The sequence below is a fragment of the Bifidobacterium crudilactis genome (assembly GCF_000738005.1).
In the GTDB taxonomy this organism is placed as follows: Bacteria; Actinomycetota; Actinomycetes; order Actinomycetales; family Bifidobacteriaceae; genus Bombiscardovia; species Bombiscardovia crudilactis.
The window spans coordinates 173015-634387 of sequence record NZ_JHAL01000002.1 but is presented as its reverse complement, the minus strand read 5'-3'; the positions used below and the strand labels follow the sequence as shown (position 1 = coordinate 634387).

Genomic DNA, 461373 nt, shown 5'->3' with positions numbered 1-461373 from the left:
CCGCGCACTGCGAACGGCCCGTGATCTTCCCGCTTTCCAACCCCACGAAACTGGCGGAAGCCAAAGCCCAGGATCTTATCGCGTGGACCGATGGCAGAGCCCTCGTGGGTACGGGGATACCTGCGGACGATGTCAACTACCACGGTGTCCGCTACCACATCGGTCAGGCGAACAATGCCCTGATGTATCCAGGTCTCGGCCTCGGTCTGATAGCTTCGAAGGCCACCCGCGTCAACGGTGAGATCCTGTCCCGCGCCAGCCATGCCCTCAGCGGCATTGTCAAAACCGACGAAGCGGGTGCCGCGGTATTGCCGCCCGTATCCCGGATCACCGAATTCTCCCGTCGCATAGCGCAGTCCGTCGCGCAAAGCGTCGTGGACCAGGGTCTGAATGCCGAAGCCATTGATGATGTGAGCAAGGCTGTCGAGCGGAGCACCTGGGTCCCGAGTTACGACCAAACCCCTACCGACGATCTAAGGTCGTGAGACGAGCATGGTATTCCTGCAATCCATACAAAGCATCCTCAGCATCATCCTGCTGATCGCACTGGGATATTTCCTCAAACGCCGGAAGATGATATCCGAAGACTTTGGCGGGAATATCGCCGGGGTCATCACCAAGATCGCCCTACCTGCATCCATCTTTGTTTCGGTACTCCATTACCTGGATAAGGGTAGTTTGATCTCGCTCTCCGGGGCCTTGGTCTTCCCTGCGGTTGCGATCGTCATTGGATACGCGATTGCGTATGCGCTCGTCAAGCTGCTCAAGATACGCAAGGGCAGACGAGGCGTGTTCATGAACGCCGTGGTGAATGCGAACACCATCTTCATAGGACTGCCTCTGAACGTCGCCCTCTTCGGTGAGAAATCACTGCCCTACTTCCTGGTGTATTACGTCTGCAATACCGTATCCACGTGGGCTTTCGGCGTATTCCTGATATCCAACGACGATCCGGAAGCACAGGAATCCAAATCCGCGCACAAGATCAACATCAGCAAGCTGCTACCCCCACCGCTTCTGGGATTCATCGTGGCGTTGGTGTTCCTCCTGCTCAGCGTGCCGATACCGCAGTTCGTCAACGCGACTCTCACCTATGTGGGAAACCTCGTGACGCCGCTCTCGCTGATCTACATCGGGATCATTCTTTTCGATTCCGGCATCAGGAACATCACCTTCGGCAAAGACACCATCGCAGCTCTGATCGGACGCTTCGTGATCTCGCCGCTGGTTGCGGTTGCGGTGATATATGCAGGGACCAAATATCTTGGATACGATATGGCGACGCTGCTGCGGCAGACGCTCATCGTCCAGTCAGCGACTCCGGCTCTGGCCGTCCTGCCCATTCTGGCCGCTCAAGCCCACGGGGATGTAAAGTACGCCACTGGAATCGTGGCATCCAGCACCATTCTCTTCGTGATTGTCATCCCTATCCTCATGCAACTGGTGTGAACCATCACGGTCCCGACGACAGCAAGGAACGCTGTTGCCGGGACCGCACTCATACGGGGCATCCCTCCACTGAAGGATGCCCCGGTTCATTCTGCCAGGCCTTCGCACACAGACGTGGCGGGTTGGGAACCCTCCTCAACGGCAGCGCGGCATGGGATCTCAGACACCTTCGGTAATCATGCGGCGGAAGTGGTGCGAGCTGATCGAGTACCCGTTCGAAAAGTAGAAACGGTGAGCCTGCAATTATCAAAACTCAACAGGTCACCACCACGAGACACTGGTGTAAGCACGTCAACCTCGGCACTCAGTGGGCGTACCGTGTCCTGGTGTGGGGCGATCATCACAATCTTCCTCGCGGGATTGGCGATCAGCGCGGCCGCCATCGTCTGGTTGTCCCTGCTCGTGCGCAAGGCCCTGCTGCTGGTAGCTATCGTGTTCGCACCACTGGCGTTTTCGGGGGCGTCATGGAATGCGTCGCGTGGGTGGATCAGTAAATGGGCGATATTCGTGGTCGCGTTGATTGCCTCCAAGCTCGCCTCGTTGTCATGTTCCTGGTCGCGATTACCCAGGCTGTTTCCCCTATTGATGGGGATCTCGCCTCGGTTAGTGATCCCATTGCGGGCGTCGTGTTAATGGCGATGGCTGCGTTCGCCCCGTGCTTGACATACAAGTTCATTGCGTTTGTCAGCTTCGACATGTATCACGCGATCGGTGCAGAGCAAAACGCGAAGCAAGCGTTGGACCGACCCCTGCCGATCCTCTCCGTGTTGCAAGGCGCGCAGCCGCAAAAGGTCCTCGGCGGAGACGCCGGAACCAAGACCAGTGGGTCGAACCCCGCCGCCTCCATCCACACCGAAGCCCGCTCCCGCAAGCACGCCGGGCCAGGGCTCAACTGGGACCGCTTCGGAAGGTGCTTCGGTAGCGACGAGTGTTGGCAGCACGGCTGGTGCCAGTGGCGCGGGTTTGCGGGGGCGGACCGCGGTCATGGTCGGAGCGCAGGGCGAGGCGGCGGCTGACTCCGCCAACCCCACGTCCACGCCTGCCCAGGAGGGGCGCTTGCGTCACCCTCTACTCCTGTGCCGACGGCGCCCACACGGTCCCCGTCACCATCCCGGCACCGTCAGCCTCACCGGTTTCGAAGGAGTGAACCCGCATGAGTACGAACAATCACGGCAGTGAACTGGTGCCCGTGAAGTTTTCACGCCTCGCCCGACGTGGAATTCTCCTTGGCCTGTCGCTGGTCCAACTGGTGACTCTGGCCATTGGGATCCTCGTCTTCGTCGGTGCCTTGTATGCCGGTGACGGGGTGCTGCTCGCCTACACTGCACCCATCTGGGTCTTGTCCGTCGCTCTGACGTGGATACCCGTCTCGGGCAGGCCGCGCGTGGAATGGCTGCCCGTGGCCTGCTGGTGGATGTGGCGCACTACGATCGGACAACTCATCTACCGACGACATATCGTCACCCCGCGCCCGGTCGGCACGCTCGCTCTGACCGGAGACATGGCCCGCCTGCGTGAATACACCGATCCCGACACTGGGGCCGCGATAATCCACGACCCCCACGCTCAAACACTGACCGTCGTCTGTGAGGTCAGTCACCCCGCCTTCATCCTGTTGGACCCCGCCGAGCAGGAACGCCGGGTCACCTCCTGGGGCAGGGTCTTGGCCACCGTGTGCCGATCCGGGCGCATCTCCACCCTCCAGATCCTGGAACGCACTCTGTCCGACTCCGGCACAGGGCTCGCGCAATGGTGGGCCAGCCACGGCACCCACGACGCCTCATGGGCATCAACGACGTACACGGAGCTGATAGAGAGGGCTGGGCCCGCAGGCGAGCGCCACTCCACCACGATCTCCCTGGCTTTGGATATGAAGGCAGCCTCCCGGCAGGTCCACACCGCAGGCGGAGGCGTCAAAGGAGCCGCAGCCGTCCTCCGTCAAGAAATGACGACGCTGACCGCCACACTGCGCACCGCCGACCTTGTCTCCACCGGCTGGCTCACCTCGGGACAGATCGCGGTCATTCTCAGCTCCGCCTACGACCCCGCCATCGCTGCCACCTTGGAAAGCCACGGAGAAATCGGGCAGAGCCTGGCCACCGCTGGGCCCGTCGCCGTCAACGAGACCTGGACCCAGATCAGCACCGACTCCGCCTACCACGCGACCTTATAGATCAGCGAGTGGCTGAGGTCCCTGGTATACCCCGGGTTCCTCTCCCCAGTCCTGCTCTCCACCGGTATCCAGCGCTCGTTCTCACTGATCTGCACCCCCATGCGATCCGACCAAGCAGCCCGAGACATCCGCAAGAAGAAGGTCGAGCATATCAGCGACACCTCCAGCGTCAGAAGATCGGGCAAATTGAGGACGCTTCACAAACCACCGAATGCAAGGATGTCCTTCAACAAGAAGCCGACCTCATCGCAGGCCACGGGATCCTGCGCTACACCGGACCTATCACCACACCTGTGCCAAACGAACTCGACGCCGCCGTTGCCGCCATCGAACAGGCAGCTATCCAAGCCGCTTGCGAAACCCGAGTCCTCGTCGGCCAGCAGGCGGCAGCATGCACTTCTACAGCGATGCCACTATGCCGAGGGGTGTAAAAGCCCAAGGGTCTCTCAAGGTTTTTGTCTCTAGGAAGACCTTAAAATTGTTACGGCACGCGGACAAGGTGCTGGCTCGATGACAATGTGGAGGCGGTCTGTTGCTGACAACGAGAGAAACTGCCTCACTGATTCTCCTTGGAACCGTTCTGGCGGCACTTTTGGTCATTCCGAAACTTCGACGCAACGTGATGCCGATCATCAGACCTGTGCTTCGTGCGGCACTCGTCCCGCGTCTATTGATCATGTACGTACTGGTGGTCGGTATGTCGGCTGTTTCAACAGTACTCGCATGGCGTGTTGGTATTTGGAACTGGAGCATGCTCAAGGATGCGGTCGTCATAACCGCAACGGTGGTGTTACCAATGACCGCGCGATCGTTCACCTTCAAATCTGGCGGTAGTCTTGCTGCTCATCTGGTCCGCGAGACTTTCGGACTTACTGCGCTCCTAGCCTTCTACCTCGATTCAGAGCCGCTCCCACTTATTGCAGAACTAATCCTTCAGCCGATTACAACAATGCTTGTTTTGGTTCAGGCGTTCGCACGCAATGATCGGAAGTTTGCCATTGTCCAGCGTTTATGCGACGTCCTACTTGGCGCCCTTGGCCTGTTTCTCATTATCTCGGCGACTTATGCTTTACTCTCAACTCAACAGGACTGGTGGCAGCTCACCGAGTCATTGCTGTTCAACTTCTGGCTACCGTTATCTCTTCTTCCGTTTTTCTACATATTCGGCTCCTACGCGATCACGGAGAAAGTACTGGCTCGCTTTCGCGCTATTCGGAAGCCCCTTTCTCCGCGAATCGTCCTTGCCTTCATGGCGGGAACACGTATGAGGATGAGCTTCCTGAACAGCTTCAACGGACGGTACAACAACATTGCGGATGCCACAGGGTTCCGAGATGGACTCCGAAAGATGCGTAATTTCCGGGCGGATATCTCACGAAGAAACGATGAAGAAACTCAACGGCAAAAAACGCTCGATCGTAACGCCGGAATCAGTGGAGTTGACGAGTCAGGCCTGCATATTGACCGACGCGAGTTCGATATTACGAAGAAGCGTCTTGAATGGATCTGGACTTGCCAAAACGGCCAGTGGGAGAGACAAGGCGGTCATTATTGGGATGACCAGACCGATTCGGTCGTTGACGCCGAAAAATACGGCCTACCACGAGAGCACGGCTTTAAGGTCGAGGTGACTCAAGAGGGCCAAATCTGGCGAGCCTGGCGTATCACGCCAGGCGGCGCAGTCCTCGGTGTCGGAGGAGTCGAGCGGCGCAGCAAGTTCTATTTCCAAGGGGACACTCCCCCGCGCGACTGGCCGGGGGACTCCAACAATTGGGTAGATGCCGTGCGGCAACAAGGACCACCCGACTGGGACAAAAATGACGGCACACGACTGTAGAACGAAACTAAGAAAATTAATCCACCATGTCTTTGACTCGTAGAAGAAGTATTTAGGATCCCGAATCAACCTTAGAGCCACCAGATTCCTTATTGCGATCAGCAATGGTTTCTTGCACGACAGAATTCAACTGACCTGCTCGCTCAACGTATGTTCTCGCAACACCGCTTGTAGGATTCACTTGCCCGTGCGCAACTTTATTTCTAATATTTCTCAATCCCATAACGGATTCATAGAATGAGCCGCTTATCAATCTTGATGAATAAAGTTTATTAATGACTGGCACTGAAGACTGCCTCGGAAAAATTACTTTACCCGTTCCCGTTCGTGCGAGATCATCGAGAGCTTTACTTAGCTTCTCCCACGAAACCAGTATTGCTCCTGATGGATCTTGTGCTGGATCCGGCATAACTGATTCGCCAGTTTTATTTAGAATAATTGAATCTAGAATTTCTACAGAGGGACTATCAGCTGTTTGGGCACCACAATTCCCCAATTCACGCTCTTCATCGAGTACCTCGTCAACTTTATCCTCAACATTTTTAATCTCTTCACTAAACTTCACCTCTGCACCGAATCCTTTTGCCCCTTTTACACGGCCTATGAGCTTCCGGATTGGTTTGAGAAAAAGTAGCACGATTACAAGTACCATGACTGGCCATGACAGCAAATCCCCTATGACTGAGGCAGCAAACTCTTTCCAACCCATATCAAGATTGTCTCGCTCATCAGGGAATACAGACATAGCGACACTCTGGCGTTGTTGCAGTTTGATTCCGACGCCAAGTCCCATGTTCTACATCCGGCTATCTGCTCGGGGCGAGCGAAGCTCTGAAGTCGTGAAGCATGAGTGCCCACCCGATCCACGAGACTCTCACTTGGCAAAGGTATTCGGACGCTTCAGATGTGGATCTATTACGTTGGGCGCTGGACGCACCTGTTCGGCGACATTGCTCGTCAGGGAGGTTCTCACATGTCTACGTTCGTCAATCCACGAGCTGATGGTTCTTGAAGTGTTGGATGCGTTGCGGGGTGTTGTTCATGCCAGCCGTGTTTTCGATCCCTCCAGGACTTGTACGGGGTCTTGTGGGGTGTGTTGTCATCAGTGCGGTCGCTCCGCCAGGTGTGTGATCAACTCGCCGGCAGTTATACGGATAGTCGGCCGCGCGCGTTTGACGAGTCTGGCGATCACAGGATCGGAGCGCACAATGCTTTGTCTACCGTAGATGAGTTACGTGAGGCAGCGACGCTGCTTGATGTGGCTGAGAGTGGTCTGTCGACGGCGATGTCCGCCGTTCAGAGGATCTGGAAGGCCTTCCCCGCTCAGACTCAGAGGCTGTGGATCGGTTTCGTTCTTCTGGATGGTTCACAGACGGAGAAGGTTCTCGATCTGATTCAGCGGGAGGGCCCATATGCAGGGATCGAGTATTTGAAGCAGTGTTACTACGAGGGGGAGAGAGACCACAAACGCGGCCTTCGTCAATGGTCACGTCTATGACGAGCCTTGTTCGGGAAGATTGGAGCGCACAGCTAGCGAGAGTGAGTACATGTTGATGTATAGCCCGTTTCTTGGCCGGGTTAGTTTGCTGTGTACCGACGATATCTCACTGAAAGCTGGTCCTCTGGATCGGCCACACTCAGGGATGAGCACACGACGAAATCGACACTCCTAGTCGAAGCGTCAAAGAGAACTGGTTCACTATCCATCCAACTCGGCTCCATCATCAGCGCAGGGACTGAGCTTTTGGCGGGTCAGAGCCGGAGCGCTTGTTGACCTCGGCGTTTGTTATTTCAGCTTCGGAACGTCTGAAACTTCGTCGGCAGCGGCCCAAGGCCGCGATCACAATTTCTTCCCAGCAGCGCCATACGAAACCGACAGCTCTTGGGAACAAACAGGTGCCTAATGTGTCGAACGTCGTGTCACCACGTACTTGCCTACGTCGGGTGAAGCAGTCCGAGCGTCGCTGCACTCGCCCGGAGAGTTCAGGATTTCTCGACATTGAGACATGCCCATGGCGCTGGGGGGTATATCCGTTTGTAGCTAGGGCGATCTTGGCCCGGATGGAGTATTGGGCAGACAAAACCTATATTGGGCGGCAGCTCCGTCTACGACCCATGTGTGCTCTACGCTCTGGGGTCGTTAAAGCCCCGAACGTTGTGCTTACTAAGATCGTCGACTCCGGCAAATCTTCCCCTGGCCAAAGAGCCAATACGCCCGAACCTTGCCATTTGTGCGTCGTCTGTAAGTGGCCGTGGAACCTGAAAGAGGAGCACACTCTCGCCGCGAAGGCCGAGCGATCACGGTCAGCCAGGGACTCAACACCCGCTTGAATCCCTGGACGAGTGTCTCCGGGCTGAGCGATGAGCAGTGGGCAGTGGGCAGTGACTGTCGCCTCACCGTACAGAGGTCTGATCAGCGCCTTAGTGAAGGAAAACAGTGCTGGGACGGAACCTGTTACCATTGGAGCACGCGGGTTTGATCTGTGGTTGTGTGAAGTCATTCTGGACAACTATGTGCCGATCCTATCGATGGTCGTCGACCATGTTCCCAACCCGACTAGCACGATTGGTGATGGCAGTCTCGTCGAGGATGGTCGCCTCAGCGGACGCAGGGTGTAACGCTGTAAGACGAACATACAAAAGATGAGTTGTACAAGAGACTACCAGCAAGCTGATCTGAGCAGTGCCGCCTTGCTATTCTTAAGTCTTAGATCCGCTCAATTCAATTCAGGAATTCACGAAGCTCCACGATATTTGAGGTACACTTTTTAAAAGCGCGTGGAGTGTCTTGGCTAGCACACCTGCCTTCATACTCATGTGTTCCGTGAGACTTAAAGCAGGGGGGATCTGTTCGAATCAGATCATGCGCACATGGCGTTTTTACCGGTTGGACTCAAGCACACAAAAGCACGCAGAGACTTCAAGACTAGGTCTGGGAATACGACTCAATCTCTGCTGACGATCGTGGTCGGGCTGGATGCCGTTAGGGGGGGCGCCGATGCCAGCCCAGACCTTCCAGCAACCTGGAATCCATTCTCGAAAGAAGACGCTTCCGCGCGAGCGCGGACATTCGCCAACCAAGCAGCTCTTCTATGGACCGTCGAATCCATCATCGGATACGTGTCATCATTGATTCGCTCTGATCCACCGATCGTTTCATCATATTTGAAGGACGAGATCGACCATGAAACAGATAGAGAAAAGAAACTCGTTCGCTTGGCTGAATCCGTATGCAAGGAGAATAGTACAGCCTTGCTCTTAGTTCGAGCATCCTATGTGTGGAGAAACCGAGTCACTCATGTGGGAGCAAGCAATCAAGTCAAAAAGGACGTTTCTTCAGAACTTATATCGCGTTCCTCTGAGATTTCAGATAGTTACCAAGGGCTTATTATTCAAGAACTGCTAGAGCGTATCAGCTCAAGCAGAGCACCCAGACTTAAGGAATCGGCTTCAATCTCTCGCGCTGCAGGATCTTTAGTCCGCAATATTGATGAAGAGGCTGTCAAGAATGTCGATTTGAAAGAATTCGCAAGTCAACTTCTTCGCAATTATCTCTCGGATGCCGTAGATGCACAGGAACGAATGAAACGCGCTGTCGGCATTTGGGGTGGAACATCCGAGAAAAACCAGCGTTCGATTACAACATTCCTGCTTCAACACGGAATGAGCAGGGACGACGAGGATGGAATCGATCTCGATCTTCCCTGTCACACTCCGAAGGAGGCAATCAATCTCCTTCTTGGAGATTCTTAAATCTAAAACGATGTCCATATAGCCAGCGGATCAAGAACATGGTCTACTCGAGTATTCTCGAGATAAGCCAGGTTCGAGAAAAACGGCCTTGCAAGAAGAGCCGATCTTAAGGGGATTCGCTTATGCTCTCCACAATCGGCTTTATTGCAGTATTATGAAGATACCGTACAATATGGTGCACCTAATTGTGTACCTATTGCGCTTCAAACATCTCTCCGTAGTGTGCCCCGTCTTCAGGGAAGCTTCGTATGACGGCGAAAATGTCATTGCCCCCGTCTCTTTCCCAGTGTCCGTCGAAGCTATCCCCCACCCACACGGGCGGCGTCACCCTGAACGCCCGCTCTCTGGCGGTGGTGTCGTAGATATATCCGCCGATCCATTCTTCGGCTATCCGTACCAGTGTCATGTTGTCCTTCCTGTGCATATTGGTTATGCGTCCATGTACCTGTCATCTCCCGCGAAACGGGAGTAGTCCAGCTCGACGGGCTCGCGTCCGTCGAGGTTGTTGTCGAACACTCGGGGTATGAAGTCCACTGAGATCATGGTCTTGTCGATGACCATGTTGGTGTTTGTTCGAGAGAGTTCGTGGATGATCTCCTTGGACATGCGGCTCGCCTCCTCGTGGACCAACGGGCTGGCCTCCATCGGCGTGAGTCCGCGTACATTCGGGATCATCCCCTCCTGGGCCATGCGCTCCTTGATGTCGTTGGGGTTCACCGTGATATAACCGTCCGTGCCGCCCATCATCCGCAGAATCGTGGACTTGCCCGCACCTCCCATGCCCCCTGCGAACACCAGCCGTCCGTCATGTCGCGCGTCCCGCTGCAGATAGTCGTCGATGATGGCATTGCGCTGCGCCGCGCGCTTGGGATCGCGTGCGTTCGGGTCGACCGATGGGGTGAGTTCGAGAAGACGCTCGACCATCGCCTGACGCTCGGTGCTCTCCAACAGTGTCAGGTTATCCTGGTGTAGCTGCGCTTCGAGAGTCCGAAGGCGATCGGCCTCGTTCCCCGTGTCCTGTCCAAGGGGACAGATCGTCGATACCGCCGAAGCGAGTTTGCTCCGCGAATCTCTGGGTGCGTGGCTCGCGTGGCTGATCATAGTTGTTCATTACGCTTCTATGCGGTGAGCGCCGCCGCCCATGAGATGTCCGTATCGATGCCCATCACTTCAATGTCATACGTGCCTGAGACAGGGAGATGCCTTGAGTCAGGTAGAACCCGGTCTGCGTGGCAGCACACAACTCTGGGATCCCGCCTCGATCATGGCACTTGCGGTTTCCGCCGTGTTCTCGGGATCGCCGGGTAATGGGGATGCGGGTAGCGCACGCCGATGAGCACCGAAGCGCGACCCAGCGTAGGCGTCCCCGCTCATCGCGACAACGATGCGGCCACCACCCGCTCCGCATGCGGCGGCGCTTCGCGGGCGACAGCCGCATCTTGCTGGTCAGCCAATCGGCATCAGCGATACTAAACGAGCGGGTGAATGCCCCGCGCTGCCCATCAGTGCCGTCAGTCCGTAGGCAATGGGCATGTGATGGAGGGAATGATGAATACATGCTGTCTATGGGTGCCCTTGGATGCGTTGCCCGACACCATTAAATACCCGGTGAACGCACGATTATCAGGGGTCGTCGCCGGTCCACAGGCCGCAGTCGGTTTCCGCGTCGACGATGGGTTGAGCTTCTCTGCAGCGAACATAGCTATGCCCGGGATATCGGCGTATTGTACGCCGCACAGCACGATGAAGCGCCCAGCTTTCGGCGCTTTGCTTCTGCGCCACATGTGTCTGGCCTCCGCACGCAGGCGAGCACCTTTGCGGCGGTGGGCTTCGATACGCCATGCGTACTTGCTCTCGTGAACCACCGCCGCGAAGTCGTCGCCGCCCCTCTCGCCCTTCGGATAGATGGCCTTGGCTCCGACAAGTGTGGTCAGACGCATGCCGCGAACGTAGGCGAACTTGCGTCGCGTCCTGCGCGACACCCGGTTGCCCTCGGCGCGGTATTTGTGCTTCGATGTGCCGTCCATGTCAACCATGAAATAGCCCAGACCGTCGCGCACGAACAGTGCGGTGGGGTTATCGCGGCGCATGAAGCCGATCTCGTCCTCGCTTTCGTCGTCAGAGATGGGCATCACGTCATCTCCCCACGTCTCTCTGAGCTCTGCTAAGGCGCGTTCCCGTATCGAACCCTCGTCTTCGCCGCTGAGCAGGTATTTGCCGAGCCTGTGGCACGTCGACCACGGCTGCTCCGTATCGCTCCATTTGGGCATCCTGGACACAGGCTCGCGCGGGACGACCAGCGTCTCGACGCGCTCGAAGTCCTCCAGGTCGTCCGTGCCGCCATGTCGCGGCTTCTCCTGCCACTGCTGCGTGCGGGGGTCTCGTGGTTGATCGCTCATATCTCGTCTATGCGTTTACAACACGGTGCAGGGGTTCGTTGTGGTTTGCGGTCCCGTTGAAGAATTTCCGGATAGAATCGATGTGTGAACGATTCGGTACGACGGCCGCTGTACATCCTCGGCGCAGGATTTTCCAAAGCACTCCATGAGCACATGCCCATTACCAACGATCTAGGTAACGACGTCGCAGAGCTCTTCAAAAAGCAAAAACATCGGAAGTGTGGCTACGAGAAAGAAGAATCGTTCGAGGACTGGCTTTCAATGGCATCACAGGAATTGCCGTACCTTGACAGTTCCGAAAACCGACAGAGGGCGGCCGACCTGCAGCTCATGCTCTCGCTGATAGCAACGGTTATAGAACAAAGATCGCAGTCGTTAGAATCTGCACCCCCTTGGCTCACCACACTGATCAGTCGGTGGAACAGTGAGCAGGCGAGGATAATCACCTTCAACTACGATATGCTGCTTGAAAAGTCCATCAACATGGTCCGACCGACCATCAAGTTGAACGGCAAAGATCATAAGCTGTATGGGGATGAAGTGGTATTTCCCCGCCCTCAAACAGACCTTGCAGGAACTTGGAAAGAGCAGAGTATTCAATCGGCGAAGGAAGGATCCATGCAGATCATGAAGCTGCACGGATCGCTGAATTGGTACTGGGCGCCCGACGACCAGATCGGGCAGACCTTACGAAGGATACCTGTACGCAAGGGCCTGGGCGAACAGGATGTGGATGTGAATCATTCAACCAGCGGCCTTGAACGCTTCCTTATCCCGCCGTTGTCCGGCAAATCGGCCTATTACCGCCCATATCTCACTAGGGCATTGTGGTGTGACGCTCTTGCTGCCGTTCGGCACGCGGAATCCATAACCTTCATGGGCTATTCGTTACCCATGACCGATCGAGTCACTGTCGAACTACTAAAAATGTCGCAATCGCCATTGCACGTCAACATCGTGGACCTGCATGCAGATGCAAAACAGGACGATTCCCTGCAAAAAAGAATCGGAAAGATCGTCAAATGCTCGGACATACGGACTTTCAGCGGTAAATCGTGCATTGAAGAATTCGTCAACAACCAGCGGAGCCCGGAGCATGAGGAGCCGGATGCGACCTCTACAGACACCGAGCCGCCAGCGTCCCCAACCGCTCCATAAGCGTGCGCAGGGTGATGTTCAGTCTATTCGCCTCACCTGATAGTTCATGTACCAGTAGTCCGCCGTCCGCCGTCCCGTATGTTGACTGGTCTTTCGCATAATGCTCGGCCACAATCATCGAAACGCCTGCTGATGACAGGATGCGCGGGATACCAGGATCATCGTGCAGCGGTGTCAACAGGAAGGTAAGCGCTTGACGCGGATCATCCAGCGCGTTGAGGGAGGGATGCCACCAGCCTGCGGATATGAGATCGGATGGTCCCGCGCCCTCCACCAGAAACCTTCTCCTGTCCAAGCCCAGAGGCCGCGGAAACACCAGATCCGGATGCATGTCAAGCAATGAGGGTCTGCCGTCACTTGGCACGGTGGACAGCAGTAGGTTGTCGCCGCTCTCATCGTCATCCCAGGCCGAGATCGGTGTCTCGTGGGCGTTGCGTGCGCGACGCACGATGCTCTCGGTCATGGCCTTGGTCAGTCCCCGCGCCCAACCCGCCACCGTCGTGCCCAATGTGGGATCCCATAGGTTGCCTTTGTTCCATGCGGTGGAATTGGTGATCATCTCCACGCCTGTGATCTTCTCCAGCACGCGGGTCTCGATGTCACGGCTGACATGCGAGACAATGCCAAGGGAGCGGTCTCCCCCCGTGATCTGCGGATCGCGGCTGATAGCCCCTACTGTGTCGACGACCAGTCCCGAACACGCCAGCTCATCGGCCATTGCCCTGCGGGCGGGCGAGCCGAACTCCCTCTCCGCGCCGTCCCATCTGATGAGCCTGGCCAAAGCGTCCATTGCATCGCAGGGGTTGGCGTGAAGCTGATGCGCCGCCCAACGAAGCAGCGGGTATACATCCCCGTCCCCCGCCCGCGAATAGGCGGCTTCGGACACCGCCTCCACTCCCAGCGGTATCAGCGGCATCAGGTCGGTTCGGGTGAGACGCGTTCTCATGCCCTGCCTTATGCGTCCGCAGCGGTCTTGGACGCATAGCTGACATATGACCATTGCATATCAAGACAACCAGATCACCCTCCATCACGCGGACTGCCGCAAGATGCTTGCGGACATCCCCGACAATTCCATCGACTCCTGCGTAACCGACCCTCCGTATGAGCTGACGGGAAGTTCGGGTAAGGGCGGTTTCATAGGTCTGTCCTGGGATGCCACAGGCATCGCCTTTGACACGGAGCTGTGGGCAGAGGTGCTGCGCGTACTCAAGCCCGGAGGTCATCTCATGGCGTTCGGCGGCTCCCGCACATGGCATCGTCTTGCCGTCGCCATCGAGGATGCGGGATTCCAGCTGCGCGATCCCATCGCCTGGCTCCATCAGGATATCCTGCCGAAGGGCCAATGGGCGGACAGGCTGACGGACAGGATGCTTGGTGCCAAACGTCCCGTCACCCGCGTGCCGTACCACGACACCTTCACGTTCGACGGCAACAACAAACATAAATGGCAGCTCGAGGCGGAGAAGGCGGGGTACATGGAGATCCCGTCCGATGAGCCCATCACCGAGGAGGCGAAACGGCTGTACGGCTGGAACAGCGCACTGCGCCCCGTGTTCGAGCCCATCGCGATAGGCAGGAAACCCATGACCGAGTCCTTTGCCAGAAACATGCTCGAACATGGCGTCGGCGGCTACAACATCAAAGCGACGGGTGGAGACGGATTCACCCCCAACGCCGCGACGGACGGACTGGAGACGGGATGCGATCTGCCCGCGTTCGTCTACGTGCCCAAGACCCCCGCAAAGGAACGCCCTCGAGTCAACGGCATCACCCATCCCACGCCCAAGCCAGTCAACCTCATGCGGCACCTCATCCGCCTCGTCACACCGAGGGGGGGGTGCGTGCTTGAACTCTTCGGCGGCAGTGGCGCCACCTTCGAGGGGGGCGCTGTGGGAGGACTGCCGTGTGGTTGGCAGCGAGATGTCAGAGGACTACATTCCACTCATCATTGAGCGCATCGAGCGCCCGATCACACCGAGTCTGATTTGACCTGATGGTTGGAACCTAGTGGCTACCAGATGCTTGTTGCCGATCATTGAAAGTTATTCGAGTTCAACACTGAATCCCTGATTATCTTTGGCAGATAGGTGCCGGTGAAGGAGCTCTGCCCCAAAAGAACAATGTCTAAGTATAGATATCCCTTCAGTTTATTGGCAATTCGCTTTTCCGAGCCTAAATTTGACAAATGGCTTTGTATTCGTTGCGCGTGATTATGTAAATCGTTTTGGTTCTCGTCAACTACAACCAAGACTCTCGTCTTTGTGCGAGCGGTCGCGTAGGACAACAACTGTTCTACATTGAGCATGATGTAAGTGTCATATAATTTTTTAATATCTCAATCTGGTAATCATGTGTGTCATTGACGACATAGTTTCCGTTTTTATAGACCCCAGTTTTCTTATATTCGACGAGATAGATGTCCCCATTGTTCATTACGAAAATCGAGTCACAGCTCGAAGGTTTCATCGGACATTCCCCCTGATCGGTGCAAACAGGTGGAAGTGAGTGCTTGTCGGCGAAGCGTCCGGCAAAAACATCCAGATTATGCCCTTTTGCTTCGTTGTGGATCAGCGATTCACTGCTGGGATCATCGGGATGGCAACGACTGAGTTCGGTAATGGTCTGAGGATCCCCTGAAACTTCCGTCAGCCTTTGGTACAGGGATTTTTTGTTCTTAGGCATCTTCATCGCCAAACATCTTTGCCGCTCTGGTTCTTTCCAGTATGTCAAAGGGCTTTGCCATTGACTCGAATACTTGTGCCTTGCGTTCTTCATCCGCGCGTAAGTATCGAACAGAACCGTTCTTGGACACGTTGGATACATAAATGCCCGTTTTATCAGTCCAGTCGTATTTCTCTGCGTATGTTTCAATTGCCTCAATAAAGTATGGGCTGTGACTGGTAATAAGAAGTCTTACACCAAGTTCTTTCGACAAAACGACCAGTGCCTCAGCATAAATGATCTGCCATCCCGGATGCAGATGGATCTCTGGTTCATCGAGGATGAGGAAGTCACCTCTTCGTATGACATTCTCCTCAACTAAGATTCTCAGGAGGGCGACAGATTTGCTTCCTTTTGATGAATTTGATGTCTTGATGGGTTCTGTTAGCTCCCTGTTGCCATAGAGGACCCATTCATGGTCATGATTTTGTTTGAGCTTTCCCTCATAGGCCGTATCCAGTACTGAAAGGAAGTCCTGTCCATCCTGTTCTGCAAGAAGAAAATCAGCCAAGGTTTCATTCTCATCTGATTCCAAAATGAGTTGTTGCAGTGTGCTTTTTGGCATTGCCAAGCTGCGACCCATTCTCCTATAATCGTCGGCAAGCCCATCCACAACGCTCGGATCGTCAAGCAGAATTGCACGAGTTTCGGTGTCGAGTTGAGATGACGACTCTAGGCATCGATCTCCATTGAACGTTGTGCGTATAAGTTCAGTACCGTTACTGTCTACGAGACAAATGTCAGGCTTGTTGCCAGCTTTGATGATTCTTGAACTAACCTGTCCATCAAAGACAGATCCAAATGTTCTCTCCGAAAATGCCTTTGAGAATGATGAATCAGTGAGCTTGAGGATTCGCACGCAACGAGCGACGAACTCTTGACTGTCACCTTCTCGCACAAATGACTTGAATTTATCCGCAATCCGTTTGTGCATTCCAGTTGAATGATATGACTCAATAAAAGCTTTGACAGAGGCAGGGGTTGCCTCGAACCTCAAACCTTTTGCCATATCACGGGCCATCCCCCCTAATGAAAAACTAAAGCCGGCTCTGCTGATTCTTGTGGAGTTTGTTGGACTCTCAAAATTCAAAGTAGATTGCCCGTTGTTTTCCTCGATATCTACTTGCTCCTCGTAGAAGCGTCGAAATGTCAGTCTCAGTGCATTAGCCACCTCCTCTTCGGGTGATGAGAACACGTTGGAGAAAGAGTTGACCAAAGCGAACAGTGCCTTGCCCAACGTGCTCTTGCCGACGTTGTTCTCGCCCGCGATGACCGTGATACCGTCCAGGTCGATCTCGGCGTGTTCCACGATTGCCAGTGAGTCGATGACCAGTTTCATTCGATACTGCCGCCCATATCCTTGTTGTCCTATTGTCTGATTCTCAGGGTACATCACACCAGCCCCTCAATCGCCTCCGGAGAGACCCGCCGCAGGATGCTATGCATCTGGGATATCGCGGCCGTCGTCTGCGCCATCGTGCATGTCGTTCGCAGGAGGAACATACGCGGTGCGCACATACATACCGCTATTTAGCGAAGCCGAGCAATCTATCCGCCACCCCCACCGTGAGTGGACGACCTTTGGTTTTGTTCTTCAACAGGTATTCGCCGAATCTCTCCACGAACATCTGCACCCCTAGGGTCGCGGCGAAGGGCTCGTCGCGTTCCATGGAGTCGATAGCACGGCAGAATTCCGCTTTAACCTCCCGGGAAAACTTCTTTCTCGTATATAGTCGTTCATTTCTCGGATATGTCATATGTACCGTTCCGGCTGGCAGATCCCACTCGTGCGACCATGCGCCGCCCCCAACGGGAGGTTTATGCATCTGACATAGATAGTGTGCGTAAGGTCGGATGCCCCAGTCCTTACCGTCATGGGAGCAGTCGAGGACCCGAGCGGACGTCATTTTGTCGGTTATGGTCGTGCCCGAGCTCAGAAGGATCCAATCCACACTGCCCGCCGCCTCCCTGAGCAGGGAAAGAATTTCCGCAAACATCGGCAGCTCGCCTTGTTCGCACCTGCGTGCTGCGGTGTGGGGAGCGTTGAGGAACAAGTCCGAAAAATCGGAGCGTGTCTCTATGAACAGCGCCAATCCCCCATATGTTGAATGTTCTTGCGCAGCCAGATCCTCGACCGTATGTCTGTAGGACTCGAGCTTGTTCAGGTGATTATGGAGCGTCTTCTCTAACACCTGGACGAAGTTGTCGAGACCGCAATCGAAATGCACCCTCTGGTATTCCCCCAGCAACGCCGAGAAGCTCTTCAACGCCGAGTCAAACGACCCATCGGCGGCGAACTTGCGTTGCATCTTTGTCATCTCGTTTTCCAGCACCTTGTATTGCGACTGGTTGGCGCCGTGTTTTCTATGTCCGCCCGCATCCACCTGAAAGTGCTCGATGCCGATCAGACGATGCCCGTTATCAGCGGAGCGAACCACGAAATCAGGATGCTCGTTCTCCCCGTCGACCATCTCGCCAAAAGGAATAGCGTGACTCGCCGCGTTATGCTCAGCCAACTCAAGAGCCCTGGCATAACGGGATTGTTCCCTGTTCTTTTTTCGGCATTCGAAGAATTATCAGACATGAGGCAAGCATAACGCCATCGTCTTTACGCTCATGCCCATCGTATGGGGCGCGGGTAACACCACAAAACCTGACATGCTGAAAGGAATCATAGGAGACACGAACACCCGCCAGAATCTCCTCTTGACCCTGACGGGCGTTCGTTCGTGTTGATGGTTACACGGTTTCAGCTCTGCTCAGCTTTCAGCGCAGCAGCAGCGCAACAGAGGTTCCAGCCAGCATGATGCCCGCCATCGGCAGTGCCCAGAGCCACCATGCCATCCGCTCCATGCCGCCCGTGTCGGGGAGGAATGACGTTGGACAGCTGGGTGTCGCCTAGGTCCTGCTGCACATGCACGGTGCCGTTCTGGATGCCAGAGCACTTGGACACGCCCAATGCCGCGGCGTTGTCACTGCCAAGGTTCGCGGGGATGGCGGTGCCGCCGACCACCAGCCTGGTGGCGGCCGTCTGCCGTCTGGTGTCCACCAGCAGATCGGTCTCGTTCCAAGGGACGCTGGACCCTTTGAACGTATTACCCTCGTAGCCGTCCAAGGTGATGCTGCTGGCGCCGCGCGAGCCGTTCGTGTTGGTGACGGTGACCAGCCATCCAGCCTTGCGCACCACATCCTGCTCGGTCGGGTCCCATCCCGGCACGCGCATCGGCACATCCACATCCGACTCCGTGAGCCTGTAGTACCGTACCTCGCCCGGATCCAGATCCTTCAGGCCTGTGAATATACCGATGCCCTCGGTGTTTAGGGTGATGGTCACGTTCTCGCCACCGGACAGCTGAGGCGCATCATGCACCAGGTTCGCGTTATCGGCATTCGCGTTCGCAGGGTCGATCCTGGTTAGCGTCAGCACCGCGTTCTTCGCGGGCATGTCGCTCCATGCGCCATCGGCCTTGCCGATGCGCCCATGCTTCCATATCTTCAAATCGAACGGCGTACGCATCAACGTCTGCTCCGTAGTCGGCTGCCACCCATCCGTCAGCGACGGGCCGGTGCCGAGCTTCGCATCGGTGACCTGGGCCGACCAGTCGAACAATTTGTCCGCCTCGACCGTGAACGTGAACTGCTTATCGAAGTGCGTGTTCGTGAACTGCACGCCCCCAGTGTTGGCACCGGTGACATCCGAGTGCACGACGTGCCACACCCAGGTGTAATAGCCCGTGCCCAGCCGCACTTCGTCCACGTTGGCGCAAGTACCGCTCGCATTGTCGCGAGTGACGTTGAACGAGTATGAGGCCCAGTCAGGTTTCCAGTCGCCTGCCGCGCCCACGGTGATGTTGCGTGTTTGCGCGTCGCAGACTTTCAACGCGTTCGAGGCCACGGTGTCGCCCTCCGACCCCATGGCGGGACTCCACCAGTAACTGCCTCGCACGGGGATGGTGAGGTTCTCGATACCGCTCATGTTCAACTTGACCCGGTTGAGGTTTTCCTCATCATCGACCAGACGCAGGGTCACCTCATCACCCGTCAGCAGCCCATCGTTACGGGACTTCGGGGTGACGGCAGTGTCCAGTGCCAGTCGCAGCTGGTGGTGAGACCACCCGTTCTCCGACGCCGCACGGTCGGATGTCCAGTCGCCCTTGGCGAGGCATATGGCGTAGGCGGCCCCATAGTTCGAGCGCACGGCCCAGCAGTCGTTGCCGCACGCGCCGTCGAGATCATACACATTGCCCGCGTTCCGACCCTCATCCTTACCGCCGACCGCGCTCAGATGGCTCTCGAACTTGAGACTGCCGCCAGGCCACACGCTCCACCCGAAATCAGAGGGCGTGAAGTCGAATGTGGCGCAACCGTTGACATCCACATCACCATCGACCTCCGGAGCGCCCAACGCGGCACACTGAGTGCCGCCACGGTAATAGCCACGATAATTCAGACTCTTCACCCGCGTCTGCCCGCCAATGGTCAGGCGAGTCTCGACAGCGTAGTGAAAACTGTCGAATCTGCCGTCACTGTTCGTATCCAGATTCTGATTCTCCGCACCGTCCTTGAGCGATACGCGCACCTGATCGGTCAGGGTCACGCTCGACCCCGCCATCACCGTGTTCTCCGGAGTCTGTGTCACCGTCTTGGAAGCATCCAGGTCACTCCGGTCCCAACCCGTCACCAGCGCCTGACCTGCTTGCGAGGAGAGCTGCAACGCGGCGTTCTGACGGTCCACCACACGCCAACGCTCGGACGCCACACCCGCACCACCGAAGGTCCTGGGACTGCCGTTCATATGATCGCCCGAGGCGACGATGTCCCACCAGTAATCACCCTTCTGCCAACCGCTGGGCATGCCAACGGTGCTGTACGTGAACCAATTGAGATCATACGAGCCGCTGTTACCACTCAACGTCTGGGACTGTTGCTGGGCCTTGGTCGCCGACCCCACCCGTAATTCGCGTTGTAGTTGAGCCACGCCTGAATATCCACCGACTCGCTCAAACTCGACCCGTTACGATTCAGAGTCACATGGTCACGCACCCAACCGGACGACCCCTCCAACAGAGTCGGAGCATTAACCACACTCGACGCATTCGGCGTGAACTGCGCCTGCGTAGACAACGACAGATCGTAGTTCTGTTCCGGCTGATTCTGATTCAACACCACGCACACCCGTTTGGAACGGCTAGCATCAGCCGCCATCGCGACCTGAGCATAAACCTTTACGTCTTGCCTATAACCATCCATATCAGCTGCATCGGCTTTCAGCTTAGTCATCAGGCTGGGCCATTGGGCGTTGAGGGCGTCCCATAGGGCACCGTATGCGGGCATGCCGTCGTAGAGGATTTTTCCTGAACCGTCGCTGTTGTTGCCGATGAAAGCTCTCACCAGCACGGAACGGTAATCGCCCCGAGTACCCCCATACGTCGCTATCGCTGTGTCCCTGGCGTTGTTGCACACGTTCTCCATCGTCGCTATCGTTGCCACACCGTTGGTCATACCCCAGGGTGACCATCCGCTCCACGCATACATGGTGTTCAGGGCACTGCCGTTACGGGCGGCATTGTCATACGCCCAGAAGCGGTACTCCCAGCCCGACCCGTTCGTGCCTCCCGCACCACCTGCATCGGACGAGCCCGCACCGTCATCCCCACAGCACCGGCAACGCCGATGGTCAGCAGCACGCCACCGACCGTCAACGCCACAACACGCAGCAACCGCTTGTATCGTTTCAACCACGACAACTGCCGTCTTTTCTCGACTCTGTAACCCATAATGTGCTCTTTCCGTCCATCGAATCATTCACCAATGCCCTATGCGGACACCTGATGCCTTCACATGCCGCGGACGACCACGCGAACCGATATCGGAAACGAGCACACCAAGCGTTGCGTCATGAATCCAGCCGAACACGGCATCAGATACACCACGGAGTATGCACACGACAAGAACCCCCGGCACATCAATGCCGAGGGTTCCGTAAACCGTCCTTTCACTATCTACGAGCAACGATTAGGATCAGCTTTACAACGAGCAAGTGCCTCTTGGTCGATCATCTTCTTCAATGCATCCATTGCATTCTCTGATGTGCCGCCACCGCTGTTTCCGTTGCCCGAGCTTCCACCGCTGTTGCCTGTCGAACCGGTGCTCTTCTTTGTGGTTGTTCCGCTGCCGCTCGAAGCCGTCTTCTTGCTGCTTGTCCCACTTGACGTCCCACTGCTCGTGCTCTTCTTCGCATTCGCGGCCGCCTGTGCCGCAGCTGCGGCTTGTGTTGCGGCTTCGGCATCCACCTGGGCTTTCGCGTTCACCGCGTCGCCCACCGCCTGCACCTTGCCCGACAGGTTGCCCGCATGGTCGCCCAGCGCCTGGATATCCTTCGATTCCTTGACATCGATGGCGCTGTCCAGCGCCTCCCGAAGCTGCTCGCGCACCGCATTGTCAGACACCTTGCCGTCCGAGTCACTCAACGTCTGCTCGCCGCTGGCTATCGTATCGGTCAGCGTCTTCAGCGCGTCGGCGACCTCCTTCGCGGTCTTCGACTCGGTGACCTTGGCGGCACCATCCCTGATGGCCTTGATATTGCTGTCCACGGTCTTGGTCTGTATGACCAGCTTCGCCGTATTGGCATCGAGGGTTTCGGTGTCGCCTTCCGCAGGGCAGGTGACGGTCTTGGGTGCCTCGACTGCCACTGCCTTGGCCAGCGCCACTACGGTGGCTCCGTCGGCAACCTGCTCGACTGAGATCTTCACGGTCTCGGCCACGTCGGTCTTCGCCCTGTCGAGGTCAGTGAGCGCTGTCTTGAACTGCTTGAGTTCCTTCTCGCAGGAGGCAAGCGACTGTTGACGCTTGGTCTCTGCGAGATGATTGGCGTAGAGGATGCCGCCTGTGATACCACAAGCAAGAATGACGGCACCTACGACGAAGAACACGATGAGCTTCGCGCGTTTCCGGTTGGACTGCATTTCGGTCTGGTTATCACCAGTGCTGTCGATGATGTGGGTCTGATCCAGGTTGGTCATTTGAATCGGCTCCTTATTATGGACGTGCTGTAAAGATTATATAGGGACGCGAGAAAGGCTGTTATTGACATGGATCTCGTTGTAACTGTGAGCCCTCTCCGCGCCCTATGTATCTGTTATGCGTCCGTAACGTGGGATGTGGATGATTGCACCATGGATTGGATTGCATTTGTTCCTCTTGCGGTATCCGCAGTGTCGCTGGCGATGTCGATGTGGGGAATATATATGGTGCATAGAAACAGGCCGCATGCGAGTTTTGCCGTTACCTCATTGGACAAACCCGTCGGTTCCGACTTCCTCAATGAGCTGCAGCCTGCACTGACGGGAACGCTGCACAGTGACGGAGACGGGCGCGGCTATGACCTTCATATGATGGGGGTACATTGTGTGATTCGCATCCACGGCGAAGGCTTTGCTTCGTCGAGGCCTGTGATTGTTGGTGCCACACCACAGTCGTTGGCATTTGATGTATGGCCGTTAGGCGGAATCGGGAAACTCGACAACAGCGCCTACATGGTACTGCATTGGGTAAGGTCGCCAACGCGTCTGCGTCGATGTGCCGCTCAGCGCATTGATTTCATTCGGAGCAGGCAGGAGCCCATCAGAAAGCACTACAGATTGTCCGCCTGGGCCTCGCGGTATCTGCATTGGAGGGCTCATCGGCTGTATCACAGAGCCCCCGACTTGGAGGTGTTGTCACCGACATCACCGGACGGCAGGTCGGCACAGTGGTTCTTCCCAGGACATATCGAGGTGTAGCAGGCATACGCACTGAGCGTCAGGTGAGGCTTTCCATCCATGCTCCCATCTGGACAACCCCCAAGCTGAATGCGATCGGGATGAACGTGAACGCGAATACCCACCAGTCGTCGTTGACCAATCTCCCCGTCAACGATGCTGCAAACAACACCCAGAACAGGGTTGCGTAATGCATCTCGCCTCTGATGACAAAGGCAACGGACACCATGACGGCAAACAGCCACAGCAGTACCGCTCCCAAGAGACTCACGTCGTAACACGGCATGCACGACATAAACGCCGACCATGCCGTCAGCGCCACGATAAACAACATCAGCATCCACGTCCAGTCGCCTCTGAACGCCATGACAGCTGACGTGATGACGGCGGCTGTCGCCGCTATGGCGGCAATGAACGTGATGATCCTGTACCTCCGCCGCGTCTGCAGTGCCTCGTTCTCATTGAGATTGTCCAATTGAGGATCCTTTCTGGCGTTTTCCATGCCCGCCCGAGTCGTATGCAGACACCGGAAAATTGCGCTTTGTTTGCCATCATCGTGGCGGGAGACACTGCTTCCACCAGAGCGGAATGGTGTGCTCGATCAGAAGATGCAGCGCGGGAAGAATCGCACCCGGCATGGCGGTCAAGAATACATATGTGGGAATAGGCCAGCACGGGGTGTTGCTGTTGTCGCCCTGAATTATGCTCCATGTTGCGATAAACATCGTAAGCACCAGTAGTATAACCACGACGTACATTCGCTTATATCGAGAGGGCTTGGCGATAATAAGGAAAGGTAGATAGATCATCAGCCCAAACATGCCTGCGTAGGTTGCCATTGTCATCACACTCGCATTTACGGGTGTTGCCACGGCATCCCTGAACAGAACATAGACCACTATTCCCAGCGCAAATGAGATCAGCCATCGAATAACGCGGCTCGGACTGGGTATCGCATCGTAAAACTTGAGGAGAGTGCATTCCCTCGGATCGTCGCAGATAATCACAACCACCTTATGCGTCCTGTACGGTGTTCATTATGATTTCACTGAGAAAGCGGCTTGTTGAGGACGTGCATCATATCGCCCTTAGTGTGCAATGCGCGCAAGAGGAGCGGAAGCAGTCGCATAACGACCCGTCGTGGACAGATTGGGTGTCGTTGTTGATTGCATTGGTGGCCTTGGCTGTCTCTGTTGCAGCTCTCCTTCTGTCGGTCCAACAGTTCAAGGAATCAGGACCGGTCTACCACGCCACGGTCGGCGAGCGCTCGGGCATCACCATAGCCGTCATCACCAACGTGGGGCGCACAGGCGGCTCCATTCTCGAACTCAAGTCCGCAGGCGAACGCGATCTCTTCGCCTGTAATGCCGAGCTGAGTGACAACGGTGCCCTGTCATTGTCGCAGGGAGGCAAGGTCGGAGTAAGTGCACTGACGCTGGAACCGGGCGAGTCGCGCCCTGTCATCATCATCTCGAACGATCCCATTGCGAATCTGAGTGGAGTCGCCGCCAGCGGTGAGACCATCTCGGTCACCATAGACAATCGTGCAAAGCAGGGCTATGACCTCTCGCAACTCGACGGGTATCCCGAGGCGGTAGCCGCATGCAGTCGACTACTGGATACATTGACAAACTCACCCGAGGATCTGAACGGCAATTCTTGACGCTGCTGTTCCTCTTGACTTGACCTTTGATAAATGCGGTTCGACTCTTTTACTCGTAAGGCAGCTCTTCAACACTCCTCTGGGGAAGACAAAGAGACACTATTGCATCTGTCGTATATTTGTTTGCAGAACTCCCTCGCATAGGTGTTTTTCGAAGTCGTCAGTCTCGGAAAGATCAAGAATCATCTTTCTCTTTTCAATAGATACTCCCGAGTCAAAGAACCTGATGTTCTCAGGTATCATTGGCATCTGTGGCATCCATCGGTTCAGATTTAAATCGCGATAAGGCCGGTTCTTTGTCAATCTCTTTGCCATGGTTGGCGATAAATTCCGTGCAGCGATGAGCGACAGCCCATACCACTCGAATTCATGCTCGATCATCTCGTTCACTGAAAAGTACGATGCAAGTCCAAAAGCTTCGGTAGATTCCGCTAGTTTATCCTTGAGACTTCGCTCAGGCAGTGGTCCAATAAAATCCTGTCGGCTAAGCGCCATACAGAGATCTTGGCACTGACTCATGCTACTCTGATTAACCCTTCGTAAGGCTCCCTCATGTAGCTGTAAATGTCGTATTTTATAAAGCCACATATGATGCTCTTGATTGAAAGTAGCAATTTGTCCTTTTTTTCTGGGACGTATCATAATTGCCAGCGAAGGATCCACTGGAACGATCCAAGCAGGTCTTCCCTCAATGTCTGTTTGTGTTATTCCCAAGTCCCCCAGTACGAAACTTCTGTTTTCTGGAGAGTGAAGGCAGGACCAGTCTGAAACGAGCATAATTGACAGCAACCGTTGAATCTCGAACACTCTGTCTGCGTTGGCATTATCTCTGCTGAATACACTCGACTCTATTTTTCCCGAAAACATCCGTGCATTCATGCGCTGCTCGAAATCAGGACCGCGTACAAACAAGCAGGTCACAAATGGCACCAGTGAATGGACGAAACCGTCTAGAGTCGTAGAACATCCCATTTTCAGAGCGTCGAATAGACTCGGTAGGTACTCTTCATAATCCCACTGATCGATCGTGCCATTTTCAAAACCCTTTACATCATAGATTCCGTTTGAGGCGCACACTGTGCTTGCCCTTGCCCGATAGATGTGATCCTTCCCCCTACGAAAAACCTCCACACGTCGATCGCGTGATGCCGAAGTCGTGTCCGCCGAGAATCGACCTATCACACATGCAGGCAAATAATGTTGCTTGGTTCCTCTTGTCGAGTACACCCATCCCCACCTTCAATCTTCTGAAAACCACCAAACGACCAGATAATTGGAAGTCACTACTTTTATAGACATATTAGAACGTTGCCGACCGTCCGTTCTCGACGACATGGTCCTTCCTTCAGGACGAAAGATTCAGCACCCTTCGCGGATAATCCGCAAAGTAGTCGAGAATGTACCGGGGGTTCTCCCGGTGCCTCAGATCGATGCTGCCATACCTCCCCTGTGACAGGTCTCCCATGGCCTCGACGAAGCAATAATCGAACCAATCCCCGCATTCGACCGCGCTGACCCTCTGATGCAGCAGACTCAACGCCAAGTAATCCGCTATCTGCCTCAATGCTAGGTGCTTCTCCATATGAACACCGTACAACGTCCTGGCTCAAAGGAAGAAGTATGGGTGCGAAAAACTACTCGCAGTCATCAGGTATGGGATCGAGATCAAGCAGGTACCGTGCGATCTGCGTGATGTCCCTCACAGGTTCCACGGGGATGGTCAGCTCGCCTTCGAATACCTCGTCGACATCCTGAACAGTCGCCTTCCAAGTGCAGTGAATTACTTCACCCTCGAACTGCGCCGGTGCCAGCAGCACCTCCTGGCAATCTGTCGAGGCAAACGTATCGAGTGGCCTGATATCACCTGCATCCACCTCGATCACGAATTGTCCATTGACATGCTTCGTGCTGATGACAGGGTTAACGCTGATTGCAGAGGACAGATAACTTGACACGTCGCCGATAACGCCAGAATCCTGCATCCAACTTCGCTGCCCCCAGATTCTGGGCGCCTGCGGCAGTCCGATGGCATTCACATCAGATCCGAAGGTCTCTCCCGGATCGACTCTGTGCTCGACTGACGTCATGCTCCCATCCATGCATATTCTTAGCCTGACCGCTTTCAGATTGGCCTTCGTGGTGTTTTCAACAGCGAATACATAGGGGCTGCACATCCATCCATTGACGTTATCGAGCGCGTCCGCCCATTTCCTCGAGCATTCCTTCTTCCATGCTTCGATAGCTTTCCGATATTCTTCCTCTGTGCGCGGCTCTGATAGCCATGGCATCAATACCCCGCCACCTCGAAAAACGTTATATGCGGACTGAGATGATTTCGCAGGCAAAGCTTCGAGCAGAGTTTTTTCGGTCGCCGCTATGTAGGCATCCAGAGTCTTGGCCCTGTCGATGGCACTTCGGTAGGCGGAGCCCCTCACGCTGACATGCAGCTTTATCGGCGTGGTCTGCAGGCGCCCTCTGCGGGTGAGCATGTCTATCTCGTCGGCCAATGCGTCTCTGGTCGATCCATCAGCCCTGAAATAGATGGCCCCGTTCTTCAATCCCTCACCATCCGCTCGGCACGGAAATGCCGGCTGTCCCTGTTCGGGGGGATCGACCAGGACGATGAGCACTTCTTTGCCTTCATGGTCCGCAGGCAGACGCTGTACATCCCATTTAGGACCGGAGGCTCCGAGGAACTGCCGTATCACCTTGTCCAGTTCCATCTTCTCGATGCGGTCCACTCCCCCGATTTCATGATCATCCACGCCGATGAACATCAGTGCGTACCCCTGGAAATGACGCTTGGCGATCTCCGGGTCGCGGTTGGCGGCGCCGAGAATGAATTTGGCGATCTTGCTTTTGTCCTTCTTCGACGTGACGTCAAAGCGAGAACCCTTGATCTCCAGCGAGTGACGCTCCGCGGTATCGCCGGTGTTCGCAATCGCCCGCACCAGACGCGACAATGCCTCCTCACCCACTGGAAGCCTGGAATAATCCACCTGTTCCTCGCCCTGCTGCACCATGTTCACATCCCTTGAACGCCGTCGTGTCTTTGTGAACCACAATAGTCTGCAGGATGGCAGAATTGTCGCATGAGATTACGTCAGACACCACTGAACGATGCACAACTCACGGTGCTGCGTTGGATAGAGGATAACTGCCCCGCAGGAGTATTCGACGATTGGTCGCATCGAAGTTCTGCTAAAGCGTTGTCGAACCGCGGACTGGTATCCATCGAGGGACATGGTGTGAACTGGCACGCGGAACTGACCGAGGATGGCGTGTATTACCTTGAACACGGAGAGTATCCGAACCACGAACCGATAGACAACGCCACCAAGGCCATTCCCGAAGACACGACGAATGTCTCAACAACAAGTACGAAGATGCCCCCGATCAGAATGCATACCACTTCCAAGAGGAAAACGCAGAGGGTCGGACCTACGCAACAGATGATGATTCGTCTCGCGACAGCCGGGGTATCGGGAATCACGGTACCGCATACGGAGAGAAGAACATACGGCATACTCATCGGCATCGCCAAACGCTATAACAAAATCCCCAAGGGCATGCGGATCACGATGGAAGACCACTGGGAAGACGGAAATTGGATGCTGACGGTGACATTGGAGCCTCTGCCTGCATGGCAGACCCGAGTGCTTCCAAACGTTACAGTGCCCACCGATCTCGACAATGCCAGCCCTGTAACACTCGCATTCAAAGACAGCGGGACCTTCCCAGTCAAAGGAGAGCCGCGTGAACGCGCGCTGCTGATCATTGAGGCACTGGTCACCGAGGCGGACGCGCGTGGGATGAAAACAAAAGCGAAGGTAAACATAACCGTCCTCGAAGGCGGCGACGCTTATCGCTCGGAACGGCACGATGAGGTCGAGTTCGTACTGGGACGTGACAGGTACAGGGTTTGGTTCGTCCAGAAGATGCTGCGACGGCCACATGTGCCGACACGCAGTGAAATATCGTGGGCATGGCGAGGGAAGCTCTTTCCCGATTTCGACGAGATCCCAGACAACAGGTTGTCTTTGGTTCTCAGCGGTGAAGGGGGTACCTTCTTCTCCGACAGGTGGGAGGATGGCGAGGAACGGAGCCTCGAGAAGCTGCTGCCCCAGATCTTGGAGGAGATGTGCCTGCGCCATCAGCGAATGGAGCATGTGCGTGTGGAGCAGGAGGAGGAGATGCGACGAAGACGGGCGGAAAGGGAGGCCGAGAGGGAAAGGCTGGAACGGGAGGCAAAGGAGCTCCGGACCAGACGAGATGCCGCGCGTCGACTCGCCGTGGACGAGTACAAGCGCAGAAAGATCATCGAGACGATGCGCACACAGGCGGAGTGCTGGAGAACGGCAGAACTCATGCGATCGTACGCGGACGCAATCGAGATTTCCGCATCTGCACGCGATGACGGGAAACGACGACTAATGGAGCAATGGTCTGACGATATCCGCAGACAGGCTGCACTGGACGACCCACTTTCGGCAACGCCTTCATGCCCTGTAATTCCCGAACCTGTCGACGCGGACTTAGAACCTCTGATCATGGACATGATGGACGATCCTCAGTAGCCCCACCACCGTGGCGCACGTCTGTACTCGATCCTGACAGGAATCTCCGACGGGTCAAGCGGACGTTCCACAGTAGTGCGATGATTGTACGCGGTGATACGGCCCTTGTTGTAGGCGCGTTCGATATGTTCCACGGCATTGCCGTATCCCTCTTGACGCATCTGCACGAAGAGATCCTCGATGAGCTCGTCGAGTCTCCGCACCTCTGCCTCCGCCGCATCCATCCTTTCCTTCATGGTCACGGCTCTTTGTCCGCACCATGAGCGCAGTAGCTCGTGCAAGGGCCTGCCATCCTCCAAATACCACTGATATTCCGAGGCGGGGTCGGTCGTATACGGCTTGTTATCCCAACTGACCGCAGGACTGCCTTTCCTGCATTTTTCGCGGTATTCCTCCTCATCCTTCTCAATCCAGTCGAGCACCTGCATCGGATTGACACGGCATGCATATCTGGACACGAGCATGGTTCCTTCAGGAGACAGGATGATATCGCCATCCAATCTGAATCCACGGCACTGGTTCAGCAGATCGAAGGCCGTCACGCCTATCAGCTGCTCGATCGCTTTGGTGTCTTTGATGCGGGTGTGCCAGTGGACTGGAAACCACTCGCAGGTGGCCACCTCGTTCGGTATGAGTAGGTCGAACACTCTGCTGACGGCGCTCTCTTCACTGTCCGTCAACTCGTATTCATCGATGCTCTCCCAGTTGCCCATCAACTCATCGAAGCCCCGAACGCCGGACCATGATCCATGCAGTCGCGTACCCGGCACATTCAGTCTGTCTCCCGACTTCACCCCGTCCATGAATTCGACCACATACCTTGGGGTTTTCTTCGAACTGTCTATCTCTGCGATGCGCACCCGTTCCGAAACGGAGTATTGCCGCAGCCTGTAGATCATCTCATCATCGACGTCGACCATGGCATCTCCCTTGTTGCGACGAACCCTCACCTCCCACCCTAGCAATTCGCAGGAGATGGTTCAGCGCGATGCGGGAGAGTTCGATCCTGTCCACACGGACAACGCCTCACATTCTCGTTTATTCGTCTGTCGCGAGCAACACTCGTTGGAGACGAACAAGCATCTTCGTGATTTCAATGAAGGTCAATGCTTCAGATTTGGTTATTTTCGGGGGTGCGGTGCTTCCATGAGCCGCAAGCGGCGACGCATTTCTTAGTTTGTACATATTATGCATGTACTCGATAAAAGGTTCCGGTAGTCCCGACCGCACTTTGTACTCGGGAAGCAGTTTGTGGAAAGTCGCCGATGGTTTGATTTTCTTTCCAAGAACATCCTTGGCCAAGGTCTCGAAAATGACCGTTCCCGCAGCCAGAACCTCCGAATAGTCTCCTCTGTCCGCCGCTGATTCCATACGGTTCAAAACCTGTTTGATGTTGGGGATCTCCTCATCGAGCCAGTCCTCGGGCGCAGAGGACATCTTGACATGTAGAACATGCCTTGAATCATCTATGGTCTCTGAGAAGTAGAACAGATGTCCGCCAGCGCGCAGTACTCTGTTGGCATCGTCCAACGAAATGATCTGCTGACAGATGTAATCGCTTACTGTATCGACGAATTCTCGAGTGCTGAGACCCACGAAAACTAGCTCAACTCGCGCTCGTAGGTCCTCGCTCGCCAGGTCCCCACGTTGATCAATGTCAGCCATAGTGTCAGGGCCAGGACTGTAGATGCGCCCTCCGTTGACCTGGTTGGCTATGTCGATGACTCTGACCGCTCGGATGACCTCTTCATCCACCCACTCTCTCACCAGTCTTTGGAACCGTAATCTAGTCGGCTGCAGTATGACCTCGTCATCGAGATCTATGTCATCATCAAGTGCCGCAATCATCATCGCCTCCCGTTTTCCAATGTTGAGCAACAAGGATACTGGATGTCACATCTCATACGGCATTCGCAGCATTGGCGAACTCTTGTGTTTCAAAACGGGTACTCCCTACGCAAGGGCGAGTTCCAGGACTAAACACCTTACCTACCGTCGTTCAGTGCAGGATTGTTGTCGGCGTGCAAACAGTAAACCTGGACCGCACGTCAGGTTTGATCAACACAGACAAGCGGATTGTCATAAACAGGATGGAAGGCCATGGGCAGCGACTTCATCCGTATATCGCCTTGAACACCGCATCAATGTGAAGATTGCAATGCTCTGAGCCGTGTACTAATGCCCGTAGATAGATCATGCTCTGGCGCTCGGAGAAACCGCGGATACCATCCTTGCCACAAGTGCGGTATCTGCCAGGGCGAACAGCTTAGACTTGCGTTTCAGACGTGCTAATTTCAGATGTCTTGGATGGGACCGCTACTCGTTTGAAAACATATCTGAGAACATCCTGCAGCTGCACGAGCACCAAGGCCGTCAATATCCATTTCAAGGTGTCCTTGTCAAGGAGCTGCACTCAAGAAGGAGTCGGACCGCGCCAAAGCCGAGGCGGATCTGGTATACGACACCGAGAAGGCGGTACGCACCCGCGAGCTCAGGGTTGCAGAACAGGACTCGCAGATCGCCGCAGAGGAGCGCAAGATCGACCTGGCGGAGCGTCGGCGAAAGTGCGTGAAGGCCAGCTTGACGCCGAGGTCCGCAAACAGGCGGAGGCCGATCGCTTCGCGGCGCAACAGCAGTCGGATGTACGGCTGTACACCCGTCAACGAGAGGCGGAGGCGATTCAGGCAGACGCCGATGCCGAGCTGTACCGACACCTCAAGGAGGCGGAAGCCACGAAGACCAACGCCATCGCGGAGGCGGCGGCAATTGAAGCGCGGGGCGAGTCCGAAGGAACCGCGGTCAAGGCGCGGGGCGTTGGCGAGGCCTAGGGACTCAAGGCGCAGGCGGAAGCCTACAACGCCATGAACAACCCCGCTGGTGGTGGCCCAAGAATGTGTCAAGGCCCCGCCAGAGTTGGTGCGCGCGGCTGCCGAGCCGCTATCCAAGGTGGAGTTCCATCACCATGTACGGCGAGGGCAACAACTCGAAACTCTTGGGAGACACCACACGCACGGTCAGCCAGATCAGCGAGGACCTCTCCGATGCCATTGGCATCGATCTCAAAAGCATCATCACAGGCCTGCTCGCGGGTCGCGTTGCGGGCGAGACCGCGAAGGGCGAGTAAGGCGACAACGAAGCCGCTGACGAGACAGCAATCATGGAGATGTCTCGTCAGCGGCTTCGTTGCGTTCCAGTCGCGAGTGGCTGGAGATCAATACGGTCGCAACAGTTTCGATAGGCTGTCGGCGTCAATCAGTACGTGTCGTTTTGTCGGCTTGTAGTAGATCAGCTTTCCCGAGTACATGAGCTTCTCGACGTATGAACGCGAGCATTTCAATATGTCCATCGTCTCCGTGATGGTGAGGGTGCTGGGCAATGTCCGCAAAGCCGTTCTCGTCTCTTACGGGGGCGTCTTTCGCCCCGTTCGCAGAGTGTTATGCGTCCGCGTGCGACTTCAGCTCGTTGTCCAATGCTTCGATGTGTGATCGTAGATCCACGCATCGCTGTTCGAGCTCTTCCAGAGCGTTCCTTGCTTGGTCAAGTTCCGCTTTCACTGTTGCGCTGGTGCGCTCCATCTGACGGATGTCGGGTGAGACCAAGGCTTCAAAGACGCGGTCGGCGAGGCTGGTGGACCCTTCCTCGGTGGCGCGCTGGTAGAGGGCGAGGCTGATTTCCGCGTCGGCGTGACGGCCATAGCGTTGCACCTCTTTCGGTGTTCCTCCCTGCTGGGCGGCTGCGGTGATGGCGGTGGCCCTCAAGGTGTGAAAGTGCAGGTCGGGTCGGTCGGCCGTCACACGGGCTTTCTCGAACTGTCCGCGCAGACTGTTGGGATTCATGATCGCCGTGGTGCGTGGTGCGATGAGCTGCGCGTCGGGTTCCCGTGCGCAATGCGCTTGCATGTGCAGCTGCAGGATGGGGATGAAGGCTTCGGGGATGATCTGGTAGTCGGCGCTGGACTCGGTTTTAGGCTCCTTAAGCACCAAGGCTCCCGTATCGCCCAAGCCCCTGCCTATCGAGTGCCGCACGTACAGGCGTCGGTGTGCGATATCGATATCGTGCCGTTGCAAGGCACAGATCTCGCTGATGCGCAGGCCGAACACCGCGCCCAGATAGATCGAGATGCGTGAATAGTCAGGCATGTGCTCGTAGATGGTCTGCAGTTCGTCTGCCATGGCCGCAGGTATCAGCGCCTGCTGCGATTTCGGCAGACGAGGGTTGGCGCGGGTGCAGGGATTGTGTTCGATGATCGGCGGCTGCCCGTCATGTGATGCGCTCGCCTGCTTCATGATGGCCTTGAGCACCTGATATGAGCGGCGCAACGCATGAATACCATCCACGTAACCCCCGTCAAGCCAAGTGTTGACAGATTTGGCATCGATATCCACTAGACGCTTGCCGCCGAAATACCGGTTCAGATGGGCTATGGCCTCACGTTTCTTACGCAGTGAGGACGGTGTGAGCACCTGGCCATCCGCCCCGCGATACCCGTCAAGGAAGGCTTGCGCGTAGTCGGCGAATATCACGGATGATTGCTTCTCGGCATGCTCACGTTCGCTGGGATGTGTCCACACCGCCTTGCCGAGCTCGTGAGCGGTCACCAGCCGGTGCTCGTCCTCCAGCCAGTTCTCGGCGCGAAGCTTCTGATCTGGCTTGAAATTCCGCTGCACCCGTTTCGACGCATCCAAAGGATGCACATACCTCGCCTGATAGGCCGTCACCTCACCACGGGCGTTCTTCCGCGTGAGGATCGTGCCCCAGTCGTTGCGCTGCTCTCTGCGTCTGGCCATGACGTACCTCGCTGTCCGCCGATTCAGGTGCACCTAAACATGCACCTATCTAGACCATAATCATACGGAAAGGTACGGAAACAGGCTTATAGGCAATAATGTGTGTCTGTTTTGGGCTTGTATGTGTTGTGGTTGTAGGTGTGAGGCTGGTTTGTGTTTGGTGGGGTGGAATACGCACTCGGCAATAATGTGTGTCTGATATTGGCTTTCATGCCTTGTGGGAGTAGGGCTGGGACTGGTTGGTGTTTGTTGCTTTCATGGGGTGATGACCAGACCCTCCTGTGCTTCCTGTAATCGTGTGATGAAACGCAACGGCACCACCAGTGCGGGGCATACCCGTTGGCGGTGTCCCTCATCTGAATGCGGTGCTTCCAGAACGGTGAAACACCAGCGTGACGGCGATGATCTCATAGTGTTTCTGGACTGGCTGTTCTCCAAACGAGCGCAGGGCGAGACCGGGATCAAGCCCCGCACGTTCAGGCACCACACCCGGTGGTGCTGGGATTTGTGGCCACCGGTGCCCCTGGTTGATGAGATCCACCACGTGATACACGTGGACGGCATTCATCTGCACCGGCAGGCCGTGGTGCTGATTGCTATCGCTGACGCCCGTGTGATCGGCTGGTATGTGGCGCGTAGGGAGACATCGGTCGGGTGGATGAACTTGATGCGCGTATCGCCCCGCCCGACGTGGTGGTGTGCGACGGGGGCGGCGGACTCCTGAAAGCGCTGCGTATCGTATGGCCGGATACGCGGGTGCAGCGCTGCCTGTTCCACGTGTGCATGAACATCAGCGAACTCACCGGGACGAGACCGCGCCTTGAGGCCGGCAAACAGTTACGCAAGCTCGCTATCGGCCTCAGCCGTGTGACAACCCGAGATGATGCCGCCGCATGGCTGGTGGCGTACAACCAGTGGGAACAGGACTTCCGCGAGTTCCTTGACGAGCACAGCCGATACGCTGACGGCAGCATCGAGGACACTCACCAGCGGCTCGTGAAAGCCCGACGCATGATGCGCAGACGCATCAGGGAACACCACTTGTTCACCTTCCTGGATGGCAGGCTCACCCGGGATGGCACGGTACCGGCCACGAATAATCTCATCGAGTCATGGAACGCGCGACTACGCGACATGATGCGCCACCACCGGGGACTGCGCCTCATCCGCAGGATCAAAGCCATTGCCCGGTGGTGCCATCAACACAGCCGGCATCCCCAACCCATCGCATGGCTCGCCGTCAACGGCATCACCGACCAACAGATTGAAGACCTCTACCAGAAAGCCTGGGAATCAAGCCCACAAGGAGCCTACGAGACATACGGCATCCCCAACAGGTACGGCACCGGCATCAACTGGAACGAATTCCACACCACCACCCCATACCCAAATGGAACCAACTAACACGAAGACACACTTTTTTGCCTACAACCCCAAACCAACTAACCCCGGGACACACTTTTTTGCCTATAACCCCAAAGTACCGCCTGAAGCATACTGCCATATGAAAAACGACCACCCTTTGCAGGATGGTCGTTTTCGTCGATGTGGAGCTAAGGGGATTCGAACCCCTGACCCTCTCCATGCCATGGAGATGCGCTACCAGCTGCGCCATAGCCCCGTGCTTAACAAGCCTTTGATAGGTTACACCGAGCGCTTCATCATCGCAAATCGGTGTGTTGTCCAGCTTAATCCTCAAGCCGTCATACGTGTAGGGATTCCCGTGACCCTCTCTCACCTAGATACTCGGAAATGGCTCTATCCCAACGCCCTCGACCACTTCATCATCCAGGACTCACCGCGAATCCCTACAAAACGGGGATTAACAGGGATTAACGGGGATTTACGGCGATTTACGGGGATTCGCGTGAATTAAGGCTCTTCTCTTGTTGCCGTGCAAGGCCTGAATACACTAAATGCACTAAAAGGACAGCTTTTCGGAGAAATTATTACCACATTGCTGTCCTTTTAGTGCAGTTATCTGGCTCTTCACTCCTCGGCTTGGGCGCTCCCCGTAGATGGAGAGGAAGAGCTTTTCTCCGAGGCTGCGGCATTGTTGTTTCCGCCACTCGTACTGGACGAGCTTGTCGGTGCGGAGGATGTAGGCGACTGAGTCGGCGTTGCCGTGGAAGTCGAGGGTGACGGCGTCGAGGTCGGCGTCGATGTGCTGCTCGACGAGCTGTCAGACGACGATGTTGGCGAAGACGAGGACGAGCTTGAAGAGGACGGCGTGCTCGACCCGCTGCTTTCACTGCCTCCGCTCTTGCTGCCGGTGTCATCCGACCCCTTGGTAGGTGTCGATTCTCCGCTGGGCGTGGTCTGCACACTGCTCGGCGTCTCGGTCGGGGTGAGCACCCGGTCAGTGCCTTGCCCGCCGGTAACGGCATAGATGATGCCAGCGGTGACGCCCACTGCCAGCAATGCGCTGACTATCGACACGATAATCACATTACGTTTGATGTTCTTGCTGTCGCCATGATTGGCAGTCGAAGCTTTTCCGGCTTTCCTGCCGGGTATATGTGCACCTTGCGCCTGAGAGACCTTGGCTCCCGTCACATTCGAAGCGATGCGGGGCTTATCTCCAGCGGCTGCGGCCTGCCCGGTCGAGGCGCCTGTATCCAATGAGGTTCCGCCATTGCCTTGCCCGAGCACGGAAGTGGAATCCGACGTAGCCATCCGCGTCACTGCCGGATCGATCACCTTTGTGGAATCGGTGACCGGTGGCATCACATGTGTCTGGGAATCGCCGGACGTACCGGCATCTGCCGCCTCGGCGTCCGCGATTGCGCCTGCCAGTCCGACAATCGTTCGCGTCGCCTCGACATCGCTGCCATTATCGGCTGTCGTGCGACTATCTGAGGTTCCGGAAGTCTCCTGCTCACCGTCGCCGGAAGAACCGACCGTATCGTGCAGCTTCTTGCTTGATTCATCCAACACGTTTTGATATAGCTGCGACGCGAAAGCAGAGACGATTGAGCCGACGGCGACACCGATCACCGATCCTGCTATTCCGATTCGTGAGGACAGCAGAAAGGCCGTCACTGCCGCCAATGCTCCTGCGAGTATCTGCACCCATGAGATATCGTGGAAAAACCGCTTCAATCTATACCCCTTACCGCCTTCTGCACTACCACTGCGTTCTGTTCCGTAGTATGGCAAGCCAACATGAGAGAAAGGATATTATCGGCCAGAAGTTTGCGGATTCTCCCACTTTGACGTCTGCGCCACGGCGGGTCCCTGATTGTAGTCGACCATCCGCCAGCGGTCCGAATCCTCAATGCCCTTCAGCGGTATCAGACGAGTCCAATGCGCATTGCGCATGGAAATGAGATTCGCAAAGTCGTCATACACTTTATTCATGCCCAGCAGGGTCTGCAGGGTCTGTGAAATCCATGCTCCGTGGGAGAACACGAACAAATCCGTATCATCGTCCCCTTGTGACGACCATTCGTTCAGGGCCTCGACTCCCCTGAGCCCGACATGTTCCTTGCTTTCCGCACCGTGATGCAGCTCTCCGCCTTTGAATTCGAGCCACAAGCGGTAATCCTCCGGCCACTGTTCACGCATCTCGTCCAGCGACAGTCCTTCCCAGGCACCGAATGCGCGTTCCCTGACACGAGAATCGGGGTGCACTGTCAGTCCCAGGGGATCGGCGAAGGCGTGGGCAGTGGCCATGGCACGGCCAAGGTCGGAAGCGATGACGATCTGTTTGCGCCTACAGCCATTACCTTCGACGTACAGGGAGTTCAAGGCTTCGGCGGTCTGCTCGACCTGCCATTCCCCCACCGAATCGAGAGGAATGTCAATCTGCCCTTGCAGACGTCCCGCAGCGTTGTACGAAGTGCGTCCGTGACGCACCATGGTGATGGAATGCACGTGACGCCCTCCGAGATGAGTGCCCATGTCAGCGCTCCTGTGGTACTGGGGCCGTGACATCTTCCGATGAGTCGGCCGTGTTGCCCGATTCCTGTGACTCCTGGTTCTCTGCCTTCGCTGCGTTCTCTGCATTCTCAGCGGCATCGGAGGGTGAACCGGCTTCAGGCAGCTGCAGGTCGATCTTGGGGCAATCGCTCCATAGGCGTTCCAAGGAGTAGTATTCGCGGGCGTCCTTATGCATGACGTGGATGACGAAGTCTCCATAATCCAGCAGCACCCACTGAGCGTCCTCGAGCCCTTCACGGGTACGTGCGTCTCGCTGTCGCTGAATGTGGAGTTCCTTTTCAATCTCCTCAGCGATGGCAAGCACCTGACGCTCGTTGTTTCCTGTGGCCAACAGGAATATATCGGTGATAGCCAAAGGCTCGGTCACGTCGAACGCGACGATATCCTCTGCCTTGACCTTATCGGCCGCCAACGCGGCTATTCTTGCACATTCAATCGAATCCTGGACTGCGGGCACGTATTTGCCTTTCACACTAATCGGTACTACTCACTATGTCAGAGACATGTCATAACAATCACGACATGACCGACATGACTGCGAGCCTTCGCTCGTTTGAAGGTCCTGCCACCATTATCCGGTATGGGTCGTCAATCGTCCTGCGTTGTGCTGGACGCTTAGCGCTCCCACCGGGGTTTCCACTCCTCCACCACATGCTGCGTGTTTTCGGAATAGACCATCGCATCATCGGGCACATCATGACGAACCACGGACCCTGCTCCCGTGGTGACGTGGTCGCCTACCGTGACAGGAGCCACGAAAACATTATCGGCACCCACATGCACATCCGAACCGATGGTGGTTCTGTTCTTGTGCACACCGTCGTAGTTGGCGACGATGGTTCCGCCGCCGACGTTGGAATGCTCTCCGATGGTCGCATCACCGACGTAGCTCAGATGTGGGACCTTGGTGCCGTTGCCGATGTGTGCCTTCTTCATTTCCACGAATGCCCCGGCCTTGCTGTCTTCGCCGAGTTCGTTTCCTGGACGCATATACGTCCAGGGGCCGATATTCGCTCTGGCACCCACATGGGACCCCTGGATGCGGGACCGTTCCACAACCGCGCCTTCGTCGATTCTGGCGTCGATAAGGGTCGTATACGGTCCAATCACCGCATTGCCTCCAACAACGGTCGAACCTTGTAGGAAGGACCCGGGAAGAATCGTCGCATCCATGCCGATCTGTACGTCGTCTTCAATCCAGGTGCTGTCAGGGTCGAGAACCGTCACGCCTGCACGCATCCAATGCTCACAGATTCTTCTGTTGTGCTGCTTGGCCAGCGAGGCCAGCTGCACGCGATCATTGACCCCCTCGACGCTCAGCGGGTCCTTGGCCTGAAACGCTCCGACCGAACCGGTGGAGGTGGCCTGTTCAAGCGCATCCGTGAGATAGAACTCACCTTGGGCATTATCGTCGTCAAGACCGCTGATGGCACGGTTAAGCACTTCAGCCTCGAAGACATACACGGAGGTATTCACCTCGGTCACTGCAAGTTCGGTGCTGTTGGCATCCTTCTGCTCCACGATGCGGAGCACGTCACCGTTCTGGTCTCGGATGATGCGACCGTACCCTGTCGGATCCTGCAGCGTCGCGGTCAGCACGGTGGCCCCGTTACCGCTGTCGACGTGATACTCCAACAGGTCACGCAGTGTGTCGGCATCCAGCAACGGCATATCCGACGCCGTAATCAGTACCGGACCGGTCAGCTCACCATCGGCGTCAATCTGCCCCATGGCGCATTGGACAGCCCGTCCGGTACCCGGAATGTCATCCTGGTTGACGATAACCGCCTGCGCATCGGCCGCCTGCACAGCCCCTGCGACCCGCTCGGCCTGATAGTGCACCACCACGGCCAATAGTTCCGGGGAAAGCGCCGACACGGATGACATCACTCGTTGCAGCAGGGTCTTCCCTGCCAGAGTATGCAACACCTTGGGCTTTTCGGAACGCATGCGGGTTCCTTCACCTGCGGCAAGAATAATCGCGGCGGATACTGCCATCATTACCTAGATCTCCACTTCTCCACTTTGCGCTACGTCAATCAAATCCTTGATGCCGTCCAGAACCTTGTCGGGCCTGAAGGGATAGGTCTCCACCTCGTCACGGGAGGTGATGCCCGAAAGCACCAAGAAGGTGTTCAAACCGGCCTCGACACCGGCAACCACGTCGGTATCCATCCGGTCACCGATCATGGCGGTGGTCTCTGAATGCCCTCCGACACGATTCAACGCGGTACGGAACATAATCGGATTCGGCTTGCCGACGAAGTACGGTTCGCGGCCGGTGGCTTTGGTCACCAGCGCTGCGACAGAACCCGCAGCGGGCAATACGCCGTTTTCGCTCGGCCCGGTGGCGTCTGGATTCGTGCAGATGAAGCGTGCGCCTCCGAGAATCAGACGAATCGCCGTCGTGATGGCCTCGAAGGAATAGGTCCGGGTCTCTCCCAGAATCACATAGTCCGGGTTCGAGTCGGAAAGAATGTACCCGGCCTCATGCAATGCGGTGGTCAGACCTGCCTCGCCTATCACGTAGGCAGAGCCCCTGGGCACGGTACGGGCGACGAAATCGGCTGTGGCCAACGCCGACGTCCAGATATTCTCCTCGGGAACGTCGATGCCGCTACGGCTCAAGCGTGCCGAAAGATCGCGCGGAGTGTAGATGGGATTATTCGTCAGCACCAGAAAGCGTCGTTCGTTCGCCTTGAGTGTTTCGATGAATTCGGATGCACCTGGAAGAGCCGTGTTCTCGTGGACGAGCACACCATCCATATCGGTGAGCCAGGTTTCGATGTTCTTTACAGCCATACCGCCCCTTTCAACGTCACCATCAATCCCCGGAATTGCCCGGTGGTCACCGGGACCGGAGCTTACTCGCTCCCCCACCTGGATTCGAACCAAGACAAAGGGTTCCAAAGACCCTTGTGCTGCCATTACACCATGGGGGATCAGCGGGACGCATCCCGCAACAGTTCATTATGCCATGACTTTCAGGTTTTCACACCCGCCGTGTCTTGACATCACGAACAAGTTTCAGTTGTCGTTCGTATACCTCCGAAAGGCGTGATACGAACGCTCAGGCGAACAGGAATCCCTGTCCGTGATGCTCCGGGTAGGTGTCGAAAAGCTCGGCGACGGAACCATCGTCGAATACGGCCTTGATGGCGCTGGCCAGCAAAGGAGCGATTGACAGCACGGTGAGTCCGTCCCAACGCTTCTCTTCGGGAATCGGCACGGTGTCGGTCAACACGACCTCACGTGCACCGCAGGACTTGAGACGTTCGACCGCAGGCCCGGAGAGCACGCCGTGGGTTGCTACGACGGTTATCGACTTCGCACCCGCCTCGCGCAGCACCTTGCAGGCTTCGACGATGGTGCCGCCGGTGTCGATGAGATCGTCGACGAGCACGCAGTCCTTGCCGTTGACGTCACCGACAACACGATTGGCGACGGCCTTGTTCGGCCGAGTGATGTCGCGGGTCTTGTGGATGAAGGCCAGAGGACCTCCGCCCAGACGCTGCGCCCACTGCTCGGCTACACGGATACGTCCGGCATCAGGTGAGACGACGCTGATGTTGCTCAAATCGAGGCGGTCACGAACATAGTCGACCAGAACAGGCATGGCGATCAAGTGGTCGACGGGACCATCGAAGAAGCCCTGGGACTGTGCGGCATGCAGGTCGACGGACATGATGCGGTCTGCACCGGCCGTCTTCAGGAGGTCGAACATCAAGCGGCAGGAGATGGGTTCGCGGCCGCGGTGCTTCTTGTCCTGACGGGAATACCCGACCAAAGGACATACGGCGGTGATGGAACGAGCCGAAGCACGCTTGAGCGCATCAATCATGATGAGCTGTTCCATAATGGCCTTGTTGATGGGCGCGGCATGTGTTTGCAGGACGAAAACGTCGGCACCACGCACGGATTCCGTGTATCTGACGTACATCTCGCCATTCGCGAAGTCGTACGCAGTGGTTTCCAACACCTCAATCCCGAGTTGCTCTGCCACATCTGATGCTAGTTTTGGATGCGCTCTACCGGTCACCAAAATGAGGTTTTTATCTGGATTTCCCTCGAGGATTGTGCTCACCATTTCTCCAAACACGGGTGTTGTTTTTTGCAGCGGACAATCACACATACTAACCCGTCACACTGACAGCAGGCGTGTGGCAACGGCGTGCCCCAAGTCGGCTCTAGGATTCGCCGTACAAGCCGTGCTTGGCGATGTACTGCACCACACCATCCGGCACCAGATACCACACGGGCTCGCTTCTGGTGCAACGCAGGCGAACATCCGTCGACGAAATCGACAGGGCCGGAATCTCGAGAGTGTCCACGGCACCGGTCGGAAGGTCCAGACCTTTGAGACTGGAGGAATACCCAGGTCGTGACACTGCGACGAAGCGTGCGAAATCCCACATCTTGTCGGTGTCCTTCCACCGCATAATCTCCGCAATGGCGTCGGCGCCTGTGATGAAGAACAGCTCCGCATCCGGCCGCAGGGCATGAATATCGCGAAGCGTGTCAATCGTGTACGTGGCTCCCGGGCGTTCGATATCCACTCGTGAGACGGTGAATTTCGGGTTGGACGCCGTAGCTATCACCGTCATCAGATAGCGGTCCTCGGCATTGGTCACCGCACGTTCAAGCTTGAAAATAGGCCGACCCGTAGGAACGAAGATGACCTCGTCCAAATCGTAGACCCATGCCACCTCCGAGGCGGCAACCAAATGCCCGTTATGGATGGGGTCGAAGGTACCGCCCATAATGCCCACTCTGGGAACCTTATGGCGGTTCCCTCTGGTGGATAGCCTACTGCTCTCCCTCTGGATAATGCCTTCCGGCAGCATGGATGCATCCGGTTCTGATTGCTTGGTGTTCACCTGTCAGGCCTTCGGGTTCGCGGGCTGTTCTGCTGCGGCTTCGTCACTCTGCGTGAGTCGCTCGATATCCTGAGCCGTGGGATTGACATCCATCGGTTCTATCTTGTCCATGTCCTCGTCCCACTCCTCCTGCACCACGCGCCTGATTTCGGCAAAGGTGGGCAAGGGGAAATCGGGCTGGTACGTGCGTCTGACCTCGGCCACGCATTCCGTAATGCGTATCAGTGTGTCGGAAAGACCGTCGATATCGGAGGATTTCTCCTGAATTCGGAATCGTGGAATGTACCCTTCCATGGCCTTAATCTGTTCACAGACCTGCGCGAGCCCGTTCTCGTCCGGAACCGTGACCTCGCTCGCATCCTCGTCCGGCCATCCGATGAGCACCGCATCCGCATACTCCAACGACGCTCTGTGCGCAGCGGAGGGAATGCCGTCCTCGATTTGCACGAGGAACACATACCGCACGAGGCTCAGTCGTTCGGATGCTATGCGAAGCCATGCCGTGGGCTCCCCAAGAGAATCGTGAAATAGCTTCTCAATCTGCTCGTTCATGCACGTACCTGCCCGGTCCCGTATCCTATCCATTTGGTTGTGGTCAGCTCCTGCAACCCCATCGGCCCTCTGGCATGCATCTTCTGCGTCGATATGCCCAGTTCCGCACCAAGGCCGAACATGCCGCCGTCGGTGAACCGTGTGGAAGCGTTGACCATGATTACCGCCGAATCCACCGATTTGGTGAATTCCTCGATTGCAGAGTAGTCCTCGGAGATGATTGCCTCGGTGTGGCCTGTGGAATGGGCATTGATGTGCTCGATCGCTTCCTGCATCGAATCCACAATCCTCACACCCATTTTGAGCGCCAGATATTCGGTGTCCCAGTCTTCCTCGACGGCGTGCTGCATGTCCAGTCCCTCAATGCCATTGCCGCCGTTGAGTCCTGCAACGATGTCGTAGGTGCTTTCGTCGACCCGGAGCACCACGTTCGCCATCGCCAGCGCCTTGGCGATTACGGGGATGAAGGTGTCGGCCACGTCACGATGCACCAGAAGCTTTTCCGCGGAGTTGCAGACACCCACACGCTGCGTCTTGGCGTTGAGAATGATTGGCACGGCTTCATCGAGATTGCCCGAGGCGTCGACGTAGATATGCACGTTTCCCGCTCCGGTTTCGATGACCGGAACCTTCGACTGCTCGACGACCGCGCGAATCAGTCCGGCACCTCCTCGGGGAACCAGCAAATCGATGTATCCGCGTGCCTGCATCATCGCCGTAGCACCTTGACGACCGTAGGCGTCAACGGAAGCCACCAGGGCCGAATCGAAGCCATGCCCTTCGATGACGCTGCCGACGACCTGCAGAATGGCGGCATTCGTACGCTTCGCGGCATGACCGCCCCTGAGCAGCACGGCGTTGCCCGATTTCAGCGCCAGTGACGCCACATCCACGGTGACGTTCGGACGTGCCTCGTAAATCATGCCCACCACACCGAGCGGCACGCGAATCTGATTCAGTCGCATGCCGTTGGGCAGATTGTTGCCTCTGACGATTTCTCCGACTGGATCGGCCAAAGCCGCCACATTGCGCACACCCTGGGCCGTGGCCGCAACGCGTTCGACATTGAAACGCAGACGGTCGATCAGGCCTTCATCCATGCCGGATTCGAAGGCATCCTGCACGTCTAGGTCATTGGCGTTCTCGATGTCCGAAGCCTGCTCGACAAGTGCGTCGGCAATACCCACGAGGAGTTCGTTCTTCGCTTCGGTGCTGGCTTTGGAGAGCTTCTGCTGGGCCTGTGAAGCAGCTGTCGCCATTTCGCATACTTCAGCGAAAATCCGAGGGTCCAGCGAATCCTTGTGATCAACCTGTACCGAGGCAACTTGAGTCGCTGTAGTCATCGCCGAATCCTTTCTCCTGCGTGCCGCCCTAATCCGTTTCGGATATGAGCGTTCGGGTGCTTATGCCGAATCGACAGTCAGCTTTCGTGCGATTGCTTTGCAAGCACGAGAGCTCCGGCGTTATGCATTGCCGGTTTGACGCACTGTCACAGTACCGCAATGCGGCGTGGCGCAGGTATTCTTCCGGATATGCCTGCGCCCAGCGCGCCGATTGCTCTGATTGTAAGCCAGTGCCTGCTATCTCGTTTGATTGAGTTCAGGATACAGCGGGAAATCAGCTACCAGCTTGTCCACGCGTGCCTTGAGCGTGTCGACGTCGGCCTGCTGACCTGCTGCTAGGGCCGTGCCGATGATATCCGCCACTTCCTCGAACTCTTTGCTGCCAAAACCTCTTGTTGCGAGAGCCGCGGTGCCGATGCGCAGGCCCGATGCCACAGAGGCCGGTCTCGGGTCGAAGGGCACGGTGTTGCGGTTGATGGTGATGCCGATGCTCGCGAGCAGATCCTCGCCCTGCTGTCCATCGAGCTTGCTGTTACGCAGGTCCACCATCACGAGGTGCACGTCGGTGCCTCCGGTGAGCACACTGATGCCGTTGTCGGCCACATCCTCGGCGTTCAGACGCTCCGCGATGATTTTCGCTCCCTCAAGAGTGCGTTCCATACGATTCTTGAAGGCCGGGGTTCCTGCCACGCCGAAAGCAACTGCTTTACCTGCGATGACATGCATCAGCGGGCCACCCTGCTGACCGGGGAACACAGCGGAATTCAGCTTCTTCGCATACTCCTCTTTGGCGAGGATGAAACCGGAACGTGGGCCGCCCAGCGTCTTGTGCGCTGTCGAGGACACCACATCGGCGAAGGGCACTGGACTCGGATGAAGCCCTGCGGCTACCAGACCTGCGAAGTGCGCCATATCGACCCAGAATTTCGCGCCGACCTCATCGGCGATTTCCTTCATCGCCTTGAAGTCCTCGATACGTGGGTAGGCGCTCCATCCCCCGATGATCATCGCGGGATGCGTTTCCAAAGCCCGTTGACGGATGATTTCGGGGTCGATACGGAAGGTCTCGGGGCTCACGCCGTATGCCTCGGCATGGTAGAAACGACCGGAGAAATTGATTTTCATGCCGTGCGTCAGATGCCCGCCATGGTCGAGTGCGAGTCCGAGAATCGTATCCCCTGGTTTCACCAGTGCCTGATAGACGGCCGCGTTGGCCTGCGCGCCCGAATGCGGTTGCACGTTGGCGTATTCGGCTCCGAACAGGTCTTTCGCACGCTGCTGAGCGATGGATTCGATTTTGTCCACTTGTTCGCAGCCACCGTAATAGCGACGACCCGGGTATCCCTCGGCGTATTTGTTGGTCAACACCGAGCCTTGTGCCTGCAGCACCGCACGCGGTACGAAGTTTTCAGAGGCAATCATCTCCAGGCCGTCCTGCTGTCGGGAAAGCTCGGCGTCAAGAATCGTCGCGATTTCCGGATCGGCATGGGCAATCGGGGCGTTGAAGATGTCGACGGCGTCGTTGGTGTCCGCGGTCTGTACAAGGGACTCGTTGGTCATTGCTATGGTCTCCCCCCAAACGGTGAATCGCATGCGAACGCATACGTGATGTCAGTGTATCGCCTGAAAAGACCTGTGATTTGAGATAACTGCCATAAAAGGACAGCTTTCCCGCCAAATATTTGCCGAATTGCTGTCCTTTTATGGCAGTTATCTCCTTTCCTGGCATTTTGCTTGCCCAGAGCTGCGGTTAGACTCGGTAGCAGTCGGCCTGGCTTGCCAGTAGCCGGAATCAGACTCCGAATGACCTAAGGATGCCGAGGATTTTGACCGTGAATACCTTCCATAGCACACGCAGCACCACAGATTCGCTAACCGCGAAGCAGGCCATTCGCAAAGGCATCGCCTCCGACGGAGGTCTCTTCGTCACGGATGCGCTCGGCGAGGAAGCCGTAGACCTGGGCAATCTGGCGGACAAGTCCTATCAGGACATCGCGGTTGAGGTATTGGGCAAACTTCTGCCGGACTTCTCCGATGAGGAACTGCGCGACTGCGTGACCGAGGCGTACGGAAGCCAATGGTCCGATTCCGCAATCACTCCGCTGAAGCCGCTCGGCGATGATTACGTGCTCGAATTGTTCAACGGCCCGACCAGCGCCTTCAAGGACGTGGCTTTGCAGATACTGCCGCGCTTCATGACCAAAACAGTCGAGGCGAACAGTACCGGGGATGAGCGCGTGATGATACTCACCGCGACTTCGGGCGACACCGGCAAGGCCGCTCTCGCAGGTTTCGCGGATGCTCCGGGAACCGGCATCACCGTGTTCTACCCTGAAGGTCAGGTCAGTGAAGTTCAGGAATTGCAGATGAGCACACAACGCGGTGAGAATGTCGCCGTGTGCGCGGTCAGAGGCAACTTCGACGACGCTCAGAGCGCGGTAAAGCGTATCTTCGCGGACCGGGAACTCTCCGAACGCTTGGCAGACGACGCGAACACGGTGCTGTCCTCAGCGAATTCGATTAACGTCGGCAGGCTCGTCCCCCAGGTCGTCTACTACTTCGTCGCATACGGGCAGCTGCTGTCCCAGCAGGTTATCAACGTCGGCGACGAGGTCGAGTTCTGCGTGCCTACGGGCAATTTCGGCGATATCCTCGCAGGCTATTACGCACGTCGCATGGGACTGCCAATCTCCAAGCTCACCGTGGCCAGCGACCGCAACAACGTACTCTTCGACTTCCTCTCGACCGGTGTATACGACCGCAACCGTGACTTCTTCACGACCATCTCCCCCAGCATGGATATTCTCATCTCATCCAATCTGGAGCGCATGCTGTACTACTTGTCCGAAGGCGACACGGAGCTGATTTCCTCCCTGATGAAGGAGCTGGCCGATACCGGACGCTACGAGATACCAGCAAATCTGAAAACCGCTATCGACAACATATTCGCCGGTGGCTGGGCCGATGAGGAACAAGTGAAGAACGCCATCCGCGAATGCTGGGAGACGAACCATTACGTCATAGACCCGCATACCGCCTGCGGCTACCACGTGATGACCCACACCGAGGCCGACCCCCTCACGCCCCGCGTACTGCTCTCGACCGCCAGCCCGTACAAGTTCCCGCGCGTGGTGAATGAGGCTCTTGGACTGGATACTCCGGCAAGCGATTTCGCCTGCATGGATGTGCTTTCCGAATCCACCGGTACCACCGCGCCCAAAGCCTTGAGGGCATTGGAATCCGCTGAGATTCGCTTCCACGATGTGACCGATATCGACGGCATGAGTGCCTATGTCGAGTCGGTTGCGGAGCGGCTCGATACAACATCAGAACGCTGAACCATCAGATTCAAGCTTTCTAAGGATTCCTCGCTACTCGACGAATCCAGCAACTATTAACCTGTGCAAAAGAGCATGCGAAGCAGTGCAATCCGAGTGCTTCACGTGCTCTTGTGCACAGTTTCGCATGTAACACGTTCCCGTGAATGAGTAACTGTGCATAACAGCACGTGAAGCAGCTTGATTTGCTGGCTTCACGTCCGGTTGTGCACAGTTCCCGGAGACAAGGGTCAGATGAGATTCGCGTCACGCTCGGCCCGCTTGGAGAGGACATACGGGCGGACTGCGAACACCAGAATTAGAGCACCGACAACGAGCAGGATGAGAATACCTATACCACCCGTGTAGGGCAGGTTCGCCAGACTCCACGCAGGGTCGAGGACCGCGACATGGCCGCCGTCCTCGGACACGTTCGCCAGATTCGAACCCGAGGATTCATAGCTGACCGCGGTCACTGCACTCACATCCTCATTCCACGTGGGAACAGTCCCAATCACGAAATCTGACACTTTGAAATAGCCTGACGGGGCCACGGTCTCCTTGAACGACAGCTCCCGTGCCTCCACGCCTTGCAGGGAGAGTTTGCCGCCCGCGCCGGTGGACACAGTCGTGACACCCGTCTCGCCCTGAGTCGCCAGACGATACTCACCCTCACCGGCCAACTTCACAAACTTCAAGGTCTGTTCATCGCGTGACACCTCGAATTCAGCGCCTGCCAGTTTCGTGGACAACGCATCCTTATCGGCCTTCACCACATCCACCCGGAAGGAATACACCTTGGACGAAGCCTGCTTCCACTCAGTTCCAGCATCACCGTCAAGAGTCCAGCCATCAGGCAAGACCGCACTTTTCGTGCGGGTCAACGTGACAGTATTCGCATTCGCCTTCACATCGGCAGGCTTCGACAAGAGAGCATCCGTCTGCAACACCGCCGAATAGCGGATAAGCACCGTCTTTCCAGACATCCCGGCACGCAATACGACCTGGGAAGAACCACCCTCAGCGAACAGCTTCCCCACATTCGACACCTTCAACGAATCCTCGGTGAAGGTGATATCACCAGCAAGCTCACCGCTCACATCCTGCGTATCCAACAGCACGCTCACACCACGAGACACATCAAACTTCAATGAACTATCAGGCGAATCCGCCACGTCAAACACATACTCGTCGGACGACACCCCATCAGGAAGCGAAGACGGCACCGGAACCTGCACCTCGAAATCCACACGAGACCCCACATCGAACCCATCCGAGCCGGGATCATTCACCACGAACTTCGCCACATCCGTCACCGTGGTCTTCAACGCCGCCTGACCCAATCGGGGTTTACCGTTAACGCCCGCATCCGCGAAATCCACCATCCCATCCTCGACCACGTCCTCCATCGCCTCGTTGAACACCTTCGTACCCACGATAATCGGCAGGGACGTGCCACTGGAATCCACAATCAGATACAAGCCCGGACCAGACACCGGCAAGGTCACGGGATTACCAACAGGAGCATCCAAACCATTCAGACTGCCCTGCACCCCGCCAAGAACCTCATCACCATCAGCGGTCACTGCATCCGCCAACGCCCTGGCGAACAGTTGAAGCCTGCCAGCATACGGACTGAACGCCGAAGTCACATCATCACTAGCCGGGTCAGTCGGATACCCAAGCCACCGAGACGCCACCCAGCCAATCGGATTACCCGCATCCACATCACTGCCGCCAGCCGTCTCGGCAGCCGTCTTCAACACCGTGCCCAAATCCTCGGGAGTATCCAAACGCACACTCTTCAACGCTCCAGTCTGCGTGAACGCCACCTCGTCATACTCGCCGATACGGTACGCCTTCAACGTACCCGTCGTAGTACCAGTCAAATCGATACCAAATGAAACGGGAGGTTCCGGCATCCTCACCTGCCAGCCTTGTATCGTGCCCTTAATAGGTGTGGTGGCTCTGTTCGTCCAGCCACTTTCAGCATTACCTTGCTGCTGACCCCAAATATACAAGTCATATTCACTATTTGAATCAGTCATTAGATTCTTTGGCAACTGCATGTTTCCAGAGGTATTCGTACGCCCAGAACCAAGAACAACATCATCGGTCGTGTCTAATGTCTCTTTGGAATCAACCACTTTCCAGCCCATACCTGAATGCTCATCCAAATTTGAGAGACCGCTCAAACTCAACGAATATGAACCTTCATCCTCGAGCAAATTAACATCCCATGTAAGCAAATTCTTATTTGTTTCCACATATGTCATTTGTAGATTCGCTGAATCGCTCTGTTCCTGCGTATCGCTCGCGGCTGTTAACAAAAGATTGGACAAATTCAACCGCAAGGCAGGACGGAAACCCAATTGACTATATATGGGCTGCTTGAGGGCATCCCCAGGAGAGCCTCCGGATGCAACATACGACAATCCAGCGTTTGTCCAATATGCCGAACGTAACCAGTATCCACTCGTACCATTGCTGCAAGCCCCACCCTCACAACGACGCTTGGTACAGACATCACTAAAATTATTAACCCACCCGACATCCCTAGCGAAATAATACTTCATGTCCCCCAGAGATAATGGGAAAATACGATACTGTCCATGTGATACAGACTGTTCAGTTGTATAGCCCGACGAGCAGCCAGATGACTTCGCACAGACCCCAGAAAGTACCTGTGCATCTCCCAATAGGGATAATTCAAAATCTGAATAGTATTTATTCGAATCCATTGTCTTGGACACCTTCGCAACGCTAGATGCAAACTCGTCCGAATCAAATGAATTATTTGTAGTATGCCCATAAGAGTCGTATTGAACGACGGATGACACCACGTCCTCAGCCCACAATAACGCCTCACCTGAAGTTAGCGAAGTAGTTTTTGACCATCCCCACATGTCCGCTGCGTTATCAGTGGTCGGAGCGTAATTTAATGAGCTATTTAGCTCCCCCGTTCCAATGACAAGATATCTACCGTCATTTTCGACGGTTTCAACATCGCTCAAACCAATCTCAAATACAGGATTCGGCATTCCATCACCGGACTTACCGAACAATATTCGCTGGAATTTTGCTTCTGACACTATAGGAATCTTCATCGGCTGAGCTTCGTTCTTCAAAGAACTGAAATAGCCATCGGGCCCGTAATCACTCGCATCCGCCACTGCTTGAGTCACGGGCATAGACATCAGCGCACCAGTCAACAGCATAAACCCGGCGAGTATGAACGCAGCCACAGCGGATATTCCCCGACTTCGCTCGGAACACCGTAAACGAGCACGAATATCACGCAACCGACCCATAAGAGCACCACCCAACGAAGCGAAAACAGCACCCCCCCCCGCGACCGGCATCAATCAGACGAAACGCCCTGAATCAGCGAAAGGAACATGCAACGAACATGATGGGTAACATCATACATGATGTATAGGTTATGCGATGGCATGACTATCGATTCATTCCTGTGCGAGTAATTTTCAGCTCGGCCATATGCGCCCTGAGTACTTGACAGCTCAATGATCTCGTTCGTCGAGCTGTAAAAACCAGCTCAGCACATGGTTGATGCATCCCAATCAGGCGCAAATCAACGACGGTACGTCAGCGACGGTCTGGTGTGTCCCATTCGGGTTTCCACGAACGCTGCATGCGGTAGGCGCTGTCCCAGAACATGTATTCGTGCTCCACACCGATGCGGAATATCGAATCCAGCTCTTTGAGTCGCTTTGCGCTGAGGTCTCTGGTCTCGTCTTCGATGATGTCCAGCAGCCACACGGCGCTCTGCCAGAAATCATCGGAGGCGTACATCTCCACCCAATCCTGATAAGGATTATTCGGCAAGGTTTCGCTGAAATCCTGGGCCAGACGAGTGCCGTAATCCGCATACACCCATGCGCAGGGCAATACGGCGACCAGCACGTCGACCAAGGGTTTGGCATAGGCAATCGCCAGCATATTCGAGGTGTAAGCCCGTGCGAATGCCGATTGCCTGGCTCCGGCAATCTGCTCACGGGTGATGCCATACCGTTCGATATAGGTCTTATGCACTTGCTCGCGTTCGCCCACGATGGCCTGCTGGACCTGCACCATTCTCTCGATGATGCGGTCGTCCTCGCTTTTCGTCATCGCCAGCGCGTGAACTTTGGCGTAATCGTTGAGATACAGGTAATCCTGAAGCATGTAGAAGGTGAATCGCTCATTGGAGAGCGTCCCCTTACCCAACTCCTGGACGAAGGGCTGCTCATATCCCTGCTGCCACACATCACTGGCGACCTTGTAGAACCTTCGCGCGATTGGTGTGCTGACCGCCCTGCTGAGTTGGTCGAAGGGTATTGGCGTTGCTGCTGAACGTTTCGTTGACATGGCTTGATGCTCCTGTAGTCGAAACTGTGCATCTCGGCACGCTACCAGCCGGATTCGCAGCTCCAGACGTGGTTGTTTGCACAGTTTCGGAAAATAATGCGGATTTGTGAGATTTGCGCGGTTTGTGCGGTTTGTGCGTTTGTATGCTTCAGCGCAGTTCGCGCGGGGCATCGGAGAAGTCGTGAATCGCACCTTCCGCCAAAGCCGAAATGTCCTGCCACTGCTGTTCGGAAGAAGCGTCGAACATGGCCCACGGGTGCATGCCGATGCTTTTCGCGGTGCCGATGCCCACCAGCAAATCCTCGAACACGGTGCAATGTACGGGCGCGACTCCGAGAAGTTCCGCCGCATGCAGATACACGTCCGGATGTTCCTTCCCTTTGCCGCCGGCATCGTCAACACTGCAGATCACGTTGAAATAATCGGTGATGCCGGCATGTTCCAGCGCCGGATTGCGCAGTTCTGGAGGCAATGTGGTGGCGACGGCCAGCGTGGCTCCGCTTTCGCGCAGATACCGCAGATACTCGGCCGCATGTGGCTTCAATTGCACCGTGGTGGCATAGGCTTTCGCCGCCATGTCATTCCACTCCTGCATCAGCTCTTCCGGCGTGTCGTCAAGCCCGAAACGGGCAATGGTATATACCGCGATGTCACGGAATTGCATCGAGGCTACCGTAGAGCCGAAATCATCGGGAATCTCGATGCCGCGCTTCGCCAAGGACTCGGCATCCAGGTCATCCCAGACGCCCATCGAATCAAGCAACGTGCCGTCGAGGTCGAAGATGACGCCCTTGCCCTCATTGAGTTTCTGGCTCATTCGTTCTCCTTGAAGCCTTCGAGTCCATGTGCATACAAATCCCAGAAATGATTCGTCGGCCCATTGCCTTTGCCAAGTTCCAGGGAGTGCATGATGGCCATCGTCACGTATCGCTTGGCTTTCTCGATGGCCTTGTGGAAGGGAAGCCCCAGGGCGAGATTCGACGCAATCGCCGAAGAGTAGGTGCATCCGGTGCCGTGCGTGTTCTTGGTGTGAATGCGCGGAGCCGTGAACTCATAGAAACGCTCACCATCGAACAGCACATCGGTCGCATCCCCGGTGGCGTGGCCACCTTTGACCAGCACGCTGGCGCACCCCATCGCCTGAATCTGGCGGGCCGCCTCACGCTGCGAATCCATATCGGTGATGGACATGCCCGATATGCGCTCCGCTTCGGGGATATTCGGCGTCAGGACATCCGCACGCGGAATCACGGTCTCGATAAGCCATCCGATGCATGACGGGTCCATCAGAGGTGCACCGTTCTTGGCGTACATCACGGGGTCGATGACCACATTCGGAGCCTGATATTCGTTGAGCTTGTCAACCACGACCTTCATGATGTCCGGGCTGTCGAGCATACCGACTTTGACGGCCTTCGGCGGAATATCCTCGAAGACCGCATCTATCTGGTCGGCGATGATGCTCGCATCCACATCCAACACCGAAATCACCCGGGCGGTGTTCTCTGCGACAACTGAGGTGATGACCGACATCGCGAATACGCCATTGGCGCTCATGGATTTGATATCCGCCTGGATGCCCGCTCCACCGGAGCAATCCGACCCCGCAATCGACAGTACGGGTATTAAGCTGCTCATAGCTGTTCCTCCCTACGCTGGTATTAGCCAACAGGTTCTAAGGGTCAGGCCCGGGTGCCGTTCACCCGTTGCCTTTCTCAACTCCTTCGAGTTCCCCTGTAACAAGAATCATCCCGACCGTACCGCCGAAACCCGACAAGGACGGGGTGACCGTGCAAGAGCAGTGATGGCTGGAATTGTCCCTTCCCGAAGAACTCAGGGCAGACTCCCGCCGATGCACACCCACGCCCCGGAAGGCGCTAGAGACTGCTGGATTCCAGAAGCTCCCGGGCGTGGCGAAGAGAAGTCTCGGATTCGCTACCTGCCAGCATGCGGGCAATCTCCCTTTCACGTTGAGAGCCCCGCACCTCCTGGACCACGGTCTGCACTGATGGAATATGCACTGATGGAATATGCCCGTCATTCTCACTGCGGTCGTTGCTCTCGCCATTGCCACGACTGCCTGAGGTCTCGGAGCCCTCAAGCTTCGCTGCCGTCTCATCAACGGGTGCATCGAACACGCCCTTCGATACCACGAACTGCGTATCAGCCCAGGAAGCAACCTGGGGAAGATGCGTCACGACTATCACCTGGGCGCTCCGTGCCAGTTGAGCGAGCCGTCTGCCCAGCTCAACCGCAGATTTGCCGCCAACACCGGCGTCGACCTCATCGAAGATGAACACGCCTTCGTCGTTGTCACCGTGGTGTTCCCCGGAACTACGTTGCGCACCGGAACTACGTTCTGCAGCCACCAATTCGAGAGCAAGCATCAACCTGCTGAGCTCTCCTCCCGAAGCGCTTTTGCCCATCGGCAGACGCGGAGCTCCGGGAAAAGCCGTGAACAGGAATTCGATGTCATCGCATCCGTGAGCGTCGAGAACATCCGACTCATCGCCTTTGCCTGCATCACGGGGACTCACCACAACGTCGAGTACGGAGCCCCGCATGGCCAAGGCAGCCAGCTCGGTACCCACATGCTCACTCAGGCGTTCCGCAGCTTGCCGCCTCACCGAACTGAGTGACCTTGCCGCGGCGAGCGCGCGCCGGAACAGCTCGTCGCGCTCCTCACGCAAGGCTGCCAAGCGCTCAGGGGACGCGTCCATGTCCTGCACATCGTTTTCCGCCTGGTCACGCCATGCCAGCACATCGTCGATGCCAGGCCCCCACCGCTTCGTCAGCTCATCGAGTTCATGGATACGACCGTTGATGGTGTCGAGATCACCCAGGCTGTCCTCGTCATCTATCTGACCGCTCAAAGTGAACACCACATCGCTGATTTCCTGACTCAACGATTTCAAGGTGTCCGCCGCCTGGCCGAAGGGTTCCTTGATGTGGATGTCCTCGAGTGCCCGTGTGGCATCGTCAATCAGCGACAGAGCTCCCTGATGCTGCGCATCCACGTCCATCTGCGAGGGGTCGAGTGCACTCAATGCGGAAGCTACCCCATGTGCGATGGAGGCAGCGTTCTCGATGCGTTCTCTGCGGGATTTCAGCTCCTCGTCCTCGCCTTTATGCGGGTCCACAGCATTGATGCGTTCGATGGATTCACGCAGATAGGTCGCCTGGGCCAGTGCGGCCGCCTGCTCGCCATCCAGCGCCTGAAGTTTGCGGATAATCGCCTGCAAGGCCTCCCATGACTGCGCATACGCCGTCAACTGCTCACTATCATCGGCATATCGGTCGAGAAAGTCACGTTGTCGGGCAGCGGAGGCTATGCGCATGTGATCCGACTGTCCGTGAATGGTAATCATGTGGGCGGCGATGCCCGCCAACACGCTTCGCGGCACTGTGCGCCCGTTCAGCAAAGCTCGTGAGCGACCATGCGCAGGAACCGACCTGGTGAGGTACAGCTCACCGTCATCCCCCACCGCACCGGCATCCTTCGCCAAAGCCTCGGCGGCTGAATCTGATGACACGGCGAACACCGCCTGAGCCCAGACATCGTCCTGTGCTCCTGCAGAAGCCCTGCCCGACTGAATTGCCGCCCCAGATACCAGACGCAGAGCGTCCAGAAGCATCGACTTTCCCGCACCGGTTTCACCTGTGATGGCGGTCATTCCGGCTCGTGGCGACAACACGGCATGGCGTATCGGACCGAGATTGCGTATTTCGAGTTCCTCAAGCATCGCTCATCTTCTTTACCGGCGAATGGTCTGCTGACCTTCGCCTTGCTCCGGTGGCTCAAACCCCTTCAGCCCCTGCTGATTATTCAGCAGACGTCGGGCACCCTTCTGAAATCTGTGTTCTCGCCAGCCAACGACCGGCAAATCGAATTTGGTTACAAGTCGACTCGTGAACGGCACACCGGACAGTCGCGCCAACCGCAGGGTGTCATGCGACTCCCTGACCTCGATATGCGTTCCTCGCGGCAGACCGAGCTGTCTACGCCCGTCACAGCAAATCCAACCATCCGATGTCGATTCGTCGAGAATGTCCAATGAGAACTTCGAATCCGAGCCGATAATCAGTGGCCTGGCGAACAAGGCGTGAGCAGCCAGCGGAACCAACTGCAGAGCCTTGACATCCGGCCAGATAATAGGACCGCCCGCAGAGAAGGCATATGCCGTGGAACCGGTCGGCGTGGCGACGATGACGCCGTCGCAGCTGAAGGAACTCATTTCGACATCGTCCACCCGAATGCTGACCTCGACCATCTTGCCTCGGTCGGAGCGCTCCAGGGTCACGTCGTTCAATGCCCAATCGCTGATGGGTTTCTCGGCACCCGGAAGCCAGACATCGATGTGCGCGATCATTCGAGAATCTATCGAGTAATCATGGGCGGCAATCTTACCCATCGCCTCGCTCATCTGGAAGCTTTCAAATTCCGCAAGAAAGCCGACATGACCCAGATTCACGCCAAGAATGGGAACATTCGTGCATTTGACCAGTTCGGCAGCGCGCAGAATGGTGCCGTCTCCCCCGAGCACCACGACAATCTCCGTATCCTCACTGACCACAGGCGAGGGCGTGCCGAACTCCGGCGCTTCAAGATTGTCGATGATGGACACGGCAAAGCCTGATTGCTTCAACTGTTCGACTGCCTCACGAACAACCGTTCCGCTGCTGCGTAGGCGGCTGTGCGTAACCACTACCGCGTTTCGCTGGCCCATACTGTGGTTCCTTCCTTATCGGGCTCCCGAGCATAGGCCCTGGCCTCGTCCGTCGACCCTACTGCTGATGCACGGATGCACCTATGCGCCGATGTGCGTATTACCCGATGTGCTTGCACCGACGCACTGTCGCCGGTATCAATCCTAAACCACCTGTTATGCAACATGGCTGTGCGTGAAATACGATGCCCATACCTGTTGTGTAGTGATTTCCAAGTAGACAGGCGGTCAGCGAATTCATATTCCGCATGATTCCGCCAAAAACGGTCTTCGCGCGAAGCACATACTCGTGTTCTCTAAGAAAATCCCTACACAGACGTGCAACGACCCGGATTCCACCCCTTCAGGATGCCTGTTCGAGCCATAACAGGAACTCCACATTGCCATGCATTCCGGTTATGGGAGATGGAATGCAGGCTTTGACGGTGAATCCGCACTCGAGTGCACAGGCAACGACACCGTCGACCGCACGATTGCGCAAATCGTCGTCATCGACAATGCCGTGCCTGCCCAGATGCTCCTTGCCCACCTCGAACTGCGGCTTGACCAGCAATACGGCGGGAGCCGTGGGCGGAAGCAAGCGTGCGATGACCGGAATCACGTAGCGCAGGGAGATGAACGATACATCCGAAACCACATAATCGGGTTGAAAAGGCAGATTCTCGAGCTGCACATCACGGATGTTCACCCCTTCCAACACCCTCACGCGCGAATCATCGCGGATACGTCCGATGAGCTGACCATGACCGACATCGAGGGCGATAACCTCTGCGGCTCCGAGCCTTAGCAGCACATCGGTGAACCCACCCGTGGAAGCGCCGATATCCAGACCACGACGACCTCCGGGAGATGGCAGGCCCATGGGAACGAAATGCTCCAATGCGCCCAGAAGTTTGTACGCGCCACGGGATGCGTAATCATCGCCTTTATCAATCGTCACCTCGTCATCAGCGCTCACCCGTTGCGCAGCTTTGCCGGCCAGAACGCCGTTGACCTTCACCGCGCCCTTGTCGATAAGCCGCTGGGCTCGGGTTCTGGAATCCGCCAGTCCACGCGCCACGATTGCTGAATCAAGACGGTGCAGAGTATCGCCTGCACCGGCACCGGTATTCGGCATATCAACTCCTGTGCTGCTGCAGTTCCTGCTCCAAAGTCCGCAAAACCTCGGAGTAGGAGGCAATCTGCGTGTCGAAGTCCTGTTCCTCGATGCCGTCCAGCCCGGGGAAGCGCTCAAACACGGATTCCTCGAGCGCTTCTGCCTGGGTCGGCCGCGTTTCGTCCGGCTTGTGTCCTGCGATGTCGTCCGTCATGACTCCCCCGAATCTCAGATGTCGAGCAAAGCGGAGGGAATGCTCAACTCGGCAGGATCGAATGCGCCGCCGGCGGCATCCACCGTCTCCCACACGGCACAGCAAGCGGCACGCAAGGCATCGAGACCGTCGTCCGATTGACCGGAGACCTGCTCTGCCGCAGCGAGCCGTATCGCTCCGTCAGCCACGGAAGCCACGGACCCGCCGCACTGCCATGAGCCATCTGCATTGCGCAGAGGCAGAGGATGCGTCATATTCAATCCACGCAAATCACGGGCTATGAAGGTCGGTCGCTGAATCATCGGAGCGGTGAGAATCTGACGGGGGTCTGCAACGCCCGTCAACACCACCAGCGAGTCGTATCCGCCTCGGTTGGCCGCCTCGATGTCTGTGTCAAGACGATCCCCGACCGGCAGGGATTTGGCCACGGGGACGATGTCATCCGTTGCGGAGAACAGCACGCGGGCCTCGTCGTACATGGCTGATTCGGGTTTGCCCGCCGAAGCGACAGGCTGCTTTCCGGTCGCCGCGATAACGGCCAGTTGCAAGGCTCCGTTACCTGGGGCGATGCCCTGCTCACGTGGAATGGTGAGATCACGATTCGTCACATAGTATTCGGCGCCGCCCTCAATGGCATACGCTGCCTGCGCGAGTTCATTGAAGCTCAGGTCGGCATGCCACGACTGCAGTACCACGTCCGGATGCTCATCGGCATCGTCCACGACGACCAGACCGGCTTTGCGCAGCTCGTCCCGCAGATGTTCCGCTCCGACGACGTAGACTTTAGTGCCGGGCGCGAAACGATCCGCCAGCATGCGTGCCGCGACGATCGCCGAAGTGATGATCTGGTCATCACCCAGACTCAGCCCGAAACCTCGAAGCTGGTCGGCTACCGTGCTCGGAAAACGAGAGGGATTATTGGTCGTGTACGAGGCACGCATACCCAGTCGTTCCGATGCCGCGATAGCTTCGGACGCATGCTCCACAGGATTCTTGCCCCTGTAGACCACACCATCCAAATCCAGCAGCGACAAGGCGTAATTCGAGGCCAAAGGGCCCTCAGTGCCCAGAATGTAGCGACTCATGACCGCCTCCGAAAACCGCCGTCTTCTGCTTCGATGCCAATCTGTTCCAGTTCGCTGTCCGACAGCTTTTCAAGGTCGTAATCCACGGCGACGTCCTGTGAGCTTTCCTCGTCATCCTCGTCGGCATACTGGGCTTCGAGCTTGTCCAGAAGCGGTTCGAGCGCAAGCGCGTCCTCGCTGCGGCCATTCTGCTCCAGGAAGTTCTGCTCAGCCTGTACGGCCCTCATACGGTATCCGCCGGAAAGACCTTTCGCCAGGGACAGGGTGTGCACCGTTTCAATGGCCTTATCCCACAGACCGAGGTCACCCAATGCACCCGCGTACACCAGGAACATCTCCGCTTTGGCATCACCCTGCAACTGCTTCGACTCTTCGGAGGAAGCCACCTCGATGGCTTTGCGGGGGTTGCCGAGTCCACGTTCGCAATCCGCCATGAAAGGCAGATAATCCAGATACCCGTTCATGCGGTAGGCGGTACGGAACTCCTTCAAGGCCAGCTTGTAATCGCCCTGACGATAGGCGATGAATGCGAGCGTCTCGCGGGCCAGGTCGATGCGTGAAGCCTGACGGGCAATCCACTTGGCGTGTTCCAGCGCCAGCTCGGGTTCCTCCTCCTCGATGGAATACGCGGCAAGCATGTGAAGACCGACGTTCTCGGCATGCTCCTTGCTCAGACCGCGAAGACGTTCCTTCTCGTCCTTGGAGAGCATCGACCATTCCATGCCTTTCGGCATTTTCGGCTCTCCGGGACGGCGGTCCGTATACGGGTTCTGCGATGGGAAGGATATGGTGCCATCGGAGTTGCGTCGTGGCTTGTCAAGGCGCTGCGCGTTGTCGCCGCTATGCTCCGTGCTGCGTTCATCGCGACGCTGATACCCGCCACGGTCGCCGCGGTCATGGTGATTATTGCGTTCACCGTATCCGCCGCGGCCGTCATGGCGACGGTACTCACCATGATTCTGGCCACCGTCATGCCGTGGGCCGTTGCCGCGATTATTATCGCGATCGTTGCCACGGCGGTCGTAGCTACGACGATTGTCGCCGCCACCACGATAGTTGCCGTGCTGGCCGCCTTCACGACGGAATGAACCGCGCTGCTCTCCGCCGCGACGATCCTCACCTCGTGAGTCGCCGCGCGAATCGCCGCGGTACCCCCTGCTCCGATTGTCATCGTCCCGTCTCGGGGAACGATGTTCATTGTCCCTATGCGAATTGAAACGACGCTCACCGTCGCGATTGTCGTAGTCTCGACGTGGACGGTATCCTTCCCTGCGCTGACCTCCACGCTGACCTTCGCTTCGCTGCCCGTCACCGTTGCGACGGCCATATGAGCCATGCTCGCTGTTGCGCCCCTCACCGTCACGACGTGGACGGAATCCGCCACGGGTTGACGAGGAATCACGACGTGAATCATGCTCTCTGCGATCCGCACCGTCACGCTTGTGGAAGTCTCTGCCACCGCCCTGCCCCTGCGAGGAACCGTGAGAGCGCGAACCGTAGGATTTCTCCCCGTCGCGACGCGGACGTCTGTCAGGTCCATCCGAATGGAAACCCGCGCCTTTGCCCTTGTATGACCCTTTGCCCTTGTATGACGCAGATGAGCCACGACGGTCATCACCACGGTAGCCACCCGACGACTTATGCTCGCCGTAGGACTTGCGCTCACCGTATGATTTGCGCTCACCGTAGGACTTATGTTCGCCAGACGACTTATGTTCGCCCGAAGAACGACGGTCACCATAAGACTTGCGTTCACCATAGGACTTGCGTTCTCCGGAAGAACGATGCTCACCGTAAGGACGGCGCGCCTTTCCGTGAGAGTACCCGCCCTGTGAACGACCGCCCGATCGAGACTGCCCCCCGCGCCCTGATGCGCCGCTATCTTCTGCCATGTTCATCCTTATCCTCGATAATTCACTGGGCGGAATCATTCACCGCACAGCATCGTTCTCTGCGTTATCCCCATCACGGCAATACCGGCCTTGATAGGCTTTACACTCTGTTCAGGAGCGTTCCAACGCTCCAAGCGCCTTTTTCCCGCGTCGCAGCAACGCAAATCTTCCGTGCAGAAAATCCTCTTCCTGCAGTACCGCATCGGAGTCCTCAACACGCACGTTATTCACGTAGACACCCCCGGAAGCGATGGTCTTGCGCGCCTCCGAAACGGAACGGAACAACTTCGCCGCAACGGCAGCGTTAACGATGCGATCCCCGGTTCCCGCCTTCGCAAAGCTCTTGACACCCTCGTCATCGCTGACTTTGAGGCCGTCCAGCGCACCTTCAAGTGTGAATTCATCGATGTCGTGAACATCCCCACCGCGACCGAAAAGGGATGATGAGGCGTCGATTGCCTGCTGTGCCGCCTGCTCGCCGTGCACGAAACTCGTGACCTCCCAGGCGAGCACACGTTGAGATTCACGGGCGCCGGGGTTGTCCTGCGTGGACCGCTCGAGTTCCTCGATACGCTCCTTGGGCAGGAAGGTGAAATATTTCAGCAGTTTCACCACCTGATCGTCCGGCTGGTTGAACCAGAACTGGTAGAAGCGGTATGGGCTGAGCATGGTCGGGTCGAGCCAGATGGCTCCGCCTTCCGACTTGCCGAATTTTTTGCCTTGCGCATCTGTGATCAACGGGCTCGTCATCACATTGACCGTCGCACCGCGAACCTTGCGAATCAGGTCAAGGCCCGAGGTCAGGTTCCCCCACTGGTCATTGCCGCCTACCTGCAACTTGCAGTCGTAGGCGTCGAAGAGATGCAGGTAATCGTTGCCCTGCAGCACCTGATAGCTGAATTCGGCGAAGGATATGCCGTCATCCGATGCCAGGCGCTTGGCCACCGTCTCCTTGCTCAGCATGGTGCCGACGCGGAAGTTCTTGCCCACATCCCGCAGGAAGTCTATGACGGACATGGTCGAAGTCCAGTCATAGTTGTTCACGAAGCTGACGGCATTGTCGCCGTCGCCATCGAGGAAACGGCTAATCTGGGTTTTCAACTGCTCCACCCAACCCTGAACCACTTCCTTGGGATTGAGCTTGCGTTCACCGGACTGGCGCGGATCACCGATAAGGCCGGTCGTTCCTCCGACCAGTGCCAGAGGATGATGTCCGGCGGCCTGAAGGTGACGCATCACCAACAATTGCACCAGATTGCCGATGTGCAGGGAGGGCGCTGTGGGATCGAAGCCGCAATAATAGGTGATTGGCCCGCTTTCGAGAGTCTTGCGCAATTCCTGCATATCCGTGGATTGCGCGATCAGTCCTCGCCATTCGAGCTCATCAAGGACGGAGTCGAACCCTGCTTCCTTGAAATTTCTCACCTGAGACATTCGCTGTTGCCATACCCTTTCCTGTTATCAAACGCCGGCCGCTTAGGACCTTTTTCGCCACTTAAGTCTGACAGTAGATAGCGACAGCCCACCCCAAACTTGCAAGCAAGAGATAACTGCACTAAAAGGACAGCTTTTCGAGTAAAAAACCGATGATTTGCTGTCCTTTTAGTGCAGTTATCGTAGATTCCTATGCCGTTCGGCGATGCGGAGCGGGTTTGGGGTGATTCTTGGCGGTGAAATGGGCGGATGTGACCTTCCAAACGGTCACGGTGGCGAGCTGACGTTCGGTGAACCGTACATCGGGCATATGCGCCTGTTTCGCCATCAGCAATGACAAGGCAGTATTCGCCTCATCGAAGTCATCGACCACGCTTGCCACACCCGTTCCGATAATCGAAGTGAAGGATTCACTCCAATTGCATGCGGTTCGCCCCTCGATCACTTCGCAGTCGCATTCCATTTCAAACGCCACATCCAAGGCATTGCCTGCCGCTCGCATCGCATCGATCTTGCGACCGTGCAAGGCCGAATGCAGGAACAGCGTCAACGAGGGCGAGGCCTCATTCGTACCTGCGCCGAAACCATCATCGGTACCGGGGTTGTAGCTGTAGCCGAAATTGACCGGAACAATGCTCAGCCCCTCGTCATCCTGATAGGCGATGCGCACGATGTCGCAACCATCGAGAATCGCCCGAATCTCCTCGGGTTCGGTGACTTCTCTATCCGCACGACGCATCCGGCGATGCTGCCCAGCCACTGTATGCTCGTGGTCTCGCCGCGTGCTTTCACGACGGGTCTGAACGCCAAGGTCCGCCCCGGCGCCGTGCACGGCTTGCGCCCCAGCCTGATTAGCGCTCATCGCTGTTTCGTCAGCCATTAATTCCCCCTAAAGTCATGAACCAGAAGGCTCAATCGATACCCTTCCGCAAGTTCGGCAGCAATCCCAATTCTCAGAGCAGGGCCTCCGGACGCTTGTACGCGCTGCCTTCGCTGGTCGATTCGGCGAAGGCCTTAAGCTCCTCCATCACGGCACACGCCGACACGATTTGTTCCCTGACCCGCTCGGGCGCCGTTCCCCCCTTGCCGTTTCGAGCATCAGCCGAACCCTGAGCGGACAACACCGCACGTACGCCAGCCGACTGCCCTGCCGGCAGGAAATCCTTGAACACGTCGGCGAAATCCTCGTCGCTGAGATCCCACAGTTCCTGAGCGCGACCCTCGGCAAGCTTCACGCATGCTCCTGAAAGCTCATGCGCGTGACGGAAGGGCACGCCTTGCTTCACCAGCCATTCGGCGATATCGGTGGCCAGAGCGAAACCGGTCGGGGCTTCGGCCGCCAAACGCTCATGATCGAAGCTCATGGTCTCGACCATGCCGGTGAAGGCCGGAAGGAGCACCTCCAAGGTATCGACCTGGTCGAACACCGCCTCCTTGTCTTCCTGCAAATCCCTGGCATAGGCGGTCGGCAGTCCCTTGAGGGTCGCCAGCAGACCGGTGAGATCGCCAATCAAACGACCGGCCTTCCCGCGCGCCAGCTCCGCGATGTCCGGGTTCTTCTTCTGCGGCATAATCGACGATCCGGTGGAATACGCATCGTCGAGACGGACGAAGGCGAACTCCTGGGTGTTCCATATGATGATTTCCTCGCTGAGCCGCGAGATGTCCACGCCTGCCATGGCGGCGACGAAGGCGAATTCAGCCACGGAGTCTCTGGCAGCGGTACCGTCGATGGAGTTGTCGGTCACTTTGGAGAATCCCAGCTCCTTCGCGACGGCCTCGGGATCGAGTCCCAAGGTGTTCCCTGCCAATGCACCCGAGCCGTATGGGCTGGCATCCGCTCGCGTATCCCAATCCACCAGACGTTGCACATCGCGCAACAGGGGCCAGGCATGCGCCATCAGCTGATGGGCCAGCAAAACCGGCTGCGCATGCTGCATATGCGTTCGGCCTGGCATCACCGCATCCCCGGCCTCTTGCGCCTGCTGCAGCAGAGCCGCAACGAGCTTGAGCAGCAAGCCAGCCACCACGCGAGAATGACGACGCAACCACATACGAATCAATGCGGCAATCTGGTCGTTGCGGGACCGACCGGCCCGCAATTTACCGCCCAGCTCATCGCCCGCGATGGCCAACAAACCGCGCTCCAAGGCGGTGGCCTCGTCCTCGTCGGACTCCTGCGGCACGAAGCTGCCGTCATCGACATGACGCTGCAGCTCATCCAGCGCCGTCTCCATATCGTTGAGTTCCTGCTCGGTGAGCAGTCCGGCGCGACCGAGCGCTCTGGCATGAGCACGAGAACCAGCGATATCGTCGTCGGCAAGACGCCAATCGAATTGCGTGGACTTGCTCAATGCCGCCAACTGCGCGGATGGCCCAGAGGTGAAGCGCCCACCCCACAGTGCGAGTCTGCCTTCATCCTGTTGGGATTGCTCGGTCATGAATCGTCTCCTCGTCAACTCGATATCCTGATACACGCCACACCCCTGTTGCCAGGTCCTGCGCATTCCGCCCTGCAGAATATGCCTGCGCTGAGGATTCGGTGTGCGAATCCCTGCCGGCTTGCACGACGGCAGGGATTCTCTGACACTACTGCATCTTCTTCAACTTACTTCACGCTGCAACGTCACATCGCAACCACACGTTGCAACGTCACCGTGCTACTTGACTTCGCCCTGGGGCACTTCCACGCCATTGCCGAAGCGGACGTCGCGAGCTGCTGCGACCTTGCTGGGCAGACCGTAGATCTCGATGAATCCATTCGATGCCTTCTGGTCGAAGGAATCGCCGGATTCGTAAGTCGCCAGGCTGTAGTCATACAGAGAGGAATTAGAACGACGTCCTGTCACCACGGCACGACCACCGTGCAGCACCATGCGAATCTCACCGGACACATACTCCTGCGTGTCCTTGATGAAGGCCATAAGGGACTTCACGGCAGGCGAATACCACTGTGCGTCGTATACCAGCTCGCCCCAACGCTTGTCGATGTCACGCTTGAGGCGATGCTGCTCACGCTCCAGGCAGCAGTTCTCCAGCTCGTCATGGGCTGTGATCAGAGCGATTGCGCCAGGTGCTTCGTAAAGCTCGCGCGACTTGATGCCTACCAGACGGTCCTCGATCAAGTCGATGCGTCCGATGCCCTGCGCGCCCGCACGGCGGTTCATCTCTTCGATGGCCTGCAAGGGAGTGACCTGACGGCCATCGATCTTGACGGGAATGCCCTTCTCGAACTCGATGACCACTTCATCCTCGACCGGCGGGAAGGCAGGGTCGTCGGTGTAGGAATACACGTCCTTCGTCGGCCCGTTCCACGGATCCTCGAGATAGCCTGTCTCGATGGCACGTCCCCACACATTCTGGTCGATGGAGTACGGGCTTTTCTCGGTCTGCTCGATCGGAAGCTTATGCTCCTTGGCATAGGCGATCTCCACGTCACGCATCAGACCAAGGTCACGGATGGGACTGATTGCCTTGAGCGTCGGGTCGATGGACATAATCGATACCTCGAAACGGACCTGATCGTTGCCCTTCCCGGTGCAGCCATGCGCGATGGTATCCGCACCGAACTGGTGGGCGGCACGAACCAGATGCTTGGTGATCAACGGCCTCGAGATGGCCGATACCAGCGGGTAGACGCCTTCATACATGGCGTTCGCCTGCAATGCCGGCATGCAGTATTCGTTGGCGAACTCGTCACGGGCATCCACGATGTACGATTCCACGGCACCGCAGGCCAGTGCACGCTCCTTGATGGTCTCCAGGCGTTCACCGCCCTGACCGACGTCGAGCGATACCGCCACGACGTCCTTACCGGTCTGGTCCTTGAGATACGGGATGGCGACGGAGGTGTCGAGACCTCCCGAGTACGCCAGCACGATGCGATTCTTGTTGGTCATTGCTGCCCTTTCCTTGCATATGGTTCAAGTGTTGCAAAAGATACAGACTCCGATGAACCCCTTTTCCGGAGTCTGCGACATTCTTGGATGGCGGTGAATCTATCCGTTCTCGCCTTTGGCGTGCGGACCATCACCGCCGGACGCCAGATTCAGCAGCCATGACGCCCGCTGGATGGCGGTGTCGTTGTCGCTGGTGATGGCCATCACCGTGTCGTCGCCGGCGATGGTGCCCAGGATGCCGTCGATGGGTTGACGGTCGAGCACGCTGGCGACGTATTGCGCGGCACCTGATGGGGTGTGCACCACCACGAGATTCTGCGCCGAGGCCACCGAGGTCACCAGGCCGGAAAGGACCCGTGACATCTGCTGCTCGAATTTGCTCATTGCCGTCCAGTTCTGCATCCCGTCCTCATGGTCCTGGGCCGTCTCCTGCGAGATTCTGGTATTGAGCGCAACCTCGTGTTGCAGGCCCGGAACCGTGTAGCAGACGGAGCCATCCGCAATGCGAATCTTTGTGGCGTGCATTTCGTCGAGGTCACGGCTCAATGTGGCCTGCGTGACCTCGATGCCTTGGGATGCAAGCACGTCGGCGAGCTGCTGCTGCGAGGTGATGATGTGCTGCGCAAGCACGTCCTGAATCGCACTGTGCCGTGCCGCACGGGTCGTCGGCCGTTGCAGCGGCATCGAAGGTTCTCCGCTCACCATGTCACCTCCTTGCAATCCGTCATCGTCAGCTCCCCTACTTCGTACCGTCCAGCAGCGAGGTGTCGTCACGCTGCATGGCGATGAGCCAGGTCAACAGGGCCTTCTGAGCGTGAAGGCGATTTTCTGCCTCATCCCACACCACGGACTGAGGGCCGTCTATAACCGAAGCGGTCACTTCCTTGCCGCGGTATGCGGGCAGGCAGTGCTGGAACAGCGCGTTGTCGGCCGCCAAGGACATCAGCTCGTCATTCACTTGGTAATCCCAGAAGGGCTTCGAGCGTGTGGCGTACTGGCTTTCCTCGCCCATCGACACCCAGGTGTCGGTGAATACGCAGTCGGCACCGCGCACCGCTTCCTTGGCGTCCGTGGTGACGAGAACGGAACCGCCGGTCTTGGCGGCGATGGCCTGCGCGTCGGCCACGATCGATTGCTCGGGCAGGTAGCCGTAGGGCCCTGCGATATGCACATGCATACCGGCCGTGGCACCCGCCAGCAGGTAGGAATTCGCCATATTGTTGGCGCTGTCACCAAGGTAGGCGATGGTTTTCCCTGCAAGTTCGCTCACTCCGCCCTGATGCTGGGCGATGGTGAGGAAATCCGCAAGCACCTGGCATGGGTGGAATTCGTCGGTCAGGGCGTTGACCACGGGAACCGTGGCGTAGCGAGCCATCTCTTCGACGCGTTCCTGCCCGAAGGTCCTCCATACGATGGCGGAGGTCATACGCGTCAGCACCCTGGCGGTGTCGGCAACGGGCTCACCACGACCGAGCTGGGAACCGCCCTTGTCTATCACCAGAGGGTAGCCGCCCAATTCGGCGACACCCACCGAAAAGCTTGATCGCGTACGCGTGCTCGGCTTGTCGAAGAGCACCGCCACCGCCTGGGGTCCTTCAAAGGGACGCGAAAACAGCCGATTTTCGCGGAAGCGCATACCCAATTCGAGTATGTCGAGCTGTTCGTCATGGGAAACATCATCATCCCTGAGCATATGTCTGAGCTGAGCTGTCATCTCTTCTCCTCTTCCTCCTTGTTGCGACCGGGCACGCACCACGGTCGTATTCGTGTTGACGGCTATCTAATCATTCTTCAAATCGGCCGGCATCTTGGTCAATACCGCTACGCAGGCATCCACATCCTCTGCGGCGACCACCAGCGGAGGGGCGAATCGCAAGGCGTCAGGAGCCACGGCGTTGACGATGAGACCATGCTCCAATGCCCAGTTTGCAGCGGCATGCGCACACGGGTGAGAGAGCTGCACCGCATCCAGCAGACCTCGGCCTCGAGCTCCTGCGAAGAGCGGATTGCCGCAATGCTCAAGCCCGTCGCGCAACTGCCGTCCACGGTCTTCGGCGTTCTCCATCAGATGTTCGTCCTGTATCGTCGTCAAGGTGGCCACCCCGGCGGCCGCAGCAAGCGGATTTCCCGCGAAGGTCGAACCATGGGACCCTGGCGTGAACAACGCACTCAGGGATGCGCCGAAAGCGATAAGCCCTCCCATGGGGAATCCACCTGCAACGCCTTTGGCGAAGGTCACGGCATCGGGCACCACCCCGCCGCTGAGATCCTCACGCTGGAATGCGAACCATTCCCCTGTCCGTCCGATTCCCGTCTGCACTTCGTCGAAGATCAGCAAGGCGCCGTGTGCATCGCACAAAGCCCGCACACCCTTGACGTATTCGGGGTCCATGGCCTTGACGCCGGCCTCGCCCTGGATGAGCTCCATGATGACCGCCGCGACGGGCCCTTTGCCGTATCTGCCTTTGCCTGTACTGGAGAAGATGTCCTCCATGGATCGCAGATCCCCCGAGGTCGCGAATTCGACATTCGGTACGAGAGGCTCGAAGGGGGTTCTGATGTCAGGCTTCCACGTAGCGCTCAGAGCACCGAGCGTCCTGCCGTGGAAACCATGCGTCAAGGCCACGATTCTGGCCTGTTTGCCGCCGATCTTCGGCAAAGCTCCCGGCATGGTGCGGCCGTAGAGCTTCGCCAGTTTTATCGCCGCCTCATTGCCTTCGGCTCCTGAATTGCCGAAATAGACGTGCGACCCTTCCGGCGCCCCGGCCTTGTCTATCAGCATTTCGGCGAGCCTGATCTGGGGCTCACTGGCGAAATAATTGCTGATATGGGCGATCTTCCCTGCCTGTTCGGTTATCGCGGCAACCCATTTCGGGTGCGCGTAGCCCAGGGAATTGACTGCGATACCACCAAGAAAGTCGAGGTATTCATTGCCATCGACATCCCAGACGTGGCTGCCCAGTCCGTGATCAAGCACCCTCAGAGGCGTGCCGAACACGTTCATGTGGACATCCTTGTATTCGCTCAGCCAATGGCTTCCATCGGCCCCCAACGTTTCAAGCGACTTCATACGAACTCCTCATTTCGATGCCGTCCTCAGGCACCACCATCGTGCCGATACCGGCTGTCGTAAAGATTTCATTCAGCAGTGAGTGCGGCTTGCGGCCGTCAATGATGTGAGACTGCTCGACTCCCCCGTCCAATGCTCGCACACACGCTTCCATCTTCGGTCTCATCCCTGATTCCAGGTCAGGCAACATATCCCTGAGATTCTCCACGCCGATGCGCCCGATCAAGGAATTCTTGTCCGGCCAGTCGGCATACAGCCCGTCTACATCGGTGAGTATGAGGAATTTGCGTGCCCCCAACGCGGCGGCGAGTGCCGCAGCCGCGGAATCGGCGTTGACGTTGAGTACCTGCGTGGCATCGTCCTCGTTCGGTGCAACGGATGACACCACGGGGATGCGTCCGGCATTGATGATGTCTTCCACCGCGGAGGCATCGACGCTGACCACGTCACCGACCAGTCCGATATCCGTGGCGGTCCCGTCGATGATCGGCTTGCGCTGCATCGCGGAGAACAGCGCCCCGTCCTCTCCGGACAGCCCGACGGCATATGGCCCGTGTGAATTTATCAGGCCCACCAGTTCACGGGAAACCTTGCCCGTCAGCACCATGCGCACCACGTCCATCGCTTCGGGCGTGGTCACGCGCAGACCCCCCTTGAATTCGGATTTGATGCCCAGAGCCTTGAGCATGCTCGAAATCTGAGGACCGCCACCGTGCACGACCACAGGATGAAGCCCGACCTGTCGCAAAAACACCATGTCTTCCGCAAAGCAGCGCTTGAGATGGTCATCGACCATCGCGTTGCCCCCGTATTTGATGACGACCCGTTGGCCTGAGAACTCCTCAAGCCACGGCAGGGCCTCGATGAGCACCTCCGCCTTCTGATCGGCACGAAGATCGGTATGCACATCGAAGTGAAAACCCGGTCCCTTGACTGGTGTCATAACAAACCTCTGTTCCTGTTACCTCAAAGCTCAATACCCGAATCAGCCATCATGCCTCGGCCGATCTGCTCGCCGAAACCATGATGCGCATCGCGGCGATCACGACTCGTATTCAGAGTTTATTTGCACATAGTCATGCGTGAGGTCGTCCGTCCAAATGGTTCCCTGAGCCTTGCCCTCATGCAGGTCTACGGTGATGTCGACCTCGCGCTCGTTCATGGTGACCAGGGAACGCGCCTCACCCGGCTTGCCGCCGTCACAGACCTTGACGCCGTTGATTTCCACGGTGACCTTATTCGGATCGTAGGGAGCCGTCGCCTGCGGCACGGTGCCCAGCGAAGACACCACACGGCCCCAGTTCGGGTCGTTGCCAGCTATGGCACATTTGAGCAGGTTGGCTCCGGCTATGGCCCTCGCGCAGATCAGAGCCGCGTCCTCGCTTGTGGCGCCTTTGACGGTCACGTTGATGTCGTGCGAGGAACCTTCCCCGTCCCCGACAATCTTCCGAGCCAACGTGGTGCAGGCCTCGCGAATGAGAGCCGAGAACTCGGCCATATCCGGCTGAACATCCGAGGCACCCGATGCCAGCAGCAGCACGGTGTCGTTGGTGGACATGCATCCGTCCACGTCGATACGGTCGAAACTCGCTGAGGTGGCTTGGCGCAGAGCCTCCTCGGCCTGAGCGGCGTCGATTGCCGCATCCGTGGTGATCACGCAGATCATCGTGGCCAATTGCGGTGCGATCATACCTGAGCCCTTGACCATGCCACCGATGCGATACCCGGTACCGTCCAGAGTGACGGTCTTGGGCACGGTGTCGGTGGTCATAATCGCGTATGACGCGTCCGAGCCGGCATTCTCGGTGTCAGCTAGATGGGAGAATGCGTGTTCCACACCCTGCAGCACATTGTCCATCGGCAGAAGCTCGCCGATGAGTCCTGTCGATGCCACCGCGACCTCCTGCGGCGCCAGACCGAGCTGTGTGGCGGCAGCGCCTGCGGTTTTTGCCGATTGCAGGTATCCGGCCTCCCCCGTGCAGGCATTCGCTCCTCCGGAGTTGATGACCACTGCGTGCAGACTCCCGTCGGCGACGGCCTTTCGTGACCATTGCACCGGTGCCGCACAGAAGCGATTCGAGGTGAACACGCCTGCCGCCGCATGTAGAGGGCCCTGGTTGACGACGAGCGCCAGATCCTTTTTGCCTTCGTGTGCGGAAATGCCTGCCGAAACACCGGCAGCTTCGAATCCCTTGGCATATGTGACGCTCATGGCGCTACTCCTATCATGGTCAAACCGTTCATTTCGGGCAGATTCATGGCGATGTTCAAGGACTGCACCGCCTGCCCTGCGGTGCCTCTGTTCAGATTGTCGATTGCGGCGAAGGCCTGCAAAGTATGTGATCTCCTGTCCACGGCAACCTGGATATGGGCTGCGTTGGACCCTACGACGTCCGCGGTGGCGGGCATGACTCCTGCGGGAAGCACCTGGATGAAGTCCTGACCTTCATACGCCTGTTCCCAGATCAGGTGAATCGCATCGTCGCTGAGCCCGAAGGCTCGCTCGCTCAGAGGAGCCACGACGCTGGCAAGGATGCCCCTTGCCATTGGCGCCAGCACCGGAGTGAACGACATCGCCATATCCTTGCCGCCATCCGACGCCGTCGCCGCATGACCGAGATTCTGCAATATCTCGGGAATATGCCTATGCGAGCCACCTACGCCGTATGGTGTTGCGGAGCCGAAAGCCTGGGCGGCCAGCAGATTGGTGCGCTTGAGGTTTTTCCCGGCCCCGGAGTACCCGACGACCAGATTGGCGACGATCGAGTGCATATCGACGAGTCCGGTGGCGACGGCGGGCTGGAATGCCAGGGTCACTGCGGTGACGTTGCATCCCGGTCCTGCGATTCGCCTGACTCCCGGAAGCTTGGAGCGCTGACGCGTATAGCCGCCCTCCGTGGCATTGCCAAGTATCAGTTCGGGCATGCCATAGGTCCAGTGTTCGTAGAACTCGCCGCCGTAGTAGCTATCCCACGCCTCCTGACGTTCCAGGCGGTGGTCCGCTCCCAGATCCACGACCACCGACTGCGGGTCAAGCTGCGCTGCGAGTTTGCCGGAAGCGCCATGAGGCAGTGCCAGGATGATGACATCGTGCCCGTTAAGCACATCCGCGGTGGTGTCCTGAACCACCAGATTGCCCAATTGCGGAATGTGGGGCATGTGCTTTGACAGAGGCTCGCCGACCGATGAATGTCCCGTGACGCAGGTCACCGTGAAATCCGGATGGGTGGCGAGGATTCTCAGAGCCTCACCGCCTGCATAACCCGTCGCACCTGCAACGGCAACCGTATATTGCGACATCCCAACTCCCAATCAAATGCGTGATGAGCGCTTGAGCCTACCGGCCCTAGCGCCTTCGTTGTGATTGAGCATACTCGTTATGCACAGTTATGCATAATTATGCAAAGCGCGTGTCGCTTGTTCGCCACATCCCTGGGGAGTCGTCAGGCGGAGAAGGACGTCCCTGAACCGGAGTTCGAGGCGGCCCAGCTCTGCAGCATGGATATGAGATCGTCGGTGCTTATGCCGAAATACATCATCACGGCCAGCGTGATGAGTTCGATGATGGCTATCACCACCGCGGCGATGGCCAGACCTCTGCCCTTCATATGGAACACCGTGGTCCGATAGATGGCGATGATGCCGATGATAAGAGGGAAAATCGGCAACGCCATGAAGAACACCGTGATGAATGAGATTACCGCGTAGGGATCCCACCTGCCGTACACGGGGTTTTGATTCGGGTCATCAAGATTCACCCCGCCCAGAAAACGCGGCTGACCTTTTCCTCCGCTCATTCGCGATTGGCCGCCGCCGGGATTGAGACTTGCCGGGTTGAAACCCGGATGATTGCTCCCGGCCTGCTGACTGCTGGTGCCGTTGGATGATTCCCCTGTCCCGGAAGGACGGTGAAGCCCTGTGAAAGGGTTTGCCGAGGTCGCATGCTGCTGCGTCTCGGCATCCTTTCGTTCAGGTTCCGGCTGCCCGTACACATAGGGATTCCAGCCGGGATACTGGCTTTTCAAAGCACCGTATTCAGGTGTGGCCCGCTCTCCGTATTCAGGAGCGGACTGTGCCGGCTCCGTTTTTCGCGCGGAGTCGCCGCCGGAGGAAGGTGCCCCCTCACCGGGGTCTGCGTCGCCAAGAGGCTGATTCGGCAGTGGCGAAGATCCGGGAATACGCTCGGGTCCCGACTGTTGCATATCGGAATCCGGCTGCAAGCCCTCGTTGCTGTTGTTCTCGTTCGTAGCTGCCTCCTCCATTGTTCAGGCTCTGAGTTGGGCGCCCAATTGCTCTGCTGCCTCAACAATTACACTACGCAGCGCCTCACTGTCCTCCGCACCCAGTGTTTTCACTGGTGAGCGGAATGTTACCGCATACGCCAGCGACTTCTTATCCTTGCCGAGCTGATCGCCGGTGAAGACATCGAAGAGTTCAATGGACTCAAGGTCGTCGCCAGCGGCTTTGACGATCGTATCCTGCAGCTCCTGAGCGCTGAGAGCCTCGGGAACTGTGAACGCCAGATCCTGATGCACGGGAGGGAATGTCGATATCGCCTTGGCCTGGACAGGCGAATCGTCCAAAGCCGAGAATATGGCCGTGAGGTTGAGCTCGAAGGCGGCACTGTGAGCAGGCAGTCCCAAGGCGGCGTTCACCTCGGGATGGAACTCTCCGACGGTTCCGACGACGCTCCCGTCAGGCAGCAGCACTCGGGCGCTGCGACCGGGATGCCATGACGGGTCGCTTTCGCCTGAAGCCGGCTGTTGCAGGCTCAACCGGGCCCCTAGCCGCTTGGACACACGTTCAACGGTCTCCACTGCGTCGGTCCAGTCAACGGGACGTTTCTGCGAAAGCCAGCCCGCGTCCTCCGCGTTGCCGGTGAAAATCGCCGCAACGTGTTCCGGTTGTTCGGGAAGCCCCGCATCAAGTGCGGCAAGCTGCTCATCCGAAGGACGCACTCCACCTGGAAGCGCCGGAATCGCAGGGGCCTGAGGGTCCCAGAGGAACACACGTCCGAGTTCATAGATGCCGACGTTCTGCAAACCTCGTCGAATGTTGCGCTGCACGGTCAAGGCGAGCGTCATCAGCAAGGAGCGACGCAGATAGGGACGGTCACCGGCAAGAGGGTTCTCCAGCTGCACGCTGTTCCCGTGAACGGTCTCGGCCTCAAGAGCGAAGGCCTTGAAGTCCTCGTCACCGACGAAGGGATAGCTCAAGGTCTCCACCAGTCCGGATTCGGCAAGGGTGTTCGCAACCCACCGATGACGCAGCTGGAACGGGGTCAGACCACTGTTGCCCAACACCGGAGCGGAAGGCACCACGACGGGGATATTGTCGTATCCGATCAGACGAGCCACCTCCTCGACCAGGTCGCATGGCTCGGTCAAATCAGGTCGCCATGTTGGAGGCGCCACGGTGAACTCGCCGTTGCCGCCGCCACCGACCCGGCAGCCGATATCGATCAGCACTTCCGATATCCGGTTCAATTCGCAGTCAAGTCCCGCAAGACGTTTGACCTCGCTCGCCTTGAAGAGAATATCCTTCGGCTTGACGGTGTTGTTCAGGTCCTTTGGCGAATGGGAAGCCGAACCGGAACCGTATTTGCTCAACAATTCAACGGCTTCCTGCGCTGCGGCAGGCTGAAGCCTGGTGTCCACACCTCGCTCGAACCTGCGTGAAGCCTCGGAGGGAATCTTGTGCCGACGCGCCGAGCGTGCGATGGAGATCGGATCGAAATGCGCCGCCTCGATAAGAATGTTGGTGGTCTCGTCGGTGACCTCACCATACTGGCCACCCATAACCCCTGCGATACCGAGGATTCTGGATGCACGCTCGCCGTTTGGCGAATCGGTGATCAGGAGATCCTCCACACTCAGGGTATGGGATTTGCCGTCCAGAGTGACGAGCTCTTCGCCCTCGCGGGCGCGACGCACCACAATCGGGCCTTCTATGGCGTCGAGATCATAGGCATGCAGGGGCTGGCCAAGATCCATCATCACGTAGTTGGTCACGTCGACAGGCAGTGAGATCGGCCGCATGCCCGCACGAATCAGCCTGCGTCTCATGGTGTTCGGAGTCCGCGACGCGGTATTGACGTGATGAATCGCGCGAGCGTAGTAGCGGTCGCAGCCGATCACACCGTGAATCGGATTGTCGTCCTCGATCTCCACATCGACATCAGGCACGTAGGAAGGCTCGACTTCTGCGGCAGCGATATCAGGAATCAAGGAGTTTAGGCGCTTCACCGGGTCCGTGAACACGGCACCTGTGGAATTGTGATACTCCCGGGCGATGCCTCTGTACGAGAAGGCATATCCGCGATCCGGGGTGATGTTGATCTCCAGAATCGGATTGTTGAGATGCAGCAGGCTGATCGCGTCGTCTCCGGGCTTCAGCGCCTCGTATTCCTCTGCGGTGAAACCATGTTCGCGCAGCAGAATGATGCCGTCGTGGCTGTCTCCGATGCCAAGCTCACGTTCCGAGGCGCACATGCCGTCCGAAACGTGTCCGTATGTCTTACGCGGCTCTATGCGGAAGTCACCCGGCAGCACGGCTCCCGGAAGTGTGACGACCACCTTTTCGCCCGCTGCCATGTTCGGGGCGCCGCAGACGATTCCGCGAGGAACAGAGTTGCCCTGCTCGTCCTTGTCGTTGAAGGCGTCGCCGACATCGACATGACACCAGTTGATGGTCTTGCCGTTCTTCTGCGGTTCAGGCGTGGCATCCACGACATACCCGACCACGATGGGACCGGTCACCGAGGAACGGTGAATCATCTCTTCTTCCAGACCGACGCGAACGAGATCAGCGGCGAGCTGTTCGTAGCTCAGGTCCTTCTTCAGCTCGACGTGGTCCGACAACCAATCAATATCAACCATAGGCATGGTGTAATCACTCCCCCATAACAAACTGTTCGCTGAACCTCACGTCGCCTTCGACCAAGTCATGCATGTCGTTGATGTCATGACGCAGCAGCAAGGTGCGCTCCATACCCACTCCGAAGGCAAAACCCGAATAGACATCGGGATCAATGCCAGCCGATTTGAGCACATTGGGATTCACCATCCCGCATCCGCCCCATTCGATCCATCCCGGGCCGCCCTTTTTGTCGGGGAACCACAGATCCATCTCCGCGCTCGGCTCGGTAAAGGGGAAGTACGAGGGGCGCAGTCTCGTTTTGGCTCCCTCTCCGAACATCGCGACGGCAAGCTTGTCCAGCACACCTTTGAGATCGGCCATCGTCAGATGCTTGTCCACCGCTATGGCTTCGCATTGGTGAAATACCGGGGTGTGGGTGGCATCCAGCTCGTCCGTACGGAACACCCTTCCCGGGCAGGCCACGTACAGGGGCACGCCGCGCTGCAGCAGGGAGCGCGCCTGCACCGGCGAGGTGTGGGTTCTCATGACCATGTTGGAACCGACGAATCCTGCCGCGTCCTTCGCCTGGTTTCCCTTGACGTAGAAGGTGTCCTGCATCTGTCGGGCAGGATGATCGGGACCGAAGTTGAGGGCATCGAAGTCATACCATTCGGCCTCCACTTCGGGACCTTGGGCAATCTGCCAGCCCATCGACACGAAGAAGTCCTCGACATCCTCAAGCAGCTTCGCCAAGGGGTGCCTAGCGCCCAGAGGACGCCGATTCACGGGAAGTGTCATGTCGACGCTTTCCTGTGCCAATGCCTGGGCCTGGGCGGCCTCACTGAGCTCCTGCTCCTTGGCGGAGAATGCACGACCGAAGTTGGCACGCAGCTCCCCCATGAGCTTGCCTGCATCCTTCTTCTGCTCCTTCGGCAAGGAACCGATGGCCTTGCTTGCGTGGGTCATGGCGGAATCCGCGCCTGCGTACTGCGAGCGCAAAGCCTTCAACTCCTGCAAGTCGGAGGCTTCCCGGATTTTGCTGATGCCGAGTGCGACCTGATCAGAAACCATCTCGGCGTCGAACGTCACTTCATTTGCCAACTTGGACCTTCCTTCATCTGTCCCCTGAGTTCATCTACCCCTGAGTCTGTCTACCAAGTGACCTCAGAAACAGCCTTTTTTCAGCGTTTACCGACTTCAGATTCTTTCAAAGTGACTCGACATAGCCACGGTGTGCAGAAGAATCGCTGCACTCGTCGCCAGATTCATCGATTCGGCCTTGCCGTACATCGGTATGAATACCGTGCGATCGACCTGTCTGAGTATGCGTTCCGGCAGACCCCGGGCCTCGTTGCCGAAGAGAAAGGCCTGCGGACTCACATCGGAGGACGACATGGATACCTCGCGATCGATGAATTCGGGAAGCTGCAAGGACGGTCTGCCTTCGATTCCGTAGACATCGGCCGCACTCACCTGTGCGCCGAGCTGCTTCGTCCAGGTGAAGAAGTCTTCGCTGCCCATCATCACCACTGGAATGTGGAACAGCGACCCCACGGTGGAACGCACCACTTTCGGATTCAGCGGGTCCACGCATTCGTCGACGAATATCACCGCATCGCACCCGGAAGCGTCGGCCGACCTGATGACGGTACCGGCATTGCCCGGGTCCCTGATCTGCCAGAACGCCGCGATCATTGCATGGTCTCGCAATGTCAGCGCGGATGCCTTCGGATGCATGGCTTCCGATTCAGCAACGGCCACGATGCCCTGGCTGTCGGTGCTGATGCGGTGCATCACCCTCTCGGTGACTTGGTGGACGTAGATGTCCGACTCCTGGGACAGCTCCTGCAACTGTTCGACCACTGGGGACACCACCTGCATCTGCCCATCGTCCTCCTTGACCTGAACGAAGATGTCCTGGATGATCTCCGCCCGGTTGACGATGGCCTCACGCACCGCCTGAGGGCCTTCGATGCAAAACCGCCCATACTCCTCCCTGCGTTTTCGTGAACTCAGATCGCTGACCTTGCGTATCCGGTCCGCCTTGGGGTTGTCGAGTATTTCAGAATATATGGGCATGCCTTAACTCTATCCAAGCGACGCCCAAGCACCGGGTCGCTGTGTCGCCTGCACGGAGCATGTACCACTCTCGATAAAGGATTCACAGCTGTCTTTCAGAAATACCGCAGAACAATCGCAGAACCCACACAGAACTCTGCCACGGCCGTGCAGTTTACTGTGCAGTACGGGCCGGTGCAGATACGGCTATTGACCCGTCCACTTCACACAAACGATTAAGGATTGCAATGTTCGTGTTCAAGAATGCTTGGAAAAGCGTTATACGCAACAAAGGGCGCAACATACTCATCGCCATCATCGTGGCCATCATCGCCGCTGCGGCCACAATCGGGTTGTCGATACGCCAGGCGGCCAACTCCGCAAGGGAGACCGGACTTGAGAACACGAGCGTTACCGGTCAGATCAGCGTTGACAGAAGCAAGCTCATCAGTGCCTCCAACACCAGTGGTTCATCAACCACCGACGCTCGGCCTGATTTCAGCGCAATCCGCGAGGCGCTCAGCGACAAGGAACTCAAGCTGAGTGACTATCAGAAGTACGCCAAGCTGAGCTCGGTGGCCTCGTCGTATTACACGGAAACGTCATCACTGGCGAAAACCGATTCCTTCCAGGCGGTCTCCACAACCTCCAGCGACAACTCAAGCTCCAGTTCGGAATCATCGAACGCCGATGCTCAACAAGGGCCCGGTGGCGGCATGGGTGGCGGCATGGGGGCGACGACGATTTCCGGGGACTTCCAACTGGTCGGATTCTCCTCGGACCAGGCCGTGAAGAACGCTTCCAACGGCAGTTTCACGATGACCTCCGGTGAAGTCTTCGGCTATGACGCCACCGACGATAACGAGGTCATCATCTCCAAATCACTCGCCGACTTCAACAACCTGAAGGTTGGCAGCACGATAACGGCGGCGAATCCCAGCGATTCGAGCAAGACCTACACGCTGAAGGTCGTCGGCATCTACAAGAACTCCACGGAGACCAGCGGCTCCACCGGCGGCCCGGGCAATTCATCCACGGCCAGTGATCCGGCAAACGCCATCTACACTTCCGTGGCGACGCTGAAGGCTCTCGGACTCGACGCCTCCAGCACACTCACGACCACCGACTCATCCGGCACCAGCTCCACGTCCGCCGCCGCACAGATCAGCTACACCTATGTATTCAGCAACAAAAGCGACTACACGAGCTTCAAGACCCAGGCCACCAAGGCAGGGCTGAGCAGCGACTATGCTGTGTCCTCCTCGGATGTCGAGGAATACGAATCCAGTCTGGTCCCGTTGAACAACCTCTCGCAATTCGCTCTGACACTGCTGCTCATCGTGCTGGGTGTCGGCGCTGTCGTCCTCATAGTGCTCAGCCTCTTCAACGTCAGGGAACGAAAATACGAGGTGGGCGTGCTGACGGCCATGGGTGTGAAGAAGACGAAGGTCGCGGCCCAGTTCGCCATCGAACTGCTGATTGTCACGATGATCGGACTCGGTATCGGTGCGATAGCCGGAGCCGCAACCTCGCTTCCCGTATCGAATCAGCTGCTTGCCAGCCAGGTCGCCCAGCAGGAGAGCGAAAACAGCAGCCAGCAGGCTCAGTTCGGCCGAGGCATGCAGGGTGGGGCTGGACCTAACGGTTCCGGCAGCAGCTCGAACAGTGGCTCGAATGCAGGCGGCAATTCCGGTTCCACCACCCAGGCACCACCTTCGCAGGGCAACGGCGGCCCAGGGCGCATAGGCACCAGGGCGGTCAGTTATGTATCGTCCATCAACTCCACCGTCAGCCTCTCGATGGTCGGCCAACTCGTGTTGATAGGTTTGGGTCTGACTCTGCTATCGGCTCTTGTCGGCGTGATATTCGTCATGCGATACGAACCGCTCCAGATACTTGCAGACCGATCCTAAGCCACCTCCCCCCCGATTGCTCCACCCCCTGGCTCCACGCAGATATATGAAGAACGCGCGGCATGGAGTGGAACCCGACAGCATTCAGCATTTTCACCGGCATTCCGAGGAACACGTATTCATCTCAACAAGGACAGCATCATGAGTTCAACCACAGATTCCACAGCAACCCATACACACGCCAGCGAGAACCCTGCCAGAACGTCGAAAGACGACACATCCGGCAAAAGCGCCACGCTGGAGTTGAGGAAGGTCTCCTACGCCTACACCAAAGGCGGCAAAAAGGTGCTTCACGACATCAGCTACTCATTCAACAGCGGCACCGTGTATTCGATAACAGGCCCTTCAGGCGCAGGAAAGACCACCCTGCTTTCGCTCATTTCCGGGTTGACCTCACCAACCGAAGGACAGGTCGTATACCAGGGAAAAGATTTGGCGAAACAGAATCGCTATGACTTCCGCAGTCATGACATCGGCGTGATTTTCCAAAGCTTCAATCTGCTCCCCTCGCTTACTGTGAGCGAGAACATCATCCTGTCGATGGACGCCTCGGGCAAGAAATTCGACGAATCGAAAAAGAAGATAGCCGAGGAACTGCTCAGTGAGGTCCATCTGCCTGCAGAATATGCGAACGAACGCATTCTTCACCTTTCCGGAGGCGAGCAGCAACGCGTCGCAATCGCCCGCGCGCTGAGCTATGAGCCGGAGGTCATCGTCGCCGACGAGCCCACGGGCAATCTGGATCTCAACACGCAGAACGACATCATGGATATCTTCAGAGATCTCGCCCATGAACACGGCAAGTGCGTCATCATCGTCACGCACAGCCCCGAAGTCGCACAACGTTCCGATGAAGTCTTCCAGCTGGCACCGTTGCGCAAGCGTCCGGCAGGAAAGAAAGCTTCCGCATCTGCAAGGCAACGCTGACCGTCCGTAGTATCAGACGCTCACCGCACATTTCGGCACGAGACGCGTCCGCAACACCATTTCGCGGACACATCTCATGCCTTGTGCATATCTCCGGAAACCACATGGAGACAGCACCGCGGGGGGACGTGCCATCAGATTGTCAAGCGTCCAGCATCCCGTCTGGGCCGCTGGAAGATACGGAAATAGCACCAGTGCTCGGCTTCAGCGCCGTTTGTGTTGTATATCACTCATTCTGTAAGCACAACTCCAAATCGGCTTTTCCAAACGGGACTAAGCTGATTGAACAGGAGCCGAAAAGGTCCGACTCCCGCAAGCAGCTACACATTCGATACATATTCAGTTACGGGGAAACTACCCGATCTGCAGATCAGGAGGAGCGATATGCCAGAATATACTTTGCCGGAACTTCCTTACGACTACTCGGCGCTGGAGCCGTTTATCTCGGGGAAGATCATGGAGCTTCACCACGACAAGCATCATCAGACCTACGTCACCGGCGCGAACAAGGCACTGGAACAGATTCACGACGCCGCCGAATCAGGCAACGTGGAGAACTCCAACCTCTTCGAGAAGAATCTGGCGTTCAACCTCGCAGGCCATAAGAACCACACCATTTTCTGGAAGAACATGGCTCCGGCGGACGGTCAGGAACCAGAGGGCGAGCTCCGTGCAGCCATCGACGACCAATTCGGTTCCTTCGAAGGGTTCAAGAAGTATTTCGCTTCGATGTGCGCCGGCATCCAAGGCTCCGGCTGGGCTGTGCTCGCATGGGATTCACTCGGCGAGAAGCTCGTGACCCTGCAGATGTACGATCACCAGGGCAATCTACCCGTCACCGTATTTCCCCTGATTCTCCTGGATCTGTGGGAGCACGCCTACTACCTGGATTATCTCAACGTTCGCCCGGATTATGTCAAGGCCTGGTGGAACGTGGTCAATTGGGCCGACGCGGCAGCTCGCTTCGACGAAGTACGCAATCTGAATACCGTACTGGCTCGATAAATATGGTACTTGCGCGATAATTCGCGCACTTCCTTGGGGGAAGGGCACCGCACGCAACAGCGCGTACGGGGGTATGGGCCCGGCATGTGATACACATGCCGGGCCCATACTGTATGTTCATGTCGCAAGCCAGATAACTGCACTATAAGGACAGCAATTGGGCAATAATTCCTCGGAAAAGCTGTCCTTGTAGTGCAGTTATCTCTGTGAAGCCCATCAGCCACCGAAGAAGGTGAAGGTCCCCAGGCACGCGGCCGAAATCAATGCGATCACCGGAACTGAGAGAGCGATCAGCAGATAGCAGTAATCCCTGACGCCGTATGCGGAAACTCTGGCATGACTCCGCGGTCCGGAACCGCCGAATCCGCGTGCCTGCATGGCCGTGGCAAGCGTGGTGGAGCGTCTGATGGACAGCACCAGCAACGCGAAGGCCTGAGGGAAGAAGGTACGCACGGCGCTGTCGTCACCAAGACCTCGTGAGCGGCGCGAAGCAGTGAGGGCGCTCCAGTCATCCTGCAGGACCGTGAAGAGTCGCATGCCCGCCAGTCCCCCATACACGAAACGGTCGGGGAAATGGAGCACCTGGCTGAAGGCGTCCGCCAAATCCGTAGCATCAATGCCGAGCACGGCGATGATGGCAGGGATGCCTATCGCCAGAATCCTCAATGCCGTGGCTATCGCCAGGTCCACGGAGCGATCCGTGACCAGAATCAGACCCCACTGCCAAAGCGTGTCACCGCCACTCTTTCCATAGAGCAGCACGGCGACCGCGGAGCCCGGGGCTCCGATGAACAGTGGCCAGGTCGAACGAATCACATGCCAGGGCGCGATTCCCGCAATCATCAGCAGCACGAATTCCAAAGCCAAAGCGACCGTTGCCGAAACCCAATCAAGACTGATCAGCAGAGGCAGCGTGGCCACGAGACCTCCGATCACGCGATATGCGGGATTCAGTGAAGCCAGGAAAGGCGAACGACTCGATGGTCGTTCAGGCTCGTCACGGCTATCCATCGGGCTCACCTCCACATGGGAGATTGCCGGTACCTCCGCAGGTATCCCCTCGTGAGGATTCACCGAAGCAGCGGGCGGGGCATCCATCACTTGCGGCGCCGGAACAGCCGCATGGGATTTGGCGTCGTTCCAGGATGCGCCGCTGCCCGCTGCGGACAGTTCCACGACTTTGGCGCCCAACGCCGTGACCAGGTCACGGTCATGAGTGATGACGATGATGCTCACGCCGTCGGAACGGAGGGAGTGAATCAGCTTCACGATTTGCATCCATGTCCGCCGGTCCTGACCGAAGGTCGGCTCATCCAGCAGCAGCACACGCGGTGCGGCGGCCAGAGCGGAGGCCACTGTCAGGCGCCGTTTCTCACCACCGGAGAGGGTATACGGGTTGACCTTCGCGTATCTGCGCAGATTGAAGCGTTCGAGCAGGTCGTTTGCTCTTTCCTGCGCCTGTTCCGGTGCCATGCCGGATCGCAAAGGCGCGAGCATCATCTCCTCCATCACCGTGCCTTTGGCAAACTGGTGTTCGGGGTTCTGGAAGACGTACGAAATCCTCGAAGCCAGATCGCTGGACTTCCATGTGAAGGGATTGCTGCTCGACAACCCGTCGACCAGTTCCCGCGAGGCAACGACCTCGCCGTCAACCGCTTTGAGCAGACCGGCCAAGGTCAACGACAACGTGGATTTGCCCACTCCGTTCGGTCCTACCAGCGCGGTGATCTGCCCTGGATGAAAGGCAAGGTCAATCGATGTCGCAATAGGCACGTCGTGTCTACCGATGGAGAGCTTCCGGGTGCTGAGCACGACCTCGCCCTCCCCTTCGGACGCAGGATAGTCAGGCTCGTCCGAGGTGTGCATCTGCGTGACGACGTCACCCGCCCTGCGGAAACGGTCGGGAACCCAGATGCCCAGCTGCGCGAAGTCAAGAGCCTCATCGGTGAACACCTCTTCGGGCGTGCCGTCCGCCACGATCACGGTTCTGCGGAAAGCCGTGCGATCAAGGTCGTCATCGGCAAGACCTCGAGCTGCATCCCCGCCCGGATTCGCCGACCCGGTTTTCGCTGCGTCGTTGTATGCTGCGTCCCGTTCCGCTGCTTGATCGGATTCAAGCCCCAGCACCACGACCCTGTCGATCATGTCGATCCACGGACCGGCGCGATGCTCGACCAGCACCATCGTGCAATCCCGTTTCTTCACGACATCCGCGACCGCACCGACAATCTGGTGCACACCGTCCGGGTCAAGATTCGCCGTCGGCTCATCGAGCAACAGCACTCCCGGACGCATGGCCAAGGCTCCCGCGAGCGCACACCGCTGCATCTGCCCCCCGCTGAGGTGCAGGATGGAGTGGGTGAGTTTGAGTTCATCCATGCCGACGGCGGAGAGACTCTCCCTGGTGCGCTGCCATATCCGGTCCCTGGGCACATTCAGGTTCTCGGGCCCGAAGGCGACGTTGTCGCCCAGGCGCTGGAATATCGCCTGCGCGTCCGGGTCCTGCAGCACCAGGCCTACTCTGCCGATGGATTCCTGGATGCTTCGCTCACCGATCAGGACGCGCCCCTCGGTCAGACCACCATCTGCGTCAGTGACGGATGGAGTCTGGGCGCTTTGGGATGCGTCGCTATCAGCGGAGTCGGAGTCCTCGGGTGGCGTCGCCGACTTGGTCTGCCCTCCGATAAGGCCCGCGGCACCTTCGAGGATGGTGGACTTGCCTATTCCTGAAGCGCCGAGAAGCAGCACACGCTCCCCTGCCCTGATGTGAAGGTTGAGGTCACGAACCGCGAAATGGCGGCGCGAGGCATGCTTGTACCCCCAATGGTCAAAGGTCAGCGACGATGCCGATTCTTCCTCCGCGATGTCATGCAGTTGCTCGCTTCGAGGCACGGTGGTCTTATCGACCGTCGTCGTCCCATGCTGTTGCGCCGTTTCGCGATTCATCACTCATAGATCCAATCCGTACCGAAATATCCGCTCAGTCGTTGACTCCGCGTACCTCGCGCCCGGAGACGAAATGATCCAAAGCCCCCGTTTTTGCGATGGCGATATACAGATACCACATGAGAATACCGGCGATCACCGCGCCGGATATCACCGTGGCCACCAGATAGATGACACCGTAGGAGCCGCCCCAGTCGATGGCCTGAAGGTTGGTGAAGAAGGAGTATCCCCAGCATCCCACACCGGAGAGTGCGCCGGAAAGAATCAGCGTTGCGGGGTTCCACTTGCGGTACATCAGTATGACAAAGGCCAGCTCAGCCATCAGCCCTTGAACAAGGCCGATGACGAAGGTGGAGCCGCCTCCCCACATGTTGCCCATCAGCGCTTCCAGCACGGCCGCGACTACTTCTGCGTACAGAGCCGCGCCGGGCTTTCGTACGATAACCGCTGCGAGTGGTCCGGCAAACAGCCAGAGTCCGTTGATGATTCCCCCGAAACCCGGAATCACCGCTTCCAGGAAGTTCCAAGGTCCTGTGGAGACCAGAGCCACCATCCAGTAGATGAGCGAGCTGGCGACGCCGATGACGGATGCCACGGCGATATCCACTACGCGCCAGCGAAGAATCGGACGAACACCGTTCGATGTTGTTGTAGTCATGATGATCATGTGCCTTTCATATCCATGCGTTCGACACGCATGAGGTGCAATTCAAGGCACGGGAAAAGAGCGACATCCGTGCGCCGGCATTACCCGGTATACGTTCGTTCGGTTGAGGCTGCGCCTCATCTCAGCCGTGCGCTCACGCACACAGCCCCCGTGTCATCAGCCGATACTAGCGAAGGGCATGACCAAATACAATCCCCCGGCCTGCACCTGCCGCTTTCGGCGGAACACCACACACAAACCATCGACCTGTTCGAAGTGAGACGCTTCGAACAGGTCGCCGCGAAAAACAGACCAGCGCCTTGACCTGACCCGAGGCCCCTGCGGAGCTAGTGGGCCAGACGGTCCAACAGCAGCGTTTCGGTGATGATGTTGTTGCGCAAGCCTGAGAGCGAGATGGACTCGTTGGGGCTGTGAGCGTTGGACTTCGGGTCTTCAGGGCCTGTCACCAGCACTTGGGCGTGCGGGAAAATCCGCTGCAATTCGGGTATGAACGGAATCGAACCACCCTCTCCCTTGTTGATGACCTCGGTACCGAATGCCTCCTGCATCGCTTTTTCGGCGATATTCACCGATTCGGCATCGGGGTCCATAGCCCAACCCATGCCATTGTCCAGGGCTTCGACGGTGACTTCGGCACCAAAAGGCGCGTGGCGTATCAGGTAGGTCGTCAGTGCCTGCTGAGCCTCTTGAGGACGTTGGGACGGCGCTGTGCGCAGCGACAGTCTGAATCTGGTCGCATCAGCGAGAACATTGAACGAGCCGTCCACCGGATGGGCGTCGATACCTATGACGGTGAGGCTTGGTTTGGTCCACAGCCTTGAAGCCAGGGAACCTGTGCCGGCAAAGCGCAGACCCTCCACAGTGGCGGCATCGCCACGCAAGGTCTCCTCGTCGAGATCGCGTTGCAATCCGCCGATCGGCTCCTGCGCGATCACACCGGGGACATCGAGCTCCCCGGATTCGTTGTACAAGCTGGAAATCAGCATTGCCGACAGGGTGTTCGCATCGAGAATCGGCCCGCCGAACTGACCGGAATGCACCGGGTGCCCCAATACCCGAACGGTCACATCCAGTGTGGTGTTACCCCTCAAGGAGGTCGTCAGACTCGGCACATCGGCCGACCAGTTGCCCGAATCGGCGACGATGATGACATCGGCCTCGAACTCCTCTCGATGCTCCTCGATGAAGGGGATGAAACTGGGAGACCCCATCTCCTCCTCTCCTTCGAAGAAGATCTTCACATTCACACCCAGATCATCCCCAAGAGCCTTCAGCGTGCCGGAATGGATGGCGATGCCGCCGCCGTCATCCGCCGAACCGCGGCCATACAGGCGTCCGTCCTTCTCGACTGCGACGAACGGGTCGGTGTCCCACTGGCCCGGATCTGGAACGGGCTGCACATCGTGGTGCGCATACAGCAGCACGGTGGGAGCGTCCGGACTGACGATACGGGAGCCGACGACCTCATAGGCGCCTGGCGTCCCATCGGGATTCCGGGATTGCACCACATGGGCGTCCAAACCCAGTCCGGTGAATTCCTCAGCCACGAACTGCGCGGAACGCTGCATATGTTCGCCGGTAATCCCCTTGGCCGACACCGAAGCGCAGGCCACCTTATCCGTGAGCAAGGCAACGATCCTGTCCCAATCGTCCTGCACTCGTGCACGAATATCATCACCACTCAACCCAGTCATATCCATCTCCCAACGGTGTTTGTCATAGGCTCGTAAAGCCATATGCGTCTAGGCGTCACCGTAACCTGCTCGTATGACATGGAACCCATTCAAACGCGGCGCCGACGAGGACGCCCAAGTCCAGATCACCCCGACCGAGCTTGATGACAACCCCACCGGCAAAGGACGTCCCACGCCCAAGCGCAAACAGGTGGAGGCGGAGAACCTCCGACCCATCGTTCCCAAGGATCGCAAAGCGAGCCGTAAAGTGGAACGCGACAAGATGCGTGAAAAGCAGAACGAAGAGTACGACGCCATGCGCAACGGCGATGTGCGGCACATGCCCGTCGCCGAACGCATCCCGGCCCGTGTCTACATCCGCGATTACATCGATGCGCGCTGGAATCTCGCCGAGTTCTTCATTCCCGTCGCCTTCGTCATCCTGCTGGGGTCCATGGCCGTCACCGCCTTCTACCCCCAGCTTTCCATGCCTCTGCTGATTCTCATGTACGCATACCTCATCGCGGCGGTTATCGACATCGCCCTGATGTGGCGCAAGCTCAAGGCGAAGCTCGTCGAGAAGTACGGGGAAGGGGCCGTCTCGAAGGGTTCGCGTTCGGCAACCTACGCATGGTCCCGCGCCTTGCAGTTGCGCCGTTGGCGTATGCCGCGCCCGCGCAGCCCGAAGAGGGGAAACTGGCCGAAGTAGGGTCTTTGCTTCACGGTACTTCCTGTGATGCTTCGACCGCTCAGACAATTACGCGATACCAGGGGGAATGATGAGCGGAAGCGACAAGGATAGCGACGGGCGCCAGAGGTCTGCGGACCAGGGTGAGGGGCGTGACGATGAACGACACGTCGACGTGGCCGTCATCGGTGCCGGTCCTGGAGGATACTCCGCAGCATTGCGGGCCAGCGAACTCGGCAGCAGCGTCATCCTCATCGAACGTGATGCCGTGGTGGGCGGCACCTGCCTCAATCGTGGCTGCATACCCACCAAAGCCCTGATTACCGCCGTATCGACCATCGGCGAAGCGAAACACGCCCAAAGCCTGGGAATCGACGTGGCGTTCCAGGGTATTGATTTCGGCAAGCTCCGAGATCATCGCGAACACATGGTGAGCACGATGACCGAGGGATTGTCGGGACTGCTGAAGCATCGCGGCATCGAGGTCGTCCACGGCGAGGCGAGTATCGTTTCCGCCGGAAAAATCCATGTCGTCACAGCCGGTGCCGGCACCGATGATGACGGCGGCAACGGTGAGGGTGGCAATGCCCAGGACGGCGATTCTTACGACATCACCGCCGACGACATCATCATCGCCACGGGTTCACGCCCGCGCCCCCTCGAGAACATCCCCTTCTCGGATGTCGTGCTCGACTCGGACCGTGCGTTGACACTGGATACCTTCCCCTCTAGCGCGGTCATCATCGGCTCCGGAGCGATCGGACTCGAATTCGCCAGCCTGTGGAACACCGCGGGATGCAAGGTCACGGTCCTGGCACGCAAGGACCGAGTACTGTCCGGATGGAGCAAACGCGCAGGAATGACGCTCGGACGGGAGTTGAAGCGTCAGGGCATCGAAATCATCACGCATGCCTCCTGTACCGGTATCGACACCGGAGAAAACCTCGGCGCCACCGTGCACTACACGAATGCCGACGATGAGTCCCTCAGCGTCGAGGCCGATGTGGTGCTGGTCGCCATCGGACGTCAGGCAGCCACCGACGCGGACTGGTTCTCCTCCGCGGGTATCGAGCTGACCGAGCGTGGGCTCGTCAAGACCAACGAGCTCGGAGAGAGCAGTGTAAAGCATGTCTGGGCGGTTGGCGACATCACGCCCGGGCACCAACTGGCGCACCGCGCCTTCGAGCAGGGCATCACCGTCGCCGAGGCCATTGCGGGCTTGAAGCCCAAGCCGGTCGACAATGCCAGCATCCCTCAAGTGGTGTTTTCCACTCCTGAAGCAGCCTCAGTCGGCCTGACGCTCGACGCCGCGCAGGATGACGAAGGCTACGAAAGCGTCAGCGAGACCGCGATTCCGCTGATGTCGAATGCACGCGTCCTGATGTCCGGCCAAGGCGGTTCGCTCTCCGTGGTCACCGGTTGCGACAGCGCCGATCCGGACACTCCCCTCGTCCTCGGTGCACAGCTCATCGGCCCGCACGCCAGCGAGATTATCGCAGAGGTCGAGCAGCTGGTGGGCAATCATATTCCGCTCGCCGATGCAGCAAGGCTGATTCATCCTCACCCCACTTTCGGCGAGGCTCTGGGGGAAAGCCTGCTCAAGGCCGACAACCGTCCTCTGCATTTGCGGTGACGGCGGCTGACATTTGTGTAGGGATTCTCGAATACAAGCGAGCTGATCGTTGATGTATTTGGCGGAATGACACGAGATTGAAACCGCAAAAGTCAAAATCATCGACAGAATCCCTACACAAACGCGATGCGCCCGACGAATCCTCGGTCCATCAAGCAGGTACCACCTGATACACGAGCGGTGAACAGCATGGCTCATGGCTCAGGAGGCCACGGCGAGCGATTCGATGTGTCTATTGATAGACTGTCTTTCCAGTAATGCAACTTAAGTGAGGGTGGTATGGCAGACAACGCTGACAAGGCACAGTCCAAGAAAACAAAGCAATCCAAGGGCACGCTGTCCCAGATCAAGCAGATCTATTCGTTCACCGCGAAAGAAGACAAGGCTCTTCCGGGTTTTCTGGCCATCGCCTTTCTCGGGCCGGTGCTTATCGCCGTGATTCTGGGCGTGGTCATCAAGGCCGGATGGTTCACGTGGATTATGGTCGTACTGACAGGCATCATGTGCGGCCTGCTGCTGGCGACCATCACCCTGACCAGGCGTTCGGACAAAGTCGGATACCGACGCATGGAAGGTCGCCCCGGAGCCACCGGAGCAGTGCTGAACAACATCACCAAGGGCGGCTTCAGCTTCCCTCAGGAACCCGTGTGGATTGATATGAAGACCAAGGATGCCGTTTGGCGGGGCACCGGTCGTTCAGGTGTGTATCTCGTCGGTGAAGGCGATTTCGCCAGAGTCAGCAAGGCCATGGATCGGGAGGAGACCAAGGTCCACCGCATCACTCGCGGTTCTGCCATCCCGATTCATAAGATCAGCGTCGGCAAAGGCGAGCAGCAGGTGCCTCTGGCCAATCTGCAGAAAACGGTGATGCGCAAGAAAATCAAGCTCACCAAGCTCGAACTCGAACAACTCAACGACCGTCTTCGCACCCTGCAGCAGCAATCAGGCATCGGTGTGCCGAAGGGCGTCGACCCCACGAAGGTCCGCGTCAACCGTCGAGCCATGCGTGGACGCTGAGGACTTCCCTGCCCATCGCCGTGACAGACGAACATCCGAAACCGTCCACGTCCACATAGTGAATACCTCGATGCCATGCGGGTGTCCCCCGCAATTCCACGATTCGGCATACGCCGAAACATCCTCGTAACCTGACGGGCGCGTACGGGTAACGCGTTCTTCTAGACTTGGGATTCGTAAGTTCTCATGAAAGGAGCAGTTCAGTGACTGAACTGAAAACAAAGGCCGACGCCGAGGCTCTTATCAATACGGAGGGCGTGGAATACGTCTCTGTCCGTTTTACTGACCTCATTGGTGTTCAGCAGCACTTCACGGTGCCGACAAATGAGTTCCTTGACAATGCGTTCGACGAAGGCATGCCTTTCGACGGGTCATCGGTCCAGGGCTTCCAGGCCATCAACGAATCCGATATGAAGCTCGTGCCCGATGTCAGCACTGCATTCATCGATCCTTTCCGTAAGCACAAGACCCTGAACGTGGCATTCTCCATCGTGGATCCTCTCACCGATGAGCCCTACTCACGCGATCCTCGTCAGGTGGCCGCCAAGGCCGAGGCGTACCTCAAGTCCACCGGCATCGCCGACACCGCATCCTTCGCACCAGAGGCCGAGTTCTTCATCTTCGACAAGGTCCGCTACGAGAACAGCATGAGCCGCTCCTTCTACGAAGTCGACTCCATCGAAGCCCCATGGAATTCGGGAACCGACATCGAAGACGACGGCACTCCGAACATCGGTTTCAAGAACCGTGTGAAGAAGGGGTATTTCCCCGTTCCGCCAATCGACCACAACCAGGATCTGCGCGATGACATGGTCGCGAAGCTCCAGGAGGTCGGCCTGATTCTTGAGCGTTCGCACCATGAGGTCGGCGGCGCCGGACAGCAGGAAATCAACTACCGCTTCAACACCCTGCAGCACGCGGGCGACGATCTGATGAAGTACAAGTACGTCGTTCACGAGACCGCGGCCATCGCAGGCAAAGCGGCGACCTTCATGCCGAAGCCAATCGCCGGAGACAACGGTACCGGCATGCACTGCCACCAGTCGCTGTGGAAAGACGGCAAGCCCCTCTTCTACGACGAGAGAGGATATGGCGGCCTTTCCGACATCGCCCGCTGGTACATCGGCGGTCTGATCAAGCATGCTCCCTCAGTTCTGGCCTTCACCAACCCCTCGATGAACTCCTACCATCGTCTGGTTCCCGGCTTCGAAGCTCCCGTCAACCTCGTCTACTCGGCCCGTAACCGTTCCGCCGCTATTCGTATCCCGCTCGCGGGTACCTCACCTGCAGCGAAGCGCATCGAGTTCCGCGCACCGGACCCAAGCTCGAACCCCTTCCTGGCCTTCTCCGCGCAGCTCATGGCCGGCCTTGACGGCATCCTCAACCACATCGAGCCACCGGAACCAGTCGACAAGGACCTCTACGAGCTTCCTCCCGAAGAGCATGACCAGATCGCTCAGGTCCCAGGTTCATTGGGTGAGGCTCTGAAGGCTCTCGAGGCAGACCACGACTTCCTGACCGCCGGCGACGTGTTCACCGACGATCTGATCGACACCTGGATTGAGCTCAAGCAGGGCGAAATCGACGAGGCACGCCTCGCCCCGACGCCGCTTGAGTACGAACTCTACTTCCACATCTGAGTTCGTCCTTCGTCGCATCAATGCCCCTCCGTGCCATTGCATGGAGGGGCATTGCTTTGCGCGGCAGCACTCTGACCGCGAGGCAGGACGCTTCATCATCTGAGGACACAGCGTCAGGCGGTATGGTCGTCTCTATGCACTCGGTGAAACGGTCACATCTCATCTCGCAGCTGTCATAGTGTTGGAAAGACGGGTATTGGATGCATGTCGCCTTATCACGGACACAGCAGCAAGGGGAGGACACTATGGCACAGGTCACGATTATCGGTGGTCACGGCAAAGTCGCATTGTTGGCCAGCCGGTTGTTCAACTCGCAGGGAGATTCGGTCACGTCGATTATTCGTAACCCCACACAGGCCTTCGATGTCGAAAAAACAGGAGCACAGGCCCTGATACTCGATATCGAGCACGCATCGACCGACGAACTGGCGAAGGCCTTTTCCGGCAGTGACACGATTATCTGGTCCGCCGGAGCAGGTGGCGGCGATGCCGCGAGAACATACGCCGTTGACCGCGATGCCGCGAAACGCTGCATTGATGCGGCTGCCCTTGCTGGGGTGAAGCGGTACATCACGGTGTCCTACTACGATGCCGACCATCCGGAGGTGTTCGGACCGGAGGATTCCATGTATGCCTATGCCCAGGCGAAGGCGGCCGCAGACACGTATCTGCGCGAATCCGAGCTTGAGTGGACGATTCTGGGGCCTACCGCACTTACTTTGCAAACACCCAGCGGGCGGATTACCGTCGACACCGCAAGGAAAACCGCAGCGATACCGCCTACCTCTCGTGGCAATGTGGCAGCGGTACTGGTCGCGGCCGTGCACTCCCCCGATACCATCGGGAAGACAGTCAACTTCCATGACGGCGATACGGATATTCAGAATGCCCTGACGGCCCTCGGCTAAAGCTCAGGAGCATACGCTCGGCTACCCCAGACCAACCGTCTTCAGAGACCCGACTACCTGACGAAAACCATTGCTTACGTGGCACCTGTATGATGACCGCTATGCCTACGGCCACACCTGTCACACAGACGCCTCGCGGTCTGCTCACGATCACCGTTTCCAGCGTCGCCTGGGGACTGTTTCCCGTGTATTGGGACGCCCTGAGCACCGTGCCGCCGAACACCGTCCTGTCCTATCGCATCATCACCACTATGGTAACGATGGTGCTGGTGCTGGCGTTGTTGCGTAGGCACCGCAGTTTCCTTGTAGCCGTGGCGAAACTGTGGAAGACCAAAACGCTTGTTCTGCTCGCCGTCATCGCCGCGATGCTGATCAGCGTGAACTGGCTGCTGTACATCATTCTGGTGAGCGTCGGCAAAACCCTGGAAGCATCGGCCTCATACTTCCTGATGCCGGTGATGAACATGCTCATCGCCATCATCGTGTTGCGTGAGCGCACCAATGTCTTCGGCTGGATTTCCATAGCCTTGGCGGGTGTGGGAGTGTGCGTATTCATCGTCGGCAGCGGCGGCGTTCCCTGGCTGGGTCTGATCATGGCGTTGACCTTCTGCGGATATGGTCTGCTCAAACGAGTCGTCCCCCTGGATTCTCTGCAGTCCATCACCTTCGAGACCGCAGCCGTCACTCCCCTGGCGCTGCTCTGGCTCGTGTGGCAGCCGCACTTCGGCATCGACCACCAGAGCACCGGTATCCTCGTGCTGCTGATGGGTGCCGGGATAGTGACGGCGATACCGCTCATCACCTTCGCTTACGGGGTGCAGCACTCGCAGTATCTGACCGTTGGATTCGTGCAGTACATCAATCCGACGTTGCAATTCCTTTCGGCTATTCTCTTTCTGCACGAAGCCATCAACCACACGATGTTGCTTGCCTTCTGCATCATATGGCTCTCGCTGGCGGTCTATTCCTTTGCGCTGATTGCCCGCCACCGACATGCCAGTCGCCGGAAGCTGGCTTCATCCGCCCCTGGCGACGTGTAATTGTCGCCTGTGTAGGGATTTGTGGTGCGCCGGTCAGCATCCGAAATTCATATTGCCTGGATTTCAACGTTTCTATACGGGTCAGGAGACCGAATCCGGAACAATCCCTACACAAGCGTCAAATCGGCGACTGCCGGGGACTAATTCTTCATCGTAAGTCCAATTCAGCCCCGTCTTCGGTCCTGTGCAGACGCCAGCGTATCTGCGCGACGAGATTCAGGAAGTAGATGTCATGGGAGATGATGATGACTGCGCCGGGGAATGCCGCCAATGTCCTACCCAGCGCCTGTTTGGAATGCAAATCCAAATGATTGGTGGGCTCATCCATCAGAATCAGTTCCGGATGCTTTCTGGCTCCGAGGCAAAGCAGCAACTTACGCAACTCACCGGGAGAAGGCGATTCTCCTGACAGGAGTTTGTCCGGGTCGGCATTGAGCTGCGCCATGGAACTGAACACGGCCGCACGGTCCTGAGACGACATGTTCCGCAAGCTTTCAAAGGCTTGCTCGGCCTGGCCAGCACCGGTGATCTGGTCGATGGACAGCGCCGGGATACTGTCGGTCTGTCGTGTGATGGCTGCTTGGATGGCTTTGAACAGCGTGGTTTTCCCTGTGCCGTTCGGTCCTGAAATACCGATATGGTCATGTGGTCCGACGCTGAGTGTGGGGATATGCAGGCCCCGTGACAATGCCGCTGAGGTGTTGTCACTCTCCGGCGCATAGGGCAGCAGACCTTCGTCAAGTCGTACCAGTTCCTTGCGGTGGCTGGCTCTCGCATCGAGCCAGATGTCGCCGTCATACCGTTTGCTCGAGGTCACCAGCCCCTGGACTCGTTCATGCGCGGACTTGACCTGGTGGTCGATGCGAGCGCTGGCGGCACCGGCACGGGCGTCCTTCCCGGTAACGATGGCGAAACGCCGTTTGGCGATGGCATCATGGTCCTTTCTGTCGATCTTGTCACCGCGTCGTTTGGCTGCCGACTGTGCAGCCTCATACACGCGATGCGCCTTCGCCGCGTCGATACGGTCCGCAGTACGTTTGGCTTGTTTCAGCTCCTGCGCCGCGCTGTCCTCCTCTAGCTCGACCTGTGCGGCCGACTGTGTGTAGTTGCCCTTTCTCATGGTCAGCACAGTGACGTTCCGCCCTTGCACATGTTTACGTTCCATGAAGAGGCACTGCTGAACGGTGGCGTCTATCAGCGCAACATCGTGTGAGATCAGTAGACCGATGCCCCGATAGCCCTGCATAGCCGAAGCTATCGCCTGAGCGGTGTCCTCATCCACATGGTTGCTCGGTTCGTCGAAAATGAGTACATCGGGTTCCAACACCATCGAGCAGGCCAACTGGACGCGTTTCTGCTCGCCGCCGGAAAGAGTCTGAAAACGCCAGAGCCAGGACTCATCTATGCCGAGCTGCTCTCTGATGCGAATCGCCAAGGGTGACCAGTCCGTAGCGAACTCCTCGATGTTGTGCGGTCGCACCGCATTGTCCTGCGGACAGTAGCCGAATACCAGATTCTTCGGTGCCGGCGCGATGTTGCCGCTGAAGGGCTGGAGCTCCCCCATGATGACCCGCACCATAGTCGTTTTACCGATGCCGTTATCTCCGAGTATCGCCGTCCACCCCTGCGAGAAGGTCATATTGGCGTTCTCGAACAGAGCGTTCGATGTACCTGTCTGATGCACTGTGAGATTGCTGATTGTCAATACGGATGTTTGAAACATGATTCCTCGGTCCACCTATCAATATGTATGTCTGATTGATGTGTTTCATGACGAGGATGGATACCTTCGCAGTCCGCAACCGTGATGATGTCGGCCTTGATGTCATGCCGGCATGTGACGTCAGGATATCGATTCCACCGTATGGAGTTCACGCAGTGCCGTTTCAACTATGTCGCTTGAACAGTAACGCTTGAACAGTACTGATTCCAAGAAACGCGGCCGAAGCCCAATGGCCCATAGTGTGCACGGGGTGGATTCGATTGACGATTCACGAATAACGGGACGCTCAGGCACACTCAGGCCACCATCGGCCGTGCGCCATCTCGTCGGTTATCGTGAAATCGTAAGAACAGCTCCTTATGTGCAGCTCCCTTGGCATGTGGGGGAACCTCGCGTATATCTCAACAACACACTGTAACAGTAAGGTCCGAATATCGCGAAACTAACGGCTACATCGGGATGCTCATACTCATGTAGGAGGAGATAACTGCACTAAAAGGACAGCAATATGGTGAAAATTTCTCCGAAAAGCTGTCCTTTTAGTGCAGTTATCGTATTGGGTGGGTTCTTTCACGCCAAAATACAAAGAGCCTCTTACGACATCAGCGATTTAGCAAGCTTGGTGAACGAACGGGCCAGTTCGGAGCTGTCGAGAGCACCCTCGTCATTGAGCACCACGGGACGACCGGACTCCGCAGTGGTGCGCATATCCGTTTCCAATGGCAGCTGAGCAAGCAGCGGAACCTCGTAGTGCAGCGCCTCGGACAGACGTTCGGACACACGTTCCCCTCCGCCTTCGCCGAAGATATGCAGATGCTCACCGTCATGATCGAACCAACTCATGTTCTCCACAACGCCGCGCACTTTCATCGGCACCTGCAAAGCGACCAGACCCGCGCGAACGGCCACATCCGAGGCCGAAGGCTGCGGTGTGGTCACCACCACCAGCTCCGCGTTCGGCAGGGTCTGAGCTACGGAAATCGCCATATCCCCGGTGCCCGGTGCCAGGTCGAGCAGTAGGACGTCCGGCTCGCCCCACCACACATCCGAGAGGAACTGTTCGAGGGAACGCTGCAGACGCGGCCCCCTCCAGAGAATCGCACGGTCGGCGCCGGTGAACATGCCGATGGACATGAGCTTGACTCCCCAGGCCGTGACCGGCATCAGCATGCCGTTGAGATTCGTTGGCTGGGTGTGCACTCCGAATATCCCCGGCAACGAGAATCCATAGATGTCGGCGTCGATGGCCGCCGTGTCATAGCCGAGCGCGGCGAAGGCCGCAGCCAGATTCGCCGTCACGGAAGATTTTCCGACCCCTCCTTTGCCCGAAGCGATGGCGAATATCCTTGTTTTGACGCCCTTTTTGGAGAAGGGGTTGGTGCGACGAGCCTCCTTCAGACCTTCCACCAAGTGAGAGAGCTTCTCCTTGCTCATCGAAGACACTTCGATATGTGGCGTCAGCCGGGCATCAGGGTATGAGGCGACGGCACCTTTGATCTGGTTGGTGATGGTTTCGGACAGCGGGCAGCCCTTGACGGTCAGTTCGACCTGAACCACCACGTCATATGCGGCGAGGGAGTCTTCATCGCTCTGAGCTCTCGGCACCGCTTCGATGGAGACGATCATGCCCATATCGGTGATGGACCGGCCGAGTTCCGGATCGATGACCTTGCTGAGACGCTGGTACAGATGCTGCTCGATGCTCTGTGAGACGGCTTCCTCGTCTGCACGCACTTCGGTCATACTCATCCTCGGCTCATCTCCTCATTCACTCTTGCATCAACCACCCTAATGCGACCCCTCATACCGCGTGTGCAGAGCCGGTGAAAGCTCTGATGACCGACATCGGCTCCGCACTCCGGATTGCACACCATTCCATGAGTCTCTAGGCCTCCTCGGGAGAGCCGGTGTTCAGCAGGCGATGGAATGCTGCTTCGTCAAGCATGCGCACTCCAAGACTTTCCGCCTTCGCGGCCTTGGAACCGGCATTCTCCCCCACCACCACGTATGTGGTCTTCTTGCTTACCGAACCCGAAGCCTTCCCCCCGCGCTCGATAATCGCCTCCTTCGCGGAATCACGGGAGAAGTCCTCAAGACTTCCGGTGACCACCACGGTCATGCCCTTCAGAGTCTGGGGTACGGCGTGGTCTTCGACGCTCATGCCCACTCCGGCTTTCTTCCAGGCCTCTAGAATCGCTCCACGCCAATCACCTGGTTCCTTGGCGGCCTTGAACCAGCTCACGATGGACTCGGCTATCTCCTGACCGACGCCGTCCAACTCGGAAAGCTCCTCCACGCCGGCCTGTTCCACCGCATCCAATGAGCGGAATCTCGACGCGATCATATGGGCCGAAGTCGGTCCCAGATGTCTGATGGACAAGGCCACCAGGACCCGCCATAAATCGGCGTGCCTGGCGTGGTCTATCTCCTCGAGCATGCGAAGGGTGTTCTTGGATGCCTGCCGAGCGACGTCACCGGACTCGGGAAGCACTGCGGAATCAGCGGCGGCACCAGCGAAATCAGAGATATTACGGTCGTCGGGGACATCGGCAGCATCAATCTCGGTGGCCGCGCCCGCAGCACCTTCACACGCGTCATCTTCACTCGAGGCACCATCGTCCTTTGCGGGCAAGGTCGCCGTGCTTTGGTTCGTAAAGGCATAGGTCTGGTACCACAACCCGCTGCTGCCCAGCTTGCGACGCCTACGCCTGGTCTTGCCGCCGTCCAGCTGTTCCTCGCTGACCTCGATGATCGGCGCCTCACGCCAGACCCGCACGTCACTGAGTTGCTCGGCGTTCAATTCGAAGAGCCCCGCCTCGCTGGACAACACCGGGCTCTGCACATCCGGCAGTCTGAGATACTCGGCAGGAAGGTAAGGTTCCGGTTCCTCCCCCGGTCCTACGACAATCTCCCTGATACCGGGTGCGAACACATCCACGCTTTGCGGACGGTTGTCCTCGGGGTTGGTCAGGGCTATGGCGCTCTGCTCCCCCAAATGCTCGATATCCAAAGCCTTGCGCGATGCGATATGGATCACACGTTCGGTGAGCTGCGCCGGGCATGATTCCACATTGGGACAGCGGATATCGACGTCCCCCTCCTTCGCCGGGGCCAGCAAGGCACCGCAGCTCGGGCAATGCGTCGGCATCACGAACTCGTGCAGATCGGACTCGCGGCCCTTCCTGCGTTCAAGAACCGGACCCACCAGTTCGGGAATCACATCCCCTGCCTTGCGCACCACCACGGTGTCGCCGATCAGCACGCCCTTACGCTTGACCTCCGACGGGTTGTGCAGTGTGGTCCTGGAGACAGTGGAACCCGCGACATACACCGGTTTGAGCATCGCCACAGGTGTCACGCGCCCTGTTCTGCCGACCTGTACGGTGATGTCCAGCAATTCGGTGTTGACTTCCTCCGGCGGGTATTTGTAGGCAATCGCCCATCTGGGAGCGCGTGCCGTGGAACCCAGACGGCGTTGCAGGGCAAGGTCGTCGACCTTGACGACGATGCCGTCCAATGCGTGCTCGATGTCTCCGCGATGCTCCCCGTAGTATTCGATCATCCCGAGAATATCCGAGAAGGAGGTGACCTCGCGATTATGCGGGGAAACAGGAATGCCCCAGTGGCGGTAGAGCTCGTATGCCTGGGATTGATCCTTGACCTCGTCATGCCCGGCATGGGAGCTGCCGCTTCCCCAGCGAAGGGTGCCGATACCGTGAGCGTAGAAGCTCAGATGACGGGAGGCGGTGATGTGCGGGTCCTTCTGACGCAATGAACCGGCGGCCGCATTGCGCGGATTGGCGAAGGGCGCCTTACCCTGTTCGGACTGCTGATCGTTCAGAGCAGTGAAGTCCTCGAAGCGCATGAACACCTCGCCGCGAATCTCCACCATCTGCGGGACATCGTTGCTCGGTCCTCCCAAACGCCTGGGTATCGTGCCTATCGTGCGCACATTCAAGGTGATGTCCTCGCCGGTCACTCCATCCCCGCGTGTGAGCCCTTGCTCCAGCACGCCGTCGCGATAGATGAGATTGAGCGCCAGACCGTCTATCTTCACCTCGCAGGTCATCGGCAGAGGCTCGTCGGCAGGCCAGTCCAGATCCTTACGCACACCTTCGTACCAGTCATGAAGCTCCTCGATGCTGAACACATCGTCGAGGCTCATCATGCGAGTCGGATGGCGTACGGAAGCGAAATCGTTGGAGAAGGTCCCTCCCACACGGTGCGTCGGCGATTGCGGCGTGTCAAGCGAAGGGAACAAGCGCTCCAACTCCTGCAGGCAGAGCATCCGCGCATCATAGGCGGCATCGGATGACACCGGAGCGTCATCCAGATAGTAGGCTATCTGATCGGACTCCAGCCAGGCGGCGAGTTTGGTCCAGAGTTTCCTTGCATCCTGGCTGTCAAGAGAACCGACATCGAGTTTGCCGAGTTGCATGGCATCGGCATCGGTCTGCTGCATGGCGTCGATCCATGCGCCACTCCCCGGCGCGGGATGCCTGACGGTGGCCTGCACGCCGGCCTGTCGGCTTGTGCCTTGCGCTTGCTGCTTGCTGTTCTCTGCTTCAGGCATTCAACGTCCTCAGGAATTGGGCCTGCACCACGTCGATGCCGCCGTTTTCATCATCATTCATCCGAGCCGCCGCAACCGACAGCGTACGAGCCGGAACGAACATGCCCTGGTCGACGCACACCCGTGCCGCCGTCCGCACGATTGAGGCGACTTCCGTATGCGGCCACACCGGCAACCCGTAGTGCTGAAGGACCTGCTGAGCCTCCTCGACATTCTGGGGAATCGGCACGCATTGAGATTGGGCCCGGGCATTAAGCTCCTGCAATTCCGCCTGCAAGGCCGGAATCTGACCGGGGCTGATATGTTCGCTCATCAGATATGCGGCGCTGGCGATATCGAACTCATCACGCATCCAGGCGGCGTACGCGAGCCGATAATAGGCGAATGACGCATCATCCCTGTCCAAAGCGACGCGCAAGGCGTTCAAGGTCGCGGCGCGGGCCGAATCCCAATCCTCGTTTCGTGCCAGCTGCACGGCGAGTTTCAAGTGGGACAGAGGATATGCGGGGGCGTATGAAACCATCGCGTTGAGATGCGGAAGAGATTCCTCCGCACCACTCAGCTGAGCGAGCACATCGGCCAGTTCCATATGCGCATAAAAAAGATTGTCCGGAATCAGGACCGTGGACTCCCCCGGTGTTGCGAACAGGCGGTTATACACCACGCGTTCCGCATAGGAATTGAAATAACGTGGTATCCCGCCGCCCATCGCGAAGCGAGCATCCATCTGCTCGACTGCCGACTGGGCGGTCTGCAAGGCCTGCTCGGTCTGACCCGAGAACAGCAGATCCCTGGCCTTGACCCGCTCCTTATCGAGATCCTGGGCGAGCGCAAAATCAATGTCAGGTGTGTCGGTGCCGTCAATCAGAGCGCTGGTCACCTGGGACGACAATGCGCTGAGTTCGGGGTCGTTGACATCGGTGATGATTTTCATCGCCTGTTGCGCTTTCTGCACGGAGGGGATTTCGGTGTTGTTCGCCAACTGGTGGAAATCGTTCACGGTCCGTTGCAGCACATCTACGCGCTGAATCGAGAGGTCGTTCGTATTCTTTGCTCCCAGAACCGCGCTGACCGCACCCGACAGTTCCTGATCGGTCATTTCAGGCTCTTCCTGGGAGGCATGCGGTGCGAAGACATCGTCGCGAAGTTCGAAATCGGCATTGACGGGTTTCAGTCCCCCCTTGCCATCGACATCCATAACCGCTCCGAAACGACGGAAGAAGGCTTTCGGGTGATTGAGCCCGTCCTCACCAAGCTGCTTGAGGAAGTTCGCGCGTTCAAAGGTCACCGTGGCCATATTGCGCACGGTGGGGTTGCGCTGCAGAGCGCTGAGAGGGTCCTCCTGCGTTCCGGACATCGCGTCCGCATCGGATGCTCGTGACGACATATCAGCCGATGTCGCCTCCGTGTCGGAGAGATCATCGTCTTCGATGCTTTCCGCACCCTCGTCGAGTCCGCCATCATCCTTCGCGGCGCTGTCGCCATCGCCGATTCCCGTATCGACGTCAGGCGCCATGAAGGTCATCTCGTCGAAATCGACATCACGCATCAGGCTCTGGAAGGTGCTGTTCACCGAATCGTCATGGTCATGATTATCCGATGCCGGTGAATTCGAGTGTGCGGGGTCGCCATGCACGTCACCGTCCTTGGGATCGGCCTTGGAACCTGCTGAAGACACATGACCGGTGCGGATGCGTTCGAAAGCCGCCAGTGCCTGGCTCATCAGCTGGGTGATGGCGGAATCCTGCTCGGCCACCGCCTCCTCCAGACCGATGGAATCGATATGCAGAGACACCCGCTGAACATGCTCGTCGGCCCCGAATGCGAGCGCGGCCATCATAAGACCGACCCTGAGGTTGTAATCGGTGCTCATATTCGCCTGTTCCTCGCTGTTCAACTCCACCCAGGCATGTTGTTCCTCGTCGAAGCGGCTGTTGGGCATCATCGTCACCCCGGCGGTGGTGAATGCCAAGGCAACATCGCCGCCCTCCAGATTAGACCGCATCTCGACATCGAAACGGTACGGGAGACGCAGTCTTCTGAGCAGCAACGACATGGTCTGTCGGTACACCCACTCTGATCCGCTTGCATCCTTCATTTCGGAAGCATCCGCCGAAGCACCTGCATGCGCAGTAGGGTCGGGGAAATGCTCATAGGTGTGGGACGCCAACTCCTGAGCCAACTCGACCAGCATAAAAGCGGCGTACTTGCCGTCATCATGCACAGGGTCAAAATCCCTTGGCAACTGGTCGTCCAGTGGCATGGCGGCCAATGCCGGATTGTTCAGTAAGGCGAAGTCTATCTGCGAAGCCTCGGCACGTGTCACCGTGTCTTCCGTAGGGAATACTCCCAAACGGGCATTGCGTTCCAGCCATGCCCCGGTGGCCGCGAAGCGGTTCAGATTGCCCTCGATTTTCAGCGAGCGCAACGCCGCCGAGAATTCCAGACCAGACTCCCATGAGAAGAAATAGCTACCCGAGAACGATGAAGTATACAGATGGAGAGGTTCTGCGCCGTGCACGGCCTCGAGCCCGGGAGCGGGATCCAGAGCACCTGCCTCGCGCATGATGTCCGCGAAGTGGTCCTCAAGACCGGATGCCCGGAGCCCTTGAGCTCTGGCTTGCACAGCGTCCTCAACGCTACGGCGTATAGCCCCCATCGGGGCTTCCCTATTGAGTCTGCGGAAGATATTGCCCGAGCCGAAGCCCACGAGGAACCCTCTGATCTGCGGCAGCATATAGCTGGCGAAGAACGCGATCGCCATCGCGTCGCGATACTCCAGATCGGTGCGCAGATCGGTAGGCAACGGCGTCCGCATCTGTTCCAGAGCGTAGACGTTATCGTATTTCAGCCATGAAGCAAGCCATGTCAGTCTTCCGCTGGAGTCTCGTCCGACGACGCCACCCTGTATGGCTTCGACGGTTTCCGGAGGCTTGCCGTCGGAAGGATCGACATCCACGCCGAAACGCCTGCCATAGGGAATCGAAACCGTGCCCTCTTTGCTCAACATGAATCGTGGTTGCAGGTCATGCGTGTCCATGGCGATTTCGGTCCCGACGAACACCCGTCCACGGTCGTCGGCCACGGCGACCTGTGCGAAGTGGTCCTTGTCGGGGAACACGCCAAGTGCGAAACCGGTGCCTTTGAATTCCGGGAACTGCACCCAACCTATCGACAGTTCGCCCGGAACACCCGGGAAATCTTTGAAAACCCTACGTTTGACCAGAGGACCAAGATGTCGTGAGTTCTTCTGCAGCTCCTGCAGGACGATGCGTGAATCCAATCCTTCGGAGGCATGCTCCCCCGATGCCTCCGCCGGGGAGGATGCGTCATGCTCTGAAGTCGTTTTCGGGGAGAGAGCCTGCTCCGAGAGATTCCGCAGTGTCGACTCGAAGGCGTCACGGGTCTGACCCAGACGGTCAATCATGCCTTCCAGACCCAACTTGCGACGAAGCCGTATAGCCAATCGCCTGCTTTTCCTACTGATGTTGAATGGGATTCTTCGGCTGCGAGACATAGAGGTATTCTCCCAATCCAACCCGACATCATGCCCTGAGAAAAAGACACCCGCCGATCTGGCGCCATCGCATGCAAGCGGAAACGACACCGGGTAAACAACACTGGGTAAACCAACACCGAGTAAACCAACTACAGGGGGCAGAGGTAAACCTCCCGTATAGAATGGGGTCGTGATTGCTCCCCGCCCTCTCAAGCCGCGCCCTCGTCATCGTTGGCGGTACCTTCTGGCCCTGATGGCAGTGCTGATAGCTGAACTGCTGCTGTTCAACATGCCTCATTTCCTCTCTTTGACCACTGCGGGAAAGCAGGCGTCTTCGCAATCCTCCACCCTCATCGGCTCGGGGCTTGAGCGAAACGCCGATGGCACCCTTACCGTGACGGAGCCCACCAAGGCCTATATCCAAGTGGAGCGGGTCAAGACGAAGGTGGGGTATGTGCATGTGACCTTCAGCGATGCACGGGGCGGGAAAGACGACGCCGAACCAACGCAAAGGGACTCCAGCGTTCAGATCCGACTCGACGCGCTCGCCGAAAACTCGGACGACCAGCAGTTCTGGGATGCCGGGAACGTCGTGACCGTACGCGAAAACGTGGATGCAAGTACCTATATCAGGAGCCCTGCGCCCGGGAAGAGCAGCGAAGGGCTACGCCTGTGGATTCAGGAGCCCACCGGCAGCACCGTAGGCGTCAAGGGACTTGATATCAACCCACGAGTTCCGTTCCGCGTCAATATACTGCGCGTAGCCCTACTGGCCGTTATCGCCGTCATCATACTGGCCTTTCTGCCTCATTCCTGGCTGTGGAGAACTCGATTGCGCAGCGGGAATCGACGACAGGGTCTGCTGTTATGCGGAGTCCTGACGCCTTTCGCCCTGCTTGCCATCTCGGTTATCGTCGGCTCCATCGCATGGCCGGGTCAGCAGATATTCCACAACGCCAACGGCTACACCTACGATTTCAATCAGTACGGCTACATTGCCGATGCCCTGCTCCACGGCCGACCGTGGCTTGATCTCAAGGTACCCGACCAGCTCCTGCTCAGCCAGAATCCACTGGACATCGCCACCAGGCAGAAACTGCTTGACCAAGGTGTGCAGCCTCTCTACTGGGATTATGTGCTATTCGAAGGTCGTTGGTACTCATACTTCGGCGTGCTGCCTGCGATTGTGCTGTTCCTGCCATACCAGGCCATCACCTCGCTGTGGGTTCCCGGCGGGTTGATGCTGCCCTCAGAGGCAGCAAACGCACTCCTGCTGTTCATCGCGATGGTGCTGATGATTCTGCTCGTCATTCGCATCATCAATCGGCATTTCGAAGCCATGCCCCTCGCCGTCGTGGCACTGGGGTCTATCACCGTTATCACCGCTTCGAATCTGGTGTACCTCTGGCATAAGGCCAACTTCTACACGGTTCCCTTCGCCGCCTCGTTGGCGCTCAGTGCACTGGGGCTGTGGATATGGCTTGGCGCACGTCGGGTGAGCACCCACGACGGTACGCGAATGTGGCGATTCACCGATATCAAGGCAACGCTCCGGGGCGACCTCACCACGACCCTGTCGCTGAAACGCGTGGCTTTGGGCTCCCTGTGCCTGGGGGCGAATGTGGCGTGCCGACCTCAGTTCATCCTGGCATGCCTGCTGGCGCTGCCTATCTTCTGGGATGAGATTGTGGCGCTGCTTTCCGTGAAACACGTCAAGTACCGGTACGCGGGAACCATACAGGCGGGCAAACGCGTACAGGCACTGCTGCTGTTCGCCGCCAGCGCGGTGCTCCCTGCCGCATTGGCCGTGATAGGGGCCCTGACGTACAACCTCTGGCGTTTCGGCTCTCCTCTGAACTTCGGCAATCTCAATCAGATGACGGTGGTGAATCTGCAGACATACCAGACACCGTTGGGCAACATTCCCCACATTCTGGGCTATTACCTCGCCCAGCCGCCAAGTTTCGGCAGTCGCTTCCCTTGGATTTCCTATGCTCCCGCCCCGCTTCCCCACTGGCAGTACACCGAAAGCGGCGTAGGCGGAATTTTGCTGCTATGCCCCGTGCTCATCGTCCTGCTGCTGCTGCCGTCATTGCGGCGCACGCTGCGCTCTCGCCGCTTGTTCGGACTCGCATGCTCGATGCCGGCGCTCGCTGTGCTCATCATCGTTTTCGACGCATATGCAGGCGGCTTCGTATGGCGTTACATGGCGGATTTCGGATGGTTACTCGGATTGAGCTCGGTTATGGTCATAGCCGCCGTCGCGGAGCGACGCGACGGAGCGAACCCTAATGCTCCCGGCCTCGCGACGGTATCGCAGCCGTCTGCCTCGCAAGCCGTCGGAAGAGGGCACGCCTACCGTGCGGGTTGTGCAAGGAGTCTTGTCATCAGCCTGATGACGGTTCTGGTGCTGGCAGGACTGTTGACGAGCCTGCTCGCCGGTGCGACAATCAGCATGCATGCCAATCCCGATGCCTACGCTCAGATGCAAAGCTGGTTCAGCTTCTGAACACGGCTTCACGGGAGCAGGAGCCGTTGGACTCTTCAGGTTTGGTGTGCACAGGGCAGCCAAATAGAATAACTGCACTAAAAGGACAGCAATACGGAAATAATTCTCGGAAAAGCTGTCCTTGTAGTGCAGTTATCATCTCAAAGTGGATTAGGACATCGAAGCGATTCGAGAATTCACCTCCTGCAGCACATCACCGACGTTGCGTTCGAATTCAGGGGGTTCTGGCAACAGGGACAATGCCAGGAAACCGTTGGAATCCATATCGAAGAAATAGCCGGGCTGAGCGGTCAGACCGCAATCGCGCATCAAGGCAATCACCAGTTCATCCTCATCGATGACCGCGGGAAACCGCAGCAGCACATTCCATCCTCCCTCGGCATGAAGCACATTGACCAGACCATGCTCATCCTCTTTGAGCATCTGCCTGAGCGTCGCCAGATTCCCGCTCACTCTGTGCCCCACCAGGTCCAACTGAGAGTCCGCTATTCCCAGCAGCTCCGGGATGCGGTCGGCGATGATGGAACTCATGGGCAGATAGTCGTCGGCTATGGCGTCCAATCTCAACGTAGCCTCGCGCACATCGGCATCCGGTCCTGAAAGCTGAATCCATCCAACCTTGGCATGCGGCGCTGCGAGCAGTTTGGAGAATCCGTCAAGGGCGAAGGTCAATACCGAGGGTTCCCCGGCGAATCGCCGTCGTTTCGGGCAGTCCTGCTCATCTGCGAAGGCGTACTCGTAGAACACTTCGTCGGCGATGATGGCCACACCATACCGTCTGCACAACGCGAGTATGGCTTCACGCTCCTCTTCACGAAGGTAGGATGCGGTGGGGTTGTTGGGGTTGATTACTATCAATGCCCGTATACGCCCATGCGTGTCGGATTCGAGCATGCCGGCTATGGCCGCTACGTCTATCGTCCAGGAACCGTCGTACCGCAAGGGATAGCTCAGGGCCTCCACACACTCAAGTCGGGCTATCGATTCCACGAGCGGATACCCGGGTTTCGGTACCAGCACGGCATCCCCTGCGTCGCAGAGCAGCTTGATGAGCCATGAATAGGCCTGTGATGTCGAACTGAGCAGATACAGCGAGGCGGGGTCTACGTGCTGGGCGGGAGCGTCGTCTCCCCATCCGTCAGCGAATCGCCGATTCCGTGAGTTCACCATCACCGACAGGGCTTCGCGTGCCTGCCGTGGGCCTTTGGGGTCGGCATCGTATGCGCCTTCGATGCTCTTCGGCCCAAGCCCATGCTTGGTGGGATTGGAATCGTTGAGTTTGCGCAGCGTACGTCCGGCACGGTTCATGTCGGCCTCGGCGAGTGCGATGGGATTCGGTTCGAACGGAACGGTTCTTGAGGAAAAGCGTATTGCTGTGTTCACCGTATCAAAACTACGCCGAACCGTAGGCAGTACAGAGAAAACGTGGCCGGAAACGGTGCTGCGCATCCTTCGATTCCGTTTGTGTAGGGATTTTCCACGAGACTCGAACCATCACGAAAATGTGCGACGGAATTGCAAGCCTTCCGGCATACGACTGCCTTGGGCTACGCGACGATCCCTACACAAATGCGACGCTTCGTGCCGCATCATGGCACAAGCACGCAAAATACGCTGATTGACTGCTGTTCCTGCTTCTTCGAGGGCTGCCAAGAGCGACGGAATTCCGTTGGGGAATGTGCCTCCACCCGCATGACTCGCCGTAATCCGCGCTCTGCAGACAGTGAATCGCATACTCGTGGGTAGCCGTATAGCCATCTGCACTGCCTTGTTACTCCCATATGAAAAGGAGCACTGTTACAACCGCGTTATGGTCTTAACAGTGCTCCTCGTATGTGATGCAACTCAAATCACCGGCTCGGCAGGCGAAGCAGCCTGCCATCGGCATCAGTCCTGATGAATGCTGGCGAAGTACGCCGCGCCGACGATACCGGCCTGATTACGCAGCTTGGCCGGGACAATCGGGGTCTTGATATCAATAAGAGGCAGGAACTTTTCGCTCATGCGGCTGACTCCGCCGCCTACGACGAACAGGTCGGGATTGAGATAGGTCTCCAGAAGGCCGTAGTACTTGGTCAGGCGACCAGCCCACTTCTTGTATCCGAGGTTCTTCTGCTCACGCACAGAAGCGGCGGCATACTTCTCGGCATCCTGGTCCTTCAACGTCAGGTGCCCAAGCTCGCTGTTCGGGACCAGCACGCCGTCATAGATGATGGCGGTACCGATGCCGGTGCCCAGCGTGGTGGCAATGACCAGGCCGTTCTCGCCCTTCGCCGCACCGAACTGCACTTCTGCAAGGCCTGCCGCGTCAGCATCGTTGACGAGCTTCACAGGACGACCGCAGGCTTCGCTGAACGCCGCCTGAACATCCACGCCAAGCCATGACTTATCGAGATTAGCCATGAAATCCAAGGGTTTTCCGGGCTTGATAGGCGCAGGAAACGCGATGCCGACAGGTACGTCATCAGGAACCTCGAAATGCTCGAGCATCTGCTTGGTGATAGCGCCAACGGCTTCAGGGGTTGATTCCTCTGGTGTCAGAATCTTCAAACGTGGCTCGGCGAAATCTCCGATATTCAGATCGACAGGAGCACCTTTGATGCCGGATCCTCCAATATCAATGCCAAATGCCTGCGCTGTCTCAATCATCCTTGATCTCCTTGTTGCTGGAAACTCTTCGTGCCCGAATACACCCGCCGAGACTTTGGGTGTCGGAGCGGTGCGTATGAATCATATCCCCACCGCATCCCATAGGCCACACTGAACGGCGACACGATGGTGGATTTTCTTCATGTAGGCATAATAATAGAGTGATGGCAGAACAACCACGACTCATCGACGCGATCGACATCCGCACCACCACCAGAAATTACGATCCCACTTCACTAGCCGAGGATCACATCAGAAAACTCGACACGACGATCTCCGCAGTGAACACTCTCTCGGGTCTGCATATCCAGCTCATCAGCGACTGTCCCGACGTGTTCGCAGAAGCGAACGCCTCAGGCCATTTCAGGAACGCCAACAATGTCATAGCCGTCGTGGGGCCGAAAGAATCCCCGGAGGCATATGAACAGGCAGGCTTCTATGCGCAGCGTATCGTGCTGGCCGCAACGCTCTACGGTCTTGGCACGGGATGGGTGGCGGGCAGCTGGGACCGTCAGGCTGCCGCACAACGCTGCTCGATATTACCTGGCGAGGAGCTGTATCTGGGTATCACCATCGGGTATCCGATAGACCAGGCTCAGTTGCTCCGCAGCGACTTCAAGGAACTTCGTGAAATTCAATCGAAGCATCGTCCTTCGATTTCCTTGGCAGAGGCGACACCCGACATGAGCGCCGCCGAAGTCGAAGCAGCGCCGGACTGGTTCAAGGACGGCGTCACTGCCGCACTGAAGGCACCTTCGGCCATGAACGCTCAGACCACGCGGTTCTTCTATGACGCCGCCACAGGCACGGCCAAAGCGTTCATCGCGTCAGATGCTTCCGGCCGCTTTCTGCTCAACGATTTGGGAATCGCGAAGCTGCATTTTCAGATTGGAGCCGGCGGAGGCACCTGGCAATGGGGAAACGAGGCTTCATTCAGCCGCCCCTAGCCGAAATTCGCATGCACTTCACGCTCATCTGTCGTTTGTGTAGGGATTTATAGATATATCGAGCTCGTAGGCACTGGAAAACAGCCGAATCACTGGCCTTGCACCGATGGTCTACGCACAAATCCCTACAGAAACGCATCACTCCCCTATTTCAGAGGGGGCATGGGCTTCCACTCGGGGTCATGGAGGAGTTTTCTGGAGTCCCACCACCCAGTGACGAGCTTCTTGACGCCGCTGCCAAAACTGCTGCGGTCAACGGCCACGAGCCTGATGAGTTCCTTCGTGAAGGTTGCTGCCGTCCCCAGGGCGAACAGGGCCGGACGGTAATCGCCGTGCTGCATGAAGTACCGGGCCATGTACCCTCTGTTGCGCATGATGTGGTACCGGTTCATATCAGACGTCGAATTGAGCTGACGCACACCTGCGATATCCCAGTTGCCGATTTCGCGGGTACGTCGCATCACCACATCAGGCACCACGATGGGTGTGGTGACCTTGCTGGCAAGATAGCCGTACAGGGTGTCATCCCAATAGATGAAGAAGCGCGGGTCCGGGAATCCGATGCGCTCAACCACTCGTCTGGAGAAGAATCCGCCCTCGAAGCACATGGTGTTCATCACCCGGTAGCCCGCCTGCCCGAACGCGGCGGGTGCGATGGGATCGGGAATGCCGAGCGACACGATGAAATGGTACTGCCAGTAGAAGGGACCGCCGTCATAGTCGAGACGTGACCCCTGGATGACCTCATGCTTGTCCGACCACTTGGCAAGCTTGTCGAGTCCTTCGGGTTCGACGGCCACATCATCGTCCATCACCCAGAACCACTGGGCACCCAGTTCGTAGGCTCGTTTTACCCCTGCTGAGAAACCGCCCGCCCCCCCGAGATTGTCGCTTTGCGGAGCGTATACGACCCTGCTGTCTTCGCCCGACGAATCCGGGATGGTCTTGCCCCATTGGCCGGTGACCGCGCTCTCGAATTCCTCGACCATCTGCCTGGTCGTATCGGAATGCTCGTTGTCGACGATCACCACTCGCCAGGGAGCCTTGGTGAGGTTGAGTATCGATTCGAAGAGAGTCGCCAGCAGTTCCTGCCTGCGATAGGTCACCACAACAATTGCCACTTTATCCATGCTCACCATTCTTGCACGCATGACGGTTGCCCGCATTCCGGAGTGCTGGGAAGAGTCAGGTCAAGTGCATTCGAGTGCCTTGCCCTCTTCCTGACATCCTCGCTGCCGTGCCGTATGCAGGCCTGCGCGCTAGTCTTCTCGGCGCAACAAGCGGCGCTACGACAACTCTCCCAAGGTGATTCGCATGACGCACCATAGTCATGTGGCACATGCATATTGCAGGCAGCCCAGTACCCTGTGGAATCACCCCACGCGAGCAGAATCACACGGTGAGATGAATACGGTGTGGTAAATTTATGTCGTCAGTTTCAGGGAAGGTGCAACTCCTTACTGGCGGTAACGGCAACGCCGAGAGTCATAACAGCGATATGCCGAAGCCCGCGACCCGCGCAAGCGGCTGATTCGGTGAGAATCCGAGGCCAACGGTTACAGTCCGGATGAAAGAAACGAGGCTCAATATGAGCATGCCTTCAGACGGGTCCAAACCCGCAAACACTCCGCGAAATTCCTCGCATCAGCCGTTGTCTCCGAAGAGGGACCCGCATTCCACAAGCGATGTGCAGGAGGGACGCTGGTCGACACGGAGAATCGCCATATACGCATTATTCGTGGCGCTGTCGATTGTGGCCAGCTTCATCGAACTGCCGCTGTTCCCGGCGGCACCGTATCTGAAATACGATCCTTCCGGCATCGTGTCGCTAATCTCGGGATTCGCCTTCGGGCCGATGGCGGCCGTTCTCGTCAGTATCTTGTCATGGGTGCCACACCTCTTCACCGACCCATACGGAACCTTGATGGCTGTTGCCGTGGCACTGTCGCTAAGCGTTCCCGCATCTCTCGTCTACCGCCGCGTACATACACGCAAGGGCGCCTTGCTCGGCATCATCGTCGGTTCGGTGTGCGCCTTGGCCGTGGCGATCATCGGCAACCTCATCATCACACCGCTCTATGCCAATATCTCGGTCAGCGCCGTGGCGACGATGATTCTGCCCGTCCTCCTGCCCTTCAACCTGATGAAACTCGCCATCCACGGCGTGGTGACCTTCCTGATCTACAAGCCGATTTCGATGCTCGTCCATCGCTGAGGTCGGTACGTATGAAGGAATCGTCAGATTCATCGTCATGCATCGTCAGTCTTCGCGATGTCGCATTCAGCTATGACCGCGGGCACACCTGGTCATTGCGTCATATCAGCCTCGACATCCACGCAGGCGAGCGCATCTTCGTCGTAGGGGCCAACGGTTCGGGGAAGTCCACACTGTCACGCATCATCGCGGCATTCGTCAGCCCCGATGCTGGGCGCGTATCCTATTTCGGTACGGAAAGCTTCGACGACGGTGCGATAGACGCCGAAAGCTATAGACAGGCCAGACATCGCATCGGCATGGTGTTCCAGAACACCGAGGACCAGATCGTCACCACGGTGACCAAGGACGATGTGGCCTTCGGGCCGGAGAATCTCTCCGTTCCACGCGATGAGATTATCGAACGGGTCGGGCAATCGCTGGAACAGGTCTCCATGGCGAGTTCCGCCCTGCGCGACCCCACGAAGATGTCCGGAGGACAGCAGCAGCGGGTGGCGATTGCCGGGGCTCTGGCGATGCATCCCGATCTGCTGGTACTTGACGAGCCCGAAGCCATGTTGGACAGCGAGGGCCGGCAGGATGTGATGCAGGTCCTTGATGAACTCTCATCGCGAGGCACCGCCATCGTGCATGTCACTCATGACGTCGAGGACCTCTCGGCGGCAGACCGCGTAATCGTTCTCGATCACGGGACGCTTATCGCGGACTGCCCACCTGCCTCGTTGCAATCCGCACTCGACAAATCATCGGGAGTGCATCATGACGCTCACATCCTCGATGCATGCGGTGTTCCGGGTATTTCAGACCTTCCCGATGCATCGCAATCCGGGCCAGTAGATTCCCTGCGTGAGCATCCGCAAGCCGCAAACGGCTTGAAGGGCCCCACCCCATTGCCGCCGTCCTCCATGTCCTGGCAGGCCGAGGTCTCCGAAGGGACGGTCATCTATGCCCGGCATGTCTCCTTTCGGTTCGGCGACGGGGATCACGATGCTCTACGCGATGTGTCGTTCCAAGCGCAGCGGGGCGAAGTCATCGCCATCGTAGGGCATAACGGTTCGGGAAAATCCACACTCTCCAGACTGCTCTATGTGCCTTGGCTGCCCCCACGACGGGCACCATCAGGGTCTGCGGAATCCCTGTGACCCGGAAGGGCAAAAGCGCCGGTCGCAAGGCACTCAAAGCTTTGCGGCACCGGGTCGGCTATGTCATGCAGCATCCCGAACGGCAACTGTTCGCGGACACGGTTGTTGATGACGTATCCTATGGCCCGAAGAACCTCGGGTATTCACCACAGGAAGTCCGTCACAGAGCAGATCAGGCGATGGAATTCCTCGGCATCGCGGGGCTGCGCGATCGCTCGCCATTCGAATTGTCAGGTGGCCAGCAGCGTCTGGCCGCCATAGCCGGTGTCATCGCCTGCACGCCTGATGTTCTGGTGATGGACGAGCCGACCGCGAACCTCGACTCCGCAGCAAGGACTCGTATGAACGCCCTGATAGAGGATCTCAGCGAGCGCGGCGTCACCATCATCATGACCACCCACTCACTGGAGGATGCCCGAACGCTCGCCCATCGCACTCTGTGGCTAGAGGAAGGCGAGGTCAAGGCATTCGGTGCCTCCGCGCAGGTGCTGAACGAGTACCGGCATCCGCTGTCCGCCACGCCCTCGACCGGGGCGAAGCACGACACATCGGCGACTCTGGACACCCATGGCCGCAGCCGCACCGATGTGACAGATGCCGGCACCGTGGGCGATGACCCGAAGGCTTCTTCGAGCTTCGCTCGCATTGACCCGCGAGCGAAAATGCTGGGATGCCTGGCGATGATGCTCACCGCCTTTTTCATCACCACTCCCTACCAGCTCGCCCTGGGCGCGATGATGACGCTTGTGGTCACGGCGGCGTCGCGTATCCCTCCCCTGCGCATTCTGCGTTCGGTTCGTGTCTTTCTGGCGATGTTCGTCATCATGGGCCTGCTCAACCTGCTCGTCGTGCATACAGGGACGATTCTCATGCAATGGGGGCCCCTGACACTCAGCAGCGGTGGGATGTGGAGCGCCGTGCTGTACACATGCCGCTTCGCCATGGTCATCATTCTTGGTGCGGTGGTCATGCAAACCACGACTCCGACACAGATGACCGATGCCTTCGAGTCTCTGCTCAAACCCTTCAAAATGCTGGGTATGCACACTCATGAGATTTCCCTGGTGATGTCTCTGGCTCTGCGATTCATTCCCATCCTCACCAAGGAAACTGCTTCCGTGATGGACGCTCAGGCGGCGAGGGGCGGCAGTGTGGAAAGCGGCGGTCCTCTGCAACGCATCAGAGCGGTCACCGCCATCATCGTTCCGGTGTTCGCCGGGACATTGCGTCATGCGGACAATCTCGGTCTTGCGCTTGACGCGCGATGCTATGAGGGCGGGGCCAATCGCACGCACCTGCGAGTGCTGCGGTTGTCGAAACGCGATGGCGTGTTCTCCGCACTGGTGGTCTGCTATATTCTGGCGCTGCTGGTGCTGTTATAAGAGTCCCCCCAATGAGATAACTGCACTAAAAGGACAGCTTTCCAGAGAAATTCTGGCTAATTTGCTGTCCTTTTAGTGCAGTTATCTCAACGTATCGGTTTCAAGCACCCATCAGACCGAACACCATCAGCATTCTTTACGGTCTTCATACTCTTAGGGCGTGAATCCTACGGGGACATATGACGATGCGTATTGTTGGTCGAGGAATTATCGCAGGACTCTGGCGGTTGGGGAACTGGCCCGTCCGAGGTCAGACCGCCAAAGCCATGCGACGCACCTAATCCGACGTTCATATCGGGGGAAGCAGGGGATGCATGCAACTTGCATGGAAGGAAATCCGCCACTCAAAGGGGCGTTACGCCTTGATACTGGCGGTTATCGTACTCGTCGGGTATCTGTCGTTCTTTTTGACAGCGCTGTCATATGGTCTCGCCCAAGCGAATCGCACATCGGTCGATGCCTGGAATGCGTCGAGCATCCTGCTGTCGGACGACGCGAACGGCAACCTCGTATCATCGTCAGTGACCAGGGCCGAGGAATCCAAAGTACTCGGCACTGACGCGAACACCGGCACCGACAATACCGGCAAATCCGGCACCAAGGACATCGAGCCGGTCAGTGTGCTGCAGGCGGTGACGAAAATCAAGGAGTCCGGAAGCACCAGCGGCGAAGGATTCAACACCGTGTTGCTTGGCGTGCGCGAGGATTCGACCCTCATACCGCAACTGGTGAGTGGACGCAACGCCGCCGACGAGAAGGAAGCGGTCGCCAGCGAAAGCCTGTCCACCAAGGACGGCGTCCAGCTCGGCGACAGCGTCAGCGTCGGCCGGGCCGGATACACCTACAAAATCGTAGGATTCACCAAAACCGCGGAATACAACACCGAGCCGGTGATCTACGTACGCAACGGCACCTTCACACTCCCCTCGGCCTATGCTTCGATGTCCTCGGATGCAAGCGTCACCGGAGCCACCGCCGATTCATCGAGCACCGCAACCGCCACCAGCGCCAACACCCAGCAGCAATCGACGCGGAATGCCGCAAGCGCAAGCTCCGATGACGCGGTCGTGGCCAGTGGTCTGGTCATTCGCGACGCCTCGGCCAAGGTCTCGGTGCCAGATGGCATGGTTTCACTCGACATGCAGTCCTTCATCAACAACATTCCCGGATATCAGGCGCAGGTGCTCACCTTCGCCCTGATGATAGGATTCCTGGTCGGCGTGTCCGCTCTGGTCGTGGGCATCTTCATCTACATCCTGACCATGCACAAGCGTCACCTCTTCGGAGTGCTCAAGGCGCAGGGCTACTCGAACAGCTTCATCTCCCGCTCGATACTCGCGCAGACGCTGATACTCTCCGTCATCGGCACGCTTGTCGGTCTGCTGCTCTCCCTGCTGACCATCGCCTTCATGCCGGTCACCGTTCCCATCACGGTAAGCACCTACTGGTTCGCCATCATTTCGGGCGTGCTGGTGCTCTTCAGTCTTATCGGCGCGGCGTTCTCCGCACGAGCCGTTTCATCCATAGACGCTATCGAGGCTTTGTCATGACCATCAAGAACACGAACGACGAACAGACGTCCTCCACCTCCACGGAGGTGCTCGCCTTCAAAGACGTCTACAAGGACTACCCGGACGGTGACACAACCGTGCATGCGCTCGCTCCCACCACCTGCACCATTCATGCCGGCGAATTCGTGGCCGTCGTAGGCCCCAGTGGCTCCGGGAAATCGACGTTGCTGACCATCATGGGAGGATTGCAGCAACCGACGGGCGGCTCGGTGAGTCTGGACGGCAAGGAATACTCCCGTATGTCGAGGAAGGAACTCGCGCAGCTTCGCTTCAGCACCGTCGGTTTCGTATTGCAATCCTCGAACCTGGTGCCTTTCCTGACGCTTGAGGAACAATTGAAACTCCATTCCTCCTATGCCCACGAAAAGTACGACGCCCGCCGCGCAGCAAGTCTGATGGAGGATTTGGATATCGAGAAACTCCGCGGAAAGTACCCCGACGAACTTTCAGGCGGCGAGAAGCAGCGTGCAGCCATATGCGTGGCCTTGTACGGACGTCCTGCGGTGATTCTTGCGGATGAGCCCACCGCCAGCCTCGACACTTCACGGGCGATGGGCGTTGCCGACATCTTCGCACAGGCCACGCGGCGGGAGCACACCGCAGTGGTGATGGTGACGCACGACGAGCGTCTGCTCGGCGAGTGCGACCGGGTACTCACCATCCAGGACGGCAAGTTGCAGGAAAGCACACCGGAACAGGCTTCACAGCAGGTCTGACCGTTCCTAGGTAGGTTTTGCGGCAAAGGGCGATATACGTGCCGGACGGTGTGTGCCTGTTGGACCATGGCACACACCGTTTCCTTATCGTTTCCTGGCGACTACCGAGAAGCTCAACGGAACGGACGGCATGTCTTCGGGCATACGCCAGCTGTCCTCGGATTCCGGTCCGTGCACCAGCATCGGCAACGCCTTCCAATCGATGTCCCGATGCTCGCCAAGGGCTTCTATACTCAGCCCGGCCGCCAGAAGGCAGGACGTAATCTCCTGGAAGTCGTGCGCCCAATTATGGTTGCGCGTATGGGTGATGCCGCCTTCGGAACCCGCGGTATACGATGAGTCCGAATCGTACGAGGTCTCCGTACCACTGAAATAGTCCTGCACGACCGTCAGTCCATCATTATCGAGGGCGAAGAGCATCGGGTGCGTGTCACGGATCATGAACACGCCGCCTTCGGTGAGCAAATCAGCGATGGACTGCGCCCAGTCCCGTAAATCAGGCAGCCAGGTAATCGTGCCGACGCTGGTCACCACCACATCGAAAGTGCCGCGCATCTCAGGCATCGCTTCGGATGCATATCGCGCATCGCTTTGCACGAAGTGAATCCTCTCCCCTGCCCGGGCGCAGATATCCCTGGCATAAGACAGCGACGTCTCGGAAAAGTCCAATCCCCATACTTCCGAAGCCCCAAGTCTGGCCCAGCTCAAGGTATCTGTTCCGATATGGCATTGCAGGTGCAGCAGACGGCTGCCCTCCAGCCCGTCTGCGGTGAGATGGGGTGACAGCACGGCCATGTCGCGGCGGACCACGGAGGAAATGGCCCTCGGGTCCTTCATGAAGGCCTGGATATCACCATAGGCACCATTGGGCGTTGTATCGCCGTCCGGTCGCGTGGCGTTCACCACTCCTTCGACGTGCACCGTGGCACGGTCGTTCCAATTGTCCATATTGTCGGCGATGTCCCGTGAATGATCCACGGATTGCGGTCTTGAAATATTCATCAGATGTTCCTTGATACGTATGTTGTTGTGTTGTGTGATGTTGCGGAATGCCGAGCGAAGCGCGACTGAAGGCAGGTGGTGCCGAATGCACCGGGTTGCACCGGACCGCACCGTCCGAATCTTAGGATTCGGCCGCGGTGCTACGTCTCAACGGACGTTATGGGTGCTCACATCTTCATACATACCAGGCGCAGCGAGTCTATCACATACGAAGGCTAATGCGGTTGTCACTTCGAAGGATTGGGAATTACACGAAGCATGCGGGCGTTCGCATCCGGTGAACCTTACCGCGGCTTTACACCATCAGCTGATGCGCATGTTTCATTCAGGCTGTGCGATAGTTGTTCATGGAGTCCGCTGTGTCTCCGTATCTATACCACCCAATGGCAAAGGCTTCACTATGGCTCAGGCACCATTTCGCGAGATGACGAATTGGCGACGCAACAGTTACCTGTTTCTGTTCAGCCAATTCATGACCGGCATCACCTCGATGATCGTGCAATACGCGATTATCTGGTATCTCACACAGGAATCGGGTTCGGCCACGATCCTGAGCTACGCCACGCTGCTGGCCATGCTGCCGATGGTGTTGCTCAGCCCATTCGTCGGAACCTTCATCGACCGGTGGAACAAGAAGGCTTTGCTCATCGTGCCCGACCTCGTGGCTGCCGCCTTCGCGGTCATTCTCTCCGTCGTTGGCACGCTGAATTCCACCTTCCCGCTTTGGCTGGTATTCGTCTCGCTCTTCGTACGTTCACTCGCCCAGGCCTTCCAGATGCCCACGATTCAATCGATTCTGCCGACCATCGTGCCGGATGACGAAATCACCAAAATCAACGGGCAACTCGGCATGGTGCAGTCCGCGACGATGGTCGTCTCCCCTGCCTTGGGAGCGCTGCTGTACGCCTTCATTCCCATCAACTATCTGATTCTCGCAGATGTTCTGGGGGCTGCGCTGGGCGTGGGCATACTGGCCCTCATCAGCATCCCCTCCAATCTCAGCAATCTGGTGGAGAAGCCACGGGTCATCGCCGATGCCGTATTCGGGTTCAAGCGGATTGCGAGCGCACGTGGGCTCTGGTCCATGCTGATTATCAGTTCGCTGTTCACCTTGATGTTCATGCCTGCCGCAAGCCTGTATCCTCTGATGACCTTCCAGTATTTCAAGGGAAGCGTGTTCCAGGCTGGTGTGGTGGAGATGGTATGGTCCATCGGTTCACTGGTCGGCGGCGCAATCATCGGCGTCTTCGGCACATGGAAGGACCGCATGCGGCCGGTGGTACTGGCGATTGGGGTATTGGGAGTCGCCTTCTCCTTGAGCGGCCTGCTTCCTGGGACATCGAGCGGATTCGTGCTCTTCGTCATCCTCAATGCCTTCGCAGGTATGGCGATAGCCTTCCCTAGCACGCTACCGATGGCGATGATTCAGCAGTCCTTCCCTCCAGACGAACTTGGCAGGGTGTTCGGGGTGTGCATGTCCCTTTCCGGGATTGCCGGACCAATCGGGTTGCTATTCGTCGGACCGTTGGCCGATGCGCTTGGAGTGGAATGGATTTTCGTGCTTTCCGGAGTCGGCTCGCTGTTCTGCGGGCTGCTGATGTTCGCCGTGCCCTCCACCCGCCTTTATGACAGACGGCTGCAGGCACGTCTCACGTCAATCCCCGCAGAAGGGCGTTTCGAGGACATATAATCCTCCGCGAAACACTGAATTCTTGCGGAGCTGCGTTTGTGTAGGGATTCACAGGTATTCATCCGATAATTGCAACTGAATTCGTTGGAATTGCAGCAAGGCCTCCTTCACGAGGGTCGAGTCACGCGAACAATCCCTACAGAACAGCATTCGCACCGCCAGAAACACGAAAACGGGCCACGAACAAGAGTTCGTGGCCCGTTTTCACTGGCGGAAATGGTTCAGCGGCTATTCGGCACTATCCGCCGTATCCGCGCCGGCGTCGTCTGCGCCGTCATCGGTGACATCCGCACCGTTCGAGGCCCCTGTCGAGGCTCCGACCAGTTCCGGCTTGTTGCCTTCGGCATCCTGTTCGAAGGGTTTGCCGGTGAAGGTGAATTCGCCGAGAATGCCTTCGCCTTCGGCATCGACCAACACATGCTCGTTGTCGCCCAGCTCGCCCAGCAGAATCTTCTCGGAAATCGCATCCTCGATATCCCGCTGAATGACGCGACGCAAGGGCCTGGCACCCAGCAGCGGGTCGAAGCCCTTCTGCGCGAGCAGATCCTTGGCGGCGTCGCTGAGTTCGAGAGACATATGACGCTCGAACAGACGGTCGTTGAGCTGCTTGACGTCCAGATCGACGATCTGACGAACCTGCTGCTCATTGAGCTGCTGGAACACGATGATGTCGTCGAGACGGTTCAGGAACTCCGGACGGAACTGCTGCTTGAGTTCGCTGGTGACCTGATCCTTCATCCGCTGGTAGCTGGTCTCGGTGTTGTTGCCGAGATTGAAACCGGTGTTGGCGGCACGGGCAATGTCCCGAGTACCAAGGTTGGTCGTCAGAATGATGATCGTGTTCTTGAAGTCCACCTTGCGGCCCTGACCGTCGGTGAGATGACCTTCATCAAGCACCTGCAGCAGCGTGTTGAAGATATCCGGGTGTGCCTTCTCGATCTCGTCGAAGAGCACCACCGAGAAGGGCTTGCGACGGACCTTCTCGGTCAGCTCGCCGCCCTCTTCGTAACCGACATACCCCGGAGGAGCGCCGAAGAGACGCGATGCCGCGTACTTCTCGGCGAATTCGGACATATCGACGCGAATCAGTGCATCCTCATCATCGAAGAGGAAAGACGCGAGCGTCTTGGCGAGCTCGGTCTTGCCCACACCGGTCGGCCCGGCGAAGATGAATGAACCGGCAGGACGCTTGGGATCCTTGAGCCCTACACGGGTTCTACGAATCGAACGAGACAGTGCGCTGACCGCTTCATCCTGGCCGATGATGCGCTTGTGCAGCTCACCTTCCATGTTGAGCAGCTTCTTCGACTCCGCCTGGGTGAGCTTGAACACCGGTATGCCGGTACTCGACGAAATCACCTCGGCGATGACGTCCTCATCCACGACCATACGCACATCGGACTCGCCCTCGCGCCAGGACTGTTCCTTCTCCTTGCGCTCGGTTTCAAGCTTCTCCTGGCCGTCACGCAATTCGGCGGCCTTCTCGAAGTCCTGGTCCTTGATGGCCTGGTCCTTCTGCTCGCTCAGCTTGGCGATCTTCTCGTCAAGATCGCGAAGCTCGGGAGGCGCGGTCAGACGCTTGATACGCAGTCGCGCTCCGGCCTCATCGATCAGATCGATGGCCTTGTCCGGCAGATTGCGGTCCTGAATGTACCGCGCGGACAGTTCGGCCGCCGATTGCAATGCACCGTCGGTAATCGTCACATGGTGATGGTTCTCGTAACGGTCGCGCAGCCCCTTGAGAATCTCGATCGTTTCCGCGACCGTAGGTTCAGGAACCTGAATCGGCTGGAAACGACGTTCCAGCGCGGCATCCTTCTCGATGTATTTGCGGTATTCCTCGGTGGTGGTGGCGCCGATGGTCTGCAGCTCGCCACGGGCCAGCATGGGCTTGAGCATATCGGATGCCCCGAGGGCACCGTCTGCGGAGCCGGCACCGACGATGGTGTGAATCTCGTCGATGAACAGCACGATGTCACCGCGCGTCTTGATCTCTTTGAGGACCTTCTTGAGACGCTCTTCGAAATCGCCACGGTACCGGGAACCCGCAACCATGGAGCCGAGGTCAAGCGAATAGACCTGCTTGCCCTTCAGCGTCTCCGGCACGTCTCCCACATGAATCTTCTGAGCCAGCCCTTCGACCACGGCGGTCTTGCCTACGCCAGGCTCTCCTATCAGCACCGGATTGTTCTTCGTGCGTCGGGACAGAACCACCATCACACGTTCGATTTCCGCACTGCGTCCGATTACCGGATCGAGCTTGCCTTCGGCCGCCTCCTGAGTGAGGTTGCGTCCGAACTGGTCCAGAATGGCCGAACCGGTCTGGCCCTGCTTGTTCTGCACGCTTCCGGCGTTGGCGAGATCAGCCTTCGCGGCGTCGGAACCTTCATGGCTGCCACGAATCAAATCAATCGTCGAGGTGCGGAGCTCACCGAGATCGACACCCATCTTGATGAGGACCTGTGTGCCGACACCCTCGCCCTCACGAATCAAACCGAGCAGAATATGCTCGGTGCCGATATAGCTGTGGCCCAGTTGCAGCGCCTCGCGCAAACTCAGCTCCAGCACTTGCTTGGCATGCGGCGTGAATGGGATGTGCCCGTTCGGGGCCGCATTCCCCTTGCCGATCATTTCCTCGACCTGCTTACGGGTGGCATCCAACTCCACACCCTTGGCAGCGAGCGCCTTGGCGGCGACACCTTCACCCTCACGAATCAGTCCGAGCAGGAGGTGCTCGGTACCGATGTAATTGTGTTGAAGGGCGCGAGCCTCTTCCTGCGCGAGCACGATGACGCGCCGCGCACGGTCGGTAAACCGTTCGAACATGCTTGTCCTTCCCTTTGAAACTGTCACTCACTCTACAGATTTGCGATGACGTTTATTCACGGCCGTTTCTCTATTGCGCTATGAACGCAAATTCGCGGTTATGCTGGTCTATATCAACCATTTTAGGAGGGTGATGGCGATGACGCATCAGAACGAGACCTACACAGGAACGGAACACGCCGCCACCGCCACCGAAGCCGACATCGTCGTTGGTGTCGATGGCTCCCGGGAATCCTTTGCCGCCTTACGCTGGGCCCTTGCCGAGTCCGTACTGAGCGAACAACGGGTGAACATCGTTTTCGGGTGGACGCGCTCGTGGGATCTCGGCGCCGAACCCCACGACGAAGAGGACTGGACGAGGGTCCGCGCAAGCATCATCAAGGTGCTCAACAGCTGGGTGTCCACCGAATGCGCCGACATTCCCGTTGACAGGGCTTCGCTGGTATTCACCCCGGTCAAGGCTTCAGGACCCGAGGCACTTCTCGAGATCGGGCATCAGGCGCAGCAGATCGTGGTCGGTCGACGTTCGCTCGGCCGTGTCGCGAGATGGTTCCTGGGTTCCACATCCGCTTCGCTCGCCGAGGACGCCACCGTGCCCGTCACCGTCGTCAGAATTCCGGCTGATGACGCCGAGCAGGTCGAACAGGATATGGAGCAGGCCTTCGTTGATGACCTTCCCAGCAACGTTCCCGACGCCGATGTGAAGAGCATGCAGAGACATGAGGAATATCAGGGTCAGCAGGCGCGCAAGGCGAAGTCCATCGTCGTCGGGGTCGACGGCTCACGCCTGTCCATGAAGGCCTTGGAATTCGCCGCACGCGAGGCCTCCCTGCACCAAGCCACGCTGCATGTGCTCTATTGCTGGCAGTTGAAGGAACTGGGAAATATCCCGGGTTACCAAAACGCAATCGCACCCATCGAAGTCGGGCAGCAGACAGCGGAGGATACACTCGCCGAACTCGTCGCCAAGGCCAGAATCCCGGATACCGTGACTGTGCGCACGCATGCCTTCCACATTTCGCCGGCGAAAGGGCTTATTCACGCAGCAAACCACACCTCATGGGTGATTGTGGGGTCGCGCGGATTGTCCGGTCTCGATGCGCATTTCCTGGGGTCCGTCAGCAGGCAGATGCTGACGATGACCGACTGCACGGTTACCATCGTGCGCTGAATACTCCGCCTGAGACCGAATGGCGTCTCACTCGGTCTCCGAGGTCGTACCGGAGTCACCATCTGTCTGTTTGGTCGCCTTCGACGTACGGCGAACCGTCTTCTTGCGAGGAGTAACGTCCCCAGTCGCTTTCCGCTTCGATGCCGTGCGTGTTGCGGTCGGGCTGGCGGACTCGGCCTCGATGGACTCCAGTATCTCGACTTCCGGAAGCTCCGTATCCGAAGCCGGCTCTGACGTCGTCGGTGAGAGTTTTTCAGCGCCTAAGACCGCGACGGGACTGCGCCTGACGATATCGACATGAACATCGTCATAAGCAGGTTCGGATTGCACCCACAGCGGGCTTGCCTCGGCGGCTTCGATTTCCGAATGCTCGCCGCATCCGTGGTCCAAAGAGACGACCTTGCCGTCATCGGGGCTCCACTTGTTCGCGCATACGGCGAACATCCGCCCCAACTCCCCCTGCAATGGAATCAGGAACCCGCATTCCTCGCAGGTCAGTCCATCGGCGGTCTTTGTCGACAGAGACTTCGGCCCATGTTGACCTGCATACCAGCGTTTCGTTGTTTCCGCCCTGCCTTCTGCGGTCATGACATGCGATCTGGTCAGATGGAAGGCGACCGCGGCATCCGCCAAATCCTCGGCATTGCGGGAGAACTCCTCGGATGTCGCCTTATCGTCAGCCGATATGGATGACGACACAGTGGAGGATACCGATGTTGAAGATACCGTCGAGGAGGATTCCGAAGCGCCTTCCTCTTTCTCGGCCGCACCGGCGTCTGCCGCACTTCCGTCATCCGCCACACCGTCAGTTGGCGACTGAGAATCGGCGCTCTCCAAGCCGGCACCCTCATGAATCTGTCGTTCGGCACTCTCAAGGACGTTTTCGGGCAAGCCCTGTTCGATGCGCGGATCGTCCGCTTCCGTTCCCAGGGAATCCGTCACCGATAGGTCCTCGGGACGCAGACGGTCCTTCCATGGAATCCACTGCGGAGGAAGCAACGCACCCTCGGCGGGTATCAGCGAGGACTCGTCCACGGTCCAGCTGTCGAGTTCCTCGTCGTGGAACAGGGTTACCGACCACTGCCAGTTCTCGTATCCACGTACCCGCGAAGCGAAACGAAAATCGGTGATATTGTCGCCGTCATCATGGGCGACGACGAATTCACCCACTTCATCGGGCTCCGAGGCAACGTCTAGCGCCACTGATTTGGCAAGCTCTTGCGGGCCGCTGAGTTGTTGAGACATCTGTCACACCTTCGATGGCGATGATTGTTGTGATGACGCCGGGATAATCAGTCCTGAACGTCGAAGTTATCGGCGACCGCACGCAGCAATGTCGCCAGCTTCCTGGAATCGGCGGGTGCCGGATAGTGATGTCTGCGCAAACCGTTGCCTGCGGAGTCGAGCAGCTTTATCAGGTCCTCGACGATCGCGGCCATGTCATCCGGCTTCGGCCGAGTCGCCTTGATAACCGACGGTGCGGGGCCGACCACAGTGAGGTCAAGGGCCTGCGGGCCTTTTCTGCCTTCCGCCACCGAGAACTCCACCTTCGCGCCCTTGCGTAGGGTCGATACGCCTGCGGGCAACGCGCTTGAAGGAAGAAAGACATCTTCCCCGTCGTCGCCGGTTATGAATCCGAAGCCTCTGGCGGCATCGAACCAACGTACTTTCCCGCTGGGCATATCTACTCCTCACTGCAATCTGAATCGGCACACACCACATGTGTGTTCGTATAGGAAAACCGAATACCCAGTCTAGCGCAAGCCCAGACTCGATGCATGTTCTCTCATGGTCAACTCCTGCGAGAGCCGGAAGCCTCTACGAACCGTGCCTTGCGGTCTTATCGAGGCCTGTATCAGCGCCGTCACCTTGCATCCCCTCAGCTTGCGGCTCCTGCAGTCCCTGTACGCCACGGGAGTCGTAAACCGAGCCTCCGCTTACATCCCTCTGTGAATTCCCGGCATTCGATGCGGATGGAAGTGCAGACGACGCTGACTCCTGCTGCTGTGCCGGTGACGGTGAAGACACCTTTGACCGTGCCTGTGCCTTGGACTGTGCCTTAGCCTGGGCTTTGGCGTTCTGCCTGGCTTTTCGACCGCCATAATTGTCGGAGGATGACGTCGCCGTCGGGGTCTCATGCCGCTCCTCGACGCCCAAGGGCAACACGACGGTGAAGGTCAACCCTCCGCCGGGGGTCTGCGTCGCGCATATCATGCCCTGATGCGCCTTGACCACCGAGAAGGCAATGGCCAGGCCCAGACCGGTACCACCCTTCTCTCTGGCACGGGAGGGGTCAGCCGTATAGAATCGCTCGAACAACTGATGAAGCGAGGCTTCAGGCACCCCGGGTCCATGGTCGGAGAACTGCACCACGGCATACCTGGTACCCATGTTGTTGCCCTGGCCGACCTCTGCGGCCTCGATGAAACGCGCAAGCGAAGACGCCTTCGATGGGAGTCTTGACAGCGCCGCCGCGCTGATGGAGGCCGGCATGACGCCCAACCCCACGCGCACAGGCGAATCGCTCGGCGTGTAGCGATGGATGTTTCCCACGATATTGGTGACCACCTGACGGAGCCTGGAAGGGTCTCCGGGAATGGTGACATCGGGGACGGTGCCCGAAGAGAAGGCGAAGGAGGGACCTTCACTTGATTCTTTCTGCACCATACCGAATTGCGGATGTCCGGTCGAAGCCTTCCTGTTCAGACTGGCCAGGCCGGTCACATTGTCCTCCGGCGCAGGACCGTGAATGGAGAGCGTGCCGAAAGCTATGTCCCTGCTTGGATCGAGAGCATGCAAATCGTCGACCGCGTCGTTGACCACTGAGCTCAGACGCACCTGCTGATGCACATCGATGCCGCGCCCCTCGTCCAGTCTGGCCAGCGACAGCAAATCCTCCACCAGAATGGCCATCCTGGTACTCGACGCCTCGATATGCTGTATCGATTCATCCGCGCGTTCCAGCGCACCAGGATAATCCCGTTGCATCTTGTACAGTTCCGCATAGCCATGGATGGCCGCCAAAGGAGTACGGAGCTCGTGGCTGGCATCAGAGACGAAACGTTTCATCTTCTCCGTCGTCTCGGTCTGCTCGTCGAAGCTCTGTTCGATGCGGGCGAGCATCGCATTGAGCGATGTGGACAAGGAACCGACCTCGGTATTGTCGGGAGCAGGCGGAATACGTTGCGACAGGTCACCGGCCGCTATCTGGGCCGCCGTTTTCTCAATGCGTTTCAGGGGCAGCAGGGTTCGTTGTATCGTCAGCATCGCCAGCAACGCGCCAAGCAGGACGATGCCGATGCCGACGAACAGACTGTATCTGGTCAGAGTCTCCGTGGTGTCCAACTGGTCGCTCAGGGACAGACCGATGAAGAGCACGCCATGCGAAGAATCCTGATCGCTGCTCTGCCCCTGTATCTGCCACTCCAGTGCGACGACACGCCATGGAGCATTGGCCATCTTCAGGGTCGCGCTATCCGACTGGTTGTGGTCGGCGCTCACGTTCACCGTCGCAGTCGTGGTGAAGGGCTGCCCTATCTGAATGCTTCCCATCGAACCCGAAGCCGGCAATGCAGGAGATGAGGTCACTCCCGAAGACAGTGTCGGGGTCAATGCGGTGGTCATGATCTGATAGTTGGCGTCGCGAATCTGCAGGTAGTAATCGGTCGGACCCACTCCGCCCTTGCCGTTGTCTTCCTGACTGAGCTGACGTATGTTGTTGAATATCAACGATGCCTGGCGCGTCAACTGCTGATCGGTCTTGTCCAGCAGATATCCGCCCACCAGATAGCGTATGGCGAAGGTGATGCCCAGAGTCCCCATGACCAGCACGACGAGGGTGCAGGCCACGAGCTTGGTGCTCAGAGGAACTGCATCCAGCTGCCTCATCACAGGTCTGCGGATATGTTCCGACCACCTGTGCAGGCTGTCCTTGACGTTGGAGAGCCCGGTGCTTTTCGCATGGTCGGCGTTTGATGAAGATGCGGATTCGCCGCGCTTCGGCTTGTTCACTGTGCGCCCGATGCGGTTTTGGGCTCTCTGATCATGTAGCCGATGCCACGCTTGGTCTGAATCAAAGGCACCACTTTCCGTGCTTCCCCGTTATCGTCGGTGGTTTCGATACCGTCGACTTTTTTGCGGAGATACGAGATGTAGGATTCGACGATGGCCGCATCCCCGCCCCAGTCGTATTGCCAGACATGATCAAGAATCTGCGCCTTGCTGAGAACCCGGCCCTCGTTGTCCATCAGATACCTCAGCAGCTTGTATTCGGTAGGACTCAGATCTATGGGCTGCCCTGCCCTGGAGACATCGTGGGAATCCTCGTTGATTTCCAGGTCACCCACACGAATTATCGGATCGTCCTCCACCTGCTCGCGAGTTCTGCGCAGAATCGCCCTGATTCGCGCCACGACCTCCTCAAGGCTGAATGGCTTGGTCACATAGTCGTCTCCACCGACGGTAAGGCCCATCACCTTGTCCTGAGTGTCATCCCTTGCCGTCAGGAAAAGCACCGGTGCGTCGATGCCTTCCTGTCTGATTCTCCTGGTGACCGTAAAACCGTCGATGTCAGGGAGCATGACATCGAGAACGATGAGGTCAGGCTGAACCTTCTCGATAACCTCTATGGCTTGGGAGCCGGAGGCCGCGGCGTTCACCTCGAACCCCGCGAAATGCAGCGAGGCCACCAGCAGCTCACGGATCGAAGGCTCATCATCCACGACAACAATTGATGCTTCTATAGGCTTAGTCATGGTTTATAGCTTGACCCGATTCTCTGGAGGTTTCCTGAATGCCATCTGAATTGTTCTTGGAATCGCACACGTCATGCTCCGAAATGAGTCGCGGCAATGGGTCGAAGATAAGCCATTCGATGGCTTGATAGCAGGAAGGCCGAGAACGTGAGTCCCCGACCTTCTGCCACTCCTCTCCGCCACCACCCCAGCCCGCATACCCATCCGGGCATCCGCGATGCAGAAGCCTGAAGCTGCACGCTATGCGACATGCTTGGACTCATCCGCGCTGATGTCTGCCCTATGTTCGGATTCAGCATCGGCCGACGTGGATTGCGGCGACAAGCTGTGCTGTTCGGTGGAAGCTGAATCAGCCCGCATGTCGTCCCGCCGCCCTGTGTTCTGATGTTCAGCGGAATCCTCCTGCCGCTGGTTCTCTCGCCGTGAACGATTCTGACCTCTGCCGTCGCGCGGGCGGGAAGCCCTTCTCTTCGACTGTCTTTTCGTCGGAGCCTTGGACTCCCGCCTTGACCTCCGGTTGTCGCGCGTACGTCTGCCATCGTGCGTTCCGGCCTCTCCTTTGCGCTTTCGACGCTGGTGGAGAGCGAACATCACGCAGGCCGCAATCAGCAGAATCACCAGCACCGCGATGAAAGCCGTTGTCCCCAGATGCTGGGCGGTGGAATTCGTGGAGGTTTGTTTGATCTGAGTGAGCGTGGTCATCATATCTATCGCTGAATTCGCCCAATCAGGTGTGCTGCCTTCGGTGATTGGCTTCAATGCGGCATCCGAAAGCTCATCCACCGTCGACTGTTGCTGCAACCACTGTTCCGAATTGCCGGAAACCGCTACGACCAGATTGCCGTCTTGCGATGCCACCGCCAGCAGCACGGTGTTGACCGGAGGGTCCGTGGATTCGAGTACGGCGCTGGTCCACTTCTCAGGATTGCTGTTCCCGGAGAATGTCGACAAGTACAGCAGCCGAACCGTCACGCCGGTATCGCTTTTGGTCTTCGCAATCGTATCATTCACCAGACTGGCTTGCGAACCCAGAAGATTCTGGGTGTCGGTGATGGAATCGGTGACGGTCATACCGCTGTCACCGTTCTCCCCTGTTGAGGACGACGAGGATGCCGAAGGCGTTGCGGAAGCACTGTCGGAGGGACTCTCATCGGCAAAGGCCTGCGAGGAAAGCAGCGCGGGGAAGCATGCGATAAGCACCGTCATCAGGCATGCCGTCGCGCGCAAGCGCCACTCCGAAACGTGTTTGCCGGCGTCATTCGCAAGGTCTGTACGCCCAGCAACCGCCGACGGCATCGCGTGCGTCAATCCTGCACCACGCGCTCCACCCTCATGGGCTCTACTGGTGGCACATTCGTCCACAGCGGTGCAATCCGTGCTTGAAGAATCCCAACGTGTCATACCCTCCACCATAGCGGTTGTGCACGCACCGCGGCTGAATTATTCAACTTCAGCATCCATGTGGAACAACAAGGAGTGATGATGAGCAGTTATCAAGTGGATTCGGAACGTATATTGACGTCAAGCGCCGCCGTGCAGAATTCCATCGAAGCCATACGTGATTCGGTGCAAGGCATGTATGGCAACCTGCAGGGTCTTGAGGGCATCTGGACCGGCGCCGCCGCAACGCAATTCACGCAACTTTCCCAGCAGTGGCGCAATGCGCAGAATCAGATGGAGCAATCCCTCGAAGCCATCCAGCATGCACTCGCCCAGGCTTCATCGCTGTATGCGGAGGCGGAGAGCCAGGCGACCATGCTGTTCGCAAACTGAGCACTCCGCAAATACAGCAGTGCGGCACCCCGATGGGATGCCGCACTGCAATCTACGACTCAACCGTGTAAGCGGTTGCGGTTGCTACGATCAGTAGCCCATGTCAGGAGCTGCGGGTGCAGCCGCTGCCGGTGGTTCCGGCTTGTTCGCCACCACGGCTTCGGTGGTGAGGAACAGTCCGGCGATCGAAGCGGCGTTCTGCAGGGCGGAACGCGTAACCTTCACAGGGTCGGCAACGCCTGCCGCCAGCAGGTCGACATATTCGTTGGTCGCCGCATTGAAGCCTTCACCGTCAGGGAGCGAACGCACCTTGTCGATGACCACGTCACCGGAAAGACCGGAGTTCTGGGCAATCTGCTTGATAGGAGCTTCGATTGCGCGGAATACGATGGACGCGCCTGTGGCTTCGTCACCCTCAAGAGCCACGCTCTGCTCTGCCTTGGCGGAAGCCTGAATCAGCGCCACGCCGCCTCCGGGAAGCAGACCTTCCTCGATGGCAGCCTTCGCGTTGCGAACGGCGTCCTCGATGCGATGCTTGCGTTCCTTGGCCTCGACCTCGGTTGCTGCACCGACCTTGATAACCGCGACACCGCCGGCCAGCTTGGCCAGACGCTCCTGCAGCTTCTCACGGTCGTAATCAGAATCGGTGTTCTCGATTTCGGAACGAATCTGCGAGACGCGAGCCGAAACCTCGTCCTTGGAGCCGCCACCGGAAACGATGGTGGTCTCATCCTTGGATACGATGACCTTCTTGGCGGTACCGAGCACCGAGGTATCGATGGACTCGAGTTTGAGACCCAGCTCCTCCGAAACGACCTGTGCGCCGGTGAGGATGGCCATATCCTGCAGCATCGCCTTACGACGGTCACCAAAGCCAGGAGCCTTGACGGCGCAGGAATTGAAGGTGCCACGAATCTTGTTGAGAATCAGGGTGGGCAGAGCCTCACCGTCGACATCCTCGGCAATGATCAGCAGCGGCTTGCCGGTCTTCATGACCAGCTCGGCGATATGAACCACATCCTGCTGGCTGGAGAGCTTGCCCGAGGTGAGGAGGATATAAGGATCATCCAGAACCGCGGTCTGCTCATCGGCATTCGTGACGAAGTACGGAGCGATGTAGCCCTTGTCGAAACGCATACCCTCGGTGAATTCAAGATCCAGACCGAAACGGTTGTTGTCCTCGACGGTGACCACACCATCCTGACCGACCTTGTCCAGAGCTTCGGCGATCTTCTCGCCAACCTCGGGATCGGCTGCGGAGATCGTTGCCGTCGCGGCGATCTGATCCTTGGTCTCAACGTCCTTAGCCGCGGAAATCAGCTCCTTGACGATGGCGTCGGAAGCCTTCTCGATGCCGCGACGAAGAGCGATGGGGTTGGAGCCCGCAACGACGTTCTTCAGTCCTTCATGAACGAGGGACTGCGCCAGAACGGTAGCTGTCGTGGTGCCGTCGCCTGCGACGTCGTCGGTCTTCTTGGCGACTTCCTTGACGAGCTCAGCACCGATGCGCTCGTAAGGATCGTCCAGGTCGATCTCCTTGGCGATGGAAACACCATCGTTGGTGATTGTCGGAGCACCATAGGTCTTGTCCAGAACGACGTTCCGGCCTTTAGGCCCCAAGGTGACTTTTACGGTATCAGCGAGCTTATCGAGACCCGCGAGCATTCCCTGACGAGCTTCCTCGTCATAAGCAATAATCTTTGCCATTGTTTCCTCCATAATGGCTTGAGGTATACGTACCCACCCAAGTCAAGAGGATAACCAGACCGTCAGCTGCCGGATTATCACTCTCACTCCTTGAGTGCTAAATCAGAGATTAGCACTCTGCCCGAGAGAGTGCCAACTACGCGTGCTGCGAACACTGCTTCATGCTGAGTGCCAGCGATAACTTGTTGGTGTCGCGTTTACTGCTATTCATAAAAAGAACCGTATAGAAATCTACCTTGTATATGTACGTATACAAATGGTATTGTATACGTACATATACAATGAGTGGCGTATCCGTCCATATACAACGTTGATGCAGGGGGCTTGCGTGTCCATAATTATCAGAACCATGTACGACATCGGATTGGCCATTCGGCAGCGTCGCGAGCAGCTGGGATTATCCCAAGAGGCTCTGGCAGCTCTGGCAGGAGTTTCGAGAAGTTGGCTGGCCAAGGTCGAGACAGGAAAAACTTCATTCGATTTCCGTATGGTGTTGATGGTATTCAGCGCACTCCAGTTGAAATTGGAGGCAAGCAGTGAATAACCGACGACTGCATGTGTGGATGGACGGTATATTCATCGGGATATTACAGATGTCAGCCACGGGTGCACTGTCTTTTGAATATGACAGCGAGTACGCCGCCAACCCTGATGCCACCCCAGTTTCGCTATCAATGCCTTTGCAAGGTCGCAACTTTGGCAATCGAGTGGTCAGCGCCTTTCTCCAAGGTCTACTACCCGATAATCCAAACGCGCTGGAGTCAATGGCGCGCAAGTATCAGGTTTCCAAAGATTCGCCTTTCGCGATGCTCAGGCATGTCGGCTGTGATGTTGCAGGTGCGCTGCAAATTATTGGCCCAGAAGAGCAGTCGGATGACGCTAATGCAGATAGAGCAATGGTGACGGCTCTTGATGATGCCGCTTTGACGCAAGAGTTACACAACGTCATCAACACGTATGACAATGGCGCAATATTCCAAGGTGTGCAACGTATGAGCCTAGCGGGAACACAGGCGAAGCTGGGAGTCTCACAAACGAAGGACGGCGGATGGGCACTTCCGTCGCGTGGTGTGCCAACTACGCATATTTTCAAGCCCCAGCGCGTTGGGCAAACCAGTTTCCCTGAATCAGACATTGTGGAACTGTTTTGTCAGCGAGTCGTCAGCGCAGCAGGGATTCCCGCTGCTTCAACAACTCTGTGGAATTCAGAGGACGGATCGGTAAGGGGTATCGTCTCTGAGCGCTATGACCGACTGCGGATGCTCGATGGCACCTTTCGCCGAACGCATCAGGAAGACTTATGCCAGGCATTATCTGTCCAGCCTGCTAAAAAATATCAACGTGATGAAGGAGGACCGGGTATCGGGCAGATCGGACGACTGCTCACGACTAAGATTTCTCCCATCGACACCGGAATCGTGACTCGACAGTTTCTCGTAGCGCTCACCGCCAACGCCGCACTGCTGAATACCGATGCCCATGCCAAGAATTACTCGCTTATGCTTGCGGGTCCCTCGGTAAAGCTTGCGCCAATGTATGATGTGCTGTCCTTTGGTGCATTTCTTCAAGACGGTGTTCATCCTCTGTTCCCCATGAAATTGGGGAAGGGATTCGATTTGGAACAGGTATTTCCAAAGACCATGGTTGGCGAAGCAGCACGGCTCCGTATAGGAAAAGACGAGGCTGAGACAATCATCAGCAAGACTCTCACCGGAATCGATATGGCTCTCGACCATACAGCGGAGGAGATGGCACAGTTTGATTATGACGGCATTATTACTCGAACCGTTGAGGCGATACGCGAGCATTCCGCACTGCTCAAGTCGTGTCGAGAAGCATAGGCCCAACATTTTGCCGTATAGCCCTTGTCTCATATCCCCTGTCGTATAACCCACCGAATAGGATTTTGGGCATGAAAAAAGGCCCCGGACGATGCCCGAAGCCTTGATCAGGACGATGCCCGAGGAATCTCAGATCTTGGAGACCTTAGTTGCCTGGAGACCCTTGGCTCCCTGCTCTACCTCGTACTCGACCTTATCGCCCTCATCAAGAGATTTGAATCCATCTGACTGGATAGCGGAGAAGTGAACGAATACGTCCTCGCCACCGTCATCGGGGTTGATGAAACCGTAACCCTTGCCAGCGCTGAAGAATTTCACAGTGCCTTGTGCCATAACTAACTTCCTTAGAAAATGTGCCGCTTCACGGCAGAGGCGAAACTCACCGCTTCTTACCGGTCGGCTTAACCATTGTAAGCGAGTTTCGTCAGGAAACGCCGAACGGACACTAATTCATCAAAACTACGACAACAGGCGCCGAAATGCTGGATGCCTGCGAAACGGCCGAAATCCCCAGCGAGCTTGCCACATTCTCCGCAGTCGCTTTATCCGTCTCGTTCTGGTACCAGACGACGCTGGATGAGGGAAGCGTGCCGGAGGGGTTGCCTGCAACCACATTGCTGTATCCGGCCTGGGTCAGCACGGTCTTCTTGCGCGCGGCGTAACCGCTGGTACCGGTGCCGTTGATAACCCTGATGCTGGTGGCTTTGTTCACACTCTGCGCGGCGCTGCTCGACTCCGAAGCGGAAGCGGATGCGCTTTCGCTGTCCGAAGGCTCTGACGATGCTGATGAGCTCGCATCGTCACTGGCAGAGGAAGAGGATTCGGCCGAAGAGGATGACGACTCGGCCGCACTCGAAGAGGCCGTTGAACTGGCTGCAGTGCTCGAACTCTGCGAACTATCCGCAGAAGACCAAGGCAGTTTGAGATTGTTGATGCTTCCCGAGAACAATCCCCAGGCCAACAAGCCCATAAGCGCAGCTACCACAAGCACCACCACATAAGGTATGAGCCTGATCGCCAGAGAACGCGACCCTCGATGAACACCCACCGGCCCCGCGGGCGGGTTATCGAAATCATCAGGCGTGTACGACTCATGTGCGTCACCCGTGTTGCGCTGCTGTGTCATGTAAACTCCTCATTCGGCTACACCCGAGTGTAATGGGATATCCGGTCAAGCATCTGCGGTCCGATACGTGCAGCATATGCATGCGCCGCACCGACACCGCTCATTCCTGTCTACATACTACTGTGGGTGGCATGACGGAGACCATCAACACCCATCCCAAGGCACTGAGCGAACTCATAGACCCAGGATGGGCCCAGGCCCTTGGAGACGTCGAAGATGACATTCACCGCATGGGTGACTTCCTGCGTCAGGAGCACGCACAAGGCCGCCAGTATCTCCCAGCCAGCAAGAACATTCTGCGCGCCTTCACGATTCCCTTCGACGATGTCAAAGTACTGATCGTCGGACAGGACCCCTACCCCACTCCCGGTCATCCCGTCGGTCTGAGCTTTTGCGTCGATCCGGCAGTGAAACCGCTGCCCGGCAGTCTACGCAATATCTTCAAGGAGCTTCAGGACGACCTGCACGTCGCACAACCCTCCAACGGCGATCTCACGCCATGGACACGCCAGGGGGTCATGCTGCTCAACAGATGCCTCACCGTGGCAGTAGGGGCGCCGGCAAGCCATCGCGGCAAGGGCTGGGAGCGAATCACCGATGCCGCCATCACCGCATTGAACAATCGACGGGATGCGACAGGACAGGTCAAGCCTCTGGTCGCCATCCTCTGGGGTCGCCAGGCACAGAGCCTCGCGCCTCTGCTCAGCAACGCCGTCATCCTTGCCTCACCCCACCCGAGCCCCCTGTCGGCGCGGTACGGCTTCTTCGGCTCCCGCCCCTTCTCCAAGGCGAACGAGGCCTTGGCATCGATGGGAGCGGATCCAGTCGACTGGCGTTTGCCGTAATGCAACGCACCCGGCCAAATCAGCACCACGCAGCGATGAGATATGAGATACCTGCATCATTAGTACAGCGATGCAGCATGCATTCTCGAAAAGGCTGTCCTGGTGGTGCAGTTACCGAATTAGGCGGCCCCTTCCACGCCGGAACCTGAAAAGTCCCGAAAGCATGCGATATCCCATGGCCCCAGAAGCTGAAATCAGCGGCTGGTCAGAAACAGCGGTTAGAGTGTTGGCATGGCTTTATTTCCAGTGCAACCACAGAACAGCATCCCTCAACCCAAGATGCCCTCGCCGGAGAACGGGCAGAAACACCCTCTCAGCCGAGCTGATTTGGACAGAACACGCAATCTCGTGGGCAAGGTACGGGCACGTTTTGCACGCACACTCGTAGGTCAGGACAACCTGCGGGACTCACTCATCGTGACATTGGTCGCCGCAGGGCACATCCTGATCGAGTCCGTTCCCGGACTCGCCAAGACCACCGCCGCCCAGACCCTGGCAACCTCGGTTTCCGGCAGCTTCAAACGTGTGCAGTGCACCCCCGACCTCATGCCGTCCGATCTGGTGGGCACTCAGGTCTTTGATTTCTCGGCACAGAAGTTCACCACGATTATCGGACCGATTCACGCGAACTTCGTGCTTCTCGATGAAATCAACCGGTCCAACGCTAAAACACAGTCGGCCATGCTCGAAGCCATGTCCGAAGGTAACACCACCATCGGCGGAGAACGCATCGCATTGCCGAAGCCGTTCATGGTGATAGCCACCCAGAACCCCATCGAGGAGGAAGGGACCTACAACCTTCCCGAAGCCCAGATGGACCGTTTTATGATGAAATCGCAAATGACCTACCCCACCGCCGACGAAGAGCAGCGCATGCTGCACATGCTGGCGGAACGGGGTTCGGACACCCCCGATTTCCGGCATCCGGAACATGACGACACCATCTCCATAGCCGATGTGGAGTTCCTGCGTTCAGCCTCCCGCAGAGTGCATATTTCGGACTCCATCGTCGACTACGCCGTTGACCTCGTGGCCACAAGCCGAGGCGCGGGAAAACACCCCATTCAGGGACTCTCCAGTCTTGTGCGTCTCGGCGCCAGCCCGCGTGCTTCCATAGCCCTGGTGAGAATCGCGCAGGCCAACGCCTTGATAGCCGGCAGGGATTACGTGATTCCGGAGGACGTCAAGCTCTTCGCGCATGAAGTGCTGCGCCACCGTATCCTGCTGACTTTCGAGGCACTCGCTGATGATGTCTCCAGTGACCAGGTCATCGACTCAATGCTCCAGGCGGTGCCCGTACCATGAGTTCGGCTCAAGATACGAGGGACCCGGTACGTAGGAAAATCGAGGCTCTTGGCATCAAGCTCTCCCTTCCGACCGTGCGTCGAGCACTCGGCATCTTGGAGGGCGAACATCTCTCCCACCGCTCGGGCGGCACCGGAGACACCATGGATATTCGTGCATACGAATCCGGTGACGAGGCTCGCTTCATCGACTGGAAGAGCAGCGCACGTGCCGGCCGTCCGATGATCGCACAGCGCGAGCGTCTTGCCACGAGTCGCGTGTGGATGCTTCTCGACGTCGGCCGCGAAATGAGCGGTAGCTGCGTCGGTGGAGAACGTGCCATTGATGTCGCAGCCAACGCCTTGGCCATGTTCGGCGCATTATGTCTGCGTCGTTCCGATGACATCTCCCTGGTGCTCGCAGATGCGGCAAGCATCACCCGCATGCAGTTCAGCGGCGGATTCACCGAATTCGAGCATCGACTCGACCATTCACTTGAAAACCAGCTGAGACATCCCAGACACATCGACGCCCTGTTGGATTATGCGAACACGATAACCGACCGCAACGCCCTGGTGGTACTGGCAACCGACGAAAGCGCGCTTGGAGAGCGGCAGCTTCACGCGATCAGCAGACTCGCGCAAAGCCACCCGATCGTCGTCGTCGATGTGGCGACGGTCAACCCCTTCTCAAAACCCTCGGGATTTCGGCATGTGGTGGATGCGAAAACCGCTAGAAGGATTCCCGCGTTTCTTGCTCAACCCGAGACGGCGAAGGTTATCGACACCCATCGTGGCTTCACGACCGCGGCGTTGAGACAGGAACTCGATCATGCCGGTTCCACCCTGCTGCACTGCGCCTCGAGTGAACTGATGTTCGGAGAATTCATCAGAATCATCTCGAGCAGCCTGACCCGGGCGGGACACATGCAGTTGGCCACCCCCAAGACACCGAAATTGGGAGGCACTGGTTCAGGAGGCACTGATGAATAAGGCTGTTCTGGCGGATTTAGATGTCAGCAAGCTCAACGTGCTCGGACCGCAGACGACGGCCTCGCTGTGGTTTACAGTGCTCGCCTGTCTACTCTTCGCAGTGGCTCTCGGCGCCCTGGCTTGGTATCTCGGACGCCCGCGCCCGCAGGTCACCAAGGTTGTCAGCTCGCACAGCAGCGAGGCTCGTTCCAACCCCTGGCGCATCAGAGTGCAGGAGATTCTGGAGGCATACCAGTCGGACCGCATCAGCAAGGAGGAGGCATTCCTGGCTCTGGCCCAGACGGCACGAGATTTCGCATCGAACGCCACCGGCAGAAACATGGGATCGCACACCCTACTGGATTTGAACATCGAAAGTCGCAACGTGCGCCAACGGGGCCTTGATCTGCTGCGGCAAACCATCGCCGCACTGTATCCTCCCGAGTTCGCCGATGCCATGCTCAACTCCCAGGCCCGAGACACCACCGTGGACGAAGCCTCGGACTGGGTGCTGAATCTGATAGACCGTTGGGGACGGTGAAAGAGTCAATGAATACAGTATTGATATGGCGTTGGCCGTGGGCCGCGCTCCTGGCGGCGATTATCGCCGTAGCGCTTCTGACATACATTTGGATGCGCGGAAAACGGCGTCCCCCGATAATCGACCGAGAGCAGGACGCTCTCAGCTGGAACGTTAATGCCGACCTGCACAACGAGCAGGTTGCGTCCAAATACAAGCTCTGGGTGACACTCAAACGCGTTGCCTTCTCACTGCTCGTAGTGTCGCTGATCATCGGTGCAGCACTTATCGGCAGACCGTCCACCGTGAACTCGGAAGACGAAGAGTCCAATACCAGAGACATCGTGCTGTGTCTCGACGTCTCCGGTTCCACGCTCCCCTATGACAGGGAGATCATCTCCACCTATCTCGACCTGGTGTCGAAATTCCAGGGAGAACGCATCGGATTGAGCATCTTCAATTCGACCTCCCGTACCGTCTTCCCCTTGACGGACGACTACACCCTGGTCACCAAGCAGCTGTCGAATGCGAAGGACATACTCGGCGGAGTCCAATCTCAGGACGATATCGACAAGATGAGCGACAAACAATATCAGCAGATTTCCGACTGGCTGGACGGCACACAGAACATCAAGGACCAGACTTCGCTTATCGGCGACGGCCTGGTCAGCTGCGCGGCCATGCTGCCGGGCTTCGGCTACGCCAGCTCGGGCCAGAGCGCGAGCACAACACCGTCGCGTTCGGCATCCATTGTGCTGGCCACCGACAACGTCGTTTCCGGCACCCCTCAATACACCTTGCAGCAGGCGCTCGCATTGGCCAAAAGCGCCCAGATTAATGTGGACGGCATCTTCGCGGGACCTGATGCCAGCCTGAACGACGCAGCGACCCAGGAGATGAAAAGCCATATCGAGAGCGAAGGCGGCGTATTCCTCAGCGAACGCACCGGCGCTTCGATAGACGAACTCGTCCGGGAAATCGACACCCGCCGCGGCGGCAAATCACAGCAGGCGGCGCAATCCAGCCTGCTGGATGCGCCCGCGTGGTGGGTCGTCGCGCTCAGCGCGGTGTTCCTAGGCTATCTGGTAGCAGTTTGGAGGTTGAGACGATGAACAACATCCTGAGCACCTTCACCTTCTCTCCCGGCATCGGATGGGTACCGGCCGCCATCATCAGCCTCGTGCTGCTCGCCGCCGCAGTGACGACGGTCATCATCACTCGCAGACAAGGCACGAGCTCCGACACCACGGCCTGGGCGTGCGCACGCCGCAGCGGCATAGCACTGCTGCTCGCGGTGATGGTTCTCACACCGAGCACGGTGACCAGCACCACCAGCAAAGCCGTCAACGCCACGGATGTCTTCATCGCCGTCGACGTCACCGGTTCGATGGCCGTGAACGACGCGCACTATGGCTCCGATGCCACGGTAACCCGCAAAGCGGCTGCGGTTCAGGCGATTACGGATATCACGAAACTCTACCCTGACGCCAGCTTCGCGGGGATACGCTTCGGGGCAAGCGGCACCCTCGACGTGCCGCTGACACCGGACAGCAATGCCATCGACACGTGGGCTCAGACCTTGACGACCGAATCCACCTTCGCGTCCTCAGGCTCAAATCTCGATGCCCCCTTGGACCAGCTGCTGCTCCAACTCAAGGCCGCGCGTCAGCAGCATCCGGACGACGCTCTTCTCGTCTACTACATTTCGGACGGCGAACAGACCAGCACTGCAAGCAGGCGTTCATTCTCATCTCTCCGCCAGTACATCGACGATGCGACTGCGGTCGGGGTGGGCTCCACCGATGGCGGGCAGATTCCCGTGACGGACGGAACCGGAGCCAACGCAGGAGAGCAGTGGGTGATTGATCCGACCACCAAGCAACCAGGCATCTCGAAGATGGATCCGAAGAATCTCAAAGCCATAGCAGATGAGATGAGCGGCAGATATGTGGCGCTCGATGCCAAGACCACGCTGGAGAACAGTGCTTCAGCGGAGACTTCCAAGCAGTACAGGCTGACCGTAACACCGAAGGAGAGAACAGTGACCGCGCCCCTCGTATGGCCCTTCGCCATAGCGGCAGGCGTGCTGCTGCTCTGGGAGGCGGGTGCATGGTTGGTGACCTCCAGGAGAATGATATGAGCGAAGCAGAGAAGAATCCGACGACTTCGGCTGATGGCGTTTCCACGACATTCGGCCCCATCTCGTCGGGGCAGCAGAACAGTTCGTCGGCACACAGAGCCCCGCTGCCGTTGCGCATCGGTGTCGCCGTGATCGCCGCACTGCTGCTGGTGACAGGAGTGGTTGCCGCATGCAACGCCTTAGCCATCAATACCTACAATCAGGCAACACAGAATCTGACGAGCAATATCAGCGCCGCGAAGAAATCCACCGCGGATCTCTCGAAACTCAAGGCGTCCCAGGAGCAGACCGATTCGCAATACGCTGATGCCCAAGCCTTCAGCGCAGTGCTGCTTCCATCCGCCAAAAGCTCCATCCAACAGAACGCCGCAACATCCAAAGAGCTGACGGCATTGATAGACAAAGCTCTTAAGGAGCAGCAATCGTCATCGAAATCCTCCGACGGTTCAGAAGCTGAGACGGACAAGAAGAGCAACAGCTCCGAAACCTCCGGACTCTCGCAGGAGGAGCGGGAAAAAGTGCAGGAACTGCTCAAACAGAATCAGGCCACACAGACTCCTTCGCCGAGTGCCTCATCCTCATCAAGCAACACCAGCACCAATGAAAATGTGAAACCCTGGTAGGGCTCGTTTCCCTGACGATTCACCCACCACTGCACCTTATGCACAGCCCCATGACCGCTCTCCTCACTTTCGACCACACAGGTGCAGGCATTTGAACCTGCACCATCGGATGCGCTGAAATACGGATATGAACAGCTCAATCCTTCAGGCATCATCTGCATCCGAAGCCTACACACCATTCATCTCACCGAATGTGAGAGTCTGCGAGTGCCTTCGCGTTTCACGGGAATGCCGAGTGCTCGTCGCACAGGCCATTGCAGACTGCGCATCAATCTGCGAGGACGTCAAAACCACTCTGGATGCGGCGCAGCACGTGAATTGGCAGGGCACCGCTTCCAGACGTTTCCGCGATAATCTGAGTTCCACCACCGAGTTCGTGGAAAGTCTCCTGTCTGAGGCAAAGGCTCTGAAAGCACAGACCGACGCAGGAGCATGGTGATGTGGGAGGTTGCGGCGTCCGTATATGGAGATCTCGGCCAGACATCCGTCAATCTCGACGATATCGATGCCATGGCCGGACGATTGAAGCACGCGGCCAATCGGATGGAGACGCTCGGCAACATATGGTCGTGTGCACTGATGCAGATTACCTCGATGCGTTCCAGAAGCGCCCTGTGCCCGGTACTTGCGCCAGATTCGCCAGGCATTGGCAGGACCGGGGCATCATGGAATCGGACCGCAGCTTGCAGCACCTTGTCATATACGGCGGTGCGGCACACCACATTGGACGTCGATGCGATGCTCGATGCTTGCAGCAGCCAGGCCGTCACGGCGCATGAACTCGCCCTCGACTGCAGACACCTAGCCCATGCTCTGTGGGATGCCAGGTCCCTGTACTCGAATGCCGAGCATTCGGCTCTGATGTTCATTGGACAAGCCAGCCAGGCCGTCATCAACTCGTCGCCCGCCGCTGCCCTTATCGGCGGATTGCTGGTTACTGGCGGAAGTCTGGCCTATGGCGCAGTCCACGAAGGACGGTTCAATTCGGCATATGCCATCGCCGGCAGTGCCTGGGCACATGAAGGCGTATTCGCTGCCCTCGGGCAGCGTATCGCGCGCATACCCGCGTTTCCGACCGTCGAGGGACTCGTCAGCAGCGTCGAGAACAACCACGCGGCGGCAAGGCTGTCGCCCTTGGCAGGCGCACTTTCACGGGGTTTCCAAGGCAAGCAGCTCGTCGTCAATCGCATCGAAGCAAAGGGCTTCAGCTCTCCGGCCGTCCATTCCGTGGACACCGCGCTGGAGCATCTGGACGAACTCGGCAATGGCCTGAACTCGGGGCTCCCCCACTCAACGATATGCATTCAGCGCTATCGCCTTGCTTCAGGCGAGCGCAGTTGGCTGGTAACCATCCCCGGCACACAGCAGGAGGGCAGCTCGCCCTTGGGCTGGGCACAGAACGTGCAGCTCATGAGCAGCGAGGACTCGCAACGAATGGAGGCGGCAAGCGCACGATTCGTGCTCGCCGCAATGTCCGATGCCGGAATACATTCCCGGGAACGCGTGGTGCTCGTGGGGCATTCTCAGGGAGGGCTCGTCGCAGCTGCCATCGCCTCGCAACAACACAGCCCGTATCGCATCGAGCATATCGTCACTGCGGGCTCACCTGTCGCCAACCATCCAATCCCGGAATCCACTTGGGTGACCAGTGTGGAGATGGAGGACGAGCTCGTCGCGGCGTTGGACGGCTCTGCGAATCCCGAACGCCAGGACTGGATAACGGTCAGAGGCAGCGTCCGGCGCAGCACCTCATCGGAGGCCGAGGAACCATCCCATCGCACCACGCCCGTCACCGGCAGCGCCGAGACGAGGGAATCATCCCACGGTATGAACTACCATCGTGCGGCTTGGCGGAACGCCGACGAACTCGGCGCGGTCGAAACCCACCTGCACAATCTGCACCTTGGCGAACTGCTGGATGGCACATTGGAGGAAAACCTGTACTTCCAAGGCGAACTGACTCCCTGAGGACTGCAGTGCCCATGTCTCACGTTTACGGCTCCGAGTAGTCTTTGTGGCATGAAGATCACTGATATCAGCCCAGCAATCGCACTGAGCCCTCTTGATGGGCGATACCACTCACAGACCGCTCCACTGGTCGAATATCTCAGCGAACCCGCGTTGAACAGGGAGCGGATGCGCGTTGAAGTCGAATGGATGATTCTGCTCGCCAACGGCATGGACGGCAACGATTCAGCAGACGAGACGACCGTCATTCCCCAAGGCGGGCATGCCGCTTCCCTGCTCGGCGGGGTGCAACCCTTCACACCCGAAGAAATCTCGTATCTGCGTGCCATCCCCGAGGATTTCGGCGCTGAAGGCATTGAAGAGCTCGCCCTGATAGAGGCCACCACGCATCACGACGTGAAGGCGGTCGAATATTACATTGATCGCAGACTCGACATGGCCGCCGAGGTCCTCGGTGAGCAGACGGAGCTTGCCCGGCTCAAGCCTCTGGTGCATTTCGCCTGCACCAGTGAGGACATCAACAATCTTTCCTATGCGCGATGCATCAAGAACGCCGTCGAACTGGTATGGACGCCCGGCGTGCAGAGCATCGTCGACCTGCTGACCGACAAGGCGGAGCAATACCGTGATCTGTCGATGCTGAGTCTGACCCACGGGCAGCCCGCCACACCAACCACATTGGGCAAGGAACTCGCCGTCTATGTGTATAGGCTCAACAGGCAGCTCAAACACCTGTCACAGCAGGAATACCTCGGCAAAATCAACGGCGCCACGGGGACCTTCGGCGCGCATCTAGCCGCCTGCCCAGACGTCGACTGGCTTGCCGTGTCACGCGAATTCGTCGAACATCGCATGGGGCTGAGCTGGAATCCTCTGACCACGCAGATAGAGTCACACGACTGGCAGGCGGAGTGCTATTCGACCATCTCCCATGTGAATCGCATCCTTCACAATCTGGCCGTGGATGTCTGGATGTACATCTCACGCGGAGTCTTCGCACAGGAGCCCGTCAAAGGCGCCACCGGCTCGAGCACGATGCCGCACAAGGTCAATCCGATCCGTTTCGAGAACGCCGAGGCGAATCTCGAGATTTCCTGCTCGATGCTCGATACGCTCGCAGCAACACTTGTGGAATCACGCTGGCAGAGGGACCTCACCGATTCCACCACGCAACGCAATGTCGGTTCCGCATTGGGATATGGTGTGCTCGCACTGAACAACCTTCTCGGAGGCCTGCAGGCCATCCATCCGAACACCGCAGTCATCGAGAAGGAACTGAACGGCAACTGGGAAGTGCTCGGCGAGCCCATCCAGACCGCCATGAGGGCCGAGGCGCTCCTTGGCAAAGACGGGATGGACAATCCCTATGAACAGGTCAAGGAACTCATGCGTGGCCATCACATCAGCCAACAGGATGTGCAGTCCTTCATCGACTCGCTGAATTACGATCCCGACACCGCGCAACGTCTGAGGAATCTCACGCCAGCCGGATACACGGGAATTGCGGGCGGCCTGGTGGACTACGCCAGACGCTGAGTGCTCCGAACGAAACAGAGACACGCATGAACACACATACCAAGGTTGGGGACGCATCTGCCGATGAGAGGACTTCCGGCGATGCTGACAAGGAGCGGGAAGCACTGCCCACGAGCGACTTGGCTTCGAAGGAGCCAACAGATGCGCCTGACCGCATGCGGAACACAGAAGCGGCCGGTTCACCAGACGGGCCTGTGGATGCTTCATCGCAATCCCTTATCGATGACACGCCGCCGCAACGAGTCCGGGACCTGGGCGATCTGGTAAGGACCGTCGGTACGCTGATTGCGGGAATCCTCATCGTGCTGATTGCCGTCTATCTCCGAGGCGTCACACAAGGCATCGAGTATGACGTTCATACCGCCAGTCAGGCACTGGATTGGCTGTATGACCTGCCGACCTCCCTGTTGCAGCAATTCACCACCATCGTCGTCGTGCTGATAGTGCTTTTCCACCTGTTGTTCACCCGTGAATTCCTTCAGGCCATCACCTCTTCGGTGGCCTTGTTCTGCGGATATGGCGCGGTGTGGGCGATTTCGACGATTATCGTCCACACGGAGAACCAGACGATCATCAGTGCGCTCAGCCCCTCGGTGGTACTCACCGGAGCTTCCCTGCTGCCGGATATCTACGCCGGTATCGGAGCCTTCCTGAGCGCAGCAGGTCCACGCCGGCTGAGGGCGAGCGTGAAATGGGGCTGGAACATCCTCTATGCCACGGCGATTATCGTGGTGGCCCTATCCGCGAATGCCATCAGCGGAGTGCTGTTGTCCTTCTGCATCGGCCGGATAATCGGTCTTGGCATACGCTATCTCGCCGGAACGCAAAGCAAGGGCGCATGGGGACCGTCCATCGTTCAATCACTGAAATCCATCGGCATCACGGTTCATTCATTGCGTGCCGTGGATATACCCAGCTCCCCCAATCCTTTCGGAAACGAGGCTTCGCTAAGCGATGACCTTGTTGACGGTTCACGCTTATACGAGGTCGAGGACGTTGCAGGGACCCGATACACGGTTTCAGTGCTCGACGCCCAGAAATACACTGCGGGATATCTGATTCAACTCTGGCAATGGCTCAAATTCTCAGGTGTATCCATGCGTCGTGACCGTTCGGTCAGAGACACCACGCAACACCATTTCGCCATGCTTCTGGGCCTGCGCAATCTGGGGCTGACCACCGTCAGACCTTATGGAGTAGCCGAAAGCGGGGAATCCTCTCTATTCGTTCTGGAATCCGATTCAGGACTACATTCGACCGACGTGGCATCGCTGAGCGATGACGACCTGCGTGAATTGTGCCGCTATCTCGACAAGGCCATCGGGCATGGCTTCACCAATCGCGGCATCACACCGGACTCCATCGCCAAGGACGCTGAAGGTCACTGCTTCATAGCGGGATGGCAGAACGGTGATTTCGCGAGTTCCAGCGCCAACTCCTCAATCGACAGAGTCCAGCTGCTGACCATGCTGGCATGTACTGTCGGCAAAGAGCGTGCGGTCGAGGTGACCAGAGATGTCTGGGGTGACGACCTGCTAATAGGCCTGATCCCCTTCCTCCAGAAGGTCGCCGTTCCCGCCGCCACAAAGGCCCTTCCCGGGTGGGACAAGCGGCTGCTCGGAGAGTTGCGCAACGACCTCAGAGCATTGACCTCCGAGGAGGCGGGCGAAGCGCTGGAACCCGTAACCCTGTCGCGGTTCAATCTTCGTTCCTTCCTGGCTTTGGTGCTGCTCGTCGTCGCGGTCGCGGTGGTGCTCACCCAGCTCAATCTGCAACAGGTCATCTACGCCATCGGCCACGCCGAGCCCTGGATGGCCGTGCTCTGCTTCGTGTTCGGCGTGTTCGCTTGGATTGGCAGCGGTATCAGCCTGGGTGCGTTCATGGATGCCGACAGACGCAATTACTTGGGAATCTTCATGTCTCAGGTTGCGGCAAGCTTCACCGCGGTATCCATGCCGGCGGGTGTGGGACCGGCATTCGTGAATCTTCAATTCCTACGCAAAAGCGGATACCGCAGCACCGTCGCGACCGCCGTCATGAGTGCAGTAATCGCCGTCCAATTCCTGACCACCTTCCTGCTGCTGATCCTTATCGGGGTGTTCACTGGGCGCAATTCCTTCTCCGGCATGATTCCCACGAACACCTTGGTGATCGTGCTGGGCGTGGTGGCGATTCTCGCCTCCCTGTCCATGGCTATCACTCCTGTGAGGAAACTGCTGATCGACAAGCTGCTGCCAATCGTCACCAGCTATGCGCGTCAGCTTCTCGATGTGCTCACCCAACCCAAACAACTCCTGTTCAGCGCTTTGGGCGCACTTGTGCAGAGTCTGGCCTTCGGTCTGAGTTTCTGGGCGGCATTGAAGGCCTTCGGGTATCCGACGAACGTTCTGGAAACGACCTTCATCTTCATGCTGGCGAATACCTTGGGCTCGGCCGTCCCCACCCCGGGTGGACTTGGTGCGGTGGAAGCGGCGCTGACCTTCGGCTTCTCCGGACTGGGCGTTCCTACTGCGGTGGCGTTGTCGGCGACCTTGCTATTCAGAGTCGCCACCTACTGGCTCAGAATCCCGTTGGGAGCGTTGGCCATGAAGTGGCTGAACGCGCATAATCTCGTGTGACAGTGCTCAGGTGCGATTCCCCTTAGTTAAACGGCTCCACCCCCGAAACTGTGCAAGGCGGCATGTAAAGACGGCCAAAATGATCGGACTTCACATGCTTTCGCGCACACATTGCAGTGTTTTAGGCTCACATCAACCAATGTCTAGTATCTCGACTCTCTTCAGGGATGAGTGCACATATATTTTCCTCGGACCTTAGTATTGTAGTACAATATTAACTATGGCCATCGTATTCTTGGAGAGCGCCGGTAAGCACGGGTTTACCGAGGATGACGTGATTCACGCCATGACCTACAAGCGTCTGGTGAAGAAGCAGTTCGACAGTTCTCGAACCGTCATGAAGGCGGACCCCACGTTATGGATAGGCCCTGCTTGTGACGGACGCCTTATCGAGGTGATGACGTATATCGACCCACCGCGTGACGTGGTGGTGTTCCATTGCATGCAGTTACGGGGCAAGTTCAGTTGGATTATGGAAGGGGAAGAACGATGAGCAAGCTCACGAAGCAGGATTTGAAGGAGCTGACCGAATGGGCGAAGTCCGACGGGCCGGTCGATTCCGGTGTCGCACTCACCACAGACGCGGCTGACCAGGCGGCGGAGCAGACGTTGCGGATGGCGGGCCGCCCCTCACTCGGACACCGTCAGGCGACCGGGGATGGCAGCAGCCCAAGACGTCAGGTACGCCTGCCGCGCGCGTTGAACTACGAGCTTGACGAGTATGCCCGAGATGAGCGGACCACGGCGAGCGAGGTCATCCGGCTCGCGGTCAGCGAATACCTCCACCGCCACCATACCGGTATTGCAGAGGCATAAGTACCGGCATGACAAGTGCTCCGCGCTATGCCAGATAATCGTTGCAGAACACAGGCTCCTTGACAGGCAACTACCAATGATCGAGCGTCTTGGCACTCGGGCAGTAGAATCCAGATGAGTGTCGTCTCGCGCCGGACGCGTTCGCGAAGAATATCCGGACGGACAATGAACACGAGAAGCTGAGCGCCTATGCCCAGCAGCACGAGGGCAACAATGCCCGTTACCGGATTGAGGGGAACAGTGACGAGGCATGCCGAGGTGGCGCTCACACACGTAGTGAAAAGAGACATTTCACAATTTCTCACCGCAACGAGCACAGAACAACCCGGATATCAAAAAACCCGTGAAAACCCTGATGAATACAGCGCTTTCAGCCAATCTGCGCTAGTATCGGATTGACCGTTGGGTTTCCGGCAAGGAAGGGGACCCCCGACAGAAGGATGCTTTATGGCATACAACAAGTCTGATCTCGTTTCAAAGATCGCACAGAAGTCAAACCTGACCAAGGCTCAGGCAGAAGCTGCAGTCAACGCTTTCCAGGACGTCTTCGTTGAGTCCCTGACTTCAGGCGAAGGTCTGAAGCTGACTGGTCTGTTCTCCGCGGAGCGCGTGAAGCGTGCCGCACGTACGGGCCGCAATCCGCGTACCGGCGAGACCATCAAGATTCCGGCAAGCTACGGCGTACGTATCACCGCTGGCTCGCTGCTGAAGAAGGCTGTCGTCAAGTAGTGCACTTCGCTCCTCATCGAGCAAACGCGGACCCCGATTACACAGGCGTGAATCGGGGTTCTTTGTTATGCGTTGTAGGAAAGCCCCACCCCTGGCCTGTCCAACGCCTTCATCACCGCGAGATACTCGGCAGTGGGACGTGCATCGAAGGGGTCGATCAACTCCGCCTCGACTCTGTTGGACGAGGACAGCGAAATGTGGGTCCAGTCGCATGCCCATAGGGAGTCACTGCGCAAGGCCTTGTCAACGAAGGCGCCTCGCAACGCGGCACGAGTATCGGCAGGTGGCGTATCTACCGCCTTTCTGACGGCATCCTCGTCGAGCAATGTCCTCATGGCCCCATGATGCAGCAATGACGGATAGGTGACGCCGTTGACGATGTCATGATATTCGAAATCAATCTGCTGCGAGCGGCGTCGTGCATAATCCTCATCAGCCGAGTATCTGCTCTCGATACGCCGGAACAAAGCCAGTTTGGCCGCCCAATCCACCCAGGACGCCAGATCCCGCCAACGGTGGGAATCGATTGCGTCCAGGGCGTTCTCCCAGAGTTCCAGGACCTGCGCGGCGTCCGGAAGGATGTCGTCGATGGTGTCTGCATGGCGCGACACAAAGGATTGCGCCACTTGCAGATAGCAACGTTGAACGTCCAGCGCACATGTCGTGCCGCCGCCCCGAGTCGTCTCTTCGGATAACCGTATGGTCGCCTTGCCACTGATGTCCTTGCTGACCTGGCTGATAGCGAGACCCGGGTCCTGCAGGACGCATGATTCGAAAGGTGACGCCTCATCCTGCGCCACGCTCTCCTCGATGGCGGAAAGCACCAGATGCGTTGTCGCCAGCTTCATCCACGTGGCTGTCTGCGACCGGTTGGAGTCCCCCACGATCACATGAAGTCTGCGGTACTGGTCCGGATTCGCATGAGGCTCGTCGCGTGTGTTGACCATAGGCCGTGCGCGTGTGGTGGCGCTGGAGACGGCATCGTCGAGGAATCGCGCCCGCTGCGACATCTCGAAACCCTCCGGCCCCAGCATTCCTGCCCCGCTGAACAGTTGCCTGGTCACCAGGAATGGAATCAGTTCGCGTTCTATCGTTCTCAGGGAAACAAAGCGTCGTAACAGATAGTTTTCATGACAGCCGAAGGAATGACCCGACGAATCGGTGTTGTTCTTGAAAACGTGAATCTTCGCGGCCTCGCCGTAGTGCTCCCGCAGCTGCCGTTGCGCGTCCAGCGCGAGACGGCGCATGATATGTTCACCCGCAAGATCCTGCGCGAGCGCCGCCAGCGGTGTGAGCGTTTCCGCAGTGGCGTATTCCGGATGGGAGCCGACATCCAGATACAATCTCGCACCATTGCCGAGATAGGTATTCGTCGAGCGCGATCGAGTGACCACCGGTTGGAACATCATCATCGCCACCTGACCGGTCTCGACCGGTCGGGTGTTTTCCGTAACGCTTACTCCGTATTCGGTTTCGATACCGAAGATTCTTGAGAATTCAGGGCCGCGAATGCCGCCGACGAATTCGTCGGACCGCGATTGATGATCGGATCCGCGCAATTGCGGCATCACTGCCCACCCTTCTGCACGAAGCTGTTGACATACTCCTCGGCGTTGCCCTCCAGGGTGGACTCGATGTCGTCAAGCACGGCATCGAGGTCCTGTACCTGCGACTGGTCTCGGGTCGTCAGAACCGTCTCATCGTTCTGCTCCGGCTGCTGCTGTGCGTTGCGCTGCACCTGTTCCTGTGGCATGTTGCCTCATCCCCGTACTTCTACAGCAAGTACTGTCGTAGATCCTCGATAATCAATCCATTGGAAGCGACCACATCGTTGTTGCGGTCCCAATGCAATCTGTCCCCGTTCCACTGCTCGATCTGCCCCTGGGCCTCGCAGACGACAACCATGGCCGCCGAAACGGCCGGAATGTCCCAGGAGTGCAGGGTCGGCTCGAAATAGGCGTCATACGTGCCGTCAGCGACCTTGCAAAGGTCCAAGGACGTCGGACCGATACGTTTGATGTCAGCGGGTTTGCCCGCGAGGGAACCGGCGGTACGCAGTGCCCGCTTGGACTCCTTAGGGAAATACGACATGCCGAAACTCACGACCGAGCCGTTCAGGGAGGTCGTGGTGGAAGGCATGACCTTTTCGCGTTTCTCACCGTTGGGAGTTCGCCGTATGCGTATGGCCCCCTGGCCCTTCGCCGCCAGATAGGTCGCCCCCAGAGCCGGGGCATGCACGATGCCGAGAACCGGTTCGGCCTCGCCATCCTCGCCGATTTCAAAGAGCGAGATGGTAATCGACCATTCGGCCATATTTCTCACGTAGTTGATGACTCCATCGATATGCCCTACGCACCAATATCGTTTGCCGATCTCCCGATCGCTGCCCTCGTCCTCCCAGAACCCGTCGAAAGGCTCTATCTGGGCTATTCTCTCACGGCAGTACCGCAGCAGACGGTCATCCACCTCAGAGGTGTACTGCCGCTCCTGTTGGGGGTGCAAGGCCCTGAGATCATGCGGATTCACCTGGTCCTGCAAGGCATGTGAACCCGCCTGAATCGCTACTTGCGCGACTCTGGTGGTCAGTTCACGTAATTCCATGTTCACTCCCCCTCGTATCCATTATCCTCTGAAATACTACACACTACGTATGATGTGCCGCTGTCCGCCCGCGTGGACACGGGCTTCGCACAGCTCAAGGGCGTCCTTCGCATGTTGCACACCGTCAAGCGCGTCTGCGATCTGCTTCCGGTTGAAGCTCATGGCATCGGGCATGTCCAGACTCCACAAGGCGTTATGCCGCTGCCGGGCGTCACGCTGCAGACCGGCGCTCGAATCCTGAAGAACAGCGATATCCGGCACACCTCCACCGGTATCCGAAGCGTGTTGCGCCATGTCACGAACCGTGATGCTGCTCCATGACATGGCCACGATCTCCTGGGGAAAGCGCTCAAGCAGCTCTGCACGCAACCATGCGCGGGTATCGTTCGGCGGGGTGCGGCACGCGTCATGTATCGTCGCATCCCCGATAGGTGCGTCGACACGGGTCCTGATTCTATCGAAAATCGAACGCCCATCCAGACGGGCCCAGGACAGGTCCACGGCACGAAGGCGCGGATCGGCCCAGGACGCGGCATCCGACATACCGCTTTCTGGATGATATCGTCTGCGAAGACCCTCCACGATCTGCCATTTGAACAGCCACTCGAAGCGCGAGGACTGGTCGCTCATCTCCAGACGTGTTTCGTCGTCGGATTCGGCCAGCTTGCGCAAATCCTCGATGGCGCGTTCCCACATGGCCATGATTCGTGTTGTGGCTTCGTCAGGCCATATGACCTGCCCCTGCTCGTCGCAGCCGTGCACTGTGGAACCCGCCTCGGCCACTGCCCTGAACAGCCGTGTCTGTATCTGCAGAGCGGTGAGTTCCTCTCCGGATTCCATGCTCAGCCGAACCCCGAGTGTGAGGTCGTGAGAGACCTGGTGCAGGGCCTTGACCGGATCGGCCAAGGTCAGTTCCTCGAGCAGCCCATCAAGATGTACACCGGATTCCCGGGCATGTTCGGTCAGCCAGAGCAGCATGCTCGTAGTTCCCAGCTTCAGTAACTGAGGTACCTGCATACGGTTGGCATCTCCTACGATCACATGCAGGCGCCTATACGCTTCGGTGTCATGCGACTCGTCGCGCGTGTTCACGATGGGCCTGTCGAAGGTCGTCTGCAGTCCTATCCGGGTGTGTATGTAGTCGGCCCGTTGACTGAGCTGATAGCCTGCAGACTCCCCTCGCTCGCCGATGCCGACTCTGCCGGAACCCGTATACAGCTGTCTGGTGACGAAATGCGCAGTCATCATCTGGCTGATGACGGCGAAGGGAACGGCTCTGAGACTTCGGTAGCTTTCATGCGTGCCCCAGCTCGCTCCTTTGCCGTCGACGTTATTGCGGTGCAGCAGGATGTGTTTGCCGATGAGTCGCGATGACCTTTCGGCTGCATCATGCATCAGCAGATCCCCGGCGGCGTCGTATTTCACTGCTTCGAAGGGGTCGGTGGACTCCGGCGCCGAGTATTCGGGATGAGCGTGGTCCACATATATCCGTCCGCCGTTGGGGGCGATGACATTGGTGATATGCCAGGAGGGCGTGTCCGTCAGCATGTCCGGGCGTGCCGACGCACGCTCCAAACGAGTGCCCCTCGCATCGTTGATCGGGTCCTCCTGTCTGTAATCCCAACGGATATGGCTGCTGATGTCGGTGCTGGCACCCTGGACCACGTCGAAGGAGAGCTGAACGGGATTGTCGATGGGCGAGTCTTCTCGGGAGACGGCGTATTCGGTCTCCGTTCCCATCACCCGTCTGACGCTCATATCGTCTCTTCCCTCGATTCCTGAGATAGCGGCACAGCAGCCTCTCCCATCTGGCCTTCGACGGCTTCACGGTCCGTTATCCGGTTCACTGGGGCCCGACGCGAGTTGCCCGCCACGGGAACAATCCGCAGCACACGGCCTTCCCCGAGTCCGGTGACACGCGACCACTGTGAAGGGTCCGCGTCGCACACCGAATCCGCCGTTTCCAGGAATTCGTCGTCGATGGCCTGGGCGAACATGCTCTCATCGAGCGCGATGTCGGCACCACATTCGATGGAGGCCTTCACCGCCTTGGTTTTGGCCCTGTCCACGATATTCTTCAGCATGGCGCCGGAAACCAGGTCGCCGAAATACATCGACGTCCATTGCCCCTGATCGTCGCATACATCGCAGATATGGCGCATTTCCTGCCTGGTATAGATGCTTTCGACCACCTTGGTTACGAGGGTGTCGGCCTGCTCGCCGCCGCCTATCGGAAGATCGTCGGTAAGATAGTGCCTCAGAATCCCCTCGGCCTGCTCGCCGTTCGGCCTGTCCACGCGTATCTTCACATCGAGCCTGCCCGGACGCAGTACGGCGGGGTCAATCATATCGACGCGGTTCGAAGCGCCGATAACCATCACATTGTCCAAGGATTCGACGCCATCCAGCTCGGCGAGGAACTGCGGCACGATGGTGGTCTCCACATCCGACGACACCCCGGTGCCGCGTGTACGAAGCAGGGAATCCATTTCGTCGATGAATACGATAACCGGCACACCGATTGAGGCTCGCTCACGAGCGCGTTTGAATATGCCTCTGATAAGACGCTCAGACTCCCCGACGAACTTGTTCAGCAGTTCGGGGCCCTTTACCGAAAGGAACACACCGCTCCCCACCCCGCTGCCCTCGGCCAGGCTATTGGCCACGGCCTTCGCAATCATCGTCTTGCCGTTTCCCGGAGGGCCGTACAGAAGAATGCCTTTTGGCGGTCTCAGACTGTAGCGTTCGAACAGGGCGCGATGCTGGAAGGGCAATTGCACGGCGTCCCGAATCCGTTCGATCTGTTCGTCAAGCCCGCCAATATCCGCGAAGGTCACATCGGGCGTCTCTTCGAGGACCAGATCGTCATCGTCCTCGGCAGGCAGCAGCCCCAATGCTATGTGCAAGGAATCATCAAGTATCACCCGGTCCGAAACCTTCAGGGAATCGGTCAGCACGCCGTCGGCACAGGTCACCACGGTAGAGGCTCCCGAAGAGTCGGAGACCATGAGCCGCCGCTCGTCGATTCGTTCCTGCACGTTCCGGACCACGCCGGCAATGGGCGCGTCCCTAATCTGCACCAGAACGAGACTCTCGTTGAGCAGTACCACCTGGCCACTATGCAAGCGAGCGGCGTCGACCATGGACGACACCGGCACAATCATCCTGCGCGAACCTGAGATGACCTCCGCATTGGCATGGTTCACACCCTGGTCGTCGGTGCGCACGCCGTCGATGCCCAGCAGCACCGCAAAGCTCATCGGCGGCTGGGTCTGCTGCATCAGTTGGGATTTGGCCTTGCCCAACTCGTGTCCGGCTCTGGTCAGCGCCTTGGCCAGGGCATGATTCTTCTCACGGCTGCTGTCCAGCAACTCCTGCAACTCATGCAGCTCCTGCGCCTGCCGCTGCGAATCACGCAGGTCGAGGTCATCCCGACTTTCAGTCGCCGCCTTGCCGTGCTCCACCTGAACCGCCTCCAAGCTCATGCCGATTGTCCGGCCCATCGATATCCGGACGTGACCCGTCCTGATGGGCATCCTCCGTGCGCGACGCCTCGTCCCGCACCTTCGTGAATGCTTCGCCAGTATCGCGCGATGCTCCCTGATGCCGTCTCTCCTGAACAAGATTACGCAACCAGCGCGCAATCAGCAGAAGTATTCCAAGGGCGATAACGACGATGACCACGTTCTCGAAAATGCTCAGCACGCTCAGAATTGAACACCACTGCCCGCCAAGCGCATATCCCAAGCCGATCAGCAGGCTGTTCCACAGTGCGGAACCGAGAAAGGTCCAGCCCGTGAACCGCAGGAAATTCATCTTGTTCAGACCTGCCGGAATGGATATCAGGGACCTGACAATCGGAATGATACGTCCGAACAGCACCGACCATGTGCCGTATCTGACGAACCAGCGGTCGGCCTTCTCCACATCCTTGCGGCTTGTACCGGGTATCCTGTCGGCTATTCTGTTGATTCTCTCGAGTCCGATGAGACGGGACACGCCGTACAGTATCCAAGCTCCCACAACGGAGCCGATGGTCGCCCATATGATGGCTTCGGCAATCGACAGCCTGCCCCTGGCTGCCGTGAAACCTGCCAGAGGCAGGATAATCTCACTCGGTATCGGAGGAAATACGGATTCGAGGGCAATGGCGATGCCCACTCCGATACCGCCCGCGTGTTCCATGAGTTCGACCAACCAATTGGTCATTGCACCGATGATGCCGGATTCGCCCGTTGTGCAGACAGGCGCGGCCAGGACTAGTGCGTCTGGATTCATGGTGGCCATTGTCCCAGCAATTTCAGACAATCAGAAGCATGACCGATGAAAATTTGCAAGCTTCGCACGAGTCCAAACGTCTTCTGGTGATGGATGTCGATTCCACGCTCATAGATGAGGAGGTCATCGATCTGCTGGGAGAGGCCGCCGGTTCAGGTGCCTGCATAGCCGACATCACCCGCCGTGCCATGCTCGGCGACATCGATTTCAAAGCCGCCCTGTCGGAACGCGTGGCCTTGCTCAAGGGCATGCCAGTTGGCACGCTTGAAAGCGTTTTCGACAGGCTGCATTTCACCAAGGGAGCTCTGGAGATGATCGACACCGCGCACGAACGCGGATGGACGGTCGGTGTGGTCTCCGGAGGATTCAGCGAACTGGTCGAAGGTCTGGTCAGGCGCGCGCACATCGATCACAGTCTGGCCAACCACCTGGGCATTGCGAATGGTGTGCTGACCGGGCTGACCGTCGGCCCCGTGGTGACGAAAGACACCAAACTCGAGGCATTGCGCCGCTGGGCGGCCGAAGATGGCGTGCCGATGGCGCAGACGGTGGCCATCGGAGACGGGGCCAACGATATTCCCATGATTCGCGCAGCCGGAGTCGGCATAGCCTTCTGCGCCAAACCCGTGGTACAGCAGGCGGCTCATTACGCCATACAGCAGCGTGACCTGATGCAGGTCATCGATATCATCGACGGTCACGCCCAGAGCTAGGCCTCGGTATCAGAGGCAGCGGGCACCCGTCTCAAGATGGGCGCCACGCATCCAGTCCGAGGCAGCCATGCCGCGTTTCCCCTGAGGCTTCACCGAAAGCAATTCATAGGGCTCGGTGAGAGTCCCCACCCAAACATGTTTTTTGGAGTGCGCGAGCCGACCTGGAAGCAACCCGTGAGGCAGTTGAGGGTCGGCGGGGTCGGCGATCCGCCCCTGCAGGACGTGAAGCATCGTCTGCGCATCACTCCTCTCCTCACCCGTCAATGACAAGGTGCACCATGCTCCCGGTTCGGGGGTGCAGGCACGTATCTGACGGTCCACCGCGAAAGCGGGCGCGTCGAAAATAATATGGGCATCCGACGAGGTAATCTTCTCGGCCTTCTCGTAAGCCCCCTGAGGTTGCTCGACAGCTATGGCCGTCCCATTCTGCACGGTCTGCAAGGCCATGGCGAGCAGCTTGGCACCGTCAACGGCGAGTCGGTCGAGCAGCTCGCCGGAGGTTTCATGGGGACCTATCTCCGTGGTGGACTGAGCGATGATGGGACCCGTGTCCATTCCTGCGGTGATGCGAAACACCGTCGCCCCGCTGAGGGTCTCCCCCGACCATATCGCTCGCTGCACCGGTGCCGCTCCCCGCCATTGAGGCAGCAGGGAGAAGTGCAGGTTGTACCAGCCGTGCGGCAATGCGTCGAGAACATTCTGCCGGAGTATGTTGCCGTAGGCCACCACGGCAGCAGCCTCGGCTCCAGTCGCCTTGAGCCTTTCGACAAAGCCGTCCTCCCGAGGGTTTGCTTCAATGACCGGAATGCCGAGCTCCAAGGCGGCGCTCTTTACCGGGCTCGGGGACAGATGGCGACCACGGCCGCGTGGAGCGTCGGGCCGAGTCAGTACGGCCACGACCTCGAAACGTTCCTTGTCCTCCGACAATGCGCGCAGTGAGGGCACTGCGACATCCGGCGTTCCTGCGAATAATACTTTCATTCTTCTGCGTTCAACCCCCTGAACATTCGCGGCGATGCAATCGTCGTTCCCGTACCTCGTTGCCGAAGCGTGAGCCCCGACTCTCCTGCATTAGCGTACAGCTGGAATATCTATGCCTGATTCGATGAGCAATGCGCGCAGCTTGTAGGGGTCCGTGAAGCGTATGCCCCGGATGCCCGCAGCGTTGGCTCCTACGATGTTCATGGCCTTGTCGTCGATGAACACCGCTTTGCGCGCCTCGATGCCGAAGCGTTGCAGCAGATACTCGTAGATTTCGACCGAAGGCTTGCGGATGTCAATCTCGCCCGATACCACTTTGCCTTCCAGGGAATGCAGAATCTCGTAACGTTCCCAAGCGATGGGGAACAATTCGGCGGACCAGTTGGACAGACCCCACACATGGATGCCCACTGCCTTGAGGTCCTCGATGAGCTTCCGCGCCCCCGGCACCACGCCGGTCAGGGAATCCACGAAGTTCTCGCAGTAATAGGCGAACATATCCGCCCACTCGTCACCCTTGGTCTGACGAAGCCATGCGATGGTATCCGCGCAACTCGCACCCGCATCCATGCGGTCGTTGGCATCGTAGAATCCGGAAATCTCATTGTCGAGCAGACTGTCGATGCTTCGCTCAGAATATCGTCCCATCATCGCGGCGGCCGGGTCCCAAAAGACCAGCACATTACCGAAGTCGAATATCACATCGCTGACGGGATTGCCCAGCGCCTCGGCTGCGCGGTCCTCAGCGATGATGACATCATTGTCCATATCGGGTTCATTCGGCCAACCCTTCATATCGTTCCTCCTATCGTGGCGACCATTGACGTGTCATCGTCAACTCTTCGTTGCCGAGACCCCGTTTCCGGCACATCATTGCCAACACATGGTCTTCTGGTGCCGCCGCATGCGGACGGATCTACCGTCGATGCGGCCGACATATCACCTCATCCCACCATGATGCCATCCGACCCTGTCTTTGGCACCCCGCCTTCGGCACACAGCACAACGCGACGCGCCCGGCTGGCCCTCAATCAGAGCAGGTTCTTGGGGTCCATCTGAAATCTCAGCTCCTGCCTGTCACGCGATGCCATATGCCTCCCCACGGCGGTGCGCAGCCGTCCGGCAAGATCGTCACGTCTGTCGGGAGAGACACGTACCAGCACTCTGACCCTGTCGTCGGTGCCTTCGAATTGACGTGCGGCGATGGATTTCGGCTGAGGTATGGGAACGGGGCCGAGGAAACCGGGCAAGGCGTCGTCGCCCTCGCCCACGACTGTGAAATCGCCTCCGACGACGCCTATCTCACCGAGCGTCTGCATGACGGCATCCCTTCCACCCCAGATGCATGCCGTCGCAACGACAGGAGGCATGCCGGTCTCCCTACGGTCTGCGAGCTCTCGTGAAGCCAACACCGTGGGGCTCCAGGTCATCAGAGACTGAGCTGCTATCGGGTCCGCCTCGCCGATCAACAGGGCCTGACCTCCCTTGGAACGGGGTCTGCACTGCGCCACTATTCTCATCCATGTATCAAGAGTGTCTATACGGGCATCAATTCCGGGCGCATACAGGCCGGTCCAGGCATCCAATATCGCGACGGCGCTGTAACCGGCATGAAGCGCCTCGCCGTCCTGTGCGAGGACATGAGGCTCCGCCCCGGGCGTGGCGATAACGATCTGAGACCTGTCGACAACGCTTTCTACGATCCCTCGCGGCTGTTGAGGTGTTGAAATCACCTGAGGCACATGACGGAACAGCTGACGGAGCTCCATCGCCGTTCCCGCCGCTCCCACGCGAATCATCTGCAGACGCTGCGACGAACAGTGCTGACAATGCCAATCCACGGCAATTGCCCCGCACCACATGCATTGGGGAGCTCCCGAGGACTTGGCCCGGAGCGGACCGGTGCAGCGTCGGCATTGCGCCCTCCGGTGACAGTTCGCACAGCTCAGCACCTGATGCACGCCGTCATGCGGCACGGACAGCAGCACAGGCCCTTCCTGAAGTGCCTTGGTCAGCACGCTCACCGCAGTATGGGGCACTCGTGCGCCCATCGTCGGATCAGCGAGGCGCGAGAGCTCTTCTCTGTTCAACCATCGAATCCATGGCATGTCGTTCTTGATCACGCTGGGAAGTCCGTTCAGCGCTGTGCTGGGCCCTGTCACGCCCGAAGCCTCGCTCCGGGAAACCTCGCATTCCCATTGACTGGTGGCACTGCGAGCAAAGGAAATCACGGCAAACACACCGTGGTGATTCCTTGCTCTCAGCCTCTGCACACCCCTGGCATTCGCATACGGCATATGTCCATCGGCGTTCTGGTATACACCGTCATCCACGATGGCGAACAACGCAGGACCCTCGATCGGCGCATACATCGCGGCGCGGGTGCCGATCACGCATCTCAGCTGACCGCTCGCCAAAGCCCGGTAGGAGCGGTATCGTTCGGCGGGAGGCATCGAGCTGCCCAGTCTGACATAATCACCCGTCCAGCCGCCGTGTTCGACTTTGCCCGGCGAGAATGGTCGCATCCCAATGGAAGCGAGCATCGCATCCATCTCGTCTAGTGAACGTGAATCGGGAAGTACCAGAACCACCGACTTGCCGACCGTCAGCGCTTCGATCATCATCCAGGCTGCGTCCATTGCCCATCGCAGCGGCCCGGGCAAGGTATCAAGGACAAAGGCCTGGAAGGTTCTGCCGCCAATGCCCTGCTTCAACGCTTGCGCAGATTCGTAGGATGCGGCGAAGCGTTCCGACTGAGCTTTATGCCATGCCAGGGTACCTTCGCCGAGACCGTATCGAGTCTTGCCGAAGCCCGGTCCGGCGGCGAATCTCTGCTCATCATCGATTCTCGCGACACGAGGAGGGACCGCAAGTCTGAGAATATTCGCCCTGGTGCCGCCATAGGCATCGGCGATATCGCCGATGTCCTCACGCAACTGTTCCGGAACCAGGACTTCCGGGGAAAGCACACGCTCGATGAACTTCAGCGACGAGGCGAGTGTCTGACTTGACGAGATGCGCTTCCAAACGATGCCGTTGACCAGTCTGCCGCCGAAACGGACCCTGACCAGGACTCCGGGCACGGCAGTATGCTCATCACGCTGTTGCACCAGATAGTCGAAGGTCCGACCGAGATGCGTTGCCTGCACATCCAGAATTACCTGCGCCACAGGATGATCCTCCGCCGGAACACGTCGCGCGGGGCCGCGTCTACGCCGTTTCGGAGGCGCCAAACCATCGAGCGCGGGCTGCTGCGCCTGTGATTCGTCCATCATTCCTCATCTCGATAGCTGTTGAGCAGTCATGCCTTGCAAAAGCAACAGGACACCGTGCCCTGTAAGGACACGGTGTCCGAAATCACGCGACCGTCATCTTCGGGCGGGCGAAGCGTCCACCACGGCAAACTCCGCCTTATGCGGCTACTGCGGCCTTCAACTCCTCAACCTTATCAGTCTGTTCCCAGGTGAAGTCGGGATCCGTGCGACCGAAATGACCATAGGCTGCGGTCTTGGAATAGATGGGCCGTAGCAGGTCCAGCTCGTCGATAATCGCGGCAGGTCGCAGATCGAAAACCTTGCGCACGGCCTGCTGTATCTGCTCGAAGCTCACGCCCTGTTCGGTACCGTACGTTTCGACGTTGATGCTGACCGGGTCCGCTACGCCGATGGCATAGGCGATCTGCACCTCGACGCGACGCGCCAGACCGGCGGCCACGATGTTCTTCGCGACCCAGCGAGCTGCATAGGCGGCGGAACGATCCACCTTGCTCGGGTCCTTTCCGGAGAATGCGCCGCCACCGTGATGCGCGGCGCCACCGTACGTGTCGACGATGATCTTTCTGCCCGTCAGACCGGCATCCGCGGCCGGACCTCCGAGGATGAAGGAACCCGTCGGATTGACCAGCAGACGGTAGTTCTCATGTTCGACCTTGTCGCCGCAGACCTCATCGAGCACAGGCTCGATGACGTTCTGCTGGAGTTCCCCGGACAACCATTCACGGTCGACATCAGGGTCGTGCTGCGTGGAGATCAACACGGTATTGACCTTCAGAGGGCGGTTGTCCTCGTCGTATTCGATGGTCACCTGTGTTTTGCCGTCGGGACGAAGATGACTGACGATGCCCTCTTTGCGTACCTGAGCCAGCCGATATGCCAGCTGGTGTGCAAGGTAGATCGGCAGAGGCATCAGCACGTCGGTCTCGTCGCACGCGTAACCGAACATCACGCCTTGGTCGCCCGCACCCTGCGACTCGTAGCGCTCCTCGCGGGTGGCCGCCGATTCCTGCTCCTGGGAGAGACGGTCAACGCCCTGGCGAATCTCGGCACTCTGCTCGCCCAAGGCGACCAGTACGCCGCACGAGTCCGCGTCCAGGCCTATTTCTGAACTGGTATAGCCGATATTGCGCAGTACGGAACGCACCTTGTGCTGGATGTCGGTGTAGCCTTGCGAGCTGACCTCGCCGAAGACGAAGAACTGACCGGTGGTCGCGGATGTCTCCACCGCGACGTGGGAGTGTGGGTCCTGGGCAAGCATGTCATCCAGAATCGCATCCGATATCTGGTCGCAGACCTTGTCAGGATGGCCTTCCGTTACGGATTCCGCTGAAATGAGACGTCTTTCTGGCATGTCCCTGTTTACCCCCCAATATGATTTCGGCGCACCATGTGCGCCGTATCCGCAAAGCGGTGAGTACCTCGTTCGGCTCCTTGGCCGGATTGCGAATCATTGATAATTCATCACTACTAGTGTTCGTCGCAGGTAGGACAGTCGCGCCGGACGCTTGGACCATATCAGACCCGGGCCGCGCATTCGACCTGAATGCACGGCAGCAGCCGTGGCGCTTCCGTCACCATGCGAACGAGGATTCAGTTGCCTTCGCTCAGATCATCCTCACCAAGGGTCTCCTCAAGAAGACCTTCGTTGATTTCCCTGAAAGCGATGGACAGCGGCTTCTCCTGATTCTGGTACTCCACCAGCGGTCCGACGTTCTGCAGCAGACCTTCGTTGAGCTGGGTGAAGTAAGAGTTGATCTGGCGAGCACGCTTGGCAGCGAAAATGGCGAGTGCATACTTGGAATCAGCATGTCCCATAAGATCGTCGATAGACGGATCCACAAATCCCTGTGGTGTTGGCTCGGTACCGAATGCCATATATTCTCCAATACAATGTATGCTGTTCGTTCAATCCCCGTGATTATACCGCGCAGCTAAGATTTTGAGAATATACGCACGGCCTATTTTCAGCCTTTTATTCCAGTATTCGGCCCTCAGCAGGATAGTGTCGCCAATCCCCACTTGAATGAAGATATGCAAATGAGATCAGCCAAAATAATGAATGGACGAATGTTCGCAGGAGCCCGTGCCCTTTACAGGGCCGCAGGCGTGGACGAGAAGGACTTCGGCAAGCCCATTGTGGCCATCGCCAACTCCTTCTCGGAATTCGTCCCGGGCCATGTTCATCTGAACAAGGTCGGCCGACTGGTCTCCCAGGCAGTCAAGGAAGCGGGCGGCATACCCCGAGAGTTCAATACGATAGCCGTGGATGATGGTATCGCCATGGGTCACACGGGCATGCTGTACTCCCTTCCCAGCCGCGACATCATCGCCGACGCCGTGGAGTACTCGACCAACGCGCACTGCGCCGATGCCCTCATCTGCATCTCCAACTGCGACAAAATCACCCCCGGCATGCTGCTTGCAGCCCTTCGTCTGAACATCCCGACCATCTTCGTCTCAGGCGGACCGATGGAATCCGGCACCACCGTGATGCCCGACGGCACTGTGAAGGAGAACACCGACCTCATCGACGTGATGTATGCCTCCGCCGACGATTCGATGGACGACAACGATGTGCTCGCTCTGGAGAAGAGCGTCTGCCCGACCTGTGGTTCATGCGCCGGAATGTTCACCGCGAATTCGATGAACTGCCTCGCCGAGGCGATGGGCCTGGCACTGCCCGGAAACGGCACCACACTGGCCTCGCATACGGCACGTCGCGCACTGTTCGAAAAGGCCGGTCGAGTGATCGTCGACCTTGCCGATCGCTATTATCACCAGGACGACGCCTCGGTGCTCCCCCGCGCCATCGCCACGAAGCACGCCTTCGAGAACGCCATGACCATGGATGTGGCCATGGGAGGTTCCACGAACACCGTGCTGCACATCCTCGCAGCGGCGCAATCAGCGGACGTGGACTTCACTCTGAACGACATCGAACGCATCTCCCACACCGTGCCCTGCATCTGCAAGGCCTCGCCTTCAGGAGAGTGGGAGATTTCCGACGTGCATCGCGCCGGAGGCATCTGCGGCATCCTCGGCGAACTCGACCGCGGCGGCGTGCTGCACCGCGACACCCATTCCGTAGATTATCCGAGTCTTGAAGCCAAACTCGACGACTGGGACATCATGCGCCCCACCTGTCTGGACGAAGCCAAGAAACTGTATCACGCCGCTCCGGGGCATATCATCTCCCCCGAACCGTGGAACCAGTCGGTGGAGTTCGACACGCTGGATACTGACCGTGAACACGGTGCCATTCACGACCTCGAACATCCTGCAGTCACGGAAGGTGGCCTGGCGATTCTCCGCGGCAATCTCGCCCCTGACGGGTGCGTGGTGAAAACCGCCGGCGTGCCCAAGGAGATATGGGAGTTCCGCGGGCCGGCACTCGTGGTGGAATCGCAGGAGGAAGCCGTCAAGGTCATTCTCGACAACACCCTGCAACCCGGACAGGCGCTCATCATCCGCTACGAGGGTCCGAAGGGCGGCCCGGGCATGCAGGAGATGCTGTACCCGACCTCATTCGTCAAAGGCAAAGGCATCGGCAAGGATGTGGCCCTGATAACCGACGGACGCTATTCGGGAGGTTCCTCCGGTCTGTCCATCGGGCACGTGGCACCCGAAGCGGCCAGCAAGGGGCCGATCGCCCTGGTCAGGAACGGCGACATCATCAACATCGACATCCCGAACCGCGCAATCAACGTGGAGCTCAGCGATGAGGAGCTCGCCCAGCGTCGTGCCGATCTCGAGGCAGGTGACGGCTACGTGGCGCATCGCGATCGCAAGGTCTCGCTCGCATTGAAGGCGTATGCGGCCTTCGCGCGTTCTGCGGACAAGGGAGCAACCCGCGACCCAGAACTCATCGAAAGTCTCTCCGGACTCGCGTAACGCTTGCCGATATGAGATAAGTGCAATAAAAGGACAGCTTTTCAGCCGAATTTTCGGCGATTTGCTGTCCTTTTATTGCACTTATCTTGTTTGTACTTTCCGTCGTGACAGCATCACAGCATCAGGCGTATTCGCGGCTGATGACGTTCCACAGTTCCTCCGCGGCATGCTCGACGGTATCGTTCGTGATCACCACGTCATACTCACCTTCGCTCGCCAATTCCACCTTGGCGGTCTCAAGCCTCTTTTGGCGCTGCTCCTCGTTTTCGGTGCCGCGCGAGGCCAATCTGGCAATCAGATCCTCGAAACTCGGTGGTGCGAGGAACACATAGACCACGTCGAGCCCGAGCTCGGCGGCACGCTCCTTGACACGTCGCGCACCCTGAAGATCAATCTCCAGAATGGTGGGAATGCCCGCGTTCATATGTTCGAGCACTGGCTTCAGAGGAGTTCCGTAATGGGCCATATTGTGCACAAGAGCTGTTTCCAGAAACTCGCCGCGCTTCTCCATGGCCGCGAACTCCTGCTCGTCGACGAACCAGTAGGTCACGCCATGCAGCTCTCCAGGGCGCGGTGCCCTGGTGGTCGCAGAAACGGACACCCACACTTCGGGGTGAGCGGCACGCAACTGTGCTTCAACGGTCCCTTTACCGACGGCGGTAGGGCCCGTGAGCACCACCAGACGATGTTTTCCTGACGCACTCTCGTTCATCTGGCTCACTGCCTGCTCCTCTTCATCGGCGTTTCACGTCGTCATATATCGGTTCCAACAGAAAAATTCTTGCACACCGCACGGTCATACACACCGGGCGTTTGCATACAAGGGAAGACTATTGCTTGGAGTCGTCGTTGCCGGCTTCGTCGGCGTTGCCGTTGACTTGGGTCAGCGCCTTCCTGATGTCCTGCGATATGTCGTCGGTGGCTTGCGCCAGGGCTTTGATATCGGGCCCTTTCATCGCTATCGACCGGGATACGGTGACCAGCACATTGCCGTGGGTCCCGGAGAACACCATCTGGATATCCTTGGCTTCGGCACCCTGCCAGCCATATCCTGGGGAAAGAATCGGGCCGGTGAAGGCCGCGGGCTCGACGCCGCTTTTCTTGATCCAATCACCAATCGTCGCGCCGATGATCAAGCCGACCGAACCCATGCCCTCGGCATCCGCATTGAATTTCTGCGCCGTCGAGGCAATACCGTAGGCCACGGTCTTGCCTTTGTAAGTGCCCTGCTGCCGAATGGCCGACTGCAGGCTCGCCCCTTCGGGATTCGATGTCAGCGATGCGACGAATACCCCACGGCCGTAATTCAACGCCTCGTCGATCAGCCCGCTGAGCGAACGCGCACCGTAGTATGGCAGCAGCGTAATCGCATCGGCGAGCAGGGGTGCACCAGGTTTGAAATAGGCATCGGAAATGGCCGAAACCGTGGTCGAGAGCCCTCCTCGAAGGCAATCGACGATGGTGATGATGCCCAGCTGCCGAGCCGCGAAAAGCACACGTTCCAAGGCAGCGAAACCTTTGGAACCATATCGTTCGAACATGCTGATCTGGAATTTCACGGCCGCGGCGCGCCCATACGCCGCCTGAAGCATACGCATGGAGAAGAGTTCGGCACCCTCGGCATCCACCTGATAGCCCCAGTCGGTCAGCAGCTTGCGATGAGGATCGATGCCGACGCACAAAGGACCGAAATGCTCCATGGATTTACTCAGGCGCAAGCCGAAGTCTGATCGTTGGGCCTTGAGTTCCTCTGCGCGTCGGTCGGTCATCAGTTCACACTGCCTTCCATGGCATAGAGCTGTTCAGCATGCTCCTGAATGCTCATAATCTGATAATCATCATTACGAACCGCCTCAATGGCCATCAACACTGCGGAGAACTCCGTGATGGTGGTGAATTGCGGCAAATCCGCGGCTATGGCAGCTGCTCGAATCGAATAGCCGTCAGAACGAGAACCGCGTGAATTCGGGGTGTTGAGCACCATGTCTATCACGCCTTCCTCGATCAGCTGCACAACGTTTTTGCCCTGCTCCTGCTCGGACTGGTCGACACCGATTGGGGTGACGCTCGAATCGACGCGTGTCGTGATCTTCTCAACGACCTGGGATTCGATGCCGTAGCGGCTCAGCACGGACGCCGTGCCCTTGGTGGCCCACAGTTTGAACCCGAGTTCCTGCAGCTTCGAAGCCATCAACGGCAGTTGGCGCTTGTCGGTGTCATTCACCGAGAGGAACACGTTGCCCCCGGTCGGAAGGCCGCCGTCATACGCCGCAAGCTGGCTCTTGGCGAAGGCGTGCGGGAAGTCGCGGTCGAAGCCCATGACCTCACCGGTTGAGCGCATCTCCGGCCCGAGCAGAATGTCGACGGTACGCCCGACGGGAGTTCTGAAACGCTTGAAGGGCAGCACGGATTCCTTCACCGCAACAGGCTGTCCCGGACGGATGTCACCGCCATCGCCCGAAGGCAGCAGCAGTCCGTTCCTGCGCTGGTCGGCGATGCTCTCGCCGGCCATGATGCGTGCCGCCGCCTTGGCCAAAGCGGTTCCGGTGGCCTTGGATGCGAAGGGAACGGTTCGTGACGCACGCGGGTTGGCTTCGATAACGTACAGGGTGTTCGCCATGAAGGCGTACTGCACATTGATGAGACCACGCACACCGCAGCCCTGGGCGATGGAGAGGGTCCCCTCGCGCAGGCGGCGTATCTGGTCCTCCGACAGCGTGCATGGCGGCAGGGTGCAGGCTGCATCACCAGAATGCACACCGGCCTCCTCGACGTGCTCCATAATGCCGCCGATGTACAGCTCTTCGCCGTCGAACAACGCGTCGACGTCGATCTCCACGGCATCCTGAAGGAATTTGTCGATGAGCAGTGGTGACGCGAGTCGTCCCGAGACGATGGTGTCGGCCTTCGCCTCATCGAGCGCACGGTTCACATAGGTGGTCAGTTGGGCGTCGTCATAGACGATTTCCATACCTCGTCCGCCCAGTACGTACGATGGACGGACCAGAACCGGGTAACCGATGCGATGAGCTGATTCCATCGCCTCGTCGAGAGACAGGGCCGTGCCATACCTCGGCGCATTCATATGCTCCTTGGCGAGCACCTCACCGAAGAGCTCACGGTTCTCGGCCAGGTCGATGGCCTCCGGAGACGTACCGAGAATGGGCACACCTGCGGCTTTCAGACGCGCCGCGAGCGACAGCGGGGTCTGGCCGCCGAGCTGCACGATAACGCCTTTGACGGGGCCCATCTTCTTCTCGGCCTCGAAGACCTCGAGGACATCCTCGAAGGTCAGAGGCTCGAAATACAGACGGTCGGACATGTCGTAATCGGTGGACACCGTTTCGGGATTGCAGTTAATCATGATGGTGTCATAGTCTTTGCCGAGTTCCTGGACTGCATGCACGCAGGTGTAATCGAACTCGATGCCCTGACCGATACGGTTCGGGCCCGAGCCAAGAATAATCACCGCTTCGCGTTCACGAGGACGCAATTCGGATTCATCGGCGTAGCAGGAGTAGTAATACGGCGTCACCGCATCGAATTCCGCGGCACAGGTATCAACGGTTTTGTACACCGGTCGGATACCGTAATTCCACCGCAGCTCTCTGACGGTGTTCTCTCCGCCGTCACCCAGATTGCGCAGTTGGGCGATCTGGACGTCGCTGAGACCCGACTTCTTGGCCTTGCGCAGCAGACGCTCCCCCAAGGCACCGGATTCCCGGACCTCTTCCGCGGTCTGATTGATCATCTCGATCTGACGCAGGAACCACCGGTCAATCTTGGTGGCCGCGAATATCTCCTCGATACTCGCGCCGCCCCACATGGCCCTCTGCACCTGGAGATACCGGTGCTCCGTGGGAGTATGCATGTCGACCAGCAGCTGCTCGACCTCGGAGCGATCAGGCCTCTGACCGTCCCATGTGAAGTTCATATGACGCTTGTCGATGGAACGCAATGCCTTGCCCAAGGACTCCTGGAAGTTGCCCGCCAGGGCCATGGCCTCCCCCACCGATTTCATGGATGTCGTCAGGGTCGGGTCTGCACCGGGGAATTTCTCGAAGGCGAAGCGCGGAATCTTGGTGACCACATAGTCGATTGTCGGCTCGAAGCTGGCCGGTGTGGACTGCGTGATATCGTTGCGAATCTCGTCGAGCGTGTATCCCAAGGCCAGTTTGGTGGCGATCTTGGCGATGGGGAAACCCGTCGCCTTGGATGCCAATGCCGAGGAGCGGGAGACACGTGGGTTCATCTCGATGACGATGATTCTGCCGGTATCCGGGTTCACGGCGAACTGGATGTTGCAGCCGCCGGTATCGACACCGACGCCGCGGATGATCTTGATGCCGATGTCACGCATCCGCTGGTATTCGCGGTCGGTAAGCGTGAACACGGGCGCGACTGTGATGGAATCGCCGGTATGCACCCCGACCGGGTCGACGTTCTCGATAGGGCAGACGACAACAACGTTGTCGTTCTTGTCGCGCATCAGCTCGAGCTCGTATTCCTTCCAACCTTCGATGCCCTCTTCGAGCAGCACCTCGTTGGTAGGCGAATAGTGGATGCCCGCACCCGCGATGCGGTGCAGTTCCTCTTCGTTATGGGCGATTCCCGAGCCGAGGCCACCCATGGTGAAGCTTGGACGAACGACCAGGGGGTACCCGAGCACCTCAACTGCAGCGTCCACTTCTTCCATCGTATGGGCGATCATCGAAGCAGCCGACTCAGCACCGGCCTGTTCCACGATCTTCTTGAAGAGGTCTCGGTCTTCGCCGCGGTCTATGGCTTCAAGCGAGGCACCGATAAGCTCCACATTGTAGCGTTCCAGCACGCCCGCCGCACCCAGCGCCATGGCCGCGTTGAGAGCGGTCTGCCCACCAAGCGTAGGCAGCAGGGCATCAGGGCGTTCCTTGGCGATGATGCGTTCGAGCACAGGAGTCGCAATCGGCTCGATATACGTGGCATCGGCCATTTCCGGATCCGTCATGATGGTCGCGGGATTGGAGTTCACCAGGATGACGCGAATGCCTTCCTCCCGGAGCACCCGGCAGGCCTGCGTTCCCGAATAATCGAATTCGGCGGCCTGCCCGATGACTATAGGGCCTGAGCCGATGACCATAACCGAGTGAATGTCGGTACGCTTAGGCATTCGTCTTCCCTTCCTTGGCGTTCCCCATCAATGCGACGAAACGATCAAACAGATATGAGGCATCGTGCGGACCCGCAGCGGCCTCGGGATGGTATTGGACCGAGAATGCCGGGATGTCGAGGCATTGCAGCCCTTCGACGACATCATCATTGAGATCCACATGAGAGACGCGGACCTTGCCGTAACGCCCGTCGTCAAAAGGCGCCTGCACGGTCTCCCCTATCGGGGCGTCAACCGCGAATCCGTGATTATGGGCGGTGACCTCCACCTTGCCGGTGGTCAGGTCCTTGACGGGCTGGTTGATGCCGCGATGTCCGAACTTCAGCTTGTACGTGCCGAAACCGAGCGCCCGGCCGAGCAGCTGGTTGCCGAGACAGATACCGAAGAAGGGGTACCGGTGGTCGAGAATCGCACGGAGAAGGGCGACTTCGTCGTCCGCGGTACCCGGGTCTCCGGGACCATTGGAGAAGAACACACCGTCAGGATGCAAGGCTTCGATGTCCTCAATCGTGCTGCTCAGCGGCACCACGTGCACACGGCAGCCGCGCTCGGCCAGACGGTGAGGGGTCATGCTTTTGATGCCGAGATCCACTGCCGCGACGGTGAACAACGGCTCTTTGCCTGCATATTCCCCCGCAGGCTCCACAGTGTAGGTACTGTCCGTGCTGACCTCGCCGGTAAGATGCGATCCCTGCATCTGCGGTGTGGAGCGGACCCTGGCGACAAGCTCATCCGTCGAACTCGTCACACCCTGCGCATTGAGCAGGGCATCCCCGGAAAAGACTCCGGCCCGCATCACACCGCCATTGCGTAGATGCCTGACCAGCTTACGGGTATCGATATCGCAGATGCCCACGATGCCCTGCTTGACGAGATCCTCATCCAGACTCCCCTGGGCACGCCAATTGCTCACATTGGGACTTGGGTCACGGACCACATAGCCTGAAACCCAGATTTTGGACGATTCCGTATCCTCCCCGTTCACACCGGTGTTGCCGATGTGCGGGAATGTCTGCACTACGATCTGTCGGTCGTAGCTCGGATCGGTCAGCGTTTCCTGGTAACCGGTCATTCCTGTTGCAAAGACGATTTCACCACTCGTCTCGCCTATCGCGCCGAAAGGTCTGCCCACATACACTTGCCCGTCCTCAAGGACGAGCACAGCATCTTGTTGGGAAAAACTCTCGACTGCAATGGTTTCGGAATCGTTCAACTTCACCAAACCCCCTCTTGCAGCGGATATTCGTACCAAGGATACCCAGCGCCTTGGATAAGCTATCCTTGCGAATGTTTGCTTTCCGCGGTTTCCTCGTTGCCGGATGCGTCGTCATTTTCGGTGTGTTCCGCCGAATCCGACATGTCTGAGCGACCCTCTTCAGGAACTCTATCCTGTTCGGATTTCAGCTCGGAGTCACTCGCAATGTGTGCTTCATCACTAAGCGCCTCATCGAGATCTTCGCTCGCGCCGATCTGCAGGTCCGCAATGTCGATATCCATTGCCTCGCCATCTGTGGGGTGGGTCTCTTCGGAGGACTCGCCTGCACTCTCATCGCCGGGCTGGCCGTCAGCGTCCTGCGAATCGTCAACGTCCAGCGAATCGTGAACGTTCTGAGAATCGTCTACGTTCTGAGAATCCTCATTGTCCTGCGAATCGACGGATGCGGGCGCCGCTTCCTCGATGACTTCGTGAATATCATCACGATGATCGTCCACCGCGCTCAGCAGACCATGAATGAAACTGGGCGATTCGGCATCGGACAAGGTCTTGGAGAGCGATATCGCCTCGTCGATGGCGACCTTATCGGGTACCTCATCGTTATAGAGCATTTCCCATGTGGCCATGCGCAGGATATTGCGGTCAACCACGGCCATACGACGCACCTTCCAGGAAGGAGAGTACTCGTTGAGGGCGTGGTCGATGGTGCGAAGATGCTCGTTGACGCCGCGGATGATGTCGATTGCATACTCGGGCAGCGGAGTCTGCGCCCCCGGATGTTCGATGCGCTCAGCAAGAAGGGACAGGATTTCCTGCCCCTTCTCATCTGCTTCGTACAAGGTATTCAGCGCCCGTTTACGGGCGGTTGAACGTGCCATGAAGCCTGGTCCTCAGTTCTCTCGACCGAGATACGAGCCATCACGGGTATCGACCTTGATATGTTCGCCCTCATTGATGAACAGCGGTACCTGAATCTCGGCTCCGGTCTCGACTGTGGCAGGTTTCGTGCCGGCGTTGGACCTGTTGCCCTGGAGACCTGGTTCGGTGTGAGACACCACCAGAGTCACCGATGCCGGAAGCTCGACGGACAGCGGGTTGCCGTCGTGGAAGCTGATGATGCAATCGGTGCCTTCCAAGAGGAAACGCTCCTGCTCACCAATCAGATTCTCGGGAATGTTGACCTGCTCGAAATTCGTCATATCCATGAACACGAAGCTGCCATCGTCACGATATGAATACTGCATCGTACGATTATCGACCGTCTCAAACTCGACCTTCATACCTGCGTTGAAGGTCTTGTCGACGATCTTGCCGCTCAGCACATCCTTCATCGTGGTACGCACGAAGGCCGGGCCCTTACCTGGCTTCACATGCTGGAACTTGATAACCGTCCACAGTTTGCCTTCGAGGTTGAGGACTGAACCGTTCTTGATTTCATTAGTTGTTTGCGCCACGTTCACTCACCTATTCCGAGTCCTCTACGGACTGCTGTAAAAATGCCTTGTCCATTATGCCACATCGTCTAAACACCGCTGCCGCACCGCATTTTCCTGTAGATGCGCAGATAGATGAGCACTCTGAGATGATAACTGCACTAAAAGGACAGCTTTTGGCAGAGAATTTCTCGAAAAAGCTGTCCTTTTAGTGCAGTTATCGTATTCAATGGCACACTCAGAATCTTCTGGAACGCAAAAGGGGGACCTGCCGAAGCAGATCCCCCTAAAGGTTTATGAGCAGTTCAGACTACTCGAGAACCTTGGTGACACGGCCTGAGCCGACGGTGTGTCCACCCTCACGCACGGCGAAGGTCAGACCTTCCTCCATGGCGATTGGCTGGATCAGTTCGACGGTGAAGGTGGCGTGATCGCCAGGCTGAACCATCTCGACGCCTTCCGGCAGTGCGATGACGCCGGTCACATCGGTGGTGCGGAAGTAGAACTGAGGACGGTAGTTGGAGAAGAACGGCGAATGACGGCCACCCTCATCCTTGGTCAGCACGTAGACCTCACCCTCGAACTTCATATGAGGAGTGACGGACTTCGGAGCTGCCACGACCTGGCCACGCTCGACCTGCTCACGGTTGATGCCGCGGAGCAGCAGACCGGTGTTGTCGCCAGCCTCTGCCTCGTCCATCTGCTTGTGGAAGGTCTCGATCGAGGTGCAGGTAGTGGTCTGAGTGTCGCGGAGACCGACGATCTCGACGTTGCTGTTCACTGCGAGCTTACCGCGCTCCACACGACCGGTCACCACGGTGCCACGGCCGGAGATGGTGAAGACATCTTCGATTGGCATCAGGAACGGCTTGTCCAGATCATGGACAGGAGTCGGGATGTAGTCGTCGACGGCCTTCATCAGGTCTTCAACGGTCTTGACCCACTTCTCGTGGTCAGGAGCATCGTCATGCAGCGCGCCGTAGGCGGAGGTGCGGATGACTGGGCAGTCGCGGTCGAAACCGTTCTCGTCCAGAAGGTCGCGGACCTCTTCTTCGACGAGCTCGATGAGCTCGTCGTCGTCGACCATGTCGCACTTGTTCAGAGCGACGAGGATCTTCGGAACGCCGACCTGCTTGGCGAGCAGGACGTGCTCACGGGTCTGAGCCATTGGGCCGTCGGTGGCGGCAACCACGAGGATTGCACCGTCCATCTGAGCGGCACCGGTGATCATGTTCTTGACGTAATCAGCGTGGCCAGGAGCATCGACGTGAGCGTAGTGACGCTTTTCGGTCTGGTACTCGATGTGCGCGATGTTAATGGTAATACCGCGCTCTTTCTCCTCAGGAGCCGAATCGATCTGGTCGAAATCGTACTCAGGGTTCAGATCTGGATACTGCTGATGCAGAACCTTGGAGATGGCAGCCGTCAGGGTCGTCTTGCCGTGATCGACGTGGCCAATGGTACCGATGTTAACGTGCGGCTTAGTACGTTCGTACTTTTCCTTTGCCATGTGTTTGTCCTCCTGGACATCTCGTAGTTTGTCTGTGCGAAACCATCGCACAAGGCACTCGCTACATATTACTGGGTATTTGGGTTGTTCGCCACTTGCTGCCCTCCGCCCAGTCAGCAGTCAAAAAGTCTACTGCTGACTGGGGACAGACGGCAAATCTGCGAGTTGCGAATTCGGGGTTTACTGCGCTGGGCAGCTACCCCTGGTCATCACTCTCCGCGCTGGGCCTTGATGATCTCCTCGGAGACCGCCTTCGGCACCTCTGCATACGAGTCCATCTGCATGGTGAACATCGCGCGGCCCTGCGTCTTGGAACGCAGATCGCCGATGTAACCAAACATTTCGGAAAGCGGCACCTTGGCGTCAATGACCTTGACACCGGTGGCGTCGGTCATGGACTGGATGCTGCCACGACGAGAATTCAGGTCGCCCATCACTTCGCCCATGTACTCTTCGGGAGTACGAACCTCGACGGCCATGATCGGCTCGAGAATCACGGGACGCGCCTTGTGAGCGGCTTCCTTGAAGCACATGGAACCTGCGATCTTGAAGGCCATCTCCGAAGAATCGACATCGTGGGTCTGACCGTCGGTAACGGTCGCCTTGACACCGACCACGGGGAAGCCGGCGAGAATACCGGACTCCATGGCTTCCTGAACACCGGAATCGATCGAAGGAATGAATTCCTTGGTGATGTGTCCGCCGGTGACCTTGTTCTCGAACTCGTAGGTCTCGCCTTCGGTGGTGTCGAGCGGCTCGAAGTTCATCAGCACCTTTGCGAACTGACCTGAACCACCAGTCTGCTTCTTGTGTGTGTACTCCTGGTTCATGACGGCCTTGCGGATGGTCTCGCGGTAAGCGACCTGCGGCTTGCCGACGTTGCACTCGACGTGGAACTCACGACGCATGCGGTCCACGAGGATGTCGAGCTGAAGCTCGCCCATGCCGGAGATCAGGGTCTGGCCGGATTCTTCATCCGTCTTGACCTGGAAGGTCGGGTCCTCTTCGGAAAGCTTCTGAAGAGCGATGCCCATCTTCTCCTGATCGGCCTTGGTCTTGGGCTCCACGGCGACCTCGATCACGGGGTCGGGGAAGCTCATCGACTCGAGCACGACCGGTTCCTTCTCATCGCACAGGGTGTCTCCGGTGGTGACGTTCTTCAGACCGACGAAGGCGTAGATGTTGCCTGCGATGGCCGCGTCAACCGGATTCTCCTTGTTTGAATGCATCTGGAAGAGCTTGCCGATGCGCTCCTTCTTGCCCTTCGTCGAATCCAGGACGTTATCGCCCTGCTTGACCTGGCCGGAGTAGACACGCACATAGATGAGCTTGCCGTAGAAGGGGTGGGTGGCGATCTTGAAGGCCAGAGCCGAGAAAGGCTCGTTGGTATCAGGATGACGCTCGATCTCCACGCTTTCATCGCCGGGCTTGTACCCGTCGATGGCGGGAACATCCTCAGGGGACGGCAGGTAATCGACGACGGCATCCAGCATGGGCTGAACACCCTTGTCCTTGAATGCCGAACCGCAGAAGACCGGGTAGGCTTCCTTGTTCACGGTGAGCTTGCGGATAGCGCCGCGAATCTCGTCCTCGGTGAGCTCTTCGCCGCCAAGGTACTTCTCGAGAAGCGCCTCGTCGGATTCGGCGACGGCATCAAGCAGATCGGAACGATACTGCTCCGCCTTCTCCTTGAGGTCATCGGGAATGTCGATGGTCTCGTACTTGGCGCCGAGATCGGCCTCGTCCGCCCAGTAGTAAGCGACCATGCGAACCAGGTCGACGACACCGTGGAAGTCGTTCTCGGCACCGATCGGCAGCTGCATCACGATCGGCTTGGCTCCAAGCTTCTCCTTGATGGTATCCACAGAATAGTAGAAGTTCGCGCCCAGCTTGTCCATCTTGTTGATGAAGCAGATGCGCGGAACGCCGTACTTGTCGGCCTGACGCCAGACGGTCTCGGACTGGGGCTCAACGCCCTCCTTGCCGTCGAACACGGCAACGGCACCATCGAGCACACGCAGGGAACGCTCCACCTCGGCGGTGAAATCGACGTGCCCTGGGGTATCGATGATGTTGATCTGATACTTGTCTGTGGTGTCATGGGTCTGGCGGGTCCAGAAGCATGTGGTGGCAGCCGAGGTGATGGTGATGCCTCGCTCCTGCTCCTGTGCCATCCAGTCCATCGTCGCGGCGCCGTCATGCACCTCGCCGATTTTGTAGTTGACGCCGGTGTAATACAGGATTCGCTCGGTAGTGGTTGTCTTGCCGGCATCAATGTGGGCCATGATGCCGATGTTACGGACCTTCGTGAGGTCAGTGAGCACGTCTTGTGCCATGGTTGTCCTTAGCTCTTAATCTCTGCAATTACCAGCGGTAATGTGCGAAGGCCTTGTTGGCCTCTGCCATCTTGTGAGTATCCTCGCGGCGCTTCACCGAAGCTCCCAAGCCGTTGGATGCGTCGAGAATCTCGTTGGCGAGACGCTCGGCCATGGTCTTCTCACGACGTGCACGGCTGAAATCGGTCAGCCAGCGCAGTGAAAGAGTGTTGGCGCGAACGGGCTTGACCTCGACCGGGACCTGGTAGGTCGCTCCGCCGACTCGGCGGGAACGGACCTCGAGGCTCGGACGGATGTTGTCCAGAGCGCGTTTGAGTACGGCAACCGGCTCCTGATCGGTCTTTTCCTTGACCTGATCGAGCGCGGTGTACACGATGTCCTCTGCGATCGACTTCTTGCCGTCGAGCAGAATCTTGTTGATGAGCTGCGCCACTACCGTCGAACCGTAGATTGGATCGGGCAGGAGCAGGTGCTTCTTAGCGGGTCCTTTGCGTGACATGTCTTACTTCGCCTTCTTTGCTCCGTACAGGGAACGTCCCTGCTTGCGATCCTTGACTCCCTGGGTATCCAGTGCACCACGAACGATGTGGTAACGAACACCGGGAAGATCCTTGACACGACCACCGCGCACGAGCACGATGGAGTGCTCCTGCAGGTTGTGTCCTTCGCCGGGGATGTAGGCGGTGACTTCAACGCCCGAGCTCAGGCGCACACGGGCGACCTTACGCAATGCCGAGTTCGGCTTCTTCGGGGTTGTGGTGTAAACACGGGTGCACACGCCGCGACGCAGCGGGCTACCCTTCAGCGCCAAAGTCTTCGACTTGCGAGGCTTGGCGGAACGTCCCTTGCGGACGAGCTGTTCAATCGTAGGCAACTGATTCTCTCCGATTCAGATGATTGTATTTCGGTCTACGTGGAGCCGCCGCATTGCAGCCATGACACGCCGAACATTCGGAGAATCAGCCACAGTCCACCGGCCCGATGGCCCCCGCTTCTCCTGCATGGCATTGCTGCCCGCATTCATCGAATCAAGGGATATCCCGCTGCTCAGCACCTGTGACATAAGGCACCCAGCGGCACACACAATCTGCAACTATATCACAGAGTCACGAAAGAACCGTCATCAGAGATAACTGCACTAAAAGGACAGCAAATCATCCGATTATTCGCAAAAAAGCTGTCCTTTTAGTGCAGTTATCTCATGTGAGCACCCAAAGTCGTAGGGGTTTCGGTGATGCCGCTCTCCCCCACTTGAGCCGTCAGCGTGTGATAATGCCGGAAATTGTAGATGAGCGGTTTCCATCTGCGCGGGTCCACATGCGAAGTCCCGGGAAGCACAATCCGAGGATCGGCGTGAACATGCAAGACCTGTGCCTGGGCGATGACGAATGAATTCTGAACGTCGGGCCGGCAGCTGACGACGTGCAGTTCCAGTTGAAGCCCGGCTTCCGCAACCATCATGCAGTGCACCGATTCCGCCCTTTCGGGTGTCAAGCCCACAGCCGCGAATTTATCGCTGACCGCGATGCTGCCGTGACCATGCTGGCGCCGGGCATGCCGAACACCGGTCATATCCCCCAACGACTCGACCTGCCGCCAAAGCTCTGGCCCCGGCAGATTCAATACCGCCTCATCCCTCTCGGCAAGGTTCTGCGCGGTCTGACTGCCCAACCCCATACCGAGCACTATGGTGTTGCCGAGCGCCCAGGTACTGCTCATGGGGGCGAGGTTCGTCGAACCATCGGCATTGAGGGTGCTCAGCAAGGTGACGGTGTTGCCGTAGTACAGCATCCCCGGCGTGATGTCGATGTGGTCGCCGCCCTGCTCTTCGTCCAGAGATTCGTCCAAAGGTCCCGTCTGTACACTGTCGTGCAATTCGTTCTTGATTGTGCTCATACGGGAATTCTCGCACCACAATGATTCCATGGTCATCGAAATATCCTCCATTCCCTTCGTTGTCAAAGCCCCGAGCACAAGCACGGACAAGAGGCTCTGCACGTAACTGCCTCTCCTGAAACCATAGGGATTTCATCAGCATCATTCTCTATTTTGGTCGTTCCGTATAGTATTGAGATGCTTATGCAACGCTACGGACCATCCCCACCCAGGAAGACAGGACCAGATGAACACCAAAGGCTCGATGAAGAACCTGAACAACACCGCGTACCTATTGGCCTTCTTCACCATCGTTTGGGCCGCATCCATGCTGGTGTGGTTCATACTAGATGATGTGCTGCCGGTCGGGGCGACCATCGTCCTGTCAGTGATTTTCCTGGCAATCGCCGGGTACATATATATCAGTGCAGTGCTGGGATACCGGTCGCTCAAACCGATACCCGAGGACGACGGCAGCATCCAGGACAAACTGAAATCCAAACGCTGGAGTGTCGTATTCGCACTTCAGGCGGTCGCCATCAGCCTCTCGGGTGCATTACTGGGCAGCTTCAAACTCCATGTGTTCATCGCCCCGGTCATGCTGCTCATCGTAGGACTGCATTACATCCCCATCAGCATGCTGTACCACACGACCATACAGGCGTTCGTTGCCATCCCCACGATTCTCGTCGCGCTCCTCGGACTGCTTGCCATCTTCACCGACACGGGAAGCAGATACGCCGCAGGAGTGTGTTCTCTGGTCGGGGCCATCGGATGCGTGACACTCGGCATCTGGGCGACAACAACCGTCAGAGCCTTTGCACGGCAAGCCTCCTCGGAGGTCAAAGCAGACAAGCCCCAGACATAATATCCCAGGCAGAAGTGCCGCAAGGGAGCCCCCCGGCATTCGAAACAATCAGCTCCAGCACGAGTAGCGCTTCCATACCGATGGAATGGTGTGGGGGCTAGCATGGATGGCATGTGCGGATTGGATACAGGCAGCGACATCAGCCAGGTGGCTTCGATACTGGCGGACCCTACGCGCTCACGGGTGTGCGTAGCCCTGATGGATGGCTGCGCATGGACCGCCGGAGAACTCGCCAAGCATACGGAGACGAGCCCTCAGGCAATGAGCTCGTGCCTGCAGCATCTGGAGGGTGCGGGTGTGATATCACGGATACGGCAAGGCAGACACCAGTATGTTCGACTGGCCGATGAACGCATGGCCGGAATCATCGAATTTCTGGGCAATGCGGTCTCACCCGCTCCCTCATCCCCCGTGGGATACCGGCAGGTCCGGGCCGATCAGCGCCTGCGGTATGCGCGCAGCTGCTACAACCACATGGCCGGCAGACTCGGTGTGGAAATCGCGCAGTCCATGCTCGACATGCATCTGGTGGACCTCGAAGACAACTCGATGCGGCTGACTTCCCGAGGCTCGCAGTGGTTCGAGGACACGGGCATCACCTTGACCGACGCCGGACGTTCACCGCGCATCGTCGCCTGCCTGGACTGGACGGAGCGACGCTTCCACATCGGAGGCAAGGCCGGAAGCGCGCTTCTGACATATTGCCTTGAACGGCATCTCATCACCAAGGCATCGCCTAAGCGTGCCTTGAGAATCACACACGACGGCGAACAATGGTTCGCCAGCCGGCTCCGCATCACCATCGAAGACCCCACTCGCGCCTAAGGCACTTCTTATCACAGACTCCGCTTTCCTCTGCGCGTGACCCCGGATGAATATCTTCCGCCGCAGGTCCATGCTCACTGGTCCGTACGTACAGAACCGTGCTCAGAACCATGCTCGCAGGAACACATACTTACATGGCAGCCGTGCCCGCTGCTCGACGATGATCGTACAAGGCACACAGGCATAGCAGCACTCCGAGCAGCCCGTCGACCATCAGCATCATGCCCGCGCCCGCTCCCCTCGCCTGCCCGCCGTCAAGATTGACGGCACCCTCGGCGCCCCCTGCACCGCCAGTGAACAGCACTGCCCATCCGGGTCGAGGTGCATGACCCATCATCGGCGTGAACACCCGATCGATTAACCAGCCCGCGAGCGCACTGCCGCAAGGAATCGTCGCATACTGCAGAGCGTTGCGAAAAGCATATACACGGCCTTGCATCCCCAAAGGAACGGCATCCCTCATCATGGCGTCCTGATTGGTCATTTCGATGGGAACGGCCACCCAGCAGCAGGCTATGCCGACGCACCACCAGGGCAGGCCCAGGGGCAGCGCCAGCAGCATATTGCCGGTGCCGAAGGAACACAACATACTCAGTATCATCGTATGCATCCTGTCGGCAGGTCGCGGCGACAACGTCACGATGATTGCACCAACCAGCATCGCCAGACCCGCCGTGGCGTTCACGATGCCCAGGGAATGCTGGCTCCCTGTGCGGGAAAGCACCATCGGCGTCAATGCCGCATCATCCATCGACGCGAAGAGATTGACGACCGCCATGAACAGCAAGGCCTTCAAGATATCGTGGTGACCGCGAAGCCATGTCCACGCGCCCAGCAGAGCCTGACCGTACGATTCGCGGTCCTCTGCTGTACCGCCCATGTTCAAGACCGGTATGCGTACGACCGTCATGAGGCATACGCTGGCCAGGACGAAACTGGTCAAATCGACGACAACCACGGTTGGAAAACCCCATGCGGACAGCAGTGCCGTGGCCAACAGCGGAACCAGCATGGTATTAACCGCGTACGACAGGGAACGCAATCCTCCTGCACGTTGCCGATTGGCTGTTGTGGTCACCGCACTGATGGCGACCTCGCTCGCGGGCTGCTGCAGGCTCCCCATGAATCCCGAGACGGCGCTCAACGCATACAGGTAGGGAAGCTCAAGACTCCCTTTGGCATACAGTACGACGATGGCAACGGTGCACAGCGCAGAGGCGCCGTCGCACAGCACCATGACGACCTTGACGTTGCAACGGTCCACCACTGCGCTCATCAACACACCGGAACAGATGTAGGGCGCATAGGTGCATGCCGCCAGCAATGCGCTGGCAAGTGCGGAATTGGATTGTTGATAGACCCAGATGAGCAATGCGAAGGAGGTCATCTGGCTGCCCAGCTGGGACAAGGACTGTGTTGACCACAGCACCAGGAATCCCTGCATTCCGATGGAATGATTCCTGGATTTTCGGGCGTGTTTGCCCAAGGAAGAGAATAGTGACATCGCGACGTTCGCTTTCTTTGAAATACCTTTTTGATGTTCAAAGAAGCAAAGCCATCACACCGAAAATCCCACGGAAGGAGCAGGTCAGGAAGGACCTGCCTCGAACCGGTGAGGCATGGAAAGGAACGGAACTATAGGCCCCGAGCAATACCGTTCATGATGACTTTGCCCGAAGCCATGCGAATCATCAGAATCACCACAGCACCCTCTTCATCACCACGATGCCCTCTTTCTTTCTTGGCCCTCTTGGCTCTCTTGTCTTCTTGAAAGGTGCAGCCGAGCATGCCCACCATCAGACCATTGTATTCGCCTGCGCATACTCATCCGTTGTGACGGCGGCGGTTATTTCACGGCCTGCCCGTTCACGTCCTCATGCATATGCTCAGCCATGTACTCACGCAATATCTCGGCATGATTGACCTTCGGGTCTTTGGCGGCGTACACCAAGGTCACTGTGGGATGCCGCGCAATGATGCCGGACAGCTCATCGACCGCGGGGTTGCCGTCCAATTCGGCGCAGTACCGATGAGCGAATTCACTCATGCGCTCGGCATCGTGCCCCCACCACTTGCGCAGTTCAGGGGTCGGGGCGATGGTTTTCATCCACTCGTCAAGGGCCGCGCGTTCCTTGGATACCCCGCGCGGCCAGAGCCTGTCCACCAGAACCCTGTACCCATCGGATTCCTGCGCCTGCTCATAGGCACGTTTGATGCGGACAGTCGACCTTACGCCGGAGACATCCGATGCCGTTTCCTGCGCCGTCGTTCCGAGGTCCGCCACATCTTCACCCGCCACATCTTCACCTGCCATGCCTGAGCCCACCTTCCGTATCTGCCGAACTTGTAGAAGCTGCCGAATCTGAAGCCTGTTCTGATGTTGCCATGCTAATCGCCTGTCTTACCCGACGCTATGGCCAAGGATTCCGGCGAAGGGCCATGAGCCGCGCCGTCATGCCGCGCCGAGGTCTTCGCGGCAGACCCGTCGTGTTTCGCGTCGGACTTTCCGTTATCGGCGGAATTTCCGGCGGGCAGCAGTTCACCGAGCAGCGCGGCCGCATACATCAGTACCTGCGCTATCAGGTTGAACCAGAGCAGCACGCCGATGATGGCTGCGAAGGGCGCCAGCAAAGGGTTGGAGGACGCTCCCGTTATCAGCCGCGCTCCGAGCATCTGAATGAACGACAGAGCCACGGCACCGACCAAAGAGGTGATTATCACGGGTTTCCTGGCGTCTATCTGAGACACCATTCTCAGCAGCACCAGAAACAGGAAGACGTTCAGCACGAAGGTCACGGCGAATCCTGCCAGGTCGACAAGGGCCGAAAATCCCCAGAAACCGCTGGATATGCCCAGGAGATTGAGAATCATCCGCATCGCACCACCCGAAATACCTGTGGCGACACCGGTCAGCACGAACAATATCGCCACCAGCAGCACGGCCAGAGCGTCCAGACCTTTGGATTTGACGGCATTGGCGTCATCGTCGTCCGTCTCCACCACCGTCTGCACGGCATTGCGCAGGGACCCCAGCCACGAAATAATCTTCCAGAAGAAGGTCACGAAGGTGATCACACCCGTTATGGTGAATGTCGTCGAAATGCCGTTGAGTGTGGATTGCGAGATGATGCCGTCACCCGAACCACCAATAAGCCCTGGCACGATGCGACCGAGCGCTTCGATAAGACCATCCCGGAAAGCGGTGTTATTGGAAAAGAACAGGCCGAAGGCGCTGAACAGGGTCCATACACCGGCGAAAAAGGCGAACAACAGTCCGAAAGCCAACCCACCGGCCAGAATAGAACCGTTGTGGTTGCCGTACCGCTCGAGCACACGCCCCGGCAACGAGCCCTTCCACCACGTGACGGCCCTATCAATCTTCTCTCGTATTGATCCCATAGCCACAACTCTAAGGCAGCAAGTTCCCCTTATCCTTGCTATGGGCGTATTTGCGTTAGTCTGGTCTCAAGCGCAAAGAGGTGGGGCACGATGCAGAACGACGATTACACCGCGACGATGACCGAACTGATCGAACTCATGCGCATCATCGGCAATGACACGCAGCTGTGCGAAGTCAAGGAAAGCAAGCGCAAGCTTTCTAGCAGCATCACAGACACGCTTTCCGCATTCTCCAACGGCTCCGGCGGATACATCATTCTCGGTCTCTCCGAAAAAGCCGGCTTCACGCCTGTCGAGGGCTTCAACGCTCGTTCGATGCAGGAGGCCTTGAGCCAGGCTTGCGAGAAGATGACGCCGGTGGTTCGTCCGATGATCATGACCTGCCCCTTTGAAGGCAGCAATCTGGTATTCGCGCAGATCGACGAGATGCTGCCACGTGACAAACCGTGCTTCGTCACGGCACTCGGCGCATACGGCGGGTCGTTCATACGCACAGGCGACGGTGACCGAAGAATGACCGGATATGAAGTCGAACGACTGATGGAGGAGCATGCACAGCCTTCATACGATGCCGAAATGGTCGCCGATGCGGGCATAGACGATTTGAATCCCGCACTGGTCCACGGCCTGCTTGAACGGCAGCGCGAGTCCCATCCGCATGTCTTCGCCGGTCACAGCGATGCCGAGATGCTGCGCGAGCTGAGGATTCTGGTACGGGACAGCACCGAATCCGAAGACGCTGAGGATATAGACCCTTCCTTCTCGCAACTGAGGCCGACCCTCGGTGCGCTGTTGGCATTGGGCCGATACCCCCAGCAGTTCTACCCCAGACTCAATGTGACCATCGCCGTGTTTCCCGGAACGAGCCGTGCGGACGTATTCGCCCAAGGTGGTCATCTGGTGACCGCGGAAAGCCTCACCGGTCCGATTCCTGTGATGATCGATGATGCCGTTGAGTCCCTGATGACGTGGACGGCCGGACCAGCGGATGATGACCCCAGCGGCTCGAGTGTGCGCCCACCGGATTACCCACGGTCGGTACTGCGTGAGGCCATCGCCAATGCCCTGATGCACCGGGATTATTCTCCGAATGCGCGGGGAACGCAAGTGCGTGTGAACGTGTTCACCAATCGCATCGAGGTCATCAATCCCGGTGGCCTATTCGGGACGGTGACGCACACCACGCTCGGCAATCCGGTAAGCCCATCTACCAGAAACCAGTTCCTGGTCGCGATGTTGGAGGCCACCCCTTACCCCGACGGTGGGTACGTGATCGACAACGGGGGCTCGGGATACCAACAGATTGCGGCGACTCTCAGAGCGCAGGGCATGGAGCCCGCAGACATCGATCACACCGTCGACAGCTTCACACTGACCATCAACCGCCGCAGGGCCTTCGACGATGTGGCGGACAGGAACTACGCCCAGCGCATCGTCGCACTGCTCGAGCGACGACCGTCGGCAAGCGTCAGAGACATCATGTTCGAATTGCGACTCTCGCCCATCGCCGTGGCCACCGGGCTGCGGGCGCTGCTGAACAAGGGTCTGGTGGAATCCGTCAACGAACAACCCCGTCCACAGAAGCAATATCGGCTGCTGCGTTGATTCCCTCTGCGATTGTGTAGGGATTTTCATCGAAAGCGCGAGTATGGTGTGCTGTGCTTCATTGAAATTTCGCCATTCTTTGCGATAATCACTCAAAGGATCAGCAGCAATCCCTACACAAACGGCATTCGTAGCTGTATTTCGGCACGAAGGAGAAGATATGGGCAAACGCATACACGTCGAACACGGGTTCGGGCCGGTGTGGGACACGGAATCCCGAGTGCTGCTGTTGGGTTCGATGCCCAGTCCCAAATCACGCGAAGCCGGGTTCTATTACATGCATCCGCGGAACCGCTTCTGGCCGGTTCTGGAAGCGGTATTCGCCGAATCCGAAAAACCGGACTTCACCGTAGGCTCATCCGCACTGGCCTCCGCCACCGCCGCCGAACGCGCCGACTTCGCTGTACGGCATCATCTGGCCCTGTGGGATGTGCTGGAGTCCTGCGACATTATCGGGGCCAGCGATTCGAGTATCCGCAACCCGGTACCCACTGACTTGAGCACGATACTCACTCATGCCCCCATCCGCCGTATCTTCACCACGGGAGGCACGGCAGCCGCATTGTTCCGCAGATACTCCGAGCCCGCACTGATTGCCGCAGGCATCGAAATCACGATGACGCGGCTCCCCTCGACCAGTCCGGCGAACGCCGCCATGCATCTGCCGGAACTCATCGAAAGCTACCACGTCATCGCCGAGGGCATCGAATAGGAACGATGGGACACGGGCCAGAAGAGCATCAGCTCCGACCGTGTGCCGCGATGCGAACGGCGATGTTGCCGATAATCTGCGTGATGAACACGATGATCAGGATCAGCACCATGGATACGAAGGTGACGTCGGTACGACCACGCTGATATCCCTGCTGCAAGGCCGTGGCACCAAGGCCGCCACCACCTACGATTCCCGCCATGGCAGTAAGACCGATGAGATTGATGACGGTGAAGCTTGCGGCTCTGATGAGCGACACCAGCCCCTCACGCAGATACACCCTGTAGATGATTCCCACATCGCTGGTTCCCATGGCCTTCGCGGCCTCGACGACACCCGGATCGACTTCAAGCAGGGCATTCTGCACCTGTCGGGCGAAGAAGGGGATGGTACCGACCACGATGGGCACGGTCACAGCCGTAGTACCGATGCTGGTACCGACGAGAAAACGGGTGAAAGGCATGATAATCGCCAGCAGGATGATGAAGGGTATGGAACGGCCGATATTGACGATCTGATCCAGCGTCCAATAGATGACCTTGTTGGGCCGCAGACCATGCTCCCCGGTGATGAGCAGCACGATACCGAGCAGCAAGCCGATCACACCCGCGATAACCATGGCCACCGCGGTCATGATGACGGTTTCTATCGTAGCCTGTACGAAATCGTCACCCATCTGACTCGCGTATGGCAGTAGATGTTCGATCATGATTCACGCTCCCCCGTATTCACTTGCTGCATGGAGATGCCCTCACCACGCAGAAATTCCTTGGCTTCCGCAATGCGATCCGTGCCGTCGAAGCTCACCAGCATCGTTCCCAACGGAGTGTTCTGCAGATACTCGACATTGCCGTACAGCACATTGGCCGTCAGTCCGAAACGTTTGTACAGCTCCACGATGACCGGTTCGGACGCCCGTTCGCCGGAGAACTTCAGTTCGTACACGTCCCGACCCTTCGCATATTCCATGATGGTCTGCTCGGCCTGCTCGATGTGAGTGGCGGTTCGTATGAAATCCGCCGTCAAGGTCTTTTGGGGATTGCTGAAAATCTCCGCCACGCCACCGCGTTCGATGATGCGTCCGCGGTCCATTACCGCAACGGTGTCGCAAATCTCCTTGACGACCTGCATCTCATGGGTGATGAGCACGATGGTGATGCCGAGGCGATGGTTGATCTCCTTGAGCAGTTTCAGCACCGCAAGCGTCGTTTTAGGGTCCAAGGCGCTTGTAGCCTCGTCGCACAGCAGTATCTTCGGGTCATTGGCCAGGGCTCGGGCGATGGCGACACGCTGCTTCTGCCCGCCGGACAGCTGGTGGGGATAGGAATCCTGTTTGCCCAGGATGCCCACCAGGTCAAGCAGATGCTCGATCTTCTTGCGACGTTCCTGCTTGCCCAATCCACTGCCCTTGAGTGCGAAGGCCACATTGTCGAACACCGTGCGCGATTCCATCAGGTTGAAGTGCTGGAAGATCATACCGATGTTCTTGCGAGCCTCGCGCAGCTTCCTGGTGGGCAGGCTCAGCAGATCCACACCATCGACCACCACGGAACCCTCATTGGGCCGCTGCAGCAGGTTGATGACTCTCACCAGGGTCGACTTGCCCGCTCCCGAAAACCCGACGATGCCATAGATCGAACCTTCCGGCACACTCAAAGAGACATGGTCTACGGCAACCACAGGCTGGCTCTTCTGTTCGAAGGACACCAGAATGTCTTGTAGCTCTATCACTTCCACCTCACTCACGTTGATTCGTGTCAAACCCCGGCACACCCCTCCGGGCCGGCACGATTCGGTATTCACCGTTACCAAGGTACCGGCAATGCTGCCAAAGGGGAGCCCGGCAACCGGACTCCCCTTGGACTACGCACCTGTGGTGCCCATCAATCACCAGGCAGGAATATCGTTCGTCTTCTTAATCAGTTCAGCCACCGCATCGGTCTGGTACGCCTTGACGATCTTCTTGAAGTCCGCCTTATCCTTGTCCTCTTTGCGAACAGCGATGACGTTCTTGTAGATGTCGTTCACCTTGTCAATGTGATCGGTATCGATATAGATGGCCGAATCCTTCGGCGTGGTGTGCAACTGGTCCGTAACGTAATTGGTATTGATCGTGGCGGCGGTCACATCCGGCAATGCCGCGGCAATCTGATCCGCCTGCAGCTCCTTGATGGTGATTTTCTTGACGTAGCTGTCAATATCCTTGGTGGTCGGAGAATCAGGAGCATCGGACTTGAGTTTGATTACGCCAATCGCGTCGAGCAACTGCAGCGCACGGCCTCCGTTGGTCACATCGTTGGGGATAGCGACGGTATCCCCGTCCTTGAGGTCGTTGTAGTCCTTGATCTTGTCCGAGTAGAGACCGAATGGCGAAATCAGCGTGTAGCCGATGGGCACCAGATCGGCGTTGTTCTCCTTGTTGAAGTTATTGAGATAGGCCACATGCTGGAAACTGTTCAAATCCAGACTGCCATCGACCAGAGCGGGGTTTTCCTCGGTGTAACCCGAGAACAGCTTCACATCTATGGTGATGCCTTCCTTCTTGACCTGGTCGCCGACGTACTCCCAGATTTCCTTCTGCTGGTCGCTCGCCACGCCCACCACATAGTCGTGTTTTTCGGCGGACGAACCGCTGCCGCCGCATGCCGCAAGGCTCAGTGCCGTGATAATCGCGAGCGCTCCGGCCAGTATCTTCTTCTTCATGGTCTCTCTCTTTCACAACCCACATTCCGCCGACATCCAGTACGGTCGAAATTTGATGAACGAATGCCATGCTAGTAAACCCTCGGGCAGAAGGACATGGCGCGCCTCACGGTAAAACTTATAGGCTCTCTTAAGTTGAATTGATAACGCCTGATTATCTGACGCGTCTCGTCATTACTCGAAACGGTCGTCCCCGCGATGCCGAGGGATAACGACCGGGGTCTTCCTTGCGGCCTCGACCGGCATGGGCGCGAGCTTGGCGTAGTTGCTCTTCACCGTACTGCAGGATGCTTTGAATCCTTCGCTTTCGGCGGCGCTGAGCTTCAGTTCGAAAATATCCCCTGCACCGTTCGCGTCTATCACGCAAGGGACGGAGATGTATAGCCCGGTCTCACCATATTCGCCATTGAGCTGCACTGAGGCGGAGAGCACCACGTGCTCGTCGTGCACGATCGCCCGGACGATGCGCGTGGCTGCATTGCCTATGGCATACTCGGTGCACTGTTTGCCGTGATAGGAGACATATCCTCCTTCGCGTGCCGTCGATTCAACCTCTGCGGCGTCGAGGTCGTAGGGTTTTCGGGACTTGAGAGTGCTGAGCAACGTTCCGGCGATGCTGATGGACGACCATGCGGCGATCTGGGTGTTGCCATGCTCTCCGATCATGTACGCCTGTATCGACTCGGGTGCGAGGCCGGTACGCAATGAAATCACGGTTCTGAGCCTTGCCGAGTCGAGAACCGTTCCCGTGCCCATCACATGACTTGCCGGGAGCCCTGAAAGCCTGTGAATCTCACGGGTCACCACATCGCAGGGGTTCGCGACGTTCACCCAGAATCCGGTGAAGCCCGCCTCCGCGATTCTGCCGACATATGAGCGCACGTCGTCGATGGCCTTGAACAATTCACCTGTTCTGCTGATTGCCGAAAGCGTCACCTGCCCGCTGGAATTCACGATGACATCGCATGCAGCAAGCCGCTCATAGTCTGCATGACAGTTGCGGACCACCACACGGTGCGGAGCGAACACCGTGGAATCATTGAGGTCCTGCACTTCGGCCGCGAGTTTGTCCTCGTTGGTGTCGCATAGAAGCAGTTCATCGGCGATACCTTGCAGAATCAGACTGTTGGCCACATGCGGTCCGACATGTCCGAGTCCGACGATGCCTACGGACACCGGTCGATGACCGGATACCGTATCCGTCAATGATGAAGTAACCATGGATATCTCCTTTGCTGAGGAATGTTTCGCTCAGTCCGTTCCCTGCATCCTTTGGGATGCGATTGCCATTGGGTGAATTGCACTGGGGTGAATTGCACTGGGTTGAATTGCACTGGGTGCATAGACCTTCACGCTCTTTCGAGGGTCACACGACTCCTAGGCCTGTTCCGAGCCAATCGACGCGAGCGCGGTGAAGGTCTCTCGCCCCGGGGACCGTTAATTCCTTGCTGCCTGTGCCTGTGCCGACGCCTGTGCCGTCCGGGCGAACTCGGGGTGATGGATGCCGAAGGCCAGCTCCGCCAGGTGCAGCTCTTGCGTTGCAAACTCGTGCAGGCGGCATTCATACCCGTGTTCACGACCTATCTTCGCGATGTATCCGTTGATGTAGTCGACTTCCGTCGGACGGCCTTTGGTGAGGTCCTGATACATCGACGGGTAGTGCAGCGGATGTGCGATTCCGGCGGTATGGCAGATGGTCTCCACCTCGGATTCCCGGGTACCCAACAGGGTCAACCCGGCCTGTTCCGCCGCGGTGTATGCTTCATCGACAAGCTGCTCGGTCATCCATCGCGCCCCCGGGTGCCGCATGAACTCGCCGAAACGAATCTGGTACATCGTGCACAATGTGTTCAACACCGAGTTGAAGACGATTTTCGCCATGCACATGCCCATGAAGTTATTGACGATGGTCGGATTCAACGTCGCCGCGGTGAAGTCACGGAAAATCTCCTGCTCCACCTCGGCAGAGTCCTTGTCGGAGTTCTCCTCGCGGTAGGCGCACATATTCATGGCTTTAGCATCGGCACCCCCGGTGAAATTCATGTCGCCGGGACCGTACACTTCGGCGCCGATCAATGCCGTTCCCCCGAAGATATGCGAGGGGTCCACGTATTGGGCAATCTTCTCGAAATGCCCGTACCCGTTCATTGCGGAGAACACGTATTGGTGGCTGCGGAAGAGTCCCGAGCAACGCTTAAGCACCTCGTCGAGCTGCATCTGCTTGAGGAAGATAATCCACACATCAGGGTCGCCGTCGTATTCCTCCGGGTAGTAGATATGGATAGGAACGAGATGGCGGTCCTGCTCGTCCTGGGATACATACACACCATGCTGAGCGCGTATCTGCTCCACGTTCTCCTGCCATGTGTCTATGAAATCCACATCCTTGCCTGCGAATTCCTGAAGCAGCACCCCGTATTGCACGCCCATGCCACCGGCACCTATAACCGCGTATTTCATTGCTTACCTTCCCGGATAGTTCCCCTCGCCGGTTGCGCATCGAGACTGCGGCGCGTCAACCACGACCCGTCACCCGCACTATTGCACACGAAAGTCGTTCCCTTGCACCGGACTTCTCACAGAGCAGCGCGGGGCAACGTCATTCGACCCGGCTTGGCATTCATCACCAGCATATTAGGGCCGGTTTACTACCATCCCAATTCGAAGCGATGTCACGACACGCCAGCAAACGGGCACCGCGTTCGTAGGACCCCGCCGATGTTCCGTCTCCCCGCGAGATCTCACCGTTCCCGTCGCGCCTACTGCGGGCTTGGGTTCCCGATTCGAAAGCTCCTACGGTGCCGGCCGGGTCGGGATTCCTGACCGCGCCACACGATTGAACGTGCCATAAGCAATCCATATAGCGACATTCCCGGCCCTGAGTCTCTTCGCAATGCGATACCTGCATCAACAGTGCAGCAGATTGAGCGAAAAATCGACGTTCAGCTGAACTGTTGATGCAGGTATCACCACGGCAGTCGGAGTGCGCCTCCTATCTGGACGCGGCCTGACCGGTGGCAAGCCCCGAATCGGTGGCGTCTTCCTTATCGCTTTTGAAGATGTCCACGAAGGCCTTCACCTTCTCGGAGATGTCGGCGCCCTCGAGATCATCCAGGAAGGCCTGCACTCGATTTTTGAATTTCATGCGCGATTCCGGGTCGATATTGAGCCCGTACACGATGTTCTGGCGAATGGTTTCAAAATCCGTATTGCCAAGCACGTTCAAGGTCTGCAAAGCGACATAGGATTTCAATTCCGGGTAGCGTTCGCGAATGTAGTCCTCGCGATCCTCGGCAGCCTGGAACCAATCGCTGGTGTTGGAGGCCGATATGATTCCCATGGCGGAGCCGCTGCGCAGCCGGTAATGGTAGAGGACATCGGGTATGCGCAGGATGCGCTTCGACTCGCCGATGATATTGCATATCCGTGCCATGTCCTCGATTTTCCGCCCAACCGGAAATGAGAAATTCTGATTGACGTATGTTGCACGAGGAGCCAGAAAAGCCCAGAAATAACCGTTTATCTCCGACTGGATCTGGAGCTTTATCGCTTCCTGGGGGGTGAGCAGCTTCGATTCGTCATAATCGTTGTGCTTGTATGACGATTCGAGCTGCGCTCCGGATTCCCCAATCGTATCGAACTGGAACATCACCAGGTCAGCTCCCGTGTTGTCCATCGCACTCAGACACCGTTCCACAAGATTCTCTTCAATCTCGTCATCCGGGTCCATAAAGTAGATGTACTCCCCCCGAGCTTCCTGCAAACCGGCGTTCCGAGCGGCGGACACCCCTCCGTTGGATTGGTGAATCACCTGCACACGGCCATCCTGCTCCGCCCAACGGTCGCATATTTTCGGGCAGTCGTCAGGTGATTCGTCATCCACCAGGATGAGCTCAATATGGCGGTAGGTCTGGGTAAGGGCGGACCGTATGCTCTTGTCGAGGAATTCCTCGACGTTGTATACGGGCACGATGATGCTGACCAAGGGTGTGGCCTCATCCTGGCCAATCACGCCCTTTGGTGCCTCACCCATCGGCAAGCCTTCCGCAAGCTCTTCACCTCGCTCGATGTGTTCGGCCGTTCCTTGTTCCGCTACGAGACTGGCGAGTGGACCACCTTGCGCTGCGCTCCGCCCGGCAGCAGCCTTCATCTCTTGCTTGTCCTCCACCGAATCGCTCCTGTCGTCCATTGTTCTGCTGACCTTGCCGTGCCAACCTGGCGCTGCATCAACGCCACTCTTTCGGCGCTACTCTAACAACACTGCTGTTTCAACACTGCATAATAATCCACCATGCGCGAGCGCCCTTACCTACGGCCTAAGCGACGACCATGTGCATAGCGCCGGTCCCCCGCCTTGTTCACTCGTCTTCTGCCGTTCCTGTCCGCACTGGTTCCAGGCATGCCCCGTCCTGCGGCATCACTGTGGTGAGCCGAATCCTGCACAATGGCGCCATCCGCGTCCGGACGATTCTCAGGAACTCGTGACCGCGCCTGGCCACGACCATCCTGGTCTGCCTGTCGAGGGAATGCCCGATGCTCCGCGGCATCCCGGAACCATTCCGAAACCTGCTGTTCACTGATGCCGAAGGAACGTTGCACACCCGACACGAAATGACGCCATGCCTGCTGTTTGTCCTCGGTATTCTGCGCGCGGCGTACCTCGTGGATGTAGCTGCGCAGCAGTGCCAGAAACTTTCTGCGGTCTTTTTCCGAAAGCTTCATGAAGCTGCTGACACCCGCCTCATCCAATTGCGAGATATCCGCCAGATTCTGCTGCTTCGACGCATTCGACATGAACGACCGCACCGGAATGATGATGAACAGCACCAAACCAGCCACCGGACTGAAATACGCCACACCGATGAATACGATAATCAGGATGATGCTGCTCAGATTCATTCTGCCGAAGATATAGGTGTACACACCCTTCATGCGTTCGGGGTCACTGTATTTGCCGGGCAGAATCGACCGGGCAATGAGAATCTCCAGCAAGGTGACCACAAGATATGCCACGCCGCACATCATGACCGTGGTCTGCGTGATATCCGAAATCATCAGTTTGGTAAAGGCGGGAATCAGGGATACCGCAAGCACCAGTATGAAATCGCGGATGATTATCCGGTGGGAGACCTCGTCGACCTCGTTGAAAATCAGAGCATGCTTGTACCAGCAATCCGCAACGAAGCAGAAGCTCACCACGTACACACCGATGTTCTGCGCCAGCTGCGAGTAGTCCAAAGTCCCGTCAACGACCTCAACGGGAACTTCGAGCACCATAATCGTCAGAATGATGGCAAACACCGCATCACTGAAAACGTCGAATCTTTCCTTGAACTTCTTCATATCTCCAGTATGGTACGACGCGCATACCGTGAGATTCGTATCCGGCCCGTCACACCACCATGGGTGAGCGATTCGTGTTCACCAGCAATAAATCAACAACACTAAGTTTTACGCTGAGAGAATCGAGGCCCCGGGCGATGTAGTGTGACTGACATTACTGTTTTCAAAGAGGAGGCCGTTATGACATTGTTGGACGACGCCGTAAAAACCGCGAACATAGCCGCTGAGAAACTCACGGATATAGCGGGAGACGCGACCGTAACGGTAATCGAGAAGCTCTCCGATGCAGCGACAAGCGTGGCGGAGAAACTGCAGGATGCCAAAAAGGCGACACGTGCGGCCAGAAACAGGAGAACTGCACGCGCGAAGACGCGTGCAACAACTCCGACACCGACGTCCCCATCGACATCCACATCCACAGCAGCCAAGTCTGCTTCATCAAAGTCTGCTTCATCAAAGTCCGCTACATCAAAGTCCGCCCCGTCAAAGTCTTCTTCGTCAAAGTCTTCAACATCGAAATCCTCCACATCGAAGTCCTCGGCATCGCGCGCCACCACAGGCAAGCCGAAATCCGGGGCAGCTGCCAAGACCACTGCTCGGCGCGGTTCCAAATCCTCTGCCTCCGGCACCACAAGGTCCAAAACCGCTTCACGCACGGCATCAACCCGCAGCAAAGCAACAAAGTCAGGCACGACAGCAGGCACCACCAAAGGCACCAAGTCTTCATCCACGCGCAAACCCGCCACCGCTCGGAAGCGGGCCTCATCCGCCAAAAGCTCATCCTCCACCTCCGGCACACGCTCCAAGCAATCTTCCCCAACCAAGACATCCACCGATGTGGCCGCCAAGAAGAACACCGGAACGACGAAGCAGACAAAGTCTAAAACCCAGGGCACAACCCGAGGAGCGAAACGCGGAACTTCGAATACAGGCACCTCCGACAGCAAGAACGCCACAGCATCCGATGCGAAGGGCGCACAGAACGGCGGAGCATCACACGATACGTCATCGGAGCAGTGACTCCATTCGTCTGCTTGTTCGATCAGACAGACGAATGGATTCTCGGGGTCTCCCCTTCGGACACTTGCCATCGACCGCTTGCCATTGACCCCGCCATCAGATGGCATCTGAGAGTGCAAAGACATATCACGACTGCTGCCCGGCTATACGACATCCACCGACAATCAACGGTTTTCAGATGAGCGCGGCGAAAACATCTGATTGGCTGCCTACCATCTCGATCTGGTATTCAAGCGCTAAACCTCACGGCTCCTATACGGTTTTCGACATATGAACGACCTTATTTTCGTTGGAAAATTCGGAATCTGCAGCGTTGGCAACTGCAGTAATCACCTTGAGAAAGCTCATTGTACGGATGACCGGGTGCGGGCCGACGTAGATGCCTGTAAAATCTAAGGTGTTTGCTTTTCAAACGAGGAGAGAGAGAACACATGTCACAACCACAGATGCCGGGTATGCCCTACGCGCCTGCCCCACAACCGCAAGTATTCGAACCCCCCATCGACCAACCTTGGTACGGCATCAACTTCGGCAAAGCCATCGAGCGCTTCTTCAAGAAATACGTCGTGTTCTCAGGACGCGCATCCAAAAGCGAGTTCTGGTGGGCCATGCTGTTTCTGATACTAGTGAATATGGCATTTTCACTTCTCAGCAACCTCACCAACAGCAACGGCTTCATCGGCTTTCTGTCGAGCGCATGGTCCATCGCCGTGTTGATTCCTACAATCTCCATAGGCGTGCGTCGTCTTCACGACACCAACAAGCCCGGTCTGTTGCTGCTGCTCCCCTACGGTTTGATCGTCGTGGGTATGATTATCGCCATTGTCGGAGGAATCGGAACGTTCTTCTTCGGTCTCGCTTCGGTCGGCGGCAACCGTTCCGCAGCGGCGGCAGCTGGAAGCGGCGTCATCGCCATCCTCTTCGCAGTCCTGCTCATCCTCGCGGGCTTCATCGTCTATGTCGTTCTGATGTGCATGTCCACTGACCCGGCAGGCGCACGCTTCGACCGTGCACAGGTACCTGCGATGAATCCCATGGCTCCGGCAGCGCCTATGAACGCGCAGCAGATGCAGCAGCAGTACCCGACGCAGCAGCCTTATGCCCAGGCAGAGCAGCAGCAGGCACAGCCTTACACGCCACAAACTAGCCAGCAGCCGGCCGAACAACAGCAGGCATACCCGCAGGCCCCATCGACCAACAACACCTACACATCGAACCCCGGCCAGCCATACGAAGCTCCCGCGCAATATCCCGATGCACCCGAGAGCCAACAAGGTCAATCGGGACAAGCAGCACAGCCGAATCAGCCCGAGCAGGGATTCAATCCACCATTTGAAGGACCGCGTCAATAATCGACCGGACTTCTGATTAGCAAGAAGCCGAGGTCTGCGGAACGCTAGATGTTCCGCAGACCTCGGCTTCTTCATATATGAACGACGGCTTTGGATCCCCGTTTCACCGGATGGCATGACCGACCGGCGCTGGCGGACGGCGACTATGCCACTACCCGCAGTCTGCCCTGAGGGTAAGCCCATAACCACTGATGAACGCGAACTATACTGTGCAGCATGTGCCAATACGATCCAGACTGCAAGGTGCCCGTGCACCCCTTCGGAGAGGTGTGCCCTCTTGCGGAACGCAGGAGGAAGAGGCGCGAGCATCTGGATTTGCTGGTCGTCGTTCTCGCAATCGTCGCGGCGGCTATTGTCGTGGCATCATCATTCCTCGGCTATCTGTAATGCCGTCGAGTCTATGACGTTCAAGCGCTCATGGTCCCGTTGAGTCGAGAGCAACATCCAGCCTAATGACATACCGAAATCAGCGCTCACCATGCAGCGCATTGCACGCTCAGGTGTACGTATAAGCGCATCCCAAATCGGTCGGGTCTATGAACGCTGGGAGGCTCTCACAGCAATGCTCAGCGCAACATCAAAAAAGTCATTGAGCGGCGCCACCCTCTGCTCTTTACGCTGCATCCACCCTTCCTGGTCGATGCAGTCCGCCGTATAAAAGAACTGATACAGGTCCACGGCTCTGAACTGGCTCCAGGCCATCAGGGCGCTTGCCTCCATATCGACAAAACGAGCCCCCTGCTGTGCCCGCCGCTTGGTTTTCTCTCTGGTTTCACGGAAGAAGGCGTCGGTAGTCCATGTCGTACCTTCCTCATAGGAAAGGCCGTTGTCTTCGAATACCTCTTCCATCAGTGCGATGCTGTGCTTCTGTGCCGAAATGACATCGGCGGCAGGCGCATAATGATAGCTCGTGCCCTCATCACGAAGAGCTGCTGTGGGGATTACCAGACGGTCAGGAGCTTGCTCGGTGTTAATCACGCCGCAAGGACCGAACACCACCACGCTTGTAACACCGAAATGGTGAAGTTCCTCGAAGGTTCCGACGACCGATGGCGCACCGAGCTGGGCCAATATCACGGCGAAAACGTGACCCTCATAGGCGAATGAGTATAGAGGTTCGCGTCCGTTGACCGAGAGTATGGCACCGATTTCGGTAAGCTGCCCGTTGGTCAGCATGCCGTCGAGAATGCTCTGGTCGAAAGGACAGATACAGGTTTCAGGCAATCCGTCTGCGGGAATGTCCGCATCCGAATGTCTAGGTTCGATAATCGCGCACCTGTCCGTATCAAATTGCTCCAGCAGCACCCCGTCCCCCCACTCTCAATAACCCGTATTCCACCTAGAGTTCTACGAAAAGCGCATCATGTCAACATCGGGTCTCGCAGAGACGGCATCATTTGCCGAGTATCGCAGATTCTTGTGCTGAGAATACCCGAGTGCGCACATTTTCACAGGACACAGCCCAACTGGGTGCACGAATTCTGACGGGCAAAGGTCCCTCACGGAGATAACTGCGCTAAAAGGACAGCAATTCGGTGATACTTCACCGGAAAAGCTGTCCTTTTAGTGCAGTTATCTCCGTTTAAGCCCCTGGACGGAACTGCTAGACCAGGTTCGCGTCGCGTTCCGCCCGCTTGGAGAGGACATAAGGGCGGACGGCGAACACGAGCATCAGGCCGCCGACGATAAGCAACACGAGAATACCGATGCCGCCCGTGTAGGGCAGGTTCGCCAGACTCCACGCCGGGTCGAGGACCGTGACTTGCCTGCCGTCCTTAGACACGTAGGCGAGGTTCGTGCCCGACGTGGCATACGTGACCTTCGTGACCTGTGTAGCATCGGCATTCCCCTCGGGACGGATGTCCACCGTGAAATCGGACACCTTGAAATAGCCCGACGGGGCCGTGGTCTCCTTGAAGGAGAGCTCACGAGCCTCAACACCCTGCAACGACAGCGTACCGTCAGTATGCGTGGTCACGGCCTGCGTGGCATCACCCTCACCGGACACCGCCAGACGGTACACACCATCAGCCACCTTCTCGAACCTCAACGGCTGCCCGTCACGACTCACCTCGAACTCCACGTCGCCAAGCTTCGTCGACCGGTCATCCTTATCCAGCTTCACCACGTCCAGCTTGAACGTGTAGGCGTTCGCCGTGGCACTCTTGGACTCCGTACCATCGCCGTTATCCGCCCAACCGGCAGTCACGCCATCCGTATAGGAGCGGGTCAGGGTCGCGGCATTCACATTCGGCTTCAACGACTCCCCCTCGACAGGGGCCGACACCACAGCCGACGCATTCAACACCGCCCTATAGCGGAGTCGCATCAACGAACCCACAGGCACCGAATCCTTGTTCCGCACACCAGAACCACTCGACTCCGCGAACAAGACCTTCAACCCGCCCACACTCAACGTGTCACCAGACACCGCAATCGACGAGGGCGGCAAAGTCTGCGGCTGGGTGGGCGAGAGCGCATCCACGAACACCTCAACCCCCGACCCATCAACAGGCAACGTCAACCCGGCCGCCGCCTCATCAGCCACATCGAACACATACGAGTCATACGCCACGCTCGTGAACGACGACAGGTCAGGCACCCGAAGCGCAACCTCAAACTCCACCTGACTACCCACATCGAAGCCATCCATACCCGCATCGTTCACTATCCGCTTCGCAATATCCGTCACCGTGGTCTTCAACGCCGCCTGGCCAAGGCGAGGCTTACCCTTCACCCCAGCATCCACGAAATCCACGAAACCACCATCATCACCGAGAGCCTCGTTGAACACCTTCGTACCCACGACAATCGGCAAAGAACCACCCTCGTTCTGCTTCGAATCCACAATCAGATACAAACCAGGACCAGACACCTTGAGCTTCTCAGGACCACCATCCAACTTCGGCAAACTCCCCGCAGCAGCACCCAACGCACCCGTATCCTTCGCCAACTCTTGGGCAAACAACTGCAACTGACCCGCAAACGGACTAAACGCCGAAGTCACATCATCACTCAACGGGTCAGTCGGATACCCAAGCCACTTCGACGCCACCCAACCAACAGGATTATCCTCATCCACATTCGACCCACCAGCAGACTCAGCACCGGTTTTCAACCTATCCTTTACAACGGCAGGAGTATCCAACCTCACCGACTTGAGCGCACCAGTCTGGTCAAACACCGTCTCCGCGTAATCACCAATCCTGTACGCCGTCAACGAGCCCGCCGTGGTACCGGTCAGCTCGATGCCGTAGGAGGGCGGAGACTTAGGGCAACTCACTTCATCGCCGGTCAGTGTGCACACCACTGGCTCACTCGCCTTATTCGACCAACCCTCCGAAGAGCTACCGCTATCCTGACCCCACACATACAGGTCATACGTTGTCAAATCACTCAAATCAGACGGTAACGCCACCGACCCGCCAGTAGCCGCATCGGTCACACCAGAAGCCCTCACCTTCTCCGACTCGCCTTTCTCTACCAGCTTCCACCCCACCGCATCCTGCGCGGAACCCAGATTCGATGTAGCTTGCAAGTCCAATACACGCGAACCTACACCACCAGTCACCAAAGCCGACCACGAGGTCATCTGCGTACCCGACTCCACAAACGTCAACCGCAACGAATCCGGATGTTGAGGTAATGCAACATCCGGAGCGGTCAACACCTGGGACTGATTCGCGGCATTTGCAGACAGCAGCAGCGAATCGAGCCGCAAACGGAACGCCGGACGCAGCCCGTTAGTAGTGGGGTATGCGGTGCTGGTTCCCGTATCCCCAGCGTTGCCCAGTAATGTAACCTGTGCACCAGTATCCCAGTTGGCAGAACGAAACCAGCTTCCAGAGGCACCGTTGGCGCATGTCTTCGAGGGACAAGCAACTCTGTCACCTGTCCCAGGGGTCTGGGTGACACCTGGGACACCGAAGTATTTCTTCACGTCGCCAATCGCCAATGCAAACACCGAATACTCGTACGTCGAAGTGCCCTCCTGCGGACCCCACCAATTGATGACGGAGCATAGTTCGGCGGAACATACACCTTCCAGCTGCCCCTTGCGCAACAAGGTCCGCTCAAAGATAGAATAGTTACGCTCTGCCACTGATTCAGACGCCAAAGCAAGGTTTGATTTAAACCCGGTTTCCGGATTTTCAAAAGAATGACCCACATTATATTCATTGAAGGTGAAACCTGCGGTCACCACATCATCAGACCACAGCAATACCTCATCTGCAGCAACACTAGTCGTATACGACCAAGTATAACGATATGCTTGGTTAACCATGGCGTGCTCACTGGCCACTTCACCTTTCGCCAGCATCTTATATCCACCGGACACCTCAGCGTTACCGTACGTCTGAGAACTGTCCGTCCTTCCAAACACAATTCGCCGTGCCCTAGGCCACTCATTATGAGGAGAGGCCAGCGGCGTCGCTCCATCCAACATCGCGCTGAAATACCCATCTGGTCCGTAATCATGTGCATCTGCAGAAGCCTTATGCACCGGCATCAACGTATTCGCACCGACCATCAACGCGAACATCGCAAAGATGAGGCCTGCAAGGCCGAAAAGCCCGCGCCAAGTGGAAAAACGGCCATCGTCACGCACTTCGCGGGTACCCGTTTCGTTCAAGTCCAGCTCACTATGCTCCGAATGACGACGACAAGCAACAACACCACGCAACCGACCCATAAGAGCACCACCCACCGAAGCGAAAACAGCACCCCCCCCCCSGCGACCGGCATCAATCAGACGAAACGCCCTGAATCAGCGGGAAAGACATGCAATGAACATGATGGTCAACATATTACAGTATGTATGTATTTAATCTGGCAGAGGATGTCATTCGAGAGTTCGCGTCGTGGAACATTCCTGCCATATTCCGAACGTCCGCCGCCTGCGCATTGGGGCGGCGCCTTGCCATTTCAGGGGGTTGCCAACGGCGGAATGCGAGGAATACCTATAGGCTGACTGTTATGTGCGGACGTTTTGCGAATGATATTCCCGTTGACGAATTGGTCGAATACTATTCGGCAGTCGTCAACGGCGAGCTCCCCGACCCATCATGGAACATCGCACCCGCAAGTCGCATCACCACCGTGCTGGACGGCAGGGACGGACTGCGGCACATTGCCCCGGCTCAGTGGAACCTGATTCCAACCTGGTCGAAGACACCGCAACTCACCTATCCGACGCACAATGCCCGAATAGAAAGCATCCTCGACAAAAAGACCTTCTCCCGCTCCGCAGAAACCCAACGCTGCATCATTCCGGCAAGCGGATATTACGAGTGGGACGCGAAGAAACATCCTCACTACTTCACCAATCCGGATGCCGTACCGCTCTCGATTGCGGGACTATTCACATGGTGGCGAGCAGACGAGCGCCAAACGTGGGCATTGACCGCAACCATCCTTACTCGCGAATCTACCGGAGCAGCCGCAGCCGTGCATCATAGGATGCCGGTGCTTGTGGCAACGGAGATGATTCAGCCTTGGCTCGACCGTGACACCAAGGCCCAGGACATCATTCCATTGGTATCCGCAAAGGGAGCCGCGGCATCAGCACGCCTATCGTCCTGGCAGGTCAAAGCTCTCAAGGGTGACGGCAAAAAGCTGACAGTGCCGGACGACTCGCAGAACCAACTCCTGCTGTCGCCGGAAAACGATGATTAGCGAGTCTCCCGCTCGGAACACCCCTCAGCCATGTGGCGGAGGCACACCATCATCCATCTCTTACAAATCCATGCGCATGACGATTTCACCGTCATCTATGACTCCGGTTGCCTTGAAGCCTACCTTCCTGTACACATGCTCGGCCAAGTCGTTGCCGGGAACATACGAGAGTTGCAGCGCATCGTATTCCTTCGACTCTCGGGCGTTCGCAATCATGGTTTCCATAATCCTCGTGCCATAGCCCTTATTGACGTGTTCCTCCGGAATCAGGATTCTCCATATATCCAGGACCCTGGTTCCCTGTTCTTCGCTGGTCATGACGAATGCGACGAGTTGCTCACCGACATAGACCGCGAAAGGTCTGATAATCTGCTCATCTCGATACAGCCACGCTTCTGCCAGAGAAAGCACTACAGGAGCCACATAGTCTTCCGACTCGGGGCGTTTGAGTTCAAGAACCTGTGAGAAGTTCGTATGGTCGATGGGCGCGAATCTCAAAGCATCATCCGGCTGGTGTTGTGTCATGGAATGAAGCCTAGCATCCAGCCGCAGACCGCTTGCAAACCATTCGCACGGACATTCAGGAAGATATGTGCAACCCCCCTACCCCACCAGTGAACCCGGGAGGGGATGCCATGTTGCTACGCTGAAATCATGAGCGTACTTGACCATGCCCGTCGGATAGCGATTCTGGGATACAGCGGGTCAGGCAAGTCAACTCTGGCAACTCACTTGGCGTCATCCCGCTCACTGCCATCTATTCATCTGGACCAGGTTCACTGGCTTCCGGGCTGGGTCGAACGCGACAGTCAAAAGGCCGCAAGCATCGTCAACGATTTCCTCACCCTGCATGACACGTGGGTCATCGAGGGCAACTATCCGGGCATGGCATTCGAGCGGCGTTTGGAAGACGCCGACGCCATCGTGATTCTCGATATGAATCGTTTGACATGCCTGTGCAGGGCGATACGCAGATGGCTGGCATACCGTAACACCAGCAGACCGGATATGACCGAGGGTTGCCCCGAAAAACTAGATGCCGAATTCCTGATCTGGCTGATGTGGAAAGGTCGCTCACGTGAACGCGCACAACGATACAGAGCGATTTCCAAGCAGTATCGGGATAAATGCGTCATTTACTCCAAGGATGCCGAATTCAGGCGTGCGCTCAACTGCGCGTTCTAGCGGACTCTGTCAGCCCCGCGAATGGAAAATGCGGGCAACCCCCTGGTGCTGTGTGTGGAGATGCTGTTTCAGAACAGCTGGCATCCGACGAAACGCCCTCCACGATGCAGTCTTTGCGAGAGCCAATACGAAACGTCGTGCCGCTGTCATGCATGCCAAAAGCTCGTCATGGGTGAGGGCGGCTCATGGCACGGGACGAGACGCGCAACGGTAAGACCGGCATTCTTGAACCGTTCGTAATTTCAATCAACATTCTTGCTATATCATTCAATCGGCACTGTCGCCGGGAGAACAATGGGGAAAACATGAAAAAAGCAAGCACGATACTGCTATGCGCTGTTTTGGCACTTGGTTTATCAGGATGCAGTTCGAATCTCGCAACACAAGATACCGCAAGCGAAGACGCTGCATCGCAATCGGCGGCAGCGGCATCGTCATCCGCTGCGGCATCGAAGTCTGCCGAAGCAAAGAAAAAAGCGGATGAGGACGCCGCAAAACTTGCCGACGCGAAAACCACCTTGACGAGCAAAGTCCAGGAAGCGCAGGCATTGCTTGATTCGTCGAGCAATAGCGTCGCAGACCCTCAGACGCGCGCAGCTCTGACCGATGCCATCAACACCGCGAACGACATCGACTCCGATAATCCCCAAAGCTATACGGATGCGCTCACTCCATTGCAACAGAACATGGACACCGTCAACGCAAGTGTCGAACAGAAGAAACAGGACGATGCGGCCGCAGCCGCCAAGCAGGCGGAAGCGGATGCCGCCGCCAAAAGAGCCGAAGAGCAGAAAGCCTCGGAAGATGCGGCCGCAGCGCAGAACGCTCAGAACCAGCAGCAGAGCACATACTATGCCAATTGTGCAGCGGTTCGTGCGGCAGGAAAGGCCCCCATTTACCGCGGAGAACCCGGATACAGCGCCAAGCTCGACAGAGACGGCGATGGGATAGGCTGCGAATAACGGTCAGGCATTTCTCAGACCCAAACGCATGCATAGCAACCAGATGGAAGCCGCAGCACGATAAGCTGTTCCAATGCCTTTCACTGCCTTTGAAAACTACGCGTCATGCTCCGGACTCACTGTCGCAGTGACGGCGGAAGACCAGAACAGCGACTATGAATCCGGCTTGGCACGGATTCAGGATGAACTGTGGCACATTCGTACGGCCAGAAACACGCCGACTAAGCCTGGTGCCTTCGTGGCTTTCTGGCGCAGGTGCGCCGATGGCACCACGGCACCGTTCACCAGTGCTGACCCCAGCTCGGGATTGCTGGTGTTCGTCCACCATGAGGGTAGACGCGGGGTGTTCCGCTTCACCAAAACGCATCTTGACCAATTGGGAATCACTGCCGGCACCCACAGCGGAAAGCGCGGATTTCGCGTCTACCCGAGTTGGTGCACAGGATTGAACGCTTCCGCTACCAAGACCCAGCGCGAACAAGCTCAGGCATTCCAGATATTTGCCTGAGCTCCGGGCAGTACGTCATATATCGGCTTGTCCAACGACAACATCATGCAGGCGTCGTTGAGTTTCGGCGGTTCAGTTCAGGACGGTTCAGGATGGTTCAGGACGGTTCAGGACGGTTCAGTTCGAAGCAATTACATTCAGGGCAGGTAGCTGTGGTCCATGGCCTGAATCACCACCACGATGCAGGTTATGTCCAACGCACCATACATGACCTGCAGGCGCTACCCGACGTCGTCCTCGGTCGCAGACTTTCGTCTTAGTGTCCTCACAGTATTTACACAGCTAGCGATATTATCTTTCCCAGGCATTGATGCCTGAAAGAAAGAGAAAGAAGTTGTAATGACCAACCCATCCGACCCCGGTATGCAGCAACAACCCGTCCCACCTGTCACCGCTCCGACGTATAACCAACCGCAGCGCCACGACGCTCCCAAAAAAGGCATGACGATATCGGGGATTATTGCGCTCGTACTTGGGATACTGTCACTACTGATCTGTTATATTCCGATCCTCAACAATGGATCGGTAATACTCGGTGTCATTGGTGCCGTCTTTGGCATTGTGGCAGTTGTTGCCACTCGCTCCAAAGGCAAGAAATCAGGAAGGGTCATCGCCATTCTCGGACTGATGCTGTCCGTCGTTTCAGTAGTCGCCGCTCTCGCTCTACAGTCGGCATGGAGCAAGGCACTGGACGATGCCGCTGCAGGCCCAACATCAAGCGCCACGGCATCTGCCAAGGCGAAGGAGAGCACTTCGGCTGGCAGCGCTGCAGACGAATCGGACTTGACTGCAGGTCACGTTAAAGTCGTCTCCTTGCAGAAGGCGGCGAATGATTATGAAGGCAAACCGACAGTCATCGTGACCTACGAGTGGACCAACACCGGGTCAGACACCATGTTCATGTCAGCCTTCGACTTCAAGGCATTTCAGAATGGTACGAGTCTCGACACTGCCATTTATGCCGATAACCCACAAGGATATGATGGCGACGCACAGATGAAGACCATCAAGAAAGGTGTGAAGCAGACAGTACAGGTCGCGTATGTCCTGTCAGATCAGACCTCACCCGTATCCGTTGAAGTATCAGACCTATTCGGTGGGTCTAACAAGATAACCAAGGAATTCACACTCTAATCAGCATGAAGGATAGATAATGGTCCCGCTTCGGCGGGGCTTTTTCATATCAGGGATTCTTTGTCATACGATCTGGAGCATTCACCGTTGTGTTGACGCATGCTTTCGTGCGCTTTTTTGAAGTCGGGTGTCGTAGCGAGGCACGGCAAGCGTGGTGGTTGTAGCCTTGGGGTGAGATTGAGAGGAAGGTTTTGTCGTGACTTATAACCCGGCATATAGCGTTATTGCGATCCTAGTTGGCATGCTGTTGTTCGTGTTGTGGTGGGTGTTTCTGTACTTTTTCCTGAGCGCCGTGGTGAAGCGCGGTATTGATCGCTCGGTGTTACGCGACCAGACAGATGATCTTGAGGAATATCACCGGAATATGGTGGCTTTGGAGTCTCAGAAGTTGGACTTGATGAGGTTTGAGGCTCAGCTTGCTCAGGATCGGTCTCAGGAGACGGCAGCGTTTCCACCTGCACATCAATGATTGCAGTGCGGCGCCTAGTGATGAAAAGATGACAAAGCCTAGACAAGTGCTGTCCGAATGATGCCTGACCGGCACATATATCTTGGTGAGTATAAGCAAACGTGAGCCCTTGTGGCGCCATGTTGTCGGGCATCAGCCTGAATCAATGCTGAATCAATGACCTTTGATGAGGACGACACTGTTCTCGACTTCCCTATTGATCATGTCTTCCTGAATGTCAGGAAGGAACCGGCTTTGTCAGGGTTCGAAAGCGATGGTTTTTCAGTTTTCGAGCGCTGCCCGCAGTACCTGCTCGGAGTGCGTCCAGAGTAAAGCTCCGCCGGCGTCGTCTATGACCACACGCTTGGCAGTGGGTATTCTGCTGGCAAGGGTTGCAGTCTTGTCAGGTGAATGGCTCTGGTCGCATGCTCCGTACAGAATTGTTGTCGGCACGTGAATATCAGTCAACTTCAGGTTCCAAGGCCGCATGGCGATCATGGTGTCGGCAACATACCCCTTGCCGTCTTGTGCGAACCCTTCCTCAAGAGCCTTACGATAAAGGGACAGGAATACTGGCTGCTGGTAGAAGGCCTGATCACTGGGGTGAGAACCATTGATGACCATGGTTTCCATGTCTTGCGCGGTGAAAGATGCCAGCATGTTAGCGGCTTGTTCCGGGTCGGAACAAGCAATATCAGCAAGTTGTGTCGCCTCATGCGGCAGCATTGCATGGATGGTCGGATTCGAAACCTCGTCGGCGGGCGATGCAAGCACCAGTCGCGATACCCATCCGTGCAATGCGGCCGAAAGCCCGAAAACACCTCCCTGCGAATTGGCTATTACCGGTATGGACGCTCCCCGCAGGCCGAGAGCCTGCTCAACGAAGACACGGTAGTCGTTCGAAGTGGAGTCAAGCGTTCGATCCTCATATCCGATAGAATCACCCATCCCTGGCCGGTCCATGGTCAAGAGTCGAATATTGAACGCATCAAGAAACTCGTCGCCGAAGCTCATGCTCTTCCCCGTAGCGGCTCCGGCGATGAACAGTATCGGGGTTCCATCTGCCGGCCCGAAAGATCGGCCGGACAATGTCCTGCCGCCATCCGTCGTCGTTCGAAGTGAAGCGCTTTGAATCATGCCGTCAGTCTATGAATACCATCAGACCTCTGGCAGGAGTCGAATCTGCACACTCATGGAAACGAAATCACGACTGTTCGGAAGTGCCCTGAACGCGGGGGCGCCATGTAAGCACAACAAATACCGCTATCAGCCACGGCGCCAATAGGAAGGAAACCCATATCCACCAGCGTCGTATGGTGGACACCAGACACGATTACCGATGAACTCATCGAATCTCTGTACCTCAAGGCGCGGGAATCAAGCCCGCAAGAAGCCTACGAAGCCCACGGCATCCTCAACAGATAAGGCAACGGCACCAGCTGGAACGAATTCCGTACCACCATCCGATAACCCAAACGAAATCGACAAACACAAGAACACACAGTTTTGCCTACAACCCGGCAGGTATACATTTGGTGTACATTTTCGCACTAGTTATCGGAAAACGGATAACAAAAAAGCCCCGCAGCCATTGAGGCTGTAGGGCTTTCGAATGGGGTCACGCATGGCCCTACTCTTGAACCTCGCCCCAAGGCTGACATCCCTTGTCCGGCGCTGGAAACGTGGCCTCTACAGTACCTCGCAGCGCACTGATATGCCCCAGATTCACGACATTCGAGGCCAGGTGGTTCGTAAGGTTGGCACTCCTCAAACCTTTCTCACGCCCTCAGAAGTGGCGAGGCTGGTCAAGGATTACCACCGGGGTGCCAGTGTCGCTCACCTCGCCGAGGTCTACGGGGTACACCGTTCGACGGTCTCCGCCCATCTGACTCGACGCGACGTGACCAGGCGCATTCCGGGACTTGATGCCGAGGAGTCTGCCGAGGCAATACGGCTCCATGAGCAAGGGCTCTCGCTACGAGCCATCGCCCGGTCGATGGGCGTCGGCAGGCGGCGCGTCACGCGAGCAATCCACCACGCGTACCCAGTGCCTGCGTGAACTATGAACCTTGCTCAGTGGTCGCGCGAACCGGCTCAGTCGTCTTCGGGTGGGGTCCATTCGATGTCTGGGTAGTACGTGGCGAGGGTCTGCGCGATCACCGCGTCCACTTTGCGTTCCCACTGCGCCACCTGCTCGTCGTCGAGCTCGGGGTCGACATTCTCGTCGCGGTTGCTCTGCTCGGCGAGCGCTTCGATTTCCCGTGCGATGAGTTCCTTCAAGGCCCGGCCGACTTCGGGTGGGAAGGTGATCACTGCGACGCCTTCGGCGTCGAACCACTCCAGGATCGCGTCGAGCGGCTTCTCGTCGTCGGCCAGTCGTTCCAGCTCGGTGACCACGATCGCATCGAAGCCCTGATTGTGGGCTGTCTCCAGCAGGCGTTGCAGCCCTTCGCGGTTGCCGGATTCGTCGTGGATCTGGGCGACGACCTCGTATCCCGCGGAGCGCGCCATGCGCGCGCACTTCGCCTTCTGGGCCTGGATCAGCGGGAACCAGGGGTCCGCGTCATACGTGTAGGCGACTGCCTTCATCCATGACCTTCCGATAGGGCCATTGTTCCTCTTTCATAGTGCCCTGCCTGGCTGGACGCTGCCTGGCCGCGGCGGCGCGCCGCGAACTCACGGGCGCGAACATGCAGCAGCAGGACGATGCTGATGGGGCCCAGCCACAGCATCTTGAAGGCCGACCACACGCACAGCAGCACCAGCAGGTTCAGCCACCCAGCTGCCCCATTGGCGAGCAAGGTGGTCAGCCAGTAGGCGGCGGCGAAATACGGGACGGCCAGCAGCATGGCGGGCACGCCCCACTTCAAGCCGTGGCGGGTGCGGATCAGGTCGCGGATGACGTTGGTGGGCATCCAGCGGCGCAGGAAGTCGTGGATGGCGATGCTGGCGGCAAATAGCAGGCGGATCATGGCAGTGCTCCTGTTCATAGCGCGGCGCGATGCGTCGCAGAGACAGCTATGAATTGAGTGCCCCGTGGCGGGGCGATCCCGTAGGGACCACTGAGATTGGGTGCTCTGCCTCACCTGTAACTCTACGCGAAACTTCTGATCGAGGGAAGCGCTCGTGAGTGCGCTTCGCATTCTGAGTAAACGTATTTCACACGACGTTCACTGTGTAGAGATTCCTGTTTCGTTTCTTCTTGAATGTGCACACATTGCCTTGTTGCAATGTCGTGAGTATACGATCGTGAAGTTCATCGTGATCAACATCGAATGATGTTCCTGACTGGGAAATGCTGCTATATGGCTGACCAAGTGCACCGAAGACGGCGATGATCTGTTGCGCATTGGCCACCGGTAATGCAGTATCAAGAAGCCGCAGGACGTCTTGTTTCGTAGTATTGGCGTACGCGATCCTGAGCACGGTCTCAGGCGTTAGTTGGAGGTGATGTTTGCTCGCATGTCGGGCGGCAGCTGTCAGAGCCGCTGGATCATCTTCTGGCACGTACTCCTCGAGATTGGTTACAACCTGGTCACCAACCTTGTCTCGGGTGGCTGCGTCGTTGAGCAAATCTGCTATCATCCCATGCACTAGGTCGGGATTGAGGAAGCCAGTGACATTGTTCGAAGCGGCGATGGCTGGGCCAATGGCGGCCCAGCCCATGTCTTGGAAGTGGGCAAAGGATGGGGCCTCGTCAGTAATGAGGCCGTTTTCGATGAGACTAGCCAATAGGTCGTTGGGTTCAGGGGTAATGTCAGCGACTGATAGAGGCAAGTCGGCGTTAAGGCTGTGCGCCAGAGCCACGCGGGTCGCGGGCTCCTTAATGGTATTCGCGTTCAGAATGGCGATTGCGGCCGCCGCCTTGTCGATCTCATCGCCGTTGATGTCGACGGTGTCACCTGGCTTGTCGGTCTCGATCGTGCCGACGTGCTTTAGGAGACGGGCGAGGTGCTCATCGATCGATCCGATTTCTTTGCGATAGCTCTCTACGTTAGTGAGCGAGACGCGGAACAGGTCGGCGTCTGCGAGCATTGGCCAAGTTGCTGTGGGAACCTTGCTCAGACTATCCACACGACACTCAGGAGCTACGCATCTGATGAATTCTGTGAGCTGTTTGTCGTCCCACTTCTCAGCTGTATCCGACAAGACCACGAGCAAAGTCTCGGCATCATAAGCGGTGTACTGCGTGGCAGCATCGTTCTGCACTGCGGCAAGATAGATGTCAGGGTGGGCTAGACAGTATTCGTAAACAGTCTTGTTTTGACGCACGTAGTCGAAACCGATATTGCCCACATTGCGGGCTTCATCGCCATCCAGGGCAGTGCGCAGATTCGCTGCGGTGAGTTCGTATTGGTTGCCGTTCACTATCAATGTACGAAGCGCATCATCAATTAGGCCAAGGTCTGGGATAAGAACATCGACCCGGCCTATAAGGGTTGCGATGTTCTTGACTACTGCTTCTGTCTGCGGCTGTGTGAATACCGGCATGTCGTTGTAGTGCTCAACGATGAACGCGTTGAACACCGTCGTCAAGTCGTAATCCTGGTCGAGATCGATTGCTGCGAGTGCCGCGCTTACAAGAGCGGAGCGTACATCAGTTGGAACCCCATCATCAACGACGAGGTAGTGGAATACCTTAGCCCAGGGACGGGAAGCAAGACCGGCAGCGAGCTTCTCACGTTGCGCGCCGGAAGTGAAGTATGACGTCAAGAACGAGCGCGCATCATCATCAAAGTCAGCGACAATATGATCGACCACGTTGTCGGCACGCTGATCGCCATGATCGAGGAGGAAGTCGACAACGTCAATGTTGTACGCGGCCTTGGTATGAGTGAAATCGTCGTCGGCTTCTGTAAGCAGGTTTGAAATTGCCCCGGGGCTGGTGAACTCGTAGTCAACTTCCATGGTGTTTGTTTGGACGCTCTGCACGATGAAGTTGGCGACGTCAACACCGTTGAAATTTCCGTAAAACTGGGCAGCATAGAGCGCGAAGTTACGATCGAGGAAGCCCTGCCTTACCAAGTCGCGCGCAAGCTCGGACTCCATGGTGCTATCGATTAGTTCCGCAAAAGTGCACTCCACTTCGGCGGTCTTCGTTTCTGATGACTCAGGCGTTGTGCGGGAGCTGCCTTTCCCGTCGTCGGACATTGTATGTATAACAGCCAGTCTGGCGACTCTGAGCGAATATCGAGTCTTTGTTGCGAGGTCTGCGAAGTCGGCACCGCGAAGGAACGCGATAGCCTTGTCGATGTTTTCAAGTTCGGACTGCCTGGCATCCTCGTCGATCTCACGCCAACGATCCGGCTCCATGCCATCTGGTCCGAGTTGGGCCAAGTCAGACCCGCTCAGCGATATCAGATTATTTCGCTGCTGGTAATGGGATGCCTGTATGACGATTAATTTCGTCGTAGCGACAGCAGTCCAAAACTCGCAGCTGTCAACATCGCTAGAAGCATAGGTATGTTGACCAACCACGTAGCTAATTCCTTGCCACCCGGCGTACTGGGAATATTTCTTATTAAGTTCCGCGAAAGTACGCAGCCAATCTCCAAGGCGTTTCGCCAACTGGACAGATATGTGCGATTTTTCCTTGTCGGAGACGAGATCACGCTTGCGGCTTTCAAGTCCGACAATTGAGCTACGAACGAGTTCTCGGCGAAAGTCGTAAAGTCGGTCAAGGTCGCTGGTACGTCGTGAGATGTTCTCGAAGTCTTCAAGATGGAAGTTCTTATAGGCTACCAACGCGAAAAGGTCGCTGGGCGTCAGGCCAGGCGCTACTTTCTTGGACTCCAGGAGACGTTCAGAGAAGACGAGGTACTCGTTACAGATGTTCTGCAATAGACGCATATCGGTGCAATATCTCGCCACCAGGCTAATCAGAGAACGGTCTATGCCCGAGATGCCAGCAGTCTTGAGCAAGCCGGTAAGGAGGTCGCGGGCGTTGCGATGCGAGATGAAAGGCACCATGGGGATGACGATGTCGAAGAACTTTGTTCGGTTGGCTCTCACCGTTTCGGCTATGACGGCATCGTCTCCCTTGATTTTCGTATCGGCGCCTAGCTTTTCAAACAAGCTGTCGCGTACCGCATACACGAAACGTAGCGGCATTCGCTTTTTTATTCGCGGCTTCGTGTGGTTGAGCAGGGTATTGAGTTCACGGAGCGCCTCGAAAATGTGAGGATCGTCGAAGCGGTCGAGGTCTTCGAAGATGACGATATCGACATCCTCATTGTCGAAATAACTGACAATGTCATCGAGGTACTCGTCAAAATATGTTGGAGTTCTCTCTGAAAGCTTGACAGCGGCGCCACCGGCTGAAATATCAGAGATCATGAATCGGTCATGAGTCGCTAGTCGCAGCGCTGTTCCGCCAGCGACCAGCACTACAGCGAAGCCTACCCAAGCGATGGTTCGGAAAAGCAAATTATGACCGGAAAGCGGTCCCGCCGCCGATGGGAGCCAGCCAATTAGGATCAGGAATGCCCCGACAATGGCAACCATTACCGCGACCTCGATGGCGGCGAGCCACCACGGAAGTTCAACTCTGCGAGCGAACCGAGTATGACGCAGGGTCTGAGGAGATGCACTGTACACGAGCTGCTTCACGAGCTCTTTTTGAATGCGATTGGTCAGCGTTGCGCCCTCGTTATTCGGGCCAAGTGTAGAGATGGACAGTCGAAGTGTCGTGGACTTGTGGTTCTCTTCGAACTTGTCCAACACACTCGACTTGCCCGCACCATAACGTCCGGTAAGCGCGATATTGAGGTTCTTCGGTTCGTGGATCGCTTCCTCAAGCCGGTTGAGATAGGTCCGGTGTTGTTCATCTTGGTAATGCGGAACGAGCGAGGTAAACGCCACCGAATTCGAAGATGCCATACGTGCAGACGAGTCTGCCTCTGGCTCAGCCTTCTTCGAGGATTCACCATACTCATTCGAAGCGCCACCCTTCACTTTTCCTCCTTGGTATGAATACCCACTGGTCGTGCCCAACACGTTGAGAAATGGCAAAGACCCTTCCAGGATCTTTCGACATGCCCAGTCGAGCGTGTATCGCGAACATCTCTCTTTGACAGGTGTCAGGAATCTCGTTTCACTAAACGCTGAGCAAATTCATGATCTCAATTCCTCAGTTTAACGGTGCCTCTGGTCCCAAGCAGGCTAGGCAGGGTGTTCGTGGGGGGCATGTGAGAGTGAGCAAAGCGATTCTGCGAGGTCTACCGCTGCCCCGATTATGCCGGTGCTGGCACAATCCGCCGGACATGCCCTCGATTCGTTTCTTTCGTGCTGCATCCCCGAGGTTTCCCGGCTCAGGAAGACCGTCGTCACGCGATGCGATGACGATGTGTTTTGCTATCTCGATGTGTGGTAGTAGACCTTGACGGCGTCACGAAGAAGATCCAGGTTACAGCGATCTACTGACCGATTGTCGTGACGCGGACCATTGTGGTTTTGACTCACGGCCACAGGATAGCTGACGTGCCCTGTCGAGAGCGGCCAACGCCCGAGCGGCGTCGATCTTCTGTTTCACGGTCCCGTTCTCGGGTTTCGGGCCGAGGGGGTGTTGGTTGTCGGTGATCTGGTAGCGGTCGCGGTAGGCGGCGATGGTGCGCGCCGCCGTGAGCCATGCGGTCTGTTTCCGGGGTTCGTCGGGTTTGTGGTTGAGCCGGGCCGTCCATGGTTCGCCTGCTGTGATGGCGGTGTCGAGGAGGGTGGCGGCGCGTTGCTCGATGAGGGTCTGCCGCTCGGTGAGGGCTTGGCGCATGTCTGGGTCGGTGATGTTCTGGGCTTCGGGGATGAGGCCTGCGATCAGGCGTGGGGGCTTGCGGGTGCGGCCTGAGCCGGCGGGCCGCATGGTGGCTCGGGCCAGGCGGGCGTGCAGGACCGAGGCGATGTCGCCAGCATCCTCGAAACCCCTCACGCTCACGAGGCGCGGGAGGAGCTGGTCGAGCTGGTGGTGGTTGGCTTCGGCGTTGCGCAGCTCAGCCGACAGGGCGCCGTAGGCGTCCGAGGCGAGCACGTCCTCGACCTGCATGCCGGTGAGCCCCGAGTCGGCGAGCAGCGAATGCCAGCGGTCGGCTTGGGCTTCCTGGGCGATGGTCTCGTACTCCGCGGCCAGCTGGCCGATGGACCCCCACCGGTTCTGCTCAGAAACGATGGCTTGGTGGGCGGAGGGTTCGGCGCCGACGTGCTGGAGGACACCGAATAGGACGGAGCGTGCGGTGGCGTCGGGGTTGTCGCCGGGATGAGCATGGGAGTGGTCTTCGTCGGGCCGGTCGATGGCCACGTAGGCGTGGTTCTCCTGGCGTCCTCGGGTCATGGCGACGTATAGGTTCTCCCGCGTCGTCGTCGAAGTGACCACGACATGGGAGGTGTCAGTGGTGACGCCCTGCGCTCTATGGGCGGTGACCGCGTAGCCGAGGTCGAGGTGTTCGGCGACGTAGGCGGCGGGCAGGACGATGGACCCGCCGAACCGGCGGCCTGTGGGCCGAATGGTGACCGACCCGTCCTCACGCAACCGGGTGACAACCCAGCGGTCGCCGTTCCGCACCCACGACGACCCTGAGCGGAGGCGTCGGTCGTTGCGCCGGGTGATGACCAGGTCGCCCTCGCACACCGAGGTCCCGTCGTGCAGGGGCAGCTCGCGTGTGGGGTTGATGGTGCCGTCGATGATCCGGTCGGCGCGCGCCCGCTGGTTCAGCGCGGTGACGGACTGCTGGGTCTCGGCCACGAGGATGGAGGCCTTGCCGACTCGCTGGTCGTTTCGCCAAGCGGTGTAGGCGGCGTCCATGCTCTGTTCCTCCTCGGCGCCGTGGATTCTGTCGTGTTCGATGAGGGTATCGATGGCGCTGGCGTGTCCATGACGCAATTCGAGCGAGCTGGTCTTCTCCCATGGATGGGTGAAGCGGTGCACGTCGGTCAGTTCCGGCGCATCGCGGCGGGCGTTGGCAAGCATGGCGAACGCGCCGCCGGCGTCCACGGATTGCAATTGGGCCCAGTCGCCCACCAGGAGCACCTTCGCACCCTGCTGTTCGGCCTGCTGGGTGATCTGGTCGAGCGTGAAGGTGCCTGCCAGGGAGGCCTCGTCGATGATGACCAGCTGACCGGGAGCGAACGTGGCTCCGGTGGTGCGGAAGTCGTGCAGCCACTTGGCGGTGTTCTCCGTGTCGATGCCCAAGTCCTCGGCTAGTACTTGGGCGGCGACCGCCGAAGGCGCAAGACCGACCACGGAGCCTTTGCCGTGCGCGGTCTCCCATGCGCGTCGCAGCGCGTTCATGGCCGTGGTCTTCCCGGCGCCGGCGGGGCCGACGAGCACATCCACGACTCGACCCGAGAGGGCTATGGCAGTCAGGGCGGCGCTCTGGTCGTCTCCGAGCAGCCGGCCTTCCTTGTCCGGCTTTCGAGTGGTGGTCTCTATGGTCTCCAGGGGAACTGTAGGTGCGGTGGTTTTCTCGGCTCGGTCCAGGAGCCGGTCCTCGGCCGCGAGCAGGTTCTCGGAGGAGAACACCGTCGAAGCCGAAGGACGGAAGCGCGAGGAGCCGTCCGGACGGCGGAACTGTGCGGGGCTGGTTGCCAGCTCGGGCGGAGTCAGACGCAGCGACGCCTGTTCGGCGGCGTCCACGACCATGCCCGTGATCGCCTTGCGATCCGCGGTGGAGGCGAACCGCAACCCCATCAGTTGCCGGGATGCTTCCGCGTGCAGATTCCAGCGAGTCCACGTCGACCTCTTCTCACCCACCACGCTCGCGACCGTTTGGCCGATCTGCGCGATCACGTCGAGCGGCACGTCATCGGCCCGTACCGTCGCGGGCAGCGCCTTACCGCTGGTGAGGGCGCTCGCCCAGGTGGTGGCATCCTCGCCGAGCAGTTGCGTGGCGCGCCTCCGCCACTCGACGGTCAGGTCGGCCAGGGAGCGCACGTCCTTCTCCGGCCGGGTCGCCAACGTGGCTTGGGCGCGCAGCTTCAACACAGTTCTCGGGCTGGGCTGGCGGCCATGACGGGCCACGTAGGCGTCGATGAGCCGGTCCTTCTCCTGCTCGATGAACCGCGAGCGGGTGGAGAACTCGCCGATCAGGTTCTCGGGGACGCCGGTGATCTCCCACGCGGGGTTCCGATCCCGACCCCGAGTGCGCGCCTCCCAGTCCAGGCCGAGACTGCGGGTGAGGTGGTCGGCAAGCACGGCGTTGTACATCTCCGAGATGGCCACGACGGCCCGGTGAATGGGCCGGCCGTCCAGGGTGCGCCACTTGCCGTCCTGCACGGTCTTCACCTTGTTACTGATGACCACGTGCGTGTGCAACTGGGGGTCGTGGCTACGGCTGTCGTAGTGATCGAACGCGGTTGCGGCCACGCCCTGCACGTCGACCTGCGCAACGGCGCCGTCAGAGCCGGTTGCGCCCACCCGGGTTGCGGCAACCTCCCGCTCGACCAATTCGACCAGTTCCGCAACCGCCGCATGATGCGCGGTTGCGATCAGGGATTGCGTACCCGCATCGGCCACCGCCCAGATCGCGGACACGCTCTTGGGCACGCTGAACGTGTAGTCGAAACCCGCCACCGCATGGCGCGTGCCGCGCTCCTTCTCCTCAGCTTCGATCTGCGCCACAAGCTGGGCCCGATAGTCGCGATCGAGGTTCGGGTTGAGCTTCTTGGTTCGTTCTTCGACGCGCTCGGCCACACTCGCGAACTGCTGATACGCGCGGCCCAGCGGCGCACCTGTCAACGGGTCACGACCCATACCGATCAGGAGCTGGAGCTGCTGCTCCGAAGCCCTGGAGCCAACCGGGAGATTCCCCCTGCCGAAGGCCGCGATACCCGTCCCGAGCCAGAAGCCCGGCGGGCTGCCGGCCTCCGTGTAATACCGGGTCAACGGGGTCGAAAGGCTCCGGTCCCCGTCACCCGCGGCCACCGACTTGAGCAGGTATCTGTAGCCGTCGCCGGCGCTCATGACCCGCATCGAAACCGTCATCGCCCCACCTCCCTCATGGAGGGCAGGTGGGACGCACAACCCGGATCAGCCGTTCAGAGCGAGGCGGTCAAGCTCTGGCCGGACCTCTTCTGCAAGACGTGTGACAGCTCAGATGGCGGTTTTGAGGGTAATCAAGCAGGAACAAGCCGTTTTCTACTTCTCAGGCGGCTTCAGTTCAGGCTGATGGCCGACGAGAGTAGCGTACACATCTGAAGTTGAGAGGGCGGTGACCATTCTTTCGATGAGCTTCGGCGTGTATGCAAACTGCCTGAATGTCGGTGAGTACAAACAATACCCATCAGACTTCGGTAATTGCTTGTTTGAACCCGATTTCACTGGACCGATTTCCCACTTCTTGCGGAGCGTTGTGAAGTCGTTGACACTGAATCTGAATGGGATCCTCAATTGAATCTGCGCGGCAGCTTTTCCTGGTAGAACCTCATCGCCATTGGCGGCGTTCCTGTATTTCTCCGCCACGATAACGCTGCCTCGCTGCCCAACAAGATCTTGCAGCTCCTCAGCGGTCAGATCGTCTTGGCGGATGAAGTTCAGAGCCATGTCTGCGTCTGTCTTTGGACCCTTCATCGGTAGCAGCAACAATCGATATGCGTAACGTTCGTCGCTCCTCACATTCTCGTCGAGTGACCCCTGAAATTCAGTGATGAACGTGTAAGTGTTCTGCGGCAAATGCTGTCGCAGAACACGTTGCTCTTCGTATCTTGTCGGACTGAATGACTGAACAAATATCGGGAACTTCAGATCAGTGCCGAGGCTCTCGGACGGTCCGAATCGGCGAACGAGCTCCGATTCGAAGTTGATGATGCATGCATGTGCCTCTGCTGCTGTGACCGCCAAGATGGAATCTTGGTAGCGGTGTTCCACGTGGTTGCGTAGGCCGATGAAAAATTCAATGTTCTTTCGTATCGGATCATTGTCTTTGAATTCATACTTCAAGCATTGGCTCAGATCCCAAGTCTTTTTCGATCCGTCAGGATTTCGCTTAAAGATGTGTCGTCCATCGTTTTCTCGATAAAAAATCTCTGCTTTTCGTCGCACGCGGTCTGCGTGCAGCAGATTCTGCCATGCAAGGTGGATATGGACGATGAAGTCTGCAAAACTGCGTCGATCTCCGGGCCTGTTGTAGAAGTCGATGGCGACTAGTGCCTGCCGTCTCCCCTCTTCAAGGGTGTATTTCCACGCGGGGCGTCTAGACATGAATCAACCTCCCGTCGCTTGCCCAACGACTCAACTGGTCAGCATCATGCTGTGACAAGCTGCATCAGCTCGGTGTAATTGGTGACGACGTCGTAGGTGACTTCGTTGCCATTTTTCTTGTTGAGCGAGTCGAAGAATTTGCGAGCGCACTCGATCTTTGCGTCTTCGACGCCCTTAAGCTGGAGTGTCGAGAGGGAGCCTTTGGTCTCCGCGACGAAGTAGACGTGCTTGACGCTGCCCTCCTTGAACGCGATCGCCCAGTCCGGGTTGTAGTCCCCGACCGGGGTCGGGATGAAGAACCCGCGTGGGAGCTTTGCGTACACGGCGACCTCGGTGCTGGTGTCCAGCTCGTTGACGAACGCGCGCTCGATCTTGGAGTCGGTCACGACGTAGTCGTAGATATGCTTCGTGAGCTTGGTACCGGCGTGGGTGAGATCTTGTTTGGTCTGGTTCTCCGTGAAGATGGCCGAGTCGAATGTCTCGTCCAGAGCGTCGTAGGCGAGGTGGTCGACGATAACGGTTGCCTTCTGCTCATTGATTAGTCGTGCCGATTCGGTGATGAATTGCTCGGGGTTGAGACGGAACTTACCGAACGTGTCCGGACGGACTCCTTTGAGAATGCCCGCGACAGTTCGACGGGTGAGTTTCGTCTTCTCTGCGATCTCGCCCAAGAGGTCGTACTTCACTTGCGACCCGGCCGTCAGCGCTTCGGTCACAGTCTCAGTGGAAGACACTGCGAACCCGGTGCCCTTGGACAGATTGTCAGCCTCCAGCTCGTCACGCTGTTCCCCTGCCTGCACCACGTACTGCATGGAAGCTACGTTGAGATGCTTGTCCATGTGGCTGATGGCCTTGCGGATCAGCTCGCTGGAATCGAACGCAACCTCATAGACGGCCTTGTGGTTGATCCGGCCCCACAGGATTTGGAACTCCTTGCGTCCGAAGTTGGCCTCGTTGAGGGGTATCTTCTTCGGCTTGCGGTCGTCGCCAGGCTTGGGTACGTCAATGTACAAGGAGTCGACCAGCGGCCAGATGAAGTCGACGACCGGCCGCAACACGTCCGACGTCGGCACTGCCAGAGCCCCCTCGATCTTCGCATCTTTGTACGCGGTGGTGATATGTCCGTCGTCGTCGATGTAGTCATTGCGAGTCAAGTAGTTGTAGATGGCTCTGGCCAAATGCTCTTCGACTACTGACTCACCCGTGGAGGTCTGTATGGTCTTGCCTTTGAAGTAGCTGACGCTCGCCTTGCGCGGACGGGCGGCCAGAGACTCGGAGATTTCCTTTTGAAGGCCGTCCACAAAGTCTGTATACGATTCGTCGGTCACCACGGTCAGCTCGTTGATGTCCTGGACGCGGGCGCCGACGGTAGCCTCGTCCATCCGCTCACCCCGCTGGTCCACGGCCAGGCGAAGCCCGCGGCCGATCTCCTGACGCCGTGACACGGTGTTGTTGCTCTTCTTCAGCATCCCCATGACGAACACATTTGGGTTGTCCCATCCCTCACGCAGTGCCGAGTGGGAGAAAATGAATCGGACGGGCTCGTCGAAGGACAGGAGACGTTCCTTGTTTTTGAGGATGAGGTCATAGGCATCGGTATCAATCGACTCGCCCTTGTCATCGCCTCGGCCGGAAACCTTGCCATTGACTTGGTGCTTAGTCCTCTTGTCAATCGAGAAGTAGCCCTCGTGAATCTTGCGGATTGGATCGCGGCGCAGATAAGTCTGGTAAGCGGCGGTCGCATCGTCAACGGCCAGCTCTCCCAAGACCTCGTCGCGGATTGGTGCGTACTCTTCCTCGAATATCCGGGCGTACTCGCCGAGTGTGTCTTTCTGCAAGTAGTCACGGTACTTGGCTACCTCGTCGATGAAGAACAACGACAACACTTTGATGCCTTGGCTGAACAGCTCACGCTCTTTGTCCAGATGTGCACGGATGACCTCGCGAATCTGGATGCGGCGTTTCGTGTCCTCGGTGACGTCGCGACCAGCGAGCTGTCCTGCGAAGACGATGTCGCCGTTGCTCAACTCGATGATATCCCGGTTCGCGTCAATGTCCACGACGACGAGCGACTTGCCATCGGGCCGGTAGGCCTCCAGTCCATTGGACAGGTCGTGAAGATTCGTGCCCTTCTCCACTCGTTTGACCTGCCGCTTGATCCCGGTCTTGGTCTGAACCTCGATCTCCATCCTCGCGCGCGGCAGCGCACCCTTCGAGATTTCGATAGCATCCAGATACAGATAGGCCGTTGACCCAGCAAGGCCCTTGACTGTGATGCCCCGAACGGCGATCTTCTTCACGAGCTTCTGGTTGTAGGCATCCAGTGCATCCAAGCGGTACACTTTCGTGTGCTCCACCTTGTGCGTCGCCGAGTAGCGCAACATCATCAGCCCATTGAAGTTCGACAGCGCCTTCAAGGACTTCTCGGCACCGATCTTCTGCGGTTCATCGATGATCACGATGGGGCGGTTGGCGGCGATCACATCAATCGGTTTGCGGGACTGGAAGTCGTCCAGGACGTCGTAGATTCGCCGGTTGTCCTTGCCAGTCGCATTGAAGGCCTGAATGTTAATGATCATCACCTGCACACCGGCATCCGAACTGAAACGCTCGAGCTCGTGAAGCTGAGAAGAGTTGTAGATAAACGAGCGCGGCTTCGTGCCATACCACTGTTGGAAATGGTCTGCGGTCACGTCGAACGTCTTCTTCACGCCCTCGCGGATGGCGATCGAAGGCACGACAATGATGTATTTTGACCACCCGTATCGTTTGTGCAGCTCCATGATGGTCTTGATATAAACGTATGTCTTGCCAGTGCCGGTCTCCATCTCCACGTCAAGGTTCGGAGCGTGTGGAGCCGCCTTACTGCCTTTGAGCGAGGTCGACAGCGGGAGGTTTCCAGTCCGCTGCACCTTCTGCACATTGGCGAGGAGTTGGGCATCGTTGAGTGCGATCTCCGCGTTTCGCAGTCCCGAGTCTGCATACAGCGGGGCCATACCTGAACGAACGTTGCCAGGGTCGACACGATAGGAGATCCCGTCATACTTAGGCTGGCCGTCGAACACATCAACGACTGCGTTGACCGAGTCCGTCTGATACTGCTGGACCTTGAACTGAAGCTTCATCTTGGTCAGATCGCTTTCACTTCAGTCGATGGCGACACCTCACGGAAAATCTGCTCAACGTTGATTCGCGCGGCGTCAGACTCGAAACAATCGTCACGGAACACAGTACGTAATGGTTTGCGTCGTGCCATTTCATGGACGACATCATCAGTGATACCGCTCGCAAAGCAGGCAAGCAGTGCATCGTCATCGACAGAGAAGACCTTGCATCCAGCCATGTCGACGAGACTGATCGGGAGCGATAGTTCTATGCCCCAATCAAGGAGTATCTGGAATAATAAATCTTCGTCGGAACGGTCGGACTTTACGCTACTTCTGAATGTTTCTAGCTCGCTTTGGAGCGTTACGGCGGGGGTCCGGAGATTGTCAATAATATTTGTCGTATCTACAAATAACGTGCGAAACCCAAGATCAATAGCACTTGCATTGAAGGACCCTCGGTCACGTATTGCCCGTGCCGCACGTCGAATTCTCTCGCGTGCAACAGCAGCGATAGATATGAAGCCCGAGTTTCTTGCCGCAGAGCCTTCAGGACAGTCTTCATCAAGCTGAATACAGACAAATTTCCTAGTTCCACCGTCGAGTTCATTTTGATCGAGTACGGCTTGACCTGTTGTTCCCGATCCTGCGAAGAAATCGAGGACAACAGCCTGAGGATCATCAATCCACGTGAGAAGCTTTGACACAAGCTGCGGCGGCTTGGCGAAATCAAAGATTCCTCCAAGTCCTAGCTTACTCAGAGCCTTTGTGCCTTGGTCATTCGTGACGGTATCGAGAAAGTCACGAGGGCGAATACCATCTCCGAGTCGATCTTCGAGATAATATTTTGTGTATACATTCCAGCGTGACTGTTGACCATTTTGATCTTGAAGTGGACTTGACGACGTTTCTTTGAATACGAGTAAGGACTTCTTCGCAAGGTAAGAGTCGAATGACCACCTCCAAACCCGATCCTCCCGCGACTCAGGTGGGCGATTTGACGCATCAGTTACCGAGTTCGGACGGTTAGGCCCTGGAGGCAGCAAGAAAGTGCCGTCGGGAGCTTTAATCCAGTACCGCTGGTTCACGCAACCTCGCAACGGGTCTAGGCTTGCTTGGTAGAGTCCCACAGTCGCGAAGTGACCTCGAGCGTCGACTCCTGAGAATCTCTTCCGATATTCATCCGAAACGCTGTCCATTAAAGGATGAAGGGTATCTACGTTACGCGCTACTGCGACCAGGTAATCTTTGGACGGAGCAAAGTGGGTTCCCTTATTGGAGGTCTTCTTGGTTACCCTTGCAACTGATGCAATGTAGTTACGCGTGCCGAAGATTTCCTTTACTACTTCGACAAGATCAGAATGCTCTCCATCATCGATCGAAATAAATATTATTCCATCTTCCGTGAGAAGATTCCGAGCTAGGCGAAGCCTGGGATATATCATGCTGAGCCAATCAGAATGGAACTTACCGTTGGATTCGGTATTCGCGACAAGTCGCTCGCCCGATTCAGACATTTGTCCAGAACGCCGTAGATACTCAGTGGTGGATTCGGCAAATTCATCAGCATAAACGAAATCGTTCCCTGTGTTGTATGGCGGGTCGATGTAGATGAGTTTGACCTTGCCGAGGTATGACTCTTGAAGAAGTTTGAGTGCGTCGAGGTTGTCGCCTTCGATAAACAGGTTCCTTGTCGTGTCGAAGTCGACTGATTCCTCACGGTTTGGACGCAATGTCTTGGCAATCGGGGCGTTAGCAGCGAAGGCGGCTGCTCGCTTGCCTGGCCAGTCGAGCCGGTATCGTTCCTGCGGACCTTCGACGATGTGGTCGGAGAGCTCCTGTCGGAGCAGATCGAAATCGATGGTGCGTTGCGGATTGCCATCGACATTAAGAGTTTCCGTAATAACTGTGGGAAACAGCTTGGCGATCTTGTCGATGTTCTCCTCGGTCAGATTAGGCGATGTCATACGTAATTTGTCCACGGTGCTACCTTTGCCTTCGTTCTGTGAGATCGGCCAACTGTTCTTGTTTGATCTTGAGGGTGCGAAGCAGCTCGACCTTGCGGTTGAGCTGCTTCTCGGCGTTGAGTTTTCGCGCCAATGTTTTGATCTCGCGTTCGAGCATGCCGACGGTGCCGAGTCTGTCAGCGACCTCTGACATTGCTTCGCCTACACGGACTTTGACGTTCGTCAGTGGCTCTAGCAGCCCGACGTAGAGCGCTGATAGGGTTATGGCGGTCGGCAAAGGCTGGCGCTCCGCGTCCGCAGGTTGCCAGTTGGTGGTGAAGTACTGGCTGATTCTTGGGGCCATGGCGCCGAGTAGCTTGTGGGCGGCGACCATGCGGACTTCACGTCCGATCGTGGTGGTGCGGTTCACCTCGAAGATGATCGGGGTTGGGATCGTCTTGTCGATCGTTGCGAGCACTGGTTTCGATACGTCAGTGCCCTTGGCGTCTATCTGGAACACCTGGATTTCAGGGACCTCGTCGCTGTCGGTGAGATTGATGGTGGTCTGGGCGAGTTTGTATGCCCATGTCAGGCGCGCGGCCTCGTTGACGAATCTGTTGCGCAGAGCGGCGTTTACGCCGGCGTGCTCGTAGAACCTTTCCTTGGGTACCCGCCGACCGAACCGGGCGGCGGGTGGCCACTGGTACAGCAGATCAGCCACGGCCGCTCATCTCCTCATCAGGGTTGACGACAGCGACGAACGCGGTGAGCTCGAAGTCGTCGAGACCCGCGATGGTTTGTTCCAAAGCAGTGGTGTGTCCAGGTGTGAAGAGGCTGTCGATGTCCCGTTCTTCGGTGACGTCGATCATCGAGTGGATCGCATCGGTGAGCAATTGGGAGTACGTGCTCATGTCCGTGCCGTCGCGGGTGTTGGCGTTGAATGTCTGGACGGCTGCGTGGATTGGAGCATCATGGGGACGGCATCCGGTACGCAGCAGATCAAGGAGGTGCTTGGGGTTTGTGTGGTCGGCGATGATATTGCCGTCCTCGTCAAGGTAGATGAGGTAGTGGGGATGCAGACGGTTGCCGCGGTTGATGTGCTGGTCCGCGTTGATGTTGCGCAAGGCGAAGATCACTCCCGGTACGAGTCCCTTGCCGGGATCGGCCGGGATGACAGCATGCAGGCCCTTGGGAGTGGTCGCCAGATCACCGTACTGCTTGATGTAGCCGAGCAGGTCCATCCGGAAGTCGTTGAGGCCGAGATCAGTGATGGATACTCCAGTATGAACATCTTCAAGTTCGATGACCTCGTCCTGGAGTCGGCGGAGCTGCTCTTTGCGGAACGCGGCGTCAGCATTCTCTTGGGTGAGGGGGTTATCATCAGCCGTGCCCGCTACGTCAGCGATGACCATCCTATTCTCTACCCGCTCCTTGAGGTTGATGTACTCGTCCAAGGAGATGTCGGGCCAGAAGTTCACCAGCTGGATGACCTTGTTGATTGACCCGATGCGGTCGATGCGCCCGAATCTCTGGATGATACGAACCGGGTTCCAGTGGATGTCGTAGTTGATGAGGTAGTCGCAGTCCTGGAGGTTCTGACCCTCGCTGATGACGTCGGTGCCAATCAGGACATCCAGTTCGCGTGCTTCACCGGGCATCGTCAGGTCACGTTGTTTGGAGCGCGGAGAGAACAGAGACATAATCTGCTGGAAGTCGAATCCAGTTCCCAGCGTGGATTTTGCCCCATGACTGCTGCCTGTGATGACCGCGCACTCTAGCCCTGCCTCAGTCAATGCCGGCGAGAGGTTGCGGTAAAGATAGTCACTGGTGTCCGCGAAGGCAGAGAAAACCAGGACCTTGCGATTGCCTGGGTTGATCGGGTGCTGCTCCTTGGCTCGTATGAGCTCCTTGAGCTTACGGAGTTTCAGGTCGTGATCAGGGCTGACCTTGTTCATCTCGTCGAGCAGCTCGCGTAGCGTCTCGCGGTCGTTCCATAGGTCACGCTGCCAGGACTCGATGTCAAGGTCATCGAAGTCGATGCGAATCTTGTCGCCGAATGAGAGCGCCTCGATGTTGGCATCCTCGTCGTCATCGATATCGAAGTCCTGGCCAGCCATGTCCGGGACCAAGTCGGCGAGGTCCCCAGCGTGATTGCTGACTCTGGAGAGCGTATGGGTGACGGAATCTTGCACCTTGGTGAGTGTCAGCCGGAATGCTTCGACCGAGCTTTCCAACCGCTTGAGGAGATTGACCGTCATGAGCTGTTTGAGGCCCTGCTCGCGTCCTGCCTGACCAAGGTTGGATCGAGCATTCCCTGCGGTGATGTTGTACATGTCCTCGTACTTGGCTCGGCGTGAGGGGAACACGTAGGCCAGTGGGGTGTAGACCGCCAGGGTAAGCGCCTGAAGCTGTTCGAAGATGTCGTTAAAACTTGGCACGTCGGTCAGGTCGGTCAACGGTTCCCTGACGGAGATTGGTTTCAAACGTTCAGGGAAAGCCCCGATCTCACTGGTGTCGTAGAAGGCCTGGATATGTCTGCGGGAGCGGGCGATCGTCACGGAGTCCAAGAGTTCGAAGAAGTCGAAGTCCAGCATCTTCAGAATCCGGTCAGTAGTGCGCTGTCCAGGGTCCAGCTTCGACCACTCGTTGAAGACCCGCTGAGCATCAGAAAAGACCTTCTCCACGCTAGTGGAGATATCCAGATGTTTGGCGAGGTTTTCGGACTCGCCTTCGTAGGCGAGCTGGAGCTGATTCTTCAAGTCGTTGAACCGGTTGTTCACCGGGGTTGCCGAAAGCATGAGCACCTTGGTCTTCACGCCTTCCTTGATGACTTGACGCATAAGGCGCTGGTAGCGCGACTCTTTCTCCTCCGCGTAGTCGGCATTGCGGAAGTTGTGCGACTCGTCAATGACGACGAGATCGTAGTTACCCCAGTTGATTCGAGAAAGGTCCAGTCCGAGAGACTCACCCTTTGTTCGAGACAGGTCGGTATGAGCGAGGACGTCGTAGGCGAAGCGGTCCTCGCGGAAGAGGTTGGTGGTGTAGTTCGAGTTGTAGTTCGTCCAGTTTTCGGATAGCTTCTTCGGGCACAGCACAAGCACAGACTTGTTGCGCAGTTCGTAGTACTTGATGACCGCCAGCGCTGTGAACGTCTTGCCAAGACCGACGGAGTCGGCAAGGACACAGCCGTTATAAGTCTCAAGTTTGTTGATGATTCCCGTCGCGGCATCCCGCTGGAAGTTATATAGACTCCGCCAGACCTTCGTGTCCTGGTATCCAGTGCGGTCGTTAGGCAGGACATCATCGTTGACATCATCAAGGAAGCCGGCGAACAGATTGTGGAGAATCAGGAAGTAGATGCGTGCTGGAGAGTTCTCTGCATAGACGCTAGCGATATGATCGTGAACAGCGGCTGTAACATCACGCACCTGATCTGGGTTGTTCCAAATCTGATCAAACAGGTGCATGTACTGCTCGGTCATTGATGTTTCGTCAAGACGGTTCACGAAGTTGGATACCGCGTTGCCTCGTTCGTAGCCAAGGTCGGCGGTCGTGAAGCCTTGCAGCTGGGTATAAGCAGTCTTGTCATCGATCACGGCGAATTGCTGCATCGGATTGTCTGTGGTGTTCGAATAGAACCTAACTTTGCGGCGAACCCAGTCCGCACACTCGCGAGCGATGGATTTCTGGGTCAACTTGTTGCGCAGTCGAATTTCAAATTCCGAGCCGGCAAGGCTTGACTCGGCGTGCCCAGTCGGAATGAAAAACTGCCGGCGTTCCTTGCGAATCTTGTCGGTTACTTCCTCAGTCACGAAGGAAGGGGAGGTAAAGACAAAATCCAGCTCGCTGACCTTCTCCAGTTCTTTCTTCAATGCTTCAAAAGCAAAGATCGAGAACGTGGAGGCGGCGATCCGGACTTTGGAACCTGGAGTGATTTCATGCTTAAGGTCGTCGCCTAACAGGTCTGTGACGTTATTGATGATGCGCACGCGCGTTATTCACCCGCCTTGTCGGGTGCGGTATCGGTAGTGCTGTCACTGCGTACCCAGTCATCGACCTCGCTGGCCTGGAACTTCCATAGCCGACCGATCTTGTGGGCGGGCATGGCCTTCTCAGTAATCCACGTGTACACGGTGTCTTTGGTGACGCCTAGGTGGGCGGCGATGTCGTCTGCGGACAGCCAGGGCTCGGTCACAACGGTTCTCCCTCACACTGAGTGGCCCACGTACGAGCCAGCGCTCGTATTCTATCATCATGTGTGCCAAGTGGGCCGGGTCTCTACCGGTGTGTCAGGGTTGGGACGGCGCAAGCCCACGGTTTCGTGATTCCGGGTAGTTGTAGTCCGGTGCTGCACCTGTCAGTCCGCAGCAGCTGCATGGCGTTCCTCGACGTCCAGCAAATAGAATATGGAGCACAAGTCCAATTCGTGAGTAGTGAATGAAACGATCCGGGGCGTTACCAACGCCCCGGATCGAGAAAAGCCAGGCCGGGCCAGGCTCTGACTGCGGGCGAGCGTACGTCATATGAACAACTTCGTATCGATCTAGCGTTACTCGTTCAGCACGACAATGAGAAGAACCGTCCAAGGCTTCCAAGCAGGCACGCGGAACGCTGGCCTCGCTACAGCTTCAGAATAAATTCAGGAACCCTGCCACGCCGCAACCGTAGGCACTCCTGGAGCAACATCGTCCTGTCGGATGGTGCATGCTCCAATCGTCCTCAGCTTCTCGAAAGCCTGCAGTTCACGCACGGGTTCTCCTAGTAGGAAGGAGCCCTGCAATGGACACACTTAGTAGTGACATAGGGCGACAAGAGCACAGCTTGAAGGAGTTCATGCCAATCACAGCAAAGACCTGCGTCTTTCGTCAGGCGATAGGGCCATGCGCGTATGACTGCGTGAAGCTTACCGTAATCCGGGATGGATCGGCGATCCTATGCTCCCAGCTCGGCAAGCAGCCGGTCACTATTGGGGATGTGGTACTGCTGTGCTCGAACACGTTGTGTGCTGCTGAGCCCGAAGACAGATGCACGGTCTCGACGATCCTTATCGACACCGACTACATGATCGACCACATGTTCTGGAAGCATGCCGGTCTGTTGTCCGATCGCCTTGAAGCCAAGGACCTAATCGCAAAGCTCTATCTCGAACCGGCGCAGGTGCTTCGTTTAGGAGTGCAACGTCTGGAAGTGATCGAGCCGTGGTTGGATGAACTGGCACGCCTGTCGGCTAGATGCAGATACGCCAATCGGTTCAACCGTATCCAGGCATTGTGGTTCCTCATCGCCGACGTCATCAGCCCGTTCATCAAGGTCTCGCCCGTGCGCCTGTCGCGGTACCAGCGTGAGCGGCTGCGACCCAGCACGTCCAGGCATCGCCGTTTCGTGCCGTTGCGCTCCGAGGCCATGCAGGCCGCTCAACTTCTGCGTGGCGATCTCGCCCACCACTGGACGGTCAGAGAGCTGGCGGACCAGGTTCACTTGTCCGTGCCCCAGTTCTCGCGAGTGTTCACCGAGTCATACGGCAAAACACCGATGGCATATCTGACCATGCTGCGAATCGAGGAACTGGCCCGGCTGTTGCGTGAAACCGATTTGCCGGTTGAATATGCAATCGAGGCGGTCGGGTGGCATAGCATGAGCTATACGATCCGCGTGTTCCGTGCCTACGTTGGCATCACGCCCGGCGTCTACCGCCGCAACCACAACACCGTCGTTTGAACGTGCCCGATGCGATCATGAACCTTCTCGAAACGATCATGATTGGCTTCTTCGTAACTCGCGCCGCCCGAGGTTGGGCTATGTCTGTTAGTTCTCGCCGGGTTGTCCGGGTAGCCGTGGCGGGCGCGGCCGCCTGTTTCTGGCCTGACCCTTCTCTTCTTCTCGGGTTGCCTGGCGTACCTCACAGTCGCATGACCGCCCTCTTGTCTGGGGTGGTCCCCGACCGGAGGGAGGCCCCCACATGGCGACGAACGAGGAGATGCGGGCCGCGCGCGAGGCGCGGCTGGAGGAACTGCACGGGCAGCTGACGGGCGCGGTTGAAACACTGGTGACCGGGCAGGACTGGGCGCGGGCGCTCTCGTTTGCGGCCCGGTTCCGGTCGCGCAGCTTCAACAACACGCTGCTGATCTGGGCCCAGCACCAGCAGGCATTCGAGCAGGGCCGCGTAAGCTCGCCCTACCCGACCTTCGTAGCGGGCTACCGGCAGTGGCAGGCCCTTGACCGTCAGGTGGACAAGGGCCAGGCGGGCTACATGATCTTCGCCCCGGTCACCGCCCGCTTCGCCTCCGCGAACCCTTCGGACCCCACGTCGTGGCGCAGGCTGGCTCCGCGCGAGAAGCGCAAGAGCAATGAGGTGGAGCGTTCGCGCATGGTGGGCGTCAAGCCCGCCTATGTGTGGGATGTGTGCCAGACCGACGGCGAGCCGATCCCCGAACCGCCCGCCCCCAGGCTGCTGGAAGGTCAGGCGCCGGAAGGCCTGTGGGAGGGACTGGCCGCGCAGGTCACGGCGGCCGGCTTCGACCTGCTGCAAGCTTCTGACGCCTCGGCGATTGGCGGGGCGAATGGGCTGACCGACTATGCGGCCAGGACCGTCTCGGTGCGAGATGACATGCCGGATGCGGCGCGGGTGAAGACGCTGGCGCATGAGCTGGCCCATGTCCTCTTGCACGGCCCGGACAATCCCGACGCGCAAGGTCATCGCGGCATTGCGGAGGTGGAGGCCGAGTCGGTGGCCTTGATGGTGGGCGCGGCGCATGGCATGGATACCAGCGGCTACACGGTGCCCTACGTGTCCGGGTGGGCCGCCTCCGTGAAGGACATGTCGCCGGTGGAGGTGGTCAAGGCGACGGGCGAGCGCGTGCGCAGGACGGCGATCGGCATCCTGGACCGTCTCGACACCATGAAGGTGGGCGACGGCACCCCACCCGGACTCAACAACACCGTCCAGAAGGACGGCCAGCATCGCACAGCCACAACGGCACGCACGCCGCCAGCTCCTCCCGTCGAGCGCGAGCGCATCGGAGCCGGTGAGCCGGCTGCTGCGGGACGGAGGCTGTGATGCACCCTCTCATCCCCGTGCTCGGGACTCTTGCGTCCGATCCGGCTGCTGCGGCCCGGCAGCTCGCCGACGCCGGTATCCCGGTGTTCGCGTGCGTGCCCGGCGGCAAGCGGCCGCTTCCGGGCAGCCGCGGATTCCTCGACGCCACCACCAACCCCACGCTGGTCGAAAGCTGGTGGCGGCGGGCTCCGGGCGCGAATCTGGCGATCCCGACTGGCTTGGCGTCTGGTGTCGTGGTGGTGGACGTCGACGTGCACGGCGTCAACGGCTTCCATGCGTTGCGCCGTGCCCGTGAGGCAGGGCTGCTGCCCAGGCCGTTGGCGGTGGTGCGCACCCCGTCGGGCGGCATGCACCTCTACTACCCAGACGACCCCAGCAGCGAGCAGCGGTCGTGGCAGGCCGCGCGTGCCGGAATCGATCTCCGGGGCGACGGCGGCTACATCATCACCCCACCCTCCCAAGTGCAGGTCGATGGCATACGGCGGGCGTATGCGGTGGCCGAGCTGCACGCCGACAGCCAGCCCGTGGACTCCGCCGCATTGCGGAGCTTCCTCGACCCGAAGCCGCCCGAGCCGCCGCGTACCTCTCGTCCGGTCTTGTCTTCGGCGGATGCGGTGGGTCGGATCGGGTCGTGGGTGGGCACGCTGGTGGAGGGCGAGCGGAACCGGGGCCTGTTCTGGGCCGCCTGCCGCCTCACCGAACACGGACTTACCCCAGCCGCCGCCTACGACGCGCTGCGCGACCCCGCCCAGAGCGTGGGACTCACGCAGCGGGAGGTTGCCGTCACGGTGCGCTCCGCCTACCGCACTGCCCGGCCCGCACCCGCCAGCACAGCCGCGGCTTCCTCGTCCCGCCCTTTCGCACGTCGTGACCCGCAGCGCGTCTCACCGGCGAGGAGGCTGCCATGAGCGGAATGAGAAGCCGCCGGTGGCCGGCGCGCACCGCGATCGCGGGGACGTGCCTGATCGCGTTGGGTGCGTTCTGGCTGTCCTTCACCGCGTTGGCCGACCTTGCGGCGCGTTCGGGCATCGCTTCGGGTCAGGCGTGGGCGTGGCCGCTGATCGTGGACGGGATCATCGTGGTCGCCACCGTCTCCGTGGTGGCCCTTGCAGGTCAGAAGTCGGCGTGGTACCCGTGGATGCTCCTGGCCGGCGGCGCGCTGATCTCGGTGACCGCCAACGCCGTGCACGCCATCGTCTCCGCCGACACGGCTGTGCCCAGCCTCTTGGCGGCTGCGGTCGCCTCCGTCCCGCCCATCGTGCTCCTGGCCATCACGCATTTGACTGTCATCCTCACCCGCAAGCCCGACGAACCGACCGATTCGTCGCGAGTCGCAGTGCATCACGTTTCGGTGTCGGATGGCACACCAAGCCCCACGCCAGCCGAGGCCGCGCCAGAACTCCCGCGTGTCGAGCACATGCCGGAACTCAGCCAGACCTCCAGCGAGAGCGAGCCACGGACAGAGAACGTCGAGAGCAAGCCGATTACCGACGAGCCGCCCATTGATCAGCCCACTGCTGGCGAGTCGCCGTCTGACCGGCGGGAGCACGCTCGGGCGTTGCGGGAGGCGGGCTGGTCGAACAAGAGGATCGCCCGGCATCTGGGCGTCCACGCTTCAACCGTGGGCCGCTGGTTCGCGGCCGCGCACCCCACCACTGAGACCGAATCAGATACGGCAGGAGATGAACTATGAACGAAACCACACAACCAATCGGCCCCATCGAGACGCCAGAGACGCCCGATGGCATCGAGAACGAACTGACCCGCATCGACGCGCCCGCGGCCGTGATGGACACAGAGACCGCCATCGCCTCGGGAGCCGAGACCCACAGCGTCGTAACCACGGCCGAGGAGGCTGAGAGCGTGGTGCCGGATGCTGTCAAGCAGACGGATACGTCCCGGCGGGCGTTGGAGCAGCGGCTCGCCTCGGCGCGGGCGCGTGGTGTCGAGTGGGTGCGGGCTTCCGATTTGATCTCGCGCGGCGCCGGCCGGATGGCGGGGGCGGGCATCCGCTTCCACCAGGCCGCCGGCACCCAGACCCGCCAAGGACTCGCGTCTGGGGTGAGGGCGGTGTCGCGGCGGGCGCGTCAGCTGCCGCCGGTCTCGGCGTTCGGACGCCGCAGCGCCACGGCTTCGGCTGCAGTCCGTTCCGGGGTGGGGATGCGGTGATGACCTATGAGCACTGTTCGACTGGTCTGGCCCCGCCCATTCAGGGAGCCGGTGTGCACCTGCCATGCAGGAGGTACCCACACCATGACGACCACACCCCAGCACACCGCCAACCTTGGCGAGGATGATTTCCGTACCGGCGAGGGCCTGCGCGCCCTCCTGACCCGCCTGCACAATGCCGGCCGGGGCGCGTGGCGGCGCGACCCGGTGGCCGCGGAATTGATGGCGTTCACCGCCGAGAAATACGCCGCGCTGGCCCATAAGCATGGGCTGGATGCGTGGGAGGCGGCCGGGGCGGCGTTCGACGTGATGCGCACCCGGGCGGCCCGCACCGCCGTGGACCCGTGGGCGGTGGTCACGCACGCGGTGCGGATCACCTGCATCGCCGAGCAGCGCGCCCAAGGCCTCCTGTGCTCCACCCACCAGGCCCGCCGCCCCCAGGTCTCTCGCTTCCATGATCCCGAGCGGTTCTCCGAACGCGACAACCTCCTGGCCGACTACCACCCCGCCTTCCACGTCCGCGATGAGCACACGGACGAGCAGACCGAGCCCGAGGCCACGCGGCTGGTGGTGGCGGTCGTCGAGGACGCGGTGACCCTGTTCACGCTCTTGGGCTGGCCCGAGGGCACCGCGCAGGCGGCGATCGGGCATGTGTGCGACGCCCTGGCCCGGCTCGGCTCCCGCGCCAGCACGTATGAGGCGCTGCGCCGCGACTGGCACGCGCGGGCGTTGCTGGATGTGCCGGCCGACTCGTGGACCGGATTGCTGCGCGTCCTGCTCGGCAGCCCCGACACCGCCTACGCGGCCACGGGTCGCGGCCGGGGCATCCTGCTCCGCCTGCTGCTGGGCGAGCGGCTCGTTGACCTGCTGGCCGACGACGAGCTCGTCGCCCTGATGGTGCTGGCCGCTCCCGGCATTCCGGGTGTGCGGGGTGACTGATGAACACGGCGGCAGGGCATATCGAGCTGGAACGGGCGGTCGCCTCCATCCGCGTGGGCGACCGGCACCGGCGCGACCTGGGCGACCTCAACGCCCTCGTGTCGTCCATCCAGCGCGAGGGCCTGTTGCAGCCGATCACCATCACCCCCGACGGGCTCCTCGTGTGCGGCGCGAGGCGCCTGGCGGCGGTGCGCCAATTGGGCTGGAAGACGGTGAACGTGTGGGTGCGCTCCGCCATATCCGACCGGCTCGCCCACCTGCTGGCCGAGCAGGACGACAACGTGCTGCACAAGGAGCTCACTTCCTTGGAGGCCGAAGCTCTGTACCGCGAGATCAAGCAGCTGCTGGCCGAGGACGCCTCCCGCAGGCAGAGCAGGACAAGGTTCAGCGCCGAGCATCAGCCGGGAAGTGACGGTGGTTCAAAATTTGAACCACCGTCGCCATCTGCTGATCGCACCCGCAAACAGGCCGCCGCGATGATCCCCGGAGCGCCCTCCGAGACCACGCTGGACAAGATCGGCTACCTCAAAGACACCGCCGCCAACCTCGAATTCTCCGACGAGGTTAGGCGGCAGGCTGCCGACGGCCTGGCACAGATCGAGGCGGACGCCCCCGTGCACCCCATCTACCAAGCCGTCCGCGCCGCGGTCGAAACGGCCAACCAGGATCGCGACACGCAATTGCACCGGCTGGCCGACGAGGCACTGGCGCGGGTCAAGGACGATCCGAAGAAACGGCAGGCCCCGGCGCGGCGCACGGCGCCTGCCCGCTACCCGGTGCGGGCGTTCAACCTGACCTGGGGCGAGCTGTACAAGTGGTGGGAGCGCTACGACTTCGACCTGCTGGCCCGCGAGCTCACCGATGAGCAGGCCGAGGCGTTCTACGTGACCGCCGAAGGCACCGCCACCGCCGCCAACACGCTGCGCGCCCTGCGCGAGCAGCTCGGCGAACAGCCCCACCTGCGCGCACTCTGACTGATCGCGGGGCGCGCGGGACTCAGGCGTGGGGTTGTTCCTGGCCGAGTGCGTCGCCGCAGGCGGTGAGCAGTGCGAACAGCTCGGCGCGCTGCGTCTTGCCGAGGCCGGCGGTCATGCGTTTGGCCACGGCCTGCACCGCTTTGTCCGCCCGCACGAACAGGGCTTCGGCGCGGCCGGTCAGCTGGGCGGCCTTCTCCCGGCGCTGTCCCGGCTGTTCGGAGCGCCGCACGAGCCCGGCGCGTTCGAGACCCTGGAGCAGGACGTTCATGGACTGGCGCGACACGAAGCTGCGCCTGGCCAGCTCCGAGCTGGTGATGCCCGGCTCGTCGATCAGATTGCTCAGGCAGGCGTACTGCGGCACGGTCAGGCCCAGCGGCCGCAGCGCCTCGTCCATGCGCTGGTTGAGCGCGGCCTGGGTCGCCTTGACGAGCACGCCGAGCTCGCCCGGGCTGGGATCATGCGATGTTCTCATACCTTTATTCATACAACATCCTCATGTCAATATCTTGACAAATATGATGACTTATGTCAATATATTGACGTAACTCGACGGGCGACCGCGCCCGCCACCCCGATGAAAGGCATGAACCATGAGCACACCCACCGCCACGCAAGGCCCCGACTTCATCTCGTTCCAAGTGCGCGACCTGCACGCCTCCGCCGACTTCTACGAGCACACGCTCGGACTCACGCGCCTGCCCGCACCCAACCCCCAAGCCGTCGTCTTCGCCGACGGGCCGGTCGCCTTCGCCGTGCGCAACCCGTTCCCGGGCGTGGACCTCGATGCCCTGGGCCGGCTCGGCGCCGGCATCGGCGTCTGGTTCCACTGCCAGGACGCCCACGCCCTGCACCGCAAGCTGGAAGAAGCGGGCGTGACGATCGTCAAAGAGCCCTTCGACGGCCCCTTCGGCGTCACCTTCTCGTTCCTCGACCCCGACGGCTACACCGTGACCATGCACGACAAAGCCTGACCCGGCCCACCGTCCTCCTCGCCCTTGCCCGCTGTCCTCATCGCCAGCGCCGGCAAGGGCGAACCCGTACCTGGAGCCTCCTGCGAGGTACAACGGACTGAGCCGAGCCCGCCGCAGTCTGGGCATCATCGGCCGCCGAAGTACTCTTCCGTGGGCGCGCGCTGCGTACCTGCCGGGCATGAAGACTTTCTCTGACTCCCGTTCCCGCGTCCGCCGCTATGCGCTCATCACAGCCGCCATCGTCCTCGTGTTGCTTGCGGGTGTGGGGGTCTATGGCCTGCTCACCGGACCCACGCCACCTGCCGCTCGGCCATCGGCAACCACGTCGCCCAGCGTCGCGCCGTCAGCGTCAGCCAGCCTGTCGCCGACTGCGGCGAAGCCGCCGGCTGTGAAGGGGTCGCGCGACCCGGATGTGTTCGCCCGCAACCTCGCGACCACCGTGTTCACCTGGGACACCGGTTCGGGACTGTTCCCGTTGGACTACTCGGCGTCGATCCTGGCGGTCGGGGACCCCACGGGCATGGAGCAGGCGGGTCTGGCCTCCGATGTGGCGGCGTATCTGCCGTCGCGCGAGCAGTGGGTCGAGCTGCGCAAGCACGCCACCCGACAATCCCTCACGATCACGCGTACGTACGTACCCGAGGCGTGGGGCGAGGCGGTAAGCCAGGCCGCGCCGGGGCAGTTGCCGTCGGGCGCGACCGCCATCACTATCCAGGGCACCCGGCACCGCAACGGCGAGTGGGATGGCCGACCGGTGAGCGAGGACCTCCCGGTCTCATTCACCGTGTTCATCGCCTGCCCACCAAAGGCCGGCTCGTGTCATGTGCTGCGCCTGTCCCAACTGAACAACCCCCTCACATAGGCGGCTGTCATGGTGAAGAAGCTCGCCCTCGCCGCTTTGGCCCTCATCCTGCTCGGCCCCTTCCTGCTGCTGACGGGTGTGGGCCTGCTGGCGAACCCGGCGGCCAGCGCCGCCTGCACGGCTCCCGGCGGCCTGAACGTCGGCCCCGTACCCCACTCCCTGACCGTGACCGCTCGTGACGGCTCCACCTTCACGCTCAACAAGACGCAGCTCACTCAAGCGGCGACGATCATCAGCGTGGGTTCCACCATCGACGGTGTGACGCGTGACGGGGTGCAGGTCGCGCTCATGGCCGCCCTGACCGAATCGAGTCTGCGGATGCTGTCGAACACCGGCACCTACCCCGAGAGCGCCAGCTATCCCAATGATGGGGATGGCGGCGATCACGACAGTCTCGGCCTGTTCCAGATGCGTCCCCAGTCCGGCTGGGGCAGCGTCAAGGACCTCATGGACCCGGCCTATCAGGTGCGGGCGTTCTTCGGCGGGCCCACGGGCCCGAACTATCCCTCGCCGCGCGGCCTGCTGGACATCCCCGGCTGGCAGAGCATGGACAAAGACGCCGCCGCGCAGGCCGTCGAGGTCAGCGCGTATCCGGACCGCTACCAGAACTACGAACCCGTGGCGAAGACGATCCTCGACACCCTCACCAAGCCAGCCACGAGCAATTCAGGCGAGCCGAACGCGAGCATCCCCGAAACCTCGCGGGTCGTGTTCCCACTCCCGGAGGACACGTGGGTGCTGACCTCGCCGTTCGGCTACCGCACCCATCCGATAACGGGCGAGCGGAGCCTGCACGAGGGCACCGACTACGCCGCCCCCGACGGCACCCCCATCTACGCGGCAGCCGACGGCATCGTCTCGGTCGCCGACTACACGCAGGCGTGGGGCGGGCATATCGTCATCGACCACACCATCGACGGCAAGCCGGTCTCGACCGGCTACATCCACATGTGGAAGACCGGCATCCACGTCACGGTCGGCCAGAAGGTCACCGCCGGCCAGCACATCGGCGACGTCGGCAGCTCCGGCAATTCGACGGGGCCACATCTGCATTTCGAGGTCCGGCCCGCAGGCCGCGACCCCATCGACCCGGACCAGTGGCTGAAAGCCCACGGCGCGGCAAGCCAGACCGGCAACACGGATGCGGGCGCGGGCAATAACGGATGCTCCTCCGGCGCTTCCGGCGGCACCGCGACCCCGATCAGCGGGGACGGGGGCCGGCTGGTGGACGACCCGACCAGCGAGGGGCGGATCACCGCGCGCATGGCCCACGTCATGGACCAGGCCAAGACGGCGTTCCCGGACACCTCGTGGGCGTGCTGGTCCCCGCGCCCCGGACAGAAGTCCGAGCACCCCCTCGGGCGGGCGTGCGACGTGACCTTCGGCAACCCCATCGGCACCCGACCCACCAGCGCGCAGTTGGAGGCGGGCTGGCAGGCCACCAACTGGCTCAAGGACAACGCCGACACCCTCGGCGTCGAATACCTCATCTGGCAAGGAAAAATCTGGTCGCTCGGCCGGGACTCGGAGGGCTGGCGGCCGTACAACGGCGGCGGCATGCACGACCCCGCCGATGTCACCGGAGGCCACTGGGACCACCTGCACATCACCGTCAAAGACAACTAGCGCAATTATTCAAAGCCACCGAATAGCGGCAGCCGAGGGCGTCTGATCGGGTGTATGCGTGGTGCGTGTCGGTGAGTAGCCGCAGGGCGCCATACGGGGACGCTCGCTCTCCGGTCCGGTGCTCGTTGTGTTCCGTGAGACGCCGGCTGATGTCAGCCAGGCCTGCGCGGATGCGGTCTTGGTGCTGTTTCGGGATGGGAAGGTCGATGGCGCCAGCGAAGTGGGCGGCGGGCAGTTTGGCTCTCCGAGCGGACGCTGAGTATCAGTCGGGTTCCACATCCTGAGTATCTAGCTGTGCAGCGAAGACCGCGCTTGTGAAGTGCAGCAGCTCTTCGTTGCTGACGATCGCAAGCCCACGTTCGATGTCGCCCAGGATGAGAACGGTGTCTCCAGGGTTGATGTCGAAGAGCTCACGGGCTTCCTTTGGGATGACGAGTTGGCCTTTGTCCCCAATGCGTGCAGTCCAAGCATATTTTCCTTCAGTCCGAGCCGACATTCGTCCTCCATACAGTCGAAGCCATCACAGCCAGCATACTTGAATCATACTACTAGTGCGTTTCAACGCACTAGTAGTATGATTCGTACCATGAGTGTTATCCAGATCATCCTTGTCAACGCCATAGCGGGCATCGTCCTCTCGCAAGGCGCCCGGGTGCTCGTGAACATTGCGAAGACCAAGAACTACTTCTGGGGCCCAGTCGATGCTGCGACCAAGGCAGGGTTCGTTGAGAAGCACGTCGAACTTCGCCCAGGGATGCTCATCAACTATGCGGAGGGCTCCGCGCATGGGATTCCCCTGCTCTTGGTGCACGGGCAGGGCATGACCTGGCAGGACTATGGCCCGGTCTTGACCAAACTCACGTCGAGTTACCACGTCGTGGCCGTGGACTGCCACGGTCATGGGAAGTCAACCTGGAACCCCGAGGATTACACCGCGAACAAGATGGTTGACGACCTCGCGGCCTTCGGCCAGCTTGTTTTCAACGGCGAACCATTCGCCGCATCAGGGCATTCATCCGGTGGGCTTCTGGTCGCGCGGCTTGCCGCGCTTTACCCGGACATTGTGAGGGGCCTAGTCATCGAAGACGCCCCCTTCTTCAGCACAGAACCAGACCGCGCACCCAAGACGTATGCGTACATCGATGGCTTCGATTTCGTTGATGCCTTCCTCGCTCAAGACACCGAGCCTGACTGGGTGTGCTTCTACATGCCACGCAGCTACTGGCGTCGCATGTTTGGTAGGAAGCTCTGGGGCAGCTTTACTCGTAGCGTCATCTCGCAGCGTCATGCTTCGCCTCAGCGACTTCCGCTCATCAGATGGGTGGGAGTGTCTATCAACCGGATCTGGGAGTCCCTTAGCCACCCCTGCGACCTTCGATTCTCAAAAACCTTCGCCGACTTCTCGTGGTTCTCAGATTTCGACCAGACCCAGACCTTGCGGGACATCCAGTGCCCCACGGTCTTCATCAAGGCCACGACCCGCTTCAACAAGGACGGAGTCCTGCTGGCCGCGCTCAGTGAACAGGACTGCGACAGGGTCGATTCGTTACTTCCCGCGAACGAGACCATTCGTGTGCGTAGTTCCCATGATGTTCACTTTGAACACCCCAGGCAGTTTGCGCACACCATGCTGAGCTTTGCCGAGCGGATTCAGTAGCACTCGTAGTCGAAACATCTTCATCGTCACCTACGACCGCCGTGAGATTCGCTGTACCCCCGGTGTCCGTCCGGGTAGGACGTCGGCGACCGTACAACGGGGGCGGCATGCACGACCCCGCCGATGTCACCGGCGGCCACTACGGCCACCACATTACCGTGAAGGAATAGGGTTCGAAGTTACATCTGATGAATGATTCCTGAACTAGATGCAAGGCCTGCCGCGATACATCGGCGGACGCTGGTCTCGGGCCGCGCACCTGTACCGCATGAATGTCTTTCCTGATTTCAGCGGCCTGACCGGCATCGACAGCCTGCAAGGCGTGGTGGGCGCGCTGCTGACCATCACCCTGGTCGCGGCCGTCGCCGCGCTCATCGTCTCCGGTGTCGTGTGGGCGTTCGGCGCCTCGAACGGCAACTACCAGCTCGCCTCGCGCGGGCGCACCGGCGTGCTCGTCGCACTCGGCGTGGCGGTCATGGCCGGCGGCGGCGTGGCGCTGATGAACTGGCTGATAGGCGTCGGCCAGCAGCTCTGACCACCGTCTCCTCTCTCTTCTCAGCTCTTTCTTGCTGCCCGTCCTCCGACTTGCAGGGCGGGCTTTTCTCATGTTCGGGACGTGGTCGTGCACCTGTCTGGGGACATAACGCCGCCCGCATTCCCGTGGGCGGCCCGACTTGGATTGGAGCCCGTCATGAACGACCTCATCACTGCTTCTGTTGCCCGCGCGCTGGGCATCGTGGCGTTGGACATCAACATCACCCCGAACACGGACGGCCTGCCCGGCATCGCCCAGCTGCGCACGATCGTGGGCGCGGTCATGACCGTCGGCCTCATCCTGTCCGTGCTCGCCCTGATCATCTCGGCGATCGTGTGGGGCTTCGGCGCCAACAGCTCCAACCCGCACCTGGCCTCCAGGGGCAAGGTCGGCGTGCTCGTCTCCTGTGGCGCGGCGGTGATCTGCGGGGCCGCGGTCACGCTCATCAACTTCTTCTGGAACGTCGGCCAAGCCGTATGAGCCAGCACGTCAATGCGAGAGGAGATCACTGATGGGCGTGTGCGATGTCCCCGTCATCTCCAACGTCTGCCAGGTCGCCGGAGAAGCAGCAGCCACGTTGGTCTCGGCCCCGTTCGAGTGGCTCGCCGCCGCGATGGGCGAGGCCGCGAGCTGGCTGTTCCAAGCCGTCTGGTCGGTCTTCGACACCACGACATTGGTGGATGTGGCGCGTCCGGAGTACGTGAAGGTGTACAACCTGATCTTCGGCATCGGCGCCACCCTCATGCTCCTGTTCTTCCTGCTCCAGCTCATCACCGGGCTGATCCGCCGCGACCCCGGCGCCCTAAGTCGCGCCGGTTTGGGTCTGGCGCGCAGCGTGCTCGGCTCGTTCCTGGTTATCACGCTGGTGGGCTTGGCGTTGCAGATCACCGACCAGCTCTCCACCGGCATCATCCAGGCCGCCGGCGAAACCACCCAGTCCATGGGTGACAAGATCGCCGCGCTCGTGGCCGGCTTGGGCGGGCTGACCATGGCCTCGCCCGGCGTCGGCGCCATATTGATCATCTTCCTGGCCGGGCTGGCCATCGCCTCGGCCGCCATCGTCTGGCTCTCCCTCCTGATCCGCAAGGCGCTCTTGCTGGTGGCGATCGTGCTCGCCCCATTGGCGTTCTCCGGCTCCTCATGGGACGCCGCCAAAGGCTGGATCGGCAAGTGGGCGATGTTCGTCCTCGCATTGATTCTGTCGAAATTGGTGCTGGTGGTCATCTTCCTGGTCGCCGTCACCCAGGTCTCCGCGCCCATCTCGACCGACCTGGCGTCGGTCTCGGACCCGCTGGCCGGCATCGTGCTCATGGCCCTGGCCGGATTCAGCCCCTACATGGTCTACCGGTTCCTCTCCTTCGTGGGCGTGGATTTGTACAACCAGATGGGCGCCGAACAGGACGCCAAGACCGCCCTCAACCGGCCCCTCCCGATCCCCGCCACGGGGTCGGGCGACGGACCGAAGAAAATCCTCGACAGCAACAGCGGCAGCGGAGACAACGGAAGTGGGGGTAGCGGCGGTTCGTCGCCCGCCGCTTCCGCACCAAGTGCGCCATCGTCGGGCGGCCAAGGTGCTGCCGCATCCAGTGGTGCAGAAGCCTCTGGCGGGGACGGCGCATCGGGCGGTGCAGCATCCTCCGGAGGAGCGGCCGCGGGCGGCGCTGCCGTCGCGGCACCGGTGGCCGGCGCGGTGATCGTGGCGAAGGAGGCCGCCACCGCCGGGCCGAAGGCCGCCACGAAGCTCGCCGGACAGGCCGAGCAGACCGCCGACGCCGCCAACCAGACCGCCAGCACACCACCACCTGCGTCGCCGCCGTCGAACGCGCCCACACGCACACCCGCCGCGGCACCGTCATCTCCGTCTCCGTCTTCATCGGGCGGTTCGAGCGCTCCGCGTGGCAGTGAGCCGCCGCCACCCTCGCCGCCCGTCCCACGCACCCCGCCCTCGAAGGAGTAACCCATGAGCAGCAGCGACAGCACGCCGTCCACCGAGCTGGTGCCGGTGAAGTTCTCCCGCCTGACCCGCAGAGGCATCCTCCTGGGCCTCTCGGCATCCCAGCTGACGGTCCTGGCTGTGGCGGTGGCGACGATCGTGACCGCCGTGTACGCGGGAGGGGGCATGATGCTGGCCTACACCGCGCCCATCTGGGCGACCTGCGTCGCCCTGACCTGGATACCCGTCGCCGGCCGGCCGCTGGTGGAGTGGCTGCCGGTCGGGTTCTGGTGGCTGTGGAAGACCAGCGGCGGGCAGCTCCTCTACCGCCGCCGAATCGTGCAGCCGCGCCCCGAGGGCACCTTGGCCCTGCCCGGCGACATGGCCCGCCTGCGCGAGTACACCGACCCCGCGAGCGGGGCGTGCATGATCCACGACCCCCACGGGGCCACGCTGACGGCCATCGTGGAGGTGTCGCATCCCGCGTTCATCCTGCTGGACCCCGGCGAGCAGGAACGCCGCGTCACCACTTGGGGCCGGGTGCTCGCGACCGCGTGCCGCTCCGGGCGCATCGCCACCGTGCAGGTGCTGGAGCGGACTTTGCCCGACTCGGGGACCGGGCTGGCCGAATGGTGGGCCCAGCACGGCACCCACGATGATTCCTGGGCCTCCACCACCTACGCGGAGCTGATCGAACGGGCCGGGCCGGCCGGGGAACGCCACGCCACGACGATCAGCCTCGCCCTGAACATGCGGGCGGCGGCGCGGCAGATCAGGACCGCCGGCGGCGGCATCAAAGGCGCCGCCAACGTGCTGCGCCAGGAGATGGGGACGCTGACCACCGCTTTGCGCTCGGCGGATTTGAACCCGTCGGGCTGGCTTGCGGCCGGGGATGTGGCGGTGATCCTGCGCTCCGCCTACGACCCCGCCATCGCCGCCGCCCTGGAACGCCACGGGTCCATCGGCCGACAGCTGGCCACGGCGGGCCCGGTCGCCGTCACCGAAACCTGGAGCGGCCTGCGCACCGACTCCGCCCACCACACCGTCCTGTGGATCAGTGAATGGCCGCGCTCCTTGGTCTTTCCCGGCTGCCTCGCCCCGCTCGTCTTGTCGAGCGGCATCCAGCGCTCCCTGAGCCTGCTGTACACGCCGTTGCGCTCGGACATCGCGGCCAGGGACATCAGGAAGAAGAAGGTCGAATACATCTCCGACGCCACCCAGCGCGCCCGGATCGGCCAGATCGAGGACGCCGCCCAGACGGCCGAATACCACGACGTGCTCCAACAGGAATCCGAACTCACCGCCGGCCACGGCGTCCTGCGCTACACCGGCCTCATCTCCATCAGCGCCCCCACCGAGCCCGAATTGGAGGCGGCGGTCGCGGCCATCGAGCAGGCCGCCATCCAAGCCAGCTGCGAGACGCGGCGTCTGGTCGGCCAGCAGGCCCAGGCGTTCACCGCCGCAGCACTCCCACTCGCCCGAACCATCTAACACGACCAGGCCCAATAAAATTTGAGGAGGCTCATCATGCCCACGTTCCACGACCCCGCCACTGATGCCGCGGAGGCGTCCGAGGCCCTGCGCGGCCTGGCCCACGCCAGCCGTGTGTTCGCTCGTCCGGCGGACATGTACCGGGTGCTGGGCGACCTGTCCGCCAGCATCCGCCACCTGCACCAGATCATCGAGCAGGTCGCCGCCAACCACGAAACCAAGGCACCGTTCGCGTTCGACGACGCCGGGGACCACGAGACCGGCGTCCGGTACGCGCTGGACGCCGCCGACCAGCTACGCCGGGCCGCACGGCTCTTGGACCAGTCCTACGACCGGCTGGCCGACGGGTTCAGCGCCGCCGGCCGCATCGCGTGGCACCGCGAGCCCGCACCAGACACCACCGTGGCGCTGGATCGGCGGTGGGTCACTGTCGTTTTCCTGCAAGGCGAAGAGGCCGACCAGGCGCTCGACATCATCCAGACTGATGGTGTCGACGCCGCGGTGGAGCACCTGGCCCGCTGGGATTATGGGGCTGAGACCGACAGCGCCGCCATCGCCAACCGGGATGTGCATGATGCGATTCCGTCCGGGGTGCTCGACAGGACCGCCGAATCCGGCCCGTACACGCTGGCCTATAACCCGTTCATGGGCCACGTCGCCCTCCACCGCCACCCCGCTATTGATGCGGCCGAGGAGTCGGCATCGCCGCCCGAACCCCAGCCGGAACCGGAACCGCCGACCCATCGCCGGAGGACACGAACCGTCGCGCCATACGAGCCGCCGCGCCGGCCGGCGTCCGACACTCCTCGGGGGCTGGGATTATGAGCGAGGAGAAGCTGCACACCACGGTCCTCGTCTCGCCCGCCCGCGAGAAGAGGCGACTGCGCAAGCAGCGCCGACAAGCCGCCGCGAACCTGCAAGCCCAGCAGCGCCGCGCCGAGCAGGACGCCGCGAACGCGCGTAGGGAGGCGGAGCGGGCCGAACGCAACGCCACCCGCTACCTGCCCAAGGCCGGCGAGCCCGGACCCGCCGCATTGCGGTCGCCGGGCCGCTTCCGCCTGCCCCGCCACCAGGACACCAGCGCCGTGCTGGCCGGCCAGTACCCGTTCCTCGCCGAAGGAGGATTGGGCGCGGACGGCGTGTTCGTCGGCGCCGATCTTTACTCGGGCGGCTCGTTCGTGTACGACCCGTGGCAGCTGTACAGGCAGGGCGTCATCACCGCGCCGAACCTCATCGTCGCCGGCATCGTCGGCTCCGGCAAATCCTCGCTCGCCAAGAGCCTGTACACGCGCTCGCTGCCGTTCGGGCGGCGGGTTTACATTCCTTGCGATCCCAAAGGCGAGCACACCCCGGTAGCCCAGGCCGTGGGAGGCCGGGCCATCATCCTCGGCCACGGCCTCACCACCCGCCTCAACCCCCTGGACGAAGGCCATCGGCCGGCAGGATTGTCGGATGCGGCGTGGGCGTCCACCGTCGCCTCCCGGCGCCGCGACCTGCTCGGCGCCCTGGCCGAGACCGTCCTCGGCAGGCCGCTCACACCGTTGGAGCACACCGCCCTCGACGCGGCGCTGACCGCCACCGTCCGGGAGAATACGGTGCCGATCCTGCCCATGGTCGTCGACCGGCTCTTCACCCCCGACCCGCACGGGGACGACGGCCGGCTCGCCGAGGACGGGCGCCTGGTGGCGCACGCGCTGCGGCGGCTCGTCGCCGGCGACCTCGCCGGACTGTTCGACGGGCCCTCCACCATCGCGTTCGACCCCTCCCTGCCCATGATCAGCCTGGATTTGTCGCGGGTCGCGGAGAACACCGCGCTGCTGTCGGTGCTCATGACCTGCGCGTCCGCGTGGATGGAAGCCGCGCTCCTGGACCCGGACGGCGGGCAACGCTGGATGATCTACGACGAAGCCTGGAGGCTCATGAGCCACCCAGCGCTATTGCAGCGCATGGACGCCCAATGGCGCCTCGCCAGGCATTACGGGATCGCGAACATGCTCGTCTTCCACAAGCTCACCGACCTGGACACCGTCGGCGACCTGGGCTCCGCCAACCGGGCCCTGGCTACCTCGCTGCTGGCGAACGCGGAGACGCGCATCATCTACCGGCAGGAATCCGACCAGCTCGGCATCACCGCCCAGACATTGGGCCTGACCGGCACCGAACAGAAGCTCCTGCCCACCCTCTCGACCGGGCAGGGCCTGTGGCGCATCAAGGACCGCTCCTTCGTCGTCCAGCACCAAATGCACCCCAACGAACTGAAACTCTTCGACACCACCAGCCGCATGGGCTAAAACCCTGGGTGCCGGGTGCGTACCTGTCGGGCATGAAGAACCAGCCTGCATCATCCGCGCCCGTCACGATTCCCCTCGTCGTGCTCACCGTGCACCGCAACGGCACGATCACCGTCACCCGGGACGGCACCGTGCTGCCGCCGCCTGCGCATTCGACGTGGCGGCGCTCCTCGCTGCCCGAGATCATCGAGACCGCATCCGAGCAGCGGACGGTGCCGGTGTGGGTGGAGGTGCACGAGACCGACGGCACCTCGTTCACCGACCTATTCCCAGCCCAGCCCCAACCCCGCCACCACGAGCGGGCGGCGTCCAAGCCCCGCCACGCCGCACCCGACCCGCAGCCGGCCGAAGTCCGCGCTGAGGGGTTCCTTCCCGGCGAGGACATCGCCATCGCCCCCATCACCGGGCACACTGACGCAGGCAAGGACGGGACCGTGCGGGCGCTCCTCGACCCGGCCGAATACCCGAACGTGCGCGAGGTGGTGCTGGTGGGCCGGGTGTCGGGCACGCTGGCGGTCAGGCGCCTGGGATGAGCCAGTCGCAGCGTTCGGGGTCGATGGGCGACGAACCGGCCAACGCGGCCATCATCGGCCTGCTCGCCCTTACGGGGTTCGCGCTCGTGCTGCGCGGGGCCGGCTCCGCCACGGCATGGATTACTCGCATTCCGCAGCCGACCGGCGGGCCCGCCTCCGGCATCCAAGTGCTGCTCGATCCCACGCACCCCGGCACCGCCCTCGGCGCGGAGAATCTCAACCCGGTCGTCTACTGGGTGGTCACGGGCCTCATGCTGACCCTCATCGGCACCGCGACAATATTCATCTGGCTGCGGGTGCGCCGGTTCACCAGTGCTGTGGAGGCCGATCCGCGGCGCATGGCCGGCACCGCCACCCGCAGCGACATCACCGCCACCGCCTCCGCCAAGGCGCTGCTGAAACGCGCCGCCAGCCTGCGGCCGAGCCTGGACTCTCCCAAGCCGCAGGATGTGGGCTATCTGCTGGGCAGATCGAAGGGCGCGGGCGTGTGGGCTTCCGTGGAGGACTCGATCATGGTGATCGGCCCGCCCCGCTCCGGCAAAGGCCTCCACCTCGTGATCCCCGCCATCCTGGATGCTCCCGGAGCGGTGGTCTGCACCTCGACCCGCCCCGACAATCTGACCGCCACCATGCGCGCCAGAGCCAGGATCGGGCCGGTGGCGATCTTCGACCCCCAGCACTTGGCCGGGGGCCTGCCCGCCGGGATGCGCTGGTCGCCCATCAGGGGATGCGAGAACCCGCAGACCGCGATGATCCGCGCCACCGGCCTGGCCGCAGGCACCGGCCTGTCCTCGGGCGGCGTGGACAGTGGCGGCTTCTGGGAAGGCAAGACCCGAAGCGCCCTGCAAGCCCTCCTGCACGCGGCGGCCATCGACCACCGCACGCCGGCCGAACTCTTCCGCTGGACGCTGGACCCCGTGGCGGCCGCCGACGCCGTGGCCATCCTGAACGCCGCGCCCACGGCGGCGACGGGGTGGGCGGAGTCCTTGCAGGCCATGATCGACTCCGACCCGCGCACCCGCGACTCCATCTGGCAAGGCGTCTCCCTGGCCCTGGGATCGTTGGCCGACCCCAGAGTCCTTGATGCCGTATCGCCCGGGCCGGGCGAGAGCTTCGACCCCGAAACCTTCATCCGCAGCAAGGGTACGCTCTTCCTGCTGGCGACCGGCAGCGGGGCCGGGGCCTCCGCCGCACTGGTCGCCGCATTGGTAGAGGACCTCATTGAGACCGCTAGGCGCATGGCCGCACGCTCGCCCGGCGCACGGCTCGACCCGCCCCTGCTGCTCACCCTGGACGAGATCGCCAACCTCTCGCCGCTGCCGTCCCTGCCCACATTGATGGCGGAGGGCGGCGGCTCGGGCATCACGACCATGCCCGTATTGCAGTCCTTGTCGCAGGCGCGGGACCGGTGGAACGAGCACCAGGCGTCGGCGATCTGGGACGCGGCCATCGTCAAGGTCATCCTGGGCGGAGCCTCCAGCTCCCGCGACCTCCAGGACATCTCCAGCCTCATCGGGGAACGCGACGAGACCACCGACTCCGTGACCCTGGGCGACCACGGCAGCAGGTCCAACCAGCGCTCCATCCGCCGCGTGCCGATCCTGCCGCCCGACCGCATCCGCCGACTCCCGTTCGGCACCGGCATCGTGCTCCTGCGCTCCGCCCCGCCCATCATCACCGACCTGCACGCATGGCCCACACGGCCCGACGCGCGACAGCTGACCGCCGACCGCACCGCAATCGAAACGCTCCTGCGGCACGGCTGAGCGTCCAGGCCCCGCATACCTACCTGTCTGGCACAGCAGCCCGAACAGCGGGCCGCTTCAGTCAGATCGGAGCACGGCTCATGGCCAGACAAGACGACACCACACCAGCACAAGCAGCACCCCGCGTCGAGCCGGGGGAAGGCCGGGCGGCGGATGCGCCGGACGTGCGGGACAGCTTCTACGGGTTCGTGGCCTCCAACCCCCAGTTCACCCATCCCGAAGGCGGCACGCCCCGCCTGTACTTCAAAGCCGGGCAGGAGCACTACCGGCCCGAGCCCGACGGCACGTTCACCAAGCTGGAGACCACCTTCCACGACGTGGTGGCCTTCCGAGCCGCCGCCGTGCGCGGCTTCGAGAAGCTGGCCAAGCAGGACTACTTCGTCGCCCAAGGCGAACTGGACACCTCCATCGACAAGGACACCGGCGTCCAGCGCACCCGGTTCATCGCCAACCGGCTCGGCCACGACCTGGCTCGCACCCGCTACGAAGTCGACCGCACCCCGCGCCGCGCCAGCATCGGACAGGAAGCCCCCGCCCGCGACGCCACACCATTCCAACGCCCCGAACGCTCCACCCCGGAGCGCGCCAATCCGGCCATCGGACTGTGAGAAGGGGCGGCATCATGAGCGACGACGACTACACGCCCCACACCAACCCTGAGACCGCCGACGGGCAGGACTACGCGGACAGCCCCGAGCCCTCCACCTTCGACGCGCGGCCCGACCTGCCCGAGCCGCCGCACCCCATCAACTGGAACCTCATGTCGGCCAACGACCTGGAGGCCGAGCTGCTGGAGCTGAACCGGTGGGTGGACTGGCTGCGCCGCACCTACGGGCTTCCCGCCAGCGTGATCCCGCCGATGTGGCACCGTCACCCCGAACTGCTCTGGGAGCTCTCCGCCCTGCACTTGAGCTGGCTGGCCGCCTACGACCCCGAACAGAACGCCGCCGCCCCCTTGGGCTGGCACCGCGACTTCGCCGACGCCAGAGCAAGGCTGCGCGAGTGGGTCGCCACCTCCGGCACTCGGCTGGACCGGGACCGGCCCACCCGGCAGACCAGCTGGCCCGGAGAGCGGCCCGCCCCGCCGGTCGAGGAGACGACCATCGTCAACCGCGACCAGGACTTCGTGGACTTCATCATCGCCGAGGTCGCCAAACGCCAGGCCGCCGAGTACCGGTTCTACGCGGGAGCCGACCCGGAGACAGGCGAGGTCGACTGATGGTGCGGACATACCAGCGCAAGACGACCTGGCGTCCGCGCGAGGAGCGTCAGCTCACCGTGAGAGCGGAGCACCGAGACAGCCCTGATCTGGGAAAACTCACGGAGCTGCTGATCCGCCTCACGCTCCAAGAGACCGGTCAGAGACGCATCGAGCAGTCGGCTTCGCCCACGGCGATGACATCCGACGGCAGGCCAGAGTAAAATAGAACCATCCGCCGCAGAGGCGGGTGTTGTGGTCCCTGACCTCGCCGTCATGGCGGGGCATCTTTACTTGGCCTTCGTGGCCATGTCCTTGCGGCCTTCGGGCTTTTCTCACGAGCAGCATTCGCAGTCAATGACTCTGCGGTGGTTCGGACCACTAGCTGCGGAGAAAAGCCATGAGCACACTCGTTGACGACCACATCAAGGTCGATAGCCTCGTTTCCCCTTCCGAGCCCGCTGACGGGCCGACCGCCGTGATCTACCTGCGCGTCTCGACCAAGGAGCAGGCCGAGAAGGGCGGCGGCGAGGAGGGCTACTCGATTCCCGCCCAGCGCAACGCGAACCTGGCCAAGGCCGACCAGCTCGGCGCGAGCGTGGTCCAGGAGTTCGTGGACGCCGGCGAGTCGGCTCGTAAGGCCGACCGGCCGGCGCTGATGCGGATGATCAAGTACGTGGCCGAGCACCGGATCAACTACTGCATAGTCCATAAAGTTGACCGTCTCGCCCGCAACCGCGCCGACGACGTGGCCATCCACCTGGCTCTGCGCGACGCGGGCGTGATGCTGGTGTCGGCCAGCGAGAACATCGACGAGACGCCCTCGGGCATGTTGTTGCACGGCATCATGTCCTCCATCGCCGAGTTCTACTCGCGCAATCTGGCGAGCGAGACCATCAAGGGGCTGACGCAGAAGGCCGCGCAGGGCGGCACGATCGGCGCGGCCCCGGTGGGCTACGAGAACGTCGGGGTGCGCAACGAGCACGGGCGCGAGGAGCGCACCGTGCGCATCGACCCGGAGCGCGGCGAGCTAGTCACCTGGGCATTCCAGGTGTTCGCCTCCGGCCTGTGGACGGTCTCCGAGATGCAGCGCGAACTGGAACGCCGCGGGCTCACCACTCGGCCCACCCCGAAGCGCCCGGCGCGTCCCTTGAGCAAGACGACGCTGCGCCGGATGCTGCGCAACTCGTATTACAAGGGCGACATCACCTACAAGGACGTGACCTACCGGGGCACCCATGAGCCGCTGGTGCCGCGGGAGGTCTGGTATCAGGTGCAGTCCGTGCTCGACTCGCACGTCTCGGCCGCCGACAAAAGCCAGGTCCATGACCACTATTTGAAGGGCACGGTGTATTGCGGGCAGTGCGGCTCTCGGCTCATCGTGTGCCATGCGCGCAACCACCAGGGCAGCATCTACCCCTATTTCGTGTGCTCGGGACGGCATTCCCGAAGCACCGACTGCACCCGTCACGCGATCCTCATCGAGGATGTGGAACGCTTGATTGAGGAGTATTACAAGACCATCCAGGTCTCGGCGCAGGTGCGTGAAGACGTGGCCGGGATGCTGCATGCCGAGTTCGACCGGCTCATGGCCTCCGAGACCAAGGAGCTCGAACAGCTCACCCGGCAGCGCGACAAGCTGGAAGGCGAGCGCTTCAAGCTGTTGCAGGCCCACTACGCCGACGCCGTGCCCCTGGACATGCTCAAACGCGAGCAATCCCGCATCGGCGCGGCCTTGGAGACGATCGACAACCACATCGCCGCCCACAACAACGAGTACCTGGAAGCACGCGAGAACTTGGAGGACTCGCTCGGCCTGCTGGCCAACATCGCGGACATCTACCAGCGGTGCGACGACCTGAACCGCAAACTGTGCAATCAGGCGTTCTTCACCCGCATCTATATCGACGAGGACGGCGAGCGGAGGGTCAGGGCCGAGTTCCAGAAGCCCTTCGACATGCTGTGCGATCCGGAAGTGCAGGGCAACGCGCTGAACTGGGCGGCCGAAGCGAAGAAAAAGGGCCAAGCTCAAACCGGACCAAGGATGGTTCCTTTGGTCGAAGGTTTGAATTTGGCCCAAGTGGGGTGGCTAACGCGGCTCGAACGCGCGACCTTCTGAACCACAATCAGATGCTCTACCGACTGAGCTATAGCCACCATCGTCATGCATCTCGGCAAGCCAAAACACACAACAGATGAATACTATACACGACTGATTCGATTGCCACGCCGATTGACGAAAGTTGGCCGATACACGATGCATTGCCCGCCGAATCTGCTTCCGGTATTGGCATAGCCACCCGATCTCAGCGATAGAGTGATATGGACGTCAGGACGGCGATAGGGGGATATCCATGACAGTACGACACCAGGCGGATGGGCGTAATGCCGAGATTCCACCGGCAGCCCATTCACACCACGCTTCGCACCCCACTGCACCTTCGGTCGCCGACTCGGTATGGTGGCACGTGTATCCCCTCGGATTCGTCGGGGCAACGATACGTCCTGATTCTCCTGCCGATCGGCGCTGCGTCAGAGGACTCGACGCACTCATCCCCTGGCTGGATTACGCCGAGGAACTTGGCTGCACAGGTCTGCTTCTCGGCCCTATCTTCCAATCGGAAACCCACGGCTACGACACCCTTGACTTCACCCATATAGACGACCGTCTTGGCGGGGATGCCGCTTTCGACCGTCTGGCCGAAGCCTGCTCACACAAAGGACTACGGCTGATTCTCGATGGCGTGTTCAACCATGTCGGCAGAAATCACCCGGCAGTCAAGGCAGCTCTAGCAGAGGATTCCGCCTCTCCTTGGAAGAACATTGTCGCATTGAAAGCTGCCGATGAGGACGCTTCCCAAGCAGGCCTACAATCGCCGGAATTCAGACTCCCCCTCTTCGAGGGGCATGACAGCCTTGTCGAACTCAACCATGACTCCCCCAAAACCGTGGAGTACGTTGCCGAAGTGATGAATCTTTGGCTTGAGCGGGGCGCGGCCGGGTGGCGATTGGATGCCGCGTACGCCGTCGACCCGGAATTCTGGGCTCGCACTTTGCCTCTGGTCCGAGAAACACATCCGGACACCTGGATATTCGGCGAGGTAATCCACGGAGACTATCCTGCTTTCGTCCGAGATTCCACCGCCGATTCGGTGACCCAATACGAACTGTGGAAATCCATATGGTCGAGCATTCTAGAAGGCAATTTCTTCGAACTCGACTGGAACCTGCAACGGCACAACACTTTCCTCGACAGCTTCATACCTCAGACCTTCATCAGTAATCACGACGTGACACGCATCGCCAGTCGTGTAGGCGCACAAGGTGCAATTCTGGCACTTGCCGTGCTGATGACGGTAGGAGGCACACCAAGCGTGTATTACGGCGATGAAATCGGCATGACCGGCATCAAGGAGGAACGTCTCGGCGGCGACGACGCCATCCGCCCGTCCTTCCCCGACCAGCCCGGCGCCTTGCATATCAACGAACATGCTGAAAAACTGGCAGCCTTCGACGCCCATCGCGCCCTGATCGCTCTGCGGCACCGATTCCCCTGGCTTCAACAGGCACGAACCGAGAGCAAGCATCTGGAAAACCGTAGCTATACATACCGTTCGACGAGCTGCGATGGACATGCATGGATTGTGACGCAACTCAATCTCGACCCCAGCCCATACGTGACCATTCACGATGCATTCGGCACGCAGTTGTACGATTCACGACAGGGAGCCGCGTAACGGCAGCCTGCAGGCCATAGTCGAAGCTGAACGTTGAGGCAGCGATACATTCCTGTCTCTTGACCCTGTCTCTCGGCTTGGCGAGCACTGCACCGATACCCTTTCCGACGTCATCACCATCACCATCACCATCACCATCACCATCACCATCACCATCACCATCACCATCACCAATGAGGGAAGCACATGCTGCATTTTGAAAACGACTATTCCGAGGGAGCGCATCCCCAGGTCCTCCAACGCCTTATCGATACCAATGACCTTCAGCTCCCCGGCTATGGCAGTGACAGCATCACCGAGCAGGCCAAGAACCGTATAGCGCAGGCGTGCGGAACACCGGATGCCGATGTCTATCTGCTTGTAGGTGGCACCCAGACGAATATGGTCGTCATCGCTTCCATGCTCAAGCAAGTCGAAGGCGTTGTGGCGGCCGACACAGGGCACATCAGCATGCACGAAGCCGGTGCCATCGAAGCCTCCGGACATAAGGTGCTGGCGATACCCGGCAACAGCGGCAAGATGGAAGCATCCACCCTTGAGCACTATCTTGACGCCTTCTTCGAGGACCCCAACCATGAGCATATGGTGTTCCCGGGAATGGTCTACATCTCCTTCCCCACCGAATACGGCACGCTGTACACGAAGGATGAGCTCTCCGCCATCTCCTCAATCTGCAGACGGCACGGTATCCCGCTGTTCATAGACGGCGCCCGTCTGGGCTATGGTCTCGCCTGCCCTGATAACGACGTGACGCTGCATGACATCGCCACCTACGCCGATGTGTTCTATATCGGCGGAACCAAAATCGGCGCACTGTGCGGAGAGGCGGTCGTATTCCCCAAGGGCGATGCGCCCATGCATATGCTGACGATGATAAAGCAGCGCGGTGCCCTGCTCGCCAAAGGCAGGGTGTTGGGCGCGCAATTCGATGCCCTGTTTACCGATGACCTGTATCTGCGTATCAGCAGGAATGCCATCGACACAGCCGCCGTATTGCGCGGCGCCCTTCAAGAACGCGGCTATCGCTTCTTCATCGAGTCTCCAAGCAACCAGATTTTCGTGATTCTCGACGATACGAAGCTTGCCGAGCTGTCGCAGAAGGTCATATTCAGTGTCTGGGAGCGTTTCGACGCCACACACACCGTCATCCGCCTCGCCACGAGCTGGGCGACCAAAAAATCGGACGTCGAATCACTCATCAGGCTGCTCTAACAAGATAACTGCACTAAAAGGACAGCTTTTCGGAGATATTTCTACCATATTGCTGTCCTTTTAGTGCAGTTATCTCGATTCTCTTCATTTCCGGGCGTCAGCGATGCGTTTCGCGGCCTCGGCAAGGTCGGATTCAGGCTTCAGCAAGCTCAAACGGACATATCCTGCGCCGGTCGGACCGAAATCCGAGCCTGCGATGACGGCGACACCGGCTTCCGCAAGCATCCACTTGGAGAACTCTGCATCCGAGACACCATCAGGTACCTTCATCCATGCGAAGAGACCGCCGTGGGAATCGCAGACCTTCAGCCCCGCCTGGGCAAGCCCCTGCTGCAAGGTCCGGAAGCGCTTCTTGTACCGCTCGGCCAGCACACGCACCGTGGCCTGGTCGCTGTTGAGCCCTGCGGCGCCTGCATCCTGAACCGTGGTGCCCATCAGCAGACTGGTCTGACGATGCACCATCTTCAAGGCGTGCATCAGTTCGGGATTGCCCGAGACGAATCCGCCCCTCCAACCGGCAATCATGTACATCTTCGACAGTGAACACAACTCGACCGCTACATCCACGGCACCGGGTGTACTGAGCAGGCTGATTGGCGGATGTTCATCGAACCCTATGCCCGCGTATGCGAAATCATGCATAATTACGAACTGGTACCGTTTCGCGAGCGCCACCGCCTGAGCGAAGAACTCCGGCGTCGCCGCGGCACCGGTGGGATTGTTCGGATAGTTGAGAATCAACAGTTTCGCCTCGCGCCACACGGATTCGGGCACAGCCGACAGGTCCGGCAGAAAACCATGTTCCTCGTCGGTGGGCAACGCGTGCAGCCGTCCTTGAGCGACAGCCGTGGAACCTTCGTATTGCGGGTAATACGGCCCCGGAACCACGACCAAATCCCCCGGATTCACGAGTGTCTGGATGGTCAGACCAATGCCGACCGAAGCGCCGCTGACCGCCAAAAGCTGTGTGACCGGGTCGAGGGAAACGTCATGCTCCTGCAAATACCAATGTGCGGCGGCCTGAAGATAGGCGGACTTGCCGTCGAAAGGCGCATATCGGAAATCCGTGGGATCGTGCGATGCGGCGACTGCGGCCTCTATCATGAATTCCGGCGGCTCGCCATCAGGATTCCCTTTGCTCAGGTCAATCACGTCGGCACCTTGCGCCATCGCCTGTGCCACCCGACTGTCGGCTGATGCGAAGGGATTATCGGGAATCGAGGTTGCGCGGTCCGCGAGCATACGCGTCATATCCATTACTGCTTCTTTCACTGGTTGCACCATCATCATCCCCTGAACGACATATATTCCGATTCACCCTCATCCTACAATCGCACTGTGTCGCCTACAGCTGTGTCGTCTACAGCCGCGTCATCCACAGCCGCGTCATCCACAACTGTGTCTGTTGCAGCTGTGTCGTCCAGCGCTGCAGGCGAAGCCTTATCCATACCCCGGTGGCACAATGTGTCTATGAGCGATGCAATCTCACATCAGGCAGATTCCCCCACTTCCAAGAACCTTTTCAAGAACCGCCTCAAGAACCGTCTATACGGCAATCCCCTTACACGCGAAAACACCCGTGCCCTGCTGCTCGGTTCAGGCGAGTTGGGCCGTGAAGTCGCCCTTGAACTCATGCGACTTGGTGTATGGGTATGCGCGGCGGACAGCTATGCCGGAGCTCCGGCCTCCCAGTTCGCCCATGAGAGCAGAGTGCTCGATATGGCCGACCCTTCGGCTCTCCGAGCGTTGATCGCTGAGGTCAAGCCCGACATCATTATTCCGGAAGTCGAGGCAATCGCCACTGCCGAGCTGTCCACTGCGGCTCAGTCCGGCATACAGGTCACTCCGAGTTCGGATATCGCGGCCATCTGCATGGACCGTGAACGTCTGCGAGTGCTGGCGCACGAGACTCTGGGACTGCCGACAACCCCGTATCGCTTTGCCGATTCCTTGGATGAGTTGCGTGCGGGTGCACGGCAGGTCGGTTATCCCTGTGTGGTCAAACCGGTGATGAGTTCGTCCGGGCACGGGCAGTCGGTGGTCCGAGACGCGAAAGATATTGCGGACGCCTGGGTCGAAGCGCAGACGGGCCGCCGGGCAGCCGGCGACGGAGCTATCTCTCGGGTCATCGTGGAAGCCTTGGTTCCCCTGGACTATGAGCTCACCGTGCTGACCGTCAGTTCAAGCTCCGGCATCGTTACCTGCTCACCCATCGGACAGCGTCAGGAGAGCGGAGATTACCGCGAATCGTGGCAACCGGCGGCGATGCCTGATGGAATCCTGCATGATGCCGGCACTCTCGCCAAACAGGCCGTTCAGGGTCTGGTCGATGAAGCCCGCAGCAAGGGTGAGACGGGTTGGGGCGTGTTCGGCGTTGAACTCTTCGTCCTCACGGACGGCACGCTGCTGTTCAATGAGGTGTCGCCACGCCCCCATGACACGGGTATGGTCACGCTGATATCGCAGAGACTGAGCGAATTCGCCCTGCACGCCAGAGCGATTCTGGGCATTCCCATCTCCGAGACGGATGTGCGGGTGAACCTACCCGAGGGCTGCACGGCAGCCAGCAGGGCCATTGTGGTCACAGGCCAGGGTCAGGCGGTGTTCTCGAATCTTCCTGACGCTCTGAGCATCGAGGGCAGCGACCTGCGTATTTTCAACAAACCTGAAGTTCACGGCCATCGCCGCATGGCGGTTGCGCTCACCATCGGCAAGGACGAGTCGGAAGCCAGGGCGAAAAGCGCCCGAATGCTCGAAGCTCTGAGCATCAGCACGACAGGAGAAAGCGCCTCGGACGCACGGTGATGACGTTTCCTTGCTTGTATCATCCGCTTGGTACTCTTTTCACTGTCCGTTGACGATACATCCCCCTTTGCGCATACGCTGCACAAGAAAGGCGAGCCATGGAGAAGTTGGATCTGCTCTACCAAGGCAAGGCAAAAAAACTCTACGCGACCGAAGACCCCGATATTCTCTGGGTCGAATACATGAACCAGGCTACGGCCGGTAACGGCGCCAAGAAAGAGCAGATTGAAGGCAAGGGGCATCTCAACAACGAGATCACTTCCCTGATGTTCCGCCTGCTGGCGAAACGCGGTATTTCCAGCCATTTCGTCAAGCAGCTTTCCGAAACCGAGCAGCTGGTACGCAAGATGACGATGTTCCCCTTGGAAATCGTGATGCGCAACGTCGCCGCAGGCTCCTTCGCAAAGCGTTACGGCATCGTGGAAGGCACGGTGCTGAGCCAGCCCGTGCTGGAGTTCTTCTATAAAAGCGACCCTCTGAACGACCCCTTCATCAACGATGACGACATCCTGGCGCTGAATCTTGCCACCCGGGAGGAACTCGAAAACATTTCCGCGAAGGCCCGCGAAATCAACCAGGCCCTGCTTGCCATCTTCTCCTCCATCGACGTGAAGCTCGTTGATTTCAAAATCGAGATGGGCACCACCTCCGATGGCATGATTCGCCTTGCCGACGAGATCACCCCCGACACCTGCCGTCTATGGGACGAGCAGGGTCAGTCCGAGAACTCCTCCGCCATCGAGCATCTCGACAAGGACCTCTTCCGTCGCGACCTGGGCAGCATCATCCCCGCCTATGAGGAGATCCTAACCCGTCTGCGCACCTTGGAGGGCGACTCCTGCTGCGGAGGCAAAGGAAACGGCAACTGCCACTGCAAGCATTAGGCATTCGATAATCACCAGCCCACGATAACAATGCCCCTACAGAGAGGACACGCACTGTGGTATTTCGCGTCTACGTTGAGAAGCAATCAGGATTCGATGTTCAGGCGCAGCAGCTGAACCATGAGCTGCGCACGGTGCTTGGCCTCACGGGGCTGACGTCACTGCGGCTCATTAATCGCTACGACGTGGAGGGTATCGCTTCCGCACTGTTCGAGCAGAGCATCCCCACGGTATTCAGTGAGCCGCAGAGCGACACAGTCAGCACCGAGCTGCCGGATGCCGGCAATGCCCTGACCTTCGCGGTGGAATATCTGCCAGGCCAGTTCGACCAACGCGCCGAGTCGGCCAGCGAGTGCATTCAGCTCATGAGCCAGGGCGAGCGCCCCACGGTGCGCACGGCCACCGTATACATGGTCGAAGGCGAACTGTCCGCGCAGGATATCGATGCCATCAAGCATTACGTCATCAATCCGGTCGAGGCGCGGGAAGCATCCTTGGCGGACAAGGACACTCTTGTCATGGAGATGGCCACGCCATCCGCGGTAGAGGTCATCGACGGTTTCAATGAGCTCGACGAGCAGGGTCTTCAAGCCTTCATCGACGAGCGGGGCCTGGCCATGGACCTTGCGGACATCGTCTTCTGTCAGCAGTATTTTCAGCAGGAACGACGTGACCCGACCATCACCGAAATCAAGGTCATCGACACTTACTGGTCCGATCATTGCCGTCACACCACCTTCGGCACGCAACTCGACGATGTGCGGATTGACGACTCCGTGGTGCAAGAAGCATTCGAGCGCTATCTCTCGCTTCGTCATGAACTCGGACGCGACGAGAAACCGCTGTGCATGATGGATATGGCCACCATCGGTGCCAAATATCTGAAGTCCACAGGCGTTCTGTGCAATCTCGACGAATCGGAGGAGATCAACGCCTGCACGGTCAGGACCACCGTCGATGTCGACGGCGAGGACCAGGAGTGGCTCTTCCTCTTCAAGAACGAGACGCACAATCATCCCACCGAGATCGAACCCTTCGGCGGCGCGGCGACCTGCATCGGCGGTGCCATCCGCGATCCTCTCTCGGGCCGCAGTTACGTCTATCAGGCGATGCGCGTCACAGGCGCCGCCGATCCCACGACCCCACTGGACCAGACCCTTCCCGGCAAACTCCCCCAGCGCAAGATAGTCACCACAGCAGCCGCCGGATACTCGTCCTACGGCAACCAGATCGGATTGGCAACGGGCCAGGTCCACGAAATCTATCACCCGGGCTACGTCGCCAAGCGCATGGAGGTCGGCGCGGTCGTCGGCGCAACGCCCGCGAATCATGTTCGACGCGAGGAACCCGCCCCGGGTGACAGCATTATTCTGCTCGGAGGACGCACCGGACGTGACGGCATCGGAGGCGCCACCGGAGCATCGAAATCACAGAACGCCGAAAGTCTTGAGGATTGCGGCGCGGAGGTGCAGAAGGGCAACGCTCCGGTCGAGCGCAAACTTCAACGGCTGTTCCGTCGCGGCGATGCCTGCCGTCTTATCAAACGTTGCAACGATTTCGGAGCTGGCGGCGTCTCCGTCGCCACCGGCGAGCTCGCGGACGGCCTCAACATCAATCTGGACAAGGTTCCCAGAAAGTATGAGGGTCTGGACGGCACGGAACTCGCCATCTCCGAAAGCCAGGAACGCATGGCCGTCGCCTTGGCATCCGAGGATGTCGAAGAATTCATGGAGTATGCCCGGCAGGAGAATCTCGAAGCATCGGTCGTAGCGGTCGTCACCGCCGAGAAACGTCTGCGCATGACATGGAAGGGCGACTCAATCGTCGATGTCAGCCGTGCCTTCCTCGCGTCAAACGGCGCTCCCAAACATATCGACGTCCATGTGCAGGCGGCCGGGAACTACAGCCGCAGCTGGGCGGGCGACACTTTCGCAGAGCGTATGCGTTCGCTGGTCAGCGACCAGAACATCTGCTCGAACAAGGGACTGTCCGAACGCTTCGACAGCACCATCGGCGCCGCAACCGTGCTGATGCCCTTCGGCGGCAATCGCCAGTTGACGCCGAGTATGGCGATGGTCGCGAAGTTCCCCGTGGACGGCGAAACCACCACGGCGAGCGCTATGGCTTGGGGCTTCAATCCATACATCACCGAACGCAATCAGTTCACCGGCGCATATCTGGCAGTGGTCGAGAGCGTGAGCAAACTCGTCGCGGCCGGTTTCCGACGCGAAGATGCCTACCTGTCCTTGCAGGAATACTTCGAGAAGCTGGGCGAAGACCCTGCTCGCTGGGGCAAGCCGGTAGGGGCCGTGCTGGGTGCGTTGATGGCACAGCTCGATCTGGAAGTCGGCGCCATCGGCGGCAAGGATTCCATGAGCGGCAGCTTCGAGAATCTGGACGTGCCTCCCACTCTTATCAGCTTCGCGGTTGCGGTCGGACCGATGAACAGGGCCACCTCACCCGAATTCAAGGCTGCCGGGAACCCGGTTATCCTGATTGAACCGCAATATCGGGCCGATGGTCTGACCCCTGTGAAGGACAGCCTCATTTCGGCGATTTCCACCGTCGAATCCCTGGTGGCCGACGGTAGTGCGCTCTCCGTCTCGACGCCGGGCTACGGATGCCTCGCGGAGTCGGTGTTCACGATGACCTTGGGCAACCGCATCGGTCTGAGGCTGGATGACGACGTGGATACGAACACGCTGTTCGAGCCAAGATACGGCAGTTTCGTCGTGGAGCTTGCCCAGAACGCCGATATCCAGGCTGTCGCCGACTCGGCCACGGCAGCGACCATTCGCCATATCGGTGACACCGACGCCGACTACACCTTGCACACCGCCGTGGAGACCCTGGACCTGGCAGCTCTGCAGGAGGCGTGGGAATCCGGCATGGAGGAGGTGTTCCCCTACCGTGCCGCAGGAGAACAGGTCGAGACGATTAGTTCTCAGGTCACACCCTTCGAACATCACCCGAAGCGACTGGCCAGACCGCACGTGGTGATTCCCGTCTTCCCCGGCACCAACTGCGAGTACGACTCGGCGCGCGCCTTCCGACGTGCGGGCGCAGAAGTGCAAACGGTGGTCATCAACAATCTCACTCCCGAAGCGGTTTCCCGAAGCACCGGCGAATTGGCGCAGGCCATTCGAGGCAGCCAGATAGTCATGCTCCCCGGTGGATTCTCCGGAGGCGACGAGCCTGACGGTTCGGCCAAATTCATCACGGCCTTCTTCCGCTCACCCGAGGTCGGCGATGCGGTGGGCGACCTGCTCAACAACCGTGATGGCCTGATGCTTGGCATCTGCAACGGCTTCCAGGCCCTCATAAAGCTCGGCTTGGTACCGTTCGGCCATATCGTTCCCATGGCGGACAACTACCCCACCCTGACCTTCAACACCATCGGGCGTCACCAGAGCCGCCTGGTGCGCACCCGGGTCTCGTCCAATCTCTCCCCCTGGATGAGCCGGACCTCGGTCGGGGATGTTCATACCATCGCCATCAGCCACGGCGAGGGTCGCTTCGTAGCCGATGATGAGACCGTACGCAGTCTCGTCGAAGGCGGGCAGATCGCCACCCAGTACGTTGACGAGAACGGCGTGCCCTCGATGGACCTTGAGGTGAATCCCAACGGGTCCGTATTCGCCATCGAAGCCATCACCAGCCCCGATGGCCGAGTGCTCGGCAAGATGGGGCATAGCGAACGCCGTGGCCCCGGACTGTACCGTAACGTTCCCGATGCGCAGGCATTCCAACCTATCATCGAGGGCGGTGTCGAGTACTTCACCCGTTAACCGAGCCGTCAGATGTAGTACACATTTGATAACGTGTGTAGAGAAACGCGGAGTTCCCTACATCATCAAAAATCTATGGAAGGAGCCGCCAGCATGCCTGCTGAGCTAGAAGGCCTGCACGAGGAATGTGGCGTCTTCGGCGTCTGGGGTCATCCCGATGCCGCCCGTCTGACATACTTTGGCTTACACGCCCTGCAACATCGCGGCCAGGAAGGTGCGGGCATCGTTTCCAACAACGATGGCCATCTCATTGGGCACCGAGGTCTCGGATTACTCACCCAGGTATTTTCCGAGGAAGCCAACATCACCCGGCTCAAGGGAAACACCACCATCGGCCATGTGCGATACGCCACATCCGGTTCGGGCTCTATCGACAACATTCAACCCTTCATCTTCCGCTTTCACGACGGGGACGTGGCGCTCTGCCACAACGGCAATCTGACGAACTGCGAGTCGCTCAAACGCGAACTCGAAGAGCAGGGCGCGATATTCCATTCCAATTCCGACACCGAAGTGCTGATGCATCTCATTCGCCGCGCCCCCGGCGACACCTTCATCGAGCAGCTGAAGCACGCGCTGAATCAGGTTCACGGCGGATTCGCATACCTGCTGATGACCGAGCATGAGATTATCGGAGCCTTGGACCCCAACGGTTTCAGGCCACTGTCCCTCGGTCGCATGACCAACGGCGCGTACATTCTCGCTTCTGAGACCTGCGCCCTCGACATCGTCGGCGCTCAACTCGTCCGCAATATCCGTCCTGGCGAAATCGTCATCATCGACGACTCCGGATATCGCATCGAACAGTACACCGACGACACGCAGCTGGCGATTTGCTCGATGGAATTCGTCTACTTCGCTCGTCCCGATTCCAACATCTACGGCGTCAATGTGCATTCCGCCCGAAAGCGCATGGGGGCGAGACTGGCCAAGGAATGCCCCGTGGACGCGGATATGGTCATCGGGGTGCCGAACTCCTCCCTGTCGGCCGCCTCCGGTTATGCCGAAGCTTCAGGGCTCCCCAATGAAATGGGTCTGATTAAGAACCAGTATGTGGCCCGAACCTTCATCCAACCCACCCAGGAACTTCGCGAGCAGGGCGTCCGCATGAAACTCGCCGCCGTCAGGGGCGTGGTATCAGGAAAACGCGTCATCGTCATCGACGATTCCATCGTCCGCGGCACCACATCCAAGCGCATCGTCCGTCTGCTACGCGAGGCTGGCGCGACCGAGGTGCATATGCGCATCGCCTCGCCGCCGCTGAAATACCCCTGCTATTACGGCATCGACATCCAGAAGAGCTCGGAACTCATCGCCGCCAAAAAGTCGGTGGATGAGATTCGCGAATACATCGGCGCCGATTCTTTGGCTTTCCTCACCGTGGACGGCATGGTCGAATCCATCGGTCTGAACGCCAACGCACCTTACGGCGGATTGTGCGTCGCCTACTTCAACGGCGACTATCCCACTCGACTCGATGATTACGAAGAGGATTTCCTGGCTGCCTTGACCCCCGAGGACCGCGTGCGGGTCACCCGCTTCGCCGAAGACACCAGCAGATACAAGGACAATGAGTTCATCAATCCCCCGGCTGCGATGAACGTCTAATCCCGCGCCATGCATCCCAGAGCGCACACAAGCCAAAGCCCCCAGAATCCACGTCATTTCTAAGGAAGGTCATCCATGCCAACAGCCTATGAGAACGCCGGTGTGAGCGTCGAAGCTGGCTATGAGGTCGTCAACCGAATCCAGCGTCATGTGGCGCGCACCGCCCGCAAGGGGGCCGGTGGCATCGGCGGTTTCGGCGGGCTGTTCGACCTGTCCTCGCTGGATTATCGGGAACCGGTGCTCGTCTCCGGAACGGACGGCGTAGGAACCAAACTGCTGGTGGCGAAGGCTGCCGGCCGTCATGACACCATCGGTCAGGATTGTGTGGCCATGTGCGTCAACGACATTCTGGCGCAAGGCGCAGAACCGCTGTTCTTCCTGGACTACATCGCCTGTGGCAAGAACGACCCCGAGCTGCTCGAACAGGTGGTGAAAGGCGTGACGGATGGATGTGTGGAGGCCGGTGCCGCACTGGTCGGCGGTGAGACCGCCGAAATGCCCGACATGTATGACGCGGACGAGTACGACCTGGCCGGTTTCACGGTCGGCGTGGTCGAAAAAAGCAAAATCATCGACGGCAGTGCGATACGCGAGGGCGACGTGCTTATCGGACTTCCCTCGTCCGGCGTGCATTCCAACGGCTTCTCCTTGGTGCGCAAGGCCCTGTTCAAGGACTCTGATTTCACCGTGGACAGCAAACTTCCGGAGCTTGAAGGTCTGACTCTTGCCGATGAGCTGCTCAAACCCACCAGAATCTATGCCAAAGCCCTCAAACCGCTGTTTGCGGCCGACGTGTTGAACGGCGTTGCGCATATCACCGGAGGCAGCTTCGTGGAGAAGGTGCCGAGAATCATTCCTGACGGCCTCGCCGCGGCTTTCGACATCGACAGCTGGGACGTTCCTCCTATTTTCCGTGTTTTGCAGGAATATGGTCATGTCGACGCCCTGGAGATGTATAACATTTTCAATATGGGCATCGGCATGGTGCTTATGGTCAGCCCCGCCAAGGCCGCTGAAGTCGGCAGGATTCTCGATGAAGCGAATGAACCGCACTATGTGGTCGGCAGGATCGTCAAAGACAACGGGGCACGCGTGGAACTGCGGCACGGCATCTGATTCACGCGGTGTCTTGGGCTTGCGAAAGTCGCTGGGGCGCTGAAGGCTTAGGAGAGGAAAGAGCACATGGGACAGAAGGTATTGGTCATCGGTTCAGGCGCCCGCGAGCATGCGGTTGCGCACACCCTGTTGAAAGGCGATAGCGTCGAAGCGGTGTACTGCTCCCCCGGCAATCCCGGAATGGAACGCGACGGCATTCGCACCAGCCAACTCGCGCAGACCAATCACGCGGCTCTCATTGACTTCGTGCGTGAAAACGGCATCGACTGGGTCTTCGTGGGACCCGAAGTTCCGCTGATGGAAGGCATCGTCGACGGTTTCGCCGAAGCAGGAATCAAGGCCTTCGGCCCCAACAAGGCCGCAGCACAGATCGAAGGGTCCAAGGATTTCGCCAAAAGGCTGATGGAACGCCATAATATTCCGACCGCCGCCTATGAGACCTTCGACGATCTCGACCGCGCCAAGCAGTATGTGACCGATCACGGCGCTCCCATCGTGGTGAAGGCCGACGGACTTGCGGCAGGCAAAGGCGTTACCGTGGCGATGAGCGTCGACGAGGCATTGGAAGCGTTGGACGAGATTTTCGTCGATCACCGTTTCGGCCTGGCGGGGGCGAAGGTCGTCATCGAGGACTATCTCGAAGGCCAGGAGTTCTCTCTGATGAGTTTCGTTCGTGGCGCCGAATTCTGGACGATGCCTATTTCCCAAGATCACAAACGTGCATACGACGGTGACGAAGGTCCCAACACCGGCGGTATGGGAGCCTACAGCCCGGTCCCCCAGATAGGGCAGGATGTCGTCAGGGAAGCCATCGAAACGATTGTCAAACCCACTGCCCAGGCGATGGTGGACGAAGGAGTGCCGTTCACGGGCATTCTGTATGCAGGGCTTATCGCCACTGCGGACGGTCCGAAGGTCATCGAGTACAACGCACGTTTCGGCGATCCCGAAACGGAAGTGGTGCTGCCTCGTCTGGAATCCGATTTCGGCGCGGGAATCAGTGCATTGCTGAACGGTGAGCAGCCTGAGTTCACTTGGAATACCGAGGGTGCCACCCTCGGCGTGGTCCTCGCCTCCGAAGGGTATCCCGTCGATACCGTAACCGGTGCCCCCATCCCGGATATCACTGTGGATGATGATTCCCATGTCTACTATGCGGGTGTCGCGAACGCCGAGCATGGCGAGCATCAGCTGCTCGCCTCATCAGGTCGCGTCCTGCTGGTCGAATCCTCCGGAGACACCATCGAAGACGCACAGCGCAAGGTCTATGGTATTCTCGACGGATTGGACACGGCTGGCATGTTCTACCGTCACGACATCGGAGCAAAAGCGCTGTAGGCGCCCCAGGGCACTGAGGTCTTGTGCCCATGCTGTCTCACTGGCTTCGCCGCGAGTTTGCCAGGGATTATTGCTCTTCGCATTGTGGCTTGTATGGGGACCACCTAATACGATAACTGCACTAAAAGGACAGCTTTAGGCGAAAAATCGAACGAATAGCTTTCCTTTTAGTGCAGTTATCATCTCAATACCCGACGAAGCCTCACGGTCTGCAGACATCCCACAGCGCAAATATCAGATTAAATCCGACCTCAGGTAATACAATGTCGATGTGATGCGCAGCAGATTCAGCTTTACCTTCCAGACCTTCCTCATAGGGAGCGTCCTGGCTGCCGGAATCATCGTGGCTTCACCGCTGATAGACACCTCCGGATTCCCCATGACCATCATCCTTACCGGTGTGGTCGGCCTGCTGCTTCAGGCGCTCCCTTTTCTGCTGATCGGCATCCTCATCTCCGCTGCGGTGGAGAGCTTCGTGACGAAGGCCTTCATCGACGCGCACTTTCCGAAATCCACGTTTTTCGGCATGATCGTCGCGCTGTTCGCCGGCTTCTGCATCCCGGTGTGCGACTGCGCCACCGTCCCGGTGTTCTCCAGACTGCACGGCAAAGGCGTGCCTCTCCCTGCCGCCGTGGTGTTCCTCTGTGCCGCGCCGGTCATCAATCCGATTGTGATGTGGTCGACCTGGTTCGCCTTCCCCGAACGACCGATGATGACCGTTGCCAGGGTCGGTCTGGGAATACTCGTCGCGCTGGTCGTCGGAGCCACCTTCGTGCTCGTTCCTGCAGACAGGCATCTGATGCGCGATGATGCGGGCAGCAAGGCGGGGTCCTGCGCCCATGAATCGCACAGGCAACACATCGACGAGAACACTTCAGCCGCCATTGCAGCCGTTGCCGACGCCAGCGCCGGAAGCTCCGCGAATCGTGCCGTCGCAGAAGGCGGGTGGAGAGAGCAATGCACCCGCTATCTGCGGCACGTGCATGACGATTTGTATACCATCATGCCCTACATGTTGATGGGCATACTCGTGGCCTCATGCGTCAGAGCGTTCACGGGCTCTTCGGCCCCCTCCTGGCTGCAGGGCTACGGAACACCGGTGGCGATTCTGGCAATGATGGCACTGGCCTTCCTCAGCTCATTGTGCTCTTCATCCGACGCGGTCATCGCTCGCAGCATCAGCACCCTGTTCCCGACTCCGGCGATTCTTGGATTCCTCGTATTCGGCCCGATTATGGATTTGAAGAATGTGCTGATGCTCCGTTCCATGTTCACCCGCCGCTTTGTGTGGAGGCTTGGTATTACCATGGCTGTGACCTGCCTGGTCTTGATGATGGCAGTGGCCTTCGTGACGGAGGTATTGTGATGACAGCGGCGGACGTGACAGGTGGCAGTGGCACTGCAGGCGGCACTGCACAGGGCGACCGAGCTCAGAGCCGCATCGCTCGGAAGCAGGGAGCGAATCTCCTCAACCGAATCGAAGGATTCTGCCTGATGCTGCTCGCTGCATCAATCGGCCTGCTCATCATTACCGGGCGTTATCGTTCCTTCGTCACACCGCGCAGCCTGCCGTATATGATTTTCGCCATCATCGTGATTGCGGCGCTGTCCATCGGCGCGTTCTGCGGGCTGTTCACCACGGACTCCCGCACGCTGAGGACCAGCTTCACTTTGCTGGTCATACCTACCCTGCTGTTCCTGCTGCCGATTTCATCATCTCAATCCCTGAACGCCTTCGCCGGAAGCCGCGCCATCGCGATTCGCACCACAGATTCCTCGACACACCTCCCCGGGCTCGACGAATCTCGGAAAGCCATCACCATCAGCAACGATGATTATGGCTTTTGGTACAACCGCATCGACAAGAACGCCGACGCCTATATCGGATACACCATCACTCTGACCGGTCAGGTCAGCACGAACCCTTCTCTGGGCAAAGGGCAGTATATCGCGGGACGAACACTGATGACCTGCTGTGTGCTTGATATGACGCCCTTCGGCTTCACAGTCCAATCCTCCGGCCAATCAGCGCCCCAGACGGACGGCTGGGTCAAAGTGACCGGAACCTTGGAACGCGGCCGCATCGGCAGTTCCGCACAAGGCTACGAAGGGCTTATCCTCAACGCGTCATCAATGAGCACCGCAGACTCCGCAACCGGATATTTCTACTACGGCTGAAAGCCCTCCATACCGGCGCCATCTCCAAATCAAAGTCCCGTGCGTTTGTGTAGGGATTATTCGCCACATCGGAGGTATCGGCCCTGCAATACCATCACCGAACATCGTGATATGGCGAATAATCCCTACACAAATGACAGTTCACGCCGGAATACGCCGGGAGAGCCGAGTTTCACTGCCCGCTGGTGGTCTGTCCGTCGCCTGATTCGCTCGAACTGCTCGATTCGCTCGAAGTGCCCGAGGCACCGGGTGAAGAGGCACCGGGTGAACCGGATGCGCTAGCTTCGGCCTTCGCCGAGGCATCCGCAGCCGCTGCAGCCTCTTTGGCGGCCTTCTGTGCCGCCTCCTTGGCAGCCTTCTCCTCGCTCGCCTTGGAGGGAGCCGCCATGAAGTCGGTGTCTTCCAGGTAGTGGTTTCCGGCTGTGATGTCGTACTGGATAAGTTTGTAGTCGTTCAGCAGCTGCTTCGTGGCCGCGTCGAAGGTCGTGGCATCCATGGGATTGCCCGAATTATCCAGATAAATCGTCTGCCCTTCGGGAATCCTGTCCCAGCCTTGTATCTGGTTGACCACCGGAGGCTCGATTGCGGCTATCTTGCTGTGCAATTGTGTGAGGAAGGCCAGATATGGCGAAACCTTCGCGTTCATATGCTCGGCGGTCTGGGCCATGAAGAAATTCGGCGAGCTGAAGTTGCTGTTCTGCAGTTTGTTCCCGCTTGAGGTCGAAGCGGAATTCGACCAGATGAAGTAGTCGGTTTCATGCAGGGCGAGGGAATTGTTGGAATCCGAACCCGCAGTGGTATAGATGCCGGGAAGGTGGTCTCCGTAGAAGACGACGGTAATGGGCTTCTTGATAGCGTCGAGTGCGTTCAGGAAGGATTCGGTGGAATTGTCGGTGATGCTGACGCCTTTGGCATAGGTGTCGATGGACATGGTCTCATCGCTGCCGAGCGCAGTAGCGCCGGTGGATGCCGTCACCTGGTATTCGTTATTGTCGTACCAGTTGTTGTACGGCATGTGATTTTGCATGGTGATGACCTGCAGGAACTGGGTGGTGTCCCCTGTGGCGATTTTCGCCAACGCGCTGTTGTATGCGGATTCGTCGCTCACATACGGCGATCGGTCAATCTTGTTCTGGTACTGAATCTGGTCGGTGCCATCCAATGTGTAGAAATGCGAGAAACCGAATTTCCTGTAGTTCACGGCACGCGAGTACATCGAGGACTCGTAGGGATGGAATGCGAGGGAATTCTTAGCCCCACCCCAGATTTGGTTGATTGTGGGGGTCCAGGAGAGCGACGGTACGAGCTGCTGATACGGACTGGTCAAAGAGGCATCGAAATTCGCCATGCTCAACCCGGATATCTGTTGGAATTCCAGATTCGCCGTACCACCGCCGTATCCGGAGGACAGCATCAGGCCGCTTGTGGTGTTCTGCTTGATGGAACGAATGTTGGGCATCGGGTCCTTGTTGATGGCGATGCCGGGAACCCTGGTCGGGTCGGAGAAGGATTCGGAAAGCACGTAGATCACGGTGCTGTCGTTGAGATAGCCGCTGCGTGTGGTGTTGATTTTCTGCGCTTCCTGCTGGTAGCGTTTGACGACCTTCTTCATGGTTGCTTCGCTGTATCCGCTGGGCTCATCCATGACTTTCGGGTTGAGCTGACGCATGAAGGCCAGCAGGGTGCCGTTCCTCTGTGCGTCATAGACTGAGTCCCACATCGAGGGAATGTCACCCATGGTTTTCGAGAAGTTGTTCGACCATGTGCCGACCGTGCTCACCGATTGGGCGAAAAGCGTCAGCGCCATGGCCGGCACGAGGATGAACAGCACCCTGCAGATGGCCCCGATGCGCTTGTCCATGGTGAAGAAGATTTTGCCGCGACGCAGGTCCATGCGATTGATGAACACGCACAGTGCGATCACGACCAGGACCATCACCACCGACCAGACGATGGTCCATTGCGCCCCTGCGGGCAGGAAGCTGACGATGTTGCCCGTGTTCGATTGCAGGAAGTTCAGGTCGGCAGGCATAATCGCCTCGTAGCGTGAAATCGCTTTGAGGTGTTCGGCGACGGCCACTGCCGTGCATATCCCCAGGAATATGGGTGATGCGACCCAGAAGCGGTTGCATAGCATGAGAATGATCAGATAGATGAATCCCAAGGCAAGCAGATTGAGGATGAATACAAAACGTCCTTCGGTCCACATGCTTGATATGAAGCCCCAGAAGCCAATCAATGGGCTCGACAGGGCGACGCGTGAGCTCGAAATGGTGACGCCCCACTGCAACAGACCTACTCCGATGATGTCTATGACCAGGAACAGCACGACGTACGCCCATGCCGAGAACCGTGTCTTGCCGAAGCCGATTGATTCGTCATTGGCCTGTACCGGCGGTTGTTCACGGTTGTTGGGGTCCACGGAGATTGACTCCGTTCCCCGGGCTCCTTCCGTTCCTTGCTCCGATGCGCGGTTGTCCCCCGTCTTGCGACGCCGTAGAATGCTAAGCATAGTCTCCGATTGTCCCAACGATGCCCGACAAAGCCTGGTCATATTCAGTGATCTTGTCAAAAAAATCACCTCGCGGTGGCGAAGCTCGGCTTTGCCACCGCGAGGTGAATCCTGCATGGTGTAAGGCGTGCTGAAGCCCGGAAAGAGCCGTTCGGGCCTTGAGCCGCCTTACTGTGAATCTCTGTGCCGTTCCCTACTCAACGCTCTTGGCGAAGTCGGAGACCAGGGCGTTCATCCAATCAAGCAGATCGTTGTACTGCTTAGGCATCTGCTCGGTAAGGTCGACGATCGGCACATTGTTCTTCTTGGCCGCCGAGGTGATCTGATCGGTAACGGAATCAGCCTCCTGAGAGTTGAACACGAGCATCTTGATATCGCCCGTACCCAAGGCCTGCTGGTATGCGGTGATGTCCGCCGGCGACGGTTCGCTTTCGTTCGCGGAGGCCTGTGCGTATCCGCTCGGCGTCACGTCCTTCATGCCGAGGTCGTCTGCGAGATACCAGGCGACCGATTCGGTCGCTGCGTAGTTGACGCCCTTGAGCTTGGTGCTCGACTCCTTGATTGTCGCTTCGAGCTTCTGCTCCTTGGCCTTCCACTCGGTATTCAGACCTGCAAAGTAGGTCTTCTGGTCCGGCATGGCCTTTTCGTAAGCTTTGGTAATCGCATCCGCTGCTGCGGTACGGACCGCGGCGGAGAACCACACGTGGGGATTGTCCCCGGACTTCTTGCCGCCAGCTTCGGCAGCATCGACCAACGTGGCTTTGGTGGATGATGCCGCCTTGGTTGCCCACGGGTCGTAATCGGCACCGTTGACGACGACCACCTTGGCCGAAGTGAATTTCGCGACGTCCGAGGTGCTCGGCTCGTAGTCATGTGCCTCGACGTTGGTGTTCGTCATAATCGAGGTGACGTCGACCTTGTCTCCACCCAGGTCCCTGGCGACGGAACCCCATTGGTTGATGCTGGCGATCACGCTGATCTTCGAGTCCGATGAGGCGTCGGAGGACGACGCCTCATTCGCGGATGATCCGCAGGCGGAGGCTCCCGCCAAGGCCGCAATGGCCACCGAAGCCGCGAGGATGCGCTTCATGGCCGTTCGTTTTGTTGAATTGAAGAATGCCGATACCGACATAGTCCCCTACTTCCCACATATTGCATAGTACTGATTCATGCAGCGGTTCGCGTTCCGAACTCTTCGGGATTACTGTTCCCGATGCTTGCGACGACCAGCGTTCCGACCCGAGTTCTTCGGGTCATCGGACTTTGGGCAGCGCGAAACACGTCCTCTGCGTTGACAGGAACCACTATACACTTATTGATATTAATTATCATTTATAGAGTGTTTTTGAGAACGCTTCCCTCCATCACACCTCCTCGTCACCCACGGATGCGGACTCGGCCCAATGAGTGAAGTCGTCCTCCTGCCCCATCCAAGCCACGGAATCCAACGCCATCTCAGCATCGTCCAGCAGCAGGTCCTCCACACCCCTGGCAATCGACGCACCGTCACAATTCACATCATCGCACCGGACGACCATGAACAACTCGGTCACATTGCAGTGCACATCGCGAAGGTAGGCATCGGGAATCTGCTCCACCTGCGAACCATTGGGCTCGCATTCCCACACGAATGTCGAGAAGGGTTTCGTCGGCACCTTGAAATGCGCCTGAATGTGCATCGCCTCGTGTTCCGACCCGAGATAGTCGGAGAGTCTTGCCGGGTGGACCGGCCTCTGCGTCCTGACGCTCAGCGCAAGGATATGCCGGCCGAAAGCCTTCATCTCGATGGCTTCGTCATCTTCAATAGATGTATCGTCGGAAGACCCAAGGGCGGCTTCGCGCACCAGCGATTCGCCTCCTCCTGCTTCACCGGAGGCACCATTCACCTCGCCGGCATCCGATTCCGTCTCCGCCGCCTTCTCTCTGGGCGCGAGGTTTTGCAGGGAGACCCTCCGCATATCGGTATGCACCGCACCTCCGACAGGCAGCAGCAAGCTCAGCAATTCCCGCATCATGCCATCCGCATCCGCATCGGCTGCGCTCGCGGCAGGCCCAACGCCCAATCCGCGCAACCCGTCACCGGAAGATCTAGCATCGTCCAGCATCACCAGATGATCCGCTTCCTGAATCAGCCGGATCGTCATACCGCCGCTGCTTCTGTCGTCACCGGGGTCTTCGATGCCCTCGCCGAACACACACGGTGCATCATCGAACAAGCGCTCGCACATCCCAGCCGAACGAGCCACCGTCACGATGCCCCGAACAGCCAGAGCCTCACGCCTTTCTTCTCCATCCGAGTCGTCATCGACACCCTTGCCCGCCTCGGAGACATCGAGCATATCGGCGAAGGCACCGCTCATGGCACATTGTTCACGCAGATATGCAGCGACCGGTGACGCTTCGATACTCGGCGGCAGCACCACCAGCAACACCCTCGCGCCCTCCGCACATGCTGTCATCATCATTCCCGCATCATGCTTGATGGTGCATGTCAGGCAGCAGTCATCCATATGCAAGCGCACACGACCGCTTTCGGCGAGTGCGCCGTCATCCCCTATACGGCTCCTTGCCGACTCAGGCGCCACCCCGGGCGAACGGCTTATGAACAACGCGCCATCATGGCGAGTGTCGTTCTCGACCCAATACCGTATGACCTCCACACCCCGGTTGCCCGCGGCAAGCTGCAGGACCGCATGATCAAGCTCCCGCTCACTCGCTCCCGTGAGCAGCAGCACGGAGCATTGCGGCCCCTGCACCTCGAAGGGCTCATGGCTTTCGTATTGCACCGCGTGCACATGCCTCCCGGACTGACATTCTTCGTTGCGCTGAATACCCTGCCCGCCCTTGCCGATGTCTTCGGCCTCTCCGGCCGCTATTTCACGAGAAGGAAACTGGTCCATATCAAACTCTCTATTTGCGATAATGGTTATCATTTACTATAATCGCATTCATGAGCAAATCATGTCAAGTTCTAGGAACCCACGCCAGCTACGGCAACTCCGTATCCCACTCCCACCGCACCACCCGCAGAAAGTTCGAAGCAAACCTTCAGAACAAGCGGTACTGGGTGCCCTCCCTTGGACGGCGCATCACCCTTCAGGTGTCAGCCAAAGGCATCAAAACGATTGACCGGCGCGGCATCGAGTCCGTGGTGGCGGAACTACGGGCTCGCGGAGAGCTCAACATCTGACCCACACGCCCGATAGTCCAACATCTTCGCCTCACAGCTGCGAGCTCGGGCCAGGAACGTTCGGTTCGGTTCGGTTCAACACCATAAGGAAGACACATGGCATCAAAATCAAACGACATTCGTCCGGTGATTACCTTGAAATCAACCGAGGGCACCGGCTTCACCTACACCACGCGAAAAAACAGGCGAAACACGCCGGACAGGGTCGAACTCATGAAGTACGACCCCATCCTGCGCCGCCGTGTGATTTTCCGCGAAACCCGTTGAGAAAGAGCGACACATCATGGCGAAAACCAGCAAGATAAACAAGCAGCTGCGCAGAGAAGGAATCGTCGAGCGCTTCGCCGCGCGCAGGCTCCAATACAAGCAGGACAGCGTGAATCCGCATCTGAGCCAGCAGGAACGCGACGAAGCCATGGCCAAGCTCCATGCGCTTCCCCGAGACGCCAGCCCCACCCGTCTGCGAAACCGAGATTCCGTCGATGGCCGTCCACGCGGATATCTGCGCAAATTCGGCCTCTCACGCATCAACATGCGAGAGATGGCCCACCGCGGCGAACTGCCCGGAGTCACCAAATCCAGCTGGTAGAGCACACCGCGCGTCTTTGACCAACAAGTACACAGAAATCTGGAAATATGAAACAACACATCCATCCAACTTATGATTACGTTGTGTTCCGCGACCAATCAGCGAACACCATGATGCTCACCCGTTCAACACTGGCCGCACGAGCGGATTCCCTTCCCAAGGTGCGCTGGACAGACGGCAAGGAGTATCCACTGGTGAACGTGGAGGTCTCGTCGGCAAGCCACCCCTTCTACACCGGGAACAACATCGTGTTGGACACGGCCGGCCAGGTGCAGAAGTTCAACGAGCGTTATCGCAGGAACGTTCCTCAGAAGAATCGGAGCGAGGCATGAAAGTCAAATCTTCGGTGCGTTCACTCGCACGCAAAGACGGGTCGGTGATTGTGCGCAGGCGCGGACACATCTACGTCATCAATAAGAAACATCCCAATCTGAAAGCACGGCAAGGCTGATGGCACTACCCAAGTACAAGAAATCCCGAGCCAACACTCACTCTCGCCGCGCCCAGTGGAAGGCGCAGACCTCTCAACTCGCGACCATTCGCACGCCGGAAGGGGAGAACGTCACCGTGCCCCAGCATCTGGCGGCAGCCGTACGCAAAGGGCTCATCAAGCCCTGAATCCATATGGGGACTGCACGCCCTACGCAAACCTCATATGGCACCTTCCTCAACACCATGCGCCCCGACTCGGTTTCGACACCGAATCGGGGCGTATGGCGTATCTGGCATATCTTCGCCAGGTTTATGGCATTATTTGGTCCGTCACCAACCGATTGTTCCCATTGAAGGATGCCGCACGCCGACGCCGACATAGGCAATGCTCCGGCGTCACGGAGACACTGCGCAATCATCACGGATGCACGCAATCATCGGAACCCTCATCAGGAAAGTCATTCGCAAGGCTGATTGCCCATAGGGTTCCTCGTAGTACCCTTAACAGTCGGAATTCATAAGTGGCGAAGGTCCGAAGGCAAGGGACACGACCACTTCCGAGGGCGCTGACAGAACACTTCAACGACCTTGGGCCTATGGACGTTCATTTTGGGGGTACACATGGTCGATTGGCTGCTTCACATACATCTGCTGCGAGGGTGGCTGCCCACCTTCTGGCTGTTTCTTACTGCAGCCGTCCTGCTGGCGACTCTGGTGGTGCAGCTCGGGTCGAAGCATCGCAAGAAAATCCCATGGCAGATACTCATCGGCATCGTTGCCGGCGGCGTAGGGTATTTCATCACCTGGCTAATCTCCGATGTCTTCTTCGTCTTCGGCGTGAGCCTCGGCTATCGCGTAATCACGGTCATCAGCCTGGGCATCGCCTCGCTGGGCTACCTGATTGCGGCCCTCGTCATGACGCACGGATACCGTCGCGTCCTCTCCGCCGTGGCCATCCCCATCCTCATCCTATTCACGCTGCTGCGCGTCAACATGGTGTACGGGGAGTTCATCCTGTTCAGCAGCGTATTCGGCGTTCCCGTCTACCCCACCCTCAACGTCGAAACCGTGCATAAGGCGACCATGACCGTCGCCGAATGGGACTCTCTGGCTTCAGCGGGAAAGACCCCGTCGCACCCTGAGAAGGGCGAGGTGCGTTCGATAAGCATCAAGGGCAAGCAGTCTGGATTCAACCCGAGACCGGCTGATATCTACCTGCCACCCGCGGCTCTGAGCGCCCATCCGCCCAAGCTGCCCGTGCTGATTATGCTCGGCGGACAGCCGGGCAGCCCGGACCGATTCTTCACAGCCAGCAATATCGCCAAAACACTTGACGCATACGCCAAGGCACACAACGGATTGGCTCCGATTGTCGTCTCTCCCGACCAGAACGGCTCGACCCGCAACAACAGCCTCTGCGTCGACTCCCCCGTCGTCGGCAACGTCGAGACCTACATCACCAAAGACGTGACCAATTGGGTCAACAAGGAACTGCCCGTCGACAGTTCGGCTAAGCAATGGGGCATCGGAGGATTCTCGCAGGGCGGCACGTGTGCCACACAGCTGGGTCCAAGGCATCCCGAGCTTTACGGCCATATCATTCCCATGGACGGTGAAATCGCGCCTACCGAAGGCTCCCGCGAGGAGATGATTAACCGGTACTTCAACGGTGACGAGGAGGCATATCAGGCGCAGATTCCCATCGTCGCCATCAAGCAGCATGCCCCTTCGACCCAAACCATGTTCAGCGCCGCAGGAGACCAGGACTCTCATTCCATCGGCAACATGCATGCCATAGGCAGGGCGGCCGAAGAGGCCGGCATGACCGTAAAAACGGTCATCACCGCACATTCCGGACATGACTGGAACACCGTGAAAACCGCACTTCCTGCAGCCATCGACTGGCTCAGTGCGCAGATGGGGCTGGGCACCATGACCACGCAGCTCGAAGATTACCCTGGCATCACGGTGGTCACTCCCTGACCCGCGACCGTGCCGAAGTCCGCCTAATCCGTGCTTTCAGCGAGCGGCTATCGAGTGCCCGACGTCAGAAACCGCTGCAATCGAATACGAAACCTTAGAGTTCACATAATCAGAGGACTGGAATGAACGAGAAGAATCACGAAGCCCGAACCGCCAGGAATAGCGGCGGCGGGCATTGGAAGGCAATGAGCAAGGACCTGCGCGACTGGCTGAAAAACCACAAGCTCGCCGTGATTTTCGCCATCGTCATCGTCGTCATCAATGTCGCCTATTTCGTATATCGCATGATTGCGGCACCCGGCGTTCCCGATGGCGCGCCGTCTCTGAGTCTGGGGCAGATACTCGACACTCCGGTGCACAGGCCCGGCGTCCAGCAACCCGAATTGGATGTGCAGCTCGTCAGGCTTCTCGCCAGCCTGATTCTGGTGTACAGCCCGCTCAAGCTGCTGCTGCACACGGTTCTCTCCTTCGTGGTTCTGGCCATAGCGGAAAGCCGTCTGGGCAGCAGACGAACCATCATCGCCTGTCTGCTTCCCGCACTCGTCGGCACGGCCGGTGGATTGCTGGTATGCACGCTGCTCAATTCCCTCGCCGGTCAGTGGCACACGATTTCCACCATTCGCATGTCGCTGACGCCTATCGTCCTCGTGGTCGGCTCCTTGATGGCGGCAAGCGAATTCAGTGACTATCTCTGGCGTCGCCGCATCCAGCTCTTCGGCTACAGCGCTATCTGCATAGCCGTTCTGTACAGCGGCAACCCCGGAGACTACTGCATCCTGGTCGCAGCCATCGTCGGCCATATCGCCGGACGCCTGTGGCACGGGCCTTCCACCAAGATTCACTGGTGGCATTCGACATCCTTTGAAAGCCGCCGAATCATAGCGGCAATCTGCGTGATACTGGCCTTGGGCCCTGTGGTCGCACTGACATCGAATCACCGAGCGGGCGCACTGAGCACCCTGGCGATGTTCGTCACCGGCGGCACGGTACACACCCCGCAGGTTCTGGACTGCCTGCACACCGTGGGTAACCAGGCCTGCTTCAACCCCTACGGTCTGGCGCATGTCGCCCTTCCAGGCGCGATTCTCCGCTCTCTGCTGCCCACCGCCGCGCTGCTCATCATCGCCTGGGGACTGTATAAGGGACGCCGCATCGCAGCCTGGGCCTGCATCGTCATGAACAGCGCCGTCGCTCTCTTCGCCTTCCTGTACTGCTTTGTGTCACCCCTGGCTTCCGGCGAATCCCTTAGCTCCATCGTCCGTCACGGCGTGGTACTGACATTCCTGACGACCTCCCTGCCACCCTTGGTGTTTGCCATCGGGGTGTACGTCAATCGCCGCTTCTTCACCATCAAGACCAAACAGACCCGCATTCAGGCAGGCATCATCACCATCGGGGCATCCTTCGTCACCGCTTGCGTCGCCTACGTTCTGCTGGGATATTTCAATGCGGATTCCTTCAAGCCCCATGCCGATGTGATGATGCTGATACGTGATCTGCCACAGCGCTTCCTGCCCATAGCCTTCACCGACGGCGCGAAGGTATCCTTCATACCGACCACGGTGCCGGCCATGCTGCTGCGTCAGGGAGTAGGCCCGTTGTTCTGGATTGTCGTCATCATCGTCATGGCCGGGTGGATGAAGGAATCCTCGGTGCTCAACGTCGAATCCCGCCGCGACGCGGGCCGACTGGTGGAACTCGGCGGTGAATCCATGTCCTTCATGTGCACATGGGAAGGCAACAGCTACTGGTTCTCGCACAGCGGCAACTCAGCCATCGCCTACCGCGTTCTCCACGGTATCGCGCTGACGACTACCGGACCTTTCGGAGACCCTGCTGAGTACCAGTCGGACCTCGGGAATTTCGCCCGTTTCTGCGTGGAGCATTCCTGGTCGCCGGTCTTCTACGGTTTGCACCGACCGGCACGTGAGATTCTCGCCGCGCAAGGGTATTCGAGCATTCAGGTCGGTACCGAAATGGTCGTTGACCCCAGACAGTGGGAGACCCGCGGCAAAAAATGGCAGGACATCCGTACGGCCATCAACAAGGCGAAACGCTCGGGCATCACCGATGTGCAAAGCACCTTCGAAGAGACTCCGAGGACGATACAATCCCAAATCGTCAGCATCTCGGAACAATGGGCGGATACCAAGGCCCTGCCGGAAATGAAGTTCACGCTCGGAGGATTGCAGGAACTGCAGGACCCCCGCGTGCGACTGCTGTACGCCATCGACGCCGACGACCATGTGCTTGGAGTGACCAGCTGGCTGCCGACCTGGCAATCGGGCCACATCATCGGGTGGACCCTTGATTTCATGAGGCATAGCACGGACAGTCCGAACGGCATCATGGAGTTCCTCATAGCCAGGATGGCCGAGCGACTGCGCGATGAAGGCGAGACGGTATTCATGAGCCTTTCCGCAGCGCCCTTGGCCGGACTCGATACGAGCGATGAGGAATCATCCAACATCATCACCCATGCCCTGCAGATGGTGGCCGATATCGTGGAGCCCGCCTATGGTTTCCGTTCGCTGTTCTTCTTCAAACAGAAGTTCCAGCCTCAGGAGGAGCCGATTTACATCTGCTACAGCGATTCCGCAAAGCTGGTGCCGATAGGTCTGGCGGTGCTGCAGGCCTATCTTCCTGATATGAAGGCCTCGCAGACGCTGGATATGCTCAAATCCCTCAGACCGGAATAATTTGGAGCCGACCCTCACGTATCGAATGAGCGGGACTTCCTTTTCCTGGGAGTCCCGCTCATTGTTGCTTCACATACGGCCGTCCATAGCGCTGCACATACGACTGCCGCCGTTTGTGTAGGGATTATCGGCGAATCGCTGGGTATATCAGCAGATTGAATGGCATTACGCCAACGCTCATCCTGTGCCAATCTTGTCAGGCTGACGGAAAATCCCTACACAAACGTCGAAACCGTCGTTCGGAACATCCCCCGCTACTCTTGTTGGCACTCCGGGCACAGCCCGAAGAGCTCAACGGTATGCGAGTGCAGCGTGAACCCATGCTCCGCAGCCGTCTTTCGCAGCCATTGCTCATCAGGAGGCTCGATTTCGATGGTTCGGCCACAGTGTTCGCATACCAGATGGTGATGATGATGGTTGTCCTGACACATACGGAACAGCTGAGAGCCGTTGAGCCGAATCGTATCCGCCTGTCCGGCGTCCGCTAATGCGTTGAGCTGCCGATAGACGGTGGCAAGTCCTATCGACAGACCACTGTCGATGAGCTGACGATGAAGATCCTGGGCGGAGATGAAATCGTCGCACCTGTGGAGGGTCTTGAGCACGGCATCCTTCTGCTTGGTCTGCCGTAACGCATGATCTACCATTTTCTGCCTTTCCTGACTTCAAGTCCGAACGATTCATCATCACCGCAACGCTGCGAACTCAAGCCAAATCACTCCAGCAACCGGTGGACTCCAAATCCCTGACCGTCCCGTCAATATCCGAGGTCAGCACGGTGATATGCCCCATCTTACGATTGTGCTTGATTTCCGCCTTGCCGTAATCGTGCAGGCACCATTCAGGGTGCTCGCCGATGAGGGCTCTGGTGGGCATCACATGTTGGCCGAGCACATTCACCATCACGGCAGGACTGAGCAGCTTCGGCTTGGGCAACGGCCACCCTGCGATGCCGCGCACATGGGCATCGAACTGGTCTATGGAGCAGGCCTCGATGGTGTAATGACCTGAATTGTGGGGACGAGGCGCGAGCTCGTTGACGATAACCTGGTTGTCCTTGGTGACGAACAGTTCGATGGCGAGCGTGCCTGAGAGTTCGAATCCACGGGCCAATCGCAGGGCAAGAGCCTCGGCATCCCTGGCAACCTCGTGGCTGACCGTCGCAGGTGCAAGCGTCAGGTGGAGGATGTTGTTGCGATGTTCGTTGCGTACGATGGGGAAGGTCACGAAGTCATGTCCGTTGCCGGAGATGAGAATGGACGCCTCAAATGCGAAGTCCACGAAACCCTCGAGAATCGAAGGCGGGAAGAAGCCCTCACGTGAGTTCTGTGCGCGCACTTCGGCAAGGTCACTCTCACTGCGCAGCACGCGCTGCCCATGACCGTCATAGCCACCAGACCTGGTTTTCAGCACCGCCGGGTACCCGATGGTTTCGAGCGCGGCGGTCAGCTCCTCGTATCCGTTGACTTCTTTCCATGGTGCGGTTGCCGTACCGTGGTCGTTGACGAAACGTTTCTCGTTCACTCGGTCCTGAGTGACACGAAGCAGGTCGGTACCTTGCGGGACCGCGACGATGTCGCGAACCTCGTCAAGCGCATCGGCATCCACATTCTCGAATTCGTAGGTGATGACGTTGCTGCGTTCGGCCAGCTCTCTGATGGCGTCCTTACTGTCGTATGCCGCGGTAATCTGGAAATCGGCCACCTGAGCGGTGGGGCAGTCCGGCGTCGGGTCGAGCACTCCGACCTTGAAACCATGGTATCTGGCGGAAAGCGCCATCATTCGGCCCAGCTGACCTCCACCGACAATGCCGATGGTCGAACCGGGTTCAAGCATGGTCACAGCTCCATCCGTTTCCTCAGACAAGCTTGGCATTGGACTCCTCCACCTTTTCCTTGAGCTCTTCACGATAATCGGACAGTGCCTGCGAAAGCCGTTCATTGGTCGTCGAAAGAATGCTGACGGCGAGCAGCCCCGCATTCGTGGCTCCTGAATTACCCACTGCAGTGGTTGCCACAGGGATGCCGCCCGGCATCTGCACGATGGAGAGCAACGAGTCCCAGCCACTCAGGGCATGCGAGCGCACAGGCACACCGATAACCGGCAATGTGGTCTGTGCTGCCACCATGCCGGGAAGATGAGCCGCTCCCCCGGCGCCTGCGATGATGACCTTGATGCCTTTGGCTCGTGCTCCGTGGGCGAAGTCCGCCATCAGCTCCGGCGTGCGGTGAGCCGAGATGACCTGCTTGTCATATGTCACTTCGAAGCGGTCGAGAATTTCGCATGCATGCCGCATGGTCTCCCAGTCGCTCGCTGACCCCATGATTACTGCAACCTCTGATGCCTGTTCTGAAACATGCTCTGAAACTTGCTCTGATGCAAGACGTGCGGACTCCTGCTCAACGCTCACGCGCCACCTCCAAAGTCGGGAACAGCACCCACTGTACCCAGTCGCCACGAAATTTCAGACACTGTGCGCTTCACAGCGTATATGCCTTGTTGGGGCTGCCGCTTTGACGACCGCTAAAAGGATGGCCCCATCAGTTCCGTCGAGGACATGGCATGTGTGTTCATACCGCTCGACGGTCTTCGACGGGCCGCATACATATGACGTCAAGCCCGAATGCGATTGGCCCCTGACCCCTTATGGTTCTCAGCAGAGCTCTCCCCTCATGAATGCGGCGAATCGTGCGCAAAACGACGTCCCACGACACAGGAATGCGTTTCTCGTGGCCTGCGACTAGAATGATTCGAGTTTGGCCCCGTAGCTCAGCTGGATAGAGCATGTGACTTCTAATCTCAAGGTCGACGGTTCGAGCCCGTCCGGGGTCACGAGATTGGCGGATTTCCGACCGTTCAGAAGATAACTGCACTAAAAGGACAGCAAATTGGTGATACTTCACCGGAAAAGCTGTCCTTTTAGTGCAGTTATCTCCGTTTAAGCCCCTGGACGGAACGGCTAGACCAGGTTCGCGTCGCGTTCGGCACGCTTCGACAGGACATAAGGCCGGACGGCGAACACAAGCATCAGGCCGCCGACGATAAGCAGGATGAGAATACCTATACCACCCGTGTAGGGCAGGTTGGCCAGGCTCCACGCCGGGTCAAGGACCACCATCTGCCTGCCATCCTGGGACACGTAGGCGAGATTCGTGCCCGACGTGGCATACGTCACCTTCGTCACCTGCGTGGCATCCTCATTCCACACGGGACGGATATCCACCGTGAAATCCGACACCCTGAAATAGCCCGACGGAGCCTTCGTCTCCTTGAAGGACAGCCCACGAGCCTCCACACCCTGCAACGACAACGTGCCATCAGCTTTGGTGACCACCGTGGCACTGCCCGCCTCACCATCGACCGCCAGACGATACACACCATCAGAGCCCACGAACTCGAGGGTCTCACTGCCACCCTCCTGTTCCGCACGACTCACCTCGAACTCCACGCCACCAAGCCTCTTGGACGGGTCATCCTTGTCCAGCTTCACCACGTCCAGCTTGAACGTATACGCGTTCGCCGTCGCGGCCTTCGACTCCAAACCAGCACCCGCATCCGTCCAACCGTTGGATACCTCGCCTATACGGGAGCGGGTCAGGGTCACGGCATTCACATTCGGCTTCAACGACTCCCCCTCAACAGGAGACGACACCACAGCCGACGCATTCAACACCGCCGTATAGCGGATGCGAATCAACGAACCCGCAGGCACCGAGGCCAGGTTCTCAACACCTGTCATGCGAGACCCAGCAAACAGACTCTGCAACCCCGTCACCAAAAGCGTCTGACCCGACACCGTAATCGAATTGGCCGGCAACTGTTCGGTCACATCCGTTTCACCCACAAAGACCCGTACATCTCCTGCATCGGGCAACGTCACCCCGGACTCAGCTACATCAGACACATCAAACTGATACGTACCGGAAAACACCGTGAACCCACTCAAATCAGGTACCCGAAGCGCTATCTCATACTCCACCTCGGCACCCACATCGAAACCATCCAACCCCGCATCGTTCACAATTCGCTTCGCGATATCCGCAATGCTCGTCTTCAACGACGCCACACCCAACCGAGGCTTGCCCTTCACGCCCGCATCCACGAAATCCACATACGACCCATCCTCACCAAGAGCATCGTTGAACACCTTCGTACCCACGACAATCGGCAAGGAACCACCCGCACCCTGAGATGAATCCACAATCAGATACAAGCCCGGACCAGACACCTTGAGCGTCTCAGGACCACCATCCAACTTCGGCAAACTCCCCGCAGCAGCACCCAACGCACCCGTATCCTTCGCCAACTCCTTGGCGAACAACTGCAACTGACCCGCATACGGACTAAACGCCGAAGTCACATCATCACTCAACGGGTCAGTCGGATACCCAAGCCATTTCGCCGCCACCCAACCAATAGGATTATCCGCATCCACATCACCACCAGCAGTCTCAGCAGCCGTCTTCAACACCGTGCCCAAACCCTCAGAAGTATCCAAACGCACACTCTTCAACGCACCAGTCTGGTCAAACACCTCGTCCTGGTAATCACCAATCCTGTACGCCGTCAACGAGCCCGCCGTGGTGCCCGTCAGCTCGATACCAAAGGAGGGAGAGGACTTGATATTCAACGCGCACTCACCCGAACCGTTCGCCTTCACGGTACCCGTTACCGGCTTGGTCGCACGATTCGACCAACCCACCGTATCCGAACCATCCTGCTGACCCCACACCGACAAGGTGTATGCTTTGCCCGCCGTCAGCGTCCCGCACGGCACCACCATATTGCCATCCGACTTCGCCGCCGCATCATAATTCGTACGCCCCGAAGCCACCACCTCGCCCGAATCATCAGTAGGGTCAACCAGCTTCCAACCCAACCCAGACTGAGACTCCAGATTCGAAGAACCCTCCAAATCCTTCAACACCCACTCACCACCAGCTTCAGCATCCTGCTCGATGAACGGCACCTTAGACAACTCCAGGCTCGCATCAGCATCAACAAACGTCAACCGCAACGAATCAGGAGTACCACTATTCGGAGCATTCAACTCCTGCGACTGATTCTTACTATGCGCCGACAACAACAGACGGTCAAGACTCAGACGAAAAGCAGGGCGCAACCCTGCAACAGTGGCGTAGGTTGGCTCACTAGTTACAGAACCGTCATAACGTACGAAGTACACATAATCGTTGCTATTTCGGCGTGGAGAACGGAGCCAAGTGCCGTTGGTAGCGTTGGCGCACTTGTTCGCGTAGGGGTATGTAACGTAATTTGCGCACCGCGCATTATCCTTGGCGATTCCTATATTTTCCACGGTGCGATTGAGATATTGTTTCATATCACCAACAGACAACGGAAATACCCTATACGTAAAATCCGACAAAGCACCAACAGGGTCCGTAATTGGCTCAGTGCCGTCATTGCACCCATCGGTCGGCAAGGCAGTACACACACCCTCCACCTTTGCAGCTCGCAACAATCCTTGTTCGAACACCGAATAATGTTTGTTTGCAACATCAGGACTAGCCTCAATCCGATTATCCGACGCCAGAGCTAGACTCGCCTGGTACGGTTGCGTCGCATTATCAAAGGTATTGCGGTCTTCGACACGCGTATCAAATTTAACTGCGGTTACTACATCATCGGCCCACAGCAATGCCTCATTGTTAGCAACCGATGTCGTCGAGGACCGTGAATACGACTGGCCGTCAACCGAATCAGCTACAACGCTCTTCACCTCTCCCTTCGCCAGAGTCTTGTACCCACCAGATGGAGTACCCCAGCCGCCCGTGGTACCGGCACCCTGCTTGCCAAACACAATCCGACGAGTCGAATCCCACCTATTAGTCACCACAGGAGTCGCACCCTCACTCAACGTGCTGAAATACCCGTCAGGCCCCAACTCCACAGTGTCAGCCTCAGCCGGCTCAACCGACGCCACACCCAGGGCACCAGTCAACAGCAAGAACATCGAGAGCGTGAACGCGATAAACGCGGGAATCCCTCCGGGCATCCTCCCGCTAGAAACCGAACCCTCAAACCTATGAGAACCAAATGACCGCATACTCAGCACCACCCTAGGGATGTCAAAAAACAGCACCCCCCCCCCGCGACCGGGATTCAAGCATCACAGATTCAAGCAGACTGTGTGATGTGTCAGGACTTCGGCGACACACTATCACGCCCCGTACGCGGAGGGAGCGCACTCGGAAACATGATGTCGCTAATCATACATGATGTATGAATTGTTCACTGCAAGCCGACATCCAGCCCAAGCATTCAAAGAACGACTGCTTCCACATCCGGCACCGGACCACAACGGAAGCGATAGTCGAAAACCCATGCAATCAATACGGTTCAAATTCTTCGTGTGCAGTAAAAGGACCGTTGTTCTGCAGCTCTTCCCCGCAACAATCCTCATTGACCTTTGTGTAGGGATTTGCAGTCACATACTCCCGTTCCATTCCCAAGAATGGCAGATTTCCAACAACAGCAATATCGGATACCAGAAATCTCAGAATCAGTCCCCACACAAACGCCAGCAACCGTCGACAAACTCCGGCAACCCGGATTCTAGAACTCCCAATCGTCGTCATCGGTGGACTCCGAATGCCCCATGACATACGAGGAACCCGAACCCGAGAAGAAATCGTGGTTTTCATCCGCCGCAGGAGACAGAGCTGCCAGAATCTCCGCGCTCACCGCAATCTCCGAAGCTTTGAAGCGGGCGGGATACCCCAGATTCATCAGAGCCTTGTTGGCGTTGTATCGCACGAAGGCATGCACATCGTCGATGAAGTCAAAGCCCTGATACACCTCGTCCGAATACCGCAGCTCCAGGTCATACAGCTTGTCGAGGAGTTCGTTGGTGAAGGCATCCATCTGCGAACGTTCCGAAGCCGACAGCTGCTCAAGCCCGCGCTGATATTTGTAGCCGGAATAATACCCGTGAATTGCCTTGTCACGCAATATGAGGCGAATCATATCCGCCGTGTTCATGAGTTTCGCTCGTGAAGCGAAGTGGAGCGGCAGATAGAAACCCGCATACAGCAGCAGCGATGAGAGCAGCGTGGATGCCGCTTTCCGCTTCAACGGGTTATCGCTTTCGTATTCCACGAGCACGGTGCGCACACGTTCCTGCAACAGGTCGTTGCGTACCGCCCAGCGATAGGCGTCGTCTATCTGCTCGCTGGAGCACAGGGTTGAGAATATCGAGGAATACGAGCGCGCATGCACCGCCTGCATGAACGCGATGTTCGTGTACACCGCCTCTTCATGCTCGGTACGGGCGTGCTCTATCTGGCATATCTCCCCCACCGAAGATTGGGTGGTATCAAGCATCGTCAAGCCGGTGAACACCCTGACCGTGGTATCCCGTTCGAGCTCCGTCAAGGTGTTCCACGAGGGAATGTCGTTCGACAGCGGAACCTTTTCGGGAAGCCAGAAATTCGATACCAGACGGTTCCACACCTCCAAGTCCTTGTCGTCCCTGATGGCATTCCAGTTCACCGGGCGGAGCCTCGCCGCATGGTTCCGTCTGAATTCGGGTGGCGTGACCGATGCCGCCATCATCGCATCATCCGCTAATTCGATGGGTCGAACCGTCGTTTTCGCTGACATTACTTCTCCTCTGAGATGACCTACAGACACTATATGCAGTGTTTGTAATATTTCACTTGCACCATATATAGTATTAAAGCTTCAGCGAATATCACACAGCAACACGCAAATGTTCTACCCCTAGAACTCTTTTGTGATATATCCCACACCACCGGCCAACTCAGCATGACGAGTCCTCTGTGCAATGTAATTCAATAAGAACGAATCATATGAGTTCAGTCCAGAAGGCACATTCGATGAACCCGGCCCGGCTTCAGGACGTGATTTTCCTGTCGATGATGGCCGTCAGCGCCCACAGGATACAGACCACATCAATGAGTTCCTGAATCAGCGCGCCCAGCACGGCCGGTATGGCACCGAAGGCCGCCACGATCATGCAGAGAATCGCTGCGATGATTCCTCCGAACACCGCCTGCAGCATGATTCGTCTGGTCTGACGCGAAATGATAATCCCCTTGGGCACCATGGAGATGTCATCGTTCATAATGACCACCTGCGCCGATTCGGATGCCGCGGTGGACGAACCATCCGTCATCGCCACGCCGATATCGGAGGCGGCAAGGACCGGAGCATCGTTGACGCCATCGCCTACCATCATGCTGATGTTCTGCTCGGTATTGATGCCGATAAGCCCCTTCAACCACATCACCAGGCGGGCAGCGCGACCGGGTTCCACACTCGGCTCGATGCGGGCGCCTTCAACCGCAGCCACTTTTTCTTCGGGCAACAGCTCCGCGCGCACATCGCGGATACCCACGGCATTGGCCACGATATTCGCCGAATCCGACTTGTCACCCGTCAGCATCGTCACCCGCGAAACCCCGAGAGCATCGAGTCGCCGAATCATGTCCTTTGCATTGTCACGAGGGAAGTCCTTGAGGATGATGCGCCCGGCCATATGCCCGTCGACCGACACATAGGTGACCATCTCATTGGAGGCCAGTGCCGGAAATTCCGATGCTATCTGGCCGTCGGTAACCGTAGAATCCACAAATTTCAGTCTGCCCACAGCGATGATGCTGTCCGCCACCTTCGCCCGCACGCCGTTACCGGTGGTTTCACGGGCATCGTTGACCACAGGGCGTGGCAATTGCCTGGCATGTATCAAATCCAACGCGGCCGTCTCTACGCCACGGGCCAGAATGTGCGATGAATAGCCTTCGAGCATTCCCGCCGAAATCAACAGCTGGTCGGGATTCACCCCCCTCTGCTGCGACCACGCACTGAGCTCGATGCGGTCCACCCGAGGCTTCTTCTGGGTCAAGGTCCCCGTTTTGTCGAAGAATACGTGACTGACCTCGCCGAGACGCTCAAGAATGTCCTGGGCCTTGATGACGATACCGGCCTTGGCCAGACGTCCCGTGCCTCCCATGAAAGCCACAGGAGCTGCAATCAGCAACGGGCAGGGCGTGGCGATGACCAGCACTTCGGCGAAACGCATCGGGTCCCGGGAGAAACCCCACGCCATGAAGGCGATGGCCAGCGATACCACGGTGAACGGCACCGCCAGCAAGTCCGCGGTCTTGACGGCGGCAGGACGTGACTCCTGAGCGGATTTCACCAGTTCGATAATCTTCTGGTATTGCGAATCCGAAGATTTCGCCGTTGCCACCATCTCGATGGCCGAAGCCCCGTTGATGGCACCCGAAGACAGCTTGGAGCCTTCGTACAGGTCGACGGGCAGCGGTTCGCCGTTAATCATCGACATATCCAACGTTGCCTGTGCACTGTGCAGCACGCCGTTGACCGGAATCGTCTCCCCCGGTTTCACCAACAGGGTGTCACCGACGTTCACCTCACCGACCGGTACGGTATTCCAGGAGGACTCCTGCCCAGGCGCCTGCCCTTGTACGTGGGCGACGGAAGGAGCCGCCTCCACGAGCGCCTCAAGATTGCGCTGAGCCTTCGACTCCGCAAAATCCTCGATGGCCTCGCCGGAAAAGACCATGAGCACCACGACCCAGCCGGCCCAATACTCATGAACCGCAAGAGTGGACATCAGCGCGACGATGGCCAGAATGTCGACGCCCACATGGCCCTTGCGGATATTCACAATCATGCCCCACAAGGAGTGAAGCACACTCACTACGGCGGTCATGATGAGCAGCCATGAAGCCACCGGATATTGGATACGCCACAGCACACCCGCCACCACACCGATGAGCACAGTGACAAGCAGCAGCACGCGGCTCGCACTGAACCGCAGTATGCCTTGAGTGTTTATTCGCTGGTCAGCAGCCATGACAGCACATCTCCAAAGGTCGGGAACACTGGCGTTCAGGCCAGGTTGAATTATCCAAACCACGCCACCATAGCACCCCCATAATCCTTGCAATATCAAGGTTTTGGGTTGCCTATGTCGAATGCTCGAGTTCGAGGGGTAGAGCTTGTTCCACCCCTCGTTCCGCAAATCGTCACCGTCACCAGGAAAGCCCGGCTCCGGAAAGATAACTGCACTAAAAGGACAGCTTTTGGGTAAAAATTCCCAGGAAAAACTATCCTTTTAGTGCAGTTATCTCATTGCCGCCTCTGTTGAAGGTCAGGAAACGGTGTTTCCATAGACCTGCGCCTGCAAATCCTTGCGAGCGGTCTCCAACGACGTTATCTCACCCAGCAGTTTGAACTTGTCAGGCCCATCGACCATCTGGTTCATGCGACGTTTGGCCACCGCGATGCGACGCATATACCCCATATCCAGCAAACGGACCAACAGCTCCGAAGCGTACTGCGTTTCCGCAACGGTCGGCGGGCGGAGCTGTACGGCAGCCGCATTGCTCTCCGGAACCGCCGAATCACGCACTCCACTGGTGTTGTCGTCCTGCGGCAAAGGCAGAGGCATCACGGCAAGCTCATTGATGACCTGCTGCAACCAGGGACCGGTCGCCTTGGTCACATTATGCATCCACAAGCCTTGCGGAGTGTCCTCACTCGGCAGCCCACCAGCGGCATCGACCGCCTGGAACAGCGAACGGAAAACAGGCGTGGTGAAATTCGATTCATCGAGCTGGGCGAACATCTCGCGATTGACCGCACGAGGCACCTGAATCAAGGTGCCCATGAACTGTTGTTCACAGATGAACACGGCATCGTCGATGCGGAAATACCCCTGCATCAGCGCATCCTGATGCTCCAGCTTCTTCCGGTCGACCATACTCGACGATGGATTCTCGCCACGTTCATGAATCTGGTTCAAGGTCTGACGATGATTCCTCGACGCATAGGCATCCTCATCCCTCACATGAAGATTCCTGCGGGCGGCCGCCACCTCCCGATTCATAATCTCCATTTCAACGCCAACCCGACGTGCAGCCTTACGCGCATACAAATCCAGCAGTGAACGGTCACGAATCTGCGCAATCACCGGAGACACGGCCTTCACCGCCCCCATCTGACCGGTGGTGAACTGCGTGTCGAAAGCATCTATCGCAGCATCGATAACAAAGTCATACAGAGGTTTGGCGTGCTGCACCAGGCTGCGCACCGCCTCATCCCCTCGTTCGATTCGCAGATCACAAGGGTCCATATTGTCCGCAGCCACAGCCACAAAGGTCTGGGTCAGGAAAGAACCATCGAGACCAAAAGCATGCAAGGCGGCCTTCTGCCCGGCAGCATCCCCGTCGAAGGTGAATACCACACGGGACCCTTTGACCGGGCCCACCAACTGCACGGCACCCAAGGAATCATCCGAAATCAGACGACGCACAATCTTCGCATGCTCCAAGCCGAAAGCCGTGCCACACGTCGCCACAGCAGTGTCGACACCGGCTAGATGGCATGCCATCACATCCGTGTAGCCCTCGACGATAACCACCTGACGTTTTTTGACAATCTGCGATTTCGCCAGGTCGATGCCGTACAGCACCTGATTCTTCCGATACAGCTGCGTGTCCGGAGTATTGATGTACTTCGCCTGAATCGTGTCATCGTCATACAGTTTGCGTGCGCCGAAACCAAGCGTTCTCCCAGTCGAGTCGCGAATAGGCCACGTCACCCTTCCCCGGAAGTAGTCATAGACCCCGCGCTGCCCTCTTCTGGCAAGACCGGCATCCGTCATCTCCTCCTGGGTGAATCCCTTTGACGAGAGGTGACGAACCAGGTTATCCCAACCTTGCGGAGCATACCCGCATCCGAAACGTTCGCTATCGGCCTGAGTGAAATTCCTTCCACCGAGCAGTTTGCGAGCAGGAAGGGCCTCCTTGCTCATAATCTGCGACACGAAGAAACTCTGCGCCTCCTCGTTGGCCTCCAGCAGGCGCGAACGCTTGGAACCGCGCTGCTCGGGCACCGCACTGTTCGAATCGTAATGCAGCTCGATATGGTATTTATCGGCCAGCACACTCACCGCATCGCCGAAACCGACATTCTCCGACTGCTCGATGTAGCCGAACACATCACCGCCGAGACCACACCCGAAACAATGCCAGACGCCAAGGGAAGGACGCACCGAAAAACTCGGCGTCTTCTCATCATGGAAAGGGCAAAGACCTACGAAAGTACCCGAACCGGAGGATTTCAACGTGACATCAGCAGAGACGATATCGTACAAATCCGCCGCTGCTCGAACCTTTTCGATATCCTCTTTAACAATCATCCCTGCCATGGGCACCAGAATACCTGCAAGTTAGGATGAGACCCGTCTTGACCTCCGGGAAGGTTGCGGAGCGCATTACGACGTGTGGCAAGCGCTACGCGCTTCTATACAATCGCTGAAGCGATTGACTTCGCGCCCTTAGCGGGCGCTCACCGAGCCTACGTACAGCACACCGTGCTGTACGCTTAACGGCTCAGCTTTGTGGGCGCTCACTTCGCCTGACTTCCGGGAAGGTTGCGGGACGTATTACGACGTGTGGCACGCGCTACGCGCTTCTTCGCAGCCTTTGCGGCTGCTCACCTCACCTACGAATACCCCACTGGGGTATTCGCTTTACGTTTCGGCACCGTGCTGTACGCTTAACGGCTCAGCTTTGTGGGCGCTCACTTCGCCTATGCATTGTTAAGTGACGGTTTCGCAGGGACCTCGCTGATTAATCGCTTTCAGCGATTCTTCGCAGCCTTTGCGGCTGCTCACTTCGCCTACACACAGCCCACTGGGCTGTGTGCTTAACGGCTCAGCTGCATAAAATAGCGTGCATGGTTAGGGCGGAACCGTCGGTGAGGCTGGCGACCTGGTCTATGGCGACACGCAGACGCTCATCGTCGTTGTCGGCCTCGTACCAGTCATCGAGGAACACCGTCTCCAATGCGTCCGATGGGCGTGGAGAATTCTCCATCATCACATCCACCAAATCACGAACAATCTCGAGCTGCCTGTCATGGAAAGGTTCGTGTTCCCTCGGAGCCATCACGAAAAACACCGAAATGCCCTTCAACGCGACGATTTCGTAAGCCGTTTCATCAGGAATCACCACCGAAGCCGTGTAACGAACCAGTCTGCCATTGCCGTAACGTTCACGAGTGGCACGCTCCACCGAGCCCGCGAAACGGCCAATCAAAGCACTCGTGATGTTTTTCAACTGCGCCAGTGCACTCCGCGAACCATTGAAATGCTGAGGGAACATCTCCAACGACCTCAACCGTTCCAGCGCAGCGACCAGTTCGTCCGCATCCCACTGCTGCCCGTACCATGAACGCGTCAATTCAACGATGGCATCGATTACCTTGCGGTCCCCGAGAGACAAAGGATTGAAGGAACCGGCGACGATGGCGTCCTCCATGTCATGCACGCTGTAGGCGATGTCATCCGACAGGTCCATCACCTGGCATTCCATAGGGCGGTCGGTCCTGTGACCGGGCCGTTTGAGCCACTCGAACACATCCATATCATCCGGATACACGCAGAACTTGGCGCTGCGCTCCCCCTTCGGATGCTGCGAAGCCTCCGCAAGAGTCCAAGGATACTTCACCGTCGCATCCAATGCGGCACGAGTGAGGTTCACCCCGGCACTACGCCCGTCGGTGTGAAAAATCTTCGGCTCCAGCCGCGTCAGCAATCGCAATGTCTGAGCGTTGCCTTCGAAACCGCCGATATTCCGAGCGATATCGGATAATGCACGCTCTCCATTGTGGCCGAACGGAGGATGCCCGAGGTCATGGGCCAGACAGGCGCAATCGACCACATCCGGGTCGCAACCGAGCATCGAGGCTATCTGGCGACCAATCTGCGCGACTTCAAGCGTGTGAGTCAGTCGAGTACGAGCGAAATCGTCGGTTCCGGCGACGAGTATCTGCGTTTTGGCTCCGAGCCTACGAAGCGCCGATGAATGCACCAGACGGGCACGGTCTCGCTCGAACGCCGTCCGCACGCTGGATTTCGGCGGTTCAGGCGCCCAGCGCTCCTCGTCAACCGGTCCATACCCCTCACCTTCAAGCAAGGACTCACCGTGCTCATCGAACTGTCCACTCTGCACCTAGGCACCCCCAGTCGAATCATCGTCACGAAGCTGTTGCACCCTCAGGCTACCGCACTGCAACCATTACGACGTGAACATTCGGGACCCCGTGACGATAACAGGGATTCGGTGCTGTCTACGCGGCACCCTCTTCGGCCGAACGGTTCAGTGAGCGGCGGAATACCAGATACACCACCAATCCCACGAGTACGATGCCGGCAAAGATGAGGAGCAGGTTCGCATAGTTCGCGGCAGCGCCGCTTTGGCCTCCGATGCTACCGGAACTGAGGAAGCCTGTTCCCATCAGACTGCCGAATATGGCGATGCCAATCGAAGCCGTGACGTTCATGGCGAGATCGTTCATGCCGATGCCACGGCCGGTCTCGGAGGAATCAAGCGTGCCAAGAACGGTGTCCACCACTGGTGAATACAGCAATCCCATGCCCGCATAATAAATGCACGCCGTAATCGCAAGCAGAGCCATATGCTGATTGACGCATATCGCCGTCGTCAGCAATCCCACCACCATGAGTATCGCGGCAGTGATGATGGCAGCCTGACGACCGATGGCCCGGACAATCATTCCCGAGGACGTGGCGACTATGGTAGCCACGATGAATGCCCATACCAAATACAGCGAAACACTGGCCGAACTGAGCCCATACAGTTTTCCGATGCCGTTGAACAGTGGCGTGAAGCAGTAATTGATTGCATAGAACACCAGAATCAGAGTGATGCCCTTGAGCCATCGAGTGTTACGGAAGAAGTCCACCGAGATGAAGGGATGCCGGGCTTTGCTGATGTACACGGCGAATACGATGAAGAGCACTGCGCTCGCCGCCAAATAGAGCCAGTTGATATTCGAGAAGAATAGGGTCAGAGCCGCGATGGCCAGACCGAAAATACCGAATCCGAGAACATCTATTCTGGAGCCCTTCACCGTGCCCGATGGCAGATTCCGGAACAGGAATGGAACCACGAAAATGGACAGCACCGGTATCAGGAACAGGTACGCCCAATTGATAGAGCTGAGGAAACCGCCTGCGAGAACCCCTATCGCCGTCGACAGCTGGTAGCCTGCGGTAAAGATGCCGAAGTATACGACCTTCTCGCTGCTCTTCAGATATTTGGCAGCTATCACCAGATATACGGAGCCCGCCACCTGGGCACCGGCGGTCTGCAGCGCACGGAACACAATCACCAATATGATGTTCCCATTGAACAGGAATCCGCATATCGAACTCGCCAAGAGGACAATCAGACCGACCATGACCATCTTCTTGAGCGAGATGAAGTCCGTGAGCGAACCATAGACAAAGCACACTATTCCGAGCACGATGCCCGGTATTGCGGTAATCAGCGAAGCCTGTTGCGAAGCGCCAAGAGAGTCGCCGATCTGCTGAAAGACCAGATTAAAAGCCTGCAAGCATAATGTTCCTAGAATGAAAATCACCAGCAAGGGAATCAACGCATGCTTGGCGTTTCCGTTGTAACTATCGACGCTTGCCTCCCCTGGTTTCCGAGTATCCTTCGCCACAACCTGTGATTCAGACATGTGTATCTCCTTCAACGATGAAACAGCGGCTTACAACGCTTCGCCATGCACCAAACACGACATCGCCACGCCAAGGCGTTGACCTCCGAATATGACCCCAGTGCCGGCATAACGTTTGACGTTCGGCATCTGCCTGCACGGTGAAGCCGAAAACCGTGCAAGCAGATGCCCATTCAGCGGTCTCAGTTACTTTGCCTCGTTACTGTGCTTCCCGCTCACAGCCACGGAAGTACGGTGCATGAATTCCTTCAGGAAACGCGGCACATCCACACCAACGGCAACGCGCATGGTTTTATGAGCGTCGTTCAGCCGCTCACCATCACCTATGGTTCTTCCGCGTGTAGGTCCTTCGACATCGACTTGCATATTGATAGGCAACACCTTTACCAAGCTTGGGTCGACGGCAACACCGACAGCCAGAGGGTCATGCAAACCGCACCCGCCAAGATGGGGAGCCGTCGTCTCATAGGCCTTGATGTAGTAATCGGTCATATCGGCAAGGAAGATGCTCGCCTTCGTGCCGATTTCACGCCATTTCCTGGTGTCGTTGTAGGTAAGAAGCGTTTGCAGAGTCACGTCCAGACCAATCATCGTGGCCGGGGCACCTGAACGGAACAGTGCATTAGCCGCATCAGGGTCCTGCGAAATATTGGCTTCCGACCAGGCGGAAACATTACCCGGAACAGTAAGCGCACCTCCCATCAGCACGATGGAGCCGATGCTGTCTCGTATTTCAGGAGCCTTCTTCAACGCGGCATCGATGTTGGTCATAGGGCCGGTAGGCACGTACACCAGGTCTTTGCCATAGGTCTTTACGGCATCGATAATAAAATCGACTGCGGAGCCCTGCTCCACGCTGCGTGAAGAATCCGGAATGGAAACATCACCGATACCGTTATCTCCGTGGATGAAGGCGGAAATCGGCTGAACTTCGAAAGAGTCTTTGCGACTTGCATGTCCGAGCCCCTGGTAGACCGGCACGTTCGGGAAACCTAATACATCCGTTACCGCCAGTGCGTTTCGCACACCTTGTTCCACTCTGACGTTGCCATACGTTCCTGTGATGCCGATAAGGTCGACCTCCGGACTCCCTAACGCGTAGGCGATGGCGAGTGTGTCGTCAATTCCTGTGTCGAGGTCAAGAATCAGTTTCATTGCTTCCCCTTTCACTGTTGTTGCCTCATCGCAACTGACTCTCACTGTAGTCGGTAAAGCGATATCGTGCAGAATCAACGCGAACAACCGATTCGCTCTCGTAACTCAAGAACCACGGACAACACCCATGCCCAACAATGCAAAACTGCTTCACAAGGACAGTTTGCGCGGCAGATTTCACCGCAAAACTGTCCTTGTGAAGCAGCTAGTTCCTCAGTGCGCTAACGACGCTTGCGCAGGAGCATAAACACCGTTCCTGCGACAACAGCCATCAGAGCAATGAGTGCAACACCTCCCACGGCGGCACCGGTGCTGGAGAGATGCCCGGACTTCGGCTTCCTCGCGGCAGAGGCAGCCGAGGTGCCGTTGCTGGTGTCGGCAGCCGGATTCGCAGAGGTTCGAACCAACACGCTCGCTGTGCCTTGAGCAAAGCGGCATATGCGCTGTTGACCTGATCCTGCGTCGCGTTCCCATCGGCGAGAACCTGCTCGGCCTGCTTCATGGCAGTTGCGAAAGCAGACCAGGAATCCGTGGTGTAATCCTGGCTATTGAGCGATTGCGAACTGTCATGCAGGCTCTGCAGCTTGGACTTGTCGACCTTCGCAGAAATCGGGACCAGGCCGTTGATGGCGGTATTCAACGCGTTGTATGCGGCATTGATCTGCTGGTTGGTGGAGCTCGCGTCGGCAAGCACATCGTTGGCATCGGCAAGCGCCTTGACCAATTGCTTCCACGATTCAGGAGTGTACTTGCTCTCGTCGAGGCCCTTGGTGCTATCGACAAGATTCTGCAAGTCGCTGGTATCACGCGCAGCCACGCTTTGGATGTCAATCACCGGAGTCGAATCCTTGGCCACGGGAACCGAGCCATTGAGATGCAGCAGCAGTGCCTCGGGCTGTGCCGAAGCCGCCCTCTGCTTGCCATTGCCCTCTTTCCCATCCACGGCAGTCTTGAGATGAGCTTGAATCGTACCCGGCTTGTCGGCCTCCACTGCGGAACCCGAACCGTTCTGCCCGCTCGTTCCGAACCACAAATCAGGGTTGATTGGGTCGAAGGATGCCACATCCGTGGTGTCTACCAAGTAGGGAGTGTCAGCAGCCTCGGCGAACAGTGATTCGGTCTGGGCGTAGAAATTCATCGGCGCCGAGGTCGTGTCCTTGGCAACGCCCAGTGCACTGAGCTTTACCGGCAGCAGAACGACGTTCGAATCGGAGACGGTGGAGTCGACAACCGCTTCCCTATCGATGACTGCCCTGTCACTCAGGCGCTCGGTTTCAACCCAGACGCCATCGGTCAACGCACCGTTCTTCATGGTGTTCACACCGATGAGATAATCTGCACGGCCATCGTTATCGCTATCGAGCACGATTTCCGGGAAGAAATTGTTGCCCAAGCGCGACCAGGTCTTATCGGTTTCAATGCCGAAAGTGAGATAGCCATGCGACTTGTCATTGATCTGAGGGGCCGTGGACGAGACTCCCACTGCACGGATGTCCGCAGCAGCGAGGCTTCGTGCCGAATTCTGGGAAGTGTATCCATCGACAGGGTCCTGCAACGCAAGCTGCATCGGTGCGACCTGTGACGTGTACCCGGTAGCACCTGTGCCGTTCGCGAAGCCCTTGCCGCTGACGACCACTTGACCATCCGTCGAACCCTTTGAGAATTCAAGGCTCGTAGTGGTCTCCGATACGGGCTTCGGCGCAGCGACCATGGATACGCGCAATGCCGAGAAGGTGCCGTTGCCGGTGTCTTTCGGCACCAACCGCACGATACCGCTGGCATCGGTGACGTAATTGCTGTCATAGTCCGCCGAAACAGGATTCTTGACCGGCTGGGTGGCATCACGGGTGTGGCGCAGCTTGGACTGGTCGGGAATGCTGAGCTTCACCGTGAAACTTGCCCTACCGTTTGCAGGAACCGTGAGGGAGGTCTTGTCGAGTTGGTAGTCAACGCCGTCAGTCTTCACTCTTGCCTCATAGGACAACGCGTAGGTCACCGGCTTGTCTGCCTTGTTGGTGACGGTGAAGGACTTGCTCTTGCTGTATCCGGCTCTCGGCACCTGAACGATACCGAATTCACCGGTTACGGCTGTTGCGTCATCCGTTGCGGCCACGGTCGCCTGGTTGTTCACGGCTTCGTAGGCGTCGATGCGGCCGGTTCCGACTCGCAGCGGGCCCATCTTCGTGCTGCGGTCTTCGCTCAGCACGTCGTGATCCGCAGTGTTCATCAGCTGCGCCTTGATGTCCTTCGCAGTCCAACCGGGATGCGCCTGATACGTCAAGGCCGCGATACCGGAGGTCATGGGTGTTGCCATCGAGGTGCCGCTCATCACTTCGGCTTTGGAGCCACTGCCCGCAGAAGCCGAGATGATGCCCACTCCCGGAGCTGAGACATCAGGCTTTACGGTACCGTCCGCGGAACCATGAATACCTCGCGAAGTGAAGGACGCCATGGTGTCCTCGTATTTCGCGGAGTAATCGACCTTGGTGCTCAGACGCTGGTCCGAGGAGAGTTTGACCGTCAACGTACCCGCATCAAGCGCGGACTGTACCTTGGCGAGGCCGGCAGGTGTGACCTGGAAACCGGGCAGAGTGGCATTGCCGGCAATTCCCGCATCCGGTATGTCCTTATCGGACTGGAACAGAATTGCTGTGGCACCGGCTTCTTGGGCGTTGTCAAAACGTTTCTTGGAACCGCAGACCAGATTGTTGTCGTCCCAGCTCACCCAGGCGATGTTGCCTTTCACCGCAGCGGCGTCAGCAACGGAATAGGTGTTACAACCGGCGAGGTTGTTGGGGTCTTGGACCTTGACCACCTTGCCTTCGACATTGATGTTGCTGAGGTCCGCATAGTTTGCAGAATACTGCCCTGCAAGCTTGGTTCCTGCCACACTGCTTGGTGCGGTGGCTGTGATGCCATCCTGCAAAGTACGGCCTGAGCTGCTCGCCGCGACCGTCAGAGCGCTTTTCGCACTTCCCGGGGAACCGAGCACATCGGTGAAATCGCCTTCGTTGCCGGCTGCTATAACCGAAAGCACACCTTTTTCAGTCAGTGCATCGACCTTCGCCGTATCAGGGTCGTCATCGGAACCATAGGAACCACCAACAGACATCGATACGATGTTGATGCTCTTGCCCAGAGAAATCTGTTCACCGACCCAATCGAGCGCAGCGCCGACGAGTCCGGTCGTGCCACCGTTGTCTCCGAAGACCTTGAGCGAATACACACCGGCTTCAGGAGCGGAACCGGGGCCGACTTCCATGGACTGCAGTTCGGATTCGGAGAGCTTGCTGTAATCACCCTTGTAGGTCTTGCCGTCCGCAGTGACTCCGTAGCCAAGAGCGGTGCCCGCCACGTGTGTGCCGTGGTGCCCGCCATGCCCATCGATGGGGTTGTCGTCCGGGGTCGGTTCTGCAGTGCTGCTATTGTCCGGATTGTAATCAGTTCCGGCGAAATCGTAGCCGCCTTTGAACTTATCCTTATCGATGAGCTTCTGCAGTGACGGGTCAGTCAGCGGGTCGCTTTTGGACGCGAGTGCCGTGTCGTAGGCCTCTGTCGTCCCAGCTCCGCCGAAATCGGCGTGGGTGTAGTCCAGGCCGGTATCGACGACGGCGATATTGATGCCTTTGCCCGTCTTGCCGGTTTGCGCCCATGTTTTCAGCGACTGCACCAAGGTATCGCTGTTGGCGTTCTTGGGCTCGGCGTTGACGATGGATGCGTTGTCCGAAGCCGTAGCCTCAGGCGTCGCAGTAGGAGTGGAGCTTGAAGCTGCGTCGTTGGATGCAGCGGCACCGGATGGGGTTGAGCGTGGTGTTGCTGCATCTTTTTCGGCTGAACTCTTGTCGAAGTCGCTGCCCTGTGCAGCGGAATCCCCTGATGTATCGCTCTTGGCGGCAGTACCGTCACTGTCGGCTGAGCCGGTGGCGGCAGTGCTGCTCGCGCTCGGGGAACTTCCGGCTGTTGCGCCCTCGGAATCCTTCGTGCTTTCTGCACTGTCCGCAGTCTTCTTGAAGCTTATCGGGTTGATTTTGCTCACCGAATCCGATTGCTCAGCCAGCTTGTTCAACGCAGCTGCATCGGCGTATACGGCGATACCGGGGACGGTATAGGCCGTTGAATACAATTCGGTTGCCTTCGGATCGAGGCGTTTCAATTCGGCAAGCACATCTTTTGAGGTGTGCTTTGCTTTATCTGCCGCGTCTTGGGCTTTATCCTGCAGAGCCTCTTCGCCTTTGAACGCCGATGGGCTTTTGTTGTCACTCACCGACAGAGCACTCTTGCTCGTCGTCTGGATGAACACCGGCATCGTGCCGGAACCCTTGCTGATTTGAGAGGCGACCTGCACCTTGGAGGATTGCGGAGTGTCCGCGTACGCTACCGCAGTTCCCGCTGTCGGCAGAAGCATCGCCACCGCGATGACGAGTGCGCTCCACCGTCCCTTATGTCGTTTTTGCATGGAGTTTTCCTGTTCCCTTCCAGCATGGATATCCGATCCACGCTTCTTTTCCCCGGGAACAAGTTATCTTCGTTAACGAACGGTTATGTTTCGGTGAACAGTCAGGCCCGACGTTGCAACGACATTTCGGCATGTCGGCGATGGATGCCGCCGTGGCCGCAGTAGCCACTAAGGCGGATAACTGCACTAAAAGGACAGCAATGCGGCAATAATTTCTCCGAAAAGCTGTCCTTTTAGTGCAGTTATCGTATTAGGCGGGTTTTTACACGCCAAAATGCGAAGAGACCACTAAGGGAACACCTAGAATGAACCCACGCACGACAAAACCCCCGCCACGTTGAGACGTGACAGGGGTCAGGTGAAGGTTACAGCAAAAGCTTTACTCGAACGGGTCCGTATCCACGACGACAACCTCAGTGGGCACATTTCCCGCAGTTGCCTTGGAGTAGGGGCACAGTTCCTGAGTGCGGTCGACGAGCTTGGCCACGGTCTCATCATCGACATCGGGAACGAAGACCTCAATCTTCGCCTTGATGCCGAATGACTCGCCTTCAGGGCCGATGGAGACGTGCGCACGCACCTTGCTCTTCGCCAGCTTGCTTCCGGCGATTCGCAACTCCTTGCCCGCAAGGCCGAGTGCACCTTGGAAGCACGCACCCCAACCGATGGCGAACAACTGCTCCGGGTTGGTGCCGTTGCCCTTGCCACCCATGGCGACAGGAGTGTCCAAATCAAGTTCAAGGTCAGGCTCATGACTTACGGCATGGCCATTTCGACCACCGGTGACATTGGCCACGGCGGTGTAGGCAATCTCTGACGGTTCATTTCCTTTGTATTCGCTCATACTGCTATGACACCACCTTCACTCGCCTGCGGCAAGTTATTACGCCGATAGAGACTATGACGCATCGCACATTATGACGGAGCCAGAGCCATGCTTTCAAAGCACGGTTCGGAGCACAGTTCGAAGCGTGGTCCGAAGCGCAGACAGCCCGGTTCGAAGCGTGATTCGAAGCATGGGAAGCCCGGGCGGCACCAATACGCCGTTACAGAATTGACTCGGGAGCAAGTTTCTCGATGTCCTGCCTGGGCAGAACAGCCTCGGCATGCATGTAGAGCCTGGGGATTCGGCTGCGCAGACAGGTGAATATCTCGTAGCATATGGTTCCTGCCGCACGAGCCCAGTCATCCGCGGTCGGTTCGCACGCTTCCTCACCGCGCCCGGGGCCGAACAGCAGCACGGTATCACCCTCGTGCACGCCAAGCGTATCGGCGTCACCGTGGAGGTCGAGCACACACTGGTCCATGCACACACGGCCTGAGACTCGCACCAACTTGGGGCCTGCATCGGTCATCACACGAACCGGTCCGCCAAGATGCTCCTGCCCCAGGGAACCCTCGATATCCGAACCGGAGGCCGAACGGTGAATGCCATCCGCATAGCCGAGAGGCATCACCGCTGCGCTGGTCTCCTGCTCCGTCAGATAGGTACGACCGTAGGAGATGCCGTGACCGGCTTCAAGATGCTTGACCGTGGCCAGCTGAGCCTGCAGGCTCATGGCGGGCGTCAGGGCATACTTCGACGGAGTGCCCATTGAGGGATCGGGCTCATAACCATACAGCCCGATTCCGGGCCTGGTCAGGTCATAATGAATCGCCGGACGGGTAAGCGTTGCCGCCGTATTCGCCAAGTGCCGTATCTGCGGGGAAAGCCCCGCCTGACTCATACGCATGGAGAACTCTTCGAAATTGGCTATCTGCTTGTCTGTAGACGCCACGAAAGCGGGCTGTCCGGGCATATCCGCTACAGCGAGATGGCTCCATTGACCGATAATCTCGATGGCTCCCTCGGCTTTGAAACGACCGAGCAGACCCAGGGCATCGTCAAAGGCTTCCGGAGTGAACCCGTTGCGGCCAAAACCGGTATCAACCTTGACATGCACACGAGCAGGTTTCCCAAGCTTGCGAGCGGCTGCGGCGACCGCCTCGATGCCCGCCAGGGAGCCCACGGAAATATCAATATCCTCGGAGATGAGGTCTTCGAACAGTGCCGCCTTGCCGTTGTACAGCCACGTCAGAATATGGCAACGTTCAGAGCCTATTCCAGCTTTTCGCAGGAGCAGCGCCTCACGGGGCTGCGCAGTACCCAGCCAAGTCGCACCACCCGCGAGCGCCGCCAGCGCCGAGGGAACCAAGCCATGCCCGTAGGCATCGGCCTTCACCACTCCCATAACCGCCGTACCGGAATTCGCACCCCCGCACACCTCGACCAGATGTTGCATGTTGCGTTTCATGACGGCCAAATCGACTATCGCCTGGCCGGGGTATTCACGGCAGGCGCGTAGGTAATTCGATTCTCCGGCTTCGGAAGAAAACTCCAGCTTAGGTGCAGCAGTCAATGTCATAACCCCCATTGTGAACCACAACGGTCAAATTTGTGTAAGCTTCTGTGCGTTTCTTCAAGCAATACTCACCCGAACGCGAAAAATTGAGCGAGGTGCTCACTTGCCGCCTGTCTGTGTAGGGATTTTCAAGAAGAACGTGTGTATTCGAATATCATCGGTGCTGGAATTCCGGCATTACCGGCTTGTTGTGCATCTCAGCCGCAAACGAGTCCCTACACAAACGCATTGCACGCGCATTACAGGCGCATTGCAGGCGCGGAACTAGCGGTTATCGAGATGAAATACCGGTTAGAGTACCCAGTGATAGGCGATTCTTTCAGCTTCACCGACCTTGTGATTGGTGAGATGAATGATGCCGCAGCGTTTGAAGCCCGCCGACTCGAATACGTGCTGCATCGCCTTGTTGTGCTCATGGGTATCGCCGCGCACATTCTTGTACCGCTTCGTGACCCAGGCCATGCAGTCATGCGACACGCCCTTGGCCACTCCCGCCGATGCCACGCGGTGCAGCGCCACATACGGTTCGTCATTCAACCAATGGCCATCGGTGATGGTCCCGTATGTCGAGTCTTCGCCTTCGCACACGGAGAACACCGCAAGAATACGCTCCTGCTCGTCCTGCCCTTCATTGTCGACCAACAGCATGGTTCGATGCTCGTGCAAATCTTCCTTGACGGTTTCGGTCAAGGGATACACCGACCCCCACTGGCTCGGATTGCCGTTCTCGGACATCAGCCGGCGTGCCCGCGCGAAAATCGCTTGAATTGCATCAAAATCATCATCATTCGCCTGACGAAAATGCCGAGTGCCGTTGGCGAGGGTTTCCTGGTTCGCGGGGACCGCCGATTCCTTCCCTGAAAGCCGTGCCAATGACGGCGTCAGGAGAACAGGAACGGTGAGATTATTCGGCTCCACTGTTTCCGTCGATACCGCATTCTCTGGTACATCTGCTGATGACGATTCGCTCACGTGCTCACCTTTCCGATAACCCACAACCGCATTCGGGCGAATCTTCCATAGAAGAAGCATCCGCAACACCTATCAGGCCTTCTGTAACCGTGCAACCATAAAGGTGCCCACGAACAATATCACTCAAAGTGCTGCAAACAAACTGGAGATACCGTCGATAGCCGCTGGATTGGCATCCTAGGGACCCCTCCTCGACGGACCTGTTGCTGGGGGCTGAAATTTCACAAACCGTGGTGATTATGCCCATGCCAGTCTGCATGCGTTGCCCTCGTCAGTTTTCGAGGGCAACATCCCTGCCGCAGCGGAGCCAGCAGTCCGCATGGGCGCTCCATCACGCATCGTTCGTCAGGAACGTTCGTCCGGAATGCTCATCCGGAACGATACTTGCGGCCTCCCGCATATTCACGGCGAGACCGCTTCAGACGACCTTGCGCTCGAATGGGTCGGAGCTGATGCCCTCCGCGAGAATGTCCTTGCTCCACTGCTTGGCGGAGAACAGGCTGTGGTCGCGATAGTTGCCGCAGCTGGTGATTTCGGTTCCCGGCACATCATCCCATGTGGACTCGTTGGCGATGAAGTCCAATGCTTCCTTCAATGCCTTGGCGATGTCGGCAGTGTCATGCTCGCCCCACGCCAGCAGGTGGAATCCTGTGCGGCATCCGAACGGAGAGCAGTCGATATAGCCTGGAATACGCTCACGCAGAAGGACGGCAATCATATGCTCGATGGTGTGCAGACCTCCCGTAGGAATGGCGTTCTCATTGGGCTGCACCAGGCGCAGGTCGAAATTGGAGATACGGTCGCCGCTAGGACCCTGCTCCACGTCAATCAGACGCACATACGGAGCCTTAACCTTCGTGTGGTCCAGCTCAAAACTTTCTACAATCGGTTTCGCCATAATGATTCGTTCCCTTCCTACAATGATTCATTCCAACGAGTGCGAAATGCATCCGCCATTGTCTTTTATGCTAAGCCCACGCGAGAATATTCACCGACTATCCGCGCGCTGCTAAATGGTATGGCCGCGAAGAAAGTGTTCGAACTGTGCATGATGGCACGCGAGACGTAGTAATTCCTGTGCTCCGCGTGCTTTCATGCACAGTTTCGTTTAGGGCACCACCGAGCGGATGTGCAACTGTGCGTACGAGCATGTGAAGCACGCCGATTTGCTGGCTCAGCATGCCGATACGCACAGTTTCTAGCGAATGCATTCCTTTGAGACGAAACACGCATCCACGCAGGAAACTCACGGGCACCAGTTCATGCATGGAACTGATATGGGCTGACTATCGTTCTTGGTTACATCACTCAGTGCTGCGGCACATAGAGTTGGTCTCCCGTCTGGTGGAATTCGCGGCTCATCTCCTCCATGCCTTTGCGAATGAATTCCTCCTGCTGTTCCGCATCGCCGTACTCGCTACGAATGTTCTGCGATATGGCCATCGAACAGAATTTCGGACCGCACATCGAGCAGAAATGCGCCATCTTGGCCGGTTCCGCAGGCAAGGTGTCGTCATGGAAGGCGATGGCCGTGTCCGGGTCATAGGAGAGGTTGAACTGGTCCATCCAACGGAACTCGAAGCGTGCCTTCGATATGGCCAGGTCTCGGTCCTGTGCGCCTGGATGGTGCTTCGCTATGTCGGCTGCGTGCGCGGCTATCTTATAGGTAATCACACCGGTTTTGACATCATCCTTGTTCGGCAGTCCCAGATGCTCCTTGGGTGTGACGTAGCAGAGCATCGCAGTGCCGTATCGGGCGATTTCCGTGGCCCCGATGGCTGATGTGATGTGGTCGTATCCGGGGGCGCAATCCGTGGTCAGTGGTCCGAGCGTATAGAAGGGAGCCCCCTTGCACAAAGCCTTCTCCAGTTCGATGTTCATGCGAACAGTGTCGAATGGGATATGGCCGGGGCCTTCAATCATCACCTGCACGTCATGGTTCCAGGCCTTCTGCGTCAGTTCGGCCAGTGTCATGAGTTCGGCGAATTGCGCCTGGTCGTTCGCATCCGCCAGACTGCCCGGGCGCAGCCCATCCCCCAGCGAGAAGCAGACGTCGTACTGTTTGAATATCTCGCACAACTCCTCGAAATGCGTGTAAATGAAGCTCTCCTGATGATGTGCCAGACACCATTGAGCCATAATCGAACCACCGCGCGACACGATGCCGGTCACGCGGTTGGCGGTCAACGGCACATACCGGAGCAGCACCCCGGCGTGGATGGTCATGTAGTCCACGCCCTGCTCGCACTGCTCAATCACCGTGTCCCTGAACAGTTCCCAGGTCAGTTTGGTGGCATCCTCATCGACCTTCTCGAGGGCCTGATAAATGGGCACCGTGCCGATCGGTACGGGTGAGTTGCGCAGAATCCATTCTCGCGTGGTGTGGATGTCGTTGCCCGTAGACAGGTCCATCACCGTGTCGGCACCCCACTTGCACGCCCAGGTGAGCTTCTCGACCTCTTCGTCGATGGACGAGGTCACCGCGGAATTGCCCATGTTGGCGTTAATCTTCACCAGGAACTTCTCGCCGATAATCATCGGTTCGGCCTCAGGATGGTTGATATTCAGCGGCATCACCGCACGCCCTGCGGCCAATTCCGACCGCACCAGCTCAACGTTGCAATGCTCGCGTTCAGCGACGAACCGCATTTCCGGAGTGGTGATGCCCTGGCGTGCGTACCACATCTGCGTTATGGGGTGTCCGCTGGCTTTCAGCGGATTGCGCCGCTCCCCCTGCCATTCCTTGGAGGCCTCACCGCGTCGCACTGCGGCTTTCCCGTCATCTTCGAGGTCTCTATGGCGGCCCTCATAGGACACGGTGTCGCCACGGTCCGCGACCCATTCCGCACGTATGGGCGGCAATCCCTTGAGCACGTCATGCTCGGGGCCTTCGGTGTTGTAATCCTCGAATGGCGCATTTGGTGTGGTGGTCGAAGCACCACCCGGCAGGAAAGCGGGTGTTACGGTATCGTCAAGCGAGATTCTGGTGCTCGGAATACCGAGCTGGTAGTTTCCGGAATCATTGGAAAATGGCACGGTGCGCGTTACACGGATATGCGATTGGTCACGCTGTTTGCTGGACCTTGCGGCATCGTCCACGCGATGCTGTTTGGCGTTGGAGTCCGCATACTCTGCAGATGCCTCAGATGCCGCGGATGCGGCAGACCTGGCGGATGCGGCAGATGCCTGTGATGAGGCGGTTGACGGTGCTGTTTGGGATGACAGCTCTGACATGGTGTTCCTTCCCTCGCCGGAATTACCCGGGCAGGTTCTAACGGTGCTCGGGTTGCCCCGATCTCAGCCCTTGCGGGCGCCCGCGGTGATTATTGGTTTATCCTGATGCGGATTCATGTGCGATAAGGAATCCCGTGGCATCCCGAGGCAAGCGCACGGCATGCCACTGGCCCGCTACACGGTGGTGATGGCAATGAGTATTGTCATGAAATCAGTCCTTACGGCGGCATTACCCGCATCAAGTTCACGGTCGAAGTCTGTTGACTTCCTCTCAGCCTGCACACAAGCTCCCGTATTGCTTACACCGCTCATCCTTGCCCCAGGGGCCGACGGCCGTCACCTACCGGGCTGCAGAATTACGCGATTCTGCCTTGGAACAGCTCATCATGCGAAGCAATACGCACCAACCGAATAATCGGATTCGAGTGATGAGGAAGATACAGTACAAGCACATCAATTGCGCCTTCGGAAAGATGAAACTCCCAATGCCCGTTGTAATTGCCTCCAGGATTGGCAAGCATATGTGGCCGGTACGCATCTGGAACCGTTCCGTTAACGGCCAGTTCTTCAATGATGAGCTCATCTAACTCATCAGCGAGTTGAACATGGTCATGTCTCAATTGTGCGTATTCTCTGGTGAATTGGGAATCGAATCTGATGCGATATTTCATCGATCAGGCCTGACGCGATGCCTTGTGAAGCTCGGCCACCGCCTCAACCGGATCATCAAAGGTTACGGCATCATCAGAAAGCAAGCCCGACTCCTTTGCCTCCACTTCAATCATGCGTCGCCATGTCTGTTCGGTGGGAATGCGCGATGACGCTTTAAGCTCGAAAGGGACTTTGCCCTCATTCACCAATTGCCTGAGGGCAAGTTTGACGTACATACTCAGATTCAACCCGATTGAATCCAGAACCGCTGTGGCCTCTGCATTGAGTGAGTCCTCGATACTGATTGTTCTGTTGGTCATCCAGCTCACCTCCAAATGTTGCAGGTACAAATACGTGTATACCAAGTGTATTACACGTTGTTCTCACGTAATGAACTATTGCTGGCTGCGAAGATAAGCGACCCAACCAGCAACATGGCATCGCCTTGTCACTTCTGCACAGATGCCTCGATTCATTACTTCGTCGATGCGATGACCTCGATGAAGCGCTGGCCGTAGAGTTCGAGCTTGTGCTCGCCCACGCCGTTGACTTCGAGCATGGATTCCTCGTCGAGAGGCCTACGTTGCGCCATATCACGCAGTGTTTTGTCCGAGAACACGATGTATGGCGGCTTGCCTATCTCACGGGCAATCTTGGTGCGCAGCTCACGCAAAGTCTGGAACATCTCCTCATCGGCAGGGTCCAGGGTCACGTTCTGACCACCGCCGTTCGTAGACGCACCTGCACCGCTTCTCGTACGTCTTTGACCATGCCCGTCATCGGATGCTCCCAGAACACTCGAAGCTGGGACATCACCTTTGCGAATCACACTGGTGATGGCATATCGGAAATCAGGAGCAACGGTACGGACCGCCAGATTGCCGAACTTCACCAGCGGCAGACGCCCTTCGGTGATGAGCAGATAGTCGTCGACACTCATCTGGTTGATGACATCGCGGATTACGGCTTCGCTGGTGTCGCGAAGCTTGCCATAGCTCGGGCAACGGTCCAACCCCCGCTTGAGGACATCCTGCGACTGCGAACCGCGCAGAACCCGGACCAGCATTCCCGCGCCGAAGTTCTGCCCGACATCATGCACGCAACGGCTCACCATCCTGGCGATATCCGTCACGTCAACGGATTTCACCGTTCCCAGACAGTTCGAGCAATTGCTGCAGCCTGTCGGCGCATCGTTTACCGCCGTCTCGACCTGTGATGGGTTGCCACTTGCCGTCATAGCGTCAGAGGTATTACCGGTATTGCCGGTATTCGCTGTATCGTCGACACCGCCCACGGAGACGGCGGAATCATTGATGGCGGTATCAGCAGCGGCATCGCCACTCTGCTGCCCAAAATAGCGCAGGATGTATTCGTGCAGACAATCCGCCGTCCGGCAATAGCCAATCATCGCGCCCAGCAGTCTGCGCCGATGCGAGCGCACGAATTCGCTTTCTTCCGCACTGAGACGGTCATTGGCATTGCCCATATCCAGCAGCCGTCTGCGAGTCACGATGTCCGACTCGTTCCACAGCAGCGTGCAACGTGCAGGCTCACCATCTCGTCCCGCTCGTCCAGCCTCCTGATAGTAGGCTTCTATGCTTTCCGGCATGTTGTGATGGATGACGAAACGCACATTCGATTTGTCGATTCCCATACCGAAAGCGTTGGTCGCCGCCACCACCTGCACCTCGTCGTTCACGAATGCGCGTTGCGCACGCGCCCGTTCCTCGGGCTGCAAACCGGCGTGGTAGGCGGCGGCCGTCACCCCTTCTCGACGCAGCTCCTGAGCCACCGCATCGGTCTCCTTGCGAGTGGCGCAATAGACGATGCCGGAATCGTCGGCATGCTCGTGCACATAGCGGGATATCCACTCGGACTTCTGTTTGGTGCTCAGACGAATGACATCGAGGAAAAGGTTCGGCCGGTCGAAGCCCGTCACCGTCATCACGGGGTCATGCAAGTTGAGCATACGCACGATGTCCGCACGCACTTGTTCGGTGGCGGTCGCAGTGAATGCCGCGACGATAGGGCGTCTGACGAATCCCTCGATGAATCCACCGATATCCAGATACGACGGTCTGAAATCCTGACCCCATTGCGAGACGCAGTGCGCTTCGTCGACGGCAATCATGGAGATTTGCAGATGCTCGCACAATCCGCGGAACGACGGGGCCGAAAGCCGTTCGGGCGCCACATACAGCAGGCGCAGACTGCCTTGGGCGGCTTGCGAAATCACCGCGCGCTGCTCTTCGGTGCTCTGCGTCGAATTCACGAAGGCGGCGGCGATGCCCGCATCGTCCAAAGCATCCACCTGGTCTCGCATCAAGGACACCAGCGGAGATATGACGATGGTCACCCCAGGGAGCACAGTTGCGGGCACCTGGTAGCAGATTGATTTCCCTGCGCCCGTGGGCATCACAGCCAGGGAGTCGTGCCCTGTCAGAATCGCATCGACCACTCGGTCCTGCCCCAAGCGGAAGGAATCGTAGCCGAAATACGTGTGCAGGGCATCAAGCGCTTGGTCTACTGGGGTCATATGCTCAGTGTATGAGTTCGCGGGCTCCTCCGCATGTCGCATTCGGGCCTCTCTGGCGGCACCTCGACGTTTGTGTAGGGATTCATGCAATGCCAAGCTTCTTCAAGGTTCCGAAACGTTGACATTGCATTACGGCCATTGCTCGAATATTTCTTTCTTGCAAGAAATCCCTACACAAACGACATCAGCCCAATAACAAGTAGATTTCAGCCGCGCAGGGAGTCCAGTGCCTGGTCGATATCGGCGATAAGGTCCTCTTTGCCTTCCACACCGACCGAGAGACGAACCAGATTGTCCGGCACCTGCAACGCCGTACCGGAAACCGAGGCATGGGTCATGGCCGCAGGATGCTCTATCAGCGATTCCACACCGCCCAGGGACTCGGCAAGTGTGAAAATCTGCGTGGCACCCACGAAACGCTTGGCCGCATCCATACCGCCTGCAAGCTGCACGGAAACGACTCCACCGAAGCCGCCGCGCATTTGGCGCTTGGCGATGTCATGGCCGGGATGGGATTCGAGACCCGGGTACCAGACGCGCTCAATCTCGGGACGCTGCTCCAGATGTTCCGCCAAGGCCAAGGCGTTCTCGCTATGACGCTTTACCCTCAGCTCCAAGGTCTTCAATCCGCGAATCGCCAGCCATGAGTCGAAGGGCGACGGCACGGCTCCCGCCGCGTTCTGCAGGAAGGCGACCTGCTCATGCAGGTCATCATCATTGAGCAGCACCGCACCACCGACCACATCGGAATGACCGCCGATGTATTTCGTGGTCGAATAGACCACCACGTCGGCACCATCATCCAGGGGATGCTGCAATGCGGGTGAGGCGAAGGTGTTGTCCACCACCACTTTGGCTCCTCCGTGCTGGTGTGCGGCCTTCACCACGGCCTGAATATCGGTGATGCGCAGCAGGGGGTTCGATGGTGTTTCCACCCATACGACCGCATAGCTTTTGGCCGCCAGCCGCTCGGTGACCGCATCGATATCCGTGACATCAACCACATCAAGACCCACGCCCCAGGGGCCGAACACTTTGCTGAGGAGTCTGTAGGTACCGCCATACACATCATTGCCAAGCAGAATATTGTCCCCGGGTTTGAGGAATGACCTGAGCAGGACATCAATAGCGGCGAGACCGGAAGCGAAGGAAATCGAATGCTTCGCCCCTTCCACACCTGCGAGCTGCTCATCGAAGGCGTCACGGGTCGGGTTGGTCGAACGGCTGTACTCGTAGCCTCCGCGCAGACCTCCCACACCATCCTGCTTGAAGGTCGATGACATGTATATCGGCGGAACCACCGCACCGGTCGTCGGGTCCGGCTCCTGCCCTGCGTGGATTGCTCGTGTGGCGATGTTCTGCGTTGCGTAATCGTTGCTCATGATGTGGTGCTCTTCCTGTGTGTCGTAACCAATGAAATAAGAAATTGTGAACTTCGTTATACCGGGCTTCGTTTTACCGAGTTCGTTTCCGCCCAGCTCCTCACCTTGAACCAAGGAGGTCGGCGAAGTGAAAGCGATTGTCGCCCGATGCTTCGTATCTAATGCGAGGTGCTCACTTCTGCGCTGTACTCACTTCACCCCTTCGATTGCCGTCGTGCGTTGATGCTGCCTGCTCAGCACATCGCCGAAACCGTTCTCACGCATCCATTCGTCGGAGAAAATCTTGGACAGGTAGCCGCGACCAGAATCGGGAAGCAGCACCACCATCAGCGAATCGCTGCCGAGCCCATGCATTCGTGCAGACTTCAAGGCCGCCGCCACCGCCATACCCGATGAACCGCCGACCAGCAAACCTTCCTCACGTGCCAGCCGACGCGTCATCTCGAATGCTTCGGCATCGCCGACCTGCACTATCTCGTCGGGAATCGACGGGTCATACGCCTCGGGGTAGAAGTCCTCTCCCACGCCTTCAATCTTGTATTGATGCACATCATCCGGATTGGAGTAGATGGAACCTTCCGGGTCGGCGCCTATGACCTGAACGGCACCATTCGAAGCTTCCTTCAGGAAGCGGCCGGTGCCTGTTATGGTGCCGCCCGTGCCTACACCTGCGACGAAGTGCGTGAGCCGCCGGTCCGTGTCACGCCAGATTTCCGGTCCCGTGGTGCGATAGTGGCTTTCCGGACCGTTGGGGTTCGCGTACTGGTTCGGCTTGAAGGCACCGGGAATCTCGCGGGCGAGCCTATCGGAAACCGCATAGTAAGAACGTGGGTCATCGGGACCCGCATCGGTCGGGGTGACGATGACTTCAGCACCATAGGCACGAAGCACTGCCCGCTTGTCTTCGGAGACCTTGTCGGGAACGACGAAAACCGTGCGATATCCGCGTTGCTGAGCTACGAGCGCAAGACCGACCCCGGTGTTGCCGCTTGTGGGTTCGACTATGGTGCCACCGGGTTGCAGCTGCCCGCTGCGTTCGGCCGCGTCGATGATACGTTCCGCGATACGGTCCTTCGACGACCCACCGGGATTGAAATATTCGATTTTCACTACGACCCTGGCCTCCACATCATCGGTGACGCTGTGGAGTTCGACCAGTGGGGTGTTGCCTATTAATGCTGTGATGTTCGTTGAGATGTTCATCGTTCCTCGCTTCATTCGGTGCTTGTGCTATGTGTGCGGAGCGCCTTGCGAGAGCTGCGGATGATGACTGATATGAGATTCCGGAATGGTGACTGATGAATTCGGATACGCCGCTGGCGACTACTGCGCCGATTGCGCCATATTGCTTGGCACATGCCTCTAAGCGTGTCGCTTCACATCAATGGGAGTGCCCTGAACTTCTGGATTATGAGCCTGTGCACAGAGCACCACGATGAAGAACATCACGTTCGGATATGGCCACTGCGCCACAACATTCCGGTTCCTATCTCAAATTATGCGTTGTCAACCGCGAGCCTGCAGGCTTCGGTCAGCGACAACAACATGAGAGATTGGACATGCTGAACACAATAGCACACTATGCGGCCTCTGGGAGATAACTGCACTAAAAGGACAGCTTTTCGTTGGAATTCTCCTTGAATTGCTGTCCTTTTAGTGCAGTTATCAAATTATCGAGACCGTGGCCACCCACTGCGCCGGATTTCGTGCTGACCATTCAACAACCGACCTGGCACGCCCCACCATTCGGACTTGTCAGAGCGTTGCCGCCGCAATCAGGGCCTTGGTGTACTCCTGTTGCGGCTCCTCAAGAACGGCTTCGGCAGAACCGAATTCAACAGCCTCACCGTCCCGGAGCACCAGAATGGAATCCGCGATATGCTGAACCACTCCAAGATCATGCGACACCAGCAGCATGGTCATCGTCTCAGAGTCCTCCCTCATGCGCAACGATTCCAAGGTCCGAAGAATCTGTATCCTCGCATGCATATCGACCGCACCCATCGCCTCATCCGCAAGCAGCAGTTTCGGACGGGAAATCAGCGCACGGGCGATGGCGACCCGTTGGGCCTGACCTCCTGAAAGGTCCATCGGATACCTGTCGTACAGTGCCGCATCGTCGAGACCCACCCGTCGCATCACCCGACGCACCGATTCCTCGATATTCTCAGTCAGGTCGTCGTGAGATGCGGCCCAATGGGTGTCACTAGACATCTCGACTCCACGAATACGCAGCGGTTCCGCGATTGACCGAGACACCGTCCACCGAGGGTCAAGAGAGGAATGCGGATTCTGGAACACTATGGCGGATTCCCTTCGTAGTGCCGCGTATGCATCCGGATGCTCCCCTATCGCCTGTCCTCGATAGCGAATCCTTCCTGAATCAGCCTGTCTGATGCCAAGAAGGATTCGGGTCAGCGTGGTCTTTCCTGAACCCGAAGCCCCGATTATGGCCAGACACTCCCCTTCGCGCACGCTCAAGGACACATCGCGCAAGGCGATGCCGCTGTCGACGTCGGGACCATGCGCACTAGGGCCATGCACACCGGTGCCGGATCGCAACAAACGTCCCAATAGCCTGCCGGAAGGCGCACCGTAGCGTTTGACGATGTGCTCCGCTTCTAGGATGGGGACCGGATGCTCAACGCTCACTGCGACCTCCCTGTCGATACCCGGCGGATACGGAGGTGTGCTCGTCACCATGGAATGTCAGCATTCGCGCAGCATCCACCAGGCCGCGCGTCGTCTCATGCTCCGGAGATTGCAGCAAATCCCGGGTGCGCCCGCTCTCCACAATGCGTCCTCCATCGAGCACGTAGCAGCGATTGGTTGCCTGTGACAGCACCGAAAAATCATGGGTGATGAACAGCGTGGAAGCTCCTGCATCATCGACAAGCGATACCAGCAAATCGACTATCTGCCGCTGGGTAATCGGGTCCAAAGCCGTGGTGGGCTCATCGGCCACGATAAAACGCGGGGATGTCACCAGAGCCGTTGCTATGGCCACGCGCTGCTGCTGTCCGCCAGAAAGCTGGTGAGGGAATCTGCGCATGGCTTCCAGCGGCACATCAACTTTGCGAAGCATGGCGACAACCCGTTCGTGTATCTGTTGTCGATTCAACGAGTAATGCAATTTCAGAGGCAGCGCTATCTGATCGGCTATGCGCTTCACCGGATTAAGCGCGGAGGCCGGGTCCTGCATGACCAGGGCGATGGCTTTGCCCCGCATGTCAGCCAGCAGGCGTTCATCGGCCCCAACCATCTCCTGACCGCCGATGCGTATCGAACCCTGAAGCTGCATGTGCTGCGGCAACAATCCCAGGCAGGCTCTGGAAATCATCGACTTTCCGGAACCCGAAACACCTATCAGCCCGACGCGCTCGCCGTCGTCTATCTGCAGGGACACGTCATCCAGAAGCGTTTTCCCTTGGACTGCTAGGTGCAGATGCGAGATATCCACCGTCATGAACGTCTCCCCACTGTTGACGATACCTGAGTCTGATGTTTTCGAAGACGCGGATTCGTCAGGGGGTCCACGGCGTCGCGCAGTGCGTCACCGAAGAGATTCAAGGCCACCACGACGACAGTCACCACCAGACCCGGCCAGACAACCGCCAGTGGATACACATTGATGAAGCGCACGGATGTGGTGAGCGAATGCCCCCAAGATGCCACGCCGCTGGGCACGCCGATGCCCAGATATGTCAGCCCAGCCTCGGCAAGTATGACCGTGCCGGCGCACATCGACAGCTGTACCAGCAGCATCGGCAGGATGTTCGGCACGATATGCGTTCTGAATACGCGAAATGAACCGGCGCCACTCGACAGCGACGATTCCACGAATTCCGAGCGTGCCACCAGCAACGCCTGCGGGCGAACCACACGAGCGAGATTCAAGGAGTACCCGAAAGAACAGGCCACCACTATCACCATCACACTCGGCCCTAACGGAACGGCAAGAATCAGCGCCAACAACACGGTCGGCAAGGAAATCAGCGCGTCGATGATGACAACACTCGCATGCGCGAGCATCAGATGCGACGACAGCATCGACAGCACGAACAGGCATCCCAAGGTCGCGGTAAGCAGCACCGTAAGAGCGACAATGCCGAGCTCCGTTGCCGACCCCGCCATCAGCCAGCTCATTATGTCAGCGCCGCTGCCGTCGGTACCCAAGAGGTGAGCCCATGAAGGCGATTGCCAGACGTGGAAACCGTCGGTCTCCCACAGGGAACGCGGCGTCCAGACCAGGGAAAGCACCGCAACCAGCATCCAGCAGCACAGCACGATTATCGAGAATCTACCCGAGCCGCCCTCCCATATCGAGGACAGCACCGTCAACATGCGTCGTCTCCCCGCACCGTGACGAGGATTCACCGAAGGCGCGAGCGTCTCAGATGCTCTTTGCGCGCTCTTGATTTTCTGCGTCATCTCCCCTGCTCCCAACCTTGTATCCTCAAGCGCGGATCGATAATCTGATGCACCATATCGACGACGAATCCTATGAACAGGAAGAACGCCGACAACAGGAACAACTCGCTCTGCACGGTGAGCAGGTCACGATTCCCCACATCGGTTATCAGCATCGAACCGAGACCTTGCAGGGCGAAGAGATTCTCCACGACCATCACGCCGGTAATCATTTCGGCGAGGGTCAGACCCACCACGGAGACCAGTTGGGGGGCGATGAGACGAAGTCCGGTACGAAGCACCGCCTGCCTCCTGGTCATGCCGCAGGCCATGGCGAATTCAATCCTGTCCGAATCAACCACCTCCATCAACGCCGATCTGGTATATCGCATGATGCTGGCGGCGACAATGATGCCCACGGTCAACGCGGGCAGCAGCAAGGACGCGAGGGCCGTCAAAGGATGAGCCCAGGTGTCGAGCGGAAAGCCTTGGGACGGCAGCACTCCGAACAATCCCACTCCCTTGCCGAACAACAGAATCAGCAGCAAACCTGCCCACAGCGCAGGCACCGAACCGCCGACGATGGCCAACACCCTGAAGAACTGACGCATCCTCGGATGTGTGGCCAGCGCGCCCGCACATCCCAACGGCAGACCTATCAGCAGGGCGATGGCAAGGCTCATGAGAATCAAAGGGAAGGTGACCTGCGAGCGCAGCACGATTTGCGCGCTGATTGAACGACCCGTGAGTATCGAGCTACCGAAATCGCCGTGGAGGACGCCGGCAAGCCAGGCGCCGTACTGCTCGATTGCAGGCCGGTTCAAACCGAGTTGCTCCCTGAGAGCCGCGACTCGTTGAGGCGATGCGTTGACGCCCGCCATCACCGACGCCACATCGCCGGGAAGAATGCGCAATGCCGCGAATATGATCAGCGACATACCGAACAATGCGCCGATGAAGAGGCACAGACGTCTGACGACCGCTCTCATGCGCATTCCTCCAAAGCTCGTTCCGGTCCTTTCACCGACCGACCGTTAACGACTGTACTCAACATCTAGCGCCGGTACTCAACATCCCACAGCGGCAGCAGGGACTGGTTGAGATTCACCGGGAATCCGGTGACGCCTCGGGCATACGCGGTGGTCACTCGATAGTTGAACAGCCAGTCCGCAGGAGCATCCTGGCTGACTATCCTGGCAGCCTGTCTGAGGTACGCCGCCTGACCTTCCTGCGTGGTCGCCGCTTTGGCTTTGGCGTACAGTTCCTGCACTTGGGAATTGTCGTAGTTGTAGTAGTACGTAGGGTCGGCCCACTGGTAAAAATCATGGCTTTCGTTGTGGTCGACCAGAGAAAGGTCGTAATCCTTGTTGGTGTAGACATCCTGAAGCCATGCCGAAAACTCGACCATACGCACATCGAGTTCGATGCCCACCGCCTTCAGTTGGGATTTGAGCTGGTCGCCGATTTCCGAACCGTAGATATTCGCATACTCGAATCGCAGCTTCAGCGGTTTGTCTGCGCTGTAGCCGGCTTCTTCAAGCAGGGATTTGGCCTTGTTCGGATTGTAGGGATACAAATCTGACAGGTCCTCGTAGCCCGGGTCCAGAGATGGTATCGGGCCGCCCAATGCTGCGTCCGACCCGCCTCGCGAGGCTATGAGTTCCTCGTTGTTGATGGCGTATCGTATCGCCTGGCGTACGGCCTTGTTCGATGTCGCCGTTCCTGTGGAGTTGAACGCCAGAACGAACTTATCGGTATCGTCGCCCGCCTTGACCGTGAAATCGTCGTCACCTTTGAAACTCGCGGCCAGATTCTCCGTAATGGGCGCCAAGACCTGAACGTCGCCGCTTTTCAGCGCATTTACCGCAGCGTTGTCGTCTGGAATGTATCGCAGAACCACTTCCTGCGTTTTCGCCTTGTTGGTGCCCCAATAGTCGGCATTGGCCTTAAGCGTTATCGAGTCGCCCTGTCGGAAGGCATCGAGCAGGAACGGTCCCGAGCCTATCGCCTGGGTTTTGGCATCGTACTTCGCGTCCTCGTCGAACACCAGTCCCGCTCTTCCCGTCAAGGACCACAGCAATCCTGAATTCGCCTTGGAAAGGGTAAGCACGACCGTGTCGTCGTCCTGAGCGGTGACGGATTTCATGTCTGCAAGCACTTCGGAGTCGGTGTACTGCTGGTCGACGAGTTGCTGAATCGACCATGCCACGTCCTTGGCATCGAGCACATCACCATTGGAGAACGTCATGCCGTGATTGAGCTTGAAGGTATACACCAGACCGTCATCGGATTGCGTCCATGATTCAGCTATCGCGGGCACCACCTGATTCTGCGATGACCGGGCCACCAGTCCCTGATACACATTGCCGATAAGTATCTGGTCCAATGCGGAACCCGACTCGTGGCGAATATCCAGATTGGTGGGTGCCAGTTTGAGCCCGATCGTCACTTTCTTTGCGGCGCTTGAGGAGGACCCGCCCGCATGGTCATCCGACGAACGAAGCGCCGAAATCGCCCACCCTCCTGCCGCCAGCGCGACAACCACGATCACCGCGATGATTGCCCAGAGCCATGGTCTTTCCCCCTTGGGGGCTTTGCTGAAGGCGTTCAAACTGGTATCGGTGCTGCCCAAATCGTTCTGACGTTCCGACGAAGCACTGCCCTGGCGACGCTGGTCCGCGTCCGAAGCCTTGCCAGTTTCCGAAGCATGGTCTGTTCCCGAAGCATTTTCCGAGGCATTGTCTGTTCCCGACATCGTTTCTCTCTCTGTATGGGCGCTGCGAGGCACGGTACAGACGGGCGGACTATGCACGGTTTCCGTATCTGCATGCCCGTCTTGCCTACCATGACTGAAACGCCTGATTGATTGGCCGCCTGAGTAAGGTCGACCACCATGCCATCATCCTAGCAAGGAATCGAAGCCCTCACCACAGACCCGAGAATTTGACCCGAGAATTATGAGCTAGGCAGGAGTCCGGTTACCCTTGGTGTGCATGGCACGACGGACGGGGAGCGATCCGAAGATCAGCCATCTGCCGTGGAATGACCCGCATTAAGGAGATTGTCATGCTTGTCGCCGTTGACATCGGAAACACGAACATCGTTCTTGGCTTCATGGATAATTCCGCCATCGTCGGAAGCTACCGTATCACCACGAAAACCAGTCGTTCATCCGACGAATACGGTTTGATGATCAAGGAATTCCTGAACATGAGCGGTTTCGAGGCCGATGATGTCGACGATGTCATCATCACCTCCGTGGTGCCGAAAGTGATGTATTCATTCAGATCAGCCATCATCAAGTTCTTCGACATCGATCCGATGGTCGTGGGCCCCGGCATCAAGACGGGCATCAACATTCGCATGGACGACCCCGCCTCTGTCGGCGGGGATATCCTTGCGGGTTGCGCCGGTGCGTACTTCGTCTACGGCGGCCCGGCACTCGTCATCGATTTCGGAACCGCCACCACCTATGCCTACGTGGACGCTTCGGGGGCGCTCACCGCGGGGCTGATCACCGTGGGCATCCAATCCGGCGCCGCGGCACTATGGGGACAGACCGCGCAGCTGCCCGAGGTGGAGATCATCAAACCGGACACGATTCTGTCGTCGAGCACCCGTTCCGCAATGCAGGCAGGCTTGTATTACAACTTCCTCGGCGGCGTGGAACGCACCATCGAACAGTTCCGACAGGAGCTCGCCACAGATTTCAAGGTCATCGCCACAGGCGGACTCGGCAGGGTCTTCGCACACGACATCGATGCAGTGGACACCTTCGACCCGAATCTGCTGTTCAAGGGAATGGCTCTGATCTACGCCAGGAACACACAGCGCTGAGCATCTCAATCTTTCGTATTCAACGCTCCGTACTCCTTCATGGTTGCGTTAACATTTAGTTCTCGCTATGCTCATGCTCAGGGGGATCACGAGACAATGCCGTACTCGCGATAAACCTCACCCCCTTTCATTGCATTCATGGGGGAACCGCATCTCATTGCGGTTTGAACAGAGAGACAGCTGCGCAAAGTCGCACGGCTGAAGGAGGAATTGATGTCATTAGCCAAAACATTATCCGCCTCGACGACATGTGTCGTCCTATGCCTAGGAGTCACGGTACTGCCTGCCGGGACGACGATGGCAGCGGAGACCAGGGCGACAGCCACGGTCACACCCAATCCTTGGTATGCCAACGGGCCTTTCAAAGGCTGGGGCACCTCGCTTGCATGGTTCGCCAACGCCACAGGTTCGTACGGCGAAGCAGGATCGATATCGCGCTCAAGCGGCGACGCACAGACCGACGAGAAAGCCCTGGAGTACGGCAAAGAGCTCCGTTCGGATTTCTACGAGAGCATTTTCGGCAGCGACGGGCTCAATCTCAATATGGCTCGATACAACATAGGCGGGGGCAATGCATCGGATGTCGCTTATGGCTACCCGTTCATGAGACAAGGTGCGGCGGTGCCCGGAACCTGGGCCGACGACCCCGATGGCTCCGCAGGAATCTATGGCGGCATCGGAACGAATCAAAGCGACAAAGCCTCTCTTGGCGCCGCTTTTGACCCCACCAACGACAAGCAGTATGACTGGAGCAAATCGAAAGCACAGGAATGGTGGGTACAGCAAGGAGCCAAGACCGGCGACATCACGCATTGGGAGGCTTTCGCGAATTCGGCACCGTGGTTCATGACCGAAAGCGGATATGCCACAGGAGGATTCAACGCCAACGCCAACAATCTCAGCGATCCGGAAAAATTCGCAGAATACCTGGCGAAAAACGTCGAACATCTGGAAACGCAATACGGTATCAATATCGACACCGTGGAACCTCTGAACGAGTCTGAAACCGGTTATTGGAGCACTCCCGGGAAGATGGCCTCCGACTATCAATCCGGCAACGACGCGAACGCCACCCTCATCAATCGCTATGTTTCCCGGCAATATCAGGACAAGAATCTGAGCGCCACCCCCTACACCACGGATCTCAAGAAACCTCAGGAAGGCATGCACGTCAGTAGCACGGTCCAGATTCCGCTGATCAACGCCCTACACGCCTCGCTGGCCGACAACCCGGGAACCGTGGTCAGCGCGACGGACGCCTCCGTACAGTCCCAGTTCGTGAACTCGTACAAACAATGGGTCGCGAACGACCCCACGATCATCACCCAAAACAAAGTCGGTCAATACAATGTCCATTCCTACGGCGCCGACGCACCCCGCCAGGTCCGCGACATCGCCCAAAGCGACGGAAAGGTTCTTTCCATGAGCGAAGTCGACGGCTCTTGGCAGAGCGGCGGGTTCAACCCCTTCGGTTTCGACAACGCATTGGGCATCACCGGAAAGATCAACTCGGACATATACAACCTGCAGTCCCAGGACTGGACCTTCTGGCAGGTTGTCGAAGACCTGTACAACATGCAGGAAGGCTCGACGGACGATGAGGGCAACACTCTCAATCCAGCCGGAGAGAACACCAACTGGGGAACGGTCCTCATCGATTTCGACTGCACCGTGGCAGGAACCGACGGCAAACTCTACTCCCAGCGACGAGTGGACAACAACAACGGTTCCACACAGGGCATCTCACCCTGCCGGGTTCTGGTGAATGCGAAATACAACGGCATCCGCGCCTACACGCAATTCGTCGGCGAAGGCGACAACGTCATCGCCAACTCGAGCCAGAACGACAACTTCACCGCACAGTCCGCGGACGGCAAGGTACAGACGGTCATCCACACCAACAACACGGCTCGTGACCAGCAGTTCACCGTCGATCTTTCCAATTACGCGCACATCGCCGACGACGCGACAGGCACGCTCTATCTCACACGGACCTCCTCCGACGAAGACATCGCCAAAGGCGAGCAGTATGCGACGCCGGAGGTACTCAACAAAACCAGCAACATCAAACAGTCGCACGATGCCGTCACCATCGATGCCGAGAAGAACACCGCAACGCTCACGGTGCCGGCACATTCCATCGCCTCCCTGCAGCTCCGGGGTGTGACCGGAGTCGCCGACGACGCCGCAGCGGTAAAGGACGGCGAAAGCTACCAGATCATCGGCAAACACTCCGCCAAGGCACTCTCCGCGGTTTCCACCGGCGATTCGGCATTGTCTCTCCGCGAAAGCGCATCGAATGCACAAGAAGCGGGGACGCAAATCTGGAAATTCACGGCACTCGATACCTCAGCCGGTTCCAGACCCAATCTACGATCCTACGTGTTGCAGAATGCGGAAGGCAAGGTGCTGGTATCCAACAACGGCACGAATGCACTATCCGACATGACACTGCAATCCGCGCTGAGTGACCCCAGAGCAACATGGATTCTGAACACCGAGAACGGGAGGGAATGGAGTCTGACGAACTCCGCCGCACAGCAATCGCTGGATGTGGACGGCCAGAAGACGGATTCCGGGACGAAAGTGGGGCTCTGGACCTCCTCAGGCAGCGACAGCCAGGCATGGACCTTCGCGTCAACACAACCCCAGGGGGTGCGGACACCGACCATACAGACGCCTATATCGGTGGTGCCGCAACTCCCCGACACCGTCACGCCGTATTACTCCTGGGGTGAAGGCACACCCGTCTCCGTGCGATGGGACGATGCGGCCGTACGAAGGGCGGTGGATACGGCAGGCAGCCATCGCATAACCGGCGAGGCCCGGGATATCTTCGGCAACGAGATTCAAGCCACCCTCGTCGTAGCGGTCGGAGCATTTACGGTCAGCGATCCAAGCTCTCTCACCGTCGCTTCGGGCACTGCGGCATCCGAGGTCGAATCGAAGGCCCCGGCAACGGTGACGGCACACGTTCTCGATTCTCCGGGCACGCCCACCCCGGTGACCTGGGACTTCTCGGGTCTCGACGACGCCAAGCTCTCCACAGTCGGCACCCTCACCATCACCGGTGTCGCACAGAACGGTGCAGGAGGAACGATTCCGGCCGTCCTGCATGTATTCGTCACCACTCCGCAGATTTCCGATGGGGATAACCTCGCGCAGATATTCTGCTCTCAGGCCATCGCCTCGTATACCGAAGGAACGAATACAGCCGCGAAGAGTTGCGACGGCAACATCAATACGGCATGGTCGAATTGGAAAAACGGCGGCGGAGACAACGCCCCTTCACTGCAATACACCTTCGACACCCCAAGAAAGCTGAACTCGCTGGCTCTCGTCTCATACGGAGAGGCCACGGCCAAGAGCTTCTCCGTACACTATCTCGACGCAACCGACAATACGTGGAAGGACTCGGGAATCTCGGCAAGTACCGGCATCAACATCAATCGTGGCGATACGACCACCGTTGACCTGTCTGCTCTCCCCTTGACAGCCGGCATACGTCTGTCATTCACCTATGCGGATAACGCCAACTATTACACCAAAGTGGCCGAGGTCAGGATATTGGAAAGCAGCTCGGCCCCTTCACCTGCACATGTGGCGGACCTTGACGACATCAGATTGAACGGCGTTCCTCTGTCGGGCTTCGACCCGGCGGTCGTTACGTACGACTCCGCTCTTGCAGGCGACGCCTCGTCCTATCCACAGCTGACCGCATACGCGAAGGACTCCGCGGCAACCGTGAACATCGAACAGGCCGACGCCGGCAACGGAGGAAAGGCAACAATCACCGTCACCGCAGCCGACAACAGCACTCAACGAATATACAGCGTGAATTTCGGAGTACTGCCGAAACTCACCGGGCTCAAGGTCGATACGGCAAAGACGCATTACGCCAAAGGCGAGGCACTGGATATCCACAAGCTGAACATTTCAGCCGTGTATACGAAGAACGGTGAGACCAGCGCCACGACGACGCTCGATCCTTCAGACCCTCGTATTTCAATCATGGGCTTTGACTCATCATCTTCCGGGAAGCATGTGGTGACGGTGCGCTTCACGGACAATGGGGTTCAGGTAGAGAGCAGCTTCGAAATCATCGTTGACGACGATGCCCAGCCTTCCCCCGCTCCTTCAGAACCTTCCAATCAAGCCAATCCAAGCAATCCGGCTGATTCATCAGCCTCGACATCCGGCACATCGGTCACCAAGCACCTCGCTTTGGCCCGGACCGGTACGAACACGGCTCTGATTGCCGTGACTGCCACCGCCCTGGCAATTGCCGCAGTCACGATGCTCATCGCGCTCAGAAGACGTCGATAGCTCGTCAGACAGCCCCGTTCATCCTGATTCATTGCTGAATGCGGATGAACGGGGCTGTCTCATGTCCTGACGATGGAACCCGACGGAGCGCCCAGGACGGTACCGCGTTGAATCCACCACGGCTGGCAGATAGTGTTGGATACGCCGTGCTGAATGCATGACGTTCCATACACTGCGTTCCATACACAGCGTTCAGCACACAACGTTCCGCACACAGTGCTCCGTACACAACGTTCCGCACACAACGTTCCATACACAGTGCTCCGTACACGACCTTCCCCACTTCGAAAAGACGCTTCACGTCCGGGCATCCGACTCCGTGTCGAAAGGGCCGCATTGGACGTCACAAGACACGTGCATGGATCGCGCTGTCGAACCACTCACCTTGCAAGTCGTCTGACATCATCAAATCCCCATCCAGCCGTTCGCACCATCTGAAGGCCGTATAACCGTTCCGCCTTGCTCCGGAGGCCAACAGAGTCGTGCCGCCCCGAGGACGTATGCCGGTCGGGTCCCGGCCCGCATGGACCGGACCGCCCGTCAACCACACACCGAGAACCCGGCGCACGTTGCGTCAGCCGCGAAGGCGCACTTCGCCCGTGAAAAGAACCTAAGGACGCAAGCCGGACCGTGCACCTCCCTGGTCCGTCAATACGACAAGGCCGTAGGAGACACATGTCCCCTACGGCCTTGGCAAATCGACCTTGCGCTTGTCGTTCGACTATCGCAGACCTGCTACTTCACCGTGTAGCCCTGGCTTTCGGCGTAGCTCTTCAGATTCTTCTGCCACGCCGCAATCCCCTGCTCCAGGGTGATTGATTTATCGGTGAACGCTCCACCGGCATCATCGGCGAAGACACCGCGTGCATACACCTCGAAGGGAAGGAAGGTGTATCCGGTGACCACATTCGATGCCGCCTTCGCCAGTTCCTTGTTGAATTCCTGTCCACCGAAGTACTCGTTGTCCTTGCCATCGGCATCCTTCACCGACGTCATGCCTAGGAAGTCGTCGGAAGCGAGGGTGTTGTTGTCGGCGGGGAAAGCTCCTCCATCGACGCGTTGTTTGATGCCGTCAGCGTTATGCGTGGCATATTCCAGGAATTTGTATGCCGCCTTCACCTTCGCCTCGTCATCGGATTTGATGATGGCCAATGAGGAGCCGCCGTTCTCGGAATTCTCGGTGCCACCCTTCTCCCAAGTCGGCATCTGAGCTACCCGCCACTTGCCGGAGCCGTCAGGTGCACCGGAGAGAAGATTGTATGGCATCCATGCACCGGTGAGCAGCGAGGCGATGGAACCGTCGTTGAGTCCCTTGTTCCAATCGTCAGTCCATCCGGCGGTTTTGGTGTCAATCAGGTCCTCGTCGATCATTTTCTGCCAGAACTCGGTCCATTTCTTCACACCCGCGTCGGAGGTGAGATTGATGCCGACGGTCTTGCCGTCCTTGCTGGTGGAGAACGGAGTCGCTCCGGCCTGCCACGTCATGGAGTCGAAGAAACCCGCATCACCGGAATCCGACGTGATGTACGAACCCGTGGCGCGGATCTTCTTCGCCGCTTCGTAGAACTCGTCCCATGTGGTGGGAAGTTCCGTGACACCGGCCTTGTCGAATACCTCTTTGTTGTAGAAGAAGGCCATCGGACCCGAATCCAGCGGCAAGGCGTATACGCCGCCGTTCACGTTGACCGAACTCCACGTGCCTGGCGTATAGAAGTCTTTGTACCCGGAGGCGCCGAGGTCGGAAAGCTCCTGAACATTTTCCCTGATTACGTATTCCGGCAAGGCGTAGTACTCGATCTGGGCTATGTCAGGTGCACCCTTCCCTGCTGACATGGCGTTGTTCAAGGCCGTGTACTCATCCTTGTTGGTTCCGGCATTGGTGATTTTGACGGTGATATCGGGGTTCTCCTTCTCGAATCCGGCCACCGTGCGAGACAGCGTCGAATCCCACGCCCAGACCAGCACCTCGGTCTTGCCGCTTCCGGAGCCGCTTGAGTCACTTCCGGAACCACCGCACGCAGCCAGTGGGAACAGCATCGCCACGGTCCCCACCAGTGCAATCGCTCGCTTACTGAACATCATCGTTCACTCTCCTTGTTCTTTGAGAACCGCCGAATCGCCGTCGATTGGCAGAGTCCCCTACAACCTGAAACACATTTTCAGTGCGTATTCGACTTCGAACACACGCTGTATTTTCGTTCACGTTAACGATAACATCATTATATATGTTTACGCAAACAAACGCCAGATTCTAAGAGAGAGCACAGCAATGATCGATCAGGAACCCCAAGGCACTTCCGCCGTAGAAGCTCAGGGACATGTCACGGATTCACCGACGTTCCCGCCCGACGACCTGTCGGACACCGCCCTCGTGCATGCGCCGACCGCCGTGGCCGACATCCCCTCCCGACTGTTCGGTTCCTTCATCGAGCACATGGGACGTGGCGTGTACGGGGGAATTTACGAGAAGGACCACCCTACGGCCGACACCTGGGGATTTCGCCATGATGTCATCGACATGGTCAAAGAACTCGGTGTGACCTGCATCCGCTATCCGGGAGGCAACTTTGTCTCGAACTATGACTGGAAGGACGGGATAGGTCCACGAGACCAAAGGCCCGTCCGACGGGATCTCGCGTGGCACAGCACCGAATCGAACGAGGTCGGCATCGACGACTTCCATCGGTGGAGCCGCATGACCGGCACGGAAATCATGCTCGCGACCAACCTCGGCACCAAAGGCATTCAAGAATGCCTCGACGAGCTCGAATACGTCAACGGTGCGCCGGGCACGGCCTGGGCCGATCTCCGGGTACGTAACGGCATCCCCGAAAGCATGGATATCTCCATGTGGTGCCTGGGCAACGAGATGGACGGCCCGTGGCAGGTGGGGCATATGGATGCGCAGGAATACGCCGCCACCGTCGCCAAGGTGTCCCATGCGATGAAACTGGCGGAATCAGGTCTGCAACTCGTGGCCTGCGGCTCTTCGAGCGCGCACATGCCGAGCTTCGGCCATTGGGAACGCACCGTGCTGGAGAAAGCCTATGAGCATCTCGATTTCATCTCCTGCCACGCCTATTACTATGATCGCGGTGCGGCCAGCTTCCAGGATTTTCTGCTGTCGTCAGCCGACATGACACACTTCATCACCACCGTCGCCGAAATCAGCTCTTCGGTCAAGGCGCGCAGACACACGAATCATGAAGTCGCCCTATCCTTCGACGAATGGGGCATCTGGTACTCGGATGAATGGAATCGTCAGGAGAAGCGGTGGATAGAGGAGGCCGCCGCAGGACTTCATCACGATCCATGGCCCCAGGCCCCGCACCTGCTGGAGGATCGTTACACGGCCGCGGATGCGGTGGTGGAGGGTTCGCTGATGATCACGCTGCTGAAGCACTGCAAGCAGGTTCGATCCGCTTCGCGAGCCCAGCTGGTCAACGTCATCGCGCCGATCATGGCCGAGACCAAGGGACCGGCGTGGAGGCAAAGCGTGTTCTATCCCTTTGCGGCGGCTGCGAATTTCGCACGGGGAGTCGCCTATGCCCCGATCATCGAAGGCCCGAGGCTGCACACCCAACACTTCGGCGAGGTTCAGGCCATTGACTCCGTGATCACCTGGGACGAGAAGCGAAAGCAAGGTCTGGTGCTTATCGTCAACCGCGATGAGCAACGGCCACATACCGTCACCGTCGATTGCTCGTCAATGCCCAGCATGGCTGGCTCCCGGATGATCATTGATTCCGCACAGATGCTTCACGAGGACGACCCGATGAAATGCAATTCTCCGGAAGAGCCAAACGCGGTAGTCCCCCGACATGTCACCCCCTGGTCGAACACCGACGGCTCCATCACGCTCGACATGCCTGAAATCTCATGGGCGGCGATTCGATTCCACGGCTCGCAGGCATAAGCTCCCATAGTCGAGGGGCCGGGCGCTCGGAGAACATTCCGAACGCCCGGCCCCGCATATCGCCCCGGAACATCGACCAGCCGCAACAGTCCACGCGGGCCGATGATTCGTCTGTTACCGCTTCATCACCAGAAGACCATTCGCCTTCAGTGTCGCGGCCGACCCGTCGTCGTGGACCGTGGCACGCGAAGTCACCAAAACCGTGCCCTCGATGTCGACAGTCACATCCCGGTGCGTCCTGTTGAACAGAAAGACGAATCGCTCCTGTCCGCCGGTGCGGACTCGTTCGACCCTCAGCACGCTGGCACCCGAAGCTTCGTCGAAACCCTTGACGCGCATCCGGGCAAGGAGGTCCGGCAAGGTTGCAGCCAAGCCTTCACGACCGAGTCTGCAACCCACATAGGCTGCACGCCCTTTGCCATAGATGTTGAGCGTCACGGCAGGAACGCCGCTCATCGCGGTCCATTCCTCCGCCTCATACGTCGCCAGAACCTTCGCGGTGTCGGCGACCGAGGTGATGACATCGGCAAGGTCGTGCGCCACCGTGCCATTGCTCAGATCGAGGTGATCCAGAACCCCTTCGGTATCAGTACCGAGAGGAGCGAAGTCCTCCGACCTGATGCCCAGCACATCACGTATAGCACCGGGATACCCGTCCAGCCATATGTGGTCGTCACCATCGGCAATGCCCGTGTAATACGTGGCGAACAGCTTCCCGCCGGCGGCGACATACTTCCGCACACGTCGCGCCTGGCCTTCATCGAGCAGATACACGCTGGGCAGCACCACTGCCTCATACGAATCCCAATCTGCCCTGATGGGCACCACATCGGCGGTTATCCCACAATCCGCCAAAGCACGGAACCAATCCAAGGGCTCGGTCCAATGACGGACCTCCTGAGTGGGGGTCGCGGTATGTTCGCTCGCCCACTCGCTCTCGTAGTCGTACACCACGGCGACCGATGACTTCGCAACGGCGCTCTCCGTCAAACCCGCCTCGCCCAGACGTTTGAGGTCCCGACCAAGCTCGCAGACCTCTCGGAAGGTTCGACTATCCTCACCGGCATGCGGCAGCATTGCGGTATGAAACTTCTCAGCACCGGACCGAGACTGCCTCCACTGGAAGTAGCAGATGGCATTCGCCCCCATGGCCAGGTGAGCCAGGGAATCCCGAATCAGCTGCCCCTCTTCTTTTCGATAGTTGATATTCCGCCAATTCACCGCACCCGTGGATTGCTCCATCAACAACCAGGGACGCTTGCGGGCGATCCCATCAACCAACGAGGAGCTGTAGGCCAGCTCGTCCAGATGCTGCTCCCCCGGCATGAAGTAATGGTCGTTGGAAACGAAATCGACCTCCGCTCCCCAATCGTCATAATCGAGTGTGCTGTTACCGGCGCTGACCATGAAATTGGTCGTCAGCGGAATATCAGGGGTGATTCGCGCCAACACGTCGCGCTCGGCCCGGAAGAAGCTTTTCAGCGCATCCGAAGAGAAGCGCTTGAAATCAAGCAGCTTCCCCGGGTTCATGAAATTACCCTCGCCTATGAACCGCGGAGGAAGAATCTGCGAGAAATCCCCCATCTGCTGTGACCAGAATGACGTCCCCCAGGCGGCGTTCACCGATTCTATGTCACCGTACCGGTCCTTGCACCACTCCTGGAAAGCCCTCATCGCATCATCGGAATAGTCGAAACGATTATGACACCCATACTCGTTGTTGACATGCCATGCCACGATATACGGATTATCCCTGTAGTGTTCGGCCATCGCCCGGCATAAGGCCAGTGCGTATTTCCTGAAGACCGGCGATGTGGCACGCCAATGCTGACGAGCACCCGGCCAGCACACATCTCCTCGCTCATCGCGCCAAAGCACCTCTGGATGCGCTTGGGTCAGCCACATCGGCGGAGAAGCCGTGGCGCTGGCGAGATCAACGGCGATGCCGGCAGCACCGAGCTTGGCGATGATGCGATCCAGCCAGTCGAAATCCCACGAGTCCTCGGCCGGCTGCAGCTTCGCCCAGGAGAAAATACCAAGAGAGACCAGATTCACACCGGCCTTGCGCATCAAGGCCACGTCCTCGTCCCACACATCCTCCGGCCATTGCTCGGGGTTGTAGTCTCCCCCGTACCAGATTTCCTGCCTGTTGCCCTGCAGGGGTTGCGGCCATCTGAATGGTCTGTGCTGAGTCATTGAAACTCCGATTTCTCTCCATAAAGAGCGTTAAGGGCATAGCTACCCTGGTCGTTTTGCGATGTTCCGACTTGCCCGCACCACGAAGGGTGCGTTCACACCGAAACGGGAACTGCGGCGCACCCCTTCGTGCGGTGTAAGGCATCACCGGTGCGGTGCGGTGTCATTCCTTGACCGCGCCTGCTGCGAGCCCTGATTGCCAATAGCGCTGCAGAAGCAGGAAGGCGATGACCAAAGGAATGATGGTCACCAGGCTGCCGGTGATGACGAGGTTCTGGATGGCCTGGCCGCCGGCTGTGCTGGCCTGATCCTTCCATTGGTTCAAGCCGATCGTCAGAGGATACCAATCCGCGTCCTTCAGCATGATCAGCGGCAGGAAGTAGTTGTTCCATGTCGCGACGATCGTGAACAACGCGGTCGTCACGATGCCGGGCGCCAGCAGGGGCAGGCTTACCTTCCAGAAGGTCCGCCATTCCCCGGCCCCGTCCACACGAGCGGCCTCCAGAAGCTCCACCGGAACCGCCTGTTCGCTGAAGATCCACATCAGATACAGGCCGAAAGGACTGATGAGACTGGGAATGATCATCGCCCAGGGGGTGTTGGTCAATCCCAACTTCGCAAAGAGCAGGAACTGCGGTACTGCCAACGCGATTCCGGGCACGCTGATAGCGCCGATCACCACCACGAAGACCGCTTTTCTGCCGGGGAAGCGGAACTTCGCCAACGCATAGCCACCCATGATGGCCAGCAGCGTGGCACCGCCGGCACCCACCGCGACGTACAACAGGGTGTTCAGCAACCAGCGCCCGAAGATGCCGTCCTGATAGGTGAACACCATCGTCAGGTTGTCCCACAACGCGAAGGACCCGCCGAAGCCCAGACCGAAGGTCGAGGTGAAATCCGCCTGGGTCTTGGTGGCGTTCACCAGCAGGTACACGAAGGGGAACAGGCAGTACACGGCGAACAGGGCGCATACCAATGTCATCAGGGTCGAACGCCGGGGATTGGCCGGATTCGAGAATCCGGAACGCCCTGCCCTGCGCCGCTCCTCACGCTCATCACGCGCAGTGCGTTTCGCGCGATCCCGCTCAGTCACGGGCCTCGCCACCGGGCCTTCATGCGCGCCCCTGTCCATTCCCGCACCACCGGACACATCGGATGCCACCGGGGCCACATCATGTGTTCTCAAGCTCACTTCATCTGCTCCTTCATGCTGCGCAGCTGCACTGCATACGCGATGGCCATCGTGATCACCGCCATGACGATTGCCAATGCGGCGGCGTAATTCGACTGATTGCCCGAGAAACTCAGATTGTATGCATACATATTCGGGGTGTAATACGTTGTCACCGCGTTGCCCGGCACCATGTTCTGCAGAATGCTGGGCTCGTTGAAGAGCTGGAAGCTTCCGATGATGCTGAAGATGACCGTAATCGCCAGCGAACCCCTGAGCTCCGGCAACTTGATACGACGGACGATCTGCCACTCACTCGCCCCGTCTATCGCCGCCGCCTCATACAGGGAATGCGGAATCGTCGAAAGGCTTGAATAGAAAATCAGCATGTTGTACCCCGTGAACTCCCACGTCACGATATTGCCGATGGCCGCCAGAAGCACCGAGGGCGCCAACACATTCAGATTCGTACCCAGAACATCGTTGAGCGACCCCACCAGACCGTACTTGGCTCCATACACGAACCCCCATATCAGCGTCGACACCACTGCCGGCACCGCGTACGGCAGGAAGGTGGAGATCCTGAAGAACTTCGAACCATGGAGCTTCATGCTGTCCAACGCCAAGGCCATGGCGGCGGCCAGAAACAGCATGATCGGCACCTGCACCACCGTGAACAGCGCGACTCTACGCACGCTGTCCCAGAACTGGGCGTCGGCAAACAGACGCCCGTAATTCGCGAAGCCCACGAACACCGTCCCACCGATCATCTTCTTCTGGAAGAAGGATATCCACACCGCATACACGATCGGCACGATGAACACGAAAGCAAACACCACCGCGAAAGGCAGCATGAACTTCCAGCCACGCCAATCACGACGACCACCACGAACCGAACCCGGAGGCTCCGAACCCCTTATCACCGGCACACTCGGCGCAACCATAACCACCACTCTCCTTCGAGCGAACCCACAATTCGTCGACTATGACTTCTGCGGGCGTATCACTGATTCATGCGCAAATGTTTACGCAACCATTCACATCGTACACTGGATTCCCGCTTTCCACTACTCGTCCTCGCACAATGTCGCACAAAAACTAGCGAAGTAGGGTATACAGGAGGCATGGCAAGCAAACGAGCCCGATGGGCATCCATGCAGGACGTCGCCCGGGAGGCGGGCGTATCTCCGCAAACCGTATCCCGAGTGTCCAACGGCAGCGAGGCGGTCAGGCCGGAGACGCGCGAACGCGTGCAAGCGGTGATGCAGAAGCTGGGATACCGTCCGAATTTCGCGGGACGCGCCCTCAAACACGGTCGCTTCAAGGATATCGGCGTCGCCATGTTCAACATGAACACCTATGGCAACATGCGCATTCTGGAGGGCATCAGCACCTGTGCCGCAGCCAAGGGCTATGCGACGACCGTGCTGACGATGCAGACCACGGACGAACACCCTCTGCGCCACGCGGTCGAGCAGATGAAACAATTTCCGGTAGACGGCATGATCGTGGTCTTGGAACAACGGGTGGCGGATTTCGCTGATTTCACACCTCCGAAAGACCTGCCGGTAATCATGGTTACCGAAGGACCCTCCAACCACTGCCCGACCATCGACGACGACCAGTACGGGTGCGCCGCATCTGCAAGCGAATATCTGCTCAGCAAGGGGCATCGCACAGTGTACCACATTGCCGGACCCCAACACTCGCAGGCTGCGGTGAGCCGTGAGCGCGGATGGAAGGACACCTTGCTTCAGCAGGGCCTGAGGATTCCAGAACCCTACATAGGCGACTGGAACGCCGACAGCGGCTACGATGCCGGACGACTGTTCGCCGCCGACCCTCAGTGCACGGCCGTTTTCGCCGCAAACGACCAGATGGCCTACGGAGCGATACAAGGCATAGAAAGCACCGGAAAACGCGTCCCGGACGACATCAGCGTCATGGGTGTCGACGATTCCCTGCACGGCACCGTCCCCCGCTTGTCTCTGACGACCATGCGCATGCATTTCTCGCAAATCGCAGAGAACGCCTTTTCCATGGTGCTGCGGGCGTGCGAGGGTGATTCGCCTGCCGTCGGCGTCAAAACCGTCATACCCGCCGAGTTGATCGAACGCTCCTCCGTACGGGATCTCACCGTATAGAGCACCGCTTCGGTACGCGAAGTAGTACCGAAGCGGCCATCCCTCGTGTCGGCGGTCACGCCTGCACCCGTCATGCCGCTGAGTCCCCGAGCTTGGCGAATCAGCGAGGCCCGCTGGACGACTCGGCATATTGCGCATCCGACTGAGGAACCACGAGGGGGATTGCCGATGTGAAACGGTGGAGTTCGCCGCTGTACGGGTCCACGAAGGACAGGCTTCTCGCCACCAGCTGCAAGGGTTGTGAGAAATCACCGACCGGTCTCATGTTCAGACGAGGATAGATGTCGTCGCCGAGAATCGGTAGGCCGAGAGCATTCATATGCACACGCAGCTGATGGGTCTTGCCGCTTGCCGGATGCAGCTTGTATACCCTCAGCAGCGGCGCATCCCGACACCCTCGACTCCCCCTCGCCATGTAAGCACGCGAATGACGGGCATTCGAGAACAGCACCGCATCCTGACTACTGGCAATGTCGATTCGCGTACGACTGTTCGCCACCCCGGTGCGTTCGTAGGCCTGGATGGTGCCTCTGTCCTTGACGATGCGGGACACACGCAGCAGCGGAAACACCGCAGGCGGGTCAAGGGGACGAACCACTCCGTATCGAGGCCTGCGCAGCACCGAGGCAGGTGCGATGCATTCATAGGTTTTTTGCGTCTCGTGGCGCTGAAACAGCATCTGATAGGCGCCGCGAGCGGCCGGGTCCCTGACGAACACGACCACACCGGCGGTTGAGCGGTCGAGTCTGTGCGCCGGAATGATGTCCGGCTCGTCGTACCGCTCACGAAGACGCATCAGCGCCGTGGAACGAAACCACATGCCGCGGGGCGTGGTGGGAAGAAAATGAGGTTTGTCCACGACGATGATGCGTTCATCCTCGTAGATAATCCTCAAGTCGAACGGAATGTCCGGCTCATCGGTCACCCAACGGTGGTGACCGGCCCTAGAAGGTTGAACACAGTCATTCAAACGACAACTCCAAGCCTCTGAAAGCGGCTCCTCACATTCTGTCGTGCGAGAGGCCACCTCATACGATAACTGCATCACCAGGACAGCTTTCCCCGATAAATCTCAGCACATTGCTGTCCTGGTGATGCAGTTATCATCTCAACGGTATCTACTCAACGGCTTTTACTCGACTGTCACCGACTTGGCCAGATTGCGAGGCTTGTCGATGTCGTAATGCTTGAGCTTCGCCATATCCATGGCGAAGAGCTGCAGAGGCACCACATCGGTCAGCGGACTGAGCAATGTTGAGCATTCGGGCCGCCAGAAAATCACGTCCGCATAATGCTCGACATCGGGATCGCCCACCTCGGCAACAGCGATGGTGAATGCGCCGCGCGCCTTCACTTCCTCGATGGAAGAGATCACCTTGTTGTGCAGCACGTCACGGCCACGGGGGCTCGGTACTATCACCACAACCGGCTCTCCTTCGTCGACCAGCGCGATGGGGCCGTGTTTCAACTCCCCCGCCGCGAAGCCCTCCGAGAAGGTGTAGGCGATTTCCTTGAGCTTGAGTGCCCCTTCCATCGCCACGGGATAGCCCACATGCCGGCCGAGGAAGAGGAAGGAATGGGCATCCAACATCCGTTCGGCCGTCTGCGCAATCGTTTCTGCCTGATTGTCCAAGACCCACTGAATCTTCTCGGGCATGGATCGGAGATTGTCCACGATATGACGAATCTCATCGTGATACATCGTCCCCTTCACCTGGGCCAGGTACAGCCCAAGAAGGTACGATGCCACGATCTGGGCCACAAACGCCTTCGTCGAGGCGACCGCAATCTCCGGCCCTGCATGGGTGTACAGCACTGCATCGGATTCACGGGGAATCGTGGAACCCTGGGTATTGCAGATGGCCAGCACCCGCGAACCCTGTTCACGCGCGTGGCGCAACGCCATCAGGGTATCCATCGTTTCGCCGGATTGGGAGATGGCGACCACCAGCGTTCTGGGCGTCAGAATGGGATCCCTGTAGCGGAACTCGTGAGCAAGCTCGATTTCCACGGGAATACGCACCCAATGCTCGATGGCGTATTTGGCGACAAGACCCGCATAGGATGCGGAACCGCAGGCAATGACGACAATCTTGTCGATTGACCGGAACACATCCTCGTCGATGCGTACCTCATCGAGGTTCAGGTCTCCGTCAACGCTGAAACGTCCAAGAAGCGTGTCGGCAACCGCAGCCGGCTCCTCATGAATCTCCTTGTCCATGTAGGAATCCCAACCGCCTTTTTCAGTGGCGGATGCATCCCAGTCAACGGTGAAACGCTTGGGCTCGGAGACCTCGTTACCTTCGAAATCGGTGACTTCCACGCTGTTGGCGCTGATGCACACGGCCTCGTCCTGTCCGAGCTCCAGCGCCTCCTTGGTATAGGCGACGAAAGCGGCCACATCCGAACCGAGGAAGTTCTCGCCATCACCCAAACCAACCACCAGCGGTGAGTCGTGACGGGCTCCGACCACGATGTCCGGCTGTCTCGAGTCGACGGCCAGCAGCGTGAAGGCACCGGTCAGCATCCTCGCCACACGTCGCATCGCCTTGAACAGGTCGGGATGCCCCTCCTGGACTATGACCTCATTGGCGACCTTGCCGAGCAGCTTCGCCGCGACCTCGGTATCCGTGGCCGATGCGAAGGTGTAGCCTTCGGCCTGAAGATTGAACTTGAGCTGCGGTGCATTCTCGATGATGCCGTTGTGAATCAGAGCAATATGACCATCGCTGCTCATATGTGGGTGGGCGTTCACATCCGTGGGTGCGCCGTTCGTCGCCCAACGGGTGTGACCGATACCGGCCGTGGCCTCAGGCATCGGATGGCGCTCCAGATCCTCTTCGAGATTATTGAGCCGACCGGATTTCTTCCGCCAGGCAACCTCATCCATACCCGGAGCGACCAAGGCCACGCCGGCAGAGTCATAACCCCTGTATTCCAAGCGTTGAAGCCCTTGCATACACACTTCCAAAGGCTTACCGCAAGCACAACCCGACCCAGCATATCCAACGATTCCGCACATAGTCTTCTAGTGTATGGTCATCGCAGACAATCGTCGGCTCAATACCGTCTTCTTATCCGAACCTCTACACGCACCCACCGTCACAGGACGGATTTCAGGAAGCTCGAGAAGCGCTCGGTCTTCGGATGGTCGATGATGTCGGAGGTACCGCTTTCGACGACGACCCCGCCATCCATGAACACCACCTGATCCGCAACCTCACGGGCGAAGCCCATCTCATGCGTGACCACGACCATGGTGATGCCTTCGTGTGCCACCTGCCGCATCACCGAAAGCACCTCTCCGACCAGCTCAGGGTCCAATGCCGATGTCGGCTCGTCGAAAAGCATGATTTTCGGATGCATGGCCAATGCCCGCGCAATGGCCACACGCTGCTGCTGTCCGCCCGACAGCTGGGCGGGATAGTAGTTGGCTCGGTCCGCCAAGCCCACGCGCTCAAGTTCGTCAAGAGCCTGCTGACGAGCCTCCCTCTTGGAGATTCCGGCCACATGGACCGGCGCTTCCATGACATTCTCCACGGCGGTTTTGTGCGGGAACAGATTGAAACGTTGGAACACCATCCCGATGTTCGCACGTTGGCGCGCAATCTCACGGTCATCGAGCATCCGCAGACCACCGTCCTTCAGATGCTTGTATCCCACCAGTTCGCCTTCGACGAAAATCTCGCCTCCGCTTCGGGTCTCCAGCTGGTTGATCATGCGCAGCAATGTGGATTTACCCGAACCCGAAGGACCGAGAATAGCGGTCACCGTTCCCGGCAGCACCTTGAGACTCACGCCTTTAAGCACGTGCAGGTTGCCGAATGCCTTATGAACCTCGTTAATTTCGATTGCGGCCACCGTACTGGCGGCCTTCGTCGCTTCCTGCGTGCTGTTGTCTTGCATGCTCATGCGTTCAACCCCACCATCGTCGCCTGATTCACCTTGTCTACCGCATCCTTGGGTTCACCGTCGGTTTTGCCCGGCAACGGCGGCTGCTGCCCCTTGCTGCCCATAGCTCTGGCATCGAAGCCCTTGCCGAAATGATGTTCGAGTCTGGATTGCGCGAACATCAGCACAGTGGTGATGACCAGATACCAGATGCAGGCCACCAGCAGCAGCGGAATCGGCTTGTAGATGCGATTGGCGATGGCATTCGTGGCAAACTGCAATTCCAAGGTGAACGGCACCGCCAACACCAAGGACGTCGTTTTCAGCATGCCGATGGTCTCGTTGCCCGTGGGAGGCACGATGATGCGCATGGCCTGTGGAAGGATGATACGGCGCATAATCAGTGAACGACGCATCCCCAAAGCGGCAGCCGCCTCCGATTGCCCCGTATCCACAGCCTCGATGCCGGCCCTGACGATTTCCGACAGATAGGCGGCCTCGTTGAGTCCCAGTCCGAGCACAGCCGCAGTGCCGGCGGAAATGAGGGTTTTAGTGTCGAAACTCCAGAATTCCGGGCCAAAAGGCACACCCAGCGCAATCTTGGGGACCAGCACGGAGAACAGACCCCAGAAGACCAGCTGCGTATACACGGGAGTACCTCGGAAGAACCATATGAAGAACCAGCTGACCGCACGAAGCACCGCATTGGCCGATTTGCGCATCATGGCCAGAATAACCGCGAGCACCGTGGCAAGGAGCATCGCGTAGACCGTCAACTGCAGGGTCCATCCGATTCCCGAAAGAACGTTCTCGTTGAACAGATACATCCAGACGGTGGGCCAATCGAAATTCGGATTCGTCACCATGCCGTGAATCAGCATCAGCGCGATGACGATCACGATCACCGCCGCAACATACGGTCCGGGTTTTCTCACACGCCGTGCGGATATCCTATTCGGTATATCCAATCCCTCGTCGCTGTCCCTCTTCGGCATACCCCTCCTTCAAACCCGACACCCCGATTTCCGGCATCGAATCAACTGCTCACGTCAATACTCGATGGATGCCCGCGAACACTCCAAGCAGAGCGGGCCGGGCATCCATCCGAGCCACGGCACGTGCGGCACCCGTACACAACCGGGAGAACACACATATACGAACGATGTTACTCACTCACCGTCGGATTGATCTCGGCCTTGTCGATGGCTCCGGCCTGGGATCCCCACGACTTGAGAATCTTGCCGTAGGTGCCGTCGTCTATCAGCTTCTGCAAAGCCTTCTGGATGGCTTCATCGGTCTGAGTGTCACCCTTCTTGATGGCGATGGCCTGAGGCGCCACGCCCTGGTCCTCCCCGAGCGTCTGCAGTTTGTCGCCTGTCTGCTCAATGGCGTAGCCGGTCACCGGGCTGTCGGCGTACAGGGCATCGACCTTGCCTGTCACCAGCGCTGTGGTGACATCGGTCTGCTGCTTGTATGACTGTATGTCGATGGCCTTCTTGCCGCTGTCCGTGCAGGCTTTGCTCGCGGTTGTGGCTTCCTCTTCCTCCGTGGTGCCGGTCTGCACACCCAGTTTGATGCCGCACAGGTCCTTCACGTCGACTTTCTGCGGATTACCCTTCTGCACGGCATAGGTCATGCCCGCCTTGAAATACGTCACGAAGTCGACGGCCTCGCTGCGCTCCTTGGTGACCGTGAAACTGGATACGCCGATGTCGTACTTGGTGCCTATCGAAGGAATAATCGCATCGAAGGTCGCCGTCTGCGGGTCTGGCGTCAACCCCAGAACCTTCGATATGGCATTCACCAGATCCACGTCATACCCGATAGGGGTCTTGCCATCGGCATCGAGGAATTCGGCAGGAGCATAAGACGTATCCATACCCACCGTAAGCTTGCCATCCTGTGCGATATAGCTCGGCAACAGGGAGGCGATGCTCTCATCCTTGGAGATTCCGCTGACGTCATAAGCCGACGGTGTCGCCGCGGAACCCGAGACTCCCGCCGACGAAGCGCCGGATTCATCGCTTGTGCCGCATGCGGCCATCGACAGCATCAGTGCGCCGCTGAGCACAGCTGTGACGGCGCATTTCAATTTCCCGTATGTCATTTCTTCCCTCTCGTTGATGGCTCCCTCATGCACAACATCGGACGCCCCTTATCAGGGAGAGTAAAAGGCCCATGTCACGAAGTCGTAAAGAGACAAGGTAATTCGCCCATGTCACCAATCGTGTGATTCGCCCAATATGCGGTCATTCAGTTGAGATGCGCCAGGCCACCGTAAGCACCGAAGCACTCTGAGTTGTTGAAGGCTGCCCATACGGCGTATGACAATATTGCACCTCGGGTGGAACAGTGGGCCCGGCCTGATGTACTGCTACGTAGACCGGAGCTATTCGCCGCGATTCATGTTCTTGTATCGCATTGCCCGTTGCGCTTCACGCTTATCCTGTTCTTCGCGCAGGGATTGCCGCTTGTCGTACTCGCGTTTGCCGCGTGCCAGAGCAATCTCGATTTTGACGCGGCCGTCCTTGAAATACATGCTCAGCGGAACGATTGTGTACCCCTTGGCTTCCGTCTGCCTTGACAGTTTCGCAATCTGAGCTGAGTGCAGCAGGAGTTTACGCTTGCGTTTGGGGGCATGATTATTCCAGGTGCCATTGAGATACTCAGGAATATTGGCATTCTCCAGCCACATCTCACCTCGTCTGTCGATGCTCACGAAGGATTCCGCCAACGAGGCTCGACCTTCGCGCAAGGATTTCACCTCGGTACCCGTCAAAGCGATACCCGCCTCAAGGTGGTCCTCGATGGCATAGTCATGACGTGCCCGACGATTATTGGCAATCGTCACGGTCCCCTGCTCCTTAGCCATCGCAAACCTCCTTCGTGCGGTAAACGTGCGAGTCGTTTTCCTGCAAGGCCCACGCCCTGCCGACCGGCTCACACACGGTCCTCATATGCAAGGCTCGAGGATAGCACAGATAGCGCGGGCACGAAGCTTCCGGGCATCATGCCCAGATGGATACTCCGACATCAAGCCGGGAGCTTATCGCCTATGACCCTGCGCTGATTCAGTCCCGTTTGCAGGTGCGCAGATACCTGCACTACAAGGACAGCTTTTCGGAGAAATTATCACCACGTTGCTGTTCCGGTAGTGCAGTTATCGTGTTCAGGCCTTACACGCCAAATGAGAAGAGCCAACAAATTCCTGCACCGACAGCCATCACCTATGGCACAGGCTCCGAAATACCTTCCGGAGCCTGTGCCGTAGCCTTCACGCAGAGAAAACTCAGTAGTGTACGTACCAGTACAGCCCCGGATTGTAGATTGTGCGGGACACGATGGTCCCTTGCAGGCTCGCACCGGTTTCGGAGATGATGATGGAATTGGCATTAACCTGCTCGACGATAGCCACATGCCCGTACTGAGCGTTGGCACCAAGCTGGCCTCCACGAAGGGAAATCGCAGCACCCACATGAGGAGTGTGATTCACCAGATATCCCAAAGCCCGAGCGGAGTTGGCCCAATCCTGTCCGTTGCCCAGATATGAGCCGACAGGGAGATTGAGCTGCTGTCTTCTGATATACGCCCACCAGGTGCACTGACTGAAGGGGTATGCATTGCCGACGTTACCGGTGCGATGACCGTAGCAATAGGTCGCACCCGCCGGACAGTTGCCCGGTACCGAGTAGTTCATACCCGAGGCCGAGCCCGAGTTGGACCCGCCCGAATTGCTCGAGCCGGAGCCGGAGTTGCCGGAACCCGAATTCGAGCTGCTCGAACCGGAATTGGCACTGCTCGAACCGGAATTCGAGGAACTCGAAGACGAGGAACTCGACGGCTTCTTGTACTGGCCCTGTGCGGAAGCCGCCGCCGCAGCGGCATTGGCCGCAGCCTGCTGACGCTGCTGCTGCAGCTGAAGGTTGTACGCGTCAATCTGAGCCTTCATCATCACCGCCTGAGCGGCCTCCTTGGCGGAGTCGGAAGAAAGCTGACTCTGCTGAGATTCGAGCGCGGCCTGCTGGGTGCTACCCTCCTCTCGCAAGGAGTTGAGGCTTGCCTGCTTGGCGGAGGCGTCGGACGCGGCCTGTTGGGCGGTGGCCGCCTGATCAGCGGTCTGCTGCTTCAACACGGCAATCTGCTTTTCGATTGCCTCGAGCCTCTGTTTGCGATTCATCGAATCGCTGAGGGTTGTAGCCGCATCGTTCGCTGCTTCGCTTTCACTGCGCGTCACTGCTGCTTTCGACTGCATCTTGTCGACGAACTCGCCAGTGGTCTTCGTATTGGTGACCACATCCATCACATCGGATGCATCGGAACCGTGGAAGCTACTGCGAGCCAACTGCGCCACGGCAGCCTTGGCGTCATCGTAGTTCGCACCGGTTTCGGCAATCTTACCTTCAAGATCGCTTTTGTCCTTTTGCGCCGCGTCCAGACGTTCAGCAGCGGCATCCGCCTGCTGTTTTGCGGATTGAGCGGCATCAGCAGCGGCATCAGCAGCTTTCTGAGCGGCCGGAATCTGATTCTCGACGAGGTCGTTGAGTTGAAGAATTTTATCCTGCAACGCCGAATTGACACCGGCGAGCTGCGATTTCAGCTCATCACTGGATGCCAGCTTCTGCTGATATTCGGAATAACTGGGGACCGCCTGGGCGGTCTGCACCACCGCGGTGCTGGCCACAATGCCGCCGGCAAGCGTCATCGCTGTGCATAGCAGTCCCGCACTGACAGCTTTGAAACGTGTTGTCTGCTTCATGAATCAGCCTTTCAAGTCACATGTAGACATATATCGTACAGCAGCAGTCTGTATCCGCCAATATGCGACTGGACCTCGCTCAGCCCCGTCGGTGCCTGTCGATCGCATGTCAGGCCTTCAGATATCTGCGCAGCGAGAAGGCCGAGGCAATGCCGGAAAGCAGCATCGCACCAAGAATCAAGGCCGGTGCCATAAGCAATACCGTGGATTGGTTGATGAACGGCATCCACGATATCGACTTCGCCAGCCAGTCCGTGACGAATGTGTTGACAATCACACCCAAAGCGACGACGGAAAGCACGGACCCGAGCAGCGAGGCGAAGACGCCTTCCAGAATGAAGGGCAGACTGATGGTCCAGTTCGATGCTCCGACCAGCCTCATGATCTCGGTTTCGTTCTTTCTCGAAGCGGCCGACATTCGTATGGTCGTACCCGTAAGCATGATGGCCACCAGGACCATCACCGCCGCAAGTACCACGGTCACCGCCGTCGCACGATTAAGAATGCTGAACACCGGATCGAATATCTGCCGTTGGTCGACGACCTCCTCCACCCCCGTCTTGCCCGAAAGCACCTCGGAGATCACTTGGTATTTGGTCGGGTCGGTCAGTTTCAGTCGCAATGAGGACTGCATATCCGCTGCGGTGAGGGTACGCCCCTCATAGAGGCCATTGGGATATTCCTTGAGGAAGATGTTCTTGTAGAAGTCCTCTTGGCTCATGTAGGTGATCTTGGAAACATCATCCGACAGTTCGGTGTGGATGACGTCCTCGATGGCGACGATTTCCGATTGGGTCGGCGCCTTGCCGGACGCACATGTCGCGGATTGGCTGGACCCGTCCGGGCACAGCCACACCACGACCTCGACCTTGTCGTACCAGTCACCCTTGGCTTTGGTTATCTGGGCCTGCATCAATCCCGAGGCGCCGATGAACAGGAAGGAGATGAAGGTCACGAGAGTGACGGAGAGAATCATGGGGCCGTTGCGCTTCAGGCTCGTCCATGTTTCCGAAAGTATGAATTGGAATCTCATCACTTGTCCCCCTGATCCTCACCGTGGGATTGTGACCCTTCGGTATTCTCGGATGGCTCTGCCTGAACGCCACGAACTTCACCCTTCGGCGAACTCGGAGGTGTGGGCGGTGCCGGAACCGCCTTGGCATGACTTTCCTCTTCGCCATCCACGGTTGCGTTCTTTGCAGACGCATCATCGCTTCCTGAATCAGCGCCCTTGCTTTCCACCGGTGTCTGCTGCTGTGTTGACCCCTGGTCAGATGCGCTCCCGGAAGTCGAAGCCTTCTCTTCGGTCGACTCTTCGACGGCATCCGCCGAGGGGGTGTCAAGGCGGATGCCCTTGCCCCATGTCAAGGTGGTTTCGACCGGTGCAAAAGCCTCGCCATATCTGCCCTTGCGTCCAGAATGCACCGAATTCGCGAGGCGTGCTATCCCCTCATCGCCCTGCTCGCTGCCGTCGACGGCCTTACGCACATCCGTGCCGCTTTCAGTGTCATTGTCGAGTTCGGCCGGAGCCCCGGCGACCTCGGGAGTAGGCGCTATCTCCTCTGCGATTTCGGCATGGGTTTCGATGGCCCCGCCCTGTATGGCATGCTGTGCCTTGGCCTCAACGTCGGCGTCGGGGAAGAACTTCGCGGAATCGTAGGAGCCACGGGCCTCGTCACGCACGATCTTGCCCGTGTGCAATTCCACGACGCGCTTACGCATGGAATTCACGATCTCCTCGTTATGCGTGGCCATCACAATCGTGGTCCCCGTGCGGTTAATCGCTTCGAGGACCTCCATGATGCCCAGCGATGTCGTCGGATCGAGATTTCCCGTAGGCTCATCGGCGAGCAGAATCTGGGGATGATTGACATAGGCTCTGGCGATGGCGACGCGCTGAGCCTCTCCGCCTGAAAGCTCATGAGGGAAATTCTTCTCTTTTCCCGTCAGACCAACGGTTTTCAGGACCTGCGGCACCAAGGATTTGATGGTGCTGCGGCGTGTGCCGATCACTTCAAGCGCAAAAGCCACGTTCTGCCACACGGTCTTGTTGGCGAGCAGTTTGTAATCCTGGAATACGAAACCGATGCTGCGACGATACATCGGCACCTGACGATTGCTCAGTCGTCGAAGGTCATTGCCCGCGACCCTGATTTCACCCTCGGTGGCCTCTTCCTCGTGCAGCAGCAGGCTCAGCAGCGTGGTTTTGCCCGAACCCGATGCACCCACGAGAAACACAAAATTGCCGCGTTCGATGTCAAGATTGACATCACTCAACGCAGGCCGCGAACCTTTCGGATACACCTTGCTCACATGCTCCAACGAGATAAGCGCCATGTCGTCTCCTATTCCTTTGCTTCTGCGTCTTCGCGACGTTGCTGATGACGCCACCTGATGCCCGCATCGATGAATGCGTCGATATCGCCGTCGAAGACCCCTTGTGTATCCGAAGTCTCGTAGCCAGTCCTGAGATCCTTGACCATCTGGTAGGGATGAAGCACATAGGAGCGCATCTGGTCGCCCCAACTGGCTTTGATATCGCCTGCCAGTTCCTTCTTGCGTTTCGCTTCCTCTTCGTGTCGGAGAACGAGCAGGCGCGACTGCAGCACTGCCATGGCGGCGGCGCGATTCTGAATCTGACTGCGTTCGTCCTGCATGGTCACGACGATGTTGGTCGGAAGATGGGTGATGCGCACGGCGGAATACGTGGTGTTCACACCCTGTCCGCCGGGACCCGACGAGCAGTAGGTGTCAACGCGAATATCCGAATCGGGCACATCGATATGATCGGTCGCCTCCACCAGAGGAATGACCTCGACCGCCGCAAAGCTTGTCTGTCTTCTGCCCTGATTGTCAAATGGCGAGATGCGCACCAAACGGTGCGTACCGCCCTCGACCGAAAGACGCCCATACGCGTAAGGAGCCTGAACCTGGAAGGTTGCGGACTTGATGCCCGCCTCTTCCGCATAGGAGGTATCCATAACCGTCGTCTTGTAACCATGGCGTTCGGACCAACGCAGATACATCCTCATCAGCATCTGTGCCCAATCCGCCGCATCGACCCCACCCGCACCGGAGCGGATCGTCACCACCGCAGCTCGTTCGTCATACTCGCCGTCGAGCAGAGTCTGAATTTCCATCTCGACGAGGTCATGTTTCAAGGAATCCGACTCAGCGGCGGCCTCGTCAAGAGTGTCCTGATCGCTTTCCTCGCGAGCCATCTCGACCAGTGTCTGCACATCCTCCAAACGCTGCTGAGCTGATTCCAGATGCCTCAGCAGGGTCTGTGCTGCGGACAGCCGGCTGGTGACCTTCTGGGCGTTCTCCTGGTCGTCCCAGAGACCGGGCGCACTGGCCTCCTGCTCCAAGCTTGTGATTCGCTCACGCAGGTCGTCCATGTCGACCGCCTTGGCAATCGACTCGAAAATCGACCGAGCCTCGTCTATCGTCTGCATTACTTCAAAGTCTGCCATCGTTACCACCATACCGTTAGCGCCACAGAAGAGCGCGTTGAAACACCAATACCATCAGCCGGAATGCCCAGCCTGCCCAGTCTTCCGCACACCGCCGAACTCAACGGCCAGAAGCCCTTCAAACCACGAAACAGCGCATAAGCAAGCAAGACGAGGATGTTGACGTGCCGTATCCTCAAGGCCCATCACACCAGTCGTCGGGCGGAAGTCACGGTCCGACGTCAAAATCCAGAGAACAACGCCGGGATAATCAGACTGGCCAGCATGGCCACAGCAATAACCGCACACACCACGCGAGCGATACTGCGGCGGCGGCGTTCGGCGCGCGCCCGCTGTTTCTCGTATTCACCCATAAGCGAATATGATACCCAGACCTGTGAACCACGGCACCACGCCATTTTCCGGTCTGGGTCATACAGTTGACCGTGTCCGCACGAAAGGAAGAACGCTATGACCGAATCACGCACCGCATGGGGCTGGGGATTGGCAAGCATCGATGCTGCCGGCAACACCCTGGATGTATGGTATCCGACTTTGAATCTCGGCGAAGCGCCCGGGGAGGAAAGCAGAACAGGTCATGCCTTCGGCAGCCTCGTGCATGAGAAGGCCGATGCTCGCGGAGTACGCCGCATTCCTGTTTTCACCGTATCCTCTCTCGACTCAGCCATCAGTGACACGGCCGACGCCTATCTTCGCCTGCATCTGCTGAGCCTTCGACTGGCCAAACCGAACACCCTGAATCTCGACGGTATCTTTGCCGCGCTCAACAATGTGGTGTGGACCAACTACGGGCCATTCGCAGTGGATGACTTCGCACAGCGGAAAATCGACCTTATCGGCGTTCTTGGAAGCAATCAAGCTGATGTCAATGTACTGTCCATCGACAAGTTCCCGCGCATGGTGGATTATGTCGTTCCGACCGGAGTCCGCATCGGCAACGCCGATCGCATCCGTTTGGGCGCCTATCTTTCCGAAGGCACGACGGTGATGCATGAAGGCTTCGTCAATTTCAATGCCGGAACGCTAGGAACCTCGATGGTCGAAGGACGAGTGTCGCAAGGGGTTGTGGTGGGTGACGGCTCGGATATCGGCGGAGGCGCTTCGATTATGGGCACGCTTTCAGGAGGCGGCAAGCACCGCGTATCCATCGGCGAGCATTCCCTGTTGGGCGCGAATTCGGGAATCGGCATCTCCCTCGGCAACCACTGCGTGGTGGAAGCCGGACTGTATGTGACCGCAGGCACCAAAGTGACGATTGTCGACAAGGCCAAAATCGCCGCCAAACAGCCTTTGGACATCGTGAAAGGCGCCGAACTCAGCGGAAAGGACCATATCCTCTTCATCCGCAATTCAGTCAGCGGAGCCATCGAGGCACGCAGCCGCAACACCGGCATCGCCCTGAACGCCCAGCTCCACGCCAACTAATACATGGCTCTGTAGAGCTGCCCGTAGAGATACCTGGCACTTCTCGTTGTGACGGGTCAGGACCGAATACGATAACTGCACTATAAGGACAGCTTTCAGGAGAAATGATTACCAGATTGCTGTTCTTTTAGTGCAGTTATCTGCATCCATCCCTGTCCGACGATGAAATCAGCGCTCGGTGATGGGTGTGACGTCGCGTTTGGGCTCGCCGGTATAGACCTGGCGTGGTCTACCGATTCTGGTGGCCGGATCGTCGAGCATCTCTCGGTACTGGGCAATCCAACCCGGGATGCGGCCCAATGCGAACAAGGTCGTGAACATACTCGGATTGAACCCGATGGCACGGTAGATAAGCCCGGTGTAGAAGTCGACATTCGGGTAGAGATGCCTCGAAATGAAGTAGTCGTCGTGCAAGGCGATATCCTCCAGCTCAGTCGCCACGTCGAACAACGCGAGATCGCTGCCAGGAAGCCCCAGTTGCTCCTCCGTCATGATCCTGGTCAACCATTCCTTGGCGATGGCCGCTCGTGGATCATAGGACTTGTACACGCGGTGACCAAGCCCCGAAATACGTTGACCGTTGCTCTTGGCATCCTCGACGAAGGCCTTGACGGATTTCCCCGAATCCCTGATGGACATCAGCTGACGCAGCGCCGCCTCGTTCGCACCACCATGCAAGGGTCCCGAAAGCGCGTTGATGCCGGCCGCAACTGCGGAATACAGATTCGCATGAGCCGAGCCCGCGATGCGCACCACCGAAGTGGAGCAGTTCTGCTCGTGATCCGCATGGATGATCAGCAGCTTATCCAAGGCCTCGACCATCAGCGGGTCCGATTCAAAGGACTGGTAGGGAGTGGCGAAACTCATCCGCAGAAAGTCATCGACATAGCCACGCGTGTAATCCGGGTACAGCAGAGGCTCATCTCTGCTGCGGCGGTGAATCAGCGAGACAATCGTCCTGACCTTGGCCATGATGATTGCCCCTGCTTCATCCAACTGTTCCGGATCGTTGACATCACAGGTTTTGGGATAGAAGCTTGCCAGAGCGTTGACTGCGGAGGCGAGCACACTCATGGGATGGGCGTTCCTCGGGAAGGACCCCAGCAAGGTCCTGAAGCCCTCACCCACCACCGTGTGATGCAACACTCGATCACGGTATTCTTCATACTGCGCCAGATTCGGCAGCTCACCTTGGTTGAGCAGCCAAGCGACTTCCAGAAAATTGGAATGCTCACACAGTTGTTCGATGGGATATCCGCGATACCGCAGAATGGAACGGTTGCCGTCAATGAAGGTAATTTTCGATTCGCACTGAGCGGTGGTCAGGAAACCGGGATCCAGAGTGACCCATCCGTCGTTGCGCAGATTGGACACGACGATTCCGTCGGGACCGCACGTCGCTTTCACCACTGGCAGGTCAAACTGCGACGTATCAATGTTCAGTCTTGCCTTTGGCATCATTCTTCTCCCTACCCAGGAATTGACCAGCGACGATACTGGAATGGAAGCGCCAGGCACCTGGTCGGATGCCGGAAACGCCAATGGTAGCAGAATAGGGTCGGTCCAAGGGTCGCCAGGATTGCCTGACGAGCCAAAAACCGACCCCATTGCCGTTCTGGAAAGCGCTTGCGCAAACACCTGCGCAAGCCGCTAGCAAGCGGAGAACGCCGTGTTGCTCGTTGCCGCTACTCGTCCCTGGCGGTCAAAATAATCGGACCGTCATCGGTTATCGCGATGGTGTGTTCGGTGTGAGCGCCACGTGATCCGTCCGCCGAACGCAAGGTCCAGCCATCTTTCGGATCCTGGATGATCTCATCAGTGGTCCTGAGGAACCATGGTTCGATCGCTATGACCAGACCGTTCCGCAGCTTGTAGCCGTGATGGGCCTTGCCGTCATTGGCTACATGCGGGTCACCATGCATGATGTGCCCTACGCCATGGCCGCCGAACTCCAGGTTGACCGTGTATCCGTTCTCGTGCGCGATATCGCCGATCGCCGATGAGATATCACCGAGTCGGTTCCCTGGAACGGCCTCTGCGATACCGGCCTTCAGAGCATCCTCCGTGGCCTTGATGATGCGCAGATCCTCCGGATCGGCGTGGTCACCGACGACGAAGCTTATCGCCGAGTCCCCTACCCAACCGTCCACATTGATGGCAAGATCCAGACTGAGCAGATCCCCATCCTTCAATGCGTAGTCGAAAGGCACACCGTGAAGCACGGCGTCATTCACCGAAGTACAGATGTAATGGGCAAAAGGCCCGGTCCCGAAATCCGGTGCATAATCCACATAGCAGGATTCCGCGCCGGAACGTCCCTCGATGCGCTGTTTGACGAAGTCGTCGATCTCAAGAAGATTGGTGCCGACCTTGGTCATCTTGCGCAAATCCTTGAGAATGCTACCTACGAATTTTCCTGCGGGGCGCATGGATTTGATTTCCTGTGGTGTCTTCAGTTCGATCAATTGATTGTTTCTTTCTACCTTGTTTGGTTACCACCACCCTACTGCTATGTGGTTACAGACCGCCATGTTGACATGCGGGCTGTTCACCGCAATCGCTATGCGCTTGCCCACATCCGATATTGTGCGCTCACCTCACGTACACACAACCCACCGGGTTGTGTGCTTAACGGCTCAGTGGACGTGTCGCCCGGATGCGGTACTTACATCAAGCCCTTATGCCCAAACACACGGGCATCATCGCAGCCTTAGCGGGCGCTCACCTCACCTAGCCAAAGCGCACAGCGCTTCGGCCTTAACGGCTCGGTCTTTGCGGGCGCTCACCGAGCCTACGGGATGCCCACAGGGCATCCCCTTCTGGCGGCTCGGCCTTTGCGGTTGCTCACCTCGCCTATGTGAAGCGCACTGCGCTTCACATTTGACGGCTCGGCTTGTCAGGAAACGTCATTAGGCTGGGCTTATGGACACAGAATTGAAATCGGGCATTGATCCCACATCGTTTTCGTCAGTGATCACACCGAAACAAGACCTCTTCCGCTATGTCAATGGTCCCTGGATCGACACCTATTCGCTTCCCGATGACCGTTCACGCTTCGGTTCCTTCGACAAGCTCGCAGATGATGCCGAAACTCAGATTCGCGACATCCTTGAGGACCCCGAAACGCCGGCGGCCAAGTCGAGCGCGCTGTACAACAGCTTCCTCGACACCGATGCCATCGAAGCGGCGGGAATCGAAGGAATCCGCGCCGACCTCGACTCCATCGACGGAACCTCAGACAAGCAGGAGCTCATCAAGGCGCTGGGCGCGCTGAATCCGCTGGGTGGACCGGACCTGTTGGGAATCGGGGTGTATGGCGACCCTGGCGAACCCGAACGCAACATCGTCCACATCGAACAGGGCGGACTTGGACTGCCTGATGAGGCGTATTACCGCGAGGACCGCTATACGACAATCCGCGAAGCCTATCAGGAAATGGTAGCCAAACTCCTGATGTTGGCCGGTTACGCGAAGGACATGGATGATGCGAGCGCGCAGGCCTCACGATTCCTGAAACTTGAATGCCGTATCGCCGCACACCACTGGGATGTGGTTGAGACCCGCGACCAGGACAAAACATACAACCCCACAGATTTCAAGGCATTGCAATCCGCGTTGTCCCATGTGGACATCGAAGCCTGGGCACAATCATGGCAACGGTCCTACGACTCGACCCCATCCGCCCGGACGATGCCGCTGAACTTCGCCGGATCGCTTGAACACACCATCGTTCACGAGCCGAGCTTCCTGAGCGGATTGGACGCCGTGTGGGATGAAGCTGAATTAAGCGACCTGCAACTCTGGGCGCGCGTGCACACCTTGATTTCCTGGGCAGGATATCTCAGCCACGATTTCGATCAGGCACGCTTCGACTTCTACGGCAAAGTCCTATCGGGCACCACGGAGATGCGGGCTCGTTGGAAGCGCGGGGTCATGCTCGTCAACGGCATCTGCGGTGAGGACGTCGGCAGAATCTACGTCAGCAGGCATTTTCCTGAATCCAGCAAACAGCGGATGGAAGAGCTCGTCAGCAATCTTATCGACGCGTATCGCGTATCCATCACATCGAGTGACTGGTTGGGCGCCGAGACCAAAGAGAAGGCCCTGAACAAGCTTGACCAGTTCTCTCCGAAAATCGGATACACCAATCACTGGAGGGATTACGCCGCCCTTGAGGTTAGCGACAAAGCCAGCCTGTGCGAGAACATCCACGCCGCGCAGACCTACGAAACCGCATACCAGATGAGCAAAGTGGGCCAGCCAGTCGACAAGGACGAGTGGCTGATGAACCCGCAGACGGTGAACGCCTATTACGAACCCACGATGAACGTCATCGTGTTCCCCGCAGCTATTCTGCAACCTCCCTTCTTCGACCCGGATGCGGACGATGCTGCGAACTACGGCGGCATCGGCGCAGTCATCGGTCATGAAATCGGGCATGGTTTCGACGATCAGGGCAGCAAATACGACGGTTCAGGACGTCTGAACGACTGGTGGACGGCCGAGGATCGCAAGAACTTCGAAGAACGCACGACTGCTCTCATCGACCAGTACAACACCTTCGTACCCGCACAGTTGGCCGAGTTGTACGCCGACGACCCCACCAAGGCTCCTCATGTCAATGGTGCCCTGACCATCGGCGAGAACATCGGCGATCTGGGCGGCGTGAACATCTCCCTGAAAGCCTATGCATTCGCCCTTGATGCGGCGGCTGGTCGCAGCAAGGACGGCAGTGCGCAGGCCATCCGAGATTCTCTCGTCAACGCACCGGAAATCGACGGCTTCACCGGTGTTCAGCGTTTCTTCATCGCTTATGCTTCGATCTGGAGAACCAAGCTGCGTGACCAACTGGCGGAACAGTACCTGCAAATCGACCCACACTCCCCTGCCGAGTTCAGAACGAACGGCATCGTGCGCAATGTCGATCTCTTCCACGAAGCCTTTTCGGTGAAGGACGGGGATGAGATGTGGCTCGCACCGGATTCCAGAGTGCGTATCTGGTAATGCGATGAATGGTGGCGAACGGGAAGATTCCGCAGTCGTTACATCATCCCGCTACGTTCATCGAACCTCGCGTTTTGACATGGGCCGTTCATCCGTCGCTGTTGATGGATGAACGGCCCGCTACGTCAGAACACCACGTCATCGGCATCTTCGCGGATTCCTGTTTCCTGCGAGACCCGAGTCCTCGACGGAAACGCAAGGCCGGTCTCGGACCGCGCCCCCGAGGATGCATCATCCTCGGGGGCGCGCAAGGCCGAGGTACTCTCCGAACGATTCCCGAGTTTGGAAAAGCTCGTCGACCCCAGGGAAAGATCATGGCCTATGGCATTGGCCTCGATGACCAGCGAGGACTGCGGCTGGCCGTCTTTACTCCATTCGTCCATTCCTAAGGTTCCCGTCACAATGACGGGGTCACCCTTGTGAACGGAGGCCAGTACGTTATTCGCCAAAGAACGATGCGCTTTGACCGATATCCATGTGGTCGGCAGCTCCTTCCAAAGCTGCGACTTGGCATCATAATACGAGCGAGTGGAGGCCAATCGCATGACGCACAACGGCGTGCGACCAGGATCTCCCACCCTGCGCGGTTCCTTGGCAACATATCCGGTTATCGTTACCAACCCTTGCTGAATACCCATGGCTCTCTCCTCACCGACGATGTGGACCGTCCGAACCGTATCCTGTCAGTTCCCGGACAGAGCAGAGTCGAATCCGGGCAGAATTCATGCCGCATATAAGATGGACGCTTGACCGATTCCGACGGTAGACATCATTGTCGCCCCTCGCTTCATCGAGGCACATGGTCCGCTAGCAATGTGGTCGGATGCCACATTATCCACAATCTCCGGTGCCGCAGCAGCGTCATACACTCACCAAGCGGCAACGCAGGCAGTATCACCGGAGCGAAACAGCAGGGCATCACGAATGATCAACGCGAGTGGTACCGGCTCTCCGTGGATTGGCGTGTACAGGCCCCATACGATAACTGCATCATAAGGACAGCATTCCCGAGAATTTTGCAGAAACATCTGTCTTGTGATGCAGTTATCTGAGAATTCACCCAAAACCGTGCACAACGGCACGGCCAGCGGGCCATATGCCCAGCTGGCCGTGCCGTTGTGCGCAGTTACTACGAATGCGGGTGCTACTCAGCCTCTCGCATAGCCGCTAGACGCTTCAACACCTCATCGGCAGCGTCATCCACAGGCACCGCCTGCGAATGCGAGCCATCACGACGACGAATCTCGATGGTGCCGTTGTTCACGGTATCCCTTCCCGCAACCGCAATCAGGGGAACGCCGATCAACTCCGCATCCTTGAACTTCACGCCGGGCGAAACCTTGAGTCGGTCGTCATAGATGACCTCCACGTTCTGCCGTTCAAGTGCATCCACCAACTTGGCGGCGGCTTCGAATGCCTGTGAATCCTTGCCGGTTGCCATCACATGCACCTGGGCCGGAGCGACAGCCAAAGGCCAGTCCAGACCATGCTCGTCATGATGGAATTCGGCGATGCAGGCAAGCACCCTCGACACACCGATGCCATAGCTGCCCATCCATACAGGAACGGTTTTCCCGTTCTGGTCCAGAACCTTGAGATCCAGAGCATTGGAATATTTCAGACCCAGCTGGAATACCTGGCCTATCTCCACACCACGCTCGAAGCTCAGAGGCCCCGAACCGTCAGGGCTCATATCGCCGTGACGAACCTCGACGGCCTCTATGCGCTGGGAACATCCGAAATCCCTGGTATAGACCGCATTGAAGAGATGCTCGCCCTCGACATCAGCACCGGTTATCCACGCACTGCCGCGTGCCACATGCGCATCCACGAAGTAGCGAATCGGATTCTTGATGCCCGCTTCCTCGGCTTGCGGACCAAGCACCTTGGGCCCGATGTAACCCTTCACCAATTCGGGATGGCCTGCGAGGTCCTCCGCCGTGGACTCCTCGACTTCGGCGGGTGCGAACTGGGCCTCGATGCGCTTCATGTCGACCTGACGGTCGCCGGGAAGCGCGATGGCAACCAGCTCTCGCCACGGCTCGTCGTGCTCGTCATCGGCAGGATGCCTGACGGTCACGATGAGATTCTTCAGAGTGTCGGCAGCGGTCCATGCCGTGCCGTCAGCTTTGGGATGCAAGGCGTTCGCCTGGTCGACAAGGCTTTCTATCGTGGTCGAGTCAGGGGTGTGCAGTTGCACCATATCGGGAACGGCGGAGAAATCCTCATCAGGAACTACAGGGGTGGTGAGTGCCTCGACGTTCCATGCCTTGCCTGAAGGCGCAAGCGCGAAGGTGTCCTCACCGATGGCGAGGGGCGCAAGAAACTCCTCGGACTCGGAACCCCCCATAGGTCCCGAAACCGCATGCACGATCACATACTGCACGCCCAGACGCTTGAAGATACGTTCATAGGCATCGCGTTCGTCCTGATACGCCGCTTTGAGTCCGTCGGCGTCCACCGTGAAGGAGTAGGCGTCCTTCATCACGAAACCACGACCGCGAACAAGACCTGCGCGTGGACGGAATTCGTCACGGTACTTGGTCTGAATCTGATAGAGGGTCAGCGGCAAATCCTTGTATGACGAATACATGTCCTTGACGAGGAGCGTGAACATTTCCTCGTGCGTGGGTGCCAGAAGGTAATCCGCACCATGCCTGTCCTTCAGACGGAAGATGTTGTCTCCATACTCTTCCCAACGGTGCGTACGTTCATAGGGGTCCTTCGGCAAGAGCGCGGGAAAGTGCACTTCCTGGGCGCCGAAGCTGTTGATCTCCTCGCGGATGATGGCCTCGACCTTGTTCAGGACGCGCAGGCCGAGTGGGAGCCAGGTAAAAATTCCGGGTGCGGTCTTTCGGATATAACCAGCACGCTGGAGCAGTCTGGCGGAATCAACATCGGCATCGGCGGGGTCTTCACGCAGTGTTCTCAGGAACAGCGTGGACATATGCAAAGCTTTGGCAGTCATGGCTCCCAAGATTATTCATCCAAAAGGACATCGCGGGTCTGACGACCCTCGTATCCACGTTCTCTGGCGTCCTGGTCCGTGTTCACGCCACGGTGTTGGTCTACACAGTGTTGGTCTACACAGTGTTCGCAACCACGCTGTGTTCGTGTGACGCAACGCTGTGTCCGACTCCACCCTCCCCTCACGGCGGCAATGCTGCACTGTCAGCAGCGGGGGAGCCATCTCGGACCGTGCTCAAGGACGGAAGTCCTGTGTGCGGACGCTAGAACAGGTCACCCTGGGTGAATTCGTCCTCCTGTTGCTCCAGGGCAACTTTGCTGAACGACGCGCTTCCCTCCCCCGCGAGTCTCGCGCATGCGGCACGCGAATCATCACGAAGCCTGGAATCAAGATAGACAGCGTCGGGAGAAACCATGAATGCGTGCTCGTTGATGCCTCTGAGATACAGCCCGTCGAGCGCCTCCACACGAGATAGAGCCACATAGCCCATGCCGGGAGCGAAGGTTCTGCGCAAATCCATAACCGCACGGTCAAGCGTCATGCCCTGTGATTTGTGGATTGTGATGGCCCAGGCACATCTCAGCGGCACCTGATTCACCGAGGCAAGCACCTGATCTCCATCCATCATTTCCCAGGATGCCGGCTTCATCGTGACGATATTGCCGTTCTCGAACTCGACAATCGGCCAACCACCCTTGTTTTCCTGGACGAAGCCTCTCACTTTGCCTATCGAACCGTTGACATACTGGTGGTCCTGGTCATTGCGCAGAGCCATCACTGCGGCACCTGTTTTCAACGTCAACTGCTCGGGTGCGAGCATGTTCTTCTTCAGTCGTTCGACCAGCTGAGCGGAACCGGCCGATTCGGCATGGTATTGGTGAGGCGTGTCCGCTATCTGCGAGAGTCTCAGGTCGTTGAGACTGTCGGCCTGCCGATTGACGGGGAAGAGATTAACCGATACCTCATCCTCGGCGGGTGTCTTGCCCAGGCGAGAGGCCAGAACGTCATGGTCCTCCTGACTGACCGAACCCTCCCTGATGTCGGTAAGCACGGTGAGCAGCTGTCCGTCATCCTGACGGTGCTGCTCGGTGAGATAGCAGATAACGGGGTTCAGCGCATCCCAGACCAGGGATTCCGTGATGAAGCCCTCCGGGTCCTTGCCTGCCTCGACATACCGCTGCCTGGAACGTTCGAACTCCTCGCTGGGCATCAGCATATCGGTGTTGCGCCCTGAGCGGCTGACCGGGGGCAGCTGGAAGAAATCACCCGAAAGCACCACTTGCAGGCCGCCAAAGGGCTCGGGACTGTGCCGTATGCTCCTGCAAACCTCATCGACCATGTCGAACAGCCACGCATGCATCATCGAGACCTCATCGATGACAAGCACGTCGGTTCCAGATATCTGCCTCTTGCGCCTGGTACGTATCCGTTTGAGCAGCTGTTCACTCAAACAGGTCGCCACGCCCAGTCCGCTCCATGAGTGGATGGTCTGTCCGTTGATATGCGTGGAGGCGATGCCTGTAGATGCGGTCACAGCCACATCAGCGTCGGAACGCCTCGCACCGCTGATGAATTCGTTCAACACGTAGGTCTTGCCGGCACCCGGGGCACCGGTAAGGAACACATTGGCTCCTGCCTTGAGAATGGTCAACGCTTCTGATTGCCGCATGCCCATATCGTGCCACGAGTGACGTACATACTTTCATATCCCTGCAGAAACGACTGGGCTCATTGCGAGAAGCCCGGAATTCCGCGGGACCGTTGTCGGCGATATCCCGTTTGTGTAGGGATTCGCAATTAGTAATCGATTTTTTCAGGGGTCGAGGCGTCTTCGACGGGCGCTCCCTCTGCCTCATAGCTGCGCAGGAGGCTTGTGGATTCGACCTGAGCGGCGATGTCTTTGGATTTCTGGTCATCGGGACCTGGCGTCGGCGCGAAAAATGCCTCGCGGTAATAGCGAAGCTCGTCAATGGACTCGATGATGTCCGCCAATGCGCGATGACCGCCATGCTTTTCGGGCTTATTGCTGTACACCGCAGGATACCAGCGACGCGACAGCTCCTTGAGGGTGCTCACGTCAATCACGCGGTAATGCAGCTTCGCCATCAGGTCAGGCATAAAACGGTCCAGGAATTTTTTGTCCGAACCGACCGAGTTTCCCGCCAGATGCGCCTTGCCGGTTTTGGGCAGGAAGGGGGTGACGTACTCGATGACCTGACGCTGCGCCTCAGCCAGGGCAAGACCCTGCTTCATCTCTTCGACCAGACCCGATGAGGTGTGCATGTGACGCACGAAGTCGTTCATCTGGGCAAGCGATTCGTCGGATGGTTTGATGACCAGATCGATGCCCGAATCCAGCACCTTCATGTTGAAGTCCGTGGGCACGACCGACACTTCGCACAGCTCGTCGTGGAAAATATCCAGACCCGTCATCTCGCAGTCGATCCAAATAAGCCTTGAGTCCTCCGCGCTGAGCGTCAGATCCTCTGAATTGGACATAAGCAGGTGCACCTTTCCTTGATTCCTCAATACATTACCGCCAAGCCGCAACCGTGGTCAGGGTGCGCTGCCTGGACGACACGTCCGTCCGCCGAACTCTTCAACCTACCCCCGAGCACCGACCACACCGTCAGATACCGACCACAACCTTGGAGGCGTTGCTCCGAATATACGAAAGTGTGCATGCCCGCATGCCGACTGCGCTGAATTCAGCGCACCCTGCGTGGGTATGCACACCTTCGTTGCTTCGCATCAGACCGCTATTGCCGACATCAGCGGCGATCAGTCATGGAAACCGGTGTAATTCGGGGCTTCCTTGGTCATGACGATGTCATGGGGGTGGGATTCGCGCAGACCTGCATCGGTGATGCGGATGAAGCGTCCCTTGGCCTTGAGTTCATCAATGGTGCGTGCGCCCGTGTAGAACATCGTCTGGTGCAGACCACCGACGAGTTCATACAGCACATAGTTCAGAGGACCGCGATATGGCACTTCGCCTTCGACACCCTCCGGGATGACCTTGTCATTGCTGGTCACATCGGCCTGGAAGTACCGGTCCTTCGAATAGCTCTTCTTTCCTCGTGGAGCCATGGCGCCGAGCGAACCCATGCCGCGGTAGACCTTGTACTGCTTGCCATGCAGGAGCACCTTCTCTCCCGGGGCTTCATCGGTTCCTGCCAGCAGACCACCGAGCATCACGGTATCGGCACCAGCGACGAGCGCCTTGGCGATATCGCCCGAGTAGTGAATGCCACCGTCTGCGACCAGAGGAATGCCTGCTGCGCGGCAGGCCAGGCTGGAATCGTAGACCGCAGTAAGCTGAGGCACACCTACACCGGCGACCACGCGGGTCGTGCATATGGAACCCGGGCCTACGCCGACCTTGACCGCATCGACACCGGCATCAATAAGCGCCTGGGCGCCTTCGCGCGTCGCGATGTTGCCACCCATAATCTGCACACCGTCGAAGGCGTGATCGGCCTTGATGCGCTTAATCATATCGAGCATCAGTTTGGCATGGCCGTGGGCGGTATCGACCACCAGCACATCGACACCGGCATCGGCCAGCGCCGTAATACGCTGCCATGCATCACCGAAGAAACCGACGCCTGCGGCGACGCGCAACCTACCCTGATCGTCCTTGGTGGCGTCCGGGTATTGCTCGGTCTTGACGAAATCCTTGACGGTGATCAGACCGGCGAGTTTGCCGTTGTCATCGACCAGCGGAAGCTTCTCGACCTTATTCTGAGCCAGAAGTTTGTGCGCGTCCTCTTTGGAGATGTTGGCAGGTCCGGTGATCAATCCCTCTTTGGTCATGATGTCGCGAACCTTGAGACGGTCATAGTCCTCGGCATTCACGAAGCGCATGTCACGGTTCGTGATGATGCCCACCAGACGGTCGTCGTTGTCGACGACAGGGAGTCCTGAAACGTGGTACGCGGCGCACAGCTTGTCCAAATCGGTAAGCGTGGCGTCCGGCGTGACGGTGAGCGGATCCGAAATCATACCCGATTCGCTGCGCTTGACCACATCGACCTGGTTGGCCTGGTCTTCGATGCTGAGATTGCGATGCAGCACGCCAATGCCCCCATTGCGTGCCATGGCAATCGCCATCTGGGCTTCGGTCACGGTATCCATGGCGGCTGAAAGCACCGGGGACTTGACCGTGATGTCCCTGGTCAGACGAGAGGTGGTGTCGACCTCCGAGGGGATGACGTCTGATTCATTGGGAAGCAGCAACACGTCATCATATGCCAAACCGAGCTTCTCGAACATTGGCGGGACTGGGGAATATGGGGAATCGGAATTTTTCGCAGTAAAAGTTTCCATAGAGCCACTCTATAGTCGGTTATTGACGTGTCGACACGCCATCGGCTGAATGGCTTTGTTCCAGGGCTTTAGGGCTCTTTGTCAGTCCTGCTTCACGGTATCGTCGTGGTTGCCGTGACGGGCGTCGTCATCGAAATCGTCACGGGCATGGCGATGCGACGTCGCATCCCGACCTGGTGAATCCGACGTTAGCGAATCCGGCTGTCGTGAATCCCACGTCACGGAACCCACATGCCCCTCTTCGTTCCGAGTTTGCCTTGCCGCCATCGAAGCATCGATTTCGACTTTGGCTTCCTGGGATTGGGCATGATGAGCATGTTCTCGACGCTTTGCAGCCGCCAAAGCCGCGTTCTCGGCTCGTATCTCCGGAATGCGCCTGCGATAGTAGGGATACAAGGTGACGACGGTCAGTGCGATGCAGGCAATGACGAACCCTATGGCCACATATTCCGCTTCGAAGAAGAGAATCATAATCGACCCGAAGGCTATCAGGGCGGCCCACCCCCACAGAATGAGCACTGCGGACTGCACCGAGTGGCCGATTTTCAGCATGCGATGGTGAAGATGCATCCTGTCGGGATGCATCGGCGATTGCCCATGGCTCACCCTGCGGACCACAGCGAGCAGCATGTCGAGAACAGGGAGGAACAGCACCAGGATAGGCAACAGTATGGGCATGAACACCGGCAGATAGATGCTCGTGTGGATGGAAACCGGGTCGAGTCGTCCGGTCATCACAATGGAAGCACAGGTGATGAGATACCCGAGCAGCATCGAACCCGAGTCTCCCATAAAGAGCTTCGCCGGATGCCAGTTGTGCAGGATGAAGCCCACGCAGATACCGACCAACGCCACGTCGATGAGTGTGGCCATGGAGGCATAGCTCGGAGAAGTTCTCGCGATGATGTACGAATATACGGCGAAGGCGATGCCGCCGATGGCGACGATACCGGATGCGAGACCATCCAGACCGTCGACGAAGTTGACGGCGTTGATTGAAGCGACGATAAGAAAGGCGGTAATCGCCATCGACAGGCTCGGGGAAGCCGTTACCAGGGAGCCGAGGGGCAAGGAGATGATTTGCACACCTCCCCAAGACACCAGAACCGATATGAGCAGCTGACCGCCAAGCTTCAGCATCCAATCCAAATCCCACAAATCGTCTGCAACGCCAAGCAGACAAATCAGCACCGCACCTCCGAGAATTACCCACGCCTGGTTACTAGCCGCGAATAACCCCGAGATAAAGGGCAAGTGGCTGGCGAAGAGCATGGCTACGACATAACCGACCATCATCGCCACTCCGCCCATACGTGGCGTCGGCACCGTGTGGACGTCCCTCGAACGCACCTCTCCCACAGCACCGATGCGAATCGCCACATGTCGAATCAGCGGGGTGACCAGCCAAGTGGCTCCACCCGCTATGGCGGCGATAAACAGATATACCCTCATGCCCTTGCGTTCCCTGTTTCTTCGGTATGACAGGGCATCGCATCGCCCAGACCGGTGTTGTCATGCAAGACCTTGCGTACAGCCGTTTCGGGAATCACGCCGACGCGCAGTATTCTGATGCCGTCCTCCCCCGCGCAATCGGCTTCCACCACCGTCGACGCAACCGGACCGGGTGTCGGACCAGCATCAACATACAAAGCCACCGAATCCCCCAGTTGCGCATACGCCTCCTGGGCCGTCTGTGCACTGGGCATACCTGATATGTTCGCGCTGGAAGCAGCGACGGGACCGGTCGCCTGCAACACTCGTCTGGATGCTTCGGAATCGGGGACTCGCACACCCTGCGTGCGCAATGCCCCGTCTTCATGCACCGTGGCAAGTCCGCATTCCTCCTGAGCCTCACAGATAGGAGAAAACGCGCCCGGGAGAAAGGCTTCGGCAAGCACTTCAAGCGGTGTGGGAAGTTTCAGAGACAGCTCCGCGATCGACTCCACCGATGGCAACAGCACCTGCAGCGCTTTGGTATGCGGACGCCGCTTCGCCTGGAATATCTTCTCTATTGCCTGCTCGCTGAAAGGGTCGCATGCGATGCCGTATACGGTATCGGTCGGAATAACGACAACCTCTCCGCGCTTAACCAGCTTCGTGGCCAATGCCAACGTCTCTGGGCTCAATGCACGCACCCGTTCGGACTCGTCACCTGTCATATGTTGTACTGCCGCCATTCCTCTGCTAGTCGCCGAAAGCACCATTGTCTCATGCGGTTCTCAACGTGTCCTCGAAACATGTCCTCAGAACCGCTCAACCGCTGAGTCCATGCCTTCCTCCGTCAATTGTCGCCTTTTCGGTGGAAGAGTTCCACACCAGGCTCGTAGTTCAATACACGGCACCTCATGAAGCCATAAGAATCATCCATGCCAAGCTTTCCTCGCTCACTATTGTGCCATCGTCCTGGGGGTTTGCGAAGAAGGCGTGTGGAACGGCTCGGGGAAACATGGTTCCGAAAGCATGGTATCCGTCGAACAGCGGTGTCTTTACACCATGTCTCTACAACAATGTCCTTACAACAACTCTTGTCGACAGTAAGCACCGCATACAGGCAAACGATACGGCGCTGATACAGTGTTGCTCGGCGCTCCCGCCCGTTTGCGCAGGTCAAGGAGCGTCAGGCACCGTCACCGACAACATGCTTATGCGTCCGTCGGATACCGGCAGCGCCGCCAACAAGACAATACTGTGCGCAAACAGCACGAGGAGCACCTCTATGACCATAACCAAATCTCAACACCCATATTCCAGACCATCCGGTTCCCTGCAATGGAGACCAATGGACATAGCGGTTTCATCTGCGATAGGAGTGGCCTGCGGACTGGTGTTCTGGGGATTCAACTATGTTTCCGCATGGCTGTTCCCCATGCTTGCCGCCATACTTCCAGGCCTGGGCAGCATATTCCACGCGGTCTGGTATTTCTCCGGCCCGTTGGCCCTGTTGATTATTCGCAAGCCGGGCGCCGCGATATTCGTCAATCTGGTGGGCAGCGCCGTAGAAATGCTTCTCGGGAACCAGTTCTCATTCGGATTCGTCTTCCTTTCGGGGGCCTTGCAAGGATTGAGTGCCGAAATCGCATTCGCGATATTCCTCTATCGACGTTGGACGCTGAGCATCACCATGCTGTCCGGATTCCTGGTCGCCATCGAATACGGCTTCTACCTGCTGTTCTTCCAATATCAGGGCGTCGCGCTCATCAGCCCGCGTGGCATCATCCACATGACCTGCGAAATCATAGGCGGCATACTCATCGGCGGCGTGATGAGCTGGTACCTCTATCTGGCCATCGCCAAGACGGGCGCACTCGATAAGTTCGCCTCGGGTCGCGCGGTACGCGGCATCAGCGACTGAGCATACCGGGGATGGCTGGTTCCTCCAGAACAACCATCCCCGTGCCATGAGATTCCGGCATGAACCCACCCTCCACCACGACCCGCGCTTGCGCGGTGAGTAGGCTTTGCTAACATAGCTAAGTTGGTTTCATGCCAATCGGGGCCTTAGCTCAGTCGGTTAGAGCAAACGACTCATAATCGTTCGGTCCAGGGTTCAAGCCCCTGAGGCCCCACCACGAACCGTGGCCGCACATCAGCGACCGCGGTTTTTTCGTTTCCAGCCTTATCAAGGAACGCACGACAGCGAAACAAGGCAGCCACGGCACGATGTGTTGATTCCGCAGCACCCCTATACATCTTTGAATACCTCGTCTCTCACCCATTGCCGTGCGATACCGTCACCCAGCCTGTGCCGTCCACGGACTTGTCTGGAGCATATTGAAGAAGGTATTCGTATGAACCGCTGGAAGGCATCGCCGTCCTTTGCGTATTGAAGGTGTTGCAGGTATACGCCATCTCGAAAGTAACCGACGTGCCGTATTTGTTCGAACCATGTTCACCCACAGTTCCGGGCTCAGCGTACGAAATCCGTTCAATGGCACAGCCGCGCATGGAGGACATATCATTCTCGACATGCGTCGCACCTTTGCGCAGCACATCCGGGGTGAACAGGTCGGATTGGGATATCTCGACCTTCGTGGATGACAAATCCAACGGCGGTTGGAGCCATGCCACCCCCATCTGGCGCATGACGAAAAAAGCGACTGCAGCGACAACCGCAACCGCTCCAATCACACAGCAGACCTTAACCCCTAAACGACCACGCGCCATGCTCCAAGTCTAACCATCCAAAGAGCGCCATATCACCCACAGGCGTACCGGCACGCGTCAATGTTCATCAATCTGCCTTCCGGTCAAACTCTCCTGGTCCGGCACTACGATGGTGGTAACGCAAATCGACGGAGGCAGAACATGAGCAACACAGTCGTAATCACCGGCGGAGTATCGGGTATCGGGTTGAGCGCTTCACAGCTGTTCCTATCCAGGGGATGGAACGTCGTGATGGCTGATTTCAATGACACGCTGGGGCAGGATGTGCACATGCAGCTGTCAACGCAGTACGGTGCGGACCGGATGGCGTTCCACCAATGTGACGTTTCCGACGCCGATTCCGTGAACAGCCTGGCAGAAGCCGCCTATCAGCAGTTCGGGCACGTCGACAGCGTCATCAACAACGCCGGCATCTTCGCCAAAGGTGCGGTGCATGAACTCGATGAAAGCACCTGGGATAGAGTCATGGCCACCGACGTGAAATCAATCTTCCTGACTACCAAGGCTTTCGTACCGGCCATGATTGAGCGAAAGTCGGGGACCATCGTCAACACCGCATCCATCTCCGGTCTTCAGGGCGATTACAACATGGCCGTCTACAACGCTGCGAAAGGTGCCGTCGTCAATCTGGTGCGCGCCATGGCTCTCGATTACGGGAAATACGGCATCCGGGTGAACAACGTGAATCCCGGACCGACGCTGACGCCGATGTTCAAAAGCAATCCGGAATCGGTTATCGATGAATTCGCCCAGGCCAGCCCTCTCGGCAGATTGGTCGAACCGGACGATGTTGCGAGAACCATGTTTTTCCTGGCATCGGATGAATCCGCGCCGATCACCGGTGAGAACATACCGGTTTCCGCAGGTTTCGAGATATACAGCGGACAACCGGTTCAGCAGTAACAGAGCCTCACTGTCGGTGCGTGCACATGCCTTGATTCCGTTCGAGCACACACCGGCAGTGACGGGATGCCCCTTACAGCGGGACATTATCTACCATGCCATCTCTTCCAGTTGCGATTTCAGCGCTGGCAGCACCGACAATGCGGGACTGAGTTGCGGTATGAACGTCGCCTGAAGAGCATGATACAGGTCGGGTTTGCCTGGCCAGACGGTACCGATTACGGTATTCTGCGCATCCAGTTGGTGGAACCAGGAGCCGTGGGTGTGGTCCATCACAAACTCGTCGATATAGTTCCAGAAGCATTGATACCACTGCGCGTAGCGCTCGTCCCCCGTGGCGGCGTACAGCGTGGCCGCAGCGTTGACACCCTCGGCCAGCGTCCAATGCATGCGGTCGCCCACCACGGTGACGCCTTCCCAATCAGTGGTGTAGCTCAACCCGGGATGTTTGCCCTCCGCACTCGCCCAGCCGTCAAGGACCGCCCTATTGAAGAGATTCGTCGCGCTGGCTATCAGATGCCGTCGGGTGGTGTCGGCGATGCTCAAACTGCTCAAGGCGTATTGCGCGATGAGCCTCGACCATTCGATGCCATGCCCCGGAGTTGCCCCATAGGGTTTGAACTGATCGTCCTTCCTGTCGTCATTGAATTCCAGCAGAGCTTCCCAATCCTTGTTGAAATGTTCGGGAATCCGCCAATGGTTCCTTTCCGCCCAAGGCAAGACCCTGGCGACGATTCTTCCCGCTCGTTCACGCCATTCCTCCTGATGCAAGACATCCGCGAGCGCCAGAAACGCTTCGACGGTGTGCATATTCGCGTTAAGCCCACGATAAGTATCCAGTTGGGTGAAGTCCGCATTCCAGGTATCGACGGCCAGCCCTTCATCGTCGTCCCAGAACCGTTCCATGAATACGTCGACTGATTCGTCGAGCACATCCCGAGCACCTGCATGGCATGTCAGCGTCGCCGATGTGGCTGCCAGCATCACGAAAGCGTGTGCGTAGCAGACTTTGTCGGCTTGTGGCGTGCCGTCAGCGTTGATTGACGAATACCATCCGCCGTGTTCATCGTCATGGAGTATGCCGGCCAGCCCGGCAAGTGCGCAGTCGACAAGTCTCTCACTGCCTTGATGCCCGGCTATTTCGCCAAGTGCATACACATGGAGCATCCGGCTGGATATCCAGGTGTGTATTCCCTGCGCGGGAACAGGGTTTCCAAGGGTGTCCAAACAGTACGAGCCACCCTGTGGGGCCGGAAAGCGACGACCGAAATCCCAAAGGTCCTTTCGAACGGCTTCCAGGAAGTGCAGATGCTTGGTGCCGCCGAACTCATAGGCCGCAGAATCGTGTTGCCGGTCAACTGTCATGCTTGATTCCTTTCAGAAACAACAGGGTGAAGATCCGCCTGCGCGAAGACGTCCTTGTCTTGAGTCAGCGGTTCTTTGCCTGAAGTGCATCGAATCTATACTCATTGTATAGACACCTGCCAGACATGGGTCCTGACGGATGACCGGTTATGCCGACACGCATGTATACGCACGCATCAACACGCCAAGAGCCTGGTGCGATGAGCCTGTTCGGCTATCCCGGCAGCCTCGCCCTGAATCGACGCCCCCGGTATGAGCCTCAGGCGCAAATCCGGACCGGGACGTATAATCTCGTAGGTTCCGGTTCACGTCTGCCATCGGGGTATGGCGACCCGGGTCCCTTGAACCCTAGGAGTAACCATGAAGCAGGGTATCCATCCTGAATATCACGCAGTAGAAGTGCTGTGCTCATGCGGCAACAGCTTCGTTACGCGCTCCACTGCAGCAGGCGATCATATGACCGTCGACGTCTGCTCGAAGTGCCATCCCTTCTATACCGGCAAGCAGAAGATTCTCGACACGGGTGGCCGCGTCGCACGCTTCGAAGCTCGCTACGGTAAGAAGAACAAGTAGCTTGTGTAACGCCAGCCTCGGTTCGGGCATGTCTGACATGTCTGGAACCGGACTGGCGTTTTTGTATATTCATCCTTGAAGCGGATTTGCTGTAACAGACGAGTATTCCTGGGTATCACGAGCATTGCCGCATGATACCGACATATGTACATTTTTTATTGATAAGAGGTCAAGAGTGCCATCCGATGAACAATTTCCCGCCGCTGCCACGGCGCTGAGTGAGTATCAGCGCATCGAACAGCAGATGAGCGACCCTGCGGTCGCCTCCGATCCGAATGCCATGCGCAAACTCGGTCGCCGTCATGCGGAACTTGGTTCCATCGTCACGGTCTACCGCGAGTACCAGCACTTGATGAACGATCTTGAAGCCGCTCAGGAGATGGCCTCGGAGGACAGCGACTTCGCCGAGGAAGCCAAACGATTGGAGACCAGGCTTCCCGAAGTCACCGAGCGACTTCGCACCGCGCTGATTCCGCGTGACCCGGATGACTCGCGTAACACCATCATGGAAATCAAGGCGGGCAGCGGCGGCGAAGAGGCCGCATTGTTCGCGGGCGACCTGCTGCGCATGTATACGCGATACACCGAGAAGCGCGGCTGGTCGACGGAAGTGATGAACGAGAACACCACCGAGCTCGGCGGCATCAAGGACATTCAGCTCGCCATCCGCGCGAAGGGCAACGTCGCCCCCGAAGACGGGGTGTGGGCAAGCCTGAAGTACGAGGGCGGCGTGCACCGCGTGCAGCGCATCCCAGTAACCGAATCGCAAGGACGTATCCAGACTTCGGCGGCTGGCGTGATCGTGTTCCCGGAAGCCGAGGATGACGATGATGAAATCGACATCGACGCCAAGGACCTGAAAATCGATATCTTCATGAGCTCCGGCCCCGGTGGGCAATCCGTGAACACCACCTATTCCGCCGTGCGCATGACGCATATTCCCACGGGAATCGTGGTCAGCATGCAGGATCAGAAATCGCAGATTCAGAACCGTCAGGCGGCCCTGCGGGTGCTGAAATCGCGTCTGCTGGCCATGAAGCATGAGCAGGATGCGGCCGAAGCGGCCGACATGCGCCACTCACAGGTGCGCTCCCTCGACCGTTCGGAACGTATACGCACCTATAACTTCCCCGAAAACCGCATCGTCGACCATCGCACCGGGTACAAGGCCTACAACCTCGATCAGGTGCTTGACGGCGATTTGCAGGAGGTTATCAACTCCGACATCGCAGCCGACGAAGCGGAAAGACTCGAAAAGCAGCGGTGAGTATCGTGCCGCATATACCCACGCGCTCGTACGAAGGCGACCATGCCGGATGGACGACCGCGACGCCAGTCGCGACACTGCTCGGCGATATACGTCATCGCCTGCAGACCGCGGGAATCGACACACCGGAGCATGATGCCAGATTGCTGGTGACCGACAGCCTTGCGGTAGAGGGCTCGGACCTGCGCATGGCCGAGATTCTCGACCTCACCGTCGCGCAGATGCTGGAACGAGCGCAGACGGGCAGCCCCCGTACGGTCGGCGTTGTCAGGAGCGAACTCACCGTCTTGGCAGCCAGAGTCTCGAGACGAATACGCAGGGAACCCTTGCAATACATTGTGGGTCACACCTGCTTTCGATATATCGACGTACAGGTCGGTGACGGGGTGTTCATCCCGCGTCCCGAAACGGAAACCGTGGTGCAGGCAGGTATCGATATGCTGCAGGGGGCCGGCGTGACCGCACCACGCATCGTGGATTTATGCGCGGGCAGCGGAATCATCGGTCTGTCACTGGGCAAGGAAATCCCCGGGTCCAAGATTTGGGCGGTCGAGATGAGCCATGAAGCGAGCGTATGGACCTTGAAAAACCGCGACGCTCTCGTGGCTTCCGGAGACATCTCCCCCGAGCGGTATCGGCTCACCCTGGCAGATGCCACGGATGCGGACACGCTTGCGGAATTGAATGGCACCATCGATCTGGTCATCTCCAATCCGCCCTATATTCCTGAAAGCGATGTCCCCCAACAGCCCGAGGTTGCCGACTGGGACCCCGACGTGGCGTTGTACGGCGGTTCGAGGGATGGTTTGCGCATTCCTACCGAGATTATTCGCAGAGCCTTCTCCTTCCTGCATCCCGGCGGCGCTCTGGTCATGGAGCATGATATCTCCCAGGCTGAGGCATTGTGTGCCAGCGCCCTGGAAGCGGGGTTCACACACGCTCGTACAGGAGCCGACCTTACAGGGCGCCCTCGTTTTCTGGTCGCCAGACTGTAATCGCCACACCATAATCGCCACACCATGACCGGCAATCCTCCGCTTGCGCAGGGACTAAGGAGATGCGCTGCGTGAACACCAGAAAACCGTCAAGTATCTCAGCTAAGCTGTAGCGGATATATGACCGGATTGTCATTGGGAAATCGTGAGTGCACGAATCAAGGCAATCAAGCAACGAGCAATACACTACAAGCAATGTGAGAGCAGGAACAAGTTGGCTGACTTCATCTACCAAATGATCAAAGCACGCAAGGCTTTCGGCGATCGGGTAATCCTCGACGACGTCACACTGAGTTTCATCCCGGGTGCCAAAATCGGCGTGGTCGGGCCTAACGGCATGGGCAAATCGACACTGCTGAAAATCATGGCCGGACTCGATACCGTTTCCAACGGCGAGGCGCAGCTCTCCCCCGGATACTCGGTGGGGATTCTTCAGCAGGAGCCTCCTCTTGACGAGGACAAGACCGTCGGCGAGAACATCGAGCAGGCCTTCGGAGAGATGAAGGCGAAAATTCGCCGCTTCAACGCCATCGGTGAGGAGATGGCGAACCCCGATGCCGACTTCGACAAGCTGATGGCCGAGATGGGCACCTTGCAGGAGCAGATTGACGCAGCCGACGCCTGGGATCTGGACAGCCAGCTCGATCAGGCGATGGACGCGTTGCAATGCCCCGACTCAGACACCCCCGTCTCCGTGCTTTCCGGTGGCGAGCGTCGTCGCGTCGCACTGTGCAAGCTCCTGCTCGAAGCTCCCGACCTGCTGCTGCTCGACGAGCCCACCAACCATTTGGACGCGGAATCCATCCTGTGGCTCGAGCAGTTCCTCCACACCTATAAGGGCGCCGTGCTGGCAGTGACCCACGACAGGTACTTCCTGGACAATGTGGCCGAGTGGATATGCGAGGTGGACCGCGGTCATCTCTACCCCTATCAGGGCAACTACACCACCTATCTGGAGACCAAGGCGAAGCGTCTGGAAGTCCAGGGCCAGAAGGATGCGAAGCTGTCGAAGCGTCTCAACTCCGAACTGGACTGGGTGCGCAGCTCCCCCAAGGCACGTCAGGCGAAGAACAAGGCTCGTCTGGAACGCTACGAACAGATGGAGACGGAGGCACGTCAGAACAAGAAGCTCGACTTCTCCGAAGTGCAGATTCCACCGGGGCCGCGCCTCGGCTCCAAGGTGCTGGAGGCCGAACACATTCACAAGGCCTTCGGTGAGCGCGTGCTCATCGACGATTTGAGCTTTACGCTGCCACGCAACGGCATCGTCGGCGTCATCGGACCGAACGGCGTCGGCAAGTCCACGCTCTTCAAAACCATCGTCGGACTTGAGGATGTCACCAGCGGCAAGCTGGAAATCGGCGATACGGTGAAAATCTCCTACGTGGACCAGAACCGCGAGGGCATCGACCCCGACAAGACCCTCTGGGAGGTCGTTTCCGACGGACTCGACTTCATGGAGGTCGCCGGCGTGGAGGTTCCCACACGAGCCTACGTGGCGAGCTTCGGCTTCAAGGGCTCCGACCAGCAGAAACCGGCAGGAGTGCTTTCCGGTGGAGAGCGCAACCGTCTGAACCTGGCGCTGACCCTGAAACAGGGCGGCAACCTTCTGCTGCTGGACGAACCCACCAACGACCTCGATGTGGAGACCTTGGAGAGTCTGGAGAACGCCTTGCTCGGCTTCCCCGGCTGCGCCGTGGTCATCTCCCACGACCGCTGGTTCCTCGACCGCATCTGCACGCATATCCTGGCTTGGGAAGGCAGTGACGAGGACCCGGCGAACTGGTACTGGTTCGAAGGCAACTTCCAGGCCTATCAGGAGAACAAGGTCAGCCGTTTGGGCGAAGAGGCATCGAAACCTCACCGTCTGCATCGTAAGCTGCGCCGATAAGCATCGGCAATCATCAACAACAGTGACGGGTCGGCCAGAAGGGATGTGGCCGACCCGTCACCTTGCGTTTACCTATCTGCACCTATTCGTTACACAAGTTGCAGAGCTTTTTACCTGCTGCCGTTAGACTAATCAGCAGAACGCAAGGGCCTCGTCCGCGAATGGGCGCTTGGGGCAATGACGAAGCGACATTGAAGGGGAATTATGCCAGGTACGGATACGAAGACTCCGCTGGAGCGTTTGGTGAAGGTGTTGGAACTCGGCGAACCATCCGCCTATCGCAGCCACACGTATGTGAATGGTGAAAGCCTGTATTTTCCTACCGGGCGCGTATACGGCGGCCAGGTGATCGCCCAGTCGGTGATCGCCGCCGGGAAAACCGTGCCTGAAGGCCGTCTCCCCCATTCGATTCACGGCTATTTCGTGGCAGCGGGCGATATCCATCAGGATGTGCTGTTCGATGTCGAGAATCTGCGTGATGGCCGCTCCTTCTCGGCTCGTCGCGTGAATGCGACCCAGGCCGACGGCACGATTCTCACCGCAATCGCCAGTTTCCAGATCCCCGACCAGGTAGGCGTCGAGTTCGCCGACCCCATTCCCGAGGGCATTCCGGACCCGGAAGGTCTGCGCAGCGCCAAGGAGCTGATGGCACCTTTTGCCGAGCAATCACCATTTGCCCAGTATTACGCGACCAAGTCCCCGTTCGACATTCGCCATGTCACGCCTTCGATTCTTCTCGGTGTTGACAAGCATGCGGTATCGGAGGATACCGGCAGGCAAATGGTGTGGATGCGTACGGACGGCAAGGCCGAGGTCTCGCAGATGATGAATCGTGCGATGCTGGCTCTCGGCTGCGACCAGATCATGATGGAGCCCGTGCTGCGTCGAGCCGGATTGAGTATGAGCACTCCGGGTATTTCCTATGCTTCGCTGGACCATTCCATGTGGTGGTATCGGGATGTCGACATGAGCCAGTGGCATCTGTATGTTCAGGACACTCCGACGGCCGCACACGGGCGCGGGCTGAGCCAGGCCAAGGTGTACTCGCGTGACGGCGTACTGGTGGCAGCGATGGCTCAGGAAGCCATGATTCGGGTTCCTAAGGCCAGCGAGTGACCTTATAGGGGAGTCTTAGTATGTACCTGGGTCTGTTTGTGTAGGGATTTCATATGATTCAAGGAACTACGCCCCTACGTAATGGCGAAATACCGTCAGGGCACATGCAGTAATATGCCCTGTTCTCACAGAAATCCCTACACAAACGACATTCAGCAGCATTGTAAAGCGATATCACTCCTTGTTGGCGGCCTTCGCCATGCTCTTGCGGCGTCGAGCCGCCTTGACACGCGGATGCTCGGGTCCCTGATTCGGCGGAAGCTGGCACAGGCGTTCCGAAACGATGCCGGCCACCATATCCACCAGGGCGGCCCCTACCCCGAACAGACATTCCTTGATGATCTCCGCATAGAAGGGTGCCTCGGCGTGCGACAGGCTCATGAGCACCTGTCCGCCATACCATCCGAGCAGCGCTGCACCGGCAAGTCCGAGAGCCTTGGCCAGAACCAAGGTGTTCACGGCGCGGGCAGCGTCCATCTCGCGACGTTTGCCTTTGACATACAGGTGAACCTGCCATGCCATGTACAGCACCACCAGGGCTATCAGCACCAACATGGCAGAAACGAACCACGGGGCCCCCAGGACGTTGAGCTGACTGCTCTCGGTCAGACGCACCAGACCCGCCCCACCGATCAATCCGAGAAGGGCTGCAACAAGGTAGTACCACCAGGGTGTGCGACGTGCCTTCATGCCATCCCTCCAAGAATCCAATCGTCCGATAGTTTACTGACGGCCGGATGATGCCTGTGGCCTTCGATGCCGGATGATTCCATCTCCGCCGTTCGAGAGCCCGAACCGTCCTGTTGCGCGCTGCGTTCCAGTTCAGCCCATGCCTCACGGACCTCCGGATAGCTGCGGGAGTATTCGTCACCGTCATTCTCGGCGCTGACATATCGATGTTCGTCATATCTCAGCAGATGCATGCTCATGCCCTGCCGTGCTTCCTGCCGGGTGGCATCCGAGCTAAGAGCTGACCGTTCTATCGAATGCAGCACACCGTTGAGTTCATCCGTGCCCACTACACAGTCGACCATGACCACAGCGCTGCAGTGCCTCTCATCCTTCTCCGAACGAAATCCATACAGTGGCGAGATGCCCAGCACCTGATTGCCCGGTACCCCGTCCAACATCACAATCGACATGCGGAACAATCGACTGGCATCGCGCATATGCTGCGTAGACATGGCGATAATCGCTTGATGTCTCACGGCAGTAGGCATCGCGGTCTGGCCGGTTCGGCCTTCTCCTCTTTCGGAATCATCCTCGGCGAACCGGTCATCCGGGCTTTCAGTGGCAACGGCATGCCTGCGCTCATCACTGGTGAAGGCCGCTCCTGTCAACGAGGAGACTCTGGGCTGCGATGTATCGGACGTCTGGCTTCGACTGCGGTGAAGTGTTACGGAGATTTCCTCAAGGGATACCGCGGATATACGACGACGCTGATGCAGCGTCACCTCGACACGCTCGACCCTGTGTGACAGCAGCACCGATTCGGCCACGGCCATCGCGGTCGACTCGAGAAGCTCGTGTGCTCCCACCTGCAGTGCCGAAGCGACCCTTCGTGCGATCTGCTCATAGTCCACGGTCTGGGTGATGTCTCCGGTGCGGGCCGCCTGTTGCAGATCGAGGAAGAGCGTCACATCCGCACGCAAAGACGGGAACCCGATACCGGCGGCTTCGCTCTGAGCGCTGCCGTCGGCTTGGATTCCCGTCAGCCGTATCGTATCCATTCTTGAATCTACGCCGACATCACTCTCCCGGCTGCAATCCTGCATCGCGTTTAAGCGATTCGGGAATCTCAACCGGAGGGAGGTCGGAGTCTGGCCTGTGCTCGTTGGACAGCCAGACCTTGCGCTCAGGAGACATCTTCAGATTGCTGAAAATCTCCTTGAGCTCCTGTTCATTGAGGGTTTCCTTGACCAGCAGCTGGCGGACGAGGTCGTCAAGGACGGACCTGTTCTCGGTGATGATATTCCACGCTTCGGTATGCGCATTCTCCACGAGTTCAAGCACTTCGCTGTCGATGACCCGTGCGGTCTCGTCAGAATACTTGCGGGGTTGCAAACCATCCATAACCGTGGTCTGGTCGTCATCGTCCGCCCATTTGATGGAACCCAGACGAGTCGAGAAACCGAATTCGACGACCATCTTGCGGGCGATGCTGGTGGCTTTTTCGATGTCGTTCGATGCACCGGTGGTCGGGTCGTGGAAGACGATTTCCTCCGCTGCCCTGCCGCCCATGGCATACGCCATCTGGTCGAGCAGTTCGTTGCGCGACTGCGAGTACCTGTCTTCGGTCGGCATCACGGCCGTATAGCCCAATGCGCGCCCTCGAGGAAGAATCGTCACCTTCGTGACAGGATCGGTGTTGTGCAGGGCCGCGGCCACCAAAGCGTGCCCGCCTTCGTGATACGCGGTGTTGCGCAGCTCCTTGAGGGCCATGCCCTTCGACTTGCGGCGCGGTCCCGCCTGAACGCGGTCTATCGCCTCGTCGATGGCACGGTTGTCGATCAGCTGCGCATCGGAACGGGCCGTCAGCAGTGCGGCCTCATTCAACACGTTCGCCAGATCGGCGCCGGTGAAACCTGGTGTGCGTACGGCGACCATATGCAGGTCGACATTGGGCACAAAGGGCTTGCCTTTGGCGTGAACCTTGAGAATCGCCTCTCGCCCCTCCAGATCGGGAGCTTCGACGCCGACCTGACGGTCGAAGCGTCCTGGCCTGAGCAAGGCGGGGTCCAGAACGTCCGGCCTGTTGGTGGCTGCGATGATAATCAGGTTCGTGTCGTTGTCGAATCCGTCCATCTCGACCAGCAGCTGGTTCAGGGTCTGTTCGCGCTCATCGTGTCCGCCGCCCATGCCTGAGCCTCTGCGGCGTCCGACGGCGTCGATCTCGTCGATGAAGATGATGGCCGGAGCGGTTTTCTTCGCTTCCTCGAACAGATCGCGTACGCGCGAAGCTCCCAGACCGACGAACATCTCGACGAAATCGGAGCCTGCCATCGAATAGAAGGGCACCCCGGCCTCGCCCGCTATGGCCCTGGCCAGCAGGGTCTTTCCGGTTCCTGGAGGGCCATACAGCAGCACACCCCTCGGAATTCGAGCGCCCAGGGCCTTGTACTTCGAAGGGTCTTTCAGGAAGTCCTTGATCTCCTCGACCTCCTCGACCGCGGCGGCCTCACCGGCGACATCCGCGAATTTGGTCTTCGGGGTCTTGCCGTCGAGCAGTTTGCCTGAATTCTTCTTGCCGCCCATGCCGAACAATCCACCACCGCTGCCCTGCATGCGGCTCATGAAGAACCAGAAGATGCCCATGATGATCAGCAGGGGCAGGAGGCTCACCAGCAGGCTCGACCAGATGCTGGTCTGAGGCACCACCGAGTTGAAGCCATCCTTGGGATCGGCCTTGTCGATTGCCTGCACGACCTGGCCACCCTGGGCGAAGACATAGTAGAACTGCACGTTCTTGCCCATGTTCTCGGTTTTGTTGGTGCTGGGGTCCGTCTTGACGAAATCATCCTTGAGCTTCAGCGTGACAAGCTGCTTGCCTTCGGTGATCTGGGCGTAGGTGGCCTCACCTTTGCTCAGCAGGTCAAAGCCGTCTTTGGTGTCGATGGTTTTCGGACCGCCCATGGAGAACAACTGCAGCGCCACCGCGAACAGCAGCCCAAGCACGACCAGCCAGAGCAGTGGCATCTGCCACAGCGGACGGTTGGGCTGATTCGGCCCTTTGCCGTTCTGACCATTGTCATTATGACCCGGATTATTGAAGGGATTGTTGCCGTTCCCCGGCCGATTTCCGCCGTTACCTGCCGGCGGCCTCTGCTGCGGCCCTTGAGGATAGCTCATGCATGTTCTCCTTGATACACCTGTGGTTTGAGCACCGCGATGGAATCAAGATTCCTGTATTCCTCGCGGTAATCCAAACCAAAACCGACGACGAATTCATCCGGAATCTCGAAACCCCGGTATTTCACATCAAATTCGACTTCACGACGTGCAGGTTTCTCCAATAAGGCGAAAACCTCCACCGAAGCCGCTCCTCTGTCTCTCAGCTCACCCATAAGCCACTGTAATGTACGGCCTGAATCAACAATATCCTCGACTATCAGAATGTGCCTGCCGCGAACATCGACACTCAAATCCTGGCGAACCGTAATGGTTCCAGTGCTTTCCGTCCCGTTGCCATAGCTCGACAGACTCATGAAATCCATCTGCACGGGAATGCTCAGGGCCTGTGAGAAGGCCGTCAGCGTATTCACCGCCCCCTTGAGCACGGCCACCAGCAGCGGCGGATTGTCTGCGTAATCAATACTTACTTGTTTGGCTACCGATTTGATCTTCGCGTCGATTTGATCCTTAGAAACCAACTCGTGGTCAATATCCGATTGAATATCAGCAATTTGCATGCCCACCATCTTTGCATATGAGAATGACGTGCCCTCGCCGCAACGCGGAATATCCACCATTTATCACGATTGGACCTTGGCCGTGCCACTTGACGATGAGATTATCCATTGCCTCGACGTGTCGACGAGCCGGCGCCAAGCCAAGACTTTCAAGGCTGCGCGAGAGAATTCTCAAACGAATGGCTCGATGTTCCCTCTCCAGGGCCTTCGCATCGACGGAAAGCGCGACCTCGCCTGTCGAAGCATCTTCAAACGGTGATGCTTCACCGATTGCCGTTCCCTCGTGCAGGGTGACCACGGCGTCCATGAGCTCGTCCACGCGTCTCTCGAGATAGTCCTGGTCGCATCGAGCGGATTTCGCCCCGACGGCAAGCTGGGTGACGATGTCGCTCCCCCAGAATTCTTCGATCATCGGAATCAGGTCGTGACGTACCCGGGATCGCAAGGGATACTCGGCACTCAGCCGCGTACCGACCCCTTCACCATTGCTGGGGTCGTCCCACCACTCAAGGTGCAGATCCCTGCATGCCTGGGTTGTCTGTCGACGAGTGCAATCGAGGAGAGGTCTGGCGAAACGAACACCGTCCCGATTCATGCTTCGTGGCATGCCTGCGAGCGCACTCAGTCCTCCACCGCGCAATAATCCCATCAGCACCGTTTCGGCCTGATCGTCGGCGGTATGCGCCAACAGCACCAGTGCGGCTTGCTCTTTACGGGCGGTGTCGCAGATGGCCGAATATCTGGCTTCACGGGCCGCGGCTTCAACGCCCTTGCCTCCGGGCAGCACCTGGATTCTGCGATCGACCACCGGTGACAGTCCCATGCCATGGCACCGTTCCACCACCGTGCGCGTCAATGGGGCGGAAGCTTCGAACAGGCCGTGGTCAATCACCACTGCGCCGCAGCGCACGCCCAACATCCCGCAAACCGTATGCGCCAGCGATGCAAGCGCGATTGAATCCCTACCCCCTGAACAGGCAACCATCACCAGGGGGCTGTCCTGCCCTGCAGGATGGTGTCCGTGCTCAAGAAACTTCCTGGACTGGCGGGTGATGCCCTCCGCCTCCAGACATGCCCTCACTTCACCAAGCATGTGTTTGAGAATCGACGAATATGCCATCAGTGCGCCTACAGTTCGGGAAGTTTCGTCATGAAGGCATTGATGGCCAGCGTGGCCGACCACGCGTTCTGTGGATTGTTGACGATCACGGCGAAGGTCAGGAGCCCCCCGGATGTTCTGGACACGTTGCCCGCCATCGACGTGACGGTGCTCAGCGTCCCTGTTTTCACCCTAAGCAGCCCATTGGCGAGGCATTCGTCGCTCTGTCGGCGGCGGTACCCACCAACCCCGTGACGGACATGCCTTCGGCTGCAGCAGCGGCCGTTTCCCGAGGCGATGAAGTGCTGCTGTATCGCATTCAGTGTGGTTGCCGTGACGGTCGACCCCGGTGACAGGCCCGAGCAATCCGCCATGTGCAGTCCGGACGACTGTATCGACTGTTGCTGCAATGTCTGTTCGACGGCTTTGACCGCCCCTGCCGAGCTGTTTTCGGTACCGAGTTTGATGGCGCTGAGCCTGCCCAGCAGTTCGGCTTCCGTGTTGTCGGAGTTCCTCAGCATGAAGGCCATGATTTCCGAGAGCTTGGCCGACCGTACCTTCACCAGCGCGGAGATGCCTTGTGGAACGGTGCCTGCTGCTGGTGCTCCGTTGACGGTGATGCCGTTGCCCGCAAGCAGAGCCACGAAGGTGTTGGCCGTGTCAAGTGCCGTTTGCGTCGAACGTGTGGGATAGCTCGACTCCACGTCGGGGTCTGCGCCTTTGACGGTGTCGGTCCACTGACGCCCGCCGTCGACGGCCATGGACGAGATGGGGGCGAAATATCGCCATTCCGCATCGTTCTGCTCGATGCCGTCGGGTTTTCTATCCGACCCGAAAAGCGAATCGTCATAGCTCAGATGCACAGAGGATATGCCGCGTGCGGCGAGCGCCTGGGCGCTTTCCCTGGCCAGCGTACCCAGACCGGCGCGACCGTTGATATGCGCGGAGTCGTTCTCCCCATCGGACAGCAGCATGTCCCCGTTGCCTTTGAGGATGAGCTGAGCACCGCCATCAGCGCCTGTCTGGTTGAGATACACTTCGGTGTCGAGTGTGGAGTTCATGTCCAGGACGGTGGATGCGGTGAAAGCTGTCAGCGTCTTCAGCGTGGATGCAGGTTCCCTTGCCGTGTCGGCATTGTGCTGTGCGACGACCTTGCCTGTTCCGTCCGCGATGACCACCGATGAGTCATTGCCCACACCCTCGGCAGACAGCAGCGTGTTCATCGCCGAGGTCGCGGCAGCCGCATCCACGGCTTTGTCGCGCTCGACCGAGGTCATCAAGGTGGAGCTCTTGAAGGCCTGCTGTGCGGTCGAAAAGGTCGGTCGAGACACTCCGGAGAAGGTCAGAGACCCGGGAACGACGTCGAAGGCATCCCCCACGACATATGCCAGACAGAGCAACAAGGTCAGCACGGAGCTGATGACGACGGTCACCCCCCGGCGCATATGACGCCGAGGGGTTGACTGAGAACGTTCTTCGGAACTATCGGACAACCGCATATCTCATTTCTGCAACGAGGCGAAACCATCGAGTGTGCTGACGATTTTCAGCAACCGTGCATCCATCAGCTTACCTCCGAGCAGCACACCGAGATAGAGGAACAGCACACCGTTCGCAAGCGCCACTGGTGCGAGAATCCACCACAACCCCTGCACCGAGGTCACCGCAAGGACGATGGCGACGATTCCGGTGGGCAGCATCGCCGCGATGCAGGCGAACATGTGGATGAAGGGGAAGAAGCCTTGGGCGAGCGCTCTGCCCTGCGGGGACGAGAACGGCTTGTCCATGCTGGCCACGGGATACATGAAGATGCACGAGAAAATCTCTGCGATGCCGAGACCCGCCATAAACAGCCCGAGCGAACATCCGGTGACGACCACTGCCGTGAGGACGCCGCTCGAACTGGTCCAGGAGCGTGCCACGACGGCGGACACCAGGCAAGTCAACAGCAGATAGACGCTACCCAGGCTGCAATACACGCGTACCCTGCCGGTGCGATCATCTCGTCCGCTCACGCCGATGATGGCCTGCATGATGAAGCCACGGCCATCGTATGCCAGGCCGTTCGCCTCCGCCATAACCAGGAACAGCGCAGAAAAGGCCGGAGCCATCCATACCAGCTCAGGAAGATTTCCCGACTGCAGTGCAAAAAGAATCAAGAAAATCAAGGGGAACAGCAGGAACATCGCCTGCCTTGGGTCACGGCGAAGATAGCTCAGCAGACGTGCGGAGACGGCTCCTGATGTTGAATTCGGCATCCAGGAGAAGGGACCGATGCCCTTGAGGGTTTTGGCCTGCTCGGCCTTCCCCGCGAATTTACGGTCTCTTGACAGACACCAGACCCCACCCAGGAAGCAGACCGCCCATGTCGCGGCGATGATGAGCACACGAGCCACGAGAGCCAGCCAATCCCCGCTCTGGGCGTCAAAAGGCAACTGGAAGGGGGCGCCGAAGGGCGTCCACGAGAACACTCGGGCAATCATCGTGAAAGGGTCCAGGGTCAGTTGCGTCGGATCGCCGGAATTGATGATGATGTTCGGCGTATTGCTCAAACCGACGATGACCACCATAACGAGGATGTACAGCACGGCCTGACTGCGGCGGGAATGCATCATCGTGGATGCCAGAGAGATTACCAGTTTGGAGACGCTCATGATGGTAATCACCGCCAATGGAGCAGCTATGACCGAAACCACCATCATCCCGATGCCGAGATGCCGGTATGCCAGGGTGAGCAGCAGCAGGGAAAGCAGACCGGAAATCGCCGGTATGCCGCTAAGCCCGGCCAAGGTCAGTCCGCTTTGCAAGGTTCTGTCAGGAATACCGAACAAGGCGAATTTCTTCGGGTTCAGTGTCGAGCCCTCTCCGATGAGCATGACCTGTACCAGGGCGCACAGCAGACTGGCCACGGCACCGCCCAGAACGACGATGGTGTAGAGGAGGCGGAAATTCCATGAGTGCCCGTTTTGGAAATCCAGGGTTCCCAGAAACCAGGCTGCCACACCGATACCGACCACCATGCTCAGGCCTATGAGCAGACTGAAGATATATCCGACCAACTGCCATGAGGACTTGCGCATGGCGGCGATGGTCAGGGCCCATCTCAATCGAACTACGGTTAATGCACTGTTCATCGTCCGCTCACCGGCCCTTGTGAAGCATCATACGTTCCGGCCGTTGGCGGAGTCGCGGAGGGAGTCTGTGCAGGTGCCGCGCCCTGGATGTTCTCCGGTGCGATGCCTCCAGCCGCATTGCCGCCATCGAGCCATGCAAGATGCGCGGCGGCGTGCCGTCCGCCCACCAGGTCGAGGAAGCGGTCTTCCAGTTCCTCCCCCGCAGCGACCTGCTGCACCGTACCGGCTGCAGCGACCTGCCCCTGGTTGATGATGGCGACATGCGTGCACATCTTCTCGACCAGAGCCATCACATGCGAGGAGATGATGACGGTTCCGCCGGTCTGTGCATACTCGACGAGGATGTCCTTGAGATTGGCGCTCGAAACCGGGTCGACGGATTCGAAAGGTTCGTCCAGCACGAGAATTCTGGGGCTGTGAATCATCGCGGTGGCAAGACAGATTTTCTTCGTCATTCCTGCCGAATAGTCGCTGACCATCACATTCGCCGCGGCCTGCAGGTCGAAAGCATTGAGCAGATCCTGGGCGCGTGCGCTCACTTCCGTCCGAGACATGCCTCTGAGCATTCCCGAATAGACAAGAAGCTGCATGCCGGTGAGCCGGTCGAAAATCTGGTCCGCCTGAGGCATGACCCCGATGATGCGCTTGACGTGGTTGGTATCGCTCCACACATTGTTGCCAAGCACCATCGCCACCCCGGCATCGGGTATCAGCAAACCCGTGACCATGTTCAGCGTGGTCGTCTTGCCGGCACCGTTCGGACCGACCAGACCGTAGAAGGAGCCTACGGGGATGTCAAGAGACAGACCATTGACCGCTATCTTTCCATCGAACTGCTTGGCCAGACCACGGATGGATACTGCGGCATCTGGATTGGGATTGAACATCGCCGGCGAGGGTTGCGGTTCCGCGAGGGGATTCTCTGATTGGCTTGGACTTGTGGGCATCACTTCGTGTGGAGTACTCATGTCTTAACCATATCAAGCGGTCAATCTCCGCCAACACGGTCTGCCGTGCTGCGCCAAGACGTCTGACGCCGCTGCCCCTCTTCGGCAGCAACAGCACTGACCCTTCTTGTTACTGACCCTTGTGCTGAATCGGCTTCCATTCGGGTTTGGAGAAGATTGCCATGAAGGAAATCGGTATATAGCTCAGCATGTAGATGGGGAAACTCAGGCAGTATGCGAACAGCTCCTTGTTCGAGGCGCCGATGCGGTTGCGCTCGGCGACGATGGTCAGCGCAGCCAGCCCCATCATGGTCAGGATGCTCAGTGCGATGCCGCTTGCCCAACTGCTCAGCGCGGCTATCTGACCACCCCATGAGACGAAGCCGAATGCCGCGAACAAGGCACCGAGGAAGACCCGGATAGCTCCCAATGCGGTGAAGGGGCAAATGAGCAGCGTGAGGTCAACCGCCGAAAAGTCCCGTTCACGAATCGCTCGCCGTATCAAATCGGGACCGTAGTAGCGGAATACCTGCAGGAAGCCCTTGCTCCACCTCACACGCTGACGCCAACTCTGGCGGAAGGTCACCGGTTGCTCGTCATAGAGGATTGCGGTACCGCAATACCCGATACGGTCCCCGTGGAGCACGGAATCCATCGTGAATTCAAGGTCCTCGGTGAGCAGGTGGAATTTCCATCCGTTGTTGCGTTCCATGATTTCCCTGGAGAACATGAAACCCGTTCCACCCACGTGACAGCTGGAACCGAACACCATCCGCGAGGAATTCAGGAATCGGGATTCTCTGATATACCACAGCGCCGAACCGGAGGATACCCAATTCTCGGCAAAGTTCTTCGAGTTGCGGTAGCTCGTGAGAATCTTGAATCCGGACTGATACGCCTTGTTCATCTCCTCGATGTAATGGCTGTCGAGAAGATTGTCGGCATCGAACACGAAGAACGCGTCGTAGGTGCGCGCATACTCGGAGTCGATGATGTGATTGAGCAGGTACGTCAGGGCATAGCCCTTGCCGACTTCGTCGAGGTTGTTGCGCTCCACCACATGGCAGCCTTTCGAACGTGCCAGGCCGGCGGTGTCATCGGTGCAGTTGTCGGCCACAAGCCAGATGTCCACCAATTGCGAAGGGTAGCTCTGTGCGCGAACCGAGTCTATGAGGTTGCCGACGACCGATTCCTCGTTGCGCGCCGAAATCAATACGGCGAAATGCTTGTCTGCCGGGGCGTCGTGAAAGGTGACGGGCTTCGCGAAGAAGGAGGTCAGGATGCAGACCGCCTGGTACAGGATGCCGACGACGCCGAGAATCATCAATATGACGTCAAGAATATTGAGAAGTGCCATCAGCGCCAGTCATTCCTCGGGTTGTCGCGGTTAGGTTGATTCGCCTTCTTGTCGGACCTCCGGGCCTCGGTCTCGTCCTCTGCACCATGAGGGTCTGGTTGAGTATCCGGTGATGTATCGTCCGCGATTTCCGGACCGCTGCCCGAAAGCGGCTGCCTGCGCTTCGCGCCGGATGCTACGACGTTCTTCGGGATGGCTATCGTCTCAGAACTGTCGAGGTCATCTGACGTAGGTGAGGTGTACAGCTGATCGCGTAATTCGTCCAGTTCCTGGTCGCCCACCTTTATACGGGCGCTCGAACCGCTTGCCGCTCTCGGCATGTGGTGTGCCACGGGTTGTATCACGTGCTCGTTGAAGGCCTCTGCACCCGCCACGACCTTCGACTTCTTCACCGGCTTCGGGTCCTGCATCAGCGGTGAGTCGATAAGCTCGTAGCGCTTCGTGTAGGTCTTGAAGATGACCTGGAAGCTCGCCGCGATAGGCAGCGCCAGGAAGGCTCCGAGCGCACCGAACACCGAGCCGAGCACCAGAACCGACAGGAAGGCGATGGCGGGGTTGAGGTCCATCGTGCGTTGGGATACCGCGGGAAGGAAGATGAGATTCTCGATTTGCTGGTATACGACGATGAATATCAGCACACTCAAGGCGACCATCAGACCATTGCTGCCCCAGGCGAACAGAATCGGCAGCGCTCCACCGATATAGGTACCTATCGTGGGGACGAACTGGGAGACCAGGCCGCAGAAAATAGCCAGAGGCAACCAGTAGGGCACATGCATGATGACCATGAATATCGACATGCACACACTGTTAATCACCGCAAGTATCGTCCGGCTGAACAGGAAGCTTGAGATCTGATCCTGCGCCACCGTCCAGACGAGAACGAATTTGCGCTGGCTTTTCTGGCTCATCCACTGGCACATGCTTCGGCGCATCTTCGGTCCAGCCGCGCAGATGTAATACGTGACCAGCAGGACGGTGAGGAAGTTGAGCAGGAAGCTCATGAATCCTACTGTCGTGGAAATCGCCTGTCCGGCGAAATCGGTCACCCAGGAGCTCTGAATGTTCTTCACGATTTCATTGCCCAGATCGGAGATGGCAGGCAACTGCCAGGAGGTCTGCTGCTCTATGGTCTTGGACATCTGCTCGTAGAAGTCCGGCAGACCGTTGGCCATGCCAGTCACCTGCTGCACGAACATATTGCCGAACATCACCAGCAGCGCGATGGTGACCAGCACCAACACCACCAGCGACACGGCGGCCGCAACCCCCCTTCGCCATCCATGACGGACAAGGATCTGCACCAGCGGCTCCATGGCCAGGGCGACGAACATGGAAATCACGATGTCGAGGACGACGAACTCCACTTTGCCCCACGACCGGAACAGGAACCACGCCAGATATACCGCAATGCCGGTGTATAGAAGTGCCCTGCCGTACCATTCGGGCGGTCGCCGTGGATCACCCTTGTGGGGGAACACCGCGGCCAGATCGAACTGTTGATTGTCTTGAGCACTCATAGATACCATTATGTCCTGTTAACTGACAACATCGGGGATTATCGCGCACCGAACACATCTTCGGTGGCGTCGGGCACAGAGTTTGGACGGTGCCGTTCCGCCTGTGTATGCCCGGGCACGTATCCTAGAGAGCATGCTGACCGTCTCGATAGTCATTCCTGCCTGGAACGAAGAAGAACGCATCACGGACTGCCTGCTGAATGCCACCAGACAAACAGTGCCACCTCACGAAGTGATCGTCGTAGATAACCGTTCCACCGACAACACCGTAAACGTCACCGAACGGTTCATCCAGGAACACCCGGATGCCAACGTTCGTCTTCTGCACCAAGATGACGACCAGGGCCTGATTCCCACCCGTAACTGGGGTCTCAACCATGCCACCGGCGACATCCTCGGAAGGGTGGATGCCGACAGCATGTTGAAACCCGACTGGGCAGAGGTGGTGTCGGGCATTTTCACGGAAGACCCCGAAGCGATGGGTGCAACCGGCCCTGTGGTCTATTACGACATGCCCGGGAAAAAGATCGGCCTCAAAGGCGATAACCGCATCAGGCAGAATATTTACAGAGCCGATGGAGGACACTATCTACTCTTCGGCTCCAACATGGCCATCCGTGCATCGGCCTGGCACACCATCGCAGGCGAGGTATGCCGCGACGAGTCCGATGTGATGCACGAGGACATCGACATTTCCCTGCATCTGCTCGGCAAAGGATACAAAACCGTATACTCACCACGCATGATCGCCGGTATGAGCGCGCGCAGGATGGACACATCCTTCTCGTCGTTCCGAAGCTACATGAAGCGTTTCAAGAACACCTTCGACGCGCATCCCCAGCACTGGAGGACGGAAAAGCCGGAGCATACGCTGTACGCACTCTATCCCGTGCTCCGCACCTTCTACCCGGTGTACCAGAAATACCTCGACAGCATGGATATCAATCCCGCCGAACGCGTCTGGATGCGTGAACAGATAGAAATCGCCAGACGCGACGACGGCGATCTGGTGGACTGAGATGTCCGATTTCGTGATGACCAGGAAAGAAGCGCGCAGGCGACGGAACAGACGGGTATCCGTCCTGAGCTTTGCGTCTTTCATCCTCGGCACCATCGCCATCGCGCATCCCAGCGTTCCTCACGCTTTGGCGTTCAGTGTGATTCTGGCGATACTATCATTGCTTTCGGGAATCTGCGGGTCCTCCCAATCGCGGCAATTTCAGGCTTTTGCAGCCATCGGCATCCTGTTTTCTCTTATCTACCTCTTCGCTGTCTTCGTCACGGTCATCGGACGGTAACACCATCGGTATCTGCACCCAAAGGAGCAGATAACTGCACTAAAAGGACAGCTTTTCCCAAGAAATTGTTGCCAAAAGCTGTCCTTTTAGTGCAGTTATCGTATTAGGCCCTTACCTTCTGCCCCAGCCTCCGGCGCATGCAAGCGAAATGGCTAAGAGTCACATAAAGCGTAATACACAAGGTTTATTGGCTGCGCTGTTATGCTGATGCTGTTGGAAGAGCTCAGATTCTTAGGCATGGGCCGGGAATCATATGGAAGGGAATGAATCATGCACGTAAAAATCATCATTGGTGCCGTCAGCCTGGCCTTCGGAGCGGTAAGCCTTGCCCTTTCGCTGGCCACCCCCGGTCCGGCCGCCGGAATCTGCGGTCTCATAGCTGGACTGCTGGGCTTGGGTTGCGGACTGCTGCCCGAAAGCACCGGCAAGGACGACACCGCCTCTGAACTCTGAGACAACCACCGAAATCATCGTGAACAGGGCGGCACCGCAGGCGGGATGGCTATGAAAATCATCATCGCTCCCGACTCCTTCAAGGCTTCGCTGAGTGCCATCGACGCAGCACGCGCAATGACTGAGGGCATCACCCGAGCCGCCCCTGACACCACCTGCGTGATGCTGCCCCTTGCCGATGGCGGCGATGGAACAGTGGAAACCCTGCTCAGGGGAATCACCTCAGCCAGCATCGAAGAACAGGATGGCCACGAGCATTCAGACGCCTCCGGGGCTCGTCTTCGCAGCATCCGCGTGACCGATCCGCTTGGCAGAGACACGCTGGCCTCATACGGGCTGATGGCCGACGGTCACACCGCAGTGATTGAGATGGCTTCGGCAAGCGGCCTGCAGTATGTCGACAGCTCAAACGCCAACCCACTTATCACCACGAGCTATGGCACCGGCGAACTTATTCGGGACGCCCTCGACCAGGGAGTGGACACCATCATCCTTGGTTTGGGCGGAAGCGCCACCAACGACGGCGGAGCGGGCATGGCGCAGGCGCTGGGAATTCGTCTGCTGGATGCCAGCAACAGAGACCTGCCATATGGCGGCGCAGCCCTTGCCGAGCTAAGCATCATCGACACCTCCAAGAAAGACGAGCGTTTGTCGCATGTGAATATTCAGTTGGCCTGCGATGTGGACAATCCGCTTACCGGCCCCTCTGGTGCATCCCTCGTCTTCGGCCCGCAGAAGGGTGCGACTCCCAACATGACCGGCATCCTGGACCGCGCTTTGCGCCACTATGCACAAGTCGTCCGCGAGCAACTGCACAGGGAGATTGAATCCGCTCCCGGTTCGGGGGCCGCCGGAGGTCTCGGCGCCGGGTGCCTCGCTTTCACCAATGCCACGATTCGCCGCGGTATAGAAATCATGATTCAGATGCTTCACCTCAAGGAGCAGGCCGTCGACGCCGACTACTGCTTTGTCGGCGAAGGCCGGACCGATGCTCAGACCGCACACGGCAAGGCCCCGATCGGCGTCGCCAGAGCAGTCAAGGCAACTGCTCCACACTGCAAGGTGATTGCATTCACCGGTGCCATCGGTCAGGGCATCGAGAATCTGTACGAACAGGGCATCGATGCGATATTCTGCATTTCGCCGGGTGCGGTATCCCTTGACCAGGCAATGCACGAAGCATATGGGAATCTCTCGCGATGCTGCGAGAACGTCACACGCATATTGAGGTAACAGCTATTCCCGCAGAGTCATATCCACAGAGTCATATATCCACACAGGCCCATCCACACAGTCGTATTCCCGCTATCGTATCCAACACAGGCATTGCCCTGTTAGCAAAGCCCCTTCTCTGCTGTTTGTAGTAGTTTGTCAAGTGTTGTTCGGGATTCGTTGGATACAATGCGTTCCGCAATGGCTTAGGACATTTCAATCCCAAAAGGAGTGGTCATATGACTGAGGAGAACAAGCAAGAACAGCCGAAGGTTAACGGAGTGCCCGTCAACGATGCGCCCGTGCCTTCCGACCCCGATATTTCCGGGGATACGTCAAAGAAGGACGACCACGTGTCCGGAACCCCAGTCTCCACAAGCGACGTCACCTATGACGTGCCGCCGGCGGATCTGGAAAAGTAACGCATACCACGGTCACAATCGAGCGGTCCACCCTGATTCAGGGTGGACCGCTCACGTATTCTGGACTCTCTGACTGGGTACCCGGTTATTCATCACTGTTACAGTGATGGGCAAGATAGACAATGCTCCGCTCCCAAACGGGCGGCATGCCTGCAGAGGCAAACGAGAGAAAGCGTATACAGAAGACGGGAAGCCGTCACGACATAGCAAGCTCACAACATAGGAGCTCATGGAACCCGGCGATCACCGTCGCCGACGATGCGCAGGCCGGACCTGCCCATAAGAGCAAACAGACACACAGCGGGAGGAAGCGCGATGGACAACAACAACGACATGAACACAACAGAGCTGAATGAGGGAGACCTCACCGCAACCGCCGCACAGGACGCAACAACAGAACAGGTCTCTGCAAATGAAGCACAGGGACCGTCCTTCGACCCTTCAAGCACGGACCCGGACTCCTTGACACCTGAAATGATCGCGGAACTCCCCAAAGATGAATTCGCATATCCAGGACCTGTACGAGACACGTTGCTAGAGGCGATTTTCTCAGGTGCCAAAACCAGCACCGCAAGCCTGTATCGCGACTTCGAGCTCACCGGGGAGGCGTTGCCGAAAGTGGGCGACCTCAACGTCGTCATCGATTCGGCAGGCAACGATGTCGCGATTCTGCGCTACACCGCGATAACAACCACGCGCTTCATCGATGTCGACGACCAACATGCCAAGGATGAGGGCGAGGGCTACACCGATGCCAGCGGATGGCGACAGGTGCACCGTCAGTTCTGGACCTCCGATGAATACCTTGCAGAATACGGCGAGGACTTCACCTTGGACGACGATACCCCGGTGGTTCTCGAACGCTTCGAACTGGCTCGCAGACTCTGACGGCCTCTGGCGCTTCGTCTCGAGTCGGCAAGCGGCGTGGGCGAGAACCCGCTCCGCCAGCATCTGACCTACACTGGGGAGTGAAGAGCGCATATCTGCACCCGGGAAGTGCAATGGATATCGAAGGGAAAAGTAATGACTAAAAAAATCAACTGGGACTATTTCTTTGTGGGGATTCTGTTCATCATCACCGCACTCGTCTCTTTCAGCAATCCTGCCAGCAACCTGGTCGCATTGGTCTACGGATTCGCTATTCTGGCAATCATCAAGGGCGTGTCCGAACTGACGCTGAGACGACGAATCGACGAATTCACCGGAGCCAAGAACGTCTATATCCTGGTGCTCGGCATCGTGGATATTCTTCTGGGCGTCTTCCTGATCTTCAACGCGAGCGTCGGGGTGATCGCACTCCCCTACATCTTCGCCATCTGGTTCATCCTGGATTCGATTTTCGAGCTGGCCGTGGCAAGCGTCTATCGGAACACCGCAGGCAACTATTACTGGTTCGACATTGTGATGAACGTCCTTGGCATAGTTCTCGGCATCATTCTGCTGTTCAACCCGGTGTCCTCGGCGCTCACCCCTGCGTTCCTGGTCGGAGCATACTTCCTGTTCTCCGGCATCTCCTACCTGGCCGCCGCCTTCTAGACGGCCATAGTTCTGCCGAGTGGCCAATCGTTCCACTCGGCAGACAGAAGGAGTGAGCCTACGACTTTGGAACGCGACGATGTCAGTCTGCTGGCATACAACCCAACATTCGACAAAGCACTGGGGAGCTACCAGCTATCGGATCTTTCCTTCACCGGCACCCCCGAACACGCCATCCGAGTATCGCGTCTATCGGACGAATACCATCCGGTGTTGCTGGTTACGGGACGCGGTGAAATCCCCACCTTCCTCGTGTTGGATTATGGCGATGACAAATACCGGTACACAAAGCGCTCGGACAGCATGCTTATCCGGAGTTTTTCGACGGATGACCGTTTCCACCGCAGAGGCTTCGCGCATCTGGCTCTGACGCTGCTCCCCGACTTTGTTCATGCCGCCTACGAGAATATCCACGAACTGGTCCTTGGCGTCAACGCGGCCAACCGCCCGGCACAGAAACTCTACGAGGGCAGTGGCTTCGTCAAACTGCGCGAAACATATCAAGGGCCGAAAGGCGAACAGTTCATCTATCACCAAGTACTCTGAGCAGGCCGAGCAAGAATCAGCGCGCTGCTTTCTGCTCCACCAGAAAACGCGCATCAGGACTCAGCGCATCAGTGAACCCTCTAGTATCGGTCAGAAATTGAAACCACATGTCCTCCAAAGCACTGTTGAAACCCGACACGTATTGCGGCAGGTCAATCCAGAAGCATCTCGTTTCTTGTTGCTCATTACCGTGGCCTGTCCATCGTTGGACAAATTGTTCAGTTTGGCTCTGCGAACCAGTCGTATTCGGCATCCTATGAACACAGGTGAACCATGTTGAACATTCCGGTTGACGCGGGTGTGCTGCGTAGATCCGAGAATGCCGAACGTAAGCATGGAAAAACATTCAGCGACGCGCTTAGCGCGTTTATCGCTGCCCGCGCCGAAGCGGACAATACCGATGATGTGGCGTGCACCACCCAGGAAGAATCACAACGATTCCTAGATGCTGTCATCGACGCTTCGTTGCACGATTGAGATACGGCATTCGAGTGAGCTCTTGGCTGGCCCGACCCGCCTCACTCGCCACGATGCGAACACGGCGCGAGATTTGGTCGAACTGATAGCCGACCGGTTGCAGGCTTCCGGCGCTGTACCGGAAGAACATCATCCTCATGTTCTCGCAGTTGCGGTTGGTAAGAATGAGGTGTTTTGAACCTAAGTCCGAGAGTAATCTCAGACTTCCCACATGTGTGGTCAGTGGTGTGCCGGGACGAATTTGAGTTCCAATCCTAGACTTTTGGCGATGTTCACAATGTTTTCGTAGGATGGGTTGCCGTCCGCAGAAAGCGCACGATATAACCCGGCGCGTGTGATGCCGGCATCCTCTGCTGTCTGGCTCATGCGACGGCGAGCCTTGGCCACGTCGCCCAGCGCGACCTGTACGAGATGCGACCCTCCTTCTTCCATTGCGGCGTTCAGGTATCCTGCGATTTCCTGTTCGTCACGCAGAAACATGCTGATATCAAACTCATGCGTTTCCATTGTCTAGCCATCCCTTCCATTGGTCGCACTGCTTTTGCAGTTTCCTGATGTCCTTGTTTTGCGACGTTTTGTTACCGCCGCCGAGCAGCAGAATCAACGTGGTGCCGCGCTGAATGAAATACACGCGATACCCTGCGCCTGTATGAAAACGCATCTCCTTCAGTGGCCCGCTGATTGGTTGGATGTCTCCCAGAAGTTGCCCCGCTTCTCGGATGGCGGCCATTCGTGCATAGATAGAAGTTCGCGCCTTGAGGTCTCGCAGCTTACCCAACCATTCGTCGAACTCTCGGGTCGATTCTATCCTCATCCGACAATTGTATATTCCAGTATATAAAGTGTCAACTGCGAGAGACAATGAGGGCGGTTGATGACCTTGTTTTCATTGCCGGGGGCTTCCGCAATGGTCTCATAGTTCACCGTCACATGCGTCGAGGGTTTCGGGTAGCCAGGCATAGGTGTGCCCGCTGTAAGCATTGGGTTCGGGCAGGCGCAGTTGAGCAGACCACGCCGGTGATGCCGAGACGGTCGGCTAGCGACAATGTAGCGACATGAGCCGTCTTGTAGGCAATTAGTGAATTCTGGAAACCCTGTTCCAGTAGAAGTACCCCCGGAGAGAGTCGAACTCTCGTTGTCAGAGTGAAAGTCTGATGTCCTAACCGTTAGACGACGGGGGCAAACGAGTTCATAATACGCGATAGGCGCGACTTGGGCAAACCGGTGAGTCGCGTTGTGGAATCGCTGCCCGCCGAACCGCGAACCCTGTGCCGGGGCGCATAACGGAATTTCAGTTGTCATTCACCGCACGATAGGTGAAATCATGTATCACCCTCCCGGCGGCGATGCCCTTGTTCTCGAAATTGGTCAGCACTCGCCCCTCGAATCGCGAGGACTCTATGAAATCCTGATGCGGCAGATTCGCGGCCTCTCCGGCATTGCCCTTGCCGACGTGCTCAGTCGGAAGCGATACCGTCACATCCCCCACATTGCTCAGGCAGTCCATCGTGTCGAGCACTTCATGGACATGCAGGGCGTAGTCCTCGATGTCGGTGGCGATACGCCAGAGCCCGTCTTTGACCAACGCTTCGCTCACCGCCCGCGCGAAGGAATCCTGGATGATGCGACGTTTATGGTGCTTCATCTTGGGCCAGGGGTCAGGGAAGAAGGTCCAGACCTCGGCGATGCTGCCACTGTCCATGCAGGCGAACAATTCCGGAGCGTTGACCTGGGCGATGCGCAGATTCGTCAGGCCTTGCTTTCCCGCCAGCAGCATGGTGTGGGCGATTCCGGGGTCGTAGACCTCCAGCGCGAGAAAATTCAGTTCCGGGTGTGCCGCAGCGGCTGCGGCGATGTTCTCGCCCTGACCGGTCCCCACTTCGACGACCAGTGGATGAGTATTGCCCCAATATCGCTTGATTGAATTCCTGCCGAAGCGCATTCCCTCACGGACGCCGAGCGATGTGTCACTGTCGTTCAGCTCAATCAGATACTCTGACGAATATCGGTCCCAGGCTTTTTGCAGGCGTTTGTCCAAACGGCCCGACCGCCTGACGAACGACAGCACCGGACGATACGCTCCGCTTTCGGACTCGGGGCCTGCTGCCCTCGCAGGGGATTCCGGCTGGACACCTTCAATCATGTTCGCTCCTTGTGCGGCGGTGAAGCCGCGATTGCTGAATCTTCGCGGTCCAATAACCTAATACAGAGTATCCTCACTGTCATGATGTTCAATCATGTTCGTGTGATACACTTAAAGTGCAAAAAAGATAACATATTTGAGCATAAGCGAACAGACATTGTGTTTTCTTGTTCGCCTTCGCTCACGAAGGAAGGCCAGATATGACAGTTCTCGTCACCGGAGGTTGCGGCTACATCGGCGCTCACGTCGTCCACGCCCTGCACGAGGCAGGTGAGGAAGTAGTCGTCATAGACGACCTCAGCTACGGCAAGTCTACCCGCATCGAAGGCTCACGTCTGTATGGTGCGGATATCGCGGCGCCCGGGTCCGACAAGCTCATCGCCCAAATCCTCACCGAACACCACGTGGATGCGGTCATCCACTTCGCCGCGCGCAAACAGGTCGGCGAGTCCGTGGCAAAGCCTCTGTGGTACTACCAGCAGAACATCAACGGCATGCTCAACGTGCTGCAAGGCATGGCCGATGCAGGCGTCAAGAAACTGGTGTTCTCCAGCTCGGCGGCCACTTACGGCGTCCCCCCTGTCGATGTGGTACCCGAGGACGTCGTCCCGATGGTCCCAATCAACCCGTACGGCCAGACGAAGCTCTTCGGCGAGTGGATGGCACGGGCCTGCGAACAGCCCTTCGGCGTTCGCTTCTGCGCGCTGCGGTATTTCAACGTCGCCGGGTGCGGTCCCGTAGAACTCGAGGACCCCGCAATACTCAACCTCATCCCCATGCTCTTCGACCGCTTGAAACAAGGCAAGGCGCCTGCAATCTTCGGTGACAACTACCCCACCCCGGACGGCACCTGCGTACGTGACTACATCCACGTATCCGACCTGGCCGATGCCCATATTGCCGCACTGCACTACCTGGACAAGGACGAGCGGGAATACGACGCGTTCAACGTCGGCACCGGGGAAGGCACCTCGGTCCGCCAGATTGTGGATGAAGTGAAGAAGGTCACCGGACTCCCCTTCACCGAAGCCATCAAGGCCCGCCGCGCAGGAGACCCTCCGCATCTCATCGGCTCACCGAAGCGCATCAACGAAGCCATGGAATGGCACGCCAAGTACGGAGTCGAGGACATTGTGCGCTCTGCCTGGGAAGCATGGCAAGCAAACCCCGAACACCATATCGACGTCGAGAACTGGAAGCAGACCGACTGAGCCCTTCGTCCCCTACACTCGAATACGCGCACTGCCTGCGCGAAATACGGTGGCTCTTTCCGCTGTTTCCACCGTTTTCGTACAGGCAGCGCGCGTAACGCTATTCTCCCAGCCAACACCGTTTCGAAAACGGCTACACTTTGCACTATGACCGATAACTTTGGCACCCCGCAAGACGACGCTCAAGGGCAGAACCCTCAGGGCAATTCCGCCCCTCAACAGAATCCCTGGCAAGCCGGACAGCAACAGCGAGACCGAGGTCAGGTGCCGCCGCAGCAATACCAACAGCAGAGTGGACAGACACCGAGGCAGCCATACTCGGATAATCGGAATCCTTACATTCCTGGACCTCAACAGCCCTGGGCACAGCAGGCCGGGACGTCGCCGACCGATACCCCGCAATCGTATGCGCAGCCCGATTACACACAGGCCGGCTACACACAACCAGGCTATGCGCAGGCCGGTTATACACAAACGGGGTACTCACAGCCAGGTTACGTATCACAGGGTTCCTATGTGACACCTCAAGGAACGATGGTTCAACCATATGCCCCGTGGAACACCATGGCGATTGTAGGATTCGTCCTGAGCTTCCTGTGCTTCCCCGCCGGACTGGTTATCTCCATCATCGCCATCTTCCAGATTCGCAAAACCCGGGAACGGGGAAACGGACTTGCCATCGCAGGCGTCATCATCAGTGGCATCTACACTGCAGTGGTGGCGCTGTTCGCCGGATTGCTGATTTACGCCGTCAATCAGGAGCTTACGGACTACGAATCATACAGCGACCCGTCCTGCAGCTCATACAGCGGATACGGCTGCGACGACGATTCCGACGCCATCGACAGTGCGCTGCGCTCATATTTCCAGAATCATGACGCAACCAGCGCAACAGTCGTGACGACAGCAGCTATAAGCGCAGACAGCGCAACTCTGGGCAGATAGCTCGCAGACACACCTTGTACTCTGCTCGGTTTGCATACGTCTAGACTGTCACTCTTCTAAAGTCACAGGTACCCCCCCTCACCAAACGGAGTGCAACGTCTTTAGACGTTCCGCTCCAATGCTCCGTGCTCCGGCAAAAGCCCCAGCCGTTTACAGCTCAGATGTTTTGCGACACGGCTTCGTCGACCTCGTCAACGATGCGGCGCATGCCCTCTCTCGCCATCGCCGGGTCGCCTTTCAGCACGCCGTCGGCAACCTCCTGGTGCGCGTCCAACGCTTCGGGCTCGGGCTGCTGTGGATACATGCCTATCTCGACCCTGCCGCGAAGAATCGTGGACACCACGTCCGCGAGCGCTGCGAAAAGCTCATTGCCGCTGTATTTGAGCAGCAGCGAGTGGAATTCGATATCGTATTCGTGGAATTGTTCAAGCATCCCCTGCTCGCCGGTTTTCCTCATTTCGACCGCCAGAACCGCAACCTTGGCCTTGACGTCCATGGGCGCATGCGCCGCAGCGCCTGCAGCCGCTGCCGGTTCGACCGCCAGGCGCAACTCGGTGAGCGATATGAGCTGGCTGCGTCGTTGGTTGGAATGGAGTTTCCAATTCACCACCTGCGTATTGAGCGCCGACCACTCGGAGACCGGCCGCGAAACGATGCCCAGACGTTTTCTGACCTCTACGGCCCCTACGGATTGCAGCTGCCGAGCCACTTCCCTGGCAACGGTCCTCGAAATGGAGAATCTGCGCTGAATTTCTTCCAAGGTTACTGGGCGCCCAATCTCCCAGCGCCCTTCGATGATGTCTATGGCCAGCTCCTGCGCGACCGGCGTATGCATCAGCACCGCTTCTGAATCGCTCTCTCCATAATTCGACATAGTTATGAGAGTACCAATGAGTATTCATAATGTGATGTTGCTCATTAAGTACTCTTTTTAACTTGATTAGTACTCTGTATGTGATTACAATTTGAGCCATAATCCGACGACGGATACTCGGTGTCCCGCAGCTCCCGTCGTCATCAGCAACTGCAACGAAGCAGAAGGTAGGTAGATATAACGATGACCAGTCAGAGCAATGACAGCAAACTCCCGGTTCACGTCGTAGTCATGGGCGTCGCAGGATGCGGAAAATCAACCGTCGCGGAAGCAATCAGAGATCAATTGGGGTTCACCATGGCCGAGGGCGACGATTTCCATCCGAAAGCCAACATCGAGAAGATGTCTCATGGCATCCCGCTCACCGACGAGGACAGACGCCCCTGGCTCGAAGTCATCAACCGCTGGATGCTCGGACGTCAATCCCTCGGAGAGTCAACCGTCGTTTCCAGCTCGGCGCTCAAACGCTCATACCGGGACATCCTTCGCAAGGATGTACCAGTGTTCTTCGTGCATCTTGTCGGGTCACAGGAGCTCATCCAGGATCGGCTGACTCGGCGTAAAGGGCACTTCATGCCTCCGGCGTTGCTGCCAAGCCAATTCGCCATCCTCGAGCCCCTGCAATCAGATGAACCGGGTATCGAAGTATCCGTCGCCGGCACGCAACAGGAGATGATCGACCGTGCGATTCGGGCCGTACGCGAGCACGCCGCAAGCGAAGAATCCCTGATACGTTGACCCGCACCGAGCCGGTCCGTCTCTGTCATACCGGGAAACGGGGAACAGGACATCGCAATGCCGCCCCGTTGCTCAGTTCAGACCCCCTGCACCGTCTTCTCCCCGGGATTACCTCGAAACCCCGCTCTTTCCACAACTCATCGAACACAAAGGAGTGATTCCATGAACCTCATCATTGCCGCACTCATCGGCATCATCGTCATCGTTCTGCTGATATCCGTCGTCAAGCTGCATCCTTTCCTGGCGCTGATGCTCGGGTCCTTCGTCATGGCCGTAAGCGCCGGAATCAGCTACGACAAATCATTCACCAGTTTCACGGACGGCCTCGGCTCTACCGTGTCCAGCGTCGGCATCCTCATAGCCCTAGGCGGTATCATCGGCACGCTGCTGACGGTTTCAGGCGGAGCTGACGTCATCGTCGATACCATTCTCAGCAAAACACCTTCGCACCTGCTCCCCTGGGCCATGGCACTCATCGCCTTCGCCGTGGGAATCCCTCTGTTCTTCGAAGTGGGCGTGGTCATCCTCATACCGGTGGTCATCTTCGCCGCTCATCGAGCGAACAAACCGGTGATTCTGCTGGGCATACCGGCATTGGCCGGTCTCTCCACCCTTCACGCCTTCCTTCCTCCCCATCCCGGCCCTCTGGCCGCCATCAGCGCCCTGCACGCGAATCTGGGGCTGACGCTGGGACTTGGGCTTCTGGTCGCCATACCGACCGTCATCATCTCGGGACCGTTGCTGGCTAAGGTCATGGTGAGATGGGTGCCGATCATGGCTCCTGACGACACCAAGGTCAAGGAAACAGCCGAATCGCAGAGCAGCAAGCCATCCTTCGGCGCCGCTCTCAGCGTGATTCTGCTGCCGGTGGTGCTGATGCTCGCCGGAAGCATCATCGACCTGACCGGGCAGACCGGCAATCCCGTCGGCAGATTCTTCGTGTTCGTCGGTCAGCCGCTGGAAGCGCTGCTGATCACCACCCTTGTCGCCATGGTCGTTCTGGGCACGATGCACGGAGTTGGACGCGACAAACTCAACTCCATCGTCGGCACCTCAATCGGCTCCGTCTCAGGCATCCTGCTCATCGTCGGTGCGGGCGGCGGCTTCAAGCAAACTCTCGTGGATTCCGGCATTGGCGACGTCATCGCGCAGGGCATCGCAGGGTCGGCAATCAACCCACTCATCGCCGGGTGGCTTGTGGCGGTGCTCATCCGAGTGGCTACAGGCTCGGCGACGGTGGCAACAGTGACCGCCGCAGGCATCATGGTGCCCCTGGCATCCGGGCTCAGCCCCACGCACCTCTGCCTGCTGGTGCTCGCCATCGGAGCGGGTTCGGTCATATTCTCGCATCTCAACGACGCGGGCTTCTGGCTGGTCAAGGAATACTTCGGCATGAGCGTCGGACAGACCTTCAAGACCTGGACACTGATGGAGACCGTGCTCTCCGTCGTGGGGCTGGCGTTCACGCTCCTGCTGTCGCTTGTGGTGTAGCGCGAAAGAACAGGCAAACATCATCAACACGGATGTCAACAACAAGAAAGAAGGCAACATGCAACTGGGCATGATCGGACTGGGCCGTATGGGCGGCAACATGGCTTCACGAATCCGCGAGGCCGGACATACCATCGTCGGATACGACCGCGCACCGGACTCCGGACGGGATGTGGACTCCCTGGAGAAGCTGGTGGCTGCGCTCGAAGCTCCACGGACCATATGGGTGATGCTGCCCGCAGGAGTACCGACGGATTCCACCGTCAGCGCCCTGGGCGAGCTGCTCTCTGCCGGGGATCTGGTAATCGACGGTGGCAACACCAAATACACCGACGACGCACCTCACCAAGCGCAGCTCGCCGGGCACGGCATACATTTCCTGGAGGCGGGCGTCTCCGGCGGCGTATGGGGCCCTCAAAACGGTTATGCGCTGATGATTGGAGGCGACGCTGAAGATTTCAACCGAGCCCTGCCGATTTTCGAGGCGCTGAAACCCGAAGGCCAGGCCGGACTCGTGCTTGCCGGTCCCGTCGGAGCCGGGCATTTCGCCAAGATGGTCCATAACGGCATCGAATACGGCATGATGCAGGCTCTTGGCGAAGGCTACGCCACCATGACTCACAGCGAGTTGATCAAGAATCCGACAGCCGTCATCGATTCCTGGACTTCGGGAACAGTCATCAAGTCCTGGCTCCTCGACCTTCTGGCCCTGGCGCTGAAGAAGGACCCGGATCTCGCCTCGATGCCTCCCGTGGCCAACGAGTCCGGCGAGGCACGCTGGATGGTCGAGGTCGCCCTGGAACTCGGGGTGCCGGTACCCGCGACGACAGCCGCCCTCTTCGCCCGGCAGACATCGCGTGGCGGCAGCGACGACGCGCTGAAAGTGGTCTCGGCGCTGCGAGGTCAGTTCGGTGGCCATATCACTGCAAAATAGCCGAAACTCCAAGCTGGCGACACGCCGAAAGCACCCGTATGGGGCTCGAATTTGCATGTTGCGCAGTTTCTTGTAAGATATCCACTTGGCTGCTTTTTGTGGCCACGGCCCCGTAGCTCAGTTGGTTAGAGCGCCGCCCTGTCACGGCGGAGGTCACCGGTTCAAGTCCGGCCGGGGTCGCTTGAGTGGTAACAGAAAACCCGGTTCGCCGGGTTTTTTCAACTATTCAATGGCTCTGTAGCTCAGTTGGTAGAGCGAGCGACTGAAAATCGCTAGGTCAGCGGATCGATGCCGCTCGGAGCCACTGGAAAAGCTCTCACACCTTGGAAACTTGGTGTGAGAGCTTTCGTCGTTTACGGTCCTCTCCCCCGCATCACCCCCATATCGCACTGCACTCAGTGAAACCCTGCATCGCGCAGCGCACGCCACCATCCCAGCGACGAAGCGATGAGCATGTATCAACAAGCGGATTCCGCACGGTACACATGCGGCTTAACGATTCTCAAATACTTCTTCAACAAACATCACACATTTGCCTCATACGGTGAAGCCAGCACGCCGGAACAATGGATTCCGCCCGTGTCGGCTCAAATGTCGGAGGAGGAGCACGGATGAAGGACCTGCCCATGACCAGCGAAGACCAGCAGGAAGTCAACACCATGTGGAAACGGCATCTGCTGGAACAGCAGCAGGAGGCTCACAGAAATCGGGCGCGGCGAAGGAACATCCGTCTTCCCGGATTGGTGCTGGCATCGCTCTGCGGGCTCATCGGCATGCTCAACATCACTGCAGGCAGCACAGCCATCTTCGAGCAAGCAGCTTCGAACGATGGTCGCATACTGCTCATCATCGGCTTGTCCGCCATCCTGCTCGCTCTTCCGCTTCACCAGTCGATTACCGCGATTCGGAGCTCACGCCTCAGCGCGAAGGACCGTTCACGGCAATTCGGCAGCGAAGAATAATCAGGGGCACCGGAATGCGAACTTAATCCCCCACCCAACCGACGACACCTCCGGCATATGAGCGGTACCAGAAAATCCAGAGACAAGAGAAAGAACACTCATCATGACTACAGACAAATCCTTCCTCGCACGCAGTTTCGACAATATGCGGGAAGACGCCAAACTGCAGCACGACATCGACCGAGAGCACTTCGAAGCGGTGAAAGGCTCTGAGAATGCGGATTTCAAGGAATTCCGGGAGGCGAGGGGCTTCAAGGCCAAGTTGGGCGTATTGCTGAATCATGCGGAGCGCGACAGCACTTCAATTCGAGCAGAGCAGCGTGAAGAATACCGTGCGATGCTTGCACAGATGCGCGAAGATGCCGAGCGCCATCTTCAGTGAGCACCGCACGGTATCTCCCGAATCATGCCCGCCGTGACCATGTATGACGGAGCATTCAGAAGGGAAGGCTACAGGACAGGGGGGTCCATTCTGGAACCCTCGCATTCGGACACCTGCAGACTCTCACAGACCCAGCAGTGGAAACGCGAATCCTTGCCTTCAATACGATCTTCGACGGGGATGCGTTTGCCAAACGGACATTCATCATCGTCGTGGTAGAACTTCGAACGAGGACCATTGGCTACATAGAACGGATTACACTTCATCGTGATCCACCCCCTTTGGCTGTATACCGCTATTCTACAGGAAAAGGGGGTGTCCGAAATGGCACGGGATGACCATGATTCGCCAATTCCGGCCAACCGCCGGCCTGGTTACAAGGCAGAGCAGACCTGGGTCGCAGAGGGATTCAGAGCTGTTCGCTCACCCAGTCCACGATATACGGGGCGGCCTCCTCTATCTGGTCTATCGCCACCTCGAATTCCTCGGGGCCGCCATACCACGGGTCGGCCAAATCCATCGCGCTCTCCTGAGAGCCTCCTACCTTGGCGACCTGGGGATCGAAGCTGCGATACATATGCACCGCCTGACGCTTTTCCGCCGGCAGTATCCTCAGCAGGGAATGCATGTGTGCGGCCGTCATCGGCAACAGCAGGTCGGATTCAAGCGCTTCCTCGCAAGTGATGCGATGGGCGAAATGATGCTCGGGAAGAGCGTATCCTCTCTCCAACAGCACCTTCTGAGCGCGCCGATCAATCGGATTGCCGTACTCCTCGTCGCTGACACCGCTGGAATCCACAAGTACGCGATCCGCGCCTAGGCCCTGTTTCCTGAAGTATTCAGCCAAGACAATCTGGGCCATGGGCGATCTGCAGATATTGCCGGTGCATACGGTCATCACCACATAGGGTTCGGATGTCATAACACTCATTTCTCACACGAATATGCCGTCAGTTGGCCTTCTGATAATTCACGAAACGGAAACGCCGCACGACGCCATCCGCCTTGCGCGGCGTCTGCCAGGCACCGGAATCGACGATAAACCAGCGTCCCGAGTCCACAAGGTCCTGAATGTCGGGAGCGTAGGTATCCGCTGCAACCTGTGCATCTATTTGCGTGACATAGGCTTTGTCGGCCTGCGAAATCACGTCGTCGAAAAGCTGCGCCCCTCCGATGACCCATATCTCGGTACGATCCATCCCGTCATCGGGAATGGACTCCTGCCGGGCCAGATCCATGGCGGCTTCGAAATCGCCGACGACCGTGGCTCCCGCCGCACGGTAGTCCGGCTGGCGCGACACGACGATATTGTCGCGGTTGCTCAAGGGCCTATAACGCTCCTGCAGCGATTCCCAGGTCTTCCTGCCCATGATCACGGGGTGCGATATGGTCAGTTCCTTGAAGCGACGCAAATCCTCGGACAGATGCCAAGGCATGGAACCTTCGAAACCAATCGCTCCATCACGACCATGGGTGTCCCGGGCCTGAGCCCAAATGAGATTCACCGAATAGGGCTTGCCCGGAGTGTTTTCCGAATTATCCCAGTCTTCTTCGTCATCGGCATGCCCGGTCCTACCGGGCTTGGGTTCGTGATAGCCGCTACGACTGCTACTGTCATGCTCCATCTAAACAATTGCTCCTTATTAAACAGTGTCGAGAAAGTATTGTAATGATGCCCTCAGACCGCCACGGGAGCCTTGATGGTGGGGTGATGCCGGTATCCGGAAACCTTGAAATCCTCATACTGGTAATCGAATAGGGAATCCGCCTTGTTCAGGCTGATGGTCGGGTACGGGTACGGCTCTCGGGACAGCTGTTCGAGCACCTGAGTGATGTGATTGTCATACACGTGGCAGTCACCTCCGGTCCACACGAACTCGCCTGGCTCAAGGCCTGCCTGCTGGGCGACCATCAAGGTCAGCAGCGAATACGAGGCGATGTTGAAGGGCACTCCGAGGAACATGTCGCATGAGCGTTGATACAGCTGGCAGCTGAGTTTTCCGTCGGCCACGTAGAACTGGAACAGCGCATGGCATGGCGGCAAGGCCATATTCTCCACCTCGGCCGGATTCCAGGCGCTCACGATCATTCGACGAGAATCAGGATGATGCTTGACCAGCTCCAGCACCTTGGATATCTGGTCGATGGTCCTGTTCGGGTCATCGGCCGTGGGCGCCGGCCAGCTTCTCCACTGGACCCCGTACACCGGACCCAACTCGCCCGTCTCAGTATCCGCCCATTCATCCCAGATGTGGACGTTGTGCTCCTGAAGCCAACGAATATTGCTCGAACCTTTCAGGAACCACAGCAGTTCGTAAGCCAATCCTTTGAAAAACACCGTTTTGGTGGTGAGCAGAGGGAATGAATCCTGCAGGTCGAAACGTATCTGCTGACCGAACAGTGAGATTGTCCCGGTGCCGGTCCTGTCGGACTTCAATGTCCCCTCAAGAAGAATCTTGCGTACCAGGTCCTCGTACGGCATCGGAATGTCGGTTTCGGGACGTGCAGGAATTCTGGAACGAATATCAGCCAACTCGTGTTCTGTTAAAGCCATGCTGTCTAATCTAACCCAAGGGGTGCCGCATGGTCGACTCTCAGCCTGCAGCTCAGGAATAATCCGTGGCTGGAAGGACATGGCATTTCACACAGCAAAACATCACCTTCCGGAGGACCGACAGGTCCGGCACCGTGCATTGCTGAGCCGTGTAGGCATGCATCCTTGTTGAACAGCGCTATGAGAAGAATTCCCCCTTTGACGATGTTGGACACTAGATTGGGAGTGTCAGGGTGTGAGAACACATCCATCAATGTGGGTCACGCGGTGCTTCACACGAGTTTGGAGGAGTCATGGGCAAGAGGCTATGGGTCGAACGCAACAAGGACGGTTCCTGGGATGCATTTTCCGAGGATGGCGCCCATCTCAAGTTCGGTAAAGGCAAAGGGGTGTTCACTCCCGGAGATCTGATGAAGGTCGCTCTCGGTGCCTGCGCGGCATTGTCAAGCAATTTCGCCGTGGAAAACGCCCTCGGCAAAGGGGCAGGCGCCCATGTCGTCATCGACGGCAACTACGATGCCGACGACGACGCGTATCTGGCGTTCACCGAACAGGTCACGGTGGATGCCAGCGAAGCCGGTCTGAGCGACGAGGATGCGGAAAAGCTCAAGGAACGCGTCACCAGGCATATCGACAAAGCCTGCACGGTCAAGCACACCTATGAGCGCGAGACCCCTGTGCGCATGCAGGTCACCGTCCGCCACTGATTCAGAGCGTTCAGATATCGCCAGAGACCGTGGGCGGCGACATTGAAGTTCTCACTCAATGTCGCCGCCCACGGTCTTTTTTTACGTTTGTGTAGGGATTTTTTTCAAGACAGGGAGTATTCATTCCCCTCCGTCAATCGCTGAAGCGCGAAACCGCGGTCTTTCGTACGCGAACCGGAACGGCAACTACTTGGCGATCCCTACACAAACGTCGTTCCCGGTGCCGCGCAGAGCCAAATCATCGGGATATGCAGCTATTCCGGCTTCTTTTCCCCGTCGTCCTGACGCAAGGGGTCGATGATAGCGTCGATATCGCGTGCCAGCTGAGCGTCCGCACTGGGAATATCGACCTGCTGGACTCCGCTGATTTCCTCAAGCGACATAATCGGCACATCGGCAGGAGAATTGGGCGTCTTGCCCGACTCTGAAGCCTCCACATACTTTCTGGGAACCACATATACCGGGCTGACCGCATGCTGCAGCAGACCCTGGCTGGTCGACCCGAGCAGCAATCCCGTGAACCCTCCCCTGCCACGGGAACCAACGACGACGACATCGTGCTCGTGACTCGCCTTCGTCAGCGCCTGCACGGCAGAACCCGGAACAATGGACTTGAAGATACGCAAATCTGGGTACGCTGCCTGCAAAGGCTTGATGCGCACATCCAAATCCTCCATATAGGACTCCATGATGCCGTGCTCCTCATCGGAATCGGAACCGGTCAGGCCATCGATGCTCGGCACAGCAAGCGTCACATCCAATTCCGCTCCCCAGCTGTTGGCGAAGGATGCGGCTATCTCCAAGGCCTTGATACCCCAGCGGGTCTCATCGGAGCCCACAGCCACCTTGGTTATCGTGTTGTTGAGATGCATCAGCTTGCCATCATCGTCGGTGTATGGAACCACGATAATCGGGCAGTATGCGTAAGCCGGAAGACTGGAACTCGTCGTCCCGAGCAAGCGTTCGGCAAGACCGCCCTTGCCGCGGTTGCCGATGACGATGAGGTTGTAATTGCGAGACAATTCGACGAACACCGAGGCGGGGTCGCCCGTGACAATCAGCGTCGTCGCCTCGACGCCCTGTTCATCGGCGATGGCCTTCGCCTTCGAGAGTATTTCCTGTGCATCGTTGTGCGCGGCCTTATCGTCGCCAAGGGCCGTGTATGTGGCGTCGAAGGACACCGCAGCATAGCTCGGCAAGGAGTACGCGCATACGATCTGCAACGTCAGGCCTGCGTGCTTGGCATAATTCGCCGCCCACCAGGTCGCTTTGTAACTCGCATCCGACCCATCAACCCCGACGAGTATGGCCTTATCATTCACCATGACGACCTCCCTATGGTCTTTGAACAACGCAACAGAGCGTCGTTCACCCACTTATTAGAATAGCGCGGACAATCCGGCAGGTGCGCCTTCGGCAATACCCCAAAACGCGAAAACTGTGCATATCTGCACGTAAGATACCGGAAATTCCAGCCCTTGCGTGCCAATATGCACAGTTTCGAGAAGTGTTACGGAACGTCACATTACGCGACGGATGGAATAGCCTCCGGAGAATGCGTACTGTACAGGCGTATACGCGGTGCCGACGCTTGGCTTCAATGCATTGACGACCATGCCGTTGCCTGCATAGATGCCCACATGCATGCTGTTCGCAATCAAATCACCGGGCTGCGCATCGGCAAGACTGCCGACCGCAGTGCCCACCGATGCCTGAGCCCCAGATGTGCGAGGCAGCGAAATACCGAAATGAGCGAAGACATATTGAGTGAAGCCCGAACAGTCCCAACCACTTGTGGGGCTCGTGCCTCCGTACACATATGGCGACACCCCAACGAACTGACCCGCGTAGGACACTACGGCGCTGGAACTGGCGTTCACGGTCGTCGTGGTGGTGTTCGTCGTGGCAGCCGTACTCGGCGTCGCACTACGCGTCTGGCTACGGCTTGCGGCCGATGCCTGAGCCGCGGCGGCGGCAGCGGCCTGCTCACGCGCGGCCTGCTCCTGTGCGGCTTGCGCCTCGGCCTGCTGCTCGGCGCTTGACTTGGTCTTCGGAACGCTCATAGTCGTGGAAAGCCACGAGGAATCGGACTCGACATCAACCGACTTCGACTCCGCAAGGAGGTCTTTTTTGGTCTTGTTGATTTTCGGGAACGAGCGTGAAGAAGTGACGCCATCCTTATCGGCCGCATTTGCCATGGGCGCGGTAAAGGAAAGTAGTGAGCCTGCGACGGCAACCGCCGCAAGAATAACAATATGCTTTCGTATGGTCTTCATCAATCCCACACAATAGCATACGAATCTTGCAATGCAGAGTCCGGGCCGGAAATCGGTCGGCACCCTCAGCGCCGACACTTGGAATCACTTCGCAACACACCCTGTCCGGATATTCGCACCTCAAGCATCACCAACCCTGCTATCGAAAACCCTTCTCACCAACTGTCGCAAGCTCATAGGGGCAACGAATCGGTCATGGAGAGTGCCTCTGAACAGACCGCCGCTCGGAAGAGTGCAAGCAGGCCGTATGCCGACATCGATACATAGCAGACGGGTGAAACTGGGTCGAGCTCAGTCGGTTCGGACCGTGCCGCTCGACAGCACTCGATACCACTCAGTAGTGAATGTACTGGAAGTCATGAACGTTGGTGAAGGTCCTCGTGAAGGTCTGTCCGTTGTATGACGACCCGCATTCCGAGGTGACCACAGAACCATCGGGATTGATTTTCTCGACGATGGCCACATGCCCATAGGCCGCGGAGGAACCCTCCTGACCCGTACGGAACACCATGATGTCCCCCACATTGCGCGGAGTGTCATCCACCCAGTATCCCAGGGCCTGCGCGGAGCTTGCCCACTGGTGCCCGTCACCGAAATGGGAGCCGACAGGCAGACCGAGCTGATGTCTGCGCACGTAGACCCACCAGGTGCATTGGCTGAAGGAGTAGGCGTTCCCATTGTCTCCGGTGGCATGGTTCGGATTGAAGCCGGAAGGCAGCACATCTTTGTTCACGTCCAGGAGCTTGGATACGACATCGTTGTCGGCCTTGGCCCTGGTCACATCGGAGGTGGTTTCTGTCGTATCGCCCAGCGCCCAGGTGCCCTCGACACCATCGTTGGCAGCGGATGTCGACTGCTCATCAAGCGCGATTCTGGTCTGCGAACGGGACGCGGCAGACGATGTCGAAACGCTCTGAGCCGTCGCGATAACCGAACTGGTGACTTCCCCTGAAGCCGAAGCCCTTTGCGATTTCGGAGAGGCTATGGCGATGGACGTGGCTGCCGTGCCCAGCAGTGCGGCCATGGCCGTTCCGGCAAGGAAATGCGCTTTCTGTGCTTGCTTCTTGGCGGCAAGCCTCATGGCTCTCCTCGACGGAGGAGCAACTTCATTGAGCTTTTCGGCCAAAGCACTATCCAGGGCATTCAGCGTCTCGACCGCATGAGTGGCTCGTCTGGAGACCGCTCTGGTGCCGTTGGCGCGCAATGATGACACAGCCGAAGTCCTTGCGTGCGCATGTGAGGATCTCCTCGTTCGGTGCGCGGCATTCGTCATAAAAACAATCTCCTGTACAGGTTTATGGGGTTGTCGGTGACATCCATCACGCAACCATCACAAGAAAGCAGATTACAACGCAATGCTGGGCAAAGTCCAATGCAGGACGACCGAAACAGACGAGAACAGGCCTTTCCCGAGGATGGACATAGGCTCAAAAGCCTGAAATTCCAAAGTACCGACCAGCAAGGAATACTCGTCCGACAATTTTCAACGCGCCTGCAAATTTTTCGGCGTGTCTAAATTTCACGCAACCCGTCATATTCACGCGTCTGGCAAGGTTTCGGGCAGCGCGCCCAAATACGCGATGCGGACCTCCGGGCTACTCACATGCTTCCTGCAGGTTTGTGGCAGCGTATGCAATCCATCGGTGTGGATATGGTGTTGCGTATGAGCAATAGCGTGGAAATACCTGAGGAATTATTACCCGCAGACGGAAGATTCGGTTCAGGTCCCAGCAAGATTCGTCATGAACAGGTGGACGCTCTGGCACAGGAGTGGAAGAAACTGCTCGGAACGTCCCATCGTCAGCAGCCGGTCCGCCAACTTGTCGCTTCGATACGCAGCGGACTATCCACCCTGTTCTCGTTGCCCGAGGGCTATGAAGTCGTACTGGGCAACGGCGGCGCGAGCGCGTTCTGGGATATTGCCTGTGCAAGCCTTATAGAGAAGAACCCCGCATTCGGCGTATACGGCTCATTCAGCCGGAAATTCGCCCAGGAAGCCGCCGACGCCCCCTTCATCGACACCACGTACCTATTCGAATCGGACCCGGGCACATACCGCATTCCGGATTTCTGCCCCGACGCGGACACATATTGCTGGGCGCATAACGAAACATCGACCGGTGTCGCCGCGCCAATCATTCGGGTGCCGGGCAGCGCCGAGCAGGGTTCGCTCGTCGTCATCGACGGTACCAGCGCTGCAGGCGCACTGCCCATTGACATCTGCCAATGCGATGTCTACTACTTCTCCCTGCAGAAGGCCTTCGGCTCCGAGGGTGGGCTGTGGTTCGCCATCCTGTCACCCGCGGCGATTGAACGCGCGGCACGAGTGGAATCCGAAGCCAAGCACGCAGGCTCGAAACGTTGGGTTCCTGCCTTCCTCTCACTCAGCACGGCCCTGGCCAACTCCCGCAAGGAACAAACGCTGAACACTCCGTCGATATCAACCCTGACGCTGATGAACGAGCAGCTGAAGTGGATGAATCAACACGGCGGTTTGACGTGGACCGCGCAGCGCTGCGCCACATCAGCCGAGCATCTGTACCGTTGGGCCGAGCATTCGACCTTCGCGCAGCCTTTCGTGAAGGACGCTGCGGCACGCTCCAACAGTGTGGTCACCATAGATGTCGACGACGAGCTCAACGCGAGCGAGATCATCGCCTCGCTGAGGGCCAATGGCATCGTCGACACCTCCGGATACCGCAAACTGGGTCGTAACCAGCTCCGCATAGGCGTGTTCCCGTCTGTCGACCCCAGTGACGTCGAAAAGCTCACCGACTGCATAGATTATGTGGCCGAACGTCTCTGAGAGAACCTACACGCCTGTTACGGTGGCGCCGGTCGGCCTCCATTGACCGGTCCGGCGCCACCGTCTCGTGTCAATAGAAGAGCACGAGTCCGTAAGAGGGAAGCAAGCACGGCATCCGGCGACCATTCACAGCGGCGTGGACGCCAGCAGATACGAACCCTTGCCGCCGTCGGACATGGCATTCGGCTCCCCCGTCTCGTCCGAACCGTGACCATCGTCATGATGCTCAGCCGCCCGAATCTCCACCCGTCCGTCACTGGAGGGGATGAACACCGCCTCTCCCTGTGTCAGCTCGACAGATTCCTCGGCGCTTGAACAGCGAATCGCACCCTCGGTACACAGCAGCACCCTGGGTCCACTCCTGGGCAGCTGGACACGCTGCCGCAACAACGTCTGTGGGCGCAGCCGCTGCAGCAGCTCGCCGTAGCGACGCACCAGACGACCCACAATCGCCCAGGAAGAGGCGGAATCATCCACATGCCCGTAAGCCAGCATGAATTCATTGACATGCGGTCTGTACGTCACCAGATACTGCGTGGACAATATGCCGAAAGGCGTATTGGATGGGTCTATCGGAGACCCGGGCAGGCAATTCAGGCTATGGAGCAGATTGCCGATATCCTTGTGTTTTGCGGTCATTCCCGCCCTGAGCACATTGTCGGAATTGTTCATGATCTCTGCAGCGGTGCCGTGGATGTAGGCGTGCGGAGTACCTGCCGGTATATACACCGACTCCCCCTCATCAAGGCGCACCGGAGGTTCAGTCATGAGCATGCACAGCACCGAGGGGTCACCGGGGAAAGCCCTCGCCGCCTGCAAGGCATTGTCGATGGCGGGATAGGCCTGCGGGTCCATCCCCTCGCTCAGCCCCCGCAAAGCAGCCTCCAGTCCATCGCCGGACTCGGAGGGCGCGGTGATGGCGGTAGCGAATGCACGGAAGATACGCTTCCTGGATTCAGGCCACGTGATGGCGCTCAGAGGCATCATCGCATCCAGCACGTCTCGCCGGTGTTCCGCCTCGGGCAATCCGACCAGCGCTTCGGCGTTTCCGGCGAGGATTGCCGCCATACTCTGCGCGACCGGATGCGGCACCGATGCAAGGAGCCGGAGCTGCACGTTCGGTGGCGCAAATCCGACCGCCGCCGTAAACGGTTCCAAGGCGACAACCATCTCGTTCTTCGCCAAGGTGTCCTTGAAGGAGCGTTCGGGAGCATCCAAGGCAATGTTCAGCGCATTCTCCCGGTTGAAACCCGCACGCGCCTGAAAATCCAAGGGATGCACCTGCAGGGACAGCGGTATTCTGGCGGAAATCACCTTGAAGAGATATGGCATCACCGGACCGAAAAGGTGAGATGCATTCTCCCCCAGCATTTGCTCGGGATGCCTCCTAATCAGCGTCGGCACTTCCTGAAACGAACCGTCAGGCAACTGCACCGTTGAAGGAGACTGTCGATGCCCGCTGAACCACATCTCGGCAAGCTCCCTTGAAGCACATTCGTCACCGAGATGGAACATGCTCTGCAGACGATCCAGCGACCCCCACGCATAGGGTTTCTGCACAGGCTGAATCCGATACACGCAGTCCCCCTCCTGCAATACTGGCGTTAAAGCTTCTACCGTATGGTATGCGACAACAAGCCGCATCCCAAACTCGAATCAAGGTTACCCTCTGCGCTATGGTGCTGGTATGAGGTTCGCACCAATCTTCAAACCAGAGGCACGCAGACCATCACCCAAACCGATACAGGTCGATTTGAGAAAGGTCTTCGTCATCGGCACCGCGCTATGGTCACTGGCCTTGGTTGTCGCAGTCATATTATGGCTGACCGGCATAGAAACGCTGGGACCCGCTCTGGTGTGTGCGGCCGGAGTGGTCATCGGTCTGCTGCTGCTCGGCTGGGAACGATTCAATCGAAGCGAATACCGCAGACTCGGCGAATAATATCCGCACCGCGGTCCCCGCCCGATAACTGCACTAAAAGGACAGCTTTTCGCTCATTTTCTCTCCGAAAAGCTGTCCTTTTAGTGCAGTTATCCCCTACCGTATGAACCCGGTAAGCGAACAATACCCGCTTAAGCGCTGGCCTTGGGCAGGATCAGGCTGAAGGTGCTCCCCTGACGCGGCGCGCTCCACACCGTAACCGAGCCGTTATGGGTCAACGCGACATGCTTCACGATGGCCAGGCCGAGGCCAACTCCGTCTGCGGTCTCGTCGTTCTGGTTCTCACCCCTGTAGAAACGTTCGAAGATTCTATCCCGCTCCCCCTTGGCGATGCCGCATCCCTGATCGATGACCCTGACCACCGCATGCATGCCGTCGTTCGCGGGCTCTACGGCCACATTCACATGACCTCCTCGGGACGAATACCCTATGGCATTCTCCACCAGCTTCTTCAAGGCCGCGGATATCTGTTCCGCATCGGCATTGACACTGATATCGGAGTCTCCAGCGACCCGCAGCTCTATTCCGCGCTGGGCGGCCAGAGGAAGGAAGGAGTCGACCACGACGGTCGACAATTGCAGAAGATTGACCCTGTTGGTGTCGTTGGGAATGATCTGTTCCTGCGCTTTGATCAACAGCATCAGATCGGCGATGGTGTGCTCCAGATGCATGCAGTACAAGCGCAGCGACCGAGCGTCATCGGCGATGACATCCTGTGGCTCCTGACCGTTTTCCAGACGCGATGCCAACTGCTGCAACGCCTGTATCGGCTTGGTGAGCTGCTCCGAGACGTTCGTGATGAAGGCATCACGCGTTTGAGAGAATCGGATGCGCTCGCTGACATCATTGACCAGAACCACGACGAAGGCATCACTGATACGCCCGACCGTGACGTGTATCCAGTTGGGACGCGACACCTCGCTATGCTCGGAGGACTGTCGTTCTGAATCGCCGCGTGCAGGCAAGAACTCAAGAGGCGTTTCAGTGGTGACATCCAGATGGCATTTGCCACCGGTGCCTCTCACCTGTTCTATCGCCTCGAGTATTTTGGCCTCGACGATGGCATCGTTGCGAACCACGCCCAATCGGTACGCTTCCGGATTCGACCGGACCACCTCGTTCGTGGCATCCACCACGATGGGCGCAGTGGGCAACATGGCGAGCAGCGCCGCCGTGGAATCATCGAGGTCGTCCAGACTCTCCGAAACCTCGTCTCGGTCCCCCCTGGCGAATACATGACGAAGTCTGGTTCCCAAGGAACTCATAGGTGTCTGCCTCCGAACGCTTTTGGCCGTCGATACCGACATCATCTCCGCATATTGTACCCATGCGTCCTGCGAGGCGGCACGGCAGGCAATGAACTTCGCACGATGACTGGTGAACAGTGAGCAAACTCGCAGTGATTTTTGCGGTATTGACATGCCTCTGGGCATCGTTCCCGATACACTGAATCTGGACGAGTAAACGGTCACAAGAGAGGGTATCGGAATATGCGCGTTATTTTCAACGAGGAGTTGAAACAGGTCGCAGACGACCTGGACCGAATGGCACAGGATGTCAGCCAAGCCATCCACGGCGCAGGCAACGCACTCCTCAAATCAGATGTGGAAGCCGCCCAAACGGTTATCGACGGCGATATCGAAATCGATGCCCTCGAATCCAGCGTCATCGACCAATGCATCCGTCTGCTCGCCAAGCAAAGCCCCGTCGCAACGGATTTGCGAGTGATAGTCTCCACGCTTCGACTGTCCGCGACCTTTGAGCGTATGGGTGATTTGGCACGGCATATCGCCGAAACGGCGCGTCGTACCTATCCGCAGCCCACGCTTCCCCCTGAAACCCGTGAGCTCTTCACCGAGATGCAGCAGTTCCTGGACATGACGGCAGACCGTCTGGTTTCCATGCTGGCCGACAAAGATGCCACAACCGCCGAGCAGATCATCGTGGACGACGACAAGCTCGACAATCTGCACCACCAGACCTTCGACCTGGCTCTTTCGGACGAGTGGACCGGTTCAAAGCAGCAGATGATTGATATGGTTCTGCTCGCACGCTTCATGGAACGCCTTGGCGACCACGCAGTATCTGCGGCTCGCCGCGTGGTATACATCGTTTCCGGCTTCGACCCCACCAAAGAACCCGGTGGAGAGGACCCCGACTGAGTTTTTCGGGCAACATCACCGGCCCGTCCAGCTTTTGTGTAGGGATTTCGCCGTTTATCACCGGTTGAACCGGTGATAAACGGCGATTTTTCGTTCTTGTTGTGTCCGAGCTACTCGTAAATCCCTACACAAACGACCACACACCGGTTTTCCCGGCGGATGACGAACGCCAAACAACAGATGCCGCGTTCCCCGGAACACATACGCCCGGGAAACGCGGCATCCTTCGATTCTTGGCTCAGACTACTTCTTCTGCTGGCCTTGAGCCGCAACCGCTGCGGCACCGGCCGCGGCAGCTTCCGGGTCAAGGTACTCGCCACGGGGCTTGACAGGCTTGAAGTTCTCGTCGAGTTCGTACAGCAGCGGTATGGCCGTAGGAATGTTGACCTTGGAGATTTCCTCTTCGCTCAAGTTGTCAAGCATCTTCACAATCGCACGCAGAGAATTGCCGTGAGCTGCGATAAGCACGGTTTTGCCGGCCTTGAGCTCGGGGATGATCTCGTTCTCCCAATACGGGGTCACGCGTTCGACGACATTAGCGAGCGCCTCGGTCTCGGGTACGGGCTCACCCGCATAGCGGGGATCACCGTTCTGCGAGAACTCGTCATTCGGATCGATTTCAGGCGGCGGAGTGCCGTAGGAACGGCGCCAGATCATGAACTTCTCATCGCCGTACTTCTCACGAATCTCTGCCTTGTTCTTCCCCTGCAAAGCTCCATAGTGGCGCTCATTGAGGTGCCAACTGCGCTTTACCGGAATCCACAGGCGGTCTGCCTCGTCGAGGGCAAGATTCGCCGTGTTGATGGCGCGACGCAGCAAGGAGGTGAACACGATGTCCGGAAGGACGTTCTTTTCCTTGAGCAGGTCGCCGCCGTGCTTGGCTTCTTCGACACCTTGCTCGGTCAGGGGGACATCAACCCAGCCGGTGAACTGATTGGTTTTATTCCATGCGCTCTGGCCGTGCCGGAGCAATATGAGTTTGTATGTCATACACGCATTCTATGCGGACACTTTGACCGGAAATCGGACGATGCCGACACCTCCGGAGACGTCCGTGACCGGCTTTGTTCAAAGCCACGGACGGCGGGCCGATCACACGCTCAGCAGCATCGCGGCGATATGCGCGGCACCATAGGTGAGCAACGCCATGCTGCTCAGGGGCAACGCGGCGGCGAAACGCCGCTCACGTACCGCAACGGCCACCGACCACAGGAAGCGCAGACACCAGACGGACAGAAGCGCTGCTGGCCACAAGCGGGCCGCATTCGCATACAGTGCCAGAAGGCCGGCAATCAGCAGAATCATCGCAGGAACCGCCAACACCGCAAAGAGCAGCATCTCGGCACGGCGGCGACCAAGCCGGACGGCAAGAGTCCGCTTCCCCGATGCCGCATCATCCTGCACATCACGCAGATTATTCACCATCAGCATGACGCATGACAGCAGTCCCGTGCACAGTGCTCCGATGCCGCCGAACAGGTCGACTCGCCCGGCCAACGCGTACTGCGTACCCAAGGTTGCCACGCAACCAAAGCACAGGAACACGAACAGCTCCCCCAAGCCCATATAGCCGTAAGGATGCTTTCCACCTGTGTAGAACCAAGCGGCAAGGAGGCATGCCGCGCCTACGGGCAGCAAGAGATACTGCTCTGAAAGCAAGACGACGCCCATACCGAATATGCAGGCGATCGCAGCGTTGACCCCGGCTGCAGCCAACACGTTGACGGGCCGGACGCCAGATGCGACCAAACGTTCGGGTTTTCCGCCCTCCGCCTCATCGATACTTCTTGAGGCGTCGGTCCCTCGGATGCCATCCGAATAATCGTTGGCGAAATTCACGGCTATCTGCAGAAACAAGGCCAGCATCGCACAGGCGAGCAGTACGGCTGCAAAACGGGATACCGCATCATGGTAGATGTTCAGTGCGGTGATGCATGAGCGTGGAACAGGGTAGATATCAGGGCACACCGTCGATTGTCGCAATCCCCGCCATGCCGAGGCAGCACCCACCAGAACGGGGACGACGCTGGCAGGCAGGGTCTTGGGCCTGAGACCCTTAATCCACAGCTTCCAATTCATGTTGCTCAGTCTATGTTGTCAGCGCACTGTTGTCAGAGATGTGTTGTCAGGGCTGTGTTACCGAGGCCACGTACATGAACACGACCGTGTCCGAACATGAGCGAACCCGCCGCTAGCGTCACCACCGGCGACAAGGCCGCTAGTTCAGTGGCTTGACCAGAGGGAATGTAATCGTCTCTCGTATCGTCGCACCCGTCAGCGCGATGAGCAAGCGGTCGATGCCCATGCCCATGCCTCCGGCCGGGGGCATGCCGACACCGAGCGCTTCGAGGAAGTCCTCATCGATATCCATGGCCTCCACATCACCGGCCATCGCCATCTTCGCCTGCTCGACGAAGCGCTGACGTTGGACCACGGGATCGTTGAGCTCGGAATAGCCCGTGGCAAGCTCGAATCCACGAACATACAGATCCCATTTCTCTACCACGCCGGGAATGCTCCTGTGAGACTTCACCAAGGGAGAGGTTTCGACGGGGAAATCACGGACGAAAGTCGGCTCGTAGAGCTTGTCCTCCCAGAAGTGCTCCCACAGGTGCTCGACCAGCTTGCCGTGGTTCTCCGCAGCTTCCTGCTCAAGCCCGAGCTTGTCGGCGATTGAGCGCAGATGCTCCACGCTGGTCTCGGGTGTGATTTCCTCACCCAATGCCTCGGAAAGCGAGCCGTACATGGTCATGGTTTTCCATTCGCCGCCGAAGTCGTATTCGGTGCCATCCAGCAAGGTGACCTTGGTGGAGCCGAATGCGTCCTTCGCCGCGCCCTGGATGAGTTCCTTGACCAAATCCGCAATCGTGTCATACGTGCCGTATGCCTGATAGGCCTCCAGCATGGTGAACTCGGGTGCGTGCGTGGCGTCGACGCCCTCGTTGCGGAAGTTGCGGTTGATTTCGAAGACGCGTTCGATGCCACCGACGAGACACCGTTTCAAGAAGAGCTCAGGAGCGATGCGCAGGAACAGGTCGATGTCGAAGGCGTTCATATGGGTCGTGAACGGTCGCGCCGCGGCTCCGCCGTGGACGGTCTGCAGCATAGGGGTCTCAACCTCGAGGAAGTCATGACTGCCGAAGGTGTTGCGCAGTGAGGCAACCGTGGCGGAACGGCGACGAACCATATTGCGTATATGCTCGTCGGCGATCATGCCGATATACGGCTTGCGCGTACGCTGCTCTTCGTTCAGCTCCTTATGCAAGGCGGGCAGAGGCTGAAGCGCCTTTGCGGCAATCGCCCAATCCGTGGCGAATACGGAAAGCTCTCCGGTTTTGGAGGCGATAACACGCCCCCGCACAAAAAGGTGGTCTCCCAGGTCAACCAGCTGTTTGAACTGCTTGAGAGAATCGGCTCCTACCTCACGCTTCGATATCATCGCCTGAATGCGCACCCCGTCACCGGCTGACAGCTGGGCGAAGCACAACCCACCGCCGTTGCGCAGGAACAGCACTCGTCCGGCTATGCCGACCACGTCCTCGGTTTCCTGACCAGGTTCCAAAGTGCCCTCGTACCGTGCACGAAGCTCATCAATCGTCGTCGTGACGTTCAAGTGGACAGGATACGGTTCCAGTCCTTCCTTGAGCATCATGGCCCGCTTGGCCACACGCATCTGCACCTGCTCCGGATGGGCGTTCGACCCAAATTGGGCGTTGCTGGGGTCTATCGCCTCATCAAGGGAAGCGCCCTGCTCCACGCGTTGCTGAATCGCACCATCCTGGTCGAGCAGCAATGTGGCACGCTCGACCGTGGTCATCGTTCGTACTGCGGAATCTTCGGGGTTTTGGCTCTGCTCCTGCTGGTCGGAGACTTGGCTTGGCGATACATGCTGATTCGACTCGGTCATAAGCCCACAGTGTACGCAGGAGCCAATACACGCGGGTCGGGACGAGTCTGCCCGAAGGTATTGAAGACTTCGAGCGACGCGGCGCAGCAGGTGCCGGATGCCCCGGACACCATCTTGCGAAACCCCGTGATTCGCTTCGTTTGGCGTTTGGTCCGGGGTCGGTGTAACATCTGACACGTTGTACCGGGGTATAGCGCAGCTTGGTAGCGCGCTTCGTTCGGGACGAAGAGGCCGGGGGTTCAAATCCCCCTACCCCGACAAATGATCCTGTGGATCTTTTGTCGCAGTGCGTGAAGTATCGAGCGCACGCCGCAAACAACATGGTGCATCTGGATGCAGGGAACGGTTTCGCATGATTATGCGGAACCGTTTTTTGCGTTATGGGCGGAGCCGTCGAATCAGGCGCAAAACCGTGCCATGACGGGTATAAACCTGGTGATACCTTGGTCTTGTTTTTAGCGTGTTCGCAGTGACGCCAAGAAGGAAGTCACGATGAGCTTGAGAGAGCGACGATGAAGAAGAGTTTACTTGCACTGGCCGCAGGCGCCTTCGCGCTCGGTGCCGCGGAATTCGTGATGATGGGGATACTCCCCCAGGCGGCCGAGGCGATGCACGTGAGCATACCCTCTGCGGGACATTTCATATCCGCATACGCTATCGGCGTCTGTGCGGGTACGGTCATTCTGGTCTTCGGACGAAAAATCCCGCCTAAACGTCTTATTCTGGCATTCATCGTGCTGATTATCATCGGCAACCTGCTGTCCGCTCTTTCGCTGAACGCTCCGATGCTGATAGCCGCGCGATTCATTGCCGGGTTGCCTCATGGAGCGTTCTTCGGTACGGCCACCTTGATTGCGAAGTCCGTCGCAGACCCAGGCAAAGAGGCCAAAGCCGTGTCAATGATGGTGACGGGTCAGACCGTGGCAAATATGATTGGGGTGCCTGCAGGTACGCTCCTCGCTCAGCATATGAGCTGGCGTATGACCTTCGCCGCGCTGAGCATATGGGCTCTGCTGACGCTGCTCCTCGTGGTGTTGTGGGTACCGGATGTGGCGGCAATCAACGATGCCGGCATCGCGGGGCAATTCCGTTTTCTACGCAGACGTGGACCGTGGTTCATTCTGGGTGCGGTATTCGTCGGCAACACCGGCATCTTCTGCTGGTGGAGCTATGTTTCGCCCTGGCTCATCCATATCGGTGGTTTCTCGGCTTCGGTGGTCCCCGCGCTGATGATGTTGGCCGGGTTCGGCATGGTCGTCGGGGGTTTGAGCGGCGGTATGCTGACCGACAACTGGAGGCATGCGGGCACCGCGGCGCTCGGTCAATCCATTTCGGCCATCGGCCTGCTGCTGGTGTTCCTGATACCGGGCTCAGCCGTGAGCACGGGAATCCTGACTTTCTGGGTGGCGTTCGGCCTGTTCTTCATTTCATCACCGCAGCAGATTCTGATGGTCGAGGCGGGAGAAGGCGGGGGCGAACTCATTGGCGGAGCTGCGGTTCAGGTGGCTTTCAATCTGGGTAATGCCGTCGGTTCTCTGGTCGGAGGCATTGCGCTTGCCGACGGCGGCGATTATCACCTCCCTGCTCTGGCCGGTGTTCCGTTCGCGGTGTTCGCAGTAGTGCTGCTCATCGTCTATTCGTGGAGGCACGAAACGCACACCGGTGCAATCAACCGCCTGCGCCAGGTTCACCCCGAAGCCATCGGTTCCACGCCTGAGATCACACAGGTCTAAGCTGCCGAGGATGTGCCGTTGCCCCACGGCGCATCCATGCAGCCTGTCGCCTACACTGAGTATGGAAGCACATCCAGGGGGATTGATTCGTGGGCAAGGGGGCCGGGGATGAATCAACACTATGGAGCCGATGATGCCGGTTTCGACATTGACGGCTTCTTCGCAGGTCTCGATGCCATATTTGCTGCCAACCATGCTGCGACGCAGGCTGAGCCGTATCTGCTGGATGCTCTGCACCGCGCCGAGGCAACGCACGATGACGCCGCCTCCCTTACGGTGCTGAACGAACTCATGGGTTTTCTTCGCTCGCAGGGCAGGCACGACGACAATATCGACATCGTCCGGCAATCCTTGGCCCTAAGCGACCGGATGGGCATCAAAGGCACGGAATCGTGGCTCACCACGCTTATCAATGCGGCGACGAGTCTGAGGGCTGCGGGAGACTACGCGCAGTCCGAGCACCTTTACAGGCAGGCTCTGTCGGCCTCTTCATCGCTCCTGGACGACGATGACAGACGTTTGGCTGCACTGCACAACAATCTGTCCATGTTGTATTCCTCGACACAGCGATATGCCGAGGCTCGCGAGGAACTGAGTCTGGCGCTCAGCATACTCGAACAAGCCAGCACGCATCCTGACGAGGATGTGGATATCGCGTCCTCGCACACCAATCTCGCTCTGCTGCTGCTCAACATCCCCGACCATGAGCAGGAGGCGTTGGAGCAGGCACGCAAGGCGATGACGATGTATCGTCACGGGCATCTGGAGGGAAGGGCGCATTTCGCTGCGACGCTGGCCGCATACGCTCAGGCCCTGCTGCACTGCGGGCAGGTGCAGGAAGCGATTGAGAACTATGAGCGCGCACTCGACGTCATTGAATTGCACTATGGTCGGCAGACCGAGTATTTCCGGACAACGGCACAGAATCTGAAGGTGGCTCGTTCCCTGCTCGCCGAGAGGGCGCCACAAGGAACGAACGCCCCCTCTCCATCACCCGTACCGGCCATGATCTCCGAGTCGTCGGCGACCCCGGCATCACCTGAAGCACCGGTTCCCAAGACTCAAGCAACAGCGAGCAAGACTTCGACTCCGTCTCGGCAGCACATCACGGGAATGCAGCTGTCGCGGGCATACTGGGAGCGCTACGGGAAAGCACTGATACACGACCGTTATCCCGAATACAGCGGACGCATCGCCGCAGGTCTGGTTGGACACGGGTCCGAATGCTACGGCTTCGATGACCACCTCTCTCAGGACCATGATTTCGGGCCGGGATTCTGTCTGTGGCTCACCCATGAGGATTATCAGCGCATCGGGGAATCGTTGCAAAAGGATTACTGCTCTTTGCCACAGGAATTCATGGGCTTCGGCACGCGAGCATCCACGCCGCGAGCCAGCGATGCCATGCGAAGAGTCGGCGTGTTCGATATCGGCGAATTCTTCACCACGATAACCGGATACCCACAAGCCCCGGCGCAGTCCCAACACGCCGCCTGGCTGATGTTGGAAGAACCCACCTTGGCAGCGGCGACCAACGGCAGCGTGTTCGCCGACCCCTTCGGCGAGTTCTCCCGCACGCGTCAGGGTTTCAAAATGATGCCGGAAGACGTGAGGCTGTCGCTGATTTCCCGACGTCTGGGCATGATTGCACAGGCGGGGCAATACAATTTTCCACGCATGATTGCCCGAGGCGACGGAGCTGCGGCATTCCTGAGCATCAACGAATTCACCAAGGCCGTCTCATCTCTCGTGTTCCTTATCAATACGCCGGTGAGCGCAGGATATCTGCCGTATTACAAGTGGTCATTCGCCGCATTGCGTCGCCTGAGCGCGAGGATGGCATCGCGGCTCCCCCGCCTTTGCGAAAACCTGGAGACAATGCTGCATCTGGCCTCTGCCGCATGTTTCGGCGGCCATGGCGCAGCAGAGGGCGACCCGGGTTCTCGCACCGCCGTCAGTCGTGTGGAAGCCGTAATCGAAGGAATATGCGCCGACATCGCTGCAGAATTACGCGAACAGGGATTGAGCTCCTGCAGAGAATCGTTTCTCGAATGGCATCGTCCCTACGTCGAAGAGCACATCGTCAGTGCCGAATCGAGTCTGCACAGCCTATGACTTCACGACATCCGACTTCACGACATCTGACTTCACGACAATCGCCTCCGACGCCCGACCTCGCAAACAAGCAGTGCGAACGTCCAGGATGCCCTCGCACACACCGTCTCGAACCAGATATCGACTTTGACACCATCACATCCCTTGCAAAGGACGCATGAACCATGATTCCTGCAACAACACCAGCAAGCTCCACCGAGCAGACGACATCCACAACCCCGGCAAGCGCACAGGAGAAGCTCCGGCATCTCGCCGAACACGTGGTGCGGCTGGAGTGGTCGCAGTTCCAACGGGTCAACAATGAAGGCGGACCCGCAAGCTGCCAGAGCAATTGGACCGTATTCCATCAGATGAGGATCAGCCAGTTCCTTGCATGGCCTTACGACTTGCTCTCCAGCTATCTCCGCGACCTCGAACAGGCCAAAACCGAGGGGCGCAACCTGCTGACCGAAAAATACGGCAGGATGATGGCTTCAACCGCCCCCGAGGAATTCCACCAAAGCGTGGAGGCGTATCTCCCTCGCCTCTCGGCTCAGCGCAGAACCCGCCAGGAGCGCATCATCGTCATACAGCTCGGCTGGGCCCAGGATTTCATGCAACGCTTCCCCGCTCTCGGAGCCTCCATGCGCACGCTGCGCACCACGGACGACAGCGCCGAACAGACGTCATTTGAAACCTACCTACGGGGAGAACTCGGCACCTACAGTGACGCCACGCTGAATCTCTACGAATCCATGATGCAAGGTCTGCTGGAGCGCGGATGCAACCTCACGGAATCCATTGTGGACAACACCATGCGCATCACGGGTTTCAGCTCCCTGCAGGAGGCGGAACGGTCTTTTCAGCAGCAATCGAGCAGCTGATGGGCAACCGCCTTCGGCCATGCCCAGCAACGATATCGAGGTGAATGGACCTGTATGGCCCTGGAGTAGAGTAAACGGGTGTCTGCTTTGAAACGACTAATTTCCGCCGCCTGTTCATCATTGGTCATGCTCCTCCTGCTGGTTGTCCTCGGGTCGTTGATGACCTCGCCAACAGGAATCACAGCGAATACCGAGCATGTCACGGTGCAATCACCTGATACCGGAATCGCGGCAAGCGGATTCACGGTCCCTCACGAGGGCAGCTATCAGACCAAGGAAAGTCGAATCACCATCCGGCTCAATGATGCCGTCAGCATTCATGCCGTCGTCAGAGAGCCCATCGGAGCCTCAGGCGCACGACCGGCGTGTCTCTTCCTGCATGGCGCGGGAACCGGTGATTCCTCGGAAGTCTACGGCGATGTGGCTTCCGCGATGGCATCCGCCGGAATCGTGACCTTGGTGCCGGATAAACGCCTTGACAACTATTCCACGCTCCATCGTGACTATCCACAGATGGCCGAAGACTACGGCAGGTCTTTCGATACACTCAAACACTGGCCGGGGGTGAACGCGCAGAAGACGGGTCTGTATGCGGAGTCCGAAGGGACTTGGATTTCCAGCATCATCACCGCGAACCGCAAGGATGTCGCATTCAGCATCCTGACTTCAGCTCCGGTCGTTTCGGGCCGACAGCAGATGACCATGGCGGCAAGCACCTATTTTGCCGACAGCGGCGCTCCTCGAAGCCTCATCAACGATGTGCCCAAACTCACTTCGATGGATTTCAGCGCACTGGGCCTTGAATACGCGAATTTCGATTCCACGCCATATCTGAGCAAACTCACCCAGCCTGTTCTGGTGAATTACGGCACCGGAGACCTCTCGATGCCCATCGAGCAAGGCGCGCAAACCATCCTCAAACAAACGGCGTCCGCAGGGAACAGCAACGTCACCGTTCGGTACTATCCCGCGAATCATCAGATGAGGACGGGCAGCCATCTCTCTCGCCCCGGACTGCCGTTGGAATCCTCGTATACCAGGAATCTCGAGGATTGGATCAACAGTGTGACGATGGGGGCCACCGCATCGGATTGGTCGACTCCCATGATTGCAGGAGCTCAGCCCTCACAGCGGTACAGCGCTCCAACTTCAGTGTCCCCCGGAATAATATCTTCACTCGGCGTGCTGCTGACACTGCTCGGCCTGGCTCTGGGAGCATCCGTCCTGTGCGGGCTGTGTGCGGCAGGCGTGGGCATCAACTCGCGGATTCGCTCTCGTGGTCGACGATCGCAGCAGGAAGGTTCAGGAAGATTGCCCGGTTTCGGCCAGGGCATCGCAGCACCTCTGACCCTGCTGGTATCGCTGTCGACTCTGAGCCTGTTGGCGACGCTATGGTATGTGGGCTCTTCCGCAGTGCAGGCTCTGAGCCTTCATCATGCGAGCGTTGCATTCAGCGGCGTGTGGACCATGTTGCGCGTGGCGGCCATCATCCTCGTGCTGCTGTTCGGCTGGCTATGCTCATCCATGATTGCTGGAATCGGCCATGGAAACGGGTCCTCAGCACAAATTCGCCAAGATGTCCGCATCGCACATGGCTCGGGTCATCTGGCGGTCGTGCTCCTTGGATTGGTGGCTTCGGTGCTGGTCATGATCTCACTCGCCTTCTGGGGTCTTTACACGCTGTAACACCGAACGGCACCGGGATGCATCGCAGTTGGAGCACCGTGCCTCCGCAGCCTGCGAGTGCGCCTCGACGTTCCGCTATCTCGCGATTCTTCTGATGATGGCGCTTATCGTCCAGAACAGGGAGGAAAGCAGCAGCACGGCTCCCACTGCCGCCAACGCCACGGCCAGAACCACCGGCCAATTCCAACCCACCGATGCGAACAATGACTGCGGATATTGCCCTGCAATCATGACGGCGACGATGCCCACGACGACCAGTATGGAGCCCAGCACGATTGTCGGCGTGCTCGCCCCCTGCCTGCGCAGAATGCGATTCCCCCGCGCGTCGATTTCGCTGTCGTCGGTCACTTGATGCTTGGTGTATAAGGGCACGCGAGCAGCAGGTGCCGCGCCTCCCATAGGAATAGCCTCCTCGGCGGCGTCATGTTCGGCAGCAACATCTTCGGCTTCCGGCTCGGATATGGTACTCAAACTGATGGTGTCCGCTTCCTGCCTATCCGTGTCCTTCGCGTGTTGCCTGTCCGTGTCCTGGTTCTGATAGGCGTTCCGATAATCATCCTGATGCGTGTCAGCCATTGGTCTTTCCTACTCTCCGTGGTGTATTCCGCAACATCTCTTCGTCGATGCCACTGCGCGCATCGGCATCTTGTGCACTAATGCTCATAGCCAACGGTCACCTGCCCATCAACAATGGCGGTCGCATCGATGCTGAGCTCCGCATGGTCGAATCCCTCGGGCAAACTTCCGGACGCGCCCTCATCATCCACGTTCACCCAATAGTCCAGCGACATCATTCCCGAATCACCCATGCGGACGAAGGTTCCGCCGATTCGCGTACTCGCATCCGAGGTGCCGGAGCTGTCGTTGATGCTGTATGAGCACTCTTTGGGCAGCACCACGTTGACCTTCGTCTGTATGACGCTCATATGAATGCTCCCGGTGGGGCAAGCGGATTCGCTGCTGGTGCCGTCGCTCTTGACGACGGAGTGCCGACCGTTGTCACGCTCGTAGTTGCGCAGGTCTATGGTCGCGGTGTGTCCGTCGGTTGCGGCATCCGTGCGATTCCATGAACGATTCCGGGAATCTGCCGTACTCCGTGAAGAATCACGGGACCAACGGAAGGATTCATTCCAGTCATTCCAGTCTTCTCCCCTGCCGCTGCCGTCGAATACGATGCCTTGTTGATAGCGTTTCATCTCGCTCGGCGTGGACCCCAGCGCGGTGTCGGCGGTCACGGATACACGCTCATACCCGCTCGTGTTATGGGCGGATGCAACACTCACATATGCATAGCTTCCCGAAACGCCTGCCAAGGTCACGGTGACCACCAGCGACAGCAGGGCAAAGGGAATCAGCCCACCCGCGCGCCTGCCTGCGCAGCCCAGCAGTATCAGTACGACGCCCAGGAGGACCGTACTCGCACAAGACCATATCGTCATCATCCTCACGGTTTCGATGAGGCTTACCTGACGTGCAGACGCAATCAGCAACACCACGGCGGCAGCGACAAGAATCGTTCCTACGACGGCGCTCACGATAATCGCTCCTGCTGGGCGTCGACGTGCATACACCGTTCTGGGCATGTATTGGTAGGTCGTGCGGTTGGCGGTGGCGGCTTGCGCAAAAGCCGCGTTCGACGCTGCAGGGGTCCCCTGTGCATTCGGCGCGGAGTATAGGGGTTCGGTACCGGGGTACCTCCAAGAGGGCGCGGCGTTAGGTGTTGCAGTGTTGAAGGCTTCGGTACCAGAGGATGTCGAGGAGTGCGCGGACTGGTCAGACGGCATTTCACCGTGGCTGGTTCCCGCTGCCGTCCCGTTGCCGGAGCCGGCATCGAAAGCAGTGTTGCTCGCGTTGCCGAAGCCGGTCGCGTTACCAGAGTCAGGAGTGTTTCCTGGGGTTGCGGCGCCGCCAAAGTTCATCGCACGGGAGTTGGCATCGTAATGCGCACCGTCAGGCTGCGCACCCCCATGTCCGCTTCCGTTCGTCCAAGTCGGACCGCCGGTATTCGTGGAGTCTGCCCTGTTTCTGCTCCATGTCATCAGCATGAATATCGCCAGGCACGCCAATCCGAATACGAAGAATCCCGCACCGGGAAAAATCAGAGCCAGGCCGAGGCACAGGAACACCCCCACACAGCTCCAGTCCCACCGGCCCTCAATCAATTCCTCGAGAAGGATGGTATTCGTACGAGGGTCCGGTATCAGGAACCAGAACAGTCCATACAACGCCGCCCCAAAGCCGAAGCAGAGCACCGAGGCCACCAGAAGAACCCGCACGAGCACCACATCCCACCCGAGTCTCTTTGCCAGGCCTCCGCTCACACCCGCCATCCAGCGCTGGTCGGAACGTTCAAGACCACTTCCCCTAATCCAAGCGAAAAACCGCGACCCGGCATCGGGCGGAGTCGGAGTGTTCATGTGTGTATTGTTCATGCTTCCATTACACCAAGTCGGAAGTGCTGTCAGGCTCGGGGAACACCCTGATTTATCCCTGATTCTTGCCCGAAAGCAGCCTGATAATCCCCTACGACAGCTTAGCCGGACAATAATGGCAGTATGCCCTTTTCATCGGATTCAGGAACCCGGCATCGGCGTTCCATGCCGTCAGGAGAGAGCACCTCCGGCACGCAGCCGGCGCTGCTCCCCGCCAGATACCCATTGCTCAGGCCAAAGCAAGGCAGAATCATCAGCGGCGTGTGCCGTGGCGTGGCACTCCATCTGGGCATGCACACATGGCTCGTCAGACTGATAACCCTGGTGATGGTTCCGTTCTTCGGCGCGGGAATCGTCGCCTACATGCTGCTCATCATCTGCATCCCTTCGGGGGACCCCACCAGACCGCAATCACCCCAATCCCCGCCACAGGACGCACCTATCGCCAAAGGCAACACTCCTGACGAGCAGCTTGGGCAGAAGCCTGAGGGACTGCTGCAGATACTCCGACGGACGTCGCTGCCATTGGCCGGACTCGCCGCAGGCGTTATTCTCTTGGCCTTCGGTCTGCTGTTCGCCGCACGAGGATTGCCGGTCAACATCATCATCCCCTTGTTGATGACCGCCTTCGGTGTGGGCATATCGTGGCTCCGTGTGGACAGCGACGGCACCAACATCACCACGCTGGTCGTCAGCATCGCCTTGATGCTCGCCTCTCTGGTGATTTACGCCTTCACCACATACGCGTTCCCACAGGCATCCCAGGTCCTGTTCATCGCCGCCTTGCTGCTCGCGGGTGTCACTCTCGCGCTGATTCCCTGGGCGAATTCCCTGGTGCAGAAGCTCAGCGCCGAACGCGCCATGAAAGAACGCGAAGAGGAACGCGCCGACATGACCGCTCATCTGCATGACGGTGTATTGCAGACCCTCGCGTTGATTCAGTTGCACGCCGCCGAACCCAAAACCGTTTCGACTCTGGCCCGCTCGCAGGAACGCTCCTTACGGGACTGGCTCTATCAGGAGCGGACACCGGCAGAGCGCTCCGTGAGTTCGGGCATACGCGACATAGCGGCGGGTATGGAGCTCGCTCACCATACCGTTATCGAAGTGGTCACCGTCGGGGACGCCCTGCCATCCGAACGAAGCGAGGCGCTGCTTGACGCCACCAGACAGGCTCTGACGAATGCCGCCACACATGGTGGGGAACCGATTTCCGTTTACTGCGAGGCTCATGACGACGTCGTCGACGTGTTCGTGCGCGACCACGGCAAGGGCTTCGACGTGGATGGCATTCCCCAAGACAGACTTGGCATCCGCGAATCCATCATCGGGAGGATGCGTCGGAAGGGCGGTACTGTGGAGATAGTGTCGCGCCCAAGTTGGGGCACGGAGGTGCGAATGCACATGCCTATCGACCCAACGCCCAGACAGGCCAGACAGGCCGGGCAGGAGCAAGGGACGCAAGCCGCACACGATCACCCATCAGACCAGGCGCCTGACAACACGCCAGACCAAGCGCCTGAGCAAACACCCGACAACGCCGGAGGCACGAGCATTGAGCGACATTGAAAGCAGGAGCGGGTCAGCGGATGAGGCCAGAATACGCGTGGCCGTCATCGACGACCATGAGATGTTTCGCACCGGGGTGATTTCGACGCTGCAACCCTATTTCGACATCGTGGCACAGGCGGCCGATGTCGAGGGTGCCGAGGCGATGATTGCCGAAAGCAGACCGGATGTGGTGCTCCTCGATGTGCATGTGCCCGGAGGCTCGGGAGGTGGCGGTTCCGAGATTCTGCTGAATGCGCAGCCGCTCTCCCCCGATTCCGTGTTTCTGGCATTGTCGGTTTCCGATTCTCCACAGGATGTCGGTTCGGTTATCCGCGCCGGAGCACGGGGTTATGTGACGAAAACCATCTCCGGTGACGATCTGGTCTCCTCGATTCGGCAAGTGCACGAAGGATATGCGGTGTTCTCACCCAAACTCGCGGGCTTCGTGCTTTCCGCATTTCAGGGTGCACCATTGCCATCCGGTCGTCACGGCGGGGACGACGAACTCGACAGTCTCTCCGCCCGCGAGCAGGAGGTCATGCGACTCATCGCCCGTGGCTACACCTACAAGGAGATTGCCGCGGAGCTGTTCATCTCCGTCAAGACCGTCGAGACGCATGTATCCAAGGTGCTGCGCAAACTGCAGCTCTCCAACCGCAACGAACTCACCCGCTGGGCTGCGGATCGCCGCCTCATCTGACCACGGGAACGAGAAATCGAGATAACTGCACTAAAAGGACAGCTTTTCGTGATAATTCCAGGAAAAAGCTGTCCTTTTAGTGCAGTTATCTCTTTAAGGGTGGCAGATTAGCCTTTTACCGCTCCTGCAGTGACACCCTCGACGATGAAACGCTGCAGGAACACATACAGGATCAGAATCGGTAGCATCGCCAACAGCAACGCCGCCATGATGAGGCCGATATCCGTGGAATACGTACCGTAGAAAGCCTGCGTGGCGATGGGAATCGTGTACAGCTCTTTGCGTCCGAGGACCAGTGAAGGCAGCAGATAGTCGTTCCAGAACGCCATCGCATCAATGATCGTAACCGTGGCAATCGTTGGTTTCAGCAGCGGGAACACGACTTTCCAGAAGGTTCCCCACTTGCTGCAACCATCAATTTCCGCAGCCTCCTCCAATTCCATCGGAATGTTCGTACGAATCGCACCATGGAACATGAAGGTTGCCAAAGATACGGAGAATCCAACATGCATCAGAATCAGCGTCAAGCGATCGTTGAGCACATGGAACATCCCTCCGTATACCGAGACCAAAGGAACCATCAATACCTGAAATGGGATGACCATGGATGCAATCATCAGTGAGAACAGGATTGCCCCCGCCTTCCATCGAGGATTCCGCACGATCACATATGCCGCCATGGCCGAAACCAGCACCGTCAGAACCGTCGCCGAAACCGTGATAATCGTGGAGTTCGCAGCCACCGTCCAGAAGCGCATCTTCTCCATCGCCTCAATGAAATTATCGAAGGTGAAGCCATGCTTGCCGACCAGTGAGAGCGGGTTGGTAGTGATATCCGACATCGGCTTGAACACATTGATAATGACCAGAACGAAAGGAGAAACAAAGAGCACCAGCACGATTGACAACACGAGTGTCACGACAACCTTAGACACCGTTGCTCTGACATTGTTACGTTGAGGGCTTTTCATCAGGCCTCCACCTCCCCACGCTTACCAACAAATACCTGAGCAATGCCGATAACCGCACACACGGCGAACAGTACCAGCGCTTCAGCTTGGCCCGTACCGTAATCCTTATAGACAAAAGCCTGGTTATACACATGCATTGCTGCCAACACCGAAGAGTTAAAGGGCTCGCCCTTGGTCAGCGACAGATTGATGTCGTACACCATGAAGCATCGGGTCGTGCTCAGGAATAGACACTGCACGAAAGAGGCACGCATCAAGGGAATAATGACATGTCTCATTGCCTGTGATGGAGTGCAACCATCTATGAGTGAAGCTTCTTTCAAAGAGTTGTCAACGCTCATGAAACCTGCGACGTAAATCAGCATCATATATCCGGCGTATTGCCAGACCGAAACGAGGATCAGACAGAACATCGCCCCGTTGGGCGTTGACAGTAACGAAGCTGAGGAAGAGTCCTGCGTCGCCGCTTCCGCTATGGCCACGAAGGCACGGTTGAATACGAATTTCCATACGTATCCGAGGACAATGCCTCCGATAAGGTTCGGGATGAAGAACCCGGCGCGGAAAAGGTTCTGACCTTTAAGCCCTTTGGTCACGAAATACGCCAAGGTAAAAGCCACGATATTCACCAATACCACCGTGATTACCGAATAGATCACCGTACGCCACAGAGAATCCCAGTATGCGGAATCATGGATTGCGTTGACATAGTTTTGCAGACCGACGAAGGGCTTATCAAGAGAGACCCCATCCCAACTCGTGAAGGTGAGATACAGACCGTAAGCGAAGGGCATGATCACCACAGCACAGAACAACACCGTTGCAGGACCTGCAAACATTGAAAACTGGCCGATTTTATAAGAGATCTTGTTACTTTTCATCATCAATCTCATTCATGTTGCATGAGGTGTGAGCGCTGCGCGATCACGCTGCACCGCCCACACCGGTCATTGGTCGATGACGACTACTCTGTTGGAGTAGTAATCTTTGCGGTCTTCCAGTAGGACTCGATCTGTTCCGCAAACTGCACGCGGTTCGATTCGCCAGCGAGATACTTCTGGAACGCCGCACCCAGCACGGAATAATGATCGTCCGGCATGTAGTTGTAGCTTTCGATGAGTTCACCAGCATCAGCATATTGCTTGACTGAAGCACCCAACGGGTCGGCGACGGGCAAAGTGTTGTTGGTGAACGGGGACACGAGAGAGCAGTCCTCGACGATGAATTTCTGACCTTCCTTGTCGTTCACGAGCCAATCAAGGAAATCCTTGGCCGCTGTGCGTTGTGCATCCGAGGTATTCTCCGAGGAGTCGATGAAGAAGAACTTCGAACCACCACCGACGAGCTTCTGGTTGCTGCCGTCGTCAGTATCCTGTGGCACCGGCATCATGCCCATGTTCTCTGATGGCTCATACTGGTTGAGTACCGCCCAATCCCAATTGCCTCCGAACATGAAGGCGATTTCACCTTCTGCCAGTTTCTGCTCGCTCACCTCACGCTCTGCCGAAATGGCTTTCGACGCAGCGTAGTTGTTCTCTTTGAGCACGTCGAAGGTATCCATCAAAGCGTTGAATTTATCATTGTCCGTCAGATTGATCTTGCCCTCATGGAGTTCGTTGATAAATTCTGCTGGATCATCCTGTTCCTCATAGACTTCGCCGAGGAAGTGGGCAGCTAGCGACCAGTCCTCCTTCATCACACCGGTGGGTGCCTCCAAACCACCTTTCTTTAATGTGGCGATGAGCTCCCTGAAGGCATCGAGCGTCGCATAGTTCGCTGGATCGAACTCTTCTCCGGTGATTTTTTCGATAGGATCGGCGTTGTATATCAGTCCGCGAGCTTCGATGCTCAACGGGAATCCGTAGGTCTTGCCATCGATGGCAATCGCCTGATCGGTGTCGTCCACCCACGACTGGTCGCTGAGATCCACTGCGTGGTCTTTTGCCAAAGAATAAATGTCTTTCGCATCAACCATAGATAGCGTGTATGGCTCATTCGATGCATATTTGGTTGCCAAGTGAGCGGATACGGTATCGCTCGAATAGTACACTTCGACATCCACTCCCTTCGTTTCCGAATATTCCTTTGCCATATCCTCCATCTGCTCTTGGATCTCCATTTTGGAGTTGAATATGGTGATCTGGGTGTCGTTTGCGCTGCCGGATCCACATGCGGAAAGCATGCCAACCGACATCAAGGATGCTACGGCCACGGCGCCGAATCGCTTCCATCCGATGTTGTTCATGGGGTGTACCTTTCTCTACGAGCAACATTGCTGTTCAAGGGGCTGACCGGAGACGAAGGAATTACATGATTGATAATTCGTGCTTCTTCTCTCAATATCGAACCGGTTCGAAATTAACGCATTATCGTAGTTTTGTCAATTTGTATAATTTATCGAATGTGTTCTAGGGCCTCTGTATCCTGACTTACCGTAGGTCCGGCATTCCATTTCAGGCCGTAACACCATCTCCGATATTGCCAACACTCATCTGAGGTGTTTTCAAGTCATTTTTTGACATCACCAAGAGGCGTAAGAAGCGGCGTGCAGCCGAAACAACTAACCTTCCGCAGAATTAGCCAAGCTTCTTGAGAATCGGTTCATAGAGCAACGCACAGAGATATTGCGGCAGCGCAACACCCGACAAGAGCACCAGGGGAATCGCCTGAACGCCCACGATCGCGTACACTCCACCGAAGCAAGCAAGGACAAGAAGCATACCCAAGGTTCTTGGAAAATACCCAAGCATCAGCAAAGCGGCGTTCCTCACGATCATCGGTAAGGAATACTCGTAGCGAGACAGCAGAATAAACGAATACTGGAAAAATGCGCATACCACGCCTGTAACAATCACCAGCATAGACACTGCTGCATGCTGGACACCGGAAGAGGACACCCGTACAACCCATATATCCACGCCCAAAACCACGAAGGACAGCAGTGCGCACAACCACAGCACGGAGGCCTGCTTGAAGTTCCTCCGAAACGCATCGAGGAACTCTTTCGTGATATATGTTTCCTCATGGCGCACCAACCTCCACAGCACGCGGTGCATTGCGGTAAACGCCGCCCCTGCGGTGAAAATAGGCAGGGAACATACCAAAGTGAGCAGATTCAGGTGAATCAGACTGAACACCACACTCATGGTCTTGAATACAGGATTCTCCTGATCAAACAGTTTCGACATCGTATTCCTCCGGCAGATCCGCAGCTGTGGCACCCAAGAATACAGTAGACGCATCGTATGATATTCAACCAACTCCTTGAAATTGGGATAACTGCACTACAAGGACAGCAATTTCGTGATAATTCCAGGAAAAAGCTGTCCTTGTAGTGCAGTTATCTATTCCAGGGCAGACAGCAGCTGGGTACGGAGGGTTTCGGCATCGGTGAAGTGGATGGCCTGCATGCCGGCTGTACGTGCTCCATCGACGTTTTCCGGAGTATCGTCCACGAAGATGCAGGTGTCGGTTTCGACGCCGAAACGCCTGGCGGCGAACTCATATATTCGCGCATCAGGCTTGGCCAGCGATACTTCCGCCGAGACCACCACATCCCGCAAGAGTCCGAATTCAGGGAACTTCGCACGAACGGCATCGACGTATTCTGCGGTGAAGTTGGTGAGACCCCACAGCTGCACCCCTCGGGCCTCGAGTTCACGCATCAGCTCCGGCATCCCGGGCATCATGCCGTACAGGGACTTCTCGAAATGCTCGAAGTAGGTACGAAACACCCATGCCACCGCAGGACCGTGAGATTCCTCGTATTCCTTGAGTATGCGTTCCTGACTCCATCCTTCGTCCGACTTGCGGTCATAATAGTCGAAGCCACGCGGGTCAGCCGTATCGAAGAACATGTCAATCACCCCTTGGGGATATTGGCCTTCGAGCGTGAGTCGAGGCCGCCAATCCAGGAGGACCCCGCAGAAGTCGAATATCACATTGCGCATGCGCTTATCATATCGAGACCCCTGCTAAGGCCCCTTTATCGCGCTGGAAACCATGCGAACAGTGCATGATAGGCGAGAGTTTGCAACACCGGCATAGCACGTCGAACATCACGATGCAGCTGCAGAGCATTGCGCACTCGCATACCGTGGATGCGAGGTACCGCACACCTTCAGCCTTGCTTCGGCTCTTGCGGAACGGTGGCGGACAGCCGCACATAGCCGGAATGGTGCATCGTGAAGCGCATCCGAGATGCCACATAGACATCGGTCGCCCTTTCGAAGGGTCTGCCTTCCTGCGTGCGTGCGACTCTGCGAATACGCATCAGGGGCGTGCCCTCATCCACTCGCAGCAGTTCGGCCTGCCGTTTGCTGGGGATGATGGACTCCAAGGTCTCATCCACCACGGCAGGATGAATTCCGTACTCGTCGGCGAATCGGGCATAGAAGGAAGTGGTGAGGTCCTTCGTCAGGAAGCCCGGGAACAGGTCTGCGGGCAGATGGCTGATTTCCAAGGACAACGGGGTTCCATCCACATACCGCACACGGGTGATGTCGAAGATGTTGCGTACGGCACCGGAAGCGACTCTATCAAGTCCCAACAATCTGACGTCGGAGCACGTTGCAGGGGCTATCATCGCGGAGACCACATCGGATTTGAGGATTCGCCCCTGTCTGCGGGCGATAATCGGCAAGGACTCGACCGTGTTGATATTGCGTTCCAACCGGCTGTCCGAAACGATGATGCCCCCACCCCTGCCGATTCGTCGAAGCACCTCATGACTTGATTCCAAAGCCGCGAGCGCGATTCTCAGATCCGCTCGCGTGACGCCCAGTTGGGATGCGATCTGACGCTCGGAGCCCAGACGCTCGCCTGGCAGGAGTTCACGCTCCTGAATCACCGTTCTCAGCAGTCGTATGGTGTCGGAGCGGTTGGCGCGCGCCACCTGCCCTCGCGAAGCAGTTGCGGATTCCGGGTTCGGAGCAGATGCCGATGCTGACATGTGATTCTTCCCCTTCCCATCTCCCGCCTTGGACACCGTGCGTTTCCGGCGGCGGTCGTTCTGAGTCCCGCATCCCTTCCGGCATGTCCTCGCCACCACGGAGCGCCGTCACCGAGAAGGCCATGGCAAACGGCACTCGCGTGTCCTGTCACAGGGCAAGGATAAGCGATGAATATTTCAGGTCGACGATGTCAACCGCTCTGCCAGCTGCATCGCTGCTGCCGTCACAGCCCGGAGTCAAAGTCCGACCTACAGCCCCAATTGCTTGAGGGTCTTGCCGAAAGCGTCGGAGAACCAATCCACGTCGGCTTCGCTGAACACCAGCGGCGGGCGCAGCTTCAGGATGTTGCCGTATCGTCCGCACACCGAGGTGAGCACGTGATTGTCGCGCAGCGTTTCGAGAATATCCAGCGCGGTCTGCTGATCGGCTTCCTTGGTGGCGGGTTTGACGATTTCGCAGGCGATGTACAGGCCGGTTCCGCGCAAGTCCCCGATGCAGGGGTGTTCCGCCTGGAATCCACGCAGAGCCTGCATGAAGATGCCGCCGACCTTCTTGGCATTGCCCATGGTGTCCTCGTCGCGCATCACGTCGAGCGTCGCCTGAGATGCCGCCATGCAGACGGGATTCCCTCCGAAGGTGTTGAAATAGGGAATCGACCCGGCGAAGGGTTCCAGCACTTCGGCCCGGGCGGCCATCAGCGAGGTCGGCAGACCATTGGCCATGGGCTTGCCCGAGGTCACCAGATCGGGCACTACACCATGGCGTTGGAAACCCCAGAAGGCATCCCCTGTACGGGTGAAGCCCGGTTGCACCTCGTCGGCGATGAACACCCCGCCGAGTTTGTGCACCATGTCGATCACCGGTTTGAGATAGCCGACAGGCCCCGGGTACACACCGTCCGAGGAGAATATCGAGTCCGCGAGGAATGCCGCGAAGGGAATGCCGTGTCGACGCATATCCTCGACCTGCTTCCTCAGCTCCTCGGCCATCCACGCGCCGAACACCTCTGCGGAGCACTCCCCTGCGGTTTTGCCGTCGATATCGACACGGTAGGTGTCGGGAGTGGGAATCATGCGCATGGTCAATCCGAGCGTCTGAGCTGTTCCCAGCGCAGGCGACAGTTTGGACGTCAGTGCCGAATTGCCGTGATACGCCTCGTGCGTGACGATAACACCCTCACCGCCGGTGTAGGTCTGCGCCACACGAATCGCCAGGTCATTGGCTTCCGAACCGGTGCACTGGAACATGATGCGGTTGACTTCGTCGGGCATCGTCGAAAGGATGTCCTCGGCGTATCCGAGCACGTTCTCGTGCAGATAGCGGGTATGGGTGTTGAGCATCGAAGCCTGACGCGTGATGGCTTCGACGACTCGGGGATGACAATGCCCTACGGAAGCGACGTTGTTGTAGACATCGAGGTATTCGACGCCGTCGGCATCCCAGAGATGGCTGCCTTTGCCCCGAACCAGATGCACCGGTTTACGGTAGAACAGGCGATACGCCGGTCCCAGAACCTCACGCTCATGCGCCATTTTTCGCGTCTCGGGGTCGAGGCCCTCTTCCATGCCGGGTCGGAAGCTATTCGTATCCATAATCGTCGAGCGAACTGCCATGTTTCCTTCTTTGTCGTAATGATTTCTGTTGGTGTTCTGACTATTCCGGTCATCCCGGGTGTATCGTCTACTCTTCGGTTTTGTAGATGGCCTTCCCACCCGAAGCGGCGAACTCCTCCTCCGGTGAGAGCACGAGATGCTTGCGTCCATATGCCGCGAAGAATATCAGGGCAAGCACATAGATGACGACCATCACATACACGGCCAGCCGATAATCGGGGTTCAGCAGCACGGCTATGAAAATCACCAGCGATACCAGACCTGCAATCACGGCGCCGGGCACACCGAATCGGCTCACGAAGGGTCGTTCGATATCCGGCATGCGCTTGCGGAGAATGACATAGGAGATCATCTGCAGCAGGTATGCGAGCACCGCTCCCCACACCGCGATGTTGAGCACCACCGAACCTGCGCCCTGCCCACCGTAAGCCACGATGAACAGTGCGGCGAATCCGAAGACGGCGCCGACGATCAGGCCCCAGTACGGCGTCTTCTTCTTGCCGGTCAGCGACAGGAACGCCGGGTAATAGCCGGCGCGTGAAAGCGAATACAGGTTGCGGCCGTATGCGAACATGATGCCCTGCACCGAGGCCAGCAGACCGATGAGCGCGAAGGCAGAGAGCACCGCGGCGAGATTCCCGGGCAGAATGGCCCGATACCCGTCAAGCAATGGTTCGTCGGATGCCGCGAGCGCCTTGGAACCGACCACGGCCGGGTTGAGGAATACGATAATCAGCGCGGAGAGACCGAGAGTGAAGATGCACAGACGTGAGGACTTCGGGATGTTGCGTTCCGGTTCACGAACCTCCTCGGCGGCCAACGGGAGCTGCTCGATGCCGAGGAACAGCCACATCGCGAATGGCATCGCATAGAACACCGCACCGATGCCGAAGGGCAGGAATGGCGTGTTTCCGGCACTCGGTGCAATATTCAGCAGACTGCCGAAGTCGACTTTGCCTGCGACGATGGCACCTATGCCGAAGATAGCCACAATGGCCAAGGCGGCGATGGAGACAATCTGCGCGAATCTGAACGAGGTTTCCGCACCTGCCCAGTTGATCGCGACGAAAATCACGTACAGGGCCAGCCACCACACCCACATCAGCCCGTGGGCGTCCAAGGAATATCCGGTGAGGTCGGAGACGATGGCATCCGCATAGGCCGATGAGAAGTAGACCACCACGGCGGCGGTCATCACGTATTCGATGGTTTCGGCCAGACCGGTGAAGAACCCGCCCCAGGGTCCCATGGCCGCACGGGCGAAGGAGTAGGCGCCGCCGGTGTGCGGCATGGCCGAGGCCATCTCGCTGATGGCGTTCAACATCAGCACATACATCGTGTACACCACCGCTGCGGCGATGAGCATGCCACCCCAACCCGCTTGGGCGATGCCGCCGTTCCAGCCGGAGAAATCGCCGGAGATGACGGCCGAGATGCCGATGGCCCATAGTCCGAAAGCACCTGTGGTGCGCTTCAACTGCCGTTTTTTGAAATATTCTTCGTCCGTGGTCACGTAGGTGACGCCACCCAGACCTTTGCTGGTTTCCTGAGTCGTCGTTGTCGACATGTCCGGAACCTTCTTTCTGTATACCTTGCTGATGCTGCCGATACTGCTTGTTCGTGTCACCGTTGGCGGAGCTGTTCGCATCACCGTCGGTGGAGTTGTTCGTTGCCCGTGCCGCATGCCGAAGCCCTCAGATGCGCACTTTCTCCCAACAGGTCGCTAGCGGAAGGCGTCATCGGCCAGACAGTCGCCCGCACCGAGAGCTATCAGTTGAGAAGCCATCGCGAATCCTCCAGATACCGCTGTGCGCAGAGCACGGAGCCGCTGGCCTGTGTGGTGGCGAGTTCTTCGGGAAGAGCATCCTCACGGTGGTTCGTCGTCCAGCCGAGCATTTGCAGTCGGCGAATCATCGACAGCGCCGACATCACCTCAAGCTGGTCCTCGCTGAATGCCCCGGCGACCTGCTCGTAGCCTTTGACCCAGGAGCGGGCAAGTTCCGGCGCATACGGCATGTGTTCGATGAAGCTCAGCGAGGAGGCGTAATCGTAGAGATACCAGCTGTATCCGGCATCGTCGAAGTCGATGATGGTGAGCTTGCCGTCGGCATCCCTGATGATGTTCGAGGGGCGCAGGTCGGCGTGGATGAGCCCCCATGTCTGCTGGGTCCGTGGCGTTTTCATCACCACATCCATCGCCTTCCACAAGGCCTGCTCGCAGACCGCCCGTTCCTCGTTGCTGAGAGAGGCGTTCTCCCAGCGTCCCCAGCGCGGAGAAGGGCCGACCATGTCGGAGATATCCCAGTTGAACCGTTTGAAGCCACGCGGTGCATCCCAAGAACGGGAATGCTGGTGGAACTTTGCTGCCCAGGCTCCGATGGTGGTGTAGTACGGAGCCGGATTCTCCATATCCTCAAGCACCGTTCCCGTGACGAACTTGGTGGAAATCACCGTCCACCCGACTCCGTTGCCGTCTCTCACCGTGCCCACGAAGGTCCCACGAATGGTCGGCACGGGGTTGATGAGATTAACCCCTTCGACATCGTGGAGAGAGTTCAACCAGAGGATCTCGGAGGCCACGGCTTCGGGCCCGCCGACGTATCCGGGCTGTGACACCCTTACCACGCCCTCGTCCTTGCCGTCGATGCGCAGTACGAAGGTGGCGTTCTCGGAGACGGTGATCAGGTCAAGCGTGGTGGTGGCGTTGTCGAGACCCCAGCACGCGCAGACTCCTCTGAAGAGCCAGAAGGGCGCAGGATCCCCCTTGCTGAGATTGCTGAAGGCATTGAGACTGACGGACTGCTCCGGCTCATCAAGCACGCGCAGAACTTCTGACATTGCGAACCCCGATTCTGTCTGTTGTGGAGAAGCAGCGGCGACGGCATCGCGAACACGTCATTCCCGAGTGCCGATTGTGCGCTGAATCCCCCTCCGTGATGTGAATTCTTGCAGAGCCGTGCGGTTGAATCACGGTCGCACTGTTACGGAGCAGTAACGAAGCGGGGTGGTTATATTAATGGTTTATTTCAGCACAGGCAGCCGCATAGGGTGCGACAGCAATCGCCCACAGTTGCCGGTGCACTGATAGAACTCCGGAAATCAGAACGTTTTACCAGTTAACTGACGAAACTCCCCCGACGGAACATATTTGCCGAGCCGAAGGCGTTGTGCTAAGAATGAGTGAGTTGTCACTCACCAATAATCGATGTATCGACAACACGAAAATTCACTCATTCAGGAGGCGATGATGGAAAACGGTACCAAGGCACCGGACCATGAATCGGTGTCGATTGCAGTATCCCGGTTGGTGCAGGGATACGGGAAAACGGTGGTACTCCGTGGCATCGATGTCGAGGTACGACGCGGGGAGATACTGGCTCTCATCGGCCCCAGCGGCTCCGGCAAAACGACCCTGATCAGCACCATCATGGGCATGATGCCGCCCAAATCCGGTTCGGTGAGCGTACTCGGCACGACGATGCCCAACCGAAAGGAACTCGGCAACATCGGCTTTATGGCGCAGACCGACGCCCTGTACATGAATCTCAGCGGCATGGAGAATCTCAGATTCTTCGCCTCCCTTCAACACGTCGACAAACGTCATTTCGCCGACGCGGCCAGGCGCGCCGCCCGTGTCGTCCACCTCGAGGACGCGCTGGACCGCAGGGTGGCGAATTACTCAGGAGGTATGAAACGGCGTCTCTCGATGGCAATCGCCCTCATCAGCGACCCTCCGGTGCTCATCCTGGACGAGCCGACCGTCGGCATCGACCCTGAGCTGCGCCGCGAACTCTGGAGCGAGCTGCACCGCATCGCCGACCAGGGACGCACCATCATCCTCACCACCCACGTGATGGCGGATGCGGCGGAGGCGGACACCCTGATGATGATTCGTCAGGGCGAGGCAATAGCCGTAGGCTCCCCGGAACACGTTAAAGACCATTTTCACGTGACGAGCATCATGGATGCCTTCGTACAAGCGGGAAAGGACCAAGATGCGCACCATAGCAATGATTAGACGAGTATTGACGGAGCTTCTGCGAGACAGACGGACATTGGCGTTGATGTTCGCCGCTCCCCTGCTGATTCTGACGCTGATGTATTTTCTGTTCCAGGGAGCCAACAACATCAACGCCGATATCGCCGTGCAATCGGTCGATGCCGACCTCGTGTCCGCCATGAAGATTGATGGCCTGCATATCCACGAGGTCAGCGGTACCGCAGCGGACGACGACACCGAAGCACATGCCCGAAAGGTCATACGCGACAACGACTACGCCGGTTTCCTCAGCCAGAGTGACGATTCCCTGACTCTGACGCTCGCCGGGGCCGACCAATCGCAAAGCGGCTTGATTCTGCAAAGCCTCACAACCGCACAGACCAAGCTCTCCGCCAAAGCCGCCTCGGCCACCATCGCCTCGCAAGCAGCAGCACTCAAACAGCTGCAAAGCACCGTCGCGGAGCTGACCACACAGCTGCAAGCCATCCAAGCGGCAAGTCCCGGTGCTGCGGCAAGCCAAGCGCAATCCTCGGCAGGCACGGATGCCCAAGCACCTTCAATCCAGCAGAGTACAGGGGCGGCACCATCCTCGGTCACCGTGAAGTACTTGTACGGCAGCGAGGATTCCACATTCTTCGACACTCTGGTGCCTATCATGATGGGATTCGTCATCTTCTTCTTCGTGTTCCTCATCTCAGGCATCGGCCTGCTGCACGAACGCACCACCGGCACACTGAACCGACTGCTCGCCACACCGATTCGCAAGCGCGAGATCATCTTCGGCTACCTCGTAGGCTACGGCATCGTGGCCATCGTGCAGACCGCCGTCGTGGTCGGCTACACCCTCGTGGTATTCAAGACGCAGATACTCGGGAGCCTGTGGAATGTGGTGCTGCTGAACCTCATGATCGCGGGCGCAGCACTCACCCTCGGCCTACTGGTATCTTCCTTTGCGGCAACGGAATTCCAGATGATGCAGTTCATCCCCATCATCGTCATCCCGCAGATATTCTTCTCCGGAATCATCCCCGTGGAGTCGATGCCCGGATGGTTGCAGGCGGTCGCCCACGCGATGCCCTTGTACTGGGGCTCACGCGGTATGAGCGACGTGGTGGTGAAAGGTGCCAGTCTGGCGCAGATTGCACCAAATCTTGGTATGCTCCTAGCATTTATCCTGGTGTTTCTGGGATTGAACCTTGTGGTCATGCGCAAATACCGTCGGGTCTGAACGGCTGCGGCTACAATGCTGCAACAACGGGCGCTGCGGCAACAGTCGCAGCAGAGCATCCATCGGGAACGTGGCATCAACGGGAGAGCATATGGGCAAGAGCAATACGGTGGAGGATCTGTTCGCACAGGCCCTGGATTCCTCGGAGCTCTCAACGAAGCAGAAGGCCGTGCTGCAGGCCAGCCTGACACTGTTCTCCCGGCAAGGTTTTGACCGGACCACCACGCAGGAAATCGCGGAATTGGCACAGGTTTCCCAAGGCACCGTATACAAGCGATTCGCCACCAAGCACGATATCCTCGAAGCGCTCATCGAACCCTTCATCGACGACATCATCCCGCGACTGGCAGTGGATTTTTCCGAAACGGTAAGCGCCCGGCATCTTCCCGATTTCGGCGATTATCTGAGCTTCGTGGTGCGGGACCGTCTCGAGCTGGTCGTCACGAACCGGAAGCTCGTCCGCATCCTGTTCGCCGGGATATTCAACAATCAGCATGAGGCCACGGCCTTGCTCGACAAGGTCTCCCAAGCCGTCGAGGGAGTCGAGGCACGGTTTACCGTAATCTTCTCCCACTATCAGCGTGAGGGTCAACTGGTGAAGTGGCCGGTGCGCCAAATCGTCAGATACACGGCCGCCGCCATCATCAGTCACGCCCTGCCAGTGGTACTGATGGGCGACGACGACGAAGCTGCCGCCCAGCCCCTGAATCTGGACCTCGCCACCGAACAAATCGTGGACTTCCTGCGGCACGGCCTCTCCCCGGCTACCGCTTAGAGACAACGCGGCTACCGGCATCATTAACCATCGCATCAGTGGCGTCGACACCCTACGACGTGCTGCAGCAGAACAGGCCCGGCCGCAATGCGTTGAACGTGGAATACCGTTCGCCGCATTGCGGCCGGGCCTGTCGGGTCACGCCCTCACATACAGGTCGTGGTTATGGATTCAGGCTTGCTCCTGCTCCAACCAATAGTCCAGCGCCTTCAAAGGCTGCGCCTCGTAATGCTCCTTGAACTCCCTCACCGCTTCAGGATCGTCATGCTCCGACAGATGCATGTACATCGTGGTGAAGGGCATCTCGCCCGTGAGCTTCACATCGATGACCGAAGGCCTGTCGGCCGCCTTGGCCTCGGCGAAGGCGACTTTGGCCTCTTCCCTGGTACGCACCGTGAAGCCAAGAGCACCATATCCTTCGCCCACCTTCGCCCAATCCGTGTCGATCAGATCGACTCCCGAAAGCGGCTGATGCGAATCGTCGCGCTGTTCGGCCTCGATGAAGCCAAGCGTCTGGTTCGAGAAGACGACGTTGACGACTGGGGTACGGTATTTGACCTGGGCGAGAATCTCCTCGGAAAGCATGGCAAAGCCACCGTCGCCGCTCAGGCTGTAGACCGTCGAATCCGGGTATTCGAGCTTTGCCGCAAGTGCCGCGGGGACGGCGAATCCCATCGTCGCATGCTTGCCGGATGTAGCCCACTTGTTGCTGGGCTGCAGATGCGAAAGCCTGGCGAAATTGATGTTGATGTTGCCGACATCAATCATGAAGATGTCATCCGGATCGGTCTGGGCGTTGATAATGTCGAAAATCGGTTCAGGACGAAGAGGAACACGATCATCGTCGTTGAAGGAGGCAATCCATTCCTCCCAATTGCGCTTGTTCGCCAGGCAGGCTCTGTAGAACGCCGTTCCCGGCAGCTCCTCGCCTGCGTCGATCATCTCACGCAAGGTGAGCTTGGCGTCGGCCTGAATCGCCACGGCCATGCGGTCCTGAAGGCGCTTGCCGAGCTTCTCGGAATCATTGTCGATTTGGATGATGCGAGCCTGTGGTCCTACCAGTTTGGATGCGAAGGGATTGTCGTTGCCGACCCAGACGATCACATCGGCTGCCTGGCTGGCCTCGCTGGCAGGCTTGGTGGCGACCCTGCCCGACGACCCGAGGAATGCAGGATGGGTATCTTCCACCACGCCCTTGCTCGGATGAGTGGACACCATCGGCATCTTGAATTTCTCTGACATTTCGACCAGTTCGTCGTGTGCGGTGCTGGCTCCCTTGCCGAAATACAAGAGCGGAGCCTCGGCGTCGGCAATCAGCTTCACGGCCTGCTCGACCAGGTCATGATGCGGTTGCAGCGGCAGCGGCTTGCGGAAATTCTTCGCAGATGCGACGGGCTGCCAATCAATCGGCGTCCAGGCCAGATCCTTCGGAATCGTGATGACCGAAACACCATGATGCTTGTACGCCTGACGTATGGCTTCATCGATGAGCGCAGGCAGTCCTTCGGGATTGGTCGCGGTACGGTTAAAGACTGCGACGTCCTCGAATATGGGCTCCTCGTCCATGGCCTGGAAGAAGTCCATGTTCATGAAGGCCTGAGGCACCTGGCCAACGAGGGCGAGCACCGGAACACGGTCCTCTCGGGCATCATAGAGACCGTTGAGCAGATGGACGGCACCTGGCCCCGATGAGCCGAAGCAGACGCCGATGCGTCCGGTAAGCTTCGCTTCGGCGGCAGCAGCTAACGCACCCGCCTCTTCGTGCCGAACCTGGATGAAATCGATACGTTTACGCTCATTGTGCAGAGCGTTCATCATCGAGTCGAATGAACCACCCGGCAATCCGTAGATTCGTGGAACACCCCATTCCTCGATGACCTTGAGCACCGCATCTCCGGCATTGATTGTTGAGGACATTGTCTGCTACCTCCCTGTAGGACTTTCATGCGATCGATACGTCGTGCGCCCCATGCACACCAGCGTTTTCGCTCGTTGAGGGCATCCTATTACGCGAGGATTGAAAAATGCAGAATGTCAGCTGTGGGCTGTGCGCAATGCCTTGTGTGCAATATCACAGTCTTCATGGAGTGAGGAATGTTGGCGGAACATCAGCGGCTTCGGAATGCCTCCCGACTGATGCTCCGGCCCTCCGGCCGGCATCGAGCGCCCCAGTCTCTGGTTCTGCGCTAAATACGATAACTGCACTAAAAGGACAGCTTTTCGGAGAAATTATTACCGAATTGCTGTCCTTTTAGTGCAGTTATCTGTCGTATAACCCAGTTATCTCATAGATGGGTATGAAAAGGGCTTTGGACCTAAGTCCAAAGCCCTTGAATGCGGACAGGGCGAGATACCGCATAAAAGCCCTAAACCCGTTGAGAATATTGACTTTAGCCTTACCACCTGAAACCGTTACCACCTGATTTACCACCTATATTATGGTTTATCAGTCACTTTCACGGACACCCAAGGAACAATGAGAGTTCAGGAATTACGTAAAGCTGGAAAGCACTCCACCGGTTGCAACCGTTTATTTCACGGACCCAGTGGACCTTCCAGCTCTGTAACTATATCGATGACTACGGGCTATGCGGATTCGAGTTTCATGGCTGCATAGCGGTTGATGGACACTCCCTGCTCAGCTGCCTCAACCGCAAGCTTGCGGTGTGCCTGTGGGGGAAGGCGAAGCGTGAACTTGCCTGAATAATGCCGGTCCGCAAACGGCTGAGGTGCATCTTCCCCATCCTCGGAAAGTGTTTCAAGCGCTTCATCGACCACCGTGTGAATCCCGCGCAAAGCGTCGATCTCGTTGTCCGCAAGCCATGACAAGGATGGAAGTTCAGCCACCGTAGCCACGAATTCATCGTCTTCATCCGACCACTGTATACGGTATGAATACCGTCGTGTCAGTTCACTCATTGTTCCCGTCTTTCCAGTTTGTCGATTGCCTGAATCACTTGGCGCACCTGATAGGTTTTAGCCTTGCCGTGACTATTCTGGATATTCACAAAAAGGGTCCCCTCGCCAAGGTGTGCGATACAAACAGTGAGACGTACCCCTTGTTCGCGCCTTACCGAAATAATGGTCACACACTTTCTCAAGCTCCGAGAATGTAATCCCGGCGGGATTGTTCCTCATTGCTTTCAGTATCTTCTCCACACTCGGCATTACATAATAATACCACTATTGACACCACTTTGGGAGTTGGTATCTTGTGAAGAACTTTGCGTCGAAATAGAGTGGTACGTTCATTCTCATGGCTGCTCGTGGCAAAAGCATAAATATGTTTCTCATGGACGGGATCCCAACCGGCCGCATCAAGGTGACACTCGCCAACTGGACTGGTATCACTTATCTTATCCCTCGTACGGAACTCGACAGATGCAGGAATTTGGATGTCCTCACACAAAGTGGCGTCTATCTTCTGTTTGGCACGGACGAGCAAATCGATGAGGACTTGGTGTACATCGGCCAAGCTGGAGTGCGAAAAAATGGAGAAGGTCTACGTGACCGTCTCATGGAACACAAAAGAAATCCTGAGGAAAGCTACTGGACAGAGGCCGTGGTTTTCACTACCTCAAACAACTCATTTGGCCCCACGGAAATCAGTTATTTAGAAAACCGTTTCTGCAATATCGCCAAGGAAGCTAATCGGTATATCGTGAGGAACGCGAACGAACCGTCTCCAGGCCATATCACCGAGGAAAAGGAAAGCGAACTAGAGGATTTTTTGGACTACGCGAAAATCGCTATCGGCACGCTTGGGCACAAAGTTTTCGAACCACTGATTCAAACTGCTTCCACGGCACCTTTACCCGAAGGTTCAGCAACAGAGACCGACGCACACTTTGTTATCCAAAGGAGCGGCGCCAATGCTAACGGCGTACTGACCAGTGAAGGTTTCGTTGTGCTTGCCGAAAGCATCGTCCGTAAGGAGCTATCTCCCAGCGCATCGGATTCGATAAGGATTTCTCGGGAAATCAATAAGGAGAACATCGACGATAGCGGCAAAGTCATTAAGAATATTCTCTTCAGAACACCTTCAGGCGCCTCGGCATTCGTGCTAGGCTCTCCGACGAACGGTCGTATTGAGTGGAAAACAGCTGATGGGAAAACACTGAAAAATGTGGAGACGAATGCGGATACATCACTCTAGCTACTAAGGCCTGCGTGAGGTATCCCTAACTGCATTTCGGTTGGCCTGATCTCCACAACGCCGACGCTTTGCAAGCACCAACAGCCTCATATCTGATATGCGGTAAACAACAGTTGCCTCAAGCCACAAGCACTTATCAGCCATAACCCGCTCACGCAACGGAGTTTTTGTTGTTCTTCGAGAGTTCCGTACTCAAGATACCGAAGAAGCGACACTCCTTCCATTTCTCCTGATCTCCAATCACGTATAACCGTCGTTTTGCTCTGCTCACAGCAACATTGAGAAGGTTGGCCGACTTCGATGCCCAATTTTTTGCCCCCGGCTTCCCCGGATCACCTCCCAAAACAAGAATCACGATGCTCGCTTCCTTCCCTTGGGCAGTGTGTATCGTTCCTGCCTTGAGACCTTTGTAGCTCTGTTGCACCAATCTGTTTACTTGTCGCGCCACATCTCGAAACGGGCAGATTACGAGCACATCTGACATATCAAAGGCCAGTTTGTCTCTGAGGCAGTCGAGAATTTTGCATAGTTGCTCTGTCTCAGCGGGCACCCAGTTTCCACTCGACATGGTGGATGGCACATGAATCCACTTAGAAGGAGGAAGCCTCGGATGACTTTCACGGAATCGTTTGCTCGCTTCTTCTGAAGTCCCCATAACCATCGTATCGTTGTAAGCAATCTCGTTGCATATTGAGAACATGGGGTCGTCGCACCTCCGATGGACGACCAGTGGTAGTCCTACCCATGAGTTCTCACCACTCACCGGATCGGGAAGATAGGTTCCCCACTCTGTGGCTCGATCAGCGAGCCTCTGCGCAGACTGTTTAGAAACCAACCACTGTTCATCCAACTCGAATCCTTGACGAATCGCCTGCTCTGCCTTGAAAGGCATGGAAGTTATTGGCTCAAGTTGATTCGGGTCACCCACCACGACAGCATGCTTTGCCCGGTATATAGCTCCAGCTGCTTGCTGCGGTGAGGCTTGTCCAGCCTCGTCTATCAAAAGCCAACCTAGTTGCTGGTGTCCAACTCCGGAGAATAGTCTTGCGAATGAGGCGAAAGTGGTTGATACGACAGGTACCGTCAAGAAGAAGGACTGCCACGCCGCATATGCGACCTGGTCATCAACACGCACACCTTTCATAACACCGACCGCGGTACCCAGATTCTTCCGCATAGTACCCGCATTATGAAGTATGAAAGACTTTTGCAGTCGAAGAGCTTCTAGGAATAGAGCACTGCGAGCATGATTCCAAGTCTTGTCCGTCCAAAGATTCCCACACTCCCTGCTTTTCCGCGCTGAGGCTGACCACCATTCTGACTTGGGAAAACTATCGCCAAGCCAACCCTGGGCTTCAACACAGATTTGCTCCAAAGCTTTTTTTCTTTCGCTTTGCGAACATATCCTCCCACGAATTCGCCGATACTCCTTCTTAAGATCACGCTCACGCATTTCCAAACCATATTGATTTGCATGAGCTTCACGTTGTTGATCTTCCGCTTGATCCATTACGCTCGCGAGCTTCTGATCGCGTTCGTTCCATCTGCGAAGATCCTTACCGAAGCTGAGGATGGTGGTCCACAGTCCAGGACGCTGTGCTTGGTGAAGTCGCCTCTGATCATTGGCCAGGTTGAGTTCGACACACCAATGGTCACAACTGAACTGGCAGTCATCGACCTCATGCTTTGCCTCTGCTATGGCAGCCTCGACAGCGGCAGATTCTCGGCGCATTTTCGATAATTCGCCAGTCAACGACTTAATCTCTGCAGTGGCGTCGAACAGTCTCTGGCGAGCTTGCTGCTCAAACTTGCTGGCTTGCAGCGCTTTTGAGAATCGACTCTTGGCATCCGCCCACGACTCAATAGTCGACTGATCAACCTTTTTCAACGCCTCATACATACCACTTGGAACGCCATCTTCCCGACCCGCTTTCTGCCAGTAGAAGCGCTCAGCGAACTTGCTGCAATTCCCTTTGTTCCCAAGTCGCGCCGAAAGCAAGCCCCAAGCCTTCTGCCCTCTATCGTCTGTATTCAGAATTGCCGAACCCAAATCCTGGAAATAATCCACATCCCCAGCTAATTCATGCCACTGCTCATCAATGGCATCAAGACGGGGAATTTCCATGGATACGTTCTCAACTGCACCATTATTGGCAGAAGCAAGTACGATCTCGAAGCCTGAGAACTCTGGGCGTAAAGGGTATGCAACATAGCGATGATCTTGGAACTTACTGATCAGTGGCTTGCTAGCGAAGGCTTGCGCTGGCTTTTCCAACGTCATCAATTTAATTGCCCGACGAACAATCAAATCTGCCATCAAATCACGCAACATGGTGGTTTTCCCCGTACCTGGCGGCCCATTGACTCCCACAATCCCCGGATTCCCCGAGAGTGAGTCCAGAATGGAGTTGACGGCAAACTGCTGACTCAACACCAGCGGCTGCGTTTCCTTGGCAGGCCACCGACCTAAGGGAATGCTCTCAGGACGTGTTCCACGGTAAACCTCGTCGAGCCCACCGTGGACATCGACTCTCGGTATCTTTGCAGCACAATCGTTTGGCATCAAGTAACGCCTAATCGCGGATCTCTGCGAGAGACTCGGCACGATTGGGGCCAGTGATGCCAGATCCTTAAGGTAAAAGCTATTGAGAAATTGCGGTTCCACGTCAGTCGATTTGGTCGACACTGAAACAGTATCAACTCTCACACCCTTAGGAGACAAGGTATCCGAGATGCCAAGGGAATGCGCGATGCGCGTTAGAAGCGAACGTAATTCTTCTGCGCGGATCGGTTCTTGTTGTGCCCTCTCCCCGTATGTATTGTCCTCAACATCGGCGTCCATAGCCTTCCTGACACCGTTAACCTGAGATATTGAATCGTCTCCGTGAACGGATGGCGTCCGTACCAACATTCGCTCCACGGTTTCAGCCAAAGAAGCCTCTGCCGCATCAAAACCCTTCTTATACAGGGGAACTCCGGCTGGCGAATGCGATAACTGTCCAACTGCCCAAGCAGCAGTAGATAGTACGAAGGAATCAGGCACATATTTACCTGTATCGTCAATTATCAAAAAGGCCATCGTGCATTCGGTATCGTTTCGTTCCTCATACGAGTCCGGATCAGGGGGATATACCTTCTCGACTTCTCGATATACGTCCGCTATCGAATACATACCCAAGTGAACTCTGTGTTGAAAGATGGCTGAAGGAGACTTACTCATGCTTTGCCGCTGCTTCTCTATCCGTTTTCTCACAGGAGCAGCACTATTGCCCCACGGCTCTTCCTCATCAATGAGGTTCACCACCCCATTTCTGCGATCAAGACGAGGTGTTTGCTGCGGTGAGAACATTTCTACCATGAACCAGAAGTCAAGTATCCGCTGCTGCTCGCATCTACCAGCATTATCCTTTGTTTCCGCCACACTGATAACCCTAGTGGTGGCCGACGTCATTCATAATGATTAAGCAGTAATCTTTCGTGGACCGTGTTCAATCCTACTAGTGAGCAGATCGATATGAAAAGGGTTTTGGACCGAAGTCCAAAACCCTTGAATGCGGACGGGGCGAGATTCGAACTCGCGGAGCTTTCGCTCAACGGTTTTCAAGACCGTCTCTTTAGACCGCTCAGACACCCGTCCAATACGCCGTAAGAGCTAAACGCTCTCAGGCACGACTGTCATCTTAAACCCGTATGCCGAATTTTGGCAAACAGCGCACGTCGCAAAGCTCCGAACGCTGCCCGTTCGGCACACGGGTGCGAACGTGTCAGGCTTCCCAGGCGGTCGGTTCGATAACCTCGCGACCACCCATGTACGGACGCATCGCCTCCGGCACCACAATCGAGCCATCCTCCTGCTGATGGTTCTCCATGATGGACACCAGCCAGCGGGTCGTGGCGAGCGTGCCGTTCAGCGTCGCCACCGGACGAGTGCCCCCCTCTTCCAGACGCTCGCGGATGTTGAGCCTGCGGGCCTGATACTCGGTGCAGTTCGATGTCGAGGTGAGCTCACGATAGCGTTCCTGAGTCGGGACCCAGGCCTCGCAATCGAATTTACGAGCGGCGGACGAGCCGAGGTCTCCGGCGGCGGTGTCGATGATACGGTATGGCACCTCGACCTTGGCCAGCATCTCCTGCTCCATGCCAAGCAACTGCTGGTGTTGTTCCAGCGAATCCTCCTGGCGGCAGTATACGAACATCTCAACCTTGTTGAACTGATGGACGCGGATGATGCCCACGGTATCCTTACCCGCAGCACCGGCCTCACGACGGTAGCAGCTCGACCATCCGCAGTAGCGCAGGGGGCCTTTGCCAAGGTCGAGAATCTCGTTCTCGTGCATGCCCGCGAGCGCGACTTCCGACGTTCCCACCAGATACTGTTCGTCAGGCTCACGCAGACGATAGATTTCGTCGGCGTGAGAGTTGAGGAATCCGGTACCGGCCATAACCTCGGGGCGAACGAGCGTCGGCGTGATGGTGGTGATGAATCCTTTGCCTTCGGCCTGGTCGATGGCCATGGTGAGCATGGCGATCTCCATACGGGCTATGGCTCCACGCAGGAAGTAGAATCGCGAACCGGAGACCTTCACGCCACGTCGCATATCGATACCCGCGACACCCACGCCAAGGTCCAAGTGGTTCTTCGGCTCGAATCCTTCACTTGCGAAGTCGCGTGGCGTGCCGACCTTCTTGACCACCACGTAATCGTCCTCGCCACCTTCCGGCGCTGCGTCCTCGACGATATTGCTGAGCTTCCACATCGCGGTGGTGAAGGTTTCCGAGGCGGAATCGGCGGCGGACTTGTATTCCCCGACCTTGGCCGCGAGTTCCTTGGTCTGTGCAATCAGCGCGGCCTTCTCATCCGCAGATGCCGCCGCCACCTTCTTGCCGATGGCCTTCTGCTCGGCACGGGTGGTTTCAAAGTCCTTGAGGGCGTCGCGACGAGCGGAGTCGGAGTTGAGCACTTCGTCGACCAGCTCTACGGATTCGCCGCGCTTCCGCTGCGATTCCTTGACTACGTCGGTATGTTCACGAATGAATTGGATATCAAGCATGCCCCCAGCCTAATGCTTTAAGGAGACAGTAAGCCCAGTGGGCTTACTGTAGCTGTGCGCGACGCTCGAGCGCACACGCCAAGAAACGGGAGCCAACGACTCCTCCCCATCCTAAGCCCAGTGGGCTTACTGTGGCTGAACCGTCACATCTACAGTCCAGTGGACTGAGCCGTCAAATGCGGAACGCAGTGCGCTGAGCCGTCAAATGCGGAACGCAGTGCGTTCCGCATAGGCGAAGTGAGCAACCACAAAGGTTGCGAAGGCAATCGCTCCGGCGATTGCGCGACGCTCGAGCGCACACATCAAGAACAGGAATTACGGTAACTGGCTACGGGTTGGCGCTAAATCGTGCAGGATTGGTTCGAATTTACCGTCGCGGACCCCACGGGCATGCCACTCACCTCACAATGGGTATCATGCCAACTTCAGCGATTGTGGTCCTCAGCGTCAGCCTTCTCGTGATTATCGTCTTGGCCGGAATCGTGTTGCTGCTGCGTCACCAGAAACGTCAGCAGCGAAGCCTGCATGTGTCGCGACGCGATCAGGATCATGTGAAGTACGCCTTCATCATCAATCCTTCAAAACCACGTGCCGGCGAGCTCAAAGAGCACATCATCGCGTATTGCAAGAACAAAGGCATTGATGACATTCAGTTCATCGAAACCACACTGGAAAAAGACGGTTCGGAATGCGCCAAGGAAGCTTTGGCACAAGGAGCAGGCGTGGTCGTCGCCGTGGGAGGCGACGGCACGGTCCGCACCGTGGCGAGCGCTCTGGCTTCGACCGACCATGCTTTGGGCATCATTCCAATCGGCACCGGCAACCTTTTTGCCCGCAATGTGGGTATTCCCGTTGACGACATCGACGCCGCCCTGGGTGTGGCCACTTCCCACGGGTCCAGGCAAATCGACATGGGACGCGTGGCCCTGCTTGATTCGGATGAGCCTGACCGCAAACATGGTTTTCTGATTATCGCCGGAATCGGTTTCGACGCGCTGATGATAGACGATACCGATCCGACGCTGAAGAAGAACATCAGTTGGCTTGCGTACTTCGTCAGTGGCGTGAAGCACCTGTTCGCCCCGAAATTCAAGGCTTCGCTGACCTTGACCGACGATAAGGGACACACCCACGAGGTTGCTGAGTTGGCGTTCAGAACCTTCATGGCCGGCAATTGCGGCGAGATACCGGGCTTCTCTCTGATGCCCGAAGCCTCGTTCGACGACGGCATGCTCGATTTCGAGATTATCGACACTTCAGGCGGCCTTATCGGCTGGGCGAACCTGTTCGGAGACGTGGTTCATCAGACCATCACCGGCAAAGCGCAGCAGAGCCCCCTCTCCACAAATTCCACCATCGAACAGATGCAGGGCCCCAAGGCAGAATTGCGTCTGGAGAAACCCTCACCCGCACAGGTTGACGGTGATGTGCTGGGTGAAACCAGACATATCGAGATCACCATCGAGCCAAGAGCACTATGCGTACGCGTGCCGAAGAAGGACATGTCCTGAAGCTGCGGGGGATCTGCGTCCATATCGTTATAGGCACCTCCCGAATCCGCTCCGAGACCCGTTTACCGTGAACCTCGTCCATCTTGCAGACGGCCTCGCGGCCGGGTCTGCAACCCTTGGCTCGCTCTTCGCTCCTACCCTTGGGTTCGCTCTCCGATGTACGCTGCATCAGCCCGGTTGCAGAGGTGTGGCAGATGCTCCGAGGACAACGTTCGGGAATGTGTAAGAATGTGAGTTTTCGTGAGCTTGCGTGATTTTTTGTTGTCTTTTAACTGTGGCATCATATGAACTATGGTTGCTAACAATGCGGGAATGCCCGCCACCCCGGAAGATCTGATCAACGTCGATGACGTCATCGGGAAGTATTACGATGCCGTCCCCGACTCCGCGGTTGCCGCACAACGTGTGATTTTCGGCACGTCCGGTCACCGAGGTTCCAGCCTCAAGACTTCATTCAATGAGGCCCACATCGTAGCCATCTCTCAGGCGATCGCCGAGCACCGCAAGGCCGCAGGCATCACCGGACCTCTGTACATCGGCCGCGACACGCATGCGCTCAGCCTCCCCGCATGGAAGACGGCGGTCGAGGTTCTGGTCGCCAACGGCGTGCGAGTGCGCATCGACGCCAACGACGACTTCACCCCTACCCCGACGATTTCGCAGGCCATCCTGACGCACAACCGCGCCGCCGACGGCACACAGCGTTTCTCTGGTGCAGACCTCGCTGACGGCATCGTGGTGACACCTTCGCACAACCCTCCCACCGATGGCGGCTTCAAGTACGATCCGCCGACAGGCGGCCCTGCGCCAGAAGAGACCACCAATGCCATAGCCACCCGCGCGAACGAGTTGCTCGACGGCTACAAGTCGGTCAAACGTATCCCCTTCGAGCAGGCGGTCAAATCAGAGCTCGTGGAACGCTTCGATTATCGTGAACACTACGTCTCCGACCTCGCCAACGTCATCGACTTCGACCTGATTCGCTCCTCGGGCGTGCGTCTGGGCATCGACCCGCTCGGCGGTGCCAGCGTGCACTACTGGTCCCTGATGAACGAGAAGTATGGCCTGAACATCGGCGTCATCAATCCAGACACCGACCCGACATGGCGCTTCATGACCATCGACCATGACGGGAAGATTCGCATCGACCCAAGCTCGCCGTACGCGATGAAAGGTCTTGTGGACCGTCTGAACGCAGGGGCTTGGGACAAGTACGACCTCGTCGGCGGCACCGACCCCGACGCCGACCGTCACGGCATCGTATGCCCAGGCACAGGCGTGATGAATCCCAACCACTACATCGCCGTATGCGTGGAATACCTCTTCTCAGGCAACCGTCCGGGTTGGCCTGAGGGCGCAGGCATCGGCAAGACCCTGGTCTCCAGCTCGCTGATCGACCGAGTGGCCGCTTCCATCGGCGCCAAGCTCGTGGAGGTTCCTGTAGGCTTCAAGTGGTTCGTGGACCCGCTCTTCAGCGGAGAGGTCGCCTTCGGCGGCGAAGAGAGCTCCGGCATGAGCTTCCTGCGCAAGGACGGCCACGTGTGGACGACCGACAAGGATGGTCTGATTCCGGACCTCCTCGCCGCGGAGATAACCGCGAAGACCGGCAAGAATCCCTCCCAGCTCCACCAGGAACAGGTCGACCGCTTCGGAGAGAGCTGGTACAAGCGTGTCGACACACCAACCACGCTCGAGCAGAAGCAGAAGTTCTCCAAGCTCTCAGGCGACGATGTCACCGCTTCGACGCTTGCAGGCGAGGACATCACGGCGAAGCTCACCGAAGCTCCAGGCAATCACGCCAAAATCGGCGGGTTGAAGGTCACCACGAAGGACAACTGGTTTGCGGCACGGCCTTCGGGAACCGAGAACATCTATAAGGTGTACGCGGAATCCTTCACTTCACCTGAAGCGCTCGACACGGTGCTTGAGGAAGCCACCCAGGTCGTGGACAAGGCTCTTGAGGGCTGATTCCACCCTCGTGCGAATACCGTGAGGCTTGTCTTGTGCATCCTCGAAGCTAGTATCACCACGCTTTGAAAAGTACAGGACAAGCCTTTCGCGTACTCAACGGTGCAAAGCCGCAGCTCTTGCCAGACGCCTCTGGCATTGCCAGTGCGGTTCGTTCAGAATGCCGTTCGCCAAGATTGATGAGGAAGTTTGGAGAAAATGGGAGAACCCGTCAAGCACACCAACACGGACACTGTAGAGACCCCCAACGGGTCGCGAAGGGCCCATTCGGATTCCCCCCTGGTCGTCTCCACGGATGGCAGCGCCCTGGGGAACCCGAATGGGCCAATGGGCTGGGGCTGGGTCGACCATCGCGGCGGACGTCATGACGCCGGAGGCGCCAGCAACGGCACGAATCAGATTGGTGAACTCTGTGCCGTCCTGCAGGCGTTGAGGGCGCATCCGGGACCGCAGGATCTCATCATCGAAAGCGACTCGCAATATGCAATCAACTGCTCGACCAAATGGGTTCACGGCTGGAAGAAGAACGGCTGGAAGAACGCCAAAAAGCAAAGCGTGAAGAACGCTCCGCTGATAAAGGCAATCGACGCCGAACTCTCGGGACGTTCAGGCTCAGTGAAGTTCAAGTGGGTCAAGGGCCATGCAGGCAACGAATTCAACGAAAAGGTCGATGACCTTGCGCATGGGTACGCCACGCATATCGGCGAAGGCAAAGAGTCCGGATATCTGCCGATTGAGGGTTGGCAATCGCTGTTGGAATCGCCCTACGCGACCCGCGCCGACATCCCGGATGATGTCAAACTCATTCTGGCGGGCAAAGCCCCGCATAGTGCTTCCGATGCCGTCAGCCACTCCACCGTCGTCGCAGACGACCTTTCTGCAGAGAATACGGTCGGCTCCGGAGACGACGCTCCCATGCAGAACGGCCTTTCCGAACAATCGACGCTGCCGACGTCTTCGGATACCGAGACACAGACGAGTCCGCACTCCGAAGCGACACCTTCTGAGTCCGCACCCCGTGACGACCATGACGACGCACCCCTTCCCCATGTGAACGCTCCTGTCACGCAGAGTCACCCTGAGACAGAGGCATCGGGACTTGGTAAGCATTCAGCTCCGAACCCTGAGCAGACCACAGTATCTTCGGAGAACCGCCGTAAGCCACGCTTACACGCTTCAGGGCGCATCCGCCTCACCCCTCCCCCGTCCTCGAACGGCCGATATGCGGATGCCTCTCTTCATGTTTCAGGAACCCTGCACGTCGACACTCGGATTGACAACGATGGGTACGTCGATCTGGAGGACGCCGTATTCACCATGGACTGGTTCAGCGCAAACGGGCAGCAAAACGCATAGTTTCCCTGAACGGCATGTCATTGCGACAATGGCAGTGATATCCATCAGAGAAACTGAATAGAATTTACATTTGAGATAGGTACATCTAACAGCGATGATGACTATTGTTATGACTATATGACAATGCAGTTCATATGACGATACAAGTCATCGCGGTCAAGGAGAACAGATATGGATAAGGCACAACAGGACGCATTGAAGAAGGCGGCGGGCATCGAGGCCGCGAAGCTTATCGAGCCGGGCATGATTGCAGGATTGGGCACTGGCTCGACCGTGCGCTTCTTCGTTGATGAGCTTGGCCGCAGAGTTCAGGAAGAAGGACTGGAATTCACCGGCGTGACCACATCCGTACGCACCAAGGAACAGGCCGAAGGCTACGGAATCAAGATTGTCGATGTGGACGATGTCGACCGCATTGATGTCACGGTTGACGGAGCCGACGAGGTGGACAAGGATTTCAACGGCATCAAGGGCGGTGGCGCCGCACTGCTCTGGGAGAAAATCGTCGCCACCAATTCCTCGAAGATCGTGTGGATTGTGGATGAATCCAAGGTCGTCGACACCATCGGCGCTTTCCCGCTCCCCGTCGAGGTCATACCCTTCGGTGCCGGACATGTGGTCAAACTCTTCGAATCCAAGGGATACAAGCCCGTGCTGCGTCTGGACGCTCAGGGCCAGCCCGTGCGCACGGATGAGAAGAACTACGTGGTCGACCTGCATCTGGAGCGCATCGAGCATCCCGAAGAGCTTGCACAGGATCTCATCAACACCGTCGGCGTCGTCGAGCATGGATTGTTCCTCAACATGGTGAATACGGTTATCGTAGGCGACCCGAACGGGCCTCGTATTCTCACCAATTCGAACAAGTGAGGCATCGCCGCTGATTCCGGGCGGCAAGCATTCGTGGAATAGGGTGTGGGCAGACACGTCGAATGTCTGCCCACACCCTATTTCGGTTTCAGACATCTGATGTGCAGGTAAATGCGTTTGTGTAGGGATTATTCCTAAGACCTCAAGTAGACGCCGTTCGGGTGCCGTCAACAGGCTTGGTATTGCAAGGTTCCAACTATTGGCATGCCCCGTCTCTACGTTGAAATCCCTACACAAACGTAGAGACTCTGGTTTCAGAGGACCAAATCGGCATCAGAACGCATGAATCCCGGCCACGATACACGATGTGGCCGGGATTCATGCGTATAAGAGTAATAACTCTACTTGCGCTGGTGACGAGTCTTACGCAGCATTTTGCGATGCTTCTTCTTACTCATACGCTTGCGGCGCTTCTTGATGACCGAACCCATCCGAGCCTCCGTTCCTTACTTGAAAGATTGCAACTTGCCCAATAGTACACCGCTCAGGCGACGATTAGAGAGGGAACTGCTTATAGAACTGTTGCACGGCGGTCTTTTCACCGGAAGCCTGCAGCACCACGGTACCGTTCTGCCACAAAGCAGAGGCCTTATTCGAATCCGCCGCGTCGGTTTTCACCACGTAGCTTCCTGTTGTGCTGCCGGATACCTTGACGTTCCCCGAGCCGAGTTCCTCACCGGTGAGCGTCGCCGCAAGTGCGTCATACTGTTTCTTGGCATCATCCGCGGTAGACCACTGGGCGACCTTGAGAGTGACATCCTTTGCACTGTCACCTGTGGAGTACACGACGGTGTATTCCTCGATGGGATTCGCCGAGCTCCAATCCGTCGCTGCATCGGCCTTGATACGGGCGAAGTTCTGCACCGAATCAGGCATCGTCTTCAACAGCGTCGAGGCATCGGTCGGCAACGCAGCGGCGGAAACCGTTGGGGTCGCCGCTTTTGAAGTCTGACTCTGGGACGGCGACGATGCCGACTCATCGGAGGATTTGACGGCCCAACGCGGCCATACGAATGCACTGAGTAATACCAAAATAATCACCACGGCAATCGCCGTAACAACTGCGACAAGTCTGCGGTGAGAGCTTGTGGATTGAGTTTGCGCCATGCTGTGATTGTCTCACAGCCATCAGACGCTCGCCACATCCCAAGACGTCGGCGTATTGTCAGCTCAGCGAAATGCCTGTTGTCCCTTAACGGCTATAGCGTGCAGTTATGGCAAAAAGCGGCACACAGTACGTCTGCACCGAATGTGGGTGGAGTGGAGTCAAATGGTTCGGGCGCTGCCCCCAATGCGGTGAGTGGGGCACAATCGAGGAGTTCCACGAGGCACGACCGAACTCGTACAACAGCGCTTCGGGCAATGGCTCCGTCAGGACGAAGGCCGCCGCATCCGCAGGCGTGGCGACACCCATCACCAAAGTGGGCTCCGAGCACGTCACGCGCATCGCCACCGGTTTCGAGGAGTTCGACCGCGTGCTCGGCGGTGGCATCATCCCGGGGTCGGTGATTCTCGTGGCAGGAGAACCGGGCATCGGAAAATCTACCCTGCTGCTTGAAAGCGCCGGTCGTGTGGCAAAAGAGCACAAGGGGGACGTGCTCTACGTATCCGGCGAGGAATCGCAGTCGCAGGTACGTATGCGGGCGACTCGAGTCGACGCCGTCACTGAGGAATTGCTGCTTGCCTCAACCACCGACCTCGCGACCGTTCTGGGTCTTATCGAACAAGAGCAGCCGAGACTCGTCATCGTCGACTCCGCTCAGACCATTTCCTCACAGGACGTCGATGGCATTCCCGGCGGTTCCACACAGGTCCGCGAGGTGGCTTCCGCGCTCATCGATATGGCGAAAACACGAGATATCCCCGTCATGCTGGTCGGGCATGTCACCAAAGACGGTTCCATAGCCGGACCTCGCACACTCGAACATCTGGTCGATGTGGTGTGTCAGTTCGAGGGCGACCCCCAGACCGCGCTTCGCATGCTCAGAGCGGTGAAGAACCGCTTCGGTCCGACGGACGAGGTCGGATGCTTCGATATGAGCGGCGAAGGCATCGAGGAAGTCACCGATCCGGCCGGTCTGTTTCTTTCAACGGATGATGCCCCGGTCGAAGGCACTTGCGTCACCTTCACTCTTGACGGTCACCGCAGCCTGCCCATCGAGGTGCAGGCGCTGGTCACCAATTCCGTGCTGCCGACCCCGCGACGGGCGGTCAATGGCATCGACGCCAACCGCCTGGCGATGCTGGTTGCCGTGCTGTACAGGCACGGGCACGTTCCGATTCTTGCCAATGACCTCTATGTCTCCACCATCGCGGGTGGCGTGGCGAAAGAGCCCGCATGCGATCTGGCGATTGCCGCAGCATTGGCCAGTGCCGCCGTCAACGCGACGATACCGCGGGACACGTGTGCAATCGGGGAAATCTCCCTCACCGGACAGGTCCGGCCGGCTCCAAGGCTGGAGCAACGTTTGAGGGAGGCCGCGCGTCTCGGATTCACCACGGCGGTGGTGCCGAAACCGAGGAGGAGTTCTGCGGCGCACAATACTCAGTCGCGCAACAAGGGCAACACCCTGCATGTGCCGAATATCAAACTGGTTGAGGTCGATTCCCTCCGTCAGGCCCTCAATGCACTCGGCATTCAACGGTAGGATTCCCGCAGGGATTCCGGGCTCTTCGCATTTTCACGGGCAAGGGGCCACCTGATACGGTACCTACATCACAAGGACAGCTTTCACGAGAATTCTCGCCCAATTGCTGTGCTTGTGATGCAGTTATCGAACTCCAAAGTCTGCAGCGACCTCAATCTTAGCCATTTACGGCATAATCACTCTGCGGCGTCACCCTCGTCACTCGTCAGTTCCTTGGTGCTCTGCACATCCTTATGAAGCTGCTCGACCAGTTCCTCCGAGGAATCGAATCGTCGCTGAGGCCGGAGAAAAGCCTCGAATTCGACACGGAGCTCATGCCCATACAAATCGAGCCATTCATCATTCACGGCATACGATTCCACAACGCGCTGGTTCAGCCCTGTCTGCTCAACATAGGTTTCCTTCGTACCTATGGAAATTGCCGCAGGCCATCGCCACGGCGACCCCTTCGCCACTCGGGCTTCGACGCTGGGGGCGGCGGAAACTCCGCTCGTATCTTCACCGTCCGTGGAGGTCTCGGCCTTCTCCCCCAAATCGACCAGCCATCCCGCGTACACGCCGTCCGCAGGAACGTATCCTTCCGTGTTCACATCCATATTCGCGGTCGGGAAACCCAGGGTCCGTCCGCGCTGCTCACCATGAACCACCATACCGTCGATGCTGTGCACATGCCCCAGAATGGCGTTCGCATCCGCTATCCTGCCCTGGGACAGCAGATACCGCACATTCGTCGAACTCCAGACGCGGAGCCTGCGCGCGTTGTGCGCCTTGCTCCAGGCTCGCAGCTCCGCCTTCGTCATCGTCGCTGTCGGGTCGGTCGGTTCTCCCTCTTCCTTCGGCTGTTGAGATACTATGCGAGCAGGAACCCGCGTGTATCCGGGACCAAGATCATCCATCACATCGAGTTCGAAGACTCCCGTGGCTTCGGCAAGCGTCTGTATGGATTTCACATCTCCGGCCCGACCGGCTCCCATCGCCGCATCAGCGCCCAACACCAAGGTACGCATACCAAGTTTGCCGACGAGTTGCCCGAGGAAGAAACGGTACGATTTCGCGGCAAAAGCCAGACTGTACCCTATGATGAACACCTGGTCTATGCCAATCTGCCGCATGAGTCTGACCCGTTCGTCGATTCCCATCAATTCGAGAGGGTCCTCCAGCGACTCCCCCTTCCTGGGCTCGGCACCGTCATGGCTTAAGGCGTATTGATGTATCACGCCAGGGCGCGGGTCGAACATGATAACCACCGAAAACGCATCCTGCTCCGCCGCCAAGGTCTTGACACGCTTCAGCAAGGCCTGATGGCCCAGATGCATCCCGTCGAACACGCCGACAGTGACGACCGATTTCTTGGAAACGCTAAGCGTGGGCCATGTGACGATGCCGCTGTCATCAGGAACAAGTCTGCTGATCTTCATCCAATACCATCCGTAATCATGTGTTCACTGTCCAGGCATTCCAGACAGAGCGCGTATCCGCGATTGCGAAACCACCCCGGACTACTGTAATCGCATTCCATGAGGGGAAGCAACGAGAAGCGCAAAGTGGAATAGCCCATTCACAAAACTGTGCAATCAGGCACGTCTAGCCGTGGTTTTACCACGCCGAGCATGCTTGTTTGCACAGTCTCAGAACATACGCACCATGCTGAATCTACCGCTGAATCTACCGCCGGACGAAAAGCTAATCCTCGAGCGGAAACACTGCGACCGGATGGGACTGCCCCGTCTTCTCGGATTCCAGAATCGCGCACAGACGCTGGCTCCCATCATCCAGGGTTTCGATGGCCGCAGTGGCGGATTCCACACCGACGGCGATGCTTCTGCCATACCGGCAATCCTGCGCCTGCTCTTCGGAAATCTCCACGCACGGCATCGACAGGCGGGCAGCCTCCACCTCATCGAAGGCGTCATCCCACAGATTCTCCGTACTCGGGAACATCGCACGGTGCTTCGTCACCGTCTCTCCCTGCCTGTTCGTGAAGGTTTTCTCTCCGCAGGTGAGGGAACGAGCACTCTGGCAGATTCGA

The 461373-nt window shown here is 58.2% G+C and carries 375 protein-coding genes, 11 tRNA genes, 6 pseudogenes and 3 riboswitches (2 of these 395 only partly in view); of the genes and pseudogenes, 163 read left to right on the top strand and 229 right to left on the bottom strand.

The window, feature by feature from the left end; translation table 11 throughout:
* The 6 genes from DB51_RS04935 to DB51_RS04915 all read left to right on the top strand — a co-directional run.
* On the top strand, positions 1-485 hold the 3' end of the coding sequence (locus DB51_RS04935; RefSeq protein WP_034252277.1) for a malolactic enzyme. The gene continues 1168 nt to the left of window position 1, outside the view; only the last 485 of its 1653 coding nucleotides appear in the window; the start codon falls outside the window, past its left edge; the stop codon is at positions 483-485.
* 7 nt (positions 486-492) lie between these two features.
* Positions 493-1449, top strand: a complete 957-nt coding sequence (locus DB51_RS04930; RefSeq protein WP_034252276.1) for an AEC family transporter — start codon at positions 493-495, stop codon at positions 1447-1449.
* A gap of 494 nt (positions 1450-1943) precedes the next feature.
* Positions 1944-2465: a hypothetical protein gene (locus DB51_RS10370; RefSeq protein ID WP_051867287.1), complete on the top strand. Its 522-nt coding sequence runs from the start codon at positions 1944-1946 to the stop codon at positions 2463-2465.
* A 137-nt stretch (positions 2466-2602) separates the two neighbouring features.
* Positions 2603-3622, top strand: coding sequence for an SCO6880 family protein (locus tag DB51_RS04920; protein WP_238548307.1), 1020 nt, complete (start codon positions 2603-2605; stop codon positions 3620-3622).
* A gap of 8 nt (positions 3623-3630) precedes the next feature.
* The gene (locus tag DB51_RS10565; RefSeq protein WP_338023774.1) at positions 3631-4053 is read left to right on the top strand and encodes an SCO6880 family protein; all 423 of its coding nucleotides are present in this window, start codon (positions 3631-3633) and stop codon (positions 4051-4053) included.
* A 101-nt stretch (positions 4054-4154) separates the two neighbouring features.
* Positions 4155-5459, top strand: coding sequence for a hypothetical protein (locus tag DB51_RS04915; protein WP_156958243.1), 1305 nt, complete (start codon positions 4155-4157; stop codon positions 5457-5459).
* A 52-nt stretch (positions 5460-5511) separates the two neighbouring features.
* On the opposite strand, the gene DB51_RS04910 is transcribed toward DB51_RS04915, so the two are convergent.
* Positions 5512-6252 (bottom strand): hypothetical protein, encoded by a 741-nt coding sequence (locus tag DB51_RS04910; protein WP_156958242.1) that lies wholly within the window; start codon positions 6250-6252, stop codon positions 5512-5514.
* Positions 6253-6672: 420 nt separating this feature from the next.
* Here DB51_RS04910 and DB51_RS04905 point away from each other — a divergent pair, with 420 nt between their 5' ends.
* From DB51_RS04905 to DB51_RS04895, 3 genes are all read left to right on the top strand, one after another.
* Positions 6673-6957, top strand: coding sequence for a hypothetical protein (locus tag DB51_RS04905; protein WP_156958241.1), 285 nt, complete (start codon positions 6673-6675; stop codon positions 6955-6957).
* Between the two features lie 1276 nt (positions 6958-8233).
* Positions 8234-8329 (top strand) — tRNA-OTHER (locus tag DB51_RS10185).
* Between the two features lies 1 nt (position 8330).
* Positions 8331-9212 (top strand): hypothetical protein, encoded by an 882-nt coding sequence (locus DB51_RS04895; protein ID WP_034252273.1) that lies wholly within the window; start codon positions 8331-8333, stop codon positions 9210-9212.
* A gap of 193 nt (positions 9213-9405) precedes the next feature.
* Here DB51_RS04895 and DB51_RS04890 read toward each other — a convergent pair whose 3' ends face one another.
* Together DB51_RS04890 and DB51_RS04885 are read right to left on the bottom strand one after the other, a co-directional pair.
* Positions 9406-9618 carry a hypothetical protein gene (locus DB51_RS04890; RefSeq protein ID WP_034252272.1) on the bottom strand — a complete coding sequence of 71 codons (213 nt, stop codon included), beginning with the start codon at positions 9616-9618 and terminating at the stop codon, positions 9406-9408.
* A gap of 23 nt (positions 9619-9641) precedes the next feature.
* Complete coding sequence (locus DB51_RS04885) at positions 9642-10313, bottom strand: zeta toxin family protein (RefSeq protein WP_034252270.1); 672 nt, start codon at positions 10311-10313, stop codon at positions 9642-9644.
* A gap of 103 nt (positions 10314-10416) precedes the next feature.
* Here DB51_RS04885 and DB51_RS10520 point away from each other — a divergent pair, with 103 nt between their 5' ends.
* A complete protein-coding gene (locus DB51_RS10520) occupies positions 10417-10548 on the top strand; it encodes a hypothetical protein (protein WP_272866983.1) in 132 nt (43 codons plus the stop codon).
* A gap of 175 nt (positions 10549-10723) precedes the next feature.
* On the opposite strand, the gene DB51_RS04880 is transcribed toward DB51_RS10520, so the two are convergent.
* Positions 10724-11611 carry a hypothetical protein gene (locus tag DB51_RS04880; RefSeq protein WP_034252268.1) on the bottom strand — a complete coding sequence of 296 codons (888 nt, stop codon included), beginning with the start codon at positions 11609-11611 and terminating at the stop codon, positions 10724-10726.
* A gap of 84 nt (positions 11612-11695) precedes the next feature.
* On the opposite strand from DB51_RS04880, the gene DB51_RS04875 reads away from it, so the two are divergent.
* Complete coding sequence (locus DB51_RS04875; protein WP_156958240.1) at positions 11696-12769, top strand: SIR2 family protein; 1074 nt, start codon at positions 11696-11698, stop codon at positions 12767-12769.
* On the opposite strand, the gene DB51_RS04870 is transcribed toward DB51_RS04875, so the two are convergent.
* On the bottom strand, positions 12729-13715 hold the full coding sequence (locus DB51_RS04870; RefSeq protein ID WP_034252264.1) for a hypothetical protein: 987 nt from the start codon (positions 13713-13715) through the stop codon (positions 12729-12731). The genes DB51_RS04875 and DB51_RS04870 overlap by 41 nt on opposite strands.
* Before the next feature lie 46 nt (positions 13716-13761).
* On the opposite strand from DB51_RS04870, the gene DB51_RS09770 reads away from it, so the two are divergent.
* Positions 13762-14724, top strand: a complete 963-nt coding sequence (locus DB51_RS09770; protein WP_051867284.1) for a DNA-methyltransferase — start codon at positions 13762-13764, stop codon at positions 14722-14724.
* Positions 14725-15064: 340 nt separating this feature from the next.
* Here DB51_RS09770 and DB51_RS04855 read toward each other — a convergent pair whose 3' ends face one another.
* The 6 genes from DB51_RS04855 to DB51_RS04825 all read right to left on the bottom strand — a co-directional run bounded on the left by DB51_RS04855 (position 15065) and on the right by DB51_RS04825 (position 22515).
* Entirely contained in the window at positions 15065-15460 is a 396-nt protein-coding gene (locus DB51_RS04855; RefSeq protein WP_034252261.1) for a hypothetical protein, read from the bottom strand.
* Positions 15447-16886, bottom strand: coding sequence for an AAA family ATPase (locus DB51_RS04850; RefSeq protein ID WP_084674562.1), 1440 nt, complete (start codon positions 16884-16886; stop codon positions 15447-15449). Before DB51_RS04850 ends, DB51_RS04855 begins: the two co-directional genes overlap by 14 nt.
* 133 nt (positions 16887-17019) lie before the next feature.
* Positions 17020-18009, bottom strand: a complete 990-nt coding sequence (locus DB51_RS04845) for a hypothetical protein (RefSeq protein WP_034252259.1) — start codon at positions 18007-18009, stop codon at positions 17020-17022.
* Positions 18010-18242: 233 nt separating this feature from the next.
* Positions 18243-20471, bottom strand: coding sequence for a hypothetical protein (locus DB51_RS04840; protein WP_156958238.1), 2229 nt, complete (start codon positions 20469-20471; stop codon positions 18243-18245).
* Complete coding sequence (locus DB51_RS04835) at positions 20402-21235, bottom strand: hypothetical protein (RefSeq protein WP_156958237.1); 834 nt, start codon at positions 21233-21235, stop codon at positions 20402-20404. The genes DB51_RS04840 and DB51_RS04835 overlap by 70 nt, the downstream gene beginning before the upstream one ends.
* A 260-nt stretch (positions 21236-21495) precedes the next feature.
* Positions 21496-22515, bottom strand: coding sequence for a hypothetical protein (locus DB51_RS04825; RefSeq protein WP_034252253.1), 1020 nt, complete (start codon positions 22513-22515; stop codon positions 21496-21498).
* Positions 22516-22668: 153 nt separating this feature from the next.
* On the opposite strand from DB51_RS04825, the gene DB51_RS04820 reads away from it, so the two are divergent.
* Positions 22669-23274, top strand: coding sequence for a hypothetical protein (locus tag DB51_RS04820; RefSeq protein ID WP_034252250.1), 606 nt, complete (start codon positions 22669-22671; stop codon positions 23272-23274).
* Between the two features lie 19 nt (positions 23275-23293).
* Here DB51_RS04820 and DB51_RS04815 read toward each other — a convergent pair whose 3' ends face one another.
* Entirely contained in the window at positions 23294-23728 is a 435-nt protein-coding gene (locus DB51_RS04815) for a hypothetical protein (RefSeq protein WP_156958236.1), read from the bottom strand.
* Positions 23729-24292: 564 nt separating this feature from the next.
* Between DB51_RS04815 and DB51_RS04805 the strand changes: the two genes are divergently transcribed.
* Positions 24293-24916, top strand: a complete 624-nt coding sequence (locus DB51_RS04805; protein ID WP_156958235.1) for a hypothetical protein — start codon at positions 24293-24295, stop codon at positions 24914-24916.
* Positions 24917-25015: 99 nt separating this feature from the next.
* Here the strand turns inward: DB51_RS04805 and DB51_RS04800 are convergent, their stop codons facing one another.
* The 3 genes from DB51_RS04800 to DB51_RS09765 all read right to left on the bottom strand — a co-directional run bounded on the left by DB51_RS04800 (position 25016) and on the right by DB51_RS09765 (position 27939).
* Complete coding sequence (locus tag DB51_RS04800; protein WP_034252241.1) at positions 25016-25993, bottom strand: hypothetical protein; 978 nt, start codon at positions 25991-25993, stop codon at positions 25016-25018.
* Positions 25994-26261: 268 nt separating this feature from the next.
* On the bottom strand, positions 26262-26498 hold the full coding sequence (locus DB51_RS04795) for a hypothetical protein (RefSeq protein ID WP_034252238.1): 237 nt from the start codon (positions 26496-26498) through the stop codon (positions 26262-26264).
* A 52-nt stretch (positions 26499-26550) separates the two neighbouring features.
* Entirely contained in the window at positions 26551-27939 is a 1389-nt protein-coding gene (locus DB51_RS09765; RefSeq protein ID WP_051867283.1) for a hypothetical protein, read from the bottom strand.
* Between the two features lie 69 nt (positions 27940-28008).
* Here DB51_RS09765 and DB51_RS09760 point away from each other — a divergent pair, with 69 nt between their 5' ends.
* Complete coding sequence (locus tag DB51_RS09760) at positions 28009-29493, top strand: hypothetical protein (RefSeq protein WP_051867282.1); 1485 nt, start codon at positions 28009-28011, stop codon at positions 29491-29493.
* Here the strand turns inward: DB51_RS09760 and DB51_RS04780 are convergent.
* Positions 29487-30413, bottom strand: coding sequence for a hypothetical protein (locus DB51_RS04780; protein ID WP_051867281.1), 927 nt, complete (start codon positions 30411-30413; stop codon positions 29487-29489). The genes DB51_RS09760 and DB51_RS04780 overlap by 7 nt on opposite strands.
* A gap of 118 nt (positions 30414-30531) precedes the next feature.
* Positions 30532-31371, bottom strand: coding sequence for a hypothetical protein (locus DB51_RS04775; protein ID WP_156958234.1), 840 nt, complete (start codon positions 31369-31371; stop codon positions 30532-30534).
* A 686-nt stretch (positions 31372-32057) separates the two neighbouring features.
* Here DB51_RS04775 and DB51_RS04770 point away from each other — a divergent pair.
* Together DB51_RS04770 and DB51_RS10180 are read left to right on the top strand one after the other, a co-directional pair.
* Positions 32058-32321 carry a hypothetical protein gene (locus DB51_RS04770; protein ID WP_034252235.1) on the top strand — a complete coding sequence of 88 codons (264 nt, stop codon included), beginning with the start codon at positions 32058-32060 and terminating at the stop codon, positions 32319-32321.
* Positions 32322-32455: 134 nt separating this feature from the next.
* Entirely contained in the window at positions 32456-32617 is a 162-nt protein-coding gene (locus tag DB51_RS10180; RefSeq protein WP_156958233.1) for a hypothetical protein, read from the top strand.
* An 87-nt stretch (positions 32618-32704) separates the two neighbouring features.
* Here DB51_RS10180 and DB51_RS10605 read toward each other — a convergent pair whose 3' ends face one another.
* Positions 32705-32869, bottom strand: a complete 165-nt coding sequence (locus DB51_RS10605; RefSeq protein ID WP_432762352.1) for a helix-turn-helix domain-containing protein — start codon at positions 32867-32869, stop codon at positions 32705-32707.
* A gap of 58 nt (positions 32870-32927) precedes the next feature.
* Positions 32928-34280 (bottom strand): site-specific integrase, encoded by a 1353-nt coding sequence (locus DB51_RS04765; protein ID WP_034252232.1) that lies wholly within the window; start codon positions 34278-34280, stop codon positions 32928-32930.
* 265 nt (positions 34281-34545) lie between these two features.
* Here DB51_RS04765 and DB51_RS10020 point away from each other — a divergent pair.
* A pseudogene (locus tag DB51_RS10020) lies at positions 34546-35684 on the top strand (IS1249 family transposase).
* 144 nt (positions 35685-35828) lie between these two features.
* Here DB51_RS10020 and DB51_RS04750 read toward each other — a convergent pair.
* The 12 genes and pseudogenes from DB51_RS04750 to glyA all read right to left on the bottom strand — a co-directional run bounded on the left by DB51_RS04750 (position 35829) and on the right by glyA (position 46554).
* Positions 35829-35901: transfer RNA gene (locus DB51_RS04750), tRNA-Ala, on the bottom strand.
* A gap of 368 nt (positions 35902-36269) precedes the next feature.
* Positions 36270-37382, bottom strand: a complete 1113-nt coding sequence (locus DB51_RS04745; protein WP_156958231.1) for a hypothetical protein — start codon at positions 37380-37382, stop codon at positions 36270-36272.
* 78 nt (positions 37383-37460) lie between these two features.
* Positions 37461-38183 (bottom strand): histidine phosphatase family protein, encoded by a 723-nt coding sequence (locus DB51_RS04740; protein ID WP_034252228.1) that lies wholly within the window; start codon positions 38181-38183, stop codon positions 37461-37463.
* An 85-nt stretch (positions 38184-38268) separates the two neighbouring features.
* Positions 38269-38679, bottom strand: a pseudogene (gene rsfS, locus DB51_RS04735) (ribosome silencing factor); the annotation flags it as partial.
* Between the two features lie 158 nt (positions 38680-38837).
* The gene (gene glmU / locus DB51_RS04730) at positions 38838-40220 is read right to left on the bottom strand and encodes a bifunctional UDP-N-acetylglucosamine diphosphorylase/glucosamine-1-phosphate N-acetyltransferase GlmU (RefSeq protein ID WP_034253805.1); all 1383 of its coding nucleotides are present in this window, start codon (positions 40218-40220) and stop codon (positions 38838-38840) included.
* 6 nt (positions 40221-40226) lie between these two features.
* Entirely contained in the window at positions 40227-41024 is a 798-nt protein-coding gene (locus DB51_RS04725) for an HAD-IIA family hydrolase (protein ID WP_034252224.1), read from the bottom strand.
* Between the two features lie 69 nt (positions 41025-41093).
* A tRNA-Gln gene (locus DB51_RS04720) sits at positions 41094-41164 on the bottom strand.
* Positions 41165-41292: 128 nt separating this feature from the next.
* The gene (locus DB51_RS04715; RefSeq protein ID WP_034252222.1) at positions 41293-42309 is read right to left on the bottom strand and encodes a ribose-phosphate diphosphokinase; all 1017 of its coding nucleotides are present in this window, start codon (positions 42307-42309) and stop codon (positions 41293-41295) included.
* A 100-nt stretch (positions 42310-42409) separates the two neighbouring features.
* Positions 42410-43066, bottom strand: a complete 657-nt coding sequence (nadD, locus tag DB51_RS04710; RefSeq protein WP_034253803.1) for a nicotinate-nucleotide adenylyltransferase — start codon at positions 43064-43066, stop codon at positions 42410-42412.
* A gap of 36 nt (positions 43067-43102) precedes the next feature.
* Positions 43103-43651, bottom strand: coding sequence for a hypothetical protein (locus tag DB51_RS04705; protein ID WP_034252220.1), 549 nt, complete (start codon positions 43649-43651; stop codon positions 43103-43105).
* Entirely contained in the window at positions 43648-44910 is a 1263-nt protein-coding gene (locus DB51_RS04700; protein WP_162174645.1) for a glutamate-5-semialdehyde dehydrogenase, read from the bottom strand. Before DB51_RS04700 ends, DB51_RS04705 begins: the two co-directional genes overlap by 4 nt.
* A gap of 321 nt (positions 44911-45231) precedes the next feature.
* The gene (glyA, locus tag DB51_RS04695; protein ID WP_034252217.1) at positions 45232-46554 is read right to left on the bottom strand and encodes a serine hydroxymethyltransferase; all 1323 of its coding nucleotides are present in this window, start codon (positions 46552-46554) and stop codon (positions 45232-45234) included.
* 254 nt (positions 46555-46808) lie between these two features.
* On the opposite strand from glyA, the gene thrC reads away from it, so the two are divergent.
* The gene (gene thrC / locus DB51_RS04690) at positions 46809-48332 is read left to right on the top strand and encodes a threonine synthase (protein WP_156958229.1); all 1524 of its coding nucleotides are present in this window, start codon (positions 46809-46811) and stop codon (positions 48330-48332) included.
* A gap of 230 nt (positions 48333-48562) precedes the next feature.
* On the opposite strand, the gene DB51_RS10290 is transcribed toward thrC, so the two are convergent.
* From DB51_RS10290 to DB51_RS04570, 24 genes are all read right to left on the bottom strand, one after another.
* Positions 48563-50200, bottom strand: a complete 1638-nt coding sequence (locus DB51_RS10290) for an isopeptide-forming domain-containing fimbrial protein (protein WP_162174622.1) — start codon at positions 50198-50200, stop codon at positions 48563-48565.
* 1717 nt (positions 50201-51917) lie between these two features.
* Positions 51918-52679 (bottom strand): thiaminase II, encoded by a 762-nt coding sequence (gene tenA / locus DB51_RS04680; protein ID WP_034252213.1) that lies wholly within the window; start codon positions 52677-52679, stop codon positions 51918-51920.
* A gap of 148 nt (positions 52680-52827) precedes the next feature.
* On the bottom strand, positions 52828-53496 hold the full coding sequence (locus tag DB51_RS04675; RefSeq protein WP_034252212.1) for an HAD family hydrolase: 669 nt from the start codon (positions 53494-53496) through the stop codon (positions 52828-52830).
* Positions 53493-54317, bottom strand: coding sequence for a bifunctional hydroxymethylpyrimidine kinase/phosphomethylpyrimidine kinase (gene thiD / locus DB51_RS04670; RefSeq protein WP_034252210.1), 825 nt, complete (start codon positions 54315-54317; stop codon positions 53493-53495). Before thiD ends, DB51_RS04675 begins: the two co-directional genes overlap by 4 nt.
* A riboswitch (TPP riboswitch) is annotated at positions 54310-54425 on the bottom strand. (Overlaps the previous gene by 8 nt.)
* A 131-nt stretch (positions 54426-54556) precedes the next feature.
* Positions 54557-56422, bottom strand: coding sequence for a DNA repair protein RecN (recN, locus tag DB51_RS04665; protein WP_034252207.1), 1866 nt, complete (start codon positions 56420-56422; stop codon positions 54557-54559).
* Positions 56423-56434: 12 nt separating this feature from the next.
* Positions 56435-57406 (bottom strand): NAD kinase, encoded by a 972-nt coding sequence (locus DB51_RS04660; RefSeq protein ID WP_084674559.1) that lies wholly within the window; start codon positions 57404-57406, stop codon positions 56435-56437.
* 343 nt (positions 57407-57749) lie between these two features.
* Positions 57750-58523 (bottom strand): TlyA family RNA methyltransferase, encoded by a 774-nt coding sequence (locus tag DB51_RS04655; protein WP_034252206.1) that lies wholly within the window; start codon positions 58521-58523, stop codon positions 57750-57752.
* Position 58524: 1 nt separating this feature from the next.
* Positions 58525-58716, bottom strand: a complete 192-nt coding sequence (locus DB51_RS04650) for a hypothetical protein (RefSeq protein ID WP_034252205.1) — start codon at positions 58714-58716, stop codon at positions 58525-58527.
* Between the two features lie 14 nt (positions 58717-58730).
* Positions 58731-59801, bottom strand: coding sequence for an HAD-IIA family hydrolase (locus DB51_RS04645; protein ID WP_034252201.1), 1071 nt, complete (start codon positions 59799-59801; stop codon positions 58731-58733).
* A complete protein-coding gene (locus tag DB51_RS04640) occupies positions 59798-61693 on the bottom strand; it encodes a hypothetical protein (RefSeq protein ID WP_156958227.1) in 1896 nt (631 codons plus the stop codon). Before DB51_RS04640 ends, DB51_RS04645 begins: the two co-directional genes overlap by 4 nt.
* Before the next feature lie 111 nt (positions 61694-61804).
* Complete coding sequence (tyrS, locus tag DB51_RS04635) at positions 61805-63127, bottom strand: tyrosine--tRNA ligase (protein ID WP_034252199.1); 1323 nt, start codon at positions 63125-63127, stop codon at positions 61805-61807.
* Between the two features lie 190 nt (positions 63128-63317).
* Positions 63318-64007 carry a pyridoxamine 5'-phosphate oxidase family protein gene (locus tag DB51_RS04630; protein WP_238548306.1) on the bottom strand — a complete coding sequence of 230 codons (690 nt, stop codon included), beginning with the start codon at positions 64005-64007 and terminating at the stop codon, positions 63318-63320.
* A gap of 73 nt (positions 64008-64080) precedes the next feature.
* Positions 64081-65568, bottom strand: coding sequence for an argininosuccinate lyase (gene argH / locus DB51_RS04625; RefSeq protein ID WP_034253792.1), 1488 nt, complete (start codon positions 65566-65568; stop codon positions 64081-64083).
* 219 nt (positions 65569-65787) lie between these two features.
* Positions 65788-67026: an argininosuccinate synthase gene (locus DB51_RS04620; RefSeq protein WP_034252196.1), complete on the bottom strand. Its 1239-nt coding sequence runs from the start codon at positions 67024-67026 to the stop codon at positions 65788-65790.
* 99 nt (positions 67027-67125) lie between these two features.
* Positions 67126-67731 (bottom strand): arginine repressor, encoded by a 606-nt coding sequence (locus tag DB51_RS04615; RefSeq protein ID WP_034252194.1) that lies wholly within the window; start codon positions 67729-67731, stop codon positions 67126-67128.
* 34 nt (positions 67732-67765) lie between these two features.
* Entirely contained in the window at positions 67766-68740 is a 975-nt protein-coding gene (gene argF, locus DB51_RS04610) for an ornithine carbamoyltransferase (protein WP_034252193.1), read from the bottom strand.
* A gap of 66 nt (positions 68741-68806) precedes the next feature.
* The gene (locus tag DB51_RS04605; RefSeq protein ID WP_034252192.1) at positions 68807-70096 is read right to left on the bottom strand and encodes an acetylornithine transaminase; all 1290 of its coding nucleotides are present in this window, start codon (positions 70094-70096) and stop codon (positions 68807-68809) included.
* The gene (gene argB, locus DB51_RS04600; protein ID WP_034252191.1) at positions 70083-71039 is read right to left on the bottom strand and encodes an acetylglutamate kinase; all 957 of its coding nucleotides are present in this window, start codon (positions 71037-71039) and stop codon (positions 70083-70085) included. The genes DB51_RS04605 and argB overlap by 14 nt, the downstream gene beginning before the upstream one ends.
* Before the next feature lie 99 nt (positions 71040-71138).
* Positions 71139-72308, bottom strand: a complete 1170-nt coding sequence (gene argJ / locus DB51_RS04595) for a bifunctional glutamate N-acetyltransferase/amino-acid acetyltransferase ArgJ (RefSeq protein ID WP_034252189.1) — start codon at positions 72306-72308, stop codon at positions 71139-71141.
* The gene (gene argC / locus DB51_RS04590) at positions 72305-73396 is read right to left on the bottom strand and encodes an N-acetyl-gamma-glutamyl-phosphate reductase (RefSeq protein ID WP_034252188.1); all 1092 of its coding nucleotides are present in this window, start codon (positions 73394-73396) and stop codon (positions 72305-72307) included. The genes argJ and argC overlap by 4 nt, the downstream gene beginning before the upstream one ends.
* Before the next feature lie 143 nt (positions 73397-73539).
* Positions 73540-74358 (bottom strand): hypothetical protein, encoded by an 819-nt coding sequence (locus DB51_RS04585; RefSeq protein ID WP_051867278.1) that lies wholly within the window; start codon positions 74356-74358, stop codon positions 73540-73542.
* Between the two features lie 3 nt (positions 74359-74361).
* The gene (pheT, locus tag DB51_RS04580; RefSeq protein ID WP_156958226.1) at positions 74362-76980 is read right to left on the bottom strand and encodes a phenylalanine--tRNA ligase subunit beta; all 2619 of its coding nucleotides are present in this window, start codon (positions 76978-76980) and stop codon (positions 74362-74364) included.
* A 7-nt stretch (positions 76981-76987) separates the two neighbouring features.
* The gene (gene pheS, locus DB51_RS04575) at positions 76988-78025 is read right to left on the bottom strand and encodes a phenylalanine--tRNA ligase subunit alpha (protein ID WP_034253788.1); all 1038 of its coding nucleotides are present in this window, start codon (positions 78023-78025) and stop codon (positions 76988-76990) included.
* Positions 78026-78151: 126 nt separating this feature from the next.
* Positions 78152-79033, bottom strand: a complete 882-nt coding sequence (locus DB51_RS04570) for a TrmH family RNA methyltransferase (protein WP_034252185.1) — start codon at positions 79031-79033, stop codon at positions 78152-78154.
* 227 nt (positions 79034-79260) lie between these two features.
* Between DB51_RS04570 and DB51_RS04565 the strand changes: the two genes are divergently transcribed.
* The 3 genes from DB51_RS04565 to DB51_RS04555 all read left to right on the top strand — a co-directional run bounded on the left by DB51_RS04565 (position 79261) and on the right by DB51_RS04555 (position 82857).
* Positions 79261-80925: an ABC transporter permease gene (locus DB51_RS04565; RefSeq protein ID WP_034252183.1), complete on the top strand. Its 1665-nt coding sequence runs from the start codon at positions 79261-79263 to the stop codon at positions 80923-80925.
* A 141-nt stretch (positions 80926-81066) separates the two neighbouring features.
* Positions 81067-81852, top strand: coding sequence for an ABC transporter ATP-binding protein (locus DB51_RS04560; RefSeq protein WP_084674558.1), 786 nt, complete (start codon positions 81067-81069; stop codon positions 81850-81852).
* A 384-nt stretch (positions 81853-82236) separates the two neighbouring features.
* Positions 82237-82857 (top strand): superoxide dismutase, encoded by a 621-nt coding sequence (locus DB51_RS04555; RefSeq protein ID WP_034252182.1) that lies wholly within the window; start codon positions 82237-82239, stop codon positions 82855-82857.
* 216 nt (positions 82858-83073) lie between these two features.
* Here DB51_RS04555 and DB51_RS04550 read toward each other — a convergent pair whose 3' ends face one another.
* The 3 genes from DB51_RS04550 to DB51_RS04540 all read right to left on the bottom strand — a co-directional run bounded on the left by DB51_RS04550 (position 83074) and on the right by DB51_RS04540 (position 88164).
* Complete coding sequence (locus DB51_RS04550) at positions 83074-85803, bottom strand: ATP-binding cassette domain-containing protein (RefSeq protein ID WP_084674557.1); 2730 nt, start codon at positions 85801-85803, stop codon at positions 83074-83076.
* Positions 85804-85837: 34 nt separating this feature from the next.
* A complete protein-coding gene (locus DB51_RS04545) occupies positions 85838-86461 on the bottom strand; it encodes an ECF transporter S component (protein WP_034253783.1) in 624 nt (207 codons plus the stop codon).
* 335 nt (positions 86462-86796) lie between these two features.
* On the bottom strand, positions 86797-88164 hold the full coding sequence (locus tag DB51_RS04540) for a dipeptidase (RefSeq protein WP_034253780.1): 1368 nt from the start codon (positions 88162-88164) through the stop codon (positions 86797-86799).
* A 73-nt stretch (positions 88165-88237) separates the two neighbouring features.
* On the opposite strand from DB51_RS04540, the gene DB51_RS04535 reads away from it, so the two are divergent.
* The 6 genes from DB51_RS04535 (at position 88238) to rarD (ending at position 95069) form a co-directional block, all read left to right on the top strand.
* Positions 88238-88852 (top strand): DUF3043 domain-containing protein, encoded by a 615-nt coding sequence (locus DB51_RS04535; RefSeq protein WP_034252181.1) that lies wholly within the window; start codon positions 88238-88240, stop codon positions 88850-88852.
* A 67-nt stretch (positions 88853-88919) separates the two neighbouring features.
* The gene (lpdA, locus tag DB51_RS04530) at positions 88920-90464 is read left to right on the top strand and encodes a dihydrolipoyl dehydrogenase (RefSeq protein ID WP_238548305.1); all 1545 of its coding nucleotides are present in this window, start codon (positions 88920-88922) and stop codon (positions 90462-90464) included.
* A gap of 279 nt (positions 90465-90743) precedes the next feature.
* A complete protein-coding gene (locus tag DB51_RS04525) occupies positions 90744-91481 on the top strand; it encodes a DUF4191 domain-containing protein (protein ID WP_034252180.1) in 738 nt (245 codons plus the stop codon).
* 203 nt (positions 91482-91684) lie between these two features.
* Complete coding sequence (gene glnA, locus DB51_RS04520; protein ID WP_034252179.1) at positions 91685-93121, top strand: type I glutamate--ammonia ligase; 1437 nt, start codon at positions 91685-91687, stop codon at positions 93119-93121.
* A gap of 245 nt (positions 93122-93366) precedes the next feature.
* On the top strand, positions 93367-94029 hold the full coding sequence (locus tag DB51_RS04515) for an NAD(P)H-binding protein (protein WP_034252177.1): 663 nt from the start codon (positions 93367-93369) through the stop codon (positions 94027-94029).
* A 101-nt stretch (positions 94030-94130) separates the two neighbouring features.
* Positions 94131-95069, top strand: coding sequence for an EamA family transporter RarD (gene rarD / locus DB51_RS04510; protein ID WP_034252175.1), 939 nt, complete (start codon positions 94131-94133; stop codon positions 95067-95069).
* Positions 95070-95217: 148 nt separating this feature from the next.
* On the opposite strand, the gene DB51_RS04505 is transcribed toward rarD, so the two are convergent.
* The 4 genes from DB51_RS04505 to DB51_RS04490 all read right to left on the bottom strand — a co-directional run bounded on the left by DB51_RS04505 (position 95218) and on the right by DB51_RS04490 (position 104882).
* Positions 95218-96792 (bottom strand): ATP-binding cassette domain-containing protein, encoded by a 1575-nt coding sequence (locus tag DB51_RS04505; protein ID WP_034252173.1) that lies wholly within the window; start codon positions 96790-96792, stop codon positions 95218-95220.
* A 594-nt stretch (positions 96793-97386) separates the two neighbouring features.
* Positions 97387-98535: a P-loop NTPase gene (locus tag DB51_RS04500; protein ID WP_034252171.1), complete on the bottom strand. Its 1149-nt coding sequence runs from the start codon at positions 98533-98535 to the stop codon at positions 97387-97389.
* 142 nt (positions 98536-98677) lie between these two features.
* Positions 98678-101365 carry an NAD-dependent DNA ligase LigA gene (ligA, locus tag DB51_RS04495; protein WP_034252170.1) on the bottom strand — a complete coding sequence of 896 codons (2688 nt, stop codon included), beginning with the start codon at positions 101363-101365 and terminating at the stop codon, positions 98678-98680.
* The gene (locus DB51_RS04490) at positions 101358-104882 is read right to left on the bottom strand and encodes a tetratricopeptide repeat protein (RefSeq protein ID WP_238548304.1); all 3525 of its coding nucleotides are present in this window, start codon (positions 104880-104882) and stop codon (positions 101358-101360) included. Before DB51_RS04490 ends, ligA begins: the two co-directional genes overlap by 8 nt.
* A gap of 172 nt (positions 104883-105054) precedes the next feature.
* Between DB51_RS04490 and DB51_RS04485 the strand changes: the two genes are divergently transcribed.
* A complete protein-coding gene (locus DB51_RS04485; RefSeq protein ID WP_051867277.1) occupies positions 105055-107373 on the top strand; it encodes a hypothetical protein in 2319 nt (772 codons plus the stop codon).
* A gap of 150 nt (positions 107374-107523) precedes the next feature.
* Here DB51_RS04485 and DB51_RS04480 read toward each other — a convergent pair whose 3' ends face one another.
* Both DB51_RS04480 and ppgK read right to left on the bottom strand, forming a co-directional pair.
* Positions 107524-108744 carry a pyridoxal phosphate-dependent aminotransferase gene (locus DB51_RS04480; protein ID WP_034253771.1) on the bottom strand — a complete coding sequence of 407 codons (1221 nt, stop codon included), beginning with the start codon at positions 108742-108744 and terminating at the stop codon, positions 107524-107526.
* A 516-nt stretch (positions 108745-109260) separates the two neighbouring features.
* On the bottom strand, positions 109261-110022 hold the full coding sequence (ppgK, locus tag DB51_RS04475) for a polyphosphate--glucose phosphotransferase (protein WP_034252168.1): 762 nt from the start codon (positions 110020-110022) through the stop codon (positions 109261-109263).
* A gap of 164 nt (positions 110023-110186) precedes the next feature.
* Here ppgK and DB51_RS04470 point away from each other — a divergent pair, with 164 nt between their 5' ends.
* Positions 110187-110969 (top strand): nitroreductase family protein, encoded by a 783-nt coding sequence (locus DB51_RS04470; RefSeq protein ID WP_034252166.1) that lies wholly within the window; start codon positions 110187-110189, stop codon positions 110967-110969.
* Between the two features lie 146 nt (positions 110970-111115).
* Here DB51_RS04470 and DB51_RS04465 read toward each other — a convergent pair whose 3' ends face one another.
* Positions 111116-112120, bottom strand: a complete 1005-nt coding sequence (locus DB51_RS04465) for a glycosyltransferase family 2 protein (RefSeq protein WP_034253768.1) — start codon at positions 112118-112120, stop codon at positions 111116-111118.
* Positions 112121-112399: 279 nt separating this feature from the next.
* A riboswitch (FMN riboswitch) is annotated at positions 112400-112552 on the top strand.
* Between the two features lie 5 nt (positions 112553-112557).
* Here DB51_RS04465 and DB51_RS04460 point away from each other — a divergent pair.
* The 4 genes and pseudogenes from DB51_RS04460 to DB51_RS04445 all read left to right on the top strand — a co-directional run bounded on the left by DB51_RS04460 (position 112558) and on the right by DB51_RS04445 (position 117995).
* On the top strand, positions 112558-113184 hold the full coding sequence (locus DB51_RS04460; protein ID WP_084674553.1) for an ECF transporter S component: 627 nt from the start codon (positions 112558-112560) through the stop codon (positions 113182-113184).
* 11 nt (positions 113185-113195) lie between these two features.
* A pseudogene (locus DB51_RS10600) lies at positions 113196-115708 on the top strand (energy-coupling factor transporter ATPase).
* Positions 115709-116022: 314 nt separating this feature from the next.
* A complete protein-coding gene (locus DB51_RS04450) occupies positions 116023-117258 on the top strand; it encodes an ABC transporter permease (RefSeq protein ID WP_034252162.1) in 1236 nt (411 codons plus the stop codon).
* Positions 117255-117995, top strand: a complete 741-nt coding sequence (locus tag DB51_RS04445; RefSeq protein WP_051867274.1) for an ABC transporter ATP-binding protein — start codon at positions 117255-117257, stop codon at positions 117993-117995. Before DB51_RS04450 ends, DB51_RS04445 begins: the two co-directional genes overlap by 4 nt.
* Before the next feature lie 84 nt (positions 117996-118079).
* On the opposite strand, the gene DB51_RS04440 is transcribed toward DB51_RS04445, so the two are convergent.
* Complete coding sequence (locus tag DB51_RS04440) at positions 118080-118997, bottom strand: class I SAM-dependent methyltransferase (protein WP_034252160.1); 918 nt, start codon at positions 118995-118997, stop codon at positions 118080-118082.
* Positions 118998-119397: 400 nt separating this feature from the next.
* Between DB51_RS04440 and DB51_RS04435 the strand changes: the two genes are divergently transcribed.
* Positions 119398-120687, top strand: a complete 1290-nt coding sequence (locus DB51_RS04435; RefSeq protein WP_034252158.1) for an MFS transporter — start codon at positions 119398-119400, stop codon at positions 120685-120687.
* Between the two features lie 228 nt (positions 120688-120915).
* Here the strand turns inward: DB51_RS04435 and DB51_RS04430 are convergent, their stop codons facing one another.
* A complete protein-coding gene (locus DB51_RS04430; protein ID WP_034252155.1) occupies positions 120916-123513 on the bottom strand; it encodes an ATP-dependent Clp protease ATP-binding subunit in 2598 nt (865 codons plus the stop codon).
* Positions 123514-123652: 139 nt separating this feature from the next.
* Here DB51_RS04430 and DB51_RS04425 point away from each other — a divergent pair, with 139 nt between their 5' ends.
* Positions 123653-124684: a universal stress protein gene (locus tag DB51_RS04425; protein WP_034253761.1), complete on the top strand. Its 1032-nt coding sequence runs from the start codon at positions 123653-123655 to the stop codon at positions 124682-124684.
* Between the two features lie 27 nt (positions 124685-124711).
* On the opposite strand, the gene DB51_RS04420 is transcribed toward DB51_RS04425, so the two are convergent.
* The 5 genes from DB51_RS04420 to DB51_RS09740 all read right to left on the bottom strand — a co-directional run bounded on the left by DB51_RS04420 (position 124712) and on the right by DB51_RS09740 (position 130839).
* Entirely contained in the window at positions 124712-125929 is a 1218-nt protein-coding gene (locus DB51_RS04420) for a DUF3027 domain-containing protein (protein WP_034252153.1), read from the bottom strand.
* 47 nt (positions 125930-125976) lie between these two features.
* On the bottom strand, positions 125977-126366 hold the full coding sequence (locus DB51_RS04415; protein WP_034252151.1) for a cold-shock protein: 390 nt from the start codon (positions 126364-126366) through the stop codon (positions 125977-125979).
* A gap of 136 nt (positions 126367-126502) precedes the next feature.
* Complete coding sequence (locus DB51_RS04410) at positions 126503-128572, bottom strand: sensor histidine kinase (RefSeq protein WP_084674701.1); 2070 nt, start codon at positions 128570-128572, stop codon at positions 126503-126505.
* Between the two features lie 119 nt (positions 128573-128691).
* Positions 128692-129438, bottom strand: a complete 747-nt coding sequence (locus DB51_RS04405; RefSeq protein WP_034252149.1) for a response regulator transcription factor — start codon at positions 129436-129438, stop codon at positions 128692-128694.
* A gap of 240 nt (positions 129439-129678) precedes the next feature.
* Positions 129679-130839: a hypothetical protein gene (locus DB51_RS09740; protein ID WP_156958224.1), complete on the bottom strand. Its 1161-nt coding sequence runs from the start codon at positions 130837-130839 to the stop codon at positions 129679-129681.
* A gap of 81 nt (positions 130840-130920) precedes the next feature.
* Here DB51_RS09740 and DB51_RS04395 point away from each other — a divergent pair, with 81 nt between their 5' ends.
* A complete protein-coding gene (locus tag DB51_RS04395; protein WP_034252147.1) occupies positions 130921-131211 on the top strand; it encodes a WXG100 family type VII secretion target in 291 nt (96 codons plus the stop codon).
* Positions 131212-131301: 90 nt separating this feature from the next.
* Here the strand turns inward: DB51_RS04395 and groL are convergent, their stop codons facing one another.
* Positions 131302-132918 carry a chaperonin GroEL gene (groL, locus tag DB51_RS04390; RefSeq protein ID WP_034252145.1) on the bottom strand — a complete coding sequence of 539 codons (1617 nt, stop codon included), beginning with the start codon at positions 132916-132918 and terminating at the stop codon, positions 131302-131304.
* A 328-nt stretch (positions 132919-133246) separates the two neighbouring features.
* On the opposite strand from groL, the gene DB51_RS04385 reads away from it, so the two are divergent.
* On the top strand, positions 133247-133462 hold the full coding sequence (locus DB51_RS04385; RefSeq protein WP_162174621.1) for a helix-turn-helix domain-containing protein: 216 nt from the start codon (positions 133247-133249) through the stop codon (positions 133460-133462).
* A 19-nt stretch (positions 133463-133481) separates the two neighbouring features.
* A complete protein-coding gene (locus DB51_RS04380) occupies positions 133482-134759 on the top strand; it encodes a HipA domain-containing protein (RefSeq protein WP_051867271.1) in 1278 nt (425 codons plus the stop codon).
* 129 nt (positions 134760-134888) lie between these two features.
* On the opposite strand, the gene DB51_RS04375 is transcribed toward DB51_RS04380, so the two are convergent.
* Positions 134889-135092 (bottom strand): cold-shock protein, encoded by a 204-nt coding sequence (locus DB51_RS04375; RefSeq protein WP_033496639.1) that lies wholly within the window; start codon positions 135090-135092, stop codon positions 134889-134891.
* A gap of 112 nt (positions 135093-135204) precedes the next feature.
* Complete coding sequence (locus tag DB51_RS04370; RefSeq protein ID WP_034252143.1) at positions 135205-135885, bottom strand: LytR C-terminal domain-containing protein; 681 nt, start codon at positions 135883-135885, stop codon at positions 135205-135207.
* 131 nt (positions 135886-136016) lie between these two features.
* Between DB51_RS04370 and DB51_RS04365 the strand changes: the two genes are divergently transcribed.
* The 14 genes from DB51_RS04365 (at position 136017) to DB51_RS04300 (ending at position 149935) form a co-directional block, all read left to right on the top strand.
* A complete protein-coding gene (locus DB51_RS04365; protein WP_034253746.1) occupies positions 136017-136730 on the top strand; it encodes a uracil-DNA glycosylase in 714 nt (237 codons plus the stop codon).
* Positions 136731-136961: 231 nt separating this feature from the next.
* Positions 136962-138035, top strand: a complete 1074-nt coding sequence (locus DB51_RS04360; protein ID WP_034252142.1) for an AAA family ATPase — start codon at positions 136962-136964, stop codon at positions 138033-138035.
* A complete protein-coding gene (locus DB51_RS04355) occupies positions 138032-139006 on the top strand; it encodes a DUF58 domain-containing protein (protein ID WP_034252140.1) in 975 nt (324 codons plus the stop codon). The genes DB51_RS04360 and DB51_RS04355 overlap by 4 nt, the downstream gene beginning before the upstream one ends.
* The gene (locus DB51_RS04350; protein WP_034252138.1) at positions 138999-139526 is read left to right on the top strand and encodes a hypothetical protein; all 528 of its coding nucleotides are present in this window, start codon (positions 138999-139001) and stop codon (positions 139524-139526) included. The genes DB51_RS04355 and DB51_RS04350 overlap by 8 nt, the downstream gene beginning before the upstream one ends.
* A gap of 8 nt (positions 139527-139534) precedes the next feature.
* Positions 139535-140617 carry a vWA domain-containing protein gene (locus DB51_RS04345; RefSeq protein WP_034252135.1) on the top strand — a complete coding sequence of 361 codons (1083 nt, stop codon included), beginning with the start codon at positions 139535-139537 and terminating at the stop codon, positions 140615-140617.
* 8 nt (positions 140618-140625) lie between these two features.
* The gene (locus DB51_RS04340) at positions 140626-141645 is read left to right on the top strand and encodes a vWA domain-containing protein (RefSeq protein ID WP_084674700.1); all 1020 of its coding nucleotides are present in this window, start codon (positions 140626-140628) and stop codon (positions 141643-141645) included.
* The gene (locus DB51_RS04335; protein WP_051867270.1) at positions 141642-142268 is read left to right on the top strand and encodes a DUF6466 family protein; all 627 of its coding nucleotides are present in this window, start codon (positions 141642-141644) and stop codon (positions 142266-142268) included. The genes DB51_RS04340 and DB51_RS04335 overlap by 4 nt, the downstream gene beginning before the upstream one ends.
* Before the next feature lie 127 nt (positions 142269-142395).
* Positions 142396-142707 carry a hypothetical protein gene (locus DB51_RS04330; RefSeq protein WP_034252130.1) on the top strand — a complete coding sequence of 104 codons (312 nt, stop codon included), beginning with the start codon at positions 142396-142398 and terminating at the stop codon, positions 142705-142707.
* Complete coding sequence (locus tag DB51_RS04325; protein WP_084674551.1) at positions 142701-144236, top strand: PGAP1-like alpha/beta domain-containing protein; 1536 nt, start codon at positions 142701-142703, stop codon at positions 144234-144236. The genes DB51_RS04330 and DB51_RS04325 overlap by 7 nt, the downstream gene beginning before the upstream one ends.
* 51 nt (positions 144237-144287) lie before the next feature.
* Positions 144288-145772, top strand: coding sequence for an adenylosuccinate lyase (gene purB / locus DB51_RS04320; RefSeq protein ID WP_034252128.1), 1485 nt, complete (start codon positions 144288-144290; stop codon positions 145770-145772).
* Positions 145773-145798: 26 nt separating this feature from the next.
* Positions 145799-148390, top strand: coding sequence for a lysylphosphatidylglycerol synthase transmembrane domain-containing protein (locus tag DB51_RS04315; RefSeq protein ID WP_238548303.1), 2592 nt, complete (start codon positions 145799-145801; stop codon positions 148388-148390).
* Positions 148391-148610: 220 nt separating this feature from the next.
* The gene (locus DB51_RS04310) at positions 148611-148883 is read left to right on the top strand and encodes a hypothetical protein (protein WP_034252125.1); all 273 of its coding nucleotides are present in this window, start codon (positions 148611-148613) and stop codon (positions 148881-148883) included.
* Positions 148880-149206, top strand: coding sequence for a ribbon-helix-helix protein, CopG family (locus DB51_RS04305; RefSeq protein ID WP_034252122.1), 327 nt, complete (start codon positions 148880-148882; stop codon positions 149204-149206). Before DB51_RS04310 ends, DB51_RS04305 begins: the two co-directional genes overlap by 4 nt.
* Before the next feature lie 447 nt (positions 149207-149653).
* Positions 149654-149935: an HU family DNA-binding protein gene (locus DB51_RS04300; protein WP_034252119.1), complete on the top strand. Its 282-nt coding sequence runs from the start codon at positions 149654-149656 to the stop codon at positions 149933-149935.
* Positions 149936-150000: 65 nt separating this feature from the next.
* Here DB51_RS04300 and DB51_RS04295 read toward each other — a convergent pair whose 3' ends face one another.
* From DB51_RS04295 to DB51_RS04270, 6 genes and pseudogenes are all read right to left on the bottom strand, one after another.
* Complete coding sequence (locus DB51_RS04295) at positions 150001-151503, bottom strand: proteasome accessory factor PafA2 family protein (protein WP_034252116.1); 1503 nt, start codon at positions 151501-151503, stop codon at positions 150001-150003.
* Positions 151503-151688, bottom strand: a complete 186-nt coding sequence (locus DB51_RS04290) for a ubiquitin-like protein Pup (protein ID WP_034252113.1) — start codon at positions 151686-151688, stop codon at positions 151503-151505. The genes DB51_RS04295 and DB51_RS04290 overlap by 1 nt, the downstream gene beginning before the upstream one ends.
* Positions 151689-151708: 20 nt before the next feature.
* Positions 151709-152536 (bottom strand): inositol monophosphatase family protein, encoded by an 828-nt coding sequence (locus DB51_RS04285; RefSeq protein ID WP_034252109.1) that lies wholly within the window; start codon positions 152534-152536, stop codon positions 151709-151711.
* 36 nt (positions 152537-152572) lie between these two features.
* Entirely contained in the window at positions 152573-154294 is a 1722-nt protein-coding gene (dop, locus tag DB51_RS04280) for a depupylase/deamidase Dop (protein WP_034252106.1), read from the bottom strand.
* Positions 154291-156021 (bottom strand): proteasome ATPase, encoded by a 1731-nt coding sequence (arc, locus tag DB51_RS04275; protein WP_084674550.1) that lies wholly within the window; start codon positions 156019-156021, stop codon positions 154291-154293. The genes dop and arc overlap by 4 nt, the downstream gene beginning before the upstream one ends.
* A 186-nt stretch (positions 156022-156207) precedes the next feature.
* Positions 156208-156814, bottom strand: a pseudogene (locus tag DB51_RS04270) (DedA family protein); the annotation flags it as partial.
* Positions 156815-156852: 38 nt separating this feature from the next.
* On the opposite strand from DB51_RS04270, the gene serB reads away from it, so the two are divergent.
* On the top strand, positions 156853-157527 hold the full coding sequence (gene serB / locus DB51_RS04265) for a phosphoserine phosphatase SerB (protein WP_051867268.1): 675 nt from the start codon (positions 156853-156855) through the stop codon (positions 157525-157527).
* 9 nt (positions 157528-157536) lie between these two features.
* Here the strand turns inward: serB and fmt are convergent, their stop codons facing one another.
* The 5 genes from fmt to rpoZ all read right to left on the bottom strand — a co-directional run bounded on the left by fmt (position 157537) and on the right by rpoZ (position 163658).
* Positions 157537-158508, bottom strand: coding sequence for a methionyl-tRNA formyltransferase (fmt, locus tag DB51_RS04260; protein WP_034252104.1), 972 nt, complete (start codon positions 158506-158508; stop codon positions 157537-157539).
* A gap of 90 nt (positions 158509-158598) precedes the next feature.
* Positions 158599-159303 carry an HAD family hydrolase gene (locus DB51_RS04255; RefSeq protein WP_034252102.1) on the bottom strand — a complete coding sequence of 235 codons (705 nt, stop codon included), beginning with the start codon at positions 159301-159303 and terminating at the stop codon, positions 158599-158601.
* Positions 159304-159539: 236 nt separating this feature from the next.
* Positions 159540-161780 carry a primosomal protein N' gene (locus tag DB51_RS04250; RefSeq protein WP_034253735.1) on the bottom strand — a complete coding sequence of 747 codons (2241 nt, stop codon included), beginning with the start codon at positions 161778-161780 and terminating at the stop codon, positions 159540-159542.
* A gap of 139 nt (positions 161781-161919) precedes the next feature.
* Positions 161920-163134 (bottom strand): methionine adenosyltransferase, encoded by a 1215-nt coding sequence (gene metK, locus DB51_RS04245; protein WP_034252099.1) that lies wholly within the window; start codon positions 163132-163134, stop codon positions 161920-161922.
* Between the two features lie 239 nt (positions 163135-163373).
* Positions 163374-163658, bottom strand: a complete 285-nt coding sequence (gene rpoZ, locus DB51_RS04240) for a DNA-directed RNA polymerase subunit omega (RefSeq protein WP_034252095.1) — start codon at positions 163656-163658, stop codon at positions 163374-163376.
* Between the two features lie 156 nt (positions 163659-163814).
* On the opposite strand from rpoZ, the gene ilvD reads away from it, so the two are divergent.
* Positions 163815-165674 (top strand): dihydroxy-acid dehydratase, encoded by a 1860-nt coding sequence (ilvD, locus tag DB51_RS04235; RefSeq protein WP_034252092.1) that lies wholly within the window; start codon positions 163815-163817, stop codon positions 165672-165674.
* A gap of 121 nt (positions 165675-165795) precedes the next feature.
* Here the strand turns inward: ilvD and gmk are convergent, their stop codons facing one another.
* The 11 genes and pseudogenes from gmk to DB51_RS04180 form a co-directional block, all read right to left on the bottom strand.
* Positions 165796-166386 (bottom strand): guanylate kinase, encoded by a 591-nt coding sequence (gmk, locus tag DB51_RS04230; protein WP_034252089.1) that lies wholly within the window; start codon positions 166384-166386, stop codon positions 165796-165798.
* A 118-nt stretch (positions 166387-166504) separates the two neighbouring features.
* Positions 166505-167443 (bottom strand): orotidine-5'-phosphate decarboxylase, encoded by a 939-nt coding sequence (pyrF, locus tag DB51_RS04225; RefSeq protein WP_034252086.1) that lies wholly within the window; start codon positions 167441-167443, stop codon positions 166505-166507.
* Complete coding sequence (gene carB / locus DB51_RS04220) at positions 167443-170823, bottom strand: carbamoyl-phosphate synthase large subunit (RefSeq protein WP_034252084.1); 3381 nt, start codon at positions 170821-170823, stop codon at positions 167443-167445. The genes pyrF and carB overlap by 1 nt, the downstream gene beginning before the upstream one ends.
* On the bottom strand, positions 170816-172045 hold the full coding sequence (gene carA, locus DB51_RS04215) for a glutamine-hydrolyzing carbamoyl-phosphate synthase small subunit (protein WP_034252082.1): 1230 nt from the start codon (positions 172043-172045) through the stop codon (positions 170816-170818). Before carA ends, carB begins: the two co-directional genes overlap by 8 nt.
* Before the next feature lie 487 nt (positions 172046-172532).
* A pseudogene (nusB, locus tag DB51_RS10425) lies at positions 172533-172917 on the bottom strand (transcription antitermination factor NusB); the annotation flags it as partial.
* A 12-nt stretch (positions 172918-172929) separates the two neighbouring features.
* The gene (gene efp / locus DB51_RS04205; protein WP_034253731.1) at positions 172930-173493 is read right to left on the bottom strand and encodes an elongation factor P; all 564 of its coding nucleotides are present in this window, start codon (positions 173491-173493) and stop codon (positions 172930-172932) included.
* A 289-nt stretch (positions 173494-173782) separates the two neighbouring features.
* Entirely contained in the window at positions 173783-174982 is a 1200-nt protein-coding gene (gene tuf, locus DB51_RS04200) for an elongation factor Tu (protein WP_034252080.1), read from the bottom strand.
* Positions 174983-175191: 209 nt separating this feature from the next.
* Positions 175192-177318, bottom strand: coding sequence for an elongation factor G (gene fusA, locus DB51_RS04195; RefSeq protein ID WP_034252078.1), 2127 nt, complete (start codon positions 177316-177318; stop codon positions 175192-175194).
* A 28-nt stretch (positions 177319-177346) separates the two neighbouring features.
* Positions 177347-177817, bottom strand: a complete 471-nt coding sequence (gene rpsG, locus DB51_RS04190) for a 30S ribosomal protein S7 (RefSeq protein ID WP_034252075.1) — start codon at positions 177815-177817, stop codon at positions 177347-177349.
* Between the two features lie 3 nt (positions 177818-177820).
* On the bottom strand, positions 177821-178192 hold the full coding sequence (rpsL, locus tag DB51_RS04185) for a 30S ribosomal protein S12 (protein ID WP_033496666.1): 372 nt from the start codon (positions 178190-178192) through the stop codon (positions 177821-177823).
* 320 nt (positions 178193-178512) lie between these two features.
* The gene (locus tag DB51_RS04180) at positions 178513-179214 is read right to left on the bottom strand and encodes a flavin reductase family protein (RefSeq protein WP_084674696.1); all 702 of its coding nucleotides are present in this window, start codon (positions 179212-179214) and stop codon (positions 178513-178515) included.
* A 226-nt stretch (positions 179215-179440) separates the two neighbouring features.
* Here DB51_RS04180 and DB51_RS04175 point away from each other — a divergent pair, with 226 nt between their 5' ends.
* Together DB51_RS04175 and DB51_RS04170 are read left to right on the top strand one after the other, a co-directional pair.
* Positions 179441-180061 carry a hypothetical protein gene (locus tag DB51_RS04175; RefSeq protein ID WP_034252072.1) on the top strand — a complete coding sequence of 207 codons (621 nt, stop codon included), beginning with the start codon at positions 179441-179443 and terminating at the stop codon, positions 180059-180061.
* Between the two features lie 111 nt (positions 180062-180172).
* On the top strand, positions 180173-180886 hold the full coding sequence (locus DB51_RS04170; RefSeq protein ID WP_034253720.1) for an ArsR/SmtB family transcription factor: 714 nt from the start codon (positions 180173-180175) through the stop codon (positions 180884-180886).
* 130 nt (positions 180887-181016) lie between these two features.
* Here DB51_RS04170 and DB51_RS04165 read toward each other — a convergent pair whose 3' ends face one another.
* The 4 genes from DB51_RS04165 to DB51_RS04155 all read right to left on the bottom strand — a co-directional run bounded on the left by DB51_RS04165 (position 181017) and on the right by DB51_RS04155 (position 184285).
* Positions 181017-182390: an MFS transporter gene (locus DB51_RS04165; protein ID WP_084674548.1), complete on the bottom strand. Its 1374-nt coding sequence runs from the start codon at positions 182388-182390 to the stop codon at positions 181017-181019.
* A 131-nt stretch (positions 182391-182521) separates the two neighbouring features.
* Positions 182522-182683, bottom strand: a complete 162-nt coding sequence (locus DB51_RS10175; RefSeq protein ID WP_156958220.1) for a hypothetical protein — start codon at positions 182681-182683, stop codon at positions 182522-182524.
* 49 nt (positions 182684-182732) lie between these two features.
* Complete coding sequence (locus DB51_RS04160) at positions 182733-183101, bottom strand: DUF488 domain-containing protein (protein ID WP_034253716.1); 369 nt, start codon at positions 183099-183101, stop codon at positions 182733-182735.
* Positions 183102-183274: 173 nt separating this feature from the next.
* Entirely contained in the window at positions 183275-184285 is a 1011-nt protein-coding gene (locus DB51_RS04155; RefSeq protein WP_051867265.1) for a YihY/virulence factor BrkB family protein, read from the bottom strand.
* 90 nt (positions 184286-184375) lie between these two features.
* On the opposite strand from DB51_RS04155, the gene DB51_RS04150 reads away from it, so the two are divergent.
* Both DB51_RS04150 and DB51_RS04145 read left to right on the top strand, forming a co-directional pair.
* Complete coding sequence (locus DB51_RS04150) at positions 184376-185890, top strand: ATP-binding protein (protein ID WP_034252069.1); 1515 nt, start codon at positions 184376-184378, stop codon at positions 185888-185890.
* A 160-nt stretch (positions 185891-186050) separates the two neighbouring features.
* Positions 186051-186602: a DNA-deoxyinosine glycosylase gene (locus DB51_RS04145; RefSeq protein WP_034252066.1), complete on the top strand. Its 552-nt coding sequence runs from the start codon at positions 186051-186053 to the stop codon at positions 186600-186602.
* A gap of 28 nt (positions 186603-186630) precedes the next feature.
* Here DB51_RS04145 and DB51_RS04140 read toward each other — a convergent pair whose 3' ends face one another.
* The 8 genes from DB51_RS04140 to DB51_RS09735 all read right to left on the bottom strand — a co-directional run bounded on the left by DB51_RS04140 (position 186631) and on the right by DB51_RS09735 (position 195775).
* Positions 186631-187311 (bottom strand): methionine ABC transporter permease, encoded by a 681-nt coding sequence (locus tag DB51_RS04140; protein ID WP_034252063.1) that lies wholly within the window; start codon positions 187309-187311, stop codon positions 186631-186633.
* Positions 187308-188333: a methionine ABC transporter ATP-binding protein gene (locus DB51_RS04135; protein WP_034253710.1), complete on the bottom strand. Its 1026-nt coding sequence runs from the start codon at positions 188331-188333 to the stop codon at positions 187308-187310. Before DB51_RS04135 ends, DB51_RS04140 begins: the two co-directional genes overlap by 4 nt.
* Before the next feature lie 156 nt (positions 188334-188489).
* Entirely contained in the window at positions 188490-189305 is an 816-nt protein-coding gene (locus DB51_RS04130; RefSeq protein WP_034252060.1) for a MetQ/NlpA family ABC transporter substrate-binding protein, read from the bottom strand.
* 174 nt (positions 189306-189479) lie between these two features.
* Positions 189480-190526, bottom strand: a complete 1047-nt coding sequence (locus DB51_RS04125; RefSeq protein WP_084674546.1) for a lactate/malate family dehydrogenase — start codon at positions 190524-190526, stop codon at positions 189480-189482.
* Between the two features lie 216 nt (positions 190527-190742).
* The gene (locus tag DB51_RS04120) at positions 190743-191765 is read right to left on the bottom strand and encodes a ketopantoate reductase family protein (RefSeq protein ID WP_034252058.1); all 1023 of its coding nucleotides are present in this window, start codon (positions 191763-191765) and stop codon (positions 190743-190745) included.
* A 532-nt stretch (positions 191766-192297) separates the two neighbouring features.
* Positions 192298-193473, bottom strand: coding sequence for a glycosyltransferase family 2 protein (locus DB51_RS04115; RefSeq protein ID WP_238548302.1), 1176 nt, complete (start codon positions 193471-193473; stop codon positions 192298-192300).
* A gap of 137 nt (positions 193474-193610) precedes the next feature.
* Positions 193611-194648 (bottom strand): TMEM175 family protein, encoded by a 1038-nt coding sequence (locus DB51_RS04110; protein ID WP_051867263.1) that lies wholly within the window; start codon positions 194646-194648, stop codon positions 193611-193613.
* 101 nt (positions 194649-194749) lie between these two features.
* Complete coding sequence (locus tag DB51_RS09735) at positions 194750-195775, bottom strand: hypothetical protein (protein ID WP_162174620.1); 1026 nt, start codon at positions 195773-195775, stop codon at positions 194750-194752.
* 324 nt (positions 195776-196099) lie between these two features.
* Between DB51_RS09735 and DB51_RS04100 the strand changes: the two genes are divergently transcribed.
* Together DB51_RS04100 and DB51_RS10170 are read left to right on the top strand one after the other, a co-directional pair.
* On the top strand, positions 196100-197020 hold the full coding sequence (locus tag DB51_RS04100) for a DUF805 domain-containing protein (protein WP_084674545.1): 921 nt from the start codon (positions 196100-196102) through the stop codon (positions 197018-197020).
* Between the two features lie 216 nt (positions 197021-197236).
* Positions 197237-197407, top strand: a complete 171-nt coding sequence (locus DB51_RS10170; RefSeq protein WP_156958218.1) for a hypothetical protein — start codon at positions 197237-197239, stop codon at positions 197405-197407.
* Positions 197408-197554: 147 nt separating this feature from the next.
* Here DB51_RS10170 and DB51_RS04095 read toward each other — a convergent pair whose 3' ends face one another.
* Positions 197555-198325: a nucleoside phosphorylase gene (locus DB51_RS04095; protein ID WP_034252053.1), complete on the bottom strand. Its 771-nt coding sequence runs from the start codon at positions 198323-198325 to the stop codon at positions 197555-197557.
* 298 nt (positions 198326-198623) lie between these two features.
* Complete coding sequence (locus DB51_RS04090; RefSeq protein WP_156958217.1) at positions 198624-201122, bottom strand: SpaA isopeptide-forming pilin-related protein; 2499 nt, start codon at positions 201120-201122, stop codon at positions 198624-198626.
* A gap of 875 nt (positions 201123-201997) precedes the next feature.
* On the opposite strand from DB51_RS04090, the gene DB51_RS04085 reads away from it, so the two are divergent.
* Entirely contained in the window at positions 201998-202696 is a 699-nt protein-coding gene (locus DB51_RS04085) for an SOS response-associated peptidase (protein WP_034252048.1), read from the top strand.
* Positions 202697-202756: 60 nt separating this feature from the next.
* Here the strand turns inward: DB51_RS04085 and DB51_RS04080 are convergent, their stop codons facing one another.
* The gene (locus DB51_RS04080; protein ID WP_034252045.1) at positions 202757-203221 is read right to left on the bottom strand and encodes a GNAT family N-acetyltransferase; all 465 of its coding nucleotides are present in this window, start codon (positions 203219-203221) and stop codon (positions 202757-202759) included.
* Positions 203222-203350: 129 nt separating this feature from the next.
* Here DB51_RS04080 and DB51_RS04075 point away from each other — a divergent pair, with 129 nt between their 5' ends.
* The 5 genes from DB51_RS04075 (at position 203351) to DB51_RS04055 (ending at position 206954) form a co-directional block, all read left to right on the top strand.
* Positions 203351-203881 (top strand): P-loop NTPase family protein, encoded by a 531-nt coding sequence (locus DB51_RS04075; RefSeq protein ID WP_034252043.1) that lies wholly within the window; start codon positions 203351-203353, stop codon positions 203879-203881.
* Positions 203882-204186: 305 nt separating this feature from the next.
* Positions 204187-204843 (top strand): excalibur calcium-binding domain-containing protein, encoded by a 657-nt coding sequence (locus DB51_RS10420; protein WP_034252040.1) that lies wholly within the window; start codon positions 204187-204189, stop codon positions 204841-204843.
* Between the two features lie 127 nt (positions 204844-204970).
* Positions 204971-205351 (top strand): MepB family protein, encoded by a 381-nt coding sequence (locus tag DB51_RS04065; RefSeq protein ID WP_202961992.1) that lies wholly within the window; start codon positions 204971-204973, stop codon positions 205349-205351.
* A gap of 339 nt (positions 205352-205690) precedes the next feature.
* Positions 205691-206485: a DUF5067 domain-containing protein gene (locus DB51_RS04060; RefSeq protein ID WP_034252033.1), complete on the top strand. Its 795-nt coding sequence runs from the start codon at positions 205691-205693 to the stop codon at positions 206483-206485.
* Between the two features lie 196 nt (positions 206486-206681).
* On the top strand, positions 206682-206954 hold the full coding sequence (locus DB51_RS04055; RefSeq protein ID WP_034252030.1) for a hypothetical protein: 273 nt from the start codon (positions 206682-206684) through the stop codon (positions 206952-206954).
* A gap of 261 nt (positions 206955-207215) precedes the next feature.
* On the opposite strand, the gene DB51_RS04050 is transcribed toward DB51_RS04055, so the two are convergent.
* Positions 207216-208070, bottom strand: a complete 855-nt coding sequence (locus DB51_RS04050; RefSeq protein ID WP_034252026.1) for an alpha/beta fold hydrolase — start codon at positions 208068-208070, stop codon at positions 207216-207218.
* A 487-nt stretch (positions 208071-208557) separates the two neighbouring features.
* On the opposite strand from DB51_RS04050, the gene DB51_RS04045 reads away from it, so the two are divergent.
* On the top strand, positions 208558-208992 hold the full coding sequence (locus tag DB51_RS04045) for a helix-turn-helix domain-containing protein (protein ID WP_202961991.1): 435 nt from the start codon (positions 208558-208560) through the stop codon (positions 208990-208992).
* A 35-nt stretch (positions 208993-209027) separates the two neighbouring features.
* On the opposite strand, the gene DB51_RS04040 is transcribed toward DB51_RS04045, so the two are convergent.
* The 10 genes from DB51_RS04040 to DB51_RS03995 form a co-directional block, all read right to left on the bottom strand.
* Positions 209028-209522, bottom strand: coding sequence for a recombinase family protein (locus DB51_RS04040; RefSeq protein WP_034252023.1), 495 nt, complete (start codon positions 209520-209522; stop codon positions 209028-209030).
* The gene (locus DB51_RS04035) at positions 209519-209905 is read right to left on the bottom strand and encodes a hypothetical protein (protein WP_051867259.1); all 387 of its coding nucleotides are present in this window, start codon (positions 209903-209905) and stop codon (positions 209519-209521) included. The genes DB51_RS04040 and DB51_RS04035 overlap by 4 nt, the downstream gene beginning before the upstream one ends.
* Before the next feature lie 187 nt (positions 209906-210092).
* Positions 210093-213887, bottom strand: coding sequence for a YobI family P-loop NTPase (locus DB51_RS04030; protein WP_034252020.1), 3795 nt, complete (start codon positions 213885-213887; stop codon positions 210093-210095).
* 451 nt (positions 213888-214338) lie between these two features.
* Positions 214339-217902 carry a MobF family relaxase gene (gene mobF, locus DB51_RS04025; protein WP_034252016.1) on the bottom strand — a complete coding sequence of 1188 codons (3564 nt, stop codon included), beginning with the start codon at positions 217900-217902 and terminating at the stop codon, positions 214339-214341.
* Between the two features lie 153 nt (positions 217903-218055).
* Positions 218056-219117, bottom strand: a complete 1062-nt coding sequence (locus DB51_RS04020) for a DUF3644 domain-containing protein (protein ID WP_034252013.1) — start codon at positions 219115-219117, stop codon at positions 218056-218058.
* A gap of 44 nt (positions 219118-219161) precedes the next feature.
* The gene (locus DB51_RS04015; protein WP_034252010.1) at positions 219162-222242 is read right to left on the bottom strand and encodes a type III restriction-modification system endonuclease; all 3081 of its coding nucleotides are present in this window, start codon (positions 222240-222242) and stop codon (positions 219162-219164) included.
* A 5-nt stretch (positions 222243-222247) separates the two neighbouring features.
* Complete coding sequence (locus tag DB51_RS04010; RefSeq protein WP_034252006.1) at positions 222248-224203, bottom strand: site-specific DNA-methyltransferase; 1956 nt, start codon at positions 224201-224203, stop codon at positions 222248-222250.
* Positions 224204-224207: 4 nt separating this feature from the next.
* Positions 224208-224888: a DUF4391 domain-containing protein gene (locus tag DB51_RS04005; RefSeq protein WP_034252003.1), complete on the bottom strand. Its 681-nt coding sequence runs from the start codon at positions 224886-224888 to the stop codon at positions 224208-224210.
* Positions 224881-228156, bottom strand: coding sequence for a helicase-related protein (locus DB51_RS04000; RefSeq protein WP_034252000.1), 3276 nt, complete (start codon positions 228154-228156; stop codon positions 224881-224883). The genes DB51_RS04005 and DB51_RS04000 overlap by 8 nt, the downstream gene beginning before the upstream one ends.
* A gap of 5 nt (positions 228157-228161) precedes the next feature.
* Positions 228162-228362 carry a helix-turn-helix domain-containing protein gene (locus DB51_RS03995; protein WP_034251997.1) on the bottom strand — a complete coding sequence of 67 codons (201 nt, stop codon included), beginning with the start codon at positions 228360-228362 and terminating at the stop codon, positions 228162-228164.
* 638 nt (positions 228363-229000) lie between these two features.
* Here DB51_RS03995 and DB51_RS03990 point away from each other — a divergent pair.
* From DB51_RS03990 to DB51_RS03960, 7 genes are all read left to right on the top strand, one after another.
* A complete protein-coding gene (locus tag DB51_RS03990; RefSeq protein ID WP_034251994.1) occupies positions 229001-229885 on the top strand; it encodes a helix-turn-helix transcriptional regulator in 885 nt (294 codons plus the stop codon).
* 241 nt (positions 229886-230126) lie between these two features.
* On the top strand, positions 230127-231224 hold the full coding sequence (locus DB51_RS03985; protein WP_034251991.1) for an ArdC-like ssDNA-binding domain-containing protein: 1098 nt from the start codon (positions 230127-230129) through the stop codon (positions 231222-231224).
* Entirely contained in the window at positions 231224-232132 is a 909-nt protein-coding gene (locus tag DB51_RS03980) for a bifunctional DNA primase/polymerase (protein ID WP_034251988.1), read from the top strand. The genes DB51_RS03985 and DB51_RS03980 overlap by 1 nt, the downstream gene beginning before the upstream one ends.
* Complete coding sequence (locus tag DB51_RS03975; RefSeq protein ID WP_051867257.1) at positions 232129-232917, top strand: DUF2637 domain-containing protein; 789 nt, start codon at positions 232129-232131, stop codon at positions 232915-232917. The genes DB51_RS03980 and DB51_RS03975 overlap by 4 nt, the downstream gene beginning before the upstream one ends.
* A complete protein-coding gene (locus tag DB51_RS09725) occupies positions 232914-233393 on the top strand; it encodes a hypothetical protein (protein ID WP_051867256.1) in 480 nt (159 codons plus the stop codon). The genes DB51_RS03975 and DB51_RS09725 overlap by 4 nt, the downstream gene beginning before the upstream one ends.
* A gap of 84 nt (positions 233394-233477) precedes the next feature.
* The gene (locus DB51_RS03965; protein ID WP_034251986.1) at positions 233478-234332 is read left to right on the top strand and encodes a hypothetical protein; all 855 of its coding nucleotides are present in this window, start codon (positions 233478-233480) and stop codon (positions 234330-234332) included.
* Positions 234332-235306 carry a ParB N-terminal domain-containing protein gene (locus tag DB51_RS03960; protein WP_034251983.1) on the top strand — a complete coding sequence of 325 codons (975 nt, stop codon included), beginning with the start codon at positions 234332-234334 and terminating at the stop codon, positions 235304-235306. The genes DB51_RS03965 and DB51_RS03960 overlap by 1 nt, the downstream gene beginning before the upstream one ends.
* 22 nt (positions 235307-235328) lie before the next feature.
* Here DB51_RS03960 and DB51_RS03955 read toward each other — a convergent pair whose 3' ends face one another.
* Positions 235329-235781 carry a MarR family winged helix-turn-helix transcriptional regulator gene (locus DB51_RS03955; RefSeq protein WP_034253685.1) on the bottom strand — a complete coding sequence of 151 codons (453 nt, stop codon included), beginning with the start codon at positions 235779-235781 and terminating at the stop codon, positions 235329-235331.
* Positions 235782-235899: 118 nt separating this feature from the next.
* On the opposite strand from DB51_RS03955, the gene DB51_RS03950 reads away from it, so the two are divergent.
* The 4 genes from DB51_RS03950 to DB51_RS10515 all read left to right on the top strand — a co-directional run bounded on the left by DB51_RS03950 (position 235900) and on the right by DB51_RS10515 (position 239027).
* Positions 235900-236280 (top strand): VOC family protein, encoded by a 381-nt coding sequence (locus tag DB51_RS03950; RefSeq protein WP_034251981.1) that lies wholly within the window; start codon positions 235900-235902, stop codon positions 236278-236280.
* Positions 236281-236458: 178 nt separating this feature from the next.
* Positions 236459-237142 (top strand): hypothetical protein, encoded by a 684-nt coding sequence (locus tag DB51_RS03945; RefSeq protein WP_034251978.1) that lies wholly within the window; start codon positions 236459-236461, stop codon positions 237140-237142.
* A gap of 9 nt (positions 237143-237151) precedes the next feature.
* Positions 237152-238768, top strand: coding sequence for a M23 family metallopeptidase (locus DB51_RS03940; RefSeq protein WP_034251976.1), 1617 nt, complete (start codon positions 237152-237154; stop codon positions 238766-238768).
* Between the two features lie 127 nt (positions 238769-238895).
* Entirely contained in the window at positions 238896-239027 is a 132-nt protein-coding gene (locus tag DB51_RS10515; protein WP_272866982.1) for a hypothetical protein, read from the top strand.
* A gap of 3 nt (positions 239028-239030) precedes the next feature.
* Here DB51_RS10515 and DB51_RS03935 read toward each other — a convergent pair whose 3' ends face one another.
* Entirely contained in the window at positions 239031-239264 is a 234-nt protein-coding gene (locus DB51_RS03935; RefSeq protein ID WP_051867255.1) for an AbrB/MazE/SpoVT family DNA-binding domain-containing protein, read from the bottom strand.
* A 90-nt stretch (positions 239265-239354) separates the two neighbouring features.
* On the opposite strand from DB51_RS03935, the gene DB51_RS03930 reads away from it, so the two are divergent.
* The 13 genes from DB51_RS03930 to DB51_RS10595 all read left to right on the top strand — a co-directional run bounded on the left by DB51_RS03930 (position 239355) and on the right by DB51_RS10595 (position 252291).
* On the top strand, positions 239355-240425 hold the full coding sequence (locus DB51_RS03930) for an alpha/beta fold hydrolase (RefSeq protein WP_162174618.1): 1071 nt from the start codon (positions 239355-239357) through the stop codon (positions 240423-240425).
* A gap of 208 nt (positions 240426-240633) precedes the next feature.
* Positions 240634-240960 (top strand): DUF6112 family protein, encoded by a 327-nt coding sequence (locus DB51_RS03925; RefSeq protein WP_238548301.1) that lies wholly within the window; start codon positions 240634-240636, stop codon positions 240958-240960.
* 156 nt (positions 240961-241116) lie between these two features.
* Entirely contained in the window at positions 241117-241440 is a 324-nt protein-coding gene (locus DB51_RS03920; protein ID WP_034251973.1) for a DUF6112 family protein, read from the top strand.
* 31 nt (positions 241441-241471) lie between these two features.
* Entirely contained in the window at positions 241472-242917 is a 1446-nt protein-coding gene (locus DB51_RS03915; protein ID WP_034251970.1) for a hypothetical protein, read from the top strand.
* A gap of 3 nt (positions 242918-242920) precedes the next feature.
* Complete coding sequence (locus DB51_RS03910; RefSeq protein ID WP_034251967.1) at positions 242921-244384, top strand: SCO6880 family protein; 1464 nt, start codon at positions 242921-242923, stop codon at positions 244382-244384.
* A gap of 36 nt (positions 244385-244420) precedes the next feature.
* Positions 244421-245209 carry a hypothetical protein gene (locus tag DB51_RS03905; protein ID WP_051867253.1) on the top strand — a complete coding sequence of 263 codons (789 nt, stop codon included), beginning with the start codon at positions 244421-244423 and terminating at the stop codon, positions 245207-245209.
* Entirely contained in the window at positions 245206-246675 is a 1470-nt protein-coding gene (locus DB51_RS03900) for a VirB4 family type IV secretion system protein (RefSeq protein WP_034251964.1), read from the top strand. Before DB51_RS03905 ends, DB51_RS03900 begins: the two co-directional genes overlap by 4 nt.
* Positions 246676-246707: 32 nt before the next feature.
* Positions 246708-247208 (top strand): hypothetical protein, encoded by a 501-nt coding sequence (locus DB51_RS03895; RefSeq protein ID WP_034253673.1) that lies wholly within the window; start codon positions 246708-246710, stop codon positions 247206-247208.
* Complete coding sequence (locus DB51_RS03890) at positions 247205-248974, top strand: TraM recognition domain-containing protein (protein WP_034251962.1); 1770 nt, start codon at positions 247205-247207, stop codon at positions 248972-248974. The genes DB51_RS03895 and DB51_RS03890 overlap by 4 nt, the downstream gene beginning before the upstream one ends.
* An 80-nt stretch (positions 248975-249054) precedes the next feature.
* The gene (locus DB51_RS03885) at positions 249055-249582 is read left to right on the top strand and encodes a single-stranded DNA-binding protein (RefSeq protein WP_202961990.1); all 528 of its coding nucleotides are present in this window, start codon (positions 249055-249057) and stop codon (positions 249580-249582) included.
* Positions 249583-249596: 14 nt separating this feature from the next.
* The gene (locus DB51_RS03880; protein WP_034251960.1) at positions 249597-250193 is read left to right on the top strand and encodes a hypothetical protein; all 597 of its coding nucleotides are present in this window, start codon (positions 249597-249599) and stop codon (positions 250191-250193) included.
* Complete coding sequence (locus DB51_RS03875) at positions 250193-250396, top strand: hypothetical protein (protein ID WP_034251958.1); 204 nt, start codon at positions 250193-250195, stop codon at positions 250394-250396. Before DB51_RS03880 ends, DB51_RS03875 begins: the two co-directional genes overlap by 1 nt.
* 176 nt (positions 250397-250572) lie before the next feature.
* Positions 250573-252291, top strand: coding sequence for a recombinase family protein (locus DB51_RS10595; protein ID WP_084674694.1), 1719 nt, complete (start codon positions 250573-250575; stop codon positions 252289-252291).
* On the opposite strand, the gene DB51_RS03860 is transcribed toward DB51_RS10595, so the two are convergent.
* A tRNA-His gene (locus tag DB51_RS03860) sits at positions 252254-252329 on the bottom strand. The genes DB51_RS10595 and DB51_RS03860 overlap by 38 nt on opposite strands.
* A gap of 197 nt (positions 252330-252526) precedes the next feature.
* On the opposite strand from DB51_RS03860, the gene DB51_RS03855 reads away from it, so the two are divergent.
* Positions 252527-253909, top strand: a complete 1383-nt coding sequence (locus DB51_RS03855) for an alpha-amylase family protein (RefSeq protein WP_084674542.1) — start codon at positions 252527-252529, stop codon at positions 253907-253909.
* Here the strand turns inward: DB51_RS03855 and DB51_RS03850 are convergent.
* Positions 253889-254095 (bottom strand): hypothetical protein, encoded by a 207-nt coding sequence (locus DB51_RS03850; protein ID WP_156958214.1) that lies wholly within the window; start codon positions 254093-254095, stop codon positions 253889-253891. The genes DB51_RS03855 and DB51_RS03850 overlap by 21 nt on opposite strands.
* Here DB51_RS03850 and DB51_RS03845 point away from each other — a divergent pair, their 5' ends adjacent.
* Positions 254096-255121 (top strand): threonine aldolase family protein, encoded by a 1026-nt coding sequence (locus DB51_RS03845; RefSeq protein ID WP_034251941.1) that lies wholly within the window; start codon positions 254096-254098, stop codon positions 255119-255121.
* A gap of 84 nt (positions 255122-255205) precedes the next feature.
* On the opposite strand, the gene DB51_RS03840 is transcribed toward DB51_RS03845, so the two are convergent.
* Positions 255206-256393 (bottom strand): pyridoxal phosphate-dependent aminotransferase, encoded by a 1188-nt coding sequence (locus DB51_RS03840; protein WP_238548298.1) that lies wholly within the window; start codon positions 256391-256393, stop codon positions 255206-255208.
* A gap of 198 nt (positions 256394-256591) precedes the next feature.
* On the opposite strand from DB51_RS03840, the gene purT reads away from it, so the two are divergent.
* The 8 genes from purT (at position 256592) to DB51_RS03800 (ending at position 268838) form a co-directional block, all read left to right on the top strand.
* Positions 256592-257926 (top strand): formate-dependent phosphoribosylglycinamide formyltransferase, encoded by a 1335-nt coding sequence (gene purT, locus DB51_RS03835; protein ID WP_084674541.1) that lies wholly within the window; start codon positions 256592-256594, stop codon positions 257924-257926.
* Positions 257927-258024: 98 nt separating this feature from the next.
* Positions 258025-258810, top strand: coding sequence for a phosphoribosylaminoimidazolesuccinocarboxamide synthase (purC, locus tag DB51_RS03830; protein WP_051867250.1), 786 nt, complete (start codon positions 258025-258027; stop codon positions 258808-258810).
* Between the two features lie 56 nt (positions 258811-258866).
* On the top strand, positions 258867-262598 hold the full coding sequence (locus tag DB51_RS03825; protein ID WP_034251938.1) for a phosphoribosylformylglycinamidine synthase: 3732 nt from the start codon (positions 258867-258869) through the stop codon (positions 262596-262598).
* A 93-nt stretch (positions 262599-262691) separates the two neighbouring features.
* Positions 262692-264206: an amidophosphoribosyltransferase gene (gene purF, locus DB51_RS03820; protein ID WP_034253655.1), complete on the top strand. Its 1515-nt coding sequence runs from the start codon at positions 262692-262694 to the stop codon at positions 264204-264206.
* A gap of 75 nt (positions 264207-264281) precedes the next feature.
* Positions 264282-265322 (top strand): phosphoribosylformylglycinamidine cyclo-ligase, encoded by a 1041-nt coding sequence (purM, locus tag DB51_RS03815; protein WP_034251935.1) that lies wholly within the window; start codon positions 264282-264284, stop codon positions 265320-265322.
* Positions 265323-265388: 66 nt separating this feature from the next.
* Positions 265389-266660: a phosphoribosylamine--glycine ligase gene (gene purD, locus DB51_RS03810; RefSeq protein ID WP_034251932.1), complete on the top strand. Its 1272-nt coding sequence runs from the start codon at positions 265389-265391 to the stop codon at positions 266658-266660.
* Positions 266661-266934: 274 nt separating this feature from the next.
* Positions 266935-268026 carry a permease gene (locus tag DB51_RS03805; protein ID WP_051867249.1) on the top strand — a complete coding sequence of 364 codons (1092 nt, stop codon included), beginning with the start codon at positions 266935-266937 and terminating at the stop codon, positions 268024-268026.
* Complete coding sequence (locus DB51_RS03800) at positions 268026-268838, top strand: TIGR03943 family putative permease subunit (protein WP_051867248.1); 813 nt, start codon at positions 268026-268028, stop codon at positions 268836-268838. Before DB51_RS03805 ends, DB51_RS03800 begins: the two co-directional genes overlap by 1 nt.
* A gap of 172 nt (positions 268839-269010) precedes the next feature.
* Here the strand turns inward: DB51_RS03800 and DB51_RS03795 are convergent, their stop codons facing one another.
* The 3 genes from DB51_RS03795 to DB51_RS03785 form a co-directional block, all read right to left on the bottom strand.
* Complete coding sequence (locus DB51_RS03795) at positions 269011-271350, bottom strand: alkaline phosphatase family protein (RefSeq protein WP_084674540.1); 2340 nt, start codon at positions 271348-271350, stop codon at positions 269011-269013.
* 193 nt (positions 271351-271543) lie between these two features.
* Positions 271544-272440, bottom strand: a complete 897-nt coding sequence (locus DB51_RS03790) for a metal ABC transporter solute-binding protein, Zn/Mn family (RefSeq protein ID WP_034253644.1) — start codon at positions 272438-272440, stop codon at positions 271544-271546.
* Between the two features lie 274 nt (positions 272441-272714).
* Positions 272715-274250, bottom strand: a complete 1536-nt coding sequence (locus tag DB51_RS03785) for a hypothetical protein (RefSeq protein ID WP_034251930.1) — start codon at positions 274248-274250, stop codon at positions 272715-272717.
* Positions 274251-274300: 50 nt separating this feature from the next.
* Here DB51_RS03785 and rpmB point away from each other — a divergent pair, with 50 nt between their 5' ends.
* The 8 genes from rpmB (at position 274301) to DB51_RS03745 (ending at position 280243) form a co-directional block, all read left to right on the top strand.
* Positions 274301-274540, top strand: a complete 240-nt coding sequence (gene rpmB / locus DB51_RS03780) for a 50S ribosomal protein L28 (protein WP_034251927.1) — start codon at positions 274301-274303, stop codon at positions 274538-274540.
* A gap of 96 nt (positions 274541-274636) precedes the next feature.
* Entirely contained in the window at positions 274637-274807 is a 171-nt protein-coding gene (gene rpmG, locus DB51_RS03775) for a 50S ribosomal protein L33 (protein WP_034251924.1), read from the top strand.
* 16 nt (positions 274808-274823) lie between these two features.
* Positions 274824-275129 (top strand): 30S ribosomal protein S14, encoded by a 306-nt coding sequence (gene rpsN / locus DB51_RS03770; RefSeq protein ID WP_034251921.1) that lies wholly within the window; start codon positions 274824-274826, stop codon positions 275127-275129.
* A 47-nt stretch (positions 275130-275176) separates the two neighbouring features.
* The gene (locus DB51_RS03765; RefSeq protein ID WP_034251917.1) at positions 275177-275461 is read left to right on the top strand and encodes a type B 50S ribosomal protein L31; all 285 of its coding nucleotides are present in this window, start codon (positions 275177-275179) and stop codon (positions 275459-275461) included.
* Positions 275458-275580: a ribosomal protein bL36 gene (locus DB51_RS03760; protein ID WP_034251913.1), complete on the top strand. Its 123-nt coding sequence runs from the start codon at positions 275458-275460 to the stop codon at positions 275578-275580. Before DB51_RS03765 ends, DB51_RS03760 begins: the two co-directional genes overlap by 4 nt.
* Positions 275580-275747 carry a 50S ribosomal protein L32 gene (gene rpmF / locus DB51_RS03755; RefSeq protein WP_034251910.1) on the top strand — a complete coding sequence of 56 codons (168 nt, stop codon included), beginning with the start codon at positions 275580-275582 and terminating at the stop codon, positions 275745-275747. Before DB51_RS03760 ends, rpmF begins: the two co-directional genes overlap by 1 nt.
* A 435-nt stretch (positions 275748-276182) precedes the next feature.
* Positions 276183-277544: an alpha/beta hydrolase-fold protein gene (locus DB51_RS03750; protein ID WP_034251906.1), complete on the top strand. Its 1362-nt coding sequence runs from the start codon at positions 276183-276185 to the stop codon at positions 277542-277544.
* A gap of 122 nt (positions 277545-277666) precedes the next feature.
* Positions 277667-280243, top strand: coding sequence for a bifunctional lysylphosphatidylglycerol flippase/synthetase MprF (locus DB51_RS03745; protein ID WP_051867246.1), 2577 nt, complete (start codon positions 277667-277669; stop codon positions 280241-280243).
* Positions 280244-280497: 254 nt separating this feature from the next.
* Here the strand turns inward: DB51_RS03745 and DB51_RS03740 are convergent, their stop codons facing one another.
* The 3 genes from DB51_RS03740 to purE are packed head-to-tail and all read right to left on the bottom strand — an operon-like array spanning position 280498 to position 282569.
* Positions 280498-280890 carry a Fur family transcriptional regulator gene (locus DB51_RS03740; RefSeq protein ID WP_034251902.1) on the bottom strand — a complete coding sequence of 131 codons (393 nt, stop codon included), beginning with the start codon at positions 280888-280890 and terminating at the stop codon, positions 280498-280500.
* A gap of 58 nt (positions 280891-280948) precedes the next feature.
* The gene (purK, locus tag DB51_RS03735; RefSeq protein WP_034251899.1) at positions 280949-282118 is read right to left on the bottom strand and encodes a 5-(carboxyamino)imidazole ribonucleotide synthase; all 1170 of its coding nucleotides are present in this window, start codon (positions 282116-282118) and stop codon (positions 280949-280951) included.
* Positions 282102-282569 carry a 5-(carboxyamino)imidazole ribonucleotide mutase gene (gene purE, locus DB51_RS03730; RefSeq protein ID WP_272866988.1) on the bottom strand — a complete coding sequence of 156 codons (468 nt, stop codon included), beginning with the start codon at positions 282567-282569 and terminating at the stop codon, positions 282102-282104. The genes purK and purE overlap by 17 nt, the downstream gene beginning before the upstream one ends.
* A gap of 432 nt (positions 282570-283001) precedes the next feature.
* Between purE and DB51_RS03725 the strand changes: the two genes are divergently transcribed.
* Positions 283002-283075 (top strand) — tRNA-Arg (locus tag DB51_RS03725).
* Positions 283076-283202: 127 nt separating this feature from the next.
* On the opposite strand, the gene DB51_RS10165 is transcribed toward DB51_RS03725, so the two are convergent.
* The 23 genes and pseudogenes from DB51_RS10165 to DB51_RS03610 form a co-directional block, all read right to left on the bottom strand.
* On the bottom strand, positions 283203-286217 hold the full coding sequence (locus DB51_RS10165; RefSeq protein WP_272866987.1) for an isopeptide-forming domain-containing fimbrial protein: 3015 nt from the start codon (positions 286215-286217) through the stop codon (positions 283203-283205).
* 602 nt (positions 286218-286819) lie between these two features.
* A complete protein-coding gene (gene nrdF / locus DB51_RS03715) occupies positions 286820-287815 on the bottom strand; it encodes a class 1b ribonucleoside-diphosphate reductase subunit beta (protein ID WP_051867451.1) in 996 nt (331 codons plus the stop codon).
* 304 nt (positions 287816-288119) lie between these two features.
* Positions 288120-290108 (bottom strand): heavy metal translocating P-type ATPase, encoded by a 1989-nt coding sequence (locus tag DB51_RS03710; protein ID WP_034251890.1) that lies wholly within the window; start codon positions 290106-290108, stop codon positions 288120-288122.
* 297 nt (positions 290109-290405) lie between these two features.
* Positions 290406-292466, bottom strand: a complete 2061-nt coding sequence (dnaG, locus tag DB51_RS03705; RefSeq protein WP_034251887.1) for a DNA primase — start codon at positions 292464-292466, stop codon at positions 290406-290408.
* Between the two features lie 508 nt (positions 292467-292974).
* Entirely contained in the window at positions 292975-294273 is a 1299-nt protein-coding gene (locus tag DB51_RS03700; RefSeq protein ID WP_051867245.1) for a deoxyguanosinetriphosphate triphosphohydrolase, read from the bottom strand.
* Positions 294274-294391: 118 nt separating this feature from the next.
* Entirely contained in the window at positions 294392-295810 is a 1419-nt protein-coding gene (locus tag DB51_RS03695; RefSeq protein ID WP_034251884.1) for an MFS transporter, read from the bottom strand.
* A 186-nt stretch (positions 295811-295996) separates the two neighbouring features.
* Positions 295997-296965: a nucleoside hydrolase gene (locus DB51_RS03690; protein WP_034251881.1), complete on the bottom strand. Its 969-nt coding sequence runs from the start codon at positions 296963-296965 to the stop codon at positions 295997-295999.
* A 271-nt stretch (positions 296966-297236) separates the two neighbouring features.
* A complete protein-coding gene (locus DB51_RS03685) occupies positions 297237-301421 on the bottom strand; it encodes a S8 family serine peptidase (RefSeq protein WP_051867244.1) in 4185 nt (1394 codons plus the stop codon).
* A gap of 379 nt (positions 301422-301800) precedes the next feature.
* Positions 301801-302265: an Ohr family peroxiredoxin gene (locus tag DB51_RS03680; RefSeq protein ID WP_034251878.1), complete on the bottom strand. Its 465-nt coding sequence runs from the start codon at positions 302263-302265 to the stop codon at positions 301801-301803.
* A gap of 202 nt (positions 302266-302467) precedes the next feature.
* A complete protein-coding gene (gene alr, locus DB51_RS03675; RefSeq protein WP_034251875.1) occupies positions 302468-303826 on the bottom strand; it encodes an alanine racemase in 1359 nt (452 codons plus the stop codon).
* Positions 303827-304114: 288 nt separating this feature from the next.
* Positions 304115-304795: a GNAT family N-acetyltransferase gene (locus DB51_RS03670; RefSeq protein ID WP_238548296.1), complete on the bottom strand. Its 681-nt coding sequence runs from the start codon at positions 304793-304795 to the stop codon at positions 304115-304117.
* Positions 304796-305213: 418 nt separating this feature from the next.
* On the bottom strand, positions 305214-305693 hold the full coding sequence (locus tag DB51_RS03665) for an S-ribosylhomocysteine lyase (RefSeq protein ID WP_034251872.1): 480 nt from the start codon (positions 305691-305693) through the stop codon (positions 305214-305216).
* A 410-nt stretch (positions 305694-306103) separates the two neighbouring features.
* Positions 306104-307930 (bottom strand): annotated as a pseudogene (gene thiC, locus DB51_RS03660) (phosphomethylpyrimidine synthase ThiC); the annotation flags it as partial.
* 297 nt (positions 307931-308227) lie between these two features.
* A riboswitch (TPP riboswitch) is annotated at positions 308228-308333 on the bottom strand.
* 52 nt (positions 308334-308385) lie between these two features.
* Complete coding sequence (locus DB51_RS03655; RefSeq protein ID WP_034251869.1) at positions 308386-308700, bottom strand: type II toxin-antitoxin system mRNA interferase toxin, RelE/StbE family; 315 nt, start codon at positions 308698-308700, stop codon at positions 308386-308388.
* Between the two features lie 3 nt (positions 308701-308703).
* On the bottom strand, positions 308704-309000 hold the full coding sequence (locus DB51_RS03650; RefSeq protein WP_034251865.1) for a type II toxin-antitoxin system RelB/DinJ family antitoxin: 297 nt from the start codon (positions 308998-309000) through the stop codon (positions 308704-308706).
* A gap of 155 nt (positions 309001-309155) precedes the next feature.
* Positions 309156-311216, bottom strand: a complete 2061-nt coding sequence (locus DB51_RS03645) for a RecQ family ATP-dependent DNA helicase (protein WP_034253630.1) — start codon at positions 311214-311216, stop codon at positions 309156-309158.
* A gap of 206 nt (positions 311217-311422) precedes the next feature.
* Positions 311423-312598: a cystathionine gamma-synthase gene (locus DB51_RS03640; RefSeq protein WP_034253627.1), complete on the bottom strand. Its 1176-nt coding sequence runs from the start codon at positions 312596-312598 to the stop codon at positions 311423-311425.
* Between the two features lie 189 nt (positions 312599-312787).
* A complete protein-coding gene (locus tag DB51_RS03635; protein WP_034251861.1) occupies positions 312788-313801 on the bottom strand; it encodes a pyridoxal-phosphate dependent enzyme in 1014 nt (337 codons plus the stop codon).
* 552 nt (positions 313802-314353) lie between these two features.
* Positions 314354-315172, bottom strand: coding sequence for an ABC transporter ATP-binding protein (locus DB51_RS03630; protein WP_423773412.1), 819 nt, complete (start codon positions 315170-315172; stop codon positions 314354-314356).
* Between the two features lie 67 nt (positions 315173-315239).
* The gene (locus tag DB51_RS03625; RefSeq protein ID WP_051867243.1) at positions 315240-316064 is read right to left on the bottom strand and encodes an ABC transporter ATP-binding protein; all 825 of its coding nucleotides are present in this window, start codon (positions 316062-316064) and stop codon (positions 315240-315242) included.
* Entirely contained in the window at positions 316061-316942 is an 882-nt protein-coding gene (locus DB51_RS03620) for an ABC transporter permease (RefSeq protein ID WP_051867448.1), read from the bottom strand. Before DB51_RS03620 ends, DB51_RS03625 begins: the two co-directional genes overlap by 4 nt.
* Positions 316943-317025: 83 nt before the next feature.
* A complete protein-coding gene (locus DB51_RS03615; protein WP_034251858.1) occupies positions 317026-317997 on the bottom strand; it encodes an ABC transporter permease in 972 nt (323 codons plus the stop codon).
* A 65-nt stretch (positions 317998-318062) separates the two neighbouring features.
* Positions 318063-319763, bottom strand: coding sequence for an ABC transporter substrate-binding protein (locus tag DB51_RS03610; RefSeq protein ID WP_084674537.1), 1701 nt, complete (start codon positions 319761-319763; stop codon positions 318063-318065).
* 311 nt (positions 319764-320074) lie between these two features.
* Between DB51_RS03610 and DB51_RS03605 the strand changes: the two genes are divergently transcribed.
* Together DB51_RS03605 and DB51_RS03600 are read left to right on the top strand one after the other, a co-directional pair.
* Entirely contained in the window at positions 320075-320845 is a 771-nt protein-coding gene (locus DB51_RS03605) for a type III pantothenate kinase (RefSeq protein ID WP_034251855.1), read from the top strand.
* A gap of 213 nt (positions 320846-321058) precedes the next feature.
* A complete protein-coding gene (locus DB51_RS03600) occupies positions 321059-325171 on the top strand; it encodes an Ig-like domain-containing protein (RefSeq protein ID WP_084674536.1) in 4113 nt (1370 codons plus the stop codon).
* Positions 325172-325906: 735 nt separating this feature from the next.
* Here the strand turns inward: DB51_RS03600 and DB51_RS03590 are convergent.
* Positions 325907-327253, bottom strand: a complete 1347-nt coding sequence (locus DB51_RS03590) for an ABC transporter substrate-binding protein (RefSeq protein ID WP_034251847.1) — start codon at positions 327251-327253, stop codon at positions 325907-325909.
* A 187-nt stretch (positions 327254-327440) separates the two neighbouring features.
* On the opposite strand from DB51_RS03590, the gene DB51_RS03585 reads away from it, so the two are divergent.
* The gene (locus tag DB51_RS03585; RefSeq protein WP_084674535.1) at positions 327441-329087 is read left to right on the top strand and encodes an alpha-N-arabinofuranosidase; all 1647 of its coding nucleotides are present in this window, start codon (positions 327441-327443) and stop codon (positions 329085-329087) included.
* A gap of 114 nt (positions 329088-329201) precedes the next feature.
* On the opposite strand, the gene DB51_RS03580 is transcribed toward DB51_RS03585, so the two are convergent.
* From DB51_RS03580 to DB51_RS03570, 3 genes are all read right to left on the bottom strand, one after another.
* A complete protein-coding gene (locus DB51_RS03580) occupies positions 329202-331283 on the bottom strand; it encodes a beta-galactosidase (protein WP_034251844.1) in 2082 nt (693 codons plus the stop codon).
* 163 nt (positions 331284-331446) lie between these two features.
* Positions 331447-332418, bottom strand: coding sequence for a carbohydrate ABC transporter permease (locus tag DB51_RS03575; RefSeq protein ID WP_034253610.1), 972 nt, complete (start codon positions 332416-332418; stop codon positions 331447-331449).
* A gap of 56 nt (positions 332419-332474) precedes the next feature.
* Complete coding sequence (locus DB51_RS03570) at positions 332475-333401, bottom strand: carbohydrate ABC transporter permease (RefSeq protein WP_034251841.1); 927 nt, start codon at positions 333399-333401, stop codon at positions 332475-332477.
* A gap of 210 nt (positions 333402-333611) precedes the next feature.
* On the opposite strand from DB51_RS03570, the gene DB51_RS03565 reads away from it, so the two are divergent.
* On the top strand, positions 333612-334601 hold the full coding sequence (locus tag DB51_RS03565) for a LacI family DNA-binding transcriptional regulator (RefSeq protein WP_034251839.1): 990 nt from the start codon (positions 333612-333614) through the stop codon (positions 334599-334601).
* A 100-nt stretch (positions 334602-334701) separates the two neighbouring features.
* Here DB51_RS03565 and DB51_RS03560 read toward each other — a convergent pair whose 3' ends face one another.
* From DB51_RS03560 to DB51_RS10510, 11 genes are all read right to left on the bottom strand, one after another.
* Positions 334702-335526 carry a pseudouridine synthase gene (locus DB51_RS03560; RefSeq protein WP_051867241.1) on the bottom strand — a complete coding sequence of 275 codons (825 nt, stop codon included), beginning with the start codon at positions 335524-335526 and terminating at the stop codon, positions 334702-334704.
* A gap of 207 nt (positions 335527-335733) precedes the next feature.
* Positions 335734-337623, bottom strand: coding sequence for a glutamine--fructose-6-phosphate transaminase (isomerizing) (gene glmS, locus DB51_RS03555; protein WP_034251835.1), 1890 nt, complete (start codon positions 337621-337623; stop codon positions 335734-335736).
* A gap of 80 nt (positions 337624-337703) precedes the next feature.
* The gene (locus DB51_RS03550; protein WP_051867240.1) at positions 337704-338513 is read right to left on the bottom strand and encodes an amino acid ABC transporter ATP-binding protein; all 810 of its coding nucleotides are present in this window, start codon (positions 338511-338513) and stop codon (positions 337704-337706) included.
* Positions 338510-339487 carry an amino acid ABC transporter permease gene (locus tag DB51_RS03545; RefSeq protein ID WP_034251832.1) on the bottom strand — a complete coding sequence of 326 codons (978 nt, stop codon included), beginning with the start codon at positions 339485-339487 and terminating at the stop codon, positions 338510-338512. Before DB51_RS03545 ends, DB51_RS03550 begins: the two co-directional genes overlap by 4 nt.
* 170 nt (positions 339488-339657) lie before the next feature.
* A complete protein-coding gene (locus DB51_RS03540; RefSeq protein WP_034251829.1) occupies positions 339658-340599 on the bottom strand; it encodes an ABC transporter substrate-binding protein in 942 nt (313 codons plus the stop codon).
* A gap of 282 nt (positions 340600-340881) precedes the next feature.
* Positions 340882-341364 carry an SsrA-binding protein SmpB gene (gene smpB / locus DB51_RS03535; RefSeq protein WP_034251825.1) on the bottom strand — a complete coding sequence of 161 codons (483 nt, stop codon included), beginning with the start codon at positions 341362-341364 and terminating at the stop codon, positions 340882-340884.
* Positions 341365-341781: 417 nt separating this feature from the next.
* The gene (locus DB51_RS03530) at positions 341782-343248 is read right to left on the bottom strand and encodes a CHAP domain-containing protein (RefSeq protein ID WP_034251822.1); all 1467 of its coding nucleotides are present in this window, start codon (positions 343246-343248) and stop codon (positions 341782-341784) included.
* Between the two features lie 109 nt (positions 343249-343357).
* Positions 343358-344281, bottom strand: coding sequence for a permease-like cell division protein FtsX (gene ftsX, locus DB51_RS03525; RefSeq protein ID WP_034251819.1), 924 nt, complete (start codon positions 344279-344281; stop codon positions 343358-343360).
* Positions 344281-345585, bottom strand: a complete 1305-nt coding sequence (gene ftsE / locus DB51_RS03520; protein WP_051867239.1) for a cell division ATP-binding protein FtsE — start codon at positions 345583-345585, stop codon at positions 344281-344283. Before ftsE ends, ftsX begins: the two co-directional genes overlap by 1 nt.
* 8 nt (positions 345586-345593) lie before the next feature.
* Positions 345594-346721: a peptide chain release factor 2 gene (prfB, locus tag DB51_RS03515; protein ID WP_034253600.1), complete on the bottom strand. Its 1128-nt coding sequence runs from the start codon at positions 346719-346721 to the stop codon at positions 345594-345596.
* 221 nt (positions 346722-346942) lie between these two features.
* Entirely contained in the window at positions 346943-347074 is a 132-nt protein-coding gene (locus tag DB51_RS10510; protein WP_272866981.1) for a hypothetical protein, read from the bottom strand.
* 97 nt (positions 347075-347171) lie between these two features.
* Between DB51_RS10510 and dapD the strand changes: the two genes are divergently transcribed.
* Complete coding sequence (gene dapD / locus DB51_RS03510; RefSeq protein ID WP_034251816.1) at positions 347172-348146, top strand: 2,3,4,5-tetrahydropyridine-2,6-dicarboxylate N-succinyltransferase; 975 nt, start codon at positions 347172-347174, stop codon at positions 348144-348146.
* Positions 348147-348314: 168 nt separating this feature from the next.
* On the opposite strand, the gene DB51_RS03505 is transcribed toward dapD, so the two are convergent.
* Positions 348315-349604, bottom strand: coding sequence for a citrate synthase (locus DB51_RS03505; protein WP_034253598.1), 1290 nt, complete (start codon positions 349602-349604; stop codon positions 348315-348317).
* A gap of 227 nt (positions 349605-349831) precedes the next feature.
* Positions 349832-350611, bottom strand: a complete 780-nt coding sequence (map, locus tag DB51_RS03500) for a type I methionyl aminopeptidase (protein WP_034251813.1) — start codon at positions 350609-350611, stop codon at positions 349832-349834.
* Between the two features lie 457 nt (positions 350612-351068).
* Here map and DB51_RS03495 point away from each other — a divergent pair, with 457 nt between their 5' ends.
* Complete coding sequence (locus DB51_RS03495; RefSeq protein ID WP_034251811.1) at positions 351069-353150, top strand: M13 family metallopeptidase; 2082 nt, start codon at positions 351069-351071, stop codon at positions 353148-353150.
* A gap of 125 nt (positions 353151-353275) precedes the next feature.
* Here the strand turns inward: DB51_RS03495 and DB51_RS03490 are convergent, their stop codons facing one another.
* The 7 genes from DB51_RS03490 to DB51_RS03460 form a co-directional block, all read right to left on the bottom strand.
* The gene (locus DB51_RS03490; protein WP_051867237.1) at positions 353276-353788 is read right to left on the bottom strand and encodes a single-stranded DNA-binding protein; all 513 of its coding nucleotides are present in this window, start codon (positions 353786-353788) and stop codon (positions 353276-353278) included.
* A 506-nt stretch (positions 353789-354294) separates the two neighbouring features.
* Complete coding sequence (locus DB51_RS03485; protein ID WP_238548294.1) at positions 354295-356118, bottom strand: proline--tRNA ligase; 1824 nt, start codon at positions 356116-356118, stop codon at positions 354295-354297.
* A 262-nt stretch (positions 356119-356380) separates the two neighbouring features.
* The gene (locus DB51_RS03480; protein ID WP_034253590.1) at positions 356381-357787 is read right to left on the bottom strand and encodes a PIF1 family DEAD/DEAH box helicase; all 1407 of its coding nucleotides are present in this window, start codon (positions 357785-357787) and stop codon (positions 356381-356383) included.
* 128 nt (positions 357788-357915) lie between these two features.
* On the bottom strand, positions 357916-358617 hold the full coding sequence (gene orn, locus DB51_RS03475) for an oligoribonuclease (RefSeq protein ID WP_034251808.1): 702 nt from the start codon (positions 358615-358617) through the stop codon (positions 357916-357918).
* A 282-nt stretch (positions 358618-358899) separates the two neighbouring features.
* The gene (gene guaB / locus DB51_RS03470) at positions 358900-360447 is read right to left on the bottom strand and encodes an IMP dehydrogenase (RefSeq protein WP_034251806.1); all 1548 of its coding nucleotides are present in this window, start codon (positions 360445-360447) and stop codon (positions 358900-358902) included.
* 81 nt (positions 360448-360528) lie between these two features.
* Positions 360529-361899 carry an MraY family glycosyltransferase gene (locus DB51_RS03465; protein ID WP_238548293.1) on the bottom strand — a complete coding sequence of 457 codons (1371 nt, stop codon included), beginning with the start codon at positions 361897-361899 and terminating at the stop codon, positions 360529-360531.
* Positions 361896-362606, bottom strand: coding sequence for an L-threonylcarbamoyladenylate synthase (locus DB51_RS03460; RefSeq protein ID WP_051867236.1), 711 nt, complete (start codon positions 362604-362606; stop codon positions 361896-361898). Before DB51_RS03460 ends, DB51_RS03465 begins: the two co-directional genes overlap by 4 nt.
* A 557-nt stretch (positions 362607-363163) precedes the next feature.
* On the opposite strand from DB51_RS03460, the gene DB51_RS03455 reads away from it, so the two are divergent.
* Positions 363164-363799 carry an ECF transporter S component gene (locus DB51_RS03455; protein WP_034253581.1) on the top strand — a complete coding sequence of 212 codons (636 nt, stop codon included), beginning with the start codon at positions 363164-363166 and terminating at the stop codon, positions 363797-363799.
* A 140-nt stretch (positions 363800-363939) separates the two neighbouring features.
* Positions 363940-364016, top strand: a tRNA-Ile gene (locus DB51_RS03450).
* Positions 364017-364155: 139 nt separating this feature from the next.
* Here the strand turns inward: DB51_RS03450 and DB51_RS03445 are convergent.
* Complete coding sequence (locus tag DB51_RS03445; RefSeq protein WP_156958210.1) at positions 364156-364611, bottom strand: hypothetical protein; 456 nt, start codon at positions 364609-364611, stop codon at positions 364156-364158.
* 141 nt (positions 364612-364752) lie between these two features.
* On the opposite strand from DB51_RS03445, the gene DB51_RS03440 reads away from it, so the two are divergent.
* Positions 364753-365514 carry an SDR family NAD(P)-dependent oxidoreductase gene (locus DB51_RS03440; protein WP_034251802.1) on the top strand — a complete coding sequence of 254 codons (762 nt, stop codon included), beginning with the start codon at positions 364753-364755 and terminating at the stop codon, positions 365512-365514.
* 90 nt (positions 365515-365604) lie between these two features.
* Here DB51_RS03440 and DB51_RS03435 read toward each other — a convergent pair whose 3' ends face one another.
* Positions 365605-366879 carry an AGE family epimerase/isomerase gene (locus tag DB51_RS03435; RefSeq protein WP_034251800.1) on the bottom strand — a complete coding sequence of 425 codons (1275 nt, stop codon included), beginning with the start codon at positions 366877-366879 and terminating at the stop codon, positions 365605-365607.
* A gap of 360 nt (positions 366880-367239) precedes the next feature.
* Between DB51_RS03435 and rpmE the strand changes: the two genes are divergently transcribed.
* The 5 genes from rpmE (at position 367240) to DB51_RS03410 (ending at position 372721) form a co-directional block, all read left to right on the top strand.
* Entirely contained in the window at positions 367240-367452 is a 213-nt protein-coding gene (gene rpmE, locus DB51_RS03430) for a 50S ribosomal protein L31 (RefSeq protein ID WP_034251798.1), read from the top strand.
* A gap of 175 nt (positions 367453-367627) precedes the next feature.
* Positions 367628-368719 carry a peptide chain release factor 1 gene (prfA, locus tag DB51_RS03425; protein WP_034251796.1) on the top strand — a complete coding sequence of 364 codons (1092 nt, stop codon included), beginning with the start codon at positions 367628-367630 and terminating at the stop codon, positions 368717-368719.
* A 77-nt stretch (positions 368720-368796) separates the two neighbouring features.
* Complete coding sequence (gene prmC / locus DB51_RS03420; RefSeq protein ID WP_034253578.1) at positions 368797-369714, top strand: peptide chain release factor N(5)-glutamine methyltransferase; 918 nt, start codon at positions 368797-368799, stop codon at positions 369712-369714.
* A gap of 214 nt (positions 369715-369928) precedes the next feature.
* Positions 369929-371605, top strand: a complete 1677-nt coding sequence (ettA, locus tag DB51_RS03415; protein WP_034253576.1) for an energy-dependent translational throttle protein EttA — start codon at positions 369929-369931, stop codon at positions 371603-371605.
* A gap of 204 nt (positions 371606-371809) precedes the next feature.
* Positions 371810-372721: an acyl-CoA thioesterase gene (locus tag DB51_RS03410; protein WP_034251793.1), complete on the top strand. Its 912-nt coding sequence runs from the start codon at positions 371810-371812 to the stop codon at positions 372719-372721.
* 174 nt (positions 372722-372895) lie between these two features.
* Here DB51_RS03410 and DB51_RS03405 read toward each other — a convergent pair whose 3' ends face one another.
* From DB51_RS03405 to DB51_RS03360, 10 genes are all read right to left on the bottom strand, one after another.
* Positions 372896-373411, bottom strand: a complete 516-nt coding sequence (locus tag DB51_RS03405) for a DUF3180 domain-containing protein (protein ID WP_034251791.1) — start codon at positions 373409-373411, stop codon at positions 372896-372898.
* On the bottom strand, positions 373408-374451 hold the full coding sequence (locus tag DB51_RS09720; RefSeq protein WP_162174616.1) for a dihydroneopterin aldolase: 1044 nt from the start codon (positions 374449-374451) through the stop codon (positions 373408-373410). The genes DB51_RS03405 and DB51_RS09720 overlap by 4 nt, the downstream gene beginning before the upstream one ends.
* 19 nt (positions 374452-374470) lie before the next feature.
* Positions 374471-376570: an ATP-dependent zinc metalloprotease FtsH gene (ftsH, locus tag DB51_RS03395; RefSeq protein WP_034251788.1), complete on the bottom strand. Its 2100-nt coding sequence runs from the start codon at positions 376568-376570 to the stop codon at positions 374471-374473.
* Positions 376567-377130: a hypoxanthine phosphoribosyltransferase gene (gene hpt / locus DB51_RS03390; RefSeq protein WP_084674533.1), complete on the bottom strand. Its 564-nt coding sequence runs from the start codon at positions 377128-377130 to the stop codon at positions 376567-376569. The genes ftsH and hpt overlap by 4 nt, the downstream gene beginning before the upstream one ends.
* Entirely contained in the window at positions 377117-378250 is a 1134-nt protein-coding gene (gene tilS / locus DB51_RS03385) for a tRNA lysidine(34) synthetase TilS (RefSeq protein WP_034251783.1), read from the bottom strand. Before tilS ends, hpt begins: the two co-directional genes overlap by 14 nt.
* Positions 378251-378258: 8 nt before the next feature.
* Positions 378259-379728: a D-alanyl-D-alanine carboxypeptidase/D-alanyl-D-alanine-endopeptidase gene (locus tag DB51_RS03380; RefSeq protein ID WP_238548292.1), complete on the bottom strand. Its 1470-nt coding sequence runs from the start codon at positions 379726-379728 to the stop codon at positions 378259-378261.
* Between the two features lie 3 nt (positions 379729-379731).
* A complete protein-coding gene (locus DB51_RS03375; RefSeq protein WP_034251780.1) occupies positions 379732-381363 on the bottom strand; it encodes a hypothetical protein in 1632 nt (543 codons plus the stop codon).
* Positions 381360-382250, bottom strand: a complete 891-nt coding sequence (locus tag DB51_RS03370; RefSeq protein WP_034251777.1) for an ABC transporter ATP-binding protein — start codon at positions 382248-382250, stop codon at positions 381360-381362. The genes DB51_RS03375 and DB51_RS03370 overlap by 4 nt, the downstream gene beginning before the upstream one ends.
* Before the next feature lie 190 nt (positions 382251-382440).
* Positions 382441-383667, bottom strand: a complete 1227-nt coding sequence (locus DB51_RS03365; protein ID WP_034251774.1) for a glycosyltransferase family 2 protein — start codon at positions 383665-383667, stop codon at positions 382441-382443.
* Positions 383667-385187: an AI-2E family transporter gene (locus tag DB51_RS03360; RefSeq protein ID WP_051867233.1), complete on the bottom strand. Its 1521-nt coding sequence runs from the start codon at positions 385185-385187 to the stop codon at positions 383667-383669. Before DB51_RS03360 ends, DB51_RS03365 begins: the two co-directional genes overlap by 1 nt.
* Positions 385188-385320: 133 nt before the next feature.
* On the opposite strand from DB51_RS03360, the gene DB51_RS03355 reads away from it, so the two are divergent.
* The 9 genes from DB51_RS03355 (at position 385321) to DB51_RS03310 (ending at position 391131) form a co-directional block, all read left to right on the top strand.
* Positions 385321-386205 (top strand): glycosyltransferase family 2 protein, encoded by an 885-nt coding sequence (locus DB51_RS03355; RefSeq protein WP_034251771.1) that lies wholly within the window; start codon positions 385321-385323, stop codon positions 386203-386205.
* Positions 386206-386221: 16 nt separating this feature from the next.
* A complete protein-coding gene (locus DB51_RS03350; RefSeq protein WP_156958209.1) occupies positions 386222-386485 on the top strand; it encodes a hypothetical protein in 264 nt (87 codons plus the stop codon).
* 270 nt (positions 386486-386755) lie between these two features.
* Positions 386756-386938 carry a hypothetical protein gene (locus DB51_RS03345; RefSeq protein WP_034251765.1) on the top strand — a complete coding sequence of 61 codons (183 nt, stop codon included), beginning with the start codon at positions 386756-386758 and terminating at the stop codon, positions 386936-386938.
* Positions 386939-386989: 51 nt separating this feature from the next.
* Entirely contained in the window at positions 386990-388171 is a 1182-nt protein-coding gene (locus DB51_RS03340; RefSeq protein ID WP_034251762.1) for a glycerate kinase family protein, read from the top strand.
* A 218-nt stretch (positions 388172-388389) separates the two neighbouring features.
* A complete protein-coding gene (locus DB51_RS03335) occupies positions 388390-388572 on the top strand; it encodes a hypothetical protein (RefSeq protein ID WP_034251759.1) in 183 nt (60 codons plus the stop codon).
* 333 nt (positions 388573-388905) lie between these two features.
* A complete protein-coding gene (locus DB51_RS03330; protein WP_202961989.1) occupies positions 388906-389460 on the top strand; it encodes an ASCH domain-containing protein in 555 nt (184 codons plus the stop codon).
* 135 nt (positions 389461-389595) lie between these two features.
* Positions 389596-390108, top strand: a complete 513-nt coding sequence (locus DB51_RS03325; protein ID WP_034251757.1) for an HdeD family acid-resistance protein — start codon at positions 389596-389598, stop codon at positions 390106-390108.
* Between the two features lie 66 nt (positions 390109-390174).
* Positions 390175-390654 (top strand): N-acetyltransferase, encoded by a 480-nt coding sequence (locus DB51_RS03320; protein WP_051867232.1) that lies wholly within the window; start codon positions 390175-390177, stop codon positions 390652-390654.
* Positions 390655-390927: 273 nt separating this feature from the next.
* The gene (locus DB51_RS03310) at positions 390928-391131 is read left to right on the top strand and encodes a hypothetical protein (RefSeq protein WP_034251750.1); all 204 of its coding nucleotides are present in this window, start codon (positions 390928-390930) and stop codon (positions 391129-391131) included.
* A 219-nt stretch (positions 391132-391350) separates the two neighbouring features.
* On the opposite strand, the gene DB51_RS03305 is transcribed toward DB51_RS03310, so the two are convergent.
* From DB51_RS03305 to trmB, 4 genes are all read right to left on the bottom strand, one after another.
* Complete coding sequence (locus DB51_RS03305) at positions 391351-391638, bottom strand: addiction module antidote protein (protein ID WP_034251747.1); 288 nt, start codon at positions 391636-391638, stop codon at positions 391351-391353.
* Complete coding sequence (locus DB51_RS03300) at positions 391625-391945, bottom strand: type II toxin-antitoxin system RelE/ParE family toxin (protein ID WP_034251744.1); 321 nt, start codon at positions 391943-391945, stop codon at positions 391625-391627. The genes DB51_RS03305 and DB51_RS03300 overlap by 14 nt, the downstream gene beginning before the upstream one ends.
* Positions 391946-392240: 295 nt before the next feature.
* Positions 392241-392312 (bottom strand) — tRNA-Glu (locus DB51_RS03295).
* Between the two features lie 110 nt (positions 392313-392422).
* Complete coding sequence (gene trmB / locus DB51_RS03290; RefSeq protein ID WP_051867231.1) at positions 392423-393274, bottom strand: tRNA (guanosine(46)-N7)-methyltransferase TrmB; 852 nt, start codon at positions 393272-393274, stop codon at positions 392423-392425.
* Positions 393275-393474: 200 nt separating this feature from the next.
* On the opposite strand from trmB, the gene galE reads away from it, so the two are divergent.
* Together galE and DB51_RS09715 are read left to right on the top strand one after the other, a co-directional pair.
* Entirely contained in the window at positions 393475-394485 is a 1011-nt protein-coding gene (galE, locus tag DB51_RS03285) for a UDP-glucose 4-epimerase GalE (RefSeq protein WP_034251741.1), read from the top strand.
* A gap of 147 nt (positions 394486-394632) precedes the next feature.
* Positions 394633-395430 carry a DUF4190 domain-containing protein gene (locus tag DB51_RS09715; protein ID WP_051867230.1) on the top strand — a complete coding sequence of 266 codons (798 nt, stop codon included), beginning with the start codon at positions 394633-394635 and terminating at the stop codon, positions 395428-395430.
* A gap of 157 nt (positions 395431-395587) precedes the next feature.
* Here the strand turns inward: DB51_RS09715 and DB51_RS03270 are convergent, their stop codons facing one another.
* Positions 395588-396304, bottom strand: coding sequence for a FadR/GntR family transcriptional regulator (locus DB51_RS03270; RefSeq protein WP_034251735.1), 717 nt, complete (start codon positions 396302-396304; stop codon positions 395588-395590).
* Positions 396305-396487: 183 nt separating this feature from the next.
* Here DB51_RS03270 and DB51_RS03265 point away from each other — a divergent pair, with 183 nt between their 5' ends.
* The 7 genes from DB51_RS03265 (at position 396488) to DB51_RS03235 (ending at position 400811) form a co-directional block, all read left to right on the top strand.
* Entirely contained in the window at positions 396488-397042 is a 555-nt protein-coding gene (locus DB51_RS03265) for a gluconokinase (protein WP_034251732.1), read from the top strand.
* Between the two features lie 162 nt (positions 397043-397204).
* Positions 397205-398533, top strand: coding sequence for a GntP family permease (locus DB51_RS03260; RefSeq protein ID WP_034251728.1), 1329 nt, complete (start codon positions 397205-397207; stop codon positions 398531-398533).
* A 58-nt stretch (positions 398534-398591) separates the two neighbouring features.
* On the top strand, positions 398592-399467 hold the full coding sequence (gnd, locus tag DB51_RS03255; RefSeq protein WP_034251725.1) for a phosphogluconate dehydrogenase (NAD(+)-dependent, decarboxylating): 876 nt from the start codon (positions 398592-398594) through the stop codon (positions 399465-399467).
* A gap of 106 nt (positions 399468-399573) precedes the next feature.
* Positions 399574-399647, top strand: a tRNA-Asp gene (locus DB51_RS03250).
* Positions 399648-399698: 51 nt separating this feature from the next.
* A tRNA-Phe gene (locus DB51_RS03245) sits at positions 399699-399771 on the top strand.
* A gap of 307 nt (positions 399772-400078) precedes the next feature.
* A complete protein-coding gene (locus DB51_RS03240; protein WP_034251721.1) occupies positions 400079-400429 on the top strand; it encodes a hypothetical protein in 351 nt (116 codons plus the stop codon).
* A gap of 103 nt (positions 400430-400532) precedes the next feature.
* On the top strand, positions 400533-400811 hold the full coding sequence (locus DB51_RS03235; protein ID WP_034251718.1) for a hypothetical protein: 279 nt from the start codon (positions 400533-400535) through the stop codon (positions 400809-400811).
* A gap of 409 nt (positions 400812-401220) precedes the next feature.
* On the opposite strand, the gene DB51_RS03225 is transcribed toward DB51_RS03235, so the two are convergent.
* The 3 genes from DB51_RS03225 to DB51_RS03215 are packed head-to-tail and all read right to left on the bottom strand — an operon-like array spanning position 401221 to position 403293.
* A complete protein-coding gene (locus DB51_RS03225) occupies positions 401221-401733 on the bottom strand; it encodes a low molecular weight protein-tyrosine-phosphatase (protein ID WP_034251711.1) in 513 nt (170 codons plus the stop codon).
* 28 nt (positions 401734-401761) lie between these two features.
* On the bottom strand, positions 401762-402436 hold the full coding sequence (locus DB51_RS03220) for a dihydrofolate reductase (RefSeq protein ID WP_034251708.1): 675 nt from the start codon (positions 402434-402436) through the stop codon (positions 401762-401764).
* Positions 402437-402489: 53 nt separating this feature from the next.
* Positions 402490-403293 carry a thymidylate synthase gene (locus tag DB51_RS03215; protein WP_238548351.1) on the bottom strand — a complete coding sequence of 268 codons (804 nt, stop codon included), beginning with the start codon at positions 403291-403293 and terminating at the stop codon, positions 402490-402492.
* A gap of 365 nt (positions 403294-403658) precedes the next feature.
* Here DB51_RS03215 and DB51_RS03210 point away from each other — a divergent pair, with 365 nt between their 5' ends.
* Complete coding sequence (locus tag DB51_RS03210; RefSeq protein ID WP_034251701.1) at positions 403659-404072, top strand: OsmC family protein; 414 nt, start codon at positions 403659-403661, stop codon at positions 404070-404072.
* 254 nt (positions 404073-404326) lie between these two features.
* On the opposite strand, the gene DB51_RS03205 is transcribed toward DB51_RS03210, so the two are convergent.
* The 3 genes from DB51_RS03205 to DB51_RS03195 form a co-directional block, all read right to left on the bottom strand.
* Positions 404327-405397, bottom strand: a complete 1071-nt coding sequence (locus DB51_RS03205; protein WP_034251698.1) for a universal stress protein — start codon at positions 405395-405397, stop codon at positions 404327-404329.
* A gap of 195 nt (positions 405398-405592) precedes the next feature.
* Positions 405593-406348 carry a C40 family peptidase gene (locus tag DB51_RS03200; protein WP_034251695.1) on the bottom strand — a complete coding sequence of 252 codons (756 nt, stop codon included), beginning with the start codon at positions 406346-406348 and terminating at the stop codon, positions 405593-405595.
* 334 nt (positions 406349-406682) lie between these two features.
* Positions 406683-407561 carry a CHAP domain-containing protein gene (locus DB51_RS03195; protein WP_238548291.1) on the bottom strand — a complete coding sequence of 293 codons (879 nt, stop codon included), beginning with the start codon at positions 407559-407561 and terminating at the stop codon, positions 406683-406685.
* 450 nt (positions 407562-408011) lie between these two features.
* On the opposite strand from DB51_RS03195, the gene serC reads away from it, so the two are divergent.
* A complete protein-coding gene (serC, locus tag DB51_RS03190) occupies positions 408012-409154 on the top strand; it encodes a phosphoserine transaminase (RefSeq protein WP_034253557.1) in 1143 nt (380 codons plus the stop codon).
* Between the two features lie 126 nt (positions 409155-409280).
* Here the strand turns inward: serC and manA are convergent, their stop codons facing one another.
* Complete coding sequence (gene manA / locus DB51_RS03185; RefSeq protein ID WP_034251688.1) at positions 409281-410732, bottom strand: mannose-6-phosphate isomerase, class I; 1452 nt, start codon at positions 410730-410732, stop codon at positions 409281-409283.
* 109 nt (positions 410733-410841) lie between these two features.
* Here manA and DB51_RS03180 point away from each other — a divergent pair, with 109 nt between their 5' ends.
* The gene (locus tag DB51_RS03180) at positions 410842-411096 is read left to right on the top strand and encodes a DUF2530 domain-containing protein (protein ID WP_034251685.1); all 255 of its coding nucleotides are present in this window, start codon (positions 410842-410844) and stop codon (positions 411094-411096) included.
* Positions 411097-411227: 131 nt separating this feature from the next.
* Here DB51_RS03180 and DB51_RS03175 read toward each other — a convergent pair whose 3' ends face one another.
* Positions 411228-412406 carry a sensor histidine kinase gene (locus DB51_RS03175; RefSeq protein ID WP_238548289.1) on the bottom strand — a complete coding sequence of 393 codons (1179 nt, stop codon included), beginning with the start codon at positions 412404-412406 and terminating at the stop codon, positions 411228-411230.
* Between the two features lie 180 nt (positions 412407-412586).
* Here DB51_RS03175 and phoU point away from each other — a divergent pair, with 180 nt between their 5' ends.
* Positions 412587-413258 carry a phosphate signaling complex protein PhoU gene (gene phoU / locus DB51_RS03170; RefSeq protein ID WP_034251682.1) on the top strand — a complete coding sequence of 224 codons (672 nt, stop codon included), beginning with the start codon at positions 412587-412589 and terminating at the stop codon, positions 413256-413258.
* A gap of 243 nt (positions 413259-413501) precedes the next feature.
* On the opposite strand, the gene DB51_RS03165 is transcribed toward phoU, so the two are convergent.
* The 3 genes from DB51_RS03165 to lysS form a co-directional block, all read right to left on the bottom strand.
* Positions 413502-414248 (bottom strand): phosphoglyceromutase, encoded by a 747-nt coding sequence (locus DB51_RS03165; RefSeq protein WP_034251679.1) that lies wholly within the window; start codon positions 414246-414248, stop codon positions 413502-413504.
* A gap of 102 nt (positions 414249-414350) precedes the next feature.
* Positions 414351-415337, bottom strand: a complete 987-nt coding sequence (menA, locus tag DB51_RS03160) for a 1,4-dihydroxy-2-naphthoate octaprenyltransferase (RefSeq protein ID WP_034251676.1) — start codon at positions 415335-415337, stop codon at positions 414351-414353.
* A 139-nt stretch (positions 415338-415476) separates the two neighbouring features.
* Entirely contained in the window at positions 415477-417075 is a 1599-nt protein-coding gene (gene lysS / locus DB51_RS03155) for a lysine--tRNA ligase (RefSeq protein ID WP_423773428.1), read from the bottom strand.
* Positions 417076-417349: 274 nt separating this feature from the next.
* Here lysS and DB51_RS03150 point away from each other — a divergent pair.
* The 5 genes from DB51_RS03150 (at position 417350) to DB51_RS03130 (ending at position 423562) form a co-directional block, all read left to right on the top strand.
* Positions 417350-417423, top strand: a tRNA-Pro gene (locus tag DB51_RS03150).
* 254 nt (positions 417424-417677) lie between these two features.
* Positions 417678-418898 carry an MFS transporter gene (locus DB51_RS03145; RefSeq protein ID WP_051867229.1) on the top strand — a complete coding sequence of 407 codons (1221 nt, stop codon included), beginning with the start codon at positions 417678-417680 and terminating at the stop codon, positions 418896-418898.
* Positions 418899-419006: 108 nt separating this feature from the next.
* Positions 419007-421013 (top strand): DUF4037 domain-containing protein, encoded by a 2007-nt coding sequence (locus tag DB51_RS03140; protein ID WP_051867228.1) that lies wholly within the window; start codon positions 419007-419009, stop codon positions 421011-421013.
* Between the two features lie 164 nt (positions 421014-421177).
* On the top strand, positions 421178-421876 hold the full coding sequence (locus DB51_RS03135) for a DUF4125 family protein (RefSeq protein ID WP_084674530.1): 699 nt from the start codon (positions 421178-421180) through the stop codon (positions 421874-421876).
* A 78-nt stretch (positions 421877-421954) separates the two neighbouring features.
* The gene (locus DB51_RS03130; RefSeq protein ID WP_156958208.1) at positions 421955-423562 is read left to right on the top strand and encodes an alpha/beta hydrolase family protein; all 1608 of its coding nucleotides are present in this window, start codon (positions 421955-421957) and stop codon (positions 423560-423562) included.
* Between the two features lie 75 nt (positions 423563-423637).
* Here DB51_RS03130 and DB51_RS03125 read toward each other — a convergent pair whose 3' ends face one another.
* Together DB51_RS03125 and DB51_RS03120 are read right to left on the bottom strand one after the other, a co-directional pair.
* On the bottom strand, positions 423638-424138 hold the full coding sequence (locus DB51_RS03125; protein WP_034251671.1) for a hypothetical protein: 501 nt from the start codon (positions 424136-424138) through the stop codon (positions 423638-423640).
* 77 nt (positions 424139-424215) lie between these two features.
* Positions 424216-425994, bottom strand: coding sequence for a PspC domain-containing protein (locus DB51_RS03120; RefSeq protein ID WP_084674529.1), 1779 nt, complete (start codon positions 425992-425994; stop codon positions 424216-424218).
* A 123-nt stretch (positions 425995-426117) separates the two neighbouring features.
* Here DB51_RS03120 and DB51_RS03115 point away from each other — a divergent pair, with 123 nt between their 5' ends.
* Both DB51_RS03115 and DB51_RS03110 read left to right on the top strand, forming a co-directional pair.
* Positions 426118-427563 (top strand): ATP-binding protein, encoded by a 1446-nt coding sequence (locus DB51_RS03115; protein ID WP_238548288.1) that lies wholly within the window; start codon positions 426118-426120, stop codon positions 427561-427563.
* Complete coding sequence (locus tag DB51_RS03110; protein WP_193786469.1) at positions 427550-428245, top strand: LuxR C-terminal-related transcriptional regulator; 696 nt, start codon at positions 427550-427552, stop codon at positions 428243-428245. Before DB51_RS03115 ends, DB51_RS03110 begins: the two co-directional genes overlap by 14 nt.
* Before the next feature lie 107 nt (positions 428246-428352).
* On the opposite strand, the gene DB51_RS03105 is transcribed toward DB51_RS03110, so the two are convergent.
* The 9 genes from DB51_RS03105 to DB51_RS03065 form a co-directional block, all read right to left on the bottom strand.
* Positions 428353-429216 carry a carbohydrate ABC transporter permease gene (locus DB51_RS03105; protein ID WP_051867226.1) on the bottom strand — a complete coding sequence of 288 codons (864 nt, stop codon included), beginning with the start codon at positions 429214-429216 and terminating at the stop codon, positions 428353-428355.
* On the bottom strand, positions 429216-430109 hold the full coding sequence (locus DB51_RS03100) for an ABC transporter permease subunit (protein WP_034251665.1): 894 nt from the start codon (positions 430107-430109) through the stop codon (positions 429216-429218). Before DB51_RS03100 ends, DB51_RS03105 begins: the two co-directional genes overlap by 1 nt.
* A gap of 71 nt (positions 430110-430180) precedes the next feature.
* Entirely contained in the window at positions 430181-431461 is a 1281-nt protein-coding gene (locus DB51_RS03095; protein ID WP_034251662.1) for an ABC transporter substrate-binding protein, read from the bottom strand.
* 331 nt (positions 431462-431792) lie between these two features.
* The gene (locus DB51_RS03090) at positions 431793-432404 is read right to left on the bottom strand and encodes a YesL family protein (RefSeq protein ID WP_034251659.1); all 612 of its coding nucleotides are present in this window, start codon (positions 432402-432404) and stop codon (positions 431793-431795) included.
* A gap of 156 nt (positions 432405-432560) precedes the next feature.
* The gene (locus DB51_RS03085; RefSeq protein ID WP_034251656.1) at positions 432561-433166 is read right to left on the bottom strand and encodes an HAD family hydrolase; all 606 of its coding nucleotides are present in this window, start codon (positions 433164-433166) and stop codon (positions 432561-432563) included.
* A gap of 170 nt (positions 433167-433336) precedes the next feature.
* Positions 433337-434167 carry a GntR family transcriptional regulator gene (locus tag DB51_RS03080; protein ID WP_051867225.1) on the bottom strand — a complete coding sequence of 277 codons (831 nt, stop codon included), beginning with the start codon at positions 434165-434167 and terminating at the stop codon, positions 433337-433339.
* A 249-nt stretch (positions 434168-434416) separates the two neighbouring features.
* Positions 434417-435781: an aspartate aminotransferase family protein gene (locus DB51_RS03075; RefSeq protein WP_034251653.1), complete on the bottom strand. Its 1365-nt coding sequence runs from the start codon at positions 435779-435781 to the stop codon at positions 434417-434419.
* A 67-nt stretch (positions 435782-435848) separates the two neighbouring features.
* Positions 435849-437348, bottom strand: coding sequence for an amino acid permease (locus DB51_RS03070; RefSeq protein WP_051867224.1), 1500 nt, complete (start codon positions 437346-437348; stop codon positions 435849-435851).
* A gap of 203 nt (positions 437349-437551) precedes the next feature.
* Entirely contained in the window at positions 437552-438619 is a 1068-nt protein-coding gene (locus DB51_RS03065; RefSeq protein ID WP_034251651.1) for a phosphotransferase enzyme family protein, read from the bottom strand.
* Positions 438620-439025: 406 nt separating this feature from the next.
* On the opposite strand from DB51_RS03065, the gene DB51_RS03060 reads away from it, so the two are divergent.
* From DB51_RS03060 to DB51_RS03050, 3 genes are all read left to right on the top strand, one after another.
* Positions 439026-439799, top strand: coding sequence for an ABC transporter ATP-binding protein (locus DB51_RS03060; protein WP_202961988.1), 774 nt, complete (start codon positions 439026-439028; stop codon positions 439797-439799).
* The gene (locus DB51_RS03055; RefSeq protein ID WP_034251649.1) at positions 439777-441009 is read left to right on the top strand and encodes an ABC transporter permease; all 1233 of its coding nucleotides are present in this window, start codon (positions 439777-439779) and stop codon (positions 441007-441009) included. Before DB51_RS03060 ends, DB51_RS03055 begins: the two co-directional genes overlap by 23 nt.
* A 70-nt stretch (positions 441010-441079) precedes the next feature.
* Positions 441080-441784 (top strand): TetR/AcrR family transcriptional regulator, encoded by a 705-nt coding sequence (locus DB51_RS03050; protein ID WP_162174615.1) that lies wholly within the window; start codon positions 441080-441082, stop codon positions 441782-441784.
* 171 nt (positions 441785-441955) lie between these two features.
* Here the strand turns inward: DB51_RS03050 and spxB are convergent, their stop codons facing one another.
* Positions 441956-443701: a pyruvate oxidase gene (gene spxB / locus DB51_RS03045; protein ID WP_034251644.1), complete on the bottom strand. Its 1746-nt coding sequence runs from the start codon at positions 443699-443701 to the stop codon at positions 441956-441958.
* A 669-nt stretch (positions 443702-444370) separates the two neighbouring features.
* A complete protein-coding gene (locus DB51_RS03040; protein WP_034251641.1) occupies positions 444371-444703 on the bottom strand; it encodes a type II toxin-antitoxin system HicB family antitoxin in 333 nt (110 codons plus the stop codon).
* A 337-nt stretch (positions 444704-445040) separates the two neighbouring features.
* Here DB51_RS03040 and DB51_RS03035 point away from each other — a divergent pair, with 337 nt between their 5' ends.
* Positions 445041-445940, top strand: coding sequence for a GIY-YIG nuclease family protein (locus DB51_RS03035; RefSeq protein ID WP_034251638.1), 900 nt, complete (start codon positions 445041-445043; stop codon positions 445938-445940).
* Positions 445941-446091: 151 nt separating this feature from the next.
* On the opposite strand, the gene DB51_RS03030 is transcribed toward DB51_RS03035, so the two are convergent.
* The 3 genes from DB51_RS03030 to serS form a co-directional block, all read right to left on the bottom strand.
* Complete coding sequence (locus DB51_RS03030) at positions 446092-449361, bottom strand: AAA domain-containing protein (protein WP_162174614.1); 3270 nt, start codon at positions 449359-449361, stop codon at positions 446092-446094.
* A 133-nt stretch (positions 449362-449494) separates the two neighbouring features.
* Positions 449495-449577, bottom strand: a tRNA-Ser gene (locus DB51_RS03025).
* A 127-nt stretch (positions 449578-449704) separates the two neighbouring features.
* Positions 449705-450991 carry a serine--tRNA ligase gene (gene serS / locus DB51_RS03020; protein WP_034251636.1) on the bottom strand — a complete coding sequence of 429 codons (1287 nt, stop codon included), beginning with the start codon at positions 450989-450991 and terminating at the stop codon, positions 449705-449707.
* 416 nt (positions 450992-451407) lie between these two features.
* On the opposite strand from serS, the gene DB51_RS03015 reads away from it, so the two are divergent.
* The 4 genes from DB51_RS03015 (at position 451408) to rpiA (ending at position 456696) form a co-directional block, all read left to right on the top strand.
* Complete coding sequence (locus DB51_RS03015) at positions 451408-452502, top strand: diacylglycerol/lipid kinase family protein (protein WP_156958207.1); 1095 nt, start codon at positions 451408-451410, stop codon at positions 452500-452502.
* 291 nt (positions 452503-452793) lie between these two features.
* On the top strand, positions 452794-454470 hold the full coding sequence (gene pgm / locus DB51_RS03010) for a phosphoglucomutase (alpha-D-glucose-1,6-bisphosphate-dependent) (protein WP_034251632.1): 1677 nt from the start codon (positions 452794-452796) through the stop codon (positions 454468-454470).
* A 198-nt stretch (positions 454471-454668) separates the two neighbouring features.
* The gene (locus tag DB51_RS03005; RefSeq protein WP_084674526.1) at positions 454669-455826 is read left to right on the top strand and encodes a ribonuclease H family protein; all 1158 of its coding nucleotides are present in this window, start codon (positions 454669-454671) and stop codon (positions 455824-455826) included.
* Between the two features lie 171 nt (positions 455827-455997).
* A complete protein-coding gene (gene rpiA / locus DB51_RS03000) occupies positions 455998-456696 on the top strand; it encodes a ribose-5-phosphate isomerase RpiA (protein ID WP_034251630.1) in 699 nt (232 codons plus the stop codon).
* Between the two features lie 341 nt (positions 456697-457037).
* Here the strand turns inward: rpiA and DB51_RS09985 are convergent, their stop codons facing one another.
* Both DB51_RS09985 and DB51_RS02995 read right to left on the bottom strand, forming a co-directional pair.
* Complete coding sequence (locus tag DB51_RS09985; protein WP_003817716.1) at positions 457038-457127, bottom strand: 30S ribosomal protein bS22; 90 nt, start codon at positions 457125-457127, stop codon at positions 457038-457040.
* Between the two features lie 64 nt (positions 457128-457191).
* Positions 457192-457803, bottom strand: a complete 612-nt coding sequence (locus DB51_RS02995; protein WP_034251627.1) for a hypothetical protein — start codon at positions 457801-457803, stop codon at positions 457192-457194.
* Positions 457804-457910: 107 nt separating this feature from the next.
* Here DB51_RS02995 and radA point away from each other — a divergent pair, with 107 nt between their 5' ends.
* Positions 457911-459344, top strand: coding sequence for a DNA repair protein RadA (gene radA / locus DB51_RS02990; protein WP_034251625.1), 1434 nt, complete (start codon positions 457911-457913; stop codon positions 459342-459344).
* A 176-nt stretch (positions 459345-459520) separates the two neighbouring features.
* Here the strand turns inward: radA and ribF are convergent, their stop codons facing one another.
* Together ribF and truB are read right to left on the bottom strand one after the other, a co-directional pair.
* Positions 459521-460762: a bifunctional riboflavin kinase/FMN adenylyltransferase gene (gene ribF / locus DB51_RS02985; protein ID WP_034251622.1), complete on the bottom strand. Its 1242-nt coding sequence runs from the start codon at positions 460760-460762 to the stop codon at positions 459521-459523.
* A gap of 265 nt (positions 460763-461027) precedes the next feature.
* Positions 461028-461373: the final stretch of a tRNA pseudouridine(55) synthase TruB gene (gene truB, locus DB51_RS02980; protein WP_034251619.1), read on the bottom strand. It continues 722 nt past the right edge of the window; the window shows 346 of its 1068 coding nt (coding positions 723-1068); the start codon falls outside the window, past its right edge — the gene reads right to left on this strand; its stop codon occupies positions 461028-461030.

What these genes read in the sequence shown, in the direction of transcription:
- DB51_RS09720 (WP_162174616.1), bottom strand. Translation starts at nt 374,451, where the DNA reads ATGGATACGATACGGCTGACGGGAATCCAAGCCGACGGCAGCGCTCAG.
- DB51_RS04360 (WP_034252142.1), top strand. Translation starts at nt 136,962, where the DNA reads ATGGCTTTATTTCCAGTGCAACCACAGAACAGCATCCCTCAACCCAAG.
- rpmF (WP_034251910.1), top strand. Translation starts at nt 275,580, where the DNA reads ATGGCACTACCCAAGTACAAGAAATCCCGAGCCAACACTCACTCTCGC.
- DB51_RS04500 (WP_034252171.1), bottom strand. Translation starts at nt 98,535, where the DNA reads ATGACCGAAGTGCGTGCAGACGAGGAAGCCGTCTCACAGAGCATCGAG.
- fmt (WP_034252104.1), bottom strand. Translation starts at nt 158,508, where the DNA reads ATGAAAGTATTATTCGCAGGAACGCCGGATGTCGCAGTGCCCTCACTG.
- DB51_RS04880 (WP_034252268.1), bottom strand. Translation starts at nt 11,611, where the DNA reads ATGAGCGATCAACCACGAGACCCCCGCACGCAGCAGTGGCAGGAGAAG.
- DB51_RS03065 (WP_034251651.1), bottom strand. Translation starts at nt 438,619, where the DNA reads ATGTCAGAAGTTCTGCGCGTGCTTGATGAGCCGGAGCAGTCCGTCAGT.
- DB51_RS09735 (WP_162174620.1), bottom strand. Translation starts at nt 195,775, where the DNA reads ATGCCATCTGATGGCGGGGTCAATGGCAAGCGGTCGATGGCAAGTGTC.
- DB51_RS04660 (WP_084674559.1), bottom strand. Translation starts at nt 57,406, where the DNA reads ATGGGCCAGCGAAACGCGGTAGTGGTTACGCACAGCCGCCTACGCAGC.
- DB51_RS03985 (WP_034251991.1), top strand. Translation starts at nt 230,127, where the DNA reads ATGGCGACGAACGAGGAGATGCGGGCCGCGCGCGAGGCGCGGCTGGAG.
- DB51_RS04490 (WP_238548304.1), bottom strand. Translation starts at nt 104,882, where the DNA reads ATGTCTCGCAGCCGAAGAATCCCATTCAACATCAGTAGGAAAAGCAGG.
- DB51_RS04705 (WP_034252220.1), bottom strand. Translation starts at nt 43,651, where the DNA reads ATGAACGAGCAGATTGAGAAGCTATTTCACGATTCTCTTGGGGAGCCC.
- DB51_RS03455 (WP_034253581.1), top strand. Translation starts at nt 363,164, where the DNA reads ATGACCATAACCAAATCTCAACACCCATATTCCAGACCATCCGGTTCC.
- DB51_RS04075 (WP_034252043.1), top strand. Translation starts at nt 203,351, where the DNA reads ATGAGCGTACTTGACCATGCCCGTCGGATAGCGATTCTGGGATACAGC.
- DB51_RS09760 (WP_051867282.1), top strand. Translation starts at nt 28,009, where the DNA reads ATGAGATTACGTCAGACACCACTGAACGATGCACAACTCACGGTGCTG.
- DB51_RS09725 (WP_051867256.1), top strand. Translation starts at nt 232,914, where the DNA reads ATGAACGAAACCACACAACCAATCGGCCCCATCGAGACGCCAGAGACG.
- DB51_RS04045 (WP_202961991.1), top strand. Translation starts at nt 208,558, where the DNA reads ATGGCCCTACTCTTGAACCTCGCCCCAAGGCTGACATCCCTTGTCCGG.
- purM (WP_034251935.1), top strand. Translation starts at nt 264,282, where the DNA reads ATGCCAACAGCCTATGAGAACGCCGGTGTGAGCGTCGAAGCTGGCTAT.
- DB51_RS04505 (WP_034252173.1), bottom strand. Translation starts at nt 96,792, where the DNA reads ATGTTTCAAACATCCGTATTGACAATCAGCAATCTCACAGTGCATCAG.
- DB51_RS04415 (WP_034252151.1), bottom strand. Translation starts at nt 126,366, where the DNA reads ATGCCCAGCGGGAAAGTACGTTGGTTCGATGCCGCCAGAGGCTTCGGA.
- DB51_RS03680 (WP_034251878.1), bottom strand. Translation starts at nt 302,265, where the DNA reads ATGAGCGAATACAAAGGAAATGAACCGTCAGAGATTGCCTACACCGCC.
- DB51_RS03345 (WP_034251765.1), top strand. Translation starts at nt 386,756, where the DNA reads ATGCACGTAAAAATCATCATTGGTGCCGTCAGCCTGGCCTTCGGAGCG.
- DB51_RS04620 (WP_034252196.1), bottom strand. Translation starts at nt 67,026, where the DNA reads ATGACCAACAAGAATCGCATCGTGCTGGCGTACTCGGGAGGTCTCGAC.
- DB51_RS04110 (WP_051867263.1), bottom strand. Translation starts at nt 194,648, where the DNA reads ATGAAGAAGTTCAAGGAAAGATTCGACGTTTTCAGTGATGCGGTGTTT.
- dop (WP_034252106.1), bottom strand. Translation starts at nt 154,294, where the DNA reads ATGAGCGTCAGACGGGTGATGGGAACGGAGACCGAATACGCCGTCTCC.
- DB51_RS04080 (WP_034252045.1), bottom strand. Translation starts at nt 203,221, where the DNA reads ATGACACAACACCAGCCGGATGATGCTTTGAGATTCGCGCCCATCGAC.
- DB51_RS03200 (WP_034251695.1), bottom strand. Translation starts at nt 406,348, where the DNA reads ATGAAGACCATACGAAAGCATATTGTTATTCTTGCGGCGGTTGCCGTC.
- DB51_RS03600 (WP_084674536.1), top strand. Translation starts at nt 321,059, where the DNA reads ATGTCATTAGCCAAAACATTATCCGCCTCGACGACATGTGTCGTCCTA.
- DB51_RS03640 (WP_034253627.1), bottom strand. Translation starts at nt 312,598, where the DNA reads ATGAGCAACGATTACGCAACGCAGAACATCGCCACACGAGCAATCCAC.
- DB51_RS04060 (WP_034252033.1), top strand. Translation starts at nt 205,691, where the DNA reads ATGACCAACCCATCCGACCCCGGTATGCAGCAACAACCCGTCCCACCT.
- DB51_RS03875 (WP_034251958.1), top strand. Translation starts at nt 250,193, where the DNA reads ATGGTGCGGACATACCAGCGCAAGACGACCTGGCGTCCGCGCGAGGAG.
- DB51_RS03485 (WP_238548294.1), bottom strand. Translation starts at nt 356,118, where the DNA reads ATGACTGCCAAAGCTTTGCATATGTCCACGCTGTTCCTGAGAACACTG.
- DB51_RS03585 (WP_084674535.1), top strand. Translation starts at nt 327,441, where the DNA reads ATGATCGATCAGGAACCCCAAGGCACTTCCGCCGTAGAAGCTCAGGGA.
- DB51_RS04050 (WP_034252026.1), bottom strand. Translation starts at nt 208,070, where the DNA reads ATGATTCAAAGCGCTTCACTTCGAACGACGACGGATGGCGGCAGGACA.
- DB51_RS04615 (WP_034252194.1), bottom strand. Translation starts at nt 67,731, where the DNA reads ATGGTGAGCGGAGAACCTTCGATGCCGCTGCAACGGCCGACGACCCGT.
- DB51_RS03205 (WP_034251698.1), bottom strand. Translation starts at nt 405,397, where the DNA reads ATGGTGAATGATAAGGCCATACTCGTCGGGGTTGATGGGTCGGATGCG.
- tuf (WP_034252080.1), bottom strand. Translation starts at nt 174,982, where the DNA reads ATGGCAAAGGAAAAGTACGAACGTACTAAGCCGCACGTTAACATCGGT.
- guaB (WP_034251806.1), bottom strand. Translation starts at nt 360,447, where the DNA reads ATGGAAACTTTTACTGCGAAAAATTCCGATTCCCCATATTCCCCAGTC.
- DB51_RS03380 (WP_238548292.1), bottom strand. Translation starts at nt 379,728, where the DNA reads ATGCGGTTGTCCGATAGTTCCGAAGAACGTTCTCAGTCAACCCCTCGG.
- gmk (WP_034252089.1), bottom strand. Translation starts at nt 166,386, where the DNA reads ATGAACGAGAGTGCGTCAGGAAAACATCGTCTGGTGGTGCTCACGGGC.
- DB51_RS03360 (WP_051867233.1), bottom strand. Translation starts at nt 385,187, where the DNA reads ATGAGTGCTCAAGACAATCAACAGTTCGATCTGGCCGCGGTGTTCCCC.
- DB51_RS03060 (WP_202961988.1), top strand. Translation starts at nt 439,026, where the DNA reads ATGATGGAAAACGGTACCAAGGCACCGGACCATGAATCGGTGTCGATT.
- DB51_RS04020 (WP_034252013.1), bottom strand. Translation starts at nt 219,117, where the DNA reads ATGTCTAGACGCCCCGCGTGGAAATACACCCTTGAAGAGGGGAGACGG.
- glmS (WP_034251835.1), bottom strand. Translation starts at nt 337,623, where the DNA reads ATGTGCGGAATCGTTGGATATGCTGGGTCGGGTTGTGCTTGCGGTAAG.
- DB51_RS03075 (WP_034251653.1), bottom strand. Translation starts at nt 435,781, where the DNA reads ATGGCAGTTCGCTCGACGATTATGGATACGAATAGCTTCCGACCCGGC.
- DB51_RS03785 (WP_034251930.1), bottom strand. Translation starts at nt 274,250, where the DNA reads ATGGACCAGTTTCCTTCTCGTGAAATAGCGGCCGGAGAGGCCGAAGAC.
- DB51_RS03550 (WP_051867240.1), bottom strand. Translation starts at nt 338,513, where the DNA reads ATGAGCATGCAAGACAACAGCACGCAGGAAGCGACGAAGGCCGCCAGT.
- DB51_RS03480 (WP_034253590.1), bottom strand. Translation starts at nt 357,787, where the DNA reads ATGCGGCAATCAGAAGCGTTGACCATTCTCAAGGCAGGAGCCAATGTG.
- DB51_RS03180 (WP_034251685.1), top strand. Translation starts at nt 410,842, where the DNA reads ATGAGGTTCGCACCAATCTTCAAACCAGAGGCACGCAGACCATCACCC.
- DB51_RS03365 (WP_034251774.1), bottom strand. Translation starts at nt 383,667, where the DNA reads ATGGCACTTCTCAATATTCTTGACGTCATATTGATGATTCTCGGCGTC.
- DB51_RS04305 (WP_034252122.1), top strand. Translation starts at nt 148,880, where the DNA reads ATGAGCAAGCTCACGAAGCAGGATTTGAAGGAGCTGACCGAATGGGCG.
- DB51_RS04370 (WP_034252143.1), bottom strand. Translation starts at nt 135,885, where the DNA reads ATGACACAGCAGCGCAACACGGGTGACGCACATGAGTCGTACACGCCT.
- DB51_RS04725 (WP_034252224.1), bottom strand. Translation starts at nt 41,024, where the DNA reads ATGGCTGTAAAGAACATCGAAACCTGGCTCACCGATATGGATGGTGTG.
- DB51_RS04715 (WP_034252222.1), bottom strand. Translation starts at nt 42,309, where the DNA reads ATGGTGAGCACAATCCTCGAGGGAAATCCAGATAAAAACCTCATTTTG.
- DB51_RS03440 (WP_034251802.1), top strand. Translation starts at nt 364,753, where the DNA reads ATGAGCAACACAGTCGTAATCACCGGCGGAGTATCGGGTATCGGGTTG.
- rpmG (WP_034251924.1), top strand. Translation starts at nt 274,637, where the DNA reads ATGGCATCAAAATCAAACGACATTCGTCCGGTGATTACCTTGAAATCA.
- orn (WP_034251808.1), bottom strand. Translation starts at nt 358,617, where the DNA reads ATGTCCAATTCAGAGGATCTGACGCTCAGCGCGGAGGACTCAAGGCTT.
- DB51_RS03750 (WP_034251906.1), top strand. Translation starts at nt 276,183, where the DNA reads ATGGTCGATTGGCTGCTTCACATACATCTGCTGCGAGGGTGGCTGCCC.
- DB51_RS03625 (WP_051867243.1), bottom strand. Translation starts at nt 316,064, where the DNA reads ATGACGGTGGATATCTCGCATCTGCACCTAGCAGTCCAAGGGAAAACG.
- lpdA (WP_238548305.1), top strand. Translation starts at nt 88,920, where the DNA reads ATGATGAGCGGAAGCGACAAGGATAGCGACGGGCGCCAGAGGTCTGCG.
- ppgK (WP_034252168.1), bottom strand. Translation starts at nt 110,022, where the DNA reads ATGATTGAGACAGCGCAGGCATTTGGCATTGATATTGGAGGATCCGGC.
- DB51_RS03740 (WP_034251902.1), bottom strand. Translation starts at nt 280,890, where the DNA reads ATGGTAGATCATGCGTTACGGCAGACCAAGCAGAAGGATGCCGTGCTC.
- fusA (WP_034252078.1), bottom strand. Translation starts at nt 177,318, where the DNA reads ATGGCACAAGACGTGCTCACTGACCTCACGAAGGTCCGTAACATCGGC.
- DB51_RS03930 (WP_162174618.1), top strand. Translation starts at nt 239,355, where the DNA reads ATGAGTGTTATCCAGATCATCCTTGTCAACGCCATAGCGGGCATCGTC.
- DB51_RS04295 (WP_034252116.1), bottom strand. Translation starts at nt 151,503, where the DNA reads ATGCCGCAATTGCGCGGATCCGATCATCAATCGCGGTCCGACGAATTC.
- DB51_RS04310 (WP_034252125.1), top strand. Translation starts at nt 148,611, where the DNA reads ATGGCCATCGTATTCTTGGAGAGCGCCGGTAAGCACGGGTTTACCGAG.
- DB51_RS03265 (WP_034251732.1), top strand. Translation starts at nt 396,488, where the DNA reads ATGACCAGTCAGAGCAATGACAGCAAACTCCCGGTTCACGTCGTAGTC.
- lysS (WP_423773428.1), bottom strand. Translation starts at nt 417,075, where the DNA reads ATGACCACGGTCGAGCGTGCCACATTGCTGCTCGACCAGGATGGTGCG.
- DB51_RS04355 (WP_034252140.1), top strand. Translation starts at nt 138,032, where the DNA reads ATGAGTTCGGCTCAAGATACGAGGGACCCGGTACGTAGGAAAATCGAG.
- DB51_RS04380 (WP_051867271.1), top strand. Translation starts at nt 133,482, where the DNA reads ATGGACGGTATATTCATCGGGATATTACAGATGTCAGCCACGGGTGCA.
- purD (WP_034251932.1), top strand. Translation starts at nt 265,389, where the DNA reads ATGGGACAGAAGGTATTGGTCATCGGTTCAGGCGCCCGCGAGCATGCG.
- DB51_RS03935 (WP_051867255.1), bottom strand. Translation starts at nt 239,264, where the DNA reads ATGTCGGCTCGGACTGAAGGAAAATATGCTTGGACTGCACGCATTGGG.
- DB51_RS04765 (WP_034252232.1), bottom strand. Translation starts at nt 34,280, where the DNA reads ATGGCCAGACGCAGAGAGCAGCGCAACGACTGGGGCACGATCCTCACG.
- DB51_RS03505 (WP_034253598.1), bottom strand. Translation starts at nt 349,604, where the DNA reads ATGCCAAAGGCAAGACTGAACATTGATACGTCGCAGTTTGACCTGCCA.
- DB51_RS03635 (WP_034251861.1), bottom strand. Translation starts at nt 313,801, where the DNA reads ATGAACATCTCAACGAACATCACAGCATTAATAGGCAACACCCCACTG.
- DB51_RS04375 (WP_033496639.1), bottom strand. Translation starts at nt 135,092, where the DNA reads ATGGCACAAGGCACTGTGAAATTCTTCAGCGCTGGCAAGGGTTACGGT.
- DB51_RS03260 (WP_034251728.1), top strand. Translation starts at nt 397,205, where the DNA reads ATGAACCTCATCATTGCCGCACTCATCGGCATCATCGTCATCGTTCTG.
- DB51_RS04435 (WP_034252158.1), top strand. Translation starts at nt 119,398, where the DNA reads ATGGCTCAGGCACCATTTCGCGAGATGACGAATTGGCGACGCAACAGT.
- DB51_RS04040 (WP_034252023.1), bottom strand. Translation starts at nt 209,522, where the DNA reads ATGAAGGCAGTCGCCTACACGTATGACGCGGACCCCTGGTTCCCGCTG.
- purF (WP_034253655.1), top strand. Translation starts at nt 262,692, where the DNA reads ATGCCTGCTGAGCTAGAAGGCCTGCACGAGGAATGTGGCGTCTTCGGC.
- DB51_RS04470 (WP_034252166.1), top strand. Translation starts at nt 110,187, where the DNA reads ATGGCAGAACAACCACGACTCATCGACGCGATCGACATCCGCACCACC.
- argH (WP_034253792.1), bottom strand. Translation starts at nt 65,568, where the DNA reads ATGACCGAGCAATCCCAACAGGATGAAGGCAGACTCGCACTGTGGGGT.
- DB51_RS03040 (WP_034251641.1), bottom strand. Translation starts at nt 444,703, where the DNA reads ATGAGTGAACTGACACGACGGTATTCATACCGTATACAGTGGTCGGAT.
- DB51_RS09985 (WP_003817716.1), bottom strand. Translation starts at nt 457,127, where the DNA reads ATGGGTTCGGTCATCAAGAAGCGCCGCAAGCGTATGAGTAAGAAGAAG.
- DB51_RS03235 (WP_034251718.1), top strand. Translation starts at nt 400,533, where the DNA reads ATGACTACAGACAAATCCTTCCTCGCACGCAGTTTCGACAATATGCGG.
- DB51_RS04445 (WP_051867274.1), top strand. Translation starts at nt 117,255, where the DNA reads ATGACCATCAAGAACACGAACGACGAACAGACGTCCTCCACCTCCACG.
- DB51_RS03545 (WP_034251832.1), bottom strand. Translation starts at nt 339,487, where the DNA reads ATGCCGAAGAGGGACAGCGACGAGGGATTGGATATACCGAATAGGATA.
- DB51_RS03580 (WP_034251844.1), bottom strand. Translation starts at nt 331,283, where the DNA reads ATGACTCAGCACAGACCATTCAGATGGCCGCAACCCCTGCAGGGCAAC.
- DB51_RS03120 (WP_084674529.1), bottom strand. Translation starts at nt 425,994, where the DNA reads ATGAACAATACACACATGAACACTCCGACTCCGCCCGATGCCGGGTCG.
- DB51_RS03370 (WP_034251777.1), bottom strand. Translation starts at nt 382,250, where the DNA reads ATGTTCAATCCCAATCCAGATGCCGCAGTATCCATCCGTGGTCTGGCC.
- DB51_RS03695 (WP_034251884.1), bottom strand. Translation starts at nt 295,810, where the DNA reads ATGTCTGAATCACAGGTTGTGGCGAAGGATACTCGGAAACCAGGGGAG.
- DB51_RS04855 (WP_034252261.1), bottom strand. Translation starts at nt 15,460, where the DNA reads ATGAAGATGCCTAAGAACAAAAAATCCCTGTACCAAAGGCTGACGGAA.
- purT (WP_084674541.1), top strand. Translation starts at nt 256,592, where the DNA reads ATGAGCGATGCAATCTCACATCAGGCAGATTCCCCCACTTCCAAGAAC.
- DB51_RS04180 (WP_084674696.1), bottom strand. Translation starts at nt 179,214, where the DNA reads ATGAGCACAATCAAGAACGAATTGCACGACAGTGTACAGACGGGACCT.
- ilvD (WP_034252092.1), top strand. Translation starts at nt 163,815, where the DNA reads ATGCAAATGAGATCAGCCAAAATAATGAATGGACGAATGTTCGCAGGA.
- DB51_RS04565 (WP_034252183.1), top strand. Translation starts at nt 79,261, where the DNA reads ATGTTCGTGTTCAAGAATGCTTGGAAAAGCGTTATACGCAACAAAGGG.
- spxB (WP_034251644.1), bottom strand. Translation starts at nt 443,701, where the DNA reads ATGTCCTCAACAATCAATGCCGGAGATGCGGTGCTCAAGGTCATCGAG.
- DB51_RS03240 (WP_034251721.1), top strand. Translation starts at nt 400,079, where the DNA reads ATGAAGGACCTGCCCATGACCAGCGAAGACCAGCAGGAAGTCAACACC.
- DB51_RS04645 (WP_034252201.1), bottom strand. Translation starts at nt 59,801, where the DNA reads ATGAGTCGCTACATTCTGGGCACTGAGGGCCCTTTGGCCTCGAATTAC.
- DB51_RS04885 (WP_034252270.1), bottom strand. Translation starts at nt 10,313, where the DNA reads ATGATCAGCCACGCGAGCCACGCACCCAGAGATTCGCGGAGCAAACTC.
- DB51_RS04515 (WP_034252177.1), top strand. Translation starts at nt 93,367, where the DNA reads ATGGCACAGGTCACGATTATCGGTGGTCACGGCAAAGTCGCATTGTTG.
- radA (WP_034251625.1), top strand. Translation starts at nt 457,911, where the DNA reads ATGGCAAAAAGCGGCACACAGTACGTCTGCACCGAATGTGGGTGGAGT.
- DB51_RS03140 (WP_051867228.1), top strand. Translation starts at nt 419,007, where the DNA reads ATGAATCAACACTATGGAGCCGATGATGCCGGTTTCGACATTGACGGC.
- DB51_RS04350 (WP_034252138.1), top strand. Translation starts at nt 138,999, where the DNA reads ATGAATAAGGCTGTTCTGGCGGATTTAGATGTCAGCAAGCTCAACGTG.
- DB51_RS04605 (WP_034252192.1), bottom strand. Translation starts at nt 70,096, where the DNA reads ATGAAGTCGCTTGAAACGTTGGGGGCCGATGGAAGCCATTGGCTGAGC.
- DB51_RS04920 (WP_238548307.1), top strand. Translation starts at nt 2,603, where the DNA reads ATGAGTACGAACAATCACGGCAGTGAACTGGTGCCCGTGAAGTTTTCA.
- DB51_RS03795 (WP_084674540.1), bottom strand. Translation starts at nt 271,350, where the DNA reads ATGCTTAGCATTCTACGGCGTCGCAAGACGGGGGACAACCGCGCATCG.
- DB51_RS03540 (WP_034251829.1), bottom strand. Translation starts at nt 340,599, where the DNA reads ATGACATACGGGAAATTGAAATGCGCCGTCACAGCTGTGCTCAGCGGC.
- DB51_RS04140 (WP_034252063.1), bottom strand. Translation starts at nt 187,311, where the DNA reads ATGATCGAACATCTACTGCCATACGCGAGTCAGATGGGTGACGATTTC.
- argJ (WP_034252189.1), bottom strand. Translation starts at nt 72,308, where the DNA reads ATGAGCGTCACATATGCCAAGGGATTCGAAGCTGCCGGTGTTTCGGCA.
- rpmB (WP_034251927.1), top strand. Translation starts at nt 274,301, where the DNA reads ATGAGCAAATCATGTCAAGTTCTAGGAACCCACGCCAGCTACGGCAAC.
- DB51_RS03350 (WP_156958209.1), top strand. Translation starts at nt 386,222, where the DNA reads ATGACCAGGAAAGAAGCGCGCAGGCGACGGAACAGACGGGTATCCGTC.
- DB51_RS03910 (WP_034251967.1), top strand. Translation starts at nt 242,921, where the DNA reads ATGAGCAGCAGCGACAGCACGCCGTCCACCGAGCTGGTGCCGGTGAAG.
- purC (WP_051867250.1), top strand. Translation starts at nt 258,025, where the DNA reads ATGGAGAAGTTGGATCTGCTCTACCAAGGCAAGGCAAAAAAACTCTAC.
- DB51_RS03765 (WP_034251917.1), top strand. Translation starts at nt 275,177, where the DNA reads ATGAAACAACACATCCATCCAACTTATGATTACGTTGTGTTCCGCGAC.
- DB51_RS10595 (WP_084674694.1), top strand. Translation starts at nt 250,573, where the DNA reads ATGAGCACACTCGTTGACGACCACATCAAGGTCGATAGCCTCGTTTCC.
- rpmE (WP_034251798.1), top strand. Translation starts at nt 367,240, where the DNA reads ATGAAGCAGGGTATCCATCCTGAATATCACGCAGTAGAAGTGCTGTGC.
- DB51_RS03645 (WP_034253630.1), bottom strand. Translation starts at nt 311,216, where the DNA reads ATGACCCCAGTAGACCAAGCGCTTGATGCCCTGCACACGTATTTCGGC.
- phoU (WP_034251682.1), top strand. Translation starts at nt 412,587, where the DNA reads ATGCGCGTTATTTTCAACGAGGAGTTGAAACAGGTCGCAGACGACCTG.
- DB51_RS04870 (WP_034252264.1), bottom strand. Translation starts at nt 13,715, where the DNA reads ATGAGAACGCGTCTCACCCGAACCGACCTGATGCCGCTGATACCGCTG.
- DB51_RS03685 (WP_051867244.1), bottom strand. Translation starts at nt 301,421, where the DNA reads ATGCAAAAACGACATAAGGGACGGTGGAGCGCACTCGTCATCGCGGTG.
- DB51_RS03035 (WP_034251638.1), top strand. Translation starts at nt 445,041, where the DNA reads ATGGCTGCTCGTGGCAAAAGCATAAATATGTTTCTCATGGACGGGATC.
- DB51_RS03465 (WP_238548293.1), bottom strand. Translation starts at nt 361,899, where the DNA reads ATGAGGGTATATCTGTTTATCGCCGCCATAGCGGGTGGAGCCACTTGG.
- DB51_RS04410 (WP_084674701.1), bottom strand. Translation starts at nt 128,572, where the DNA reads ATGAGGCAGCTGGATGCAGTTCCTCTGAGCACCAAGCTCGTGGCCTGC.
- DB51_RS04525 (WP_034252180.1), top strand. Translation starts at nt 90,744, where the DNA reads ATGGCAGACAACGCTGACAAGGCACAGTCCAAGAAAACAAAGCAATCC.
- ftsE (WP_051867239.1), bottom strand. Translation starts at nt 345,585, where the DNA reads ATGGCGCTTATCTCGTTGGAGCATGTGAGCAAGGTGTATCCGAAAGGT.
- DB51_RS04035 (WP_051867259.1), bottom strand. Translation starts at nt 209,905, where the DNA reads ATGATCCGCCTGCTATTTGCCGCCAGCATCGCCATCCACGACTTCCTG.
- DB51_RS09765 (WP_051867283.1), bottom strand. Translation starts at nt 27,939, where the DNA reads ATGGTGCAGCAGGGCGAGGAACAGGTGGATTATTCCAGGCTTCCAGTG.
- DB51_RS03945 (WP_034251978.1), top strand. Translation starts at nt 236,459, where the DNA reads ATGAAGACTTTCTCTGACTCCCGTTCCCGCGTCCGCCGCTATGCGCTC.
- DB51_RS04155 (WP_051867265.1), bottom strand. Translation starts at nt 184,285, where the DNA reads ATGGGATCAATACGAGAGAAGATTGATAGGGCCGTCACGTGGTGGAAG.
- DB51_RS03655 (WP_034251869.1), bottom strand. Translation starts at nt 308,700, where the DNA reads ATGAAATATCGCATCAGATTCGATTCCCAATTCACCAGAGAATACGCA.
- DB51_RS03135 (WP_084674530.1), top strand. Translation starts at nt 421,178, where the DNA reads ATGATTCCTGCAACAACACCAGCAAGCTCCACCGAGCAGACGACATCC.
- mobF (WP_034252016.1), bottom strand. Translation starts at nt 217,902, where the DNA reads ATGACGGTTTCGATGCGGGTCATGAGCGCCGGCGACGGCTACAGATAC.
- DB51_RS03055 (WP_034251649.1), top strand. Translation starts at nt 439,777, where the DNA reads ATGCGCACCATAGCAATGATTAGACGAGTATTGACGGAGCTTCTGCGA.
- DB51_RS04460 (WP_084674553.1), top strand. Translation starts at nt 112,558, where the DNA reads ATGAGCATGCCTTCAGACGGGTCCAAACCCGCAAACACTCCGCGAAAT.
- gnd (WP_034251725.1), top strand. Translation starts at nt 398,592, where the DNA reads ATGCAACTGGGCATGATCGGACTGGGCCGTATGGGCGGCAACATGGCT.
- DB51_RS03570 (WP_034251841.1), bottom strand. Translation starts at nt 333,401, where the DNA reads ATGGTTGCGCCGAGTGTGCCGGTGATAAGGGGTTCGGAGCCTCCGGGT.
- DB51_RS04585 (WP_051867278.1), bottom strand. Translation starts at nt 74,358, where the DNA reads ATGGAGGAGGCAGCTACGAACGAGAACAACAGCAACGAGGGCTTGCAG.
- DB51_RS03990 (WP_034251994.1), top strand. Translation starts at nt 229,001, where the DNA reads ATGCCAATCACAGCAAAGACCTGCGTCTTTCGTCAGGCGATAGGGCCA.
- DB51_RS04655 (WP_034252206.1), bottom strand. Translation starts at nt 58,523, where the DNA reads ATGCCGAATACCGGTGCCGGTGCAGGCGATACTCTGCACCGTCTTGAT.
- DB51_RS04145 (WP_034252066.1), top strand. Translation starts at nt 186,051, where the DNA reads ATGGGCAAACGCATACACGTCGAACACGGGTTCGGGCCGGTGTGGGAC.
- DB51_RS04395 (WP_034252147.1), top strand. Translation starts at nt 130,921, where the DNA reads ATGAGCAGTTATCAAGTGGATTCGGAACGTATATTGACGTCAAGCGCC.
- DB51_RS03410 (WP_034251793.1), top strand. Translation starts at nt 371,810, where the DNA reads ATGCCAGGTACGGATACGAAGACTCCGCTGGAGCGTTTGGTGAAGGTG.
- DB51_RS04650 (WP_034252205.1), bottom strand. Translation starts at nt 58,716, where the DNA reads ATGACGGACGACATCGCAGGACACAAGCCGGACGAAACGCGGCCGACC.
- ligA (WP_034252170.1), bottom strand. Translation starts at nt 101,365, where the DNA reads ATGCCTGAAGCAGAGAACAGCAAGCAGCAAGCGCAAGGCACAAGCCGA.
- tenA (WP_034252213.1), bottom strand. Translation starts at nt 52,679, where the DNA reads ATGTCAACGAAACGTTCAGCAGCAACGCCAATACCCTTCGACCAACTC.
- DB51_RS03650 (WP_034251865.1), bottom strand. Translation starts at nt 309,000, where the DNA reads ATGACCAACAGAACAATCAGTATCGAGGACTCACTCAATGCAGAGGCC.
- DB51_RS04175 (WP_034252072.1), top strand. Translation starts at nt 179,441, where the DNA reads ATGAACACCAAAGGCTCGATGAAGAACCTGAACAACACCGCGTACCTA.
- DB51_RS03300 (WP_034251744.1), bottom strand. Translation starts at nt 391,945, where the DNA reads ATGAGGATAGAATCGACCCGAGAGTTCGACGAATGGTTGGGTAAGCTG.
- DB51_RS03215 (WP_238548351.1), bottom strand. Translation starts at nt 403,293, where the DNA reads ATGCCGTACGAGGACCTGGTACGCAAGATTCTTCTTGAGGGGACATTG.
- DB51_RS03620 (WP_051867448.1), bottom strand. Translation starts at nt 316,942, where the DNA reads ATGTTGACGGTGCTGTCCTCGATATGGGAGGGCGGCTCGGGTAGATTC.
- DB51_RS04550 (WP_084674557.1), bottom strand. Translation starts at nt 85,803, where the DNA reads ATGAATCGCGAAACGGCGCAACAGCATGGGACGACGACGGTCGATAAG.
- DB51_RS04150 (WP_034252069.1), top strand. Translation starts at nt 184,376, where the DNA reads ATGCAGAACGACGATTACACCGCGACGATGACCGAACTGATCGAACTC.
- DB51_RS04335 (WP_051867270.1), top strand. Translation starts at nt 141,642, where the DNA reads ATGAGCGAAGCAGAGAAGAATCCGACGACTTCGGCTGATGGCGTTTCC.
- DB51_RS03980 (WP_034251988.1), top strand. Translation starts at nt 231,224, where the DNA reads ATGCACCCTCTCATCCCCGTGCTCGGGACTCTTGCGTCCGATCCGGCT.
- DB51_RS03310 (WP_034251750.1), top strand. Translation starts at nt 390,928, where the DNA reads ATGTTGAACATTCCGGTTGACGCGGGTGTGCTGCGTAGATCCGAGAAT.
- DB51_RS04545 (WP_034253783.1), bottom strand. Translation starts at nt 86,461, where the DNA reads ATGACTACAACAACATCGAACGGTGTTCGTCCGATTCTTCGCTGGCGC.
- DB51_RS03955 (WP_034253685.1), bottom strand. Translation starts at nt 235,781, where the DNA reads ATGAGAACATCGCATGATCCCAGCCCGGGCGAGCTCGGCGTGCTCGTC.
- DB51_RS03975 (WP_051867257.1), top strand. Translation starts at nt 232,129, where the DNA reads ATGAGCGGAATGAGAAGCCGCCGGTGGCCGGCGCGCACCGCGATCGCG.
- DB51_RS09715 (WP_051867230.1), top strand. Translation starts at nt 394,633, where the DNA reads ATGACCGATAACTTTGGCACCCCGCAAGACGACGCTCAAGGGCAGAAC.
- DB51_RS03125 (WP_034251671.1), bottom strand. Translation starts at nt 424,138, where the DNA reads ATGGCTGACACGCATCAGGATGATTATCGGAACGCCTATCAGAACCAG.
- DB51_RS03335 (WP_034251759.1), top strand. Translation starts at nt 388,390, where the DNA reads ATGACTGAGGAGAACAAGCAAGAACAGCCGAAGGTTAACGGAGTGCCC.
- DB51_RS03745 (WP_051867246.1), top strand. Translation starts at nt 277,667, where the DNA reads ATGAACGAGAAGAATCACGAAGCCCGAACCGCCAGGAATAGCGGCGGC.
- DB51_RS03435 (WP_034251800.1), bottom strand. Translation starts at nt 366,879, where the DNA reads ATGACAGTTGACCGGCAACACGATTCTGCGGCCTATGAGTTCGGCGGC.
- DB51_RS03445 (WP_156958210.1), bottom strand. Translation starts at nt 364,611, where the DNA reads ATGGCGCGTGGTCGTTTAGGGGTTAAGGTCTGCTGTGTGATTGGAGCG.
- DB51_RS03965 (WP_034251986.1), top strand. Translation starts at nt 233,478, where the DNA reads ATGACGACCACACCCCAGCACACCGCCAACCTTGGCGAGGATGATTTC.
- DB51_RS03105 (WP_051867226.1), bottom strand. Translation starts at nt 429,216, where the DNA reads ATGAAAAGCCCTCAACGTAACAATGTCAGAGCAACGGTGTCTAAGGTT.
- DB51_RS03005 (WP_084674526.1), top strand. Translation starts at nt 454,669, where the DNA reads ATGGGAGAACCCGTCAAGCACACCAACACGGACACTGTAGAGACCCCC.
- alr (WP_034251875.1), bottom strand. Translation starts at nt 303,826, where the DNA reads ATGACATTGACTGCTGCACCTAAGCTGGAGTTTTCTTCCGAAGCCGGA.
- DB51_RS03710 (WP_034251890.1), bottom strand. Translation starts at nt 290,108, where the DNA reads ATGGCTGCTGACCAGCGAATAAACACTCAAGGCATACTGCGGTTCAGT.
- DB51_RS04930 (WP_034252276.1), top strand. Translation starts at nt 493, where the DNA reads ATGGTATTCCTGCAATCCATACAAAGCATCCTCAGCATCATCCTGCTG.
- DB51_RS04325 (WP_084674551.1), top strand. Translation starts at nt 142,701, where the DNA reads ATGGTGATGTGGGAGGTTGCGGCGTCCGTATATGGAGATCTCGGCCAG.
- DB51_RS04560 (WP_084674558.1), top strand. Translation starts at nt 81,067, where the DNA reads ATGAGTTCAACCACAGATTCCACAGCAACCCATACACACGCCAGCGAG.
- DB51_RS03145 (WP_051867229.1), top strand. Translation starts at nt 417,678, where the DNA reads ATGAAGAAGAGTTTACTTGCACTGGCCGCAGGCGCCTTCGCGCTCGGT.
- rpsN (WP_034251921.1), top strand. Translation starts at nt 274,824, where the DNA reads ATGGCGAAAACCAGCAAGATAAACAAGCAGCTGCGCAGAGAAGGAATC.
- trmB (WP_051867231.1), bottom strand. Translation starts at nt 393,274, where the DNA reads ATGATTGAAGGTGTCCAGCCGGAATCCCCTGCGAGGGCAGCAGGCCCC.
- DB51_RS10420 (WP_034252040.1), top strand. Translation starts at nt 204,187, where the DNA reads ATGAAAAAAGCAAGCACGATACTGCTATGCGCTGTTTTGGCACTTGGT.
- DB51_RS04640 (WP_156958227.1), bottom strand. Translation starts at nt 61,693, where the DNA reads ATGGCAGAAGATAGCGGCGCATCAGGGCGCGGGGGGCAGTCTCGATCG.
- ftsX (WP_034251819.1), bottom strand. Translation starts at nt 344,281, where the DNA reads ATGAGATTCCAATTCATACTTTCGGAAACATGGACGAGCCTGAAGCGC.
- DB51_RS03305 (WP_034251747.1), bottom strand. Translation starts at nt 391,638, where the DNA reads ATGGAAACGCATGAGTTTGATATCAGCATGTTTCTGCGTGACGAACAG.
- DB51_RS04890 (WP_034252272.1), bottom strand. Translation starts at nt 9,618, where the DNA reads ATGACACTGGTACGGATAGCCGAAGAATGGATCGGCGGATATATCTAC.
- DB51_RS03615 (WP_034251858.1), bottom strand. Translation starts at nt 317,997, where the DNA reads ATGAGAGCGGTCGTCAGACGTCTGTGCCTCTTCATCGGCGCATTGTTC.
- purK (WP_034251899.1), bottom strand. Translation starts at nt 282,118, where the DNA reads ATGCCAAGCTTGTCTGAGGAAACGGATGGAGCTGTGACCATGCTTGAA.
- DB51_RS03225 (WP_034251711.1), bottom strand. Translation starts at nt 401,733, where the DNA reads ATGACATCCGAACCCTATGTGGTGATGACCGTATGCACCGGCAATATC.
- DB51_RS03940 (WP_034251976.1), top strand. Translation starts at nt 237,152, where the DNA reads ATGGTGAAGAAGCTCGCCCTCGCCGCTTTGGCCCTCATCCTGCTCGGC.
- DB51_RS04015 (WP_034252010.1), bottom strand. Translation starts at nt 222,242, where the DNA reads ATGAAGCTTCAGTTCAAGGTCCAGCAGTATCAGACGGACTCGGTCAAC.
- DB51_RS04330 (WP_034252130.1), top strand. Translation starts at nt 142,396, where the DNA reads ATGAACAGCTCAATCCTTCAGGCATCATCTGCATCCGAAGCCTACACA.
- DB51_RS04795 (WP_034252238.1), bottom strand. Translation starts at nt 26,498, where the DNA reads ATGGAGAAGCACCTAGCATTGAGGCAGATAGCGGATTACTTGGCGTTG.
- pheS (WP_034253788.1), bottom strand. Translation starts at nt 78,025, where the DNA reads ATGGTTTCTGATCAGGTCGCACTCGGCATCAGCAAAATCCGGGAAGCC.
- DB51_RS04285 (WP_034252109.1), bottom strand. Translation starts at nt 152,536, where the DNA reads ATGGAATTACGTGAACTGACCACCAGAGTCGCGCAAGTAGCGATTCAG.
- DB51_RS03690 (WP_034251881.1), bottom strand. Translation starts at nt 296,965, where the DNA reads ATGAAACTGATTCTTGACCTCGACACAGGAATTGACGACACACTCGCC.
- DB51_RS04425 (WP_034253761.1), top strand. Translation starts at nt 123,653, where the DNA reads ATGACGCATCAGAACGAGACCTACACAGGAACGGAACACGCCGCCACC.
- DB51_RS04535 (WP_034252181.1), top strand. Translation starts at nt 88,238, where the DNA reads ATGACATGGAACCCATTCAAACGCGGCGCCGACGAGGACGCCCAAGTC.
- DB51_RS03100 (WP_034251665.1), bottom strand. Translation starts at nt 430,109, where the DNA reads ATGAGATTGATGATGAAAAGTAACAAGATCTCTTATAAAATCGGCCAG.
- DB51_RS04820 (WP_034252250.1), top strand. Translation starts at nt 22,669, where the DNA reads ATGGATTGGATTGCATTTGTTCCTCTTGCGGTATCCGCAGTGTCGCTG.
- DB51_RS03925 (WP_238548301.1), top strand. Translation starts at nt 240,634, where the DNA reads ATGCAAGGCCTGCCGCGATACATCGGCGGACGCTGGTCTCGGGCCGCG.
- DB51_RS03070 (WP_051867224.1), bottom strand. Translation starts at nt 437,348, where the DNA reads ATGTCGACAACGACGACTCAGGAAACCAGCAAAGGTCTGGGTGGCGTC.
- ftsH (WP_034251788.1), bottom strand. Translation starts at nt 376,570, where the DNA reads ATGAGCTATCCTCAAGGGCCGCAGCAGAGGCCGCCGGCAGGTAACGGC.
- DB51_RS03340 (WP_034251762.1), top strand. Translation starts at nt 386,990, where the DNA reads ATGAAAATCATCATCGCTCCCGACTCCTTCAAGGCTTCGCTGAGTGCC.
- ribF (WP_034251622.1), bottom strand. Translation starts at nt 460,762, where the DNA reads ATGAAGATCAGCAGACTTGTTCCTGATGACAGCGGCATCGTCACATGG.
- DB51_RS04675 (WP_034252212.1), bottom strand. Translation starts at nt 53,496, where the DNA reads ATGAGCCAGAAACTCAATGAGGGCAAGGGCGTCATCTTCGACCTCGAC.
- DB51_RS04365 (WP_034253746.1), top strand. Translation starts at nt 136,017, where the DNA reads ATGACGGAGACCATCAACACCCATCCCAAGGCACTGAGCGAACTCATA.
- DB51_RS04440 (WP_034252160.1), bottom strand. Translation starts at nt 118,997, where the DNA reads ATGAATATTTCAAGACCGCAATCCGTGGATCATTCACGGGACATCGCC.
- DB51_RS03355 (WP_034251771.1), top strand. Translation starts at nt 385,321, where the DNA reads ATGCTGACCGTCTCGATAGTCATTCCTGCCTGGAACGAAGAAGAACGC.
- DB51_RS03090 (WP_034251659.1), bottom strand. Translation starts at nt 432,404, where the DNA reads ATGTCGAAACTGTTTGATCAGGAGAATCCTGTATTCAAGACCATGAGT.
- DB51_RS03565 (WP_034251839.1), top strand. Translation starts at nt 333,612, where the DNA reads ATGCAGGACGTCGCCCGGGAGGCGGGCGTATCTCCGCAAACCGTATCC.
- DB51_RS04345 (WP_034252135.1), top strand. Translation starts at nt 139,535, where the DNA reads ATGAATACAGTATTGATATGGCGTTGGCCGTGGGCCGCGCTCCTGGCG.
- argF (WP_034252193.1), bottom strand. Translation starts at nt 68,740, where the DNA reads ATGACAGCTCAGCTCAGACATATGCTCAGGGATGATGATGTTTCCCAT.
- purB (WP_034252128.1), top strand. Translation starts at nt 144,288, where the DNA reads ATGAAGATCACTGATATCAGCCCAGCAATCGCACTGAGCCCTCTTGAT.
- pyrF (WP_034252086.1), bottom strand. Translation starts at nt 167,443, where the DNA reads ATGACCGACCGACGCGCAGAGGAACTCAAGGCCCAACGATCAGACTTC.
- recN (WP_034252207.1), bottom strand. Translation starts at nt 56,422, where the DNA reads ATGCTTGAGGAACTCGAAATACGCAATCTCGGTCCGATACGCCATGCC.
- DB51_RS03460 (WP_051867236.1), bottom strand. Translation starts at nt 362,606, where the DNA reads ATGACAGGTGACGAGTCCGAACGGGTGCGTGCATTGAGCCCAGAGACG.
- DB51_RS03610 (WP_084674537.1), bottom strand. Translation starts at nt 319,763, where the DNA reads ATGTCGGGAACAGACAATGCCTCGGAAAATGCTTCGGGAACAGACCAT.
- DB51_RS04430 (WP_034252155.1), bottom strand. Translation starts at nt 123,513, where the DNA reads ATGTTCGAACGGTTTACCGACCGTGCGCGGCGCGTCATCGTGCTCGCG.
- DB51_RS04170 (WP_034253720.1), top strand. Translation starts at nt 180,173, where the DNA reads ATGTGCGGATTGGATACAGGCAGCGACATCAGCCAGGTGGCTTCGATA.
- DB51_RS03330 (WP_202961989.1), top strand. Translation starts at nt 388,906, where the DNA reads ATGAACACAACAGAGCTGAATGAGGGAGACCTCACCGCAACCGCCGCA.
- DB51_RS04805 (WP_156958235.1), top strand. Translation starts at nt 24,293, where the DNA reads ATGATTTCACTGAGAAAGCGGCTTGTTGAGGACGTGCATCATATCGCC.
- DB51_RS04315 (WP_238548303.1), top strand. Translation starts at nt 145,799, where the DNA reads ATGAACACACATACCAAGGTTGGGGACGCATCTGCCGATGAGAGGACT.
- DB51_RS10175 (WP_156958220.1), bottom strand. Translation starts at nt 182,683, where the DNA reads ATGGTGGGCATGCTCGGCTGCACCTTTCAAGAAGACAAGAGAGCCAAG.
- DB51_RS10165 (WP_272866987.1), bottom strand. Translation starts at nt 286,217, where the DNA reads ATGTTCTTGCTGTTGACTGGTGCCCTGGGTGTGGCGTCGGTTGAGCCG.
- DB51_RS03490 (WP_051867237.1), bottom strand. Translation starts at nt 353,788, where the DNA reads ATGGGTATTCAGCAAGGGTTGGTAACGATAACCGGATATGTTGCCAAG.
- DB51_RS09770 (WP_051867284.1), top strand. Translation starts at nt 13,762, where the DNA reads ATGACCATTGCATATCAAGACAACCAGATCACCCTCCATCACGCGGAC.
- DB51_RS03220 (WP_034251708.1), bottom strand. Translation starts at nt 402,436, where the DNA reads ATGGAGCATGACAGTAGCAGTCGTAGCGGCTATCACGAACCCAAGCCC.
- argB (WP_034252191.1), bottom strand. Translation starts at nt 71,039, where the DNA reads ATGACACCAGTCAAGGGACCGGGTTTTCACTTCGATGTGCATACCGAT.
- thrC (WP_156958229.1), top strand. Translation starts at nt 46,809, where the DNA reads ATGCCGAGGATTTTGACCGTGAATACCTTCCATAGCACACGCAGCACC.
- DB51_RS04740 (WP_034252228.1), bottom strand. Translation starts at nt 38,183, where the DNA reads ATGGGCACTCATCTCGGAGGGCGTCACGTGCATTCCATCACCATGGTG.
- DB51_RS03805 (WP_051867249.1), top strand. Translation starts at nt 266,935, where the DNA reads ATGCGCAGCAGATTCAGCTTTACCTTCCAGACCTTCCTCATAGGGAGC.
- DB51_RS03760 (WP_034251913.1), top strand. Translation starts at nt 275,458, where the DNA reads ATGAAAGTCAAATCTTCGGTGCGTTCACTCGCACGCAAAGACGGGTCG.
- DB51_RS02995 (WP_034251627.1), bottom strand. Translation starts at nt 457,803, where the DNA reads ATGGCGCAAACTCAATCCACAAGCTCTCACCGCAGACTTGTCGCAGTT.
- DB51_RS04910 (WP_156958242.1), bottom strand. Translation starts at nt 6,252, where the DNA reads ATGGGACTTGGCGTCGGAATCAAACTGCAACAACGCCAGAGTGTCGCT.
- arc (WP_084674550.1), bottom strand. Translation starts at nt 156,021, where the DNA reads ATGAGCTTGGAGGCGGTTCAGGTGGAGCACGGCAAGGCGGCGACTGAA.
- DB51_RS04570 (WP_034252185.1), bottom strand. Translation starts at nt 79,033, where the DNA reads ATGCCCATATATTCTGAAATACTCGACAACCCCAAGGCGGACCGGATA.
- thiD (WP_034252210.1), bottom strand. Translation starts at nt 54,317, where the DNA reads ATGAGCAGCTTAATACCCGTACTGTCGATTGCGGGGTCGGATTGCTCC.
- DB51_RS03495 (WP_034251811.1), top strand. Translation starts at nt 351,069, where the DNA reads ATGGACACAGAATTGAAATCGGGCATTGATCCCACATCGTTTTCGTCA.
- DB51_RS04405 (WP_034252149.1), bottom strand. Translation starts at nt 129,438, where the DNA reads ATGACTAAGCCTATAGAAGCATCAATTGTTGTCGTGGATGATGAGCCT.
- DB51_RS03950 (WP_034251981.1), top strand. Translation starts at nt 235,900, where the DNA reads ATGAGCACACCCACCGCCACGCAAGGCCCCGACTTCATCTCGTTCCAA.
- DB51_RS04255 (WP_034252102.1), bottom strand. Translation starts at nt 159,303, where the DNA reads ATGAAGGGTTGGCCGAATGAACCCGATATGGACAATGATGTCATCATC.
- DB51_RS03115 (WP_238548288.1), top strand. Translation starts at nt 426,118, where the DNA reads ATGCCCTTTTCATCGGATTCAGGAACCCGGCATCGGCGTTCCATGCCG.
- DB51_RS04825 (WP_034252253.1), bottom strand. Translation starts at nt 22,515, where the DNA reads ATGACCAACCTGGATCAGACCCACATCATCGACAGCACTGGTGATAAC.
- rpiA (WP_034251630.1), top strand. Translation starts at nt 455,998, where the DNA reads ATGGATAAGGCACAACAGGACGCATTGAAGAAGGCGGCGGGCATCGAG.
- DB51_RS04120 (WP_034252058.1), bottom strand. Translation starts at nt 191,765, where the DNA reads ATGAAATACGCGGTTATAGGTGCCGGTGGCATGGGCGTGCAATACGGG.
- DB51_RS03915 (WP_034251970.1), top strand. Translation starts at nt 241,472, where the DNA reads ATGGGCGTGTGCGATGTCCCCGTCATCTCCAACGTCTGCCAGGTCGCC.
- serB (WP_051867268.1), top strand. Translation starts at nt 156,853, where the DNA reads ATGACCGATGAAAATTTGCAAGCTTCGCACGAGTCCAAACGTCTTCTG.
- DB51_RS03895 (WP_034253673.1), top strand. Translation starts at nt 246,708, where the DNA reads ATGAAGAACCAGCCTGCATCATCCGCGCCCGTCACGATTCCCCTCGTC.
- DB51_RS04555 (WP_034252182.1), top strand. Translation starts at nt 82,237, where the DNA reads ATGCCAGAATATACTTTGCCGGAACTTCCTTACGACTACTCGGCGCTG.
- DB51_RS03095 (WP_034251662.1), bottom strand. Translation starts at nt 431,461, where the DNA reads ATGAACAACATCGGATGGAAGCGATTCGGCGCCGTGGCCGTAGCATCC.
- DB51_RS03920 (WP_034251973.1), top strand. Translation starts at nt 241,117, where the DNA reads ATGAACGACCTCATCACTGCTTCTGTTGCCCGCGCGCTGGGCATCGTG.
- DB51_RS03080 (WP_051867225.1), bottom strand. Translation starts at nt 434,167, where the DNA reads ATGTCAGCATCGGCATCTGCTCCGAACCCGGAATCCGCAACTGCTTCG.
- DB51_RS04250 (WP_034253735.1), bottom strand. Translation starts at nt 161,780, where the DNA reads ATGGACGAATCACAGGCGCAGCAGCCCGCGCTCGATGGTTTGGCGCCT.
- DB51_RS04540 (WP_034253780.1), bottom strand. Translation starts at nt 88,164, where the DNA reads ATGACTGGGTTGAGTGGTGATGATATTCGTGCACGAGTGCAGGACGAT.
- DB51_RS03665 (WP_034251872.1), bottom strand. Translation starts at nt 305,693, where the DNA reads ATGGCGAAACCGATTGTAGAAAGTTTTGAGCTGGACCACACGAAGGTT.
- pgm (WP_034251632.1), top strand. Translation starts at nt 452,794, where the DNA reads ATGGTTGCTAACAATGCGGGAATGCCCGCCACCCCGGAAGATCTGATC.
- DB51_RS04085 (WP_034252048.1), top strand. Translation starts at nt 201,998, where the DNA reads ATGTGCGGACGTTTTGCGAATGATATTCCCGTTGACGAATTGGTCGAA.
- DB51_RS04465 (WP_034253768.1), bottom strand. Translation starts at nt 112,120, where the DNA reads ATGCGTGCAAGAATGGTGAGCATGGATAAAGTGGCAATTGTTGTGGTG.
- DB51_RS04450 (WP_034252162.1), top strand. Translation starts at nt 116,023, where the DNA reads ATGCAACTTGCATGGAAGGAAATCCGCCACTCAAAGGGGCGTTACGCC.
- DB51_RS04100 (WP_084674545.1), top strand. Translation starts at nt 196,100, where the DNA reads ATGTCACAACCACAGATGCCGGGTATGCCCTACGCGCCTGCCCCACAA.
- DB51_RS04630 (WP_238548306.1), bottom strand. Translation starts at nt 64,007, where the DNA reads ATGGCTGACGAAACAGCGATGAGCGCTAATCAGGCTGGGGCGCAAGCC.
- prfB (WP_034253600.1), bottom strand. Translation starts at nt 346,721, where the DNA reads ATGGCAGACTTTGAAGTAATGCAGACGATAGACGAGGCTCGGTCGATT.
- DB51_RS04895 (WP_034252273.1), top strand. Translation starts at nt 8,331, where the DNA reads ATGGCGTTTTTACCGGTTGGACTCAAGCACACAAAAGCACGCAGAGAC.
- DB51_RS03885 (WP_202961990.1), top strand. Translation starts at nt 249,055, where the DNA reads ATGGCCAGACAAGACGACACCACACCAGCACAAGCAGCACCCCGCGTC.
- rpoZ (WP_034252095.1), bottom strand. Translation starts at nt 163,658, where the DNA reads ATGGCATTCGGTACCGAGCCAACACCACAGGGATTTGTGGATCCGTCT.
- DB51_RS03880 (WP_034251960.1), top strand. Translation starts at nt 249,597, where the DNA reads ATGAGCGACGACGACTACACGCCCCACACCAACCCTGAGACCGCCGAC.
- DB51_RS03405 (WP_034251791.1), bottom strand. Translation starts at nt 373,411, where the DNA reads ATGAAGGCACGTCGCACACCCTGGTGGTACTACCTTGTTGCAGCCCTT.
- DB51_RS04850 (WP_084674562.1), bottom strand. Translation starts at nt 16,886, where the DNA reads ATGTACCCTGAGAATCAGACAATAGGACAACAAGGATATGGGCGGCAG.
- DB51_RS03575 (WP_034253610.1), bottom strand. Translation starts at nt 332,418, where the DNA reads ATGGACAGGGGCGCGCATGAAGGCCCGGTGGCGAGGCCCGTGACTGAG.
- galE (WP_034251741.1), top strand. Translation starts at nt 393,475, where the DNA reads ATGACAGTTCTCGTCACCGGAGGTTGCGGCTACATCGGCGCTCACGTC.
- DB51_RS03855 (WP_084674542.1), top strand. Translation starts at nt 252,527, where the DNA reads ATGACAGTACGACACCAGGCGGATGGGCGTAATGCCGAGATTCCACCG.
- DB51_RS03605 (WP_034251855.1), top strand. Translation starts at nt 320,075, where the DNA reads ATGCTTGTCGCCGTTGACATCGGAAACACGAACATCGTTCTTGGCTTC.
- DB51_RS03960 (WP_034251983.1), top strand. Translation starts at nt 234,332, where the DNA reads ATGAACACGGCGGCAGGGCATATCGAGCTGGAACGGGCGGTCGCCTCC.
- nrdF (WP_051867451.1), bottom strand. Translation starts at nt 287,815, where the DNA reads ATGGCGGCATCGGTCACGCCACCCGAATTCAGACGGAACCATGCGGCG.
- DB51_RS04420 (WP_034252153.1), bottom strand. Translation starts at nt 125,929, where the DNA reads ATGTCTCAACAACTCAGCGGCCCGCAAGAGCTTGCCAAATCAGTGGCG.
- DB51_RS03845 (WP_034251941.1), top strand. Translation starts at nt 254,096, where the DNA reads ATGCTGCATTTTGAAAACGACTATTCCGAGGGAGCGCATCCCCAGGTC.
- DB51_RS03905 (WP_051867253.1), top strand. Translation starts at nt 244,421, where the DNA reads ATGCCCACGTTCCACGACCCCGCCACTGATGCCGCGGAGGCGTCCGAG.
- glyA (WP_034252217.1), bottom strand. Translation starts at nt 46,554, where the DNA reads ATGACCAACGAGTCCCTTGTACAGACCGCGGACACCAACGACGCCGTC.
- DB51_RS04290 (WP_034252113.1), bottom strand. Translation starts at nt 151,688, where the DNA reads ATGCCACAGGAACAGGTGCAGCGCAACGCACAGCAGCAGCCGGAGCAG.
- DB51_RS03165 (WP_034251679.1), bottom strand. Translation starts at nt 414,248, where the DNA reads ATGACATACAAACTCATATTGCTCCGGCACGGCCAGAGCGCATGGAAT.
- nadD (WP_034253803.1), bottom strand. Translation starts at nt 43,066, where the DNA reads ATGCTGCCGGAAGGCATTATCCAGAGGGAGAGCAGTAGGCTATCCACC.
- DB51_RS10170 (WP_156958218.1), top strand. Translation starts at nt 197,237, where the DNA reads ATGTGCCAATACGATCCAGACTGCAAGGTGCCCGTGCACCCCTTCGGA.
- carB (WP_034252084.1), bottom strand. Translation starts at nt 170,823, where the DNA reads ATGCCTAAGCGTACCGACATTCACTCGGTTATGGTCATCGGCTCAGGC.
- argC (WP_034252188.1), bottom strand. Translation starts at nt 73,396, where the DNA reads ATGTCGCAATATACGGTTGCCGTTGCAGGTGCGACGGGTTATGCAGGC.
- dapD (WP_034251816.1), top strand. Translation starts at nt 347,172, where the DNA reads ATGACCGAATCACGCACCGCATGGGGCTGGGGATTGGCAAGCATCGAT.
- DB51_RS09740 (WP_156958224.1), bottom strand. Translation starts at nt 130,839, where the DNA reads ATGACACGTTGGGATTCTTCAAGCACGGATTGCACCGCTGTGGACGAA.
- rarD (WP_034252175.1), top strand. Translation starts at nt 94,131, where the DNA reads ATGCCTACGGCCACACCTGTCACACAGACGCCTCGCGGTCTGCTCACG.
- DB51_RS04780 (WP_051867281.1), bottom strand. Translation starts at nt 30,413, where the DNA reads ATGGTCGACGTCGATGATGAGATGATCTACAGGCTGCGGCAATACTCC.
- DB51_RS03210 (WP_034251701.1), top strand. Translation starts at nt 403,659, where the DNA reads ATGGGCAAGAGGCTATGGGTCGAACGCAACAAGGACGGTTCCTGGGAT.
- DB51_RS04700 (WP_162174645.1), bottom strand. Translation starts at nt 44,910, where the DNA reads ATGGCGACAGCTGCTTCACAGGCCCAGCAGAAGCTCTCCAAAGCCAGC.
- DB51_RS04165 (WP_084674548.1), bottom strand. Translation starts at nt 182,390, where the DNA reads ATGTCACTATTCTCTTCCTTGGGCAAACACGCCCGAAAATCCAGGAAT.
- rpsG (WP_034252075.1), bottom strand. Translation starts at nt 177,817, where the DNA reads ATGTCACGCAAAGGACCCGCTAAGAAGCACCTGCTCCTGCCCGATCCA.
- DB51_RS04300 (WP_034252119.1), top strand. Translation starts at nt 149,654, where the DNA reads ATGGCATACAACAAGTCTGATCTCGTTTCAAAGATCGCACAGAAGTCA.
- pheT (WP_156958226.1), bottom strand. Translation starts at nt 76,980, where the DNA reads ATGCCTATGGTTGATATTGATTGGTTGTCGGACCACGTCGAGCTGAAG.
- DB51_RS03375 (WP_034251780.1), bottom strand. Translation starts at nt 381,363, where the DNA reads ATGAACAGTGCATTAACCGTAGTTCGATTGAGATGGGCCCTGACCATC.
- hpt (WP_084674533.1), bottom strand. Translation starts at nt 377,130, where the DNA reads ATGCAAATTGCTGATATTCAATCGGATATTGACCACGAGTTGGTTTCT.
- DB51_RS03900 (WP_034251964.1), top strand. Translation starts at nt 245,206, where the DNA reads ATGAGCGAGGAGAAGCTGCACACCACGGTCCTCGTCTCGCCCGCCCGC.
- DB51_RS10510 (WP_272866981.1), bottom strand. Translation starts at nt 347,074, where the DNA reads ATGGGTGAATACGAGAAACAGCGGGCGCGCGCCGAACGCCGCCGCCGC.
- DB51_RS03790 (WP_034253644.1), bottom strand. Translation starts at nt 272,440, where the DNA reads ATGAAGCGCATCCTCGCGGCTTCGGTGGCCATTGCGGCCTTGGCGGGA.
- DB51_RS03530 (WP_034251822.1), bottom strand. Translation starts at nt 343,248, where the DNA reads ATGAAGCAGACAACACGTTTCAAAGCTGTCAGTGCGGGACTGCTATGC.
- smpB (WP_034251825.1), bottom strand. Translation starts at nt 341,364, where the DNA reads ATGGCTAAGGAGCAGGGGACCGTGACGATTGCCAATAATCGTCGGGCA.
- DB51_RS03590 (WP_034251847.1), bottom strand. Translation starts at nt 327,253, where the DNA reads ATGATGTTCAGTAAGCGAGCGATTGCACTGGTGGGGACCGTGGCGATG.
- tyrS (WP_034252199.1), bottom strand. Translation starts at nt 63,127, where the DNA reads ATGTCTCAGGTGAGAAATTTCAAGGAAGCAGGGTTCGACTCCGTCCTT.
- DB51_RS03325 (WP_034251757.1), top strand. Translation starts at nt 389,596, where the DNA reads ATGACTAAAAAAATCAACTGGGACTATTTCTTTGTGGGGATTCTGTTC.
- DB51_RS04125 (WP_084674546.1), bottom strand. Translation starts at nt 190,526, where the DNA reads ATGGTTACTTCATCATTGACGGATACGGTATCCGGTCATCGACCGGTG.
- DB51_RS03015 (WP_156958207.1), top strand. Translation starts at nt 451,408, where the DNA reads ATGCCAACTTCAGCGATTGTGGTCCTCAGCGTCAGCCTTCTCGTGATT.
- tilS (WP_034251783.1), bottom strand. Translation starts at nt 378,250, where the DNA reads ATGGCATATTCGTCGATTCTCAAACACATGCTTGGTGAAGTGAGGGCA.
- groL (WP_034252145.1), bottom strand. Translation starts at nt 132,918, where the DNA reads ATGGCAAAGATTATTGCTTATGACGAGGAAGCTCGTCAGGGAATGCTC.
- serS (WP_034251636.1), bottom strand. Translation starts at nt 450,991, where the DNA reads ATGCTTGATATCCAATTCATTCGTGAACATACCGACGTAGTCAAGGAA.
- DB51_RS04130 (WP_034252060.1), bottom strand. Translation starts at nt 189,305, where the DNA reads ATGAAGAAGAAGATACTGGCCGGAGCGCTCGCGATTATCACGGCACTG.
- DB51_RS03800 (WP_051867248.1), top strand. Translation starts at nt 268,026, where the DNA reads ATGACAGCGGCGGACGTGACAGGTGGCAGTGGCACTGCAGGCGGCACT.
- dnaG (WP_034251887.1), bottom strand. Translation starts at nt 292,466, where the DNA reads ATGGCAGGGATGATTGTTAAAGAGGATATCGAAAAGGTTCGAGCAGCG.
- menA (WP_034251676.1), bottom strand. Translation starts at nt 415,337, where the DNA reads ATGAATTGGAAGCTGTGGATTAAGGGTCTCAGGCCCAAGACCCTGCCT.
- DB51_RS03270 (WP_034251735.1), bottom strand. Translation starts at nt 396,304, where the DNA reads ATGTCGAATTATGGAGAGAGCGATTCAGAAGCGGTGCTGATGCATACG.
- DB51_RS03085 (WP_034251656.1), bottom strand. Translation starts at nt 433,166, where the DNA reads ATGCGCAATGTGATATTCGACTTCTGCGGGGTCCTCCTGGATTGGCGG.
- DB51_RS10180 (WP_156958233.1), top strand. Translation starts at nt 32,456, where the DNA reads ATGTACGGCGAGGGCAACAACTCGAAACTCTTGGGAGACACCACACGC.
- DB51_RS10370 (WP_051867287.1), top strand. Translation starts at nt 1,944, where the DNA reads ATGGGCGATATTCGTGGTCGCGTTGATTGCCTCCAAGCTCGCCTCGTT.
- DB51_RS03175 (WP_238548289.1), bottom strand. Translation starts at nt 412,406, where the DNA reads ATGATGTCGGTATCGACGGCCAAAAGCGTTCGGAGGCAGACACCTATG.
- serC (WP_034253557.1), top strand. Translation starts at nt 408,012, where the DNA reads ATGAGCAATAGCGTGGAAATACCTGAGGAATTATTACCCGCAGACGGA.
- metK (WP_034252099.1), bottom strand. Translation starts at nt 163,134, where the DNA reads ATGCCAGAAAGACGTCTCATTTCAGCGGAATCCGTAACGGAAGGCCAT.
- glmU (WP_034253805.1), bottom strand. Translation starts at nt 40,220, where the DNA reads ATGGCAGTATCCGCCGCGATTATTCTTGCCGCAGGTGAAGGAACCCGC.
- DB51_RS03890 (WP_034251962.1), top strand. Translation starts at nt 247,205, where the DNA reads ATGAGCCAGTCGCAGCGTTCGGGGTCGATGGGCGACGAACCGGCCAAC.